Below are 461,373 nucleotides of genomic sequence, written 5' to 3' on the forward strand. Positions count from 1 at the left end.
ACTCGATGTGGTTGGGTCATGAGCGAGGTTCAGGAGGTAGACCATGAGTAAACAAGAGAAGCTTATATCAGCAAATAAACTAAACAATTGGATTATAGCTGAACTAGGAAAACGATATCCTGAAGAACAAAGCCAATATGTAGATGGTCGAGAAACCGTGCTTGAAATCCTTCGTTGGAAAATAGTAAAAGGTGAGCTTGATGCTGATCCAGTACCCACCATTAAGCCGGGAGATAAGCACCGATGCCCTTATTGTAACATCGCATCTACTCAGCAAGAGTGGGACGAAGGGGGCCAAAGGATGAATAGAGACTGGCATAAGGACATGGATCTGTGCGAAAGAGCCGGAAGGAATCAAGGTTTCGCTATGCCTCACTTAATCGCAGAGCAGCCACAAATGCCAATATACTGGTTGCAACAATCCGCCGAATGGAAAGCTAAAGCATATGAGCTTGAAGTTAGGAATCATGAAATGCTTCAGGTCCTTGAACGCATAAAAGCCGATATAGACGAGTTTAGAAGCTATATAGATATAGATGTATCTGGATCGGTAGAAGAACAAGCGAGGGCGTTTAACGAGGTCCTGAGGGCAGAGAAAGAACGAGCTGATAAAGCCGAAGCAGAAGCCGAGAAATGGCGTAGAGAAGCTTTACGGAAGTATCCGACACCAGATGCCTATAACGCAGCGTGTGCAGCCTTACACAAGCATAGAGAACGTGCAGACAGAGCGGAAGAACGAGAACAGAAGTTGAGGGAAGCGATAATCGCGGCGCAAGAAAGATTTAAACACGGTAACACTGCCATGGCTCTTATAGAAGGTAACATGCACTTGAGCGAGGCTATGGATTCCCTTTACCCAAAGGAGTGAGTCAATATGTCACCAGAGGAGAAAAGAGTCCTTGACGAAGATTTAAAAGCTTACTTCAAACAAAGACGTGAGCGGCTCCAGAAAGAAAACCCTAATCGAGAGGTCAGTGAACCCAAAATACTCTTTATAGATACAGATGAAACACTGTCTCTATTCCCTTATAACGAGAATTTATAGCAAGGAAGTGAGTCAATATGTCATATAACAACCGATTTTCGAGCGAGTCACTAGCCTATTGGGATGATGAGCTGGCTCGGGCGGTAGGTGATCTGGTGGACGCTGAACGATACGGCGACTCCGGAGCTATCGAATGGCACAACGAGCGGATCAGATGGGCCAAGATGAAGATAAACAACATATTGGATTATCAACGTCACATAAAAGGCGCGTAGGAGGTAGAGGGCATGGATCCCTTGGAGCTGAGAAAGAAAAAATTCATTGAGTATCACGATTATGTAGTACAAAGTACTTTTTTAAGGATGAAAGACTTAACACCGATTGAGCAAATAATGCTCTTGAGTATCACGGATCTTTTGGATGAGATCGGAAGACGGAATTACAGTATCAAGATTCAAGAGAAGATTGGTATATACACGGTCGACTTCTTACTCATATATTGTCCAATTTCAAATCCTTCGATTGAGAAGAAAATCATTATTGAATGTGATGGCCACGACTACCACGAAAGAACGAAAGAACAAGCAGCGCACGATAAGAAAAGAGATAGATACTTTGCCAAGAAGGGATACACCGTCCTGAGATATACGGGATCAGAGATAGTCAAAAGTGGCAGCGAAGTGTTTGAGGATGTATGTGAGATCATTTTCGAAGATGATGATCCAACGGACTATAACCTAGATCAAGGAAGGTGAGAACATGGCGGTTTATCGGCAAATACAAGTTAGCTTCTGGCAAGATCCATTCGTGATCGGGCTGACGCCAGAGGAAAAATACTTCTACGTTTACCTGATGTCCAACTCTAAAACTAGCCAATGTGGAATATATGAGCTTCCAAAACGAGTGATTGAGTTTGAAACAGGATATCACCGGGAGACAGTGGACAAGCTGCTGCATCGTTTCATCGAATATGGAAAGATACTGTATCACGACCCAACACAAGAGATTATGTTGCTCAACTGGCTCAAGCATAACTCTATCAAAAGTCCTAAAGTACGCATGTGCGTGGAGAAAGAGATCAACGGTATAAAAAATAACGACTATAAGTACCGTTTTGCTAGTCTCTGCAAAGACCTTGGATACCCTATAAATAGTCTATCTATAGACTTGGGGGAAGAAAAAGAAGAAGAAAAAGAAGAAGAAAAAGAAGAAGAAAAAGAAGAAGAAAAAGCGTCCGACTCACTCTCCTCTTCAAATTCTGATTTTAAAGATGAAATAACCAAAATGATAACAGACTACAACATTCAGCAATCCAGCATTTATTCCATTGATCAAATATATGCATTCCATCGAGTTGTCGAGAACGAAGTCATTACAGCTGCATTAAAGAAAGCCAGCGGCAAGCATGTCAATTACGCCATTAACACTCTGACGAACTGGGTCCAGGAAGGTAAGACCAAGATCATCGACATCAACCCACCTTTGAAAGTTGGAGCGGCACCACTACGGACTCCGGGAGGTAAGCCGCAAATTGAGGTAGTCAAGCCAACGGAAGAAGCGCCAGTTGTTTCACAAGAAGAACTGGAAGAAATGATTCGATTCGCGGAAGAAATGCAAAACAGCACCAACAATAAAAGAGGAGCGTGAGCTAAATGGCAATGAAAGCATATGGACGGAAGCATACACCAGTTAAATCCAAAGACACAATGAAGATGGAGCTGGCTCCAGAACGGAAAAGGGAGAATGAGACGCTACAAGAGTACGTTTTAACCAAGGAAGAGAGACAGGAGATCATCCGGAAGTATGGGCCGCCACTGCGGCCTCTGGGTACTAGCAAGAGCATCGTTCACATGACCAAGGGGAAGAAAGGGGGTGCGGCATGATTCGCAAGACTAACAAATATGGGGCCAAGCAAACGATCATCGACAATATCACCTTTGACAGCAAAATGGAGGCCCAACGGTACGCACACCTTTGCATGCTGCAGCGTGCTGGACTCATTTCAGAGCTTGAGAACCATCCGGAATTCGTGTTGATCGAGCCCTTTACCAAACTGGGAAAGAAAAAGCGAGGTCATAAATACAAAGCGGACTTCATGTATCTGGATGAGCATGGTCAAAGAATCGTGGAAGATGTAAAAGGCTTTGTTGCTCGAGACTTCCCACTACGGAGGACGCTGTTCGATTCCAAGTATCCTGATCTGTTGCTAAAGGTGGTCAAGAATACAAATGGGATATGGGAGGAAAAGTGAATATGAAACTTATGTGTTGGATCACGCATTCTAACGGCATGGTGCTTATAGACGACTCAGGGACTGCTAGAGGCATTTTGATAGAGTTACCCATACAAAGAGTGGGACAGTCTCCAAAACGCCTACAGAAGCCGTCTGAGTGGTTTAAAATGGATGCGCTAGAAGCAATGAAGAAAAAGGGAGCGTAAGGAGTGATGCTAAAACTTAGACAATACTTTTGCAGACATGACTTCACAATAATAGCGCAGCATAGATCGAGTTCACAGAATTTATGGAAATGCGATAAGTGCAAAGTTTATTGCATTCAACATTGGGGATTAGGGACGAATTATAAGTGCAAGGAACCAAATATAAATGGATGGAAGTATGATGATACTTTGTCAAGTAACAACCATGATAGAAAACAAGAAAAATATCGAGAAAATTAACGTAAACAAGTAGTTTCATTCACTAATTCATAGTATAATAGAGTTATAATCTTACAATTACGGAAAATGGGGTGTATGTGGTGACAAACCAGGAGTTATTGGACCAAAAACGTTATGAATTGAGTACTGAAAGACAACGCGGAGCAGTAGCGGACGTTCATAAGATCGAGGCGCTGGAGCAAGAGTTAGTGCAACTGGAGAACAACAAGGTCGAAGAGAATAACGAGGAAATTGCTAACTGGCTTGATGAGCTGACAGCAACGGACGGGGAAGATCAATACACCATGAGAGCATTGACATATAACGAATCGGCTTATCAAATTTTAAGAGCGACTATTCAAGAAAATATGATGCTTCGTGAAGAAAAGCTGATCAAAGAAATGAACCGAGTTAAGGAAGAGGCAGCAGTCCAGATTGCTCAGATCCAAGCTGCTAAAGACCAACTCCAAATGCAGTATGATTCTTTGTACGAAGAGGCAGCTGCTCTTAAGAATGAGCTTAATGCAGCGAGAGAAGAAGCGGCTGAGAATGCTCGTAAGAGAGATGCGGCAGCTAATGAGCTTGATACGGCTAACAAGGAGATTGCGAGACTAAATAGCCACATTGATGATTTACGGATCGAGAACGCTGTGGGTGCTTCCAACGCTCCTAAAGTGGTGAATACAAATACAACGGCTGATCTTGCAGAAGCCATGAAACAGTTTAAAGAATCACGCCCAGCCATTTATGATGTGGTACCGGCTGACAACAAAGGATCACTCTTCCGCGCTAAACTAGCCGAGACAGACGAGGAAATCACATTCGGTTGGTTAGAAAGAGGAAAGTATCGGGAGGTAACTGCCGAAGCGGCAAGTACATTTCGAGCCGCCGCCGAGGAGAAACGTCGTAATGAGGATCTGGCACGGCGTCAGGAAGAGTTGGAAGAGAGCCTAACACCTCCTTCTTTACAGTTTCAAGAAGAAACCGACGGCACAGAGTACGGATTGGATCAAACAGACGCTGACGGAACGCTGGAAGGACAAGCAGCTCCGACAGTTGAGGAAAGACTCACGGCGCTTGAGCAACGAGTGAGCGTGCTTGAAAAGGAAAGAATGGGGGAGGCGGCGTAAGCCGTCTTTTCTCTTAACGAAGGAGGTACAAGGCATGAATCAGGATAAAGTAGTGGAGCTGCTGAAGAATTATCGCAGCTACAAATTTGCTATTAATAACGGAATCGCTGGCTTTAACCCTTATGATGATGTTGGCATGCCCAGAGCAGGCGGATACGGCAGCCGAGCGCCACGGTTAGGTGGAGGTAGTACATTCCAGAGTGAAATTGATTACCAGTCATACAGCGCGATTGTGAGAACTATAGACGGTGTGGTTTCAGACGTGCTAGATGATGATCAAGCGGCAGTGATTCGGAGGAAGTATCTCGATCGTAACAAGCGTACATTGGGGCAGATTGCTGCCGAGAAGCATGTTGATCCTAGTACAGTGACACGGTGGCATAAACTCGCGTTGAAGCAATTGGCAATAGCGCTTACGTTTGTTGAAATAGTTGAAATCATAAATCTAGATGATGTGGTCCAAACGGCGTAAATGCAAGATTTTTGCAAGAAAATGCACTAAATGTTGTGCTAAGATACTATCATAGGGAACATATGATGGACGTCGGTAGCTGAATGCGCAGCCTCCGTTTACATTGTTCCTTCGAACTCTCCAGCATCGAAAGGATATCTAAGGATCGGTGTATATCGGTCGGCTGGCGGAGAATCAATAGGTAGCGTACTGGCAATGCCCTAGGGTGTTCGGCGGTACGCTTCTTTAATTTTAGCAATTTTTTGATGAAAAATAATTTTCAAATTCCCTATTGACGTACGTACGACATGATGATATATTGATATCAATAAGTCGTACATACGACACCGACAAGCCGGATAGGCCGGATGAGGTGAAAGGGGAAAATTAAAATGAGAACATGGACACGCGAAGGATACGAAGTAGTAGAAGCGGAACTGAATTTCGACTTGCATCAATTTGAAGTGATCCAAGATGGCGAAGTTGTTGCTACTATCGTTCCGCCAGATATGGAAAGTATGGAGCAGATTGTTTCGGATCTGGATGCCGGTGAGGGTGTAAACGGCTGGGAAGATGGAATGGGTAACACAATCTACATCGAAAAAAAGTAACTCCGCTGGACTGTGTGACCACTGTTAAAGGATATGCAATGAAAACAGGAATAGGAATACGCACTGTACAGCGCATGTGTGAAGATGGAAGGCTTAAAGCGAAGAATGAATACGGCGTTTGGTTAATTGAATACAATCCAGAGGAGTAGCAGAAATGCTGCTCTTTTTTTATTTGAGGTGACCCATGGCAAAACTGGTCATTATATTTAGTGCAGGTACTCAGCTTGAATTCGGCTTGACAGAGGATCAGGCGAATAAGTATGCTCAACTGTTAAAGAAACCACCTCAACAGTGGGTGATTGTATGGGGCGATTATGCAACAGAGATCAACACACATGCTGTAGATAGCGTTCTAGTCGTGAAGTAGCAGGAATAAAGTCTCTCTTTGGCGAATGTTGGAAGCTGGAGGGAGGTGCACATCATGAAGAAATGGCAGTATAAGGTTGAACATGTAATCGGTGATGACTTCGGGCATGAGTTTGAGGATATGCTAAACGATCTCGGTAATAGAGGTTGGGAGTTATCAAACGTCATTACACTTTACAAGTCTGACAGTAACACTGAGTTTCAATTGGAAAAGGTGGAGCTTGATGAAAATGTATTAATTTTCAAAAAGCCAGTTGAAGAGTAATCACAGAGTCGCCGAAAGGCGGCTTTTTCTTTTGCCGAAGGCCATCGAGACGACCGCAATACTTAGCGACAGCGGAGGCCGAATAAGGGGGTTGGGGCTATGAAGATAACTCATAGAGAAGTATTTGCACTCTCTAGCTTCATGCTAAGAGATCAAACCAAAGGATATGGAAAAGAAGAGATAGAGCAGATGTTATTAAACGTGAGGAGAGATAAAGATGAAGTACAGAAAGAAACCAGTAGTGATTGAAGCTTTTGTATATGGGACTTCTAGGCCTGATTGGTTTGATGATGCTGTAAGTGCAGACACCATTAGAACATATAAGAGCAGTCCGGATGAAGGACCGTTTGTTCGTGGTCAAGGATTGTACTGCATTATCAAGACTCTTGAGGGAAGTATGAGAGCTGATGAAGGCGACTATATCATCCAGGGAGTAGATGGAGAGATTTATCCATGTAAAGCATATATCTTTGAGCAAACGTATGAAAAGGTAGAGTAGAAAGGAGAGTGAATCCCATGGCATTGACGGCTAAACAAAAAAAGTTTGCTGAGGAATACATTGTAGACCTCAATGCCACTCAGGCAGCAATTAGATCTGGTTATAGCGAAAAAACAGCGAAATCCATAGGTCAAGAAAACCTGACCAAACCTGACCTTCAAGAATATATTCAACATTTGATGGATGAGCGCTCAAAACGAACAGAAATAACCGCGGATATGGTGCTCGAGCGCTGGTGGAATATTGCTACTGCTGATCCAAATGAATTGGTGCATCTTCGCAGATTAAATTGTCGTTTCTGTCATGGAATAAATAATGAGTTTCAATGGGTTGATGAAGAAGAATATGAAGAACGTGTAAAGTATGCTGAGAACGAGGCGATGGCAGAATCTTTGGAAAAGAATGTAACGGTCGCTCCTAAAATTCCATCAAAAGAAGGTGGATTTGGATTTAACAAGTTGGCTGATCCTAACCCTGAATGTCCTCATTGTTTAGGTGAGGGGAAAGCTGATCTGCACATGGAAGATACAAAGAAGCTTCGAGGCGGCGCTCGCTTGTTATATGCAGGTATCAAGCAAACACAAGCTGGCATTGAGATAAAAATGCATGATCAGGCTAAGGCGCTTGAGAATGTAGCTCGTCATTTAGGCATGTTTAAGGATAGGACAGAGGTTGATCTTAAGGTATCCAAGAAATTGGAGGAATTCTTCTCATGAAGACGTGCCAGGACATCATTAATCGTCGTAAAGAGCTCTGGAACCAATACCGTGACATTGAACGAGATACTCAATTCGTGATGGCTGCGGTAAACTATATCGTTGATCCCAATAACGCTGCGGTGAGAAAGGAGATCAACCGATACCCAGAGTACTTGATCGAGATTTCCTTTGTCATCGTAGACAAGGACAAGAATACGATCCCATTCTTTCTGAATGAGGTGCAGCAGAGCTTCTTGGCCGACATCAACAAAGCTAAAGATGGATATGCCGCAGGTTCACGCCTGCATCTTAAATTCTTGGTGCTGAAAGGACGGCAGCAAGGTTTTACATCGTTCATCACAGCTTATCAGTTGTCTAATGCGATCATTAGCAAAAACTTCTCTGGGTTTACACTGGCGGATAGTGGAGACAACACCAATACAATCTTCGAGGATAAGGCCAAGTACATCTACAACCAGCTCCCAGACGCATTAAAGCCGACGGAGAAGTACAATAACCGCCGAGAGTTCCACTTTGAGAAGCTCAACAGCCGCTGGCGAGTCAATACAGCCGGTAATAAAGAGGTTGGACGGTCTAAGACCATTAACTTCTTCCACGGCTCAGAGGCCGCATTTTGGGATTCTATCGACTCAATCATGACTGGTTTGGGGGAAGCACTTACCAAGGACAGTATACAGATCCTTGAGACCACAGCAAACGGACTGAATGAGTTCAAAGACCTGTGGGATGGAGCTGAGAAAGGTACAAACAACTGGGAGCCTAAGTTCTATCAATGGTGGCTCACACCAGAGTATGTGTTGAAATTCGAGGACAAAGAGCGTGAGGATAAATTCAAGGCTGATGTAGCTGCCGGAGATACAGAGTTCTTCCTGAAACTTAAGCGCTTGAGAGAGATTGAAGGGCTTGAGTGGAATCAACTCTATTGGTACTACGGTAAATACAAGGACTTAGGCGAGAAGCTTGACCAGGAGTATCCTTGTACAGCTGAGGAAGCGTTCTTGGCATCAGGTCGACCACGGTTTGATGTCAATGTGCTGATGGAATACCTTAAGTACTGTATACCAGGTGTGATGGGTCGGCTTGAGAGACATGGTGACAAGGTCACCTTCGCTAAGGATGAGAAAGGAAATCTTGAAGTATGGCAGACTCCTAAACGGAATAAACAGTATTTTATCGGCGTTGACGTTGCTAAAGGCAAAGCAGACGGCGACTATTCGTGTGCAACTGTATGGGATGCTGACAAGAACCTTGTGGCTATGTGGCATGGACATATTGACCCAGATGCTCTGGGTAATCCCATACTGCAGAACCTTGGTGATTGGTACAATGAGGCGCTAATCGCAATAGAGGAGAACAATCACGGTCTTACAACCATCAATGCAATAAAGGTGACTTACTCAAACCTGTACAAACGTACCACTCATGACAAGATAACCGATCAGGAGAAGCAAGAGATCGGCTGGTGGACCTCTAACAAGACTAAGCCACTCATGATCGACAACATGGCGAAGCTGATCCGTGAGAGGCAAATGGGATGTAAGTCCGAACGCATGATAAAAGAATGCATCAAATACGTAGTCGGTGAAGACGGAGACACCAATGCCGCAAGTGGCAATGATGATACCGTCACGTCATCGGCTATTATTTTGCTTGTCATGGACCCGTTCATCACGGAGCTCCCGGATATATTCGGAGGTAAGTCAAAGGCTGAGGATGGACAAAGCTTCGTTTACAGCTCAGATGGCACCGCTAAACATGTGAGTGAAATTGAGGATGAAGCGAATCGCCCAAGCAAGGAAGACGAAGATGCAGCTTGGTTCAGAAGGATGGGATGGTAATGAACATTGTGAGTGGCACTATTGACGCTAAACAGGTTGAATGTGCCAAACACTTGATGATGCTGATCGAACGATATGGAGGTGAAGCGAATGGCAGCAGTGTTGACTCTCCTGTGCTTAACCCTTGCAACAGCATTAGCTTGTGCAGCTTTTGTATACGGCAGGCAAATTGGGTACACCAAGCGAGATAACGAAGAGAAGGAAAAGAAAATCAACGCACTGGAAGAGACAATGGCTCAAATGGATCTGGAATATCGCCAATTAGAGGTGCAGCTTACACAAGAGAGACGTGATAATCAGCGTGTAAGCCAAGGCGGTTGGGACCCGAGTCAATTGAGTGGTAGAGGATAGAGTCCATCGGTAGATGGGCTTTTTATTTTGCTTGAAAGGAGTGACATCATGGCAAGGAATGAGGTCGAAATTGTAGACAACATTGACCAACGACACAATAAGAACCCGAGTGAGTTGGAGCAGACAGAAAAAGAAACGAAGGAAGCTATGCGAGTACAGCAACTTTTCAACGGGGCATGGACAGCTAAACAGAATCTGCAGCTCCACAGCAAATGGAGGAAGTTCGATGATTACTACCATGGTCGTCAGGTTGTTCAGCAGTCTCCGGATGATCCGGCGAGTAACACGCCTATCATTAAGCCAATAATTGACGGGCAAATTGCTGATTTGGTGGACAAACCGCAGGCGGTAGAGGCCAAGGGGGTAGAGTTATCTGATGAGCTGTACGCTATCCAGACACAGCACATGATGGATTACATCCTGGAGAACAACAAATTCAAGCAGAAGCTTGAGCTTGCAGAGCATGATCGGCTTGAGCTTGGTACGAGTGTATACAAAGTGTACTTCGATGAGGATGCATTGGGTGGGCGAGGGTTGCCTACATACGATGTGGTAAACCCGGCAAACTTCTTCCCAGATCCTAAGGTAACCTCATACCACTTACTACAAGATGCAGAGTTTATCATTCATGCGACGTGGAAGTCTCTCAGCTGGCTTAGAAATACTTTTGATCGAGGTAAGTACTTACAGCGTCAACTGAATGTCTTGTATGATCCTAAGATCTACGAGGGAGATCACGCTGATGAATCAGAATACAGCGTATCTCAGCGTGCTCTATTGTTGGAGTGTTATATGAAAGATGACGAGGGTAAGTTATACTGCCTGACTGTCTCGCAGAACATAATCTTGCAAGACTCTCGTAAAGAAAAAGGTAAGATTCAACGTCGTAATATGTATCCTTTTGTTGTGATACCATGCTATCCGCAGCGCGGCATGATCTGGGGACAAGGGGATGTTGAGTTACTTGTAAACACGCAAGACATCATAAACGATCTTGATGATCAAATCCGGATTAATGCCCGATTGATGGGTAATCCGCAGATTGCTTATGGCATGAATGCTGGCAGAGGGTTTGATCCTCGTAAATGGTCATCAGCAGCAGGTCTCAGAGTGCCTATGAGGGACGTGAATGCCTTCCGGGTTATCGAGGCAAGGCAAGTATCTCCAGACGTTGTAATCAGGCGCGAGAAGGCGTTCCAAGAGGCTGATATCGTCAGCGGTCGTCCGGATGTTACCCGGGGACAACAACCATCTGGTGTTACAGCATTCCGAGCTATAGCAGCCTTACAACAAGCTGGTCAAACGGGTGTAATCCATAAGAAAGAGATGCTCAAAGAGGGGTTTAAAGAGGTGCTGCAACTTCTGTACGATGAGATGCTTGAGAACTGGGACAACGAGATGTGGGTTCGTATTGAAGGGCGCATGCCGGATTACAAGTTCTATGATCCTAGGGAGCTTAAAAATATTCCTCAGTTGATTCCGAATGAAATGACTGGCGCTGTAGAAGTAGAGCCCGAACACAAAGTGTTGACGGATGACAAGGGCAAGGAGCTAACACGTACGGCCGAGTTTGATCTTAACCTCACAATCGGTGATGGATTGCCAAGCAATAAGGCGTTCATGTTCGATATGATCGCTGATTTAAGTAACAGAGTAATCGAAGGTAAGCCTCTGATCTTCTGGCGTGAGATGAGGGAATACCTCAGGGAAGAGATGGGTATGCCTCTGAAAGATGAGGAAGAGATGGCACAGGAACAGCAGCCGATGCAAGGTATGCAGACTGGAGGAATGCCTCCAATGCCGCAAGGGATGCCAATGGGACCTCCACAGGGTATGCCACAGTTGCCACCTCAGCTCCCACCGGAACTATTGGCGCAACTGGCACAGCAGGCACCGCCTCAACTTCCGCCTAATGTAATTCCAATGCAAGGAGGTTTGCCGATCAATGGCTAAAGGATTTACACCGCAAGAGCAAAAGGCATGGGCCAACTTCATGCATAAGAATGAGAAGATGAAGAATTTTGTTGCGCATCAGGCTGCATTCGAGAATCCATATCAAAGGATAGCAAGCCAGCCGATTTGCCCAAGGTGTGAGCGACCGGGATTTCATCATCATGGCGGAATGATATGCACCAGCTGCAGTTATACAGGTCCAACTGTAATGAAAACAAGACAGTATCTTAAAGAGGGATGGTGGAAGTGATGAAAGAGGTTAATCAAAAGAAACCTGAGATTTGTGGTCCTGGTAAGGTGGTCAACAAAGGAAAGACGTATGATGCTTCAGCCGGTGCCAAAGGCATGCGACAGACTTACAAAGAAACTGGGCAGACGGGTAAAGGCAGTAAGTAACCATGAAAGCGATCAAAGTCACACTAAGCTCTGACAATTCAGAAGGATACGGTCATTTGCTATTTTGTTGTGACAGGTTCCAATCGGTACATATAGATGCGCTGCAAGATGGTGATGTATGGCACTGTGCTGATTGTAACAAACCGTTAATGATACGCAGCGATGACAAATGGTATTTGATTGGTGAAGATATAACGATTTAACAGGCCGCGGGTGAGAATCCTTCGGCCTTTTCTCATTGCCTTTGGGCTGACCTACCGGGAATAGTCCGGGATCGGGCGATAGTACGTTGATGCCGTCGTACAAAAAGGAGGATATGAAATGCCAACACTTGAGGAATTTAGAAACAATTCGGGCGAATTTGCGGAAGAAACCGCAGAAGTACAGGATGCCGCTGTACAACAAACGGTCGATGTACCTGATGAGGAAGTAATCGAAGAACAGGACATTGACCTTGATGATAATGAGGAACAGTTCGAGGACAACTCAGAGCTTGATACAGACGTTTTCGAGGAAGATGTTCCAGAACTATCTCCAAAGGAGAAAACAGCATTTGAGAGGCGCTTAGAGCGTGAGAGACGCAAGCTAGAGGAAGAACTCGGTAAACAGTATGAGGAAAAGTACTCAAAGCACAACAGCGTTATTCAAAAGCTTGGTGGCGACCCTGAAAAGATTGAGGAGTACCTGGAGCAACAGCGTATGCAGCAAGAAGTCTCAGCTCAAGCTCAACAGATGGCTGATTTCAATGGGTGGGACCAAGAGCAAACACAATGGTACATCAACGATCAGATGCAGAAACGTCAAGCAGATATCCAGCAACAACAACTTCAAAGGGAGCTTCAAGAGCTTCGATTGGCAAATGAGATCAATGATCTTCGTGACAATCCAGACTTTCCGGGAATCATCAGCATGAAGAAAGACATTTCCGAGATGGTCTCCAAGTCAAACGGTACATTGACTGTATCACAGGCTTATTGGGCGCTGGGTGGCGAGAATCGTGCCAAACAGATGAAACGTGAGGCTGAACAACGCAATGCAATGCAGCGTCGATCCCGTGTGGTTGCCAAGGACAATCCGACAGCAGCGAGCACAGAGCAAGCCATCCCATCGAATGTTTTGGCTGAGGCTAAACGCATGGGAATGAGCGAGAAAGAAGTTCGTGAGCTAATGAGCTTTGAAGCGAAAAACATTAACGAATATCGACAAAAGAAAAGAAAATAGGAGGGTTTTGAATGGCTCAATTCGTTAAAAGCCTAATGAATGGCAATAACAATCCGGATGTTGACTATTTCTTTGTAGCAGCAAGCCAATCAATCAAACATGGGGATCTGGTACAGGTTGATCCTACTACCAAACTGCTTGAGGTGGCGGAAGCGGCATCCACTACGATCGTAGGTATCGCTAATGGCAACATTACAACAGCTGCAGGTGAGACAAACAAGAAGCTGCCGGTCGTACTGGTGCGTGACGTGATTATCCGTGTTAACTTCTCTAATGCCGGAACAAAGAAAACATTTACTCAAGCTGATAAATACGTTACTAAGTTTGATATCTCCAATCCGACGACAGTCAACCCAGATGACACAACTGGCGGCATGATGCAGGTTTATGACTACGACAACACCAAATTGACGGTTGACGTCGTTGTGTCTCGTGCAAATCAAATCTTTGGCTAATCTAAACTAATAACGGGAGTGAAAATAAATGGCTGGAAATCCAATGCAAACCCAACAGTTCCAAGACGTATTTCTTAAGAAAATTGATAAGGTGTTCTTTGAGGCATATGACGAAGAGCCAGAACAATGGTCTCTTTATCTCAATGATAAGACATCCAATCAATATGCTGAGGTTGTACAGCGTTACGCTGGTACTGGTAAGTGGACACCAAAAGGTGAGCTGGCAAACATCGAGAAACAAAACTTTAAGCCAGCAGACTTGATTATCACTGACCATGATCCTTGGGCAATCCAAGTTGAGATGTCTCGTGAACTTTATGATGACTTCAAATTCAATGAAGTCGAGAACATGACTCGTGATGCCGGTCATGGAGCTCGTGATACCGTTGAAACTGAATGTGCTAAGGTTCTGGACAACGCTTTTACAGAGAATGTATATGATGGCGTGCCATTGATCTCAGATGCGCATCCATACCGCGGACCACAAGGCGGTACGTGGTCCAATAAGGTTAATGGTCCTCTTGCAGATGCAACCGTGAAACAAGCCATTACTTTATTGCGGACTCAAAAGGACGAGGCGGGTAAACAGATTGCTCAGCGTCCATCTCGATTGTTGGTCAACCAAGTGTATCAATTCACTGCAGCTGAGATTCTTGAGTCTGCTTTGAAATCCGGTACCGCGAACAATGACAAAAACACACTTCCAAGCATGCAGATAGTTGATTTGCTCTACACTCAAAACGAGGATGCCTGGTTCTTGCAAGCTAACCGACACCAAATGCAGCATTACTGGAGAGTACCGGTTGAGTTCCGCCGTCGTCCATACATGACGGATAACATGGCTTGGGTATGGGATGGTTACTTCCGTCACTCCACAGCCGTAGAGGATGTTCGCGGTATCGTAGGTTCTACAGGACAATAACGGGCTGAGATTCAGCCCTTTTTCTAATTAAGAAAGGATGTGTACACATGCCAGGAGTTGATTTTCGTGGCACGGCAGGCGAAGAAGGGAAGGGAATCGTTCGAGCTGATGGATTCGCAACAGGATCCGGATCAGCTACGCTTCCGCAGATTATTGCTTCAACCACGATTACATTTGATCCGCCATCTTTAGCAACTGGTACATTCGCTGTATCTTCCGCTATTACAGTGAGCGGTGTTGCCCTTGGGGACTCTGTGGAGCTATATCCGCCGTATGATACGGATGGAGTCATGTACCAAGCTTCTCCATCTGCAGCGAATACGATCAAGATATCGCTCTTCAATGCAAATACTGCGACAAAGGATCTTGCATCAGGTGCATGGGGCGTTGTTGTGAAACGGAGGGTCTAGACCATGAAGGAAATCAAGTGGTCGATCGGGTCTCTTGGGGAGCAGACTCAAAAGGATAAGATCGAGTATGTACCTACCATGCGAAACAATCCAAAAGCAACGGATGCAGAGCGGGAAAGCACGCGGCTGTGGAATCTCATGGTTAATACGTTGCGTGACAATGGGTTGATGAAAGAGAAGGGAGAGGGGTAACCTCTCTCTTTTTCCATAGGAGGGCACTATGAATCATTACGAGGGGCTTACGCCTGATCAGCGCTATAAAAACGAATTACTGGACTTACAACGACAGCAAGTCAAACTGTTGAGCGAATTAAACGATAATCTCAACAAACTCCTGAAACCAGAAGACGAAAATGAACCGGAGCAGCTTGAACTAATTCCGAAAGAACCAAAACAAAGGAGGAATAAGAATGGCCCAGAGAGTTGATGCAAGTGGACAAGGTGGTTTTCCAGTAACTCCAAGCGACACACTAAACATCGCTTTGCCTACAGGTATGAGCTTTACAAAAGGGATATATGTGGCTGGTAGCGGCAACTTGAGAGTTATCATGTCAGACGGCACAGACGTTACATTCACATCCATTGCAGGCGGCATGATCCATCCGATATCTGCAATTAGAGTCATGGCAACTGGAACAACTGCCACCGGAATTGTGGCGGTTTACTGATGACTACTTTAGGAATCGGTATAGGAATAGGGACAGGCTTGCTAGTAGTATCCAAAAGCAAGTTGGTTGTATCGGATACATTCAATCGAGCAGATAACAATACTTCGTTGGGTACTGCTGATACTGGCCAAGCGTGGCAAGCGTTGTCCGGTGTGTTTGGCATCGTAGGAAATACTGCTCAGCTTATAACTGCTGCTGGAACCACAAATACAGCTGTTGTTGATTCAGGTATATCAAACTGTGTCATTAAAGCGACTCTTGCAACAAATTCAGTAATCACTAGGATAGCGTTTCGAGTGACCGATGCCACCAACATGATTTTTGTTCAATCGAACCAAGGATCGAGCAATTATCAAATTCTTCGAGTCGTAGATAACGCACAGACATCAATAGCGACAGTATCAAGAGCGCCTGCTGCAGGTGATGAAATTACAGTTAACTTAGATGGATCTTCCATTGTGGTCTTGATTAACGGAACGCAGGCTATGAGCGTCACAGAAGCATTTAACCTTACCGCCACTAAACATGGTATAGGGGTAAGGAACACTCCATCATCAAGCATCGATAACTTTAGAGTGGAGGCGCTATGATGAGTAACGAGATTACGGTCCAACGCATAGGCAGTGGGAAGGAAGAAGATCCGTACCGGCCTGATACTACTGCATCAAGTTGGCAAATGGTCGAAGAGCGCGAAAATGAATTTGTCATCGAAGTATTAGAGGAATAGGTGGTGAGACCATGGCAAGTCCAATGCACAAAGTAAGCTCTCTGACTAGCGCAAAGCTTGGGGATACATTAACAAACATCCAAAATTGGGGAAACGTATTTTACAACGTACAGAACTACGGTATCTATGCTGATGGAACTGACTACACCAATCAGTTGCAGGCGTTGGTAAATCTAGCAAACTCAGAGGGTAGAACCGCAATATTCTTTCCAGCCGGTGAATATTACATTCGGCACATCAACAATGACGAGAATATCTACTATTTCGGGGATAACGCAAAGTTTGTAGGTGGATATGAGAGAGAGATTGTACAGATCGGCAGCCCTCCTCGCAGTGATCTTGTGTTTAATGTCAAGGAGTTCGGCGCAAAGGGAGATGGTATTACTAATGACACTACAGCAATTCAAAAAGCTATAAATGCTGCATCTATTGTAGGTGGTGTTGTCTATTTCCCGGCAGGGGTTTATCGAGCTCGTAATCTTGATGCGAAAAGTAACGTAACTATGATCGCTTCGTTTGGGTCTGTAACATTAAAATTACCAGACGGAGTAGATGGTCAGCTTCTAGGAACAATGGGGCAGATGTCAGGGGTAGTCATTAAAAATTTTGGAATTGAAGGTATTATCTTTGATGGAAACAAAGTAAATTCTGCTAAGGTTACTGCTTCTTCAGCTGTAGCGATAAACAATTGCGAATATGTGACTATCAGAAATTGTGTTTTTAGAAACGCGACGGGTTATGGGTTAGCTTTTCAGGCATTCCCTGGTGGTCCGATCAATGGTAATCAGAAGAATCTATATGTTGAAAACTGTTATTTTCTAGATAACGGTGATGGTGTAGGTGGAGATACGCACGATGGACTGGATATAAAGTATTGTGAGGATTCGGTTTTCATCAAATGTTTCGCTTCAGGCAATGTAGATAAAGGGTTGAATATTCGAGGGGTCAGAGTAACTGTTGATAGTTGTGTATCTATATCTAATGGAGCTGATGGTTTTTTATTTCAAGGCAATCATACAGTCACCTCACTTTTGACTGAAATGACCGTTTCAAACTGTTACGCTGAAAATAATGGTGATTCTGGTTTTTATATAGCAGACGGCTCGGCCACAGCTACTCAATTCACTAAAGTAAATATGAGTAACATTGTAGCGAAAAACAATGGTGTATACGGCATCAATATCGACCCTGGATCGAATAAAGTCTATGCTAAGATATCCAACGCTGAAATATATGGCAACGTTAACCACGGGATTTTGGTACGTGTGCCAGCGGCTGGTGTCATCATTTCTAACTCCTCTATTTACGGGAATGGTGGAAGTGGTATATTCACAGGATCTGCCAAAACACAAATTTCAGACTGTCAAATTAATTCAAACTCACGATACGGGATTGAGGAAACCGGAACCAGGACCGTAGTTTCAGGGGCGACATATGTTCAGGGAAATACATTAGGTAATTTTCTCTTCGCCTCAAATAAAAGATATATGATTGGTCGAGGTGTTATCGACTATGACATAGGTTCTGCTGATGGCGATATCATTGCTTCTGCAACTACATTGAACTTACCTGAAGGTGGAGACGCGTTCTTTATAACAGGTTCAACAGCTATTTCAACAATTACAGCATCAAGACGAGGAAGACAAATCATGCTTAATTTTACTTCTTCCGTAACCATAAATCACGGCACAGGAAACATAAGGTTAAACGGTGGGAATAACATAAACGCTTTAAACAGACATGTATTAACGCTATTGTGCGACGGATCAATCTGGTATCAGGTTTCATATAGTGCTAACGCATAATGATTGCAGATTTTTTATTTACTCTTTAATAAGGGAGTGATATGAGTGGCTACAGTAACAGACTTGGTATCTGATATCAATCTCCGTTACCGAAATACATTCACAAATGCTCAAAAGCTGGTTTGGCTTAATGAAGAGCAACGCGAGTTATTTGACGTACTTGAAATAGATTCAGAACCATATGCATTTGTGACGGTAGAGGATAACAGTTATTATCCATTCCCTGAAGGATTCGACTTCACCAAAATTAAAGTAGTCAGTATGCAGATCAATTCTTCATCCCCTGATCCAACATTCCGGGAAGTTCCTATGCGGCGAAACGATGACAATGTGTATGCTCCAGCTGGTCCATGGTACACGATTGTATCTGATGTGATGTACCTTGATTATCCGGGAGGAGTTCCGGGAGATATGAATGTTTATATTTATTGCGATGCAGAGCCAACAGAGGTTACAGAGGCAACAATGAATCTTGAACCGGATCTCCCGGTGAAGTATCAAGAAATCCTTAAGCTTGGCGTACTCAAGCGGATCGCTGGGGCTCGGAAAGATGCGGATATGAAAACTAATTTTGATATGGAGTATCAAGAAAAGATAGCTGATGTTTTATGGTCGAGAAAGCTAAAAGAACCGGAGTTTGTACAGCCGACTTCTACTCAGACATTTCGAAATCATAGTAGAGGGTACATCATAAATGGATGGTGATTAGATGGCTCAATGGAGGCAAATTAAAAATAGAACCGTAAGACAAGGGAATAACTTTTCAAAAGGGCTGAATACAGAAAACAGTCCTTTTTTTGTTGATGAAAACACTGTTATTGATGGATATGGTTTTGACTTCGAGAACTTTCCAGCGATTCAAGTTCGATCAGGCAGAACGAACTACGGGAGTTCAGGAGGGGCAAAGACTAATCTGTTGACCAGTTTTGGAAACAAGTATCTAGTCCGTGCTGTCGGCACAAAACTCCAATATAACAGCAGCGGAACAACATGGACCGATATTTCCGGTTCATATGCCAATGTGGAGTGGAGCGCCGCAAACTTCGATGTGAATGGACAGGCATTGTTGATGGTAAACCCCACAAATGGAGGTTACTACTGGAACGGAACTTCTCTCTCATCCATTTCCCAAATGCCAAAGGGGAAATATATCACCACAGATAATCTACGCGCCTACGTGGCTGGGAAGGACGGAGAAGAGGACTACGTTTATTACTCAGCTTTCCAAGATGCTCTTGATTTTGAAAGCCCGGAAAACAGTGGAGTCGTTCAGTATTACACAGCATCAGGAGGCCCTATTACTGGGCTATATTCGTTCGGTGGTTCGATATGGGTTTTTAAAGAAGATTCATTTGCCATCATCTATCATACGGGTAACTCTGAAATTACCTATCGCTTAGTTCAAGTATCAGAAAATATAGGCTGCGTTGCTTCTAAGACGCTTAGTGAAGTCGGTCCCTATCTAATGTGGTTAGGTATGGATGACGTATATATCGGGGCTGGTGACGCCGCAAGAGGCGTAGGAAGTCCAATCAGAGGATACTTAAAGAAGATTAACAAAGCCGCTATAAAAAATAGTTTTGCTTTTAGCACTAGCCGGAGGTACTACCTTTGCATACCTACCGGAAGCAATACAATTCCAAATATGTGCTTGGTTTATGACTATGAATACAAACAATGGCTGCCTTACAGCGCAAACTTGCCGAATCTGACCTGGGGACTAACAATGAACGGTGTAAGTTACTGCGGTGATACATCTGGGCAAACTTACAAAATGAACGACGGTACGACAGACTCAGGTCAATCCATCCCGTGGATGGTTCAAAGCCGCCCATTCGATGAAGGGATTAAAGAAGCTGAGAAGGAGCTTTTTGAGCTGCATATGCTGGGCTATTTCCCATCAGGATCAACCCTCAAAGTTGAGGTTTCACCAAGGGATGATGGTACTGAATGGTATCAAATAGAATATGATCCGATCTCCGTGAGTGGAGCGACACAAAACAAGAATTTAATCGTTCCTTTGGATACGGTGCCTTTGTGTAATTATTATTCGTATCGGCTCTCTGGTACTGGACCAGTGACCATCCAAGAGGTTCAGCGATATAGCAGAATACTACCTGTAATGCATTGACATTGGTGTTAATTTGGTGTATATTTGGTGTATAAAACACTAGGCGGTGATATTATACCACGTAGAACATCAATTACAGTACCAGAGGAAATCGATAAGATGGTAGAGGAATACCGGAAGGAAAATGGAATCTCAACTTGGATAGCTGCATTGTATGAGTTGGCAAGAAAAGGTTTCGACAAAAACAAAAAATAAAAACCGTTCCTGTGTCCTGGCAGACGTGTAAGGAACGGTTTCACTCGGGCAGCGCCCTACATAGAATTATACAACATGATAAACATCAATGAAAGGTGTTGCCTCCAATAACAGGAGGTTGTCATGATGGACTACGAAAAATTGCTATCAGAAGTTCAAGTGAAACGGATTAATCAAGTTCTTTCAGGGACAAAGAAAAAACCTACTTATACCGATTTGTGCACATTGCTTACTAAAAAGATTCAAGAGTTTCAGGAGTGTGTTAACAATGAAAAATAAGTATGAAATCCGTGGTAATGTAACGGCCATATTTTTAACGAACGACATTAAGGAAACTCTTATAGACACTGTGGATTTGCCAAAACTCCTTGCAATAAATACGTCGTGGTATTTATATGAAAACTATGTTTATGGGAGTTTTTATTTAGGGAAAAAGAAGCAAAAGAAAGTAAGGCTTCATCGATTTTTAATGGATGCAAAACCAGGCGAGATCGTAGATCATATTAATCACAACACGCTTGATAATAGAAAGTGCAATTTGCGATCGGTCGATGAAACCACCAACATGCAAAATCAATCAAACCCTAAAAATGTCTACCTTGATAAAAGAAGCAACCTGTACTATGCGATGATAAGAGTTAATAAAAAACCTTACTACTCTCGTTATTTCAAAACATTCGATGAAGCTAAGGCCGAAGCAATTAAAATGAGGGCTAATCTTATGCCGGGTTCATACGAATATTTGAATAACGACAAAAAAGAGGAAGTGGATCTGCAGGATCCGGAAAAACCTAGAGGCAACAACACAAGCGGATACCGTTATATCAGTTACCAAAAAGCCATTAAAAAATGGCGAGTGAAGTACAAATCTGTATATTATGGTGACTTCGAAGACATTAATGACGCTTTAATTAAACTCGAAAACGTAAAGAAAGAAAAAAATAAGGAGGTATCCTAATGTCACCTGTTCCTGACTTCGGCGGTCTTCCGCCTTATGCTAACTTCGATGACGTAACTATTAAAGTGAATGATCTTGTTCAACGTCTACGCCAATTGCTACTCAACCTTGATACATTAAATATTCGATCGTTAAATGCAAAAGTCATCGAAGCAGGCACAATCACAGCGGATAAGATGAACGTAAATGAATTATCCGCCATCTCAGCCAATCTAGGGCACATTACAGCTGGTTTAATAGAGTCCGTGGAGATTTATGGATCCTACATTGCTACACGCTATAATAGCTATCCTAGGGCGGAATTAGACTCTACCGAGAATTTGTTCGGGGCGTATGCCTCGGCTAATAATTTTATTCAGATATTCACGCCAACTAGTGGGTTCTCTCCTACAATCAAGTTTGAAACACCATCAGGAGTTGCATATATTTCGTATGATATTGATGCTAATGCACTTGCAGTGACTAGTAATGATGCAAATATAAATATTTCAACTTTGAATACAATAGAGTTATTTGCAAATGCAGTATTGGTATACGGGTGGAGTTACTTGAAAAATACGTCCGGCCGAAATCTACAACAAGAGCTAGATTCAAAGGCGAATAAAAATGTTTCTACTGGTACATCAGGATCTGCCAACGGAGGCATACCAATTGGTACACAGTTAAGGACCGCAGACGGTGGAACAGTAACCTGGATGGGTGTACCAGCGCATTCCCATACACAAAATTAGATGCTATAATGATGGCAAAATCTAACAGGGGTGTGTGGATGATGAAAAAAGCAGTAGCTGGTTTCATAGCTGGAGCAGTAATGATGGTTTCTTTGCAAGCCTTCGGAGCAGGTGTAAGCTTAATTGGTAAGAAGATAGATGGTCAAGCAGACCTTAAGATAAACGGTGAAGTCGTAGGACAAACCATTATTGTACAAGGGAAAAGCTATGCACCTGTACGTGAAATCACTAATGGTGTTGGCGGAACAGTAACTTATAACAAGTCAGGTGGTGCAGTTGAAATGAGCGTTGCGGATATTGCTCAGGCCGAACAAGAACAATTAAAGATAGAAGAACAGATAACCAATCTTAAAAATAATATAGTCAATCAAAAAGGAACAATAGAGAATACAAAATCAGAGTTAACCAATCTATCAAAGCAAGCTGAGGAGTTAAAGGTCAAAGCTGATGCTGATAAATCAGAAGTTGGATTAGCAAGAACACAGTATGGAATAATATTGAAAGTTGTACAAGAGACGACAGAGAGATTATCGACGCAAGAAAAAGAACTATCCGATCTCGAATCTCAACTGGCTGCACTTGAAGGGTAAAGCGGCAGACGTCTACCGATTTGAAATACGCAGACATCTGCGCATATGTATCTTGCAGTCATAATTTGGTTAATGTATGATAAGAATAGAAATAAGAGCAGCCGGCCAGCTGCTCTCAGTACAACGTTTGTGGTGGGAAACCTCCTCATAAGAATGAACAAAGTAACCCGTCAGGCCGTCAACCTGTGGCGGGTTACTTCTTTTTTTGCTCGATATATGTCAACAATGCAAGCACGAAAGCTGCAAAGACGATTATATCTTGAAAAGAGAAGTTCATACACATCACCTCCTCTCAGAGGTCGTGTATACCCACCACAAATTGAGTTGTACAACCATATTATACCATGAGGGACGCAAATAAAGATTATTGAAATGATTAAATGATCATGATATGATCCACATAACAATATAGTAACTAGTACGGTTGCATGAGCTTTGATTTGGCGGGCTCCCATTCTCTTAATTGAGATTGGGAGGTCGCCTTTTGTTTTCTGGCCGAAAAAATTGCTAGATTGATAGGTTTGAAATAATAGATTTGTGACCATAATAGTAATTACAGATCAAAAAAGGACCTCTCATAATAGAGGGTCCTTAATTTTAAGGAAAGCTTCTTCGCTGCCATGAAAAATAGCCAGTTCTGTCTCGGCTGATTTAATATCCTTCTCATAAAGTGTTCGTTGATAAAACTGAAAAACTTGATCTACCAAAACATTGTTTGGTACTTCTTCAAGTTTGTTTAACAATGAAATCGGAATTACCACTGCAAACTTATTTGTTTTAGAAATGTATCCCGCGAAAATATATCCTTTGTAAACATCAGAATTAACAACTATCTCACAATCTAAAAGATAGGTATCAAGGATTGAAGATTTCTCAACATTATTTACTACCAGTCTAAATTTGTAAAAAGTGAAAAGCTCTCCAGGATCAATATCTAAAAATTCGCAAATTTGATCCATGGTATCAAATTGAACACCTTTACCATGATTATAACTTAACGCAGTAAGAGTGGTTCTAGAGATTCCAGTATGCTTTGCAACATCCTTTATTTTTAGACCTTTCCTCGCAAGGATTTCAGCAAGGTTACATTTTATCATTTGTATACACCTCAGTGCCTATTGTAGCGTACTTTGAACAAATGATAAAGAAATCTGAAAAATTTTGGTTGACTGTAAAAATATTCAATGTTATATTGAAATTGTTCAGATTATTGAACAAAAATACAATGAAGTGAACAAAATGATAAGGAGGTGATATAAATGGTCAGAGTTAATTTAGCTGTAGTAATGGCAAAAAAAAGAATGCATTCTTTGAAAGAGGTTGCGGCCGAAACGGGGATATCTCGCACAACCTTAACTGCCTTGTACTATGAGAAGGGCAAAGGTGTTCAGTTCGACACAATAGACAAGCTGTGTGGCTACTTTAACGTTGAAGTTGGAGAATTGCTTGAACGTACAGAGGCGAGTTGATAGGAGGGGCAACATGGTTGAACCATTCACAAAGTGGTATAAGGCAAACAAAGCAGCATTTGAACTGGAAAACGAAATATTAAGAGACAAGCTTGCTCAAGGAGTTAATGGTATTGAGTGGTTAGTATTGCAAGTAGTTGCTGACGAAGATAGGAAAAGCAGTTTAGAGATGTGGTTAAATCACATTCGAAAATACAAACTTGGTGATATTAACAAAATTATAGTTGATGCTTTGATAATGGATGGTGATTCCTTCTATATCAAATATCAGATTAATTGGTGGGTTAGTGTGGATGAAGCTTTGACTTACTTAAGTTTGTTAAAGGAAAGAAACTATGAGCATTATTTTGAAACTATTAAAATAATAAAAACCAATATGGGAAGGAAGATGTAAAATGAATAATAGCGAACTACTTATTGAGAGCAAAACATTGCGTGAGAGTGTTATCGAAAGGATTGAGGTATTGGATAAAGTGAAAAAACTTATTATGCTGCCTGATGATATAAATACGACAATTGAACTGGCAGCAGATTTTTATGAAGTTGATGCAGAAATTATCAAAAAAACCATACAAAGAAATAAAGAAGAGTTATTAACGGATGGACTCCAAGTTATTAAAGGAAAAGAACTTAGGGACTTGAAGTCCATGAGTGCGATACCTAAAAATACACCATCACTAACTTTAATTCCTCGTCGAGCTTTATTGCGTATCGGGATGTTGCTACAGGATAGTAGTGTTGCCATAGAGGTTCGCACACAGCTCCTTGATCAAGAGCAAGCGAAACCTGTTAATGACTTCTCTTCTTTAAGCCCACAATTGCAATTTATGATCCAAATGGAACAAAGAACAAACGATCTGGAAAACAAGCAGCTGGAGCTAAACCAAACAGTACGCCATCTTTCCCTTGTTGTTGACAATGAGATTTGGATTACTGATCATCAACGGGCTGAGATAAAACAATCTGTACTCAGTCGTGTTGGCAAACTTAAAAGACAAGGTTTAGATGCTCATTTCCAAGGAGCCTTTAGTGATCTAAATAAATTCTTTGGTGTTCCGAAGTACGATAAAATTAAAAGAGTTGATTTTGAACAAGCTATGGACTTTGTTAGTGGCTGGTACCCAAAGAAGAAAGCAATTAATAATTAGGGGGCAAAACCTTTGGAGTATATCGAATTTAGAGAAGCTGTTTACGAAGATATTATAAGCATGTATGAAGATCAATGCTTAGACATTATGAAACAAGCAATGAAAGGTGAACTTAACGGTTATCAATTTAACGCATACGCAGCAATGATATTCGGATGTTTCTTATGTGAAGTTTACACAGACGATCATAAGAAGTTTCTGGAGCTGGCTACGCCAATATATGAATTGTACTCTAAGAGCAAAGTCGAGAATGATGCAAATAACCTGAGGACCCTAATGAAGATTCATAATTTAGAAGTCATAAAATAAAAAGAGCCGCTAATCACAGCGACTCAATCGTCGTCACCTTGACCCGACCAAGAGATAGGTGACACCAAACAAAACTAAGGGGATACCCTTATCTAAGACAAATTGTAACACATTACATTTGTCTTGCAAACAATACAACATGAGACTACATAACAATTAAAATAAGGGTATCCCCTACACCAGGAGGATACGATGGAAGATGCGTTGGAACAGTATTTACAGGCAAAAGGCATTGATTCCGAGGACTTCATATCATTCTTAAAGAAACAAATTGAACAGCAATCATAGTTACTCAGGAGGTGCGTTATCGCATCTCCTTTTTATATACATCATTACATCAAAAGGAGTGAGGGTATGGCGACACCTACCGGATACGGAAGTAACATTAGGCAGAGCCTCGTAAGCAAGGGCCTAAGTAATAACGACATCGGATACAACAAATCATCTGGTTATGTCACAGTAAAGGGCCAAGATTTTCTCAAGCCATCGAAAAACTTAGACGGCGTATCCTACGACACAGTGAGTAACTTCAACAATGCCTGGAATAACTACCAGAAATCACAGTCTCCAGGTGTAACAACAACGACAGGCACTACAAGCACATCGAGTGGGTACACGCCAACTGCAAGCACATATTCACCGAAAGGGCTTGTATCATCACGTGACGCTCTGGGGTCTTATGGTATCAGTGGTGATCGGGTTGGATATAGCAATGGCAATGTAACGGTAGATGGAAGATACTTTGGTACACCTGGTGCGAACCTTGGTGGAACGACTTATTTTGATCAAACTGGATTTAACAATGCCTTGAGTAATTATCAAATAGGTAATATGCAAAACCAAATCATGAACAATACTCAGCTTCCGGACAATGCGTACACACAGCAAATCAATGAGCTTTTGGCTCAGTTAAACCAACAAGCCTCCAACCCACAACAGATTGATCCTTACAGCACTGCTCAGTATGCAGCCTATAAAGCACAATCGGATAGAGCAGCACAACAAGGTGTTCGCTCAGCACAGGAGGCAATGGGTGCTTCTGGATTTGGCCGTTCAACAATGCTTGGTGAGCGAGCTCAAGGGATCCAGAACTCTCAGAATGAGTACCTTGAGACTCAGGTTGTACCGCAAATTATCGCCGCGGAGCAAGCGCGTCAGCAGCAAGAATACGCCAATCTATTCAATCTCTTAAGTCCTCTGATGAGCCAACAAGGATATGCGGATGATCGTAGTCAAATGCAACTAGGCAACCAGTACAATGCTTTGAATATGTTGACACAGGAACAACAGCGTGGAATTGACAATTCTCGTGCTGATGCATCTTTGACAGGAAACTACCTATCACCTGAACAACAAAGTGCGATTAACACGCTTCTAGCCCTGAAACAATCTGCAGAAGCGCCGGGAATCACCGCTCAACAGCGTAATGCACTCAGTACACAAGCGGATGCAGTGCGTAATCAAATGCGTTCTCTCGGTCTTGATCCTACGCAGTACGGTTCAGACGTAAGCTATAATCAAGCATCTCAATATCAACCAGGCCGCACAATGGCCGGGCAGCAACTTGATATGCAACAGCAACAACAGGCGTTTGATCAAGAGCAGCAGCAGTGGTCCAACGATCGGTATATAGAAGAATTCGAGTATCAAAAAGCTCGAGACGCTATAGAAGATAAACGTCTTGCGAAAGAATTCGAAGAAAATGTTCGACAATACGATCTCAACTATGCATTACAGAAATTAGAATCTCAGAATCAGCAAGAATACCGCAATGCTACTCTAGCTTTAGACAAACAACAGTTTGAATGGCAGCAAGATACTGCAATAGCAGATGCGGAAGCCGCTACAGCTCGTGCAGCCGCAGAGGCAGCGAGTAACACTACAAGTATTCAAGACTTCGCCAAAACTTATGTTAACTCGATTGCGAAAAGAGATAGTAAAACTGGTGCGGTTCTCAATAAAAAAGAAGTATTCTCTGCATTTATTGCAAGTGGTTATGATGATGAAGAGATTGAAAAGATGCTTCCTCAATACGGAATTACCACAAAAGAGGCAGATCAATTCCAGAATGAGGTCGGCGCGGGAAAGTAACATCCTCGGCAAGTTCAGCGCCGCAAGCTTACCGAGGAATCATTTCTAGTGCGGCAAGCACTCACAATGTACCTGAAGGATTGGTTAGTGCAATTATCCAAGCTGAGAGCAGTTTTGACCCTAACGCTAAGAGCGGAGCAGGTGCTGCTGGTTTAATGCAGCTCATGCCAGGTACAGCAAAGGATTTAGGAGTCAAGAACGTATACGATCCAACTCAAAACGTTAACGGCGGTACAAAGTATATAAGTCAGATGTACAAACAATTCGGCAACTACGAGCTGGCATTAGCGGCTTATAACTGGGGTCCGGGAAACGTGAATAAAGCCATTAAGAAATACGGCAATAGCTGGTCTGCAATAAAATCACATGCACCAAAAGAAACGCAGAAATATGTCAACAAGGTGATGAGCAACTGGTAAAGGAGGGATTAATGTGGCTAGTAAATATGACGAATACCGAAAGGCATTAGGCCTGCAACCTTCTTCTGGAAAGGGAAGTAAGTATGATCAGTATAGAAAATCTCTTGGACTTGATCAACCCAGAAATGTTACAAGAACATCAACACCTAAAGAGAAAAAGCCAAGCAAGTATGATAATTACCGAATGGCAACAGGGATGATTCCAGATACTCGACCAGTTGAAGAGCGAAAAACACCAGCACAAAAAATTGCAGAGCTCCCTGATCATATCACCAGCTTTGGTATAGATCGTATTACCGGTTCAACTTTGTACCAAGCGACTCAAGGGAATAGACAAGCAATAAATGAATACAAGGATGCTACAGGCCGGGAGATTAAGCCGATCCAAGGGCCGCCAACTCCGTCACAGCACCAGTTAAACGAGAATATTATCAACACCAAAGCGAGAGAGAGTGCATTTGCTAATGCGGTTGCTCCTTACTCACGGTTTATGAATGATCTGACCTACGGCAATAAGGCTGGGCAGTTTGTTACGCGTGCAATCGGCACCGGGGGCGGCATGCTCCTTGGTACTCCATCACAGGCACCAGCTTCCACAGGTAACCAAACAGCTGATAAAGTGGCTGACGTTCTTGGTGTAGCCGGCGGTATCGTTGGCGCAGGCTTTAACCCGTCCGCAGGCGGCAACCTCATTACAGCTCCATTACGAGGCGTATCCGGTGCGCTCAACACAAGAGCAGGTCAAGCGCTCACAGGCGGCGTATCACGAGCAACAAGAGTCAGTCATCCTGTTGCAAGGGCTGGTATTGAAGGGGCTGCTACCGGTGTAATCGGTGGTGTAGCTGCCGGATTGGTACAAGGTCAAGACAGTAACAGAGACATCCTGACAAATGCCGGTTTAGGAGCTGGTCTAGGTGCAGTTGGTGATATCGCTGCTAGAGGTATAGGTAATGCTATAAACCGCCGTGCAGCCGCACGTACTACGCCAGATATAACGGCACGTCCCGGAACAACAGTGAGCCAAACAGTTGAACTGCCACAACCAAACAGAACGACCGCTCAGGCAGCGGCTGCAGCTCCGGAAGCTGAGGCAATGAGAGGCAACTGGTTTACAAACCTATTCGGCAACATGGGCGTAGGCATCTCCCCATTCAGCAGCAACCGGAGAGTGAATGCAGGTCCATTGACAACTGCCGACCAAATCGTGCGTAATAGTATCCGAAATGACGCGAAAGGATTGGCCGAGGAAGCTGCAGCAACTGCACGAGCTGGATACCAAAACTTTGTCGATCGTTTATCACCTCTTAAGCGGTTCGGAGACAACACCTATGAGGCAGCGATGGATACAGCTCGCTCCAACAACCTTGCTAATACCGTCATTCGAGATAAGTTTGTTACACCGGAAGGAACCGTAATTGGCGAGGGATTAAACAACATCTTTAAGAAGGTGCAACGTGGTCAAGATGATGCATTTGTTGACTACATCACATTGCGTCATGCACGTACCCGGGTTGCTCGTGGTGAGCGTGTTTATAATGAAGATCTCGGTATGACACCGGAAAAGATCCAAGAGCGCATTGATATGTACGATAAACGGTTTCCTGGATTCGCTCAGATCGCTGATGAATGGGATGGTTTCAACGACAATGTACTTCAGACATTTGGCGTAAACGAGGGATTAATCACTCAGCAAATGAAGGACCAACTCAGAGAACAAAACCCGAATTACTCACCAATGCGCCGGCAGTTCAGCAGGTCAGAGAAGCCAGGCAAGAAATTCATTGCTAAGTCAACAAGCTCATCGTTCAGTGGTCAGAAGGCACCGCTGCAGAAAGTCAGCCCGACCGGCTCTGTTCGTGACATTGTAGATCCGCGTAAGACCACAGTAGAGATGGTGGGGGCATGGACCAATGCCGCAATGAATAATCGTGTTATGCAAGAAATGGTGAGTGCAATATCTCGTGATCCGGACCGATTTAAAGGTATTGCTGAGATTGTCCAGAAGCCAGATGATAAGAAGGATTTACGTTCGGTATTGTTTGAGGATGGAATGGATGGTTTTGCAGAAGAAATTAATAGTGATTTTAGGAATTTGTTTAATCGTACTCGATTGGATCAGGAAAATATCGTCCGTGCCATGGTCAATGGGGAGCCGGTTTATTTACAAGTCTATGATCCCGAGGTGGTCAAGACTCTCATGGGGATGGGTCCGCAGGCTTCTAACCTGCTATTAGACTTTGCCGAAGTGCTGAGTAATGCTACCAAACGCGGCGCAACCGGGGCTCTGGCGCCTATATTCGCCGTCAAAGGTGCAACAATGGACTTAGTACAGTCAGCTATCCAAGCCAAGAACCCGGCTAAACAAGCGGCATACACGGTGTACGGTATCCTCAGCGGTATCGGAGACCGTTTAAACATTCCTGGACTGCGTAACCTAGCACAAGACTTCCGGCGCTCGGGCGGAGAGTATTCTGCAGCACTCAAAGGCGACCGAAAACTAAACCGCAGCATTACAGATATGACTCGGGATCCGCTGTTATCTCCTAAGGGGGTAGCCAAGGGAGTGAGAAATGTTGTAGCAGCTCCGTTCAGAGCTCTCGAAGAAGTCGGAAACATCGCAGAGAATGCGCCACGTATGGCTGCTTTCAAACAGGAACTAGACAGACTTGGCGGAGAAAGAACACCAGATAACGTCCGGAAAGCGATGGACGCTGCCCGGGAAGTGACAGTAAACTTCTCCCGAAGAGGTGCGAAGTCTCGAGATCTCGAAGCGTTAATCCCGTATAACAATGCTGCAGTACAAGGTACTTATCGGATTATGAAGTCATTCAAAGACAATCCAGTACGTACGGGACTTACGATCGGTGCGGTTGCGGTTCTGCCGAAGATGTACGAATACATGCAGTTCGCAGATGACGAGGATTATCAAAAACTACCAGCCCGCGAGCGGTACCGTAACCTGTTCATCAGCAAAAATGATGATGGAACATTCGTCAAAATCCCGATGGAACCAGCTTACAACTCCTTTGGTCAGATCACAATCAGCGCATTGCAGAGCCTGAAAGATGGCGATCCTCAAGCCTTCAAAGGCGCTGCAGATGCCTTGGCTAACGTATGGCTGCCGCCTGTTGCTACCGGTGCTCTCCAAGGTATAACACAAGGTACTGGCCTAGAGGGAAGCATTGAAGGTTCTCTTAATGCGACTATAGCAGCTCCATTCGTTGCGACTACATCAAACCGGAGCTTCACAGGCGCGCCGATCGAGTCACGTTCATTGGAGAACTATTCTCCTGAAAATCGTTATGATGAGAGAACATCCAGTGTAGCCATCCAACTTGGTCAATACTTGAAAATGTCACCTAAGAAAATAGACTATCTGCTCAGAGCATACGGTGGTGATCCAGCTAGACTGCTGCTGCCGCTCACAAGTGAACAAGGATCAGGGAATATTCGGAACACGCTACTTAAGAATTTCATCGCAGATCCGGAGTTTACCAACAATCTATCTACAGACTTCTATAATGCGAAGGATAACCTTAATCAAGCTTACTATGATACAAGGGACGGACGCGGTGAGGCTCCTGAATGGTACAGTGACGAGATTAGAAAGCTGGTTACTTCCCAGGCTGCAGGTTCACCTTCCAAACGCCTGTCTGAGCTGAACAAAGAGAAGCGTGAAATTGGCGCAAACAAATCCTTATCAGCTAAGCAAAAAGCAGACAGGCAGCGAGATGTACAACGTCAAATCAACGAGATATACATTGATGTCAATCAACAGCTAGAAGAAGCAGGCGTACCACTGAAATAGTTGGTTCACCGACCCTCAAATTGTGGTAATATATGGGTGATACACATACACCCACAGGGTCCCGAGCAACCGGGGCTCTCTTATTTTGTTGACAAGTTAGTTGGCAAGTGGTAAATTTTTACTACAAGACCGGAAGCACCGGCCAAAGTAGAGTCCATGGGAAAGCATCCCTGGGCTCTTTTTGTTTTGGAGGAACTATGATTGAGATGGATGAGGAAGAGTATCTGCAATCAACCGTGTCGGATGAAACGTTACAAATGGTTTTAAAACTCCTCGGTCCGGCTGCAAGAGACATGCTATTATATTCGGTGGTGGAAAATGTACGACCTACTTTTGGATATTCTCCATACGCTATTCAAGAACGGCCTCACGTTGTCATCGGCAGCGGCGGTCGTTTTTCTTTTGCTCAAACAGAGGAAGATGAAGAAGAAGATGCAGAAATACCTTCCTTTCCTCTTTCAGGATGAGAGTGACACTAGAGAATTTAAGCACAACCAAGAAATTATTATGCATAACCAAGAGATCATATTGAAGGAGATGGGGCTCGAACCATGGCATGCACCCACTTTAGAAATAAATTCAAAGGAATCAGCGACCAATTTAAAGAGGTTCTACTCATCGTCCTTGGCGATTATTACCTCTGCCCGGCATGCAAACAAAGACACAGAATGGAGGAACTCAACGATGGCAAAGAAGAAGCTCAAGTTTGATCCGGGACATGGCGGCGGCGATCCAGGCGCAATGTCTGCTTACGGGAAAGAAAAGGTATTCGTCCTGATACTAGCGCAGAAGGTGGCAGAGCTATTCAAGGGACATAAGCACATCGAAATATCATTTACACGGACTGGAGATACGTACCCATCGCTCACCGATCGCGTTGCACAGGCCGAACGAGAAAAGGTTGACGGATTTATCTCATTCCACGCCAATAGCGCAGCTGATTCGGCTGCCAATGGAACTGAAACATATTACAGCCGAGCAAACAGCAAAGCATTTGCTGAGATCATGCATAAACACATCAAGTCTGCCACTAAGCTCCGTGATCGTGGCGTTAAGACAGCCAACTTCCAAGTAATCAAGCAGACGACTATGCCGGCAATTCTATTGGAGATCGGTTTTATTTCAAGCCCTATCGACGGTCCAAAGCTGTTCAACGCATCATTTCAGGATGCTGTAGCGTTGTCGATTGCAGAGGGTATATGCGAGTACTACAATGTTCCATTCAAAGAGGGGGCAACGGAGGAAGTGAAAAAGAAGGTAACTGAGTTCAAAATTAACCTAGATAACAAGAAAGTCGAACAGGGTGTATTGATTGACGGCAGATCATATGTACCAGCAACAATGCTATCGCATCATTTAGGACATCGCATCTTCTGGGACAATCAAAATAAAATTTTAGATGTATATAAGGATGGTGAAAAATGATGATCATCAACGACATTATGGAACAGGCGCAACCCTATATTGTTACAATTGTATTAGCCATCGTAGCATTGATAACAAAAGTTGTAGTTGGATCAATTAATAAACTCACTAAGAAAGCATCTGATTACTTTGATGCTAATCTCAGTGTAAAGCAGCGTGAGATGCTGCATAAGATTGCTGCAGAAGCATATGCTTATGCTGAATCGGTATATAAGGATTATGGCGGAGAAGAGAAGCTGAATCAGGCATTTAACTATGTATCATCCAAATTAGGTGATGTTGGATTGAACATATCTTCTGATGAGATCAGAGGAGCAATAGAGAAAGCGTGGAATGAATCGAAAACAAAGAAAGCGAGTTAAAAGTAGCCCGGCTATATGTCGGGCCTTTTTTTCGTTTATAATAGAAGAAAATGTTTCGGAGGCATCACATGTCATTGGTACCCAAATCACCGTTCATCCTAGAGATGTGCGAAGTTATAGCTGAATCCATGCGCGAGAAGGGAACATGGCCCAACTGCACCGCTGAGGATATCCATGCATCGGCCGATCGGTATGAGCAGATCCCATCATGGTATTGGGATGCACTTGCTGATCTCAAGCGGAACGACTATTACCGCTCACTGGATGAAGTTGAAAATCCAACAGAGGAAATGTATGTTTCGATACGTTTAGAGAAATCTACCGAGAGTTATATATACCGCAAAGGCAAGTGGGTGTTCGTGGGAGATATGAAGGATTTATAAGTCGCTATTTAGCGGCTTTTTTTGTCATTGAGACAACCTTTAAGTTCATAACCATCATCTGAGGTGATGCTCAGGTGCATGTGAGGTTTACAGAGGGAGAATCTAATGACAAGGCTAGAAGGGACTGCTATGATTACCTCATGGAGAAGTATGGGAGGGTAATACATGATAGGAGTCTACGCAAGGGTATCGACGGAAGAACAGGCGAAGTCGGGTTTTTCGATAGACTTTCAGGTCCGCGAGGGGAAGAAGAAAGTCGGGACTGAGGAAGTTAAAGTGTATATTGATGATGGCTACTCAGGCGAGTTCTTGGAGCGACCGGAGTTAACCCAAATGCGGCAAGACGTAAGAGATGGAATCATTACTAAAATAGTATGTTTAGATCCTGACCGGTTGGCTCGGAAGCTCATGCTGCAGCTGATCATTACAGATGAATTTGAGAAGCGCGGCGTCGAGATTGTATTTGTTAATGGGGAGTATGCAAAAACTCCAGAAGGTCAACTATTTTATTCTATGCGCGGTGCGATCGCTGAATTTGAGAAAGCTAAAATCAACGAGCGCATGACCCGGGGCCGCAAAGAAAAAGCAAATCAAGGCAAGGTAATTAAAAACAATCACACTTATGGATATGATTATGATAAGGAAAAAGGTGAACTAATCATTAACGAGGAAGAGGCAAGAGTTGTCCAGCTGATCTTCAACCTTTTTACCCGTCCTAATGAGATTGCTAAAGGTATCAACGGCATAGCGAAGTACCTCACTGACAATCTGATCCCGACCAAACGAGGGGCTAAGGTATGGCATAAGCAAGTGGTGAGGCAAATTCTACTGAATGAAACATACACAGGCCGTTTCCCTCAGAATCGTTGGAACACCGAGGGTATGCTAGGTAACAAACATAAGCCTAAGGAAGAACGGGTATCCATGCGTGTTCGACCAAAAGAGGAATGGATCTATGTTGATTGTCCAGCGATTGTTTCTAAATTCCAATTTGAGCAGGCACAGAAGCTGCTAGGTGAAGCTCGTAGAAGATTTGCTAAATCAAGCCTTAATCAATATTTGCTATCAGGGCTTGTAAGATGTGCAAATTGCAATAACACAATGACTGGTCGAAAGTCAAAGAACTGGGGAACGTATGTGTTTGAATACACTGATGTTAAGAACACAAGCGGCGCTAAATTCAGAGGATGTGGCAATAGGATACGGCGTGATATCCTCGATGATATTGTCTGGGAACGTGTGCATAACTGGTTATCCCAGCCGGAAGAAATAGCAGCAGCCAGTATGGAGACAACACAGGAGAACATGAGCGAGTTAGAAATCACTCGTGTTGAGAGAGAGCTTGAAAAGACTAGGGCATCCAGAAAGAAATTAATAAAGCTGTTCTCGAGCGATATAGGACTAGGAGAAGAGGAGATCCGCGAAGAATTAAAGGAGCTGGCTGACAAAGAAGAATCACTTAAGAAACATCATGCCGAACTGTTGGCGCAGATGGAAGGGCTTGAGGACCTGGAGAGCAGTAGAAACCTGCTTAAAGAAACCCTAGAGTATTACCTTACCTTAAATCCGGAAGAACTCACATTTGAAGATAAGCAAAACCTAATAAGGCGAGTGGTAAAGGAGGTACGGGTCTCGCAAGAAGAGGTCCATATTGTGACCTTCTAGCGACACTATAGACATTAGGACCGAGATTTTGATGCACCTTCGTTCATTAAAAAAGACTCGCAAGGACGTATCACTCCACGATCCGATCGGAACGGATAAGGAAGGCAATGAAATTACCTTAATAGATATCCTTGGCACGGAAGCGGATGAGGTCATGGATAAGGTACAGCTCAAGATCGAGAAGAGCAAAATATATCAGAACCTCGACATTCTGGATGAACGGGAGAAGGAAGTTGTGGTCGGGCGTTTCGGACTAGAAGCAGGCGGGGAGGAACGCACGCAGCGAGAGATTGCGAAGGAGCTCGGCATCAGCCGGAGCTATGTATCCCGGATTGAGAAGCGGGCATTAATGAAGCTGTATCATGAGTTTTACAAGGCAAAAAAATGAAAAAAATTATCCATTAAGGCTACTCATAGGAGTAGTCTTTTTTATAAATCTAGACCCATCTGCTATCATTGCCTTCATGTGATAGTAAAGACACACTTGTTATAGTTAATAGTTATAGCAAATGATTACTATATGAATAATATCTTTCTATTCAGTTATGTTATACTTTTCGGTACATCAAATTTAGGGAGAGACAACTATGATACCATTTCATCATGATCATTAGGAAGTCTGTTACGTCCTGGGCAAGATTGATTTTTCATCACATCCGTTTATTGCACATTTTCAATTCCTTAATGAGCACGCAGGGGAAGCGGTAGCTAAGCAGACGATACCAAGTCCTAATATGCTCGTGTACCGTGTGGACCAGAATGAAGAGATTTATCAGGATCGTGAAGCCTTCCTGCAGGATACGATTGCTGCTTATCAAAAAGCGGTTCAAGCTTTCTATGATGCTGGTTGCCGTTACTTGCAATTAGATGATACTGCTTGGGCAGATCTCTTCTCAGAGGAAGGTCATCATAAGCTTCGTGCCAAGGGGCTCGATCCAGCTGAAGAGATGAAGGTCATGCAGCGAATGATCAATGAATCCATTGCAAATAAGCCAGAAGATTTAGTCATTACTATGCATATTTGCCGGGGCAATTATAAATCCAACTTCTTCGCAAGCGGTGGATACGATTATGCTTCGAAGACGATATTTGGCGGTTTGAATGTGGACGGGTTATTCCTGGAATTTGACGATGAGCGTTCAGGAGGGTTTGAACCTCTGCAATACGTTAATCGCCCAAATTTAAAAATAGTACTGGGGTTAATCACATCCAAATCAGGTGAGCTGGAGGATAAAGAGAAGATCAAAGCCCGCATCGCAGAAGCAGCAACCTATGTGCCGCTTGAACAGCTTCGTTTTGTCAAAGAAATTGCAGATGAGGTATGGAATTAACCCTATTTATATAACAGCTTGGAAAAATTAGAGGGAGCGAACTTCGCTCCCTTTATGCTTTTGCGGTAACAGCTAACGGTATTATGATATGGATTCAGTAGTGGTTAAATTACATAATGAATATTAATGTGAGGATAATATTGGGTGTACGAGTACGAACGTATGTGCTATAATGATTTCCATATTTCCCTTAAGTAAGTTGCTCCGTCTTGTATACACACCTGGGGCTATTTCACAACTACAGATTGGGCAGAGAAAGGAAGTACAGGAATCATGATGGGTAGAACCCATATTATCGTCGGGACGGGTGTCTCGCTCTCACTCTTGCATATGGGAGGAATTAGCTTGTCAATCCCGGCGGCAGCCGTCGCCTTGATCAGCTCGGTGCTGCCTGACATTGATGAACCGAATTCACTGCTGGTCACTCGGGTCATTCCGAATTGGCTTCTTCGGATCGTTCAGGCAGCTCTTATTGTTGCGGCAGCTGTCGTGGGCTTTTACGGGATGGAGAACTATCCATGGAATTTAATTCTTGCAGCGCTAATCGCCATTGTATCCTTTATGCCCTCAAGATCGCTGAGACAGTGGGTTATGTTTTTTATTGGACTGGGGCTTATCATCTATGGAGGGAGCTTTCTTCCTTGGAATTTGCTCGTCGGAAGTCTGCTCATATTGACAACGTTGGTGCCTCACCGTGGGTTAACCCATACCCTTTATGGCGTAGGCGTTTGGACATTTCTCCTCTATGGCTCAACTCAATCATACGGCGATGCGGTTTGGATGGCCGGTGGTCTGTCTTATTTGCTGCATTTGGCAGCAGATAGTTTAACGAATCGGGGAATCAAGCCGCTTCCACCCCTCAAGTGGAAGATCAAGTTTAAATTAATGAGTACAGGGTCCAAGCAGGGAGCCTGGGTAGAGATTTTTTTCATAGGCGTTACATTCATTATTGCGTGGATTGCATTCTCGCCCCTGTTTCTTTAATCTCTCTCAATGAATTAACACTATTTCTTCACATAAAAAGAGGTGTCTTGTGGGCCATTGCAGGCCGGTCACAGGACACCTCTTTTTATGTGATATGTCATTCACTTGCTCAATTAATTATTGGCTAAGCAGCCATACGATCAAGAGTTTTCAATAATGGTATTAAGCGTTGTACGGTCAAGACCTTTCACCAGCTTGATGAGCAGCTCCTTCGCAGCATCATAATCATCCGTATGAAGAATCGAGGATGAGGTATGAATATATCTTGCGCACACACCGATCACCGTGGAAGGCACCCCAATACCGCTCAAGTGCACCTGACCTGCATCCGTTCCCCCTGGTGAAATAAAATATTGATATTTAATCTTGTGTGTCTCGGCGGTATCCTGTACGTATTCTACAACACCGCGATGTGTTAGCATGCCGGGATCAAGGATACGGAGCAAGGCCCCCTGGCCGATGTGTCCAAAAGCATTCTTATCTCCGGTCATATCATTGGCAGCACTGCAATCAAGAGCAAAGAAAATATCCGGCTGGATCAAATTCGCGGAAGTGCGTGCACCACGCAGTCCGAGCTCCTCCTGGACGGTTGCGCCGGAATACAGGATGTTAGGCAGCTTCTCTTTATGCAGAGCTTCCAGCAGCTCGATTGCAAGTCCTACACCGTAACGGTTATCCCAGGCCTTTGCCATAATTTTCTTGGGGTTTTTGAGTGGGGTAAATTCACAAATCGGTACAATTTGCATACCTGGCTTGATGCCCCACGATTCTGCTTCCGCACGGTTGTCCGCGCCGATATCCAGATACATGGAGTCCATCTCTACGGGCTTAGCACGATCAGCTTGTGACAAGAGATGGGTTGGTGTTGATCCTACGACACCTGCGATCGGGCCCTCCGGAGTAATAATTTGCAGACGCTGCGACAGAACAGCTTGGCTCCACCAGCCCCCAATCGGGCGGAATTTGACCATACCCGCTTCTGTAATGCCAGAAGTCATGAATCCTACCTCGTCAAAATGTCCAGCCACCATGACCCGCGGGCCTTGCTCGTCGCCGCGAAGTACGCCAAACAAGCTCCCAAGCCGATCTTGTACGAATTCTTCCGTATATTGTGACATCAGGTTCTTGGCATATGCACGCAGCTCTCTCTCAAATCCTGGAGCCGAAGGGAATTCGGTAAGTGTCTTAAACAATTCTTTGGTTTTGTTTTCCATCTTCATCTCTCCTTCTGATTGTTAAGTACCTTCTTTATGTACCACTGTTCAATTACTCTATTATGGACTGACGATCTCTTGTTGTCCATCCATTAAGAATAAGGAATGATGAAGCTGACTCACATGACTAGCGCCCAGTGCATATACTGAAATGCATAGCTTTATGAAACCATAAAATCAGCCGGACTTATGAAGGGAGTATGCGATCGATATGGACCCTCATGTACGAAAAGGAATAATTATGCTCTGCGTATTGTTTATTTTAACTGTTTTTTTGCTTTTTTATAAATAACGCTGGATCGAATCAATTTTCAGCAAAATAAATGTGACTCCCCCAGGCTCTGCTGCACATAAGGCTACAAGAAAGGATGATTTACCATTCATAACATTTGCGGGCTTTAACCATAATTAAATTATCCTCGGTAAACAATGTGAAGACCCGAGCGAAATTTAAGACGGTTAGAGGGGGTGTCAACGATTCCAGATCAATCTCAATCTCAAGATACTAGCTCAAATACTCCATCGTTATCCCTTGATACGAAGGAATACAAGAAAATTGCCAAAAATCATGAACCGCCAAGAGCAGTATTGACAAACTGTATTAAAGCTTTTTTTGTAGGTGGTTTTATCTGCTTCATCGGTCAATGTATTCAGCAGGCTTTTGTTGCAGGACTCGATATGAGCACGAAGGAAGCAGCGAGTCCGACCGTTGCGGTTATGATTCTGATCTCCATTATTCTAACCTGCTTCGGTGTATACGATAAGATCTCGCAATTTGCGGGAGCGGGCACCGCGGTTCCTGTTACAGGATTTGCGAACTCCATGTGCTCCGCTGCACTTGAGCATCGGGCTGAAGGACTGGTGCTGGGGGTTGGTGCCAACATGTTCAAGCTGGCTGGCTCAGTCATCGTGTTTGGTGTCGTTGCTGCATTTATTATAGGTATAATCTACGCTTGCCTTGGATTCGGAGGATACCATCTATGAAAAGAGTCGGAGGACAAACCTGGGAATTTGAGAACAAGCCGCGGATAATCGGTACATCCAGCGTTGTGGGACCTGAAGAAGGAGAGGGACCGCTGGCCGAGGATTTTGATTACATTTATGACAACTTGCAAATCGGCGAGAAGACATGGGAAAAAGCGGAACGCCGGCTGTTTGAGCAGGCTGCACAGATTGCTATCGCAAACGCAAACATATCGAAAAGTGAGCTGCAGTATTTTGTAGGTGGTGATTTGATGAATCAAATCATTAGCAGTTCATTTTCTGCGCGGCAACTTGGTGTTCCATACTTAGGTTTATTCGGTGCATGCTCGACGTCCATGGAGAGTCTTGCGCTGGCTTCCTTGATTGTGGATTCAGGAGGCGGAGACTACGTTCTGGCTGGTACCTCAAGCCATAACTGCACGGTTGAGAAGCAGTTCCGCTTTCCAACGGAATATGGGGCTCAAAAGCCCCCAACTGCGCAAAATACAGTAACAGGCTCTGGCTGCGCCATTATCAGCAAGACGGGAAGCGGACCTGTCGTTCGCCGCGCCACGATTGGACGAGTTATGGATCTAGGTATTAAAGATCCTTATAACATGGGAGCAGCGATGGCGCCTGCAGCAGCGGACACGCTCATTTCTCATTTTCGGGATACAGGACTCGAGCCTGGATATTATGACCTGATCGTAACTGGCGACCTCGCTTCAGTTGGACTGCCTATTGCCAAGCAGCTGCTTCATAAGGAAGGGATACCGATGGAGCAGACGGAGTTCAACGACTGCGGACTTATGATTTATGATATCAACACACAGAAGTATGTATTTGCTGGGGGCAGCGGCTGCGGCTGTTCTGCTACAGTAACGTATGGTCATTTAATAAAAAGAATCAAAAAAGGGGAATTAAATAAAGTATTGGTTGTTGCCACAGGCGCTTTATTATCTCCTTTGTCTTATCAGCAGGGCGAAACGATACCTTGTATCGCTCATGCCGTAGCAATTGAGAGAGGGGAGGAATAAAACATGCAGTTTCTATGGGCTTTTATTATTGGTGGACTGATCTGCGTGATCGGACAATTAATGTTCGATGTACTCAAGCTGACTCCTGCACATACGATGAGTACGCTGGTCGTATCGGGTGCGGTTATGGATGCGGTAGGCTGGTATGATCCTTTAGTGAAGTTTGCCGGCGCCGGCGCTTCGATACCGATTACGAGCTTTGGCAACTCGCTTGTTCATGGAGCTCTGACCGAACTGGAGCGAGATGGTTGGCTCGGTGTAATCACGGGGGTGTTCAACCTCACCAGTGCAGGTATATCATCGGCTATTATCTTCTCCTTTCTGGCAGCGTTGTTTTTTAAGCCGAAGGGCTGAGTTAATAAAATATGGTTAGTCATTAAAAAAGGCGGAGCATAAGTAAGAATGCTTCTCCTTTTTTTGTTGCTTAAGAAGGTTGAGTAAGTTACACTATCAAAGCTCAGAGTAAGGGTTTATGAAAACAAGAAAAGCCTATAGCTTCAAATCTAGCAATCATAATATGAAAAAAGGTAGAGCAAACATTGTACTTTCCCTACTCACTTCATGTACAATAAAAGGAAAATATACTGCCTATTAGGAGGTACATACGTACATGCCCGTAAGTAAGGAATCGATACAGATCATATCCGAAGTAAAATCGAATCTCGAATCTACTATATTAGGCAAATCTTTTGAAATTCAATTATTGCTCACAGCATTGCTGGCTGGAGGGCATGTTCTTATAGAAGACGTTCCCGGAACGGGGAAGACGCAGCTAATCAAGGCGTTAGCCCGCTCCATGCAGGGAGAATACCGCAGGATTCAATGTAACCCTGACATTCTGCCGAGTGATATTACGGGTGTCTCCGTTTTCCATCCGAGGGATGAGCGTTTTTATTTCAGACCGGGTCCGGTTATGACCAATATACTGCTCGCCGATGAGATCAACCGGGCCACAACAAAGACGCAATCCGCACTGCTTGAAGTCATGGAGGAGCGAAGTGTCACGGTCGATGGAGATACGTATGAGCTTCCTAAACCGTTTATGATGTGCGCAACACAGAATCCGATTGACTTTGAAGGGACTTATATGCTCCCAGAGGCGCAGTTGGACCGATTTATGCTCAAGATCAGCCTTGGTTATCCGGATGCCGCAACAGAGAAGTATCTATTGAAACGGCATCAGCAAGGACAACCTGTGGACAAGCTTAGACCTGTTACCCACATGGAACAAATTGCAGAAGTACAGCAAGAAATTCGAAGTGTTTATATGGATGAGGCTGTGACCGATTATCTGCTTGGAATTGTACGCAGTACAAGAGAGCATGCTTCGGTTCTGCTTGGGGCTAGCCCTCGTGCTTCCATCGCATTTATGAATGCAGTCAAAGCGTTCGCATTCTTGAACGGCAGAGACTATGTCATTCCTGATGACGTTAAGGTTCTTGCTCCGTACGTCATTTCACACCGGGTTGTGCTGAAGCCTGAAGCAAGACTGGATCGTATGAGCCAGGAAGAAATTCTTGCCCAAATTATTGAACAGAAGCACGTTCCTGTATCGATGGAGCGCTGAATATTATGCTGAAGTCAATTCGCTATCGCACAGGTCGATATACGAAATCGAGAGCATGGATCGTGCTATTCATCTGGATCATATGTTTATTTTATGTGTTGTTTCAGGGAGGCAAGACTTCCATCATGTTGTTTGGCATGGTGACCTTGCTTAGCATCTACTTGCTAATTGGCCAATTTGGCGGTGCGAGGAGAGCTGTGGGAACACGGCAGTTAACCTCCAGTGGAGAACATACGGAGCTGCTTCATGCAGGAGATCAGGTGCACGTTCAGCTCGGCCTTCAAATTCCAGGGCTGCTGCCGTTGCCTTACGTCATCGTGAGAGAAGTGCTTAAGCGTCATAATGGAGAATCTTGGTCATTTGAAGAAAGTCTCGTTCCGAATATGCGGGGCAGCGGAAATCTGGTATTTCTTACCCCTCCGCTTGAGCGAGGCAAATACAAATTTATGGAAACAGAATGTATTAGCGAGGATATCTTCGGTCTTATTGAGCATAAAGGGACGTTTAACGCCTACGGCAGTTTCAGAGTACTTCCAAGAACGGTATTTATTCCTTATTGGCAGCTCTACGATCAAAATTCCCGGCTGTCTGGTCCGCAAGCTGCACTCACACGGTCCCGCAGAGAGACAACGCAAATTAATGGAGTTCGAGACTATGTCTACGGTGACCGGTTATCTCGTATTCATTGGAATGCAACGGCCAAGACGGGACAATGGAAATCCAAAGAATTTGAACATGAGTCGCTGCCGAAGATGATTTTGGTCTTGGATGCGACTGAAGAGGGCTACAAGAGCTCGGAGCAATTTGAACTTGCTGTCTCTACTGCAGCCTCGCTCCTTGAATATGGCAATCGCGAGCGCTTAAGCATGGGGCTATGCACCATCAGCGATGAGACCAAGCTGTTCCTGCCTACGGACAGTCAGAACGAGCGACAGAAGATGATTCAGCATCTTGTCGATCTGGATTATACAGGCACGAGTGATCTTCTGCCGAGCATTCAGGATACAATTCGAACTTTCCCGCAAGGAGCGTTCTTTGTTCTCATCTCGCCGCTGGATAACGCAAATGTACTGGAATCACTTCGATATGCGGGTACACGCGGGATGACCGCTTCCCATATCCGTATCGAGCAGCGTGCGAGCCAGACGCAAAAGAGTGAATGGCTGTCGCTTCTGCGTGCACGTGGAATCAAAGGGTATGCAGTGTCTGATTTGCAAGAGCTGCCTTCAGCGATGGGAGGTGGAGGTCTATGAGAACATGGGCCGGCAAAGTTGTAGGGTCCTGGTACAATGCATTCGCCCTGTTATGGATTGTCATTATCGGAATGCAATGGGTAACTTACACGGAGCCTATCTGGTTTCAGGAAACGACCAGCTTGGTCGCTTTGACACTGATCGGTATCAGTCTTGTAGACATTATTTTTCCAATCAAGTCAGGATACCGCTTTGTTATTAAAGCAATCGTTCTGCTATTTATTTTATATTATGTGCTGTCGTCGTACTCGATCTTTATTCCTGACGAAGAGTCGAGCTGGCTTGTTGAATTCGTGCTGACGATCAATCCGTATATCTGGTTCTCATTGAGCACTTGGGTGATGATGGAGTGCATTATTCGGTTAGCAGTGAATGCCAAGCGAATTCTCGTGTTTGTCGGGCTAAACATTATTGCAATGGGTATTCTGGATTCTTTTACTTTCGCTGTTTTGTGGGAAGAGGTTGCTTGGATAGTATTTGCTGCAATGGGCTGGCTCGTGTGCCTTCATCTGCGCAGGTTCCAGCTTAAATTTCCACAAGGGTGGAAAAGGCTTAGACGTAATCCGCTCAAAGTAATCGCTAACGTTGTCGTTATCTTTGCACTTATTATTGTAGCAGGTGTAAATATGCCTGAAGTTCCGCCAGTCCTAACGGACCCTTATACGGCTTGGGTTAACTACCGAGGGGATATCATTCCTGCAAGCAATACTGCTGGGGGAGAAGGAGGACTTGAGTCCGCCTCAGAATCCGGATACAGCAGGGAGGATAACAGTCTGGGCAGGGGCTTCAATTATGACTACTCTCCTGTAATGACGATCACAACGACAGAGCGAAGCTATTGGCGCGGGGAGACACGTGATGAATATTCCGGTACGGGATGGGAAGAGCCATCGACTTCTAGAAGGCAGTTTGATGAGGTAGATTCGGGTAATGATTTAGTGAATGGTGATGGGGGCTCGATCCAGACGAGGGAGGTAACCCAGACGGTAAGCATGCTGAATGATGATGTTTACCCCGTGCTATTTGGGGCTTATGCAATTAGTCAGGTTCAGGCGATTAATGGCGGGACCGAGTTTAATCAGCTGGATTGGAAGAGCGGACAAGCAGAACTTCACTGGGATTCTAATCCAAGAGAATTAAGCTACCCTTCGACATATACCATTGTATCCGAGGTTCCCCTCGTTCCTGTTGAGAGACTGATTGAAGAGACTCAGGAAGACCTATATAGCAGCCCGGTGAACGATAACTACCTGCAGATCCCGAACAATTTTCCTGACCGTGTAGTGAGTCTTGCCGAAGAAATAACGGCTGATGCCGAAACGCCGTATGAAAAAGTCGGTTTACTGCAAGAATATTTAACAACTAATTTCTCATACACAAACAATCCCAATTTATCGGTGAAACAAAGTACAGATTTTGTTGACAGCTTTCTGTTCGAAATACAGGAAGGCTACTGTGATTATTTCTCGACAGCTCTCGTGATGATGGCACGCTCTCTGGATATTCCGGCAAGATGGGTGAAAGGTTATGCTCCGGGTCAAGCAGCCTTTGGAGAGGATACTGTGTTGTCCCAGGCAACGGGTAATACACCAACCCTGTCTTATACAGTGACCAATGCGGATGCCCATTCCTGGGCAGAAGTGTACTTCGGAGAGGAATATGGGTGGATTCCGGTTGAAGCCACTCCAGGATTCAATATGCCGCTGCTGACGGAACAGGTGGAGCCGGATCTTGCAGAGACACCGGAGGTCGAAGAAGCAGAGCAAGAAGAAGAGCTCGCAGAGCCTGTGCAAAATACAGAAAGCTCTGACTTTACGGTAAGCCCGGCTATCATTTGGGCTGCGGGTGCTGTACTTGCCGCTTGGGTTGGTTACATGCTATGGCGTAATCGTTTTTCTCTTCACTTCTATTTATTAAGACTTCGATTAGGCAAGCCGCTGACACCCGATCAGAAGGTGGTTATTGAGACAGAACGATGGATACGTTCATTTAGGCGCAAGGGATTCAAACGTGCAGAGCACGAGACGCTGAGGGAATCGGTCAAAAGATGGGAGTCCGAAGCTCCGCATGTAGCGGGTGAGCTTAATTCCTTATTGAAGCAATTTGAGATGGCAAGGTACAGCCCAGGCCATGTTGAAGAGAAGGAATGGCAAGACGTCCAGCGGATTGCCGGACAAATGAAAAAAAGGCTGAGAACGGCACGGGCGTAAGCGCCCCGTGCCCGTTTGCCTTTTTACTAACCGTAAAGATTATGTTATAGTTTGTCGTATGAAAAAACGAGGTGAACATGTTGTTTGAAATGTTGATGCCCAAGCTGCGGGTTGACACGGTATTTGATATTGATTTGGCTGCGCTCTATGAGCAGGGCTATAGAGGGATTATAACGGATCTTGACAACACACTTGTCGGTGCAAAGGCTCCTGAAGCAACGCCTGAGCTGATCGCTTGGTTTGAGAAGGTTAGAGATGCCGGCTTCAAGCTGGTCATCGTATCGAATAACAAGCTGACCCGTGTATCCACTTTTGCAACACCCCATAAAATTGAATACGTTCACGAGGCCAGAAAGCCTTCCAATATACCTTTTCGTAAAGCAATGAAAATGATGAATTTGGCTGAGGATCAAACGGTCGTAGTTGGTGACCAAATGCTGACGGACGTGTTCGGTGGAAATCGTCTGGGACTGTATACCGTCCTCGTGCTTCCCATCGCAATAGCGGATGAAGGATGGATGACGAAATTGAATAGACGGGTCGAGCGGATTGCACTGTCTCGCCTGCGCAGGAAAGGTTTATGGCTTGAGGAGGAAAAGAAAAAATGAATCATACGCATGACGGCCAAGGGAGATGCAGTGGATGCGGAATTCTACTACAAACAGAACACCCTGAATTGCCGGGATATACACCGATGAAAGCGCTGGATCGTGATCCTGTGATCTGCCAGCGTTGTTTTCGTATAAAAAATTACAGTGAAGCTTCTTCTGTGACCGTTGATCAGGATGAATTCCTAAAGCTTCTTAGCAAGATAGGCGACAAGGATGCGCTTGTCATTCATATTGTGGATTTGTTCGATTTCGAAGGAAGCTTGATCTCGGCGTTACAGCGTTTTGTAGGGAATAATCCTGTGCTTCTCGCGGTGAACAAAACAGATCTGCTGCCAAAAGTGACGAATTGGAACAAAGTACGCAACTGGGTACAGCAGCAAGCGAAGGCTCAAGGGCTTCGTACTGTGGATGTCGTACTCTGCAGTGCGAAACAGAATCAAGGGTTTGATCGATTGCTGGAAGCGGTAAATACGCATCGTGGAGATCGGGATGTATATGTGGTGGGTGCAACAAATGTAGGGAAATCTACGCTGATCAATAGATTGATCCGTGATTACAGTGATCTGGAGCAGGAGCTTACGACATCAAGATACCCTGGCACGACACTCGATATGGTGCATATTCCACTCGACGATGGAGCTTCTATTATTGATACCCCGGGAATCGTTTATCCTTGGCGCTACAGTGAGCTTGTATCCCGTAAAGATCTGCAGGCGATTATGCCGGACAAACCGCTCAAACCGAGTGTTTATCAGTTAAACAGCGGTCAGTCCCTGTTTATTGGGGGACTCGCTAGATTTGATTTCATTGAAGGAGAACACCAATCCTTCACTCTATACACGAATAATACACTCAAGATTCATCGGACGAAGCTTGAGAAAGCGGACGAGCTGTTTGAGAATCATGCAGGTGAATTGTTATCGCCTCCAACGCGTGAAGGTCTTGAGGAATTACCTGAATGGACGAGGCATGATATCCGAATTGCAAAAGGCAGTAGTAGCGATGTATTTATCTCTGGTCTTGGCTGGATTAAAGTGAATGGACAGACTGGAGCACTTGTCGCTGTTCATGCCCCTCGCGGAGTTCGTGTAATGGTTCGGCCATCCTTGATCTAATCGAGGCGAAAGCCTACAACGGAGCACCTTAAGAGTTTCATGGGAGGAAGGGATTTATATGGACTTGACGACAGAGGTTACCCGCCCCGTCAACGGGTATTATCTTCTCGGTGTTATTGGGAACCCTATTGCTCATAGTAAGTCTCCTGCGATGCATAATGCCGCACTACTGGAAGCTGGAGTGCAGGGTGCTTATGTTCCATTGCACGTGGAGCCTGAGAATCTCCAAGCAGCCGTAATGGGAATGAAGGCGATGAATTTCCGCGGATTCAATGTGACGATTCCGCATAAAGTGGATATCCTATCCTATATGGACGAACTGGATGAGAGTGCCCGGTTCATCGGTGCTGTGAACACGGTGGTCATCGAGCATGACCGACTCATCGGTTATAATACGGATGGTGTCGGTTATGTGCGCTCCTTGAAGGAAGAAGCGGTTTCTACGATTGAAGGCATGCATGTGGTTGTCATTGGAGCAGGTGGAGCTGCACGCGGGATTGTCTATGCCCTCCTGTTGGAACAACCTCAGTCCTTAACCATTCTAAATCGCACGGCGGAGAAGGCGGAGGAGCTGGCCAAAGATTTTAAGGTGCTCGGCAATGTAAATGGGTATAGTATAGATAGCGCGGAACAGGTATTGGCCCAGGCTGATATCGTAATTAACACAACATCGGTAGGTATGCACCCTCATACGGATCAAACGCCGGTCAGCATTCATCACATACCTGAAGGTATTGTTGTCAGTGATCTGATATATAACCCATTGGAAACCAAATTGCTGACAGACAGCAAGCACAAAAATTGTATTATTCACGGTGGTCTCGGCATGTTTGTATATCAGGGTGCCATTGCGTTTGAGCACTGGCTGCACGTACAGGCACCAGTAGAAGCGATGCGCAGAGCAGTTCTTGCCAGCTTTACCTCGTGAATTGAGAATAACGAAATGAAAGTTTAAGGAGCAAATATAATCATGTTAACTGGAAAACAAAAAAGATATCTTCGTTCACAGGCTCATCATTTGGACCCTGTTTTTCAAATCGGCAAAGGCGGTACCAATGAACATCTGTTCCGTCATATTGAAGAAGCGATTGAAAAGCGCGAGCTGATGAAGATCTCCATTCTAAATAACAATCTGGATGACAAGCATGAAATCGCGGAAGAGCTGGCAGAACATACAGGCAGCGAAATTGTACAAATTATCGGCAACACGATTACACTTTACAAAGAATCGCGTGATAACAAGCAAATCGTACTTCCATAACTGATACGAAGGTAACGAGTACAGTATAAAAAGGAGTTCACTGCATGAAAGTTGGAATTATGGGCGGAACATTTGATCCCATTCATATGGGACATTTGATGGCAGCGGAGGCGGTTAAGGATGTGTATAAGCTGGATGAGATCTGGTTTATGCCATCTCATATTCCGCCGCATAAGCATGCAGCGGGTGCTACCGGAGAGCAGAGACTCGAGATGACGAATCTTGCGACAGAAGAGTATGGGGATTATAGAGTGCTCGATGTCGAAATCGTACGCGGCGGCGTATCCTATACGATAGATACAATGGAGATTATTCGAAGACAGCATCCTGACATCAATCTGTATTTTATTATTGGAGCGGATATGGTTAATTATTTGTCGCGATGGGAACGAATCGAAGATCTGACGAAGCTGGTCACGTTTATTGGAGTAGGCCGCCCGGGCTTTGAGCTGCATCTGGATGATTTGCCTGATTTCTTACAGGAGCATGTGCTCCATGCCGACATGCCGCAGGTCGAAATCTCTTCAACAGGCATTAGACGCAGACTGGCGAAGGGGAGATCGGTTCGGTTTATGGTTCCCAAAGCGGTGCTTGATTATATTACAAGGAGCGGGTTGTATGCTGCAGAGCCGAGATGAACTGATCAAGGCCGTATCCGAACAAATGCCGCCACAGCGCTGGAAACATACACAAGGAGTCATGGAAACAGCGGTAATATTGGCAGAACGTTTTGGTGCTGACCCCCTCAAAGCCGATCTGGCTGCCATTTTGCATGATGTCGCAAAGTACTGGCCGGTAAATGAAATGGAGAAGGTTATCCGGGAAAACGGGTTGAATCAGGACCTTCTGCTGCACGACAAACAGCTGTGGCACTCTGAGGTTGGAGCATTTGTGGCCGAACGGGACTATGGAGTGACGGACTCAGAGGTGCTGAATGCGATCAGATGGCATACTTCCGGAAGAGTGAACATGTCTCTCCTGGATAAGGTGGTCTGCCTAGCGGACTATATAGAGCCGGGGCGTGATTTTCCAGGTGTGCATAATATTCGAGAATTGGCGGAGCATAGCCTTGAGGAAGCACTTCTCGCTGGCTTTGACGGCACCATTTCACATCTGATTACATTAAAAAAAGTGATTTACCCTTTAACCTTATTTACGCGTAATGATCTTATTGCCCAATTAAAAGTATCACAAAATTTTGCAAATCCAATTGGAGGTTGATCCATGACAGTATCATCTAACGAATTGCTTCAAATGGCGATTGATTCAGCAGACGATAAAAAAGCGATGAATATTGTTGCTCTGGACCTTAGAGGTATCTCATTAGTCGCTGATTATTTTGTCATTTGTCACGGGAACTCAGATACACAGGTTCAGGCGATCGCGACAGAAGTTCGTAAACGCGCGCAAGAGAAGAATGTAAAAATAAACGGAATTGAAGGCATGGACTCTGCCCGCTGGGTTTTGATGGACCTTGGAGACGTCGTTGTTCATGTATTCCATCGCGATGAACGCGAGTATTATAATATTGAAAGACTTTGGTCCGATGCCAAAGTGGTGAATACGGTATGAGTTTAATTGCAGGAACAGTCGTTACACTCCCGGTCGCTCGGGAAGTGTCGCCGTACGGTTATTTTTTGACAACGGGCAGTGAGGATGTGCTGCTGCATTATACTGAGCTGACACGCGAGATTAAGGTAGACGAGCAGCTGGAAGTCTTTATTTTTTACGATACTGAGGATCGCCTGGCGGCTACGATGAAGAAACCTTTTCTAACCTTAGGTGAGATGGCCAAGCTGGTTGTGGCAGACGTTCATCCAAGATTGGGCTGTTTTCTTGAAATGGGGCTGGGCCGCCAGCTGCTGCTGCCAATTCGCGAATTGCCGGAAATGAAAGAACTTCATCCTCAGGTTGGCGATGAGGTTTTTGTTATTATGGAGCATGACAAGCAGGGCCGGCTTCGTGCCAAATTGGCTGGGGAGCGTGAGCTTGCACCACTGGCCTTCCATGCCCCGACAACCTGGATGAATGAGTGGGTAGAAGCTACGGTGTACAAGCCGCTGCAGATGGGAACCTTCGTCCTGGTTCATGGCGGTGTGCTTGGCTTTGGTGCAATCGGCATGATCCACTCATCCGAGCGAAGCCGTCTCTTGAGACTCGGTGAGACGGTGAGGGCTCGGGTTACGCTGGTGCGAGAGGATGGCCGAGTGAACCTCGGTATGGCTCCGCGCAAAGAGATCGGAAGAACGGAGGATTCTGACCGGATCCTAGCCTTCCTGAAGGAGCGTCCGAATGGAGGGATGCCTTATTCTGATCAGACGCCACCGGATATCATTAAGTCCAAATTCGGCATCAGCAAGTCAGCTTTTAAGCGTGCACTTGGCAAGCTAATGAAGGACGGTCTCGTGACGCAGAAAGAGAACTGGACGTATCTTGCCGGCCCTGAAGATAAGCCGTCGGAATAACGAGAAGCTGGAGCTCTCTTGATGAAGTTAATTTATTTGAATGAATTTTATCTGAGACATTAAAGCTGTTGGCTGTGCATGATTTGAGTGAAGCGAAAGCTCTCACACTAAATCATGTAAGCTTTTCATCTGTTGCTCCTGCCGTCACTTTGTAAGGCAGGAGCAATCCCTTTTTGCCCCGTACTTGGGTGCAAAGGTTTTTTTAATAAGCGAGCATGAGTAATCAGCCAGGCAATCGCTTATTAACCTCAACTTTTACACTAAGTTTTATTATGAAAGTGGTGTCAAACATGTCCTATCGGAAATTTGCCTATGTATACGACGAACTTATGGAAGATATGCCATATCCGGATTGGCTGCGGTTTGCTAGAACGGCTTGGGAGAAGCATGGCATACCAAAACGCATTGTCGAGCTCGGCTGCGGCACCGGTTCGATTACGATCCCGCTGGTAAAATCGGGCTTTGAAGTGACAGGCATCGATCTATCTGCAGATATGCTGTCTGTTGCTCGGCAGAAGCTGGACGAGTCGCCGCAAGGAAACCGCTTTTTCCGAGAAGGCACCATTCGCTGGGTTCAGCAAGATATGCGGGATTGGGAGCTGCCTGAGGAGGCAGATACGGTCATCTCTTTTTGTGACAGCATAAATTATTTGCTCAAAGAAGAAGATATTGTAAGGACATTCCAAAAAACCTATGCCGGCCTAAAGCCGGGCGGTGTGTTCCTGTTTGATGTGCACCATCCTAATACGTTCATTCGTTATGATGAGGAGCAGCCCTTTGTGCTTGATGAAAAATCGATTTCTTACATATGGACCTGTGACTTTCATCGTCCGACGTATGAGATTGAGCACCATCTCAGCATTTTTACACGAGTCGAAGAGGGTGGAAAGGATCTGTACCGTCGATTCGAGGAAATTCATAATCAAAGGGCGTATGATCCGGTGTGGATGCAGCTAGAGCTGCACAAGGCAGGTTTCTCTGATGTACAGATTTACGCTGATTTTGAGTGGAAGCCTGCGGGAGAAGACGCTTCACGGTTATTTTTCGTTGCAGTTAAGCCTCTATGATAAATTGGGGAGTGTTAGATCATCAACCGAGGGTTCCTACTACAGGAGTCCTCGTATTTTTTTAGGCTGGCTGGATGTGATACGGAAATGGAGGGAAACCCTTGTTTGAACTGCTGATTACCATGACGGAGCGCATTGGTATCATCGTAACGATTGCGTTTATCGTGACCCGTCTGCGATTTTTTCGGACGATGCTGAGCCGGGACAAGTTAACTTCCGTTCAACAGGTGCACGCGGTACTGGTCTTTGGTGTACTGGGTATCATCGGAACCTATACCGGGCTTACGGTCCATCCTGATTCATTGGCGCTTAACAAGTGGATGCTTGAGGTATCCCAGGAGGAAGCCATTGCTAATTCCAGAGTGGTTGGCATCGTGATGGCCGGACTTTTTGGCGGATGGAAGATCGGGCTCGGTGCCGGGTTAATCGCTGGCTTGCACCGTTTTACCTTGGGAGGCTTTACTAGCCTTGCGTGCGGGCTTGCGAGTATATTGGCCGGAATTTTGGCAGGTGTGTTTCGCAAGAAAGGCGGACAGATCCGGTTCTCAAAAGCACTCTTTCTCGGAGCGTTAGCGGAATCCCTGCAAATGCTGATTATTCTGCTGCTGGCAAGACCGTACGAGCAGGCACTCAGCTTAGTCGGGTATATCGGTCTTCCGATGATCGTTGCGAATGGAATTGGGTGTGCACTCTTTGTACTCATTATCCGTTCTGTCGTTAACGAGGAGCAGAAGGCAGCCGCTCAGCAGGCGCAGACTTCACTCCGCATTGCCCGCCAGACGCTTGGATACATGCGCCAGGGCATGAAGATGGAATCGGCTGAAGCGGTATGCCGAATTCTGTTCAAAGAGGTTAGGGCGAGTGCCATTGCGATGACGGATCAACGTGTTATTTTGGCTCATATCGGGATCGGGGACGATCATCATGTTGCGGGGCGACCGCTGCAGACGGAGGTAACCCGGCACGTAATTGAGCAGGGCGAAATGCTCATTGTAGACAATGAGGAGATACATTGTCAGAAGCAGGGCTGTCCGCTCGGGGCAGCTGTCATAGGACCTCTAAAACAGGGAGGCCAGACGGTGGGGACTTTGAAATTTTATTTCCGCAGCAAAAAGGAGATCACACATGTAACAACTGAGCTCATGTCTGGACTCACCATGCTGCTAAGCTACCAGCTTGAAGCTGCCCAGCTGGTCGAAGCGAAAGAGCTCGCACGGGAGGCGGAAATTAAGGCACTTCAGGCACAGATTCATCCTCACTTTCTGTTCAACACGATGAATACCATTTTGTCATTAACGAGAATTGACGTGGTGAAGGCTCGCAAGCTGCTTCGGAGCTTGTCTGACTATATTCGCAAGAATCTGACAGCAGCCACTGCGGAAAGAGCAACACTTCTAGAGGAACTGCAGCATCTTCGCTCCTATTTGAATATTGAAGAAATAAGGTTCGAGGACAAGCTCACAATTCATTATGATGTTAAAGAGTCTGCTCTGCAGGCAATGGTCCCCGCGCTTACTTTACAGCCGCTTGTGGAGAATTGCATTCGACATGGCTTCCGTAACCGGACAGAGCATTGTGTAATTCACATTGAGATCACAGGTGAGCCGATGACTGGCGTATCAGTGCTGATCAGGGATAATGGAGAAGGAATTGAAGAGGAACGGCTTCAGCAGCTAGGCATACAGAGGATAGAATCCTCATCGGGAACAGGGCTTGCAGTGTTCAACGTATCCCGTCGATTGACTCTGATGTATGGTAGTGGAGCTTCGTTACAGATTAAGAGCAGTGAGCATAGAGGAACGGAAGTGAAGTTCCACATTCCATCCGTGACTACAAGCGGAAGATCAGACCCATGAAAGGCAGGAATCACACCTAATGACTGAGAGAATCAGAACTTTAATTGTTGACGATGAACGGTATAGCCGGGAAGAGCTTGGGTATCTGCTGGGGCAATATCCCTCAGTCGAGCTGGTGGGAGAAGCAGAGTCGGGAGAGCAGGCGGTCATGAAGGCAATTCAGCTGCAGCCTGATGTGGTATTCCTGGATGTCGAAATGCCTATTATGAACGGATTGCAGGCCGCGGAAGCCATGATGAAGATGAAGAGTCCGCCAAAGATTGTGTTCGCAACGGCTTACCCTCAGTTTGGGGTTGATGCGTTTCAAGTGGAAGCGCTCGATTATCTGCTCAAGCCGATAGACGAAGAACGCATGGCAGAGACCGTCAAGCGATTGGAGAGAACAATTCTTGCTCCACGTCAGGAGCTGTCTTCCCCAGTGCAAATCAAGTCTTGTGGGAAGCTATCCATAGAGGAAGAAGGAGAAATTCACTTTATTGACCCGGATGACATCATTTATCTATCCCGTGAAGAGTCCTATACGAAGATCGTCACTGTCCATCAAGTCCATCATGTGAGAACGCCGCTGAAGAACCTGGAGGCAAAACTCAGGCTCTACCCGTTCTTTCGCATTCACAAGAGCTATATGGTTCATATGAAATATGTAAAAAGGCTGGTTCCATGGTTTAACGGGGCATATCAGCTTGAACTGAAAGGCAGTAATGAGCTGCTTGCCGTAAGCCGCAATTATGCAAAAGCGTTCCGCGAAGCAATGGAATTATAACAGAACTGTGCGCTTTATTCTTGCATCACATCACATATCTGATGCACTTCATGGCACATTTAATGCATCTTATCTCAAGATTACGACATGTTAATCGTAAATCGCCCCATGGCTTACTCATTTATTTATACTTAATGTAAGCGATTTCATAAGGAGGCGGTAATTTTGATTACTTTTATCATATCAATCTTGCTGTTAGTACTCGGTTATTTCACGTATGGAAAATATATTGAAAAGATGTTCGGGGTTAAAGATTCACGTTCGACCCCTGCCTATGTAAATCAGGATGGAGTAGACTATCTGCCAATGAGCACAAGCAAGAACTCCTTGATTCAGCTGCTCAACATCGCAGGTGTCGGCCCGATTTTCGGCCCGATTATGGGCGCGTTATACGGCCCAGTCGCTTTTTTATGGATTGTATTCGGCTGTATTTTTGCCGGGGCAGTACATGACTATTTGACAGGCATGATCTCGATTCGAAACCGCGGAGCTCATTTGCCAGAACTTGCAGGCAAGTTCCTCGGGAAAGTCATGAAGCATGTTGTAAACGCATTCGCTATTTTACTGCTGATCTTGGTGGGAACCGTGTTCGTCACCTCTCCAGCGAGCCTGATTCATAACCTGATGGATGGACAAATCAGCATGTGGTATATACTTGTCGCCATTTTTGCCTACTACATTCTGGCGACCTTGCTGCCGATTGATAAAATTATTGGCCGGTTCTATCCGATCTTCGGTGCTTTATTGCTGATATCTTCAGTGGGTGTAGGAGCTATGCTGATCTTTAAGCAAGCCCCAATCCCTGAGCTGACGCTGGCGAACCTCCACCCGGATAATCTGCCAATCTTTCCACTGTTGTTCCTGACGATTACATGCGGTGCCTTATCAGGCTTTCATGCGACACAGACACCGATTATCTCACGGACGACACAGCGTGAAGGACAGGGACGTAAAATTTTCTATGGCATGATGATTGCAGAAGGAATTATCGCAATGGTATGGGCTGCAGCAGCGATGAGCCTGTTTCAAGGTCCGGTTGGCTTAAATGAGCTGCTTGCAGAAGGTGGCACCGGGCTTGTTGTAAGCGAGGTAGCGAGGGTGACGCTGGGTGCTTTCGTTGGTACACTTGCCGTGCTAGGCGTTATTGTACTGCCGATTACTTCAGGCGATACAGCGTTCCGAAGCGCAAGAATGATCATTGCAGACTACATCAAGCTGCCACAGCTTAGCATGAAGAGACGGCTGATCATCGCTGTTCCGCTCTTTATTATCTCTATCGTGCTTACTCAGATCGACTTTAACATTCTGTGGAGATATTTCTCTTGGGCGAATCAAGCAACAGGTGTGATTGCCTTGTTTGTCGGAGCGATGTACCTGTATGTCGCACGGAAGAACTTCTGGGTGGCCCTCATTCCGGGAGCGTTAATGCTGTACACAACAATGGTTTATATTCTGAATGCAGAGATCGGCTTCCGTATGAGCATGGATGCTTCGTATATAGCAGGAGGCGTCATTAGTGTCGTATTGGTTGTTGTTTTCTTCAGAGCTGCACAGAAAGCACGTGCCAATGAGCTTCCTCTGGATGTCGATGTTTCGGACTATAGCCGGGCAGCCTGAGCTTGCATGAACAGGTAAGTTATATTTTCTAATAGTAGGCATCGCTGCAGTGCGGTCATCTTGAGATGAGGAGCTGCGGCGGTGCTATTTTTATATTTTTCGGCGAAGTTAGATGTGGACAAGGAGAGATAGGTCATTTGTTTTTTAACCACTTATCAATTAATTTCATTTACTCCATAGAACTGGACAACCAATTGGGATATAATGGGTAGTAAAATCAAGAGAGGGCAGGTGTAACGTCGATGAAATTTAGTGAATATCGTTATGAAAGACCTGATGTAGCTCAGTTTGAACAAGAGTTTGGCATTCTGCTTACGTCGTTTCGCGAAGCGAAGAATGCTGACGATCAAGCCGAAGCAATGAATGAGCTCAACAAGCTCAGAGGAGCCGTAACCACACAGCTGACACTTGTCTCCATTCGTCATTCAGTGGATACCAACGATGAGTTCTACAAGGCAGAGAAGGATTTCTCCGATGAGACAACCCCCCTGTTTCAGAAATACATAACTGAGTACTATGAAGCTCTAGTCCATTCCGAATTTCGTCCAGAGCTCGAAGCCCGATTTGGGAAGCAGCTGTTTCAGCTCGCCGAGCTCGAGATCAAGACGTTCAGCCCTGACATCATCAGTGATTTACAGCTTGAAAATAAGCTGACAACGGAATACTCCAAGCTGATTGCATCAGCCAAGATCGAATTTGAAGGCGAGGAGCGCACATTATCCCAGCTTGTCCCATTTGGGGAATCGACCGATCGCTCCATGCGCAAACGGGCGGAGGAAGCACGTACCGCCTTTATGAGCGAGCATGAGGAAACGCTGGACCGGATCTATGATGATCTGGTTAAGGTAAGAACAAGCATGGCTATCAAGCTGGGCTTTAACAATTTTGTGGAGATGGGCTATGCTCGCATGAGTCGAATTGGCTATAACGCTGAAATGGTGGAGAAATTCCGGGCTCAAGTGCTGGAGCATATCGTACCCGTAGCCTCCAAGCTCAAGGAGCGTCAGCGTAAACGGATCGGCGTAGATAAGCTCTATTACTATGACGAGAATGTAGTCTTCCCTACAGGGAATGCAACGCCTAAGGGTGATCCGGAATGGATTGTCCAGAACGGGAAGAAGATGTATGATGAGCTGTCACCGGAGATGGGTGAATTTTTCAACTTTATGCTGGACAATGAGCTGATGGATCTGGTCAGCAAAAAAGGAAAGCGCAGCGGCGGATATTGCACGTTCATCTCAGACTACAAAGCACCGTTTATCTTCTCGAACTTTAACGGAACATCCGGAGATATTGACGTTCTGACCCACGAGGCAGGCCACGCGTTCCAGGTGTATCAGAGCCGTGAGCTTGGAGTTCCTGAGTATATGTTCCCCACACATGAAGCAGCCGAAATTCATTCCATGAGTATGGAATTCTTTACTTGGCCATGGATGGATTTGTTCTTCGAGCATGAAGTGGACAAATACCGCTTCGAGCATCTCGCAAGCGGCCTTATCTTTATTCCTTACGGTGTTTCGGTCGATGAATTCCAGCATTTCGTCTATGCCAATCCAGATGCGACTCCAGTAGAACGGAAGCAGGCATGGCGTGAGATCGAACGGAAGTATCTGCCGCACCGTAACTACGAGAACAACAGTTATCTGGAGCAAGGGGGCTTCTGGCATAAACAAGGACACATCTTCAGCTCTCCGTTTTACTATATTGATTACACGCTAGCTCAAATCTGTGCGTTCCAGTTCTGGAAGCGCTCGAGAGAGGATTATGCTGCTGCATGGGCTGATTATTTGAATCTATGTCGTCAAGGAGGAAGCAAATCCTTTACAGAGCTGGTGGCCATTGCGGGCTTGATCTCTCCATTTGAAGAAGGCTGTGTCACCTCGGTGATCGGAACGATTGAGGAATGGCTTGACAATGTGGATGATACGGCACTGTAAAGCGTCAAAATTTGACTTTATGCTTGTCCTTCTTGTATAATGATTCCGATTATTATTGAAATTTCGATGAAGAGGAATAGTAGTAGAGCCTGTGTATTTCAGAGAGCCAGCGGTTGGTGCAAGCTGGTTGCCGGAGCACTATGAACTCGCCTTGGAGATATGAGGTTAAGCTAATTATTCAGTATTTGGTAAGCCTCATCGGTTCACCGCCGTTACAGGGTGCTTAAGGGAGTGGACGACGAAGCACGTATGTCCGCTAACTAGGGTGGTACCACGGGAATTACAACCTCTCGTCCCTAGCGATGACACGCTATGGGATGCGGAGGTTTTTTTGATTATAGAATTCATTAGTTGCAAGCTACATGGCTAGCTGAACCATTCTGTAATCGCGTGGAGAAGTTGGTTATGATGACGAGGAGGATGCACATTGAGTCAGAAAGAACAGCCGAAGCACGGCTATAATCCCCAGGCAATCGAGCCGAAATGGCAGCAGTACTGGGATCAGAACAAGACATTTAAGACAGAGGAAACTTCGGATAAACCGAAATTCTACGCTCTGGATATGTTCCCATATCCTTCAGGCGCAGGTCTGCACGTAGGACATCCAGAGGGCTATACGGCAACAGATATCGTGTCCCGATACAAGAGAATGCGCGGCTACAACGTGCTCCATCCAATGGGCTGGGATGCATTTGGACTTCCGGCAGAGCAGCATGCCATTGATACAGGGCAGCATCCACGGGATATAACCGTGAAGAATGTCAATAACTTCCGTCGTCAGATCAAATCCCTAGGCTTCTCTTATGACTGGGATCGTGAGATCAGCACGACGGATCCTGATTACTATAAATGGACGCAGTGGATCTTTATCCAGCTGTATAAGCGCGGTCTGGCGTACGTATCCGAAGTACCGGTGAACTGGTGTGAGGAGCTTGGAACGGTCCTTGCTAACGAAGAAGTAATCGACGGCAAGAGTGAGCGCGGCGGGTTCCCGGTTGTGCGTAAGCCGATGCGCCAATGGGTGCTGAAGATTACGGAATATGCAGATCGTTTGCTTGATGACCTGGACGAACTGGACTGGGCAGAGAGCATCAAGGATATGCAGCGGAACTGGATCGGAAGATCCAAAGGTGCGGAGGTGACTTTCCCTCTCGAAGGTCATGATGCAGGTGTAACCGTGTTTACTACCCGTCCAGATACCTTGTTCGGTGCAAGCTATGCTGTACTCGCTCCAGAGCATGAGCTGGTTGCAGAGATCACAACAGCTGAACAACGTGAAGCGGTTGAAGCATACATCGAGAAGGCTTCTCGGAAGAGCGATCTGGAGCGCACCGATCTTGCGAAGGAGAAGACGGGTGTATTTACAGGGGCGTATGTCATCAATCCTGTTAACGGGGCAAAACTGCCTGTATGGATTGCAGACTACGTTCTGGCTGGATATGGTACAGGTGCGATCATGGCCGTTCCGGGTCATGACAGCCGCGACTGGGAATTCGCCAAGGAGTTTGGCCTTGAAATTATCGAGGTGGTATCCGGGGGCGATGTGACACAAGAGGCATATACAGGCGACGGAGCTCACGTGAATTCCGGCTTCCTGGATGGTCTGCATAATGAAGAAGCAATTGCCGCAGCTATTTCATGGCTTGAAGAGAACGGCAAAGGTCAAGGAAAAGTGACTTACCGCCTGCGGGACTGGCTGTTCAGCCGTCAGCGTTATTGGGGAGAGCCGATTCCGATTCTGCATCTGGAAGACGGAACGATGAAGACTGTGCCTGAGGATCAGCTGCCATTGGTACTGCCTGATGTAGAGCAAATTAAGCCTTCCGGTACCGGTGAATCTCCACTTGCTAATGTGACGGATTGGATTAATACGGTTGACCCAGAGACAGGCATGAAGGCTCGCCGTGAGACGAATACGATGCCGCAATGGGCCGGAAGCTGCTGGTATTACCTGCGCTTCATTGATCCTCACAATGACAAAGAGCTTGTCTCGAAGGAGAAGCAGCGTGAGTGGCTGCCGGTAGACTTGTATATTGGGGGAGCGGAGCATGCGGTGCTTCATCTTCTGTACGCACGTTTCTGGCACAAAGTGCTGTATGATCTGGGCATAGTTGAGACGAAGGAACCGTTCCACAAGCTGGTGAACCAGGGCATGATCCTCGGAACCAACAACGAGAAGATGAGTAAATCCCGTGGTAATGTCATTAATCCAGATGATATCGTTGACAACTTTGGTGCCGACACATTGCGTATTTATGAGATGTTCATGGGACCGCTTGAAGCGACGAAGCCCTGGAACGAAAATGGCGTTGAAGGCGCACACCGCTTCCTGGCTCGCGTATGGCGCCTGTTTATCAACGAGGATGGTACTTTGAACGAGAAGATCGGCGATCAAGGCACCGAGGAATTCAAGCGTACATGGCATAAGACAATCAAGAAAGTAACGGACGATCTGGAGCATCTGCGCTTTAATACAGCCATCAGTCAGCTGATGATCTTCATTAATGATGCTTACAAGGCAGACCGTCTTCCGCGCGAAGCAATGGAGAACTTTGTTCAGCTCTTGTCACCACTCGCTCCGCACATTGCAGAAGAGCTGTGGTCCCGCCTTGGTCATGAAGAGAGCGTTACTTATGTTGCTTGGCCGGACTATGATGAATCCCTTACGGTAGACAAGGAAGTGGAGATCGTTATTCAGATTAATGGCAAGATTGTACAGCGTGCACACGTTGCAGCTGATCTTGATGCCAAAGGACTTGAAGCACATAGTCTTGAGCTGCCTGCCATCAAAGAATTACTTTCTGGCAAAACAATCCGTAAAGTGATTGCTGTACCAGGCAAGCTTGTTAATATTGTTGCCGGTTAATCTCACCCGCTCCGAATTCGGCATCCAGATGTTCCAGGTCCTCCTCGTATTTTGCGTGAGTCACCTGGATCAATTGGTCGAATACGCCAGCCAGGTTTGAGTCCAGTAAATTGAGTGCCTTGGCGGTAATACCACCCGGGACGGCAACACGTTTTTGGAGCTGTGACGGTGTCATGGCTCCTTCTGTTAACAGCTTTCCTGTTCCAAGGAGCATTTCACTGGCTAGGCAAGTGGCATCCTCATGATCAATTCCGGTATGCTGCACGGCTGCCTGGATCCATTGCTCCAGAAAATAAGCGATGAATGCGGGTCCGCAGCTGGTAAGGTCAGAACTGATCCGGGTAAAGGACTCTTCTACCTGGACCGGTCGGCTGATATAAGAGAACAGCTGCTCGACCTGTTTTTTATCTTCATCCTTCATTCGATTTCCATGAATACATAAAGATGCCCCGCTTCCTCTCAAATGAGTGATGCTAGGGATGATTTTCGTGATTTTACAAGGCAGCACAGACTCCAAATGCCGAATCTGAACAGGACTTGTAATTGAAATAAGAATATGCTCCGGTTTAATGAAGGGCTTGATATCCTGAGCGACTTCTTTGAATTCATGCGGCTTTACGCATAAGAAGATAAAGTTCGCTTTCATGACCGTTTCCTGATTGGTTTCAGCGGCTTTCAGACCTGGATAGATGGATGAAAGCTTAAGAACTTTGGCATGTGTCCGATTGCTTGCCACAATTTGTCTAGCGTCAAGTGCTCCAGAAGCAAGGAAGGCATTAATGAGTAAACTTCCCATGCTGCCGGTTCCGATAAATCCAACCTTCAACATCTTGAGGTTCCCCCTTTCTTGCTTTACGGTACTTACGCAGGCTTACGTTCTTCTTAGTGTATGCACCAGGTCTTGGACTACATGACGACAAATTTTACATCAATGTCACAATAGTTTAGGAGGTTTATGAGGTGAAGCGAGGAACGATTGTCATAGCCTTGACAGCACTGTCTGCAAGCGCGCTCATATTGTTTGGAGGATCTGGCGATTCAGGTACAGAAGAATGGACCGAAATCAGTGACAGAGTTGCTCTATCAGTAAATGAAGGGAATGCAGATGCTGGAGCTGGAGCTGGATCAGCTGAGGGCAAGGAGAAGGAAGCTAATGAGAGTAAGGAGACAGAAGCTGTTGAGAGCAAGGAGAAGGAGACTGCAGAAGAGCAGGCTATAAGCCAGAATACTTCTTCTGCCAATACTCATGTAACTTCAGAAGATTCTTCAAAGACTGCTCCTGAGGGAACGATTGAAGAGAACATGACTTCATCATTACCAACAAAGATTGAGGGAAACAGTGGCGGAAATGTTCAGGGAGAACCAGCTGTTATCCAAGCAGTTCAGGATACAGAGCCGGCCGCTGACGCTGTAGTGTCAGGAGAGGCGAGTTCTGCTGCTGAAGGCAAGGTAGCCGTTAATACGGCTACGCTGGCAGAGCTGATGGAGCTTCCTGGTATAGGTGAGACAAAAGCACAGGCCATCATGGACTATCGCGCTGAGCATGGACCTTTTCAGAAACCAAGCGATTTGACGAATGTTAAAGGGATTGGTATGAAGATGCTGGAGAAAATGTCTCCCTATCTATATATAAATTAATATAAAGCGTAATCAATGTCTAAGGAGTAGTGAGGAACGATGAGTGCAGACATAAGAAAAGACTGGGATACTTACTTCATGGATATCGCTTATATGGTATCTACTCGTTCAAGATGCCCCCGCAGACATGTAGGAGCCGTACTCGTACAGGGGAAGAAGCTGCTAGGTACAGCTTACAATGGAGCACCGATGGGTGTACCGGATTGTTCAGAGGCGGGATGTATGATCTCCGAGGCCTATGAGCTTACGATCGAGGATGGCAAGGAGGTCATGGTGAAGAAGCAGCGTTGTGTTCGCACCATTCATGCCGAGCAGAATCTACTTCTCTTCACAGACCGGGCCGATCGGGAGGGCTCCTCTGTTTATGTAACCGATGAGCCCTGCTGGACTTGCGCCAACATGCTGGCCAACAGTGGGATTACGGAAATTGTATTCCATAGACCCTATCCGAAGGATACGACCAAGGTCCGCCAGATGATGGAGCATAAAGGGATTACGTTCCGATCGCTCAGCGGGTATGAACCGCCAAGAGAAACATTGATGACCGTGTCGGAATAAGAACGAATAACGAATAACAAATAACAAGAGGAAGAACCTCGAAGGCAGCCATGGGAAAATGGCTTGTACTTTGGAGGTTCTTTTTTTGTGCTTAGGAGGGAGGAGCCATTGAAAGGAAGACCGCTTGCCTTATTTTGTGCCTGCTGGATTGTTGGAAGTGCTGCGGCTTATCTGTACGATGGGCTAAGACTTTATGCCATTGTGCTTGGTGTCATGATGCTGCTCAGTATTTTATTTTACTTATTGCAGATTAGAGGAGTCCTGCTTGCAGTACTAATGACGAGTATCGTTCTGTCCTGTACCTATTATGAATGGAACGATCTGAAGAACATAACAGAGCTTCCCGCCTATTTAGAAAAACCACAGGGCGAAATCACCGGGCTGACGGTGGAGCTTCATGGAACGATCGCGTCCAAGGTAGAGGTGGATGGTGACAGAGTACAGTTTGTACTGCATGCACATGATGCAAGAGAGATTGGAGCTCCAGTCCCCGAAGGTACGAATGGAAATACGAATGAAGGTACAGACAGAGCAACAAGTGAAGAAGCAAATGAAATAGCAGCTCAAACGGACTCTTTGCTCAATGAGAAAATTCAGGTCCAGATCAGACTGCTTGAGGAATCGGAGCAACACATTGCAGACTCGTGGCAGCGAGGAGATACGCTCTCTATAATCGGGACGCTGGAGGCTCCCGGGGAGGCTCGCAATTTTGGCAGCTTTGACTATAGAAAGTATCTACATACACACCAAATTCACTGGCTCTTGAAAGCCAAAGGGATAGACGGCATAGAGCATACTGTGCTGGATAGCATTTATGATAAAAATGTCATATTACGATGGAGCGATGCAGCACGGGAAGAACTCGGAGGCAAGATGGAGGCGATGTTCAAGGAGCCGAATGCCGGCTATATGAAAGGGCTTGTCATCGGAATCGGGGACGAAATCGACCCGGATACCTACGGTGAGTTCTCGCAGCTCGGACTTACGCATATTCTTGCAATCTCTGGCATGCATGTCGCTATTTATGTATCTGCTCTCCTATTTGTGTTGACCAAATGCAGGCTCAGTAAGGAGACAGCACTGACGATGACGTTATTTTTAGTGCCTGTCTACGTGCTTATATCCGGTTCTTCACCTTCTGTCGTTCGGGCTGGGATCATGTCAATGCTGGGATTGTATATGGCAAGAAAAGGCCTTATGAAGGATGGACTGAACATTCTTTGTCTGGCCGCTCTTATTATGCTGCTGGTGGAGCCTTACATGCTGGTCAATGTGAGCTTTCAGCTGTCGTTTCTGGTTACAGCAGGTCTGATGATCTTCGTACCGCTGCTTACACCCCATTTTGCCAAATGGCCAAAGATCTTGTCCGGCACTGCGGTTGTAACCATCGCTGCACAGCTGCTGTCATTCCCGATGACAGTCTATTATTTTAACCAATTCTCATTATTATCATTTGGAGCTAATTTTCTGCTCGTAGGCTTTATCAGCTTCCTTGTGCTGCCGTTAGGCACCCTTGCTTTGGCTCTCGTCTACTTGTGGGAGCCTGCGACGAAGCCTATTGTATGGATTACGGAGTGGCTGAATAGTCTGACCTTTGACTTTGTAGCCTGGCTGAATACCTTTGAGTCGTTTGTTCTTATCTGGTCAACCCCTCATTATATGGCGGTAGCTGCCTATTACTTAGCTCTGTATTTTATTTGCTTGTTACTAAAAGAATGGAGAGCCAGCAGACAGCCGTTAACGCCGCGTGATGATGATACCATTCCACTAACGGTAGATCACGTCATTCATTCTAAGGGACAGCATGCTGTCGGCTTCATGCCACGAAAACAAGGAACATTTTTCCTTCGCGGGGAAACCCGTCTCCAAGGCGCGATTGATGCGCTGCAAATTTCATCTGCCTGGCCAGAGCTGGAGAGTGTGTTCGGACCTCAAGGGGCGGGATATTATGCACGTGCACCTTTTCATTTTTTTCATAAGGTGTTGTTAGCAGCTTTGTGTGTAATATTGCCTGCAGGATTGTTCGTATCTTACCAAGGTCCATACCGGGCCTCCGAAGGGATTGTAGCTGTTCTGGACGTTGGGCAGGGGGACAGTATTCTTATCTCAACGCCGGCGGGCTTGCATATATTGGTGGATGGCGGGGGCACGATTCAGTTTGGAGAGCAAGAGAGCTGGAAGCAGCGCAGGGATCCTTATGAGGTGGGGGAGTCGCTGCTTGTGCCGCTGCTGAAGAAAAGAGGGATTCAGCAGCTCGATGCAGTCATCTTAAGCCATGGTGATCATGATCATGCTGGGGGATTGCAGGCCGTGCTAGAGGATATTCCGGTTTCGACATTTATGTTTAATGGACGGATGACTGACAAAGACGCCTTCCATGAGCTGCTGCAGACAGCACTTGATAAGGGGATACGGTTATATGAAGCATATGATGGTATGGTTTACGAGCCTGACAAGGATACGAGGCTTACCTTTATGGCTCCGGCGGCTCCTCCTGAAGAGATGCTGTCTGGTATAGATCACAAGACGCCTCTGCCGGTATCGGAGGAGCAGAATCATGATTCGGTTGTATTCAAGCTGGATATGGAGGGGCGTTCCTTCCTATTTACAGGAGATATTGATGCGGCTGCTGAGCTGGACATTTTGGATCGGCTGCGAAATCAGAGTGAATCTGTTAGTCATGAGGACAATGCTCTAAATGGGAATGCTAAGGAACTTTCTGCGGCTTCATCACGAGGAGATGAGGAGGCTAAGGATCTAACGAGCAAGAGTAGTAGTGTGGGTCCGGTGGACGTCCTGAAAGTCGCACATCACGGAAGCAAGACCTCCACTACAGAGGAATGGCTTGCTTATTGGCAGCCTCAGCTATCCATCATCTCTGCAGGAGTGAACAATACGTATGGGCATCCACACCCTACGGTGACGGACAGACTGGATCAATACGGCTCGCAAATTTACCGCACAGATACAATGGGCGAGGTTCAGTTCCGGGTGAGAGACGGAGTGATGGATATACGGAGTAAGCTGGGGGAATTTGAACTTAAGAACAATCCATCGTCTAAATGATTAGATTGAAGCATAAACAGAAAGCTGTAATGTAATATTAGCCAAACCGTCTGCTCTTTTCAAAAATGGTCTATTTGCTAACATAAAATAAAAAAAGCAAAGGAACTGTGAGGAAATGTCTTCCCCTACACTAGAATCAAGAGCATATCAGGAATTGCGCCGTCGAATCATATTTGCAGAGTATCTGCCAGGAACCCTGCTCTCCGAGAACGACCTTGCTGAGCAGCTGAGTATGAGCCGGCTTCTCAACTGAATTGCAGGCGCACAGGAAATACCTAAACTTACGATGAGATCATAATTCTTTTTCAGTTCCTGTACGCTCAAGTTCCTCCACCCTTTTTCTTGAAAAAGTCACTCCCTCTCTTCCATATTATAAGAGCAACGCATAACCTGAGGAGAATATCCTTGCCGCTCGACTGGATGATATCCACGAAGCTATCCGATGTGAACAGACTGCTGCAGTACCGATTTCAAGGCTTCATGGAGCTGAACCATCTGCAAGTCTTGGAAGATACCCATATTATGCTGGATGACGGAAGTCCAGTGTTCCATGATCGTGGAGGACTTGTGGAGTCCTATATGATCAAGGATACATTGTATAACATCATTTCCGTACATGACTTTCCCCTTGTTCCCGGTCAGCATTGGTCAGTGGTCTATCCGGAATATAAAGAGAAGCTGCAAAGGCGAATTCAGCGTTTCTATGACAAGCTATACCGCAGCTCTTTTACCTTATTTATCCTATGGTCCGCGAGCTATAAGGAGACTTATCAATTACGCGCCATTTTGTCCCAGATGACTCCGGGTGATTTTCACATATTGGTATTGAATCCGGAAGAGGGTCAATATGGCATTACTAATGCCGGATGGAATTTGGATCGGGTCTGTTCCCTGAATGTTCCTCCCGACATGAATGACCAGACGACCTGGGACGAACTGCTTGCTGGAATTACAATCAGTGAAGGCTGATAGGAGAGACAGGTTGCCGGACTTTCAATTTAGTCTTATGTGTACTTTAGACTTTGGTATAATTGAATAGTTCAATGTTAACGACGAATAGACAACGCATTAGTTTTCTGTTCGTTTTTTTGTGGGGAAAACGAGTTGTCTAAAAGGCTGAAAAAGGAGAGTTTCGTATCGCAGAAATCAAAGACTGTACAGAAGCAGGAACACGAGTAGAATTTGGCTTTATAAGCCGGATAAAGCCGGTCTCTAGTGAGACCAGCCTTTGAATTAGTATCTAGTTTGAACTCTGCTTTTTTTCATCCCGATCAGCCATCCGACAATACCAAGCACTAAAATACCAGCCAGCACGACAATTTGCTGTGATGGACTGAAGTTAAAATACGAGGTGAGTGTATTTTGAAATGCACGTCCTCCAATAATGATCAGATAAGTCACAAGCCAGCCGCAAGCGGCTCCCAGTAGTGTCCAGTTTAGAACACGATCGGACATCCTAGGTTTGATAAGAATGAACCCCGCTATGATCGCAATAATAGGCAGGTACTTAATTACTTGCGATGGAGCAAGTGTCATCAGCAGAGAGTAAAGCCATAAACCTGCTATACCTCCAAATACGATCCCTCTTACATTCATCTTGTTATACACGAACAGAAACAAAATAAAGATAACAAGAGTAACTGCCGGGAATAAGTAAATACCGGCAAGTGTTGCCGATAGACCCGGGAAGCTGCCGGGACCTGCATCAGGCTGCGAGTTATAGTAGAATACGTCCATCAATTGATATACACATAAATAGAGTGCTAGAGCAGTAACTATACTTCCAAGTAATGAGTAAATGATCTTCATGCTAAATATCCTCCAAGCTTCCGTTTTGTACCTCTAGGTTAGACGCGATTATCTTATATATGCTTCTTTCAATTAATCAATTTTGTCACTAATCAAAAAGCTTTGATTCAAACGATAGATATATTATATTTATCCCTTTCTGACATGCATAAACATATTTTTCCTGAAGGATAGAGACACGAAGGAAGCACTAAGGAGGGAGCACTTCTTCCATGTCTTTAATGCTTCCGAATGAGTAGTGTGAACTTAGACGCGAGGGAATAAAGGTTCCTGTTTTCCTTCGTGAAGTGTAAATATACCCATTATCATCCCAAACCTTGGAACTAATGACTTCTGCAAACAATATAAATGAATGAACTAGGTAAATTTGGATGACGATGTTCCAGAATTTTGATATTGTAGAGGAAGCTTTTATTTTAAAAACCTATATTTTCTATATAAGGATTTGCATAACTCGGTCCAACATAAATTCTGTATTAACAATTAGATGAGTATTAATCACGCATGTATGCAACAAATGGAGCATAACTTGCGTCTGTAAAGATACAAGGAGAGGGGGATCCTTTGTGGTAGAGCAGGAACTCATCAGAGCCGCTCAATCAGGCGATCGCGACGCTTTAATTACCCTATTGCAACAAATCGAACAGCACGTCTACAAAACGGCATACTACATTTTAAATAATGAGCAGGATGCACTAGACGCTGCCCAAGAAGCGCTCATTCGCATTTACACCAAGATCGATTCGTATGAAGAAAAAGCACAGTTCAAAACCTGGGTTCAGCGTATAGTTACCAATATTTGTATAGATAAATTTAGAAGAACCAAACCGACCGTTTCTATTGATGAGCATGAAATGATATTTGAAGATCGGCAGGATGTCGAGCATGAAGTCATGCTGACTTATGTAACGAAGGATGTCCAGTCCGCAATTAATCAGTTATCTGAGCATCACAGGGCCGTGATCGTATTAAGATATTTGCAGGATCTCTCTTATAATGAGATTGCCGATTGTCTCGACTTGCCGTTAAACACGGTGAAATCCTATTTGTTTAGAGCCAGGCAGCAATTGCAGAATCTATTACAGGAGTATCAGAAAGGTGGTGTAACGTAGATGAAATGCCAAGAGGTGGTGGAAAGCATGCACCGATATATCGATAATGATCTGAACGATAAGGAAAAAGAGCAGCTTTTTGTGCATATGAAGACTTGTCCAAGCTGTTCCGAGAAATTTCAAATATTAAAAGCATTGTCGCGGGATTTAGAAGCATTACCTGACGTAGCCCCGCCATTCAGCTTGGTAGATCGAATTATGCCGCAGCTGGATGCGTTAGATCGTGCTAAAAAAGAACAGGGAAGTACTCTTCAAGAGATGAAGAAGGAGCCTGAACTCACTGTATTACCTGGTCGTCCTTCGACCAAAGCTTCTAAGGGATGGATGAAATCCCGTGTTGGCCGTATGATCATGGGTACTGCAGCAGCAGCGGTTATTCTCGGTGTTGCCGTATATAATTATGAACCACAGCAATTGGATCAAGCCGAAGTGGACTCGCATCTGATGCGTGAAACGGAGCAGGAATCAGATCCTGCAAGCGGCAGTGGGGGCCACGCTTCTCAATCGGAAGAAGCGGATGCAAGTGAGAAGCCGAAGGAAGCCGCCGCTGAGGAGACTGAGGCAGCAGGCACTGACACGGGCGAGACTGGATCTAATAAGGCGGATACAGCTCCAACGGAAGAAGTGCCGTCACAATCGAATTCAGGGAACGACAACGCTCAGGTCACGGACCCCCCTGTTTCTTATACCAACCGTGCTGAACCCAACGCATCTGCTCAGAATAATCCGGAGAAGCCGTCTTCTTCTGCCGCTGACTCTGGTAAGGGCACTCGGAATGGTAATGGAGAAGATAAATCGGAATCACCGTCGAAGTCTTCTACGGATCAAACACCGGCCCCGAGCTCAAGCAGCTCATCATCTTCACAGCCTAACACAGGCAACCAAACGGGGAATGTGCAGGGTGCAGAGAATAATGCTGAAGGGCAAAACGATACCAGTGGGCAGAACTCTGCTGGTGAGCAGGGCTCAACGGACACTGGAACGTTCAGTATTCAGTCGAATTCTCCTTCAGAAACGAGCAGTGCACCAGGAGCAAGCGAGCTTCCAGGTACAGGAGATGAATCACAGATTCAGAGCCAGGGCTTCAGAAGCATGGACCTTCCAGGGATGGTCATGACGATTTCTCCGAATTGGCTCTCGCCTGACGGTAAGTACCTGGTCGAAGTTAAGGATGCGAAGCTTAACGTATATCAGCTGGATGGAGCAAATAAGGAAGAGAAAAAGCTATTACAAGCCATTGAGTTAAAGGGAACTTGGATTAAAGGAAACTGGTCTGAGGATAGTTTGAAGTATAGCTATGAACTAGAGAATGAAGGGAAAACGACGCAGCATAGCTATGCTGTACCTGTGAAGTCGGACGGCAGCACCACAGCTCCGACATCAACACAAAATAGCAGCACACCAAGCTCTAGCAAAAATACAGAGAATGCTGAATCGAATAAATAAGACTTGGCCCACACCATTTGAGCAGCATCTGAATAAGTATATGATGATTCATCGTTTATGATGAGTCGATTAAGTTATGGAAGGCGTCGTATGACCGCCGGCCGAATGGTTTCTAGAGCCAGTCTTCGGATCTCCGGTGTTTATATAGATGCTTGAACAATAGGGACCTGCCGCCTGTTAGGACAGACGGAAAGGTCCCTTTGTTGTCTTTCTTTTTTTCTGTTAGGATAGTAGGGATGGAGGTGTGTTCGTGAGTGATGTAAAGGCAGCAGTAAAAGCAATTCGTGGGGGTAGTCCGGCTAGTGTCTATCTGCTGTATGGAACAGAGAAATACCAGATGAAGCAGTTTGCAGATTTAATGAAGGAGCAGCTGATTGAAGAAGCTCATCGTGACTTTGCGATAGCAACATATGATACAGCCGATACGCCTATTGAACAAGTGATCGAGGAAGCGGAGACGGTTCCTTTTTTGGTGCCTCGGAAGCTAATCTTTATTCGGGATCATCAGCTGTTTACAGCAGGCAAAGATAATTCTAAGATTGAGCATCGAATGGAGTCGCTGACGTCCTATCTGGACAATCCAGCTGAATACAGTGTACTTATATTTATGGTCCAGGGCGAGAAGCTGGATGAACGCAAGAAGATCGTAAAAACGATGAAAAGCCAAGCGACGGTATTGTCCTTTGGAGCACTGCAAGGAGATGAATTGATCAGCTGGATTGTGAAAAAGGCCGAATCTCAGAAAGTAGTGCTCGAGAAGCCTGCAGCAGATGCGCTTGTATCGAGAGCAGGGACAAGCCTGCAGACCTTATCTGCTGAAGTAGATAAGCTGTGTCTCTATGCAGGTTCGGATGGAACGGTAACGGTCTCTGACGTTGAGGCAATGGTAGCAAGAAACACCGAACAGAATATATTTGCCATGATTGAGGAAATCGCTCGCTTAAGGCTGAGCAATGCACTTGAAATCTTCTACGAATTATTGAAGCAGAAGGAAGAACCAATCAAGATTATGGCGCTGATCGCCAGGCAGTTCCGCATTATACTGCAGGTGAAAGAGCTGGCTTCCCAGAGCTATTCCCAGCAGCTAATTGCCAGTCAGCTGGGCCTTCATCCCTATGCGGTCAAGATTGCCGGGGAGCAGTCGAAGAAATTTCAGGCGGATCGGCTGCGCGTCATTCTGAAGCATCTGGCAGAGCTTGATTACCAAATGAAAACGGGAGCCATTGATAAGGTGCTTGGCCTCGAATTGTTCCTGCTGAAGTTAGGTGCCTAATCTGGTAGATTCCACTCCATAATTTGGATATAATTGGGTCGATAGGTGCATATGTATTTTGCCTATACTCTTGTTACGGAATGAGGCTGAACAATGTCAATGGCTATATCACCGTATATTTATTTGGATGGACAGTGTGCTGAAGCAATTCCTTTTTATGAGAAGGTACTGCAGGCGAAGAATTTGGGTATACAGACGTATGGTGAGCTTCCTGATTCACCTGAGCCCATGCCGGAGCATTTGAAGAATCGGGTATTGCATGGAGCGCTGGAGATGGACGGCAACAAAATCTTGTTCTCTGATTCAATGTATGGACAGCCTTTTACCTTAGGTGATCAGGTCACCATTGCCATTACAACTTCGGAGCTCGATCGGCTGAAGGGGATCTACGAAGGACTGGCTGACGGAGGGAAAGTGCTGATGGAACTGCAGTCCACCTTCTTCAGTCCCCTGTACGGCATGGTTCGTGACAAGTACGGAATTACATGGCAGCTCAGCGGCGAAGCTTGAAGCCTGGTTTCTAACTGGGGAGAATAGTGCAACCTTGCGGTTTAAATAATAACCTGAAATAAAAAATGGAACTAAAAAATCCTGATCAGCTGGGCTGGTCAGGATTTTTGCTTAGTCATTATAAGAAACGCAATCTTATGCGTTAGCAGTAAGAGCGTTCAATTTTTTAGCCAAGCGGGATTTTTTACGGGCTGCAGCATTTTTATGAACAAGACCTTTGGATGCAGCTTTGTCCAATTTTTTGGAAGCAGCTTGAATCGCAGCTTTAGCTGTTTCAACTTCGTTCGTAGTCAGCGCTTGGTCAGCAGCTTTAACAACTGTACGCAGTGCGGACTTCTGGGAAGCGTTCAGCGCACGACGTTTATCGTTAGTTTTAACGCGTTTCACAGCGGATTTGATGTTTGGCATTACATTCACCTCCTGTTAAGGCAATACTTATGAAATACAAAACGTTTCACAACTTAAAATATTCTAGCATGAGCACCCTCAAAAAGCAACAATAACATATGTGATGTTCTTGTGAAAATAGAGGATCGGCTGGCAGTTTTGCATAAAAAAGGTCTTGTTCGGCGCACACTACGATAAACTTGTTACTTACTGAGGGAGGAACTACACAGCATGACACTAGATCTGCAAAAGTATGCCGTACGCACCGATCTTGCCATCGAAGCCCGCGAGCTTGCCGGGGTACAAGAGATGTCCGGCATTCAGGAGGACGTGGAGCAGTTAGGTGACGTAAAAGTGACTAGGCTTGATGTATTGAATGAACAAGGAGCGCAGCGCTTGGGACGGATTATGGGACATTATGTGACCCTTGAAGTACCCAAGCTTCGGAATGGCGACACGACTCTTCAAGAGCAGGTTACTGCTGTATTTACCAAAGAGATGGAAGATTTCATCGCCAAGATTGGCATTAACAAACAATCGAAGGTGTTTATCGTTGGATTAGGAAACTGGAATGTGACACCCGATTCCTTGGGACCTCTTGTTGTAGAAAATACGCTCGTAACACGGCAATACTTCGAGCTGATGCCAGATCAGGTATCGCCTGGATACCGCGAGGTCAGTGCCATAGCTCCGGGTGTTCTGGGCATTACCGGTATTGAATCCAGTGAGACGATCCAGGGAATTGTGGAGCTTACCAAGCCGGACCTGATCATTGCCATAGATTCGCTGGCATCCCGATCGCTTGAAAGAGTAAACACGACAATACAGGTTGCCGATATTGGCATCCATCCAGGCTCTGGCATCGGGAATAAGCGCAAAGGGATTACGAAGGAAATTATGGGCGTGCCTTGTATTGCCATCGGTGTACCGACCGTCTGCTACGCTTCAACCATTGTCAACACAACTTTTGAACTGATGCAGGCTCACTTTAACAAGCAAACGGAGGCAGGCAGCCAGATTCTCGGGGTGTTGAATGAGATCAGCGAGCAGGAAAGACTGGGTCTGGTAAAAGAAGTGCTTGATCCGCTTGGACATGATTTGATTGTGACGCCAAAGGAAATTGACGAATTTATCGAAGATATCGCAAATATTATCGCAAGCGGCCTGAATGCAGCATTGCATGATGCCGTGAAGCTGGAAAATGTAGCGTCCTATACGCATTAAACAGCGCTGAACACAGCTATACAGTGATATACCAGCAAAACTTCCACCTCACATAAGAAGGCCGAATCTATCGGTCTTCTTTTTTCTGCTATTTTCATGGTTCTACTTCTTCGTGAGAGTTCATAGTTTTGAATTATGAGAGATTACAAGAATCAAGCTGATTCTCTCGCGGAGGTGGAATAGACACATTATGAATAAGATCCAAACCTGGAATGCTTCAAGAATGAGAGCACGTGTTCTTCGTATTTTGGCGACAGGGCGTGCACTATTGCTGCTTATACTGGTGTCTGCATTGTTTTTTGTTTTGCTTGGTCTATCAGGGATGGCGGAGAGAAAGCTGAATACTTCACCGGTCTCCTCCATGCAGGGCTTTGCCGGGTCGATATCAAGCGGAATATTTATGGATGTGCTTGGTATGGAGATTCCACATTTGGCCCAAGGCAAGCAGCAGTCCACTTTAACTTCAGAACAGGTGACATCATTTGTGTTTGAACTGCTGACAGGTGTAGATCCGCTGAATCCCAAGAGTTTGATCGCAAGTCAGGTTCCCGGAATGGCAAGCAATAAGCCAGTACTATTGAGAAGTGGTTCAGGCAATGAGATGGCAGAAGCTCCACAGGATTATCAGCCTGACCCCGGTTTTGTCGCTTCTTCAGTTCAAGGAAAGGATGACGAGACGGATTCTGATCCATCAGAGAACAATAAGGAAGAGGAACCACCCGCAGAAGCAAATCCTCCTACGGAGGTGCCTGGCCAGGTCGTTGATGAGCCAGATCCGGAGGAAGCTCTTAAAAAAACAGTACTCATCTATCATTCTCATCCACATGAAGCCTATAATCCCCTGCTCGGCACGGACAGCACGAATCCTTCGTCCGGAAAAGCCAGTGCCAATGTTTTCAGGGTGGGTTCTTTTGTCAGCAAGCAGCTTGAGAAGCAGGGTGTAGGCACTGTTCACGCACAGGAAGACTATGTAACCACACAGGACGATTATAACTGGAATTATTCCTATAAATATTCAAGAGAGACCGTGAAGGCAGCGATGGCGGAAAATGACGAGCTGACGTATCTGATCGATATTCATCGCGACTCTCAGCGTAAGAGCAAGACGACAGCTGCGATTGATGGAGTAACTTATGCCAAAGTGTACTTCATTATAGGCCATGACAATCCAAACTGGGAAAAAAATGAGGCTTACGCCGCACAGCTGCATAAGAAAATGGAGAAGAAGTATCCCGGAGTATCGAGAGGCGTATGGGGTAAGGACGGCGGAGGAGGAAATAACGGCGAGTATAACCAGTCGTTGTCAGATAACAGCATCCTGGTTGAAATCGGCGGAATTGATAACACGGAAGAGGAACTAAAGCGCACATCGGAAGCCCTGGCGGATATTATTGCTGAAGTGTACATGGAAGATCAGAATGTGGAGAAGGCAAGCACCGACGATTCCTCATCAGCAAATAAAGGGTAGACAAATAGGCTCTCAAAGGAGCAAATTCGATATTTGGGGGAATAACAATGGCTGCATTTGGAAAAAGGCTGATTATATTTGCAATTCTGCTCATTCTGGGAATGCTGATGGGGATGCAAATCGCGGGAACTGGATTCTCATTCGAGGGCCAGCAGCAAGGTCAGGGTGCGGCTGTGCAGCAGCAATTACAGCAGGGACAGCGGCAGGAACAGACCGTGGAGGCTAATGATTATGAGCAGACTGTATCTGCTTCCTTACCTGAAGCACAGCCTCAGATTATCACCCCGCGGGATGTACTTGCCACTGAGCCTGCTAAAGCTTCTGCCGTCGATGTCCTTGCCGAAAAAACGGCAGGTCTGCTCCAGCAGGTATCGCAGAGCGGAATCCGCTGGGTGGTATCCCTTTTTAACGGTGTAACGGAATAGCTGATCCAAATATTGAAGGCTGTACCTCTAACTGCTATAATGAGATGATTGACATTAGGCTGTTTGTGGGGGTAAGGCATGACAGACATTCAGGCAAGACAAAAGAAAATTAGAAATTTCAGTATCATTGCACATATAGACCACGGTAAGTCTACATTGGCAGACCGTATTCTGGAATATACCGGTGCGCTGACATCACGCGAGATGCAGGAGCAGGTGCTCGACCAAATGGAGCTGGAACGTGAGCGCGGGATTACAATCAAGCTTCAGGCCGTACGTTTGACGTACAAGGCAGATAATGGTGAAGAGTACATTCTGAACCTGATCGATACGCCGGGACACGTCGATTTTACGTATGAGGTATCCCGTAGTCTGGCGGCCTGTGAAGGCGCGCTGTTGGTGGTGGATGCTGCGCAGGGCATTGAAGCTCAGACGCTTGCGAACGTCTACCTTGCACTCGATAACGATCTTGAGATTCTACCGGTTATTAACAAAATCGATCTTCCAAGCGCAGATCCTGTACGTGTGAAGCAGGAGATTGAGGATGTTATCGGTCTTGATGCCAGTGAAGCTGTACTTGCTTCCGCCAAAGCAGGCATCGGAATTAAAGAAATATTGGAGCAGGTTGTAACCGGTGTGCCTGCACCTACCGGCGATCCGAATAATCCGCTGAAGGCGCTTATTTTTGACTCGCATTATGACCCTTATAAGGGAGTTATTGTATACATTCGTGTCATCGACGGGAAGATCAAAGCCGGGTCGAAGATCAAGATGATGGCGACAAACAAATTATTTGAAGTCATCGAGGTTGGTGCGTTCATGCCGCGGATGACAATTGTGGACGAGCTGAACGTCGGCGATGTAGGCTTCGTGGTTGCTGGGATCAAGCATGTTGGCGACACCCGGGTCGGGGATACGATTACTGATGCGAAGAATCCGACGCTGGAACCGCTCCCTGGTTACCGTAAGATTAACCCAATGGTATATTGCGGACTCTATCCGATTGATACGTCAGATTACAATGACTTGCGTGAGGCGCTTGAGAAGCTGCAGCTGAACGATGCTTCGCTCAGCTTTGAGCCGGAGACGTCAAGTGCGCTTGGCTTTGGCTTCCGCTGCGGATTCCTTGGTCTCTTGCACATGGATGTCATTCAGGAGCGGATTGAACGTGAATTTAATATTCCGCTGATCACCACAGCGCCAAGCGTTATTTACCGCGTTAACCTAACGAACGGAGAAGTTATTGAAATTGACAACCCGTCGAACTATCCGGAGGTTGGACGTATTGATAACGTAGAGGAGCCATACGTCAAAGCTGACATTATCGTCCCGAATGATTATGTCGGAACGGTAATGGAGCTGTGCCAGAGCAAGCGCGGAGAGTATCTGAATATGGAATATATCGATTCCAACCGGGTAACGATTACCTATGATATCCCCCTTGCAGAGATCGTATATGACTTCTTTGATCAGCTCAAGTCCAGTACCAAGGGCTATGCATCTTACGACTATGAGATTTCCGGCTATCGCCAGTCAAATCTGGTGAAGATGGACATTCTGCTTAATGGTGAGCAGGTCGATGCACTCTCCTTCATCGTACACCGCGAGCGTGCGTATCAGCGCGGACGGATTATTTGTGAGAAGCTGCGCGAGCTTATTCCAAGACAAATGTTCGAGGTGCCGATCCAGGCTTCTGTCGGTACGAAGGTTGTTGCCCGCGAGACGATTAAGGCGATGCGCAAGAACGTACTCTCCAAATGTTACGGCGGTGACATCTCACGTAAGCGGAAGCTGCTAGAGAAGCAAAAAGAAGGTAAGAAGCGGATGAAGCAGGTAGGTAATGTAGAGGTGCCGCAGGAAGCATTTATGGCGGTACTGAAGATTGACGATAATTAATGTACAGAATAAGGGAAGCCGTATCGGCTTTCCTTTTTTCTTCATTAACGATACAATGGCTTCTTGTAAGCGATGAATGATCATGCATATTTTTTGCAAGACAACTTATATTAGAGGGGGTATACCCGCATGGCAGCAGAGATGCCGAAATTAATAACCAAAGCACCCGAAGCGGTGTATATTCATATTCCCTTTTGTACCAATAAATGTTTCTACTGCGATTTTAATTCCTATGTGCTGAAGGATCAGCCGGTAATGAAATATTTAGAAGCACTGGAACGGGAGATGGAGTACACCGTCAAGAAGACACCTCCAGGTAAAATTAAGACCATTTTTGTTGGTGGAGGAACACCAACCGTATTGAAGCCTGATGAGATGGAATACTTTCTGAGATCGGTTCGGACTTATTTCCCGGACTGGGCAGACGATATCGAATTCTCCATGGAGGCCAATCCCGGAACAACAGATCTGGAGAAGCTGTCCGTCATGAAAGAGGGAGGCGTCAACCGGGTCAGCTTCGGCGTACAGGCTTTTCAGAATGAGCTGCTGACAGGCATTGGCCGTATTCATAATACGGATGATGTGTACCGCAGTCTGGAAAATGCACGCAAGGCGGGTCTTACCAATCTATCTATTGATTTGATGTTTGGCCTACCGAATCAGACGGTCGATATGCTCTCGGAGAGTGTGACAAGAGCCCTTGAGCTCGATCTGCCTCACTACTCCATTTATGGATTGAAAGTAGAAGAGAATACCCTCTTCCATACGCTTTTTCAGAAGAATCAGCTGCCTCTCCCGGATGAAGATCATGAGCTCCAGATGTATAAGCATTTGATGCAGAGAATGAAGGATGCCGGATATGTTCAATATGAGATCAGCAATTTCGCGAAGCCTGGAATGCAGAGCCGTCATAACATGACGTATTGGAGAAATGAAGATTATTACGGACTCGGAGCCGGAGCACATGGATATGTGGGTCGTGAACGTCACATGAATGTCAAAGGTGTGAACCCTTATATAGAAAAAGCGGAACAAGGTCTTCCTAGACTCGAAACCGCTCAAATTACAAGAGAAGAAGCGATGGAAGACTTTATGATGGTGGGTCTGCGTATGCTTGATGGGGTATCGAGCAGCCGCTTTGAAGCACAGTTCGGTGAAACAATCGAAGACATATTCTCTGGACCGCTGCATAAAATGGTGCATGCAGGTCTCCTTGATGCCACAGGTGACGGATACCGTTTGAGCAGTCAGGGAGTCCTGTACGGGAACGAAGTTTTTGCTGAATTTATTGGTGTATTGACCGTCAAATAATCCCTTGAACTTTTATGCGCTCTGATGTATATTTATACACATGTTACTTTTTGTCAGGGCGTGAATAGGAGGAGAGGCGGTCATGGCTGCGGTTTGCAGAAAGGCATCTCATGAGGATGTCGAGACATTGTACGAGATGATCAAGGGTTATGCAGAGAGAGGGATTATGCTCCCTCGTTCACGAGACGTACTGTATAGGCAGATTGATCTCTTCGTCGTCGCAGAAGTTGACGGAAATGTAGTGGGATGCGGTTCTTTATGCATGCTGGGCAAGGATCTGGTCGAGATCCGGTCTCTAGGCATATCCGATGGCCATAAAGGGCAAGGGATCGGGTCGCTACTTCTGGACAAGCTCGTAGAAGAGGCAAGAGAACAGCAAATTCCGAAGGTAATGGCATTAACCTATGAGGTATCCTTTTTTGTGAAGAATGGATTCTCCATTGTGAATAAAGAGATTTTTCCGGAAAAAGTATGGACCGATTGCGTGAACTGCAGCAAGCAGCATGCATGTGATGAAATCGCAGTTCTTAAGATACTGAACTGACTTGACAATGCTCAGGTCAGTTTGGTATTTTTGTATTACTGGTTAGCACTCGTTAGTTGTGAGTGCTAATGATGATCACATCTTTAGGGAGGGAGACACGTATGTTAACCGAGCGTCAAAGACTGATACTGAATGCTATTGTTGATGATTATATCCGTTCGGCTGAACCCGTTGGATCCCGCAGCATTTCGAAAAGAGGTGATGTCGGCTATAGTCCGGCAACGATTCGTAACGAGATGGCCGACCTGGAGGACATGGGATATTTGGAACAGCCGCATACATCGGCTGGCAGAATCCCTTCACATAAGGGCTACAGGTATTACGTAGACCATCTGGTTCCTTTCAAGTTTACCGAGCCATCTGAGCTCAAGGAGCTCAGATGGCTGCTCGCTGAGAAATTAAACGCGATGGAGCAGGTCATACAGCATACCTCCACCATTTTGTCGCATATGACGAACTATACTTCCATCCTGCTTGGACCGGAAGTTTTTCATACGTCGCTCCGTCATTTTCAGCTGCTCCCGCTTGGAGAGAATATGGCAGTGGCGATTATTGTAACGAGCACTGGTCAGGTAGAGAATAAGACGGTAAGCTTACCGTCGAATGTCTCGTTGTCTGAGATGGAGAGAGTCGTCAATCTACTAAATACGAGACTTGTCGGAGTACCTCTATATAAGCTGAAGGCGAGACTATATTCAGAGGTCGCGAGAGAAATGGAGCGAAATGTCTCTGAGTACGAAGCTTTCATGAAAATATTGGATACTGCTTTTGATGGGGAGCCGGATCATCGATTGTATCTTAGCGGTACGACGAATATGCTGTCCCAGCCAGAATTCAAGGATGTCGACAAGGTCAAGGATATTTTTGATTTGCTTGAAGAAACATCGACCATAATGAAGATTATGACACCCTCCATTGGAGGAACGGGTGTCCAAGTGAAGATCGGAACAGAGAATGATCATGAGGCCTTTGCCAATTGCAGTCTTATTACTGCCTCCTACTCGGTTGAAGGGGAAGCATTAGGAACGATTGGGATCTTAGGACCGACAAGGATGGAATATGCCAAAGTGATCAATATTTTGAATATGCTGTCCAAGAATCTGACAACGATGCTGACACATCGTTACAAATAAATAGATTCCTACCCATGTAACATAATTCACTGCCCATCAAGGACAATGATCATGTTAAAGTTTAAGATGGGCGATTTAAGCTTAATAATGAAATCTAGATGCAACAAAGGGCTGAACCTTATGAATGTTGAATGATACGTAAGGAATGTTCTGATCAGGAAGAAAAGTATAAGTTCTGTTTAAGGAGGTGAACATCTTGAAAGATGAACAAGCAATGGAGAATACAGAAGAGAACACTCCGCAGGAGGAAATGGTGAACGAGGCTGCACAGGCTGAGTCCGCTGAAACGCAGGAAGCAGCCGTGAATGATACGGAATCTGCTGCCGCTGAACCTCATGCTTCTACTCAAGAATTAGACAGACTGAAGGCACTTGCTGAAGAGAATGAGAAGCGCTACTTGCGTGCCCAGGCTGATTTTGATAATTTCCGTCGCCGTACTCAGAAGGAGAAGGAAGATCTAGCGAAATATGCATCGGTAAAGCTGATTACAGAGCTAGTACCTGTTATTGATAACTTCGAGCGTGCAATTGCGACAGCTCCGGCGAACACAGAAACCGATTCCTTTGCCAAAGGCGTAGGGATGATCTTCCGTCAGCTGGAAAGCGTGCTTCAGGCAGAAGGTCTTACAGCGATGCAAACCGTTGGCGAGGCGTTTAACCCTGAATTCCATCAAGCGATCATGCAGGTCGAGAGCGAAGAGCATGAAGAAGGCGTCGTTGTGGAAGAAGTGCAGAAAGGGTACATGCTGAAAGACAAGGTACTCCGTCCTGCAATGGTTAAGGTAAGTATGTAACATAAGGATTTTGCATAAATCGAATTATGCAAAAATTCCGAACATAAGTAACACTACGTTTTTTACATGATATCACATGAATTTAGAACAGGCCTTGTGTTGCCTTGTATAGATTAAGAAGGAGGATATTTTCCATGAGTAAAGTTATCGGTATCGACCTTGGTACTACAAACTCTTGCGTTGCCGTAATGGAAGGCGGCGAAGCAGTGGTTATTCCGAATCCGGAAGGTGCGCGTACAACCCCTTCCGTAGTCGGCTTCAAAAAAGACGGTGAGCGCATCGTAGGTGAAACAGCAAAACGCCAAGCAATTACTAACCCTGACCGCACCATTATTTCTATTAAACGTCATATGGGTACGAACCACAAAGAAAACATTGATGGCAAGGATTATTCTGCTCAAGAAATTTCAGCAATGATTCTGCAAAAGCTGAAATCCGATGCAGAGGCTTATCTCGGACAAACCGTAACTCAAGCGGTTATTACAGTTCCGGCTTACTTCAATGACAGTCAGCGTCAAGCAACGAAGGATGCTGGTAAAATTGCAGGCCTTGAAGTGCTGCGTATCGTCAACGAGCCGACGGCAGCAGCTCTCGCTTACGGTCTTGAGAAATCCGAAGATCAAACAATCCTCGTGTATGACCTTGGGGGCGGTACTTTCGACGTATCCATCCTTGAGCTTGGCGACGGCTTCTTCGAAGTAAAAGCTACAAGCGGGGACAACAGCCTCGGTGGAGACGATTTTGACCAAGTCATTATCGATTACCTTGTAAATGAATTCAAGAAAGAGCAAGGCATTGACCTTAGCAAAGACAAAGCTGCTGTTCAGCGTCTGAAAGATGCAGCGGAAAAAGCGAAAAAAGAATTGTCCGGCGTACTGACGACGACGATCTCTCTTCCGTTTATCACTGTTGCTGACGGCGTGCCTCAGCACTTGGAAGTAAACTTAACTCGTGCTAAATTTGAAGAGATCTCTGCTCAGCTGGTAGAGCGCACACTGGGTCCTACTCGCCAAGCGCTTAGCGATGCAGGTATGACTGCTAACGATATCGACAAGATCGTTCTGGTCGGCGGTTCTACTCGTATTCCTGCCGTTCAGGAAGCGATTAAGAAATTGACTGGCAAAGAACCTCATAAGGGCGTTAACCCGGATGAAGTGGTAGCACTGGGTGCTGCAGTTCAAGCCGGTGTCCTTACTGGTGACGTTAAAGACGTCGTTCTTCTTGATGTAACGCCATTGTCCCTGGGTATTGAAACTGCAGGCGGCGTATTCACGAAGATGATCGATCGCAATACAACGATTCCTACAAGCAAGTCTCAAGTATTCTCTACTTACGCGGATAATCAGCCTAGCGTTGAAATCCATGTACTGCAAGGGGAGCGCGAGATGGCTGCGGGCAACAAAACACTTGGACGTTTCATGCTTGGTGATATTCCTCCAGCTCCACGCGGCGTACCGCAAATCGAAGTTACATTTGACATCGATGCGAACGGTATCGTTAACGTATCTGCAACGGATAAAGGAACAAACAAATCCCAAAAAATCACGATTACTTCTTCAAGCGGTTTGAGCGAAGACGAGATCGAGAAAATGATGAAGGATGCAGAGCTGCATGCGGAGGAAGACAAGAAACGCAAAGAGCTTGTTGAAGTAAGAAATGCAGCTGACCAGCTGATCTACACTGTGGATAAGACGGTTAAAGATCTTGGCGACAAAGTAGATGCAGGTGAAGTAGAGAAAGCGAATGCTGCAAAAGAAAAATTGCAAAAAACGCTGGAATCTGACAACGTGGAAGACATCAAGGCTGCTACGGAAGAGCTTACCGAAATCGTTCAACAGCTGTCTGTCAAACTGTATGAGCAGGCTGCACAAGATGCACAGGCACAAGGCGGAGACGCAGCAGGTGCAAGTGCAGGCGGACGCGATAACGTCGTAGATGCAGATTACGAAGTGGTTGACGAGGACAAAAAAGATAAATAATCCTTCATAAGGATGACAGGAAGTTATAAGCCTTACAAGTGACAAGCATGGGAAGGTCAGAGCCGGAGTTCTTCGCGCTTTGATCCTTCCTTTTGTCACGTATATGCGGTATTGTTATAAAGTTATGGGGGTGGAAGAGTGGCAGATAAGCGCGATTATTATGAGGTGCTTGGTGTTGGCAAAAGTGCCGGCGATGATGAAATCAAGAAGGCTTACCGTAAGCTTGCACGGCAGTATCATCCGGACGTTAACAAAGAGGCAGATGCTGAAGCCAAATTTAAAGAGGTTAAAGAGGCTTATGACGTTCTGAGTGATGAACAGAAGCGTGCCCGCTATGATCAATATGGTCATGTGGATCCGAACCAAGGAATGGGCGGCGGCTTTGGCGGTCAGGATTTTGGTGGCTTCGGCGACATTTTCGATATGTTCTTCGGCGGTGGCGGAGGTCGGCGCGATCCCAATGCTCCGCAGCGGGGGAATGACCTTCAATATACGATGACGATTGAATTCAAGGAAGCGGTATTTGGCAAAGAGACGGATATTACTATTCCTCGCACAGAGAGCTGTGATACTTGCCATGGTTCAGGAGCGAAACCAGGAACTCATCCGGAAACCTGTTCTGTCTGCCGTGGCAGCGGGCAAGAAGAAGTGGTGCAGAACACCCCGTTTGGCCGTATGGTTAACCGTCGTGCCTGCTCCAACTGCGGTGGTTCAGGCAAGACGATCAAGGATAAGTGCAGAACTTGTCAAGGAAGCGGTAAAGTCCGTAAACAGCGCAAGATCAATGTTCGGATTCCTGCAGGAGTGGACGATGGTGCACAGCTGCGTATGAGCGGTGAAGGCGAAGGGGGACTTCGCGGGGGACCTTCAGGGGACCTGTTCATTGTTATCCGTGTGAAATCTCACGATTTCTTTGACCGGGAAGGCAATGATATTTATTGTGAAGTGCCGCTTAATTTTGCACAAGCAGCACTCGGTGATGAGATTGAGATCCCAACGCTTCGTGAGAAAGTGAAGCTCAAAATCCCGGCGGGTACCCAGACAGGAACCTATTTCCGTCTAAAAGGCAAAGGTGTTCCTCATTTGAGAGGCTCTGGTCAGGGAGATCAGCATGTTAAAGTGGTCGTTGTTACACCGACCAAATTAAACGATGAGCAGAAGGATCTGCTTCGGGAATTTGCCGCTCTCGGCGGAGAACAGATGGATGAGCACGAGCAATCGTTCTTTGATCGGGTTAAACGTGCATTTAGAGGTGACTGATCTATGCAAGAAGGGCTGTCCATGGTTCATGGGCAGTCCTTTTTTTGCGTGGTCATCTGAATAGCTGTCATCCATTTGCGGCATTCTATGTTAAGGCTCGAAGAGCAGCCTGGAGCTGCATCGATTTCATTAAATGAGAAGTGACTAAAGGCGGTGTTTTCTTATGGATAAGAACATCCTTGCTTATTTCAATTCCCCGGAGCAGGCACAGAAGGTTGCAGCCAAGCTGGGCAGCTTGAAGCTCGAGAGTATTTCGATCGATCGTTTCAGCCGCTATCCAGGCGAAGGAAGCAATGAGCCAATATTAAACAGTGCAATGGACAGTTTATCCTCTGCGACGTTACATGGTTCCTTTACAAGTGCATCCTCTGGAATACTGGCAGCTGCCGACCCATCTGCCAGCGGTATGAGTGATGGAGGCGCAGGAGGGCCGACAGGCAAGGACATTCTGCTGACTGTCGTTGTGGATGAATCCGTGCATCATGAGGCGCTGCAGATCATTGAGGAATCCGGTGGTCTAATTTAATTCAGAAACCGAGGAGGAATATAGAATGTCTTCTAACCGTAGAAAAGATAGAGTGTTAAAAAAATCGGAGAAGATCAGTGAGCTCGCTTCAGCAAAGAATGAGGATGTTGAATTCAGCAGTGCAGAGGCTGATCAAGAGGATATTGAAGCGGTTCGCCGTAGTGAGGCGGCAGATGAGCGGCAGACGAGAAAGCTGGATGATTACAGATATGAGTAAATACAAGGAAGCATCGGAGTCCCGGGTAGAGGGCGCCGATGCTTTTTTGCACGGTTTTGGTTGGAGGGGCACTATATTATCAGTGGAATATGGAAATAACTGTGGAGAAATAAGGATGGGAGTTCTCTCGTTCTTTGTGCTCACTATTGTTTGTATAGTACAATAGAGGGTATGAATACAGGGGAGGAAACAGCAAATTATGATATGGAATGAAATAACAATACATACAACGGAAATAGCGCAAGAGATGATCTCGAACTTCTTGCATGAAGCGGGTGCGGGCGGAGTAGCTATCGAAGAATCAGGTACACAGGACAAGATCAGAACGACAAAGTATGGGGAGTGGTACGAATACCCTCTAAATGATATTCCTAAGGGCGAAGCCGTTATCCAGGGCTATTTTGCGGATACAACGGATATGGATGCCGTGATTGCTGAGATTGAGCCGCGAATCAAGGAGCTTGCAAGTTATGGAATTGATGCAGGCAAGGCTGAAATTACGGTGAAGCAAGTGGATGAAGAGAGCTGGGCTACGGCTTGGAAGCAGTACTTTAAGCCGCTTAGAGTATCTGAGACGCTGACGATCAAACCGACTTGGGAAGAGTATACACCAGAAAGCGCTGCGGAGAAATTGATCGAAATTGATCCCGGGATGGCATTTGGTACAGGAACGCATCCCACTACCTCTCTATGCCTTCGTACGCTGGAAAAATATGTTCAAGGCGGCGAAGAGGTCATTGATGTAGGAACAGGCTCGGGTATTCTGGCCATCGGCGCCATGAAGCTTGGGGCAAAGCACGTGCTTGCACTTGATCTTGATCCTGTAGCGGTGTCTAGCGCGCGGGAGAATAGTGCTCTAAATGGGCTTACTGATCATATTACGGTATACGAGAGTGATCTTCTGTCCATTTTGGACAAGCAGGACGGTTCCCTTGGTGTCACAATGCCAGTTCAAATCGTTGTCGCGAATATTTTGGCAGAGGTCATCCTTCTCTTTATTAATGATGTTTATGAAGCACTTCAGCCGGGCGGCCTGTATATTGCTTCAGGCATCTGGAAGAACAAAGAGGAAGTTGTCCTTACAGCACTGCGAGAAGCAGGTTTCGAAATTATGGATATTCAACGCGACGAAGACTGGCTAGCGATTGTTTCGAGGAAATAAGGGATGAGTATGGATCAATTTTTCTTTTATCCATTAGACCAGCTGCCCTTTTTTATTCTGACGATTCTTATTGCGTTTACAGTGCATGAGTTTGCTCATGCTTACTTCGCCAATAAATTCGGTGATCCCACCGCGAAAATGCTGGGAAGAATGACCTTGAATCCGGCGGTGCATTTCGACTTCTTCGGTCTGCTACTGCTGGTGATCGCCGGCTTTGGCTGGGCAAGGCCGATTCCGGTAAACCGGGATAATTTTGATCGCAGACGGATGATGAGCGTGGTTGTCTCTGCGGCAGGGCCTGTAAGCAACCTGGTGCTCGCACTGATCGGAACGATTACTTATGCAGCCATGATCCAGCTCGGAGTCATGGACTCTATTGAGAATCAGCGTGTTGTATTTGCGATCTCGACATTCTTTTCTATTTTTAATGTAACGAACTTTTTCTTATTCTTCTTCAATCTCGTTCCTCTGCCTCCACTTGATGGATACCGAATCGTAGAGGAGCTTGTGCCGACTCGTATTCGGATCAAGCTGCAGTCACTTGAGCAATGGTCAATCCTTATATTTCTAATTATCGTCATTACTCCGCTGAACCGGTGGACAATAACTCCTCTTTATGAATTGTCCATGAGCTGGTACATAGGTATAGCCCAGATGGTGATGACCTTGCTTGGCGGCTAGTCAGAGACGGTAAAAAGTTGTAAGATGTTATGTGGTTATTTTCTATTTAAAAGAAGTGTAGTTCTGAGAATGATAGTTGGTTAAGCAGGGGGCATATCGATCCATGCAGCGTTATTTTATTGAACAGGATCAATTCGACGGACAGACAGCCATTATTCATGGAGATGATGCTCGTCATATTACCAAGGTGATGCGGGGCAAGAATGGGGATAAGCTCATTGTGAGTGACGGAGTTTCCCGTGAGGCTATGGTCCAGATCACACACATAGAAGCTTCGCAGGTGCAGGCAGAGGTCGTGGAGTGGCTTCCTATGGATCACGAACCGCGAGTATCGGTAAGCATTGCACAAAGTTTGCCGAAGGGCGACAAAATGGAGCTTGTTATTCAAAAATGTACGGAAATCGGTGCGGTCGGTTTTATTCCTTTTTTATCCGAACGTACCATTGTCCAATATGACGCTAAAAAAGAGGGGAAACGACTGGAGCGGTGGCGCAAAATAGCGAAGGAAGCTGCTGAACAGAGTCATCGCAATCGCATTCCGGCCGTATATGAATCGAGGTCATGGAAAGAGCTGCTAGCTTCTTTTGATAGTTATGATCTCGTTTGCTATTGCTATGAGAAAGAAGACGGCTTGCAGCTGAGAGATGTAATTAAGCCATTAGCAGCCGGATTGTCTGCGGATGAGAGTGCCTCTGTACTTGTTGTTGTGGGTCCGGAAGGTGGATTTACAACAGGGGAGGTACAGGCGGCTGAGACCGCAGGGGCGAGATCCGTCGGTCTTGGCAAACGTATTCTTCGTGCCGAAACAGCAGGCATGGTCGCTTTGACTTGTATTTTATATGAAACTGATGAAATGGGAGGAATGTAATTATGCCATCCGTGGCGTTTTACACCTTGGGATGTAAAGTGAACTTCTACGATACAGAAGCCATTTGGCAGCAATTTAAAGAACAAGGATATGAGCAGGTGGACTTTGATTCACAGACCGCTGATGTGTACCTGATCAACACCTGTACCGTTACGAATACAGGAGACAAGAAGAGCCGTCAAATTATACGGCGTGCAGTTCGCAAGAATCCGGATGCGATCGTTGCAGTAACCGGCTGCTATGCACAGACTTCACCGGCAGAAATTATGGACATTCCTGGTGTCGATCTCGTTGTAGGTAATCAGGATCGGGACAAGATCATTCCTTTTGTCAATCAGATCAAAGAGACACGCGAGCCGGTAAATGCGGTACGCAATATAATGAAGAATCGCGTATTTGAAGAGATGGATGTACCTGACTTTGCCGATCGGACGCGTGCCTTTCTTAAAATTCAGGACGGGTGTAACAATTTTTGTACCTTCTGTATTATTCCATGGGCGCGCGGACTGTCTCGCAGCCGTGATTCGAAGAGCATTATTACTCAAGCGCATCAGCTGGTCGAGGCAGGTTACAAGGAGATTGTCCTGACCGGAATACATACCGGCGGCTACGGCGATGATCTTGATAACTATGACTTGTCGAGTCTTCTGTGGGATCTGGATAAAGTGGATGGATTAGAGAGAATTCGCATCAGCTCCATTGAAGCAAGCCAAATTGATGAACGGATGCTGGATGTGTTGAACCGTTCCTCGAAGATGTGCCGTCACTTCCATATTCCGCTTCAAGCAGGAGATGATACGGTTCTTAAGCGGATGCGCCGCAAGTATACGACCGAGCAGTTCTATAATAAAATGGGACTGATCCGTCAAGCAATGCCGGATGTGGCCATTACAACCGATGTGATTGTCGGCTTCCCTGGGGAAACGCATGAGATGTACCGAAATGGCTATGACCTTATGAAAGCCATTAATTTCTCAGAGATGCATGTCTTCCCTTATTCCAAGCGGACCGGGACTCCAGCAGCACGCATGGAGGATCAAGTCGATGATGAAGTGAAGAACGAGCGTGTAACAGAGCTCCTAGCGTTGTCAGATCAAATGAAGCTCAGCTATGCTGAGAAATTTGCTGGACAAGTTCTGGAGGTTATACCTGAAGGCAGAGGAGATCGAGCAGAGGGCCATCTTCATGGGTATAGCGATAATTATATCCAGCTTGAATTTGAAGGCGCCGATCATCTCGTTGGTGAGGTATGCCGTGTGAAGATGACGAAGGCCGGACTTCACGCGAGTGAAGGACAGCTTGTTCGGGTGATGGAGAATGGGCCACAAAAAGCTGCCCTCTAAGTTAATACGGACAGTATAGGATCACGGAGACGAACAAGGATTTCGTTTTCTTTTGGAGGGGTATTGGTTAAGGTTCCCTGAGGAAAGAATTCGGAATCCTTGTTGTTAGAGGGAGAGGTGCTAAGTTTCAGATGGCAAGAAAAGAGATTTCCGCCGGCGGCGTCGTATTCCGGCATATGGGTGATGAGCTTCAGGTTCAGCTTATTACGGACCGCTATGCTAGAATATCTCTTCCAAAAGGCAAGATGGAGCCGGGTGAAACGGTTGAACAAACGGCGCTTCGTGAAATTGAAGAGGAAACAGGTCTTAAGGGAAGAATTGTTGCACCTGTGGACATTATAAAATATACCTATTATCATGCTGTACACGGCAAAGTAAATAAAGAAGTGCATTACTATCTGGTTGAAGCTGTAGGCGGGAAGCACAGAGCACAGATCGAAGAAATTAAAGCGGTCGAATGGTATTCTCCCCTTGAGGCATGGAGTAGACAACAGCATCAAGGCTACGATAACAACGATAGGATACTGCGAAGAGCCCTAAGGCAGCTCGGGATTCAAGTTTAGATCTAAATTTGCAATTCAGTTTCTACGAAGAGAAGCGGTTTAACTTTAACTCTGATTAAGGCTCCAGCCGCTTCCAAATTTTAAGATAGCATAACGGGAGAGCCAGTAAGGAACAGACGATATTAAAAATGGTCTGCGCATGTGCGATTTGTGCGCCTGGTTCGGTTGTGAACAAGGCAGCCGCCTGATAGAGCAATGAGATAAGCGGGGCGAACAGCAGAGCTCCTGCAACATTAAGGATAATGTGGGACCATGCTACGAATTGACCTGCCTTGCTGCCTCCTATGGCGGCCATCCAAGCGGTAACACAGGTACCGACATTAGAGCCGAGTACAATGGCGATCCCGATTTCGGGAGGCAGGGCGCCGGTGGCAGCAAGGCTGATGGCCATGCCGATAACCGCAGCACTGCTGTGCACAATCGCAGTCAGGCATGCCCCAGCAGCCATGCCCCACCATACACTGTGGCTGGCTTGCTGAACAAACCAGGGAAATACCCCGCCTTGCTCTAAGGCGGGCCCGATACGCTGCATCATGAGGATGCCGAGCATAACCATGGAGAATCCGGCTCCCGCGAAACTGATATATCCTGCCGTATGAACTGCCTTCGAATGCCGGCTGTGCATGACATATTTTAATTCCCCGAGCATGACACAGACGATCCAGCAGCTGATGAAGAAGAGCAGCATGGGAACTGCGTATTTGCCAATCTTCAGACTGAGCAGCTCTGTCGTTACCGTAGTCCCCACATTGCTGCCCAGAATGATGCCGAGGGTGCGGGCATACCCTAGCAAATTCGCATTTACGAGGCCGATGGTCAGTACGGTGACCGCAGTGCTGCTCTGCAGCACAGCGGTCATTCCTGTGCTGAATAGCATGCCTTTTAACGGGGTTGCGGTGGCCCGATTCAGCGAGCTTAATAGCAGCGGGCCACTGAGTTTATAGAGTGAGGCCTCCATCAGCTTCATGCCTAGGAAGAAAATGATTAATCCATATATTAGAGGGAACACGATAGAATGTAACATGATATTGCAAGGACACCTTCTCTCTCTTCCATGACTTGTCTACTGTTCATCTTATGTTAGTGAAGGGACAACCATGACTTTCATGTGAGAGACCAGATTACTTGATTATAAAAGGAGTTGTAAGCATTTTGGCATCGGTTATTCTTACAAAGAGCCGTAAAAAAAGAGTGGAGCAGGGACATCCTTGGATCTACAAAAATGAGATTGAGTCGGTAGAAGGAAATGCGGAACCAGGGCAACTGGTGGAGGTAAAGAATCATCAAGGCCGTTATTTGGCAACCGGATACTATAATCCGGCTTCCCAAATTACCGTACGAGTCGTTTCCTATGAACCGGTCACGACAATGGACAAAGCCTTTTTTGTTCGCAAATTTGATCAAGCTCTGCAGCATCGTGTCCGCTTTGTTACTGGCGGAGATGCTTACCGTCTAATCTACGGAGAGGCAGATTTTGTTCCTGGGCTAGTTGTGGATCGATTCGGCGATGTGCTTGTCGTTCAGATACTGACTCTGGGTATGGATCTGTGCCGTGAGGCAATTGTCGAGGCTTTGGTCGAAGTTGTACAGCCCAAGGGCATCTATGAGCGAAGCGATGTCAGTGTAAGGGAACTCGAGGGGCTTGATCAAGTCAAAGGACTGCTATATGGAGAATGTCCAAGACATGTAACGGTTACGGAAAACGGACTTAAAATAAAGGTTGATATAGAGCAGGGACAAAAGACGGGCTATTTCTTCGATCAGCGGGAGAACCGGGCAGCGATAGAACCGCTGATGACAGGCTGGGGCGGCAGAAGTGGAATTACGATCCAAGAGGTGGAGCAAGACGGTGTGAAGACGCTCGCTCCGATCAACAAGAGTGGTAAAGTGGTAACCTTCCCTTATTGGGATGGTGCAAATGTACTGGAGTGCTTCTCCCATACAGGCAGCTTTACACTAAATGCCTGCAAGTTTGGAGCTAAGCGGGTGACCTGTCTTGACATTTCGGAGCACGCGATTGAAAGTGCCAGGGATAATGTGAAGCTGAACGGCTTTGAGGACCGTGTTGAATTTGTAATTGATGATGCTTTTCAATATCTGAGAAATCAGGTTAAAGGCTTGGAGGAACGTGCTGCAAGGGCAAAAGGAGACAAGAAGGTAGATACCTCGCTTGCCATGACGGCCGGAGGTGGACGTACCTTTGATGTTGTCATCCTGGATCCTCCTGCTTTTGCCAAGACAAGAGGGGCAGTTAAAGGAGCTGTTCGCGGCTACAAGGATATCAATCTGCACGGCATGAAGCTCGTTAATGAAGGCGGTTATCTTGTAACGGCAAGCTGTTCGTACCATATGCGTCCCGATTTGTTCCTTGAAACGATTCAGGATGCTGCAGCCGATGCAGGGAAAATACTAAGGCTCGTAGATTGGCGCGCTGCCGGTAAAGACCATCCTCAAATTTTGGGTGTGGAAGAGGGGCATTATTTGAAATTTGCCATCTTCGAGGTTCGATCAAAAACGCCATCCGGTATAAATTAAGCTAAGACCAGCTGCAGCATGAAGCATCCGTATTCTCTTTGAAGAAAGAGTGTGCGGATGCTTTTTTACTGTACTTATGTTAATGGAGCGATGATTAATTGGATGCTGGTAGAAGATTGCATGCTTGCTTGTATTGGAAGAATTTTAGCATGGTTTGACTTACTGGAATTACCAAACGCATGTTCCTGTAGAATGAGATATGTTATACTTGTGCTTAGACTCTATAAGGTTTTTGTTTCATTTATTTTGAAATTTATAAGTTGTATATCTTAGTTATATTGGTCATTTACAAGCCTCTGTTGATCTTTTTAGGAGGAAAAGTCTGACTTTAAATACATACATGTCAGTATGCTGATGATGTAGTTCGAGAATTAAAAGGGAGGAATTCAATAAATGCCGCTTCATATGATGATTGGACGAGCCGGTAGTGGAAAAAGCACGGCTATTATCAATCAAATTACAGCCCAGCTTCGTGAGAACCCTGCAGGTAACCCTATAATTCTTATCGTTCCGGAACAGGCATCCTTCCAGGCAGAAACCGAAATGATTCGTTCTCATGGCATGAATGGCTCCGTCCGGGTCCAAGTGCTTGATTTTCGCAGGCTCAGCTTGAGAGTGATGCAGGAAACAGGAGGATCTGCACTCATTCCAATTCGGGCAGAAGGCAAGAAAATGCTGCTCTACAAAATAATGCAGAAGCGCAAGGATGAGCTTAAGATTTTTTCGGCATCGGGTACACAAATGGGATTTGCCCATCAATTGAGTTCTCTGTATGCGGAAATGAAGCGATACGGAACCCAGGAACAATCTTTGAAGGAAGAGCTTGAGCGAGTGAGAGAGGTGCCCGGAGCAGGTACAATTCTGCACCACAAGATGCATGATATTTTGACCGTATACCAGGACTTCGAGGAAGAAGTATCGAGACTATATATGGATGAAGAAGATACACTGGACAAATTGGCAGACAGAATTCCTTCCTCGGAATATGTGAGGCAGGCTGACGTTTGGATTGACGGCTTCCGCAGCTTTACGCCACAGGAGCTCACCGTCATCAGACAATTGCTGTTGAACGCGAGCTCCGTGACCATATCGCTCACCCTGGACAAGCCTTATGATGCATTGCATATGCCGAATGAAATGAACTTGTTCTATTCTGCAGGTATGTCTTATGTCAAGTTAAAAGGGATCGCTGAAGATACAGCAGCGGGATTTAGTACAACTCATTTATCTCCGGCGCTCTTACCTCGTTATGCTTCTTCGGCGCTTGCGCATTTGGAAGCTGGCTTCGAGGCTCGTCGCGTCCTTATGAAGGATGCAGGTCATGAAGGGATTAATATTTTCGCAGCCGAGAACAGCAGAGCTGAGGTCGAAGGAGTGCTGCGAGAAATCAGACGTTTGGCAAGAGAAGAAGGGGTTCGTTACCGGGATATGGCAGTCCTTGTCCGAAATCTGGGCGATTATGGGCATATTGTTGCACCCTTGTTCAAGGATTACGAAGTGCCCTACTTCCTGGATGAGCGCAGGGATGAGCTGCATCATCCGCTTGCCGAGTTTATAAGGTCGGCCCTGGATGTCGTCAATAGACGATGGAAGTATGAGGATGTATTCCGCGCGGTGAAGACGGATCTGCTGCTGCCGCTGGATGGGACCGTAAGTCGATACGACATGGATATGCTGGAGAACTACGTGCTGGCGACCGGAATTTCCGGCTACAGATGGACAGATGGCAAGCCGTGGAAGGGAGTGCCGAGTTTGTCCCTCGAAGAAGATGAACCAACCGGTTCTGAACGTAATCGCAGCAGGTTCCTGCAATTAATGGAGAATTGTCGTGAAACGATAGTGTCTCCATTGTATACCTTTGAGAAGAGATTCAAAAAAGCAAAGAACGCGAAGGAACAATGTATCGCTCTATTCAAGCTGCTGGAGGATGCAGATATTGCCCGTAAGCTGGATGCGCTGAGCAGCAAGGCGCTTGAGGAAGGAAGTCCTGAGCAGGCGCGCGAGCATCGCGGGATATGGACCGCCGTTCTGGATTTGCTGGATCAAGTCGTTGAAATGATGGGCACCGAGCATTTGGATGCCGAGCTGTTTGCAGGGGTTGTAGAGACGGGTCTTGCCGAGCTGAAGCTGGGATTGATTCCTCCGGCACTGGATCAAGTGCTTATAGGAAGTCTGGATCGATCGAGAACAGGAAAGGTCAGTCATGTATTTATCCTGGGCGCAACAGACGGCGCCATGCCTCAAATCCAGCAGGAGGAAGGGGTTCTAACCGCTTCTGAAAGAGCTGTTCTTACGGACTATGGCATGCAGCTCGGGCCAGACGTGACACGTAAAATGCTGGATGAACGCTTCTTAATATATGCTGCCTTCACCCAGGCCAGCCACAGACTATGGATCAGCTATCCTCTTGCAGATGAAGACGGCAAGTCGCTCCATCCTTCAGAAATGATTCGCCATTTGAAGCGGATGTTTCCTGGGCTGGAGGAGCGCTTGCTCCTCTCTCGGCCAGGACAAGCCCCCGATTGGAAGGAGCAGGCAAGTTTCCTGCTTCGTCCTGAACTGACGATGTCCTATCTGATTGGCGAGCTTCGGGAATGGCGCAGAGGAAAGAACATTGAGGAGTCCTGGTGGGAAGTATATAACTGGTACCTCACACATCCGGAAATGCAGCTTCGACTTGAACGAATGCTCGAATCCGTGTTCTATAAGAACCGTACCCGTAATCTTACGAAAGAAACGAGCTTCAAGCTGTATGGAACACAGCTCAAGACCAGCGTTTCCCGTATGGAACGCTTTGCGTTATGTCCTTTCTCTCATTTTGTTTCGTTCGGGCTGAAGCTGAAAGAGAGACAAGTATATCGTCTTAAGGCGCCAGATATCGGGCAGCTGTTCCATGCGGCTCTAAGCAAAATGGCGATGAAGCTGAAGGAGCAAAACTTAAGCTGGGCTAATCTCAGCCGTGAAGAGTGCGTTTCCTATGCAGAGGAAACGGTCGATGTATTAGCGCCTCAGCTGCAAGGTGAAATTTTGCTGAGTACACAGCGTTATGGATATATTTATCGCAAGCTCAAAAACATCGTAAGCCGTGCCTCCATCATATTGGGTGAGCAGTCCAGAAGGGGCAGCTTTGAGCCGCTGGCGCTGGAGCTGGATTTTGGTCCAGACAAACCGCTGCCGCCGCTGTCATTTACACTGGATAACGGCGTTGTGATGCAAATTGTCGGCCGAATTGACCGGGTAGATGTAGCCGAAGGAGAAGATGGGGAAATATTACTTCGGGTTATTGACTATAAATCCAGCCAGACCGATCTGAAGCTGCATGAGGTGTTTTATGGTCTGTCGCTGCAGATGCTCACTTATCTGGATGTACTGCTGACTTACGCGGAGGAGTGGATCGGAGCAGAGGCTCATCCTGCGGGCGTGCTCTATTTCCATGTGCATAATCCTCTCCTTCAATCTGCCAATGGCATGGGAGCCGAACAAGCCGAACAGGAGCTGCTCAAACGTTTTAAGATGAAGGGACTACTGCTCGCTGATCGTGAAGTCATCGGGAAGATGGATACCTCCCTGGAAAAAGGATACTCCTCAATCCTTCCGGTAGCTGTGAAGACGGATGGTGGATTCTACAGCAGCTCGTCTGTCGCGACAGAGGAACAGTGGGACATGCTGCTGAGCTCCGTACGCGGAACGATTCAAGATATTGGAACACGGATAACAAATGGAGATGTATCAATATCTCCTTATCGCATGCAGCAGCAAAGTGCATGTACGTTTTGTCCATTAAAATCGGTATGCCAGTTTGATGAGAGCATGCCAGGCAGTGAATACAATTTACTCAAGAGACCGGGCAAGAACCAGGCTTGGGATTTATTTAACAGGGAAGGAGGAGAACCGGTATGAACATGATTCCAAAGCCGGAAGGAAGCTTCTGGAGCGACGATCAGTGGAAGGCGATTGCTTCTTCCGGAGAAGACATGCTCGTGGCTGCTGCCGCGGGCTCAGGTAAGACCGCTGTGCTTGTCGAGCGGATCATTCGTAAAATATCAGATCCTGAAGCAGGGTACAGCGTGGACCGGCTGCTGATTGCGACGTTTACCAAGGCAGCGGCGTCTGAGATGCGGGAGAGGATTCGTGATGCATTGGAAACGGAGCTTGAGCAGAGTCCAGGCAGCGAGCATCTTGCCAGACAGCTGACTCTGCTTGGTAGAGCACCGATTACCACACTCCATTCCTTCTGTATGGAGATCATTCGGAGATATTATCAGCTGATTCCCTTGGATCCAACATTTCGAATTTTGAACGAATACGAAGCAGAGCTTATGCGTCAGGAGCTGCTGATGGAACTATTTGAAGAAAAGTACGGAGAAGAAGGGGAAGGAAGCGATTTTCGCAGGCTTGTTGATTGGTTCAGCGGAGAACGAAGCGATGATGCCATGTATGGACTTGTCCAAAGACTGTATGATTTTGCCCGCAGTCATTCATGGCCCGAACACTGGCTGTCGGAGATGGCAGCCGCGTTTGAGGTTCGGTCATTGGAAGAGCTGAGCAAGACGGAGTGGGTCGCAAGCATTATGAGAGATGCGGAGCTGGCTCTGGGCGGAGCGTCAGATCAGCTCAAGCAGGCGCTTGATATTGCACAGGAGCCAGAGGGACCGGCAGCTTACGCCGAGACCTTTACCGAGGATTTGGAGATGGTAGAGCGGCTATTAAACCACGTTCGAAACGGATCATGGTCAGAATTATATGATGTGTTTAGCAGCTCCGCCTTCGGGAAGCTCAAATCGGTGCGTAAAGGTCAGGCTGATCCGGGTCTTCAGGAGAGGGCGAAGGATCTGAGAGAATCGGTGAAGAAGACCGTGACCGAGCTGAAATCGGTCATGTTCGGCAGAACACCAGAGCAATTTCTTAGCGAACTATCGAAGATAGCGCCACTTATGAAAAAGCTTGCCGAGATCGTCATCTTATTCGGCGAACGATTCACTCGAGAAAAACAAGCAAAAGGAGTCGTTGATTTCAGTGATCTGGAGCATTATGCGCTCCGGATCCTGCGTCATGTGGATTCAACTCCGGAGCAATCGTACCCTTCTGATGCAGCTATGGAATACAGACAGCAGTTTGACGAAGTGCTTCTGGATGAATATCAGGATACCAATACGGTTCAGGAGGATATTGTCAGCCTCATTTCCCGTGAGAATCCTGGGAATAGGTTCATGGTCGGTGATGTCAAGCAGAGCATATACCGCTTTCGTCTGGCAGAACCAGGCTTGTTCTTGGATAAATACAGAAGGTATGACCATGACGGAGGTAGGGAAGGTCTGCGAATTGATCTGGCACGCAATTTCAGAAGCCGCAAGGAAGTAGTCGATGCAGTCAATATGCTGTTCAGGCAGATTATGAATGCCGGTGTAGCTGAGATTGAATACGATGATGCAGCCGCACTGTCCTTTGGCGCCTCGTTTCCAGAGACATCCGAATCGGCAGAAGATTATACACCAGAGCTTGTACTCATTGATCGTGCTGGAACAGGCTCCTCGGAAGACGCTGAGGCAATAGAAGGCGAGCTGGCAGATGCATCTGAACAGGTTGAACAGCTGGAGATGGAAACGGCGGAGCTGGAGGCTTCCTATATTGCCGCTCGGATTCACCAGATGGTCGGCAGCTCGGGAGAAGCTACGCAAATCTATGACAAGCATACCAAGCTCATGAGACCCGCGAAGTACGGAGATATCGTTATCTTACTGCGATCAGCCAGAATATGGACACCTCTCATGATGGAAGTGCTGAAACGGGAAGGAATTCCCGTAACCGGTGATCAGAGCAAGGGCTTCTTTGAAGCTACGGAAGTAGAAATCATGCTGTCACTTCTGCAAATCGTAGATAATCCCCAGCAGGATATTCCGCTGGCTTCCGTTCTTCGATCTCCTATTGTAGGGCTGGATGAAGAGGAGCTTGCTCTGGTTCGTCTGTCCGGTAAAAATATGTCATTCTACGATGCAATGATGAAGACCATTGCAGATGCAGGCAATTCGGCCGGTACGTCGTCTACAGTCTATTCGGATCCTGACATCAGTGAGAGCAGTGAACGGCAAGCAGCACAGCTGGAAATGGAGTTCGCTCTCAGAGAGGCTAGTGCAGCGACAGAGACGATAGATGATACAGAAGATCGTATTGAAGATCTTACAGATGGATTTATTGCAGAACCATCACCAGAACGATTAGTAAACGAACTGTCAGCTGCTTTGCAGGATACAACTAAGGCTGGGGAAGAGATTCAAGATCATCCTCTGCATGGAGGTGAGCCTGCGGCTAGTGAAGCGCTAGTAAGTAAGCTTCGGGAGTTTAGCGGGTGGCTTGAGCAATGGCGGCATGATGCACGTAATGGAAGCTTGAGCGAGCTGATCTGGAGGATCTACCAAGACACAGGTTATCTAGACTGGGTCGTGGGTCTTCCAGGCGGAACGCAGCGCAGCCGCAATCTACAGGCGCTATATGATCGGGCCAAGCAATACGAGAACTCGACTTCCCATCGGGGCTTGTTCCGTTTTCTTACGTTCATTGCCAGGCTGAAGGACCATGGCGGTGATCTCGGTACGGTCAGTGGTACGGGGGATACAGATCAAGCCGTGCGCATTATGACGATCCATCGAAGCAAAGGTCTCGAGTTTCCGATCGTGTTTGTAGCAGGGATGTCCAAAATGTTCAATCAGCAAGATTTGAACTCTCCCTTCATGATGCATAAGGAGCTTGGCTTTGGTCCGAGATTCATTGATGAAGCCCATCGGGTCGGTTATCCGACACTTGCCAATCTGGCGATCCGCCGTCGTGCGCATGCTGAACTGCTGGCTGAGGAGATGCGAGTGCTGTACGTTGCGCTGACTCGTCCCAAGGAAAAGATGATTCTTATCGGTACAGTCAAGGATGCAGCTGCCCGGGCACTTGCCTGGTCCCAGATCAAGGATCTCTCAACCATGCTGCTGCCGGAAACCCTTCTTGCTTCAGGAAGAAGCTATATGGACTGGTTAGGCCCGGCCTTATTCCGTCATCCAGACGGGGAGCCGCTTCGGGAAATGGCTGGAATGGAGAATGTGGGCAGTATGCCTCACCGGATCTTCAGTGATGATCCGTCGCGTTGGATCGTTTCTATCACGCCTAGCTATGCGGTTCAAGGCTTAAGCAGTGGAGTTCTCCCTGATGAAGAAGGAATAGATGAGGAACGGATGCATCGCACAACCGCACTTATGGAGCGCAGACCTGTGTTGTCCAAGCTGGAAGAGAAGGTCGAAACAGCTCAGATGATTAATCATGTTCTCTCATGGACGTATCCATACATGGCAGCAGCGAAGACTCCAGCCAGCACGTCTGTTACCGAGATGAAGGCACTGCTGGCAGCACAGGATCGTCCTTCGCTGGAGTGGATGGACGAAATGGAGCTCTACGGTGCTCGCCCAGAGTCCAGAGAAACACTCCATCTGCGGCGGCCGAAATTTATGAGCGAGACCCTGCTCACACCTACCGAAAGAGGTACGGTGTATCACACCATTATGCAGCATATGCCGATGTTGACAGGGATGAGTCTTGATCTGATTAAGGAGACGATCGGAAGATTGATTGAGATGAATATTCTGTTGCCCCATCAAGCAGAGGCCGTTGAGCCTGAACAAATACTCAGGTTCTACGAGAGTGAGCCCGGACTACAGCTGACAAGAGCAGCATGGATCAGAAGGGAGATGCCGTTCAGCTACGGACTTCCCGCGGATGAGACGGATGAAGGTTTGTTCATGCCTATCTCACATGAGAAGGACTGGAGGCTGCAGAGCGAGCTCAGTCAGGAAACGGTATTGATTCGTGGTATCGTTGACTGTTTGTATGAGGTGGATGGCAAGCGTGTGCTGCTGGACTATAAGACAGACAAGGTGCTTGAGCATAGGGGCGGGGTTGCACAGCTGGCGGATGGCTACCGTTTTCAGCTTGATCTCTATGCAAGAGCGTTAAAAGATATTTTGGATTACGAAATTGATGAAAAATGGCTTTATTTCTTTGATGCGGATACGGCAGTGAAGCTCTAGAAATGCGGCGTAAAGGAGTGAGAGATACAATATGCGGATATTGCATACGGGGGATTGGCATTTCGGTAAGACGCTGGAAGGCAGAGGCAGGCTTAAAGAGCAGGAGGCGTTTGTAGACGAGCTGGTCACTCTTGCGGATGATCAGCAGGCGGACGTCATACTAATGGCGGGAGATGTGTATGATTCCGTCAATCCGCCGGCGGCTGCAGAGCAGCTGTTCTACGATGCCTGTGCCCGTCTTACGTCAGGAGGAAGACCTCTCGTGGTCATTGCGGGGAACCACGATCAGCCGGAGCGTGTCGCTTCGGTCTCTCCTTTGGTAAACAATAGAGGCATTACGCTGGTTGGCTTGCCAACATCCGAGATTATAACGGTTAATGCCGCGAGAACGGGGGAAGTCGCAAAAGTCGCGGCACTCCCTTATCCTTCTGAGTCAAGGTTAAACGAGCTGCTCACAGATGACGCTGAAGAGCAAGGCATGCGTAAGGCATATAGTGAACGTGTCGGCGAACTGATGCGGCATCTGGGCCGTTCATTTCGGCAGGACACTGTTAATTTGGCAATGAGTCACATCTATGTCCTGGGCGGCCTTGAATCCGACTCGGAAAGACCCATTCAGGTAGGCGGAGCTTACACGGTGGATCCTTCAGCACTTGCCATAGGCGCGCAGTATACTGCGCTCGGACACTTACACCGGCCGCAAGCGGTCAAGGGTGAAGGGATGATACGTTACAGCGGATCTCCGCTCGCCTACAGCTTCTCTGAATCCGGACAGACCAAATCCGTTGTCATGGTTGATGTTGCTCCCGGAGGCATGCCCTCAGCTAGAGAGGTTTATCTGAGTAGCGGCAAGCCGCTTGTACGATGGAAGGCCCAGGAAGGGCTCGCACAAGTGTATCAATGGCTGGAGGAGGGCAGAGACGCGAATGCCTATATCGATCTGGAGATTTCTCTGAGTGAGGCGATGTCTCTCGGAGAGATTCAAAAGCTTCGCAAGGCGCGAGAGGGAATTATCCATATCCGTCCGGTATACCCGGAAATGCTGACTGAGGAGCTGCGTGCAGCTCGTTCTGAGCTGCCTGTGCATGAGGTGTTCCGCCGATTTTACCAGCGCCAAACCGGGGGAGCAGTACCCGATGACAGTCTGGTTCGATTGTTTCTCGAACTGGTCAATGAGGAGGAGTTGTCAGCGGAAGGTGAAGAGGGGGCTGTGTCATGAGACCTGTCAAATTGAAGCTGTCTGGTTTGCAGAGCTACCGTGAAGCACAGGAAATTGACTTCAGGACATTAACGGAAACAGGGTTGTTTGGAATTTTTGGCCCGACGGGAAGTGGTAAATCTACCATTCTCGATGCGATCACTCTTGCTATGTACGGTAAAGTGGAACGAGCCGTGAACGGAACACAGGGGATTATGAATCAGGCGGAGGACACGCTATATGTTTCCTTCAGCTTTGAACTGCAATCAGAGAAGGGTGTACAGCATTTTCGTGTGGACAGAAGGTTCAAGCGAACGGGTGAAGTATCGATCAGCAATACGGTGAGCCGTTTTGTTGCCGTTACGGAAAAAGGCGAGGAAGTACTGGCAGACAAGCTTGCGGAGGTCAATCGAGCTGTAGAAGAGATGATTGGTCTGAAAATGGATGATTTCACAAGGGCTGTAGTTCTTCCTCAGGGCAAGTTTGCGGAATTTCTATCCCTTAAAGGGGCGGAGCGCAGGCAAATGCTGCAGCGGCTGTTTCATCTGGAGAAGTATGGAGATCAGCTTGCGATCAAGCTGAGCCGCAAGGTGAAAGAGAACGACAGTGCACTGAAAGCGCTGGAAGCGGAGCAGCAAGGACTGGGTCTTGCGAGCAAGGAGGCCTTGGAAGAGGTGCAGAGCAAGCTCAGTGAATCAGTATTAGTGGCCGAGAATGCCCGGAAGCAGCTTGAGGAGCTGACAGCAGCAGCTGAAGGCATGGCAAAAATAAGAGAGCAAATGCTGGAGCGCAGTAAATATCGGCAGCTTCTAGATGGAATGATCCAGCAGCAAGCTCACATTACAGAGCTTGAGAAGCAGCTTGAATTGTCATCCAAAGCGGCAGGTCTCATTCCAATCCTGGAGGAGCTTGAGAAGATACAGACTGAATCCGTTAAACGTCAAGCAGCTGCGGAAGCGGCTAAGGTACAGCTTGATCAGTGGGAGCAGGCCGCATTGGACTGTTCACAAGTAGAGCACCAAGCTGCGAGAGTCTTGACTGAGGAAGAGCCTAAGCTGCTTGTTCGGCTGGAGCAGCTTGAACAAGCACGGGAGCTGGAGCGGGAAACAGATGCGGCAAAGAAAGCTTTAGCCAAGCTTGAGCAGCAGAGAAATGCTGAAGAGGTTCTATATGAACAAACCCATCAGGCATTTGTGAAAGAACAAGACCTTCATGCACGCGGACAGCAGAGACGAAAGGAACTGCAGGACGGTCTTGCATCCTGTGAAGTGAAAGCACAGGAAAGAAAGGAAGTATCGGGGGCCGTATCCGGGAAGCATAAGCTCGATACGGCTGCCGAGAGGCTGAATGAATCGCGTAAGCAAGCCCAGCAGGTCGATCTCAAGCTGACCAGAGCAAAGGAAGAGCTGGAACAGACGGCTTCTGAGGAAGTGAGGCTCGCTGAAGAGCAAGCGCAGCTGGCTATCCGGCTGCGAGAGGCTCAAGAGGCGCTTGCTCTCAGCGGACATCAGCTTGATCGGGAGCTTGAGCAGCTAGGTAGGTTTGAAGAACGTTTGCGGAATGAACTGAAAGAGAATGAGCGAAGGGATCTGTCGGCACGTCTGGCAGCTGAGCTGACAGACGGTATGCCATGCTCTGTCTGCGGTTCGGTGCATCACCCGAACCCGCAGGAGCTTGTTCACGAGCCGGGCGATGCTCGTGAAGAGGACCTCGCGCAGCTGCGCGTCATCTCGGCAGAGCTCTACGAGCTCCGCCTCGGCCTGCGCGGGCAGCTGCATGAGCTGCGCGGACTTCTCGCGCAGCAAGACCCAGGGACCGCGGACGTGCACGCGGTCCATGCCCCGCAGGCGGAAGCCGCGCCTGCGGCAGAGATCGCCGCAGCTGAGCTTGCTGCTGCGGCGCCGGATGCGGTGGTGCGCGATTATGCTGCGCGCACCCGCACTTACCGCGAGGCGGCGGATCGCTTCGCCGCCTCCCTGACTGCGCTGCGCACGGAAGCCGCGCAGCAGGAGACGCGCGCTGCCTCGGCACGGCAGCGCAAATGGCTGGCGCAAGCGGCATATGACGCTTGCATCAGCCAGCAGGCGGAGGTAGCAGCACGCATCGAGCTGCACACCGCCGAGTACGAGGCCATTCGCGCAGATTGGGCGCGTGAATGGCCTGGCATCGCACCGGAGGAAGCGATGCAGAGGTACGAATCGCTTCAGGAGAGGGATGCTGCAGCGGAGGAGATCAAGCTCAGACTGGATAAGAGCGTATCCTTCCTTGAAGAGAAAGCATCCACCATGAACGAGCTTCAGCAGCAACTGGCCTCCATTGATAAACGAAGAGTACAGCTCAAGGCCGAATGGCAAGGCAAGAAGGAGCTGCTGCTGGAACGGGAAGCGCGTCTACGCCATTTGGTGCAGGAAGAACGCGTAGAGTCTCTTCTAGAGGCTGCTGCATCAAGGCTGTCTGACATCCGTGAGGCTGCGAGGTCCGCCAAATCTGCGCTCGTCGCAGCAGAGCTGAAGAAGCAGGAGGCGATGAAGCAGGCAGTCATGTCAAGGCAGGCAGCGGACTCCATTCAGGACCAGCTGGCAGTTATATCGAAGAAGTACGAAACAGAGCTTGGCGGTTCACCATTTACAGAAGGCAGGGAAGTAAGAGCAGCTTATATGCTTCCCGATGCGGTTCAAAAAACAGAAGATACCGTTCAGGAGTTTCGTGAACGGGAGAAAGAACTAACTTTACGGCTGAAAGATCTGGAGCATAAGCTGCAAGGTAGCATGCTGACAGAAGAAGAATGGCTGTCCATGAGTGAGCAGCTGCGCGGTGCCAAAGCACAGGATGAAGAAGCGATGCGGGTAAAAGCCAGAGCAGAGCGGGATCTTGAGGATATTACACGTCGTCATACGCGCTGGATGGAGCTTGAAGCAGGGCGCAGCGAGCTGAATCAGTATGGCGAGCAGCTGTCCAAGCTGCAATCGGTATTCCGGGGTAATACATTCGTGGAATATGTTGCCGAAGAACAGCTCATACAGGTCTGCAGAGATGCGTCAGCAAGGCTGCGCTATTTGACCAAACAGCGTTATGCGCTTGAAGTGGATTCAGGCGGTGGCTTTGTCATTGTTGATGATGCAAATGGCGGAGTGAAGCGTCCGGTATCCACTTTGTCTGGAGGCGAGACGTTCCTGACTTCTCTGTCCTTAGCGCTAGCACTGTCAGCACAGATCCAGCTCCGCGGACAATATCCGCTCCAATTCTTTTTCCTCGATGAAGGGTTTGGAACGCTTGACTCCGAGCTGCTCGATACGGTTATTACGTCTCTGGAGAAGCTTCACAATGATCAGCTTGCCGTCGGCGTCATCAGTCACGTACCTGAGCTTCGGGCAAGACTAGCGAGGAAGCTGATTGTTATTCCGGCGGAGGAGGCCGGCAGCGGATCCAAAGTGGCTATTGAACAGCTGTAATCTGATTCCATTAATAAATTTCAACTTTTTGATAAGTTATGGGATGGATTCATCTATGTAAAATGTTCATTTTTCTCCTTAAAATCAGTGACAATTCGCCCAGCTCTGAATATGTTGTGGGTATGAGTCCAATGTCTTAAGGAGGAGCGTTAATCACATGGAGAAACAAGATAAGAAGAAAATGTGTTCCGATCATCTATATCGTTATGTGTCGGTATGGATGGAGGATGGATCTGTACATGATGGCATCGTGGAAAGTGTAGACGATGAAAATGTATATTTGGCCGTACCGATGACCTGCGATACTTATCAGCAAGCACCTGTTCATGGAATGAATGCTTATTGTGGATGCATGCCTTCCCCGTGCGGCGATTATAGAGGTTTTTTTCCATACGGTGGATTTGGTTATGGCAGACGCCGCCGCTTTAATCGGCTGATTCTTCCTCTGTTCGCACTCTCAGCCATTTCCTTACTGCCTTTTTACTAAAAATCTCACTATTCGATCTAACTTGCATATAGTCATTGAAATACCCTCTTGCTTAAGCAGGGGGTATTTCTTAGTAGGAAGAGACGAATATTTTCAGGATCTAAAATTTGAGTATTTCCTTAAAGTAGTCTGTTGAGTCATATTATTAAAACTAGATATAGGTTCTACATTATGGAGTCTACAAGCTTGTTGCTAACTATTCTTGAAACGGGAGACATGAACTTGTATGATAAACTTGTCTGTTCGATAGAATGGACTAAAGATCTCATGGTTTCGATCTCTCAAGCTCAGCTTATATCGAATATTCACTTATAGTTTCTTTAGTTCAATCTGGTCGGATACATAAGGATTTTGGTTGTCCAATTCAATCCTATTTGGAGGTTACAATTATGGACTGTTTGTTTTGTAAAATTGTTGAAGGAACGATTCCGTCAAATAAAGTGCTGGAGAATGAGCAGGTTGTTGTGTTCCATGACATCCAGCCTGCAGCACCGACACATGTACTCGTGATTCCGAAGAAGCATATCGCTTCAATCAATGAGGTGGAAGGGGAAGACTTTGCTCTGATCGGGGAGATACATAAGGCAGCTCAAGAAGCGGCAAGACAGCTGGGTATCGCTGAATCGGGATATCGCCTTATCAACAATTGTGGCAAGGATGGTGAACAGACGGTTCATCACCTTCATTACCATGTTCTCGGCGGTGCACGTCTCGGAGCTCTTACGGGCATTTCCAAATCTCATAGCTGAGTTTGCTATCGGTAGAACCCCTTTCATTAATACTATAAGTTGCTGTAATCGAGAGTCCATGAAGCTCAAAAACGGTATGGTTTATGTCAAAAATAGTTTCAAATCCCTCGTTTTAATGAGGTAAGTAATTGATCCAATGAGCCCCAAAATACACTTTTTTAGCGGGTGTTCTTATAGAGGTTGACACACTAACGAATTTTCACCTATAATTAAGTTTGATGAACCGTGTTATATGCTCTTGGACGGTCTGGTCGGAGGGAGGGAAAACTGGTGTCTGAAACTAAAGTTCGCAAAAACGAGACTATTGATGCTGCACTTCGTCGCTTTAAACGTTCCATCGCTAAAGATGGTGTTTTGGCTGAGGTGAAGAAACGCAAGCATTATGAAAAGCCAAGCGTAAAGCGCAAGAAAAAGTCCGAGGCTGCTCGTAAGAGAAAGTTTTAGGAGGAATTAGAACAACATGAATCTTAGCGAACGATTGAACGAAGATATGAAGCAAGCGATGAAGAGTCAGGACAAGTTCACACTCTCCACCATTCGATTGGTTCGTTCGACGATTAAGAATCTTGAAATAGATTTGAAAAGAACTTTGGATGACAACGAAGTGCTTGATATCCTCAGTCGTGAAATCAAACAGCGCAAAGATGCCCTCCAAGAATTTGATAAAGCGGGTCGCACAGAACTTGCGGCGAATGCCAAAGCGGAAATTGATATAATCAGCAAGTATCTACCCGTACAGCTTACCGAAGAAGAAATTAAAGTCATTGTACAGCAGACCATCCAGGAAACCGGTGCTTCTTCGAAAGCCGAGATGGGTAAAGTTATGTCAGCCCTTTTGCCTAAAGTCAAAGGCAAAGCGGATGGCAAGCTGGTGAGCCAAGCAGTTCAACAATTTCTGAACTAACATAAACCGTAAACACTCCCTGATTTCAGGGGGTGTTTTTTCTTTTTTGAAACGTAAGGCTTGCATGAAGCGTAATATACGACATATGGTGACATTATAGACTTATACAGGAGGGAGGTTATAAATTTGGCATTCACCTTGAAAAAGTGGAATTTCTCTGTTGTGATGATCGCTATTGTCCTGCTCACAATGTTCTCCTCATTATTCGGCATGCCATCCGCACAGGCTGCGAAATCCGGAGCGGTGTATGTGATACCGGTCGATCGGCCTATTGAACGCGGGCTCCACAAGTTTATGGAACGAGGGTTCAAGGAAGCGGGAGAAATGGAAGCAGGGCTTATTGTATTGCAAATTAATACGCCGGGCGGATTGGTCCAGACGACGAAGGAAATCGGTGATATGATTCAGAGCAGCAGTATCCCGGTGGCGGCTTTTATACATGGTGATGCCGCATCGGCGGGCAGCTATATTGCATTAACGGCTGATCATATCGCGATGTCACCTGGCAGCACAATCGGTGCTGCAGCACTCGTTGATGCCAGCAACAACTATATTGAGGATCCGAAGGCGGTTGCTACATGGAAGGCGAATATGCAGGCGGCCGCGGAGAAGAACGACCGGAACGGTGAGATTGCGCAGGGCATGACAGACCTTAACATGGTTGTTGAAATGCCGGAGATTAACAAGACGAAGCAACAGGGACAGGTTATCTCTTTGACCGCGAATGAGGCACTTGAGGTAGGTTATGCGGATAAGATTGCCTCGACCCCTGCAGAAGTTGCTGCATGGCTTGAATATTCCTCAGATAACCTATATGTGATGGAGCCAACTACGTTTGAGAAGATATCCACATTCCTCACACATCCGGTGGTATCTACCATTCTGTTGTTTCTCGGTATCGCTGGTATTCTGATCGAATTGTTTGTTCCTGGCTTTGGCGTTCCGGGTATTATAGGCATTATCAGCTTTGCGCTGTACTTCGGAGGCAGCTATGTGGCAGGCATCGGTGGTTCCGAGACCTGGTTCCTCTTCATTATCGGTCTGGCGCTGCTGGTAGCCGAGCTGTTTGTTCCAAGCTTCGGTATCCTGGGGATATTAGGCTCGGTAAGCTTGATTGCAGGTGTAGTTCGAGCCGCGTACGACACGGGAACAGCGCTGTTCTCCCTCGGTATTGCGGGAGCGGCAGCGATAGCGGTTGTTATTATTGTCGCGATTATGTTCAAGGAGCGCGGGATATGGAACCGATTTATTCTCAGAGATAGCATGACAGCAGACCAAGGCTACTCTTCGATCCGGACTAGAGAAGATTTGATCGGAAAGAATGGAATCAGTCTGACTACACTCCGCCCTTCCGGTACCGCTGTCATTGATGGAGAGAATGTAGATGTGGTCACAGAAGGCAGCTTTATTTCGGCTAATGAGCAGATAACAGTTCATAAAGTAGAAGGAACACGGGTTGTCGTCAAGCGTTTAAATCCCTAATTAAGGGTTATGCTGCGTTTATACACAATGCGAAAGGCAATATCGTAAGTCAAAATAATAAGTTCTTGGAGGAATTTAATCAATGATGGAGTCAGGTATCGTACCTATTCTTCTGATCGCGGTCGTCGTGATCATCGTTCTTAGCGTATTCTTCAGCTTCTTCCCGGTTATGCTCTGGATTTCAGCTCTTGCATCCGGTGTACGAATCAGCATTATCACACTTGTAGCCATGAGACTTAGACGGGTAACACCAAGCCGTATTGTGAATCCATTGATCAAGGCGACCAAAGCAGGTCTTGGACTCAATATTAATCAGCTCGAGAGCCATTACTTGGCCGGCGGTAACGTCGACCGTGTCGTGAATTCCCTTATTGCTGCTCAGCGTGCGAATATTCCGCTTGAATTTGAACGTGCTGCAGCGATTGACCTTGCAGGGCGCGATGTTCTGCAAGCGGTGCAAATGAGCGTTAACCCGCGTGTCATTGAGACACCGGTAGTATCTGCCGTAGCAAAAGATGGTATCGAAGTGAAGGTTAAAGCGCGAGTTACCGTTCGTGCGAACATTGACAGACTCGTCGGTGGTGCTGGTGAAGAGACGATCATCGCCCGTGTAGGCGAAGGGATCGTAAGTACAAATGGTTCCTCAGATTCTCACAAAGACGTGCTTGAGCATCCAGACCGGATTTCTCGTACTGTACTTGAAAAAGGACTTGATGCCGGTACAGCATTCGAGATCCTGTCTATCGATATTGCCGATGTCAGCGTAGGCAATAACATCGGTGCGGATCTGCAAACAGAGCAAGCTGAGGCAGACAAGCGGATTGCTCAGGCAAAAGCGGAAGAGCGCCGCGCGATGGCCGTTGCTCAGGAACAAGAGATGAAGGCTCGCGTCGTAGAAATGAGAGCGCGCGTTGTTGAATCCGAGTCTGAAGTACCGCTTGCGATGGCTGAAGCTTTCCGTAATGGTCAAATCGGTGTCATGGATTATATGAATTACCGCAACATTGAAGCAGATACTCAAATGCGTGGCTCCATCGCAAGACCTGATGATCGCCAGGGAGACAACGACGAATCAAACCCTAATAAATAAGGTGGTGGATGTCAATGAACCTTATCGAATGGGTGATGAATAACTTCATTTTTGTGCTGGGTGCTATTTTCGCATTGGTGTCCTTTATAGGAAAGAGCAAGAAGCCGAATGACGAGCATCCTTCCCAAAGGGCTCCGCGTCCCGGTAATCATCCTCAGGACGCTCGTCAGCAGCAACGGCCTTATGACACGAGGTATGAGGATGACGAGGAAGAAAATGAAAATTACGAGGACGATTCGTCTTCCTATTCTGATCAGCCTCAGCCTGCATATGCTGCAGCTCAGAACGAGGCGCTGGAGCAAAAGCTGCGGGAGCTTGAAGTGGAGAAGATGCGTACGGAGCGTGCAAGGCTGAAACTTGAGCATAAGGCTCAGCGGCAGAAGGCCTCCAGGGTGAAACCTCTTGAAACAACAACAGATGCTAGTGCGAACCATGCCCCATTAAGCTCAGATGAGATTCGTAAAGGAATCATTTGGGCCGAGATATTAGGACCGCCACGTGCGAAGCAGTCCTTTACGAGGCAGCGGAAATAAGCTATTTGAAGCCGTTTTTTCTCTTATGAGAAAAGACGGTTTTTTTTGTGTTTCGATGCTTTCATAAAACAGAAATTTACTGCATATGGTTTAAAGTACAGGAAGGGGGAAGACCAGCCCAATGACCCGAATCAGCCGCAATTTGCGCAAATGGACCAGCGAAGCACTCGATTTGCCGCAGGATGTTCTTTTTGACACGCCCAGGCTAACCCTGATTGGAAGTAATCAACTATACATAGAAAATCATCGCGGTGTGGCTCACTTCTCCGAAGAACGGCTCGTACTGGATTTATCCATCGGGAGGCTCGAGATCAGCGGAAACAATCTGATGATTCGCACCATTCTCCCGGAAGAAGTAGCTGTGGAAGGGCGGATTACCAATATACAGTACCTGGGAACGGGGGATGAAAAGTGAAGACACCGAGTCTAGCCAATTTGAGAGGAAGTGTTCATATTGTTCTCCTGGGTGGAGACCTTGAAGCGATGATTAACCAGATTGCTGTCAGAGGTCTTCAGGTTTGGGAGATTCAATCGATAGGTGAGAGCAGCGCCAGCTTGAACATTTTACTTCGAGATTTCTTCAAGCTGCGCCCGCTCTTGCGGCGGACAGGCTGCCGTGTTCGTGTAAAGAAGCGCATCGGCTTTCCTTTTTTTCTAGCTCGTCTATTGAGAAGAAAAATGTTTGTTGCGGGCGCATTTCTGTTTTTTGCCATCTTATTCTCGATGACTTCGCTTGTATGGGATGTAGAGGTGAAGGGAAATGTCAAAATAACAGAGGAGGAGATTCTGGCTGCAGCAAAACAAGAGGGGTTATATCCGTTTCAATGGTCCTTTCGGCTGCCAACACAGGACAAGCTGGCTAGAGATTTGATCAAGCAGCTGCCGGCTGCGGCATGGATCGGAGTCAACCGGGAAGGAACAAAATTTACAATTCAAGTTGTCGAGGCAGACGAGCCTGAGAAGCAGCCCTTGTTAAATCCGAGACATCTTGTGAGCAAAGCGGATGCGGTAATTACGGAAATTTATGCTGAACAGGGAAGACCTGTAGTGCAGAAGAATACACGTGTTAAAAAGGGCTCAATCCTTATCTCAGGCATATTGGGTGACGAGGAGAACAGTGAATTGGTCGTAGCCAAAGGTAACGTAAAGGGACTGGTATGGCACGAATACAACATTGAAGTGCCGCTTGTTCAGAAGCAGGTTACCTATTCAGGCGAATCGAAAGAGCGGAGGTATATCGTCATCGGAGACTGGGCTATTCAGTATTGGGGATATGATAAAACACCGTTCAGTAAATACGAGACCATAACGGATGTTGAGCCGCTCACGTGGAGGTCATTTAAGCTGCCGATTGGCTGGATGACGGAGACAGACAGGGAGACGAACTATAGGGAGCTTACTCCGAGTGAGGCAGAAGCCAAACAGTATGGAATTACAGCAGCAAAAAACGATATTTTAGCGAAAAATGGGAAAGGAACAAAGATTATAAGTGAAAAAATTTTGCATGAGAAGAAAGAGAATGGTAAAGTTTATATGAAAGTGCTTTTCGAAGTAGAAGAAAGTATAGCGGAAGAGCTTCCGCTCGTTCATAACCCAAGTCCAAGTCAAGGAGAATGAGGCTATTTGTCAGATAATAATTACAGCATTCGAATCTCGCTTCAGAACGCGGGAGAAGGGCAGTCGTTATTTGGACCACAGGACGCTTTTCTTAAAATGATGGAATTGCAGATTCCGGCGACTGTTGACTCCCGGGAAGCAGAAATAACGATTAGAGGCAAGGAACAGGAAGTAGAGATCATGGGTCAGCTGTTTGAGGTGCTGCTCGTACTTATCCGTAACGGCCATATCCTATCCGAAAGAGATGTCCAGTATGCCATTGAATTGGCTAAGGATCTGCGGGCGGATCAGCTTCTTGATCTATTTAAAGGTGAGATTACGAATACATATCGCGGCAAGCCGATTCGAGTGAAGACGATTGGCCAGAAGCATTATGTGACGACGATCAAAAAACGTGCTATTGTGTTCGGCATCGGCCCGGCGGGTACAGGTAAGACGTATCTTGCTGTAGTTCTAGCTGTTGCAGCGCTGAAGGAAGGTTCTGTCAAAAGGATTGTGCTGACGCGTCCAGCGGTGGAAGCGGGAGAGAATCTCGGATTCTTGCCAGGTGATCTACAGGAGAAGGTGGACCCGTACCTGAGACCGCTGTACGATGCTCTGTACGACGTTATGGGTCCTGATCAGACAGCCAAAGCACTTGAACGCGGATTAATTGAAATCGCTCCACTTGCTTATATGCGCGGACGGACACTTGATGATTCATTCATCATTCTGGATGAGGCACAGAATACAACGCCAGAACAGATGAAGATGTTTTTGACACGGCTTGGATTTGGTTCCAAGATGGTCATTACCGGTGATGTGACGCAAATTGACCTTCCCCGCGGGAAAAAATCTGGACTCATTGATGCTAAGGCAATCCTCGAAGGTGTAGAAGAGATCGGGTTTGTCTATTTTACAGAACAGGATGTCGTGCGGCATACTCTTGTGCAAAAAATTATTACCGCGTATGACCGAGCCGCCGAAAATCAAGAATAGGAAGGGATTGTCGTGGGATGACCCTTAAGGAATTGTCGAAGGACAAATCTATTCAGAATAGAAAGCTTGGATGGAAGAATAGCAGAGGAGTCCGCTATCTTCTGTTTTTGTTTCTGATGATTCTGTTTTACGTCAGCCTGGCGCCAGGTCTTCTGCCTGAACGATATGATATTGTGCAGGGAACTCGCAGCGAAAAAGAAATCAAGGCTCCTATGCAGATACAGGATAATCAGGCAAGGGCGATTGCAGCAGAGGAAGCTGCTGAAGCGGTTCAGCCGGTGTATCAGATTGTATCGTTACGAAACGAGAACTTGGTGACCTCCATATTGGATCGGATTGACAGACTCAATCAGGATGATATTTCCCGAGAAGATAAGATTGAGATCTATAAGGATGAAATTCCCCAAAGACTAAGTGACTCGATTACGAATTATATCAATAACAACCGGGGAACAGGCACCTATTCGGATGCATTGCTTGATGAGATTCATAGAGTAACACAGGAGCAATCCTACCGAATTCCGGAGGAGACCTATATCAAGATCGCCCGGTTGTCCTCTGAACAGATACAGGAGATGAAGCCTGTTGCCCGTGAGCTCGTATCAAGATTAATGGTTGACCAGATCACGGATGCTTCAACCCCAAGAGCCAAGGTAGCTGAGATGGTCAATACCAGCTCCCTGACGGATAGAACTGCACGTGAGGTCGTACAGGAGCTTACTCGGTTTGTTATAACGGCAAACAAATTTTATGATGAGGAAGCAACGAAAGAAGCCAAGGCAAGAGCAAGAGAGAACACACCTCAGGTCTTCATTGAAGAGGGCGAAACACTTGTAGCCAAAGGTGAGATTATTACTGAAGAAGTGTACAAGCTGCTGGAAGACAACAAGCTGCTTCGCGACGAGGTTAACTACTGGCCTCAGCTTGGGCTGCTGCTCTTATCGTTCAGTTTGTCGATTGGAATTCTGATGTACATGAAACAAATCAGCAGTCCAGAGTTCAAATACAATAATTCTCAGCTCCTGATGCTGTTCTGCATCTTCGCGATCACGATCGGATGCATGCATCTCATCAGCTTCTTACAAAATGACAACCGAGCCTATGTCGGCTACTTGGCTCCCGTAGGGATTGGTGTCATGCTGATTACGCAGCTGCTGGATATTCCCCTCGCTTACGTGTGTGCTATTATCTTCGGCATACTAAGCAGCATTATCCTGAACACACAGCTGAACGAGAACTTTGACTTTAATTTTGGACTGTTTACGATTATCATCAGCTTTGCGGCTATTTTCGCAACGGATAAGGCTAGTCAGCGTTCGACCCTTCTTAAGAGCGGTATCATCGTTTCTCTGATCGGCTCACTCGTAGTCTTTATGCTGGCCATACTTGGCAATGGGGAATGGGATCGAACTGCAGCGATGTATAGTGTAGGCTTTGCTTTTGCTGGCGGCATTTTGATGGCTGTCCTTGCCATTGGGCTGATGCCATTCTTCGAATCATTATTCGGTATTTTGTCAGCTCTGAAGCTGGTGGAGCTGTCGAACCCTAACCATCCGCTGCTGCGTAAGCTGCTGACAGAAACACCAGGTACCTATCATCATAGTGTCATGGTTGGGAATTTATCGGAGGCTGCTGCAGAAGCAATTGGTGCTGACGGACTGCTATGCAGAGTCGGTTCGTATTATCATGATATTGGCAAAACGAAAAGACCGATTTATTTTATCGAGAATCAGAACAATATGGAGAACCCGCATGATACGCTGGATCCCAAGCTTAGCAAGTCCATCATCATTTCACATGCCAGAGACGGTGTGGAGATGCAGAAGGATTACAAGCTTCCTAAACGAATAAGGGATATTGCGGAGCAGCATCATGGTACAACGTTCCTCCATTATTTCTACCATAAGGCGCTGAAACAGGCTGAAGAAGCAGGCGTAGAACCGGATTTTACGGAAGAAGACTTCAGATATCCGGGACCGAAGGCTCAGTCCAAAGAAGCAGCGATTGTGGGCATCGCTGACAGTGTAGAGGCTGCAGTGCGATCACTGCGCAAGCCTACTGTGGAACAGGTTGAATCCATGATCGAGAAGATCGTTAAGAGCAGACTGGACGATCATCAGCTTAACGATTGTGATCTTACCATGAGGGAGCTCGACATTATTTCCAGGACACTGAAAGAGACGGTCATGGGGATTTTTCATTCGAGAATTGAGTATCCTGAAGAGATCAAGAAACCAAAAGATAGTTAATTCAAATCACATTTATTGAAACAAAGGAGCATGCCATATGAGTGTGCAGCTTGCATGGGATAATAATCAAGAACAATATAATATCAGTGATGAGCTTATCTCTCTTCTGACTCAACTGCTTGAAAAAGCGGCCGAAATGGAAGGTGTAGACGAAGGCGAGGTTGCACTTACATTCGTCAATGATGAAGAGATCCATGAACTGAACAAGGAGTATCGCGGAATAGACCGCCCTACCGATGTGCTTTCATTTGCAATGAATGAAACGCTGGATGAAGAGCTTGACATTGTATATGAATTAGAGGAAGGCGAATCGGTGGACGTTCCGGATGTACTCGGTGACATTATCATTTCTGTCCCTACGGCTATCGCACAGAGCGAGGAATACGGTCATTCTGTGGAAAGGGAGCTTGGATTTTTGTTCGTTCATGGCTTTCTCCACCTGCTGGGGTATGATCATCAGGATGAAACAAGCGAAGCTGAAATGATGGGTAAACAAGAAGCTATCTTGGCAAGCGTCGGGTTGACACGCTAATGAGACAACGGTCCATAGTGGATGTATTCCGAAATGCGATGGAAGGGCTGATTTACGGCTTTAGAACACAACGGAACCTGCGGGTTCATGCTGTTCTTGCTCTAGTGGCCGTTGCTGCCGGATGGCTTCTGGATATTTCACGTACGGATTGGATGTTCATTAGTTTGGCAATAGGTTTTGTAATTGTGACAGAGCTGCTTAACACAGCGATTGAGATCGTTGTTGACCTTGCATCCCCCGAGATTCACCCGCTGGCCAAAGCCGCCAAAGATACCGCTGCCGGAGCTGTACTGCTGGCGGCGGTTTTTGCCGTCATCATCGGCATTTTTGTCTACCTTAAACCGTTCATTAGATGGATTTTTTAACTCATCGTTATATACACGTTTACAATAATCGAAAAGAGGTACAAATATGGATGCAAATCAGCTCATGCAGGAAGCGATCGAAGCAAGAAAAAAAGCATATATTCCTTATTCCAAATTTGGCGTAGGCGCTGCGCTTTTAGGGGAAGATGGGTATATATATCATGGATGCAATATTGAAAATGCAGCTTATAGTCCGAGCAATTGCGCAGAGCGTACAGCACTGTTCAGTGCCATTGCGAGTGGTCATGCCCCCCGCAGATTCAAGGCACTGGCAGTCGTAGGCGACACGGAAGAACCTATTGCACCGTGCGGGGTGTGCCGGCAAGTTATACTTGAACTATGTGACAGCAGCATGCCTGTATACCTTGGCAACCTCAAGGGAGAAATTCGGGAGACAACGATCACCGATCTGCTGCCCGGCGCTTTTGGGCCGGAAGCTCTGGAGAAAGCATAAAAAGGATAAGGGTATTGACCCTTTTTGGAGGAAAATATGTCTAAAACAGCTTTTAAATCCGGATTTGTTGCCATTATTGGCAGACCCAATGTTGGAAAATCTACACTGATGAATCAAGTCATCGGACAAAAAATTGCAATTATGTCGGATAAGCCTCAAACCACTCGCAACAAAATTCATGGGGTTTATACGGCAGAAGATAATCAAATCGTATTCTTGGATACACCCGGAATTCATAAGCGCCAGTCCAAGCTTGGAGATTTCATGAATCAAACGGCGTTTAATACGTTCTCCGAAGTGGAGGCCGTATTATTTCTCGTCGATGCTTCTGAAGGAATGGGCGGCGGGGACCGCTTTATTGCCGAACAGCTCAAAAATGTCCGGACGCCTGTGTTCCTTGTGCTGAACAAGATTGATCAGGTGGAGCCTGAAGCGCTGCTGCCTCTTATTGATCAATATCGCAATCTGCTTGATTTTGCTGAAATTGTGCCGATCTCTGCCAAATTTGGAAATAATGTCAATACATTAATGGATCAGATCAAAAAGTATTTGCCAGAAGGTCCGAAATATTATCCTGATGATCAAATTACAGATCACCCGGAGCAATTTGTCATTGCAGAGCTCATTCGTGAAAAAATTCTGCATATGACCCGTGAGGAAGTGCCGCATTCCATCGCGGTCACCATTGAGGATATGCGTGTGCAAGAAAATGGAACGGTGCAGGTATCTGCCGTCATTTTCGTAGAACGCGATTCCCAAAAAGGGATTATTATCGGCAAACAGGGCTCGCTGCTTAAAGAGGTCGGAAAGCGTTCCAGACAAGATATTGAAAGACTGCTCGGTTCCAAAATTTTTCTGGAGCTGTGGGTAAAGGTTAAGAAGGATTGGCGTAATCAAGAGCGTGTACTTAAAGATTTAGGTTTCCATCGGGACGCATAATTTCGGTCAATAAACATGAACAGCCTAACCTCTCGTGAGCAAGCAATTCCAGTTAATGTATCGCATAGAAACAACAGCCCTGCACATCCTATTCGTAGATGCTTATCACGTCATTTCCGAAGAGAGAGGATGAATACTTGTGCGAGATTTTTCGTGGACGTATTTTGCAAAGACAGGAGATGTCGATGCCTATCTGTTATACAAGGAATCCTGTGCGTGCAGCATGGGTGAAGCAGGGGCAGATGCTGACGCAGAGGGAGAGGCTTATGATGAATTACAGACCGAATCCTAAAAGAGTACAGCATGACTTTCTATTGGGGGATGAGACATGCTATATAGGTTGGAAGGCATCGTCATCCGCAGTATGGACTACGGTGAGGGGAACAAAATTATTACGCTTTGCACCGAAAGTGGAGGCAAAATAGGAGTTTTGGTTCGTGGAGCCAAGAAACCGAAAAGCCGTCATGCCGGGTTGACACAGGTCTTTACTCACGGAGAATATGTTTTTTTTCGAAATCAGGGGCTCGGAACGTTAAACCAAGGTGAGATTATTGAATCTCACCATTTGCTGCGCGAAGATATCGTTAAAGCTGCCTATGCCTCTTATGCTTGTGAGCTGCTCGACCGCGTGCTGCAGGATGAGGAGACGGGAAGCTTTTGGTTTAAGCAATTAAAAGCATGCCTTACGGCACTTAATGAAGACAAAGATCCTGCTGTTATCATTTCTCTTTATGAAATGAAAATATTGCAATCCGCTGGTTATGCACCAGAATTGACTACCTGCATATCATGCGGCCGGGAAAGACCGGATGAGGAATATTTTATAAGTCCAGGACTCGGAGGAACACTGTGCAGGGCCTGCAAGCATTTCGATCCGCCTGCATTGTCCATTTCGCCAAGGGCGCTGAAGCTGCTTCGTTTATTTGCCTTGGTCGATCTGCAGCGGCTGGGAAACGTCTCTGTTCGTGATGAGACCAAACTGGAGATAAAGAAGATCATGCGAGCTTTCATGGATCAGCAGCTTGGTTTGAATTTAAAATCTCGTAATTTTCTCGATCAAATGGACAAATACGGCTTTTAATTGAAAATAGCACTATTTCGTTGGACTTCAAAGTGAAGAAGCTGCGATGCCGGGAGTTCAGCTTGACAATGACATGACATATAAGCTATTATTCATAGTAATATCTCTTTATGAGACATGTGTTGATCGAGAAAGTACTAAATAAAGGACCTTTGGTTAATGAGCGAGTCGGAGATGGTGAAAGTCCGGCAGGTCGGGTTTAGGAAATGGCACTCGTGAGCATGAAATGGATACGGAAAAGTGGATTGTACTCTTCAGAGTGCAGTCAAGTAGGGTGGAACCGCGGGAGTAGCTCTCGTCCCTACGTCTGAACATCAGGCGTAGGACGGGGGCTTTTTGCTGTCCTCGCGCACTTGAAATAGTTTACCTTGCAAAGGAGAGAAATGAAAATGAACTTCCAGCAAATGATATTGACGCTGCAAGATTTCTGGGCAAAGCATAACTGTATTATTGTTCAGCCTTATGACACGGAAAAAGGCGCCGGAACGATGAATCCGATGACTTTCTTGCGTTCAATTGGTCCTGAGCCATGGAAGGTAGCTTATGTAGAGCCTTCCAGACGGCCATCGGATGGACGGTATGGAGAGAACCCGAACCGGCTGTATCAGCATCATCAATTCCAGGTGATCATCAAGCCTTCGCCAGATAACATTCAGGAGATCTACCTGGAGAGCCTTCAGGCTCTTGGTATTGATGCTAAGAAGCATGACATCCGGTTTGTTGAAGACAACTGGGAGAACCCGTCGCTTGGCTGCGCAGGTCTAGGCTGGGAGGTATGGCTGGATGGCATGGAAATCACTCAATTCACTTATTTTCAGCAGGTAGGTGGTATTGAAACTCATCCGGTTTCCGTTGAAATTACTTACGGTATGGAGCGTCTTGCTTCTTATATACAGGACAAGGACAACGTATTCGAGCTAGAGTGGGTTAACGGCATTACTTACGGTGATGTATTTAAACACCCGGAATATGAACACTCCAAGTATACCTTTGAGGTTTCTGATGTGCGCATGCTGTTCACTCTGTTCAACATGTACGAGGAAGAAGCCAAAAAAGCGATGGATCAGCATTTGGTATTCCCTGCTTACGATTATGTTCTTAAATGTTCCCACACATTTAACCTCCTCGATGCACGAGGAGCCATCAGTGTTACAGAACGCACGGGGTATATTACCAGAGTGCGTAACTTGGCTCGACAAGTAGCGGCCACCTATCTGGAGGAACGCGAGAAGCTCGGATTCCCGCTGCTCAAACAAGGAGGTGCACTATAATGTCTAAAGATTTGTTATTTGAGATCGGTCTTGAGGAAGTGCCTGCACGTTTTGTTCGGGGAGCGATAGAGCAGCTCGAAGACAGGCTTGTTAAATGGCTGGACAGTGTAAGAGTCACTCACGGCGAAGTTCTGGCCTATGCCACTCCACGCCGATTGACTGTTATCATCAAGGATGTCATTGAGAAGCAGGAGGATATTGAAGAGGAAGTTAAAGGTCCTTCCCGAAAAATTGCACTCGATGACAACGGAAACTGGAGTAAAGCTGCACTTGGTTTTGCCAGAAGCCAAGGTGTAGAACCTGAGCAGTTTACCTTCAAAGAATTGAGCGGCGTAGAATACATCTATGCTACGAAGAGCAGTAAAGGAATCCAGACTTCAGAGGTGCTTGCAGACGGACTGCTTCAGGTGCTGCATGCGATGACTTTCCCTAAATTTATGCGCTGGGCTTCTTATGACTTGAAATTTGTTAGACCTATTCGCTGGATCGTGGCGATGTTCGGTTCCGATGTTATCGATATTGAGATTGCAGGTGTGAAGTCGGGGAATATATCGAGAGGGCACCGTTTCCTCGGTTCAGACACGACGATCTCAGAGCCATCTGCTTATGTAGAGGCCCTTCGTGAACAGCATGTCATTGTTGACATTGAAGAGCGCCGTGCACTTATCGTGAGCCAGATCGAAGCTTTAGCAGCTAAGAAGAATTGGACGATTGCTATTAAAGAGGATTTGCTGGAAGAAGTACTGTTTCTCGTTGAAACACCGACTGTACTCTACGGTTCATTCGAAGCATCGTTCCTGGACATCCCGCAGGATGTGCTGATTACTTCCATGAGAGAGCATCAGCGTTATTTCCCGGTACTGGACGAGAACAGCAAATTGCTTCCTTATTTTGTTACGGTTCGTAATGGGGGAGCGGAATCTCTTGACGTCATTGCAAAAGGGAATGAAAAAGTATTACGTGCTCGTCTGTCTGATGCGAAATTCTTTTACGAGGAAGATCAGAAGCTGCAGATCAAAGATGCGCTATCGAAGCTGGAAAGCATCGTATTCCAGGAAGAAATCGGTACGGTAGGAGATAAGGTTCGCCGCATTCGCAAAATCGCTGATACGCTTGCAGCCAAGCTTCAGGTTTCTGCGGATCAAGTGGATCTGGTAAGCCGGGCAGCGGACATTTGCAAATTTGATCTTGTCACACAGATGGTGTATGAATTCCCAGAGCTGCAAGGTGTCATGGGTGAAGATTATGCGCTGCGCGCAGGAGAACGCCCTGAAGTAGCAAAGGCTGTATTTGAGCATTACCAGCCAAGAAGCGCGTCGGATACAGTACCTGCTTCTATTGTTGGTTCAATTGTAAGCATTGCGGATAAAATAGATACGATTGTGGGATGCTTCTCTATCGGCATTATCCCTACCGGCTCTCAGGATCCGTATGCACTGCGTCGTCAGGCTGCAGGCATTGTACAAATCGCGCTTGATCATAAGCTGCCGATCACACTTGATGAGATCTTCGAGATCGGAATTGAAATCCATGAGAACATGCGGGCGATGAAGCGTTCCAAGGATGATATCCGTAAGGACCTGCAGGAGTTCTTCGCATTGCGTGTTAAGAAGCTCTTGTCTGAAACGATGCGTTATGATGTTGTGGATGCGGTGATCAGCGCAGGGTATGATGATATCGTATCTGTTGTGAACCGTGGTACGGCACTAATGAGCACGGTGGAGACAGCTGGTGAATTTAAATCTACCGTTGATTCGTTTAACCGTGTAGGCAACCTCGCAGCCAAGGCGTCGAATGCCTCTGTGACTGAGGAGGTCTTTGTCGAAGCAGGTGAACGTACATTGTATAAAGCATGGAGCTCCACAGCACAGGCTTATCGCGAGGCATTGACCGCGAGGGATGCGGAGAAGGCACTAAGCATAGCAGCCGAATGGAGAGAGCCGATAACTTCCTTCTTTGACTCGGTCATGGTCATGGCTGAAGATGAAGCAATTAGAGCAAATCGGTTGGGTCTTCTCGCATCCATTGACAAAGACTTGAAGGCTTTTGCAGATTTCTCCAAGCTCGTCTGGTAATTTAATGCCTGATATTTGCTTAAAAAGGTAATTTGGTTAGAAATATATATACGGAACGGGGAATAGGCTCCGTTCCGTATTTGTCCTTTATTTTCCATGTGAAGATTGGAGCAGGAATTACGATGCATGAAGGCGTATATAATAATATCCCGGACCGGTGATGAATATTGCATAGGAAAATTGTGGTGGACGCGGATGCATGTCCTGTAAAACGTGAAATTCAAACTGTCGCAGCAGCATTTCAGATTCATGTACTCATGGTGTCTTCCTACGACCATCGGCTAGAAGGCGCAGAAGGGACCACGATCGTGCATGTTGACCGAAGTGATCAAAGTGCTGACCTGTATATTGCTAATCATATCAAGGCACAAGATATTGTTGTAACCCAGGATTATGGACTTGCTGCATTAGCTCTGGCCAAATCCTGCAGCGTAATTACGTTCCGAGGCAGAATTATCGACAATCAGGATATTGACTTTTTGCTTGATACTCGGCATTCGCACGCTAAGGCTAGGAAGAGAGGCCAGTATGGCAAGGGTCCAAAGCCCATGACAGATGAGGACAGGAAGTTATTTCAACATAAACTGACAAAACTTTTGAAGGATTTGCAGGAGATTGTGTAAGTTTAGCGAATAATTATTTACGTGTTAAAGAGATGAAGGTGGTTAAGATGAGTGCGGGGCAGGGTAATATACCGGAAAGTGTTATCGAATCAGTGCTGAGTCAACATGATATCGTCGACACGGTAAGCAAGTTTGTACATCTGACCAAGCAGGGCAAGTATATGAAAGGGCTTTGTCCATTTCATTCAGAGAATACCCCTTCTTTTACGGTTACACCAGAACGCCAAATCTTCTATTGCTACGGCTGCGGCAAGGGAGGCAACGCCATCAAATTCAGGATGGAAATCGAAGGATTAACCTTTCCCGAGGCTGTCAAGACGATGGCAGAAGAGAGCCATGTTCCTCTTGGGGAATGGCAAGGGCGTGATGTCGCACATCATAATCCTGAAACGGAGCGTTTGCTGCAGGCTTATGAGCTTACTGCTAAATTATACCATTATTTGTTGAAGAATACGGAGTACGGTAAGGCAGCAATCGAATATTTACGTAATCGGGGAATGAATGATAAAGCGATTGACCATTTTCAGATTGGTTATGCTCCAGCCGGTTGGAATACACTTGTACAGTTTCTAACGAAACGATCGTTCCCGCTCGCTGAAATGGAGAAGGGCGGATTAATTTCGGCCCGAAACGAAGGCGAGGGGTACGTAGATCGGTTTCGAGACCGTGTTATATTTCCAATTAAGAATAGCAGTGGCAAGATCATCGCCTTTGCAGGCCGAATTATGGGTGATGGCCAGCCGAAGTATCTTAACTCGCCGGAGACGAGGCTGTTTAACAAGAGTCGTGTCCTCTACAATATGGATCATGCAAAGGCTTCTATCCGCAAAAAAGGACAAGCGATTCTGTTCGAAGGTTACGGTGATGTTATCTCCGCCTGGGAGCATGGAATACAAAATGGGGTTGCCGGGATGGGGACTGCCCTGACGGAAAATCAAGCCCGTATGCTTAAATCTCTCAGTGATGAGGTAATTATCTGTTATGACGGTGATCGCGCCGGTCAAGCTGCCGCACTCAAAAATTTACCGATCCTGGAGTCGGCAGGAATTCAAGCAAAGGTTGCGCTCCTGACAGATGGTTTAGACCCTGATGAATTTATTCGCAGGCATGGTGGAGACCGCTTCACTCATCAAATCATTGAAGGTGCTGTTCCACCGTTAAAATTTAGACTTATAAACTTGAAAAAAAACCATATACTGCTAGAAGAAGGTGGCCGGATTGCTTATTCGCGTGAGGCCATCAAGCTGATTGCTCCACTTTCTTCTCCTACAGAGAGAGAGGTGTACTTGCGGGAGTTAGCTTCCGAAGTGCATGTGGATTTTGAGACACTGAAGCAGGAATGCAATCTCGAAAGGCAGCAAATGCAAAAAAACGAGCGTTATGGGGATAATAACGACAAAAGGTGGAATAATGGTAGGCAACAAAATAGGCAGATTCCTACACCTAATTTACTCCCTGCCTATCATACGGCCGAACGAAGGCTTCTATCCTGGATGCTTCAAGATGATGAGGCGGCTAGATATGTTGGTGAACGTCTTGGTGAAGCCTTTAACATTAGCGATCATGCAGCTATCGCTGCTTATCTATATGCTTATTACGCTCAAGGCAAACCTCCGGATCTAAGGATGTTTATGCTGTCCCTTCAAGACGATCGTCTTGAGAAGACGGTAAGCTCCATTTCCATGATGGATACGCCTGAGCAGTGGGATCACGGAGCACTGGATGATTGTATTAAAGAGGTATTAAAGTATCCGGTATTACAGCAGATCGATTCTAAAAAAGAGGAAATGATTGCTGCCGAACGATCCGGAGACTTTTTGCGTGCAGCACAAATCGCAAGTGAGATTATAACCCTAGAGAGACAATGATTGTAATTATCATACCATGTTTCTAGGGAGGAGGGAGTCGAAGTATGGCGAATGATCAGCATGCTGAACTAGAAACAGAATTGACGCTGGATCAAGCAAAGGACCAACTGATTGAGCAGGGAAAAAAGAGGTCGTCTTTGAATTACAAAGAGATCATGGAGAAACTGTCTCCATTCGATCAAGACCCTGAACAAATGGATGAGTTCTATGAACAACTCAGTGATTTAGGAATTGATGTGGTAAATGAAAGTGATGAGGATAATCCACTTCGGCCTAATGACGATTCCGAGAATAATGACGGGGACGATTTTCATTTTGATGATGATCTCAGTCTGCCTCCCGGAATTAAGATTAATGACCCGGTCCGCATGTACCTGAAGGAAATCGGACGTGTGCCGCTTCTGTCGGCAGACGATGAAGTTGAACTGGCTAAACGAATTATGAATGGAGACGAGGAAGCAAAACGTCGGCTCGCTGAAGCCAATTTACGTCTCGTCGTCAGTATTGCCAAGCGTTATGTAGGCCGTGGAATGCTGTTCCTTGACCTCATTCAGGAAGGTAATATGGGTCTGATCAAAGCGGTTGAGAAGTTTGACCACAACAAAGGTTTTAAATTTAGTACCTACGCCACGTGGTGGATTCGTCAAGCGATCACTCGTGCTATTGCCGACCAGGCTCGTACGATTCGTATTCCTGTTCATATGGTTGAGACCATTAACAAACTGATCCGTGTCTCCAGGCAACTGCTGCAGGAACTTGGGCGTGAACCGACACCGGAGGAAATCGCGGCAGAAATGGATCTAAGTGTGGAAAAGGTACGGGAAATTACGAAAATTGCACAAGAGCCTGTGTCGCTTGAAACACCAATTGGTGAAGAAGATGATTCTCATCTCGGAGATTTTATCGAGGATCAGGAAGCACTTGCTCCGGCTGATGCTGCTGCATATGAATTACTGAAGGAGCAATTGGAGGATGTACTTGATACACTGACTGAACGTGAAGAGAACGTCCTTCGTCTCCGCTTCGGACTTGATGATGGTCGTACACGCACACTTGAAGAGGTTGGTAAAGTGTTTGGTGTAACGAGAGAACGGATTCGTCAGATCGAAGCGAAGGCACTTCGCAAATTGCGCCATCCAAGCCGCAGCAAACGGCTTAAAGATTTCCTTGAATAGTTAGATTAAGGGCCTTCTGCTGTGCTTGCGGCAGGAGGTCTTTTTGTTTAATCTGAGGATGGTTTTTTTCTTTTTTTTGGATATATTTCCTTCGATTTCTTATTACCCATTATTTTAGCTTTTTTTTATGATGATTGCAAACATCGAAACGACGCAGTGCCTGACTTGTGCACGAAGTCATCGTCGTGAGATTCTTTGCAATGTACACATTTAGTATGAAGTTGGGCGGTGAAATGCATGTTGAAATTATCGAAAAGATTGCAGCTATTACATGATCTAATGGATCCGGGACGGAATCTCGCTGATATCGGCTCAGACCATGCGCTCCTGCCAGTAGCTTGTATTCAGAGCGGCCAGGCGGCCACGGCAATTGCCGGAGAGCTGAATGAAGGTCCTTATGAGGCAGCGAAGAGACAAGTGGCAAGCAGTGGTTTACAGGCCAAGATCGAAGTCAGACGGGGAGACGGTCTGGATGTAATCGAGGCAGGCGAAGTGGATACGATCACGATCGCAGGGATGGGCGGCGCGCTTATCACAAATATACTAGAACGCGGCAAGCTTAAGCTTAAGGGGGTCACACGTCTTATTTTGCAGCCTAATGTTGGAGAGGATATTTTGCGAAAGTGGCTGTTCGATAATGACTATGTGATTGAAGCAGAACGAATTCTTGAGGAAGATGGCAAAATTTATGAAGTAATCGCTGCTGTACCCGGGTATTTCAGCCATATCTCGAATGATGAAGTATATGAACCGAAACTGATCGGGACAGCTGACCATGTAATCGAGCTGACTTCTGACGAACTGCTGAAGATGGGGCCTTTCTTGGTGGAACAGGGCGGAGCTGTATTCGTAAAAAAATGGGAGTGGGAAATAGATAAGATCCAAAAGGTGCTGGCTTCTTTATCTAAATCTGACCTTCCTGAAGCAAAGGGAAAGGCCGGGGAGCTCGAACAGGAGCTGAAACGAATTGAGGAGGTGCTCTCATGTATGCAAAAGGACAAACCGTAATCTCCTATATGGAGGAGCTTGCTCCCAAGCATCTAGCTGTCCCTGATGACCGTATCGGTCTTCAGCTGGGAACGCTGGGGAAAGAAATAAAGAAGGTGCTGGTTGCTCTTGATGTGACAGATGAGGTCGTTGAAGAAGCGATCCGTATGGAAGCAGACCTCATTATTGCACATCATGCGATCATCTTCAGGCCACTCAAATCGCTGAATACGGATTCCCCAATGGGCAAGCTGTATGAGAAACTGATCAAACATGATATCGCGGTATATATCAGCCATACGAATCTTGACGTGGCAGAAGGCGGCATAAACGATTGGATGGCAGAAGCCATTGGACTAACAGATGTTTCTCCACTAGAAGATCTGCATACAGATCATCTGTACAAGCTGGTTGTATTTGTACCGAAGTCCCATCACCAAAAGGTGCTTGATGCGGTGCTTGGCGCGGGCGCAGGTTCAATCGGGGACTATAGTCACTGCAGCTTCAATATTGACGGATATGGTACCTTTGTCCCGGGAGATGATACAACGCCGTTCATCGGTAAGCAAGGACAAATGGAGCGAGTGGAAGAGGTCAGAATTGAAACAATTGTACCACATAGCATTCGGAACAAAGTCGTACAGGCGATGCTGAAGGCTCATCCTTATGAAGAGGTTGCTTATGATCTGTATCATATGGATATGAAGGGAAGAACGCTTGGGCTGGGACGAGTCGGCAAGCTGTCTGAACCTATTCTGCTCCAGGACCTAGTGAATACAGTGAAGAAGCAGTTCGATGTGAATCATGTGCGGGTTGTAGGCGATATGAATCGTCAGATCAAGAAGGCAGCTGTGCTTGGCGGCTCCGGCAGCCGATATGTGAATCATGCGCTGTTTAGAGGTGCGGATGTCATTGTTACAGGCGATATTGACTATCATACCGCTCAGGATGCGCTGATGGCGGGGATTGCTATTATTGACCCAGGTCATAATATCGAAAAGATCATGAAGCCAAACACGGCAAAGTGGCTCATAGAGAAGCTGGAGAAAGGCCGTTATGCAACAGAGGTTCATGTATCTGCGATTAACACGGAGCCTTTCCAATTTGTATAGTCGATCCCAGTAATTTCACTTGAATGATGGAGCGAGTCCTAGTATAATATGAATGTTGTCGGAAAGTTTGACAGACAATCGCTGGTGGCCTTTGTTGCCACGAGAGGAAAGTCCGGGCTCCATAGGGCAGGATGCTGGATAACGTCCAGTCAGCGCGAGTTGAAGGATAGTGCCACAGAAATGGACCGCCGATGGCTGGCTATATGCTATGCACAGGCAAGGATGGAACCGAGGTGTAAGAGACCCCGAGGAACGCTGGTGACTTCGTTCCTGGTAAACCCCATCTGGAGCAAGACCTAAAGGGACACCGCCTTTCGTAAGGGAGGCAGCCTTAGCCCGAGGTGTGTCTAGGTTGGTCGCTTGAGCTGTTCAGCAATGAATGGCCTAGATAGATGATTGTCGCTTGTGGTGGGAGGGTAGTTCCCGTTATGACCACGAAGAGCACAGAACCCGGCTTACGTAAAACTTTCCAAACTGCAACACAGCATATGAAAATGATATAACGGTAATTTGCCTGCCTAGTGCAGAACAAATTACCGTTTTTTGTTGTTGGGCAGAACGCCTTGCTGCTATGCCAAATTTTATCGAATAGACGTTTTTCTTAATTATTTTAACTATGGACGAACATCCAAGCCATTAAGTGAACAGGGAATAGATTATACTATCACTTGAAAAGGAGTTGTTCAGTATGTCTCAACGTAGTGGTCATCACATGAAAAAATGTTTTCCTCCTCTTAAGCCAATCGTTTGTGCTCCTGTTAATGTAGTAAAAGAACACTATCATCCACAAATTCAGCCTGTAATTCATCCTGTACAAATCATCAACAAGCATCATCCTGTACCTGTACCAGTTCATGAGTGGGTAGTTGCTGAAACTGAAGAAGGTGTAGGCGGCATGAGCACTGGCATGAATGGTATGAACGGTGTGGCTGGAACAAGCATGATGAACGGTGTAGGCGGCATGTACGGTAAGGGCTACCATCTTGACCGTGGCAAAAGAGGCCGCAGATAATTAAACAACAAAAAGAGCAGCCGAGTTAATCTCGTCTGCTCTTTTTGTTTTATTTCATAAATTTGTTTATCGTATCCTCCAGCTTGTCGCGAACATGCTGAGGCCATAATTGAAGCGGTGCTTGCTCTCCAGAAGCTCCTGCAGCTTCCAGCGCCTTATATACATCGATTTGACCATAACCGAAGTATTTATCATATCCGGGGTCTCCAAGGTCGATTACACTGCTGCGCATCAAATCCATCACTTCTTCGTTTGACAGATCAGAATTATATGAGCGGATCAGTCCCGCCAGTGCGGCAACATGAGGACTTGCCATAGACGTTCCCGACAGTGCGGCGTATTGATTACCCGGATAAGTGCTGGCGATGCTTGCACCTGGCGCCATCACATCAACGTAATCACCATAATTAGAAAAGTCAGCCCGATTCATGGATGCATCTGTGGCAGATACAGCAAATACTTCGGGGTAGGCAGCTGGATAGCCCGGCCGTTCCGTATTGTCATTACCCGTCGCCGCAATCAGAACGACATCATGGTCATAGGCGTATTTGATGGCATCATGCAGGAATTCAGCATCTGCGTAATTACCAAGACTCATATTTATAACCTTTGCACCGTGATCGGTCGCCCAGATGATTCCCTCAGCTACGGCATAGCTCGAGCCGGAACCGGATTGATCCAGTACTTTAACAGGCATAATTTTGTTATACCAGGTCATGCCTGCGACGCCTTCATTGTTATTCACTTTGGCAGATACAATTCCCGCAACATGAGTACCATGGCCGACATCATCATAAGGTTCTGCTTCCCCATCAATAACGTTGTACCCCTCAACCAGCTGCCCCTCCAGGTCAGGGTGATCAAGATCTACGCCTGTGTCAATAACGGCTACAATAACATCCTCACTGCCTTTGGACAATGCCCAGCCCTTGTTTGTTTCTGTCGCAGGCAGATTCCATTGATAACGAGAGAAGAGCAGGTCGTTCGGAATATTGTTAGCCAGCTCATTTTCAGGTGCAGTTTCGTTGGTTAAATATAAATAGTGGGGTTCGGAGTACTCGGGATTCCATTTTTTCTGAAAATAAGTTTGAAGCTTAGGATAATCCATTTTCTTGGATCGAAAAACATACGCCTGGCCAACTTGATGCGTATGATCCAGATCAATATCTTTCTCGATCTGGGTAAGCTTCTCTGATGTTAATTTCTCTTTAAATCTAACGACGATCTCATCTTCGTAATAATGACTTGCGTTCTGATTATCGTGACCCGTTTTGACTGTAATATCCTGTAATGTATTGGGCAGAACAGATTCTACGCTGTACTTGCCTTCTTTGGGATAAGGTATCATTCTTAAATTCCGGCGCTGATGCTCCTCCACATCATTAAGGATGTGCTGACTCATTACCGCGATAACAGCATGCTTACCGTCAGAAGATGGTTCGCCAAGGACAAAATACTTATCCTTATCGAGCGTAAGCGAAGTAGATTCATAGGACTTATGCTTTTGAAGAGCTTGCTTAGCGGAGCCAATGCTTGATTGAAGCTGTTTGTTCTTCTGAAGCATTTCCGCATCCTTTTGAATACTGAAGGACTGCTGCTTATCTTGCTCCAGATCCATCCACAGCAAGGTGTGAATGTGACTGTGCGTTGTTTCCAGTTGATCCATATAAGCTGACAGCTCTTTGCTATCCGAAGCTTTCAATTCCTCCAGCATTTTTTGCAGATGCATTTGGGCATCCATACGGGATAAATGATCGGTTGCTCGAACATCCTGTGCTTTGATTCGTTGTTTGAGCAGCTGCTCCTGCTGTGGCTTATTAGGGGTCTGCTGCTGTTCAGCCGTATTCTCTTCCCCAGGTAGTAAGATGGTGGTCATCACCAGAACGGCAGCGGCGGCGCCAATAGCCCAGTATGTCCAATTGCTTCTAGCCATTATTTTTGTATTCCTCCTGCTGTCTATATAATATCTATAGCGTGAGAAGATAAGGCTATTTTTATACGAGAGGATTTTGCAATCCTGACGAGAATAAACAGGGGATGGAATTACCGGCTTTAGGGTTATTTAAGTACCGCTCGTCACATTTTTATGGTAGGATAGTAGCTGAGAAATAATGGTCAGTAGATGCAGTTTAATCTTGGCCGGTTATAAGAAGTCTATATGAGGGACTTATTCTTTAAGGGGGAACTACCTTTATGTCAGCAAATGTGCAGAAGTTGTGTGAATCGGCACGAGAGAAATTGAAACCCGCAATTGAAAAACTGGAAACATTTCTAAACGAAAACTCACTTGCTCAGCTTGCCGCTGACCAGGATCAGGAGACCATTCCATTTTACAAAGGATTTCTTTCCGACCTTCGGCACCTGCTCGTTTTTTCTGAGGTATCGTATGAGAAGCTCGGAACGGCACTTCGTCGTGCGAATTTTGACGTTGATTTTGCGGAGAAAGCATTATATAACCTTTATCATCAGGGTATTAACAGCTTCTTCTATCCAAAGAATGAATGCTACTCTGAGGATGGGCGTTACGCATATACAGGTCAAGATGCCATTCGTTTCCGGATTAAGCCGGTAAGACCTGCTCGCGATATCATCATGGAAATTACTAAGACTTATGAAGAACTGCGTGATGACCTGAACTATTACGAAAGTGATTATCTGACTCAGCGCAGAATGAAGAGCAGAGCTTAAGCGCTGCTGGGTCGATTTTTTTAATACAAGTCATGCTAAAAGGGCTGTCCCAAAAGTCTCGTAAGAGACTTTTGGGACAGCCCTTTTTTTAAATTTGTATAACAAAAAGAAACCTTCCCTTGGTAAAATGGAGGTAGGACTGACCCCCGTTATTGAGACAGGGATCAAAACACCTTTCAAGTATGCAGCCAGTCGTCGATAATGAATCGGCGACTGGTTATTTAGTTTCGTTTGAATCCGAATTGAGTTGTAGTATGTAATATGGTCTCGATTGTCTGTTCAACGATTGTCGTCGTTGTGCAGGTTAGCCCTTCGAGATAGAACGTTTCAGACTTTAGTGTGGAATGAAACGATTCGATGGGGGCATTATCAGCAGGCGTACCTTTGAGGGACGTGCTCATGACAATGCCTTTTCCTTTTACAGCTTCCTGATATCACTGTGACGTGTAGACGCTGCCTCGATCGCTATGAAGCATCGCTCCTGGTAAAATGGGCAGTTGGCTTAACGTGTCTAGAACAAATGACGTGTCTTGCTTGTCTGCTATACTGTACGCTACAATCTCTCCGTTAAATAAGTCTAAGATACTCGAAAGGTACAATGTCTTCCCTCCAAATGGCAAATAAGTAATGTCAGTAACGAGCTTTTGCATAGGTCTGTCCGCCTGAAATTGACGCTTTAACAGGTGCTCTGCAATATGAATAGGTTGTCCGGTTGGTTTCCGTTTCTTCACTTTGACACGACACTGAAGTTGTTCCTGTTGCATAATTCGTTGCACTCGTTTGTGATTTACCTTATGCTCTGCTCGAAATAATGCCGTAATCTTCCGATATCCACAGCGAAACTTATGCTGTACACAGAGTTCATGAATCTTTTCCACTACAGAATCCTTCTTCTCGTGACCATAATTAACTTTCCAACGGTAATAGGTAGCCCGTGAAATCCCTATCCATGTACAAGCTTGTGTTATATGTCGAACAGTTTTTCGTCTTTTTCCACAAAGAATTCACAATGTCGTTGTCTTTAAAGTTTTCCTTCATTTATAATCGCTCCTTGAAAAATAATTGGTGAATCTAAAATGCCGACTATATAAAGGTTTTTCGCAAAGCTGTTCGCATAGACCAATAAATCCGAAAGGTGGGGCCTATGTGTAAGGTTGTGATGTCGATATACACAGCATATAGTTTTTTAAAAGCCAAAATACTCTTTGCCCAAAATTGGTCCTACTTACAAAGGGTTTATGCGGAATAGGTATAGCGATTATCAAAATCCTGTCTAGTTTTGGGTAAACGCAGATCACTTGTCGGCTGCAGACGGACTCGCAATGAACAAAAGAAGCTACCAGATCGGTAGAAAGCTCACACGCCGCTATATGGAGGAGATGGGGATCATCGCCTTCTACCCCGGTCCCAATCTAAGCAAACGGGACTTGAAAGCACGCACGTATCCCTATTTGCTCCGAGGCGTTCCCATTACGCATGTGAACCAGGTCTGAGGCGTTGATATCACCTACTGTGGAACCCCCACAGGCTTTGTGTACCTGGTTGCCATCATCGACTGGTATTCTCGGTATATCGTCGGCTACGCCGTTAGCAATACCATGCAGTCCGACTTCATTGTAAGAGCCGTCAAAGAGGCGATAAGGGCGCATGGAAAACCTAAAGTCATCAATAGTGACCAGGGCAGTCAGTTTACTTCAAACGATTATATCAACTGCATCAAAAGCTATGAAAAGATTAAGATCAGCATGGACGGAAAAGGCCGTGCCAAGGACAATGCCAGGACGGAACGTCTTTTCCGCAGCTACAAATGGGAGAGGCTCTATAAGGAGGATTTATCTTAGCATTTTGGATTTCGTGTCTTGACAACGGGGGGACATTACAGAATCGCGAACGTCATCTGTGAAACAGAAACTACATTTGCACAGAATCAGTATTTCTGCTAAACTGATTCTGTACTCACTCGGTAACAGTAAGTGAGGAATCCACAGCTTGTGGAATACGACATAAGGAGTAATGATTAAGTATGCTGAAAATCGCAATCGTTACTGGAAGTACCCGTCCAGGTCGTGTCAATGTCGGTGTTGCAAAGTGGGTGTACAACCTGGCAAAGGAACGCAAGGATGCTGAATTCGAGATTGTCGACATTGCCGATTATAACCTCCCGATGCTAGACGAACCGATGCCGTCGTCTACCGGACAACAATACGTTCATGAGCATACAAAAGCGTGGTCGCAGAAAATCAAGAGCTTCGATGCCTACATTTTCGTGGTGCCCGAGTACAACCATGGTCTATCCGGTGCGCTTAAGAATGCTATCGACTTTTTGACTCCTGAATGGTACAACAAGGCAGCTGGTTTCGTCAGCTATGGGGGCGTTGGAGGTGTACGCGCGGTGGAGCATCTGCGAAACGTGTTGGCATTTCTACAGGTTGCTACTGTTTCGGCGCATGTGACGCTATCGATTTTTACCGACTTTGAAAACTTCACAACGTTCAAACCACATCCACGGCATGACGCTGAAGTAGGGCCGTTGCTGGATCAAGTGATCGCCTGGGGTGGTGCTCTCAAGCCTCTCCGAACAGAGGCGTAACCGGGTCCCAAGCACCTAAAATACGTACAGTTGAAGGTGGTCCTTGCTCGTTATTTTCGATCGACAAGTAGTCTCGTAGAACTGCCGTAAGTTAAGATGAACGTGAAGCAGCTCCTATTTGCTGAAAATCGTAGGTTAAAATGGAAAATAGGGAAACCAACCATTTCAGAGCTACTAAGCAAAAGGAGCTGTTAGTATACAGTCTGCCACAAAATTCATTGGTTTAGATGTCTCAAAAGAAAAAATTGCTATTGCCATTGCTGAAGCAGGTCGAGAAGAGCCTAGATGGTACGGTACGATTCCACATACCGCTAAGGCGCTTCGAAAATTAATTAAACAGCTGGGAAATAAAGAAACGCTGGCCTTTTATTATGAAGCCGGACCTACAGGCTATGAAGCCTACCGTTGGATTACGTCGATGGGAGCACAATGTTGTGTAATCGCATCTACGCTGATTCCCAAGCGTGCAGGGGATCGCATTAAAACGGATCGCCGTGATGCATTGCAGTTGGCGCAGCTATTTCGTGCCGGGGAACTAACATCTATTTACGTCCCAACTCGTGAGGATGAAGCACTACGAGATCTGATTCGAACGCGATCCGATGCAAGGGAGGACTTACATCGTGCAAGACAGCGATTAATCAAGTTTTTGTTGCGACAACAAATCCATCCTCCCGTCACGATGTTGCTCACACCAAGCTTTCATGGTCGACCCGCTATTTCGATATTGAGTGACGCTCCATCCATTGCTGACGAAGTTTCTCCTTATCCATGCGCTCCTCCTCCTACTTAAAGATGTTCAGTCCAGTGCTGTTCTGGCAGGGACGCTTTCAGATCAATGCATCTTTTCTGAGAAGAGTTTTGTTTCCGTTCGTTCAAACTGGAATGGTTGAGGCAAGGGAAGGGCGTGACGGTGGATATGTGCTCAAAACAGATCCCACACATATTACGCTCGCTGAGATTTTTCTGATCACAAACACTGAGACAATCTCAAATTTAAATCCAACGGATCACGGAGAAACCTGTAGCCTCTTCGATCAAGTTTTTGAAGAGATTACGCATGATGTTGAGCAACAATTGCTTAGATCTTTACAGAATTACACCCTCGCGGACTTAATGGTCCGCGCGACGATCGATTTGATTTACGATGGTCGAACTGATCATCGCCGGCCGTGCTTCGCGTGTCGGAAACTTCGGGTTGTTGGGATACGACGTCCGCGATTATGAAGAGCTGTACGAGGAAAAGCTTGAACTGCTGTTAAAGATTAACGAACAGGAAGTCGTCAATTGGAGCGGACAATACCGCGCTCCTCTTCGGAACGCGAAAGTTCTTCCGCGGCCGAAAAACGGCTGGATGCCGATCTGGCGGGCGTTGGCGGAACTCCCGCCAGCGCGATCAAGGCGGGTTACGCGAGTGTTCCGATCGTTACGGGCCTGTTAAGCGGCCTGGCAACCACCGTAAAGATGTCGATCGATACTTACCGTGAGGCTGCGCAGCGAAACGGACACGATCCGGCAAAGCTGCCGCTCACGATCTCCGGTTTGTTCAATGCCGCCGAAACGAGCCAGCAGGCGATAAAAGAAATGTATCCCCACTTGAATACGGGCACGGAGCTCGTTAACGGACGGAGCTCTCCAAGCAACTTGTTGCACAAGCCGCACATCCGCACGACGTCATGAATGTCGGCACTCCCGAGCAGATTATCGAGAAAATTCTTTATCAGCATGAACTGTTCGGCCATCAGCGGTATATTGCTCAAATCGATTTCGGAGGCGTGCCTTTCGATAGGCTCAAGAAAAACATCGAGCTGATCGTGACAAAAATCATGCCGGCCGTTAAGAAATATACCGCAAAGAAGCACAAGGAGGAAACAGAATAAAGATTGTTGGATTTCAATAGATTTGTAAGTAACTTTAATATATTTATGGAAACTGGCTAACAATAGGAAGACTAAGGGAAAGGTCGGGATAAGCAATGGAGAAATATCACATCAATCCAGATGCAGGGCTGGAATTCGGCATCTATACGTTAGGCGATCATCTTCCGGACCCGCACACCGGGAAGCGCATTTCGGCACAGCAAAGAATTCATGAAATCATTGAATATGCCCAGCTGGCCGAGCAGGCGGGCATCGATTTTTTCAGCGTTGGGGAAAGCCATCAGGACTATTTTACGACGCAGGCGCACTCTGTCGTGATCTCGGCGATTGCCCAGGCGACCAAGAAAATCAAGCTAGGCAGCTCCTCGACAATTGTCAGCACGTTGGACCCAGTACGTGTATATGAGGACTTCGCGACGATCGATTTGATTTCCGATGGTCGGACCGAAATCATCGCCGGCCGCGCTTCACGGATAGGGAACTTCGCCTTGTTGGGATATGACGTCCACGATTATGAAGAGCTGTTCGAGGAAAAGTTAGAGCTGCTTATGAAGATCAACGAACAGGAAGTCGTCAATTGGAGCGGACAATACCGCGCCCCTCTTCGAAATGCGAAAGTGCTTCCGCGGCCGAAAAACGGTTGGATGCCGATATGGCGCGCCGTCGGCGGACCTCCCGCCAGTGCGATCAAGGCCGGTTATGCGGGTGTCCCGATGTATTTGGCCACTTTAGGGGGCCCAGCAACCTCGTTTAAACTGTCGATTGATGCTTACCGCCAAGCTGCGCAGCGAAACGGACATGATCCGGCAAAGCTGCCCATTTCAACTGCCGGTCTTTTTCATGTCGCCGAAACGAGCCAGCAGGCGCTGAAGGAAGCGTATCCTCACACGAACATCGGCATGGAGCTCATTAACGGGCGCAGCTATCCGAAGCAACATTTTGCACAAGGCACGGATACGCACGATGTCATGAACGTCGGCAGTCCCGATCAGATCATCGAGAAAATTCTTTATCAACATGAGCTGTTCGGCCATCAGCGGTATATCGCTCAAATCGATTTCGGAGGCGTACCTTTCGACAGGGTTAAGAAAAACGTCGAGTTGATTGCAACGAAAATATTACCGGCTGTTAAAAAGTATACCGCCAAGAAGCACAATGAGAAGCACAAGGAGGAAACGGAATGAAGATCGTCGGATTTCAATAGATTTATAAGTAACTTTAATATATTTGTAGCTACGGGCTAACAATAGGAAGACTAAGGGAAAGGTCGGGATAAGATGGAGAAATATCGCATCAATCCAGATGCAGGGCTGGAATTCGGCATCTATACGTTAGGCGATCATCTTCCGGACCCGCACACCGGGAAGCGCATTTCGGCACAGCAAAGAATTCATGAAATCATTGAATATGCCCAGCTGGCCGAGCAGGCGGGCATCGATTTTTTCAGCGTTGGGGAAAGCCATCAGGACTATTTCACGACGCAGGCGCACTCTGTCGTGATCTCGGCGATTGCCCAGGCGACCAAGAAAATCAAGATAGGCAGCTCCTCGACCATCATCAGCACATTGGACCCGGTACGGGTGTATGAGGACTTCGCGACAATCGATTTGATTTCCGATGGTCGAACTGAGATCATCGCCGGCCGTGCTTCGCGTGTCGGAAACTTCGGGTTGTTGGGATACGACGTCCGCGATTATGAAGAGCTGTACGAGGAAAAGCTTGAACTGCTGTTAAAGATTAACGAACAGGAAGTCGTCAATTGGAGCGGACAATACCGCGCTCCTCTGCGAAACGCGAAAGTGCTTCCGCGGCCGAAAAACGGCTGGATGCCGATATGGCGCGCCGTCGGCGGACCTCCCGCCAGTGCGATCAAGGCCGGTTATGCGGGCGTCCCGATGTATTTGGCCACTTTAGGGGGTCCAGCAACCTCGTTTAAACTGTCGATCGATGCTTTCCGCGAAGCTGCGAAGCAAAATGGACACGATCCGGCCCTACTGCCGATTGCGACAGCAGGTATGTTCCATGCCGCCGACACGAGCCAACAGGCGCTTAAAGAAGCGTATACTCACGCGAATGTCTTCTTGGAGCTCATTAACGGGCGCAGCTATCCAAAACAGCATTTCGCACAAGGCTCGGATACGCACGATGTCATGAACGTCGGCAGTCCCGATCAGATCATCGAGAAAATGCTTTATCAGCATGAGCTGTTCGGCCATCAGCGGTATATCGCTCAAATCGATTTCGGAGGCGTACCTTTCGACAGGGTTAAGAAAAACATCGAGTTGATTGCAACGAAAATATTACCGGTTGTTAAAAAGTATACCGCTAAGAAGCACAAGGAGGAAACGGAATGAAGATCGTCGGTTTATCCGGATCCATCGTAGGATCGAAGACAAGAACGGCAATCGAATACGCCATGAAAGACATCGCTGAAAAATATCCCGATGCAGATGCGAAATTGATTGATTTGGCGGACTACAACGTTCAGTTCAGCGACGGGCGCAATTACATGGAATACGAGGGTGATACCCGAAACGTGGCGCAAACGATCATGGAGGCCGATGCGATCATTATCGGAACCCCCATTTTTCAAGCCTCCATACCGGGCACGTTGAAAAATATATTTGATTTGCTTGCTCCTCAGGCATTGCGTGATAAAATTGTCGGTATACTGGTAACTGCAGGATCTGCTAAACATTTCCTGGTTGCAGAACAACAACTCAAGCCCATTTTGACCTATATGAAAGCACAAATTGTCCAAACCTACGTGTTTATCGAGGAAAAGGATTTCTACCGCAAAGAAATTACCAATGATGATGTCCTGTTTCGAATCCGGCGCTTGGTGGAAGATACATTCGTTTTAACAGAGACCTATACCAAAATTCGCGAAGCCAAAGAAGCGGAATACGGTTTTTAACATGAATGGAGAAACAGCCCTATTCATACTGCTGCGCTCCTTTTGGAGCCAGGTCACTGGGAGGACTTCGATCCGTTTCTATTGATGGCGGAGGATAAATTTCAAAAAGAAGCTTTCGACGTGCACCCGCGGGTTCGAGACGATCTCGTACATTATCGACGGAACGATCCATCATTATGACAGCGCGACGGGTGACGGGGCTCACAATCGCTTGGACGACAAGATCTTCAAGGAAACTTACCCCGGTGGAGGTAGAGACAGCTACCATAGAGCAGGCCCAAGCGGGGCAAGACCTTGCATAAACTCGGCGAAGCGTCCACGCTGAGATATGTGGTAAGGAAACGGCATTATCAAAGCGAGAGTCAATTTACTCAAGAAGGCAGCTAGAGACCGAAAACCAAAATGGCGATGCAGGGATAACAGCTCTAGCACCGCCATTTCTTTATTTTTACTGATTTAGACATAATGAGAGCTGTCGCCTCAAGCGAACGAACCTACTTTTGGGACAGCCTCTTTTTTATTTGCAAACAAAAGGCATCAATGCATGATTATGCTGGAGTATAAGGTATAGGCGATGAGGGTATCATACCATTTGAGGTGATAATAATGACTGTACCCATCGTTAAATGTAGCGTATCGAACTGCAGCTATTGGGGAGAACAAAATGAATGCAAAGCGGATTTAATTATGATTGACATTGATGCGCATGCCAGAAACCATCTCAAGGAAGAGTATGCAGGAGAAACATTCGATTCCGAACATCATGATCATGCAAAAACTTCTTCAGCGACTTGTTGTCATACGTTCAAACCAAAGGCTTAAGTCTTCAGCATTCTGCGGCTTCATAACCTGACAGGCACTCTAATGCTTCGGAGGTGCGAAAAATGGACAAACCAAACCAAGAAAACAAAGCAAAGGGAAGTCGTGACCGTATCGATTTTCCTCGGAAAGAGCATCATGAGCATCAGGAGGAGTACGCAGCCGAGATCAGCCCTTCAGTAAGGGTAGATTCTACTGAGGCAACTTCAAGGGCTCGTGAGCGAGATGAAGACACAACGTCTAAGCGAATAGGCTATCTGGCTCTTGCCGTATCTATTGTGTCCTTGTTTTTATGGTCTTATGTGGTAGGTGTCATAGGTATCGTTCTCGGGTATTACGCCTTCAGCAAAGGAAGACGTACAGCTGGCGGCTGGGCAATGGGCATCGGGATTGCAGCTCTGGTGAGCTACGCTTTCCTAGTAATGTTCACTTACTATTAGAAAAAAGTAATGCAGGCAGCTCTTCATAATGCGGGGCTGCCTGTTTAGTGTATTCGACTATGAAAAACAAGACTTGGCATGCAGGAAGGCAATTGTTACAATAGATCAATGAATGAATCAATTTCATTATAAAATTGATTTGGATCGCTAGTATAATTGGAGGGCTTGTTTACATATGCAAATCGATCCTGTAGGAAAATCGCTATGGTACGATGTCTCCTCTTCTTCAGGGGTCAATTCCAAATCCGCAGATTCCTTAGCATCAACAACGGCTTCTACGCCTGAATTCTCAGAGATATGGGCTGAAGTTAAGCGTGATCCATCAACAGATAGCCAAGAAGATAGAAGCAGTAATAGCTCTTACTTGTCCACAGACGGACTGCTTTGGATCAATCTTAGAACCGGTAAAGTCTCCGGCGGTCCGAGCGATATAAATTCAGACAGGACGGTGAATTCGAGTTCCGTATCCTCTTCGGACTTAGGCATCTCTTCATCTTCACCAGTGAAGTCTTCACAGCTTGGAAGAACTGCCTATGATTCGATGATCCAGGAAGCGAGCGAGAAGTATGGCGTACCTGCATCCCTCATTAAGGCTGTCATTGATACAGAGTCCGCATTTAATTCGAATGCAGTATCTGGAGCCGGAGCCAAAGGGCTCATGCAGCTCATGGATGGAACCGCAGCAGGCTTAGGTGTGACGAATCCATTCGACCCTGCGCAGAATATCGATGCAGGCACCAGATATTTATCTTACCAGCTAGAACGGTTTGACGGACAAGTGAAGCTTGCTCTCGCGGCTTACAATGCGGGCCCAGGCCGTGTAGGCCAGCTGCAGGTATCGACCGATGAACAGCTGATGAGTGTACTCCATTTATTACCTAAGGAAACTCAAGATTATATTGCTAAAATAGAAAAAGCAGAAGCGGTATATAGAGCATAAACGACAAGAAAAGACGTATAGTTATCGGATCTGAACAAAAGATCAACTTGGACAGGCGGTATAATGAACCAGCTGACTTGTCCATTTTTGGTCTTTTTCACGTTTAAGAAAGGAGGTTAGTTGATACAATATGCTTTACTTTGATTATGCGGCTTCAGCACCGCCATATGAAGATGTAATCCGCACGGTGTCAGAGGTAATGAAGCTGCATTATGGAAATGCCTCCTCTATTCATGCTTACGGGGAAAACGCAGAACGACTGCTGAACAAATCTCGCTCGGTTTGTGCCGAGGCTCTGAATGTTAAACCGGATGAAATTATTTTCACATCAGGAGCTACCGAGAGCAATAACCTTGCTTTAAAAGGAGCTGCGTTACGTTACCGTTCCAGAGGCCGTCATATTATAACGACCAGGACAGAGCATGCCTCCGTGTATGAAAGTATCAAGTTTTTGTCCGAAATCGGTTATGATATTACCTATGTGCCGGTAGATGCGATGGGCAGAGTGAAGACAGAGGATGTGTTAAATGCGATCTGCGAAGAGACAATTCTTGTAAGTCTGATGCATGTAAATAATGAGACGGGTGCTGTTCATCCTGTGGTTGAAATAGGGCAGGCTCTAAAGCGCAAGCACCCAAAGATTGTGTTTCATGTGGACGGAGTTCAAGCTTATGGCAAAATCCCTGTTCAATTAGCAGGGTCAGGCATTGATCTATATAGTATTTCGGGACATAAAATCCGCGGTCCCAAAGGCGTGGGACTCTTATATATTCGTTCTGGTCTGGAGCTGACACCTTTAATGTCAGGTGGTTCTCAGGAACAGGGAAGACGTGCGGGAACGGAGAATATTCCGCTGATTGTAGGTATGTCCAAAGCCATGCGCCTTGCCCGCGAACGTCAACCTGAGCTAAAAGCACGCCTAGAAAGGCTGCAAATCCTGCTTCTTGAGGAAATAAGCCAACATCCGGAGTGGGTACTGAACAGCTCGGAAGAAGGTGCTCCGCATATTGTCCATTTCTCTTATCCTGGCATGAAAGCTGAAGTGATGCTGCACACATTAGAGCAGCTGGATATCATTGTTTCTACTCAATCGGCTTGCTCCTCCAAACAAGCCATTCCAAGCCGGGTGCTGCTGGGAATGGGCAAGTCAGAGGCGATTGCGGACAGCGGAATTCGAATTAGTCTCGGAGATCAACATACAGAGAAAGACATATTACAGCTGATTCAGGCGATGAGACAGATGAAGGAAAGGCTTGCTTCTTTTGAAGGGTGGAATAGTTAAACCGATGAAATACGATATGTTATTGCTCCGCTTTGGAGAGTTTACACTTAAAGGTAAGAACCGAAAGCGGTTTGAGCGAACCGTCATTAAGCATGTTAAGTCCAAATTGAAGGCCTATCCGGGAACTTCCATTATTGAGGAATACGGGAGAATGTACGTAGACCTGGGTGGCAATGATCACCTCGCTATAACGGATAGTTTACGCAAAGTATTTGGGATTGTCTCCATTAGTCCTGTTAAGGTAACTCCGTCTGTAGCAGATGAGATTGTGGCAGCCTCCCTTAGTTTTATGGAAGAGCTTGATCCGCAGCAAGGAACGACCTTCAAGGTAAATGCAAGAAGGGTCTGGAAAGCGTTCGAGCATTCTTCTCATGAAATGAATCATTTGGTCGGGGCCCCCATTCTAAGACAATTCAGCGCACTTAAAGTGGATGTGAGAAATCCGGATATTGAGCTTAAGATTGAAATTCGCGAGGCGAGATCTTATTTGTATTATGAATCCGTTCCTGCAGTCGGAGGTTTTCCACGCGGATCTAACGGCAAAGCCATGATGCTGTTGTCAGGAGGGATTGACTCCCCCGTTGCCGCATGGTCTTCCATGCGCCGCGGATTAGAGCTGGAAATGGTTCATTTCTTCAGCTTCCCGTTTACAAGCCAAAAGGCAAAGGACAAAGTTATTGATCTGGCAAAAATTCTTGCTGATCATGCAGGTGAAGTCAAGCTTCATCTGGTTCCTTTTACAGACGTTCAAACCTCGTTTACGAAGACGGGGCAGGATAATCTAATGATTACGCTAATGCGTCGTTCGATGCTACGAATCGCAACTCAGCTGGCGGAACGAGAAGGGGCACTGGCTATTGTAAGCGGAGATAGCCTTGGTCAGGTAGCCAGCCAGACTCTTGGAAGCATGAACGTTATTGGGAGGGCAACCGATCTTCCGTTGTTAAGGCCGCTTGTGATGATGGATAAGAGTGAAATTGTAAAGATTGCTGAGGACATCGGTACGTACTCTACATCCATTTTACCTTATGAAGATTGCTGTACCTTGTTTGTACCCAAGTCTCCGACAACGAACCCGAATTTGCGAATTGTCGAAAAGATTGAGGCATCCCTTCCGGAGCTTCCTCAATTAATTGCGAGTGCGGTAGAGCAGACGGAGACGCTGGTCCTACGCAGCAATGACGATACAGCTATGCCTGATTCGATACAGGAAGACTGGTTCTAAGGATTCCATAGATATATAGTGTTATTTTGATAAAACTAAAAAAAGCTTATCGCTGTTATTGTCAGCGATAGGCTTTTTTAGTGTGAATGTGACGGCTAGAAGCTTGTCCAATTATCAAATCTTTTTGCTCTTGTCTTAAGAGTAGGAGTGTTCCCTCTTCATATTCTGCTGTTTCCGATAGCCGGCGAACAAAACTCCGCCGATAACAAGAATAATAAATAGGATCCGAAGAACGGGATGCGAGATAAAGAAGGTTTCAAATCTTTGTTCTTCCGTAATCATATTCGAGGCCGTATAGGCCAGTACAGCAGCGCCAATATACATAACCCAAGGAAAACGATCAATGAGCTTGATAAACAAGGTACTACCCCATACGATGATAGGAACACTGATCAGCAGACCCAAAATAACGAGAATAAGATTTTGCTCCGCTGCGCCAGCAACAGCAATTACATTATCAATCCCCATAGCTGCATCAGCGATGATAATTGTGCGTACAGCCGACCATAAAGAGCTCCCGGCTTTGATATCGCTATGTTCGTCGGCACCTTGGTCAGCCAGCAGTTTGTAGGCAATTCCTACAAGCAGCAGCCCGGCAACCAGCAGCAGCCATGGAATTTGCAGCAGCCATAGTACGATGATTGTTGCAAAAATACGAATCAGAACTGCACCGCCAGTACCATACACAATCGCTTTCTTCTGTACATTTTGCGGCAGATTACGGGCAGCTAGTCCAATTACGATAGCGTTGTCCCCGGCAAGGATTAAATCGATAAAAACAATTTGCAGCAAGCTGATTAAAAACTGACCGATATCCAAGTCTTGTCACTCCTTTACTCTAACCATGATTCCGAATCGTTCGATTGCATAAATCGGAGTTCATTATATTCCTCTGATTTCTCAGCGTCAAGCATAGCTAGGACAACCAGGGCATACATCTAGGGTATGGAGGTGTTTACCCTGTTCATGGATGATATTTGGCTTATAGTTCAGATACTAATGATTAACCTTGTTTTAAGCGGCGATAACGCCGTCGTCATTGCTTTGGCAAGCCGTAATTTGCCTGAGCAGAGCCGCAATAGAGCCGTATGGTGGGGGGCTTTTGGTGCAGTTTTATTAAGATGTATTTTAACCTTTATTGCGGTGCTCATACTTGGCATTCCGTTTATACAAGCGGCTGGCGGTATTATGCTGCTGTACATTGCGCTTAAATTGCTGTTTGAAGAAGACGGGAATGTTAATATTAAACAATCTACAACTTTATGGAGTGCTGTATACACGATACTCGTCGCAGACTTTGTCATGAGTCTGGACAATGTTCTGGCCATTGCTGCCATCGCAGACGGTGATCTAGCACTTATCGTGATCGGGATCGCGATTAGCATTCCCATTGTCGTTTGGGGCAGTGGTATTGTTGTTAAGCTGCTGCACCGCTTTCCGATTCTGGTCTTTGCCGGATCAGCCATATTAGCTTATACTTCCGGCGAGATGGTTCTTCGTGATCCGAAGCTGGGGTTATGGCTTCAAGAGATTTCTGCAGGTTATGAGACATTGCTGCCCGCACTTTGTGTTATTTTGGTTATGCTTGGCGGTGCATTTTTCAAAGTATTAAGATATCGGGTAGATACATAAATGGATTAATCACAAACCGGCAATTCGAAGCCGGTTTTTTTAGTATTGTTGGAACAAGTTATGCAAGGCACGGAGTGGGGGACAGGATCTTCTTGTCAAATATGAAGCATGACAGTAGTTTTTTGCAAAAACATCGGATAAACTAGAATTATACATGCTAATACAGTTCCCAGTGAACGTAGATCATGGATTACCTTGGATAGAAGCAGATAATCATACAAACGGGGTGAAGTGTGAAGTGAAGGGAAGAAATGAAAGGTTGGTCGGCATCTTTATCGTCATTGCCGGTCTTGTCATCTTACTTGGTCAATTGGGTTTCTTTAGCTTTCTTGGGCGAAATTTCTGGCCTCTGATATTAATCATTCCAGGAATTATTCTCCATCTTTTGTATTTCTTTAGAAATACGAGTGCGGTTATTTTGGTGCCGGCAGGAATAATGACGGTGTATGGTATTTTCTTCCTGATATGCAGCATTTGGGGATGGCATCTGACTGCATCTCTCTGGCCTGTTTTTATAATAGGGGTTGCACTGGGCTTGTTTGAATATGCCTTATTCGAATATCCACGGCCTGCGGTGATCTACCGGACGTCCATTATTTTGCTTGGGGTGTCTATCGTTCTCCTGTTCATAACCATGCTCACAACCGGATTTATATATGTCATTGCTGCTTTGCTTATCTTTGTGGGTATTTGGCTTATCTTCGGAAGACCTAAACCTAATCGGCGGCGCTTTCGATAAGCTACTTGATTTTTAGCGTTTTTCGTCTATAATATAAGGGATATATGTGCGTCGGAGTTATCACCCGGCGCTTCTTTTGTGAGTAAGGTCGTTATATATAACAAGAATCAATTTCATGGCTTGTTAATATGAATTTGATTCAAGAATCAATTTCATGACTTGTTACTATGAATTTGATTCAAGAATCAATTTCATGGCTTGCTACAATGGATTTGATTCAAGAATCAATTTCATGACTTGCTATAATGAATTTGATTCAAGAATCAATTTCATGCTTGCTACAATGAATTTGATTCAAATAGAAATGATTTTGGAAAGGATATGGATATAAACCATGCATGTAAGAGAGAATATTCGCAATATTGCGATCATTGCCCACGTTGACCACGGCAAAACGACACTTGTAGACAAACTGCTTCAACAATCCGGAACCTTCCGCGAACATGAGGCCGTACAAGAACGCGCCATGGACTCCAATGATTTGGAACGTGAACGCGGGATTACGATCCTTGCCAAAAATACTGCGATCAATTATAAAGATTTCCTTATCAATATTGTTGATACACCAGGACACGCCGACTTTGGCGGAGAAGTAGAACGGATTATGAAGATGGTTGACGGCGTACTGCTCGTTGTCGATGCGTATGAAGGCTGCATGCCGCAAACCAAGTTTGTACTGCGCAAGGCTCTGGAGCATAACCTGACGCCAATCGTAGTTGTTAACAAAATTGACCGTCCGGCAGCTCGCCCGGCTGAGGTTATTGATGAAGTGCTTGACCTGTTCATCGAGCTTGGAGCCAATGATGAGCAGCTTGATTTCCCAGTTGTATATGCTTCTGCACTCAACGGTACTTCAAGCATGGATCCGGAGAAACAAGATGATAACATGATGAGTCTGTATGAGACGATCGTTGATCACATTCCTCATCCGATTGAAAGTGTTGATGAGCCATTGCAGTTCCTCGTCACACTGATGGATTACAATGAGTATCTGGGACGTATCGCAATTGGACGTGTTAACAGAGGCGTAATTCGTCAAGGACAGGCTGTAACCGTTATTCAACGTGACGGATCTAATAAATCTGCACGTATTGAGAAATTGTTTGGATTCCAAGGACTAAAGCGGGTAGAAGTAGCTGAAGCGGGTGCAGGCGATATCGTTGCCATAGCAGGGATCAAGGATATTAATATTGGTGAAACGATTGCCGATCCAGCGAATCCTGAAGCTCTGCCGGTTCTCAAGATTGATGAGCCGACACTTCAAATGACGTTCCTTGTTAATAACAGTCCTTTTGCCGGACGAGAAGGAAAATGGGTCACATCCCGCAGACTTCGTGACCGTCTGTTCAAAGAGCTTGAAACTGACGTGAGTCTTCGTGTTGAAGAAACAGACAGCCCGGATGCTTATGTCGTATCTGGCCGTGGTGAGCTTCACCTTGGTATTTTAATCGAGAACATGCGCCGTGAAGGCTATGAACTTGCGGTATCCAAGCCGGAAGTTATCATCAAGGAGATTGATGGCAAGAAGATGGAGCCAATTGAGCGCCTTATGATCGATATTCCTGAAGAAAGCATGGGTGCGGTAATGGAAAGCCTGGGTTCCCGTAAAGCCGAAATGGTCAACATGATCAATTCCGGTAACGGCCAGGTTCGTCTGGAGTTCCTGATCCCTGCACGCGGCTTGATTGGATATCGTACGAACTTCTTGACTCTGACTCGCGGCTATGGCGTAATGAACAATGCATTCGACAGCTATGGTCCACTCGTAGGCGGTCAAGTTGGCGGACGTCATCAGGGCGTGCTCGTATCCAGTGAGAATGGAACATCAACATTCTACGGTATGATTGGTGTTGAGGACCGCGGAATGCTGTTCCTTGATGTAGGAACGGAAGTTTATGAGGGAATGATCGTTGGTGAACACAATCGTGACAATGACATCGTCGTGAACATCTGTAAGGAGAAACAATTGACTAACGTACGTTCCGCAACCAAGGACGATACGGTTAAGATGAAGACTCCTATAATCTTCTCCTTGGAGCAAGCTCTTGAGTACTTGAATGATGATGAACTGTGTGAGATTACTCCGAAGTCCGTTCGTCTCCGTAAGAAACTCTTGAATAAGAGTGAGCGCGAGCGTGCTGAGAAGCATCGCAAGATGTCCCAAGCTAATCTTTAATAATTTGAATCAAATTGATTCATCCAAATAATGAATGTGGAAAAGAGAGCACGAACTTGAAAGGAGATGAACGCCACCATGCAGGCATGGTTTGCGTCACACCCGATCGTTAGTTATGTGGTTATATTTGTACTGATTACTTATGTCTACAATAAGGTATTTCGCCCACAGCAGAAAATGCCGTTACTAAAAGAGATATTACTGTACATTTTGATGGCCATCGGCTCCTTCATGCTGCTCGTTTTCCAAATTGATAAATTACCGATCATTCAATGCTTACTTGTCGCGGTGGCACTAATGCTGCTGGTCAGAATCCGCTATTTTGTGGAGGCTCGGCAAAAGAAAAAAGCGGAGTCTTCTGGAGAGACAAGTAAAATGTAGCTATAGTAAAGATAACTTCAAATGCACACATTAGAGAGACCGCCCTAATCAGCGGTCTTTCCGTTTTTTTGGAGCTGTTTAAATTTTTTATTTATGTGGAACATATACCCATATTTGAAATGCATCAGCGGTGGCGGTAATATGTAAAGAGCAACCAAAGAAATATATAAAGGTGTTGAACTTATAATATGAGTGGATCTAACGGACTGCCTCCACGCAACAGAGGTGGCAAGAGCAGCGATAACAACGCAGCGCAGACAACGACCAAGAAGAAAGTAAAGAAGAAAAGTCCGATCAAAACATTTATGAAATGGGTACTATCTCTAATTGTTATTGGTTTGATCGCGGGTATTGGGTATTTGTATATGGTATTTAATGATGTCATTGACACGGGGAATAATAATCCTGTGGCAGCTGAGGATTCAGCCAAAGTGAAGCCGCAGACGATGCTGATCTTGGGAACGGACTATCGAGAGGAGACGGGCACCCACCTGTCTGACGTCGTGATGGTAGCCTCGCTGCATCCGGAGACGAAATCCGCGACCATCGTATCTCTGCCACGTGACACTCTGGTTCAGCTCGAAGGTTATACCGAGAGGAAACTGAATGAATTCTATCCTCGATTTAGAGCTGCGGCGAAAGAATCAGGCATCTCTGCAGAGGAAGAAATGCGGGTTATGATTGGCAAATACCTGGATGTCGATATTGATTACGTCACCGTGCTGAACTTCAAGGCATTTGAAGAGATTGTGGATGCCCTGGGCGGAGTCGAAGTTAATGTGAATCAGAATATGTGCTATAAGGATACCGCGGATGATACCGACATTAATCTGACTGCCGGTCCTCAGCGTTTGAATGGCGAGGATGCGCTTGGGTATGTTCGTTATCGCAAATCAAACTGTGAACCTAAGACGCCAGCTTCGGACGATTTCTCCCGCAACCAGCGTCAAAGTGAAGTTCTTCACTCGTTAATGGATCAAATGAAGTCTCTTGGCGGTGTTACGAAGATTGGAAAAGTCGTCGGTGCTGTAGATGATAATATGACGACAACGGTAGAGAGTGATCAGGTTAAGAATTTCATTTCAACCTATTGGAATCTTCCGAAGGAAAGTGTAAACTTTGTGCCGGTGACAGGAACATGGAATAGCCCCTATGTATATATTAATCAAGGGGAGTTAGACCAAGCGAAGCAAGCACTAGCGAAAGAGCTTGCAGGCGAGCATTCTTCTGGAGCAGCTGAAGCTTCTGGAAATTAAATCATCTGCAAAATATCTGTTCAAACCTTGAAGAAGTAGTGATATAATGTGGATGTATCCCATAGATGGAATTCATTAGCGGAGGTCCTGTCTATGTCCAACTATGCTAATCGAATGGAATATCGCTCTCTTCATATGAATATGCTGACAAATGCACTGTTTTGTCATGAATACAAGCCCGGTGAACCCTGTTCACTGGGCTCTTTGTATTTAATGTGATGAACGATGCATATTCCACGGATATTTTCAGGAAATTGTACAATTATTTGCTCCCGGTCGAATACATTTAGATATGGGATACACGATTGTCCTTATCGCTGCCCATAGCTTGCCCTAGCTGTACTTAAACGACGCCGCCTTGGAGGGGATACCAATGAAAAAAATTTTTGTGTTGGATACGAATGTGCTGCTTCATGATCCGGGCGCCATTTATGCTTTTGACGAGCATGAAGTTGTAATTCCTGCCGTAGTGCTGGAGGAAATCGACTCCAAAAAGCGTAATGCAGATGAAATAGGGAGAAATGCGAGATATGTCTCGCGTTCATTAGATGGATTAAGGGAGCACGGACATTTGCACAGTGGAGTACCTTTACCGAATGGCGGAAACTTAAAGGTAGAACTAAATCACCGCAGTTTCATTAGAGTACAGGAGATGTTTGGTGAAGTTACAAATGATAATCGCATACTTGCAGTTGCGCTCAATTATCAGCTTGAGCAGGAGCATAAGGAGGTACCACGAGATATTGTTTTAGTCAGCAAGGATGTACTCGTACGAATCAAGGCAGATGTGCTTGGTCTTAACACTCAGGACTATTTGTCTGATCGTACCGCAGATCCAAGTGAATTGTATCCGGGGTATACTGCGATTAGAGTCCATCCTTCCGTAATCGATGAATTTTATACGTATCGTTTTCTGCCAATTATACCATTGCAGCTAAATTATAATCTGTATCCACACGAATTTATTATATTGAAGGACGAGATGGGCACGGGTAAATCTGCCCTGCTTAAGGTGAATCAGGAAGCTACCAAGCTGGAGCCTCTATATCTCAGTAATGATCCGGTCTGGGGAATCGTCGCACGCAATGCACAACAGAGAATGGCTTTAGAGTTATTGTTGAATGATGATATACCGCTGGTAACAATTACAGGTAAGGCCGGAACGGGGAAAACAATGCTCGCCCTTGCAGCAGGACTTCTGAAGGTCGAGGATGAGCATAAATACAAAAAGCTTCTCATCGCAAGACCGGTGGTTCCGATGGGCAAGGATATTGGTTACCTCCCAGGGGAGAAAGAGGAGAAGCTTCGTCCCTGGATGCAGCCGATATACGATAATCTGGAGTTTCTGTTCGATACGAAAAAGGCGGGTGACATCGATAAAATACTCATGGGACTCGGCAGTATACAAGTAGAAGCGCTCACTTATATTCGAGGCAGATCGATTCCTGGGCAGTTTATCATTATTGATGAGGCTCAGAATTTATCGAAGCATGAAGTAAAGACCATTGTTTCTCGTGTAGGTGAAGGAAGTAAGATTATTCTGATGGGTGATCCAGAGCAAATAGACCATCCATATCTTGACTCAGCAAGCAACGGTTTAACATATATTGTTGAACGGTTTCGTCAGGAAGGGATCAGCGGACACATTATGCTTGAAAAAGGCGAACGCTCCAAGCTCGCTCAGCTGGCAGCTGATCTCTTGTAGGCTATATATTTCCCGGAAAATGAAGAAATCGCTGAGAAGAGCCGGATATCATTCCGGTTCTTTTCTTTGACTAGACTAGTAACCAGAATGGAGAATGAAAGAGAAGTTAGTAGGACAAGCAGACTATCCATTTGGTACAATAATGGGGAAAGGTTGGATATTTCTAGGGGAGGTACCGAAGCTGTGAAGCGAAGAAACCAGTGGATACTGTTTGTCGTGTTATTGTTGTCCTTGACCATATTGTCTCCAAGCCTTGAAATATCTCGTGACCCTGTAACGGATGAGGACGATCAGAGCACGGATCCGTTATATCGTCCAGCTCCTCAAGTTCCACAGGAGCAGCAGCCATTGAAAATAACGGTGTCGATGAAGGAGCAGGAATTTGCAGTTTTTCAGCGCTTCGCTGTAGAGATCGGAAATAGGATCGGTACCGGCGTTGAAGTACATAATATGAAAGAAACTAGTGAAAGCGATGAGTATGAAGCCATACGCGAAGGTTTTATGTTAGGTGACAGTGCAGACATTACCTTGCTGAATAATCGTCATGTTCGGTTGTTTGCCATGCAAGGCTATTTGAGACCGTTCATAGGGAATGACCTGAATGGAATGGCTGCAGATCCATTTCCGCAGGTGATTACGGTAAATGAATGGAATCAATATCGCTGGGCTGTTCCTCTTGATATTGATCCATATATCTATGCTGAAGCCCGCAGAGACAATGCGTCGTCACCACCCTTGCAATCAATGAGCACTGATGAGGATTGGATGAACCGAATAACAGCATGGTCAAAGACGGACGACAAGCCATTCTTTTTGGATGTGGAAGATCCGCTGGCCTTTGCCTCCTGGCTTGAATTTCGAGGAATTATCCGTCAAACAGAAGATCTCTTCAACCCTGATGAGCAGAATGAACAAATGCAGTCAAGGCTTCAAGAACTGGAGATGCTCCTTCCTTATATTGAGACAGACTTCAAGAATTCTGCTTCCGGTCATTTGAACTGGATCTCTGGAATTGTTAAGCTGTCTGATATGCTGCCTGAGTATCGTGGAGAACTTACCGAGTACATTAACAATGATGTGGAAACACAGGCCCTTACGGTGACGGGCCGCAGCTTTGCCATTTCCTCTAGAACAGGGCAAATGGACCTGGCTTCCGAATGGATTAAGGCAATGACATCCCCTGAAACTGCACAAGACTGGTTTGAAGAAACAGGGAATCTGCCGATTTATAGATCCGTTTATGAAGAGCTGGGGATGCGGGACGTTACAAGAGCCATTCCTGTTCAGGCTCTAGAACAGAGCCTTGAGGCTGCTTATCATAATGACCTGCTTAATGGAGACTTGCTCAATAGTGCACAGCCCCTGATCACACAGTTTTTGCGTGGCGATATAACTGCTGAGGTATATTATTCACGTGTGCAGTCCTTGTTCTCACAACAGGGAGAGGACGAAATGCCGAGTGAGTCTGTGCAGAATCCACAGCCATGAGCGGGAGTATTATTTCAAGGCTAATTCGAGCGTCACTTCCAGCGTCTGGTCCTTTGTAGAGACATCGGTTGCTTTGATGAAAGACATGAGCTTTTGCGGGTAAAATCCCAGATCGAATTCTTGCTGAAGCATGCTCCGAGTTGTATCCGGAAGTTCAAAGCCGTTAAATACGAGCTTGTCTACATGAAATAGAAGACCGTTAGTCGGCTCATCAATGACGGTGTAATGACCTTGTACAGCGAGTTCAAGATTGTCTCTTTTTCCACTGGCGATGATATAATCATCGGTAAATTCAAAAGCAAAATCGTTGAATATTTCATTCTCCGCTCTCAGAAAATTGTTTAATTGCTCTTCATTGATTCGAATCGAATAGGTTCGGCCATTTGTTGAAATGATGCCTTTTTCCTGTTGGACGAAATCGGGCAGATGATTCATGGCGGAGGCAAGTGCGCCGAAGTACCGCTTCACCTCATGTATGCCTACATTGTTCCAGTAAGTGTTCAGTTCCTCAATCAGCTTCTCCATCAGTTCCCGGTTACCATTGCTCGCCAGCGTATCCTCAACTTCCTGCTCCAGCAAGAGTACTCTTTCCCGCTGACTCTGTAAATTATGTTTAAGCATGCGAAGCTCTGCGTCATTCTGATCCAGTCTAACTGCCATTTCTTCAAGCTCCTGCTGCCTCGAATGATAAGCATGAAGTACCTCATGATCTCTGCCTATGATAATTTCATAATAGCTTGCCACGATTTGAATGGAGCGCAGCGACTTTGCCTTCAAAAAAATATGCAGCAATTGATCCCGCTCCCCCATATAATAGGACCTCACAATAGAGGCAGCACGTTCCTGATGATCTTTCATTTCTTCCTTATGTACAGACATTTCGGCTTCAAGTGACCCTCGGCTTTCTTCGATTTGCTGCTGCTGTACTTCTATGCGCTCGATCTCGTGATCAATTTCAACGATAGACAGGCTGTTCTGCAGAACTTCTCTCGTATTCTCGTCCAAGGTGGGTTCAGCCTGGATAGGGGAGATATGGTGAAATAACAGTAGAATAGAACAGCAGATGGTCACATAATATATAGAACGGTTTCTCATATATTTCCTCCCTATAGCTTGTACTAGTAAAATGGGTCTAAAGCTTGATAGCATTGAGATAGCCACCAAGTTACAAACTTCCTGTATCATATACTTAAAACATACATATGAAAAAGAAAACAAATAAAGAACGGATCAGCTTAACTTGGCTGATCCGTTCTTTATTTGTTTAATGAGATGTGCTATAGAGGTTTGCCCATTTCGAATACAGTCCAGTAGCTGAAGCCTGAAAAGGTGATAATCATGTAAGCCCAGAACAATAAAATATAGGTTCTCTCCGTAAATTTCAAATAACCGAGAATGACGAAAAAAGCGGTTTGAAGGAAAAATAACAAAGCCATCTCCAACATATTACCTGCAAAGGCCATAAGACCAATCGTTAGAGTGAAAAATCCCAGCACACGAAACATGCGCGCCACGATGACTACCCCCTCTCTTAAGAACGCTCGTCTAACTACTAAGTAACATTATATCTGTTAAGGAAAATGATGTAAATAAAAAATGGATATGAAAGCGAAATCTTTTAGGGTATGTCCAGGGAGCAATTTGGAAATACATTTTAGTATGAAATAGATTCTATGAACTCTATGAAGGGCATAAGAATGATTAAAGCTGAATTTTATAACCGGCTTTTCATCTCATAGCTTGATTCGTGCTGTAAGGTGAGGCTGTGATTATGGATGTCGTTAGGAGGTTTATAGCATGACTGCAGTTAGACAGGATGCATGGAGCGCGGAGGATGATTTGATCCTGGCTGATGTTACGCTTCGCCATATCCGGGAAGGAAGCACTCAGCTTGCCGCTTTTGAGGAAGTAGGTGAAAAAATCGGTAGAACTTCGGCTGCATGCGGTTTCCGCTGGAACAGCTTCGTTCGCAAGAAGTACGATGAAGCTATAGGCATTGCCAAGGCTCAGCGCCAAAAACGAAGCTATTCGAAAAGAGATGCTGCTGTTCAGCCTCAAGTTGCAGCATTATCGGTAATGGAAACCGATGAGCTTATGTACAGAACAGAGGGGTTCTCTGAGGAAACCTTGTCTATTGACGCTGTAATCCGCTTCTTAAGGCAATGGAAGGGGATTGTTCAGGAAAATTCTAGACAGCTGAAGCTCATCGAGAAGGAATTGCGCGAAAAAGAAGAAGAATTGAACGAGCTTAGATTTGAGAATGATCGCTTATCCAAGCAAGTCAGCGAAGTACAAACCGATTATCGGGTAGTAAACGATGATTATAAAGCGCTCATTCAAATTATGGATCGTGCCAGAAGACTCGCTTTTTTATCTGAGGAAGAAGAAGATAAAACTCGGTTCAAAATGGATGCGAATGGTAACCTAGAACGTATTGAATAAACTTGGATATCCAGTAACAAGTCTAGAAGTGGGATTGTGGAACTCAAAGCCTGTTTGACCGCGTAATGCGTGGTCAAATGGGCTTTTGTCATATGCTTCTAACTAATATATAGTAAGAGAGAAAGGTATGCTTGGAGGTGGAACGAATTTGGTTATTGATGTCATTGGTGCGGGCTCTCTTGGTCTTATGTATGGCGGAGCCCTCGTATATGCAGGAGAAGAAGTAAGGTTCTGGACTAGAACGAGAGCACAGGCTGCACGTTTACTTGAAAATGGAATTACTATAAACCAGCCAGACGGACAAGTATGGAGCGTACAAGCTGGGAGATTTGAAGCGAGAGAGCTTGTATCCCTACCAGAGGAATGGAGGAAGAAGCCCGGACATATAATCATGCTTATGACGAAACAAGGAGGTCTTCAGGAATCAATGGAGATGCTGACTAAGGTCAGCAAGCTGGATACGGCTATATTTTGTTTTCAGAATGGAACGGGACATATTCCTGTCATTACCGAAGCATTTCCTTCAGCCCGGGTGTATGCTGCAATTACAACGGAGGGTGCCAAACGAATAGATGAGATCGAAGTGACAAGGGCTGGTTACGGAGAGACGCACATCGGCTGGTCATATCGCGCAGGAGCACCTATTGAGGCAGAGGTGGACACTTTAGTCCATAAATTGCTTAAAGCAGGATTTGATACAAAATCGTCGAATGAAATCGATAGATTGATTTATCGGAAATTGGTCATTAATGCGGTAATTAATCCACTGACTTCTCTCTGGAAAATACCAAACGGGGAATTACTGGCAAGTCAAGAGAGAATGGAGGCGATGAAGCAGCTCTACACTGAGGCTGTGGCTGTCTATGATGCTCATCGGATTGAATATGATGCAAATCTATGGGAACAAGTTGTTGCTGTTTGTCAATCGACCTCGAGCAACTGGTCTTCCATGTGTATGGATGTCCTCCATGGCAGGCCAACCGAGATTGCTGCTATTAACGGCAGTATTGTCGCTATGGCAAGAGAGGCGGAAATGCGTGCGGAAGGTCATCAGCTCGTATGGAAACTTATTGAGGGAATGCCACTAAGGAGGGAGTAAAGGGAATTGAACGCTATCGGATCATTTCTTATTGTACTTAGCATGCTTCCGTTTTTTCCGTTTTTGATCGTGTACTACGGAATGGTTTATTTTAAGAAACCGAAGAAGACGGCTCTTCATACGGCAATGGATGTAACGACAATCTTTTTGATCGCAGCTGTTGCCGCGTTGTTTAATAGCACTTTTGATTTACGTTTCGGCTTCTATCTGATTTTGCTGGTGCTGCTCATCTCGTTGGGTTTAATTGGAAGCGCACAAACTCGTCTAAAGGGGAAGATTAACTACAGAAGGATGATAAAAGCCGTTTGGCGCATGGCTTTTGTCGCAATGGGATTCAGCTATATAGTACTTTTAGCCTTTGGATTATTCAGCTACATACTAGATTTAATGTAAGGAAACATAACGCGAATTGTGTGCAAAATGTGTCGAATGTGTCGAATGGTGAAAAAAAGTCATTTTTCAGAAAAAGTTATGTAGATTTTTTTGACCGCTGGTTGTATAATCTATAAACATATATACCACATCATCTTTTTAGGGGGAAATGCTTGATGAAAAGGAAGAGTTTGTTAGTCCTTTTGACGCTAGTTCTTGCATTTGGTTCCGTACTTGCAGCGTGCGGTTCTGACAATAGCAATGAAGGCAGTCAATCTGGTGAAGGAAATGCACCAGCAGAACAGGTTTTGAACATTAATTTGAGTGCTGAACCGCCGACTTTTGACCCGGCTCAAGCTCAAGACAGCCAGACTAACACGGTATTGAAGCTTATGTATGAAGGCCTAGTTCGTATGGGCGAAGATGGTAACCCAGATCCAGGTGTTGCGGAATCTTGGGAAATTTCTGAAGATGGCAAAGAATACGTCTTCACACTTCGTGAAGATGCTAAATGGAGCAATGGCGATGCAGTAACAGCAAACGATTTTTGTGTTCGCGTGGAAGCGCGTCCTTGATCCCGCTTCTACACCGGCTCCACCTTATGCTTATCAGCTGTACTACATCGAGAATGCAGAACAGTTCAACACTGGCGAAATCACAGATTTCTCCCAAGTCGGCGTTGAAGCAGTAGACGAGAAGACTCTTAAAGTAAAACTGGCTAACCCAACTCCTTACTTCTTGGGTCTGACTTCCTTCTACACTTACTACCCAGTTCATTCCTCTGTTGAGGGTAATGACAAATGGGCGACTAACAAAGATTCGATGGTTGTTAACGGACCGTTCACGCTTACTGAATGGACAACAGGTCAAAAGATCCAAGTTACGAAGAATGAACAATATTGGGACAAAGACAGCATCAGCCTTGCTCGTGTAGATATGTCTTTGACAAACAGCGGTGCGACAGAACTTTCTTCTTATAGAAATGGTGAAATCGATTATGCTGGTGCACCTAACGGTGAAATCCCTACAGACCAAATCAAAGGTGTTCAAAGTGAATTGCCTGAAGAATTTAATGTGAAAGGTATCGCTAGTACGTACTACTATATGTTTAACGTAACAGCTGAGCCTTTCCAAAATGCTAAAATCCGTAAAGCCTTTGCAATGTCTATCAATCGTCAAGCGATCGTTGACAATGTAACTCTTGGCGGACAGCTGCCAGCATTTGGATTTGTACCTCCAGGTATCAAAGGTGCTTCTGATGAGTTCCGTACCGAAGTTGAAGATGCATACTTCCAAGAGAATGCAGAAGAAGCAAAACGTTTGCTTGAAGAAGGTATGAAGGAAGAAGGCTACACAACGCTTCCTAAAATTACTCTGATCTACAACTCCAGTGAAGCTCACCAAAAACTGGCTGTAGCTGTAGCGGATATGTGGAAAAACGCTCTTGGCGTAGAAGTTGCCACTCAGAACCAAGAGTGGGGTGTGTTCCTTGAAACTCGTAAGAACCTGAACTATCAAGTAGCACGTGCTGGCTGGTCCGCTGACTACAATGATCCGATGACATTCATGGATATGTGGACTACAGGCAACGGTAACAATGATTCCGGTTATGCAAACCCTGAGTACGATGCGCTTATCGAGCAAGCAGCTGTAGAGCAAGATGCAGCTAAACGTAATGATCTCTTTGCTCAAGCTGAGAAAATGCTCGTTGAAGAGGACATGGTCATTGCACCGTTGTACTACTATACAAATGTTTCTTTAACTAAGCCTTACCTTAAAGGCGTTAGCCTTGATTTCAGTGGAGCAATTGACTTCACTAGAGCTTCTGTTGAGGGTAAGTAAGGATATAACTGTATAGAAGCTTCGGGATATATATGCGGGCTAACCCTTATATATCCCGATTTTTTTGTATGTCGTCCATAATTGGAAAGTAATAGTAAAATTCGCAAATAACTAGAATAGATTTAATCCTCTAGTTTTTATAAAATTGTAATTGTACAACTGTTATGTTAATTTGCGGGGGGTGTCCAGGATCATGATAAGATACGTGATCAATAGGCTGATTTTCATGCTGATATCTCTATTTATTCTCATCTCCGCTACGTTCTTCCTAATGAAGGCGATTCCGGGTAACCCGTTTATGAGTGAGAAGGCGACATCACCTGAAATTCAAGCCAGACTTATGGAACAATACGGCCTCGATAAGCCGGTGTTCATGCAATATATTGATTATCTCGGTAATATCATCACAGGAGATTTCGGAATCTCCATGAAGCGACTGAACCAAGATGTGACCGATATTATCGGCCAAACCTTTGGTGTGTCACTTAAGCTTGGACTTGTTGCTATCGTTGTAGCTGTTATCGTAGGTATTTTGCTTGGAATGGTTGCAGCGATGAACCATCGGAAGATAATTGACAACGTGGCTATGGTGCTTGCGGTTATTGGAATCGCAGTCCCGAGTTTCGTGCTCGCATCACTCCTGCAATTCTATCTGGCGCAAGAGCTGGGAATATTCAAAGTAATGGGACTTAACGGTCCGCTCGATTATGTCCTGCCGGTTGCGGCGCTGTCTGCCCAGCCTATTGCCTATATCGCGCGTTTGACACGCTCCAACATGCTTGAGGTATTACACGCCGATTATATTAAAACGGCGAAAGCCAAAGGCTTGAACAGCTTCACCATTATGTTCAGACATATTATCCGTAATGCGATCATGCCGGTCGTTACTTATGTTGGACCAATGACGGCTAACGTGGTTACAGGTTCTGTTGTTATCGAGCGTGTATTCGGTATCGGCGGTATTGGTAAAGTATTCGTCGAAAGTATTACGACACGTGATTATACCATGATTATGGGAATCACCATATTCTATGGCATTATTCTCATGTTTGCTCGTTTTCTAACGGATATTGCATATGTTCTTATTGATCCGCGTATCAAACTTTCGAATGGAAAGGAGGGCTAGGTAGTGTCTGCAAATCAATCTAGCATCGATCCAAACAACACTCAGCTTACACCTGAAGATTTTAGAAGAATCGGGACGGATGAGAAGCAAGCAGAGGTCATTCAGCGTCAAAGTGTGTCAGCTATGCGCGATGCATGGGAGCGGCTTCTTAAAAATAAGCTCGCGATGACCAGCCTAGTCATCCTCGTTATCATTATTATTATGTCGATAGTTGCTCCATTGATGTCCAGCAATGACTATCAGACGAATGATCTGATGAACGCCAATCAGCCTCCTTCCAAAGAGCACTGGTTTGGAACGGACGATCTTGGCCGCGATATGTGGGTACGTACCTGGTCAGGTGCGCAGATCTCACTAATTATCGGTTTTGCAGCCGCCTTGATTGACCTTTGTATTGGGGTTATCTACGGCGGAATCATGGGCTTCTACGGTGGACGTGTCGGAGAAATCATGAACAAATTCTCTGAGATCCTGTATGCAATCCCTTATCTGCTTGTTACTATTTTGCTTCTAGTCGTCCTCGAGCCTAGCGTGGGAACGATTATTATAGCCCTATGTATAACTGGCTGGATTAATATGGCCTGGATTGTACGGGGCGAAATTATGCAGCTCAAGAACAGAGAATTCGTGCTTGCTTCCAAATCCATGGGTGCAAACTCGTCTCGTCTTATCTTCAAACACCTGCTGCCAAACGCAGTAGGGCCAATTATCGTAACACTGACTTTATCCGTACCGAGTGCGATCTTCAGTGAGGCTTTCCTGAGCTTCCTTGGTCTTGGTGTACAAGCTCCAAGAGCGTCCCTGGGTTCCATGATTGAGAACGCACTTACAGGATGGATGTACTACCCTTGGCGGATGTTGTTCCCGGCAGGTCTGATCAGCTTAATCATGCTAGCGTTCAACCTCTTCGGTGACGGACTCCGTGACGCACTAGATCCAAAACTGAAAAAATAGGAGGTGGACATAATGGATCCGTTGTTGCAGGTTAAAGATCTTAACGTTTCATTTAAAGTAAGAGACGGCGAGGTAAAGGCCGTACGCGGCATGAATTTTGAAATCGGCAAGGGTGAGACTGTTGCTATTGTCGGTGAATCCGGTAGTGGTAAGAGTGTAACAGCCCAAACCATTATGCGTTTGATTCCTTCTCCACCGTCCATCATTAATAAAGGTGAAATAATTTTCCAAGGACAGGATTTGCTGAAGAAGACCAATAAGCAAATGGAATCCATTCGTGGTAAAGATATCGGCATGATCTTCCAAGATCCGATGACATCGCTGAACCCGACCATCAAGATCGGTAAACAGATTACTGAGGTATTGATCAAGCATCAGAACATGTCCAAGGATGAGGCAGCTAAAGAAGCGGTTAAAATGCTCAAAATGGTCGGTATTAAGAATGCAGAAGAGCGCTTCAATCAATATCCACATGAATTCTCCGGCGGTATGCGTCAGCGTGCGATGATCGCAATTGCACTTGCTTGTAAGCCGGCGCTGCTGATTGCCGATGAGCCGACAACGGCTCTTGACGTAACGATTCAGGCTCAGATTATGGACGTTATGAAAGACATGCAGGAACAGCTTGGCACTTCCATTATCCTGATCACACATGATCTTGGCGTAGTAGCCGGTATTGCAGACCGCGTTATCGTTATGTATGCTGGAGAAGTGGTAGAAACAGGTACGAAATATGAAATATTCAAAAATCCGCAGCATCCGTATACCAAAGGTTTGATGCGTTCCATGCCTCGTCTTGATCAGAAGAAGGATGAGCCGCTCATTCCGATCGTGGGTACACCGCCGGATTTGATCAAGCCACCGCTTGGCTGCCCATTCGCAGCGCGTTGTGATCGTGCAATGAGCATCTGCGAGCGTATTGATCCTGGTGCTACTGTATTCAGTGACACTCACATGGCACGCTGCTGGGAGCTGCATCCTATGGCGAAGGAGGTACATTCTTCATGAGCAAGAACTTAATTGAGGTTGAAGGTCTTAAGAAATACTTTAATGTAGGGAAGAATCGTACGCTCAAAGCCGTAGATAATCTTAACTTTTATATTCGTGAAGGCGAGACTCTCGGAATGGTAGGAGAATCCGGCTGTGGTAAATCAACAGCTGGACGTACAATCCTTCGTTTGTATGAGCCTACAGCAGGCAGTGTGCGCTTTAACGGCACAGATATCTACAAGCTCTCACCGAACAAGATGAAAGCCATGCGCCGTGACATGCAGATGATTTTCCAAGATCCGTATGCATCGCTCAATCCGCGCTTTACCGTTTCTGATATTATTGGTGAAGCTCTGGATATTCACAATATGGCTGGAAGCAGCAAGGAGCGCAAGAAACGGATCGAGGAGCTATTGGATCTTGTAGGCCTTAATTCAGACCATGCGAACCGTTATCCGCATGAATTCTCCGGTGGACAGCGTCAGCGGATCGGGATTGCCCGTGCTCTTGCAGTAAATCCTAAATTCATCATTTGTGATGAGCCGATTTCCGCACTTGACGTATCCATTCAAGCACAGGTGGTTAACCTTCTGAAGGATCTTCAGGATCGTTTGGGTCTGACTTACTTGTTCATTGCCCATGACCTTTCCATGGTTAAGCACATCAGTGACCGGGTTGCTGTAATGTATATGGGTAAAATGGTAGAGCTTGCTGACAGTGAAGAGCTGTATGCAAACCCGATCCATCCTTATACCAAAATGCTTCTATCCGCGATTCCGATTCCGGATCCGGACATTGAAGCGAATAAAAAGCGTATTATTATGCCTGAGGACAATTCGGGCCCAATCAGTTCAGGTAATGAGGGAGAGGCAGCGAAGAGCGCCTTTAACCTGGATAATGCCAAGCTGATTGAAGTATCCAAAGGCCATTTTGTGGCTGAACCTTACGCTTGATCAAGATATGTTAGTTCGTGCCGCCGATGTTATAATCGGCGGTTTTTTTGATTCGGAGAATCAATTCCATTACCTAAACGTGTATGAAATTGATTCTGAATCAATTCCATTACCTAAACATGTATGAAATTGATTCAATGTATACAATTATTACTTTGACGGAATATAAAGCATTCGGTACAATCGAATAAGGCTTTAAATGAATAGGAGGATGACCTCATGAATCTAATTCCTGAGGCGCTGCGTAGTGGATCACCTCTAGCGGAACATTATTTGCGTTACGATGAAACCGTGCATCATTTGTACGAATATAATTTTCGCGATTTTTCCAGCTACATAGCGCGTGCCGAGTGGCTTGATCGAACCGGAGACACACGAGTAGACCGGCAGGCAATGGTTACTTGCTTGCGTTTATATAATGAAAGTCGAAATCCGCATCCTGCAGTTAAGGCATCTCTGGACCGGCTGGCACAGGAGAACGCTTTAGTTATTACCGGCGGTCAGCAGAGCGGATTGTTCACCGGCTCTTTGCTTGTTATATACAAGGCAGCAACGATTATTAAAGCGGCCAAGACCGCAGAAGAGAAGCTTGGACGTCCTGTTGTGCCCATATTCTGGATTGCCGGTGAGGACCATGATTGGGATGAGGTGGACCATACTTACTTAATGAGTTCAGATCTCTCGGTAACTAAAGTCAAAATGCCTGGAAAATATGAAGGGCGCTCTTCCGTGAGTGACGTTGCCGTGGAGAAGGAGCATTGGATTGCTGCTATTCAGGAGCTGGAAGAGCTATTACCTGATTCGGAGAACAAACCGGAAATTATTGCTTCTATTAGAGAAGCGGTTCAGGACGAGTATCTAAGCTTGAGTGATGTATTCGCCAAATTGCTAGGGCAATTGTTCGGCTCATATGGACTCGTACTTATGGACTCGGCAGATCCGGAGTTAAGAAAGCTCGAAGTGCCTGTATTTGAGCGTATTATAGAAGATAACGACATGCTTGAACAATGTTACCACGAGTCTTCCGGCCGAGTTGTAACAAGCGGCTTTACGATGCAGGCGGATGTCGCCTCCGGAGGAGCAAATCTGTTCTATATCCATGAGGGATCCAGATTGCTGTTGTTTAAGGAAGACGGTAGATTTGTCGATCGCAAAGGCTATGTTTCTTTTTCCAAAACAGAGCTGCTTGAAATTCTCCATCAGCATCCGGAACGCTTCAGTAACAATGTTCTGACCCGGCCTTTAATGCAGGATTCTATATTCCCGGTGCTGTCAACGGTGCTCGGGCATGCCGAGATTGCTTACTGGGCGCTGACCAAAGACGCATTTCATCGAATGGGTCTTCGCATGCCAATACTTATGCCACGTTTGTCATATACGATTTTGGATCATCATATACAGAAGCTGATGGATAAATATGATTTGACTTTTGCTGATATCCAGTTCTCCTTTGATGAGAAGAAAGAGACCTGGCTGCTCAGCTTGGATGAATTTGATGTGAACGGACAGTTTGAAGATCTTAAGACTTCTTTCCGCAAGCTATATGCGCCATTACTTGAACAGCTCGGTCAGCTGGAGTCGGGGCTGGGTCGTCTAGGAATAACCAACAGCGAGAAAATAGAAGAACAGATCGAATATATGCAAAAAAGAACGAAGCAGGCCATAGCACAGAGACATGAAGCTTCGCTTAAGCAATGGGATTATGTAGAAAGATCGCTTTTTCCTTCAAAACGCCCGCAGGAAAGAGTCTATAATGTTTACTATTACGTTAACCGGTATGGAACGGACTGGTTGAAAGAGTTAATGGAGGTTCCTGCTGATATGAGCGGCATCCATCATATTCTGTATATATAATTGGAGGAACAAGATGAGCACGGATGTGATTAAGAACAGTATCGTCGCAGATATGAACCTGGCCCCGGAAGGACATCTTAAGATTGATTGGGTGGAGGCTCATATGCCGGTATTGAACCGGGTACGCAAAGAGTTTGAAGCAGATTTGCCATTCAAAGGACTTAAAGTGACGATTTGCCTTCACTTAGAAGCCAAAACGGCTTATCTCGCAAAAGTGATTCAGGCGGGTGGAGCTGAAGTAACCATTACGGGAAGCAATCCGCTGTCTACTCAGGACGATGTATGTGCAGCACTGGTGGAGGACGGTATTACGGTGTTCGCCAAATATAATCCTGATCCGGTGGAATACAAGCAATTGATCATGAGATCATTAGAAACGAAGCCTGACTTCATTATCGATGATGGTGGAGATCTTGTAACCATTCTTCATTCCGAGCGTCCGGATCTGCTAGAGACGATTCGCGGTGGAGCAGAAGAAACGACAACCGGTATTATTAAGCTGAAGGCCCTCGAAAAACAGAAGGTGTTGAACCTGCCAATGGTGGCTGTTAATGACGCATATTGCAAACATCTATTCGACAATCGTTATGGAACAGGGCAATCGGCGTTCGATGGGATTATTCGGACGACAAATCTTGTCGTTGCCGGAAGTACGGTCGTTGTCGTCGGCTACGGCTGGTGCGGCAAAGGAGTGGCGATGCGCGCCAAGGGACTTGGTGCCAATGTAATCGTAACTGAAGTGGATGCGATCAAGGCTGTCGAAGCTCACATGGATGGATTCCGTGTCATGCCGATGGTCGAGGCTGCCAAGCTGGGTGATTTCTTCATTACGGTAACAGGAAACAAAGCTGTTATTACAGGTGAGCATTTTGATGTTATGAAGGATGGCGCAGTGCTGGCGAATGCAGGGCACTTCGATGTGGAAGTGAGTATTCCTGAGCTGAAGAAGCGTTCTACATCGGTACGCACGGTGCGGAAAAATATCGAGGAATATCGGTTTGCAGATGGACGTAAAATGTACCTGTTAGCAGAAGGGCGTCTCGTGAACCTGGCCGCGGCAGATGGGCATCCGGCTGAAATTATGGACACGACTTTTGCCCTACAAGCACTGGGGCTCCGGTATGTAAGGGAAAATTATGAAACTCTCAACCCTGCTGTGATTAACGTTCCTTATGAAATTGATGAGAAGGTAGCCAGGCACAAGCTGGAGAGCTTGAACATTGAGCTAGACACGTTAACCGAAGAGCAAATTCAATACTTGGACAGCTGGAACGTCTAGCATATAGGCTGGAATGTTTAATGGATGATTAAACTAAATTGTAACGCCAAAGAGTGATGCTTATAGAAGCCGTATCTGGCTTTTGGCATCGCTCTTTTTTTGCTTCAACTAACCCTATTTTTCGCCATGAGTCAAGGTAGCTCTCTAACATCTCTTCCAAAAAGTTTCATATGGAGAGAAGGGTTTTGATTTTTCAAAGCGAATCAATTATGCTTAAGTGGTGGAAAGTGGAGCAAAGTGGTGAGCAGGAGGTAAGGAGTGGTAGACAATGTTTATGGGGGAGTTCCAGCATAGCATTGACGATAAAGGCCGAATGATTATACCGGCCAAGTTCCGTGACGCTCTCGGTCCGAGCTTTGTTGTCACACGTGGATTGGACCAGTGCTTGTTCGTGTATCCGATGAATGAATGGTCCATTCTGGAGCAGAAGCTGAAAGCTCTGCCGCTTATGAAATCCGATGCGCGTGCCTTTACCCGGTTTTTTTTCTCAGGAGCGACTGAATGCGAGCTCGATAAACAGGGCAGGGTAAATTTACCGATGAATTTACGGGATTACGCCAAGATGGACAAGGAGTGCGTCGTACTCGGTGTATCCAATCGGGTAGAGATCTGGAGCAAAGGCATATGGGAACAATATTACAGCCAATCTGAAGAAACGTTTAACGACATTGCCGAAAAGCTGGTCGATTTCAATTTTGAGTTTTAGGATTTATGCACATCACAAAAATGTCTGGAGGACAAACAAGTGTTTCACCACATTACCGTACTCAAAGAAGAAGCAACCGAAGGCCTTAACATCAAGCAGGACGGGATTTACGTGGACTGCACATTAGGCGGGGCAGGACATAGCTCGCTTATTGCCTCACGACTAGGACCCGAGGGACGACTGATCGCATTCGATCAGGATGACTGGGCACTTGAAAATGCAAAAGAAAGGCTTGGAGAATTTGGGTCCAAGGTTACACTTGTCAAAACCAATTTCAGAGACCTTACTGCGGTATTAAGTGAACAGGATGTTCCAATGACCGAAGGGATTCCTCAAGTCGATGGCATTCTGTACGATCTTGGAGTATCTTCTCCACAGTTCGATGAAGGCGAGCGGGGATTCAGCTACAATCACGATGCGCCACTTGATATGCGTATGGATCAGTCTGGTGATCTGACAGCAAGAGACATTGTAAATGAGTGGACTGAAGAAGAAATTGCTCGAATTTTGTATGTTTATGGCGAAGAAAAGTTTTCTAGACGGATTGCTAGGGTAATAGTTGAAAAAAGGCAATCTGCAGCTATTGAAACTACGGGCGAATTGGTCGATATCATTAAAGAAGGTATTCCGGCAGCTGCCAGAAGAACGGGTGGACATCCTGCCAAACGGAGCTTCCAAGCTTTACGAATCGCCGTGAATGATGAGCTCGGTGCGTTTGAGGAGGCTTTGCATCAAGCAGTTCGCTGCTTGAAACCAGGCGGCAGAGTATCTGTTATTACGTTTCATTCCCTGGAAGACAGGATATGTAAACAGATTTTTAGCAGTTATTTGGAGAAATGTACATGCCCACCTGACTTCCCGTTATGTGTATGCGGCGGTAAAGGAACACTCAAGCTCGTTAATCGAAAGCCGATTGTGCCGAGCGAGTCGGAACTTGCGCAGAACCCCAGAGCGCGCTCTGCTAAGCTGCGTGTAGCGGAAAAATTGTAATAAGAAACGTAAGGAGAGTCGAATATGGCCTATACACGTGGCAACCTGGCAGTTAAGGAAAGAGTGCAGGAGCAGCAAGCACAGCCCCAGCGGTATAAAGAGACGACGAAAGTCGTTACTCGCAGGACAGGTCTGCCGACAAGAGAGAAGTTTCTGTATCTGATGTCTGTGATCGTATGTGTCATTATTGTCAGTGTTATGGTTGGCAGATATGTAAATATCTATGACCTCAACAAGCAGACACATGCTGTCGAACAAGCAACGGTATTAGCCAATAAAGAAATTGCTGTTCTGGACGTTCATAAGGAGAAGCTGGAGAACGAAATTGTAGCGAAAGCGCGCGAGCTTGGATACGTGGAGCCAACTTCGGATCGCGAAGTGATTCGAGTCCCGAGAACTACAGTTCGTCCTACTTCATCTGAACAAGGTTCTTCAGACGGCAAGTAAGGAATGTGAGGTTTTGGTCTATGGGGAAAATGAATAAAAGAATAAAACTTCGCACGTTACTCATTGGAGGGATCATCACCCTCTTTTTTCTTGTACTTATGGGCAAAGTGTTCTGGATTCAAGTGGTCAATGCAGGCTTTTGGCAGGACTACGCTGCTGAATTGATAGAGAATTCAAAGACCATCCCAGCGAAGAGGGGGACAATTACAGACCGCAATGGCAATGTTCTGGCCACGGATGCACCTGCCTATACGGTAGCTGTAAATCCTGAGCTTATTCATGAGAAGGAGATCGAGGACGTTGTCGTTCAGGGCCTGCATGAATTGCTGGGCAAGGATGAAGCTGGACTGAGGGAGGATGTCACTGCAACAAGGGAGAACGGAAGCCTCAGGCCTCATAGAGAAGTACGGAGCGAAGGATACAAGATTGATCAGGAGTTGAAGGATAAGGTTGAAGAATTTCGAAATGAGCTGGACAAGGAATACGGAGCGAAGAATGCCATCGTATTGATGGATGAGTCCAAGCGTTTTTATCCGAGAGACAATCTGGCTTCCCATGTGCTTGGTTACTTGAATAAAGAGGGAGACCCGGTTTATGGGCTGGAGCTGTACTATGATGAGGAGCTCAAAGGAACGGATGGCAAGCTTCTATATCAGAAGGACGGTGTAGGACTAGAGCTGGCCAACTCGGACAGCACCTATACGGCTCCGCAGAATGGAAAAAAATTAAAGCTGACTATTGATGATACGATTCAATATTACATCGAGGAAGCAATGAAGGAAGCTTACGATAAATATGATCCGATCAGTATGACGGTCATTGCAGCCGATCCGAAGACGATGGAAATTCTGGGCATGGCAAATCTGCCGAATTATAATCCGAACTCCTATTGGGAAACACCGGACAATTATTATAATCATGCGATTCAATCCATCTATGAGCCGGGATCTACGTTCAAGATTGTGACCCTGGCTGCAGCGGTTGAGGAGAAATTGTTTAATCCGAATGCGACCTTTGAATCAGGGAGTATTCAGGTGGGTGGCAGAACCATTAGTGATATTAGCCGCAACTGGGGGACGATCAGCTACTTGGAGGGTGTAAAACGTTCCAGTAATGTTGCCTTTGTCAACCTCGGTTACAAAATGCTTGGTGGAGAGAAACTTCGCAATTATATTGATAAATTTGGTTTCGGTGTGAAGACAGGCATCGATCTTCCAACTGAGTCCGCCTCGCCAATTAGGGAATTGGTATATGCTGCAGATATTGCTGCTGCCTCCTATGGTCATGGACTTGTACAGGTAACCCCTATTCAGCAGGTGGCAGCCATTTCAGCCATAGCTAATGGAGGTAAGTTGCTCGAGCCGCACCTGGTGAAAGAAATATCGGATCCAAACAGCGGTGAGGTAGAGTCTATTCAGCCAAAAGAAGTACGTCAGGTGGTATCATCGGAAACAGCAAGAACAGTGGGCAGTTATTTGGAACAGGTTGTTGCGGATCAGGATCATGGATCAGGCAGATATGCCTATATTGATGGTTACCGTGTAGCCGGCAAAACAGGGACGGCAATTAAATACATTAACGGGGAATATGATCATACGAAGTCCGTCGTTTCCTTTATTGGCTATGCACCAGTGGATGATCCTAAAATTGCAATGCTGGTCATGATTGATGAACCTAATGATCCAAACCTGGGAGGCGGTTCAGGTGCGGCCCCGATATTCAAAGAAATTATGTCTAAATCCCTCACTTATCTCGGCGTTCCGAAGGAAGCGGTAACCAGCGAGGATGAAGCAGAGAATACACAGCCATTGGTACGCAAAAAAGCACCTGATATGGTCGGCAAGTCCGGCAAGGATGCTCGTACACAGCTATTGGAAGAGGGCATCGCCTATGAGACACTCGGTAAGGGAAGCAAAGTGATCCAGCAGTATCCAAAAGCAGGAGCCGAGCTCACGACAGGTCAGCGAATCTACCTGCTCACCGAGGAAAGTGACACCATGGAAATCCCGGATTTGACCGGCGAATCTCTGCGTGATGCGCTTGAAGTGTTAACTTTGCTGAAAGTGGAAGTAAGAGTTGAGGGTGAGGGGTATGTCTCCAAGCAGAAAGTGGAAGTAACAGGAGAGAATCGTACAGTAGTGCTTACGCTTCAGACGGCGAAGGATGCCGTAACTGGTGAATCCACCGACGGCTTAGCAGATGAAGAAGGAAGCGCAGCCGATGAACAGGCAGACAGTCCTGACGCCTGACCGTTCCGGTTCAGAAGATGCTGAGACATATTGCACGGATGCAGGCAGCCCAGAAGAATGAGATGGTAACTTAATAGTAATAAAGCTTGTTCTATTCCCTGGTTGTCCCGAATATTCATGATTAAGCATGTCATTGTGAATACGAAAGACAAGTAGGGGGGAGATATATATGGCCAAAGTATCCAGCGTGACGCTTCGCCGCCGCTTGCTGTGGTGCATGCTGATACTGCTCATTCTTTTTGCGGCGCTTGCCGTCCGTCTAGCGTATGTTCAGCTTGCCAGAGGACCGGAATTGGCGGAGGAAGCCGAGAATCTGTGGCGGAGGCAAATTCCATATACTGCAAAGCGCGGTGAGATTCTTGACCGTAACGGAACAGCACTTGCTTATAATATTACGACACCGACCGTTATGGCTATTCCGGTTCAGGTGAAGGAAAAGGAAAAAACGGCTGAAGCCCTAGCGCCGCTTCTTGGGATGACGCAGGAGAAGGTGCTTGGCATCATTTCCAAGACCGAAAGAATAGTCGAGATAAAGCCCGGGGGCCGAAAAATTACGATGGAGAAAGCACAGGAAATTCGTGATTTGGAGCTTCCGGGCATTGTTGTAGCTGAGGACAATAAGCGGTTCTATCCTTACGGCGATTTGGCGGCGCATATTCTTGGCTTTACAGGAATTGATAATCAGGGGTTAACCGGAATAGAGAAGAAGTACGATGATAACCTCAAGGGCATTGGAGGAGGAATTGAGTATCTGTCGGATGCAGCAGGCAGGCTGATGCCAGGATCATCAGATGAATATGTTGCCCCAAAGGACGGGCTAAACCTTCAGCTGACCATCGATCAGCCGATCCAATCTATTATCGAGCGTGAGCTGGATCAGGCGATGGTCAAATTCGAGGCGAATTCTGCCCTTGCGATCGCGATGAATCCAAAGACCGGAGAGATTCTTGGAATGTCGAGTCGTCCAAGCTATGAGCCGGGTAATTATCAGGAATATCCTGCAGAAATATATAACCGCAATTTACCCGTATGGATGACCTATGAGCCGGGTTCTACCTTTAAGATTATTACGCTGGCCGCAGCCCTGGAAGAGAAGAAGGTTGATCTCGTTAATGATCATTTCTTTGACCCAGGCTATATTGAGGTCGCTGGAGCCCGGCTTCGCTGCTGGAAAAAGGGCGGACACGGCAGCCAAACCTTTTTACAGGTTGTGGAAAACTCATGCAATCCGGGTTTTGTCGCTTTAGGGAACAAACTTGGCAAAGAGACGCTTTTCGAGTATATTAAAAACTTCGGTTTTGGTGCAAAGACAGGAATAGACCTTAGTGGAGAAGCTTCTGGAATACTATTCAAGCTTTCCCAGGTTGGACCTGTAGAGCTTGCGACGACCGCCTTTGGTCAAGGTGTTTCTGTAACTCCGATTCAGCAGATTACCGCGGTCTCTGCAGCGATAAACGGCGGAAAGCTATACAAACCGTTTGTTGCCAAAGCATGGGTCGATCCCGTGACCGGCGAAGTTGTCAATGAAACTGAGCCAGAGATGGTAAGACAGGTCATATCGGAGGAGACCTCCAAGCAGGTTCGGGAAGCGCTCGAAAGTGTGGTTGCTAAGGGGACCGGACGCCCTGCTTTTATCGACGGTTATCGGGTAGGAGGCAAGACAGGTACAGCTCAGAAGGTAATTAACGGTCGTTACTCAACAACAGAACATATCGTTTCATTTATCGGTTTTGCTCCAGCGGATGATCCGCAAATTGTGGTCTATACCGCGGTAGACAATCCGAAGGGGATTCAATTCGGGGGCGTCGTTGCGGCTCCGATCGTCCAGAACATATTAGAGGATTCATTACACTATTTGCAGGTCCCGCAGCGGAAGGATCAGCTTGAGAAGAATTACAAGTATGGGGAAACACCGATTGTAACCGTACCAGACCTCACAGGAGCAACAGTACAAGATCTGTATGAAGATTTGAATATGAACTTTATGCTCGTAAAATCAGGAACTGGCAATACGGTCATCAGTCAGGCACCAAAACCAGGAGCCCGGGTGGAAAGAGGCTCCACCATACGGATTTATATGGGAAGTCATCCGGAAGACGCTCATGAGCATGACACCAATACATCCTCTGGCAGTGAAAAAGAAGGAAGTTAATGTTTTTACTTCGCTTCCTATGGACCATAATGCTAGGTAACGGATACAATAGGGAAGGATGACGTTTTAATTTAGGGAAAGAAGGAATACATGTGCTCTTAAAACAATTTGCTTCCTTGCTGCAGACAAGTAGAGTCGTAGGCAACGGGGATACGGAGATTACAGGAATACAAACAGATTCTAGAAAAGTGGGTACAGGAGATCTGTTTATTTGTCTGCCTGGTCACACGGTAGATGGGCATGATTACGCTCAGACAGCGGTGGATCAAGGAGCTGCTGCGCTTGTTGTTGAACGAGAGCTCGAAGCTCCGGTTCCTCAAATTATCGTGAATAGCAGCCGTTTAGCGATGGCGGTCTTTTCAAATTATTATTTCGAATCGCCAAGCCAGCGCTTGAACATGATCGGAGTAACCGGTACGAATGGCAAGACGACAACGTCTTATCTTATTGAGAAAATATTAAACGATGCAGGCCAAAGTACAGGACTCATCGGTACAATACAAATGCGTTACGCAAGCAAAGAGTTCCCTATGTCAGGAACGACACCGGAAGCGCTGGATTTGCAGCGCAGCCTGCACCATATGGTGCAGGAAGGGGTTAAGAACTGTGTTATGGAGGTCTCCTCACATGCGCTTGAACAGGGACGCGTCAAGGGTACGGATTTCCGCACAGCGGTCTTCACTAATCTTACGCAGGACCATTTGGATTACCATCTCACGATGGAATCCTATCGAAGTGCCAAGGGACTTTTGTTTGCAAGACTGGGTAACGCGTTTACAGAGGAAATCTCGAAGCGTAAATATGCAGTCTTGAACGCTGATGATGAGGCATCGAAGTATTTTGCCAGCCTGACAGCAGCGGAAGTAGTGACTTACGGTATTGATACAGAAGCCGATGTAAAAGCATCCCATATCAAGATCACAGCACAAGGTACATTTTTCTATGTAGATACATTCAAGGGCAGTACAGATATTGAGCTTCGCATGGTGGGCAAGTTTAATGTGTACAATGCACTGGCTGCAACAACGGCTGCACTTCTGGAAGGTATTTCTCTTGAAGCGATCAAACAAAGTCTTGAGTCCATTCCGGGCGTGGATGGACGGGTTGAAGCGGTTGCGTGCGGTCAGGACTTTGCAGTTATCGTTGACTATGCCCATACACCGGATGGACTTGAAAATGTGCTTCGAACCGTCAATGAGTTTGCTGAACAGAGAGTGCTCTGCGTCTTTGGATGCGGGGGAGATCGTGACCGTACAAAGCGTCCGATTATGGGGCAGATTGCTGCTAAATACAGTGACAAGGTATTTGTTACCTCCGATAATCCCCGTACAGAGAATCCGGATGCCATTCTTGAAGATATTAAACAAGGACTGATCGACGTCGGCACCCAGCCTGATAAATACGAGCTTATCGTGGATCGAAAGGCGGCTATTCATCGTGCTATTGAGCAGGCAAGCTCTGGCGATGTAGTATTGATTGCGGGTAAAGGTCATGAGACGTATCAAATTCTGGGTACGACAAAAACGGATTTCGATGATCGTCTGGTGGCGAAAGAAGCGATAAGGGGCATAGCAAAGTGATAAAAAGAACGTTATATCAAATTGCACAGATGTGCGGCGGCACACTCTTGAGAGATCAAGACAGTGAATTGAATATACATGGTGTATATACAGACTCACGGATGCCTGCTGAAGGACGGTTGTTTGTTCCTTTGGCTGGTGAACGTTTTGACGGGCATGAGTATGCTGCAGAGTGTCTGGCTGCTGGTGCGGTCGGTATCATGTGGCAGAAGGATCATGGTACACCTCCTGAAGGGCCGGTTATTGTTGTAGAGGATACCCTTCTTGCACTGCAGGAGTTATCTGCGGCATATTTGAGGGAAAGTGGAGCATCCGTAGTGGCAATTACGGGGAGCAACGGCAAGACAACCACCAAGGATATGGTGTACTCACTATTATCCACCACCTATAAGGTGCATAAGACACAAGGGAATTTCAATAATCATATTGGTCTGCCGCTAACGATACTTGACATGCCTCAAGATACGCAGATTACAGTCCTGGAAATGGGAATGAGCAGTCGACATGAAATCGAGAGACTGGCGGAAATTGCACGTCCTGATGTTGCGGTCATTACGAACATCGGAGAAGCTCATTTGCTGCAGCTCGGTTCCAGGGAGGAAATCGCACGTGCCAAGCTCGAAATCGTAAGCGGACTGAAGAACGACGGTTTGCTCATCTACAATGGTGATGATTCACTTGCTGACCGTGTTCTTGCCGAGCCGACTACGAAGAAGCCGAAGGAATTCAAACGATTTACGTTTGGAATGAATCAGACAAACAATGATTTCCCGACGGGAATTACGAATCATGCCGGGGGGATGATCTTTACTTCGGTTTCCTCAGGCGAGGAGGCAATGCAAATACCGCTTATAGGTCATCATAATGTGGTTAACTCACTAGCTGCGCTTGCCGTCGCAAGGCATTATGGCGTATCTCATGATGATATGCGCAAAGGTTTGGGGGAAGTGAAGCTGACGGGAATGCGCATCGAAGTTACCAAGGGTGTCAGTGGAATTACGGTGCTGAACGATGCATATAATGCAAGCCCGACGGCGATGAAGGCTGCTATTGACGCACTTAGCGGACTTGCAGGCTATGAACGCAAAGCGGCTGTCCTTGGAGATATGCTGGAGCTTGGACCAAGAGAAGAAGAGCTTCATGAGGAGATTGGACAGTATCTGACACCGGCCAAGCTTGATCTGGTATTCACATATGGTTCCTTGTCTTCGAACATCGCGAAAGGCGCGTTACTAAATATGCCGAACCATGCGGTGTTTGCTTTTGAGGATAAGGCTGCTTTAACTGCCCATTTGAAGGCAACAATGACACCGAAGGATGTTGTTCTTGTCAAGGCTTCCAGGGGCATGAAGCTGGAGGAAGTTGCTAACGCACTAATCAATGAACCATTACAGATCGAAGTTGACTAGAGAGGTGTTATCATGGATTTTCAATTAATGCTGCTAACGATCGGTGTATCATTCATCCTAGCGGTGATTGCTGCACCGATTCTGATACCACTCCTGCGCCGTATGAAATTCGGTCAGCAGGTTAGAGAAGATGGACCTCAGAGCCATCTTAAGAAATCGGGAACGCCGACTATGGGCGGCGTCGTCATCGTGCTTGCCTTTACGCTTGCCTTCTTAAAGTTTGCTCCTGCGAAGAATACGGATTTTTATGTGCTGATCGTGGCAACTTTAGGCTTTGGCTTGATCGGTTTCCTGGATGACTATATTAAAATTGTGTTTAAACGTTCACTTGGTCTAACCGCAAGGCAGAAGCTGTTTGGCCAGCTGCTATTTGCGGCAATTATGTGCTTCTTACTTATTCAGAATGGTCACAGTACGGAGATTGCAGTGCCCGGAACATCCTGGGCATTCGACCTTGGACCGTGGTTCTACTATCCATTTATTGTTCTTATGATGCTTGCTATAAGTAATGCCGTGAATTTCACGGATGGTCTGGACGGACTCTTATCCGGCGTAAGTGCCATTGCTTTTGGGGCGTTTGCGATTGTAGCGATGCAGGCTACTTCACTTCCAGCTGCCGTTTGCGCAGCAGCGATGATTGGAGCAGTACTTGGCTTCCTTGTCTACAATGCACATCCAGCCAAAGTATTTATGGGGGATACAGGTTCACTTGCGATCGGGGGAGCCATCGGAGCTATAGCAATTGTCACGAAGACAGAGCTCTTGTTCCTCGTGATCGGCGGTATATTCGTTATTGAGATGCTGTCTGTCGTTATTCAAGTTGTATCTTTCAAAACAAGAGGCAAGCGTGTGTTTAAAATGAGCCCGATTCATCACCATTTTGAGTTGTCGGGATGGTCTGAATGGCGTGTAGTAATTACTTTTTGGGCCGTAGGACTGCTGCTCGCTGGTCTCGGACTTTATATCAACAAGGGGTTGTAGTTCATGAATCATCCGGAGAGTTATAAAGGAATGGACGTCGTTGTTCTTGGCCTAGCCAAGAGCGGCGTACAGGTGGCTAAGGTGCTGCATCAGGCTGGAGCCCATGTTATCGTTAACGATCAGAAGGACAGAGCACAGTGTCCCGAAGCATCCGAACTGGAGGCTTTGGGAATTTCTGTTATATGCGGAGGACACCCTGATGACCTGATTCATCCTGGGGTGCAGCTTCTGGTCAAGAATCCGGGGATACCCTATAAGGTTGCTCCGATTCAAAAAGCGCTGGAGCTGGGCATCGAAGTCGTCACTGAAGTTGAAGTGGCTTATCATATTTGCAAAGCGCCTATCATTGGTATTACAGGCTCTAATGGTAAAACAACAACAACGACATGGGTAGGGCTTATGCTCGAGCATGCTGGTTTGTCTCCCATTGTTGCCGGCAATATTGGTACTCCGTTATCCGAGGCAGCGCAAGCAGCAAAGAAAGACGATATCATGGTGGTTGAGCTTAGCAGCTTCCAGCTCAAAGGAACGACGGATTTTCGTCCTGCGGTCAGCTGCCTGCTGAACGTTTCAGAGACACATCTTGATTATCATGGCGGGATGGAGGACTACATTGCTTCCAAAGCTAAACTGTTTAACAATCAAACAGCTGAGGACTATGCGGTTATCAACTGGGATGATCCCGTATGCAGACAGCTTGTGCCTTATATTAAAAGCAGAATCCTGCCATTCTCACTGACAGAAACACTGCAAGCCGGTGTATACGCAGACCCTCCTTACATACCGGACGTAGAAGATGACATTGAGAGAACAGTCATGTACCGTGATATGGATGGAGGTATCCATCCTATTATTCCTGTCAATGAGATTGGACTTCCGGGCCGGTTTAACGTCGATAATGCGCTGGCAGCTTGTGCTATTGCGTTAGCAGCGGGTGCGGCTCCTACAGCACTTTCGACTTCTCTCTCGACTTTCCACGGTGTGGAGCACCGTTTGGAATATGTACGGAACCATGCGGGTGCAGCATACTACAACAATTCCAAGGCGACGAATGCGAAGGCTACGCTGATGGCGCTTACCTCATTCAAAGAGCCTATCGTGCTGATTGCAGGGGGACTTGACCGTGGATCCGATTATATGGATCTGCTGGAAGTGTTCAAAGAGAGAGTAAAAGCTGTCGTTTTGCTGGGGCAGACCAAAGATAAACTTTCTGAGGTTGCGAAACTTGCCGGACTAAAGGATATTCGGATTGTCGATAATGGGGAGGATGCCGCCGCAGCGCTTGTCGAAGCGGTTAAATATGCTTCCGAGCTTGCACAATCGGGTGATGTCGTTCTGTTATCTCCTGCATGCGCAAGCTGGGATATGTTTAGCTCCTATGAAGAGCGTGGACGCATTTTTAAAGAGGCGGTGCATAATCTGTAAGTAGGGGGGTGGATAAGCCCCTACTACTTATGTAAGAGGTGGCCTCCTAATGAAACAGACCCGACCGGCGCCTGATTTGTGGCTCGTTATCTGCATTGTGTCGCTGCTCTCCATCGGAATCGTGATGGTATACAGTGCAGGTGCCGTCCTTGCCTTTCGTGAACACGGCGACTCTTTCTATTTTGTGAAGAGGCAGCTGCTGTTCGCGGGGCTTGGGCTATTCGCCATGTTCTTTACGGCAAATGTGGATTATCGGATATGGCGCAACTACGCAAAGTTTGTACTCATCCTCTGCTTTATTCTACTCATCATCGTACTGATACCAGGCATCGGCGTCGTTCGTGGCGGCGCAAGGAGCTGGCTCGGCATTAGTTCGTTCGGTATTCAGCCCTCCGAGTTTATGAAGCTTGGCATGATCCTGTTCCTAGCTAAATGGCTCAGCAAGGATCCTGCCGCTATTAAAAACTTCACTACCGGCTTACTTCCTCCGCTAGGTCTTATTGGCCTTGCTTTTGGCCTTATTATGCTTCAGCCGGACCTGGGAACGGGTGCTGTTATGCTTGGCGCATCAATGCTGATCATATTTACGGCAGGGGCAAGGATGAAGCATCTAATGTTCCTGGCGCTTGGCGGTGTATTGGGTTTTGCCGGCTTGATTCTCGCAGCTCCTTATCGTCTAAGACGTATTACCGGATTCCTGGACCCGTGGTCTGATCCGCTGGGTACAGGCTATCAAATTATTCAGTCGTTATATGCGATCGGTCCAGGGGGACTTGGAGGACTTGGTCTTGGCATGAGCAGGCAGAAATACAGCTATGTGCCTGAACCGCAGACCGATTTTATATTTTCCATATTGGCTGAAGAGCTCGGTTTTATTGGTGGCTTGATTGTATTACTGCTCTTCCTACTGCTGGTATGGAGAGGGATGCGGGTAGCGATGACGGTGCCGGATGCGTTCGGAAGCTTGCTGGCCGTGGGGATCGTTGGTATGGTTGCCGTACAGGTTGTGATTAACATTGGAGTTGTTATCGGCCTTATGCCGGTAACGGGAATCACACTTCCCTTAATCAGTTATGGGGGCTCATCTCTGACGCTGATGCTTACAGCACTGGGAATACTACTTAATTTATCACGTTATGCGAGGTGACTTATATGCGCGTTGTACTTACAGGCGGCGGGACAGGCGGACATATTTATCCGGCTGTCGCTGTCGCAAGGCAGCTGGAGTCTGAGGACAAGAACGCTGAGTTTTTATATATAGGGGGGAAAAGGGGACTGGAGAGCAAACTCGTTCCCGAGGAAAAGCTTCGGTTTGAATCCATTGATATTACTGGTTTTCGCCGTAAGCTGTCGATGGACAATGTAAGAACCATAATCCGCTTTTTGCAGGGGGTTCGCACATCCAAGAAACTGCTGCGAGAGTTCAAACCCGATGTGGTGATAGGCACAGGAGGATATGTGTGTGGTCCTGTTGTCTATGCAGCAGCGAAGCTCGGCATTCCGAGCATTATTCATGAGCAGAACGCGATTCCAGGTTTGACCAACAAATTTCTGAGCCGTTATGTGGATACCGTAGCTGTAAGCTTTGAGGGCTCAGAGAAGCACTTTCCCGGTGTGAAAAATGTAATCTACACAGGCAATCCGCGTGCGACTACCGTGCAACATGCGAGCCGCGAACGCGGATTTGCTTCGCTCGGGGTTCCAATGGGCAGTAAGGTAGTGCTTGTCGTAGGCGGAAGCCGGGGAGCGAAAGCGATCAATGAGGCTATGATCGACATGAGTGAACGTGTATCAGAGCTTAAGGACGTCCATATGGTATATGTTACGGGAGATTCCTATTACGAATCTACACTTCAGGCTGTGAAAAAACGTTTGGGTAACATTCCAAGCCATATGCACATTTTGCCATATGTGAATAATATGCCTGAGGTTCTTGCAGCAACCTCGCTGATTGTGAATCGGGCAGGGGCCTCCTTTCTTGCCGAGATTACATCCCTTGGCATACCGGCTATTCTGATTCCGTCTCCGAATGTAACAAACAACCATCAGGAGGCCAATGCAAGGGCGCTAGAGAAGGCTGGAGCGGCGCATGTGCTTCTGGAGAAGGATATGAACGGAGATACCCTGTTCCATTCCATTGAGGCCATCATCGGCGATGAGGGCCGCAAGCGCTCAATGTCCAGCATCTCTAAGCAACTCGGGAAGCCGGATTCAGCGGCTGTACTTGTCGCGGAGATGAGAAGGATTGTTAAGAAATAAACCTAACGTTTTCATGGATACGCAAGAAACAGTCCAGTGGGCGATTGTCACACACAGAGGCCTCTTTACATAAGATACCTTATCAAATGTGACAATCACTCTGGGCTAAGAAAAGTCCACAGTGTGTTACAACAAAATTTCTTATCCGCTTAAGGACGTTCATTCCCTATAACTGCCTAATCAAAACGCATATTAATCGGACGGTGTGCGCAAGAGAATTTATAGGCGTTAATAGTCAGGGGAGCGGTAAACTCGGAGGTGATACACTTGGACAAATTGGTGATTGAAGGCGGGAACCCCCTATCAGGATCCATACGTATCCACGGAGCGAAAAATGCTGCATTGCCCATCATGGCGGCAAGCCTGCTGGCGGAAGGGAACACCGAGCTTCACAATGTTCCTCACTTGCTCGACATTGAAGTAATGCTGCAAATCCTGGAAAGGCTCGGCTGCAATACGAGACATGAACAAGGCATCGTAACGCTCGATACTTCTTTGGTTAGCTCATCAAGAGTTCCGGAAGATTTGATGAACAAAATGCGCTCATCTATTTTCCTGATGGGTCCGCTGCTGGCGAGATTTGGCGAAGTGTCAATTTATCAGCCAGGCGGCTGCGCAATCGGAGAACGCAAGATTGATCTCCATTTGAGGGGTCTCGAAGCACTTGGAGCTGTTATTGAGGAGAAGGATTCACAGATTACTTGTCGTGCGAAGAAACTGATTGGTGCAGATATTCAGCTTGATTTTCCAAGCGTAGGTGCAACAGAGAATATCATGATGGCTGCAGTAACGGCTTCCGGCACAACGACGATCACAAATGCGGCTAGAGAGCCTGAAATTCAGGATCTTCAAAATTTCCTCAATGCGATGGGCGCTCATATTATTGGAGCAGGCACGAGTACAATTACCATTCATGGGGTTGATCGGTTGACTTCCTGCACGTATGAGATTATTCCCGATCGAATCGTGGCAGGTACTGTGCTGATTGCTGCGGCTGCAACACGGGGCAATGTTACATTAACGCGCAGCAATCCAGCACACCTCACTTCGCTTATACACGTGCTGAAGCGAGCCGGTGTTCAAACAAGTGTATGCAATGATATAATAACCGTGAGCTGCATGGGAAGACCCAAGGCAGTCGATCGTATCGTTACGTCACCTTATCCATCATTTCCAACAGATCTTCAATCACAGGTTATGGTTCTGCTTAGTTTGGCAGATGGATTCAGTATTATGAAGGAAACAGTCTTCGAGGCCAGATTCAAGCATGTGGATGAGCTTAACGTGATGGGAGCCGATATTTCAGTGGATTTGAACACCGCATTTATCCGCGGCGTGCCTCGTTTGTATGGGGCAACGGTAGAAGCTACAGATTTGCGAGCAGGTGCAGCACTGGTCATAGCGGGATTGGCAGCGCAGGGCAAAACGGTGGTGGAGCAGGTACACCATATCGATCGCGGATACGACCGGATTGAACAATTATTTCAGTCCCTGGGTGCTTTTGTAGAACGCCAGCCCGTAAGTTTCGTTGCGCCGTAGATTCGAATACCTTCATGGTGATTATATTCAAGTATATTCATGCTAAATCAGATTTAAGCACAATATTGCCCTGAAAGTCCCCTCTTTTTGGAGGGGACCTTAAGGCTTTTATGGAGCGAACGTCAATGCCAAAAGGTCAAATTCCAGCTCTCAAAAAAGAGAGCACGCCAAAAATGAAAACAAGCCGGAAAATCATCTTTATTTTGGTGTTGTTATTTATCGTTATTTTTGCTGTTATCTTTTTTAGATCTCCCGTGAGCAAAATTTCCCAGTTTCAGATAGAAGGGAATGTGTTTAGTACTAGAGAAGAAATTTTATTAAAGAGCGGTCTAGAGGTAGGTAGTCCTTTTTTCGGTGCCGATGCATCTGATATTGAAGGGGTGCTGGAGGACAGTCCTCTTATTTCTGAAGCAACGGTGGACAAGCAGTTCCCTGGCAATATATCCATACATGTTAAAGAATATGATACTGTGGCCTATGAATTAGCGTCAGACGGTCAAATTCAAGCCATACTATCCAGCGGTACCAGCGTCAATCTGGAGGGAAGAGGCATTGCAGTGGAAAAACCGATTCTTACCCAGTGGAAAGCAGACGATCCGCTGAAGACAGAGCTCTCTAATGTGCTCAAAGAAATTCCGAATGAGCTGACAACAGATATTTCGGAGATTCTCCCTTCGCCAACACCTTCGTTTCCCGACCGGATCAAGCTGTATACCAAATCGATGTTTGAGGTCATTACAACGATTTCTTTGCTTGGAGATAAGGTGAGTTATCTAAACCAAGTCATTGAAACAGAAGAACCCGGTCTTATCATAATGCTGGAGGCCGATTCCTATGAACCGTTTCAGCCGGACGAAGAGGAAACAGGAGAAGACGAGGCGGGAAGCACACCCTAAATTAATTGAATTGACAGCCTATGAAGATAGCACTTTCTGATTGATTAAAAAAATGTTACACTTTAAGCTATGTGCATCTTGCTAACGTATCCTTCTTTTTTCTTCATAATTTAATAGAATCATCGAGACGGTTTATACCGTTAACAGATATAGACATATAAGAGAGTGAATCATGCAGCTATTAGGCTTGAAAACAAGCGTAAAGTTCATAATTACACCTAAGATGGTGGCACCTAAAAAATTTGTAGAAAAAAGAGGGAAAGCCTTAAACGTGTTGAATATGTAGAGAGTGTTGTAACTTGAGAACGTATATTACTATCGGAGTCAGGAGGTGCCACAGACTTGAGCAACAATGACATCATTGTTAGTTTGGACATCGGTACATCCAAAGTTCGAGCTATTATTGGGGAAATTAATAATGGAACCTTTAATATTATTGGAGTTGGATCTGCCGACTCAGAGGGGATTCGTAAGGGATCAATTGTAGACATTGACCAAACTGTACAGTCCATCCGTAATGCAGTAGATCATGCGGAGCGTATGGTTGGTATTCAAATATCCGAAGTATATGTCGGTATCTCCGGAAATCATATCGGACTTATGACAAGTCACGGCGTTGTGGCAGTATCGAATGAAGACCGTGAGATCGGTGAAGAAGACATGGAACGGGTGTTGAAAGCGGCTGAAGTGATTGCTATTCCGCCGGAACGTGAGATCATCGATGTAGTGGCAAGACAGTACGTTGTGGACGGTCTTGAAGGCATTCAGGATCCGCGCGGCATGATCGGTGTAAGACTTGAGGTTGAAGCGACGATTATTACAGGTGCCAAGACCGCCATACATAACTTGCTTCGCTGCGTAGAGAAGTCGGGTCTGAAAGTGAAGGACCTTGTACTCATGTCTCTCGGAGCAGGGCTGCTGTCTCTGTCCAAAGATGAAAAGGGTATGGGATCTGTACTGATCGATATCGGTGCAGGCTCGACTACGATTGCGGTGTTTGAGGAAGGCTCGATTGTCGCCACTTCTACACTTCCGATCGGAGGAGAGTTTGTAACCAATGATATTGCTTACGGTCTCCGTACATTGACTGAACAAGCAGAGAAAGTAAAGCTGAAGTATGGATGTGCTTGGCTTGATGATGCAGCCAGAGATGTCGTATTCAAAGTAACTCGGATCGGCAGCAATGTGGATAAGGAGTTTACTCAGGAAGATCTGGCAGCCATTATTGAACCTCGTGTGCAAGAGATATTCCAGATGATTCATCAGGAAATGAAGAGACTCGGTTACACGGAGCTTCCTGGAGGTTATATATTAACGGGCGGTACGGTGGCTATGCCGGGTGTCTTGCAAGTTGCTAGACATGAGCTTGCGGCTTCAGTAAGAGTGGCTGTACCAGACTTTATCGGGGTGCGCGACCCGGGTTATACTAGCGGTGTGGGCATCTTGCATAACGTGATCCGCAGTGCTAAAATCAGACCCGCAGCACCAACGAGCGGCGGAGGAAGCAATAACAAGAAACCTACGAATCGTGTTAAGCCGAATCCGGCTCCGGAAGAAGAACATAAACCGGGGTTTTTCGAACGCATAAAAAATATGTTCAGTGAATTGATATAGACTGTTCGTCGATATATGAAATGGACAGATTCATTTTTGATAAGTGGACGAGCCATCCATGCACACATGAGGGGGAGATGGAAAAGTATGTTGGAATTTGATTTCGAGATGGAGAGCTTGGCTCAGATAAAAGTAATAGGTGTCGGTGGCGGCGGAAGCAACGCTGTGAACCGAATGATTGAGAATGGTGTGCAGGGAGTTGAATTCATTACGGTGAATACGGATGCTCAAGCATTGCATCTTGCCCGTTCTGAACACAAACTGCAAATCGGCGATAAGCTGACAAGAGGGCTTGGTGCTGGTGCTAATCCTGAAGTTGGTAAGAAGGCAGCCGAGGAATCTCGTGACCTTATCGCTAACACACTTAAAGGCGCGGATATGGTATTCGTGACGGCAGGTATGGGCGGAGGTACAGGAACGGGTGCAGCTCCTGTGATCGCAGAGATCGCCAAAGAATGTGGAGCACTAACGGTGGGTGTGGTTACTCGCCCGTTTACGTTTGAAGGACGCAAGCGTTCCAATCAAGCAGAGCATGGTATAGAAGCGCTGAAAGAAAAAGTGGATACGCTGATCGTTATTCCGAATGATCGCTTGCTTGAGATTGTGGATAAGAAGACTCCTATGTTGGAAGCCTTCCGTGAAGCAGACAACGTACTTCGCCAAGCGGTACAAGGTATTTCCGACCTTATCGCTGTTCCTGGATTGATAAACCTTGACTTTGCTGATGTGAAGACGATTATGACTGAACGCGGCTCAGCCTTGATGGGAATTGGAATGGCAACAGGTGAGAACAGAGCAGCTGAGGCTGCCCGCAAAGCCATCATGAGTCCGCTGCTTGAAACCTCCATTGAAGGGGCTCGCGGTGTAATCATGAACATAACAGGTGGGGCTAACCTGTCACTTTACGAAGTGAATGAAGCAGCCGAGATTGTAACCTCTGCATCGGACCCAGAAGTGAACATGATCTTTGGTGCCATTATCGATGAGAATTTGAAGGAAGAAATTAAGGTTACGGTTATTGCGACAGGATTCGAGAATAAGCCTGCTGCAGCTGCACCGCCTGCACGCAAGCCTTCTCAGCCGGAAGCGCAGGAGAATCGTTCTACTAACCTGAAGCCATTTGGTAATCAGCCTAGCTCTGATCAATTGGATATTCCGACGTTCCTGCGGAATCGCACTAGAAACAACGGCAATAGCAACGAATAATACGATTCATTAATGCAGCCTGCATAAGGCTGCATTTTTTTGTTTCCTGTCACTCCCACTTTGAATAAGTTGAAAAATCCGACAAAAAAAGTTGCAATCCTCCTCCCAAGTTTAGACAGACTTTGAAAGTCTCCCTCCTTATACTGGTTATATTCTTTGATTCGAAGATATAAGATAAGGGTGGTGAGAAAAACTGGTTGTATACATCGACTTGATTTTTCTGACCAACCTGCTGATTGACTGGGTTCTGTTATTCTTAACAGCTTGGATGCAGCGTCAGAGGCCAAAGTGGTGGCGAATGGTTATTGCTGCGGTCATTGGAGCGCTTTATGTTGTCATGATGTTCGTACCCGAGCTTACCTTTTTGTACACCTTTCTCATTAAGTTCGGCTTGTCATTATTGATGATTTGGACCTCCTTCGGATTCCATAGCCTGCAGAGCTTCATGAAGACGATAGGTTCCTTTTACGTAATCAATTTTGTGGCTGCAGGCGGTATACTCGGGTTGCATTATTTACTCCAAAGCTCAGGTGAGTTATTCAATGGAATATTGTTCACTACAACTGGCGGCGTGTCGTTTGAACTGCAAATAGGGTTCTGGTTTATGTTTATTGTCTTCTTTTGTGTTCTATTCATCTTTAGAGCGGTTCATAAGAGCAAGAAAAAAGCAGATCAAATGACAGTGTTTTTCGGTGAAGTAAACGTACGCATTGGGGAAGTCGAAGTGAGCTGCACGGGACTTGTGGATACAGGCAATCAGCTCACAGATCCGTTGACCCGAACGCCAGTCATGGTCATGGAAGCCACGTTATGGGATTCTTACCTGCCGGAGACTTGGAAAGGAAGGATATCACAGGTTCCCGCTGATCAGCTTGTTATGGAGCTGGGCGATGGATTCGAATGGCAGGATCGATTAAGGCTTATCCCCTTCCGGGGAATCAATAAAGGAACGTCGTTTATGCTTGCAATTAAACCCGACTCGGTCATGATCAAGATGAATGGGACGTGCTATACTCCGGCTCGCACACTGATCGGTCTTGATGGTGGAACGCTCTCATCTGAAGGGAAATACAGGGCGATCATTCATCCGGAATATGTGCAGGACCCCATTGTCAAACCATCATCCAGTCAAACAGAAAAGCCGCTGAACGTGGTATAGGAGGAAGCGTACATGCTTGTGAAATGGAAACTCGCCGCACAGCTTCAGTATTACCGGTTCCTGTTTTTGTTCGGGCTGAAGAGTGAGGAGATATACTATATTGGGGGGAGTGAAGCTCTCCCGCCGCCACTGACTCGGGAAGAAGAAGATTATTTGTTGCAAAAGCTGAAGACGGGAGATCCAGCCATTCGGGCGATGCTGATCGAGCGCAACATCAGACTTGTCGTCTACATTGCCCGCAAATTTGAGAACACGGGTATTAACATTGAAGATTTGATCTCGATCGGTGCGATCGGTTTAATTAAAGCCGTGAACACTTTTGATCCGGAGAAAAAAATCAAGCTGGCAACCTATGCGTCTCGTTGTATCGAGAACGAAATACTAATGTATCTTCGCCGCAATAGCAAGATACGAACCGAGGTTTCTTTTGATGAGCCGCTTAATATTGATTGGGATGGCAATGAGCTGCTCTTGTCTGATGTGCTCGGTACGGAGAATGATACGATCTATCGCAATATAGAGGAACAGGTCGACCGCAAGCTGCTGCACAAAGCATTAGACAAGCTGACGGAACGGGAACGGATGATAATGGAGCTTCGTTTCGGTCTTCAGGATGGGGAAGAGAAGACCCAGAAAGATGTCGCAGACATGCTGGGCATCTCCCAGTCTTACATCTCCAGACTTGAAAAACGAATCATTAAGCGACTGCGCAAGGAGTTCAACAAAATGGTGTAAAATCAAGTCTTGGGTATAACTGGTAAGCTCATGGAAATGGAATAAAAATACCTCTCCCGGAGATAATGTACATTAATGTTTCTCCTTGGGAGGTAAATCACGATGACCCGTAATAAAGTCGAGATTTGTGGCGTGGATACGTCGAAACTGCCGGTCCTAACCAACGTAGAAATGCGTGAGTTATTTACGAATCTTCAGCAAAATAATGAGCGCTCAGCTAGAGAGAAATTAGTGAATGGGAACCTGCGCCTCGTGCTCAGCGTCATTCAACGTTTCAATAACCGGGGAGAATTCGTTGACGATTTATTCCAGGTTGGCTGTATAGGCCTCATGAAAGCCATTGATAACTTTGATTTGTCTCAAAATGTAAAGTTCTCCACCTATGCAGTACCGATGATTATCGGTGAAATTCGAAGATACCTGCGGGATAACAACCCGATTCGAGTTTCCAGATCCCTCCGGGATATTGCATATAAGGCATTGCAGGTCAGAGATGCTCTGACCAATATGAACTCGCGTGAGCCGACCATTTTTGAAATTTCCGAAGTGCTCAATGTGCCTAAAGAGGATGTTGTATTCGCACTTGATGCGATTCAGGACCCAGTGTCCTTGTTTGAGCCGATATATCATGACGGTGGTGACCCGATCTATGTAATGGACCAGATCAGTGACGACAAGAACAAGGATGTGTCGTGGATCGAGGAGATCGCGCTTAGGGAAGCAATGCAGCGGCTTGGGCAGCGGGAAAAGATGATTCTATCCATGCGCTTTTTCGAAGGAAAGACTCAGATGGAAGTGGCTGATGAGATCGGTATTTCCCAGGCGCAGGTATCAAGACTTGAAAAATCAGCCATTCAGCAAATGCAAAAACACGTTAAAATCTAAACCGAAGAAATAAGATCTTGATTCAAACATGGTTAGTGGTGCATCATCATTCAAAATAACCTCTACTTTCGCGTAAGCAGCGCGGAACTAGAGGTTTTATTATTGTCCGGAGTGACCAAGCTCTCATAAAAAAAAGGACATTTTGGGCGTTCAGAACATATATTGATATTGATATAAGGATTCAATTCATAAGAGCGGGATGTGAGGATAAGATGAGCTCAGGAGATCTGACGGTGAGAGCAATGAAAATATCGGATTTTCAAACCAAGGATGTCATTAATATTGTGGATGGGAAAAGACTGGGTCAGATCAGTGATCTTGAGCTGGACCTTCGGCAAGGGCGCATTGAGGCCATTGTTGTACCGAGCTACAGCCGATTCATGGGGTTGTTTGGAGGAGGAGCAGATCTGATTATCCCTTGGCGCAATATCGTCAAGATCGGTTCGGATGTCGTGCTAGTGAAGATGGATGAAGTGAAGGAAGCGAAGCCCGAGGATGTATATAACGAACGTACTGAGCGGCGTGAAGGAGAACGAAAGGGTTTCTAGTCTCCACTAAAGAGACTAAGGGATGTTTTTTTGGTACACTGGTGTATAGATGTTTCTAACGAAGAACGAGGTGATACACAAGCATGGAACCTTTTGTGCTGAATGATAATGACAGTGGACCGAAGCTGTTTGCAATAGAGCCCTGGACTTCCTATTCGAGGAGTAAGGGACTTATGACGGGATATACAAGCCGGGCTGGAGGTGTCGGAAATGCGCCATACAGCAGTCTCAACTGTGCTTTTCATGTGGGTGACAACCCTGAAGATGTAATTAATAATCGCAGACGCATTGCCGAGAAGATTGGAATACTGCCAGAGGCTTGGACTTGCGGCGAGCAAGTACATAAGAGCGAGATTGCCATTGTAACTGAAGCAGATCGAGGCAAGGGCTTCTTCGATCGAGAGTCGGCGATCCAGGATACAGACGGATTACTGACGAACGTTCGCGGTGTGCTGCTGACTTCATTTTACGCGGATTGTGTTCCGCTGTATTTCTTTGATCCGGTCAAAGAAGTGGTTGGCCTGGCCCATGCCGGATGGAAGGGGACGGTTCAGAAGATTGCAGAACGTATGATTGAGCAGATGGAAGAGCATTATGGATGTAAGCGGAGTGATATACTGACGGCGATTGGCCCATCGATTGGAAGCTGCTGCTATGAGGTTGATGATTATGTGATGGACCGTGTGAAGGTTTTGTACGAACTTGAACAGGGTAAAGATGAATATGAAGATTCTGCATACAGGAAGGCACATCAGCCTGCACCAGAAGGAAAATGCATGCTCGACTTGAAAGAAGTCAATCGACACATTATGATGAAAGCAGGAATATTGCCGGATCATATCGAATGTACATCATGGTGTACAAGCTGCCACCCTGAACTTTTCTTCAGTTATCGTAAGGAAGGTGGCATTACAGGCAGAATGGCAAGCTGGATTGGATTGGAAGAGAGGTGACCCTCCTTGTCACTGGAGGAGAGAATACAGCATGTGGATGAACGCATCCAAGCTGCTTGCGAGGCAAGCGGCCGCAATAAAGATAGTGTCAATGTAATCGCGGTAACCAAGTATGTCTCTGTCGAAATGACAGAGAAAGTGCTTGGCAGCGGACTGATACATATTGGCGAGAACCGATGGCAAAATGCCGAGGAGAAATGGAAAGCCCTCGGACATCGGGGTGTATGGCATTTTATCGGTCATTTGCAGACGAACAAAGTTAAGGATGTAATCGGTAAATTTCCATACATCCATTCATTAGACAGACTGTCTCTCGCTCGTGAGATCGAGAAGAAGGCGGCACAGCTGGACCTTAAGGTACAGTGTATGCTGCAGGTTAATATCTCAGGTGAAGAATCGAAATATGGTCTTCAGCTAGAGCAAGTCGTTCCGCTGCTCAAAGAAATTCGTGAATTTAATCATATTCAAGTCGCCGGACTTATGACAATGGCCCCCTTTGAAGAAGAAGCGGAACGGACGCGTCCCGTATTTCGCGGACTTCGTGAACTTAGAGACGACTTGAATAGACAAGCCTTGACCCATGAACCGTTGACCGATTTGTCGATGGGGATGTCCAATGATTTTGAGATAGCGATTCAGGAAGGTGCAACCTGGGTGAGGCTGGGAAGTGTTCTCGTAGGTAAAGAGGAGGGCTAAAGGAGATGAGTGTAGTGAATAAATTTATGAATTTTTTCGGTCTTCAAGAAGAAGAAGAGGTTGTAGAACGTGAGCAAGTCAATTCACGCGTAGATGAGCCCGAACAAGAAGTTGAAACGCCGAGCTTTGATAAACGTAGAAACCAGAAGGGCAATAATGTGGTAAGCATTCATTCCCAAAAAAATGTAAAGGTCGTTCTGTACGAGCCGCGTAGTTACGATGAAGCACAGGAGATCGCCGATCATATTAAATCCCATCGGACCGTTGTTGTCAATTTGCAGCGTGTGCGAAAGGATCAGGCTCTTCGCATTATTGATTTTCTAAGCGGTACCGTCTATGCACTTGGCGGAGGCATTTCCAAAATCGGTGGAAACATTTTTCTCTGTACACCCGACACCGTTGAAATACAAGGAACCATCGCGGAAATACTTACAGATCACGACAGCGAAGCAGATTACAACAGAATGAGGTGACAGGTTTTTGGAAATTGTATTACAGTTGGTTAACAGCTTGGTTAACATTTACTACTGGATGATTATTATATACATCCTGATGTCTTGGCTTCCTAATGCTAGAGAGTCTAAGTTTGGAGAAATATTAGGCAAGATTGTAGAGCCTTATCTTGCTCCTTTCCGCAGATTCATACCGCCTATTTTCGGAATGCTCGACATTTCACCGATCATAGCCATCATTGCTTTGAGGTATGCTGCGACCGGACTAAGCGCAATATTGGAAGGGATTTTCACTTAGACAAGTTCAATATTATATACAGGGTGATTATGAAATGCGTACAGACATTTATGAACATTTTCACCCCGATGAACGGGATTTTGTAGATAAGGCCTGGGAGTGGGTAGAACATGCTGGACAGTATCATGAGATGAAACTGACGGACTTTCTGGACCCGCGCCAGGCCTATATTTTGGATACGCTTGCGAATCGTAGAGGGGATGTACAAGTGCGTATGGAGGGCGGATCTGCAAATGCGGAGCGTCAAAGAGCACTGATTGCCCCTGACTATGCTTATCTGGATGATCAGGATATGGGACTTGCAGTTCTGAGCATAACTTCGGCGGATCAAAAATTTCTGCAGCTCGATCATGGGGATTATATGGGAGCACTGCTAAGCCTTGGGCTCAAACGGGGAAAGCTCGGTGACATTCATGTTCTGGATGATGGATGCCACACGGTTGTTGCCAAGGAAATTGCAGACTATTTCTCGCTTCACCTTCACCAGGTGCATCGAATGAATGTATTTACTGACATACTGCCGGTAGATCAGCTGCGGACGAGTGATCTAGCTCTCCAGATGATGGATCTGACGGTGGCTTCTTTGCGTTTGGACGGAATTGCAAGTGATGTATACAGACTGAGCCGGAGCAAGATACTTACCCCGATTAAGGCAGGACGCTGCAAAGTGAACTGGAAGGTGGCAGAGGACCCATCCAAAATGCTGCAGGCAGGGGATGTGGTATCCGTTCAAGGCTTGGGGCGTTTTAAAGTGATGGAAACCGATGGAATGACCAAAAAAGGTCGGTTTCGTGTGAAAGTGGGTAAATTTGTATAGATATATATGCAGGAATTCATGTTTTCTTGTCGAAATCTTTAGGTCAGAGTTTATGAAATGATGTACTGGACCGATAAATAGAATGAAGTTTAATGCCTCTCTTATCAAGAGGTTAATACTATAGGAGGTGGACAGCATGCCACTAACGCCGCTGGACATACATAATAAGGAATTTGCCCGCCGTATTCGTGGTTATGATGAGGATGAGGTCAATGAGTTTTTGGATCAAGTAATCAAAGACTACGAGGCTGTTATCCGTGAGAACAAGGAGCTTAGCACACAGTTGCTGTCCGTGCAGGAGAAGCTGGATCATTTTGCAAATATTGAGGAAACTCTCAGCAAGACCATTATTGTTGCGCAGGAAGCTGCTGATGAAGTAAAGAACAATTCGAAGAAGGAAGCACAGCTGATTGTAAAGGAAGCAGAGAAGAATGCAGACCGGATCGTGAACGAAGCTCTATCCAAGTCGCGCAAAATTTCGCTTGAAGTTGAGGAGCTGAAGAAGCAGGCTTCCATTTACCGTGCTCGTTTCCGCACTCTTGTGGAAGCTCAGCTGGAGCTGTTGAATGTGGATGGCTGGGAAGCTCTTGAGAACCGGGAGCAGGAGGTTCGTGAGCGCGAACGCGAAATGAAGGAAATTTACTAACATAAACAACGGGTCATCTGTCAGGTTGACTTTTTGCTGTAAAGAGGCTATAAATATTGTTATATGTAATTCATAATAAAGGTTTGATGATGGGAACCAGTAAGCTCATGAGCATTCGTTTACAGAGAGTTGGCGGTGGGTGCGAGCCAATGAAACGGAACATGGCTGAATATCATCCCGGAGAAGTGAAGCCGAAAGCATGCTATAGCAGCTGCAATTAAGCCGAACCGTATGCCGAACGTTATATCGGCTCCTTATGGTAGTCACATAAGGATTAGAGCGCCGTTTATTTGTCACACGTAAGACAAATTGCGGAACTAGGGTGGTAACGCGAGAACAGTCTCGTCCCTTATTAGGGGCGAGGCTTTTTTATTTTTTTCTTGGAGCAAAATCAACAGGATAGGTAACTGATGAAAGGAAGAGATGGATGAAACGAGTTGACATCAAGGAGAAGGCTCGCGCTCGTGAGCAGCGAATCCTGGGAAAATGGCAAGCGGAGGATACATTCAAGAAATCAATTGAGAATCGTGAAGGCAGACCTAATTATGTCTTCTACGAGGGACCACCTACAGCGAATGGGGCGCCACATATTGGCCACGTGCTGGGCCGTGTAATTAAGGACTTTGTCGGCCGCTATCAGACGATGAACGGATACCGGGTTGTCCGCAAGGCGGGCTGGGATACGCATGGTCTTCCGGTTGAACTTGGTGTCGAGAAGCAGCTGGGCATCAGCGGCAAACAAGAAATTGAGAATTATGGTGTGGAAGCATTCATTAAGAAATGTAAAGCGAGTGTATTCGAATACGAGCATAAATGGCGTGAGCTAACGGAAGCAATCGGCTACTGGACGGATCTGGATCATCCTTATGTAACGCTGGATAACACATATATCGAAAGTGTCTGGAACATTCTGGCTACGATTCATGACAAAGGCCTGCTCTATCGGGGTCATCGGGTAAGCCCTTACTGCCCTTGCTGCCAAACGACACTCAGCTCTCACGAAGTAGCGCAAGGTTATGAGGATGTGAAGGACCTTAGTGCAACAGCGAAATTCAAGCTTCATGATCGTGATGAGTACATCCTGGCTTGGACAACTACCCCTTGGACACTCCCATCTCACGTTGCGCTGGCTGTTAACCCGGAGATGGAATACGCACGTGTTAAGCAGGAAGACGGAATCTATATTGTTGCCAAAAATCTCGTCGAGAAAGTGATGAAGGGTGACTACGAGGTATTGTCCAGCTTGCAGGGTTCCGAGCTTGTCGGCTTAACTTATACTCCGCCGTTTAACTACATTGCAGCCGAAAAAGCCAATATCGTGGTCGGGGCAAGCTTTGTTACGGATGCAAGCGGTACAGGGATTGTTCATATGGCTCCGGCACATGGTGAGGATGACTACAAGACTTGCCGTGAGAATGGAATCAGCTTTGTCAGTGTCGTGAATTCGGAAGGGAAGTATACGGAGGAAGTTACCGATTTTGCAGGACGGTTTGTTAAAGATTGCGATCTGGATATTGTGAAGCATCTGTCCGAGCAGGGACTGCTGTACAGCAAAGAAAAAATTGAGCACAGCTATCCATTCTGCTGGCGCTGCAAATCTCCACTCCTGTACTATGCCATGGACAGCTGGTTTATTGAAACGACGGCAGTGAAGGATCAACTGATCGCTAACAATAATACGGTGGATTGGTACCCAGGACACGTTCGTGAAGGACGTTTTGGTAAGTTCCTTGAAGATTTGGTGGATTGGAATATCAGTCGTAACCGTTACTGGGGTACTCCGCTTAACGTGTGGGTGTGTCCGGATTGTGGAGGGCAGTTCGCTCCTCACAGCCACGAAGAGCTGCGTAAGCATGCGGTTTCTGAGGTAAGCCCGGAGCTTGAGCTGCATAAGCCTTATGTTGATGAAGTGAAGGTACGTTGTACACACTGTGAGAGTGGTGTTATGGAACGCACTTCAGAAGTGATTGATGTGTGGTTTGACAGCGGATCAATGCCGTATGCACAGCACCACTATCCATTTGAGAACAGAGAGACATTTGAACAGCAATATCCTGCGGATATGATCTGTGAAGGAATTGATCAGACACGCGGCTGGTTCTACAGCTTGCTGGCTGTTTCTACCCTGTTTACAGGAAAAGCGCCTTATAAGGCGGTTATGGCAACAGGTCATATTTTGGATGAGAACGGGCAGAAGATGTCCAAATCCAAAGGAAATGTGATTGATCCTTGGGAAATCATTGAAGAGTATGGTACGGATGCATTCCGATGGGCTCTCCTTGCAGACAGTGCTCCATGGAACAGCAAGCGTTTCTCCAAGGGCATCGTCGGAGAAGCGAAATCCAAGGTGATTGACACGATTGTCAATACACATGCATTCCTTGCGCTATACGCTGACATTGATGGATATGATCCAGAGAATCATCCATTCCAAGGTTCGGAGAATAAACTGGATCGCTGGGTGCTGTCGCGTCTGAACTCACTTATTGCAAAAGTAAGCAAAGGACTTCAGGTGAATGACTTCCTGAATGCGGCCAAAGCGATAGAAGTATTTGTCGATGAATTGAGTAACTGGTATATCCGCCGTTCCCGCGATCGGTTCTGGGGCAGCGGCTTGACCGAGGATAAGCTTGCAGCTTATGGCACACTGACTGAGGTCCTCTTGACGCTGTCTAAGCTGATGGCTCCATTTACACCGATGCTGTCCGAAGACGTCTACGGTAATCTTGGAGGAAAAGGAAGCGTGCATCTGACCGATTATCCAGTAGCAAACGAAGCGCTGATTGATGAGAAGCTGGAGCAGGATATGGAAACGGCACGCAACATTGTTGAGCTTGCACGGAATGTCCGTAACGAGACCGGCATCAAGACCCGTCAGCCGTTATCAGCCCTAATTGTATCGCTGAGCCATGACTTTGATCTCCCTGGCTATGAAGAGATCATCAAGGATGAGATCAACGTCAAGAGTATTGAGGTTGAGACGAGCGATAGCGGATTTGTAGACTTTACACTTAAACTTAATCTGAAAGTTGCAGGTAAGAAATACGGCAAGAATGTAGGCTTCCTGCAAAATCATTTTAAAGCGATGAGTGCAGAAGATACCCGCTCTGTTGTTGAAGCAGGCCAGTTCAATATCGTATCGCCGGACGGAGCTGAGCTTGAAGTAACAAGCGAAGAGCTGTTGATTGAGAAAAAAGCAAAAGAAGGCTTTGCGGCAGCTTCCGGCTATGGATTGACCGTTGCGCTGAACACGGAAATTACGCCTGAGCTTGAACAGGAAGGGCTGGTTCGTGAGGTGGTCCGTGCAGTACAGGACACTCGCAAGAAGCTTGATCTTCCGATTGAGAAGCGCGTAAACCTGACTCTGGATGTCGATAGTGAGCTGAGAGCAGCTATTGAGGCTTTTGAATCGGTCCTTCGAGAGAACGTATTGGTTACAGATTTGGCATTTGGTGCATCGGAGGATATGGAACAGGTCGAAGCCGGTTCCAGAACGATTGGCGTTAAGATTCACTAGAAAAAATAAGGAAGCTTTGCCGGCTAAAATACAGGTAAAGCGGACATAATAGCAAAGAATTACATGTGAAAGCGAGCCGATAATGCCGAGGGGTACTCCCTCGTCTAACGGCTCGTTTCATATTTCTGAGAAAATTGAAGGAATGAGGCCTTTTACTTTATGAACAATATTCGGCGAAGATCACGCATTCGTCAGCATTACTCCGCAGAAGTGAAGCAAATGGATGAACAGATGGATGAGATGCATGGTGTTCTCCAGAAGCTTGCTCTCGATCTGGAGAAATCAAGGATTGCAGATTATACAAGACTGCTGCATAAGCCTTTTCGACTGATCTGGCTTAATTTGTTATCCGGTACAGCAAGAGGAGTCGGGATTGCGATCGGATTCACCTTTTTTGCTGCGACGATCGTCTATGTTCTTCAGCTGCTTGGTGCACTGAATTTGCCGATTGTCGGTGATTACATTGCCGATATTGTTCGCATTGTACAGAGACAATTAGAACTGGATACTTATTAGAGAACCCAATCGTTAGAATTGAATTTACAATTAGGTCTATATTCTATAAATCATCTTCGATAACATCTGGTTCCAGAATGCTCATGCCCTCATGATTCTCCAGATACCTTCTGTACTGCTTGTTGCGTACAACGGATACATTCTGGCCGTAAATATCGGTTGCGAGAAAGCTCTCATATGCTTCAACACAGCCATCAATCTCCTCGGCAGCCTCCATGTACATGGCATCGTAATCATCGTTATTGTTGCCTTCCTGAAGTGCGGGAGTGTTGGAATTTCCGTAGTTCTCAAGAATCTGCCAGGTATCTTCACCATCGAATCCATTCTGGGTATCCTTTTCATCAAGGCTTGTTCTTCCGAATGGTGGACTCAGAAATTCCTCCTCAATCGGACGATCCTCCGATACCGAGGTTTCAGGAGCATGCTCTCTGCAGTAAATGGTATACGGTACCGCATTTAAGCGTTCATAAGGAATGGGCTTACTGCATACTGCACAATTTCCGTAATCGCCTTCTTCCATATGATTCAGCGCGCTCTTGATTCGTTCAAGCATAAATTCATCGTGTTCATTTAGAGAAATATCTTTTTCGCGTTCATACATTTCGGTTGCAACATCACCTGGATGATTATCAAAAGTAGTCAACTCTCCGGCTTCGTATCGTGTTGAGCCGCTGAGCCCGTAATGGTCGGATTCCTTTTCGCGCTGCTCGATATCGTGTTGCTGCTCAAGAAGCTGTTTCTTCAAGCTGTTCCATTCCTGCTTCGTCAGATGCGTCATGGCGGTCTACTCCTTTACTTGAACTTTTCCTTCATCGGTTGTCTGTATAGAGTGTGCTGATTTGTTCAATTTTAGAGAAGGAGGATTTTGCATAAATATTCTCCATGAGCGTCCCTCCTCTGCTGAGCCAGCTTAAAATAGACGCTGTTCGTGACCTTGTGCTACAATATACAAGGCATTACCCATGGAATGGTAAAAGAGATGGATCGGAGTGACAAAAAAGGTGATATATTATGTCATTGCACTAATTGTTTTTCTAGTGGACCAGGGTACAAAATGGCTTGTTGCAACTCGGATGACCCTAGGGGAGGAAATATCAGTCATAGGAGATTTCTTCTTGATTACTTCCCATCGGAATCGTGGAGCAGCCTTCGGCATCCTGCAGGGTCAAACTTGGTTCTTTATCGTAGTAACGACGATTGTAGTGATAGCCTTGATCTGGTATATCAACAAAGTTAAATCACAACCGGATAAAATATTGCCGGTAGCTCTTGCTCTGGTGCTTGGCGGCGCGCTTGGCAACTTTATCGACCGATTGCTGACGGGTGAGGTGGTCGACTTCTTTAAATTTAATTTTGGAAGCTACACATTTCCGATCTTTAACATTGCCGACTCTGCAATAGTCGTCGGTGTAGGTTTAATCATATTAGATACTCTGCTTGAAACAAGACGTGAGAAGCAGCTGACACAGAGTCAGGACGAAGGGAAGGAATAAATTTATGACAGATCGGTCCGAACAGGAATCTAGCCAGGACATTCAAGAATGGACCGTCGAGGCGGATTTTGCTAAGGAACGAATTGATAAATATATAGCTGACAGCATGGATGACGTATCACGATCTCAAGTCCAAATCTGGATTGGTGATGGCCATGTGACAGTGAACGGTAACCAAGTAAAGTCAAACTATAAACTGGCTGCTGGAGACAAGATTGAGCTAGTTGTCCCCGAGGTCGCCGCGGTCGAGATATTGCCGGAGAACATCCCGCTTGAAGTTGTCTATGAGGATTCAAGTGTCATTGTTGTTAACAAGCCGAGAGGTCTAGTTGTACATCCCGCGCCAGGACACGCCTCCGGCACACTTGTGAACGCGCTGATGTATCATTGCCATGACCTCTCTGGCATTAACGGTGAACTGCGTCCCGGCATTGTGCACAGGATTGATAAGGATACGTCAGGGCTGCTAATGGCTGCCAAGAATGATAAAGCCCACGCATCGCTTGCGGCACAGCTCAAAGACCATAGTGTAAACAGGCGTTATATTGCACTAGTCCACGGACATGTTCAGCATGACCAAGGGACCATTGATGCACCGATTGGCCGTGATGCGCATGATCGGAAGATGTTTACCGTGACGGAGCGCAACAGCAAGCATGCAGTGACTCATTTTTCCGTGATGGAACGTCTTGGGGACCACACTTTGCTGGAACTCAAGCTGGAGACGGGCAGAACACATCAAATCCGGGTGCATATGAAATTTATTGGTCATCCGCTTGTCGGAGATCCGATGTATGGACGAAGTAAGGGTGTGAAGATGAATGGACAAGCACTGCATGCAGCAACGCTTGGTTTTGTTCATCCCGATTAAGGAGAAACATTGGAATTTAATGCTCCTCTGCCTCAAGATATGGAAGATGTATTGGCTTCGCTTAGAAGTCGATAAGCTTGTAATTATTGCAGTTCGTGTATTAAAGATATCAAAAGGGTCGCAGGTGATGTGCGGCTCTTTTTTTGTTGTTCATTCCGGGAAGAGAAACTTGAGCAATGCTGAATATTTCATGGTGTTTGAATGCAAACTGGTGGAAAACTTGTACCGAATGGGTAATAAGTGTGGACAGGATTACAATATGAAAACTGGCTACAAGGGAGGATGTGGGACACTCATGAGCATTGACAAATATCAAGAAACTTATATTCAGAATTGTTTTGCTGATCGTATCGGTGGTGCTAACTATGGTAAAGGGGCAAACAGCAATAAATTCGAAAAAATCAAACGTGCTACATCAGCAGCCAAGAAAGATTACCCGAACATTGAACTGATTGACCTTGGAGCTTATGCTCCTGACGAAATGGCTGACACAGGGATCGTTGCGACACTTGCTGCAGAGGCTGCGAAGCCAGAGAATCGGGGATATGCGGATAACGGAATACCGGAATTTAAAGAAGCGGCTGCAACATACCTTGCAGAAGTATTCGGTGTAGAGGATATTGATCCTGTAAATGAGGTGGTTCATTCCAGCGGCTCTAAGCCGGCTCTTGCCATGATCCCTTCTGTATTTATCAACCCAGGTGATGTGGCGATTCTAACCGTTCCGGGTTACCCGATAATGGGTACACATACGAAGTATCTAGGCGGAGAGGTTTACAATGTCCAATTGACTAAACAGAACAACTTCCTGCCTGACCTAGCTTCTGTTCCAGAGGAAATCGCCCTTCGTGCGAAGCTAATCTATTTGAACTATCCGAACAATCCAACAGGCGCAAGCGCAACGACGGAATTCTTTAGTGAAGTGATCGAGTGGGCTAAGAAATACAACGTGATTGTTATACATGATGCAACTTATGCAGCTCTGACGTATGATGGCCTCAAGCCGTTCAGCTTCTTGTCTATACCGGGTGCCAAAGATGTGGGCGTAGAGGTTCATTCTCTCTCCAAATCCTTCAATATGGCAGGCTGGAGTATTGGGTTTGTGGCGGGTAATCCGCTCGTTGTTAAGGCGTTCAGCGAAATTAAGGACAATAATGATTCCGGTCAATTTATTGCTATTCAAAAAGCAGCGGCTTATGGACTTGCTCATCCAGATATTACAGTGAAATTAGTAGAGAAATACTCCCGTCGTCATGACATGCTTGTACTAGCCTTGAATGAGCTGGGCTTCAGAGTGGAGAAACCAAAAGGCTCCATCTTCTTGTACGTTGAGGTTCCGTTAGGAGTTGCCGGGGGGCGGCGTTTCGAATCAGGTGAAGATTTCTCCCAGTTCCTCATTCGTGAGAAATTGATCTCTTCTGTACCGTGGGACGATGCTGGCCATTTTGTCCGTTTTTCTGTTACATTTGAAGCGAACAGTGATGAAGAAGAGAAGCGCGTGATCGGTGAAATAAAACGCCGGCTAAGTGATGTTCAGTTTGAATTCTGATCCAAATCATATCTTTCATAGTTTTGTCACGGATTGTCTAATAAAAGTCCTCCAAATTGAGGTAGACTAGATATATAAGTAATCCATGAAGGAGGCATAATTTTATGGAATTTGTCGCATTGATCGCAGTTATTATGGTCTTGGGCGGAATCGGTATTACAGCTATGTTCCTCAGACTTGCCAAGGATGACCATTAATTAATAAATACGGACGACAGGAGACCCTTTATGCAGGGTCTCTTTTTTTGCGTATTTTGCATATATTGTGGTGTTTGAATTTCTTCTGGATTCAAGCATCAAAAACAACAGTGGATAAATATACGAACTTATTGTATAATTATTAAAAATATTGAATGTTTAATGTATATTTCTCTGATAATTTTGTATAAATCTCATCGCTGTGTAATGTTTACTTCTAGGCTTGTTGCTTCTATTTGGTTAAGGTGTTGACAGAGGATAAGCTTTCTGTCATAATTCATGTCGATGAAAAATTGCTTGGGTCATGAGTAATCCAGAGAGGTTACACGCTCATGCAATAACATGAATAGCACCTTTAAATCAGTCCCGTGAGACTGGCAAGGTAACGTGATTGGACCCGGATCTTAGCTGCGGCTACTGTTTCGGTATGTCCTTTAGAGCTTACAGACCCGGCGTGCGTAGCCGCGGTTTTGAGACTCCTTGCCTAAGTTTTGCGGCAGGGAGTTTTTTTTATCTCGTCACGGGACTATAAGAAAGCAAGGAAGCCCAGGAGGAGGTTAAACACATGAGCGGTGAAGCACACGTCATCATGGATGAGATCGCAATTCGCAGAGCACTCACTCGGATTGCACATGAGATTTTGGAGAGAAATAAAGGGATTGAAGGCTGTATTCTTGTCGGCATCCGCACACGCGGTGTATATCTCGCAGAACGCATTGCAGCAAAGATTGAGGAAATTGAAGGGACAAAGGTTCCCTGCATTGACCTCGACGTCACTCCTTATCGGGATGACCGGAATGTGGAGGCAGATGTAAGACAAAGCATGAAGAAGCAGCTGGACATTGACATTCACAATAAAAAAGTAATTTTGTTCGACGATGTCCTCTACACAGGCAGAACGATTCGTGCTGCAATGGATGCCTTGATGGATATCGGCCGCCCTCAAATGATACAGCTTGCAGTACTTGCAGACCGCGGACATCGCGAGCTGCCGGTTAGACCTGATTTTATCGGTAAAAATGTTCCTTCCTCAAGATCGGAATCGATCGAGGTTGCTCTGATCGAAGTTGATGGTAAAGACGAAGTCACCATTAATCAGAACCGGGGGAATGAAGCATGATACTAACCGCAAAAAGTATTAAAGAGCGCAGTTTGCTGGGACTGAAGGAACTAGCTGCAAGTGAGATAGAGTCGATCTTGGACCGGGCATCACACTGGGATAAACAAGAAGAGAAGCTTGTCCCGGTTCTTGCTTCCAAATTTGTAGCGAATATGTTTTTTGAGAACAGCACACGAACGAGATTCTCTTTTGAAATGGCTGAGAAACGCCTGGGTGCTGAGGTGTTGAATTTCGCTGCAGCGGCTTCAAGTGTAGCCAAGGGAGAGTCGATCTACGATACGGTACGTACGCTTGAATCGATGGGGATTGACGCTGGCGTGATCCGTTTGAAGCCGGAAGGGGTACTCGCACAGCTTGCTGAGAAAGTGAAAGTGCCTCTGGTTAACGCAGGAGACGGGAACAACGAGCACCCGACACAGGCGCTTCTGGATCTGTACACAATGCGACAGAGCTTTGGCAGTCTCAAGGGACTGAATGTCTCCATCATCGGCGATATCAAGCACAGCCGGGTAGCTCGCTCCAATCTGTGGGCTTTACAAAAACTCGGCGCGAACGTCACGTTCTGTGCTCCAGACATGATGAAGGCTCCAGAGCTTGAAATACACGCACCCTATATAAGCATCGATGAAGCGCTCAAGGCAGATGTTGTAATGATGCTCAGAGTTCAGCTGGAAAGACATGATAAAGGCATTGATATGAAGGCAGATGAGTATCGTAAGCGGTTCGGACTTACCGTAGAACGTGCCGCGAAGCTGAATCCAAGCACAATTATTATGCACCCTGCTCCGGTAAACCGGAATGTTGAAATTGATGACGCGGTTGTAGAGAGTCCGGCTTCCCGGATCTTCCCGCAAATGTCGAACGGAGTTCCAATCCGGATGGCGGTTATGGAACGCGCATTGCTTCTATAATTAGGCTTGAGAATAGAAGACGAGACAGACAAAATTTCAAGCTTTGAACATTAAACAGGTACAAACAGACCGGAGCGGAGGATATAAATGAAAGCCTATTTTATAAAGAATGCAAGTGTGCTGAATCAAGAAGGGGAACTTGGACAGAAAAGCATCATGATAGCGGATGGCAAAATTTTCGACATTATGGATGAGAACGCGGGCGTGTTTGCTTCGGAAAATACAGATGTTGAAGTGATTGACGCTGAAGGCAAGCTGGTTATACCAGGCCTGATTGACATGCATGTACACCTTAGAGAGCCGGGTTTTGAGCATAAAGAGACGATCGAGACCGGCAGCCGTTCTGCTGTAAAAGGTGGATTTACAACCATCGCCTGCATGCCGAATACAAGACCGGTAACGGATGACCCGGAAACGGTGCAGCTGGTGCTGGAAAAAGCACAGGAAGCGAATCTGGCAAAAGTGCTGCCCTATGCAGCCATTACGATCAATGAGCTGGGCCGTGAGCTGACCGACTTTGAAGCACTTAAATCAGCAGGGGCGATCGGTTTTACAGACGACGGCGTTGGTGTGCAAAGCGCGCAAATGATGAAGGATGCGATGGCCTTGGCAGCTTCGCTGGATATGCCGGTGATAGCACATTGTGAGGACAATTCACTGGTAGAAGGTGCATGTGTAGCTGAAGGAGAGTTTGCAAGAAAGCATGGACTCAAAGGAATTCCAAACGAGTCTGAGGCCATTCATGTAGGACGCGACATTCTGCTCGCTGAAGCAACAGGCGTTCACTACCATGTCTGCCACGTAAGTACAGAGCAATCGGTAAGACTGATTCGTCAGGCCAAAGAGATCGGAATAAAAGTAACCGCTGAGGTGTGCCCGCACCATCTGATACTGGCAGATGAAGACATCCCGGGTCTGGATGCGAATTGGAAAATGAATCCTCCGCTTCGATCCCGCCGTGATGTTGAAGCCTGCATCAAGGGGCTTGAGGACGGAACACTCGATATGATCGTTACAGACCATGCGCCGCATAGCGAGGAAGAGAAAGCCAAAGGGATGGAGCTCGCACCGTTCGGAATCGTCGGATTTGAGACAGCCTTCCCGCTGCTCTACACCAAATTTGTGGAAACGGGCAAATGGACGCTTAAGTTTCTCGTCGACAAAATGACAGCTGAGCCTGCCCGAGTATTCAGACTGGATACTGGCCGCCTTGAGAAGGATGCCATTGCGGATGTCACAATCATTGATCTCGAAGGACTTCGCGCTGTGGATCCGGACGTTTTTGCGACCAAAGGACGCAATACTCCATTCACAGGCTGGGAACTGAAAGGCTGGCCGGTTATGACTTTTGTAGACGGCAAGAAGGTATATTCCGATCCAACATTAAGCTAATCAAGCATAATCAATATGGTTAACGCACTTTTATAATATCAATTCATTATACAAGCACATTTTAAATATGAAAGAGATACAACGAAGGAGTGAGTTGGATGCAGGCACAGGCAAGATTATTACTAGAAGACGGCACATTGTTCACAGGCAGAGCATTCGGAGCTGAAGGTGAGCAAACAGGCGAGGTCGTTTTTAATACAGGAATTACGGGCTACCAAGAGGTGCTCTCTGATCCTTCTTACTGCGGACAAATTGTAACAATGACTTACCCGCTGATCGGAAACTACGGAATTACCCGGGATGACTTTGAATCCATTCGTCCTTATGTGCATGGGTTTGTAACCCGCCGTTACGAACCCGTGCCAAGCAACTGGCGCGCAGAATACAGCATCGACATGCTGCTTAAAGAACACGGAATTATCGGAATCAGCGATATCGACACACGGATGCTGACACGCCGCATTCGTCACCAAGGAACCATGAAGGGGATTCTGACAACTGGCTCCAAGCCGGTTGAAGAGCTTCTCGAAATGATGAGTGACACAACGATTGATGAGCTTCGCAACCAGGTGCCTCTGACATCAACTAAGCATGTGTATAACAGCCCTGGCATCGGCGAAAAAATCGTACTTGTTGACTACGGCGCAAAAACAGGAATCCTGCGTGAACTGAACAAGCGCGGCTGTGATATTGTGGTCGTTCCTCATGACACTACAGCCGATGAGATTCGCAGATTGAATCCGGACGGAATTCAGCTCTCCAACGGCCCTGGGGATCCAAAAGATGTGCCTCATGCCGTCGAGATGGTATCTGAGCTTCTGGGTGAATATCCGATCTTCGGGATCTGCCTGGGACATCAGCTGTTTGCTCTGGCAGCAGGCGCAAATACAGAAAAACTGAAATTCGGACACCGCGGTGGCAACCATCCGGTGAAGGAGCTTGAAACAGGACGTTGCTATATTACTTCCCAGAACCATGGTTATACGGTTAACGAAGATTCCATTAAGGGAACAGATTTGGAAATTACACATATCAACAACAATGACAAAACGATTGAAGGGCTGAAGCATACCAAATACCCTGCCTTCTCAGTACAATATCATCCGGAAGCGGCACCAGGTCCACAGGATAATTCCTATCTATTCGACCGCTTCCTTGACATGATCCGCGAACATAAACAAAACAACCCGCAGAAGCCGCGCCAAGCCGTTCTTGCCGCAGCAGGGAAAGGAGCACGCTAACATGCCTATTAATAACGACCTCAAGAAAATTCTTGTCATCGGGTCCGGTCCGATCGTCATCGGTCAGGCAGCTGAGTTTGACTATGCTGGAACCCAAGCGTGCCAAGCGCTCAAAGAAGAAGGCGTGGAAGTTGTTCTTATCAACAGCAACCCAGCTACAATCATGACGGATACGAATATGGCGGACAAAGTATATATCGAGCCGATCACACTCGACTTTGTAACTCAAATCATTCGTCAGGAGCGTCCGGACGGACTGCTTCCGACGCTTGGCGGCCAAACCGGTCTTAACATGGCGGTTGAGCTGGCTCGTGCCGGCGTACTAGAAAGTGAAAATGTCAAACTGCTCGGAACTCAGCTGACTTCCATTGAAAAAGCAGAAGATCGTGATCTGTTCCGTGAGTTGATGCGTGAGCTGGAGCAGCCAGTACCAGAAAGCACGATTGTAACAACAGTGGGAGAAGCAGTAAGCTTCGCTAATGAGATTGGATACCCAATCATTGTTCGTCCTGCTTATACGCTCGGTGGAACTGGAGGCGGTATCTGTGCAGATGAAGAAGAGCTTCTTGAGACCGTAGCTTCGGGTCTTCGTTACAGCCCAATTACACAATGTCTCGTTGAGAAGAGTATCGCCGGAATGAAGGAAATCGAATATGAAGTGATGCGGGATGCTAACGATAACTGTATCGTTGTCTGCAACATGGAGAATTTTGACCCAGTAGGCGTGCATACAGGCGACAGTATCGTTGTTGCCCCAAGTCAAACGTTGTCTGACCGCGAATATCAAATGCTTCGCTCGGCATCACTAAAAATTATCCGCGCCTTGAACATCGAGGGTGGGTGTAACGTACAATTTGCACTGGACCCGCAAAGCTTCCAGTACTACGTTATTGAAGTTAACCCGCGCGTTAGCCGCTCTTCTGCTCTGGCTTCCAAAGCAACGGGATACCCGATTGCCAAGATGGCAGCCAAAATTGCACTCGGCTACACACTTGATGAGATCATCAACCCGGTAACAGGTCAAACCTATGCATTCTTTGAGCCAACACTGGATTATATCGTAAGCAAAATCCCGCGCTGGCCATTCGATAAATTTACATCCGCCAACCGCAAGCTGGGTACTCAGATGAAAGCAACCGGCGAGGTTATGGCGATTGGACGTACTTTTGAAGAGTCCATTCATAAGGCAGTCCGTTCTCTCGAGATTGGTGTACACCGCATCTACCTGAAAGAAGCGGCAACACTGGAAGATGAGGTACTTAGAACCCGCCTTGCTAAGCCGGATGATGAGCGTATGTTCTTAGTAGCTGAAGCGTTCCGTCGCGGCTACACGCTCCAAGAGATTCAGGATATTACGAAGATCGACTGGTGGTTCCTTGATAAGATTGAAGCAATCGTCAAATTCGAAGACCAAATCCGGTCGGAGAGTGAACTGACTGGGGAAACATTGTATCAAGCAAAACGTATGGGCTTTACAGACCGCGCCATTGCCGAGCTGCGTGCTGAGAGTCAACCAGGAACTGCGCATACGAAGGAAAGCGAAGTCCGTGAAATGCGTGAAGCGCAAAATTTACGTCCAGTATACAAAATGGTAGATACCTGCGCAGCGGAGTTCGAAGCAACAACACCTTATTACTACTCCAGCTATGAAACGGAGAATGAGGTTCTGCCTTCCGACAAGGAGAAGATCGTCGTACTGGGTTCGGGTCCAATCCGAATCGGCCAAGGCATCGAATTTGACTACTCAACAGTTCACGCCGTATGGGCGATTCAAAAAGCGGGATACGAAGCAGTTATTATCAATAACAACCCTGAAACAGTATCCACGGATTTCAATACGTCTGACCGACTCTACTTTGAGCCCTTGTTCTTCGAGGATGTAATGAACGTCATAGAGCAGGAGAATCCGATTGGCGTCATCGTACAGTTCGGCGGACAAACGGCGATTAATCTGGCTGCGCCGCTTGCGGCAGCAGGAGTGAAGATTCTTGGTACGGACTTGGCAAGCATTGACGAAGCCGAAGACCGCAAGAAGTTCGAGGCACTGCTATCCCGCTTGTCAATTGCACAGCCGCAAGGCAGCACGGTTACTTCAGTGGATGAGGCTGTTGGAACAGCGCAAGGTCTTGGCTATCCGGTCCTGGTACGTCCTTCCTACGTACTTGGCGGACGTGCGATGGAGATCGTCTACTCCGACAGCGAGCTGCTCAGCTATATGGAGCAGGCTGTCAAGATTAATCCTGAGCATCCGGTTCTGATTGACCGCTATATGCTGGGTAAAGAGGTAGAAGTCGATGCAATCTGTGATGGTGAGACTGTCCTGATCCCGGGAATTATGGAGCATGTGGAACGTGCAGGGGTTCACTCCGGTGACTCGATTGCGGTATATCCTCCACAGCACCTGGAAGCACATTTGAAAGAAAAAATTGTAGATATCACCATCAAAATTTCGAAGGAACTCAAAACGATCGGGCTCGTTAACATTCAGTTCGTTATTTATCAAGATGATGTGTATGTCATCGAGGTTAACCCTAGATCTTCAAGAACAGTTCCATTCCTAAGCAAAGTAACCGGTATTCCAATGGCGAATCTGGCTACCCAGGCGATTCTTGGCAACAAGCTTGCTGATCAAGGGTATGTGGATGGCCTATGGCCGGAGAGCGATCATGTATCGGTTAAAGTACCGGTCTTCTCCTTTGCGAAGCTGCGCCGTGTAGAACCCACTCTGGGACCTGAAATGAAATCCACAGGCGAAGTTATGGGCCGTGATGTGCTCTACGCTAAGGCTTTGTATAAAGGACTGATCGGAGCGGGCATGAAGATTCCTTCTTCCGGTGCCATCATCGCGACTGTTGCTGATAAAGATAAAGACGAGGCTGTATCCCTGCTCGGCGGCTTCTACAAGCTGGGCTACAAAATCATTGCAACAGGCGGTACCGCCGAAGCACTGGCTAAGGCGGGAATTCCGGTCCAAACGGTCAACAAGCTCAGCGAAGGTACGCCAAACATTCTGGATATGATTCGTACAGGTGAAGCCAACTTCGTATTTAATACGCTGACAAAAGGTAAAACACCGCAGCGTGACGGATTCCGTATCCGCCGTGAAGCAGTAGAGAACGGGGTTGTATGTATGACTTCTCTGGATACGGTACGCGCGCTTCTGCAAATGCTGGAGACGATTAACTTCTCCTCAGAATCCATGCCAACGTTCAGCCGCTGATCCTCATAAACAATATCTTGAAGGACATCGATAAAGCTCGGAATCAAAGGGCTTTATCCGATGTCCTTTATAACGAACAAAAGAAATGGAATGGGGGAGAATGGCAAATGCAATTGACTTCTGAATATAAAGAGATGGCCGGGCGCCTGATGGTAGCCTTGGACTATCCCGATGCAGACAGTGCCAGACAGCTGATAGACCGTCTTGAGGGAATACCTTGTTACATGAAAGTCGGAATGCAGCTGTTTTATACGGCAGGGCCGTCCTTTGTGAAAGAGCTTAAGGAGAAAGGATACTCAGTATTTCTGGATGTAAAAATGCATGATATTCCGAATACGGTGAAGGGTGGATCACATAGCGTAACCCGGCTGGGTGTCGATATGTTCAACGTTCACGCAGCTGGGGGCAAGGAGATGATGTCCTCTGCACTCGCAGGAGCCAAACAGGCAGCGGAAGAGGAAGGATTTACGGTTCCAACGATTATCGCAGTGACACAGCTGACAAGTACCAATCAAGCCACGATGAACAATGAAATTGGCATTCCAGGCGATGTAGAAGCGGCTGTTGTACGCTATGCTTCACTCGCGAAGGAAGCGGGACTTCACGGAGTGGTTGCTTCACCGCTGGAGGTAACCGCAATTAGAGAAGCATGCGGTCATGATTTCTATACGGTTACACCGGGGATTCGCCCTGCGGGAAGCGCAGTAGGCGACCAGTCCAGAATACTTACGCCCGGACAAGCAATCTCAGGGGGAAGCAGCTATATCGTTGTAGGCAGGCCTATAACAGCCAGTGAGAACCCGAGAGCGGCAGCAGAGCAAATTATTGAGGAGATGATGAATCATGACAACATTAACGAAAAATCCTGAACAGCTGGCATCAAAACTGTTACAAATTAAGGCAGTGGCACTGCGCCCGAATCAGCCCTTTACCTGGACCTCCGGCATTAAATCTCCGATCTATTGTGACAATCGACTCACGATGTCGTATCCCGAAATTCGTGATCTGATTGCCGAATCTTTTGCAGCCGTTATCCGCGAGCAGTATCCAGATACAGAAGTGATCGCTGGAACAGCAACAGCAGGCATTCCGCATGCGGCGTTCGTTGCACAGAAGCTGGCTCTCCCGATGATTTACATTCGGGACAAGGCCAAAGGGCACGGGAAAGAGAATCTGATTGAGGGCCTCGTTAACGAAGGTCAAAAGGTAATCGTCATTGAAGATTTAATCTCCACGGGAGGAAGCTCGTTAAAAGCCGCGAAGGCGGTACAAGAAGCTGGAGCAGAGGCGCTTGCCGTGCTTGCGATCTTCAGCTATCAGCTAGATCGTGCAGCTCAGGCCTTTGAAGAAGCGGGAATTCCACTGCAAAGCTTGTCCAATTATACAGCGCTGACTGAGGTTGCTCTGCGTGAAGGAGCAATTGCCGAGGCTGATCTGGAATTGCTTCGCTCCTGGCGTGAAGATCCGAGTTCATTTGGAGTGTAATATAAAAAGTCTCAATAGACAGGCGGCCCTGCTGAAGGGCCGTTTTTTGTTATGTTCTTAAGTTTAATTCATCATCTGGCAGCTCTATGAGAACAAATCAAAATTATCTTTAAAAGGTTGTAACTTATTCCTGTTTTATGTCGTTTATAATGCAGGTAGAAATATTTGTAATTATATTCTAGTTATTTCCTTGTAATGTTTGGGGGCGAGTTGTTATAAGAATACCATTTCGCAGCAGAAAAGAGCAGGATGAGCATAAGAGTTTTTCTATATTTGTGCAGGAGAAGGATGATGTACTGCCAGAGGGAGAGCCTGCTCTTGAGATGATCAGCATGGAACAGGAGAACGAGGCTATAGGCAGCCCGGATTCGGATCCATCCCGACCGGACTCTAGCGAACCCATTCTTAAGGTGTGTAATGTTCATCGCAGTTTTGAGACGGGAGGCAAGGCGATCCATGTCCTAAAAGGGATTGATCTGCAGGTTAATGCTGAGCAGCTTGTTATGCTAAGAGGGAGGTCAGGTTCGGGGAAGACAACCTTGCTAAATATGCTGGGAGGCCTCGATCAGCCGACTAGCGGTGAGATTTATTTTGATGGCAGGCCTCTGCACGATACAGGAGATGGAAGTCGGACAAAGCTTAGAAGGCAGGATATTGGATTTATTTTTCAAGCATATGCTCTGATGCCCTTGCTGTCTGCATGGGAGAATGTAGAGCTATCCCTGCGGATGGCGAATGTTCCAAAGAGTGAATGGAAGGAGAGGGTGGCATATTGCCTTGATATGGTGGGCCTCAGCAAGCGGGCGAAGCACAGACCTTTCGAGTTGTCGGGTGGAGAGCAGCAGAGAGTCGCAATAGCCAAGGCCATAGCTCATCGTCCGAAGCTTCTGCTCGCTGATGAACCAACGGCAGAGCTTGATTCCAAGATGGGAGCACAAGTGATGGCGGTTTTTCGAAATATGATTGCAACAGAGCAAGTGACGATCTGCATGACGACACATGATCCTACGATTTTGGAGGTTGCAGACCATGTTCATGAGATGGTGGACGGTAAATTCATTACATAACGAATCCTATGCCAGCTGGAAGAGACGTCTTCGAGCCATTGCACTAATAGGTGCGGCAGGTCTTATTCTCAGCGGCTGTTCCTTGCTGCCAGCAGAACCGGAAGAGGAGGTCTTGCCTCCGATTACACCGCCGACCATATCCAAGAAGCCGGAATATGAGGTTCGTACAGAAACGATCGAAACCAAGGTTTCGGGTTCCGGCAAGCTGATGAGTCAGAGAGAGGAGAAGGTTTATTTTACACTGGATGGCATGCATGTCAAGGAGCTGTACGTCAAACCGGGAGACAAGGTGAAGGCTGGACAGCAAATTGCTGTGCTGGATGTTGAGGAGCTGGAGAAGCAGATTCGCCAGAAGAAGCTGCAGATTCGTAAAGCGGAAGTTCAGATGAAGGAAACACTTCGCAAAAAAGACGAGATGGACCCTGTTGAATATGAAGAGGCTGTAATCACGTTTGAAGAGCAAAGACAAGAACTGGCGGATCTTGAGGAGCAGGTAGGCAAATCTACGCTGTCAGCTCCTTTCGCGGGCACCGTGCTAAGTGTTCAGGTGGAAAAAGGAGCTGCTGTGAAGGCGTACGATCCGATTGCAACCATTGCAGACACATCCAATCTGGTTGTCGCCGCTACTTTTGCCAAGAAGGATCTGGAAGTGATTGCACAAGGAATGAAGGCAGATGTGGATATCAACGCGGCTGGAACGCATACCGGTACCATTCAGGTCATGCCTGTGGAAATGGCAGAAGACACGGGTTCAGGAGGAGAAGGAGGAACAGGAACGCCTCCTGCTCAGGAATCACTCGACCAATTTGTCATTGTTGAGCTGGATGATTGGCCTGAAGGGTTAAATCGCGGTACACCCCTTACCGTATCGATTGTAACACAGCGCAAGGAGAATGCCGTCTTAATACCGATCTCCACACTTCGATCTATCGGATCAAGAACTTATGTACAAGTTGTAGAGGCGGATGGTAGCAAGAGGGAGGTTGACGTTGAGGTAGGTCAGCAGACATCTACGGATGTTGAAATCCTCAAAGGTCTGACACCCGGACAGAAGGTGGTCGGAAGGTAATGAAAGGAATGCCCTTGTTGCGCCTCTTGTTTCGAAAAATATGGAACACAAGATGGCTTACGCTAAGTACCTTACTAGGTCTTATTGTGGCTGTAGGTTTCACCGTCAGCATTCCCATGTATGCAGATGGAGCGTTGAAGCGTGTCGTCGCTCAGTCTTTGGAGGAAGAGAGCAGTGGTATGCCTGCAGGTTCTCTGCTCATGAGCTATCAGGCGGCAGGAGGGACGAAGACAGACCTTGTCTCGCTGAACGAAGTTGATCGATATATCAGGGAAGACGTTTCGAGCAGTATCGGATTTGATCACAATACTTATTTTAATGTCCGCACGATTCGCAGCACGGAAGTGAGTCCTGAAGACCCTACGAAAGTCGATGCCAGCAGAATCAGGACGATGACCGTTAGCTCAATGACCGATTTGACAGATCATGTAACAGTGACTCAAGGTGTCATGCCAGGGAATCAGGTGCGGGATAACGTGATTGAGGCAGCGATGCTTGAAGAAGGAATGTATCGAAATGATCTGCATGTCGGTGACATACTGGAATATCCCGTATACAGTGGACTGGATTTGACGCTGAGGGTCAAGATTACAGCTGTCTTTACTCCGGATGATCTGACCGCCCCTTATTGGTTTCAAGGATTTGAAGGAATGATGAATGGACTGTACATCGATCCAGAAGTAATGAGCGCTTATTTGCTGAGTGAAAAAGGAGTTCCGCTTCAGACCTCCAGATGGTATTACGCCTTTGATCTGAGTGAGATTCAAACGAGCCAGCTGCCAGGTCTAGGGAGAACGCTCGAACGATTGGATATTGAGCTGTATCAACGATTGAAGGATACCAAAGTCGACATTTCCTTCGGTGATTTGCTTGCTAACTTTAGAGCCCAGAGCCTGCAGCTGCAGACTATGCTGTTTACGCTTGCGGTTCCGATGATTGCAATGGTCTTCTATTTTATCGTTATGAACGCCAGACAATCGCTTCAGAAGCAGGAAAGTGATATTGCTGTTCTTCGAAGCCGGGGAGCCTCTGCCAGACAGATTATTCTATTGTACTTGCTGGAAGGTCTGATTCTTGGCACGTTGGCTATGATGGCAGGTCCATTTCTCGGTTGGTTCATGGCGAAGAGCATAGGATCTGCCAGTGGATTTCTGGAGTTCGTCGATCGAAAAGCCATACCTGTAGGGGTGACGCAGGATGCCCTGTGGCTGGGGCTGGTTGCGGTAATTGCCTCCATGATCGCTTCGGTTATCCCGGCAATTAATTATGCAAGATCGACGATTGTGGATGCCAAGCGCCGGCAGGCGAGAAGTGATCGCAAGCCGATATGGCAGCGATGGTATCTCGATATTTTACTGCTTGGCATTTCAGGCTATGGCTACTATTTGTTCTATGAACGCCAAATGCTTACCTTTCAAACGGGAATGACAACCGACCAATTGCAGGTGCAGCCTTTTTTATTTTTTGTACCCGCAATCGCGATATTTGCATTAGGTCTGTTCTTTCTCAGGTTATTTCCGTTGATTCTAAAACTGATCCAGTGGATCGGCCGCAAAATTTTTCCGGTTCCGCTCTATCTGACGCTGACTCAGCTCTCTCGGTCCTCATCTTCTTATTACCCGCTTATGATCCTGCTTGTTTTGACTCTGGGACTTGGCGTTTACAATGCATCGGCTGCAAGAACCATTGATCTGAATTCAACAGAACGTACGTTGTATGAATATGGTACGGATGTCGTTATGCAGACCGTATGGGAAGGTTCTCCTGAATTGACTCCAGTAAATGGAGGGAATTCAGGGGGAGGAGGCAATCCGAACGAGCCTGGAGGCAGCCCTGGTGTCGGAGGAAATAACAATGGAGTTAATACAGGCGGCAATTCCGGAGGAAGTTCAGGAGGCGGGGGCAATCCCGGTGGCGGAGGGAATCCGGGCATGGGTGGAGGCGCTGCGCCCGGAAGAATGATCTACTCTGAGCCGCCGTTTGAAGTATTCAGGCAACTGCCTGGCGTGGAGCATGCTGCCAGAGTCCTCCAAACCAAAGGCAATGTCATTGTATCGGGTAAATCAGCAGGTCAGGGAATGATTGTAGGTATCGATAATGTAGATTTTGCCGAGGTGGCCTGGTTCCGTAATGATCTGTTTCCAGCTCATCCTCATCGTTATCTTGATCTGCTTGGTCATTATGAAGGGGCCGTCATTATCCCTTCCAATCTTGCAGAGAAATACCAGCTGGAAAGTGGAGATATCATATCCATTGCTCTGCAGGAGCAGATGATTGAATTTGTGGTATTTGGTGTTCTGCCCTACTGGCCGGCACAATACCCGGATCAGACCCCGTTTTTTATTACAAATCTGGATTATATCTACGACCAGGTGCCGATGATTCCATACGAGGTGTGGCTCAAGATGGAGCCGGATGCTCTAGTTGCTCCCTTAATGACTGAATTAGCCGATGCAGGGATCGAATTGTCCTCAGTAAAGGATGTCCGCACCGAGCTCGTGGCAGAGAGCAAGCATCCTTCGAGAGGCGGAGTTTTTGGAATATTAAGCCTTGGATTTCTTGTTTCTATTATTATTTCGTTAATTGGTTATGTACTGTATTGGTTCTTTAACCTGTCTGGCCGGGTGGTTCAGTTTGGTGTGCTGAGGGCCATGGGACTATCCAGAGGTCAGCTCAGCGGAATGCTGCTGCTTGAACAGGTATTTACGGCAGGATTATCCATTGCATTAGGGATCGGTATAGGTCAGCTGGCAAGCAGATTGTTTCTTCCATTCCTGCAAACGACCGATAATGTAGAGACTCAGGTCCCTCCGTTTCGGATCGTGTTCGAAGCCAGTGATACCTATCAGCTGTACATCGTAACCGGAGTGATGCTCTTCATTGGAGCAGTGATGCTGTTATGGCAAATTCGCAGACTCAGAGTGCACCAGGCTGTGAAGATGGGAGAGGAGCGCTGATATGATTCACTGCGAAGGATTGGTCAAGATTTATAAAACCAGCGAGGTTGAAGTGGTTGCTCTTCAAGGTCTGAACCTGACTGTTGAGGATGGTGAGATGATGGCAATTATCGGCAACAGCGGTAGTGGCAAATCAACACTGCTCAACATCTTGGGGGGACTGGATCGCCCTTCTGCTGGAACTGCTGTCGTAGGTGATTGGGATCTGCTCAAAATGACGGAAGCGCAGCTTGTGGAATACAAGAGACATACCGTCGGCTTTATCTGGCAGAACAATGGCAGGAATTTGCTCCCCTATATGACAGCTCTCGAAAATGTTGAAACACCGATGATGCTTGGGGGGAAATATGATCGGAGCTATGCAAAACAGCTGCTTGAATGGGTAGGGCTTGAGCATCGAATGCACAGCAGACTTCACCAATTATCTGGGGGAGAGCAGCAACGGGTTGCCATTGCGATATCTCTTGCCAATCGGCCGCGCCTACTCCTGGCTGATGAACCTACAGGTTCTGTTGACAGCGAGACAAGCGACCGGATCATGGCTATTTTTCGCAAGCTGAATCGAGAACTGGCCGTCAGCGTTGTCATCGTCACCCATGATCTGGCACTAGCCAATAAGGTGGACCGAATAGTTGCCATTCGTGACGGACTTACAAGCACCGAATTTGTTAAACGCAACGCAAATTTGGACACAGAGGTTGTTCCGGGAATGGGCGAGGTGCATGAAGCTTTTGTCATTATTGATAGAGCAGGTCGTCTTCAGGTGCCGAGAGAGTATCTAGAAGCGCTGTCTATTGATAATCGGGCCACTCTTGAGTTTGATGGTGAGCGAATTGTCATTACGCAGCCGAAGTAACCATAGAAAGGGAGAATGGGAATGATAAAGAAATCTGTATTTAGTCGACGGGTCATCGCGATGCTGACATGTATGACTTTGCTGACTCCACTTCTTGCAGCATGTACTTCTAACGAACCATCTGATGATCAAGAGGAAAGAGTGCTTCGAATCGGTACCGTGTATGGAAGTAACGATGACACCTATTTTAGACAGCAGTATACAGATATTTTTGAGGTACTGAATGACAATATTACGATTGAAATCGTACCTGCAGTCGACCAGAATCAGTATCAGTATTTTGACTATACCAAGAATGAACAGCCTGAGCAGCCAGATACCTTGGAAGCAATCAAGAAGCTGATGACAGGCGAGAATCCGGTGGATGTTATTGTCGGAGATACCTCACTATTCAAGTCGCTTATTCAGGAAAATATGCTGACACAGCTTGATCCGCTTATTGCCGAGGATGAGTTTGATACTACAGATATTGTGCCGACCGTGCTGGACGGGATCAAGGATATGGGAGACAACAATCTGTACGCACTGACACCAACATTCTCATCCTCTGCTTTATTTTATAACAAAGCGATCTTTCAAGAAGCAGGTGTAGAACCACCGACTGATGGAGCGACATGGGAAGATATATTTGATAAAGCAAGACGAGTGACGAGTGGAGAAGGAGAGGATCGGGTATATGGCTTCTCCTTCAGTCAATATGCCGGAGATCCTTTCTACAATGTCCAAATGTATGCTTCCCCATTGCAGCTGCGTACATTTGATGACAAAGCCGAAACCATGACAGTCAACAATGACTCTTGGGAGAGAGTATGGGATACCGTGGCCACTCTGGCTCGGGACCAAATTGTCCCTGGTCAGGAGGTTTTTGAATATCAGACGGATCAAACTGAATTTAATCCTTTTCAAGGCAATATGTTTATGGAAGGAAAGCTCGCTATGGTTGTTTCGGACTACAGTTATGTCACAAGGCTAATTAGTGACAACAAATATGCAGAGACGGATGACCAGTTTGACCCGATCGATTGGGATGTAGTGACTCCTCCTGTGCATCAGGAAAAACCGGGTATTGGCGGGAATGTATATTTAAGCAGCCTAATGGCCATTAATAGCAACGCCCAAAATCCAGAGGATGCATGGGAATTCATCAAGTTCCTGAACGGTGAAGAATGGGCCAAAGTCAAGGCAAGAAGCAGCTATGAGATGGTATCACGTAAGAGTTATATCCAGCCTAAGGATGGACTGGACTATAACATCGCTGCTTTTTACACATTAAAGCCAGTACCGCCGACAAGTACAGATATGAACACACTGTTTCAGAAGATGCCGAATTTATGGCAGGTGGACTCCGTGGGACAGAAATATTTCAATGAAGTCGTAGAGAATAAGAAGACACCGAAGGAAGCACTGGAAGCCTGGGAGCAGGATGGAAATGAAATGCTGCAGAAGCTGAAGACAGATCCAAATGCGAGCTTCGAAGATAAATTAGGCGCAAATTAAATAAAATTATCAGAATAGCCGCTTGATTAAATTTCATCTTGCGGCTATTTTTGTGATTTTGGGTATCCTAATCTTAGAAAGGAAACAGCATCCATTATGGAGTCAAAGGAAGATGAACAAGAGTGAAATGGGTATATTATTCAAGATTATATGGAAGCAAATTTCAGGCGGGCTGCTTCGCGAAACGAATGGAGCAGGACGGATGGATCTATGGACATGATGAGCCGCAGCAGGTGGAGGTATACAAATCTCGCAAGGGGCGGTATGGCGTCCGTTTCATTCCGTAATGAGTAACATTCTTTTCTCTCCCAAAAAAGTGCCTTGACAATTCTATTACGCATCATGTATATTATTAGATGTCGCTGTTTTAAGTTTTTGCTGACGCGGGGTGGAGCAGCTCGGTAGCTCGTCGGGCTCATAACCCGAAGGTCGCAGGTTCAAATCCTGCCCCCGCAATTGTTACATACAGCGTACTTATATGTGTAATAGAATATTGATTCAGGGCCCTTAGCTCAGTTGGTTAGAGCGGTCGGCTCATAACCGATTGGTCGGGGGTTCGAGTCCCTCAGGGCCCATTCCTGAACAGCCTTTGCGTAATATGCAAAGGTTTTTTTATTTCATTTTTTCTCTTACAATATTGTAAGTAAAGCGTAAGCGTTCCACATAGCAGGGAAGAAGACAATTAAGTACATTACAAATAAGGGGCTCTGCATTTAGTTCCAGCCTTCGTAATACACTGTTTAAAAGGGCTATATATTGTTTATATTATTTAGACTTTTCAATATATTGTGGTTATTGAGTTTTATATAAACTAACAGGCTGTACTCTTACCAAGTACCTTTAATAGGCTCTCTTTTATAAGAGAATAAGGTATCGGCTGCAATTATAACGTTTCAACCATAACGTAGAACTGGATGGTTAGCAATCAATCATGATATACTTACAGGAATATTACGGAGGGAGGTGGACACATTGGGAAGGCGTTATTGTATTTTGAACCGCAGACGGAATTAATTGCTGGGGAAATATTCAAGCGGACGCGGGCTGGCCAAGATGAAATGAACAGGGTTCTTCTCATGAACACCGCCCCTCATCGGCCGACGTTTTTAAGTGAATATTCAATTTGATTCTAAATTTAAATACAGTATTCATTAGAGATGCTGTAAATATTCCTGGAGGTGAATCCCTCTAAAGAGGGAAATTATTGGACATTATCACGATTACCAATTTAATATTACTTGTCATATTAATTGCGCTTACTGCGTTTTTCGTTGCTGCTGAATTTGCTGTAGTCAAGATTCGGATGTCGCGTATCGATCAGCTGATCGCCGAAGGGAACAAGAAAGCGGTGGTTGCCAAAAAAGTGGCGACTGACCTCGATTACTATCTATCTGCCTGTCAGCTGGGTATTACGGTCACTGCACTTGGTCTCGGTGCCTTGGGTAAGCCGGCAGTTGAGAGCTTGCTATACCCGGTGTTTAACTACTTTGAATTGTCAGAGGCTGTTTCATCTGTGGCTTCTTATGCGATTGCATTTATCTTGGTTACCTTCCTGCATGTTGTTGTAGGAGAAATGGCACCTAAGACATTGGCGATCCAATTCGCTGAAAAGATGACTTTGCTGCTCGCAGCACCCCTACATTGGTTCGGTAAGATCATGTCTCCATTCATTTGGGCGCTGAACGGTTCTTCCCGTGTTATGCTGCGTGCTTTTGGGGTTAAGCCTGCAGGTCATGAACAGGCGTATTCCGAGGATGAGATCAAGATCATCATGAATCAAAGCTACGAAGGCGGCGAGATCAATCAGACGAAGCTTTCTTATATGGAGAATGTTTTTTCCTTTGATGAACGAGACGCCAAAGACATCATGGTTCCGCGCGTGGATCTTGTAACGCTTGATATCGACATGGTTTATGCGGATATTGTTCCTATTTTTGACGAGTATAATTATTCGCGATATCCGGTTGTTGAAGCTGGAGATAAGGATAAAATTATCGGTGTGGTTAACGTGAAGAAGATGCTCCCTCATATCGTGGACGGACGTGAGCATCGCCTTGAAGAATTTGTTCGTGAACTACCTTATGTCTCAGAAATTACACCGATTCAGGAAGCGATGATCAAAATGCAGCAGCAACGGGTGCATATGGCAGTCGTTATTGATGAATACGGCGGTACTTCCGGGATTCTTACAATGGAGGATATTCTAGAGGAAATCGTAGGCGAGATTCGCGATGAATTTGATAGTGATGAAAAGGCTGATATTCAGCAGCTCGGAGACAATGAGTACCTGATCAGTGGACGTGTCTTGCTGGATGAGCTGGAGAAGCAGTTCGGCTTCATCTTTGACGGGGCTGATGAGGTAGATACCATTGCCGGCTGGATGCAATCCAAACGAGGTGCATCCCTCGAAGAAGGCGATATCGTAGAACAAGATGAGCAGGTATGGAAGGTCAAGGAAATGGATAATTTCCAAATTAAGCAGGTCGTACTTCGTAAAATCCAACTTTAAATAGTTCTATTTTTGATCATAAAATAAAAAAATACTATATCACTCTGGAGGTGAATCCCTCTAAAAGAGGGAAATCATTGGACGGAATAATTGCATTAAATTTGTTTTTAATAGCTGTTTTCATTGGACTGACGGCATTCTTCGTCGGAGCTGAATTTGCGATTTTGAAGGTAAGGATGTCACGAATCGACCAACTGATTGCGGAAGGCAACAAGAAGGCTGTTCTGGCCAAAAAGGTCGCCCATGACCTGGATTATTATTTATCGGCGTGTCAGTTAGGGATCACGATTACGGCGCTCGTTCTGGGAGCATTGGGTGAACCAACGGTCGAGAAGATGCTTCATCCGGTATTTGATAGCTGGAATCTGCCGGCAGCCCTCTCGACGATATTGTCCTATGTCATTGCCTTGTCGATTGTTTCCTTCTTGCACGTTGTCATCGGTGAGCTTGCTCCCAAGACACTGGCCATTCAATTCTCAGAGAGAATGACTTTGCTTCTGGCAAGTCCGCTGTATTGGTTCGGTAAGATTATGTATCCTGTTATTACTGCGCTGAACAATTCTGCTCGCCTCTTGCTAAAGATTTTTGGCGTGAAGCCTGCAGGTCATGATATCGTGTATTCAGAAGAAGAACTGAGGCTAATCGTAAACAACAGCTATGAGAGCGGAGAAATTAACCAGACAGAGCTTGATTATCTGAAAAATATTTTTGATTTTGATGAGCGCATACTGAAGGAAATTATGATCCCGAAAGGTAAAATAGCTACCTTTAGTAGTGATATGTCACTGGAGAGCATACTTGATGTCATTCATCAGTATGAGTACACCCGTTACCCTGTAATTAATAAAGGGAATAAAGAGCAATATCTCGGTTTTATTAATACAAAGGAAATGCTGACAAGCATTGCTGCAGGCAGAGATTTTGATCTGAGCGGTTTTATTCATCCAATGCCAAGTCTTAAGGAGACCTCGCCAATTAAGGATGTTCTTACAAAAATGCAGCAGAATCGTGTTCATATTGCAGTTGTGACAGATGCCAGCGGCCAAGTTACTGGGCTCGTTACGATGGAAGACATACTCGAAGAAATCGTGGGAGATATCCATGATGAATACGATAATGTCTCAGTGAATAGCGTTCCTGCCCATTAAGAACGTTATGTTGCTTGGAAGTTAAATAGTTGACATTCAGCAGATAGACAGACCCTTGTATCTTATGATGCAAGGGTCTTTTTGCTGTACGGCTTGCAAGGTGTATCTTCCAAAGGGTGGAATTCATGAGAGTAGCCATATTTTACAGTTGATGAAAGAACAATTGTTCGTATATAATAAACACAAACAAACGTTCTTATTTGGGGTGAGAAAATGCCGCGTAAATATATAGGCAAGGTTGTAGAGATCGTGTATCTGGATCGAGCAGGTAAGGTTAGTCAGCGTAATATTGAAATTCATCGAATAATAAAGGGCAGAATATATTCCACATGTCTTCATACAGGGGCTCCTAGAACTTTTAACGAGGAGAATGTACTGGCTTGGCGACCTGTTAGAGCAGCAATAACAGCTTAGGGAGTGATGATGATGCTGCCTGATTTTGAACGCAAGCTGCTGCGAATACTATACAATTTTTGTGGACAACGGAGACGTATGCCTCAAATGACTGAATTGGAAGTCAAGACAGGGAGAACAGAAGGGGGGATTCGGAAGGCGCTGAGAGAGTTAGAAAGACAAGGGATGATTACGTGGCAGGACCAATCATCTACGGAACACATCGTGATTCTCAAGGGCTGGGAGCCTGAAGAGCAGAAGTCGGTGCGTTCGATGCCCTCTTTATCAGATGGGATGGATTATTGGACGAAATACTAACTGCTGCTTTATTTCATAAAGTGACGGATGATCCAGGAGATAAGCGTAAGGATAAGGCTGATAACGATACAAGTAACAATGGGGAAATAGAATTTGAAATTTCCTCGATCTACATAGATATCTCCTGGTAGTTTACCAAGTTGAATAAATCTTCCTAGAAACATCCAGATCAATCCGACAGCAATTAGTGCAACACCAAGGAATATTAGAAGCTTCGGCATATTGTTCATCTCTTTTGCTCACCTCATTGAATAATAAAATAGCCAGAGCCATGATGCCAAGCCCCAGCTAATCCATATCTATGATCTGCATTTCATTATAATTTTATGAACCGTACATTGTAAGATAACATTATATAGAGCTGTTAAGATAAAGCTAATTTTCTCGAGCGGTTAATGCTGATAATTCGGGTGATTTGCTCTACTTCCTCATAAGGGATCCAAACCGGACCACAGGTTGTTCTTAACACGAGCCGGGATGCATGGTCTGTAGGAACAGGAAACCCAGTCAATGTAGCTCCATCTTTGCTTCTTACCATAATCTGCTGATTGCGTTTCATCGCTATAATCGCTTCTTTATTCATAAGCCTATTCTCCCTATGCCAGTAATTAATGTAATAAAACAGGTCTAATTACATTGCAAACTGGTTGTTTAATCACACGTTTTTCACTTTCATTTCTACAAGTAGTCTATCAGAACTAGTTCTAAATTTCTACAATAATCCAAAAAATATCTTAAAGTTAAATAAACCAATTCGGATGAAGCCTAAACATTTGGAGACAATCTTAAGAAATAAGTGAAAAAGTTTAATGTGGCGGATAATATGGGTATAACTATCATAGGAGGAATGCACAATGAATATTCATGGATGGTATATCGTTATATTTTCCGTAATTATTGCTGCGGGTGTTGGAGGCATCGCTTGGTGGATGCGAATGGCGAGCAGAAAAAAAGGATATAAGGAAGAATAAACCAGAATGAAGGCTGGCTTATCCATGTTGAACATGAAGGCAAACTGTACCAAGCCTGCGCTTAGACCAGGAAGAATAAATTGTTTCTTGAGGTCTATGTATACGTTAAGGAGTCCATCTCGAAAAGGTGGGCTTTATTTTTAGTTTGTTTGCTAAGTTTTATCAAGATTTCATATCAGGATTTTGCACATTCTGTTAAGGATTTATGCAAAATTCTCATATAAAAGTATACGCAAAGCTTGTCAAAACGTGGCTGTTCATGTATAATAAGAGATACCGGATTTTTGAGAAGATCTACTGGGAAATCCAGAAGTGGTCGTGGATTGTTCTTTAACTTTACAGCGAGTTTGGTTAGACAGTCTATACACATACGCCGGGGTGGCGGAATTGGCAGACGCACAGGACTTAAAATCCTGCGATGGGTGACCATCGTACGGGTTCGACCCCCGTCCTCGGCATACATTACATGAAATAGGCTGGCTCCTAATAGGAGTCCAGCTTATTTTTTTAGATATCTATATGTAGAATTCATGTAGCAAAGCGAGTTTGGGATGAGGAGAGCAAATATATGTTTAATAATGACTGGGATGTACTGCTGCAGGACGAAATGAATAAGGATTACATACAGGAGCTTCGAAAGAAGCTGGCCTTTGAATATAAGACGCAAACGATCTATCCTCCGAAGGAAGATATATTCAATGCATTGAAGCTGACCTCTTATGCGAATACAAAGGTTGTAATCATTGGACAAGATCCATATCATGGAGCGGGTCAGGCGGAAGGTTTAAGTTTTTCCGTCAAAAAAGGGGTTAGAATACCTCCGTCTTTGCGAAATATATATAAAGAATTACATAGTGATCTTGGAGTACCCATTCCCTCACATGGTTCTTTAAAAGAGTGGGCGGAAGAAGGTGTCCTCTTACTGAATAACGTATTAACTGTAAGAGAGGGAGAGCCGACTTCACATCGCCATATTGGATGGGAGTGGTTTACCGATGCGGTGATTGAGAAATTGAATGTCCGGAAGCAGCCTGTAGTGTTTATGTTATGGGGCAGCCATGCGCAGAAGAAGGGAGCTTTCATAGACCGATCTCGTCATCTGGTCATTGAATCATCTCACCCGAGTCCGCTTGCAGCTCGGCATGGTTTTTTTGGAAGCCATCCGTTTTCTCGAGCGAACGCCTATTTGGAATCAGAAGGAATCAAGCAAGTGGACTGGTCAATTTCGGACAATTAATAAAACGAACACGGAGGTGAACGGGAGAAATGAAGCACTGGGTAGGCCAAAGGGTGCTGGTGGAACGAGCAGGTGGTCGTAAAGATCCCGTTCAAGGGATATTGCTAAAGTGGGATGCAGATGCCGAAATCATTGTCGTTGGAGCGAAAAGAGTCAAGATTCCGTTTAGCCAAATTGTACGAATCCATCCATTGCCAGAGGATGCCTTTGGAAAAGGCAAGAAAAGAGCAAGATCCTCTGTTCATACGGTCGGATACGTAATGCGGCAGCCGATTCAATTTGATAATGCAATCTACTTTAATTCTGTGGTAACGGTGTGGAAAGGGGTTAAGCTTATTACGTACCGGACAACGATCAGCTCACATGATAACAATAATGTAGTGCTTGAAGATGGGACAGTCCTTGATAAGGAGTTGTATACGTTCGTTGTAAGGTCAAGGCGAGGATAACGCTAATTTTAATTAAAATTTTATGTTTGTATCATCCTGTGTTAATAATCATACAGTAATCTGTAATCGTCCCTTCAAGAGATGATTCTATATATAAAAACTCACCGGCTGCAAACGGTGGGTTTTTTGCTGTATATAAAATATTGGATAAAACCCCTTTTTTCACCCAAGTATCTGCTTGTATAACTTTAAATTAAGGAGGGGATTATACAAGCGACAGGCCATAAACAATAAAATGAGGGGTGAAATAATGATGAAAAAACAATGGGCAGCCACATTAGCTGCTGCAAGCATTTCTATGGTAATTGCCGTTCCAGCGATGGCTGATACGAACGCAAACCAAATGAACGGTAATCCGGTTAAAAATTCGGTCAATCGTCTGGAAAAAAATCTAGGCATTGATGGGACAGACAATGGCACTACGAACATGAATCGTACTCGCACAATGAACAACATGAACAATAACATGTACGATGGCAGAGGCACTGGAACGGGTACCTACAATACCAATGCTTATAACAATGGTACTTACGGCACCAATAACATTCGAGCGAACGCTGCAACAAATCGCGGAAATGGCTGGGGATGGCTTGGATTATTAGGTCTGTTCGGTCTCGCTGGTCTTCGCAAAGAGAAGCATGAAGGAACACCTCATCACGTGAAATAAAAGGCAGTAAACCATGTATTTTGGAGAAAAGTGATAAGCAGTTTTAAAAGATCAGGATACTCGCCCTGTCATCTAATCTAGGTATTCATATACTATCTCATACCTTAGAGATAAGGAGGAGAGCAGCATGAGTGAAGTATCTAGATCCGGATTTTGTGGAGGATACAATGGTTGGTCTTCCATCGGAGCAATCCTTGTTCTTTTCATTCTTCTTGTCATCATCTCCAAAACCATCCTCTACTAATTACCGAAAATAAAGGATCCCAGGAACCTGCGGATCCTTTATTTTTTTGTTATAATCTCCTCGAGTAGGAAATGGGGAGGAAGAAGGATGGAAATTAACATTCAATCGGCTGCAGATGAATTGCTTGGGCTAGATATAGAACCCTATTGGTATGGGTTTCAAAAAGTAGCCTACGCGATATATAACTCGAGCGAAGTTTTCCTATTCCACCATCCCAAATTTCAAAACCAGACGTTTCATAAATTAGGGTGGGACAGAACATTCGCGGGCAATACCGTAATCATGTATGAACACTATCCTACAGCAATAGTAAACATTGAAGGGATTAAGGATATGGCGAGCATCAAGTCATTTCTTGTTCATGAGCTATTTCATGGATTTCAGTATCTTCGTGAAGAAAAGAGGTTTCCAGATGAACTCCTGGGGGTAACATACCCGCTTCTTAAAGAGAACGTGGAGCTAAGAAGTCGAGAAAGGCAGTGTCTTTTTGATGCGCTGGAGGCAAGGGATCTACAGGAAAGGGAGTCTCATTTGTACAAATTTATTCAACTTCGGGGTATGAGAAAAGAGTTGCTGGGTCCTTTTTTTACATACGAGACAAAGGTAGAGACCATAGAGGGGCCTGCATATTATGTGGAGCTGAAGGCACATGCCGAAGAGTCACCTCTTTCATGGGGATCATTACTGGATCAATATGGACGAGAATTAATTCATTCAGAAGCCGCTTCGCTTCACTTAAGAAGAAGTTGTTACTACTCGGGCTTGTGGATATGCTTGTTGCTTGATGAACTCTTAGAGGGATGGCAGCAGGATTTTTTACAATCGGAGGATTGTCTGTATGATTTTCTAAAATCCCATGTTACCCTGGTGGAGCAAGCTAGAATAAAGGATATTAATGTAAGTGAAGAGACAGAGACAACCGTAGAATATGTTAAAGCGAACAGGATCGCTGCCTTCAAATCGTTTGAAGAGAGTGCAGGTTTTCACGTAATTATTGAAGGGATTATTGCCGTGAAGAGCATTGATCCGCAAAATATAGATGCACTGCCTGGCAGGCTTCTTCATCATAACTATGTCAAAGTGTCCCTCGGCATCGACGAATTCTTGATACAGCAGCCTGTTGTTTCTTACTATGAGACAGATCTTTGGAAGGCATCAAAACTCCATGTGGTTGTGGAGAAAAGGCCAGTTCTATCTGGAGAAAGAGTAACGCTGGATGGGATTGGCGAGATGCGGGGAGTACATATATTTAAAGAAAACGGAAATATTTTTCAATTGTACGTGTAATGGGAAGAGAAAGTACGTGTCGATGGGTATTTGGAGTAGGAGACAGACGCAGAAAAAGAAGAAGACCCTTGATACACAAGGGTCTTCAGTGATGATCTGTAGTGGGCTCGAACCACTGACCCCTACCCTGTCAAGATAGTGCTCTCCCAGCTGAGCTAACAGATCATGGAATAATTATAAAAAAGGAATAATCTTATATTATCAGGCTTTGATATGTGATGTCAATCCCTGTCCTATGTTTAATTTATCCTGATTTGAGCAACCTTAAAAGGATGAAAATAACAACCGTAGGGTGGTGGGGGTTCTATGAATAATAAACTAGTCAATAATTTAAGCAAATTTATGATCTGCGGGATTGTATTTGCCAACATAACGGGATGCACGTTAGCTCCATCGCAAGAAACAATTAATCTGCAGCTGATTGAGCCTTCAGAATCGGATCTTCCGGTTATTGATGATGTATATCGGAGATCCGTAGGAGATGAGGTTTACTCCAAACCATCAAATGAAGAAACATTATTACCGTAGAAAAGGCACAAATGCTTGCTTTAATTATCCATATCTAAGACAGACTATACGATCACTGCTTATGTAGTGTATAATGGTTTGGATTTTTGCATTTTTGGATAGTAAGAGGAGGAGACTATGCCAGCCGAGATTATTAATGTTACAACACAAGAACAGCTTGAAGCTGGGCTGAACATTCGCAGAACGGTGTTCGTAGAGGAACAGAACGTTCCAGAAGAAGAGGAAATTGACCAATACGATGTGCTGAGTCGGGATGCACACCATATATTAATTCAGGATGGACAAGAGATGGTGGCGACCGGCCGCTTGATTTATTATAAAAAAGATACAGCAAAGCTGCAAAGAATAGCTGTCCTGAAGCCTTACCGGGTTAACGGATATGGTCGTGTACTGATTATGGCATTAGAAGAAAGAGCTAAAGACCTCGGCTTAGCCTATTCTTTGCTGGATGCACAGTGTCAGGCTGAAGGTTTTTATAAAAAGCTCGGATATGAAGTTATCTCAGACGAGCCTTTCTATGATGCAGGTATACTGCACGTACGGATGCAGAAAAAGCTATAAGAGATGTATCTTTCATAAGAAGACATCCAATTGGGCATAATCATAGGTGTCGGAGATCAGCTTACCCTGAATCCGAGCAGGTTACAAACTATGGCTGCAAAAAGGAGTGTATGTTCTTATGGAAAATAACACACGCGAGCAATTTGTTGCCGTTCAGAAAAACGGAGACGGAGATTTGACCGCATTTAAGACGTCAACAGGCAGAGTGCTTGATTACAATCAAGCGTTGAATGAGATTCAAACGGGCTCCATTGCAGGAGTCAATGTATTCAAAGCAAGAGATGGCTCCCTTCGCATTCGCGGAGATGCGGATGGAGATCCGACGAATAACCTGGATCAATTGCCTATCTTCCAATAAAATATCTTGAGCGTTCAAAGGGAAGCCCGAGTACAGGGCTTCCCTTTTTTTGGTTTATTAGAAATTCTAACGAAAACGATGTCTTCTGCAGGACATAGTCTAGTCTTTACCACCCCAGCGGAATTTTTTGGATCCCGAACGACTTTTGCGAAGCAACTGGAGAGAGGGAGTCAAAAAATTGGAGCGCTTCAAATGAACGCCCCATGCACCTTCACCGCAAATCCCCATACAATGGCATTACCAGGCACGAAGCTGCAGATGAGCATGCCTTGAACACCTACAAGAAAGAGGGGTATCACAAATGGCAAAAGGGAAGGTGAGCAAAGGCGGGTCAAGCAAGGAAAAGGTACGGACAAGTATGAAACTGGTGACGTCCGACGTGTGTGAAGTCTGTAAAACACCGTGTGAACGTGGAATGGCATACGCAGAGCGCATGCGGGAACCGGGAGCTGTAGGGAAGGGCGTCCCTTGCATCTTGACCAAACCGAAAGGTTAGACAAAAGTGCCATGCACCGGACCCTTTCTAGGAACGGTGCATGTTTAACCCGGCATAGAAGAAGCCTCTGTTACATATTTCGTAATTTTTTCAGAAAAATTTTCCAAACGCACCGCAACTTGTTCTCTGGGATGAAGTATAAATAGACATACTATATTCTCATAGCTGGAGGGGAACAAGAGCTTATGAAGTGGAAAAGAACGCTTGCCCTTGCGATTGTGTTCTCGCTCTTGGGCAGCGGCTCCATGTTGTTTGCTGACTCGGTTACCGAACGAATTCGTGTCATTATTAATGGGCAAGAAGTAAGCGGTGGTGGTTACTTTATAAATGGTACGACATATGCTCCTGTCCGTGAGATCAGCGGACTTGCTTCATGGGATTCAGGAAATGGCAAGGTTACCGTCACTAAGCCGAATGTGCACATCACTTTGTTTAAAGGCGAGACGGTATTTGGGAATGTTAATGTGGGTAAATTGAAATTTAACGTGTTAAGTCAGGTCGATAGTCTGGATGGGAAGATTTCCGAGGTCAAAGTAGCGATTACCGACCCTTCCGGAAACGTGAAAAATATACAATCCGAGAAGCTCGGCAGCGGCTCGAAGGATAATTTCTGGTTCAAAACGAATGATTTTACTTATGAATTTAAGAAAAGCGGGAATTATATAGTAGGGTTCTATATGAAACCGTCAGGCAGTAATTCGTTCTTCCTCGTTTCGGAAAAAGTGATTACGGCATTGAATTAGAGTTTCATTGATTTTGTCCCGTAATAGTGTTACGATACGTCCGTATGATTACAAGTGCGACCGTAGTATGATGTTACAAATGCCTATCGTATGATTACAATATAAATTTAAAAGTGAGGTATTCTCATGAGCGATCACAACCATGTTCACGGCGAACATTGCAACCATGACCACGATCATGAACACGAAATGGCTGTTCTTACACTGACTGACGAGAATGGTGCAGAAGTCGAAATGATCTTGGCACAAACTTTTGACGTAGACGGCAAAGAGTACGCGGTACTACTGGAGCGCGACAATCCTGAAGCTGACGGATTGATTCTCCGCCTTGAAGAAGAGAACGAAGAGGTTGCGTTGTATCAAATCGAAGACGAAGAAGAGTGGAACCGTGTTGAAGCGGCTTTCAACGAAATGATTGAGAACGAGTAATTGACACGTTCTGTCATAGACGAAAGACCAGACAAGTTGTCTGGTCTTTTTTTTTGCTTGTGCAGCACTTATTAAAAAATGGGCTCCGCTTCGACAATCACTTTAACATTCTGAATCGTCCGATCTTCTGGCCCTTTAACGGGCAGACCGACCTCAACATGCTCAATGATATAGTTAATGTTATCCTGAGAGATGACTTCTCCAGGCAATAGAATCGGTATACCTGGCGGATATACATAGATAAATTCAGCAATAATGCGGCCCTCCGATTCCTTGAACGGAATCACTTCGGTGTCACCGTAGAAAGCCTCTCGTGGCGTCAGCATCAGCTGTGGAATTTCCGGAATTTTGACGACAAGCTCATTGGCTTGGTTCACATTATAATAGGTATCCGACAGCTCACGAAGTGCAATAAGGAGTGTATTAACGGAATCATCATTATCACCTGGTGTGATCAGGCAAAGAATGTTGTACATATCGCTCATTTCCACTTCGATGTTGTAATGCTTGCGAAGCCAGTTCTCTGTATCATAGCCGGTGAGACCCAGATGGCGAACATGAATGGTGACCTTGGTCGGGTCATAGCTATAGGTTGCTTCGCCGCCTAGTATTTCTTCACCAAAGCAGTATAGCCCTTCGATATCATTGATCGCCCGGCGAGCATACTCTGCAAGGTCAATCGCTTTTTGAGCCAAGCTGTGTCCATGGAGTGCAAGATTGCGTCTTGCCGTATCCAGTGAAGACAACAATATATAAGATGTAGAGGTTGTAGTCAGCATACTGATAATCGTCTGTACACGCTCTGGATTAACGAATCCGTTCTTGGTATTCAGGTTCAGGACCGAACTTTGCGTCATGGAGCCGCCTAATTTGTGCACACTCGTAGAAGCTAGATCTGCACCAGCTTCCATAGCAGACATAGGAAGATCCTCATGGAAATGAATCAGTACACCATGCGCCTCATCCACAAGAACGGGCACTTGGTAACTGTGAGCCAGCTCTACAATCTCCTTCAAATTCGCACAAACGCCGAAATACGTTGGATTAATGACAAGCACACCCTTCGCATCAGGATGGCGTTCCAATGCCCGGCGGACCGAACCAACCGTAATTCCGTGATCAATGCCGAGATTTTCGTCACTGACCGGAGAAATAAAGATAGGCTTGGCTCCGGAGAAGATGATGGCAGACATGACTGATTTATGCACATTCCGCGGCACGATAATCTTCTCGCCAGGTCCGCAGACGGACAAGATCATGGTCATAATCGCACTGCTTGTCCCTTGTACACTAAAGTAGGTGTAATCTGACCCGAATGCATCGGCAGCCAGCATTTGTGCTTCTTTAATTACTCCAGTCGGTTGATGCAAATCGTCAAGCGGCGCGATGTTGATCAAATCTATGGAAAGGGCGTTATCCCCAATGAATTCGCGAAACTCTGAGTCCGTTCCAAGTCCTTTTTTGTGACCAGGGATGTGAAACTGTACCGGATTGTTAGCCGCGTGGTTCTTAATTGCTGTAAAGAGCGGCGTACGACGGTGATCCATGGATGCTGTCACAACCTTTCATTATTAAGAATAATTAAACCTAGATGAGTATAGCAAAATGAAAAGGGAATGAAAATGGATTTTTTATGATCCGGCATTTTATTTGTAAATAATGGAAGATAATCGCTTTAAAAAGACATTTTGTACAACGGAAGCAGAGCTGTAAAAGTCTCTTCAATCGTCTTGCCAAACTTATGGCCATCTTGGAGGATCGGATCATCCTTATCGATACGAAGGCCGCATAAAACCTCGGATTTCTTCACATTTTTCAGACGTTCCGCCATACGCTGGAAATCTTCCTTCGTCATATCTGCATGATTTGTTCCTTCCGGAATCATATGGTCGGTAGACCAATAGAAATATTCAGGTATATTTTGCGCCACTTCTTCCAACTGACGGGACAATGCATCAGCGAACACTTCCTTATTGCTGCTCTCATATATGATGGCGAAGATTACGAACGCGTGTGTACCGAACATGCCAACTTGAAAATGGGGGTAAGCCTTATAACCTCTTTTATTGTTGGCTACTGCAACCCAGGTATCGTTCGGCGGATTAACTTTCCGGCGTGCATGCTTTGCGACGTGAACAAACATGTCTTCACCGCACAGCTCGCTTAAGAATGGCGCAGAAGCCGTCCCAATGGCCTCAAGCTTCGGCCGAATCCGTTCAATCAGCAGCTCCATACGGGGTTCCAGTCCGGGTACTTCGAATACTTCAAAATCCGCTTCATTTAGTGAGGGATATGTGAGTTGTGACATTATAAGTAATCCTCCTTATAGGTAAGCATGAACCTAAACTCTATCCAATATAATAGTATACACAATATTACGCGACTCATTATAACACAGGAGTACCCGCTTCCCTCTCTTCAAGTTTGTACTTTTGCTGGATTGTTTATGAAGATTATCGGGTGAAAAAATGGTCAAACGACTAAGTACGCTTCCCTTGAAGTCAGTATAAAATAGGGTAAGCAGACTTATGGTGGAGCGAAGAATGGCAAGAATACCAAGGCTGCAATTTACATTTCCAATAAGTATGATCCGGATTACATGATCGTAAAAAAATGGAGGAGGAAGTGCCATGAACAAGAGCTATGAAGTGGAATACTGCAATTTAGAGCTCCGGTTTAGCCGCCTTCGTATCCAACAGCTCATTAAGGATCTCATTCAGGAAGGATATTCGCTATATTGGAGCGAGGATGAAGATTACTTTATTTTGTCCGTACGTACAGGCCGCAAATTGGTAAAGCTGAAATTTCAACAAATGAGAACCGGTGATTATAAGTTGATTGGTGACTATATAATCAAGGATGCAAAGCTTGCAGAATATATGGAGAAATTGATCGGAGACACGAGAGGGCATGCTGTCGTTCGCAGATTCAAGGATCATATTATCGTTATAGAAAATATTTTGTTCGGTGAGGTCATCAGGCTTGTCGAAGTGTCAGGCTTCAAGCAGAAGGTGATCTATCAGAAGGGTCCGGCGCCGACGCTCGAGGAAATGGAAGAAATGTACACTTCGATCGAGGGGGAATTAAGACTTACACTGCTTCGAATGGAGATCGATGATGAGCTAGAACGACTGTATGAGGCAATTGGTGCAAGCGATACAACAAGGGCAGACAAATGCCGCGCCAAACTTTTTCAAATGCAGGATCGAATGCTGATGCTTGAATGGTGAGACTGTCACAATCTTATAAGGTAAGAACAAAGAGTATGAGCATTTAATGAACACCTCGTGAACAGAGGTGTTTTACCCTTGCTTCGGAGGCATCGGAGTTTTACTTCCAAATCCAAACACGGTAGAATAGGGATATAATTGAAGCGCTCTTCATTATACTACATAGATAAGGACTGCAGACGCATTGCTTCCTGATGAAGGCGATAAACAGTTGAAGTCAAAAAATACGAAGCAAAGGATGGAGAACCAATGGCAAAACAACAAATTGGTGTAATTGGCCTCGCCGTAATGGGCAAGAACCTGGCCTTGAATATTGAAAGTAAAGGTTTCTCAGTTTCCGTATTCAACCGTTCCCCGGAGAAAACGCAAGATCTTGTAAAAGAAGCTGATGGCAAAAACTTGGTAGGAACGTTCTCTATAGAAGAATTTGTACAATCTTTGGAATCTCCTCGCAAAATATTGATTATGGTACAAGCCGGTCCTGCGACGGATGCGACGATTGAGCAGCTCGTTCCGCATCTGGATCAAGGCGATATTATTATTGATGGAGGAAATGCCTACTTCCCTGATACACAGCGCCGCAGCAAGGAGCTTGAAGAAAAAGGCTTCCGTTTCATCGGTGCAGGTGTTTCCGGTGGTGAAGAGGGCGCTCTGAAAGGTCCATCCATTATGCCTGGTGGACAAGAAAGTGCATATGAGCTCGTGAAGCCGATTCTGACTTCGATTGCAGCTCAAGTGAATGGCGAGCCTTGCACAACGTACATTGGTCCTGACGGTGCAGGCCATTATGTAAAAATGGTGCATAACGGTATCGAGTATGGCGATATGCAGCTAATTGGTGAAGCTTACCATCTGTTAAAGGATGTGCTTGGACTAAACGCTGAACAATTCCACGAAATATTCAGCGAGTGGAACAAAGGGGAGCTCGACAGCTACCTGATCGAAATTACAGCGGATATCTTCTCGAAATATGATGAAGAGACGGGCAAGCCGATGGTCGATGTTATCCTCGATGCTGCGGGTCAAAAAGGTACGGGCAAATGGACAAGCCAAAGCGCCCTGGATCTTGGAGTACCTCTGTCCATGATTACAGAATCCGTATTCTCCCGTTTCCTGTCTGCGATGAAGGAAGAGCGTATTGCAGCAAGCAAAGTGCTGAGCGGTCCTAAGACTGAAGCATTCACAGGTGACAAAACGGAATTTATTGAGAATGTTCGCAAAGCACTATTTGCAAGTAAAATCGTATCTTATGCGCAAGGCTTTGCACAAATGCGCGCTGCTTCTGACGAATACGGCTGGAACCTGAAATATGGCAATATCGCAATGATCTTCCGCGGTGGCTGTATTATTCGTTCACAGTTCTTGCAAAACATTAAAGATGCCTATGACAAGGATGCCGAGCTGAAAAATCTGCTCCTCGATCCATATTTCAAAAATGTGGTTGAATCTTATCAGGATGCATGGCGTAAAGTCATCTCCGTTGCCGTAGCAAATGGGATTCCGGTACCTGGTTTTGCAAGCGCGCTGTCTTACTATGACAGCTATCGGACGGAGAGACTTCCAGCAAACCTGCTGCAAGCACAGCGTGACTATTTCGGTGCGCATACTTTCAAGCGTGTGGATAAAGAAGGTACATTCCATTACAACTGGATGGGGAATTAAGATTATCGTCCGTCCGTCTTGAATCTGTATTGAGTCTGAGCAATTCTGTTATAGAGGCTATTGGCTGTGTTCTTCATAGAGGCCGAACAGTGCTTCCTTAAGGCACTTCCTTAACCTTTCCTGTGTGCAGTGATGGGAAGCATGCCCATCTAACAGCAGCAGGGAAGCTTCACTGAAATATTGGAAGCTCTGGATAAGACGTGGCTTTGGGAGATCTACGAGAAGTGGATCCTCCGAAGCCACTTTTTGTTGTACATAATAAAGCACGAATAGAACGTCATCTCTGCAGATGACATGACCTGTCTGGAAAATTCGAGAAATCCTGCTGGACGAAGGCTTTTTGACAGCTGTTTCGAGGCTTGTTGTAATTTGGATGTTGTTCACACTCCCCACAGGTATGCTATAGACAACTCATTTTTATCATGAGTACGCGAAAGGATGTTCTTTTATGACTTCTTGGCGGATGTTTTTATCTGTGTTATGTTTAAATGAAAAATAGCGACTGATAGTTCTATTAAAGGGGTGGCAGAGGTCTTTGAGCAGGAAAAATGGGAATATCGTCCTTATCGGGATGATGGGAACAGGGAAAACAACAGTGTCCGGTCTGCTGGCGGATAGGCTGGGATATAAGCTTGTTGATATTGATGCTGACATAGAAGCGCAGGAAGGCTGCCCGATTCCGGTGTTGTTTGAACAAAAAGGAGAAGCGTATTTTCGTGAGGTAGAGACAAGTGTATTACTTCGTGTACTTGACCGCTCTTCACAGATTATATCCACAGGCGGTGGCTCAGTGCTGAAGCCGCTTAATTGTGACGCAATGAAGAAGGCTGGGTGGGTGGTTGCACTTACAGCGAGCGCAGAGGCAATTATAAGACGGGTTTCTGCCAATCGTGATCGTCCGTTGTTAGCAGGAAATGTGGAAGCGCGTGTGCATCAGATCATGCAGGAGCGCCAGTCGAAGTATTCTTTTGCAGATATTACAGTTGATACATCAGAGATGGAGCCGGAAGAGGTTGTTCGTCATATTTTAGCGCATTACCGCGTTTAAGCTGTTGTGCTTTTAAGGTCTGTTGTTGTATGATAAGTAAAAAAGGACAGGCTTGAATGCCTGCCCATTAGCTTATTAGCCTTGTTGTTCGTTCCAGGCGATCATTCCGCCTACCAGATTGGTGCATCCGTCGAAGCCTTGCTGAGCCAAATACTCGCAGGCTCTTTCGCTCCGATAGCCGCTGCGGCAGATGAAGATAATTTCGCCCGTATTCTCGATCTCAGAGAGTCGGTCCGGAATTTGGCCGAGAGGAATATGCTTGGCTCCGGAGATCATACCGGCTGCAACCTCTTCCTCTTCACGGACATCAATCATTTGGAGAGCTTCACCGGAATGAAGACGGGATTGCAGCTCAGAAGGTGTAATTTCAGGTACTTGATTCATAAGGTAGAACCTCTCTTCTATGTAATTTAACGATAGGCTAGTTCACGAGTGTACAACAATTCAATGATAACGAAGACAGATGGAGCATGTCAATTTATTGATGGATACCACACCCGATATATTCTGTCATAAAAAGGAGCAATGACACGATGGATGTTCTAGTAAACAATACCCCTTCACTCGCCGGAGAGATTAATGCACTTTCCTCCAAAAATTATACGACCCGGTATTTACTGGTATGTGCGCTTGCAGAAGGAACCAGCACCATTTACTATCCGGCTCACAGTGAGGACAGTGATGCGATGCGCCGCTGTATACAGGAGCTGGGTGCTGAGCTGATTGAGGATGAGGAGAAAATAACGATCACCGGTTTTGGCGCCTCCCCAAGGCAGGCTGCTGAACTTAATGTAGGTAACGCGGGGGCTGTACTAAGGTTTCTTATGGGTATAGCAGCGCTTGGTGAAGAAATTCATTTTGTGAATACATACCCCGAATCACTAGGGAAACGTCCACATCAGGATCTCATTGATGCGCTTGAGCAGCTTGGCGTGGAAGTGGAGCACCAGGATGGAAGACTGCCGATTACGATTCGCGGAGGGAAACCTCAAGGCGGGGCCATACGGGTATCTGGTTCTGTCAGCTCTCAATATTTGAGTGCATTACTGTTCCTGACACCGCTCTTGCCTGAGGACAGTACGATTGAAGTTCTGGGGGATTTGAAGTCCAAAGTAGTCATTGGACAGACACTGGAGGTTCTCGAGCAGGCTGGCATTACAATTCATGCAGATGAGGATTATACGTTCTTCAAAGTGAAGGGCGGACAAAAATACAAGCCTGCTGAATACACGGTGCAAGGTGATTACCCGGGATCAGCCGCCATACTGGCTGCGGCAGCGGTTACGAAGTCTGAGGTTACGGTAACAAGACTGATGGAAGAGAGTAAACAGGGAGAGCGTGCCATTGTTGATGTGCTTCGTATGATGGAGGTTCCACTTACGCATGAGAACAATACGGTCACCATCAAGGGCAACGGCAAATTGAAGGCCGTCGAGTTTGATGGGGATGCTGCAACCGATGCTGTGCTTGCTATGGTTGCCGCTGCTGTATTTGCAGAAGGGACATCCCGCTTCTATAATGTTGAGAATTTAAGATATAAGGAATGTGACCGGATTACAGACTATTTGACTGAACTGGCAAAAGCCGGAGCCAAAGTAGAAGAGAAGCAGGCCGAGATTATTGTGCATGGAAGACCGGAAGGCGTTGAAGGCGGAGTGGAAATCAATGCCCATTATGATCATCGGGTTATTATGGCCTTAACGATTGTTGGGCTTCGCGCAAAGCAGCCGATTCGCATTAAGGATGCTCATCATGTAGCCAAATCCTATCCGGGTTATTTTGACCATTTGCAGACGCTTGGCGCTAATGTAGAATGGGTATAATACGATATATGTATTATTAGTTGTTATGAGAGGAGCGAATGCTCAAATGACTTTTGTTAATCCTTCACGTGAAGAGATCAAAGAAATCTTGGCTTCTGCAGGCAATATCGCTGTCGTTGGCTTGTCTGATAAACCGGACCGAACCTCTTATATGGTGTCGCAGGCGATGCAATCCAGAGGTTATCGAATCATCCCCGTAAATCCTGGAGCAGAAACTATCTTGGGAGAGAAATGCTACCCCGATTTGAAAAGTGTTCCAGAGCCTGTCGATATCGTGAATGTCTTCCGCCGCAGCGAATACTGTGCGGATGTGGCAAGAGAGGCGGCAGAGATCGGTGCCAAGGTATTGTGGCTGCAGTTAGGCATTGTTAATGAAGAAGCTGGGCAAATCGGAGAAGAGCATGGAATGAAGGTTATTATGGACCGCTGCATTAAAGTAGAGGATTCAATTCTTCAATCCAGAACAATATAGTCTAACCCTAAGTAAGGCTGTTTCCACGAAGAAGACTGTGGAGACAGCCTTCTTCATATGCTTAATTCAAACGGAGGAATTCATTTACAATACCTTGCGAGTTATGAATCGATTCAAGTATATTTCTCATTTTGACAAAAAGACGCCTAACGCTTACCATCAATGATAGAAAGGAGAGGATCGCCATGAATTGGCTCGGATCCTTGCAGCAGCTTGGAAGAGCTGTCATGCTTCCGACGATGGTACTGCCTGCAGCGGCGATTCTGCTAAGCTTAGGAAGTCTTCCTTGGGAATCATGGGGATTTGAAAGTGTAAGCGGAATAGCTACCGTCGCAGGACAGAGCCTGTTTTATTTTTTGCCCTATCTGTTTGCTGTCGGTGTTGCGCTCGGACTGTCCAATCAGGCGGGTCAAGCAGGACTTGCAGCGCTTGCAGGCATGATCATTTATGATCAAGTCGTAAGCAATTTTGGTAACGGGGCTGTCCAGCCCGCATCTCTGATCGGAATTATTCTCGGCGCGATCGCCGGGTTTACTCATAACCGTTTCAAAAGCATTAGGCTGCCGGAGATTCTGCAGTTTTTTGGCGGGTCCAGATTTGTTCTACTGATTGTTGGCTTGTTCTCGGCCTTGTTCTCCTGCATTATGCTCGGCTTAGCTCCTCTATTGCAGCAGCTATTGGATTTAATTGCATCCATGGAATACAGCCTTGGCGGTTTCGGGTTGTTCTTGTACGGTATTCTATACCGGGTGCTTGTCGCATTCGGACTGCATCATTTGCTCAATAATGTGTTCTGGTTTCAGCTCGGTTCATACGAGACGCCGGAAGGACAGATCATGACTGGAGATTTGCCGCGGTTTTTTGCTGGGGATCCTTCAGCAGGTTACTTTATGTCGGGATTGTTCCCGATCATGATGTTCGCCATTCCTGCGATTGCATTTGCCATTATTCAGGAAGCACGGGAAGATTTGAAACCCAAGATACATAAGACCTTTATGACATCTGCGCTCGTTTGTTTTCTAACAGGGGTGTCAGAGCAGATCGAGTTTGCCTTTTTATTTGCGGCTCCTTATCTGTTTTTTGTACACGCCGTTCTGTCAGGACTTGCCTTATGGATCAGCTATGTGCTTGAAATCCGGCATGGGTTCTCTTATTCAGCAGGTGTTATTGATTACATACTGAATTTCCATTTGTCTGAAAATGCACTCTTATTGATTCCGATCGGGATCATTTATGGACTGGTATATTACTTTTTATTCCGGTGGGCCATTCGCAGATTCCAGATCCCGACCCCGGGACGAGAGGAAGGCTCAGTGCTTGAGGACTGGGCAGGAAGTATACCTAATCAAGCACCGCTTATTGTCGAGGCGCTTGGAGGGAAGACGAATATTGTTCAGGTGGAGGCATGTATTACACGGCTGCGGCTCACGGTGCATAATGATCGGCTTATTGACAGCAGCGCGATGAAAGCACTCGGTTCGGCCGGTCTCATCAAGCTGGGCGCAGGCAATGTGCAGGTCGTCTTCGGTACCTACTCCGAATTAATTCGTGAAGAAATTGCCAAGCTGCTTGAGCGTGATTTGCCTCAAGTACTGTTCAGCAGTCCGGTGCAAGGGAAGATGCTGCCCATTGAAGAAGTGCCTGACAAAATATTTGCCGGCAAGCTGGTAGGGGACGGAGTCGCTTTTGAGCCGGAGAATGGAGAGCTGCTGTCACCGGTCTACGGGACGATAATGCATTTGTATCCGACCATGCATGCGATTGGTATTCAAACTCCAGAGGGGCTTGAAGTTCTGCTTCATATCGGTATTGATACCTCACAGCTCAAGGGGAATTTTGAAGCTGTCGTCAGTGAAGGAGATACCGTAGAGCCAGGTCAGCTGCTCATTCGCTTTAACTATGCTGCCTTGCTCAAGGAAGCACCGTCTCTCGTCACTCCAATGGTCATTACCAATCCGGATCGGGTGAAGTCATGGAGTTATGCACCGTTTAAGCACGTTAGAAAAGGCCAGGCATCTGTCATGTCAGTCGTACTATATGAAGATAGGAATGTTGGAGGGGTAGAAGCATGATACAAGGCATCTCAGGAGCGGCTGGTGTAGCCATCGGCAAAGCATTTGTTCTTCCAAGTTGGGAGTGGGATTTACCGGATCAGAAGATGGACGCTGTAGACATGGCTCGGGAGTTCGAACGGCTGTACGAGGGGATTAAGACATCCCGTGATGAGATTCAGCATATTAAGCAGGAATTTAATGAAGTGGTTGGTCCTGAAGAATCGAGTATTTTTGACGCTCATTTGGCCATATTAGAAGATCCTGTGTTCATGAACGAGATTCAGGGGATTATTGAGCGGCAATATAAAGCGGCAGAGGTGGCAGTAAAGGAAGCAATTGATCACTTTGTAACGATGTTTGACCTCTTGGATGATGAATATATGAAGGAACGGGCAATGGACATCAAGGATGTAGGAAACCGTCTCTTGAAGCATCTATTGGGTGCTCCAGAGATTACATTGCCTCTTGATACACAGCCTTATATTTTGGTAGCGAACGAGCTGTCTCCATCCCAATTGGCCCACTTGAATCCGAGTTATGTGCTGGGCATCGTGACGCTGATCGGCGGCAAGACCTCACATTCGGCAATTATGGCCAGAGCTCTCGGAATCCCTATGGTATCAGGGCTTGAGAATAGCGTTAATCTTCCGGTTCAAACAGGGGATGTTCTTGTCATTAATGGTGATGAGGGAATTGTGTACGTTAACCCGGATTCTTTTATTATCGAGAAATATACACAAATCCGCGACCAGCAGCTGCGTAAGAAGGAGCAGCTTCAAGTGCTGGCGGAAGTGGATGCTGTAACCAAGGACGGAACACAGCTGAATCTGGCAGCCAACATCAGCTCTGTCAAAGAGCTAGACATGTCGCTTCGATCCGGAGCTAAGGGGGTTGGACTATTCCGTACAGAGTTCTTATATATGGACCGTCATTCATTCCCGAGTGAAGAGGAGCAGTACGAAGTTTACCGGCGTGTAGTTGAGAAGACAGGCGGAAATGCTGTAGTCATACGAACATTGGACATTGGCGGAGATAAACAGCTCGATTACTTCCCTCTTCCGGAAGAAGACAACCCATTCCTTGGGTATCGGGCGATCCGAATCAGCCTGGAGCTTAAGGATCTGTTCAGGACGCAGCTAACGGCCATTTTGCGGGCCAGCGTACATGGCAAGGTTAAAATTATGTATCCTATGATTTCATCACTTGATGAAATTAGGGAAGCGAATCAGATCTTGAATGAAGCAAAGGCAAACCTGTCGAAGCGAGGAATTTCATATGATCCCAACATTGAGGTTGGAATTATGATTGAAGTGCCCGCTGCCGTAGTCATCGCTGATCTGCTTGCCAAAGAGGTGGATTTCTTCAGCATTGGTACAAATGACCTTGTTCAATATGTCCTGGCTGTTGATCGCATGAATGAACAAATTGCACACTTGTATCAGCCGTTTCATCCTTCCGTGTTAAGACTCCTTCGTATGACGGCAGAGGCTGCGCATGCAGCAGGGATCAGTGTCAGTGTTTGCGGAGAACTGGCGGGTGATGAAAGAGCGGTTCCGATCTGGCTGGCGCTGGGCATTCACAATCTGAGCATGTCTCCCCAATCTCTTCTGAGAGTGAAGCACCGTGTGCTTAATACTGAGGCAGCGGAGGCTGTAACGGTAGCGAAGTCTTGTCTAACCATGTCGACCGGCAAAGAAATTGAGGCAGAGCTTGAAAAGTATAAACGGAATTCGACACAAAGCACCTCCCTGTCTTAATATGAGAGACAAGCCCTTGTAACTACATGCAGATACAATACGATCAAGCAGTTACCTATACCAAAAAGAGGATGAATATAAGGCACACTGCCTGAATTCATCCTCTTTGTCGTTCATATGAGTATCAAGACTCATCTGCGAGCAGATCACAGAAGGCCTTTCCATATGGTGGCAAGTCAGGCGGTCTGCGAGCAGATACAATGTTTCCATCAATGACCACAGGCTCATCCTTCCAGATCGCACCCGCATTCTCCATATCATCACGGATTCCTGGTGTCGAAGTGACCGTAACCCCCTGCAATATTTTGGCAGAGATCAATACCCAGCCGGCATGGCAGATTTGACCGATGATCTTGTGATCCTGATGCATTTCCTGAATAAGCTCTATGACCTTAGGGTATCTCCGCAGCTTATCTGGTGCCCATCCGCCGGGAACAAGTATACCGTCGTAGTCCTGACTGTTCAGTTCGCTGAAGCTGTACTCCGCCTTGGCGGGGACACCGTACTTGCCTACATAGGTCTTGTCTTTTACTTCTCCGGCAAGATGAACCTCGGCTCCTTCTTCACGCACCCGATGAACAGGATACCATAATTCCAAATCTTCAAACTCTTCATCCACAAGGGCAATTACTTTTTTGCCTGCTAATCTCATGTGTCGTAACACTCCTTCCTTACCGTATACAGTGACATTGTAACTGAAACGAAGCGTGAAACCAAATCATGCTGTCAGGGGAGAGGAATAAATACATTATGGAAAATAGTACATCCCTCATATGGGAGGATTTATGCTACATTAGTCGAAGTAAAGAAGTTAAAAGATGAGATGAAGTCGAAAAAACGTGAATATTGAGATTGGATCAGATGGGTGGGGTTTGGGTTATGCGTAGATGGTGCAAATGTAAATTGACAATGAACTTAGAGCTCCGAAGCGTAATCTATGCTAAAAGTGTAGAGATCAGAGATGTCCCCGTATTTTCCTGCATGACATGTTCAACCTATGAGGTCCTTAAGCCTGTCAAACCGGATTTGGTTAAACTGATAGGAAGCTTAGTGCCTGGAAGGGAATATGACTCCATTTCCTTTGCAGATTCGAATGAAGTTGCCAAGCTGATTAAAGAAATTTTAGAGCATCATTCTGATATCGACATAGAAGCAATGGGCAAGGAGATTGAACTAGCCAAACAAGAGAGGATCAATCTGCTCTTAGATTTGTATCAATATGCGCTAAACGCCGGCGATGAACATTGGATGAGTGATGTCGAGCGAAGACTTGAACAGCTCTCTCAATTTCGTTGGGAAGAGCACTTTTCAGAGGCAGGCTGATTCTGTCAGTACCAAATCTTATGAAAATTGGCTTTTCGACTCGTTTTTTGTTAATATATTGGGAGTGTAAGTTTTTCTGAAAAGTATGAAAACGAAAGGCTGAAGTGACAAGGGGGATGTATAGGCAATGAAAACGATGACAAGACTGATAAATATAGAACAGCTTGAAGAAGCGGTTACACAATCTTCAGAGAATCCGCTTTTGCTATTTAAACATAGTACTCGTTGTCCCATCAGTGCACATGCATATGAAGAGGTACAAGCCTATCTGGAAGCGGCTCCTAATGAGCAAGTTAATTATTCAATCGTACTGGTCATCGAGGACCGGGCCGTATCTACAGCAGCAGCAGAACGTTTGGGAATTAGGCACGAGTCTCCGCAGACGATCCTTGTGAAAAATGGTCTTCCAGTTTGGCATACTTCGCACTCCGGAATCACTTCAAGAGACCTTAGTTCCGTTTTGAGCTCGACTTAAAGCCTGTTTATTGCATGTCGCAATAATATGTCGTATCATAATTTTTAACATGAAAATGGGAATGAAAATTTATTGCAAATGGAGAGAAGGAATGTGACGGTAACCATTTACGACGTAGCACGTGAAGCCGGAGTATCTATGGCAACGGTTTCGCGGGTTGTGAACAACAACCCCAACGTTAAGCCACAAACGCGTAAAAAAGTATATGAAGCCATAGAAAGACTCGGGTATCGTCCGAATGCAGTAGCAAGGGGGCTTGCTAGTAAGAAGACGACAACAGTCGGCGTAGTTATTCCAGATATCTCGAATTCTATTTTTGCCGAAATTGCTCGGGGAATCGAAGACATCGCAAATATGTACCATTATAACATTATCCTATGTAACGCCGATAAGAAGAAGGAGAAGGAAATTCGTGTTATTAACACCCTTCTTGAAAAACAAGTGGACGGGCTTCTGTTCATGGGCGGTACAGTAACAGATGAGCATATTCAAGCTTTTCAAACAGCGGCAGTGCCGATCGTTCTTTGTGCGACGAGTGATGAGAAGGGGACGTTCCCTTCCGTTGATATTGATCACGAAGCAGCGGCTTTTGATGCGGTAAGCACACTGGTTCGCCACGGTCATCGCGAAATTGCGATGATTAGCGGGACCCTTCAGGACCCGGCGAATGGTTATGCGAGATTCCAGGGCTACAAGCGTGCGCTTGAAACAGCCGGTATCGAGTACCAGGAAGATTTGGTGCGCATTGGCAACTATCGTTACGAGTCTGGTGTGGAAGCGATGAAGTACTTCCTTGGTTTGAAGAAAAAACCAACCGCAATATTCAGTGCAACAGATGAAATGGCGATTGGCGCGATCCACAGTATACAGGATGAAGGACTCAAAGTTCCAGACGACTTCTCGATCATCAGTGTCGATAACATCCGAATGGCTTCCATGGTTCGTCCACAGCTGACAACTGTAGCTCAGCCAATGTACGATCTTGGAGCGGTAGCGATGCGTCTGCTCACCAAGCTGATGAAAAAAGAAAACGTGGAGAACCCACGCGTTATTCTGCCACACGAAACGATTTTGCGTTTGTCAGTCAGCCATGTGTAAAATAGAAACAGCATAAGTTTATCGGTAGAAAGCTCCGTGTTGCGGAGCTTTTTTGCTGAATATATAATGTGCTGATCATATACCGATCCAAAGGAGATGGATGTTAAGTTATGGCGCAAACGATTGGACTCATTGGAGCGATGGATGAAGAGATTGAACTGTTGCTGTCCGATATGGAGAATATCGTACGTACAGATTATGCAGGCATAACGTATACCGAAGGTGATGTCTATGGCAAGCATGTAGTCGTATGCAAATCAGGTGTAGGAAAAGTGAATGCGGCTGTGACTACTCAAATTTTGATCGTGAAGTTTGGAGTGTCTCATATTATTTTTACAGGGGTAGCTGGTGCAGTCCACCCGGATTTGGAGATTGGAGATATCGTCATCTCGACGGCATGTATTCATCACGATATAGATGTTACACCTCTAGGTTACAAGCGGGGAGAAATTCCTTACCAGGAAACGTCGGCTTTTCCAGCAGATGCAGATTTGATCAAACGGGCGGCTGAAGCGTGTGAGAAGTTGTCAGCGAGATATATTCAAGGAATCGTGTTGTCTGGAGACCAGTTTATTGCAAGCAAAGAAATCGTGAGCAGTCTGCGCGATGAGTTCCAAGGGGCGTGTGCAGAGATGGAGGGGGCTGCGGTTGCACAGGTCTGCTTCATGAATAAAGTCCCTTATGTTATTCTACGTGCCATGTCGGATAAGGCAGATGGCTCCGCCCACGTGAATTTCGCCGAATTTACAGTTGAATCCTCACGGAAATCCCATCGTATCGTGGAACACATGCTGGCGTATATGTAACAAGAGATCAGATGATTAAATTATAAAAGACAGGAAGCAGCCCGGGTTTCTCCGGGACCAAGCTCCTGTCTTATTAGTACATATAGCGCTGTTTAAACCGTACATGATCGAATTGTTCTTTGGAGGCAAGGGGGACCTTGCTGCCGATTCTCACCATGAGACAATTGGCAGGATGTGCACAAATTTCAGGGTCATCGGTAGCGTACCAGACCATATCCACCGTTTTCATAAGGCGCTCCATCATTTTACGGTAGTCCCACACGGTTAGTCCGCTTCCTTTCAAATCCCAATGCCAGTAATATTCCGTCGTAAAGACGATATATTCCTCCATCTGTTCATGTTCAAAAGCATGTTGAATAAGTGCACGCCCGATCCCGTAAGAGCGGTAATCATCTGCAACCTCAATCGCTCCTAGCTCAATAAGATCCTTCATATTTCCTTCAGACCAACGTTCCATCTCATCAGGATAATGAAAAGTAACATAGCCGATAATCGTATCTTGCTCTCTGGCAATGACAATTCTTCCTTCCGGAAGCTCAGATATTTGAATGAGTGCCTCTTGCTGCTCATGAGGTCTTCTAAACGCATCAAGATCCGGGTGCATGACTAGATCTTGCAGCAGCGCAGCAGGAACAGGGCCTTCTATAACAATTTCCCTGCTGTTCTTAACAAGTAAGTGAGCGTGGTGATGTTTGGTATGGTTCATTGTTCATCAGTGCTCCTTTTGGAGTGTCATAGCGTGTTCTCTCTACTTATAACAAATATACAAAAAAATGAAAAGGAAATATTAACACAATCGCAAATTATGCTATAATATTCCAGACATATAGTTTTCACATTTTCAGCAACAGCCGCAGTAACTCGGATACGATGGTAAGGTGAATCAAATTCATTATAGGGAGTTATAAATTTGGTTCAGGTAATTACAAATTTGTAAGCGCTAACTAACCTGTACATTGTGAAAATGTAACTGAGGAGGCTCTGAAGGCAATGAGTCATGATCAAAATGAATTTATCGCAACTGTCGTAGATCGTAGTAATCTGGGAGATTACACACAGGCTCGTAAACAATTTAGCTGGGAAGAAGTGAAGAAGCACTTTACGTGGTATGAAACAGGCAAAGTAAATATGGCATATGAAGCCATTGATCGTCACGTGGACGAGGGCAATGGAACACGTACAGCGCTGTTGTACAGTGATGCAGTCAGAGAGGAAGGCTACAGCTTCCTGGATCTTAGCGAAGGCTCCAATCGGTTTGGTAATGTGCTTCGTAAGTACGGAATATCCAAGGGTGATCGGGTCTTTATTTTTATGCCTAGAAGCCCTGAGCTGTACTTGAGTCTGCTTGGAACCTTGAAGGTCGGAGCTATTGTGGGTCCATTATTTGAAGCCTTCATGGAAACGGCAGTGAAGGATCGTCTGCTTGATAGTGAAGCAGTAGCATTGATTACCGTTCCGCAGCTGCTGCCACGCATCAATCGTGACGAACTGCCCCAGCTGAAGCATATCTTTGTTGTAGGCGGCGGAGCACAGGAGGAAGAGGGCTTCATTGACTACGATGCAGAGATGGCAGCAGCTTCAGATGAGCTAGAGCTGGAGTGGCTCAGTCTTGAAGATGGTATGATTCTGCACTATACTTCCGGATCAACTGGCAAGCCCAAAGGGGTCTATCATGTTCACAACGCAATGATTCAGCATTATTATACAGGGAAAGTCGTATTGGATTTACGAGAAGATGATATTTATTGGTGTACCGCGGATCCTGGCTGGGTTACGGGTACTTCCTACGGTATATTTGCTCCTTGGCTCAATGGAGTAACGAATGTGATCAGAGGAGGCAGATTCAGTCCCCAGGACTGGTATCAAACGATTGCCAGCAATAAAGTAACGGTGTGGTACAGTGCTCCTACTGCCTTTCGAATGTTGATGAGTGCAGGAGACGAACTGATTAAGCAGTTTGATCTGTCTACACTGCGTCATGTACTATCCGTAGGAGAACCCCTGAATCCTGAGGTGGTGAGATGGGGAACTAAAGCCTACAATCAGCGAATTCATGATACCTGGTGGATGACAGAGACCGGGGCTCAGCTAATCTGTAACTATCCAGGTATGGTGATTAAGCCAGGTTCAATGGGCAAGCCGCTTCCGGGTATTGAGGCTGCAATCATTAATGACCAAGGGGAGGAGCTTCCTCCGTATTCCATGGGCAATCTGGCGATCAAGACGCCGTGGCCTTCCATGATGAGACAGGTATGGAACAATCAACCCAAATATGAAGAATACTTTCGTATTCCTGGCTGGTATATATCTGGGGATTCAGCTTATAAGGATGAGGACGGTTATTTTTGGTTTCAAGGCAGAATTGATGATGTCATCAACTCGTCAGGCGAACGAATCGGTCCTTTTGAGGTAGAGAGTAAGCTCGTAGAACATCCGGCAGTTGCAGAAGCGGGCGTGATCGGCAAACCGGATCTCGTTCGAGGAGAGATTATTAAGGCCTTTGTCTCCTTACGGGAAGGGTATGAACCTACGCAGGAATTGAAGGACGATATTTACCGTTTTGTAAAAGAAGGCTTGTCAGCTCATGCAGCCCCTCGTGAAATTGAGTTTAAGGATAAATTGCCGAAGACTCGATCAGGGAAGATCATGAGAAGGGTACTTAAAGCGTGGGAGCTTGATTTACCTGCTGGTGATTTGTCTACAATAGAAGATTAATTTTTATTAAGTGAATCAATTTCATAATCCCTTTAGCTGCTTATATCAAGGGTATATATAGTTTCAAATTTACCTATTTAATGATTTGTGAAATTGATTCAAGTGAACATATAAAAAAGCTAACGTAAGTATAGAACTTACGTTAGCTTTTTTTGCTTCTATATCCTATCTTAAGGACTTACTGGAGCTGAAGGAGTGGATTCTCCAGCCTCGTTAACCGCAGTCACTCTGAATGCGCCCTTGGCTTCCGCATTATTGTAAGTGAATGCCGTGAAACCAGCGGTTCCAACATGTTGGAAAGGTTCCTGGCCCGTTTCACTATAGTAAACATTAAATCCAGTTACACCTTCCTGTTCAGCCCATGAGATGACAATGCCTTGTTCTGTAATCTGTGCAGAAACACCGCTAGGCGCTGCAGGAGCACCTGACGCGTCGGTGTTGTTGTTAGTTCCAGCATCACCGTCCTGGCTCTCATTCGGATCAACGACCGTACCTGGAACCTCAATAGGAGTGTCAGGTGTTTCTTCCACTGGAGGTGGAACCTGGCCGTTTCCACCACTGACGATCGCGCTAGGTGCTGATTCTCTGCCAGCTACGTCAACCGCAACAATGTAGAACTGAACGCTGCTGCCGGTATAGCTGCTGAATGAAGTCGGATTGCCTGCAAGCACGACCTTACCCTGATTCTGGAACGGACCACCGTTCATGCTCCGATATAGTCTGTAACCGACGACATCGCCAGCTGCGCTTGGATTAAAGGTGATGACAGCATTTCCGTTGTTCACCGTCATTCTGACATTGCCAGGAGCATCTGGATTCGCTCCATCGTCCTTACGAGGATCAACTTCCTTAGGCATGTCTTCATCGGCATCGTCCGGCATATAGTAGGATAATGGCTCATGCTCGGCCATTACTTTAAATGCTTCCTGCAGCTGTTTAATCAGCTCAGATATTGGACGCTCACGCTTCACAACCGTCTGTTCCTTCAGCATATCTGAAGGTGTTTCGTCTCTAGGAATATAATTCACACCGTTGTAAGTAATGTACTTCGATTTAGCAACTGCATCGTCGCTATCGGTCGGTACATATTTCGTATTGAATATATCCGTTACAAATTTGTCGGTAAGCGAAGTCGGCAGCTTGCCACTGTATGCTGATACCGTCTTGGTTGTAATATTCTCAGGCTTCGTAAAGGTCTTCGTAGGGAACAGGTCTGGCTCAGCCTCGTTTACGTCGTTCAATATTTTAGCCCAGAGTCTGCGGGCCCGTTCTCTTTCAGCACCTTTAGATAGTGTGGATAAAGTCTCTTTATTGTTATAACCCACCCATACGCCGAGAGTCACATCCGGTGTATATCCTTGGAACCATACGTCTGCATAGTTCTGAGTCGTTCCTGTCTTCCCGGCAATTTCAATTTCACCATACTTATTGAAATTGTCTCTAACGAGCTTACCTGTACCGTCTGAAATAACAGTACTTAACATGTCTGTCATCAGATAAGCTGTTTCCTTAGAGAAGACTTCCTTCGGTGCTGCTTCATGGGAGTATACGATGTTTCCCTGATAATCAACAATTTTCTCAATCATGTAGGCATCGTTAAATACACCATTGTTCGCGATCGCACCATAAGCATTGGTCAGCTCTTCTACGGATACACCGTAAGTAAGACCTCCAAGTACACCAGTCGTTGCATTCGTATAGTCCACATCTGTCAAGGTAGTGATGCCAAGACTTTTCGCGAAATCCCAAGCCTTCTCAAGTCCCAGCTTTTCATTGAAAATTTTGAGGGCTGGAATATTAAGAGATTGATTTAACGCGTATCTTGCGGTTACTAGCCCGTTATAATTTCCGTTTGAGTTTTTCGGAATATGATAGCCTTTTTGACCGTCCTTCAAAATGATCGGCGAATCATCAAGAATGGAGGCAGGCTGTATGATTCCTTCTTCAAGCGCCGGGAGATAAGCAGCGATCGGCTTCATGGCCGAGCCTGGCTGTCTCACCATCTGTGTTGCAAAGTTCATATTCTCAACATTAAAATCACGACCTTCGATCATGCCGAGAATTTTTCCAGTTTTGTGATCAATCATCATGGCAGCAGTCTGCTCTAAGCCTTTGCTCTCGTTATACGCTGAGAAGTTGCTGTCATCCTCGGCGATGGCGCGCATCGTCTTGTAGACATTCTTATTAATTGTCGTATAGACGCGATATCCGCCGGTACGAAGCTTCTGCAGCGCTTCCTCTGTCAGCTCGCTGTCTGATTTATCCGGTACTTCTCCTTCAGGATAGAGGACATCAATCAGCGCTTTGGCAGCCTGTCTTTCCGTTTCAAGCATAAGGTAAGGATACGTATTGTATGCCTTGGCTACTCTTGGTGCGAGCGATGACTTCAGATCAAATGCCATAGCTTCATCATGTTCGCTCTGCGTTATCTTGCCCAAAGCAAGCATACGCCCGAGTACACGCTGCTGACGCTCAATCGCATTGTTGAAATTGTCCTCGTTAAACTCCCCTTTTCCGTTAAAAGCGGAGTAGGCGGAAGGAAGCTGAGGAAGGCCTGCCAAATAGGCAGCCTGTGCGATGTTCAAATCATTCAGATCGTTGACATTAAAAATGCCTTTGGCTGCAGCTTTGATTCCGTATACGTTATATCCGCTGGAGCCGTTCCCGAAAGGAACCTTATTTAAATAAGCCGTAATGATTTCATCCTTGGTCAAGAACCGTTCTAAACGCAGGGATAATAAAATTTCTTTCACTTTTCGATCTTCCGTCTTGTCTAGACTCAGGAAGACCCGTCTTGCCAGCTGCTGAGTCAGCGTGCTTCCGCCGGTTTGTACAGGCTCGTTAAGCACCCTCTCTTTGACAGCTCTTAGAGTACCTGTTATGTCTACGCCTTTATGTTCATAAAAAGAGTCATCCTCGATTGAAGTCACTGCATCAAGTACGATTTGAGGAATGTCCTCCAGTTCCACAATACGCCGGTCTTCTTCTGTCCTGAGTTGACCGATTGCTGAACCGTCTGCAAAATAAGCAAAACCCGTCAGTGCATTCTCACTCACCGCTTGTTCGATTGCAGCTCTGGATCGGACAGGCTCGTCTTTAACAATGGATGCTATGTAACCTGTGAGTGCACCGCCGACAAACAGGATACCTACGAAGCCAAGAACGACCATCCATTTCACAAAACTACCTAACCTGCTTAAGAATTTTCTTTTGCGGGAAGGCTGCTCATCAGGTTTTTTATCCTTATCATCAACCATCAAATGTCTTCCTCCTTTTAACAGGCATTATTATAGCATAAAATAACTCTTTTGAATCCCCGCAAATGGTGGCAAGGGTCGGAAATTGACATCACTTCTCGGAATATGTTATATATAAAATCAAAACTTGATACGAAAAAAAGCTGTGAAGGACTCCAGTAGGAGGCGGATAACACATAGTCAGAGAGCCGGTGGGTGGTGTGAACCGGAATGTGCCGCTTGTCGAATTACCGTCCGGAGCTGTCCAGATGAACAGGAATAGCAGGTTGAATTTACCATAAGCTATTGAAGGATTAGTCTGGTACCGGGTTGAAATCCCGTTATGTCAATGAAGTGAAAGTGCCTATCTTTGTAATTATCGAGCAGGTACTTTAATTAGGGTGGTAACGCGAGTGCTCCTTCTCGTCCCTTGGGATGAGAAGGAGCTTTTTTGTGTCCAAATCGATCGAGCAGGATCGAATATATTATAGGAGGTACGTTTAGGATGAAATGGGAAGAATTGAGCAAGACTCAGCAGGAGGAAGTGAACCGTCAGCTGGATGTGATATCAAGAGGAGTATCCGAAATAGTTCCTGAAGAGGATTTGAAGCAGAAGATCATGAAATCGGTTGTCAGCGGGGTACCGCTTCAGGTGAAGCTTGGAATGGATCCGTCCGCACCCGATTTGCATATTGGTCACACTGTAGTGATGCACAAGCTGCGTCAATTTCAGGATCTTGGTCATGAAGTGCAGCTGATCATCGGGGACTTCACAGGCCGAATTGGCGACCCGACAGGTAAATCCGAGACACGGAAGCAATTGAGCGAGGAAGATGTAATTCGCAATGCGGAGACATACAAGAAGCAGCTGTTCAAAATTTTGGATCCGAACAAAACAAAAGTATACAACAACTCCGATTGGCTTGCGCCGATGAACTTCTCTGAAGTCGTTAATCTGGCTGCGAAGGTAACGGTTGCCCGGATGATGGAGCGTGACGATTTCACTAAACGTTTCCAGAGCGGCCAGCCAATCAGTATTCACGAATTTTTCTACCCGTTAATGCAAGGAACGGATTCTGTCGTTCTTAAGAGCGATATTGAGCTCGGCGGTACGGATCAGAAGTTCAATCTCCTGATGGGGCGTACGCTGCAAAAAGAAAATGGAGACGAAGCGCAGGCGACCATCATGCTTCCGCTTCTGGAAGGATTGGATGGCGTCCAGAAAATGAGCAAGAGCCTTGGCAACTACATCGGTATTGACGAGGAGCCGAACGAAATCTACGGTAAATCAATGTCTGTTCCAGACGAGCTTATGCTGAAATACTACACGCTGGCTACAGATCTGAGTACCGAGGATCTGAATGCGCTGGAGCAAGGCATTGCAGACGGAAGTGTTCATCCGCGCGATGCAAAAATGAAGCTTGCCTACACGTTTGTCCGTATGTACCACGGAGAAGAAGCGGCTGAGGCAGCTCAGCAGCACTTTATTACTGTATTTCAGCAGCGTGCATTGCCGGATGATATTGCAGAGGTCGTGATTCCGGCTGAATCGCTGGAGAATGGGAATATACGTCTGATCAGCCTGCTGACTACACTCGGATTTGCCGCTTCTAACGGTGAAGCTAAACGGAGCATTCAACAAGGCGCAGTAAAAATTAATGAAGAAAAATGGGGCGACCCGAACAGTGATTACACTCCGCAAGACGGCGATATTGTTCAGGTTGGTAAACGTAAGTTTGCCAAAATCAAGCTGTAGAGTATTAAGCGATTGGTTATAAGCTGGATTATAAAAAAAGAGTGCCTGCGTCATATTAGCATGACGGGCACTCTTTTTTATGCTTACAGGAACAACTAAAAATCCCTCGAAAGCTTGCTTTCGAGGGATGATTGTTCTCCAGTTAAATATTAACGGTTGTAGAACTCGACGATTTGCTTCTCATCGATATCTTGAGAGAGCTCAGCGCGTTCTGGAAGACGGATGAACTTGCCTTCAAGAGCTGCTTCGTTGTACTCAAGGTAAGATGGAAGATGTGCACGGTTTTCCAAAGCTTCTTTGATAGAGGAAAGACCGCGGCTTCTTTCACGAAGACCGATTACATCGCCAATGCTTACTGCATAAGAAGCGATATCTACTTTTTTACCGTTAACAGTCACATGACCATGAGCTACCAGCTGACGCGCGCCTGCACGAGAGTTGGAGAAACCAAGACGGTAAACAAGGTTGTCAAGACGGCTTTCCAGGAGGAACATGAAGTTCTCACCGGCAATACCTTGCATTTTTTGTGCTTTTGCAAACAAAGTACGGAATTGCTTTTCACCCAAGCCGTACATATGACGCAATTTTTGCTTTTCTTGAAGCTGCATACCGTAGTTGCTGATTTTTCTGCGTTGGTTAGGACCATGTTGACCCGGAGGGAAGTTTCGTTTCAATTCTTTACCAGTTCCGCTCAGGGAAATGCCGAGACGGCGACTCAATTTAAATTTAGGACCAGTGTAACGTGCCATTGTTATAGTAACTCCTTTTATAATAAATTTCATATGATGGGGCTCTATTTGCGCCGCTAATTGTATCGCAAGCCTTGTAAGGCAATACATTCAGATCCAGAAAGTTCAGCCGCTGTCCGGTTCAGTTACAAATAGCTGTGAGGGTGACACAACGTTACGCCCAAATTTAAAGACCATATCGGTCTCATTCAACAATATATATTATATTAAATGTACTAGTGAAGTCAAGAAGATGTGTCAATGAAGCAAAGAAAAAGATTATCTGGAATTTGTCTAAATTTGTCGATAGGGCTTAGGACCTAAAAAAATAGGACGAATTTCTCTTAAACTCCGTGCAAATTGTAATAAAAGAGGGTAAAATAGATTTGTGTTTTAATTAAACAGTCATGTACATTAAAACAATGCTGGTCATCTCGTTGTAGTTTGTGAACTGAAAGGTGCAAAGGAGTGCCGCTTTTATGACAGAACACCTTTATAAATCTGCCTATGAGTTGGAAGATCTCTTGTTGGAGGGACCTGAACGGGGGAAGTATGACCATAACTCTAACGTTCGCCATATAGAACAACACTGGCTGGAATTTTTGGACGTGAACGTATTTGATACTAACCACATCGAACGGATTCTTAAGGATGCTTTTGAGGAATGGTTTAATCATATGATTACGATACCTTCCTTGCAAGGAGCCATTTTTTCTATATGGAGCGGAAGTGGTATATGTCTTGCTGCCCAGGGTGAAGGGGTATCTTTTGTAGAGAAGGCGGCTAAGCAGAAGGTTAATCAAATTTTATCGGAGCCAATGGGGGATTTGGAGCCTTCGGAAGCGGTAATCGAACATAGCTGCTCAGAAGAATCATTTGCTGAAGAATACAGTCTGTTTACCCTTTCTCTGCATTCCCGGAGCGAGCAGAAACAATTAGGGGTGTTATGTATTGCTGTCTCAAAGAAAAGGGTGACAGAGGGATTTGCAGACTTGCTCTTATCCTCCAAGTATCACTATCGATCTTGTTTTTACCGGCGGTTTGAACATCTTTTTCTAGCGGATATGCTTCATATTCACAAGCTGTCTGACAATGAGAACCGGCGCCGATCGATTCTTCTTCAAATTGTGCAGCGGATGCAGGAAAAGATGGATGTGAGAGCAGTACTAGAAGAAGTGTTCGACAGTGTTGCGTTTCTCTTTCCAGCGGTAAATTTGACGCTTTACATGTCCCAGGATGGAGGCATGGATGACCCGAGAGTCAAGCCTCTGTATCTGAATGGAGACAACAGTTCTGTATGTTTTCGTGCCTATACGGAAGAACGGATCATTACCCAGCCTTCCACTCGGCATCAATATGAGATCGGTATCCCATTCAGAGGCAAACAAGGCACTTATGGAGTATTTCATATTGAAGCCAATCAGGAATGGATTGAAGATGTAGATCTGCAGCTGATTACCATGATGGCGGACACGGCAGGGACTGCTTATGAGAACGCCAAGCTGCATGAACAATCCGGCACCCTTATTCAAGAGCTGCGAATGATTGATGAGCTGACCAAACGTCTGAACCAGAGTCTGCAGCTCACGGATATATATGAGTATGCAGTTCACCAGCTGATCCGCATATTTAAAGCCCAATCCTGCTGTATACTTAAGCTGGACCAAGAGGATCAGCGTTTTCATGTGATGTTCTCCAATGTTCCTGCACTTCGGAACGAGACGTTTTCATTATCGGGAATCAGCGGGCAAGTATACAAGAGCGGTGAGCCTTTTATATTATTTAATTATGAGAGCTACAACGGCCCAAGTTCCTTCTTCATGGAGACAACAGGCTCGATGTCGATGATGGCGGTTCCCTTGAGAATCAGTGGGCAGGTGGAAGGCACGGTGCTCGTAGCTCATCAGAAGAAGCAATATTTCTCTTATAACAACTTTCGATTTCTGGACATGCTTGCCGTTCATATTGGACTGGCTGTTACAAATGCAACGCTGCACGCTGAAGTTAAGCGGCTTGCTACTGTTGATGCACTGACAGGATTATACGTCAGACATTATGTCGACCGAATGATAGAGGAACGCCAGAGCACAGACTTTTGCGGCTCCCTTATCGTTATTGATATTGATCAATTCAAACAAGTGAACGACAGCTACGGTCATCAGGTCGGAGATGCCGTTCTCAAGCAGGTAGGAAATATTATTCGAGAGGCGGCTGGACCGAATGATCTCTGTGCGAGATGGGGAGGCGAAGAGATTGCGATCTATTTGCCTCAGGTAAGCAGTGAGCAGGCCAAAATGATGGCAGAAACGATCCGACAGCGGGTTCCGGAATTAACGAACCCTTCCATAACAGTATCCATTGGGATTGGGGAATGGTGCTGGCTTGATGATCAGGTTAGCCTGGAATCACTATTTTATCGTGCGGACATGGCGCTCTATGCAGCCAAAAATGGAGGCCGGAACCGAATCGTAGTGGAGCATAAAATGATGGATCGCTAATGAACATTCGCTGTAAGCAAAACGGCGGATGTTTTTTATCGTTCTTGCTGGATATTAGCGATGTTTCTAGGCAAACCTAACAACCGACGATACTAATAGCCTGAAGGGCAGTGACTTATCATGCGAGGATTAAGATTACGTACTATACTAATATCGATTCTGAGCTTATCCCTATTTCATATCAGTGGATGCGGCGTATTCAACAATCCGCTTGATCCTGAGGAAACATTTCATCGAGCTCTTGCAGGACTTGCCGGGAAGGAAGAAATGACCTTCGAAGGACATGCAGGACTCAGAACCTCTGATCAAGGTGAGTTTACTGAGCACTTTGAATACAAGGGTACTTTATCTAACCATAACAAACTGGTCGTATCAAGTCAGGAATACGACCCGTTTGAGCCGAGCAGCAACAATAAGGCCGAGACAGACTCTCATCCTGTCAATATGGAGCGTAAGGCCGGCATGTGGAGGATATCGGAGCGTATGGAGGACAGCTCATATGGCAGCTTGACCCGATTGAACCCGGTAGAACAGCTGGAGAAGATCGGTTATATGAAAGGGAAAACGTTCAGCAGTGAATCAGGAACCCCTCGGGGGACTCATATGATTCGGATTGAGCTTGAGAAAGTTGAAGCCAGTAAATGGGTAGCCGATCAACTGAAGAAAGAAATGCAGATTCTGCATGATGAGCTGCCGGAGCTCGTAAATCAGGTGGACAATAGCAAACGCCAGCAGTGCATGAAGGAGCTGGAGAGGATATGGAACGAGGAGAATGATGGACTAAACGAAAGAGTGAAGAACATAGAAGTCAAATCTGTTTATCATCTTACAGTGAATAAGAAGTCAAGCTTGCCGATCAGGCTCTCTGCTGAAAATGAGGTCAGCTATAAGGATAATAGGGAAAAGAAAGAGATGCTCATTACAGACATCTATTTCAGTAAGTATCACTAAATTAGTGAATGTGGATGAATTCCAAGTTGGCTAAAGGGAGATACCCCAAATCACAATGGGGTGCTACAATAGACATGAACCAACTTGAAGGAGGAGCAATATTAATGAAAGATCCAAGAATTCAAAAGCTGGCGCAAAATTTGGTGAACTATTCAGTAAATGTACAGCCAGGCGAAAACGTACTTGTAGAAATGATCGGTTCTGAGCGAGATCTTATTAACGCCATTATTGAAGAGGTTGGCAAGGCAGGTGGTAATGCTTTCGTTCAGCTTACAGATAAGACCGTACAACGGGCAATGCTTAAGAATGCTACAGAAGAAATGCTGAAGACATGGGCAGAGATTGATTTGAAGCGTATGGAGCTGATGGATTGCTACATAGGTATTCGAGCTGGCGAGAACGCGAATGATCTGTCCGATGTACCTGAGGATAAAATGAAAATGTATAATTCACTGTACTCCCATCCCGTACATAGTGAAGAGCGTGTTAAACGCACCAAATGGGTCGTTCTGCGTTACCCGAACGCAAGTATGGCTCAGCTGGCTAATACGAGTACAGAAGCTTTTGAAGACTTTTATTTTGATGTATGCAATCTCGATTATGCCAAAATGGACAAGGCTCAAGATCCGCTGGCAGAGCTTATGCGCAAAACGGACAAGGTTCGCATTACAGGACCGGGTACGGATCTTACTTTCTCGATTAAATCCATCGGTGCAGAGAAATGTGCAGGGGAGAAAAACATCCCTGACGGCGAGGTTTACAGCGCGCCTGTGCGTAATTCTGTAAATGGTACCATCAGCTACAACACTCCAACTCTGTATAACGGAATAACGTTTGAGAACATCAAATTCCGCTTTGAGAATGGGAAGATTGTTGAAGCAACGAGCAATGACACGAAGCGTTTGAATGAAATTCTGGATTCGGACGAAGGAGCACGTTATATTGGTGAATTTGCAATTGGCTTCAATCCGCATATACTGCATCCGATGAAAGATATTTTGTTCGATGAAAAAATCGCAGGAAGTCTTCATTTTACGCCAGGTCAGGCATATGATGTTACGGATAACGGAAACTCCTCATCCATTCATTGGGATCTCGTTCTGATTCAGCGTCCTGAGTATGGTGGCGGAGAAATCTACTTTGATGATATCCTCATTCGCAAGGACGGATTGTTTGTCATTCCAGAGCTTGAAGGGTTGAACCCGGAAAATCTCGTTTAATGGATGTAATGGAAAAATCAGTTGCTAAGAAAGCGGATTCAAGGTATCATAAAGCTGGTTATATTACATTAGAGATCTGATATTAGACGGAGGGATTCCTATGTCGAGTAACAATGCAGCGGTTGTAGAAATTGCTCAAACTGCGAGTAAGTTCACTTCTTCTATCGTACTTCACTCAGACAGCAAGTACATTGATGTAAAAAGCATTCTTGGATTGTTTACTACGCTTGTGGGCAATAAGACTTATGAACTGCATGTTCATGGACCGGATGCCGATGAAGCGAAACGTGAAATCTCTGAAGTCTTTGCTAAGCATGGTTTGACGGTGGACGTTGTCGCCGAATAACAGTTTATGCAGCGATTGAAAGCACCTTTACCTTGATGGTAAAGGTGCTTTTTTTAGCAGGTTCTTGTCTTGGGCGAGGTTTTCGTCTAATATTAATGATATATGGTCGTACAAGATTCTGGACATAGGGGGGAAGAGTGCATGACTTCATCAAATCTGCAAGAACATCTGAGTTCCAAAGCGATTAGTCTTCTTGAAGAAGATGCAGATAAAATAAAGAAGCTTATTCAAGTACAGATGGAGAACTTGGCAACACGTTACTGCCCTCTCTATGAGGAAGTATTAGATACCCAAGTGTTTGGTTTCTCCAAAGAAGTTGATTTTGCTGTTCGTGCAGGACTTCTTCCAGCAGAAACAGGTAAGCAGCTGGTGAATAACCTTGAACGGAATTTGGCAGTTCTCTATGAAGCGTTGAATAATAAAGGAAATGTGGAATAAGCTTCAAGGTATCTATAGAAGCATGCATAGAGAGATGCATGCTTTTTTCGTGCCGCAAATACTCATTTGAATCTCAGTTTTATTTGAATCCGTTTTACATAAATTGTCCACAATCCGCGAAAATAGGAGCCAGCCAGCATATGTAAGGGATGAGATATATAGATTTGCTTTTTAGGGGTGAAAGGCTTTAAAATATGGGTAATGAAGCCAAAGGAGGATTCGGCATGGCAGAACAGCTCGAAATCGAAACAGGCAACATACGTATATCCAATGATGTTGTAGCTAAAATTGCTGGTCTTGCGGCACTGGAAACTCCGGGAATTGCAGCAATGTCCGGAGGGTTATCCGAAGGCTGGGCCAAGCGCTTCAGCGGTAAGAATGTACAGAAGGGTGTAACCGTCGAGGTTGGTTCCACAGAGGCGGCAATTGATCTAAGAATTATCGTCCTTTATGAAACACCAATTCACGAGGTGTCCCGGATGCTTCAGCAGAATGTACGTGTAGCCGTAGAGAGCATGACAGGGCTGCGGGTAGTTGAAGTTAATGTGAAAGTCGAAGGCGTGTCATTCAAGGGAGATGAGCAGTAAGTCTGTTACAGGTAACGAAGCGGCAACTTTCTGGTCTTCTGCAATGGAATCGGATAATGACAAAAAAAGGACAGTTTGGTCAATAAATATGACCAACACTGTCCTTTTGTCGTTATGACAACATTTATTTCGATGTTGTTCTCTTCTGCGTTCTGCGATTAACGAGAGCAGGCGATGTTCGCTGCTCCTCCGTTATAGTGCGAACGGACTTGACTCTTTCCTGAGTCATATCGAGACTATTTTCTCGGGAAATACTTAGCATGATTCCAATGCTGGTCATGGAAATGAGCAGGGACGTTCCTCCATAGCTAATAAAAGGAAGGGTAACTCCAGTTACAGGAATAGTCTGTGTTACTCCTCCGATATTAATGAAGGCCTGGATTGCAATAAGTCCCATGATGCCGACGCCTACAAGAGTCCCGAAGGAGTCCTTACAGCGCAATGCAATAATAAAGCCGCGCCAGATAAAATAAATATAAACCCCAAGGAACAGTATCGTTCCGATCAGCCCTAATTCCTCTCCGATAACAGCAAATATAAAATCGTTAAAGGCATTTGGCAAATAGTGGAGCTTAATAATGCCTTGACCAATGCCTGTCCCCGTCAGCCCGCCTTGTCCAATTGCAGTCAAGGAGTGAAGCAGGTTATACGATGCGTTGGTAGGGTCAGAGAGCGGGTCCAGGAATGACGTAAAACGTGCGAGCTGGTAACCGCCGGAATTGCCGGATGTATTGCCTGTCATCAAGTCAATAAGATATCCTGTACCGATGACAATGCCTGCACCTACAATGAGCAGCCCGATTGAACCCATAATATGCTTCATGCTTGCGCCGCCCGCATAGATAATGAGGCCGCAGGTAGCAACTAGAATAAAGGTGGTACCAAAGTCGGGCTGCAGCATGATCAGTCCGGCGACAAAGCCGACAATGATCATGACCGGAATATAACCGGTTCGCAGATCGCGGAACCGTTCGCCCTTCTTGGTAATCAGTGCGGATAGATATAGAATGAGAGAAACCTTAGCAATTTCAGAAGGCTGAAGGTTGATCGGCCCCAAGGCGAACCAACTCTTCGCATTGTTGATTTCAACACCTACAACTAACACGGCTAACAGCAATATGACCGTTAGGAGAAACAAAGGGATATATAATTGCTTGTACTTTGCAAAAGGAATGTTCATGGCTACGAACATGCCGATAACTCCGAGTATTGCAAAGACCACTTGTCGCTTGGTGAAATAAAGAGCATCATTGTCGTATTTGTCTGAGACGAGGGCTATGCTTGCGCTCGAGCTGTAAACCATGATCAATCCAAAACCTACTAATAACAAGGTGAGGATGAGTAACTGAAAATCAGGCAAACCTCTTCGCACGGGCCTTGTTTCTTTGGTCTTCATAGGCCGTTCCTGATTATGCTTCAAGCAGTTCCTTGAGCTGCTTAATCTTCTCGTTAGCAAGGCTCATCACAGGGGCAGGAATTTCACTTTCGTACTCCAGGCCGTGAGGAAAAGTCGCTCTTCCGATATATACAGCTTCTACAGATAAAATGGTGTCTGGTTTCTCTAGCTTGCCCTCGATTACACGCGTGTTGATCCGTAAGAAATATTCATTTTTTGATTTGCTATCTTCAATTTTGTAGTCGTATGTAGCACGGTAGTATTCCCACTGCCAACGAACAAAACCAGCCTTCTCCGCGCTTTCGTCTAAGTACGCAAGGTCGCTTTTGAGACCGTCCAAGCCCGTGTTCTCAAATATCATAGAAGATGAACCCTCCTTATACAATGCTCCATAATGTTCACAAATATCATGATAGTATGTTTCCTCAGCATGTGCAAGCTTTCCATAACCTGCCATTTCATATCGTTTAAGCATAATTTCTGATACAATGATAGGAAAACATTAGAAAGGGTGGAGAGCGTTTATGAGAGAGCGTAATTTAGATGAATGGCTTGAACAAATGATCGTCTGGAGACGTTATCTTCACCAGAATCCGGAGCTTTCCTTTCATGAAGTGAATACGTCGAGATTTATTGCGGAACAGCTCGAATCCTTTGGTCTTAATGTTGTGAAAAATGTAGGTGGACACGGTGTAATCGGTATCCTGCAAACAAATGAGCCAGGACCTGTCATTATGCTTCGTGCAGATATGGATGCACTCCCCATTCAGGATGAGAAAGAGACCTCTTATAAGTCTCAAGTGGACGGAGCAATGCATGCCTGCGGACATGATGGACATATGGCAACATTGCTGGCTACTGCAGCATATATGAGCGAACACAGAGAGGATTTCACTGGCGAAGTACGGTTCTTGTTCCAACCTGCGGAGGAGCTGCTGCCGGGAGGAGCTGCAAAAGTAATAGCGGACGGGGCATTAAATGATGTGGACGTCATTTACGGTATTCATTTATGGACACCCATTCCTCTTGGTAAATATGCCAGTACTCCTGGGGCAATGATGGCGGCGGCGGACGACTTTTATATAGAATTAACCGGAAAAGGCGGACATGGAGGAATGCCGCATACTAGCATTGACAGCATTGTAGCTGGGGCATCACTCGTGCTTCAGATGCAAAGCGTTGTCAGCCGTTCGGTGGATCCGTTGCAGCCTGCTGTACTTACAATCGGTACAATTCAAGGCGGCTCTGCGCAAAATGTGATTGCAGAGACCTTCACGATCAGTGGTACGGTTCGTACTTTTGATGACGAGACACGCTGCGTAATGAAGGAGCGCGTCCATCAGCTTACGGAACAGGTTGCTTCTGCTTATGGAGCAAGCTGCAACATTAATTATTTGATGGGCTACCCGCCAGTCGTTAATGATGACAAGGAAGCAGCCCGTTTTTTTGATACAGCGACGAAGGCATTTGGTGCAGAGCGAGTAAGTGTAACTCCCAAACTTATGCCAGCTGAGGATTTTGCTTATTATTTGCAGGAGATTCCAGGCTGCTTCATGTTTGTGGGGGCGGGTAGCGATAATACCGGAGCAATCTATCCGCATCATCATCCCAAGTTTGACTTTGACGAGCAAGCCATGCTTCATGCCATGCAATTATTCATACAAATGACAAAAAGCTATTCTGAGGAGTATATTACAACAAGCGTGCATGCATAATGTTTAATAGAACGAATCCATTTTATAATACCCTTAAGTTGCTGTTTCGGATATGCGGGAATTAGGGCTGCCTATTCTGGTTAACCTAATGATGAGAAGGCTTGAATTTCATAATTAGGAGGGCTTATGATGACGAAGAAAATGGTGTCCGAAGTGATGTCTACCGGAGTAGCGACAGTATCGGCAGATAAACATATCTATGATGTCGCAGTTATGATGAAGGATCAGGATACAGGCTTTATTCCAATCGTAGAAACCGAGAATAGCAATAAGCTGGTGGGTGTCGTGACAGATCGCGATCTTGTGCTCCGGGGGTATGCGGGCAAGCATTCCGGGTCAACCGGGGTTGAAGAGGTCATGACGAAGAAGGTTCATACCGTTACGAAGGATACAACAGCAGATGAAGCAGCTGAGTTGATGGCCAAATACCAGATTCGAAGAGTTCCGGTTATGGAGCAGGATCAATTGATTGGTATCGTATCTTTGGGTGATTTGGCGGTTACTCATCTGCTTACTGATAATGCTGGTGAGGCATTGACACAGATTTCGGAGCATTTACATTGATACAGCATCCACTTGCATGAAATGTGCCAGAAAAGTTCATTTTCGCCCATGCGAATTTGGACTTTTCTTGCTTTGGAAGGAGAAGAGATATGAACGCAGACAAAGCTTGTATTGTGCAGCGGGATTTCACCATTTTACTTGAGACGGGCCATCCAAACTATGAAGCCGCTAGAGAATTAATCGCACCTTATGCGGAGCTGGTGAAGAGCCCTCCTGCCTTTCATACATATAAAATGACGCCGCTCACACTGTGGAGTGCTGCTGCTATGGGATACAGCGCTGACGATGTCTTGAACAGCCTTGTGATGGTGTCCAGATGGAATATTCCTGCCTCGCTTATTCAGGATATTAGAGACATTGTAGAGAAGTATGGAAAATTAAGGCTGCAATCTGATGATGAAACCGGAGAATGCATACTTGTTAGTGAAGAGGCCAAATGGATTGACCAGATCCAGTCACATAAGTCGTTATCCTCCTATTCATTTGAACGATTGTCCGATACGAAGCTTCAAATTTCGAAGAAGGACCGCGGGCTGATCAAACAGCAGCTTATTCGTATCGGTTATCCTGTTATGGACCAGGCTGGGTATAAGCATGGCAGTCCGCTTGCCTTCTCGTGGAAATCCATGGAACAGGGCAAGGACAACAAGGAATTTCATCTTCGCGAGTATCAGATGGAAGCTGCAAATGCTTTTGAAGGAACAGATGGCCTTGGAGGAAGTGGTGTGCTTGTTCTCCCTTGTGGCGCAGGCAAGACCATTATCGGAATCGCAGTCATGGAACGTTTGCAATGTGAGGTTCTCATTCTGACTTCCAATACAACCTCTGTAAGACAATGGATCAGGGAGATTAATGAGAAGACAACCATTCCGGAAGCCTCTGTAGGCGAATACTCGGGGCAGACGAAGGAAGTAAGGCCTGTTACCGTGGCAACCTATCAAATTATGACCCATCGAAAAAATCAAAATGATGAGTTTACACATATGAAATTGTTCGGGGAGCGCAGCTGGGGGCTCATCATATATGATGAGGTGCATTTGCTCCCTGCTCCTGTATTTCGGGCTACGGCAGACATCCAGGCTACGAGAAGACTTGGTCTCACCGCAACTTTGGTCCGGGAAGACGGCTGCGAGCAGGATGTATTTTCCCTCATTGGTCCGAAGCGTTATGACATGCCCTGGAAAGAGCTTGAGCTGCAGGGCTGGATCGCTGAGGTGGATTGCAGAGAGGTACGGGTGCCGATGGAGGACGAGCTGAAGCAAAAATATTTGTATGCCGAGCCGAGACAGAAATTTAGACTGGCCTCTGAGAATCCAGCCAAGCTCCCTGTAGTGAAGCGATTGCTTGAGAGTCATCCAGATCTGCCTGCCCTCATTATCGGTCAATATGTAGGTCAGTTGAAGCTTCTTGCCGCAGAACTACAGGTGCCGCTAATAACGGGTGCTACCTCTCAGCAGGAGAGGAACCGTTTGTTTGCCGATTTTCGAAGGAAAAAGATTTCTACGCTGATCGTCTCAAAAGTCGCTAATTTTGCCATTGATCTACCTGATGCCGCACTCGCAATTGAGGTATCAGGAAGCTACGGCTCACGTCAGGAAGAAGCACAGCGTCTTGGAAGAATACTGCGGCCCAAGGAAGGGGCTAATAAAGCTTATTTCTATACATTGGTAACCAAGGATTCAAGAGAGCAGGATTTTGCGTTAAAGAGGCAGATGTTCCTTATTGAGCAGGGGTATGAATATCATGTAGCCGGAGAGAAGGAGGCGACCTTATAAAATGCCTAATCCAGAACAAATTGCGTTTGAGGAAAATATGAAGCAATTGAAGCAGAAGGAGAGGCAGCTGTATTTGACAGCCTTCCAGCTGTTTGGCAGTTCAGCGCTGCAGCTGGATACTCTACGGGAGGAGCTGGCCAGTGAGCTTAGCGGACTGGAGCTGGATCTCGCAGTCCTTCGGTTAAGAGAGCTTCATTTGTTGAAGACGGTGAAAAAAACGTGGGGGGAGCAAATCTACTATATTCCTTCTGCGTATTTAATATGGTTGACAGAACTAACCCTACTGCCTATGCTGCCCCTGTCCAATGATCATGATTCGATAGTGGAGCATGTCCTTCTTGAAGCGAAATCGGATATTACAGGTGAAGTCATTCATATCCTGTCCTATATTGCGATTCACGGAATGCCTCTGACTGCAAAAGGGACGATACATAAGAAGACGCTGGGCAAGCTGGGGGAAATGACCATTCTTCAATCTTCCGATTTCGAAGAGCTTTCTCTATCTTATGCCCATCCCGATGTCTATCCGGTGCATATCGCAGTCATCATGGATCTGCTGTTTAGCTTGGGTCTGGTACGAAAGGAGGAAGGGCAGATCACTATTGATGAACATGTGTTGGACAGCTGGCTGTACCTGTCTAATGAGCAGATGAGGCAGAACATTTATCATATTGCGGTGGAGAGATATGGATCATCAAGCCCAAGAGCTCAGCATTTTCGCAGTTTGCTTACCTGCTGTGGAAGAAGGGGGGCTGGACTGTCATGGCTGAGTCTGGATATGCTCTGTACATGCATAGTGGATAACGGATTTGCAGGGCAGATGACATACACTCAGCTTGCTGATTTTGCCAAAGGCTGGGTACGTCTGCTTGCTGCCTTTGGCTATGGAGAATTTGGTTCCTCTGAGAACGGCACTCCTTATTTTCGATTCGAGGAGCCTGTTGATTATGAAGAAGGACAGGGCGAGGATCCAGAAGAGGATCGTTCAGGGATCTTCGTACAACCCGACTATGAAGTTATGGTGCCGCCAAACACTTCCAAACGTTTAAGGTGGATTCTGGAGGGCTGTGCAGAGCTCCGGTCCAGGGATCGAATGTCCATATACAAATTGACGAAGGAACGGCTTCATCTGGCGGCTGAGCATGGTCTCGGCCCGGATACGGTAATGGAGTGGCTTGAACAATACAGCGAGACCAGTGTACCAGAACATGTTCGATTAGCGCTCGGGCAATGGGGAGCCGAGCTCGGAAAGACGACTTTGGAAGCTGTTATTCTGCTGCGCTGTGCCAATCAGAAGGATGCGGATGCTATTGAAGCTCATCCCTCCTATTCGATGTGGGGTACAGATGTGGAACGTATTGGCCCGAATCATTTCATTATAAACAAGGACAAGCTGAGCGAAATACAAAAAAATCTGGCTTCCATGGGTCTCGCCCCTGCGAAGGGAATTAAAGGCCTTAGTCCTGATACACGCGCCTATCCACTGACGAATGAGAGGGCGGAGCTCCCTATGAGATTTCATACAGAAACAGGCAAACAAGGGTTCGTATATACCGGAAACAATTTGCACTACTATGAAATGGTGGAGGATACACCCGACATTTCAAGCCTGATGCCTGACTTCAAGTCCATCCCCAAATCCTGGTATGAGGAATGGAGGGAATATCATCCTTCAACGGCTAAGCAAATTGTTCAGCAGGCGATTTCATGGCGTATCAGACTAGGCTTAGAATATGCAGGAACACGAAGAGAATTTATTCCTGAGTCCATTGGCAGAGGAGAACCTTGGTCTGTAAACGGCTATTTTGCACCGGGTCGAGCGATAAACGTAGCTGAGAAGAGTACACTTGTACCGTCAGAATGGACAAAAATGTCCCTTATTTTACCAGAATAAGTTAATTAGCCAGCAATATGAAGACAAAACTCTTCTTATGTATAGGCTCTTATGTTATGATATATATAGTCCTTTTCCTAAGAGAAATGGAACTTTGATATAGATCGGGATGAATTTTCATGAGCGTATCTGAGCTAAATACGGTTGATATGGCCCAAGTGCTGTCATACGCCTATGAACTAGGCGATATGATTAACCAATCTACGTTAGTAACAGATTATTTATATTGGAAAGAGCGGGTTCGGCAGAATCCGGAAATACAAGAATGGGTCCGACGTCTTTCGGACAAGAAGGAACTATTTGCGGAAACGGAGCGCTTTGGGCATTTCCACCCCAATTATCATAGTGCCAAAGACGAAGTTAAGGCTGTGGAAGATCAGCTTGAAGCTTTTGAAGAGGTTAGACGTTTTAAGGAAGCTGAGGCACAGCTAGACGATATGCTGCATCAGATGTCTGAAACGATCGCTTTTTCCGTTTCAAATTCCATTAAAGTTCCTAGCAACGATCCTTCACCAAAGCGCGGCTGTAGCGGGGGCGGAAGCTGCGGCTGCGGCTGACTTGTTCTGATGAACGCCGATGCCGGTATAGGGAGGATTTTGCAATAGACAGATATTGAATCAATTTCATAAATCATTAAAAAGGTGAATTTGAAACTATTTATAGACAAATAAAATCATTTTGATCTATATATACCTTTGATTGAAGCAGCTAAAGGGATTATGAAATTGATTCATAAGACTTGCAAAATCTGAAGAAGAGGGGAATTTCGCATGTTTGCACAGCGAACAGGATATATCATATGGGTCAGTGATCTAAAAGCTGCTCGCAATCTTGAAAAATATGGAACAGTACATTACATCTCAAGAAGAATGCATTACGTAGTAATGTATGTGAACGCAGAACGTGCAGAGGATACAATGAAGAATGTCAAAAGACTCTCCTATGTTCGCAAGATTGAACGTTCATACCGAAATGAGATTAAAACGGAGTACAGTAAAGACATTCCGGACAAAACCAGCTTTTATGGCGGGATTTAACCTGGTGTTAAAGACATCAGGAGGGAATTTCATATACAATCCGGCGGAGCGGCCCAATAGGCCGCTCTTTATTTTTATAATTTTCTGATGAAACAACGCTTTTTGGGGTGTCAGATAGGGCTGTCGTCGGATGATTTTTTCGATTGACATACTAATAACTCAAATTTCTCATCAAATGAAGCAATTTTGCCTTGAGCTATCGGGACTTATGTTGTAATATATTGGATAAATATGTAGATAGAAAGACCTATCTTGTGGAGAGTGATATCCCATGCGAGACAAGTTGATGCAGCGCTGGAGCACTTACGAACCTTTTTATGTGGCTCTAGGTGATAAGAGAGTAGCTGATATTGTCATTACGAACCATGCTAAGCTAAGATTTGTAGACCGAGTAAGACAGGATAATAACGATATTGAGAACATCGCAGCATGGCTCTGGGAGTGCCTCAAGCAGAACAGGATTTCACCCTACTATCGGAATGAGCAAGACGTTTATCTCATTGATGGCGATCTGGTCGTGGTTGCTGAATTCTCTGAATTGCCTGGTGAGTATGATATTACAGGGAATCCGCTTCACAAAATGATCATTGTCACTTTCCTTGGACGGATGTCAGAAACGATTGAACTGCGCGACTTGAAGACCTACTATTCCTGGCTGCGGCATTCAAGACGGATGACGCTAGTGAAGAACAGTCGTAAGAGAAAGTAGCAGTGAGCCTAGACGATATAGCTTCGTTTGAATAATAGCTTCGTTTGAATAATAGCTTCGTTTTAAAAGTGTGCAGATCAGATCTGCACACTTTTTTTGTGGATCGGTTACAATAAGGGAAGAGTTTAAGGGGGAGTAAACCAAGATGAACTTTCACCAGCTACATATTTTTTATACCGTTGCGGATAAAGGGAGCTTCTCTGCAGCGGCACAGGCTTTACATATGACACAACCAGCAGTGACGATGCAAATTCAATCACTGGAGGATTATTTCGGAACGAAGCTGATTCATCGTTCAACGAAGAAGATTGAATTATCGGAGGCAGGAGAAGCATTGCTCCCTTATGCCTTGCGCAGCATGGAGCTGTTCCGTGAAACAGATGAAGCCATGTCTTCCTTTACGGACAAGCTGCAGGGAAGATTGTTAATCGGCGCCAGCCTGACGATTGGTGAATATGTCCTGCCCCGTCTGCTTGGACCCTTCGGCAAGAAGCATCCTGACATATCTATTGTCATGAATGTGATGAATACAACTCAGATTATTGATGGGATTATGAAGCATCAGCTGAATTTTGGAATGATTGAAGCGCCGCTCTCTCACCCGGATTTGATCGTTCAGCCTGCCATGCATGATGAGCTGAAGCTGATTGTTCCAGGCAATCATCCATTGACGTATAAGGAAGAGATTAGGCTGCATGATCTGCTTGAGTATCCATTTATTGTGCGTGAGAAGGGATCTGGGACAAGGCAAGTCATGGAGGATGCAATCCGTGAGCATGGAGTGGACCCGGCAAAGCTGAACACCGTGATGGAGCTTGGCAGCACTGGAGCTATTAAATCAGCTGTCGAAGCCGGTGTGGGAATTACGATTATTTCTCCTTCTTCTGTGAAGCATGAAGTCACACTCGGTCTCTTAAAGATATTGGAGCTGAAGGACATTGAGTTCAAACGAGAATTTTATGAGGTGTATTCTAAATCATCCATGCTGCCCATTTCGGCGGTGACCTTTTTGAATTACTTAAAAAAGCAGGCTCATTCATTAGACGAGAGCTACGATTAAACGTTTCTAATGAGCGGATTAATTGAAAGGAGTATTCTTAATATGTCTATGGAGAAGAGAACAGATCGCTGCGATTTGCATACCCATACGCTGGCATCAGACGGCATGCAGTCACCTACAGACAATGTCCGGCTTGCATCAGCCAGAGGTCTTGCTGCTGTGGCTATTACGGATCATGACACTGTCTCCGGTGTGGAGGAAGCCGTGAGAGCGGGAGTACAATACGGCATCCAGGTCATTCCAGGCGTTGAGATCAGTACCCGGGCCGGAGGTAAGGATATTCACGTTCTTGGCTATTTTGTTGACATACACAACTCCAAATTTCTTGAGCGGCTCGAATCACTAAGGCGCACCAGGGAAGAGCGGAATACGCGTATTCTAGAGAAGCTGCAGGAGCTTGGACTATCGGTGACGATGGATGATGTGATCGGCGTAATGAATAGACCTTTGGATAAGGATGAGACGATTGGGCGTCCACACATTGCGGATACACTCGTTCATAAAGGCTATGTAAAGAACATGCGCGAAGCGTTCGATCTCTATCTGGCTGAAGGGAAGCCGGGATTCGTCAGTGTTCCGCGTATATCCCCTGCTGAAGCTATGGAATGGATTAGAGAGGCCGGCGGTAAGCCTGTTCTTGCTCATCCCGGACTGTACGGGGACGATGAGCTGGTGAACCAAATGATTGAGCAGGGTAAGCCCGAGGGCATTGAGGTCTATCACTCTGATCATGGCCCTGCGGAAGAAACGCGATACAGAGCTATGGCTGAAAAATACAGCCTTGTCATGACAGGCGGGTCAGATTTTCATGGGGAGAGACAGGGTGTCGTGTTCCATGGAGATCTGGGCAGCGTGACCGTGGATGCAGAAGTTCTTGAACAGTTAAGCGGGAAGTAAACTGCAGCGTAACGTGAAGCTGAAGCACCTACAATACCTGAAGCATCTGAATCATCTCAAATATTAAAAAACACCTTCAAGAGTGCGCTCCTTGTGAAAAGGGTACATTTTCTTGAAGGTGTTTTGTTAATCTTCACTTATTCAAATTAGCTTATCTAAGTCAGGATCCGTTCTTGATAACACTCGGGAGCTGTTTGATTCGCTCCTCATCAGGCGTAACAAATAACGTCTTCTGGTTATCATAAATAACAAAACCGGGCTTTGCGCCGCTGGGTTTCTTCACATGCCTGACGAGGGTGTAGTCAACGGGAACACTGCTGGATTCTTTGGCTTGGCTGTAATATGCCGCCAGCTGAGCAGCTTCTTCAAGAGTCACCTCACCAAAAGTACTCGACCGGATGACAACATGCGAGCCGGGAATATCCTTCGTATGCAGCCAGGTATCTCCTGAGCTTGCAAGACGGTTCGTCAAGTATTCGTTTTGCAGATTGTTTTTGCCCACACAGATTTCAATGCCTTCCGATGAAGTGAACACATGCAGTGTTGGCAAATTGTTTTTCTTTTTTTTCTTAGCGCCTTTCTTGCTGCGATCCCGTAGATATCCCTGCGACACCAGTTCTTCGCGAATTTCCTCTATATCGTTCATGGAGGCAATGGACAGCTGCTGCAGTAAATTGTCCATATAATTAATCTCTTCACGTGTCTTTTTCAGCTGATCCTCGATGATCTGCAGACTATTCTTATATTTGTTGTACTTCTTGAAGTAGCGCTGTGCGTTGTCCGAAGGTGTAAGAAGCGGATCAAGCGGAATTCTCACTTCCTTCTGCTCCTCATCATAGAAGTTAGGAAGTACAGCTTCCTTGTCCCCCTTCTGAATAGCATACAGAGATGCGAATAGAAGCTCACCGAAGATTCGATATTGATCAGCATCATCTGCTTCGGCAAGATCCTTCTGTAAGTGGTCCAGCTTCTTTACATTTTTGTTGCGCTCGTTCTGCAAAAAGCGGAGCAGATCGCTCACCTTCTGTTTGACCGCGTCTCGCTCAGCCTTTTCACCATAATAGGCCTCCATGCATTTGCTGATGGATGAGTACGGGGTTGACTCTCCGCTCAGATGTGTAAGAGGAATGGCCGAAAAGACCATCTTCCCCTTCGTATTTTGACCGATGACGGGGCTGAACTGGTATGCAGAGACAAGGCACATCACCTCGCCAAAGGCTTGGATCAATCTCGGCAGCGCCTCAGACTTCGACTGTCCGCTAAGCCCCGCGCGAAACACAATTTCTTCGGATATGAGCGGACTTATACCGCTGAAGGTGTCGACAAACCACTTGGCAGCTGTCCCTTCATAGGCTGTGAAGGCCTCGAAGACGGATGAGTCGGCTGTTAATGGATGATGCTTGTTCTGCTGAGGCGGCTCGGTATAAGAAAATCCGGGCATGATCACTCGATAGCTGCTAATGGCGGGAGTGACATGATGTATCCCATCCATCATGGTGCCTGATGCAGGATCGAGCAATATAATATTGCTGTGCCGTCCCATCAGTTCAATAATAATCCGTTTTACAGATACATCCCCCAGCTCGTCTCGCTGCCTTACGTCGATGTGAATAATTCTTTCCATACCGACCTGACTGATCTTTTCAATAATTCCGCTCTCACAGTGCTTGCGCATCAGCATACAGAACATGGGGGCTTCCGTCGGATTAATGAATGTTTGTTCTGTAAAATGAACGCGAGGATAGGTTGGGCTTGCCGACAGCAGCAGCTTGGCATTCTCCCGACCTGCGCGAAGGCTGATCACAATGTCATGCGTATTCGGTTGATGTATTTTATTGATGCGTCCGCCAACACAGGCTTGCAGTTCGTCTACAATAGCGCGGACGACGATTCCGTCTAGTGCCATAATTTAGTGTTCTCCCATCTTAAGCTTTGGTTCGTAGCCGAGATAAGGCTAGATCCACTTCTTACTATCATGCCATAGTTTTGATAAAAACTTAAGAGCTCTTTAGATGTGATAATTCAGCCCTTGTCCGAATACAGTAATGTTAGAAGTTTGTCCGGTAAGATTGGCACTGCTTATGAAGTATATGAATCCTATTTTGATTCGGGCACGTCATGACACTGGACAGGCACAGGACTAAAGACCGGGAGGGGAAACTGTACGTGATGGAGCATAAGAATTGGCATCAGATGAGCATAGAGGATCTTGGGGCCAGCCTGGATGTTGACCCGCAGATAGGTCTGACAGAGGCAGATGCGGAAGAGAGGCAAAAAAAATCAGGAGCAAACGAGCTGTCCGAAGGGAAAGGGATCTCACCGATCACCCTTTTCCTGAATCAATTCAAGGATTTTATGGTGCTTGTTCTGGTTGGGGCCACGCTTGTATCCGGGCTGCTGGGCGAATATCTGGATGCAATCACCATTATCGCTATTATTCTGCTGAATGGAATCCTTGGCTTTGTACAGGAGTTTCGTGCCGAGCGATCGCTCAGCGCGCTGAAGAAATTGTCTGCGCCGACTTCTAAAGTGCTGCGAAACGGCAAGGTGCTGCAGATACCGGCCAAAAATTTGGTCCAGGGAGATATTATCATGCTGGAGAGCGGGGATCGCGTTCCGGCAGATATTCGTTTTGTTGCAGCCAGCAACTGTGATGTTGAAGAATCTGCGCTTACGGGAGAATCTGTGCCAGTAAGTAAGCATAGCAGAATCATTCAGCAAGAGGATATTCCGCTCGGTGATCAGAAGAATATCGGTTTCATGGGCACGATGGTGACCAGAGGAACAGCCAAGGGAATCGTGATTCGCACCGGTATGGATACCGAAATGGGTAAAATTGCTGATCTGATCCAGAATACCGAAGCGCAGGAGACGCCTTTGCAGCGCAGACTCGAGCAGCTAGGCAAAATATTAATCGTTGTTGCCCTGGTGCTTACTGTTCTGGTAGTTGTGGCAGGTATTCTGCATGGACAACCGGCAATAGGGATGTTCCTGGCAGGGGTGAGTCTTGCGGTCGCTGCAATCCCTGAAGGACTGCCGGCGATTGTAACGATTGCACTTGCACTGGGTGTACAGCGTATGATTAAACGAAAGGCGATTGTCCGCAAGCTTCCTTCGGTTGAAACGCTAGGCTCCGCTTCGGTTATTTGCTCGGATAAGACAGGAACGCTGACGCAGAACAAAATGACGGTGACGGATGTCTGGCAGGGCGGCCGTCATCTGAAGGTGTCCGGGGAAGGCTACAGCCCTTCCGGACAAATTACGTATCAAGACCAACTCGTAGATCTCAAGAGTGATCAATCTCTTCGCAGACTGTTCCAAATCAGTGCGCTCTGCAACAATGCGCAGATTGAAGAGGTTCAGGCGGGAGATATGCGAAACGGCAAGAAGATGCTGGAGGAGACGGAATGGAGGCTGAAGGGAGACCCGACGGAAGGGGCACTGGTTACGCTTGCCTCCAAAGCGGGTGTATCTCCGCAAAGCCTGTCTGGCTTATATGAGCGTGTGCAGGAGTTCCCATTCGACTCGGAACGGAAGCTGATGTCAGTGATGATGAGGCATCAAGGCGGAAGGCTTATCTTTACTAAAGGTGCACCGGATGTGTTAATACAGGAATGCACCTACATCATGTGGGAAGGCAAGGTGGTGCCTTTTACCGGGACGCTGAGACAGAGAGTGACGGCAGAGGGAGAGAGAATGGCAAGCTCAGCTTTGAGGGTGCTTGGCATGGCCTATCGTGACGTGAAGCCGGAGGAACACGTAGATAGTGAGCATAAAGCGGAAAGCCAGTTGATCTTTGTTGGTCTCGCAGGGATGATTGATCCTCCACGCAAGGAAGTGCGCGATGCCATCGTAACATGCAGAAGAGCCGGAATCAAGACGGTCATGATTACGGGAGACCATTCTATGACAGCAGAGGCGATTGCGCATCAGCTTGGGATATTGCCGCGGGATGGCAAGGTACTGACAGGTCAGCACCTTGCTTCACTAAGTGATGATGAGCTGGACAATGAAGTCGAGCAAACCTATGTTTATGCAAGAGTATCTCCGGAGCATAAGCTTAGAATCGTAAAAGCACTTCAGCGCAAAGGTCATGTGGTTGCTATGACAGGAGATGGAGTGAATGATGCCCCTGCGATCAAAGCCGCAGATATTGGGATTGCGATGGGGATAACAGGTACGGATGTAACCAAGGAAGCCTCTGCTCTCATATTAAGTGATGACAATTTCTCTACCATTGTCTCAGCTATTGAGGAAGGGCGAAATATATACGAGAACATTAGGAAGTTTATTCGTTATTTGCTGGCTTCCAATGTCGGAGAGATATTGACGATGTTCTTCGCCATGATGGCGGGTCTTCCGCTGCCACTATTGCCGATTCAGATTCTATGGGTCAATCTTGTGACCGACGGTCTGCCAGCTATGGCGCTAGGTGTTGACCAGCCGGAAAAAGATCTAATGGAGCATAAGCCGCGCTCTGCTAAAGAAAATATTTTTGCAAGAAGACTGGGCTGGAAGATTATTAGCCGTGGTGTGCTGATCGGATTATGTACGCTGGGGGCATTCTGGCTAACGTTGCAGGCCGCACCAGATAGTGAAGGGCAGCTTGTTAAGGCCCAGTCCGTAGCTTTTGCAACGCTTGTTATGGCACAGCTTATCCATGTATTTGACTGCCGAAGCTCAAGATCCATATTCCATCGCAATCCGCTGCAGAATAAATATTTGGTTCTTGCGGTTCTCTCATCTGTCATTCTCATGCTTGTCGTGATGTACACGCCTCAGTTGCAGCCGATCTTCAAAACGGTACCGCTTGACCTCAGAGAATGGGCTCTCGTCATCGTTGCCGCAGGGATTCCTACATTCCTGCTTGGAATCGGCAGTGTATGGGGTGGACGCCGTAATCGCCGGAGATTGACAACCGGAGGCTACACACCGAAAAGTACAAAGTTTTCAGCATAAAGTAGATTTCCTTCGCTTCTTGAGATATGCTATCCTGAAGAAAAAAGTCGACAGCTTATCCTATTTTAGCAGGATGCTTGAGATGAACAGCTTGGCTAGATAGAATGAGCCATTTTATAATAGGGGTTAGTTCGATCTGGAATGCCAAAAGGAGCGGAGTTACTTCATGGAATTTACGAAAATGCATGGGCTAGGAAATGACTTTGTTGTCATTTATGGAGAACAAGAGCTTCCCGCAAACGCGGCAGAGCTGGCGATAAAATGGTGCAATCGGTTCTTTGGGATCGGTGCAGATGGCCTTGTATATATTTTGCCTTCCGATGCTGCGGATTTCCAAATGCGCATCATTAATTCTGATGGTACGGAGGCTGAACAATGCGGCAATGCTATTCGCTGTGTTGCCAAATATGTATATGATAACGGGCATATAGACCGGGAAGAGATTACGATCCTTACGATCGGTGCAGGTGTACAGCCCGTTCAGCTGACTGTAAAGGACGACAAAGTGGAGACGGTGCGGGTTGATATGGGAGAACCTGTACTTGACGGCCTTAAGGTGCCGACGACGATTGATGCTAACCCAGTTGTGAATGAACCTATTGAGGTCGGAGGCAGCGGCTTCCGGTTCACTGCAGTATCTATGGGTAACCCGCACTGTGTTATTTATGTTGATGACGCAGTCAACTTTGATCTGGCCGCTTGGGGATCCAAGATGGAGGTACATCCATTGTTCCCTAACAAAACGAATGTTGAGTTCGCAACGGTGAAGGATCGCAGGCATGTAGATATGCGTGTATGGGAACGCGGTGCTGGACCTACGCTTGCTTGTGGAACCGGCGCTTGCGCTACCTTGGTATCCTCTGTTCTGAACGGAGTAACGGATCGTGAAGCATGGATCAGTCTCAAGGGCGGAGACCTGTATATTGAATGGAGTGAGGCAAATAATCACGTGTACATGACCGGACCTGCTGAGATTGTATATACAGGAACTACGAACTAATGTAATCGAATTATTTTGTAAATCTGAAGGCATCCCCATCAACTTATCGTTTTGGTTGATGGGCGTGCTTTTTTTATGGAATTATATTAAATAGTGGTATTAGACAAGGAGTGGATAGTGATGCTGTTAGAGATTATAGCAACGACGGTGGATGATGCTGTTACGGCCGAGAAGTACGGTGCAGATCGATTGGAGCTGATTACGGCCATTACTGAGGGCGGATTGACCCCAGGAATCGGTCTTGTTTCACAAGTGGTGAAGTCTGTGAGCATTCCTGTTCATGTCATGGTGCGTCCGCATAGCCGTTCCTTCGTATATAGTAAGTCCGATGTGGAAACGATGGTCTCCGAAATTGAAGCCATTAGACAGACGGGGGCGGCAGGTATTGTACTTGGTGCATTGACGCCAGATGGAAAGATTGACGAACAAACACTGGAACAGCTGTTGAGCTCGTCTGGTGATATGCAGGTGACGTTTCATCGCGCCTTTGATGAGCTGGAGGATCAGCTGGAAGGCCTCCGTACTCTTGCGAAGTATCCTGCAGTAACGAGAGTACTGACCTCGGGTGGTCCAAATCCTGCTCCTCAGTCGATTCCGCAAATTCGCAGACTTGTGGAACAGACAGCAGCCAGCCAGCTCCGTATTTTAGCCGGCAGTGGCTTGAAGAGGGAGACGATCATGGACTTTATTGAGCAAACGGGTGTAACTGAGATTCACTTCGGCTCGGGGGTACGCCATGATCAGTCTGGTCTACAGCCGATCGATTCAGCCGAGCTTAAGGCGCTCTCGGGCTGTATCCATGAGTATGGGCAGTAGCCCTCTTGGAGGTCGACTGCTGAGCCGAAAGTATGCGTGCTGGAGGATACATCCTATCGTGCATCCATTGAAATTACGCATGAGTGGGAAGTCCCTGCCTCTGCAGAGGATACGCTGGATTTAGAACAACGGGAGCTGATCTATTATCCGAATCGGACATCAGGACGCACAGAACAGATGATTCCTCTTGCGATCCGTACGATTCTGTCACTTGAACGAAGTGGAAAAGCAGTGAAGATCGAGACCACCTTCAATAATCAGGCAAAGGATCACAGGCTGCGGATTTTATTTCCTACGGATATGCGTCCTCTGTTCATCATGCCGACTCAATGTTTGAAATTGCTGAGCGGGATAACCATCCTGCTGCAGAATGGGAGAATCCGAGCAATACGCAGCATCAGCAATCTTTAGTAAGTCTGACCAGTTTCAGATTCCATGGACAGCGGTTCAAACCGATGTGCATACAGGTACAGCTGCACCCAGCCATGCAGTGATCAATTGGGACAGCCCGAACCTGGCCTTTTCTTCTATAGAAGGTAAATGAAGAGTCGAATGACTTGATGCTTCACTGGTATAACATGAGTGCCAATGAAACAGCACTGGAATTAAAGAGTAATAGTTATAGCTCCTGCTATAAGAGAAATATTCTTGAAGAGCGAGAAGAACAGGTTACTCCGGAGAATTTCGAGAGATCCGCTGTGATCAACATGCCAGTTGGGGCATGTGAAATTGTTACCTTGGGCCTTATAAAATAATATTAATTCATTAATTACCTATCGTAATAGTCGATTTTATTGTTGTATTTGGAATTTATGCAAAATCATTGCTTAAACAATCCTCCCATATGTGTTACATTAGTGTGAACAAATTGGAATTGGCGGGAGGAGAACGATGGCGGATTTACGTGAGGTGTTGAAAAATGAAGTCATTATAGGCGATGGCGCCATGGGGACAGAGCTTTATAAAATGGGCGTTCCGGTCGGAGTTTCATACGAAGAATTGAACTTGATATCGCCCGATATGGTTCGTGATGTTCATTCCAGATACATTGAGGCAGGAGCACGACTTATTGAAACAAATACGTTCTCAGCTAACTACGTTAACTTATCCAAGTATGGTCTTGAAGATCAAGTTGAAGCGATTAACAGAGCCGGTGTGAGAGTCGCACGAGAAGCGATGGGCGATAAAGGTTTTGTTGTAGGTGCTGTCGGAGCCATTCGTGCAGGAAAGAGAGCAGACATTTCGGCTGCTAAGCTGAATTTTAATTTTGAACAGCAAATTTCTGTTCTTGTTGATGAGGGAATCGATGGTGTACTCCTGGAAACGTTCTATGACGTGGAGGAGCTTGTAATTGCAATAAGACAGGTCAGGAAATTAACCGAGCTGCCGATTATTTGCCAGTTTGCTATTGACGATATCGGTCGCACGTTTGACGGATTCACGATGCCCGAAGCTTTTTCCATTCTATATAAAGAAGGCGCGGATGTGATCGGATTTAACTGCCGGACAGGCCCGAGCAGCATTATGAGGGTAATGGAATCGGTTCAGAATCTAGGGATTCCGATGTCGGTATTCCCGAATGCCGGTCTGGCGGAGTATGTTGACGGGGTGTATCGGTATGGTGCTTCTGCGGAGTACTTTGGTCAGAACGCAGTCCGGTTTGCTGACTTGAATGCACGGATTATCGGCGGATGCTGCGGTACGACACCGGAGCACATCAAGGCAATGGTTTCAGCACTTGATAATTATGTGCCAGCTCCACTAACCGTAGTGGATGAAGAGCTTCTGCCAATTCCGGTTTCTGTCACCGAGATACTTGCTGATGGAAGCTCAGCAGGTACGATTCGAACAGAGCCTACGATTGTAGATTTGGTTAAAGAACGCCACACCGTCATCGTAGAGCTTGATCCGCCGCGTGATCTTGATATTCAAAAATTTCTAAGAGGGGCCAAAACCCTGAAGAAGGCTGGTGTCGATGCATTGACGCTGGCTGACAACTCTCTGGCAGTAACCCGGATGAGCAATATGGCGCTCGGCTATCTGGCGAAGGAGCAGATTGGACTGAGACCGCTGATTCATATCGCCTGCCGGGACCGCAATTTGATTGGAACACAGTCTCATCTTATGGGCTTTGATGCCCTGGGCATTGATCATGTGCTTGCGGTTACCGGAGATCCCTCCAGATTCGGAGACCTGCCGGATTCAAGCTCGGTGTATGACTTGACATCATTTGAAATTATACGGATGATTAAGCAGCTGAACAGCGGAATAGCTTTTTCCGGTAAACCGCTTAAGCAGAAGGCAGACTTTGTTGTAGGTGCCGCATTCAATCCCAATGTGAAGTATCTGGAGAAGGCAGTACAGCGTTTGGAGAAGAAGATTGCTGCCGGTGCAGATTATATTATGACCCAGCCAATCTATGATCCTGAGCTGATTGTACAGCTCAAGGAAGCAACAAGCCATTTGGACATTCCGATATTTATTGGAATTATGCCGCTTGCCAGTGGACGGAATGCGGAATATTTGCACAACGAGGTACCAGGGATTCAATTATCGGATGAAGTCAGAGAGAGAATGGCAGGGCTTGAAGGCGAAGAGGGCCGCAAGGTGGGTACGACGATAGCGAAGGAACTGCTGGATGTGGCGATGGAGCATTTTAATGGAATCTATATAATGACTCCGTTCATGTTCTATGGAATGAGTGAAGAGCTGACTCATTATGTGTGGGAGAAGTCAGGCCGCGCGATTAAGGCATAGAAAAATAAGCAGAATTAGATATACAGCAACAGCCGATATTTACGTTGCCAGTTTATTTATAAGAACGACCAAATAGAGTATCACGAGTGAGAAAAAAGTCCGTGCCTGCTGAGCCGAATATAGCAGGTACGGGCTTTTGTGCTGTTGCTTTTTAATCATCATATAAACGGAAAGATCCAGTACATGCTTGATCATGAAGAGAAAAGGTTCCGCAGCTGTTCCGGTATCGGTCTGCTTTTTCGAGTGGAAGGGTCGATGGTTACGCTTGTAATGAGAGCGTCTGCGCAGATCTCCTGGGCTTCATTTAATATCGTTTGCCTGAGCACATAACTTGAATTCCGGGCGCTGTCTTGTTCTGTTGTCACGGTAAGGAGCTGACCTTGAAGGCATTCCTTGCGATAGTTAATATTGATATTAACGGTGACCGTCTGACAGCCAAGCTCAAGCAGCGTTTTGTAAGACAGCTCTCCAGCTTCATACCATTCATCTCGTGCCCACTCCAGGTATTCTAGATATTTTGCATTATTTACGTGGCCGTTGACATCAATCTCGGTAGGACGAACAATAAGTTTCAGTTCTGTTTTCATATGCAGATCTCCTGTTTAAGTTTTTGATGGGTCATTTAGAGGATGCCCGTGCATGAAGTGCAAATAAATAATGTATGTAGATTCTAATAGGAAGCCCTGAATTAGGCAATAATGGTATGAATTAATGGCTAATCCCCCTTGATTATCGTACTTGTTTAAGCCTGTATTATCCGATACAATAGTATAATGGATGTGATGCCGATGTCATTCAGTATGACCGGATACGGTCAATATTTGCTCAGCTATGGCGGGTATAAGGTACAATTTGAAGTCAAATCCGTAAACCATAGATATTGTGAAGTCGTCTTTAGGATGCCAAGGGAATGGAGTCGTTTCGAAGACGGGCTTCGCAGGATGGTACAGCGTAAACTTGCACGAGGCAGGATTGATGTATTCATTACGAGGGAATTTGATGACAGCAGCAGCAGAGGCACTGTGTTGAATAAGCAGATGGTTGCTTCCTATCTCGAGGCCTCAGGGGAGCTTGAGTCCAGCTTCGGGATGAAGGGGAATCTGACCATTTCAGAAATGCTGCAGCTGCCTGGTGTGTTTGTGAATTCTGAGGAGATGAGCAGTCTCTCGGTCTTTGAGGACCAGAACTGGGAGAGTGCGCTGCAGGAAGGTCTTGCACTTGCACTTGACGAGCTGCTTGATATGCGCTCTCGTGAAGGAAATCATCTCGCCGCTGATCTGAAGTCGCGAATAATGAGTCTGCAGGCTCATCATGCAGCGATGATCCAATTAGCACCTGCTGTAGTGACGGAGTATCGAAGCAAGCTGAAACAGCGATTAACCGAAATTTCTGATGCACCATTCGATGAACATAAATTTGGCATGGAGATCGCGATTTTTGCCGACCGATCCAACATAGATGAGGAGCTGACTCGTCTCTCTAGTCATATGGCTCAGTGCGAAGAGCTGCTCACCATGCGTGAGCCTATAGGGCGCAAGCTTGATTTCTTGATCCAGGAGATGAATCGTGAAGTCAACACCATCGGTACCAAAGCTCACCACCTGGGGCTGGTTAATCTGGTGGTCGAGATGAAGGCCGAGCTGGAGAAGATCAGAGAACAAGCTGCGAATTTAGAATAGGCAATGAACACTTAGTTGAATCAATTTCATAATACCTTTAGCTGCTTCAATTGAGGGTATATATAGATCAAAATGATTTTGTTTGTCTATATATAGTTTCAAATTCACCTTTTAATGATTTATGAAATTGATTCAGTTTTGCAAAGATTACACCAGTAATAGGGGGACGAACCTGAATATGGCAATTAAACTCATAAATATAGGATTCGGTAATATCGTTTCGGCGAATCGCATCATTTCTATTGTTAGTCCTGAATCCGCCCCAATCAAAAGAATTATACAGGAAGCACGGGATCGTCACATGTTGATCGACGCTACATATGGACGCAGAACACGTGCAGTAATTATTACGGACAGTGATCATGTGATCCTGTCTGCAGTGCAGCCGGAGACGGTTGCCCATCGTTTATCTTCTAAAGACGATGACAACGACGAATAAAATGGAGTGTAATATGTCTAAGGGATTACTAATTGTATTATCAGGACCGTCCGGTGTTGGAAAAGGAACCGTATGCACGGCTCTAAGAAAACGAGTTCCTGAACTCATCTATTCTGTGTCAGCTACAACTCGCCAACCAAGACTTGGTGAGGAGAACGGAGTCAATTATTTTTTCAAGAGTCAAGAGCAGTTTCTTGATATGATCGAGAAGGATCAGCTCTTGGAGCATGCGGAGTATGTGGGCAACTATTACGGAACCCCGCGTGATTTCGTAGAGGAGACCCTTAATTCCGGCAAAGATATCATTTTGGAGATTGAAGTCCAAGGAGCTCTAAAAGTAAAAGAAAAGTTCCCGGAAGGTATTTTCGTATTCCTGCTGCCTCCATCTCTTGATGAATTGAAGGATCGAATTCAAGGCCGAGGCACCGAGAATCAAGCGACAATTGAACACCGCATGTCCGTTGCCGAGCAGGAGATCAGTTTGCTGCAGCAATATGATTATGCAGTCGTCAATGATGAAATTGATTTGGCCTGCAAACGAATAGAATCGATCATCATCGCCGAACATTGTAAAATAAATAGTAAATCGAAATGAGGAATGCTCCATGCTATATCCATCTATTGATGAAATGATGAACAAGGTAGACAGTAAATACTCTCTGGTGGTTGCAGCTTCCAGACGTGCCAGACAGCTGCGCGAAGGTGAGAAGTCCGAGCTCAGAAACCCGAAATCCCATAAACAAGTCGGTATTGCACTTGAAGAAATTTATGGTGATTTTATACGTGTAGAGAAAGGCCATGACGAAGAAGAAGAAGTAGAACAAGACAGCCAGTCATAACCTATATTCGAAATACGAATAATGTACAGCCCTAATAAAAGTGACAACCGCAAGGTTGTTATTTTTTTCTTTAGACGCGTAATTCGCATAAGTCCCAAATCTTAATAAGAACAGGGGGAGCACATATGCTGAACGGTAAAAAAATCGTGCTCGGTGTTTCAGGAGGGATTGCAGCTTATAAGGCGGCTGCGCTGACGAGTAAGCTGGTGCAGAAGGGGGCAGAGGTGCACGTCATCATGACGGCATCCGCCAAGGAGTTCATTACAGAGCTGACCCTTCAGTCCTTATCACGAAATCCGGTATATACAGATACCTTTGATGAACGTGATGCATCGTTTGTCTCACATATTCACCTGGCAGACACTGCAGATCTGGTCCTTGTTGCACCGGCAACAGCGAATGTGATTGCCAAGATGGCTCATGGACTTGCAGATGATATGCTGACAACAACACTGCTCGCAACGACGGCTCCGGTGATGGTTGCTCCAGCCATGAATGTACACATGTATGAGCATCCAGCCGTGATCGAGAACATGAATACCTTATATTCACGTGGTGTGCATTTTATTGAGCCGGGGGTAGGTCAGCTAGCCTGCGGTTATATCGGAAAAGGGCGGCTCGAAGAGCCTGAGACGATCGTGGATGTAATTGAGCGTTTTTTTAAAGAGGATGAAGCGAGCAAGACCCTGTCTGGCAAAAAAATGGTAGTTACAGCAGGCGGTACCATTGAACGAATTGACCCTGTTAGATACATTACCAATGATTCTTCGGGCAAAATGGGGGTTGCTTTTGCCAAAACAGCCAAAGCCATGGGAGCCGAGGTCACGCTAATAGCGGCAAATATGCAAGTAAAGTATCCAGAAGGAATAACGGTTGTTCCTGTCCAGTCTGCAGATGACATGTATCGAGCAGTACTTGAGCATTGGGATCAGAGTGATATCGTAGTTAAGGCGGCTGCAGTTGCTGACTATCGTCCGCTGGAGGCGGCCAAGCAGAAGATCAAGAAGAGCGGCAAGACACTGACGCTTGAGCTCGTCAAGACGGTTGATATTCTCGAATCTCTGGGAAAAGCCAAAACGCATCAATACTTGATCGGTTTTGCTGCAGAAACGAATGACCTGGAGCAACATGCGGCTTCCAAGCTGGAGCGTAAAAATGCGGACCTGATCGTTGCTAATGACGTTACCCAAGAGGGTGTTGGGTTCGGGACAGACACAAATGCGGTTAAAATTTTTGACAGGCAGGGCTTGGTTAAAGAAATTCCTGTGACTGCCAAAGAAGAAGTAGCACGACAAGTACTGCTGATCGCAGCCTCCCGAATGGATGGGAGGAAGTGAGCTTGTGAATATTGCAAAAGTGATAGTAGACGTGCCAGCCAAAGACGTGGACCGCACTTTTGATTACTTGATTCCCGAATCGCTTCAGGGCTGGGTAGAGGTAGGCAGTCGTGTCGGTGTTCCTTTTGGACATCGAACGGTTCAGGGCTTTGTTGTAGGGCTGGAAGAGGCAGTAACCACAGACTTCAAGCTGAAGCCGATTGCCGAGCTCCTGGATCTGGTTCCGCCGCTGTCGCCTGATCTGGTTGAGCTTGGCAGATGGATGAGCCAGCATTACGCCTGTAGTGCCATTATGGCCTTGCAGGCGATGATTCCGACTGCGCTGAAGGGTAAATCCAAGCGTTATATCTCTGTTTCAGAAGGGTTCGAGCCATTACAGGAGCAGACCGTGCAGGTATCACAGGCTGCAAATGACAGTCCTGTATTATTTGCGCTCCCGGAACGGCAGGAGGAACCATCCATCCAGGATGAAATCATTCGATATGTACGGAGCAAGGAACAGGTGACACTGGATCATCTCAGTCATCGGTATCCGGATTATTCAAAGGAAATCAAGCGATTGATTCGCAGCGGCCTCCTGCATGAGGAACAGATGATCAAGGACAAGCTGCAGAAGAAGATGCTCAAGGCGGTTAATCTTGCTGTAAGCGATAGAGAGGCTGAGGAGGCGCTTGCTGACTTTCCGGCCAAAGGCAAGCGGCAAAAAGAGGTCTTATCTTTTTTGCTTGAAGCGAAGGAACTGCTCCCAATGCCGCTTAAAGATGTGCTGTCTGCGCTCCAAGTGTCTGCCGCCACAGTGAAAGGGCTTGAAGACAAGGGATTGATCTTGATCTCTGAATTGGAAGTGTTCCGCGACCCATACCGTGGACGTGATTTCAAGCCAACTGAGCCGCTTCCGCTCACCGCGGAACAGCAGGCAGTCTATGACCGGATTGCAAGACAGCTGGATAAACGTGAGCAGGGCGTATTTCTGCTGCATGGCGTGACAGGCAGCGGTAAGACGGAAGTATATCTTCAGGCCATTCAGCGATGCATTAAGCAGAACCGTCAGGCCATTGTGCTCGTTCCTGAGATTTCACTTACACCGCAGATGGTTGAAAGATTTAAGGGACGTTTTGGTGACCAGGTTGCCGTTATGCACAGCAGGCTATCAGGCGGAGAGAGATATGATGAGTGGCGAAAAATCCGTGAAGGCAAGGTTAAAGTGGCCATCGGTGCACGATCTGCTGTGTTTGCTCCGTTTGATCAGCTGGGATTGATCATCATTGATGAAGAGCATGAGACCTCCTATAAGCAGGAGGAGACGCCGAAATATCATGCAAGAGATGTGGCAGTAGAACGCTCCAAGCAGCACGGAGCAGCAGTTATCTTGGGCTCCGCAACGCCATCACTTGAAAGCTACTATGCTGCCAGGTCACAAGCTAGTGATGAGTTTGCCCCGGTTCTAATGGAGATGAACTACCGAGCCTTGGGCAATGAGCTCCCGAAGGTACGGATCATTGACATGAGGGAGGAGCTGAAAGACGGTAATCGGTCGATGTTCAGCAGAGCCCTGCATCAAGGAATTGCGGAGCGGATTGAACGCGGAGAGCAGACCGTACTTCTCTTGAACCGCCGCGGGTATTCAACCTTTGTGATGTGCCGTAGCTGCGGCTATGTTGCAAGTTGTCCGGAGTGTGATATCTCTCTTACGTTTCATCAGCGAAGCAATAACCTAAGATGTCATTACTGCGGCTATGCGGAGGCCGCTCCTGAGATTTGTCCCGATTGCGGCAGCGAGCATATCCGTTATTTTGGCACGGGGACTCAGCGAGTAGAGGAAGAGCTGGCGAAGCTGTTCCCTGGCGTGCGGGTGATTCGGATGGATGTGGACACAACGACCGAAAAAGGCTCCCACGAGAAGCTGCTCAAAGCTTTTCGTGAGAAAAAGGCAGATATTTTGCTTGGAACACAGATGGTGGCCAAAGGGCTTGATTTCCCGGACGTGACGCTGGTTGGTGTTATAACCGCCGATTCAGCGCTGAATTTGCCTGACTTCAGGGCGGCTGAGAAAACATTTCAGCTGCTGACTCAGGTTGCCGGTCGTGCGGGCCGCCATCAGCTGCCGGGAGAGGTGTTCGTGCAATCCTATACACCAGATCATTATTCGATTGTGCATGCAGGGAGCCATGATTATCTCTCGTTTATCAAGGATGAACTAGGCCACAGGCGTGCTCTGCAGTATCCGCCGTATTGCCGGCTGATCCTGGTGACATTCTCACATGAACAGCTTCCTGTCCTTGTGAGGGCAGCCGAGAATTACACGAGACTTCTCAAGGAGCAGGCACAGAAGATGGGGCTGCTCGGCAGTCTGGATCGATTTAGTTCAGATGCCTTTGATGTTCTGGGTCCGGTCGCCTCACCGATGCCGCGATTAAAAAATAGATACAGGTTTCAATGTATGATAAAATGGCGTGGGGAAATTGATGCCATCGGCCTTGTGAAAAATATGGCGAGCAAGATGGAGCAGGATTTTCAGGGTAAGGATTTGCTTATAAGCCTTGATGTCGATCCACAGATGCTGATGTAGTTCAGGATCGGGATTCATAACATATAAATTAACATGAAGCAGGATGATGAAATCCTGAAATATTTACGTTCATAGGAAGGTGTTTAGCAGCATGTCAATTCGATTGATTGTAAAAGAACCGGATGAAGTATTGCACAAAGTAGCCAAGGAAGTAAAGAAGATCACACCTAATGTACAGAAACTGCTCGATGATATGGCGGAGACGATGTATGATGCGGATGGTGTGGGTCTCGCTGCACCGCAGGTCGGCATTTTAAAACGACTGATTGTAGTGGATGTAGGGGATGATCACGGTCTGATCAAAATGATCAACCCTGAGATTGTAAGCTCGGAAGGAGAGCAATTTGGACCCGAAGGCTGTCTGAGCATTCCAGGCTATAACGGGGATGTTCGCAGAGCCGAAACGGTTACGGTAAAAGGTCTTGACCGCGATGGCAAAGAATTTACGGTTACGGGCAGTGGTTTGTTCGCGAGAGCGTTCCAGCATGAAATCGATCATTTGAACGGCGTTTTGTTTACGGACCTCGCAGAAAAAGTGTATGAAATTGGAGCTGAACCGAACCGCGGTAAATAAGGAGATATGAAAATGAACATCGTTTTTATGGGAACACCGGCCTTTGCTGTGCCTTCGCTCGAAAGACTGCTTGAGGAAGGATACAACATCAGCCTTGTGGTCACTCAGCCGGATAAACCTCAAGGACGAAAAAAGGTTCTGACACCGCCTCCTGTCAAAGAAGCTGCGCTGAAGCACGGTATTCCCGTGTTTCAGCCGGCAAGGCTTCGTGATAAAGAATCTGTAGCTGAGCTTGCCAAATGGAAGCCGGATCTCATTATTACTGCTGCTTTTGGACAAATCTTGCCGAAATCAGTGCTGGATATGCCTCACTCTGGCTGTGTTAACGTGCACGGATCGTTACTGCCGAAATATCGGGGAGGTGCACCGATTCAGCGTTCGATCATTAATGGAGAGAAGGTTACGGGTGTAACGCTCATGTACATGGCTGAAGGTCTTGATACCGGTGATATGATCTCCAAGGTAGAGGTCGCTATTGAGGACGAGGATACTTCGGGTACTATGTTTGAGAAGCTCAGTCTTGCTGGAGCGGAGCTGCTGATGAGCGAGATGCCTCATTTGATTAAGGGAAAAGTGCAGGCCACTCCCCAGAATGAGGATGAGGCGACTTATGCAAAGAACTTATCCCGAGAGGATGAGAAGATCGACTGGTCTCGTCAATCACGTCAAATTTACGACCAGGTCAGGGGACTCACTCCATACTCTGGCGGGTTTACATTGTGGGACGAGCAGGTATTTAAGGTCTGGGGCACAATTAATCCTTCTAAACTCCCTGAGCCATACCTTCAGGCGTCTGATGCTAGTATGAATGCAGAGCCGGGGACAGTGCTTGGGGTGTCCAAGCTGGGCATTGAAGTGAAGACAGGTGACGGCTCTTTGTGGCTGTCAGAGGTGCAGCCTGCGGGTAAAAAGGCGATGGCTGCCGGTGATTTTGCCCGCGGCGGATCACTTAAGACAGGGACGGTGCTGAAGTGAAGTCAGGAGACAACAAAAATCCTCGCCATAGCAATACATCCAGTATGCATAAAGGTAAGGGCGGTGCTCAGTCTGCTGCTTCTGGTAAGCGCAAGGTATCCAGCAGAGAGGCGGCTCTTCAAATCTTGGCTGCTGTGGAGCAGGAAGGGGCTTACAGCAATCTGCTTCTGAATCAAGTGCTGAAACAGGCGAATCTCAATCCCGCTGATGCGGGACTAGCCACGGAGCTGGTATATGGCACCATTGCACGGCAAAAGACACTGGATTATTATCTTGAATCCTATGTAGCCAAAGGTCTTGCCAAGCTTCAGCCCTGGGTTCGAAGTTTGCTTAGGCTGAGTCTGTATCAAATTATATATTTGGATCGGGTGCCGGATCATGCGGCGGTAAGTGAAGCGGTAAATATTGCCAAGCGCAAGGGCCATCAGGGCATATCCGGAATGGTGAACGGGGTGCTGCGCAATATTCTGAGAAATCGGGACAAGCTGACGATTCCTCAGAACCTTCCTGCCGCAGAGCGCATCGCACTGACGCACTCCCATCCTGAATGGCTTGTTAAGCGCTGGATTGAGCAGTACGGGGAGCAGGAAGCTGAAGCGATGTGTATGGCGAATAACGAGGCGCCTCCGGTCAGTGTTCGGGTGAATACGACCATGATCTCAAGAGAGAAGCTGATGAATGAGATGCAGGAGGAAGGACTGGTAGTGGAGCCTTCCCTTCTCAGTGATGATGGGATTATCGTCAAGAGCGGGGGGAATATGGCTCTTACCGACTGGTATAAGGAAGGGATGCTCTCTGTCCAGGACGAAAGCTCCATGCTTGTGGCAGGAGCGGTCGACCCGAAGCCTGGCATGACCGTTCTGGACTGCTGTGCTGCACCCGGAGGCAAGACCTCGCATATGGGTGAGAAGATGGAGGATCGAGGACATATTATTGCCAATGACATTCATCCTCACAAAGTAGAGCTTATTCATAGACAGGCGGAACGGCTGGGGCTCGCCAGCATTGAGACCGTATGTCATGATGCGCTTGATTTGGCTGCCAGCTACAAGGAAGCTTCGTTTGACCGCATATTGCTCGATGCGCCTTGCTCTGGGTTCGGGGTGATTCGCAGAAAGCCGGATCTTCGGTGGACTAAATCCCCAGAGGATGTTGAAGCCATCAGCGCGCTGCAATATGAGCTGCTGAGCCGCGTATCCAGGCTGTTGAAGCCTGGAGGCACGCTTGTATATAGTACTTGTACTACAGAGCATGCGGAGAATGGCGGTGTCGTGGAACGCTTCCTGAAGGAGAATGATCAATTTGCTCCTGCGGGTCATCTGGTGATGAGAGAAGAGCTGCAGCGCTCTGCAACAATGGACGAGTACGGAGTTCAAATTTTGCCTCACCAGTTTCATAGCGACGGATTCTACATTGCAAGACTGACACGGCTTGAATCATCGTAAAAAGTGGATTAATAAACAAGACTGCCGCCAGTAACCGTCAGGTATTGGCGGCTTTTTGCAGTTGGTGGCCTAAAGACCTGCATAGATGAATACTGAATTATGTGCTAAAATGGGTAGAATGAGTAATAATATGTCTATAGATCAATTGGAAAGAACAGGTGTGAATGAAATGACAAAGCCTTTTATATATGATTACACGCTCGAAGAGCTGGAGCAGTGGGCAATGGAGAATGGGGAGCCAAAGTTTCGTGCTGCTCAAATCTACGACTGGGTTTATGTAAAAAGAGTGAATGACTTTTCAGAAATGACGAACCTCTCGAAAGGTTTGCGCGAGAAGCTTGATGCTCAGTTCCAATTCGTGACGCTTTCTGAAATTACGAAGTTTGAGTCCAAGGACGGTACAGTGAAGTTTCTGTTCGGACTGCATGACGACCATGCGATTGAGACGGTCATCATGAAGCATAACTATGGCAACAGTGTATGTGTGACGACACAGGTCGGCTGCAGAGTCGGCTGTACTTTTTGCGCCTCAACGCTTGGCGGCTTGAAGCGGAACCTGACTGCCGGTGAGATCATTGCTCAAGTCGTGCGCTCACAGCAAATTCTGGATGAACGCAATGAACGTGTGAGCAGTATTGTAATTATGGGTACGGGTGAACCGTTTGAGAACTATGATGAGACAATGAAGTTCCTCAGAACAATGATTCATGAGAAAGGCCTGAATATTGGTCAGCGCCATATCACGGTCTCGACAAGCGGCATTGTTCCCAATATTTATAAATTTGCGGATGAGGATACCCAGATTAACCTGGCCATCTCCATCCATGCACCGAATGACAAGCTGCGCTCGAAGCTGATGCCTGTTAACCGCCGGTTCCCATTTGATGATGTAATGGAGTCTCTTCGCTATTATCAAGGCAAGACGGGACGACGCATTACATTCGAATATGCTTTGATCGGCGGCGTTAACGATCAGCCGGAGCATGCTGAAGAGCTTGCTGGAGTTCTGAAGGACATGCTGTGCCATGTCAATCTGATCCCGGTAAACTATGTGCCGGAGCGTAAATATATCAGAACCGCTCGCAAGGATATATTCCAGTTTCAGCGTATCCTCGCTGATCATGGAGTGAACGTTACGATCCGCAGAGAGCAGGGGCATGATATCGCAGCCGCTTGTGGTCAGCTGCGTGCGAAGCATATGGAGAAGCACAAGGAAGCTTGAGGTGAGAATATGACTGTGATGAATACAGTGCATGTGAGCCACATAGGGCGAGTTCGTTCGGTAAATGAAGATTCCGCCTGGATCAGGCATCTGGATCAGGGATATATATTAGGTATTGTGGCAGATGGTATGGGTGGACATCTTGCCGGAGATACAGCAAGCAGACTGGCCGTAGAAACGGTGTCCGAAGACCTCGCGGTGCTTGAGCCTGGTTTGTCAGGTGCATCGCTGAGCGCTGCACTAAGCGATGCCATTCTGCACGCGAATGAAGTCATCTATCGCACAGCGGCTGGGGATGAGAAGCTTCACAACATGGGGACGACTGTCGTTGCTCTCCTCATGAGTGATGCTTCCGGCATCATTGGCCACATTGGCGACAGCCGTGCTTACAAGATAACAGCCAATAAGGTACTACAGTTGACAGAGGATCATACACTAGTTAATGAGCTGTACAAGAATGGGCAGATCAGTGAAGAAGAGACTCATGTACATCCACTAAAAAATGTCGTTACCAGAGCGCTTGGGACGGATGAAGATGTGTCCGTGGATCTATACCCTGTCATTCTGGAAGCCGGGGATGTGCTTATGCTGTGCAGTGATGGCCTAAGCAATCTGGTCAGCAGTGAGCAGATGGCAACAGTGATTGGCCAAGCTGATCTGCCTTTGTCTGAACGGGCAGACAGGCTGCTGCAGCTTGCACTTCTGGCCGGCGGCGACGACAATATTACAGTTGCTCTGTTTGAAATGCCAGCGGGCCCTTTAAGCGTAGCGGAAGAGGGGGTTGAATCATGATCGGACATCAGCTGAGCGGACGTTATGAAGTGATTGAGCGCGTCGGCGGAGGCGGAATGGCCCTGGTATACAAAGCGCACGATATTTTGCTCGGACGTAATGTAGCGATCAAGGTTCTTCGTCAGCAATTCGTTCATGATGAGGAGTTTATTCGTCGGTTTAGACGAGAAGCCCAATCGGCTGCATCCTTGTCTCATCCGAATGTAGTTAGTATTTATGATGTAGGTCAGGAAGAAGACATCCATTACATTGTGATGGAGTACATTGAAGGTCAGAACCTGAATGAAATTATAAAAGAGCGTGCTCCGCTTCAAGTCGATGAAGCTGTCAGAATTGCTGCACAGATTGCGGATGCACTGGATCATGCCCATCATAATCAAATTATTCATCGCGATATTAAGCCGCATAATATTCTGATTGGCAAAAATGGAAGGGTCAAAGTTACAGATTTCGGAATAGCACGTGCTGTGACCTCGACGACGATTACTCAGACAGGTTCGGTTGTCGGCTCGGTGCATTATTTTTCTCCTGAGCATGCCAAGGGTGTTGTAACGGGTGAGAAATCCGACTTGTACTCACTGGGTATTGTCATCTATCAAATGCTGACCGGACAGCTACCGTTTCTTGGGGAGAGTCCAATCAGTGTAGCACTGAAGCATCTGCAGGAGGAATTCGAGGAGCCGAGTGTCGTTAACCCGCTTATTCCGCAGAGCGTAGAGAATATTATTCTTAAATCGATGCGCAAAAATCCGAATGAGCGTTATCAATCTGCGCTTGAAATGCTCAGCGATTTGGAGACCTGCTTGCTGCCGGATCGACTGAATGAGGAGAAGCTCATATTCGATGATGAGTTTGATACAGATCAAACTCGTATCATTCCTGCGATCAAACCGGAACCACGCGGGACAGCCTATACGAATGCGCCTGAAATGGCTCCGGACGAAGCGGTGACAGATGGCAAGTCCAAGAAGAAAAAATCGAAGAAGCGGGCAGCTTTTTGGGTCACGCTGACGCTGATTATTCTAGTTGCACTGGCTGGTGTCGTATGGTACGTCGAGAGTGCGCTTGTCGTGCCGGAAGTAACCGTACCTCGGGTTATAGATAAGACCGAAGCAGAAGCCAGAACCTTGCTCGCGGACCAGGGAATAGAGGTAAACCAGGTCTTTCAGGAATATAAAGAAGGTGTCGATCCGGGAATCGTTTACGAGCAGAGCAGGCCTGAAGGCGCCGTGGTGAAGAAGGGGTCGCTAATTGACCTCACGGTAAGTGTAGAGAAGCCGACGGAAGACATGATTGAGCTTACGGGTCGAAACTATGAAGATGCAGTTCAAGCATTGCTTGCACTTGGCATGAGTGAAGATCGAATCAAAACATCTGAGGAATTCAGTGATGAGTCTGTCAATGAAGTCATTGGACAGTCCATTGCGGCAGGACAGCCCTTCGATCCAGAAATAGATGTAATTACACTGAGAGTAAGTAAAGGCCAGGAAATGGTCGAAATGCCTGATTTGATTAACAAGACCCGTGCAGAAGCCGAAGAGCTGATTCGAGCGAACAAACTGACTGTCGCACCGGTCAAAGAAGAGTCAAGCTTTGAGGTGGAGAAAGGCAGAGTTACTCAGCAGTGGCCATATGAAGCTGGGGCCCCGGTTGTTCCGGGTACGGAGATTACGATCTATGTAAGCACGGGGTTTTCACCAGAGACGATCGAGTATAATTATAATATTTCGGTAGCTCCTCATGAAGAAGGCAAAGACAGCAAGATCCGTATTACCTTCACGGATGCCAGAGGAGAGAATCAAGAGCATGGTACGAAGACGATTAACAAGACAAAGACGCTGACAGTACCGCTCATTCTGGCTCCGAACAAGGATGGAGTTGTATCTGTGTACCGTGATGACCAGCTCATGGATACGTTTGAAGTCAGATATTTTGATGCGAAGAACGGAACGGTTACAACACCTGAGATTGGCCCGGCGGTCACTCCTGATAACAATGCAGGAGATGGCGAGGAAGGCTCAGGTCCAGATGAGGAACCTAATCCAGATGATTCGGGTAACGAGAACAATAACGGTAGTAATAGCAATGGCAATAATGATAATGATGAAGGCAATGGAAACAACGATAACAATGGCAATAACGGCAAGGGCCGGGGAAATAACGAGAATGAAGATGAAGATGAAGATGAAGACGGTGAAGAGTGACTTGGCTACTGGAAATTTAGCTGCATCCCTCATTCTAGGCGCCTTAAGGGCGCCTGTTCTTCATTAGATTAGAGATCAATTTTTTTCAAACCTATAAGGGCGGTGAACTATGCTGGAGGGAGTTATTATCAAAGCGTTAAGCGGATATTATTACGTTAAACCTGCTCTCGATCGCGGAACACCGGATACAGATGTATCTGCTGTTCAATGCAGGGCTAGAGGCATTTTTAAGAAAAGAGGGATTACTCCTCTTGTAGGTGACTATGTAAAATATACGCTTACCGAAAACGGGGAAGGAACGGTTGAAGAAATTCTACCAAGAGACACCGAACTGATCCGCCCTCCCGTGGCCAATGCGCACCTCGCCGTATTGGTATTCTCGCTCAAGGAACCGGAAATGAATGTTCAGCTGTTGGACAAGTTCCTCGTTCATATTGAACAGGCGGGTCTTCAAGCGGTAATCTGCCTTACGAAAATGGACCTTGCTGACGAGTCTGATGATCGTTACGCCCAGCTTGTCCGTCTGTATGAGTCTATAGGCTATGAAGTTATAATTACCAGCTCACGTCATGGCACTGGAATGGATCGCTTGAAGCAGCGCTTGGCTGGAGAGATCAGTGTCTTCTCGGGTCAATCAGGTGTAGGCAAGTCCTCGCTTCTCAACGCTCTGCTTCCAGGGCTGGAGCTTGAAACGGGTATTATAAGCATGAAGCTGGGCAGAGGCAAGCACACAACCCGTCATGTAGAGCTCATCCCGCTGAATAACGGCGGGTTTGTTTCAGATACTCCTGGCTTCAGTCAGCTTGATTTCCTGGAGATTGGCGTAGAGGAGCTGAGCGATTGCTTCAGAGAATTCCGTGAGTATGCCGGAGGGTGTAAATTTCGGGGCTGTACTCATACACATGAACCAGGCTGCGAAGTGATTAGAGCCAAAGAAGAAGGCCGCATTGCCGAGAGCAGATACACACACTATGTGCAGTTCTTGGAGGAAATGAAAGATAAGAAACGGAGGTACTAAACATGTCAGTATTAATTGCACCATCTATCCTGTCCTCAGATTTCGCCCGGCTGGGCGCAGAAGTTGCCGAAGCGGAGGCTTCCGGCGCAGATTGGATTCATGTTGATGTTATGGATGGCCATTTTGTTCCAAACATTACGCTGGGAGCTCCCATTGTACAGTCCATCAAGCCGCATACCAGCTTGTTGCTGGATGTCCATTTGATGATTGAGAATCCCGAGAATTACATAGCTGACTTCGTCAAGGCAGGAGCAGGCATGATTACAGTTCATGCCGAGGCCTGTGTCCATCTGCACAGAGTCATTCATATGATCAAAGAGCAGGGTATCCTGGCTGGAGTAGCCATTAATCCAGGAACTCCAGCAAGCGCGATTAGCGAAGTGCTGGGGGATGTTGATATGGTCCTTGTAATGACAGTCAATCCGGGCTTCGGAGGACAAGCCTTCATTCCGAGAACGATCCAGAAGATCAGACAAATTCGGAATGAGCTTAATGAATTGGGACGTTCAAACGTTCATATTGAAGTAGATGGAGGCATTACGAAGGAGACAGCTCCTCTGGTCGTCGAGGCAGGGGCTGACGTTCTGGTTGCCGGCAGCGCGGTATTTGGCCGTACAGACCGTGCAGAGGCCATCAATGAGATCCGGCAAAGTATTGGAGGATAACTAACCAATGACACTAAAAGAAGCACTATGGACTTCGCTTGCCAGTCTGGTCACAGGAATTCTGCTGGGGTCATTCACACTGCTGCCTTCTCCAATCAATGCAGTTGTTTCCTTACTTGGTGTTATTTTGGTCATATGGTTCTTTAAGAAGTTCGATAAGAAGTCAGTAAGAATTTCATTTATTGTGTTCACCGTACTATATTTCATTTTGTTTATCTTTGTTTTATCTGCTTATATTTTTATGACCAATCCTTCAGAAGGATTAAGCTAGTCTCTATGGAATAGGCTGAACACATACTGCATAAACATGGTTACATGAGCGCGATTCTCATGTAGCCTTTTTTTCGTTTGCATCGTTGCAGTTAGGGATAGCGGTAAGAAGGAGAGGCTTCTGGCACGATAAAAGGTGGAGCGCATGAGGATGATGGGAGGGTGAACTATGAAATTTTACACATTTAAGCTTCCGAAGTTTTTGGGGGGTTTTGTAAAAGCGATCCTTAACACGTTCCAGAAATAACAGATTCAAAAAGGGGTTTCTAATAACGTAAAAAAGGCTGCAGTTGAAGGATCGCAGGCGAATACGGGTACGAAAAAAGCACCTGTGTCATATAATGGCAAGGTGCTTTTTGCTTTGTATTCAAAATCAATTATACGCGAGTAACTTTACCGGCTTTCAGAGCACGAGTGCTAACATAAACGCGTTTTGGTTTACCGTCCACCAGAATGCGGACTTTTTGAACGTTTACGCCCCAGGAACGGCGGTTACGGTTGTTAGCGTGAGACACGTGGTTACCGCTACCAGGTTTCTTACCTGTCACATAACATTTGCGAGACATAGATTACACCTCCTATTCTGAAAGTAACCGTTATCCGCAAGTCAATGGTTGTAATCAATCCAATATACCTGCATAAAACAATACTTAAATATAATATCATATAGGAAAAAGCTTAGTCAATAAAAACAAAAACTTTATTTATTTCTATACTTGATTATAGTACAATGATGTATAGTCCATAATACTGCGGAAGAAAGCCGCTGCCCGTCGGATGACGGGAACAACGGATGTTAAGTGCATACTAAGTCTTTGGTATTGGTTGTGCACTTATGCATCATGCTAGGAAGGGGAATTCTCACTTGAGTAAACGTTCTTTAAATGGAACAGATTTTAACGCAATGGTGTTGGCCGGAGCGGATCAATTGCAGAAGCATGCTGAACACGTCAATTCCCTTAATGTATTCCCTGTCCCAGACGGTGATACAGGAACGAATATGAATTTGACGATGAGTGCCGGTGTGGCCGAATTAAAAAGAAACAGCGCAAGCTCCATCGGCAGCTGTGCAGGTATTTTATCGAAAGGCCTGCTTATGGGCGCACGCGGAAACTCCGGTGTTATTCTATCGCAGTTGTTCCGGGGCTTTAGCCGTTACGCTGCCCCATATGAGGAGCTGAATACTCTTCAGTTTGCTGCTGCTTTGCAAAGTGGTGTGGATACAGCTTATAAGGCAGTAGTTAAACCCGTAGAAGGCACGATTCTTACTGTCGCGAAGGAAGCTGCGAAGCATGCCGGTTATTATGCGAGACGGACCAACGACATTACGGAACTCATGAGCGAAGTGCTTAAGAAAGCAAACGAAACTCTTGCCTTGACCCCTGAGATGCTGCCTGTGCTGAAGCAGGTTGGTGTTGTAGATTCGGGTGGAAAAGGTCTTGTATATATTTATGAAGGTTTCATGGACTACCTGCTGAACACGGAGGGCAAAACTACGGCTTCCACGCTAGTGAAGGAAGTGCCTGCAGCGCCTGTAATTCCGGCTCCGGCACCAAAGACTCCGATTTCTCCTGAAATGCCGATATCGGCACAGGCAAGACTTGAGACAGAAGATATTGAATTCTTATATGACATGGAATTCTTTATCAATCGTCAGCTCGGAGATGCAGGTGAGACGAATTTTGATGAGGAAGATTTTAGGAAAGCGCTGTCAGTAAATGGAGATTCGATCATTATTATTTCTGATGATGAAGTGATTAAGGTCCATGTCCATTCCAAAGCTCCGGGAGACGTGCTTAATCTGGCGCTTCGCTATGGTGAGATCACACAGATCCATATTCTGAACATGCGTGAGCAGCACCGTGATTTGCTTACGGCTGGAATGGACATTGCGCCGGCACCCGAATTGTTTGCTGATATTCCTCCAGAACGCGAGGAAGCGCCTGAGCCGTCCATTCCTCCTGCCGATGAGCTTGCTCCGTTTGGTTTCATTTCGGTTGCATCCGGGCAGGGAATATCTGATGTGTTCAAGAGTCTAGGGATTGATATTGTATTGTCCGGTGGACAAACGATGAATCCGAGTACAGAGGATTTTGTAAAGGCCATTCATTCTATTGATGCGAAGCACATCTTTATCCTTCCCAACAACTCGAACATAGTGCTGGCGGCCAAGCAGGCTCGAGATCTACTGGAAGGCGAGCGTGAGGTAACGGTTGTTCCTAGCAAGACGATTCCGCAAGGGATTTCGGCTGCATTCGCGTTCCAGGAAGATGAAAGTGCAGAAGTAAACGAGTCAAATATGCTTGAAGCCATTGCACATGTCCGTTCGGGACAAGTGACTTATGCGGTGAGAGATACTACGTTTGATGATCTTGAGATCAAAGCGGGCCATTTCATAGGGATTCATGACTCCAAGATCGTGGCTACCGAGGAAAGACTTCTGGATACATGCGAGCAATTGCTCCATAAGATGATTGTAAGCGGTGATGAAGTCATTACGATCCTTGCAGGTGAAGAAGCGATAGAGACGGAAACGGAACGCCTCGCGTCATGGCTTGCTGCTGAATATCCTAATGCGGAAGTGGAAGTGCATCAGGGAGGACAGCCTGTCTATTCTTATCTGTTCGCTGTTGAAGCCTGAAATTAGATAAGGAGGCTTGCGCTTCATGAGCAAAGTATTTATTGTCACGGATAGTACTGCTGATATTCCAGATCAGGTGGTGGATCAGTACGGAATTAAGATCGTGCCCCTGCGTGTCGTGTTTAGTGAACAGGAGTCCTATCTCGACGGAATTGAACTGAGTGCATCCAGGTTCTATGAGAAGCTTGGGGGAGTTAAGGAGCTGCCGACAACTTCCCAGCCTTCCCCAATCGAATTTATGAATGTATACAAGGAACTCAACGAGACCCATCCGGGCTGTCAGATTGTTTCTATACATTTATCTTCCGGGATGAGCGGTACGTACCAATCTGCTATGCTTGGCAAATCCATGCTTGAAGACGAGAGTGAAGCAGATATTACCGTAATTGACTCGAAGTCGGCCAGCTATGGATACGGGCTGCTTGTGGTGCATGCTGCCCGGCTTGCCTCTGAAGGGAAGAGCGCGGCTGAGATTTCAGAAGCTGTTCTTAAGCTTCATAAGGAACGCAAGCTCTATTTTCTAGTCGATACACTGGAATATTTGCAAAAAGGCGGACGTATTGGCAAAGCCTCTGCGATTCTTGGTACATTGCTGAACATTAAGCCTGTGCTCTCTATTGATGAAGAGGGCGTGATTTATGCCGTTGAGAAGGTAAGAGGTCAGAAGAAGGCAATGGAACGCATCGTCCAAATGTTCGAGAGTGATTTTGCCGGGAAACGAATCAATATAGCTGTCGGTCATACCGCAAATCCGGCATCGGCAGAAACCTTCGTGGAGCTGATGAAGACCCGGTTTGAGCTGAACGAAGTGGTGTATCCGAACATCGGCGCCGTCATTGGAAGTCATGTCGGATTCGGAACCATCGCGATCTTTGTGTGGCCGGCATAAGATATGAGGGATGCTTTATGTTGTTAGAAGAAACATCGGTGAAGCAGGTCAGCGGCGTGAGTGCTCTTAAGGAAGGAGAGCTTCACGCCTTTGGCATTTATACGATTAAGGATTTACTTGAGTATTTTCCATTTCGTTATGAGGATTACCGTCTGAAATCACTGACAGAGGTGAAGGATGGGGACCGGGTTACGGTTCAGGCCAAAATCATGGGTGTGCCCGTGCTTCAACGATACGGTAAGAAATCAAGACTGACCTGCAGAATGATGGCAGAGGATTTTATGTTTACGGCGACTTGGTTTAACCGGCATTTCTTGAAGGATCAGCTGACGCCGAACCGGGAGATTACGCTTACCGGCAAATGGGACCAAAAGCGTATGCAAATGACGGTATCGGATTCGGAATTTCCCGATAAGGGGGCCGTGCGCTCGGGCTCCGTTCAGCCTGTCTATTCTGTGGGGGGAAAGATAACGCAGAACTGGATGCGCAAGACGATAAACCAGGCGCTGCTTCAGTTTGGAGAGATGGTGCCCGAACTGCTTCCAGAGGAGCTGCTGAGGAAGTACAAGCTAATGCCCCGGAAAAAGGCAATTGCCCTGATTCACCAGCCAGGTGATCCTCAGCTGGGACAAGAAGCTCGTCGCCGTATGGTGTTTGAAGAGCTTTTTTTGTTTCAGTTAAAAATGCAGGCTTTTCGGGCCATCAATCGTGGGAAAACCGACGGAATCGTACATACCGCTTCGAATGCAACGATCCGCGAGTTTGTACGCAGCCTGCCCTTTGAGCTGACAGATGCCCAGAAGAGGGTAGAGCTTGAAATTTTGCAGGATATGCGTTCTCCCCACTGTATGAACCGGCTGCTTCAAGGCGATGTGGGTTCAGGCAAAACGGTGATTGCTGCTATTGCTCTGTATGCCGCTGTACGATCCGGATTTCAAGGAGCCTTGATGGTGCCGACCGAAATTTTGGCTGAGCAGCATATGCGATCCCTGGAGAAGCTGTTCACTCCGTTCGGAATTGAAGTTGCTCTGCTGACAGGAAGCACGCCTGGGAAGAAGCGAAAAGAAATTCTGTCCGCCCTGCAAATGGGGCTGATTGATGTCGTCGTTGGCACACATGCTCTAATTCAGGAGGATGTGTACTTCAGAAATATTGGACTTGTCGTTACAGATGAGCAGCACCGATTTGGCGTCAATCAGCGAAGTGTTCTCAGGCGCAAAGGCTATAACCCGGATGTGCTGACCATGACGGCAACGCCGATTCCGCGAACGCTGGCTATTACGGCGTTTGGGGATATTGATGTCTCTACGATCTCCGAGCGGCCGAAGGGCCGGATTCCGATCTCGACGTATTGGGTCAAGCATGACATGATGGATCGGGTCATCGGCTTTATTACCCGGGAGCTGGAGCTGGGACGCCAGGCATATCTGATCTGCCCGCTTATAGAGGAATCGGACAAGCTGGATGTTCAGAATGCAATAGATTTGCATGTCGCCATGCAGCAGGCGCTTCCACAATATAAGGTGGGTCTTCTGCACGGCCGGATGACTCCATCCGAAAAAGATGAGGCGATGAAGCTGTTTTATGAAAATGAAACCCAGCTGTTGGTATCTACAACGGTCGTGGAAGTTGGAGTCGACGTTCCCAATGCCACGCTTATGATCATTATGGATGCAGAGCGCTTTGGCTTATCTCAGCTGCACCAGCTTCGCGGTCGTGTCGGTCGGGGTTCCCATGCCTCTTATTGTATTCTGATTGCTGATCCGAAATCGGAGGTGGGCCAAGAACGAATGAAGGTCATGACCGAGACGGAGGACGGTTTTGAGGTGTCGAGACGTGACCTGGATCTTCGTGGTCCAGGTGACTTTTTTGGTACGAAGCAAAGCGGGCTGCCCGATTTCAAGCTCGCGGACATGGTCAGTGATTTCGAAGTGCTTGAAATGGCCAGAGATGATGCAGCCTCGCTTGTTGGCAATGAAGCGTTCTGGACTTCGCCTGCCTATGCACCGCTGCGCGATTATTTGCAGCGAGAGCAGATATTCCAGGGCGAAGTGATGGATTAGCATAAAAAAATAAGGTCAAGTGTACGAGCTCCCCCGGCATATAGTAGTGGAGGACTACGATTTAGGCGGGGGAGGTGCGATGTTCTGTTGAGCTATCAAAAATATGGTATTAGTTCACAGTTGGTGGAACGGGTGAAGACCAAAATGAAGAACCCGGTGATGAAGGAAAAAATTAAAGTGTTGATTGATGGCGTGACCAAGGCCGATTTGCAAAATAGTGCGAAGGTCAGACGGTTGGTCAAATCATCTGCAGCCATACTGAATGAAAAAATGACTTCGGCAGATGAAGATAAGTTCGTTAAATTCGTGATTGATCAAAAAATTGATCCGAATAATACCCTGCATTTAATCAAGCTGTGGGGGATGTTTCGTTAAAAACAAGGGACCTCGCAATTTCTGCGAGGTCCCTTGTTTTCCTTCAAACTGGTCCTATAGCTGGGTCTAAGCCAAAGGATGTGTTAATTCAATACTGTCATTAGCGACCCGATTAACGGCACGTGATACGGGATAAGCCTCCATCTCTTCTTCCGGATAAGGGCGGAGAAGCGGAAGGAGCTCCCCTGGCTGCTGAACGGTGCGATTCAGCCACAGCTGCTCTAGGCCAGGAGGGAGAATGACCGGCATCCGATCATGTATACGGCTCATAAGCGCATTTGGGCTTGTAGTCAGAATGGTACAGGTGCTGATTCGCTGTCCTTCAGGATCAACCCATGTATCATACAGCCCGGCAAAGCTGAACAAGCCCGTCCGGGGAATGATGCGATAAGGCGTTTTGGTCCCGTTCTCCTCTTTCAGCCACTCATAAAAGCCATCTGCGGGAATAAGGCACCGCTTGCGAAGAAACGACTCCCGAAAAGCAGGCTTATCCAGCACAGTTTCACTGCGAGCATTGATCATTCGGCTTCCTATGCTGAGGTCCTTGGCCCAATGTGGAACCAGTCCCCACCTTAGCGTACCGGCACGTCTTTGTGATCCATCATGAATCACAGCCATAATTCGCTGTGTCGGCGCAATATTATAATGAGGTCTATAGTCAATATAATCCGGAATCTCCTCCAGCATATAGCGGAGCATCAATTCCTCAAGTGATATTCCAAGCGTAAATCGTCCGCACATCGGTGAAGCCCTCCTATATTTCCAAGCAGCAATCGCTGTCTATCCTTCGTCCAAATCTCCTGTAAAAGGGTCTTAGGCATTCTGACTAAGTATTCTGACTATGGAATACGATTAGAGTATAACGTATTTAACGGCCAGAGCGCACCTCGATAATATGTCGCATTCGAACTTCATGAAGCATGCCTTCCTCATCCTGAAGGCGGATGGAGCGTGAAGCTTGATCGAATTTGACCACGATGCCGCTGATCAGTATATCATCCAGCTCGTCAAAGAGGACAACGGTTATCTCTGTATACAGCATAAGAGACTCAGCAAGCAAACGCGACATTTCTTCAGCTGCTTGAGGATCGAGCTGAGGGCGAGCCTTGGGCGCGAGCCTTTGCTGATGCGAAACATAGGCTTCCCGGTGCTCAGGAAGCATCATGCGTGAGGATTCAAACAATCCATTGCGTTCTAACTTTTTACTCATCGGTAATGACCTCCAATTTTACGAGAACGATCATGTGCCTGCCCGGCCTTTTGCAGAGAGGAAGCACGCATGATAGCGGTGTCTCCAAATCTTCGTTTAATCTCGTCGGTTGCCTTCTCCAGCTCCCGCTTCTGTTCACGTTCATCGAACCAGGTCAGCTGATATTCTGTATCAGGTACAAGGTCTGTCAGTGATACGCCGATCCGCCGTACAGGCTCACCATCCCAGTGACGCAGGAAGAGCGTTTTGGCCGCTTCATAGACCTCATCGGTAATGTGAGTAGGCTCTTCAATCTTCATCTGGCGCGAGAAGCCGGTCGGTTTATCAAAGTCGATGCCCCGGCAGCCTACAGAAACGACACTTCCCATGAGACTTTTCTCCCGGGAGCGTCTGGCTACCAGCTCGCATAGCTCGAGCAGTACCACCTGAATTTCTGACCAGGTCGTATAGTCCCTTGGCAGCGTCATTTGATGGCCGATACCTTTTTGCTGCTGGTGGAAGGTGCTGGGCATGACAGGCGATTGATCCATGCCGTTCGCGATGCGCCACAGCACCTCGCCGTTAACTCCCCAGCGGTCACGGAGTCTCGGGAGAGGAGTGCGGGCCAAGTCGCCGATCGTATGGATCCCCATCTTGTAAAAATGGCGTGACATCCGGGAGCCGACCATAAACATTTCCCGAATGGGCATCGGCCACAGCTTATCCGCAATACGTTCTTTGGGAAGAACATAGATGCCGTTTTTATTTTTTTTGGCAAAAAGATCACAAGCCATCTTGCTCACAACCTTTGTATCGCTGATGCCCAGTCTTACATATACGCCGGTTTCCTGCATGACCTGCTTCTGAATACGGAGAGCAATCTCCTCAGGACTGCCGAACAAGCCGAGGCTGCCGGTAACATCAAGAAACTGTTCATCAATACTATAGGGCTCAACGAGATCAGTATAAGACTGGAGAATATCCGTAATATGGAGAGAGACGCGAATATATTCTGACATCCGGGGCCGAACCACCACCACATCCGGACATTTGGCAAGCGCGTCCGACAGGCGTTCTGCCGTTGTAATTCCGTAGGACTTCGCAATAGGGCAGGCTGCCAGTATAATTCCGGAACGCCGGGCAGGGTCGCCTGCTACGACAAGCGGCCGGTTTGCATACTCGGGATGGGCCGATTTCTCCACGCTCGCATAAAAGGATTGGCAATCTGCCAGCATAATAACGCGTTTAATTCGTTCCATAACGCAGGCTCCCCTCCATTTTGCATATAACTTGAACCAAGGAACGTGACTAGTAGTACAGAGTTCAGATTATACGGAACACATGTTCTTATTTTATTAGGATAACGGAGAAATATACATACAGCAACCGGAATTTTTTTGAAAACATATGAAAGTTCAAAAGTTTGTCAAACAGAACAGCGAATTAGGAAAATAGACTTGTATTTTTACATATCATGTTAGTTATTTGAGACCTTTGAGTTATGAAAAGGCATACAAAAATAGGAATGTAAATTAATATTAAATATGGACCATGCCTATGCAGGACTCACGTCCTTTTTTGATAAAAACGAAAAAAATCAAAAATGTTGATATATCAGGCTTTTTCGCCGTTTTTTTATCGGACTATTGTATCAATTTTGTAATAACTATGGTTAAAAATGTAAAAAAGTAAGTAACTTTGGGTAATGCTATGCGTTAAACTATAGGAGGACAGCGTAAACCGATTCCTAAAATCATCGTTCTGCATAAGTGATATGGAACGGGTCGGCGTAGTAAACACAGGCGCTCAGACGATTTTTCGCTGCGAATCGTAGAAGGGTGCAGGGTTCGTAAATATCCTGGGACATGGGATGGGCTATAGGCAGAGGGGGAGCTTGGGGAGGAAGAGGCAAGGTCTTAGGCAGACATCAAGCAAAATGGGCATTAGTATCCATCTCCATCTTTCCTTCCATTAGCCTAGTTACAAAAGTGAAAGCATGACGATATAGTTATTTATGAACCGTGCAGGTGTCACGGGCTGGATTTAAGAGAAACGCATTCGAGCGTTATCTTAAAAAAGTAAGCAAAAATTTTTAAGGCAGTTGAACGATCAGCATGAGATACATGTTTTGATACGGGGAACTCACAATTTAGAGAGATGGAGCGAAACAAATTTAGAGAGATGGAGCGAAACAAAAGCCATGAGCAAACGAAAGAGAAAACGTCTTGCCCTATGGATTTTGGCAGGCGTCCTGCTGATCGGCGGGGGAGGAGGGCTTGGATATATTCTGCTTAAACCGACTCAGCTTACCTATGCTGCTGAAGATGGGACGAGAATGAAATTCAGGACGGAAGGCGATCGATTCCTGCAGTACACCCAAGAGGGAGTGTGGGAGGAGCTGTTCGTCAAAGGAGTTAATCTGGGCTCTACCAAGCCGGGGCATTATCCGGGTGAATTTCCTCTAGAGAAAGAGGACTACCTGAAATGGTTTAAACAGATTGAGGAAATGGGTGCAAATGTCATTCGTGTATACACTGTCCATCAGCCTGTATTTTATTCCGCACTTGTTGAATACAACAAAGGGGAAGAGCATCCCCTATATTTTATCCAGGGCATTTGGTCGCCTGAGGAACAGCTTATCGAGCAGCGGGATGCATATGCGGAAGGCATTCAGGAGAAGTTCAAGTCAGAGATTGAAAAAGCCGTTTCGGCAGTATACGGTAATGCCGATATCCCCCCTGTAAAAGGAGAGTCGAGCGGAAAGTACACAGCGAATGCGGGACAATATTTGATGGCATGGCATCTAGGAACGGAATGGGACCCACATATGGTGGATAACACCAACAAGCAGTATAAGGATCATCCTCGTTATGTCGGCAAGCATTTTGCCGGTACGGAAGATGCAACTCCGTTTGAGAACTGGCTTGCGGAGCTGCTCGATCACGTAGCGAGCGAAGAGCAGCAATATGGCTGGGAGCATCCGATGACCTTTACGAACTGGGTCACCACCGATGTACTCTCACATCCAGGTGAGCCGCTGTTTGAAGAGGATCTGGTCAGTGTGGATGCCAGACACATCGAGCCGCTGGATTGGCAGGGCGGATATTTTGCGGCATACCATGTGTACCCGTACTACCCTGACTTCTTCCGCACCGATGAAACACTTCAGACAATTAAGGATGATAATGGGGAGTACAACACCTACAAAGCCTATTTGCAAAAGCTTAAATCCGAGTTTACCGATATGCCTGTAATGATTACAGAATACGGTGTTCCGGCTTCCTTGGGAATATCCCACTATGGATCAGGCGGGAAGGATCAAGGTGGACACAACGAGCAGGAGCAGGGCGAAATCAATGCATCACTCACCAAGGATATATATGATCAGGGGTATTCTGGAGCCATTCTCTTCATGTGGCAGGATGAGTGGTTCAAGAAAACGTGGAACACGATGCCGATTGAAATTCCTGCAGACCGAAGATCGTTCTGGCTGAACGTGCTGACGAACGAGAAGATGTTTGGCGTTCTCGCGATGGAAGCCGGGAAGCAGAATCAGCTGCTTATCGATGGCAGTCTCGACGATTGGAGCTCGGTTGTCGAAAGAGAGGTCCAGCAGTGGCAGGGAGATGTTGAGGGCATCGAAAGCATGAAGATGACTCACGATGAAGCTTACGTATATATCGGAATTACGCTCAATGAAGCTTTTGATCCGGATAAAACAAAGCTCAGTATTGGGACCGACACACTAGTCGGTGGAAATCAGCCTGCTGAGGAGCTGCCTGGCAAAACGATTGAAGGCGGAGATTTGGAAACGGTCATTACGGTGGGCAAGGATGAGGAATCAGCTGTTAACATCGCAAAAAGCTATGATTTCAATCAGCGGCTGTATGGACCTGAAGGATATTGGATGCTTGAGGAACAGCCCACAAACACGCCTTCCTTTGTCCCATGGAGACTGGCCATCAGTCTGAAGATGTCACCACCGGATACCAAATTTGCTCATCCTTACATGGATGAAGTGATAGGTACGCTGAATAGAGGGAACTCGGACCCAGCGTCCGAAGACTTCGATTCCCTTACCTTATGGCAGTATGAAGGCCGAGAAATTGAACTGCGTATCCCGTGGATGCTGCTTGGGTTTGGCGATCCGAGCTCGCATCAGGTGGTTGATTACAGTTCGGTAGGCGAGGAGCGTGTCTTCAAGACGGTTACTACAGAAGGAATAAGATTCATCCCTTGGCTTACAGAGAGAAAGACAGAGGCAGTATCCTGGCCAGGTGGTGCAGAAGAGAGTCTTGATCTGACAACGATTACTCCATATACATGGAAGTCGTGGGAAGCTGTCCAGTACAGTGAGCGCCTCAAAGAGAGCTACTACTCGATGCAGAAGGCCTTCGTGGATATTTCGGAGCAGGAACGATAAAGGAGGACACATACTCATGTTTTCAAATATAGCCCTAGCGTACACGTTCTTGTACCTGTGCGCAGGACTGATCGTAGCAGGCATCATCATTTTGTTCGCGTTAAAAAATTCTCACAATTCAAAGCTTAGAAAAAAAGAATTGTACACAAAGAAGCACCAAGATTACTTCGTATATGTTCAAGCCAATCTGACAGGCAGTGAACCCATCAGGTTTCCGACGACCAAGCTTACCAAGCTTGAGAGGGAAGTCATTATGGACAAGTGTATTGCATGGATTGATCAGCTGAAGGGAGAGCATGCAGACAAGCTGCGTGATCTGACCCGGGAGGCGGGCTTCGTAGATGAGCAATTGAAGCTGCTGAACAGCTCTTGGACAGGCAAGGCTATACAGGCTGCTTACCGGCTGGGCGGCATGCGAAGCACCGAGGCGGCAGAGTCGATTCTAGAGTTATTAAAAGAAGAGAAGAAGGTGAACTACGCGATTATCTACGCCCGAGCGGCAGCAAGATGTGCGGAGCGTCCTGCGCAGTTGAAGGAATTGCTGGGCTCTCTGCTCGATAAAGGCAAGCCTGTACACCGCATAGCGGCAGATATTTTGATGGAAACAAGTCTTGAACCAAGCAAGCTGCTATATGAATTATTGGAATCTGAAGATCCGGATTTCATCAAAGTCGGCATTGTCGCAATGTATGGTCATGCGATTCCAGAAGTGATGCCGGCAGTAACACAGCTATTTGGCTCCAAGGATCAGCATATTCGTTCTGAAGCGGTCAAGCTGTATCTCGGTACGAATCCAGTGCTTAAGGAACGGACTATTGTAGAGTGGATGGGAGATCCTGTGGCAGAAGTCAGAGCCGAAATGGCGAAGACGTTAGGGGCAGGCCATCAGGCCGGCAGCATCCCTCTCCTGAGAAATGCACTTGGAGATGAGGACTGGCTCGTGAGACACAACAGTGCGAACAGCCTTATGCAGCTTGGTGAGGAAGGCTATGAGGCTCTATGCGAGACCGCCTTGAAGGGAACCGGAGCCGCCAAGGAGACTGCACTTGAATATGCGGAACGTGCAATAGAAGAGACGAACGAGCATGAGGAGATCGAGAAGATGATGACCTTCAACAAGAAAAGGCTGATCTACAATCGTTACTTCGGCACGGCGCCGCAAGCAAATGCAAACCGGATGTCCGGCGTGATTGGAGGAGATTTCACTGCTTAGAGATATTTTGCTGGGTTACGGCACAATCATTATATACTACGTCGTATTCGTTACTGTCCTGTATTTTGGTATTCTCTGCTTCTCATACAAGGATATATGGTCCATCCGGCGCAGGTCTGAATTTTCAAGCTATAAGAGCCTTGCAGGATCAGACGTGGTGCCTCCGGTATCGCTGCTGGTGCCGGCTTACAATGAAGAGCTGACCATTATCGAAAATGTAAAATGTCTGATGACCTTAAATTATCCTACTTATGAAGTTATCGTCATCAACGATGGATCAAGCGACAGAACCGTTCAGGTGCTTGTCAAAGAATTTGGCCTTAAGGAAATTAAAAATCCAAGCTTCCGCGGCACCATTAATGTCGAGCCTGTCCGCGGGGTATATCACAATCCGGAATATCCATTCCTGTATCTGATTGATAAAGAAAACGGAGGAAAAGCGGATTCGCTTAATGCAGGGATTAACTTCTCACATTATCCGCTGATCTCTTCCATTGATGCAGATTCCCTGCTGGAGAAGGACGCACTGATTCGCATGGCCCGCATGTATTTGGAGAATCCGGAAGAAACGGTAGCCATCGGCGGCGATGTACGAATCGCAAACGGCTGCAAGATTGAGAACGGTGCAGTCAAGGAAGTGTCACTGCCTAGGAAGATGTGGCCGATGTTTCAATCGATTGAGTATTTGAAAGCTTTTCTGGGGGGCCGGATTGGCTGGAGCCAGTTAAATGGACTCATCATCGTATCAGGAGCCTTCGGTTTATTCAGTAAAGAGGCGGTTATCGCTGTCGGCGGGTACCGCGGGGGATATCCTGGGGAAGACATGAACATTATTATCAAGCTTCATCGTTACATGCTGGAGAACAAGATCAAATACCGGGTTGCTTTTTGCCCAGAAGCGGTATGCTGGACTCAAGCGCCTGACACGTACAAGATCATCTCCAACCAGCGCAAGCGCTGGGGCCGCGGTAACTTAAAAAATATGATTGAGAACAGCAATATGATGTTTAGACCAAAATATAAAACCATGGGTCTGCTGACGATGCCTTACAACATCTTTTTTGAAGCGCTCAACCCTTATTTCCGGATTACAGGGCTGCTCGCTCTAGCCGGTTATGTAGCCTTGGATATGACGGCTTGGCCTGTACTTGTTATCTTCGGGCTGCTGAACTTCTTAAGCGGATATCTTCTCAGTGTAGCTGCGCTGATCCTTGAAGAGATTGCTTTCCGCCGTTATCCGAAGCCGGCTGATCTTGTAAAAATGTTAACCTTCTCCGCCTTGAAATTCGTAGGCTATCACCAGCTTGGCGTGCTGTGGAGGGTGCAGGGGCATATCCAATACATGCAGAACAACAACTCCTGGGGCGCGATGACAAGACAAAGCTGGGAAGAGCCGAAAGTGGAAGAGGCGGCTTGAATATCACAGTAATAACAGATGAAAGGATGGAATAACTTTGGCAAATACGGTCACGCTTGAGCGTCAAATGACGGTGAATGTGTACGACATTCTAGAGGAGCAGCTGAAAGGGATGGTGAGCAAGCCCAGCGGTGTCGTTTTTGTACATTGCAAGGAGATGGAGCAGCAGCCGGAGGCTGAAGTGAATGAAGCTCTCGAACGTACATGCGAGACAGAATTTCAGCTATGGAAGGACAGCAAGACGAGCACCATCGCCGTGTTTCTTCCCGGGTTGACGCTGAACGCTACACATTATCAGGCACTGCTCATCAAGCAGGAGCTCCTGGGACGTCTCGGCGAGGCGGATCCGCGGCTGACGATTGCCAGCTTCCCGGAGATGGGCAGCCCAAGCAAGCACATGCTCAAAAATATGGCAGAGTCAGCGAAGCTTAGTCAAAGCACTGACATTCAGCTATATACCAAGAACGAAACTATGACAGCACCGGGCAAGATTCTGATCGCTGATTATGACGAGACGACACGCGAGTTTTTGAGAATACGTCTATCCTTGCAGGGCTATGAAACCTTTGAAGCGATTGACGGTCTCTCCGCTATAGAACTTGCAAAACAGATTAACCCGGATTTGATCTTGACGGAGCTTAATCTGTATGGGGTAAGCGGACTGTCGTTTATCCATCAGATTCAGAGCCTTGAGCTGAAGACACAGCCTAAGGTCATCGTGCTGACAGACCAGCGGGTTGAAGACACGATCAGCAAGTGCTTCGAAAAAGGAGTAGACGACTATGTTACCAAACCGTACTCTCCGGTTGAGCTGGATGCGCGCATTCGCCGCTGTTTCCAATAATGCAGTTTCTTAATTAGGCAACACGGATTCAAACATATATATCATAAATTTCCATCTGGAGGGTGAAGTACTGTGACAGAGCAATTCCATACTTTAATGAATGCGATTGAGAACAAGAAAGCGGTGCTTGGAGTAGTAGGATTAGGTTATGTTGGGCTGCCGCTGGCCGTAGAAATGGTAAAACAAGGTTTTACCGTCATCGGTATTGATTTGGACCCATCCAAAGTGGAACGAATTTATCAAGGAGATTCCTACATCCATGATATTACTTCCGAAGATCTGAAGACCGTGATGCAAAGCGGACGTTTTCAACCAACAACGGACTACAGCATGCTTCGTGTCATTGATGCACTGAGCATTTGTGTTCCGACTCCGCTTAGCGAGAATCAGGATCCGGATACATCTTATATCGAGACTGTTGTAGATAATATCAAGCAGCATATGAAGAAGGGCATGCTGATTACACTAGAGAGTACAACTTATCCAGGTACAACCGAGGAACTGATCGAGCAGGAGCTTGAGGCGATCGGTCATACAGTAGGTGAGGATTACTTCCTGTGCTTCTCGCCGGAGCGCGTTGACCCTTCCAATGGAAGGTTTACGACATTCAATACACCTAAGGTTATCGGCGGCACGACGGAGGAATGTCTGAAGCTGGGTGTTGCCCTGTACAGCAAATATGTACAGACAGTCGTTCCTGTGTCCAATCCGAAGGTGGCTGAAATGTCCAAGCTGCTGGAAAATACGTTCCGCAGTGTAAACATTGCCTTTGTAAACGAGATGGCTATGATGTGTGACCGTATGGGCATCGATATTTGGGAAGTCATTGATGCGGCTGCAACGAAGCCATTCGGATTTATGCCATTCTATCCGGGTCCTGGAATCGGTGGGCACTGCATCCCGCTTGATCCGATGTACCTGTCCTGGAAAGCGAAGGGCTTCCGATTCTATAGTCAATTCATTGAGCTTGCACAAAACACAAATGATAATATGCCTTACTATGTAACGAACAAGACAGCGACGATCTTGAACGAGTATGCCAAATCGGTTCGCAAATCAAACATCTTGCTGCTCGGTATGGCCTATAAGCCGAATATTGCCGATCTGCGTGAGTCCCCTGGACTTGAAGTGTACGAGCTGTTCAAGGAAGCAGGAGCAAATGTCGAGTACTATGATCCGTTTGCAGACACATTCCTTGACAAACATGGTTCCACCGTACACAGTGTGAAATATGATCCAGAGAAGTTCAAGTCATACGACTGCATCGTGCTGATTACGAACCACAAGGATCTGGAATACGACGTTATTGCATCCCTTGGTGTGCCAGTGCTGGATACTCGGAATGCGTTCAAGGATTATCCGCTGCCTCACATTTATAAAATTGGCCATTCCGTACAACATCCGGTGACACAGCAGGAAGAAGCGGTACTCGCATAAAACCTGCCGTGATTAGAGGAGGAAAAGCATGGAATGCATATCCTGCATGGGTAAAATGGAGCTTCATGATGGTCATCGTTGTATTTTTACTCATTCTGTATTTTATGCTGAAGTCACCGGTCATGAATGAGAAAAAAGCAACCTGGCTTTGGGATGCCTCACTTATTGAGCAGCATACGGAGGAGATCGTGCAATTCCTGGATGAACAAGAGGTGGACACGGTCTTTCTCCAGACTCAAAAAGAAGTAAGTGATGAGGCTTATCGGTCATTCAACCGTTCAGCGCATGCTGCAGGAATTACGATTCATGCGCTGAACGGCCATGCAGATTGGGCTTATACGGAAAAGCGTAGTGAAGGAACAGCATGGATTGAATGGGTGAAGTCCTACAATGGAGATGCAGCACCTGAAGAGAAGTTCGACGGCATTCAATTCGATGTGGAGCCCTACCAGCTAAGAAGATGGGGGCGGGAGGAAGCAGCCGTCATTGCCGAATGGAGCGAGAACATGGAGGAATGGAGCCAGGCAGGTACGGAAGCCGGGTTGTACATGAGTGCAGCTGTACCGTTCTGGCTTGACTCCAAGGAAGCTCCCGATGGCAGCGGAACGTTCAGCCGCTGGGTTATTGACCGGTTTGACGCCATCGCCATTATGTCTTATAGGGACAGCGGAGAGCAGATGTATGAGCTGTCCAAGGAGGAGCTTGCCGAGGCGGACGAGCTCGATAAGAAGGTGTGGATCGGTGCAGAGCTGGGCCATACCGACGAAGGCGAGCATTTAACCTTTTTCCGAAAGCCGGTAACGAACATGGAATCGGAGATTGAAATCGCAGGCAAGCTGGGCACGACCCACCGTTCCTTCGCAGGGCTGGCGATTCATCACTACGAGGCCTGGTACCGAAAGATAACAGGGGATTTAACCTTTGCGCAAAAAAAAGAGTAGCAGGCTTGCATGAGCAAGCACAGGAGAACAGTAGCTAAGAGGCTGACTGTTCTCCTTTTTATATTAAAAAAAGGTTGACAGTTTGGCAGAATCCATTATAAATAGTTTGATGGGTTAGGTAAGATACTAATCTCCAAATACATAAACAGGGAGCAGAACCTTATAATGAGTAATTTAGAAGTATTGCGAAATCCGAAGCAGCGCAAGCTGCTGTTCAGTGCAGGGCTCAGCTGGATGTTCGATGCGATGGAAGTCGGCATGATGTCCTTTATCGTTGCGGCTCTGGCGCAGGAGTGGCTGCTTACTCCTGGTGAAGTTGGACTCGTATCGAGCTCGACCTCCATCGGCATGGCTGTGGGTGCGTTGCTGGCAGGAACGATGGCGGATAAGTATGGACGCAAGGCAGTCCTCATGTGGACACTGCTTATTTTCTCTGTAGCAAGTGGAATCTCGGCACTGGCTACAGGTTACGTATTTCTGTGCATTATCCGGTTTATTGCCGGAGTCGGTCTTGGCGGAGAGCTTCCCGTAGCCTCTACGCTCGTATCGGAGTCTGTTCCGGCCAAAGAGCGGGGACGAGCGGTTGTGCTGCTGGAGAGCTTCTGGGCAGCGGGCTGGATTCTGTCTGCGCTGATCTCCTTTTTCGTTATTCCCGAATACGGGTGGCAAGTAGCCTTTCTGATTGGAGCGCTGCCTGCACTATATGCGCTCTACTTGCGAAGAGCCATCGAGGATTCGCCACGGCTTCAGAACAAGCAGGAGCTGCGCCAAGTTTCGTTTCGCGAAAAATTCACATCCGTGTGGTCCACTGAGCATCGCAAGACAACACTGATGCTGTGGATTCTATGGTTTACGGTTGTGTTTTCTTACTATGGCATGTTCCTGTGGCTGCCGAGCATTATGCAGATCAAGGGCTTTGAGCTGGTCAAGAGCTTTCAGTATGTGCTGATTATGACATTAGCCCAGCTACCGGGATATTTTACAGCGGCTTACTTCATCGAGAAGTTCGGGCGCAAATTTGTTCTCGTTGTATATTTGGTAATGACCGCAGTAAGTGCGCTGTGGTTCGGTAATGCGGAATCGGAATTCAGCCTGATTCTGGCAGGGATGTCATTATCGTTCTTTAACCTTGGAGCCTGGGGAGGAATGTACGCCTACACACCGGAGCTGTACCCGCTTAAGGCACGTTCAACAGGTGTCGGTCTTTCGGCCTCGATCGGCCGCGTCGGAGGAATCCTTGCACCGCTGCTCGTAGGACTATTGGTGCAAAACGGGGTTGCCGTGGAGTCCATCTTCGTATTGTTTTTTGTTACCGTGCTAATAGGTGCAGCGGCCGTTCTCTTCCTTGGAAGAGAGACAAAAGGGCTTGAGCTCGAAGATTAGGACCATTGTCAGATATGACAAATTTGTAACCTGTGATATAGTGTAATTCGTAGGTGAACGTTTTTGTTCCGCCTTTTCACGTAATGAAGTCAGTCGTCCTTGATGATACAGACTAACATGAATGAAACTGGAGGATATCTGATTTTAATGAAGAAGAAAATAACAACACTATTAATAACATGTGCCTGTGCGCTTTCCGTGCTGGGCTCAGCGACATCAGCGAACGCAGCAACACTTCGGCTTGGCAGTCAAAGCGCAGAGGTGGTTGAAGTACAAGAAAGACTGCATAGCAAAGGTTACTTTACGGCTGGAATCAGCGGTTACTATGGTAACCGTACGAAAGCTGCCGTCAAATCATTCCAGAGAGCTTACGGACTAAGTGCGGATGGTATTATTGGATCTAATACGAAGTCCAAGCTTGAAGCTGTTGCCCCAATTAACAACAAAGTGCTTCGGCATTTGGCAGGAATCATACAGGATGAGGCCGGAGGTGAATCCTTGACAGGTAAGATTGCGGTGGGTGCCGTTATTCTGAACCGGGTTCAAAGCAATGCTTTTCCGGACTCCATAACGAATGTCATATTCCAGAAGAATCAATTTACACCTGCAATGGACGGCAAGCTCAGCAGTCCGACGGCTGCATCCTATGAGGCTGCCCGCAGGGCGCTGACAGGTTACGACCCTTCCAAGGGTGCTCTATATTTCTATAATCCGACAACAGCATCCTCGTCGTGGATGAAATCCAGACCTGTGACGCAAAGACTTGGAAATCATGTGTTTACGAAATAGCGGATAGACACAATTCGCTTTCTCTATAATGTGAAACAGCTTACTGTAAAGATTGATATTGTACTGTAATGAAAAGGAATCATCCGCTGAAGGATATACGCATTCAGGTATCTTTCAGCGGATTGATGAAATATATCGGCAATAAATATAATGTGACATTATAATTATCATAGGTGATTTGCATCCAAATGAATCTATATATACATTAATCTATATTTACAGATATATTTGATTGAATGCATCATTATGACGGTGTTACATCGCTGACCATTCAATCACAACTGGAGGAATGACATCAATGAGAAAACTGACGAAAAGACTTATGATATGTGCCGCACTCTTGGGTGCTTATGGAACGGCGACTGCAGCACCTGCAGGTGCAAGTGCTGCAATCATGCAACAGGGGATTCAGAGCGCTGATGTGCTTAATTTGCAAGAAAGACTAAGCAGCATTGGTTTCATGAATACAGGAACAACCGGATATTATGGCCAGGCAACTGAGAAGGCTGTCCGCTCATTCCAGAAGCAATTTGGACTCAAGGTAGATGGGATTGCCGGTCCAGAGACTATCCGTGTGCTGGAGAAAAAAGCACCAATTAACCAAACCGCGTTAAATCAACTGGCAAAGGCTATCCATGGTGAGGCGCGGGGAGAATCTTTTGAAGGTCAAGTAGCCGTCGGAGCTGTGATCTTGAACCGAGTGCAATCGGATGAATTCCCGGACTCGATCACAGAGGTGATTCTGCAGCCAAGACAATTTACTGCAGTAGATGACGGTCAATACAATTTGGCTCCCGATGAGACCGCGCTAAAGGCGGCAAAGAGTGCTCTGAATGGCTGGGATCCGTCTGGAGGAGCTATGTACTATTATAATCCGGAGATTGCGACCTCCGAATGGAGCATGGAGCGACCTGCGATCAAGAAGATTGGTAATCATCTGTTTACGAACTAATTCAATCATATATGTAAAGAAAGAAGCTGCCACAAATATCTGTGGCAGCTTCTTTCTTTACATGGAGAGTAATCCTGAGTACACCCATCATAGATAAAACCCCTCTGCCGGCAAGCAGCAAAGGGGTTATTAGATATATGTTTATTTATAGAACTCTCTTCGCGCCGGCGTACTTAGGACCCCAATAGGTGTTGTCCAGGCTATCGATTTTTACGCCAGAGGAGCTGGTAGCTGAAATAAAATTATTGTTTCCTACATAGATGCCGACATGGGATATAGAGCTTCCTGTGGTCTTGAAAAAGACCAGATCGCCTTGCTGCAAGTTCCCTTTGGATACGGATGAGCCTTGGTTATATTGGGTAGCTGCGGTACGCGGCAGGGACACTCCGTATTTATCGAATACATATTTAACCAGACCAGAGCAGTCAAACCCGCTTGTTGTCGAACCGCCGTAAACATAAGGAACGCCGATATGCTTCATCGCTTCATTTACAATGCTTGTGCCTTTGACATGGTCGTTTGGAACAAGTGCGGGACTGTATGTTTTACCGGTTGTGCTAATCATGGCCAGCATAAGATCCTTTTTCCAAGTTACGTCATAGCCCATTGCTTCTGATACAAAACGAATGGGTACATATGTACGGTCATTTCGGATAAACACTTGTGTGCCGAGGCTTACTTTGCTGCTGTTGACGACCGCTGTCGTCTGATTGGTTTGAATGCGAATGGTTGTACCGCCCTTGGACAGCTTGACCACCGTTTCTTTACCGCTCTTAAATACTTTAATCGTATAGTTCATTTCGTCAGCAAGCATGCGGACTGGTACTTGAGTGCTGTAATTCTGATCTAAGAATGGCTCCGCATCTGGGAAATCGATCAGATTGCTATTCACTTGAATATTTACTGTATTTGTACTTGATGAGGAGGCATCTGCTTGTCCATTCCCCATAATTAACCCAGCTGCGAGCAGAGATGAGAACAACATATATTTACCAAACTTCTTCATTCTTAAAATTTCCTCCAATTGCCTCCGAGGTTAGCTGTCGGGTTCGAGTAGAAGGTACTCTAGCATCTTTCCATTGCTGCATTCACCCCAAATGTTGTAAATCGTCCCCCGTACTATTCTGATAGATTCGGCACACTTTTTTAATATGAATTAACTGTAATTAATATATATCAAAACAAGGTTAATAAGTATCAAAAATGTAATTATTGTTTTACTTTTTGTACACCAATTACTGGAATAAAACGTAGAAAAAACCGGATTTTTTTGCGAAATTTCCGCTAAGTCGGATAATAAATTGTCATTGGTTTGAAACAGGTGTGTATTAAAGTAACAATATTGTAACTAAATAAATCCTTATGAACACCGTATGTATATCCATATATTGTAAAAATATCAAAACAATAATATATTAATTAAGCGAACACTAAAAAACCCTTATTTTAAAATCACATAAGGGTTTGGTTTGATAAATGATCAAGGCTGCTTCAGTTGCGTCCATCCTATTAACTTGATTGGTTCCAAATGGGCAAAAGTCCAATGCTAATCTTTTTTTCTGCGCCCTGTTAGAAGCAGCAACAGGAACGAAATAAGTACGATCGCAATCGTCCAGGCCCAGGCCATGACCGTATTCCCACTGTCAACAGCAATGTATATGGCAGTAGGGACCGTTTGTGTTCTACCTGGAATATTGCCTGCAATCATCAGCGTTGCGCCGAACTCACCAAGTGCCCGTGCAAATCCGAGAATATACGCAGTAATAACAGAAGGCCAGATGAGCGGAAGGGTAATATACCGGAATACCTGCCATTCATTAGCACCGATCGAGCGTCCGGAAGCTTCGAGCTCGGAATCAATGGACGTAAAGCCGACCTTCATCGTCTGATAAACCAGTGGAAAGGAGACAACAACAGAGGCGATAACGCAGGCTGTCCACGAGAATACGACAGGTGCGGCAAAGATGGTCTCAATTAAAGCTCCAATCCAGCTGTTTCTCCCCAGCAGGACGAGCAGTAGAAAGCCTACAACCGTGGGCGGAAGGACCATCGGCAGCATAAATGCCGTTTCAAGCAGCAGCTTTCCTCTGAACCTGCTCTTGGACATCCATCTCGCAGTAAGCCCGCCAAGTACAATCGTGATTATACTGGACAAGAATGCAACCAGTAAGGATAAGCGGACAGGTGCCCAGAAGTTATGCCAGTCAAATGAAGCTGACATCATTCAGGCACCGAAAATCCGTAACTAGTAAACACGGCATGTGCTTCGGGAGACTGCAAAAAGTCATAGAAAGTTTCTGCCGCTTCGGGATACTTACTGTCCGATACCACACCAGCAGGGTATGTAATTGATGTATAGCTGGCCGGATCGACGGTGTGTACAATCTTCACCTTGCTGGAAGTAAGTGCATCTGTTTTATACACGAAGCCGGCATCGGCGTTCCCCGTCTCGACATACTGCAATACTTGTCGCACATCCTTGGCCTGGACTATTTTGGATTGCAGCTGTTCATATAAGCCAAGCGAAGTCAGAGCCTCCTGTGCATAGCTTCCGGCAGGTACGCTTTCAGGTATGCCAAGGGCAACGATCTTGATATCTTCAGCAGTGAGATCCTGCTCAGAGGTGATGGGTTGGTCGCTGTTGTTAGATGTAATGAGGACGAGCTCATTGGTTAGCAGTGTAGTCGTATTTTCTGTATCAATGAGACCTTTATCTATTAGGGCTTGCGTATTTTTCTCAGCTGCTGACAGAAACAGATCAGCCGGAGCCCCTTGCTCGATTTGCTGCTGAAGGGAGCCGGAACCTCCAAAGTTGAAGCTGAGCTGTATGGCGGGATGAGCTTCTTCAAAGATGGGCTGTAATTCTTCCAGCACATCGGTTAGGCTTGCAGCCGCTGAGATCGTTAGCTCAGTGCGTTCTGATGGCGGGAGTGAGGATGCACTGCTGGCCGAATCGGCATCGTCCGGTGACGAAGCGTTCGATGATGCACAGGCAGATATGAATATCAGGGCGAGAAGGAAGAAAGAAATCATACTAAGCTTCGCTTGTTTTAACATAATCTCCATCCAATCGTTATATTTGATTATAATTAGATATAATTAAATATATTATATTGGTTCTTGAAGCAATTACAATCCAATGGAATGAAAAGAGTATGGTACAATCAATTGCATCAATCATTCGTTATTGCATACCTGACAAGAGGGGTGGCAAATGTGACCGATATTTCCTATACAACCGAGGAAATCGCCCAGCTACTAAAAATATCAAAGTTAACGGTGTATGATTTAATCAAGAAGGGGCAGCTTACAGCCTATCGGGTCGGCAAGCAGATGCGGATCGACCACTCAGATCTTGAGGTGTACAAGCAGCGCTCCAAAGGTGTTGGCCTGCATTCGAGTGAGGAGATAAGGTCCTTAAGTCAGGTGATCGATGCTCCTGCGGTTCCTGTGGCTGTTCAGGGGACGACTCAAGGGGCTAGGCAAGTGGTGATCACAGGACAAGATATGAGCCTCGATATTTTGGTTCGGCATATAGAGAAGCGCTCGCCCGGTATCAGGCCGCTTAGATCTTACGTAGGGAGCCTGGACAGTTTAATTTCCATGTATCAGGGACATTCCGATATTGTCAGTACCCATTTGCTGGACGGGGATACGGGAGAATACAACATTCCCTATATACGCAAATTGCTGATAGGCTGCTCTTATAAAGTTGTGAACTTAATGAGCAGACGAGCAGGGCTATATGTGCAGCCTGGCAATCCTCATGAACTGCATGGGTGGAAGGATCTGGCTAAGCCGGGAATCCGTATGGTGAACCGGGAGCGGGGGGCGGGAGCACGGGTGCTTCTCGAGGAACAGCTCCGCATGCATGGAATCGCTGCTAGAGAACTGATGGGGTACCATGATGAGGAATCCAATCATTTGGCTGTAGCTGGAAGGGTCGCATTCAAGCAGGCAGATGTTGGAGTAGGCATCGAGAAGGCGGCAACCATTGTGCAAGGAGTGGAGTTTATTCCGCTAACGATAGAAAGATACGATCTTGTACTTATGAACAAGCCGGAGAATGAGGGGCTTATACACGCCGTTCTTGATATATTGCGTTCCGAGTCCTTTATCCGTGAGCTGGGTTCGATATCGGGATATGATTTAACCCGAACAGGGGAAGTGCTGTTTGAAGCTTGAAATCAGTAAATACATGCAAGAAGGAGCCGAATGAATGCTTTGGCTCCTTCTTGCATGTTTCCATTAGACGATCAACGTGCTCCAATATTGGTGCCGCTTGGTGTCCCGGCTCCGACCAAATCACTGCCTGCAGCCAGTTTCAAGAAATTGCCCAGTACCGGATTTCCGTTTGTGTCACGGGTAACAGTTGGGACGAGGGACTGAAAATCTTCACTGCTGGCAAGAAGTCCCTTCGCATTGACGCTTTTTTTGTTTTTCCACCATACATTGCTTGATCCTACATCCGTTCCGCTTGTTTTATCACTTGCTCCTCCGGCAAAGGATAAATTGTTCGTAAAGATATGCGTACCCTCATCAAATGCAAAATTGCTTCGTCCATTGCTCCAGGATGTATTGTTCTTGAAGTTGATGGAGCCGGGATTGCTGTTAAACGTAAAGCCGTGCTTTTTGTTCTGAAAAGCAATACTGTTCACCACGGTATGGTTCACCGCAATATCTTCACCACCCAGCTTGAATCCGTTGCCATCACTGCTCGTAGTGGACGTTCCGTCCGAGGTCTGACCATTCTTATAGGCAATGCTGTTGCGAATTGTTACCGTTCCAATTGCGCCTGTATCGTCCTTCGTATAGAGATCCCAGCCATCATCGACATTATAAGCGGCAATACATCCATCGAATACGTTGCCCGGGCCGACCGTGAGCTTGGCAGCAAAACCGTCTGCATCTTCGCCGTTATCCGGGTCGTAATTGTCATGGGAATATGAATTAATGACTTCATTATAAGCGGGCCATTCGCTGTATCCGGCAGTGGAGGCATAGCGGCCAAGCTGAATTCCCGTATCCCGGTTATGATGCGCTTCTATATTCTCAATACGGTTATAGTTTCCGGCTATATAAAGTCCGTTATCCCCCGCCCCTTTAATCTCCAGACCTTTCACAAGCCAGTAACTGCCAAACAGCTGCAGACCACGATTCGTTGACGCAAAGGACTGGGCTGAAAAATCAAGGATTGGTTTTTCATTTCCGTAGGCGGCCAGCGTTTTTCTTGCAGTGGCAGAATTTCCGCTGTTATTTCGATCAATCGTAATGGTAGAGGAATAGCTGTAAGTACCGCCGCGCAGATAGATGGTGTAGCCTGCTTCAATCTGGGTCAGTGCATGTTCAAGGGTCGTCGGGCTTTGAAGTGTCCCAGGATTGCTGGCGGACCCATTCGGAGCTACATATAAATTCCCGGCGGCTGTAACAGCCTGTGTATTCTGTGGTCCAGCTTCGGCAGTCATTACAGCAGGGATGCTCTCGGCGGATAAGCTCGTTAGGGGAAGCAAGGGAAGTGCAAGGGACAAGCTGATACTGGATACAAGCGTTCGGAAGACGATAGACTTCCGTTTTGTTGAGTGGTCATGCAGGTTCAATTTCGTCACTACGATTCCTCCTATGATTTAAATTGGCACCCGTGTGTTGGCAGCGGTTGCAATGTGAATCATACGTGATATGGAGGGGTGCTGGAATAATCATCTCCACTGTTCATAAGGGATAGAGACTATAGCAGTAAATAGCGACTCCATCGTTACAGATCTCACATCATCATAATCATTGCATCAGATGTTACTTCTTTATGTTATTAGCACAAATCAAATTCAACAGGCCAAATAATGGAGCCGCGCGGTATATTCCCTTCTTCAACAGCAGAGAAATGATTGTGCAGCTTGGAGCGATCGGGACCCTCCATTACTTTAACCATATATTCAGCGTAAGTGCTGATGTTAACATCAAAGGTTGTACCAAACCGCTCGAGCAAAAAAGAGGCTGCCGGTAACGGCAGGGATAAATGAGAAGCGGTAAGCGGATTAAGTTTTTGTTTTAAATAATTTGCAATGAGGAGCAGGGAATGACTGTCCTGTGCCACAATGAAGCTGATTATTTCGGGGTCAGTTTTAGAGTACCTGATATAGCCGCCAAGCTTCTCATCAATTAACAAGGCAGAGCTGATCGTACCTGCACCGGGGCTGATCCAATCCAGAATAGATTGTCCCGGAATAAGTGCCAGCGAAGAGGAGGCATGCATATGATCCCACATCCGTGCGAAAGACGGAATATCTCCCTGTTCAATACGGCGTTCCCTTACTACTGCAGTATGATCTGTAAAGATGCTCTCCAAAGGAATACGGATCTGCTCGTCCATCCACGCCTTTCCTTGATAACCGAAGCGGACGTAGTAATGTGGATGACCCAGCACAACGGATAAGACGAAGCCTTTATGTGATGCGCGAAGATGGCCGGCATGAATCAAGGCGGAGCCGATGCCCTGTTTCTGATAATTAGGATGAACCGCCAGCGGAGACAGAATAAGGGCATGATAGGTGCTGCCTTGGATGCGAATAGACTGGGGAGTGAATAAAATATGGCCTACAATTTGCCCATCCAGCTCGCAAACGAGAGACAGCTCCGGATCAAAAGTGCTCCGTGCTCTCAGCATATTGACAAGAACGGCTTCACCCATTCCGTAGCTGTATGAGAAAGTGAGGGCATGCAGTTCTGTAATGGCATAATAGTCTGACGGATACTCTTGGCGGATTGTCCAATTCATTGTTTATAGCGCCCCATTTCTATATCAAAGAGTGCCTGGTTACTTTTGAGCATAGCTTAAGCTAGCAAGTTCATTTTAATGCATCTATAACAAATATAAAGAATTGCTATCAGCTTGTGTTTATGAGATAATTAATGTTTGCCTGAATCAGTTTCGCCTTATAAGAAAAATGTTAATGTGGGGGAGTAACCATGGAGCGATATCCTTTCTCCTATAATCCGACCGAGCCTTTCGTGAAGCAAGTGGGCGATTGGGTGGCGGATGTATTTTATGATATGTTGCCCGAGCACGGTTTTGAAGTGCGGGATGAACAAATTTATATGGCGTATCAGCTGGAAAGAGCTTATGCCGACAAGAAGACGATTTTTGCAGAAGCAGGTGTGGGTACAGGGAAGACGCTTGTATATTTGCTGTATGCGGTGAACTATGCCCGTTATACCCGTAAGCCGGCTGTCATTGCTTGTGCGGACGAGTCGTTAATTGAACAGCTCGTCAAGCCGGAAGGTGACATTGCCAAGCTTGCACGTTACCTGGGATTGAATATTGACGCGAGATTGGGGAAATCCCCGGATCAATATATTTGTCTTAAAAAGATGGACGGCGCCCGTCTTAAGGATGAGGATGCAGGCGTCATTGAAGAAGTATATGACACTCTGCCGGACTTCGTCCATTCGCCTGGAACGCTGCAGTCCTTCTCACCTTATGGGGACAGGAAGGAATATCCCCATCTGAACGATGAACAATGGGACAAAATCAGCTGGGACTCTTTCCAGGATTGTTTTGTATGCGACAAAAGGCACCGCTGCGGGATGACCCTTTCGAGGGATCATTACCGTAAGTCGACGGATCTCATCATTTGCTCTCACGATTATTATATGGAGCATGTCTGGACCTATGAAGGGAGAAAGAGGGAAGGTCAGCTTCCACTGCTTCCTGAGCATAGCTCTGTCGTGTTTGATGAAGGTCATTTGCTGGAATCTGCTGCACAGCATGCCCTCAGCTACAAGCTGAAGCACACTGCCTTCGAAGAAATGATTACAAGACTCCTGGATGGGGAAATCCGCGAAACGCTTGCAGAGCGGGTGGAGGACGCCATTGATCAGAGTAAAGTGGTATTCAGCTTGGTTCAAGAGCTCAGCACCAGCATTCCGGGATCAGATCGAAAAAGAGTGGGCGTAAATGAGGCTCTGCTGATACAGTTAAATCGCTGGAATGATACGCTGGAGGCGATTGACGAGGAGCTGGTGTTCGAGAGCGGCCTGCACACACTCAATGAATATAAGCTTCGAATTGTTGAGGAGCATCTCGAGATGATTCAAACCGCATTGCAGCTGTTCAGGCAGCCTGGCAGCTATATTTGCTGGGCAGAGGAGAGCGAGGATGGGGATGTAACGTTAGCCGTTATGCCGCAAAAGGTCAAGGAAGTGTTGGAGCAGCGAGTATTTGGGCTAAACATGCCGATCATTTTCTCTTCTGCAACGCTATCTGTAGGACAGTCTTTTGATTATGTAGCTAATAGTCTTGGCATTACCGATTATTTAGCGTTCTCTGTGAATTCACCCTATAATTATGCCGATCAGATGAGACTGATCGTTCCAGAAGAGCTCTGCGATGCGGGAGAGCCTCGAAGCGAAGTTCTCTTTGCCAAAAAGCTGGCGAGTGCCGCCAAGCTGCTCGCACACTCCAAAGGACGTGCTCTCCTACTGTTCACCACGATGGAAGAGCTGCGCAGATTCAAACAAGCTGCAGCCCAGCACCCTTATTTCACTTCATATAAGATGCTGTTCGAAGGGGACGGGGAGATCAGCAGTCTGATTGCAGATTTCCAGAACAATGAGGAAACCGTACTCTGTGCAACGAGCTTGTGGGAAGGACTTGATGTACCGGGACCTTCCTTATCCAATGTCATAATCTGGTCACTGCCTTATCCGCCGGAAGATCCAGTATTTATGGCCAAGCGGGAAGCAGCAGAATCCAGCTATGAGGAAGTGGACATGCCTTATATGCTTCTTCGTTTGCGGCAGGGACTCGGGCGATTGATTCGTTCGTCGTCAGATCAAGGAATTGCCGCTGTGCTTGATCCTGAAATTGTCGCTGATTCGAAGGTCAGAGAACGGGTGGAAGCCGTGCTCCCTCAAGGAGCGGTACTCAGAGTAGAGAAGCTCTAATGTAACTGAGCTGCAATCCATCGACTCTTTCTGGATTGAAACGGTCCTGAACAAAATAAAGGTCAGTAATCTGTTCCTCGCCAGTCTTGCAGACTTCGGGTTAGGAGCAGTTTACTGATCTTTTTTGTATAGGATATGAGCTTCTTACTTATCAAAAAAGCCTGTGCTGAGATAGCGTTCACCTGTATCCGGTGCGATGCAGAGCACTTTGTGTCCAGCTCCCAGCTGTTTGGCGATCTGCAGTCCTGCCCATACCGATGCGCCGGACGACGGACCGAGCAGGAGTCCTTCCTTTGCCGCCAGCTGCCGCATGGTATCAAGAGCATCTTCGTCCGTTACTTGAATAATCTCATTCCACACATCGGTGTTCACAATGGAGGGAATAAACCCGGGACTTGTTCCGACCAGTTTATGGGGACCGGGTTCGCCACCGGACAGCACGGGTGATCCGGCAGGCTCAACCGCAAATATCTGAATGCCGGGGACCTGACGGCGGAGTTCTTCGCCGGTTCCTGTAATGGTTCCACCGGTTCCCGAAGTGGCTACAAAAGCATCCAGTCTCCCGTCCATCTGGGTCATGATTTCGAGTGCAGTTGTCGTTCGGTGTGCATCCGGATTGGCATGATTCTCAAACTGCTGGGGGATGAAGCTTCCCGGTATTGTTTCTTTTAGCTCCAGTGCTTTCTGAATCGCACCGGGCATACGCCCCGCAGCAGGAGTGAGCACAACCTCTGCGCCGTAGGCTTTGAGTATGTTAATTCGTTCCTTGCTCATGTTATCAGGCATGACAAGAATCGCTTTGTAGCCCTTGGCGGCAGCATTCATAGCCAGACCAATACCTGTGTTTCCGCTGGTAGGCTCTATAATGGTGGCGCCAGGCTGAAGAAGGCCTCTGAGCTCCGCCTGCCTGATCAAATTAGCTGCGGCGCGGTCTTTTACACTGCCGCTAGGATTGAAGTATTCAAGCTTGACGAATACATCAGCATCTAAAGCTTCCGGTAGACGATTCAGCCTGACGATCGGAGTATTACCGATCAATTCGGTTACATTGTTTACAACGAGACGCTTGTCAGCATGAGGAGCGGCAGGATTATTTTGAGCATGCATGTGAAAGTCCCCTTTATTTTAATAACCTATAATTTTACTAGGAATATATCTTCCTAACATCATACGAATTGAACGGCTGCCCAGTCAAGACAGTTCCGTCAGCTCAATGCCCAGTCGTTCGCTCATTTCCTTCATTACTTCGGTTTTGCAGAAGGTCCACAGTAAATATAAGCGACGGTGATATCCCCGGCACAGGTAGCGCATTTCAAAACCTTCCTTCTGCTTGTTCTCCTCGTAGATGCGGATGCCGCTTCTACGCATGAGAATTCGGATGTCCGTTAAATTTCGGGTTACATCCATCTGGATCCGGGTTAAATGATGGACATATAGCTGTGGCATATGCAGAGACACATGCTGTATGGTGTGGATGTCCTGCTCAAGCACATCCAGCATGAGAATGAGCATCATATATTTTTTGACCAGCAAATGGTCTGCTTCACTGGGGATCGGGGCAGTGAATGGTGTAGACATCCCGTTCACTTCCTTAAATGATATGTCATTGAATCCATTTCATCGTACCTTAAGTTGCTTTAATTAAGAGGATATAGTTATCGTATTTATCATTTTGATGAGTTATGAAATTGATTCAGTTTCTGTCATATTTATAGAACATACGTTCCTGTATTATTATATTCAATATAAGATCTGTTTATGCTTTCTGACAAGTGGAAATTGTATACAGATGGGGAGAGGAGCTTGAAATAAGCGATGATTCATCATCTAGAGATCTATGTCTCTGATTTGAAGAGAAGCACTGAATTCTGGGGATGGCTTCTAACGGAGCTGGGGTATGAGCAGTATCAGAAATGGGAGAGGGGAATCAGCTGGAAATGCGGAACGGCTTATCTCGTATTTGTACAGGCAGAAGATCGATTCCTTGATGTGCCGTATCACAGGTGCAGGGTAGGGCTTAATCATCTTGCTTTTTACGCCGAATCTAGAGCACATGTAGATTCGCTCACCAGTCAGATGAGGGATAGAGGAGTCCTAATCTTATACGAGAATCTTCACCCCTATGCGGGAGGAGAGCAGCATTACGCTGTATATTTTGAAGATCCTGACCGAATTAAGGTAGAGCTTACAGCACCATCAGAGAGTACAAACATTTAAGGCTCTCTTAATAAGAGAAAGGCAGCATCGATCATTGAAGATCGATGCTGCCTAAAATTATGTCATATATTGCGGTTTATCGTAGAGTGCGTCCTTCTCTAATATGACCTTGTACGGGCGTTCCTTGCCTTTCAAGGAAGGGCCAAGCGTGACAATGGGCACCTCGGGCTTCTTGAAACTGTTGCCGCTGTCACCTTCCGGTACAGATCCGGTTGTTTCGCGCGCGGCACTCAGACGTACCTTTGGGGCTCCTCTTTTTTTGTTGAGCCTCTGTCTGATTGGTTTCATCCCAACTCTCCTCCTAACAGGTCGTGAATAGCACTAAATAGTTGGCGATTATCACGGTCAATTTGCTGGAATAGATCATCACCTGCCTCGAGGTGTCCAACAAGATGTACGGTAAATACATAACCACTTGCTACAGGATAGCACAGCATATACTCTTTCTCAAGATAATCATCATACAGATTTACCTTGATTTTGTTCTCCTTGTACGCATCAACGACCATGATTCGACTGGGATCATCCGGCGGTTTGCCGTCATTGATATTCATGGAGTAACGCCTTCCAATCTCACCGACATTTCCAGCTACCTGCTCAATATATCCAGATAGAGAAACCCGGTGCACCGTGGTACCGCGTACGAGAAAATGCGGCCGCGATACAAAAGCCGTTCGCAGTGTATCGCTCATACGGTGGAGCATTTGATCATCAATTTTGCGGGAACGCAGTAGTTCGCGAAAGAAACGAAGCAGCTTCAGCAGCTGAATGCGTTTATTCTCTTCCTCCTGTTTTACTTTATTCACTTTCTCTGTTAAATACATATCTGACCAAGGGCCTAATCTTTCCATCATATCAGCAATTTTGTGACACGCTACCGATACAGCGGGGGCCCAGTTGCCATCTGAACGAATTTCATAAGTCAGGGACCCTAGACCAAGAAGATCACTGGGCATTCGCATGCCTTCAATATCCATACTGCTATCCAGCTCGTTAACATGTTCAGGTAATATAAAGAATATGCGTCCTCTTCCCAATCGGCTCATAAAAAGACCCATTTCAAACAGGGTATTGTCCCGTACCGTTGCGTACATTTTTCCCCGAATCCTGGTGATGTCATCCGGGTGAAAAATAAAAATGGCGAAATCGCTGCTTCGAACCTGCTTATCCAGATCCTCCATCGTATAGCTGCTCGGATTAAATACGCCGGCATACCAAGGAGTGATTTCAGCAGCATACCTTAAATTTTCATGTACAGCTGCGGCAATAGGCTTCGCTTCAAGGGAACATCCGATGAACGCTCTAGGCTTAATCGTCTTCATAGTCCGCTCCGCCTCGCTTACGGGATATGTTTTTTTAAGATCTTTTTCTATATTATACCATTTACCCGAATTTGACGAACCGAAAAGCACCACATCCTGAAGAAAGAGCCGTAAGAACTAGAGGTATGCGACTAAAGACGATGGGTTGAATATTAATAGTCTATTCGCCGCTACATGAAATGGACATGGAGCATGTAATAAAGTGAGTATAAAATACCAAGCAGGCACCGTTTCTGGTATGTTATAATTAGTTTAATCATATATTAAAGAACTGACTATATGCACGAATATATGATTACTAACAGAAAGGATCTGGATACCATGAGTCCCCGAAGGATGAAGCCCCAAAGGACAATTTGGAAACGAAATGATTCCTCGTATACGTAGCTTCCCTTACGCGATTAGTAAAAAGTCACTTGTAAAATGACCAACTATGCGTAGGGAGAGGTAAGCAAAATGAATATTCGAAGGATGAACTCCTCTCAGCTTTCCTTACGCGTTAGTTTCGGTCTGTTTCTGACCAAACTACAAACAATGCGAGGGAATCTGTATGAGGACAAAGCAAAAACTTCTGTTTTGGAATAAGGCGGCTGTAATATCACAAGAACAACCTGTTTCATTCGAAAACAGAAAAAAGACGGCTGTAACCGAGGCCGTAAGATCGATGTTTAATCGGAATGAGCTGAAAAGTATCGGAATGATGCTTTTTGGGACGATGCTGATGGCGTTTGCTTTTTATCACATCAACTATGTAAACCATTTGTCGGAAGGCGGATTTGTAGGATTAGCCCTGCTTGGCAGCTATGTTGCCGGTTGGTCTCCTGCGCTCACCAGCTTGCTGCTGGATATTCCCGTCATTCTGATTGCATGGTATTTTATGGGCCGAAAGTATATGCTCAAAGCCATGCTCGGAGCCTTATCTTTCTCATTATTTTATGAATGGTGCGAACGGTATTCACCCCTGGTCATTGATCTGCAGGGAAGTCTGCTGGCAGCGGCCCTCATTTCCGGGATTTTAACCGGAGTGGGAGCAGGGATTGTTATTGCGAGCGGAAGCGCGACAGGCGGAGATGATATTTTGGCGGTGATCCTCAGCAAATGGAGCCGGATGAAGATCGGATCAGTGTTCTTTATTTTTGACGGAATTGTATTGCTGTTGTCGCTTCTCTTTATGCCACTCAAAGAAACGTTGTATACGGTGCTAGCTGTATGGATTGCAAGTAAGTTCATAACTCTGATTACTCAAGCAGCAGCGAAGAAGAAGCTGCCCGAATATGAGAGGGAAATCTTGCAGCCGAAGCCGGCAAAGACCGATGTTGGGCTATTACCGATACCGAAGCCTGCAACTGCGTACGTAACGTATTTACCTATTAGCGCTAAGGATACCAAGCATCACGTATCCACCACCCGGGTCAAGAAGTCAAGTGCTGCCGGAGGATAGAAGATTATTTGGTATTGATGATACAGTTGAACAGTATACGAAAGAACAGAAGGATCTGCATGTTTGCAGGTCCTTTTTGCGTTGTCTTCACCAACCAATTCCACAAATCTCAAAATTTATCCATAAATGTCATTGAGGATCAGTCTATATTCTTTCAGAATAACCGATTTGCTTCCAGGGATTATCGCCTACAAAGTAACTTATAACGAACAAGAGTCCGAGGCTTTTCATCTTTACTCTGAGGTAGCACTGCAAGACCAAAAAACGCGATAGCTCTTTCCGTCCGAATTAGGTAAAATAATATTACGATATTAATTAAAACTCAGTTTCATCTAATGAAACGTAAATTGCGTTCATAAGGAGGAGAAGGACGATGTCGTTTAGGTTTGTTGGTCTTGATCATGTTCAGCTTGCTGCACCGGAAGGCCGTGAATCAGAAGCACGTCATTTCTTTAAAGAGATATTAGGGTGGACCGAAATTCCAAAGCCGGAGCCATTACAGAAACGAGGTGGTGTTTGGTTTAAATGTGGTATTCATGAAGTACATATTGGGGTTCAGAAGGATTTTACCCCCGCTACCAAAGCCCATCCTGCATTTCATGTTCACAATATAGAAGCTTTAAAGGTGCATCTAGCGAGGCAAAATGTAACCATTATTCATGACGAGGCACGTACAGAAGAAGGTATCACACGTTTCTATGTCCATGATCCATTTGGCAACAGAATTGAATTTCTTGAATTTAGCAGATGAAAAAAACGTTCAATCAGGGTGGCTGGATGGAGAAATAGATGATTAAGCTAGTTCCAAGCTGGAACCGCTTTCGTTATCAGGATTTTCGCTGTTAGCGGGTTTACGATTTATATGGAAATCAGGTCTTTAGACTCGACTACGGTAAAGATTAGTTATAACTTTTCTTTCTCTACCCTGATGGAAATCACGGATTATATAATGTAGTTGTCGGGGCCGACGAAATACAAGGAAAGGAGATGATCCAATTGATCAATGAGCGCGAGGTGACTTTCGCTTAAGTGCGGAAGTTGTGCATTTAGCATGAGAGGAGGCTAATGTCTCCTCTCATTAATTAATTATAGATCGCATGGAAGCTTACGAAGTGTCCTTCTTCTTAGGAAACGTGTGTATCGGAATTCTTTGATTCCATTTGATCGGAGTTATAAAATTTGTAAATTTTAAAAACTACTTCTTGCCTATATAACAATGCTTTCATTATAATAAGTTTAGTTTTACATATTGAAGATTTTGCCACATGCTAACTTGCTGAATATCAGGCGAAATCTAATCTTAAGAAGAGAGGAGAAAGTACAATGCAGCCGTCATTCAAACTTCAACGACAGGAACAACTGAATATGCTCAAAGCAAGGTACCTCTATACCGATACGCGATCATGACAAGGAATTTTGAATGAAGCGTGAGATGGATGATGTGTGTAATGTTTAGCTTATGAATAATCAAGAGGACTGCCTATGGACATTTGTAAACGTTCAGGGTTTTTTTATTTTTTTGAGGGCATAGTTTCCGTGAGAAGGTTACAACAACCAAAAAATGAACGAAAGGAGATGCGAACATGATTTTAAATGTGTTTGTAAGTGATGACGTGAGTGGCCAGAGAACCGTATTCGAGGAGGATATTTATCGTGATGTACAAAAATGGAAGAGATGCGCTTCCCCCTAGCTTGCTGAAAGAGATTCAAAAGTATATTCAAGGAGATCTCATCTACATCCCAAAAGCTACCGAAGAGCGTGCACGCTGGGGAGAAAAGAGCGGAGCCCGCAAGCAGCTAGCTCAGCGCAACGCAGAGATTTCACTGTATTATTCCAAAGGATGGTCTGTTTCGGAGCTGGAGCAGAAGTATCATCTATCCAGTGAGAGTATTCGCAAAATCGTTGTGAAGTCCAGGTAACTAGGATGCTTAGGATGGGAGAGTGTCTTCATTGTCGATAGTCCAAGGGCTTCCGAGTTCGATCGGAAGTCAAATTGAAGATCCATTGTTATTCAGCGAACGGACAGATTTATTACACAATGGACATTTTGGAGAACAGTGGATCGTGATCACCAGGGAAGAGGTCACGGTCTGGACTCCACAAGGAGTCAATATAAGCAGGCTGGAAGTACAGCAAATGACAGAAGCCCGAGCCGTCAGCGGAATAGGCGGCGGCTCCTTAATTGCCGATACTTCCAAAGGTCCTGTTGTTATAGCGAGATATACGGCCGCCCTTACGGCGGTCTATAGTTTCGCAGCTAAGCTGGTATGTGCAGTGATTCAGCAGGAAGAGCTGCCAACTGCTTCGGAAAAAGAAATTCCGCGATATTGCCCGAATTGCGAGCATCCACTGGCGGAAGGAACGCAGACATGTCCTGTCTGCAAAGATAATGGGAAAGTTCTTCTTCGCATGCTCCAGTACGCAAAGCCGTATAAAGGACAAATGATTGTGGCTGGAATCTTACTTGTATTAACTACTCTTGTCGAACTAATCCCGCCTTATTTAACGAAGATTATGATAGATGATGTCTTGAAACCGGATTCAATAGCAGACTCATTACTGTGGCTAGTCGTCGGCTTAGGAGCTGCGATGCTGGTCACATCGGTCATGCAAACGTTTCGCGGATTGCTGGGAGTATGGGTCGGTTCCAAGTTAATGGGGGACATTCGAAAGGATATCTATCACGCATTAATGAAGCTGTCCCTGTCCTTCTTTGATCGCAGACAAACCTCGCAATTTATTGGCCGGGTCAACAGTGACTCGGAGGCGATGCGGCAATTCATGACAGACGGTATTATCTGGGTAACCGGGGAATCTCTTCGAGTGGTTGCCATCTTTGCTATTATGTTTGGACTCGACTGGAAGCTGACTCTCTTTGCGCTATTGCCTATGCCTGTAATGGTGTTCGTGTCCTTATCTCTATGGCCGAAGATCGGGCGGCGTTGGTATCAGCAGTGGAGATCTATTTTTCGTCTGAACGTCATTGTTGGTGACTCGCTTCAGGGGATAAGAGTAGTAAAAGCTTTTGGACAAAGAGAAGGCAGAGATATCCCGATATAGTGAAGTAAATGAACAGCTTGTGAAGCACAACATTCGTATTGAGGGATTGTGGCAGGGAATGTTCCCTTTATTCTCCTTGATCGCTGGTATTGGGACACTTCTCATCTGGTATTATGGCGGAGCATCGGTTATACAAGGCGAGCTTCAGCTAGGTGTACTCATGGCTCTAATATCCTATCTTGGTATGCTGTTTGGTCCCCTGCAATGGATTAGCCAGATGATTAACTGGTCCAGTAATGCACTGGCTGCTGCAGACCGAGTGTTCGAAATTCTTGATACGACACCGGATGTGCCTGATGCTCAGAACCCGCGTGATATTGGCAGTATGAAGGGACATGTCCAGTTCAATGAGGTAACCTATGGCTATGAGAAGCATCATCCCGTATTAAAGAGGGTGAGTCTGGAGGTTCAGCCGGGAGAAATGATTGGGCTGGTTGGACATTCAGGAGCAGGTAAATCGACATTCATTAATCTGATTTGCCGTTTCTATGATCCAGATGAAGGAAGCCTCCTCATCGACGGAGTTCCGCTAACAGAGATTAGTCAAATTGATCTTCGGAATAAGATCGGGGTGGTGCTCCAAGAGACGTTCTTATTCGATGGAACAATAGCAGATAATATCGCTTATTCCAAGCCTGATGCTACACCGGATGAAATAATGCGAGCAGCCAAGATTGCTAACGCACATGATTTTATTGTTCGTCTGCCGGATGGATATGATACACGTGTTGGTGAACGAGGGCATAGGCTGTCTGGAGGAGAAAAACAGCGTGTTGCTATTGCCCGGGCAATTATACATGACCCACGAATTTTGATATTGGATGAAGCAACGGCTTCCGTCGATACAGAGACCGAACGTCAGATTCAAGAAGCCATTTCGAGACTTATACAGGGACGAACGACATTTGCCATTGCACATCGTCTGTCAACTCTGCGAAATGCCGATCGTTTGGTAGTATTGGACAAAGGGAAAATCGTTGAAGTGGGTACACATGAAGAATTGCTCGCGATCGAAGAGGGAGCTTATCGTAAGCTAGTTGATGCACAGCAAGAATTGTCGAAGATCAAGGGGGTCGAAGGCTAATGGAACGGGATCCTTACGATATTCATTTTCTTCAGCCGCCTGCTGTCATGTTTAGTCGGGGGCCGGGAGGCGTATTGCAGGGAGTTGTAGAAGGCGCACTGTATGATGAAATTCTAGTCTATCGAACTTTTCCTTTTAAGTACACTTCTCAGTATATTTCCATTCGTAATGCGAAGGGAGATGAGCTCGGAATTATTAGGGATATAAGTCAGCTGGATGCTGAAAGTGTAGAGGAATTGGGGAGAGAATTGCAATTTCGTTATTTCCTGCCGAGAGTAACCCGAGTTGACAGTGTTAAAGAAAAATCAGAGCTCTGGGTATGGGAGCTGCAGACGACGCTTGGCCCTACACGAATGGCAATGCGTAATTTGCACGAGCATGTGCAATATCCTGAAGAAGGACGATTGATATTAACGGATATAAATGGTAAGCGCTGCGAAATTCTTGATTGGAGAGAGCTTGATCAGCATAGTAGAAAACAGCTGACAGATGTAATTTAAATATCGTTATCATTTTGACAAAGACCGATACAGAGGTGTGATGTATCGGTTTCTTTGTCTTGTCTGTTTATCCTCCAAGTGGAACGTTAAAACAGCAGATCTTTAAGATCTTTAAAGCCCCAGTGGAATTTTTGGAGCCCGAACGACTTTTGCGAAGCAACCGGAGAGAGGGGGCCAAAAATGGAACGACTGAGAGGGAGCCAAAAATGAAACGGACAAATGGAACGTCCTTATACATGATTTATAAAGAGAGAACACATACTTCACAAAGGAACCTTTTTGTGACGGTTAAATTTTATCGACAAGTGAGGAGAAAGAATGCTTAAGACGAAAATTATTTGTACGATGGGGCCTGCTTGCGACTCCATTGATCGGTTAAAGCAAATGATTCAGCAAGGGATGACCGTGGCACGTCTGAACATGGCACACGGCGAACCACATGAGCATGTCCAGCGAATGAAGCAAGTACGTCAGGCAGCAGAGGAGTTGGGCACATTTGTACCGATTATGATAGATATTAAAGGACCCGAGATACGAATCGGCAAACTTAAGGAAGCTTTTGTCCAGCTAGTGACCGGGGAAGAACTCATATTAACAACAGAAGAAGTATTGGGTGATGCCAAACGTATAGGTGTGAATTATGCGGAGATGAATCTGGTTGTTAAATCGGGAAACATCGTACTTATTGATGACGGACTGATTGGACTGGAAGTGATGGAGGTAACTGGGCCGGATATACACTGCAGAATCCTGAATGGTGGTGTGCTAAAGCCTAGAAAAGGAGTTAATCTCCCAGGAATTAAAACGACACTGCCAGGGGTAACAGAACGAGATAAGAAGCATATTGCTTTTGGGCTCGAGAACAAGGTGGAAATGATTGCAGCGTCCTTCGTGCGCAAAGGAGCAGATATTGAGGAAATCAGGTCTATCCTCAAACAAAACAAGGCAGAGCATGTTCAAATCTATGCCAAAATTGAGAACCAAGAGGGCGTAGATCGGATCAACGAGATTATTGAAGCATCGGATGGAATTATGGTAGCTCGGGGTGATTTGGGTGTCGAGGTGCCGATTGAGGATGTTCCAATGGTTCAAATTGAGCTTATCCAAAAATGCAATTTGGCAGGGAAGCCTGTCATTGTGGCTACACATATGCTGGATTCCATGCAAGTGAATCCTCGTCCCACCCGTGCCGAGGTCAGCGATGTATCCAATGCAGTTCTGCAGGGAGCCGATGTTGTGATGCTGTCGGGAGAATCTGCGGCCGGGAAGTATCCGGTGGAATCAGTTCGCACCATGGCTGCCGTTGCCAAGAAGGCTGAATCACTTATTGATTACAGAAGTGGCTTCCTTAAGAAGAGAGAGCAGCATGCGACCAAAATAACCGAGGTTATCAGCCAAAGCGCGGTAAGTGCGTCACTTGAGCTCGGAGCAAAGGTGATTATTACATCCACAGGCAGCGGGTTTACCGCAAGAATGATATCGAAGTATCGTCCGGAAGCGCCTATCCTGGCAATCACATCCAATCCTGAGGTGCTGCCTAAATTATGCTTGTACTCGGGAGTGTTCCCATACTTGGGTGAAAAGGTAACAACAACAGATGAGATGTTTGAATCGGTGACTCGAAACGCGGCAATGAAGGGGTTTGTGGAGCCGGGGGATACTGTGGTGTTGTCAGCAGGGGTACCGATTGGAAGATCGGGAACGACGAATTTAATCAAAATTGTTGAGGTATGCTGAATTATTTTCCCAAAAACAAAGGGTAAATAATTCAGCAATTAAGCAAAAAAGAATCACTAAACGACCATCGATTAGGAGGCGAACGAACATGCCTGATTGGCTGGAGGTTTCGATCAGAACATTGGCAGCAGTAACCGTCCTTTTTCTGATCACGAAAATATTAGGAAAACGTCAAATCTCCCAGTTATCGTTATTTGAATATATCACAGGTATCACCTTGGGAAACTTGGTGGGTTACATTTCTCTTGATCTTGATAATACCTGGTATCTAGGATTTGTAGCCCTGTTTGTATGGGTTGTCGTATCTGCTGTTGCAGAGTATTTTACCATGAAGAGTAAAAAATTCAGGGACATCGTAGACGGGAAAGCAACTGTGTTGGTTGAAAGGGGCGCCTTGCTCAGAGATAACCTGAAAAAAGAACGCCTGACGGTGGATGAATTTTTAGAGCAGCTGCGTAAAAAAGATGTATTCAGGGTAGCAGATGTAGAGTTTGCGATAATGGAGCAGAGTGGTGAGATTAATGTAATGCTCAAAAAAGAGCATCAGCCTCTTACTGCGGATCTATTAGGATATCAGCTGTCTTCCGAGCAAGAGCCAAGAACAATTATCATCGACGGACATATATTACCCGATTCGTTAAACGCTTCGGGCCATAATGAAGATTGGGTTCATAAAGAGCTGCGCAGACTGGGGCTTCCGCTGAAGCAGGTATTTGTAGGACAGGTGGACAGCCGAGGAGAGCTTACAGTACAGACAGGAAAACAATCTTTGCCTAAACCGACGACCTCTAAACCAAACGATCAAATCGCAGAGCTGGTCAAGCGGCTGCAGGATGATTTGACCATGCGAAGACAGTTATCGGCTTCAGAGAAAGACAAGCTGCAATACCAGCAGGCATTAGATCAGCTGAAAAATGCAATGAATGCATATAAATCCCCACAAAAGCCGTAACATTCTTGAATGTGCGGCTTTTCTTTTTCCCTTTAAATACTTTACTTATTCTGGATAAAAAGGATAACATAGAGGGGATAAAGGGCGAAGTCTTGCTAGAATTCCATAAAGGAGAAACAATGTGCAAATTTCAGAAGGGTTCCTGCTTAGAAGTTTAGAAGAGCACTATGAGATTGGAGAAGCCAGCGGGCTTGTTCCTATATCCTCGGGGCATACATCTCATGCCTGCCGGTTAGAAACGATGCAAGGACATCAATTCGTTTTAAGACGACTAAGAAGCAAGCTTCAAGCGGCTTGCGAATATGAAATTTCTAGTACAGCTGCAGCGCATTACGTTACTCCATATATTCTTCCAGGTCGTAATGAAAACGGATTTATAGAGGTTCAAGGCAACGTATACAATCTTCAGCACTATTTGAAGCCGGACAAGGTTCCTGTTCAGCACATGTTCCTGCAAATGGGCAAAGCACTAGGCATCCTACATACCGTATTGAGAAATACGACAGTTCATGATCAAGAAGATCGTTTTTCTCTGGAATACAGCTGGAACGAAGCAACTCAAAACATGTCCGATAATTTAAACGCGTCTCTTGAAAAATATGTAACGGCTTGTCTAGAGATGAACCAACGAATGGAAGGATGTATCCATGCTGATTTGGGCATCTGGAACGTCATTTTTCATGCAGCTTCGGTGTATATCATTGATTTTGGAGAAGCAAGAACAGGTGATTATCACTTCGATGCAGCTGCGTTATTAACTTCGTCGATTGGTAAGGCATGGACAGATCAACAAGCTGCTGCTTCTATTTTTGACTTTAAAAAAGGTTATGAACAGAGCGGTCTACAGCTAGATCAGTCCGTACTTTTAGAAAATATGATCCTGTGGTTGATAAGGGGAGCGGCAACTGTGCTTGCTGAGTATGGAGAAACAGAACAAACGACGTATTACGTTGATCATATCATTGCAGACCTAACAAAATACAACAGACTATTGGGATAAATGCATGAAAAGAAGGGGGAGACAGTCATGCATCAGGGCGCAGTGGGGTTGGATATTGGGGGAACGAATATCAAGGCCGGGCTTGTACGAGATGATGGAGTCATTCTATACGATATGATTGTCCCAACGAATGCAGATAAGGGCAAGGATCAACTGCTTGCCTCCATTGCCGAAGCTGCTGCAAGCTGTACTAGCAAGGCTAAGAGTCTAAATATAAAAGTAGCAGGCATTGGAATGGGAACGGCAGGGTTCATTACCATAGACGGGGCAATTGGCAGTGCGACAGCGAATTTGCCAGACTGGAAAGGAACTCCGCTAAGAGAAGAAATGGAGAGAAGACTTCACCTGCCTACAAGGCTGGAGAATGATGTAAACGTCTTGGCGATTGGGGAAATGTGGCAGGGTGCAGGAAGAGGTCTGTCCGAATTTCTATGTGTTAGTCTTGGAACGGGAGTAGGCGGCAGCATGATAACGAATGGCCGTACCTACCGGGGAAGAAGCGGGTATGCAGGTGCCTTTGGACATCAGGTAATCCAAATGGGTGGAAAGCCATGTACATGCGGTTCGAAAGGCTGCTGGGAGCAGTATGCATCAGTTACAGCACTAAAAAGACAGGTATTGGAAGCAGGACAGCCTGCTTGGGCTGATGATCCCAGACAACTGTTTATAGAAGCCAAGGCAGGAAACGAAGCTGCAAAGAACCTTATCCGTGACTATGCCGAATACATCGCTATCGGTTTGACGAATCTCATTCATCTCTATAATCCAGCGGCTATTATCATCGGGGGTGCGATTTCAGAACAAGGGGATGCCTTGCTCTGTCCGGTACGCGAACAAATAGAGAGGTACACCATGGATGGATTTGCAGATCATCCGCCGCTCCCTATCTTACCAGCCATATTAGGAAATAAGGCAGGAATCATAGGAGCAGCCAAGCTGATTCTTACATAGCTTAGCTGCTCAAGTAACAAGCTCAATTATATATTTTTGAGGTCATAATCTTACCTTGTTTATCATGGATGATGACTCTCATTTCCTTGCCTGATGCGATTTTTTTTGCCGCATCCTCTGCTTCATTTTTTAATCGATAGGTATCCTCTGGCTTGTTTGTGCCTTCTTTTTTGATTGCCCAGCCATCTTCAAAGGGAACAACATGAAGATTCCGGTGATCACCAGAAGAATGAACAGGCCTGTCATTGCTGCTGTCAGAGCTGCTGTTTGCTTCAGGATGATTCTCATCCCATTCTTTGGCTTGAGCAGTAGCGATGGCAATGGACCGGCCTTCCTCATATCCGTCTTCCAGCAAAGCATTTGCAATTTCAACAGCTTTCTCGCGGATTCTGGGGTCAAGATTTTTCATGGATGGAGGGTAGTCGTGTTTGCTCCATGGCATAATGTTTCTCTCCCTTCATTAAGATGTCTCATCTATTTATTACCCGATAACAAAATATCAAAAACATAAGGAGTGAATAGATCATGCTGCTGCAACTTGCTCTGCCGTTTCTGTTTACGATGATTATTCATGCTGCAGACAGCCTGTCCTATGCACTGAGGCTGGGCGGGTTAAGAACGAAGCGGATTACGATCGCTTTGTCTTTATCTGGTGTGCTGCTCCTCGTCTCAAGAACTTCTAATATGGCACAGGGGCCGCTTCTTGGTTCAATGGTTGATAAAGCCAATGGTACAGACAGCAGCATGCTTCAAACTCAGCTTCATTTGATATTAGGAGCGGCAGCAGTGGGAACACTCATCGCAATTCTTATGTTTCCGACCATGGTAAGATGGTCCTCAAGGCTGGTGGTTCACCTGGAGAAGTCAGGCTCGATTCCTGGCATGCTTGCTTCTCTGTGCTCTAAGAACACGATGAAAAATGCACTCCACTATATTTCTTGGCCTAGATTTTCCATGCTCCAGACATGTTTCGGTGGAAATTTACCGAGAAGGCTGATGGTCCTTAACATGTCGGTTACGGCTATTTATACGGTTGGAGTTCTTGCCACTTTATATGCAGCCTATTTAAATCCTGAGCAAGCGATGGCTGCTTCGCAATCGTCAGGCTTAATTAACGGTATGGCAACGATTCTGCTGACTCTGTTGATTGACCCTCGGATTGCACTTCTAAGTGATCGCTCACTACGTGGAGATATTCGTCTGGAGCAGATGAACCGAGTGTATGGCTGCATGCTGATGTCACGTCTTGCAGGTACGCTGCTAGCCCAGCTGCTTCTAGTACCCTTTGCCCTGTGGATTAGTCTTGTGGTTGGCTGGATCTAGAACAGCAGAATATACAGGTGCTAGTCAAACAGGGCCGTTAAAAAAGCGGAACATCCAAAAACGCAGGGCTATATAGATAGCTCCTGCGTTTTCTAATTCTAACAAGCCTGATGGCTTATTTATTTGTATTCTCGAATAGATGGACATACTCAGCGTAGCCCTCTTTCTCCAGATCCTCTTTTGGAACGAACCTCAGCGCTGCAGAATTGATGCAGTATCGCAGTCCATTCTCTCCAGGCCCATCATCAAACACATGCCCCAGATGAGAATCAGCTTCCCGACTTCTGACTTCTGTACGGATCATGAAATGAGACAAATCCGTCTTCTCTTTAATACTGTAGTCCCGAAGGGGCCTCGTAAAGCTTGGCCAGCCGCAGCCTGCATCGTATTTGTCACGTGAGCTGAAGAGAGGTTCACCGGATACGATATCTACATAGATTCCCTCTCCTTCATGATCCCAGAATTCATTCTGAAAAGGAGGCTCGGTGCCATTATTTTGAGTGACATTATATTGCATCGGGCTCAGCTGCTCTTTCAGCTGTTCTTTGCTCATAGGACGGGACCAATGGTTCTCGATGAAATCCTCGCGCCCTGAGCCTTTGCGGTAACGCTTATAATGCCCTGGATTTTTCTTATGATAATCTTGGTGATGCTCTTCAGCTTCATAGAACGTCTGGGCAGGAAGAATAGGGGTAAAGATCGGTTTATCAAATCTTCCGCTTGCTTCAAGCGCCTGTTTGGATACTTCTGCCTTTACCTTCTGCTCTTCTGTATGATAAAAAATGGCAGTTTGATACGAAGTGCCGCGGTCATGAAATTGGCCTCCCGCATCGGTTGGATCAATCTGCTGCCAGAACAACGCTAACAGCTTCTCATAAGGGAATAATTTAGGATCATATGTGATCTGAACAGCCTCCACATGACCTGTCGTTTCGGAGCATACCTCTTCGTAGGTCGGATTTTCCGTATGACCTCCGGTATAGCCGGACCGTACTTTCAAAATGCCGGGAAGATCCTCAAAGGGAGAGACCATGCACCAGAAGCATCCTCCCGCAAATGTAGCCTTTTCTGTAAATAGTGGTTCCATTCTATATTCACTCCATTCTACAAGAATAATTAGATCAACTTGTCCTTGAAGTATTATATCTTAAAAAAACGATATTAACCAAATAGAGAGGTTAACATGGGCCTTGTATTTGCTTTAACCTTATTTTATAAACGGCAAACGCGATAACGAGCATCATAATATAAATCAGAGCTATGCCTGCGGTTTGAAGCGGATGCTCTAACAAGTTCCCTCCTGCATAGGCATACAGAGCAATACTGGGCAGCTTGCCAACGGAGGTTGCCAGCAGATAGCTCCAGAAGGGCAGTGAGGCTGTTCCCGCGTAGATATTGACCCCCATCTGTGGAACGATTGGAAGCATTCTAGCGAGAAGTATCGTACTGAAGGTATGCTGCTCGAACAGTGTGGTGAGCCTGGAAATGACAGGAATACGCTCCAGGTATAATCGGCCCTTGTCCTGAAATAACCATCTGAACATCAGGTACACGACAATGGAGGCAATCGTTGTCCCAAGCCAGGTAACAACTCCGCCCATAACAGCACCGAAGGAGTACCCCAGCAGCCCGATCACAAGCTTATAAGGAAGAACGGGAAACAGAGCGAATAAGGTTGCAATCAGCGTCAAGTTCATGTAATTAGCATGGTCCTGTGCCCATGACATGACTTCATTGCGATATAATAGAAGAAATACAAGCGCTGGCAAATAGAGCAGCGTAAGGAGAAGCCATTTTTTCATCATATCATCCTCTGAAAATTCATTGTTCATTTATTATACCGGATGGTGCAAGACTTACATAACGAAGCCATGCACAAATGTAACTTCACTTTGCTAGTTGTACCGGCCATTGTTACACTAGAGCAGGTGATTATGAGGGAGACAGGAGGAAGTCAAGATCCAGATGAAAATAACACATCGAAAAAGAATTGCGATCGCAGGTTTGGGTGACATCGCAAATAAAGTATACCTGCCGCTGCTTACGGCTCATCCTGAAGTGGAGGTTGTCGGAGTGATGAACCGATCGTTGTCTAAGGTAGAGGAGATCACTTCTCTATATCGGCTTGATCGGGGAACAACCCATCTTGACGAGCTGTTCAGCTGGGAGCCGGATGCCGTTTTTGTACATACCTCAACAGAATCTCACCATGAGATTGTGATGAACTGTATAGAGCGGGGGATTGCCGTATATGTGGATAAGCCTTTATCCTATAATCTTAAAGAATCCATAGAAATGGCGGCTTTTGCCGAATCGATGGGTGTTCTGCTTGCGGTCGGCTTCAATCGAAGGTTTGCTCCACTATACCGAGAGGCACGAGATTGGATCAGCCAATCTGGCGAGGTTGAGAGCATCGTCTGCAATAAGCATCGCATGAAGCTTGACAGCCGCTCAAGCCGTATTACCGTTTATGATGATCTAATTCATATGATTGATACCCTATTGTGGCTTGGCGGTGAGGATTGTGAGCTCGTATCACATCAATTGAGGATGAACGATCAGGGTGCGCTGCTCCAGGCTTCGGGCAGTATTGTGACAGGAAATAGAGGAGTCGGCTCGTTTGGCATGGTGCGTTTTGCAGGGGCTGACACCGAGACGATAGAGCTTCATGGAGCAGGAAGAACGGCACTTATCTATCAAATGGAATCGCTGCAACTCCATGCAGCAGGTGCACCAGCCATCATTAGAACACCGGGAAGCTGGGAATCGGTCCTCACCCGCAGAGGATTCACTGGCTGCGTACAGCATTTTCTGGACTTTCTCGGCAAAGATCCGGAAGGCTGCGAGCTTCATGCCGGCCGTGTGCTTGCAAGCCATGAGCTGTGTGAAGAGCTTCTGATGCAGAACCATTCATGATAAATCATACAAGACAGGAGATATGAGCCTTGAACAAAAAGGAAATGGAAGAACAAATCATTGAAAGCTACAGACAGGATGAGGATATGATGATTCTCGTCTTTGCTCAGTGGTGTGCAAACAATGAACAGAACCCCGAGGAGCTGTATCGCAGAGCGTATCCTGCCCAACAGAACAACGAACGTCTTCAGCATGTGTTGAACCTCGTCGTTCCTAAGGAGGAAGCAGGCGATATTGCTGACGATACACTCCTTGGTGTCCTGTCATTATATGGTAATGACGATCTTGCTATGGTTGTAGCTGAGGTTATCGAGCAGCGCAAGCGTTAGAGAAGTTGTTCTCGATGAATTGAGCGAAATTCCCTCGGCGACATTCCGAATCGGGCCTTAAACACGCGATGGAAGTAAGTATAGCTGTTAAAGCCTGAGGATTCAGCGACATGCTCGAGTGACATAGGACTAAAAATAATGCGCTCCCGCGCCATATTTAACCGGATATCCAGTGTGTATTGCATGATACTTGTATCAAATGCCTCCTTGAACAAATGAACGGCTCTGGAGACACTGATGCCTATGCTGGAAGCCACATCTTCAAGTTTAAACAGGGTAGAAGCATTCTCTACAATGTAATTTTTAATTTGATAAGCCAAATAGCTGGTTTGTGTCGTTGTCGGATGCTCTGAGAGTAAACGATCAATTTCAAGGCATAATATGCGCATATAATAGCTTGGGATCTCCGGAAATGGATTTGCGATCCGGCGCTGTTCGAGAACGATTTGACGAAATAGGCTAAGTAGGCTTTCGGTCAGATCAACCTTGATCCGCGTCGGACGCTTCTTTTTATGCCACCATTCATCCGCCCAATCTCCTGTGAAAAAAATATGATAATCTCCACTTTCGACAAGTGAATTGCCGGCACCGTTCTCCTCATTGTCAATCTTGAGTTCGTACGGTTCTGTCGGATGAAATAACAGCAGATCACCTGATTCTATAAAGGTCATTTGGTCATCGACCCGGGCTCTGCACCTCCCGTCGGTTTGAAGACGGAACAAATAATTTTTAACTCCTTCAGGCTGTGAGAAATAGTAAGGTTTCCGATGAAATGAAAAGCCGGCTGTAAGAACTTGGCAGGATTGTTCGACTGACATAAGTACTGACTCCTTGAAATAAAAATATTGACCAGATTGTTCATGTTTTGATCATATACTTCATTTTAATTTATAAACGAATCGAATACTATAGTACCAGTTAAGAATTACCTTGAAGGTCAATCACCAGAGGAGTGACAAGATCAGTGGAAAAAATGAAGGCAGGCATTATCGGGTGCGGGAATATCAGCAGCATATACCTTACGAACCTGAAAAAGAGTCCTGTAATTGAAGTTGTGGCGGTAGCGGACTTGATTATGGAACGCGCCGAAGCAAGAGCAGCCGAGTTCGGGATAGCAAACGCTTACACTGTTGACGAGCTTTTGCAAAATGATGAAATTGAGCTTGTATTAAATCTGACGGTACCCGGCAGTCATGCCGTAACCAATATAGCTGCACTTGAGGCTGGTAAGCACGTATACGGCGAGAAACCATTCACCATCTCTCTTGAAGATGGGCGCAGAGTGCTTGAGCTGGCAGAAGAAAAAGGGCTTTATGTTGGAACCGCCCCTGATACTTTCTTGGGATCGGGTATTCAGACTGCAATCAAAGCCATACAAGACGGAGTCATTGGAAGACCGGTATCTGCAACCGCTTTTTTCATGGGGGGCGGGCCTGAGTCCTGGCATCCTGATCCGGAATTTTTCTATGCCTACGGCGGGGGACCGATGCTGGATATGGGACCGTATTATTTGACAGCACTTGTTAAGCTGTTAGGACCAATCCGTAGGGTAAGCGCTTCAACCGGCATTCAAATTCCAGACCGTGTTGTTGGGTCAGGACCGAAGCAAGGGCAGAAACTTCAGGTACAAACTCCTACCCATCTGGCAGGAACCATGGATTTCGCAAGTGGAGTTATCGGTACCATGATCGCAAGCTTTGATGTTCGCGCAGGTTCAGGACTGCCGCTGATTGAGATCCATGGAACAGAAGGAACGCTACAAGTGCCAGATCCGAATTTCTTTAACGGCGATGTTAAAGTGAAGCGAATTGGATCGGACGTCTGGGAAGTGATCCAGCCTGTAACGGTAAGTGAGCAGAATGAGCGTGGTCTCGGTCTGAACCAGATGGTAGAAGCGATTCGTAACGGAAGCGAGGCTGAAGCGAGTGGTAAGCTTGGATACCATGTGCTTGAAGCGATGCATGCGTTTGAGTGCTCTTCAATTGAAGGCAGACATGTACTGCTGGAGAGTACGATCGAAGTTCATAAGGAACCCGAGCTTTTATCAAATAACTAACTTACACCGGCTCAATGATCTAGAGGACTTGCTAAACAAAAATTAAATTAACAAGCTGCAGGCGGAGGTAAAGTTCATGACCCAAACATTAAAAGTAGCTATTATCGGTTGTGGAGGTATCGCAAACGGTAAACATATGCCATCCCTTTTTAAACAAAAGAATGCTGAAATGGTTGCATTCTGTGACATTGTCGAATCCCGCGCAGAAGAAGCAGCAAGCAAATTTGGTGCCGAGGGAGCGATGGTATACACAGATTATCAAGAGCTCCTCAAGGATGAGAGCATTGATGTTGTCCATGTGTGTACGCCAAACGATTCCCACTCGGTCATTACCGTGTCGGCACTAGAAGCAGGCAAGCATGTCATGTGTGAGAAGCCAATGGCCAAAACATCGGAGCAGGCCCTTGAAATGATCGAAGCGGCGAAACGGACGGGCAAGAAGCTGTCGATCGCTTATCAGAACCGTTTCCGCAATGACAGTCTCTATTTGAAGGAGCTTATAGAAACCGGAGAACTCGGGGATATCTATTATGGCAAAGCGATTGCGCTTCGCCGCCGAGGTGTTCCGACTTGGGGCGTATTCCTGGACGAAGAGAAGCAAGGCGGCGGACCTTTGATCGATATCGGCACACATGCGCTTGATTTAACCTTATGGCTGATGGATAACTACAAACCTAAGAGTGTAATGGGTTCTGTATTTCATAAGCTGAGCGGACGGGAAAATGCAGCGAATGCATTTGGTCCTTGGGATCCTAAGGAGTTCAACGTTGAAGATTCAGCCTTCGGCTTTGTGACGATGGAGAACGGGGCTACTATTCAGGTGGAAGCGAGCTGGGCTCTTAATGTGGTGGAGACAGGCGAGGCACAGACCCTACTTGCAGGGACAGAAGGCGGAGCCGATATGAAGAATGGTCTTCGTTTGAATGGTGAGAAATTAAGCAGGCTTTATGAGCAGAATATTGACCTTAACGCCGGTGGAGTTGCCTTCTTTGCAGGTGAGAGCGAGAGTGACGCAGATCGGGAAGCCAGAATGTGGATAGAGGCGATACAGGAAGATAAGGAACCTCTTGTCAAACCAGAACAGGCTTACGTCGTAACTCAAATACTTGAAGCTATCTATGAATCAGCACGTACTGGAAAAGCGGTATATTTCGAGTAATAAGCAAACTTCCTTATTCATTTAGAAGCAGCAGTTTAATTATAGTTGAAGTTGAAGTACACATTACAATACAGGAGGGGTTTTAGTTTATGAAATTAGGCGTATTTGCAGTACTATTCGGTGGTCGTAAGTTTGAAGATGCATTAGATTACATCGCGTCCAAAGGTCTGGGTGCTATTGAGATCGGTACAGGAGGACATCCAGGTAATGCTCACTGTAAACCGGCTGAGCTCCTGGAGAATGAAACAGCATTGAAAGAATTCAAGAAGGCGGTTGAATCCCGTGGCCTGATCATTAGTGCGCTCAGCTGCCATGGTAACCCGCTTCATCCGCAAAAGGAAATTGCTAAGAAGTTCCATGATGATTTTGTTGACACGGTGAAACTGGCTGAGAAGCTTGAAGTTCCAGTTGTTAATACGTTCTCAGGCCTGCCTGGTGATCATGAGGATGCTAAATATCCGAACTGGCCTGTCGCCCCATGGCCCAATGATTTCCAGGAAGTATTGAAATGGCAATGGGAGAATAAACTGATACCATATTGGACGGAATGGGGTAAATTCGCTTCTGACCACAATGTAAAAATCGGACTCGAATTGCACGGCGGATTCTCGGTTCATACTCCAGCTACATTGCTTAAGTTGCGTGAGGCAGCTGGTGAAGTCATCGGGGCAAACCTTGATCCCTCTCACATGTGGTGGCAAGGTATTGATCCTGTGGAATCCATTAAAATTCTGGGCCGTGAAGGAGCCATTCACCATTTCCATGCCAAGGATACAACGATTGATCCTGTCAATGTAAATATGCACGGTCTTACCGATATGCAGGATTATACAAATATGCAAACCCGCGCATGGCAATTCCGCACTGTTGGATTTGGTCATGATATCAAAACCTGGGCAGATATTATCAGCGCCCTTCGACTTGTCGGATATGATTATGTTGTCAGTATCGAACATGAAGACGGACTGATGTCCGTTGAGGAAGGTTTTTCAAAAGCCGTCCACAATCTCAAGCAAGTTCTTATTGAGGAACCGCTTGGCGATATGTGGTGGGTCTAACATCAATAGGGGGAAATAAGAATGATAAACGTCACCATCTGGAATGAATTTGTTCACGAAAAAATCCATGATGAGGTTAGAGAAGTATACCCGGAAGGCATTCACAAAGCACTTGCTGATGGTCTTTCTGGAGAAGGATACGCGATTCGTACGGCGACCCTTGATGAGCCGGAGCACGGTCTTACGGATGAGGTCTTGAATACGACAGATATATTAATCTGGTGGGGGCATATGGCTCATGACAGAGTAAGCGACGAAATCGTTAGCAAGGTTGTGAAGAGAGTATTAAACGGTATGGGGTTTGTTGTTCTTCATTCAGCACATTTCTCCAAGCCGTTCAAAGAGCTGATGGGGACTTCCTGTGACCTGAAGTGGCGGGAAGCAGGCGAACAAGAAATTATATGGACTGTAAATCCGAGTCATCCGATTGCAGAGGGGATCGACAGCCATATTATATTGGAACATGAGGAAATGTATGGTGAGTTCTTTGATATTCCAACGCCTGATGAGCTAGTATTCTTGAGTAATTTCCAGGGTGGGGAAGTGTTTAGAAGCGGATGTACGTTCAAGCGAGGCGAAGGCAAGATTTTCTACTTCAGACCAGGACATGAAACGTATCCAACCTACTACCGTCCGGAAATTCTAAGAGTCATCAGCAATTCCATCCGATGGGCTTATCCTCTACATCATACCAAACCTGTATTTGGAAACAGCGAGCCCGTCAGAGCATTAGGTAACGTACTTGTATAAGAAAATTTAGTATATCGTGCCATGGACTTACAGCGAAGTGAGTCCATGGTTTTTTTATAAAAATTATATAGGTATAAAGAACTGGTTATTCAAAAATCAGCGTGGTATAATAAAAATGCTTATGAATCCCGATCTTGCAGGGAAAATTCAAAGTACGCACAGAGGTAGATGGACTGTCTTAGGATGGTCTTTTTTAATTGAAACGGTTGACTGATTTTACATGTCATTAGCTTCATTTTTGGTTAATGATTATAGTATACTTCATGGGATATTGTATAGTTTCTTTCCATATACCACGAAATGTGCTATTATGATATGTACTAACTAATTGTAAGTTTGGGTTAATGGAATTATTTAAAGAGGTGAATATAATGGAAGGTCAACATCTGAAGATGTGTCCAAGATTTGAGTCGGCCTTTTCATTCCTGGGCAAACGATGGAATGGTCTCATTATTCAAACATTAATGAATGGTCCTAAACGATTTAAAGATATTTCGAATCTCATACCTCAAATGAGTGATAAAATGCTGTCAGAGCGAATGAAGGATCTGGAGAGCGAAGGCATTTTGATCAGACATGTATATCCAGAGACACCTGTGAGAATTGAATACGAGCTTACCGACAAAGGAAAGGCACTCCAACCTGTAATGCAAGGAATTCAGCAGTGGGCGGAACAATGGGTTGAATAGCCGAAGCTAAGTTCGTTCGTGGCGTCATGAATCTTGTGTGGAGAGGATGAAACTCATGGCAGATATTATTGTTGTTGGTGCAGGTCCTGCAGGAGGCAGTGCAGCTATTTTTGCGGCTAAGGCAGGCAAAGAAACGATCGTTCTTGATAGCGGTGCAAGTATGACGAAACGCGCCTGGATAGAGAACCACTATGGGACCGAGGGCATTTCAGGGCCGGATCTGTTAACATCAGGCAGAAAACAGGCGGAGAAGTTTGGCGCTGTTTTCTACGATGAGAAGGTAACTCTGGTTACTTCTGAGAGTGGTCAGGTCAGGCTTACAACAGAATCGGGCAAGGAATACACGGCACGGCATGCGATTCTAACGACCGGTGCCAATCCTGAACTGGCGGCAAATAGCGGGATTCGTATGATTGAAGGACGTGAGCCAAGAATAAAATCAGTTATTGAAGTGGATCGTCTCGGCAGAACCAGTATGCCATGTGTGTGGGCTGCGGGTGTCATTGCTGGAGTCAGTGTCCATACGATCGTGACGTCCGGTGACGGAGCAAGGGTGGCCATTGAGGTGCTCAGTGAGCTTAACGGTGAACGGTATGTTGACCACGATATGCTTAAGTAATGACCAAACTTTTTATTTTTCTGAAGAAAGATAAAGGATCGTCCTTGCACAAGTCGGTGCTTTTCGTAGTATAATTGCAGAAAGGTCGAAAAGGCATAGAAGGAGGGCGATCTACTTGAACAAAATCGTCGTGTCTCGTAAAGTGAATTACTTTAAACAAGATGTTGCCGAGCTTGAGCAAGCATCCCTCCGCGTTCAGTCTATCTATGAGAAGGCAGCTAGAATGGTGAAGCAGTATTTTTCTCCAGCAGCAGCAGAGAAGCTTGAGGCAACAGTGCAGTCCCAGCGCTCATATTTTCAAAAGTGGATCCACACGAGCAAAGGATGGAAATTCATCGGAAGTGAATATCAGTATGAACAAGCAGAAGACCATCCTTCATTAGCTGATCTGAAAACGGATACAAGCATTGGCGAGTCTACAGCATTGTCTGCGAGACTTGGCGGCTCCTTTGCCAGCTTAATTCTTCAGGCATTCATATGGTCACAGTATGAAGAGATTCAATTGTTCCATCCGTTTCTTGGAGATGAATCATTCTATACGGGTGAAGAGATGGATGTCATTGCAGCCTACTTTGTGCCGACTTATTTGACGGAGAGACCATTGTACGAGAGTGGAATCCATTATCGAAGAAGAGATAACGGAGTTACCGTTTATCAAGAGGATGTGCCTGCCCCATCTGTCGTTTTTGATTCAGAGTGGGGAACGATGGAAGGTAAGCTTATGACGGGAGTTTATGTATCAGGTCTGCAATTTAAGGGGCTTGGTCCATATTTGAAAAATATGAGCGGTAAACGAATATATATGCAAGCAGCAGTTCAGTAATGTCAGACAGGTCAAATAAGAAGAGCCCAATTTTGGGCTTTTTTCTATTTGAGTTGAAGTTAAACATAAGAAAATAGTATGCTATATAAATAGATTGTAGAATAATGCAAAAAAAAGTAAGGCGGTGATTGCATGAAAGTGCGGTACTCATTTACAATTTCAGCAATAATTCTACTCTTGTTCATATTTACGGGCTGCAGTTCGATAGACAAGGGGACAAGCATGGCGGAGGACCAAACTCCGGGATCTGTTGAACTCCGTGTAGAAGGCGGCAACTACATACCCGCACTAACTCAACCTGTACAAATTAGAATTAATGAAGGACTAACAGTACATGAAGCAATCGATCGAGTCGCTGAATTTGCTGAAGGTTCGAATGCAATTGCTTCAGTTGGCTCATATGTATTAGATGAGTCTCTTGAGTGGAGATTAAAATTAAATGATGAAGATATTGGTTCTGATGCATGGGGACATTCTTTAGAAAGCAAAGATTCACTAATTCTATACATTCAACCTATTGTCCAGATTGAAAATATGGAGCCATCGGCTGTGACATTAACGATTTATGGTGGAGTAAGTCAGCCAGATTTGCGGGGTTCGATTGCAAGTCTTTATTTTCCTAATTTGACGGTACGAGATATTCTCGAGAAGAATGAGCGGGTCCAGCTGACAGATAACAAGAGATTCATTCACTCCATTGATGGTTATGTCCCGCTAATTACGGAAAAATGGAAAATTGAAGTGAATAATAAAGAACTAATGGAATATGGACTAGATATGGTTCTTAGTCCGAGGGATGAAGTTAGATTAGAGCTTGCTGAACGACAGTAGTCGTCGGCAGGCTTTTTTTGTCGATAAAAAGACCTAAAACATCCATAGTGAGAATATTCACATAACAAAACATCCTACCATGGTATCATTTTGAAATATTCGTCAAAATTTGATTCCCATTTCAGAATCTTTAATTTAAAATAATTAGGTGAATCAATTTCATTTCAGAAATGAAGACATTACCGTATCTTGGAAAGAAGGGTTAACCTATGGGTGTGATCAAAGGGAGAATTAAGGAACAACAGGTGCCTGTTAGTGTGTCTGAATTCATTAAGGCCAGGGCTTATCCAATTGGAAACGAGCGGGATTTCTATTCATTGATCGGACGTAAGGTTACTCTAAATGACCGAGAAATTGGCGTGTTCAGAACAAGTGACGGTGGTCTGTTTGCTCTCGATAATGTCCGCATAAATCCAGAGGGAATAAGGCTGACGGAGGGGATTGTGTCTAGACATACGGTTTATGATCCTTCTGACGATTGGAAGATTGACCTGGAAACGGGAGATGTCATAAGAGAAGCTTTTAATATTACCAAGGTGCAAACATATAGGGTGCATAACATGAAGGGCAAATTATATATTGTTGTTGGATGAATCAATGGATGGTCTATATCATTTCATATATAAAAGGAAGCCGAATCTTTCTCTTAATCAGAAAGTCGGCTTTTTTGTATATGCGCTAAATTCTGCAAATTTCTACAGGGCACGCCGGTTGTCTGATCATGGCAAGAAGATGTGGATCCGACATGTATATGTCCCTGGCATTCATAATGATGAGAACGATCTGTTGAGTCTGGGCCGGTTTATAGGGACACTGGAGGGGGGTAGATAAATTCGAGATTCTTCCTTATCATCAAATGGGAATCTATAAATGGAAGCTGCTAGGCAAACAAGAATATCCGCTTGAGGGTGTCCCCACTCCTGAACAAGATGAAATAGACCGTGCTTACCATCTCATTGAGACTGGACGCAAGGAGCAAGCAAAATACAAATTTGATATGTTGTCGTGATAACGAACTCCCTTCTTACATGCGAAGGGAGTTTTTATGTATTTTTTCGAGGATTTTATCCCTCGATCTTTAAATTGTGGTCCTATCGGAAGAACAGCATTGTTTCTATAATGTAAATTGTAAAGCAAGTAAGTTACATACAATACAAGCTCATAGAAAGCGGGGGCAAACGGATGTTGAAGAAAAAGTTTGGTTCTATGATGTCGTTAATGCTGGTTGTATCACTAACACTGGCAGGTTGTGGAGGTGGCTCTAATACAGAAACACCTGCTGCGGAGCCCGGAACTTCTGGTGAAACGCCGCCGGCAGCTTCGGCTGAGCCGTTTGAAATGACGCTTCGGCATACCCAGGTCGGTGCGGACAAGGAACGCAGGCTTGCGATCCTGCAGGACGTGGTTAAGAAAGTGGAGGAGGAAGTCGAAGGCGCATCATTTACGCTAGATGGGGTTGATTCAGACGTAAACCGCAAAGAAAAGCTGCGGGGGGAAATGGCCGCAGGCAATCCGCCGGATATCTTCGACCTCTTCGGCAGTCCGGATGCTAAGGTATATGCCAAAGAAGGCATGCTTCTTAATCTGACGCCAATTCTAGAAGAGCTGGGCATTCAAGACAAATTCTCTTCGCTTGAGCCATTCACTTATGAAGGCAATGTGTATGGTCTTCCTGTCGGGGGATCGGGTGAAGGATTTTTCTACAACAAGGAATATTACGAGTCGAAGGGTTGGCAGCCGCCAGCTACCTTTGCCGAGTTTGAGCAGCAGCTGGCTGATATTAAGGCAGATGGTAAAGTGCCGCTGGCAGGAGCTTCCAAGGCTGGCTGGGTACCGCTTATGCTGACGAACCATCTTTGGTCCCGCTACGCAGGCTCTGATGTTACAAACAAGTTTGTTACCGGGGAAGCGGCATGGACAGATCCAGGAGTTGTCAAAGCCTTTGCTAAACACCAGGAATGGGTTGACAAGGAATACTTCAAGAAAGGCGAGCTTGGATTTGAGTATGCGGAGTATACGACTCAATTTACGAGCGGTGAAGCCATTCTGATGTACGATGGAACATGGAAATCATCGGTATTCAAAGAAGGGCAGTCCGGAGAGGGCTTGATTGGAAAGGTCGGATTCTTCAACTTGCCACCGGTAGATGGAGGAGTCGGAGATCAAACTTCTCTGATGCGTGATGTGAATAATGGATACGGATTTGCGGCTTCAATTGCAGACGATCCACAGAAGCTGGCAGCAGTCAAATCATTCATTAAGAATATGTTTAATGAAGAAATGCAAATTAGAGGCTTGGTTGAAGACGGCGTGCTGCCAGCGATGAAATTCGATGAAGCTGTTCTGACCGAAAGTATTACGGATGATTTGATGAAGGAGATTGTAGCTGTACTTAATGCTTCCGCTACTTCTTTCCCTGCATTTGACTCGCTTGTTCAGGCCGATGTAACGACAGAAATCAGTAATATCCAGATTCAGAAGCTGATCGGCGGCCAAACGACCCCTGAGCAAATGGCAGAAGATCTGCAGAAAGTGCAAGAGGAAGCAAACGCAGCAGTGGAATAGCAATCGTTACGATGAAATAACAGGACTGCTTACCCCGGACAGCGTCCGGGGTTTTTTTACACACTAAATGGGTATGAGGCTGTACATTATTGGCTCTTCCATGGGAGGCTGTTGGCACATGAACAAATCACTCAAGAACCCTTGGGTATACTCGATGTTTATATTACCTGCCTTGATATTGTTTATTATGTTTTTTATTTATCCGATCTTGAATTCGATATACTACAGCTTTACCAGCTGGAATGGCGTATCTGAAAATCCGAAATTTATCGGTTTTGAAAATTATACTAAAGCATTTGGAGATGAGAGGTTCTGGGAGTCGGCATTGAATAATGGATGGTTTATTCTTTTTTCGTGCGGTATTCAGGTTCCACTGATTGTATTCTTCTCTCTTCTTATTGCGAATGTGAAGCGGCTCAAGGGTCTGTACAAAACGGCGGTATTCCTTCCCTCAATTATGTCTACAGCAGTTATTGGGATATTGTGGGGCTTCATCTATGAACCGAATATCGGGTTGTTAAACCAGATTCTCAGTCTGTTCGGTATCGAACCGATCTACTGGTTGTCAGACGAGAAATATGCCATGTTCTCCATCCTGCTGACGAATGCCTGGCAGTGGACTGGCTTCTACATCATTATGGTACTCGCAGCGATTCTCGCCATCCCGCGTGATCTGGACGAAGCTGCTGAGATCGATGGAGCGAACCGGCTGCAAAGGGCATTGTCCATTACACTGCCGCTGATTAAGCCTATCATTTCTGTAGTCATCATGCTGTCCATTGCGGGTGCCATGAAGGCGGCAGATATCGTTATTGTTATGACAAAAGGCGGACCAGCCGGATCAACAGACGTGCTTGCAACCTATATGATTAAATATGCGATTACAAATTTTAAATACGGCTACGGAAATACCATTGCTGTCCTCATATTTGTATTTACACTCATTCTGACGGCTCTTTATCAAGTGCTGATTGCCCGCCGCAGTGAAAGGATTGAATACTAATGATGCGAAGCTTGAGTAAATCAATCCCCCATGTATTTCTGCTCAGTTACTTGCTCGTTATTTTGTTTCCATTTCTCTTTGTTATCTTTTCATCCGTCAAGAAGGATAACAACGCGATTGCGCTTAATCCGTTTGGCATCCCGCAAGAGTTTGCATTTGAAAATTATGTGGAAGCCTGGGTTAATGCGAAGATCGGAACCTACTTTTTTAACAGCTTGTATATTTCAATTCTGGCCTCGGTGGTATCAATCTTGCTCGGAGCGATGTTTGCCTTTGCGATAACAAGAATGAAGCATGGAAAATGGAACGCTGCCTTCTTCAGCCTGATCCTGATCGGCATGCTCATTCCGAACAATTCCCTCATGCTGCCCATCTATCTGCTTGTTCGCAAGCTTGGCATCCTGGATACGCATCTTGCGCTCATCATTCCTTATATTGCAAATGCGCTTCCGTTTACAATTATTATTCTGGCTGCTTTTATGCGGTCGCTCCCAAGTGAAATTGAGGAAGCTGCCGTTATGGACGGGTTGAGGGCACAGGGTATTTTTGCTAGAATAGTGTTACCTCTAACCATTCCAGCGATCGTTACGGTATTCATTGTTAACTTTCTTGGCAACTGGAATGAATTTCTTCTAGCCAATTACTTTTTATCCACGGACACACTTCGTACCCTGCCTGTAGGAATGGTGCAGTTCAGAGATCAGTACCAGATGAACTACGCTCAGATGTCAGCGGGTATTGTTTACAGTGTCGTGCCGGTTATCATTATTTATTCCATTTTGCAAGAGCAGATCATTGAAGGTGTAACCGCAGGTAGCGTCAAAGGGTGACGAGACTTACGCTTATGCTCTTCGACCGGGGAGAAATGCGTTCTTGAACTTGCGTAGCAAACTTGTTGTGGCGTTTCTGGCATTGATCATCATCCCGATGTGTGTCATGGGCTTTGGAACCTTTCTCGTGACATCGAGTACAATTGAGAAAAAATACAGCGAGCAGGCTGAGTATGCGCTGAAGTCGATCAGCTACAGCATCGAAAGCGTGTTTCAGGAAATGAACAATGTAACGGACAATGGAATTGCTACGTCTGTGTTTCAGATGGCTCTCGAATCTGAGAAGCCTGTGAACCTCGGTGAAAGCGATCAGCTCTATCTGAATGCGAGTCAGCGGAATTTTCGCAGCCTGCTCTATAATTACCCTGCGATCAGCTATGCCTTTCTCTATAATTTGGAGCATTCCACCAGCGAGCGGATCGTCTCCATTTTTACAAAAGAAGACTTCAAGGCACTTCCCTTCGGGGAGTTCACCAATCATCCACTATACAATCAAGTGAAAGAATTAAACGGTGTTCCCCTGTGGATTGCTCCACTGGAGCATCCAGAATTCACAGGATATGAGCCTGTATTTACACAAATTAGGCTTGTAAAGGAGCTTAGCTTTTTTCAAAACATCGGTGTTCTGGTTGTACAGATAAAGAATTGGGAAATTGACCGGATCTTCCGTAATCTCAGCATGAGCGGCAATCAGGATACGGAATTCATGATGGTAAACCAAGATGGGCTTGTCGTATATGATCCATCCGGTTTTTATATTGGGCGGTATATGTCGGAGCTGATGAGCGAGACTTTTGCAAGCAGAAAAGGATACCACAGCACCAGGCTGAATTTCGACGGAAAAGAGAGCATACTTTCACAGTACCAAATGAAGGGATACCCATGGCAGCTTGTTTCTGTAACCGAATGGAACACCTTGGCAAAAGAAACGAATCAGCTTGTCAGCTGGTATGTGATTATTATTATTTGCTGTCTATTTGCCGCTCTTATGTTCAACGTCTTTTTTATGAATCGGATTACAGGCACGATCGCGGTACTTGTAAGGTTTATGCGCAGAGTGGAAGACGGAGATTTCAGTGCAAGGATCGAGGGCAAAGGCTACGACGAGCTCCAACTGCTAGCACAAGGCATCAATGATCTCATGGACAAAATCAGCAGCTTGTTCCGCAGAGTCAAGGCAGAGCAGATGCAGAAGACAAGAGCTGAGCTTCGTGTGCTGCAAGCACAGATTAAGCCGCATTTCTTATTTAATACACTGGAGTCCATTAATGGACTTGCTCTTCGTGGCGAAAGAAGGAAGGTCAGTGAGATGGTAAACAGGCTGGCCAGTATTTTACGTATCAGCATTCAGGAAGTGGAAGAAATTCCGATCAAGGAGGAAGTGAGGCATCTAGAGAACTATTTGGCGATTCAGAAATACAGGTTTGCTGATCTATTTGAATATGAGATTGATATTCCGGAGAAGCTCGAAACGTTTCCCATCCTTAAGCTCACCCTGCAGCCCCTTGTCGAGAATAGCATTCAGCATGGATTTGAAGGAATTGATTACAAAGGAGTCATCCGGGTAACTGCATGGGAAGATATGGGTAAAGTTGTGCTTGAAGTGCGGGATAATGGGATCGGGATGGATAACAACGTCCTTGAACGCTTTGAATACATGGCGAAGACGACGGAAATGGAGGATGAACCTATATCTCCGGCGATGTCTGAACGTCGCGGTCTTGGTGTTCGGAGTGTAGCCGACCGAATTCGCATTCAATATGGAGATCATTACGGTATATTTATCTGCTCTGCGAGTGGGGCAGGAACGATGATCCGGTGTGTACTACCCAAAAACGATTGGGGGGATTCGTCTTGGAACTGAGTGTGCTGCTGATTGATGATGAACAGCCTATACTTGATAATTTGAAGGAGTTTATCGACTGGGAATCGCTCGGAATCAAGGTGGCTGGAGTTGCCCGTACAGGAAGTGAAGCCTTGGAGCTTAGCGCCCATGTTCAGCCTGATCTCATTTTATGTGATATTCGAATGCCTGTCATGGACGGTTTAACGTTCATTGAACAATACCGTGTACGAGGCGGGGAAGCAGAGATTCTGCTGCTTACCGGCTACCAGGAGTTTGAATATGCCAGACTAGCGCTGCAGCAAGGCGTTCGTGAATACATATGCAAGCCGATCGATTATTTGGAGCTGGAGTCAAAGATTGGTGCGCTTGCAAGCAGTATCAGTAAGAAGAAGTACAAGGAGCAGCAGGGTACGGTGCGACAGCTCCACATGAGCAAGTGGATTCGTCGAAAATGGCTGCAGGAAGTATTGCTTGGAGAGTCTCCTAGTCCCAATCCTTGTATGGATGTGAAGTCCACCGCAGATGGATCTCGATATTCTCTAATACGACTTGATGCACAGGATTATTTCCTGAATTCTTTGCTATGGCCTGAGGAGGAGCGTAAGGAATGGCATGAGTCTGTTGGCGCTGTAATCGAAAGTCATTTGGCCTCCTCTGGGACAGCAGGAGAAGTGATCCAGACACGGGATGGGGAATGGTGTATTGTCATTGAACATGATTCCTTACTGCCTGAGACAGGATCTATGATTCCTGTTCTACTTGAAGATCTGGAGCGTAAGTTTGCAGATGCATCCGGCATGGCCGCGGAATTGTATGCTTCTGGCAAGATCGTCTATGATTACATGCTTGCCGAAGAATACAGAGATGCTCAGCGAGCGATGATGATGTCTGAGCAATCCGGCACACGGCATGAAATCAGGGATGAGCAGGAGTCGGGCGAGGAGCTGGAATGGATGTCCCGTGTGTGGTCGGATCGATTGACACTGGCTGTTCGCCAGAAAAACAAAAATGAGGTTATAGCGGTACTGAAGCAGATTTACAGTTTGATGTGCACCGATAATGGTGGGAATAACGGCAAGGCCATTAAGTATTTTCACTACATTGTCGTTCTCATGCTCCGTGATTTGCACGAAATGAAGCTGCTCCAGACAGATGCAGAAGAACGAATATGGAATGTGATGTTACAGACGCTTACGCTCCGCGAGTATTATGAGCTGTCTCTCACCTTGGCAGAAGCATGCGCCAGCGAGCTGCCGAGGCGCACGGCAGGAGAACTGGTTGCATCCGCAAGAGATTATATCGCGGCAAGACTTGATAAAGATTTGGGGATTGAAGAGATGGCAGATCAGCTTGGAATCTGTTCAAGCTACTTCTGCCAGTTGTTCAAAAGCCATTTTGGCGTCACATTTGTTGAATATGTAACGAGAGAAAGAATGGAGTCTGCGAAAGCGATGCTCACCGGAACAGACCGGAGCATCGCTTCCATCGGAGCGGCGGTCGGGTATCGGGAACGGAGATATTTTTCAAAAGTGTTCCATAAATATTATGGGATGAAGCCTTCTGAATATCGTGAGATGGCAGCCAAGACAAACTGAAATCTTTGAAAACATAAGTAAATGACGACATAAGAGCAGCTTCTCCGATTTGGGGGATGTTGCTTTTTGTCATTTTTTAGAATGTGGAGAGCAACTTTTTAGTTACAACTGCGTCTAATAATGAGACATGTAGCGTGATACAACTAAGCGATTAGAAGGAGTCGAGGAATGAATTTCAAGAAATTATCTATTCTCACCGTCTTTGCCGCTTCACAGGTACTGATGGCATTTCCGGTGAGTGCACAATCAGACAATGCCGGACTTCAGCAGGGACAAGCCCTTGATCAACAAACAGAAAGTGTGCAAGGAAGCCTGTCTCATGACGTAAAGAATAACGAGAACTCTTCTGATACCCATGTTGAAGTGAATCAGGACACAGAACCCGCAGAAGAATCCGTAAGCGGAGCTCAAGACATATCAGGTGACACCGAAACGGGCAATGTGGCCAATTCTGGGAATACAGCAGAATCAGGCAATAATGCTGAACCTGGTAATGAGGACAGCGGTGAGCAGTTAGATGAGTCTCAAGCTGCAGAATCTACAGAGAAGAAGGAGCAGACTTCACCTTCCGAAGAGGATCGCACGGAGTCAGAAGCTGTAGAGCAGCAGTCGGTATCTCAGCAGGTAAGCTCGGCTAAGACTAATACAGCAGCGAATACAGCTGTCAACGCAAGCCAGCTTATCTTATTTTATAATAGCAGCAAGATGATTCAGGACGGTGTAACTTATTACGCTCCACAGCCGATGGTTGTGAAGAGCGGTGTTTCATATGTGCCGATTCGCGCATTGGTTGATCGTGTTGGATACAAGGTTTCGTACAACTATGCGACCAAAGAAACGCTGATTATTCAGGGCAACAACGAACTTCGCTTCAAAACGAACAGCAGCAGCTATACTGTTAACGGCGTTTCGAAGAGCATGAAGGGTGCTTCCTACCAGACGAACAATACGTTTATGGTGCCACTGACATCGATCACCCAAGCACTTGGCATTACTTACAGTGTGGATAACATCAATAAACGGATTATTCTAAATCTGTCGAATAAGCCGGTTGCTAAATTCAGCATTCAGCCGAGCACAGTGTACGCAGGAGATACGGTAACTTATGTAACGGCTCCTTATTCTCCAAAGGGCCTTGCCATTATCAATGAGCGCTGGGAAGGCAGACAGGATGTATTTGAAGCGGAAGGGAACTATACGGTTAGTTATTATGTTCAGGATTCGAGCGGTACATGGAGTGATCCATATACAATTACTATTAATGTAGAGCGACCAAATCAGCCGCCGATCCCGATGTTTACAACGGACAAAGAAGAATACAAGATGGGCGAACTGATTACGTACAAGGACGAGAGCACCGACGACGAGTATATTGTCGATACGCAGTGGGACAATAACGCATCAGCATTTTTCACACCTGGACCCAAGACGATTCGTTTAACGGTTACGGATAATAAAGGTGCAAGCCGCACCTACGAAAAAACGATCATTATCACAAATGAAACGCTGTATACATTGAATGAGTTTAACCGTCTTTTTACACCGATTGGAGAGGAATTCTCCTTTGACGGTTCGATCGTGCCTACTTGGGACAAAGTAAATTATACTTACACGGATCAACCAGGTACACTGATACGAAGCAATAGTCCTGAAACGGTCAATCGTGAAGGGATTCTATATCAGGACAGTGCAGTCGGCAGTACTCGATTTTTGCTCCACCATCTAAATAACACCGGTAAAAAAGTGAAGATGTACGTGGTTGCAACCAATAACAACTCGGCAACAGCTACACTCCGCACTGAGAATCTAGGTCTTGCAGGTCCGACCAACATTGCTCAGGCTGCAGGCAAAAAAGCGGTACAACGATATTTTGAAACGATGCAGGATGGCACAAAATGGTCGACTACTCAGCTGAAGCCGGGTGAAAGTAAGCTGATCCTTACAGATCTAAGCTTGTCCAGCTTGGGTCAGAGTCAAATTATTTCACTATTTTCTGATGTTTACAGCAATTATCCGATAGACTATAAGGTCATTATGATTGATGAGAAATTGGATCCTTTGACTACAGTGAAGAAGCTGCCTGTTCTTGATCGGGATGGTGTCCACAACCGCGGAACTTATGAGAATCCGACTCGCATTATCAAATACAGCGAGACGATTGGCGAAGAGTCACAGCGTCTTGTTATCGGTGATAACAAGGATGATCCGAACGTGTCGGGTGTAGATCCCATGGTAGGAGTAACGGCTTCAAACTCCGGTAACTTTGGTGTCCTGTACAAGATCACTTTGGATAAAGTAGCTCCGAATACATTGATCTCCTTTAATCCACGCGGAGGGACCTATTCCGGTTATGCGATGGTAAATGGAATGCCCATTCCTCTCGCAAAGAGCGGAGGAGTAAGTGCTCCGAACGAGCAGGTTGTATTATATCGGACAGGCAATTATGAGCAAAAGGTCGAAATTTGGTTTACTGCTGCGCCAGCTAGCAGTCTTCCAATCAACCTGTTGTTTACGGCATTGCCGCAGGTTGAGGAATAAGATTTCGTTCATACAAGGAAAGAGCTCTATATCAGAGTTCTTTTTTTGTTAAGGGATTTGTTCTTAGATGAACCACGAAAGACGTGTTCGTTGACGTGACTCTTGATTTCAGGCATTATAAGGGTATGACACAAATAGGTATGACAGGAGGGTAAGAGTCATGCTGTCCACGGATCAAATTATTGAAGCTATGTCCGGTCAAGGACTTCGAATTACAGATCAGCGCAAGACGCTGGCAAGACTTTTTGCCGAATCAGAAGGTTATTTGTCACCAAAAGATGTTTACGAATATATGGGCAAATCATACAGCGGATTAAGCTTTGATACGGTCTATCGCAATTTGAGAGTGATGCAGGAACTCGGCGTATTGGAGCAGGTCATCTTTGAAGACGGGGTTAAATTTAAAGCTTCGTGCAGCAGTGGTCATCATCATCATCATTTGATATGTCTGAATTGTCAGAAGACACTGCCGATCGAGTTCTGTCCAATGAAGCTTACAGACACACCAGACCAGTTTCAGGTTGTTGAACATAAGTTTGAAGTGTTTGGATATTGCAGAGACTGTCAGACAGAAGGTAAAGCCGATAAAAATATGAAAAAGTCTGCTTCTAAAGGTCATTAATAATGAAGCCTGCTAGATTGATCGCGAAGGCACCGGTCAAATTCTATCGAAAATTCATCTCACCGCTGAAGCCGCCCAGCTGTCGTTTTTATCCGACCTGTTCTGCTTATGCACTCGAAGCGATTGAGGTGCACGGTGCTGTGAAGGGGTCTTTGCTCGCGGCGAGACGGATAGCAAAGTGTCATCCTCTGCACCCAGGGGGAGTGGATCTGGTACCTCCCAAGAAGGGCAGCGAAGGTAATACTTCCTCTTAGGCTATTGCGCCTTGACATTAATAATGCTGTTTTGTATGATTTTTGTGAATAAGCTCAATATTATAGATGTAACTTATACGCATATTTTTCCTATGAAGGGATAAGTACGATCATATATGCTTTAGTACAGAGAGCCGGGGGAGCTGCAAACCGGTCTGAAGCAAGATTCGGAAAATGGTCCTGGAGGAACTGCTTTCGAGCCATATCAATCCTATTAAGATTGACAGGTAAGGGAGCGGCGCATGCCAGCGTTAGCGGGCACAGTTAAGCAATGGATCTTGACTGGTGTGAGCCTGATTTCTTACCTGAATGGGAAGGGATCAGGGAATTTGGGTGGTACCACGTGAGTTTAACAGACTCTCGTCCCATATGGGATGAGGGTCTTTTTGTATTGTTTTGCATGGTGCTGTAATCCCTTAGTTACATATTAAACATTAGGAGGTATACAAAAGTGACAGACAAGAAAACGTTCTACATTACAACACCGATCTACTATCCCAGCGATAAGCTGCATATCGGTCATGCTTACACTACCGTAGCGGGGGATGCGATCTCAAGATACAAACGCCTAAGAGGCTACGAGGTTCGTTACTTGACAGGTACAGACGAGCATGGACAAAAAATCGAGCAAAAAGCCAAGGCAGCAGGTAAAACGCCGCAGGAGTTTGTTGATCATATTGTCGCAGGAATTCAGGATTTGTGGAAAAAGCTCGAAATCTCAAACGATGATTTTATTCGTACGACGGAGCCGCGACATACATCCATCGTTCAGGACGTGTTTGAGCGTCTGGTTCAGCAGGGAGACATCTATAAAGGTGAATACGAAGGCTGGTACAGTATCCCTGATGAAACCTATTACACGGAGACACAGCTGGTGGATACCGAAAAAGATGCGAATGGCAAGATTATTGGGGGAAAAAGCCCTGACAGTGGTCATCCGGTAGAGCTCGTCAAAGAGGAAAGCTACTTCTTCAAAATGAGCAAATATGCAGATCGGCTGCTTCAATACTATGAAGAGAACCCGGATTTCATTCAGCCAAAATCTCGCAAGAATGAGATGATTAACAATTTCATCAAGCCAGGTCTTGAGGATCTGGCCGTATCCCGCACAAGCTATGAATGGGGAGTCAAAGTATCCAGTGATCCTAAGCATGTGGTGTATGTATGGATTGATGCGCTTCTGAACTACATTACAGCTCTGGGATATGGGAGTGATGATGCTTCCTTGTACGATAAGTTCTGGCCGGCAGATGTTCATTTGATGAGTAAAGAAATCGTACGCTTCCATACGATATATTGGCCGATTATGCTGATGGCGCTGGATCTTCCCCTGCCGAAAAAAGTATTCGCCCACGGATGGCTGCTCATGAAAGACGGCAAAATGTCCAAGTCCAAAGGGAATGTCGTTGATCCAGTGACGCTGATTGATCGCTACGGACTGGATTCCCTACGTTACTATTTGCTGCGTGAGGTACCGTTCGGATCTGATGGAACATTTACTCCCGAGAGCTTCGTAGAGCGGGTCAACTCGGATCTCGCAAATGATCTTGGCAATCTGCTTAATCGGACAGTGGCGATGGTGCACAAATATTTTGAAGGCAAGACGCCTGCATACCAATCCAGAGTGACTGAATTTGACGGCACCATTGAAGAGCTTGCGCTGAGTACTGTAGAAAAAGTGGAAGAGGCAATGGAGAATCTGGAATTCTCTGTGGCACTGACGTTAATTGGTCAATTCATCAGCCGCTGCAACAAGTACATTGATGAAACTCAGCCATGGGTGCTTGCTAAGGATGAGGCGAAACGTGAGGAGCTCGCTTCCGTTATGGCCCATCTGGTGGAGAGCTTGCGTGTAGCATCCATATTGCTGCAGCCGTTCTTAACTCAGGCTCCGCGCAAAATCTGGGAGCAGCTCAACATTCAGGAAGGAGAACTTACCAGCTGGGACAGCACCAAGCAAGCAGGACTTGTTCCAGAAGGGAATGAGCTTCGCAAGGGCGAGCCGATCTTCCCGAGACTGGATGTAGAGAAGGAGGTTGCTTATATTGCGGGTGCCATGTCCGGAGGGACCAAAGCTGAGCCGGCCAAAGAAGCAGATGCCAGCGTGGAAGCACCGGAAGATCTGCCGGAGATCGGAATTGAGGACTTTGCCAAAGTAGAGCTGCGTGTTGCTCAGGTTACCGCGTGCGAGCCGGTGAAAAAGGCGGATAAGCTCCTTAAGCTGCAGCTTGATCTTGGTTACGAGCAGCGTCAGGTCGTATCCGGTATTGCGAAGTTCTATTCACCAGAAGAAATGGTGGGCAAGAAAGTCATCTGTGTTACGAACTTGAAGCCGGTGAAGCTGCGCGGCGAATTGTCGCAAGGGATGATTCTTGCTGCCTCCCATGGAGATCAATTGACGCTGGCTACGGTGCCTGAAAATATGCCGAATGGAGCAATTGTGAAGTAAGAGGCCTATATTTTCGTAAGTTATGAAATCGATTCATCCTGCACATAATCATAAAAAGAGGATTTAAAGCTTATAAATGTGAAGAGCGTTCCTTTTGTGGACGCTCTTTTTTTGTTCTAAATAGTTATTGACAAACTTAGGAGGTATGCCTATACTACTATCTGTTAGTAATCATAATGATTACGATTAATTCGATGCGGAGGTTATTATGAAATATAGTTTGTCTGGGAAAAAAGTACGGAATTTAGCCGGGGGAATATTGCTTAGCGCTGTGATGATATTTACAGCGGCATGCGGCGATGAAGCGAACAACGGATCACAAGGGCAAGTTGAAGAGGGCAAGTTTAATGTCGTTACGAGCTTTTATCCTATATATGAATTCGCTAAGACTATAGGCGGGGAAGATGCCAACGTTATTAATTTGCAGCCAGCGGGGGTTGAACCTCATAGCTGGACTCCACGTAGTCAGGATATTGTAACTACTTCCAATGCAGGATTGTTTCTCTACAATGGTGCCGGACTTGAAGCATGGGTACCGAACTTCTTGAAGGGATTGGACAGCGATTCTAATGTTAAATCCGTAGAAGTAACCGAAGGGATCGAGCTTATTGATTCGGAAGGTCATACACATGATCATGGTGCAGAGGAAGCAACAGATGAACATGCTCATGAAAGTGAAGAGGAAGCTGCAGATGAACATGCTCATGAAGGTGAAGAGGAAGCTGCAGATGAACATGCTCATGAAGGTGAAGAGCACGCTCAAGAAGATGAACATGCACATGAAGAGGAGCACACTCATGAAGAAGAAGCTCCAGCATCGGACGACGGACATAACCATGGTTCCACCGATCCGCATACTTGGGTAAGCCCTAAATCAGCAATGATTATGGCAGAAAATATCAAGGACAGCATGGTTGAAGCAGATCCTGAGCACAAAGCAGGCTATGAAGAACGCTATGAGGCACTGAGACAGCAGTTAGAGGATTTGGATGCCAAATTTACAGAGGAACTTTCAAAAGTACCTAACAAAGAGATCGTAGTATCTCACCAAGCGTTTGGCTATCTTGCCCGTGATTACGGCTTGACCCAGCACCCGATTATGGGATTATCTCCTGATGCAGAACCAACAGGACAAGATATTATGAATTTAGCTAATCTGGTTGAAGAAGAAGGGATCAAATATATCTTCTTTGAAGAGATGGTATCTGATAAGCTGGCCAAGACGCTTGCTTCTGAAGCGGGTGTTGATACGATGGTGCTTAATCCGGTAGAAGGCATAACAGAGGAGCAGCTGCAGAACGGTGAAAATTACGTCACTTTGATGGAGAAAAACTTACAAAATTTAGTCACAGCTTTAAAATAGACTAAGAAAATGATAGGATTATATTAATATGAATTAAAAGGATGGAACATTTGATGCAACCAGCTACAGCACTATGCCATGATCCTGTCCTTGAGCTTAACAATTTATGCTTCTCATACGGTGAACAGCAGGTGATCAAGGATCTGAATATGACCGTGAAAGAACGGGATTTCGTAGGCGTGATTGGATCAAACGGAGCAGGGAAAACGACGCTGATGCGGATGCTCGTTGGACTGTTGCCCCAAGGGTCTGGTGATATTCGAATGTTTGGCACACCAATCGCAAAATTCAAGGATTGGGAACGCATTGGATACGTACCGCAAAAGAACGCCTTTAACCCATTGTTTCCGGCTACGGTTAGAGAAGTCGTACAGTCGGGGCTGTACAACAACAAAAATATATTCCGAAGAATGAGTCAAAAGCATAAGCAGCAATGCGATGATGCGCTTGAAGTCATGCGGATTCAGGATTTGGCTGATAAGAGGATCGGTCAATTGTCTGGTGGTCAACAGCAGCGTACTTTTTTGGCCCGGGCGCTGATTAACCGTCCAGATTTGCTTATCCTTGATGAGCCTACAGTAGGCATTGACGCTGAGACACAGGCCAGCTTCTTCGAGCTCGTTACCCACATGCATCAGCATCATCATATGACTTTCTTAATGGTATCTCATGATATTGATATGATTGAAGGATACCTTGGAAAAGAACCCGAGCAGCAGAACGGCAAGATCAAGTTCTATGCTCGTCATTCACATGATCTGGAGAACTGTGCTCAGACAGATTTACAGCATTCATTGTTATAAGGGTTAAGGAGTCGTGGAAATTGGAAATTCTAATGAGTGAATTTTTTCAGCGGGCGCTGGCTGGCGGGATACTTATTGGTATCACAGCCCCGCTGATTGGTTTGTTTCTTGTGCTTCGCAGATTATCGATGATCGGGGACACCTTGTCGCATGTAACGATTGCGGGGGTGGCCCTTGGTTTTTTACTGGGTGTATACCCGATTGCAGTAGGCCTTATCTTTGCGGTCTTGGCTTCATTTGCTATAGAGAAGCTGCGTAAAGCCTACAAGAGTTACGCTGAATTATCAATTGCTATAATTATGTCCGGGGGAGTAGCGCTGGCTTCCTTATTCTTTACTCTTGGTAAAGGCTATAATGGGGATGTAATGAGTTATTTATTTGGAAGTATTTATACGCTGGATACAACCGATCTGACGGTTGTCGGAATCGTAACCGTTATTGTTATTGCGGTAGTATCTATTTTTCATAAGGAGTTCTTCCTGCTTAGCTTTGAGGAGGATGCGGCAGCTGTTACCGGTCTTCCTACCAAGATTTTGAACATGCTGCTAACCGTGATGACGGCACTGGTGATCAGTACAGCAATTAAGATCGTTGGTGCGCTGCTTGTATCGGCACTATTGACCATTCCGGTTGCTGTCAGTCTCTTGATTGCGAGAAGCTTCAGATCTTCTATTATACTATCTGTCATAATTTCAGAAATTGCCGTCATTGCAGGACTTGTCATTGCAGGTGTCTGGAACCTTGCCCCTGGAGCAACGATTGTTCTCATGCTTATCGCTATGCTTATTGTCATTATGCTCGGTAAAAAAGGAATTCGGGCTTAAGATATTATCTTGTCCGAATTCTTACATTCGTTCTTAGGGGGGCGTTGTAGTCATGCCTGATGTGAACGTATTATTAGCCTTTTTAGCAGGGGTCGCTTCCTTCTTATCGCCCTGTAGTCTGCCGCTGTATCCATCATATCTGTCCTACATAACGGGTTTATCGGTGCAACAGCTGAAGCATGAGCAGAACAAGCGTGAGGTCCGTATGCGTACATTAAGCCATACACTGGCATTTATCCTGGGCTTTTCCGTCGTATTCTACACACTCGGACTGGGCGCCGGCATCTTTGGCGAATTTTTTCACGAGTATAAGGACTTGATTCGGATGCTGTCCGCGATTCTTATTATGGTGATGGGGTTATTTCTAATTGGGCTGTTTCAGCCGCAGCTATTAATGAAGGAAAGAAAGCTTGATGTCAAATGGAAGCCAGCCGGTTATTTCGGTTCCTTTATTTTCGGCATTGGCTTTTCCGCAGGGTGGTCCCCTTGCATTGGTCCTATTCTTACTGCCATTATTGCTATGGCAGCGACTGAGCCGGGCACCTGGGTTACCCTTATTACAGGATATACAATAGGGTTTGCGCTCCCTTTTTTCTTGCTGGCGTTTTTTGTTGGAACAACAAGGTTTATCAGCAAATATTCAGGTGTACTGATGAAAGTCGGCGGCAGTGTCATGGTGCTGATGGGCATATTGCTCTTTACAGACCGAATGACCCAAATTACGATTTGGCTGCAACGGATTACGCCAGAGTGGATGATTTTCTAAATGGTACTTTAGGTATGTATAGAAGCCCATCAGTCGATGACTGATGGTTTTTTTGCATTTGCGGATTGATCATGCATTCAACGGCTTTTTACCACGAACTTAGGTGAAATAATCGATCTTTGCTTGAGGGAAAGCTTCGAAGATGCGTTCGGTAATAAATTCACGGAGAGCCTGCTGCTGATCTTTGGGGTATACATATTTATATTGTCCCCACTTCCCCCATTTGGTCTCGCGTTTGGCTATATCCATTTCCAGCTTGGATTTGGGATAGCGCTGCTCAATTACATTTTTGGCTGTCTTGGTAAAGCGATGCTGAATCATCTCAAATGTTAAATCCTTTGTCGCATCCTGTGGAAGGTTTTCTTTAAGCCGTTCCAGCAGCTCGCTATAGCCCTTTTCCCAGCCGTCATACCAAATAATAGGGGCGATAATAAATCCGAGCGGATAACCGGCATGAGCTATTTTTCCTGCTGCTTCAATACGTTCTTCGAATCGGGAAGTGGCAGGCTCAAAATTCTTAATCACATACTCGGCATTCACGCTGAATCGAATACGCGTATGGCCGTTATGCTTAATGTTAAGTAGTGGATCTACATGATGATATTTGGTAACGAACCGAAGTCGTCCAAACTCTTCATCAGCCATAAAGCGAATGAGATCGCCAAGGCTCCCTGTAATATGTTCAAGCCCGACAGGGTCGGAAGTACAAGCAGCTTCAAACCGGGTAATTTCCGGCTTGCGTACTTCAATATAATCCTTCGCCGCATGCAGTATATCCTCTGTGTTCACATATACACGAATATAGGGCTTGCTCCCAAGCGTGGTTTGCAGGTAGCAGTAGTGACAGTGTCCCATGCATCCTGTAGATATCGGAATCGCATATTCGGCAGAGGGCTTAGATTGATCGAATTTAAGCGTTTTGCGGAGGCCAACCACGAGGGTTCTTTTGGCAATACGATATTTCTCCTGATCCGTCTCCCCTGGCAGATTCGTAATTCGGTTATGCGAAGTGGTCATTCGATATTCAATATTATGAGTTTTGACCCATTCCATAATGCGTTTGCCTTTATCATATTCAAGTGCCTGTGGTTCAAAATAAACTAAATCAGGAACAAAGGGAGCTGTAGGCTTAAGCTTGCGTTTAGGCTTTTCCGGAACGAGTAACGTCATGGGTTGTTGGCTCCTCTCCCTATATTCAATTCTTTGTTATTGTGCCATCGGTGTGTTCATATTAAGCGTGGTAAGTTAAGTCATGTAAGGAGCGCTTGTCAGGCTTTAAGACTTGCAAATCGCAAGTGATAACATGTATCATTACAAGAGCAAAGTTGTGCGATCGAATCAGACGCTAGTTCATAAATGAAAAGAGGTAAGGCAAATGCCAACGCCCAGTATGGAAGATTATTTGGAGCGAATTTATAAGTTAATTGACGAGAAGGGCTATGCGCGTGTATCCGATATAGCTGAGGGGCTGGAAGTCCATCCTTCCTCTGTAACCAAGATGATCCAGAAGCTGGATAAAGACGAATATTTAATCTATGAAAAATACCGCGGACTCGTGCTGACGCCAAAAGGCAAAAAGATGGGCAAGCGCCTAATGGACCGTCATGAGCTGCTTGAGGAATTTTTAACGATGATTGGCGTCAAGAAAGAGAATATCTATACAGATGTTGAAGGGATAGAGCATCATTTGAGCTGGGATTCCATTACATGCATCGAAACACTTGTCGAGTATTTTCGCAGAGACAACGCCCGCTTAGAGGATTTACAGAATGTGCACAAAGAATTGACAAACGAATCATAGAGGAACACCGTCCTGATTAAATTCCGGGACCGGTGTTTTTCTTTTTATCCGCAACTAACCGAATATAACCCGCGTCTATATTCATAGGAAATGGTTTATTTTTCTAAATACCAATGCTATGGAGGACAAGGGTTGTATGAGGAAATTGAAACAATGCATCGCATTATTGCTAGTCTGTTTGCTGGCATTTCAAGGGGGAACTGTAACATTCGCAGCCAGTACGTCAGCAATTACAATCTATTTGGATGGAGAGAAGCTGGAGACGGACGTTGCCCCTTATATTGTGCCTAAAGTCAATGTCACGATGGTGCCGCTTCGTGTAATTAGTGAAGGCATTGGCGCTTCGGTAGGGTGGAATCAGGCGTCCAAAACAGTTCGGATTCAGGGGTTTGGCAATGACTTGTCGCTGACACAGGGGAAGAGCACGGCGATTGTAAATGGAAGAACGGTGCAGTTGACCGCGAATGTGACCAACACTCAAAACCGTGTGATGGTGCCGATTCGTTTTGTCAGCGAGCATCTGGGCCTTATTGTGAAATGGAATCAATCGGCCAAGACCATTCACCTCACTTCTACAAATTTGTGGCCGACTGATCCGGAAATTCCGATTGTACCTGGAGAACCGGAGGATCATGATATGAGAGGCGCGTGGATATCCACCATTAACGGTGACTGGCCGAAATCAGGCTCAGCGAACAATGTCGAGAAGCAAAAGAGAGACTTTATCCAGGAGCTCGATAAGCTGGAATCTATGGGCATCAATGCCGTATTTGTTCAATTGAGAGGCGCTGCCGATGCAATATATCCTTCCACACTTGTTCCCTGGAACAAGGTATTGACAGGCACACAAGGTGTAGATCCAGGATATGATCCTGTCAGCTTTATGATTGAGGAGGTACATAAACGGGGGATGGAATTCCATGCTTGGTTTAATCCTTTCCGAGCTAATACGACAGCCGACAGCAGCAAGAACGCAGCCAATCATATAGTGAACCAGCATCCGGAATGGATCGTTACAGCTAAGAATCAGATGTACATTAATCCGGGTATTCCTGAAGCAAGACAGCATATTATTGATGCCATTATGGAAGTTGTGAATCGCTATGACATTGATGGGGTTCATTTGGACGATTATTTCTATCCATCAAATGTTACCTTTAATGATGCTGCTGCCTTCAAAGCGTACAATATCAACAACTATAAAGATATTAATGACTGGCGTGTAGATAACATTAATAGGTTCGTTCAATCACTTGGGGAACAAATCGAAGCCTCCAAACCTGGAGTCGAGTACGGGATTAGTCCCTTCGGCGTGTGGAGAAATATCGCAGACGACCCGACAGGCTCGAATACGAAAGCTGGCGTGACAGCTTATGATGACATGCATGCCGATGTTCGTACCTGGATACAGGAGGAATGGATTGATTATGTTGCTCCGCAAATCTATTGGAGCTTGTCGCTTCCAGCTGCGAGATACGATATTCTGGTTGACTGGTGGGTTGATGAGGTGACAGGGACGGACGTAGATCTGTATATTGGTCACTCACCATATAAGCTGGGAACTTCAGAAGCAGGCTGGCATACAGCGAATGAAATTATTAATCAGCTCAAATACAATGAGCAATATCCAGAAGTAGATGGCGATATTTACTTTAGTGCACAATATCTGACCAAGAATCCGCTCGGATTGGTTGAGGCCCTGCAAAACTATTACGGCAAATGAACTGATATTTTGGATTCCTAAAAATTTGAGCCCCAACCTAAAAAGTCCTTTGACCTGCTTAAGGTCAAAGGACTTTATGCTAATGATATTTTGGTAGCTCATCGTCATTTTTGCTTTTCTTTTGTCCTTCAATGACATGAAATGGGTAGCTCTTGCGCTTATTCGCTGACGGTCCGGATCTATGTCCTGACTTGTTCCGTTCAAGCTTTGCCATCGTTGCCTTGGAAGGCTTAACCTTGGGATGTCTGCCAGTCAATGCCCGTGGTGGTCTCTTATAAAACCAGAAGATGAGTCCGCCCAGAATCAGGGGAAAGATCAAGGCAGCCCATTCACCCCGCCGAATATGCTCATATAAACCGAAGACCGCCAATATGATGATGGTCCAAAAAACCAAAGCATGCTTAATCATGTCAGATCCTCATCCTTTCACAGGATCAAGATTACCGCTAGTTACACTGAACGTTGCGGGTGATTTTTCAAATTCCGCATCAAGCTCGCGCATACGGTTAAAGGAAGCAATCGATACTTCAACCTGCTCATTCGTTGGTTCCTTCGTTGTCAGGAGCTGAAGCCACAGACCCGGATAACCAAGGAAGCGAAGAACCGGTATATCTCTTACTGCGTTTGTAAACTTTAATACTTCAAATGAAACACCGAGTACGATCGGCAAGAGCATGAGCCGCTGTCCTACACGTTCCCATACATTATCGTAAGGGAATGGAATCGAGAATACAGAATAGACAAGCACACCGACAATGACACTGAGTACCAAGAAACTGCTTCCGCATCTGTAGTGGAGACGGCTGAATTTCTGCACACTTTCCGGTGTGAGCTCAGCGCCAGCTTCATATGCACTTATTACTTTATGCTCCGCACCATGATATTGAAACAATCGCTTAATGGTTGGTGTCATGGATAAGAAGTAGAGGTAAGCAAAGACAAGCAGGATCTTAATAATTCCTTCAATAAAAGTATGACCGAACCGGCTGATCGACAGGCTGCCAAATAGAAAATCTTCTATAAATACCGGAACCGCCGTCAATACCACTTTGCCAAATACAAAGGATAAGATACCCACGGCAGCAACGCCGATAATCATCGACAAACTCCAGCCAGAATCTTCATCCTCTTGAGACTTCGCACGATCTTCTGGTGTCAGCTCGTCGTCTGCGTATGCATCTGCCGAATAATTTAAATGCCTGGTTCCCTTGGCGCTGGAATCAATCAGACTCACAATTCCGCGCAGAAAAGGGACTTTCCGCAATTTGGTGACCCAGGACTTGTCTTGCTTAGGCACTTCAAGAAAAGTGATTTCTTGGTTTTTGCGACGTACTGCAGTGACATTCACATGCTTCCCGCCGAACATGACCCCTTCAATTACGGCTTGACCGCCATAAGCCATTGGTTTTGATTCTTGAGGCAAAGAGCTCACCTTCCTATTCTTAACTTCGATTGTTTACATTGTATCGAATTCCGCCTGCAATTTCTAGTTCTGACTAGTCTTCAGTAATTTGAACATACTACAAATTATAGCAAGGTTCTTCACGAGAGCGTATTTCTTGACAGTTGCTGAAGCTCGAGTCATACATAGCTGTTGGTTATCAGATGCAATAGTGTGGTTGTGTTTATGTACGAGCTGCAGCACAAAAAGTTGCGGGTCTCTTAGATCGAAGATATATAATTACATAAGCTGCGGGAGGATTTTATGAATCACATAGAACAGCGAAGACAAATTACGAATCCATTTGCTTTTGCCTTGGAGATCGGCTTTTTTGCAGGCTTGATATGGGGAGGCATTCAGTGGATATTTTACTATTTTAATTTTACTGTCGTACCGATCGGTTTTTTGGCGGAGCCTTTCTTTAAGCATGCTTATATATATAAAGTTCAGGGACATATTATCGGGTGGTTATTTTTCATCGTCTTTTCACTGCTTGCCTCCATTATTTATACGTACCTGTTCCGAAAGCGGAAGGGGCCTATTCCGGGACTGATCTATGGACTTGCCTGGTGGATCATTCTCTTTGTATGGATTGGCCCTTGGACAGGGATGATGAAGCCTTTAAACCAGCTGACCTGGGATTCCATTTTTAGCGAAGTCTGCTTGTTTCTGCTGTGGGGATTGTTCATAGGTTACAGCGTCGCGATGGAGTTTACGGATGAACGTAAAAGAGAGCCAGAAATGGTCTAATGATAAACGAGTAGGTAATATGCTATTCACCGAACGCTCATCACTGCTGACGTGGAGCAAAAAAGCTTCTCAATCCAATATCCGGTATGGTAAAATAGCAGATGGTTATTTGCAGGAAAGGTGGTGCGCGGGGGTATGAAGCGGATTCTGGTCATGAACGGCCCGAACCTGAATATGCTTGGTGTGCGTGAGCCTGGTATTTATGGTAAGCAGAGTCTTCAATCCATTGAAGAGATGCTTCGTGCTCAGGCAGAGAAGCTTTCCGTATCCATTACTTTTTATCAATCGAATCATGAAGGGGAACTTATCGACCGAATTCATGCTTCCTTGGGGGAAGTTGACGGAATATTGCTGAATGCAGGTGCCTTTACTCACTACAGCTACGCTATTCGCGACGCTTTGGGCGCAGTTAAAATTCCTGCCATTGAACTTCATCTGTCTAATATTCATGCGCGTGAGTCTTTCCGACATACATCGGTCATTGCACCGGTAACGATCGGACAAATTTCCGGTTTCGGGGCTTACAGCTATGAACATGCTCTAAACGCGATGTACCGCTATTTGGAGACCCAAGACTGTTAGATCGATCGAAGGAACGTGGCGAAGAAAGAAGGTATAATCATGGGGAACAACCGAGTGTTGAAATTGCGTAAGGCGATGCAAGAGTCTCAGCTGGAAGCGTTCTTGGTCACCAGTCCTATTAATAGACGATACATGACCGGGTTTACGGGTTCAGCAGGATATGTATTAATTACGCTTGAGCAAGCCTATTTGCTTACGGATTTCCGTTACATGACACAAGCTCCTCAGCAGGCGGCAGGCTACACGGTAGTGGAACATGCAGCGAAGCCGATGATTACAGTTAAAGAGCTGCTGGATAAAGAAGGGATTAAGTCTCTCGGTTTTGAACAGGATTTGGTCACTTTCTCTACGTATGGGTTGTATTCAGAGCAGCTGAAGCCAGTTTCTCTTGTGCCTGTCAGCGGCCTGGTTGAGAAGCTGCGGATATACAAGGATGAGAACGAGATTGCCATCATGCAGCGTGCTGCGGATTTGGCTGACTTGACTTTTTCACATATCCTGAATGTGATCAAGCCGGGAATGACAGAGCGTGAAGTGGATCTGGAAATGGAATTCTTCATGCGCAAAAATGGTGCAGCATCATCTTCGTTCGATACGATTGTAGCTTCTGGCGAACGTTCGGCAATGCCACATGGGGTTGCCAGCGGCAAAGTGATTGAAACGTCAGACTTTGTTACTTTTGATTTTGGAGCACTTCTTGACGGATATTGTTCAGACTTAACGCGGACCATTGCAATCGGCAATCCTGCAGACAAGCTGCTAGAGATCTACGATATTGTATTGGAAGCCCAATTACATACTTTGGAACATATAAAGCCGGGTATGACAGGAAGAGAAGCGGATGCTCTCGCAAGAGATATTATTACGAAATATGGCTATGGAGACCAGTTCGGTCACAGTACCGGACATGGACTAGGCATGGAGGTTCATGAATCTCCTAGGCTGTCCAAGCTGAGCGATGATATTCTTGAGCCTGGTATGGTCGTTACCGTGGAGCCGGGTATTTATCTGCCTGGTATCGGCGGTGTACGCATTGAGGATGATGTCGTGATTACAGAATCAGGGATTCGCCTGCTCACGCATTCCAAAAAGGAACTTTTGAAGCTGTAACTATTATTAGGAGGGGTTTTTTAGTGATTTCAGTAAACGATTTTAAAACAGGCTTGACAGTAGAGGTTGACGGAGATATCTTTACGGTCCTTGATTTCCAGCACGTTAAACCAGGTAAAGGTGCGGCATTTGTTCGCTCTAAGCTTAAAAACCTGCGTAACGGCAACACAGTAGAGAGAACTTTCCGCGCTGGTGAAACGATTGGACGCGCTCAAATCGATAACCGCGGTGTATCTTACCTCTATGCAAGCGGTGATGAGCATACCTTCATGGATAACGAAACATATGACCAATTTACACTGACTAGCGATCAGCTCGAATGGGAACTCAACTTCCTCAAAGAGAACATGAACGTAAACATCATCAGCTATCAAGGTGAGATCCTGGGTATTAACCTGCCTAACTCTGTTGAGCTGAAAGTTGTTGAAACAGAGCCTGGAATCAAAGGTAATACAGCAACTGGTGCTACCAAAAATGCAAAAGTGGAAACAGGTCTGAACGTACAGGTTCCTCTCTTCATTAACGAAGGCGATGTTCTGATCATCGATACTCGCGAAGGTAAATATAACTCCCGCGCGTAAATGATGGACACTTGTAAGTTAATCAATTAGTATAATGCGGCACTATCCTCTGCTTAAGATTCATTCGGCAGGGGATATTGTTTTATTATGATGAATTCAATATTTTTACAGCAGCATCTTTACTGATTTACCGTAAAAAAGGGTTACAACATAGCGCTATTCGTATTATACTGTTTAGAAGCAAGGTAAGCTTTAGGCTTGCTTATGGTTTACAATCTTACGTTACATACTGTAGGGAGTGAGTTCGGTTTGTCTTTGTTCGTAATGAAATTCGGAGGCAGTTCTGTTGGAGATACAGAACGGATGCAGAGGGTAGCCAAACGTGTTGCCGAGAAACAGGATGAGGGGCATAAATGTGTAGTTGTCGTTTCAGCAATGGGAGATACAACAGACGATTTAATTGATCAAGCGAAATTGTTAAATAACAAGCTTCCGGCACGGGAACTGGATATGCTGATGACGACAGGTGAGCAAATTTCAATTGCGATGCTGTCCATGGCTATACAGCAGCTCGGCCGAGAAGCGGTTTCATATACAGGCTGGCAGGCAGGATTTGTGACGGAGCCGGTACATGGCAAAGCGAGAATTACGGATATTAATCCGGAGAAGGTTCTGCGTTCACTTGATGAAGGCAAGATCGTTATTGTGGCAGGTTTCCAGGGTATTACGGCAGATGGTGAAATTACGACACTAGGCCGAGGCGGCTCGGATACGACGGCTGTAGCTCTAGCTGCTGCAATTAAGGCGGATGCCTGTGAGATTTATACCGATGTAGATGGTGTATATTCGACAGATCCTCGGATCGTCAAAGTAGCTCGCAAGCTCAAAGAAATTTCATACGATGAAATGCTTGAACTGGCTCACCTCGGTACAGCGGTTCTGCATCCGCGGGCAGTAGAGTATGCGAAGCATTCTAAGGTGCCTTTGGTTGTACGTTCAAGCTTTAACTATAATGAAGGAACGGTTGTGAAGGAGGAAGCTGCATTGGAACAGGGAGTAGTGGTAAGCGGAATTGCTTATGATAAAAACGTAGCACGAATCAGTATTCTAGGAGTAGAGGATATTCCGGGTGTGCTAGCCGGCATGTTCGGTGCATTGGCTCAAGCCCAAATTGACGTTGATATTATCGTACAGAGCGGTATCAGTAACGGCAAAGCCGACTTCTCCTGCACTGTAGCCCTGGATGATCGCGAGCGTGCAATTGAGGTCATCAATGGAATGAAGCTGGTGCTTCCTTACCGTGAAGTTACTTTTGAAGAGAACTTGGTTAAAGTATCCATCGTTGGAGCAGGTATGGTCAGCCATCCAGGAGTTGCAGCTCAAATGTTTGATGTTATTTCTAAACAGGGCGTCAACATCAAAATGGTGAGTACATCTGAGATTAAAGTATCCTGTGTCATTGAAGGCAATAAGCTGAACGAAGTCATTCAAGCGCTGCATACGGCTTATAATCTGGACACGGATGTCAAGGCATTTGTGGGTGGTCCGCAGGATCGCAGATAACGAAGTGTGCGAAGCACAACGTTTTACTTGTTACATGTTAATTAATAGCTGTCAAGAACTTATCGGACAGCCTGGAAGATCTGCACATTAATTGTGCAGATCTTTTTTTGTTGTCCAAGGTCTGATCACTTGGTCGCTCTCAAGTACAGGCACGATGGAGCAGATATTGGTCTCCAAACAGTAATCCACATCCAAGGCATGGCCTTGCTTGATAAGACGTTTTGCTTCGTTGCCTTCATACAGTACCTTCTTCAGCTGATCTTTGTTGTGAAGGTATGCTTGATGGACCGTTATACCGAGATCGTTAGAACGCACCTGCTGCTGGGTCATATGTTTCAGATCATCAATAAGCATCCCGGCGCATAATCCATCCTCAAGGGCAAATCGATCCTGGCTTCCTGCACATAATAGTACTACATCGCGATCTAGATGAACCAAAGCTTCAGCACACGCCTTTGCATTGAGAAAGGATGCAGAGAAGACGTTTAGAGCTTTAGCGGCTTTTATTAACGCTCTTGTTCCATTTGTCGTCGTCAGAATCACATTTTTTCCTTGTATCAATTCTTTCGTATATTCCAAAGGTGAGTTGCCCGCATCAAAACCCGTTATTTTTTTGCAGAATCGTTCCCCTCCAAGAAACATATCTTCATATTGAAGCTGCTTGGCCTGTGGCACCGTTTCAACCGGAATCACACAGGCTGCCCCGTGGGCGAGCGCCGTAACGATGGTGCTGGAAGTTCGAAATACATCAATAACGACGGCGCTTCGGTGTACCAGATCTTCAGATCTTATCTCACTGACACTTGCAACGACATCAATGCGCAAAAAAATCACCTCCCTTACGCGCTTCTTCCACCTCAGTCAATGAAATGGGAGTCTGTTAACTTACCATATGCACAATGAACAGGGCAGGTGCCTATGGAGTCTCAGCTCTTGCTCGTTATTTATATCAGTGGCTCTAAGAATGTCTCCTGGATTAATAGAGGTGATATAGACAGTGCTATTTTTCCTCTTAACTAATGTATAAAAAATTGATAGATTCCCGTCATAAAAAACAGATACAGGCATACATATGGGTTAAGACCAACAAAAACGAACCGGAGTAGCTCTCAGAAAAGTGTACGAGTTAAGGGGGTGCTTATATGAAATGGTTGGACCTGTTCCCGACTCCATTAAAAACAATATTGGAATATATTCCTCAGCAGCTGCTAGAAACGCTTGAAGAAATAAGAATTCGGGAAGGCAGACCGATGGAGATCAATACAAATGGCGAACATTATTTCGTTACGAAACAAGGTAAGCCGTCTAAAAATCCGAGTGAAGCGTACAAGCCTTCAAGAGATGACACCTATCGTTTTCTAGATCTGATCAGCAACCATTCCCTTTATACATTGGAAGAAGAATTGAGAAAAGGCTTTATTACGGTTCCAGGAGGACACCGGATTGGACTAGCTGGCAGAACCGTTTTAAAGGGAGGGAAGGTTGAGCATCTGAGAGATATTAGCGGGTACAACATTCGAATTGCGAAGGAAATCAGAGGAGCAGCTGACAGGCTGATGCCGCACATTCTGGACCGACAATCCTTACGAATCAAGCATACTCTTATCCTATCTCCTCCGCAGCAGGGAAAGACAACGCTCCTTCGCGATATGTCAAGGCAGATCAGTGCGGGAAGCAATGAACGAAAGAGCTTTAAGGTAGGCATTGTGGACGAGCGCTCAGAAATAGCAGGCAGCTATAAAGGGGTCCCGACTTTTGATGTTGGTCCAAGAACTGATGTGATGGATGCCTGTCCGAAGGCTGAGGGGATGATGATGCTGATTCGCTCCATGTCACCGGAAGTGCTCATCGTGGATGAGATCGGACGGGAGGAAGACGCAGGGGCGATCAAGGAAGCACTGGGTGCAGGGATATCCGTCATCGCTTCAGCCCATGGAAGAGATATTTCCGAGCTTAAACGCAGACCTGCGTTGCAGGAGCTGATGAGCGAAGATTATTTCCAATTAATCGTCATTCTAGATCGAACAGGAAAAAGGTTTCAGTACAAAATTTCCGATACGAAGCAGAAGAGTATGCATCATCAAGGCATGCATCAGCAAGGGATTACCACAGGAGGCACTTATGCTTAAGCTGGTAGGTTCCGTCCTCATTTTGTTGTCAGGGACACTTGCAGGATTTTATCAGGCGAATCAATTTGCATCACGACCGAAGCAGATCAGGGAGCTGACATTGATGCTGCAGCGACTCTTAACAGAGATCAATTACAGCTACAGACCGCTTGCAGAAGCCTTGAACAAAATTGGCAATCAGGCAAGTGAACCGCTGGGACGTTTGTTTATCTCTGCTGCCGAATATATGAATTCTTCACAAGGTCTGTCAGCCCAAGAAAGCTTCCAGCAAGCGATGAATCGCTACTGGAGCCGAACGGCGATGAAGCAGCCGGAAAAAGAAGCGATTCGTCAGCTCAGCTACAGCCTTGGAACGAGCGACCGGGAAGAGCAGAACAAACATATCACCCTTGCAATCCAGCAGCTGAATCATGAGGAATCATCGGCCCGAAACGATCAAATAAAGTATGAAAAGATGAGCCGCAGTCTTGGACTTCTGGTCGGGGCGCTGATCGTCATCCTGATCCTATAGCGAGGTGCCATACTCAAATGAATTTAGAAGTAAACGCAATATTTCAGATCGCAGGCATCGGTATTATCATAGCGATGATCCATACGGTGCTCAAGCAAATGGGCAAAGAAGATATGGCACACTGGGTTACCGTGATCGGATTTGTCGTTGTGCTCTTCATGGTTGTTCGCATGCTCGACAATTTGCTTCAGGAGATCAAGTCTATATTCTTGTTCTATTAAAGCAGGCTTAAGGTGAACAAAAGGTGATCAAAACATGGAAATTATACAAATCGTAGGACTTGGACTAGTCGCGACCATCCTGATCTTGATTGTTAAAGAGCAAAAGCCAATGTTTGCTTTTCTGATTGCAACCACAGCCGGGATTCTTATCTTTCTGTTCGTTATTGGCAAGATTGGCAGCGTCATCGGAGTGCTGGAACGAATGGCTGAATCCTCGGGAATGGATGAAGTGCATCTGAAGACCATTCTCAAAATTATAGGCATTGCTTATATTGCAGAGTTTGGAGCACAGATTGTAAGAGATGCAGGCCAGGAAAGCATTGCTTCAAAAATCGAGCTTGCCGGCAAGGTGTTGATTCTGGTACTCGCTGTGCCGATTATCAGCATTATTATCGAAACGGTAATGAAGCTGCTGCCGGTTTGAAATAGAGGCGGAGGATAAAGGATGTGATAAACAAGACCCATCACCGTCAGGATAAACGAATCATTATCGTATTTGTCATCTGTTTTTTCTTTGCCTTGGGTACGAATGTATTCGCAAGCTCACCTGTTACGGACTGGGCTGGAGAACAACTGGAACAGCTGCCCACTGAGCAGGTCGAGAAATATTGGCAGTCCCTAATTAATGACTATGGCGGTTTTTTTCCTGAGGGACAGCTGCCCTCCTTCATGGACATGCTTCTTCCCGGCGGAGAAGGACTAAGCCTTAAAAATATATTTACCGCTATCGGAAGATTTCTGCTCCATGAAATTTTGTTTAACGGAAAGCTGCTGGTCACCATTATTATGCTGAACATTATGAGCATGATTCTAGAAACTCTCCAGACGGCTTTTGAGAAGAGCACGATCAGCAAGGTGGCTTATGCAATCTGTTATATGGTCATTGTTGTGATCTCGATCAACAGCTTTAACGTTGCTATAGGGTATGCAAAAGGTGCGATCGATCAGATGATAGACTTCATGCTTGCCATGATTCCTCTGTTGTTTGCGCTTCTGGCTTCCATGGGAAATATCATTACCGTATCTGTTACTCATCCACTGATTGTGTTCATGATACACACCATCAGTATGGTGATCTATAAAATTGTGTTTCCTCTGCTGTTTTTCTCAGCGGTTTTACATCTGGTCAGCTCATTAACTGACAAATTCAAGCTTACGCAGCTGGCGAATCTGCTCCGCATGATCGGAGTAGGATTACTCGGTGTGGTCCTGACGATCTTTCTAGGTGTCATCTCAGTGCAGGGGGCTACCAGCTCAGTAGCCGATGGCGTGACGATTAGAGCTGCCAAATATGTGTCCGGCAATTTTGTTCCTGTCGTGGGGAAGGTGCTGGCCGATGCAACGGATACTGTAATTTCTGCCTCGCTTCTCGTTAAGAACTCGATTGGACTGGCGGGAGTCATTATCATCTTGTTCATATGTGCTTTTCCAGCGTTGAAGATTCTGACACTGGCACTTATTTATAACGTAGCGGCAGCGATCATGCAGCCTCTTGGCGATACTCCGATCGTTGGATGCCTCCAGGCCATAGGTAAAAGCTTAATCTACGTATTCGCTGCTCTGGCGGCGGTGAGTCTCATGTTCTTTCTGGCCATTACGATTATGCTGACAGCAGGAAATATGACGGTGATGTTGAGGTGAGATGATGGAATGGCTCAGCGGATGGCTCAGGGAAATAATATTGGTGGTACTTCTTGCCACATTTGTGGATATGCTTCTACCGAACAAATCCATGGAACGATATGTCAAATTAGTGCTGAGTCTGCTTATTCTGCTTACACTGATTTCACCGATCATCAATTTATTTAACCGGGAATCAAATGAGAGATTAAGTGCCGCCTTAACGGATTGGGGCGGAGGCTCTACAGAGGAGCAGGACATGACACTTGCCGAGATTATGGACAAAGGTAGAGAGTTGACACAGCAGCATGAAATGAGTGCCATGAACTGGGCAGCCGCCGAAGTTGCGGATCAGATGAAGGCACAGATTGAGCAGGAATCGCAGATGCCCGTAAAGTCTGTTACTGTGCAGCTCGGAGCTCTTGAGAAATCCGGAAGGAAGTCAGAGGAGACAGGGATTACAAGCGTGGAAGTCGTCATTGCTGAGACCTATTCGGAGCAGGAGGCAGAGCAAGGACAGCAGGGCAATACAGGGGAGCAAAATCCTCTAGAAGAGACGAATGAGCTTGGACCCATCTATATTCAGCCTGTCGAGACGAGTGATATTCAAGTGAATGCATCGGAGACAATGAGTACGCCTGACCAAGAAACAACTACGGATGACGAGGTTATTTCGGCCATGACAACGACAGAAATCAACCTCATTGAAGAGCTGCTTGAACAGGAATGGGAAGTGAATCCTGAGCGGGTTCGGGTCCTTATTCCTTCTACAGATAATTGATTTTTGAACTTAGGATAATATAAGCGAGGTGAGAGAATGGGAAAGCTAAGAGATCAAGTAAATAAATGGCTTGGATCAGGCGAGGATGGAACGGCAAAGCGCGGACAGACTTTTCGCTGGTTAATCATTGTGGGTCTGATTGGCGTTGCCATCGTGATCCTCAGTTCATTTGTTAATGTCAAAGAGATTGAACCAGAGAACGTTGGACGAGAACCGCCGCAGGAGACCAGTGTACAGTCAGCTTTTGAGTCTGCCGTTAATGAAGCCACCCCTTTTGATACGATCGAAAGATCGTTTGAGGATAAAATGAAAGGAATCCTTGAGCAAATCGTTGGTGTGGGAACCGTGGATATTATGGTGACCATTGATTCTACCGAAGAGATTATCGTTCAACGTAACATGCAGGACTCTCAGCAAAATACGGAGGAGACCGACGCAAATGGCGGTGAGAGGAATATCACACAATATACCCGCAACGGTGAAATTGTTACTTACAACGAATCCGGTGATGAGGTGCCGATCATTACGAAGAAGATCAAGCCTCAGGTGCGAGGAGTGCTCGTTGTTGCCAAGGGTGCAGAGAACAAAGTTGTTAAGGATCTTATCGTGGAAGCAGTGGAGAAAGGTCTGAACGTTCCGTCGTACAGAATTTCAGTAGTGCCTAGAAAACAGCAATAAAGTATACATCTAATGCTTGACCTTAATCTTGATCCAATGTGGGAGGAATTCAAAAATGAAAAACAAAAGACAAACGATATGGCTCGTATCGATGCTTAGTCTGATGGTTGTTCTATCCGCTTATTACTTATTCACTGATGATTCAGGATCATCCAATCAGACAGCAGAGTCCGGACAGATGGGGAATGCCGAAGAAGCTTCTGCTCAAAATCCGCTGGAAGGATTTGTATTGAACGAAGTTGTAACGGAAGAACAAGCAACAGGTGAGCAGACGGACGAAATGGGAGCACCGGTAGATCCTGCGGAAGAATCAGCTGCAAGTGGTGAACAAACGGATGCGTCCGTACCGAGCACTGAAGGCACAGATGCTGACACGACAACGGAGGAAGCGAAGACTGACGAGGATGTGCTAAACCAGCTGGAATCTCAAGATGAAGCGAATTCAGCAATCACTGTTTTCGAAAATTATCAATGGGAACGTTCTTCAGAGAATAGCAAGCTTGAGAATGAACTGACGGCTGCGGCATCCGACGCGACAAAGACACCGGAAGAAAATGCAAAAGCTTTGGAGCAACTGCGTATATTAGAGGAAAAAAATGAGAAAATACTAGGTATTGAGGAACAGCTCTCCCAGCAGTATGCAAACGCGATTGTTCAAGAGGAAGAAGATGAGTACAAGGTAGTTGTCATCAGTGAGAAGCTTGCGGCGATCGACGCTGTAAATATTGTTGATCTGGTCATCAGCGAGCTTGATGTAACACAGGACAAAGTCAGCGTTCAATATGTCAAAGAATAAATAAGCTGCAAGCAAGTTGGGAAGCGCCCAGAATCCCTTAATTCTTGGGCTCTTTCCATTTTTAGCGTTTGTGATATAATACATAAAGTTATGACTGTCCGAGTGAATAAGGCAGTATGCCGAAGGAGTGAAAATAACAAATGTTTAAATTGAATGAAATCAAAGAATTAATTAAAGTCATTGACGAGTCTTCCGTACAGGAACTTGAAATTGAGAATGAAGGGTCCAGACTGACCATTCGCAAACCAGGCAAGACTGAAATTGTCCAAGCTGCGGCTTCTGTCAATGCTTATCCTGTAACGAACCAGATTCAGCCTGTGCCACAAGCTATCGAAACACCGGCTTCTTCGTCTGTACAGGAACAAGCGACTGCAAACAGCAATTTACATAAAATTGTGTCACCGATGGTCGGTACGTTCTACTCTGCACCTTCGCCTGAAGCTGGCGTTTTTGTCAATGTTGGCAGCAAGGTAACAGAGAAGACTACCGTTTGTATTGTGGAAGCGATGAAGCTGATGAATGAAATTGAAGCTGACGTGAAAGGCGAGATTGTTGAAATTCTTGTACAGAATGGACAGCTCGTTGAGTATGGTCAGCCTTTGTTCTTGGTCAAACCGGAGTAAGCTCCTGTTGGTGAAATGACTATAAAAAGCAGCTTGAACAGGTCAATGCTCCAAAGGAGGATGTGGTATTAATGAAATTTCAAAAAATATTGGTAGCAAACCGCGGAGAAATCGCCGTTCGGATTATTAGAGCTTGCAGGGAAATGGGTATTGCAACGGTGGCTGTATATTCAGAACCGGATCGTGACGCACTCCATGTTAGACTTGCTGATGAGGCTTATTGTATCGGTCCGACCTTATCAAAGGACAGCTACCTTAACATAACCAATATTATGAGCGTAGCCACATTAACTGAATGTGATGCAATTCACCCTGGCTACGGTTTTTTGGCTGAGAATGCAGATTTTGCAGAGATTTGTGAATCCTGCAATATTTCCTTTATCGGCCCTTCCGCTAATGCCATCACGAAGATGGGGGATAAAGCGGTAGCCAAACAAACGATGAAGGATGCAGGTGTTCCTGTCATTCCGGGCTCCGATGGTCTAGTGGAGAGTGTCGAAGAAGCGGTTATGATTGCTAGAGATATCGGTTATCCTGTAATTATTAAGGCTACTGCTGGCGGCGGAGGTAAAGGGATCCGAATTGCTGAAGACGAGGAAGATCTGGTGAAGCAGATCGTGGCAGCTCAGCAGGAAGCTCAGAAGGCTTTTGGCAATGCTGGTGTTTATCTGGAGAAATTTTTGACTGGAATGAAGCATGTTGAGATCCAGATCATTGCTGACAAGCACGGGCATGCGGTTCACTTAGGTGAGAGAGATTGCTCAATCCAGCGCCGAAGACAGAAGCTCATTGAAGAAGCTCCTTGTCCAGTACTGGACACAGAGACACGCACGAAGATGGGCGACGCCGCAGTTCGTGCAGCACTCGCTGTCGATTACTCTGGAGCGGGTACACTGGAATTCCTGCTAAGTCCGAACGGGGAATTCTACTTTATGGAGATGAATACACGTATTCAGGTTGAGCATCCGGTAACCGAGATGGTCACAGGAATTGACCTGATTAAGGAAATGATCTCGGTCATTGAAGGAAGTCCGCTGTCCTTTGCACAGGAGGATGTCATCATTGACGGATGGTCGATCGAATGCAGAATCAATGCAGAGGATCCAAGCAGGAACTTCATGCCTGCCCCTGGTAAGATTGATTTCTACCTTGCTCCGGGAGGTCCTGGTGTTCGGGTAGACAGCGCAGCTTATCAAGGCTACACCATTCCGCCTTTCTATGATTCCATGATTGCCAAGCTGATCGTGTGGGCGCCGACTCGTGAGGAAGCGATCGCTAAGATGAAGCGCGCCTTGTCCGAATTTGCTGTAGAGGGGATCCCTACAACGATTCCTTTTCATCTAAAACTGCTGGATCATCCAGCCTTCTCCAAAGGTGATTTCGATATCAAATTTTTGGAGGAAAATGAGATTTAATTGGCAAGAATCAATTTCATAATACCTTCAGTTGCTTCAATCAAGACTATTTAGTTACAAATTAGATGTTTAATGAGTTATGAAATGGATTCATATTGAGCTTGTTTGTCATAATGTCCCTCGAATGCTATAGTATGAATAATAAGTGCGCATGTCTTTCTTGTGGACGAGAGGAAACTTACTATGAAAGGTGTGTTAAATGAGATGAGCACAGTGCCGACTGAATTTGAGAGAACTGACATTGGCGAGATCCAGATTGCGCCGGAAGTCATTGAAGTCATTGCTGGACTTGCAACCCTAGAGGTTGGCGGCGTGGCAGGCATGAGCGGCGGTTTTGCAGGTGGATTTGCGGAATTGCTTGGACGTAAGAACCTCTCCAAGGGCGTCAAGGTTGAAGTAGGCCAGCGCGAGGCTGCTGTTGATGTTTCCGTAATTATTGAATACGGGCATCGTATTCCTGAAGTAGCTTCTGCAATTCAGCAAAATGTAAAACGCTCAATCGAGAATATGACTGGACTTACGGTCGTGGAAGTGAACGTTCAAATTCACGATGTTCAATTCAAGACTCAGGAGAAGCTTGACGATCAACCTGAGATCAGCCCTCAGCGCGTGAAATAAAATAATTTAACTATAAACCCCCGGCGTCATGCGCCTGGGGTTTAGTCCATCTTTTTAATACTCAGTTGTTGATGTTGGAGGTTGAATACGTTCGTGGCTAAAATACTGGACAGGCTTCTGTTATTTATATACAGCTTGGTTGTTGGTGTGGTATCAGTAATTATCATTCTCTTGTTTAGCGGACTTGTACCTAATTTGGATATATATATTCAGAATGAACAGATGCTGATGGTAGTAATCCTGACGGTGGCGATTATCTTGTTTCTGCTTAGTATCCGTTTCTTCTATATTTCTGTACGGAGGGATCATAACGTTTATCCTTCGGTTGATCAGAAGACGGAATATGGGGATATACAAATATCCATGGAGACGATTGAAAATCTATGTCTGAAAGCTTCATCCAAATTCCGTGGCGTGCGTGAGGTGAAGTCGCGTATCCAGGTCGCCCAGTCCGGTCTTGAAATTACAATTCGTGCTGTAGTTGACGGTGAAAGTTCCATTCCGGAGCTGACAAGCGAGCTTCAAAAGGCAGTACATGATCATGTACAAGACATTACTGGGATTCCGGTAGCAGTTGTATCGGTATACATCGCCAATCTTGTGCAATCACCGAACTATAAGAGTCGAGTGGAATAGAGGTGGTTGATGGATGCCGTGGAAGGAAATCTGGGACACTTATAAAGGCCGGATTGTAGGCATTTCCGGTGGTATTTTTTTAGGTATCATTTATTTGATTGTTGGTTTTTGGGATATGTTGTTCTTTGCACTCGTAGTGTTTATCGGATATACGCTTGGCAGAAGAAGCGATCAGAAGTTTAGTAGCGTCATTCCATGGCGAAGCTGGCTTGATTATTTGCTGAATGTTTGGCGTCCGTTCAAATGAACCCTGTGATATGTTTTTCTTACTCCAAAAAAGAGCTGCAGTCTTCATGCCCGTTTTTGGGAAGAATAGCATAAGCACAGGTTTTTTTGTGTGAAGAATGAATTGCAAATTAGGGATAGATTAGATATGAAAGCAGGAGGCAGGAAATGAAAAGACGTTTGGCAAGGGAAATTGTGGTTCAAAGTCTGTATCAGATGGAAATGAATGAGGTTGAGGCTAAGGCTGCAGTAGATATGCTGTTTGAAGAAGCAGCAGAAGAAAACGAGAGTGGAGTTGTCATTAAGAATGAACCGGTGATGCATGCCTATGTACTTGAGCATGTGCGCGGAATTTGGGAGAACAAAGAAGCACTCGACGGTCTGCTGGCTGATTATTTGAAGGGCTGGCAGGTCAGCCGCTTGTCCCGCGTGGATCGCCAAATTCTGAGACTCGCTGCTTACGAGATGTTGTATCGTGAAGACGTCCCTGCGAAGGTAGCTGTTAACGAGGGGATTGAGCTGTCTAAACATTTTGGGACAGAAGAATCAGGGAAATTTGTGAATGGCGTATTAGGAAAAATGATTCAGGATGTTGAAGCTCTGAAGGCTCGTGTTAAATAATTTCTTAGTTACGACGATTTCTTTATTAAATAATAACCGTTGTTTATAAAGTTTGGATCCAAGGGAGAGAAGAGACATGACGGCAACAATTATTAGCGGAAAGCAAATTTCAGAAGATATTCGCAGTTCGATTACAGAAGAAGTTCAGCAGCTGAAGGCAAGAGATATTGTGCCTGGTCTGGCCGTTGTATTGGTAGGCGAAGATCCTGCATCACAAGTGTATGTTCGCAATAAGGAAAAGGCATGCCATGATTTGGGCTTCTATTCAGAGGTTCATCGTCTTCCAAGTGATACAAGTGAAGAGGATCTTCTTGCTCTTGTTGACAAACTGAACCGTCAGATGAGCATTAACGGTATTCTGGTTCAATTGCCGCTGCCTGGTCATATTGATGAGAAGAAAGTGATTAATGCCATTGCGGTTGAAAAAGATGTGGATGGGTTCCATCCTGTAAATGTGGGTAATTTGGTAATTGGGGACGATAGTCTCCTTCCATGTACACCTGCAGGCGTTATAGAAATGATCAAACGTACAGGGATTGAGATTGCAGGCAAGCACGCTGTCGTCATCGGACGCAGTAACATTGTCGGCAAACCGGTATCACTGCTCCTTCAGCGTGAAAATGCTACGGTGTCGATGTGCCACTCTCGTACTTCAAATATGAAAGAAATTGCGCGTCAGGCAGATATTCTTGTCGTGGCTATAGGACGGGCTAATTTCATCGATGCAAGCTACATCAAGGAAGGTGCCGTTGTCATTGATGTAGGAATGAATCGGCTTGAGAACGGAAAGCTTGCAGGTGATGTGGATTTTGCGAGTGCTAGTGAGGTGTCAGGACCCATTACCCCTGTTCCAGGCGGAGTAGGCCCTATGACAATTACGATGCTGATGCAGAATACTCTGCTGTCTGCTAAGCGTGCTCACGGTCTCGTCTAAAAAGGGAGTGATTCCTCTGGCTGAAGAGCGAATTTATTCAATTAAAGATTTGAATCGTTATATACGTATGAAGCTGGAATCCGATTCTGTACTGACTGATGTGTGGATCCGTGGTGAAATCTCCAACTTCACGCATCATTCCAGCGGGCATATGTATTTTACACTTAAGGATGAAGGAAGTCGGATTAAGTCTATTATGTTTGCGACACATAATCGCAGGCTCCCTTTCATTCCGAAGGAAGGTGCCCGTGTTATTGCACGGGGCAATGTATCCGTATATGAACGGGATGGACAATATCAATTCTATGCAACACATATGCAGCCTGACGGTGTCGGCAGCCTGTACATGGCATATGAGCAATTAAAACAAAAGCTGGAAGAGGAAGGCTTATTTGCCGCTCTACGCAAACGACCTCTGCCCCGCTATCCCAAATCCATAGGCGTGATTACCTCACCGACTGGAGCGGCAGTGAGAGATATTATTACGACCATTACTCGCCGTTATCCACTGGCTGAGGTTTATTTATACCCTGTGCTTGTCCAAGGGAAGACGGCCGCGCCTTCAATAGTACGTGCGCTTGATCTGGTCAATGAGATGGCAGAAGTTGACGTTATTATTGTTGGGCGTGGCGGCGGCTCTTTAGAAGAGCTATGGGCCTTTAACGAAGAAATGGTAGCAAGAGCGATTGCAAGATCACAAATTCCAGTTATTTCTGCAGTCGGTCATGAAACGGATTTTACGATCGCTGACTTTACTGCAGATGTGAGGGCAGCAACGCCGACAGCTGCGGCAGAGCTTGCTGTGCCTCATCAGATGGAGCTGAAGGAACAACTTGCTGGTTACCAGCGTAGGCTGAATCAGAGCTTGATAACAAGAGCGAAGCACAATCGTGATAAGCTCGAACGTTTATCCAAGTCACCCGTTCTTATCAATCCACGCAGAAGTTTGGTGCAGCATACCGAGAGATTGGATCAGCTTCATATGAGGTTATCAAGGTCAATGGATTCGAGGAAAAGGTTTGCAAGAGAGAAGCAGGAACGGATGCGTATGTCGCTCGTTCGTTTTAACCCTTCTGCACAGGTGTCTTCTGCGAAGAGGGAGATTACTTCGTATAGAAAGCAGCTCGAGACCTCGATGGCCTCTCTTGTTAAGGCAAGTCGACAGCAGTTAGGCGCGAATATGAGGCATCTCGATGCATTGAGTCCGCTAAAAGTAATGTCAAGAGGCTATAGTCTTGTGTATGATGAACAGGATAAAAAGTTAGTGAAATCAACCAAAGAGGTCGCTCCTGGTGACTTGGTCAAAATTAAACTGGTCGATGGACAGCTTGCATGCCAGGTCTGGGAGATAAAGGAGGCAAACGAAGATGGCAAATGAGAAGGAGCTGAATTTTGAAGCTGCGATGGCAGAGCTAGAAGAAGTCGTGAACCAGCTCGAACGGGGAGACGTTCCTCTCGAACAGGCAATCGAGCTGTTTCAAAGAGGAATGAAGCTGTCTCAGATCTGTAATCAAAAGCTCGAACAAGTGGAACGTAAGATTGAAATGATCGTAGAAGAAGATGGAGAGTTTCGGAAGCAGCCTTTTGGAGGTAATGAAGATGAGGGCGGTGTCTCTTTGTGACTAGACCATCCATAGAATTGTATATTCAGGATGTGGTTGACTTAATGGCGCGAGAGTTGAGAACCGTATTTCCCGAAGCCTGGGATATTCCTGAACATTTAAAAGAGTCAATGCAGTATTCGCTTATGGCCGGAGGCAAAAGGCTTCGTCCAGCGCTTGTTATCGCAGCATGTGAAGCATTTGGTGTGGAGCGGGAAGCCGCTCTGCCGGTTGCTGCTTCTGTAGAGATGATACATACATACTCGTTGATTCATGATGATTTGCCCGCCATGGATAATGACGATTATCGCAGGGGGCGTTTAACCAACCATAAGGTCTACGGGGAAGCGATGGCTATTCTAGCGGGTGATGCGTTGCTCACTCACGCCTTTTACAGCGTAATCCAAACAGCTCGCAGGTTCAATATTCCATCAGATCGCGTGCTTACCATTGTTGAGGAGCTCTCTCTGCATGCAGGTGCACGAGGCATGGTTGGAGGACAGGTGGCAGATATGGAGGGCGAGCAGGGGATGACATCCTTATCACAGCTCGAATATATTCACCTTCATAAGACGGGTGACCTAATCATCTTCTCTCTTATGGCTGGAGGTAGAATTGGCGGTGCAGATGATGTACAGCTGGAGGCTCTCCGTTCGTTCGGCAGAAATCTCGGTCTTGCCTTTCAGATTCAGGATGATATTCTTGATCTCATTGGAGATGAGCAGAAGCTGGGGAAGAAGACACAGAGTGATGTCAATCAGCAAAAAGTAACTTACCCGTTCTTTATAGGTATGGACCAATCCCTGGCTGAAGTGGAGCGTTTAACGGCTTCCGCAAAAGAAGCACTGATAACAGGCCGTATTCCTGATCCATCTCGGCTGCTGGAATTGGCGGATTATTTGATGAACAGAGATCATTAGAGTTGGCGAGATTTATGATTTAAAGTGGATTGTGGTATAATATACCCTATGAGAATAACTAATTTACAAAAATTTATGAAGGAAAGCGGGGGGTTCACGTGCTCCTTCCACAAATTAAGGGACCAAACGATCTGAAATCATTGTCTGTGGATGAACTTGTTTCGTTATCGGGGGAGATTCGTCAGTTCCTGATAGAAACAATTTCTCGTACAGGAGGGCACCTTGCATCCAATTTGGGAGTGGTAGAGCTCACGATCGCCCTGCACTACGCTTATAACAGCCCTAAAGATAAAATGATATTTGATGTAGGCCACCAGGCTTACGTTCATAAAATATTAACCGGACGAATGGACAAATTTGATACGCTCAAGAAGTATAAGGGGCTGTCTGGTTTCGTTAAGCGTAATGAAAGCGAACATGATGTTTGGGAAGCCGGACATAGCAGTACCTCTTTGTCAGCTGCCATGGGAATGGCTTATGCAAGAGACCTCAAAGGCGAAGACAACAAGGTCATCGCAATTATTGGGGACGGAGCCTTGACTGGCGGAATGGCATTTGAAGCGTTGAATCATATTGGACATGAACAGAAGAAGCTAATGGTCATTCTAAACGATAATGAGATGTCCATTGCTCCTAACGTCGGAGCCATGCATAACTATTTGAGCAAGATCCGCTCTGACAGACATTATCTGAAAGCCAAGGATGAAGTTGAGCTTGTATTGCGCAAGATTCCTGCTATCGGCGGTACACTTGCGAAGTCTGCAGGCCGACTCAAAGACAGCTTGAAATATATGATGGTTCCGGGTGTATTGTTTGAGGAATTGGGCTTTACTTATCTTGGACCTGTTGATGGTCATGATATGCCTAAGCTGATCGAAACCTTCAGACAGGCGGACAACGTTAATGGCCCGGTATTCGTTCACGTTCTAACAACCAAAGGCAAGGGATATAAACCGGCTGAAGCCGATTCCTTCAAATGGCACGGTATTTCACCGTATAAGATTGAATCTGGACAAGTGCTCAAATCTGTAGGCAATCCGATGTATACCGATGTATTTGGAGAAACACTCATTGAGCTCGCCAGAGAAGATGAGCGGATTGTCGCTGTTACTCCTGCCATGCCGGGAGGTTCAGGTCTCATTCCATTTAGCAAGGAATTTCCTGAGCGGATGGTTGATGTTGGGATCGCCGAGCAGCATGCGGCTACGATGTGCGCAGCGCTAGCAATGGAAGGATTAAAGCCGGTATTTGCAGTCTACTCCACCTTCATGCAGCGTGCCTATGACCAGATCGTTCATGATATTTGCAGGCATAATGCGAACGTTATATTTGCTATTGATCGCGCAGGCTTTGTTGGGTCGGATGGCGAAACTCACCAAGGTGTTTACGATGTAGCATTCTTACGTCATATTCCAAATATCGTTGTGATGATGCCGAAGGATGAGAATGAGCTGAGGCATATGATGAAGACAGCACTGGATTACAATGAGGGTCCAATTGCTTATCGTTATCCGAGACTGAATGGTTTAGGTGTGCCGCTTGATCAAGAGCTTAAGTCTATTCCGATAGGTTCGTGGGAGACATTGCGGCAAGGAGAGAATTACGCCATCATTTCAGCAGGGCCTATGATTCCAATTGCGGAAGAAGCGGCAGAGCTGCTGAAACGTGAAGGAATGCAGGTTAGTGTCATTAACGCCAGATTCTTTAAACCGCTGGATCATGAAATGCTTATATCCTTACATGCGAACGACACGAAAATGATTGTGCTTGAAGAAGCATCCGCAGCGGGAAGCCTCGGAAGCAGCATTCTTGAATTCTATTCAGAAGCAGCGCTATACGATACCAAGATTCATATTATGGGGATTCCGGATGAATTCATTGAGCATGGAAGTGTTAAGGAGCAGCGTGAGGAAGTTGGACTTACTGTGCAGGCGGTTAGTGAAGAGCTGCGTAAGTTGAAGCTTACGTTCGCTTATGATCTTCCAAAGACCAGCACACCTTCATGATGAATACGTCAAAATTTAGAAGATGAATAAATTACAAGTCCGGAGAATTATAGAGTCCAACAAATGGGATGGGATATACTCATATTGGACTCTATAGCTTTTTGGTTTAGGACAGGAGAAATTATGTCAGTCCCAAAAGAAAGAATGGATGTCCTGCTCGTAGAGCAGGGATATTACGAAAGCCGTGAGAAGGCAAAGGCAGCCATTATGGCCGGTCTGGTCTATGCTAATGAAGAACGAATTGAAAAACCGGGAATGAAGGTTTCGCGCGAGGCTGCCATTCGAGTGAAAGGCGCGGTACATCCTTATGTGGGACGCGGAGGACTTAAGCTGGAAAAAGCAATTCGGCAGTTCGATATTTCAATGGAAGGTCGAACCATGCTTGATATTGGTTCCTCAACGGGCGGCTTTACAGATTGTGCTCTTCAGCATGGTGCTGCGCATGTTTATGCGATAGATGTAGGTTACAATCAATTGGATTGGTCGCTTCGCAACCATCCACAGGTCACTGTCATGGAAAGAACAAATTTTAGATATGTGACACCTGAGAATTTGACGGGTCCTACGCCGGATACCGCAAGCATTGATGTATCCTTTATTTCATTAAAAATAATTCTTCCTCCCCTAATTCAGCTGCTTAAACAGCCGGCTGATATTGTAGCCCTGATCAAGCCGCAGTTTGAAGCGGGAAGAGAAAAAGTACCGAAGACAGGGGTTGTCAAAGAGCCAAAGGTACATGCGGAGGTTCTGCGTTCCATTCTGGGATACGGACATGAGCTTGGTCTTACACTGTCTGATCTGACATTCTCGCCAATTACAGGTGGAGAAGGAAATATTGAGTTTTTGGCCCATTGGCGTCTGAACGGAGATCGTGTGGAATCCGCTGAGCCTGATTTTGATCATCTGATTGAGTCCGTGGTTAACGAAGCGAACCATACCTTTCATTGAAACTCATCTTACAAAGATGGGTTTCTTTTGCTGGATATAAATAAAACCATCTGATTCCCATATTTCTCAAGAGGATATTTTTTTTGGCTAACGAATATCTCCTTGTGAGAGGTGAGATGCATGGAAGGCCAATATGATAAAATTGTTATCGCGTTTCTTGGGATCATTATAGTATTCTGGGTGTTGTATGGGATTCGCAGATGGCTTCAGGAGCCGGTTCCTGAACAGCTTCCAGAACTTGTACTCAATGAAGAAATTCAAGAGCATCCTGCACTCGAAATTTTGGAAAGAGAAGGTTATGAGGTGATCGGAGGGAGGCTCAAAGTCCCGCTGACCTTTCAGGTCGACAAGCAAACGCTGTACAGCCGCCTGTTTATTGATTATGTAGCTGAGAAGGAGGATGAGGTATTCATTGTGAAGACCTCGAGAAGCCGGATGCCGCAAGAATGGACAGGCTCTGGACTTAGAGATCGCCTTCTACCTTATTTGCTGCTGTACCCGAACTGTAACGGTTTATTGTATGTTGATACGGACGATAATAACTTGAAGCTAATAACGCTTATTGATGAAGATGATTATATTTGGGAGCATGAAGACGAATATTAATTTATAGATCATTGGATGGAGGCAGGTATGAAGGGACAACGACATATTAAAATCAGGGAAATCATTAGTCAGAATGACATTGAGACGCAGGACGACCTGGTCGAAGCTTTACGACAAGCGGGTTATCAGGTAACTCAGGCAACGGTATCACGCGATATCAAGGAATTACTGCTTATTAAAATTCCAACCGATGATGGAAGGTATAAGTATTCACTGCCTACGGATCAACGATATAATCCGGGGCAGAAATTGAAACGGGCCTTGGTCGATAATTTTCTCAGCGTGGATTATACGACGAATCTCGTGGTTATGAAGTTTTTGCCAGGCACAGCCAATTCAGTTGCCGCACTCCTAGACAGCATTGAGTGGCCAGAGGTTATGGGCACAATTAGCGGTGATGACACGATCCTGGTGATATGCAGAACAGAAGAGAACAGCAAGACCGTCATTAATCAAATCATGAGTTACATTTCTTAATCATAATTTCAAAAAAACAGACGAACGTATGTTTCTTTTTGGTGAGAAATAGTGTAAAGTATACATCGAAGATGAAAATAGCAACAAGTGTTCCCTTCTAGCTGTAGAAGGGTGACACAGTTATCATTGGAGGTGTTGGAACATGCTTTCCACATTATCAATCCGAAATTTAGCCGTTATCGAAGCAGTTGATGTACATTTTCATTCAGGATTTCACGTGTTGACCGGGGAGACGGGCGCAGGTAAATCAATCATAATAGATGCTTTGGGACTGATAGCGGGAGGACGAGGCTCAGCAGATTTAATCCGCTATGGCTGTGACAAGGCAGAGATGGAGGCCTTATTTGAGCTTTCTGTTCAACATCCCGTATGGAACACGCTTTCGGAGCTGGGAATACAGGCGGAGGCGGATGAACATCTGGTTATTCGCCGTGAACTTACAGTTTCGGGTAAGAGTGTATCCCGGATCAATGGTCAGCTCGTGAATCTGACAATGCTTCGCGAAATTGGAGAACAATTGATCAATATCCATGGACAGCATGAGCACCAGAGTTTACTTAGAGCAGAGAAGCACTTAGGTCTGCTCGATACATATGGAGAAACGATAATTCGACCTATCAAAATAAAATATAGTGAGCAATACCGTGCTTTTGTCAAAGTGGAGAAGAAGCTTAGGCAGCTTCAGGAATCCAGTCAAAAAGCATACCAAATGCTTGATATGTACCGATTCCAGTTGGAAGAAATTGCAGCTGCAGGTCTTGTTCCTGGTGAAGATGAATCCCTTGCCGAAGAAAGGGTCAAACTATCCCATAGTGAAAAGATGATGGATTCGGTATCAGGTGCTTATGAGCTGCTTCACGGTTCACATGGACTCGAAGCAGTGAGCTATGCCATTTCGAAGCTGGAAGATATTAATGATTACGATCACAAAGGAATACACCCAATTCTGGAACAGCTTCAATCTGCATTTTATCAACTGGAGGATGCGGCTTTTCAGCTTCGCAGCTACCGGGATGGAATTGAATTTAATCCGGTTCGGCTATCCGAGGTCGAAGAGCGCCTTAATATGATTACCGGATTGAAGCGCAAATATGGCGAAAGTGTAGAATCCATACTTCAGTATTATGTTCAAATTGAACGAGAAACCGATCATCTGGAAAATAAGGATGAACGCTTGGAGAAACTGCTCGCAGAGCGTAATCAATTATTAGAGGGATTGTTGGAAACAGCAGAAGAAATGAGCGAGGCACGCAAGATTTGTGCTGAAGAGCTATCCAATCAGGTAGAACAAGAACTCAAGGATCTGCAGATGGAGCGAACTTCAATGCGTGCCCAGATCTCCATTATGGAAGATCCCAAAGGTGTGGAATGGAAAGGAAAGCGTATTCGAATTACTAAGCATGGGATTGACAATGTAGAGTTTCTTATTTCACCCAACCCGGGTGAGCCCCTTCGTCCATTGGGCAAAATTGCATCCGGCGGTGAAATGTCCAGAATTATGCTTGCATTAAAGAGTATATTTGCACGCCATGATCAAATACCTGTGCTCATATTTGACGAAGTGGATACAGGTGTCAGCGGCAGGGCAGCTCAATCTATTGCTGAGAAACTGTTCATCCTGTCTTCAACTTGCCAAGTATTCTCAATAACCCATTTGCCTCAGGTTGCATGTATGGCAGATCATCAGTATCTAATTGAGAAGAATGTTCACGATGAACGGACAATGACTCAGGTGGAGTCCTTATCAGAGCAGGGAAGAGTGACAGAGCTAGCCCGTATGCTGGGTGGTGTTGAAATTACAGAAAAGACATTGCATCATGCTCAAGAAATGCTGAAACTTGCTGAAGCCAAAAAAGGGGCATAACTGCTGTTCGGAACAATGATTGACAGTAATAAAAGGACCTGGCCAAGGTTATGTTATAGTTACGCAATTGGCGACCACCTTTCGTCAGGCGAACGAAGCAAAGGGAGTGTGACAGCCACTTGAAGCCTAGCCTTGGAAAGAAACTAATCGGTCTTATTGTTGTCTTCTCTATCTGTCTCATTGGACAGACCCTATTGCCCGTATTTAGTTACGCATCATTGCCGGATGAGCTTCATCTGTTCGCCGGACGTGAAACAGATCTTGAAGTAGCTGCTCCAGTCGATCCAAGCGTGTCTGAACATCCTGAAGTTCTGCAAGTTAATCTTAGCAAGAGTCTTAAGGATGAATCCAAGTCCCACTCTGTTCATCTGTATCCGCAGCGTGAAGGAGCCACTAAACTTACCTGGAAGCTATTCGGTAAAATTCCGTTCAAAACAACGGATGTCACGGTCGTTCCTGATCTCAAGGTTGTGCCAGGTGGCCAAACTATTGGTGTCAAAGTCAAGTCAGCAGGAATATTAGTGGTAGGTCATCACTTGGTTCGTTCCGCTAATGAGACACCGATATCTCCTGGTGAAACAGCAGGTATCAAGCTCGGTGATTTGATCACTCATATGAATGGGAAGTCGTTAACTGGGGTAAGTGGAGTAGCAGATGCAGTGCTCGAAGCTGGAAAGTCCAAGAAGCCTATTGAGATTACGCTGACTCGTCAGGGAAAAGTCATAAATACCAAGATTTCCCCCGCATTTGACGAGGAAGATAAAACATGGCGACTCGGACTCTACATTAGAGATTCAGCAGCAGGTGTGGGGACCTTAACCTTCTATGCTCCCGATCAAGGTGTATACGGAGCATTAGGTCATGTTATTACAGACATGAACACACAAACACCGATTGTCGTAGGAAGTGGAGAAATCGTACAATCCAATGTTACCTCTATATCCAAGAGTGAGTCTGGGGATCCTGGAGAGAAGAGAGCTCATTTCTTCAAAGAGAGCAAAATCCTTGGTAACATTGAGCGCAATACTCATTTCGGTATTTTTGGCAAAATGTCAGATAATCCGGAGCACAGCCTGTATGGTAAACCGATTCCTGTCGCCTTCGCTCATGAAGTAAAGGAAGGACCGGCAGAAATTCTTACCGTAGTCGACGGGCAGAAGGTTGAACGCTTTACTGTTGATATTGTTCATGTATCTGATCAGTCTCAGCCGGCAACCAAAGGGATGGTTATTCGAATTACAGATAAACGTCTCATTAACAAAACGGGTGGAATTGTACAAGGTATGAGTGGAAGCCCGATCGTGCAAAATGGGAAATTAATTGGCGCGGTCACTCATGTATTCGTTAACGACCCGACGTCAGGATATGGATGTTTTATTGAGTGGATGCTGCAGGATGCTGGAGTCGTCATTCCTCAGAAAAAACAAACAACAAATCTTAAGGCCAGTTAGAGCCTTAAGATTTTTTTGTCGAAATAATAAGAACTTAATCATAAATTGAAATAAAATACAATATTATAAATCAACGGATATAAAAAATAAAGAAAAATAATTTTCGACAGAAGGAATTTCCTCCCCTATGTCGAAAATCTAAGGGGTAAGGGAATGACGAATCAATAATTGTCTAAGGGAGGAAATACACTTGCAAAAAATCGAAGTATTATTGGCTGATGATAACAGGGAGTTCACGAATCTGCTAGCTGAATATATATCGGAGCAAGAGGATATGGAGGTAACAGGAATCGCTTATAACGGCGAGGAAGTTCTTCAGCTGATTAGTGACGGAAGAGCCGTTCCTGACGTCTTGATACTAGATATTATTATGCCGCATTTGGATGGCCTTGGTGTGCTGGAGCGTTTGCGCGAATTGGATTTGTCACCGCAGCCTAGAGTCATTATGTTAACTGCATTTGGTCAGGAGAACATTACGCAAAGAGCTGTTCAATTAGGAGCTTCATATTACATTCTGAAACCATTTGATATGGAAGTGTTGGCAAATCGTGTTCGTCAGCTCATTGGTACTCAAACTATTACAAGCAGCGGTAGCTCACAAGTAATCTCCTCCTCCAACAAGTCAAATGTCGTTCCAATTGGAAAAACAAAAAATCTGGATGCAAGCATTACATCCATTATTCATGAAATTGGTGTACCGGCTCACATCAAGGGCTATCAGTATTTGCGTGAAGCCATTACAATGGTTTACAACAATATTGAGATCCTGGGTGCGATCACCAAAACGTTGTATCCAGCCATCGCTGAGAAATTCAAGACCACTCCATCACGTGTTGAGCGCGCTATACGTCATGCGATTGAAGTGGCTTGGACTAGAGGGAATATTGATTCTATAAGTCATTTATTTGGATACACCATCAACATCAGTAAATCCAAGCCGACCAATAGCGAATTCATTGCGATGGTGGCTGATAAGCTGAGAATCGAACATAAAGTGTCTTGAAAGGATAGAGATAAATAAGCACTGGCTGTTTATTTATCATTTTTCCCTAGTTCTGAAACCGAGAGACGTAAATGAATAAATATTCATGCGCTTGCCGAAATTGTAGGTAGGCGCTTTTTCTAGGGAAAAGACAGAAGGGAGCGAGGGTACGCTGATGATGTATATGATGATTGGTGTTGCGGCTGTTGTTATGATCATTACTGCCTTGAGATGGAAGAGCAGAAAGCGATCCAAGAAAAAGAACAATGTCATTTACTTGAAAAATGTTCGAAAACAGCGTACATTACAAAAGTGCTCCAAATGTAACAAAAAAAGTAAGCTTCAATTTTACTCAGATTCAAGTGGAAATGTTACCGGTATGTGTAAAGAGTGTGAAGGGAATATGAACACTCAAAAAATGCTTCCGCTATGACAATTAACCACATAAGGAGCGTTATGGTATTATTGGTGGTTATTACATTACATTTTGTTTTGCTTTCGATTTACAATTGTAGTACATTAGCAGAGAATAAGGAGGATTCTAATGTACTCAAGTAGACAAGACGATACGTTATACATCATGACATACACACTAAGCAGCGGTATCAAGGGAACCGTTCCTTTGTCTAGCAAACAAATCCAGGATTGGCTCCATTGCTATAAGAGTGATACGAAATTTATCGCAGAGATTGGCAAAGAGTTCTTTGGATTGAATCCGACACTCGTATCGGATTTTAAAGTGCATAATCAATTTTCAGATTATCAGAACGTGATCATGCCGGTACAGCAAGACAACATGGATCGTTTATCTACCGCATATCGTGCGAACGAAATTCTGATGAAGATTGATTGCAAATGTGGAACCGCTTATGTAACGGAATCTCCTTATAAGCGAACGAAGTGGTACTGCACTAAATGTAAGGAAATTGTATTCCTCGATATGAAGAAGGGCATGGTGGAAACCTCGCGGGGAGATGCATATTACATGACCAATAAATATTTTGTGACCAGAGACTAGTCATGCGAGGCCAATATGGTGCTTACGCTTGTCTGACAGCTGAGATATAAAAAGGAGTGACCGACATTCATACGGACACTCCTTTTTATTAGGGCTCTGATCGCTGCCGAGGCTTGAAGAAGAGCGGATAAATATTGTTTTCTAAAGGGTATCTAGCACTTTACCTTATGGGGAGGTACGAAGCATTTTCTGCATCGCGGCTCATACGCTTCTGAATCACCAATCATAATGACGGGTCCGAGAGTCACGGGCTCTCCATTAACAATTCTTTGTGTGAATACGGCTTCAGAACTTCCACATACAGCACAAAAGGCTGTTAATTTTTCAATGTCATCGGAGATGGCCAGCAATCCGCCGATATAGCCGAACTCCTTCCCACGATAATCCATATTTAATCCGTCGACAATGACGTGCTTTCCACAGTAGGCCAGTTCCTCCACGATATCCATAATCTCACGGCTGAAAAACTGTACTTCATCAAAAGCAACCACATCAGCATCTTCGGTTTCAGTCATGATTTGTTTTACAATTTCAGGAGTCAGCTGTTTAGGAATGGGAATGGCAGGCAGCTTATAACCAATTCGGCTTACGATTTCATCGACTTCAAAACGATCATCTTCTGCGGGTTTATAAGCGACTACTTTGCGTCGGCCATACTTGATTAATTTTTGACAGCGTCGAATAAGCTCACCTGATTTCTCACTGAACATGGGACCTGTAATGACAGTAATGCGACCTTTGGGCACGGTAATAATCTTCCTCTCTCTGTTACTATTCCGCTTGAAACTCTACTTACTTGAATCAATTTCATCTTTTTATTGAGCTATGAAATTGATTTACTTATGATAAAAAGTGACATTTAAGATAGAACAAATGCTTAAAGATATCATTGTTCTTTAATTTAATCTATCCCGATAGAATGAATTAAAGTTTTTATTGGCTCTTTAATTCAATCTATCAAGATAGAATGAATTAAGGCATTGTTAGTTCTTTCATTCAATCTATCAAGATTAACATATCCAAATGTGTTGAATCCACTATTTTATAGTCAATTAGAAAGTAATACTTGGAAGTGAAGCATGCCGCATGGTATTGTTTTAAAGTTGAGGTGAAATAACAATGAATAACGACAATAATGTAGAGAAGTTACGAGAAAAGTATCAACAGCTGCTCCATCATGGCGAACTCTCAGAGCAGGCATCAACATTGTTTGAAGTGATACTCGGCGAGCTGGAGCACGCTGCAGGTCAGAATGAACGGCTTCGAAAAGTGATTCTCAAGCAATCCTCGAACAGTAGTAGAATGAATTCGAAATTGCGGGATGCTCTGATGGAATAGGGCTGTTCAATTAAAAATCTCTTCCTTGTGGAAGAGATGGAGTGTGACCTATTTTTCATCAAGAGATTCATCAGGCACGGCTTCTTTGGGTTTGCTGGATAGATGATCAGGAACGATGATGCCAAGGGTGATTCGCGCGATCATTCCAAATGTGATACCGATGCCTGCAAACATATAAATAATGGTGAAGATTTTGGCAAAGTTCGTTTGTGGAGAAAGCTCTGGATGACCCACCGTTGTTAATGTAACAGCGGAGAAATACAAGGCGTCAATCCAGTCCCACTCTTCCACGCTGGAATAAAAAATGGTGCCCGAGAGCAAAGTCGCGAGCATGACAACGAAAAGTGCAAGGAACTTCTTGTCCTTGCTACCGTGATAAATACCTTGCAGCAATCTTTTGAAGGGTCAGTATGAAGGATATCATGTAAACACGGTCTCCTATCCGTATAAGATGTTAATAGAACATTATACCGGAGTACGAGGAGAAGGTTAACCCATGAATTCATTATGAGGTAGCATCGGTGTTTTGTTTCCTTTTGAAGCGCGGGCCTACATAATTACGTTTACGGTCACGGAACAAGATCCAGCCGCCAAGAAACGTCATACAGCAGCCAAATAGTACAAGCCCGAGCGAAAAAGAAAGCCATTCAAAGGCAGGTCTCGCTACCTGCTCATTGCCATGCTCGGCATAATAGTGAAACAAGGAGTCTTTCATCATAAGGAAGCCTTTCATGGCTCCAAGACCTGGAATGACAAGAATGATAATGGCGATAAATCGGGAAAGCATTAGACGCATAAGGAAATACCCCATTTCATACGTACGTATTTTCTATATGATACCTTGTCTTCTAGTTACTGTCTATTGGAAACGGGTTTTTTGTTATTCAATAAGAGGAAGAGTACAATAATGTTTAGTAACGATATGATTGGAGGATTTTATAATCATGGCAATTCATTGCGATGTCGCTATATTAGGCGGGGGAACGGGCGGTTATGTAGCCGCGATTCGCGCTGCACAGCTTGGCAAAGAGGTTGTTCTTATCGAGAAGGACAAATTAGGCGGAACATGCCTTCATAAGGGCTGCATACCGAGTAAATCTTTGCTGCGGAGTGCTGAAGTTTATGCAGAGATTAAAGAAAGTGCCAGCTACGGTATAGAGACCTCAGACGCAACGCTTGTTTTTTCGAAGGTCCAGGAACGCAAGGATGCGGTGGTGGAACAGCTTCACCAAGGAGTTCAGTATCTGATGCGCAAAAATAAAATCACAGTGCTGCAAGGAAAAGGCAGAGTTGTTGGCCCATCCATCTTCTCTCCTAAGAGCGGAGCTGTAGCAGTGGAGCTGGATAATGGAGAGATGGAGAATGTGGTTCCCAACCATCTTATCATTGCGACAGGCTCCCGTCCGAGAATATTACCAGGATTAGAGCCGGATGGTCGGTACATCCTCAGCAGTGACGAGGCGCTGAATCTGGAAGAGCTTCCAGAATCGATAATGATCGTAGGCGGAGGCGTTATAGGGATTGAATGGGCTTCTATGCTGAATGATTTTGATGTGAAGGTAACCGTGGTGGAGGCTGCGGATCAAATATTGCCGCAGGAGGATGGAGACATCGCTGCTGAGATGCAGCGTCTTTTGACCAAGCGTGGAGTGAAGGTTATTACCGGCGCAGCCGTCGATCCCGTTACATATGGTATTCAGGATGGGCAAGCTACTATCGAGATAAAGACCAAGAAGGGTACGGAAACGCTTGCTGCTTCTCAAATACTCGTATCGGTTGGACGTACTGCAAATGTAGAAGGAATTGGTATAGAGAATACTGATATCAAGACAAAGAATGGATATATTCAAGTGAATGGCCATTTGCAGACAGGAGAACCGCATATTTATGCAATCGGTGATTGCATAGGAGGACTTCAGCTTGCTCATGCTGCGAGCCATGAAGGCATTCGTGCTGTCAATCACATCGCAGGTGTTTCCATGCATGTTTCACCTGACCACCTCATTCCGCGTGCCATCTACTCAAGACCAGAGGCGGCGAGTGTGGGCTACACGGAACAGCAGGCAAGGGAACTGGGTTTCTCGGTCAAGACAGGGAAATTTCCTTTTCAAGCGATTGGAAAATCGCTTGTTTACGGCAACCGAGACGGTTTTGCCAAGGTTATAGCAGACGAAGTCACAAATGATATTTTAGGGGTCCATCTCATCGGTACGCATGTGACGGATATGATTAGTGAAGCTGCGCTGGCCATACTGCTAGATGCTACTCCATGGGAAGTCGGGCAGCTTATTCACCCGCATCCATCCTTGTCCGAAATTATTGGCGAAGCCATGCTGAACGTGGATGGTAATGCAATTGGGATGTAACATCTCGTACCTGTATTAAAATGAAATATCAACATACTTCAAAACGTCTTTTCTTTTTGGAAAGAAAACGAGTATAATGAATTTAAGCCAAGTCTTAGTACCAGGTTTTAAGACAAGACGGTACTTCATCTTGAACTGCTCTCAAAAGGAGGTTTGAAGTTTGAATTCAGACACGACATCTAAACAACACAAACATACGAAGCTTGGACTTTCAGACGGTCAAGTCATTGATATGTACAAATATATGCTGCTTGCACGGAAGTTCGATGAACGCTGCTTGCTGCTTCAAAGAGCTGGGAAGATCAATTTCCACGTATCCGGAATCGGTCAGGAGGCTGCGCAGGTTGGAGCTGCCTTTGCTCTGGATCGTGAGAAGGATTACTTCCTTCCCTATTATCGTGATTATGGTTTTGTTCTCGCCGTCGGAATGACGCCTCGCGATCTGATGCTGTCGGCTTTTGCCAAGGCTGAGGATCCGAACAGCGGGGGACGGCAGATGCCGGGCCATTTTGGAAGCAAGAAGCTGCGGATTGTAACAGGCTCGAGTCCAGTGACTACACAAGTCCCGCATGCAGTGGGCGTTGCACTGGCTGCAAAAATGCAGAACAAAGACTTCGTTTCTTTCGTTACCTTCGGTGAAGGCTCCAGTAACCAGGGAGATTTTCATGAAGGAAGCAATTTCGCTGGCGTACACAAGCTGCCGGTCATTATTATGGTGGAGAACAATCAGTATGCCATCTCTGTGCCTGTTCATAAGCAGTTGAGCGGTAAAGTAAGCGATCGTGCTCTAGGTTATGGATTCCCTGGGTTCAGAGTTGATGGCAACGATGCCCTTGAAGTTTACGCAGCCGTCAAGGAAGCCAGAGAGCGTGCGGTTGCAGGCGAAGGTCCGACCTTAATTGAAGCCATGATGTACAGACTTTCTCCCCATTCCACCTCAGATAATGATCTGGCATACCGGACCAAAGAGGAAGTTGAGGAAAATTGGAAGAAAGACGGACTCGTCAAAATGAAGCAATACCTCATTGATTGTGGTATATGGAATGAAGAGCGTGATGCTGATCTGGCGGCACAGCTTGCGCTCGAATTAAAAGAAGCGACTGAATCTGCAGACGCGGCCCCTTATCCAAAACCGGAAGATACACTGCTTCATGTGTATGCTGACGATCATTTGGGAGGAGGACAATAAGATGGCGGTTATGGAGTATATTGATGCAATTAGACTGGCTATGAAAGAGGAAATGGAGCGGGATGAATCCGTATTTGTGCTCGGAGAAGATGTAGGCGTTAAAGGCGGCGTGTTCACCACGACCAAAGGTCTACAAGATCAGTTCGGCGAAATGCGGGTAATGGATACCCCGTTATCCGAATCAGCGATTGCAGGTGTTGCGATAGGTGCGGCCATGTACGGAATGAAGCCGATCGCAGAGATGCAGTATTCAGATTTCATGCTTCCGGCAACGAATCAAATCATCAGTGAAGCTGCCAAGATCAGATATCGCTCGAATAATGATTGGAGCTGTCCGGTTGTTATTCGTGCCCCGATTGGTGGAGGCATATTTGGAGGACTGTATCATTCTCAATGTCCAGAATCCATTTTCTTTGGAACCCCTGGACTCAAGATTGTAGCTCCTTTTACGGCATATGATGCCAAAGGCTTGCTGAAAGCGGCAGTGCGCGATCCCGACCCTGTCCTTTACTTTGAGAATAAAAAAATGTATCGCTTAACAAAAGAAGAGGTGCCTGAGGACGATTACATCGTACCGATCGGTGTCGCCAATCTGCTGCGTGAAGGGGAAGATATTACCGTGATCGGATACTCCCAGCCTCTGCATTTTGTTATGCAGGCAGCAGAGGAGCTGGAGAAGGAGCAAGGGATTACAGCCCATGTTCTGGATCTACGTACATTACAGCCACTCGATAAGGAAGCGATTATTGCAGCCGCCAAGCATACAGGAAAAGTGCTCATTATTCATGAGGATAACAAAACCGGCGGGGTAGGCGCTGAAGTTTCTGCTATAATTAATGAGGAGTGCTTATTTGATCTGGATGCACCAATATCGCGTCTATGTGGTCCGGATGTCCCGGCCATGCCGATCAGCCCTCCGATGGAAAAATTTTATATGCTCAGTAAAGACAAAGTGAAGGACGCAATGCTTAAACTGGCGATGTATTAAAATAAATGGCCTACTCTCGGTTTCGATGAGCAGGCCATTTAAGGTAAAGTGACTTGATTGGAGTGAAACAATATGGCAGGACAAAAAAAATGGATTGAGATCGTGATGCCTCAGCTGGCTGAATCATTAGTGTCAGCTACCATCGCAAAATGGCTGAAAAAGCCAGGCGATCCTGTTGAGCAATATGAACCGATCTGCGAAGTGATTACAGATAAGGTTAATGCTGAAATTCCTTCAACGGTCGAAGGAATAATGGGCGAGATTGCAGCAGAGGAAGGAAGAACGGTGGCTGTAGGCGAGCTGATCTGTCGTATGGAGGTCCACGCGGCTGCTGGTACAGGGATTGTTGCAGATTCTTCGACAAAAGAAAGCGGCCATACTGCTCCGTCTGATTCCGAACATCAAGAATCAAACGGCTCTATGCGTGGACGCTATTCACCTGCAGTGCAGAGCCTCGCTGCAGAGCATGGTCTGAATTTGGAGGATGTGCCTGGTACAGGGATGAATGGCAGAATTACTCGCAAGGATGTATTGCGTTATATTCAAGAAGGTTCGCATCTGAATCAGAAGGCGGCTATATCTAATCATGCGAACCGTCAATCCATCCAAGCAGAGACTAACGTGAGACAAGAGGATACGCGTCCTGCTTCCGATACCACCGGATATTCAGCAGAATCGGAGATGCCTGTTCGTCATTCTGGAATTCACTTGTCTGAGACACCAAGAATTCCAAAAATCGAGATGGAGGGCTTCCCTCAAGGCAGAGCTGAGCAGTACATTGATGTTACACCTGTACGCAATGCCATCGCTCGGAATATGCGCCAGAGTGTCTCTGAAATTCCGCATGCTTGGACGATGATTGAGGTAGATGTCACTAACCTGGTGACCCTTCGCAACAAGCTGAAGGACGATTTCAAGCGCAGCGAAGGCATTAATCTGACTTACTTGGCCTTTTTGCTCAAAGCAGTCGTTAATGCAATTAAGGATTATCCGATTATGAACTCCGTGTGGGCAGTGGATAAGATTATCGTCAAGAGAGACATCAATATAGCTCTGGCGGTAGGAACAGAAGATTCCGTGATGACACCGGTCATTCAACGGGCAGATACGAAGAATATTGCAGGACTAGCACACGAGATTGACGATTTGGCGAGAAGAACGAGAGAAGGAACATTGAAGCTGGATGATATGCAGGGAGGAACCTTTACGGTAAACAACACAGGATCCTTCGGATCGATCCTATCCTACCCGATTATCAACTATCCGCAGGCGGCTATTCTAACATTTGAGTCCATTGTGAAACGGCCTGTGGTCATTAATGACATGATTGCGGTACGTTCAATGGCCAATCTCTGTTTATCGCTGGATCATCGGATTCTGGACGGGGTCATATCCGGTCGTTTCCTGCAGCGGGTTAAAGAAAATTTAGAGAGCTACTCCCTCGAAACCAAGCTTTACTAAAATGGAGAGCTACTCGCTCGAAACGAAGCTTTATTAATTTGTTTCAATATAACTTTTACAGCAATTCTAGAAACGTAATTTTTTCGAAAGGGTGTAAATGCGCATGAGCAGACCGCTTGTTGTGAACTACACAGAGTTGATGGATTACGAAGAGGCTTGGAATTTGCAGAAAAAGCTGGTTAATGCGTTGGATGAAGAGGAGCAGCAGGAACATCTGCTGCTCCTGCAGCATCCACCGACATATACAATGGGAACACAGCGTCATCCGGAGCATTTACTGTATAGCTCAGAAGAGCTTGCGAACAGGGGCATTGCTTTATTTCAAATCGATCGCGGCGGCGATATTACATATCATGGACCCGGACAACTGGTTGGTTATCCAATTCTTCGACTCGGTAGAGAAGAGGATGTTGACTTGCATGGTTATCTGCGGCTCCTTGAAGAAGTCATCATACAGTATTTAGACCGATATGGTATTGCTGCAGGCCGTAAGGAGCAGTATACAGGAGTGTGGGTGGACAACCATAAAATATGCGCAATCGGGGTTAAATTTAATCGTAGTAGGCGGACCAGAGGCTTTATTACGAGTCATGGCTTTGCATTTAATATTAAATCAGGGATTCAGAATGAGGGATTCTCGGGTATTATTCCTTGCGGAATTGAGGAGTATGGTGTCACTTCGCTCGAGGATTGCACAGGCCAAACCTTCTCAGTAAAGAAAGTAGCGGATGAGCTGGTAACCATCTTTGCAAGCTTGTTCTCATTTAAGCCGACTTGGGTGCAGGTTATGGCTTCAAAATGAATGAGTAGCGCATGATAAGATGGGTCCGAGTTTTATTACCGCATAAAAAAGCTCTCTTCCCCTAAGTGCGAGAAGAAAGCTTTCTAATGAGCAACACGGTATTGATTATCCATATAATAGAGGCTCAATGACAATCAATAGAGTAGATGCAACCATAGCGATGAGCATGAGATAGACAATGATTTTGAACCATTTTTTCTGCTGCATTCATTAAAGCTCCTTTATAATTCGAATGAGGTATAATAAATTCTATTGTAACGTATCTGCACTCGATGTGGAAGTAATTGAAGAAGGGAAGTTAACCATGATTAAACAAGAACGGATTGTTGAAGAATTTATAGAGCTTGTTCGAGTAGACAGCGTTACTACAAACGAACAAAACATTGCCAAAGTGTTGACAGACAAATTTAATAAGCTGGGACTCGAAGTTACAGAGGATCAATCCAAAGGGCGTACAGGACATGGAGCCGGCAATCTGATTGTGACATGGAAGGCACAAGGCGTGCAGTCAGCACCGAACATATTTTTTACCTGCCATATGGACACTGTAGCGCCTGGTGTAGGCATTCAACCAGTCGTATCCGAAGATGGTTATATTCGCAGCGACGGAACGACCATTCTCGGTGCAGATGATAAGGCAGGAATTGCTGCCTTGTTTGAAGCTATTCGCGTCATTCAAGAAAATGAACTTCCTCATGGACAGATTCAATTCGTCATTACGGTCGGAGAAGAATCGGGTCTTATCGGTGCAAGAGGAATGGAGCGTGATGCAATTGATGCGGAGCTGGGCTTTGCTCTGGACTCAACCGGAGAAGTAGGCGGTATTTGTGTCTCTGCACCGGCTAGGGCTCAGATCAAAATGAAGATCACTGGCAAATCCGCGCATGCGGGTGTTAATCCGGAAGACGGAATAAGTGCCATTCAAGTCGCTGCAAAGTCCGTTGCAGCCATGAAGCTGGGGCGTATCGATCATGAGACAACAGCCAATATTGGCAGCTTCTCGGGCGGCGGCCCGCTGAACGTGGTGTGTGATTATGCGGAAATTGCTGCCGAAGCGAGAAGCATTGTACAGGAGAAAGTGGAGCATCAGGTGGATCACATGAGGGAATCACTGCTTAATACCTGCCGCGAGTATGGTGCAACAGGTGTATTTGAGAGCGAAATTGCTTATCCTGCGTTCAAGCTGACTGAACAAAGTGAGGTGGTACAGCTTGCGGCAGCAGCGATTTCAAGCGTTGGTTTGACACCGGAGACTTTCCCATCCGGTGGCGGCAGTGATGCCAATATATTTAACGGATTTGGAATTCCAACCGTCAATCTTGCTTTGGGATATGAAGATATCCATACGACAAACGAACGAATTAAGGTAAGAAGCCTTGTTGATGCAGCGAAGGTCGTTGTATCCATCGTGCAGGAAGCTGCTAAGCGATAATTGATATCTTGTTCATCTGCAGGTCTGGAAAGGGGCGTTTCCTTCCAGGCCTTTTTGAAAACACAAAAGAAAATCATAAGAAATCATGATTTCTTTATTTTTTGTATAAGCGGAGATACGGCTTGTCCGCCCTTCATCAGCTCCTTGAGATGAGTGTCAGGTCCGTGATCCGAAATCCAGTGTTTCAGCGTCATTTTTATTTCATCCGCTTGTCCAATCATAAACACGCCATTATTTGTCTTATAGCTCTTCATAAGGTGGGCCACTCCTTCGAATTGGGATTCATATTACACCGTATGCCCACGGCCCTTGAACTATACACATGAATTAATTCCAGGGAGGTCTTTATTTTGAATTCAAATCCATATATCAAACATCCGAAATCGAATCCCGCACTTGTAGAAGAAACCGTATCAAGCAAAGAAATTTTTGACGGCAAGATCATCTCACTCCAAGTAGACACCGTAAAGCTGCCCAATGGACAAACCGGTACACGTGAAATTATTAAGCATCCCGGGGCTGTCGCAGTCCTTGCGCTCAAGGGTGACAAGATGCTTGTAGTGGATCAGTACAGACAGGCGCTTGGAAGAACCCAGGTTGAGATTCCAGCAGGCAAGCTTGACCCTGGAGAAGATCCGATGGAAGCTGCAGGAAGAGAGCTGAGAGAAGAGACAGGCTATCATGCTCCGGAGCTGAAGCCTCTACCGGCGTTCTATACATCACCAGGCTTTGCAGATGAGATCATCTATTTGTTTATGGCAGAGCAGCTTGAAGCAGGCAGTATGCAGCCGGATGAGGATGAATTTCTGGAAGTGCTCGAGGTGACTCTCGATGAAGCGTATGAGCTGATCCGGGAAGGCCGCATCAGTGATGCCAAGACCATTGTTGCTGTATATGCATGGCACTTGTATCAATTAACAGGGAAGATATAAATCATGAATCAGAAAGTTACATTGACTGATCCTGCGCTGACTACATACTATGCTGATCTTCATATTCATATCGGGAGGACCCGTTATGGCGATGCTGTAAAGATTAGTGGAAGCCGTGATCTGACCTTTGTGGGCATTGCCAAGGAGGCAGCTGACCGGAAGGGCATCCATCTAATTGGCATTATTGATGCCCATTCTCCAGTCGTTCAGCGGGATATTAGAGAAGCGCTGGATTCGGGTGAAATGACAGAGATCGATGGCGGAGGAATTGGTTATAAGGATACAGTGATTCTGCTGGGAACAGAGCTTGAGGTGAGGGAGCCGGGACGGAAAGAGTTTCATCTCCTAGCTTATTTCAGAACTTTGCAGGAGATGGAATCCTTCACAGACTATCTTTCTCGTTATATGAAAAATGTGAATCTCAGCTCGCAGCGTGTGTATGTGCCGGCGATTGAATTACAGAAGGAAATTATATCTCGTGGTGGGATATTTATCCCTGCACATATTTTTACTCCTCATAAAGGAATCTACGGGAGTACGGCGCATCGAATGGAAGAGGTGCTTGATTTAAGCCTGATCTCTGCAGTTGAGCTGGGACTCAGTGCGGATACCGAAATGGCCGGCTACATTAGTGAATTGGACCGTTATCCCTTCTTGACGAATTCGGATGCCCACTCCCTTGCCAAGATTGGAAGAGAATATAATGAGCTGGCTCTGGCTGAGGCTTCATTTGATGAATTTAAGCTGGCGCTTCAGTCACAAGGGGGACGCAGAATTAAAGCAAACTACGGTCTGAATCCGCGCCTTGGTAAATATCACAGGACCTACTGCGGCCTCTGCAGCAGTATATTAGATGAAGAGCAAATCTCGGGAGAACGATGCCCGTATTGCGGAAGCACCAAATTGATTCACGGGGTATTGGACCGTGTTCTATCGATCTCGGACCGCGAAGTCCCTCATGCATCCGATCATAGACCTCGATATCATTATCAGGTTCCCCTGGAGTTCATTCCTGGCCTTGGCAAGGTGAAGCTCCGATTGCTGCTCGAGGCCTTTGGTTCTGAGATGGCTATATTGCACCGTGTATCCGAGCTGGAATTGGCAAGCGTAGTGGGTAACGAGTTAGCCAGACTTATCGTCATGGCAAGGAATGGTGAGCTCGGTTTATCGGCTGGTGGCGGAGGAACCTATGGAAGAGTCTCTCTATAGATTTCATTTTTAGAGTCATAGAGTAACGGACAAGTTCATAATGTAAGGTATGTAATGAGAAAGGGGACGACCTTAACGATGTTATTTCTCAAGCATACCTTCCGGGATCAAACTCCGCTCTATGTATTTGTCGCTGTTCTGTTTTTAGTCGGGGTCATCTTTGGTGCATTAATGGTGGGTGCACTTACCCTTGATCAGCAGCAAGACCTGGCAGGGTATCTGGACAACTTTTTTGTTACGATGAATCAAGGAAATAGTTCGGGCAGCACATATATGGATATTGCGATGCTTCATTTAAAATGGGTTGGTCTGATCTGGGTGCTTGGTCTGTCCGTTATCGGACTACCGGGTATACTTATTTTGGATTTTCTAAAGGGAGTACTTATCGGGTTTACCGTCGGCTATATGGTGGGACAGTATTCCTGGAAAGGGCTTCTCCTCGCCATGGTATCTGTAGCACCGCATAATCTGCTCGTCATACCCGTTATTCTTATATGCAGTGTGGCAGCAATCACCTTCTCGCTTCATATGATCAAGAGTCGTTTCTTTATGAACAGAAACGGCAGTGTCAAGAGACCGCTGACAAGCTATATCGGGTTAACGGTTGCCATGGCCGGATTAATGCTTGCCATCTCATCATTTGAGACTTGGATTACGCCACTGCTTATGCAGTGGGTTGCACCTTTGTTTGTATAATGTGACAAGTTGAACAGCCCTCTCTCTCATCGCTTGATATAGTTGACTTTATTAAAGATGAGACCCTATAATAATACAAGTGAGTTTTCGATCATGATGCAGTGATTTCCTAGGGGGAGGGAGAAGATGGAAGCACGAATCGAGAAAATAAAGCAGCAATTACAATCCCAAGGCTATAAATTAACGCCCCAGCGGGAAGCCACGGTAAGAGTCTTGCTAGAGAATGAAGAAGATCACTTGAGCGCAGAAGACGTGTTTATGCTCGTCAAGGAAAAAGCTCCCGAAATCGGTCTTGCTACCGTATATCGAACCCTTGAGCTGCTAAATGAGCTGCATGTCGTTGAGAAGATTAACTTTGGTGACGGAGTAGCACGCTATGATTTGCGCGGTGATACGAACAAGCATCATCATCACCATTTGATATGCGTTCAATGCGGCAGCATGGATGAGATACGCGAAGATTGGCTCGGACCGCTTGAAGAACGCCTGGAACGTGAGTTTAATTTTACAGTTCTCGACCATAGGCTTGATTTTCAGGGGATTTGCTTCCGCTGTAAAGACAAGAACGACCAGAAGCCTAATCAATAACATAAAGACTAGCAGATCAGACAAGCTCTCACCGGCTTTTGTTCGGGGGAGCTTTTTAGCGTTCTTATTCATAAATATGTGGTAAGCTTCTATTCTGAGATATACATTTAGTTTGCCGTTAGGTAAGATGGAGATAGAGTGATACAAAGCCTGTTTTTCCTTGAAATTTCATGTCCGTCATAAAGCAAGCGGATCGGTCATAGCTTAGACATAGCATAAGTGTATGCTGGGAAGACTATCCGTGTAAACAAAGGACAAGACGTGAATGAAAGGCGGGATAATTCATGATTTTTTCACTCCGCAGAATGTTTCGACTATTTCGGTTTCTTATCGTATTTGCTGCACTTGTATACATGTTCTATAATGTGTTCAATCTATTTTCGGAATGGATTACACCTGTTGACCACTACAAAATTCCAGAGGGAAATGCGCTTAAAGTATTTCATCACGAGGAAGGCGCAGGTCTTATTATGGAGAAGACGAGTATGATTGAACGGCTGCGTTTCTTTTATTGGTATGGTGAATAAAGGCGATTATCTAATGTCATAATGAAAATTTGTAGTAAGGGAGCGTAATGTGCCGATGAGGAATTATGTGCAGCCTTACATGAATTATTTACAGGAAGACAAGGGATCTTCCTTAAGTACACTGGAATCCTACAGACGTGATATAGAGCAATTTATTGGGTATATGGATAATGAACAAATAACACAGGCTCAGGACGTTACCCGCAATCAGATTGTCCTGTACATGGGATATTTAAAGAAACAGAAGAAGGCAGCTTCAACGATTGCTCGTAATGTGGTATCGATCCGTTCTTTTTTTCATTATTTGATGTATCAGGGTGTTGTACAAAAAGACCCCACGTATCATTTGGACTCACCTAAATTAGAGAAGTCTCCTCCCAAGATACTTTCCATTGCGGAAGTGGACAGCCTTCTATCCCTGCCTGACTCTTCAACACCCTCTGGGGCCAGAGACAAAGCCATGCTCGAGCTGTTGTATGCCACGGGGATTAAGGTCTCTGAATTGGTACAGCTTAATGTGAAGGATTTAAATCCGCAGCTGAAGTATTTGAGAACCGGCAGCAACAGTGCTAAGGAGCGGGTAATCCCTATAACAGGTATCGCTGCCCAAGCGACCGCGGAATATGTGAACAACGCCAGAAGTGCGCTGTTGAAGGCGAATGGAGAAGAAGAGGCGTTGTTCGTTAATACGAATGGGGCAAGGCTGACAAGGCAGGGAATCTGGAAGATGATTAAGAAGTATGCAGACGGTGCTGGACTTGGCGAAGGAAGGATTACGCCACATACGTTAAGGCATTCTTTTGCTGCTCATCTACTGGAGAATGGGGCTGATCTAAGATCGGTACAGGAAATGATGGGACATGCAGATATCTCGACGACCCAGATGTATAGCCATGTGGTGAAACGAAATATGAAGGACGTATATGATCATTATCATCCCAGAGCGTAATTGATGTCTTGAATTTGAGATTGAATTGATAATAGAGGAAGGGGTATTACGTACATCATGACAAACAATAAACCTAGATTCAAACGCATATGCTTTATCGTACTTGACAGTGTTGGTATTGGGGCCTTGCCGGATGCACCCGAATTTGGCGACGAAGGTGCTCATACATTAGGACACATTCTTGAACGTGTTCCCCATGTGAAGCTGCCGAACATGCAGAAATTGGGGCTTGGTAATATAGCTGAAATTCCTCCGCTTGAGCCAGTGGACGAGCCTCGGGCTTATTATGGCAAGATGAAAGAGGTGTCGGCAGGCAAAGACACGATGACAGGCCATTGGGAGCTTATGGGACTTAAGATTGACACGCCTTTCAATACATATCCTGATGGATTTCCTCAAGATCTGATCACCGAGTTTGAGAAGCAGACAGGCCGCAAGGTCATTTGCAACAAGCCCGCTTCGGGAACAGAAGTGCTTGATGAATACGGTGAAGAGCAGATGAAGACGGGGGCTTGGATAGTGTATACTTCGGCGGACAGTGTATTCCAGATCGCGGCTCACGAAGATATCATTCCTCTCGAGGAACTGTACAAGGCTTGCAAGATTGCCCGCAAGCTGACTCTCGCTCCTGAGCATTCAGTAGGGCGCGTCATTGCACGTCCGTACATCGGAACTCCGGGTGCATTCAAACGGACTTCCAACAGGCATGATTATGCAGTCAAGCCGCCAGAGCCTACGGTCATGAATGCGCTGCACAGCGCAGGGTATGATGTTATTGCGGTTGGCAAGATTAACGACATATTCGATGGTGAAGGTGTGACGGAAGCTTATCCGACAAAAAGCAATGAGCATGGCATTGAAGTCACGATTGAGCAGCTAGGAAGAGACTTCAATGGTCTCTTGTTCACGAATTTGGTCGATTTTGATTCATTATACGGACATCGCAGAGATCCGGAAGGATATGCGGGCGCACTGGAAGTATTCGATCAGGAGCTTCCTAAGATTATGGAACGTATCAGCGAAGAGGATCTATTGATTATCTCGGCTGACCATGGGAATGATCCTATTCATCGGGGAACGGATCATACGCGTGAGTATGTACCGGTTCTTATTTACAGCCCGGCTCTCAAGCAGCAAGGTGACACGATTGGAGTACGGGAGACTTATTCGGATCTGGGTGCTACGATCTCCGATAATTTCGGTGCTTCCGCACCGCTTCACGGGGCAAGCTTCTTGAATGAATTGAAGTAGGGCTGCTTGTAGAATACGCAATATGGATGGATTGAAATTCAAGCAAAAGGGGCTATTTAGCAAAATGGTGAGAATACTAACACAAAGCATGGTACAAGAGGCAGCAGCATTTATTAAAGAAAAAACAAGTGTAAAGCCCGAAATCGGGCTGATCCTTGGTTCTGGACTTGGAATATTAGCCGAGCTGATTGAGGATGCGGCAGCTATTCCGTACGAAGAAATCCCTCATTTTCCGATATCGACGGTCGAGGGTCACGTGGGAGAGCTGCTGATTGGTAACATACAAGGCCGCCCAGTCGTCATGATGAAGGGCAGATTCCATATGTATGAAGGCTACGGCCCGGAAGTGACTGCATTTCCGGTTCGGGTTATGAAGGAGATCGGGGTTCAAAAAATGCTGGTGACTAATGCGGCAGGCGGAGTTAATACCAATTATAATGCTGGGGATCTTATGATTATTTCCGATCATCTGAATCTGACCGGCCGCAACCCGCTGGTTGGACCTAATGAGTCTGCATTTGGAGTGCGCTTCCCTGACATGTCAGAAGCTTACAGTGAAAGACTGCGCAAACTGGCTAAAACGACAGCTGAAGCGCAGGGCTTCAACATTCAGGAGGGGGTGTATGCAGGACTTCTCGGCCCCAACTATGAAACTCCAGCCGAAATCGTGATGCTTCGTAGACTTGGTGCTGATGCGGTTGGCATGTCAACCGTAGCGGAAGTTATCGTAGCCCGTCATACAGGTATTGAAGTGCTCGGAATCTCCTGTATTACGAACATGGCAGCCGGAATTCTGGATCAGCCTCTCTCGCATGATGAGGTTATGGAAACGGCAGAACAAGTAAAAGGGAAATTCCTCGGATTAGTTATGGCGCTGATCCCATACATGTAAATTTGACGAAGAGGGGAAAATGACAATGAATCAAGAGAATACGACGATGTATGCTGGAAATATTGAAGAAGCTGCTGGATACATAACAAGCAAGCTGGGTAAATACTCCCCAAAAATTGGCTTGGTGCTGGGCTCAGGACTTGGAGATTTAGGCGATCAAATCGAAGATGCTGTATATATTCCTTATGATGAAGTACCGCATTTTCCTAAATCTACAGTTGAGGGACATGCAGGCCGCTTTGTCATCGGTCAGCTCGAAGGCAAGGATGTCATTATTATGCAGGGTCGTTTTCATTACTATGAGGGATATGACATGCGCACGGTTGTTATGCCCGTTTATGTAATGAAGAGCCTTGGCATTCAGACACTCGTATTAACAAATGCAGCCGGCGGCATGAACCGTGCCTTTAAGGCAGGGGATCTCATGCTCATATCCGATCATATCAATATGACAGGCGCTAACCCGCTCATCGGACCAAATGATCCGAAATTGGGTGTTCGTTTTCCAGATATGTCAGCCGCATATGATCCTGAATATCGCATATTGGCGAAGGAGCTGGCTAAAGATATACATGGTGAGGATGGATCCGTACTTGAGCTCCAGGAAGGTGTCTATTGTGGCATCAGTGGACCTACGTATTCAACCCCTAAAGAATCCACGATGTTTGCCCTGCTTGGCGGGGATGCGATCGGGATGTCTACAGTGGGCGAAGTGATCGCCGCAAGTCATGCCGGGCTGCGTGTTCTCGGTATCTCGTGTATTACCGACATGGCAATTGGCGAGGAACTTGAGCCGCTGACTCATGAGCAAGTCGTAGCTGTAGCAAACCGGACGAAGCCGAAATTCATTGGACTGGTGCGTGCCTTTGTGAGCCGAGTGTAAGTCTTTGTATTGGGCGATGGCTGTCTTTTTTCAGGGCATGACAGCCAAGGAAACCGGTGATTTAACTATGGCTAATCCGGTGATCAGGTAGATTTATCTCCTATTGCAGGTATAAACTTCAAAGAATGGGCTACGAATATCTACGACTCTTATAAGGCACACTTTAAACCATGGCTAATGCATACAATAAATGATTTAGGATTAGAACAGAAACCTAAAAGGTTATCTTTGATTACAGGGGTTAGCCAGTATTCAATGAAGAGCTATCTTGTTTATAATGTAGCTCCTCAAAAAGAATACTTCTTGAAAATTATAAATGGGTTAAATCAAACACCGGATGTTTTTTTAAAGTATGTGAAGATAACTACAGACCTAGATCTCACTTTTGACATTATAAAAATGGTCGAAAACTGGCAGAACAAAACCTGTACAAGGCTAAAAGCACTGAGGTGAAAGCGTAATGAGAATGATTGATTTAATTCATAAAAAACGGAATAACGAGTCACTGTCAAAAGATGAAATTGAGTTTATTATTTCAAATTATGTGTCTGACAATATTCCTGATTACCAAATGTCTGCACTTTCGATGGCTATCTTCTTCAACGGTATGAACGATGATGAGGTGGCTAACTTAACACATGCTATGGCTTTTTCGGGTGAAACAGTGGATTTGTCTCCGATCAAGGGAATTAAAGTTGATAAACACTCTTCTGGAGGAGTGGGAGATAAGACTAGTCTAATCGTACTTCCTTTGGTGGCTTCTGTGGGCGTTCCTGTGGCTAAAATGTCTGGGAGAGGCTTAGGACATACCGGAGGAACTCTAGACAAATTAGAGGCAATAGAGGGCTTTAAAATTGAACTCACTAATAAAGAGTTTATAGATAACGTAAATAATGTTGGAATGGCTCTTGTTGGTCAAACAGCAAATTTAGTCCCAGCCGACAAAAAACTGTATGGGCTGAGAGACGCAACTTCTACGGTTGATTCTATTCCTTTGATTGCAAGTTCAATAATGAGCAAGAAAATAGCTTCAGGTGCAGATGCAATTGTTCTAGATGTAAAAGTTGGTTCAGGTGCTTTTATGAAGACAATTGAGGAAGCTAGGAAGCTTGGTAGCATAATGGTATCCATTGGTAAGAGTTTAAATCGTAACACTGTTGCTGTATTAAGCAATATGGATGAGCCTCTTGGTCATGAAGTTGGGAATGCGAACGAGATTATGGAAGTAGTTCAAGTCTTAAAAGGTCAAGGCGAGAAGAAACTTACCGAATTAAGCCTAACATTGGCTTCACATATGGCTGTTTTAGGTGGAAAGTTCGATTCTTATGATGAGGCATATGCTGAAATGTCAAAACTGATTGAGAATGGACAAGCCATTAACAAGTTCAAAGAATTTATTTCTGCACAAGGCGGCAATCCTGAATTTGTTGATAATCTTGACAAACTACCTCAAGCTAAGAACCATTTTGAAATTGTAAGTCCTAAAGATGGTTATGTCGGTTTCATTGATGCTGAAAAAATTGGACTCGCTGCTATGATGGCAGGAGCTGGTCGTAAAACTAAGGCTGATCCGATAGACCATTCAGTTGGAATTACACTGAAAGCAAAAACTGGTGACAAAGTTGCAAAAGGTGATATCTTAGCAATTCTCCATTGCAACAGTGAGGACAGCGAGAGTAAGACTCTAATTCTGGATGCTTACGAAATTTCAAATGAGCAAATAGAAAGTAAAGACATTGTTTTTGATGTAATCTCATAAAAAACGAAAAAAATACCCCTCAATAGGATCATCGCATCCTAAAGAGGGGTATAGTTGTATTTCTACTTATTTTTCAATTTTAACCTTCAAAAAAATTACCAATTCATTTGAATTATTCAGAAGGCTGATTTTCGTCTGTATTTGCTTTTTTAGCGGCATTAGTTTTAACAGTCTTATTGATAATACCTGCAGCCAAGAGAAAACCTAGAACACTATTTGCAGCAATCATCAACTCATCATATTGCTCTGCGGTCAATTCCAAGCCAAATACTTTTCCGACCGCTTGAATCATAATCAGAATCGAATTTACTTAGATAAGGTAAAGAGCGTACTGGAGGAGACGTTCAACAACTAAAATCCTCGGACGAAGTTGTAACAATGGAGTATGTGCATTTAAGAGAATTTAAGTGAAAGTGAGATTCTATTAAAAAGGGAGAGCTAATATGGAAATTAAATTAGAAGACACTCTCTACTCGTCCGATAACAGAAGAAGAATTGCTTCGATATTATGAACCATACACCGAAGAGAAAAATTAACACGGATTATTTGGTTGATATGGCAATAAAATGCTAGCTGTTGTCAGATGAAAGGCGTATTGGATAAGAATTATAGGAAATGGGTTGAGTGAAACAAAAAAACCAATCACAATGAAGAATGATTGGTTTCAGATTATGTAATTAAATTATGTCAAAATGCTGCTTAACGACCTTCGTAATCAGCACCATGATCTGATATGTACATCTGAGTTGGGATAATACTAGGATAAGTTATAAAAACTAACAGACCCAGTGTGATCATTAGTGAAAGTGTGGTCTTTTTCATTTAATAGGTCTCCCCTCATAATTATATCATTAAGTATATCATAACATGTCTTAAGTTGGGAGGTTTTCCCGAATTTTCTAAGAATTTCAAATAAAGAAATAGCTTTTTTGAAATATTTGTCGTTACCCAATCTATCTGCAGCAACAAGGACATGTAGAGTGATATCGATTGCAGATTCATGTTCTTCCCTTTTGTGTCTGTAAAGTGCTAACTGATAATGATATGAGAGGTAATATGCGGACTTAATTTTTTCAGTATATTGAGTATAGTCATCTATATGTTTAGATAACTGAGAAATCTCTGAATCTACATTATAGTTAAAATGATTTGCTGATCGGAGAATGTTTATCATACCTGGAAGCACCTGATCGGGATTATTATCTAAGAATTCTACATATTCAGCTATCTTCTCTTGCTTTCCGTCCAACACATCAATTTGAAGGCTATTGGCAGAAGCAAAAAACTTAAAGTCTTGAATGATGAGTTTTCCAGTTTCACTTGAGTCATCTAGCCAATCTAGATTTGCATATAAAGAAATATACTCTTTGGACTTGGTGTATACACCTAACTTTTGATAAGAAAGACCAGTCATTAGGTAACTGTATCCGAAGTAGTAGATTATATGTTTACCAAATACGTGAGAAGTTGAACCTTTTTCAAGAAGCTCTTTGTGGATTTCTTTTGCTAGTTCCAAGAGCTCATTAGATATTGAAATGACATCATTCCAATTTTCAACAGAATAGCTTACCTTAATATGTTGTACTAATGTGTCTAAGTCCAGAGGTTCATTAATAGGATAAATTTCATTCATTACTCCCTCTCCTTACCAATAATTTCATATAATTTACTTTATTTTACATTACAAAATTCAGTAGGTCAATAGAATGTAAACTAATTTGTTTTAATGTTAAGGAGGTGTTAGATTGAATATATTTTGTCTGATAATTAGATATAAACGCAAAAAGAAGCTGAAGGGCAATATTACTGTCCCTCCAGCTTCTTTTTGATATCGTGAGTCATTCATGACTTAAAAAGCTCTGTCTTCACATTTAACCTTCAATTGCATCTTTCGTGCAAAAAGAGCGAGTGCCAGCGCGATTCCGGCGCTTAGCGTGTGTCCTGCGTCAGCAAGGAGGGTCAGGCTTTGTGTTATGAGCCCTCAAACCACCTAGTGCGAACCTCTTCATTGTACTTACCCCTTATGTCCAGTTCATTATCTTGTAATTGAAGGCACTGCTATTTTTCATTATACAGACTAGGAATAATTTGGAGGATTCTTGACGACAATGATTAGCAGTATAACGATTCAAGCTACAATGTAGCATTCACATGAGGAGGATAATATTGCCATGAAACAAGGAGTAAGGCTGCTGACCGCTATGATGCTATCGGCCGCACTGATCGTTCCAAGCAGCGCATATGCGGAAGAGCCTGTAGGACCGAAAACGGAGAATACGACTCCGGCAGTGGATCTTGCGCAAAATGCAAAATCAGCGGTCATGCTGGATGCGGATACTGGAACTATTATTTATGAGAAGAATGGCCATGAGAAATTGCCTCCTGCCAGTATCACGAAGATTATGACCATGCTGTTAACGATGGAAGCAATTGATTCCGGTAAGCTGAAGTGGACTGACAAGGTTCGAACGAGTGAATATGCCTCTTCCATGGGTGGATCTCAAATTTTCCTGGAATCGGGCGAAGAGATGACCGTGGATGAGATGTTAAAGGGCATTGCCATGGCATCTGGAAATGATGCTTCTGTAGCTATGGCTGAGAAAATTGCCGGCTCTGAAGAAGCGTTTGTGCAGATGATGAATGATCGGGCAAAAGAGCTGGGCATGAATGATACTCATTTTGCCAATTGCAATGGTCTTCCGGTAGAGAATCATTATTCTTCAGCACATGATATTGCTATTATGAGCAGAGAGCTGCTTAAACATAAAGACATTACCAAATATACCGGAGCCTATCAGGACTATCTGCGGAAAGACACTGCCAAGCCGTTCTGGCTCGTGAACACCAACAAGCTTGTACGTTTCTATACCGGTGCCGACGGCCTGAAGACGGGCTATACCTCTGAAGCCAAATTTTGCTTATCCGCCACAGCGATGAAGGATGGTATGCGTGTGGTAGCCGTTGTGCTGGGTGAGCCTAACACGAAGACGAGAAACAGCGAAGTGTCGAATATGTTCGATTACGCCTTTTCACAATATACGATGAAGCCTATATATAAACAAGGGGACGTTATCGGTAAAGTGAACATTGAGAAAGGAAACATCAAAGAGCTGGAATTGGTGGCCGAAGTACCTTACAGTGTGCTTATGAGAAAAGGCAGCGCCGGAGAGACCACGCAGCAGCTGACCGTTCCTACCGAAATCAAGGCCCCGATCAAAAAGGGCCAGGTGCTGGGCAAGCTCGTTGTATCCCAGGATAGCAAGGTGCTGAAGGAATTTGATATTACAGCCGCGGTAGACGTTGAAAAAGCAGGCTTCTGGAAGCTCTTTAAACGGACAACCTCTGATCTTTTCCGCTAAAATAAGCAAGTTTGTTGATTCATGAGACTTTTCTTCTAGTTTTGTCGGAGTGCAGGAAAGCAGTAAATCGGCGTAGAAATGGTTGGTCATGACAGGGAGGAGAGTGAGCAAGCATGAATTTACAGGTCAGTATGGAATATGCACACGGGGTGCTTATTGTACGATTATCGGGGGAGCTCGATCACCACACAGCAGATCTGGTTCGCCTTCAGATGGATGAAGCGATTGCAAGGCAGAACAGCAAGCATCTGATTCTTAGTTTGAAAGACCTTGACTTTATGGACAGTTCAGGACTTGGTGTCATTCTTGGACGCTATAAGTTGATACATCATAAAGGTGGAAAAATGGTCATATCTGGAGCTAATCCTGCTGTATATCGTTTGCTTGAAATGTCAGGCTTGTTCAAAATCATGCCGGTGTTCGAAAACGAGGGAAGCGCCCTCTCGGATCTGGAGGTGGTCTCATGAGTAGCGAGCAGCTATCGAATTTTATGAATTTGCAGTTTGCTGCCAAGTCGGAGAATGAATCGTTCGCGAGAGTGGCGGTGGCATCCTTTATTTCTCAGCTGGACCCGACGATGGACGAGCTGAGTGATTTGAAAACGGTCGTATCTGAGGCCGTGACGAACAGCATCATCCATGGTTATAACAATGACTCTGCGGGAATTGTAACCATTAAGGCTGAAATTGTTGGAGACATGATCACACTTGTCATTGAAGACCAGGGTCAGGGAATTGAGGATTTGGAGCTGGCGAAGCAGCCTCTGTACACCTCTAAGCCTGAGCTGGAGCGCTCTGGTATGGGATTCACAATAATGGAAAATTTTATGGATGAATGTGAAGTGGTGAGCGAGCCTGGGCGAGGTACTTCGATCATGATGAAGAAACGGATAGAATCCAAGAAAGCACTGTATAATTAGGGGTTGGACCTATGGAAGCAGAAGCGAAACAAACTTCACATACGTATCTGGAAGATGCGGAAGTCAAGCGTCTTATCGCTCTTTCCCAAAGCGGAGACCAGGTGGCGCGTGACACGCTTGTCAATTGTAACATACGTCTTGTATGGTCTGTCGTTCAGCGGTTCATGAACCGGGGATACGAGCCGGAGGATCTGTTTCAGATCGGCTGCATCGGGCTCCTCAAATCCGTAGATAAATTTGATCTCAGCTACGATGTCAAATTTTCGACTTATGCGGTTCCCATGATTATCGGCGAGATTCAGCGTTTCCTTCGTGATGATGGAACGCTGAAGGTCAGCCGTTCCCTGAAAGAGACCGCCAACAAGGTTCGCAAGAAGAAAGATGAGCTCTCTAAATATTTAGACAGGCTGCCCACCATCAAGGAGGTTGCAGACGAGCTGGGAATTACCCCTGAGGAGGTTGTATTCGCTCAGGAAGCAAATAAGCCTCCAACTTCCATTCACGAGACGGTATTTGAGAATGACGGGGACCCGATTACGCTTATGGATCAAATTGCAGATGAATCACAAGAGCGTTGGTTTGACAAGATGGCACTTAATGAAGCCATTGGAAATCTGTCTGAGCGGGAGCGGCTGATCGTCTATCTGAGGTATTACAAGGATCAGACGCAATCTGAAGTAGCGGCAAGGCTGGGCATTTCGCAAGTTCAAGTGTCCAGATTGGAGAAGAAAATACTGCAGATTATCCGTGAACAAATTGCTCAGTAAATACAAAATGCATATAACAATGAATAAACATGATATAAGAGTCTTTTTCTCGTCAGAGAAAAGGCTCTTTTTTTGATTTATCTTGATATCCATCTCAGAGGGAATAGAAAAGAGGAGGAGTCTCCATACTATGAATAATTTCACAGTATAAAGGGGTGAGGTTAGGATGACCGTACCATCCACTCCTATCATTTATGTAAGGCTGCATAGCCGGATCAAAATAAAGCTTGGTATAACACTTACGATCAGACATGTGGCACATGTGCTCTCAGATCCGCCTGGATTAGAAGACAAGGTGCTGGAAGCGGAGCTGCTGCAGACTGAGAAAAAGGACGGGAGCCTGCTGCTAGTTGATGTTCTTCAGATTATTGGGCGAATAAAGGAGATTGTGCCAGGAGCAACGATTGAAACACTAGGCAGCAGCCATACGCTTGTTGAGCTGATCCCTCATGATCGGCCGCCGTCCAAATCGCTGTTTGTGCTTGTTTGGCTGCTGCTTTTTTTTGGCTCAGCGCTGACCATTATGAATTTTCACGCTGATGTAAACATGAAAGAAGTGCATATTCGAATTGTTGAAATGCTGACGGGATATCGGGATGAGAATCCTTACTTGTTCCAGACAGCATACTCCATTGGTATCGGTTTTGGCATGGCTGTTTTTTTTAATCATTTGTTCAAGAAGAAATGGAATGATGAGCCTACTCCGCTGGAGGTCGAGATGTACCTGTATCAGCAAAATGTTGATCAATATGCAGTTAATGAAGAGTACGAGCGAATCAAAAAAGAGCATGCTCCTTCAGGTCAAAAATAATGATGACGGTTCTGGACGGCTGCATACTGATTGTACTGGGTATTGCATCAGGAATCGCTGTAGGGAGTGGAGTCATTGCTCTCTTCATCGTGCTGGACATGATCCCGCGCTTAGCACAGCTTACACGCTCGTATGACAAGGCTTATGCCTATGAAGGTGCAATGATTGCCGGTTCATTCATTGGTACAGTCGCTGACTTATGGAATCTGAAAGTATATGGTCTCCCAATTATCTCGATATTCGTAGGTCTGCTATGCGGTATATTTATCGGTTTGCTGGCGGCAGCCTTAACTGAGGTATTGAACGTCCTGCCCATACTTGCCAAGAGACTGGGAATGAAATCTTATTTATTTGGATTACTAATGGCTATGGTATTCGGTAAGGTAGCCGGTTCATTATTTGATTGGTTTGTGTACACCAGATAACAGCTGAATGCATACAACAGAAGTAGGAGGCATCAAGAACAAAATGTCAGATGAATCGCAACAAATGACTGAAGAAGAGAAGCAGCTCCAAGAAAAAAAGGAAAGAGAAATGTCAGATTCCATTGAGGAATCGATTCAATATTGGCAGAATGAGGACGTCATTGATCCGGATTTTGACGTACTGCGGAACACGCTCAAGTATGTGATGGGCTTTGGAGAAAGCTTTGATGTCAATTTCCGTGAGATGACCTTTGGTGGGCGTCATACCGGGCTTTTGTTCATAACTGGACTTTCCAAAGATACGATTCTGACTGAAATTTTAAAAAGGCTGTCCTATGTGCCCGAGGATGAGATGTCTTCTGATGCTCTGGAAAAGTACTTTGAGTTCTACATTCCCCATATCCAAGTATCCAAGGTAACGAAACTTAGCGAAGCCTTCATCCAGGCAATGAGCGGCATGAGCGTCTTCTTTGTGGAAGGCGAAACAACAGCGCTGATCATTGACACCCGTAGTTATCCTTCGCGCGGTCCTGAAGAACCTTCATTAGAGAGAGTCGTCAGGGGAGCCAGAGACGGGTTTACAGAAACGATGCTGACCAATGTGTCTCTTGTCCGCAGACGGCTGCATGACCCCGGATTTAAACTGGAGCTGTTTCGAGTCGGGGAAAGAACCAAAACAGATGTGTGCCTTGCTTATATTGACGATATCGTGGACAAGGTTCAGGTTGAGACGATCCGCAAAAAAATTGAGAGCATTGATATTGATGGTATTCCGCTTGCCGATAAGCAGCTTGAGGAAATCATCATTAATCGAGGTTGGCATCCGTATCCACTTGTTCGTTATTCAGAGCGTCCAGATTCGGTTGCTTCCCATTTGCTTGAGGGCAGAGTAGTACTGTTCGTGGATACTTCCCCTAGTGTTATGATTATGCCTACGACCTTCTTTGATCTGTGTCAGCATGCCGAAGAGAATAGACAGACACCGTTCATGGGTTCTTATTTGCGGATAGTAAGACTCATAGGGATATTAGCCTCGTTGTTCTTGCTTCCTTTATGGATGCTGTTTGTGATTGATCCTGGATTGAAACCGGAGGGACTGGACATTATTGGTCCTCAGGAAAATGTAAAGCTTCCGATCATACTGCAATTTCTCATCGTAGAATTGGGGATAGATTTAATGCGAATGGCCGCCGTCCATACACCAACACCGCTTGCCTCGGCAATGGGTCTTATTGCGGCTATATTAGTCGGGGATGTAGCGGTAAAGGCAGGCTTGTTCGTTAATGAGGTTCTGCTGTATATGGCGGTAGCAGCGATTGGGATGTTCGCAACCCCAAGCTATGAGCTTGGGCTGGCAAATCGTATGGTCAGACTGATTCTACTCGTACTCGTGGCTATCTTTAAAGTGCCTGGGCTGGTGGTTGGGACCACTGCGATCATTATTGGACTAGCACTGCATCGATCTTACAATTCGTCCTATCTGTGGCCATTTATACCCTTTAATGCAAAGGGGCTGGTTGCCACATTCGTTCGTTCCCCAGTGCTAACAAATAAGAAGAGACCTTCGTTTAACAAGCCTAGGGATAATACAAAGATGCCCTAAAGCCAACAGCTATAAGGCTTGTGTCCATGAATATAATACAAATGATCTGCCGAATAATCCATTTCTATCAAAAACAAGAGTCTGCTATACTGATGTAAAGTTCGATGGAATCTTTTTTCATTCCAGGAAAAGTGGAGGACTAGCGAATTATGTATTTACACGGTACTAGCAAAATTAATGATTTAGGACATCTCGAAATTGGTGGATGCGATACAGTTCAACTCAAAGAAGAATATGGGACTCCACTATATATCGTTGATGAAATACTTGTCCGCAAGCGGGCTAGAGAATATATGGACGCATTCAGAGCCTCAGGTCTGAAATTTCAGGTAGCTTATGCGAGCAAGGCGTTCAGCGTAACGGCCATGTGCGCACTTGCCGAGCAGGAAGGTCTATCTCTGGATGTTGTCTCGGATGGAGAGCTTTACACAGCGCTGCTGGCTGGATTTCCGACGGAGCGCATTCACTTCCACGGGAACAACAAAACGCCGAATGAAATTGAAATGGCGCTAGATGCGCGCATCGGCTGCTTCGTCGTGGACAATCTTGTAGAACTGCAATTGCTTCAAGCGATGGCTAGTGAGAAGAATCAACAGGTTAATATCTTACTACGCGTAACTCCGGGTGTTGAAGCTCATACGCATGAGTATATTTCCACTGGACAAACCGACTCGAAATTCGGGTTTGATATCGGAAACGGAGCTGCCTTTGAAGCCATAGAACAGGCATTGAAGCAGCCGAACCTTAAGCTCCTTGGACTCCACTCCCACATTGGTTCCCAGATCTTCGAAGTGGAAGGCTTCCAAATGGCCATAGAGCGGGTCGCTTCTTTTACCAAAGAAGTGAAGAGTAAACTGAACGTTGTGTTCCAGGTTGTCAATCTTGGCGGCGGTTTTGGTATCCGTTACTTCGAAGGAGATACACCACTTCAGGTATCCCAGTATGTCAAGGCAATTACGGATGGAGTTAAGCTTCATTTTGCAGATATTGGCGAAGAGCTTCCGGAAATATGGGTTGAGCCGGGCCGCAGCATGGTAGGCGAAGCCGGTACAACGTTGTATACGGTTGGAGCAATTAAGAACATCCCTGGTGTACGCAAGTATGTATCGGTGGATGGAGGCATGACAGATAACCCGCGTCCAGCTCTCTACGATTCCAAATACGAAGCGATACTGGCTAACCGCGCGAATGAAGCAACAGAAGAGACCGTCTCTATTGCAGGGAAGGCATGTGAGAGCGGAGATATGCTGATTTGGGATTTAGAGCTTCCTCAGGTGGAAACAGGTGATCTGCTGGCAGTATCCTGCACAGGTGCTTATAACTATTCCATGTCTAGCAATTACAACCGGATACGTCGTCCAGCCGTTGTCTTCGTTCAGAACGGTGAAAGTGATCTCGTTGTTCGCCGCGAAAGTCATGAAGATATCGTGCGTAACGATATCATTCCGGCGAGAATCAGCAAACAAACAATTAACAGCTGAATCCATTTTATAACTCATTGAATCAGCTAACATTTTTATTCACTCTCTGCAAGCTGCTGTGTCTAGATCAACGGCTTGGGGGAGTGTTTTTTACATCGGGCTGACATGGTTCCTGCTCAGAAGCCTACGAATAATTGCAAATTGAAGTCAAAGTAGATACAATCAGATAGTGATGCATGAATTAAGGACAAGGCTTATGTACATACCATTGGTCTGCCTTAGAAAATAGTTAAAAGGAAGTGACGCATATGAAAAAAGGAATTATTGAACTTGAAAATGGCGGAACCGTAGAAATCGAATTCCTGCCAGAAGAAGCACCAAATACAGTAGCAAACTTTGAGAAATTGGCTAACAGCGGTTTTTACAACGGTCTTAGCTTTCACCGTGTAATTCCAGGCTTCGTAGCACAAGGCGGATGCCCAGTAGGCAATGGTACAGGCGGCCCTGGTTACTCCATCGATTGTGAAACGGCAACAAACACAACGAAGCATGAAAAAGGCGTACTCTCTATGGCACATGCCGGCAAAAATACAGGCGGAAGCCAGTTCTTCATCGTATATGAGCCGCAGCCGCATTTGGATGGAGTTCATACCGTGTTTGGTAAAGTTGTCAAAGGTATGGAATACATTGATGGCGTGAAGCAAGGCGACAAAATGAAGAGTGTATCCGTATTTGACGCTTAAGTTTAGGCTGCTAGAATTGTTGCAATAGCAAATTACGGCATCCCGCATATTTTATATGTGGGATGTTCTATTACATAGCCGATGGATCTCGAGCCTTGGGTCGTGCAGCTGAATTCGGTTCAGGAGGAAGAATAAATTCTAATAAAAAAGCGCCTGCACGACAGCGGGTGTTAAGCTCAGCTGTTGATTTTTCATAATGGGAATGCTACTATTTTTCTATTACTTCGTTTCATATGCTGTAATCCTTCGGGGCAGGGCGAAATTCCCTACCGGCGGTGATGACTTGAACTCAAGTCTTAGTCCGTGACCCGTTAGCTGGAAGCTATCGGTGGATCTGGTGCAACTCCAGAACCGACAGTATAGTCTGGATGAGAGAAGGAGAATAGGTACATAACAGATGACTCTATTTGTTGGCGTACCCAGCGGAACTTCTGCCTGTGTGTCAGTGATGATGATGCACATGGTTATTTGCCTTACCTTTAACGGTTCAAACCTGAGGTAACGGTAGTGTTCTGCTGCACTTTCTATTAAACTCTCAAGCCCCTTGTCCGGCATTTCGACCGGTTAAGGGCTTTTTTAATGAAATGTTTCTTATTCAATGTCTTTGCTGAAAAGAGGTAAGCATGATGGAAATGATGAATGATGAATTTTACATGTCGCTTGCTCTGGATATGGCAGAAAGAGCGCAGGGGCAAACGGGTATCAATCCAGTTGTCGGCTGTGTCGTCGTGAAGGGTGGACGAATGGTTGGTCTTGGAGCTCATCTGAAAAGGGGTACAGGGCATGCCGAGGTTCATGCCTTGAACATGGCTGGCAGTGAGGCGGAAGGAAGCACCGTTTATGTCACGCTTGAGCCCTGCAGTCACTATGGCAAGACACCTCCATGCAGCGAAAGGCTAATCAGTGAGAAGGTCAAAAGAGTGGTTGTCGCATGCGAAGACCCTAATCCACAGGTAGCAGGCAAGGGATTTGATATGCTTCGCAGACACGGAATCGAAGTCAAAGTCGGTGTACTGAGAGACCGGGCTAGACGGCTCAACGAGAAATTCATCAAATATATTACGACGGGTCTACCCTTTGTAACGCTCAAGACGGCTTCAACATTAGACGGAAAGATCGCAACCAAGAGTGGAGACAGCAAATGGATTTCTAACGAGCAAGCGAGAGAACATATTCATATGCTCAGACATCGTCACCAAGGAATTATGGTCGGGGTGGAGACCGTCATTGCTGACAATCCCGAGTTAACAACCCGGTTATCTATAGATGGGATTAGTCCGATTCGGATCGTTGTGGATTCGAGACTGAGAATCCCTATAGATACCAAGCTGGTTCGTGATGGAAATGCCATGACTTTGATCCTGACGACTGATGAAGCAGCGGCTGAACGTGAGGCGGTGCTGGCAAGTTATGGTGTAGAAGTAATCCGGTGTGGTCCGGGACCGAGGGTCGATCTATTAAGAGCTATGAGCTTGTTAGGTGAAATGGAGATTGGCTCTATATTGCTTGAAGGCGGCGGCACTTTGAACGGCGCAATGCTGGAGGCCAGACTGATCGACCGGCTGCTGATGTTTATTGCACCTAAGATCGTTGGGGGATACGAGACACCAGGCAGCTTCCGATTTGAAGGCGTGGACCGAATGAATGATGCAATTCAATTAAATAAACTTGAAGTCGAGACCATTGGAGATAATATTTGTGTGACAGGTTTACCTGTGTGGCCGTAAGGCTGATTAAGGAGTGAATGCCATGTTTACTGGGCTGATTGAAGAAGTGGGAAGAATTCGCAGCGTTGGCCGTAAAGGGGAAGCAATGGTCCTTGGAATCAGCGCAAAGCGAATCATGGATGATCTTAAGATTGGAGACAGTGTTGCTGTCAACGGAGTATGCTTGACTGCAACATCCATAGAATCCGGCGGCTTCCTGGCTGATGTGATGCCCGAAACTTTTCGTCATACGACCCTTCGTCATTTGGGGAGCGGCAGTCCTGTTAATCTCGAGCGGGCAATGTCAGCGAGTGGCCGTTTTGGAGGACATATTGTACAGGGCCATGTGGATGGAACAGGCAAGATTACTGCGATATCCCGAGACCAGAATGCGGTCGTATTCGAAATTTCACCGGTTAACAGTGATGTATTCCGGTTTATTATTCCGAAAGGCTCCATCACGATTGAAGGAATTAGTTTGACTGTTGTCGATACGACGGCTTCCTCATTTACCGTATCCATCATACCGCATACATTAGGTGAGACGGTGCTTGCTCATCGCAATACAGGGGATATTGTCAATCTCGAGTGCGATATTCTTGGCAAGTACGTGAATCATTTGCTGCAGTATGGACAAGGTGCCTCACCAGCGGACGGAACAGGTGAACAGTCGAAATTAAGCTTTGAATTTCTAAGCTCACACGGATTTAATTGATATAAATGAGCAGTAACAAGGAGGGTGATGACATGGACGAGGAATCCATTTTTCATACAGTAGAAGCAGCACTTCAGGATCTGCAGCAAGGCAAAGTGGTCATCGTCGTTGATGATGAAGACCGTGAGAATGAAGGTGATTTCGTGGCTCTGGCGGATAAAGCTACTCCGGAAGTCATCAATTTTATGATTACAGAGGGCAGAGGACTCGTATGTGTGCCGATTACGCAAGAACGGGCAGAAGAGCTTGACCTTAAACCCATGGTTCACCAAAATACGGATTTTCATGGTACAGCCTTCACCGTGTCCGTCGATCATAAATTAACCACGACTGGAATTTCAGCACATGAACGTTCAATTACGGTCAAAGCACTGATCGACTCGGAAGCTTCCGGAGCGGATTTCAGAAAGCCCGGCCATATGTTTCCACTGATCGCCAAGAAAGGCGGAGTGCTTCGGCGCGCAGGACATACGGAGGCTGCTGTAGATCTTGCCAGAATGAGTGGATCTTATCCTGCAGGTGTGATCTGTGAGATTATAAAGGAAGACGGATCGATGGCCAGACTGCCCGATCTGAAGGAAATTGCAAAGCAGCATGATCTGAAACTTATCAGCATCAAGGACATGATTGCGTATCGCAACGCCAAGGAGAATCTGGTTACTCGTGAGGTTTCGGTGAGAATGCCGACTGATTTTGGCGAGTTTCAAGCGATAGCTTATACGAATGAAGTGGATCACAAAGAGCATGTGGCTCTTGTCAAAGGCACGCTTAATACGGAAGAGCCGGTTCTCGTGCGTGTTCATTCCGAATGTTTGACCGGAGATGTATTCCATTCTCACCGCTGTGACTGCGGTCCGCAGTTCGAAGCTGCCCTGCGTCAGATACATGAGAATGGCAGCGGCGTGCTGCTATATATGCGTCAGGAAGGCCGGGGTATCGGGCTGATTAATAAACTCAAGGCCTATAAGCTGCAGGAGCAGGGACTTGATACGGTGGATGCGAATCTGAAGCTGGGATTCCCTGCTGATCTTCGCGATTACGGAATCGGCGCACAAATTCTCAAAGACTTGGGAATTCGCAAGATTAACCTGCTGACCAACAATCCGCGAAAAATTAAAGGGCTAGAGGGATATGGTCTGGAAGTCGTGTCAAGAATACCGATTCAAATTACAGAAAATAAAGATAATTCATCCTATTTGCATACCAAGCAGTCCAAGCTGGGGCATATGCTGAAATTTGATGATATTGAGCAGAACGAGCAGGAAATCAAATCTTAAGTTAAGAAGGGCAGATGAATAATAATGGCTAACTATTTTGAAGGTAATTTAGTTTCTGAAGGATTAAGATATGGTGTTGTGGTTGGACGTTTCAATGAATTTTTAACGAGCAAGCTGCTGTCCGCTTCCCTGGATGCTTTTAAACGTCATGGTGTACAAGATGATGAGGTTGATGTTGCATGGGTGCCTGGTGCTTTTGAAATTCCCCTGATTGCTCAAAAAATGGCCGAGAGCGGCAAATACGATGCGGTCATTACCCTCGCAACTGTAATCCGTGGCTCTACCACCCATTATGATTATGTTTGTAATGAGATGGCTAAGGGCGTTGCTGCAATTAACTTGAAGACAGGCGTGCCGACCATATTTGGTCTTGTTTCTACTGAGAATATTGAACAAGCCATCGAACGCTCTGGAACGAAAGCAGGAAATAAAGGCTGGGACGCTGCTGTTGCAGCAATTGAGATGGCAAACTTGACGAAACAGCTGAAATAGTGCTTAGTTAATATAAGCCCTGTACTCAGGCTTCTCTTAGCCGGGGCAGGGCTTTACGTATTTTGTAACATTTGCGGGAGGATGCGTCCATTGACGGTTGTGACTTATAAGCTTGAATCGTTTGAAGGCCCACTGGACCTTCTATTACATTTGATTGACAAACATGAGATCGACATCCAGGATATACCGATCAGCCGAATAACGGACCAATATATGGATTATATTCATACCATGCAAGAGCTGGAGCTTGATATTACAAGTGAGTTTTTGGTGATGGCAGCTACACTGCTGGCGATCAAGAGTAAAATTTTGCTGCCCAAGCCTCCTGTATTTCATGAATTTGAAGACGATCATTTCATGGAGGAAGAAGATGAAGACCCTCGTGCCGAATTGGTTCAGAAGCTCATTGAATACCGAAAATTCAAGAGCATCGCGCGTCATCTGCATGAACGCGAATCGGTTAGAAGTCTTATTTTCTCCAAAGAGCCTGAGGATTTAACGCCTTATGTTCATCATGAACCGTCGAATCCGGTTGAAGGGCTGCATACATCAGATTTGATTGTGGCTTTTCAAAAAGCACTCGGCCGGGCTTCGAGAAATACGACGGTGGCTAGGATTCACCGTGATGAAATATCGGTTAAGGATCGGATTCGGGATGTAGCCGGTACGCTAGGACGTAAAGGATATGGCGGCAAAATGCTGTTTTCCAAGCTGTTCAATGAGGATATGTATCGCCAAGAGATCGTCGTCACTTTTTTGGCTATTTTGGAGTTAATGAAAATGAAACAAATTGTATGTTACCAGGAACGATTGTTTGAAGATATCGTGATGGAGTGGAGAGGGGAAAACGAAAGCGATGGACTTTCCGGCATTGAAGTCGATTATTGAGGGCTTGTTATTTTTATCGGGTGAAGAAGGATTAGGTGTCAAGCAGCTCTCCGAAATTGTCGATCAGCGTCCAGAAGTCGTAACTGATGCGCTAGAGGAACTGAAAAGGGAATATACCAAGCAGGGAAGAGGACTGCAGATATTAAAGATTGCGGGAAACTATCAGATGGGAACCTTGCCTGAGCACGCCGTCTATTTTGAGAAGCTTGCTTACTCCCCTTCCAGATCCTCACTCTCTCAAGCCGCTCTTGAAACGTTATCCATTATTGCTTACCGGCAGCCGATAACGAGAGTGGAGATTGAAGAGATCCGCGGAGTTAAGGCAGAACGGGCACTCCATACTTTGACGAGTAAGGATTTGATTGAAGAGGTTGGACGAGCAGAGGCCATCGGCCGTCCTATTTTATATGGGACAACGAAGGCCTTTCTTGATTATTTCGGTCTCGGCACGATCAAAGATTTGCCAGAACCGTCCGTATTTGAAGATTCTGACCCGCTCGAAGAAGAGACACAGCTCTTGTTCAGCAAGCTGGGGCAGAATATGTTTGAGGAAGAGTCTTCGAGTGAAGTTCCAATTGACAATGAACGTAATAGAGCTGAGTAGTTGTACAATCGATGCCTTTTAGAGGGCATCGTTTTTTTTATGCCAAAGGATTCGCATGTTTTCCATATTTGAGAACATACTAAAAGGGAGTTTTAATTTTACATATACCAGGGGGAAGTCTCGTGTGGATCTGGATTAGCGCAGGTATACTGCTCGTTATAATTCTACTTATTGTGTTCGTACTTGTATCAAGAATACATATCCATCTCGTTGTGAAGTCTACAAATCATAAGCAGGAGGTACATGTTCAGCTTAAAATGATGTACGGGATCCTCAGAATAACCAAGGAAGTCCCAGAACAGAAAATTCAGGAGTTCAAAGCAAAGCTGCTCAAGAAGCTCGAGGGTGCATTATCAGGCCAGCTGGCCGGCAGCAACAAGGAACAAGAAGAGGAATCGCCTGATGAGAAGCATGGGAAGAAAGGGATATTGTATCAGTCCGGAGCTTTGCTCAAGAGTGCCTATGCTTTGAAGATATGGGATACGGCTCCGTTTGCCTCGATTCGGATTCTGGAACTGAAATGGAATACCCGTATAGGGACAGAGGATGTTGTATTCACTTCTGTATTAACAGGTATCTTGTGGGGGATCAAGAATACCGTGTTTGGCTGGTTGTCCCACAAGGTGAGGCTTCTAGAAATACCACAGGTTAATGTCGCGGCGAATTGGACAGAGCAATGGGATCTGAAGACGGATTTTGAAATAAAAGCCTGTATCCGCTTTGTTAAAGCGATGCGACTCAGCAATATGCTCACCAAGCGTTTAGCAGACGCTCATGGAGGTATTCTATCCTGGCGCAGAGATTTGGAGGAAGAGGCTTAATAAAGTAATTTATTTTCCAGTTTGTTTTTTGCACATACTGCTCCTGTATCTTGGGAAACCTATAGATGTCAAACCATTGTTATAAGGAGGCAATTCATCATGTCGGATCATCCAATTCAAGGATTAATGAAAACAGCTATGGAAAACATCAAGGCAATGGTCGATGTCAACACCATAGTAGGTGATGCAGTTGAGACACCGGATGGTACGGTAATACTGCCGATCAGCCGTGTTGGATTTGGCTTTGCAGCAGGAGGAAGCGATTTTCATCTCGATGCTGAAGCTGAGTCAAAGAGCAGCAACGGCAAGCCTAACCCATTCGGGGGCGGTAGCGGCGGAGGTGTATCTATCCGACCTATCGCATTTCTTGTTGTAGGCAATCAGGGTGTTCACATTGTACCTCTGGATAATCAAACCCATCTGTTTGAGAAGATCATTGATTCTGCACCGCAGGTCATTGATCAAATTCAAAGCATTTTCCAGAAGAACAATGCGGGTTCAGGGATGGCAACGTCTACGGCTCCAACTTACGAAGTGTAATCAGATTAGTCCCTTCCGCAGCTCATGCATTTGGAGGGGACTTTTTGTTGGACATACATCTGCCTGTCCATACATAGAATAGTACAAGATGACTCGAAGGAGCCGGAGGGAAGCAAATGAATCTCTTAAAAAAAATGACTGTATTGCCCTTGGTTTTATCGTTATTTACTGCTCCATTTACAGCCCATGCTGACCATAAACCTGGTCATGAAGCGCCTATGCTCGATACACATGCACAGACGGCTGCTCTCATTGATGTCACCTCAGGCCGGATTCTTTACAGCAAAGACGGAGAAAAGGAAATGCGCATAGCCAGCTTGACCAAAATCATGACAGCCATTGTGGCGATCGAGCAGGGCGATTTGAAGAGCACCGTTACGGTCAGTAAAAATGCAGCCGGTAAGGAAGGCTCGTCTCTTTATTTGAAACTGGGTGAGAAGATGACGCTTGAGAATATGCTCTATGGATTAATGCTGCGTTCAGGCAACGATGCGGCAACGGCCATCGCAGAGCATATCGGTGGTTCGGAGGAAGGCTTTGTATATCTGATGAATATGAAGGCTGACGAGATCGGACTTGTACATAGCCAGTTTAGGAATCCGCATGGACTAGATGATGAAGGCCATTATTCGACCGCTGAGGATATGGCCAAGCTGACCGCTTATGCACTGCGTAACGCTGACTTTAAACGGATTGTAGCTACACAGGAACACAAGGCCCCCAATCCTGAGGAATCCTGGGACTACGATTGGCACAACAAAAATAAGATGCTTCGTTTGTATGAAGGTGCAGATGGAGTGAAGACCGGCTACACCAAAAAAGCCTTTCGCTGTCTAGTAAGCTCAGCAACACGAAATGGTCAGCAGTTAGTTGCCGTTACGCTAAATGACGGGAATGATTGGAATGATCATGCGAATATGCTGGATTACGGCTTTGAGCATTATCCGCTGAACGAGCTGGCAGCGAAGGGGCAATCCATTCAGCAATATGAGTACATTATAGGAAATGCGTTTAAATATCCGCTTCTCAATACTGAAACGAGTGATGTCCGAACCAAGCTGGTACTTTACAATCAGCAGAAGGAATCAGGCCCTCGGGACGAAGCGGCGGATAACAATTTTGGACTGAGGGGCAGAATTGAATTTCTATTAGATGGAGCTAAGATCGGTGAAGTTCCAGTCTATGAAAAAGGCAGCTTCATTCCAAAGGACAAAGCAGCAGAAACTATTGCTCTTCCTTTTGATCAGTTAAAAGGGAATTCCCTGTTCAGCTCTCTAAAGAGAGTGCTTGACCAGCTCTTTAATTAGAATGAGCAAGTGATCGAAGTGGGAGGGATCGCGAATGATAAACCTGATTTGGCTTGCCATGATCGTTATCGGTTTTGTATTTTCCGCAGCAAAGGGTAATATTGAGCTCGTTACCCAGGCGGCTTTTGATGGGGCAGCAACGGGAGTTACGGTATGCTTTGGACTGATCAGCGTTCTGGTGTTCTGGATGGGAATGATGAAGATCGCGGAAGATTCCGGTCTGCTGAATAAAGTGGCGAAGCTTCTAGGCCCGATTGTATCCTATCTGTTCCCGGATGTTCCGAAACAGCATCCTGCAATGGGATATATTTTATCCAATATGAGCGCCAACCTGTTTGGACTCGGAAACGCGGCAACACCCATGGGGATTAAAGCGATGCAGCAGCTTCAGGAGCTGAATCCGGACAAAACGACGGCCAGTCCAGCCATGTGCACATTGCTGGCACTGAATACAGCGAGTATAACCATTATACCTACCACCCTAATTGCGATTCGGCTGAATTACCATTCGGCTAATCCAGCTGAAATCGTAGGCACCACACTGATGGCGACAGCCATTGCTACATTTGCGGCTATCGCAGCTGATCGATATTTCCGAAGCAGAACTCCAACGCCTAAAGCACCAGCGCCCCCAAAAAATCACCTTAATAAGCCGATCATTGAATCATCCTCGAAAGGGTGAGCATTCATGTTGTCCTTTATCAATCTCATTTCAACATGGGCAATACCTGTCATTATTGCCTTCATTCCAGTATATGCCTATTTTAGAAAAGTGCCAGTATACGAATCATTTGTCGATGGGGCAAAGGAAGGCTTTGGCACGGCGATATCGATCATTCCGAGCCTGGTCGCTATGATGGTAGCCATCAGTGTATTTCGAGCATCAGGTGCATTGGACTTTTTTATAGGACTTGTAGCACCTCTCTTTCAATGGATGGGCGTTCCACCGGAGGTGCTTCCGCTTGGTATTCTTAGACCGTTAACGGGGACGGGGTCCCTTGCTTTTACTACAGACCTCATTCAAACTCATGGTCCAGACTCCATGATTGGCCGAATCGCTTCCACCGTCCAAGGCAGTACCGACACGACACTTTATGTATTAACTGTTTATTTTGGGGCCGTTGGAATTCGGAATGGCAGATATGCCTTAAAGGTAGGATTATTCTCCGATATCGTTGGATTTGTGGCTGCAATTATGATTTGTCTTCTCGTATTTGGATAAGAATTGCCCAATAAATGGCCTTCTGAATACATTTCACACACCGGGTGAGAGGTTCAGGGGCTATTTTCCTGCTCTTGACCTTGTTATTTCTCTGTCTGATGGGTATCATTAATCCCTGAGGTGACTTATTTAAAATGGAGAGATTACAGAAAATTATCGCACAGGCGGGTATTGCTTCAAGACGCAAGAGCGAAGAGCTCATACTGTCCGGCAAAGTAGAAGTGAATGGTGAAGTCGTGACAGAGCTCGGTACGAAAGCGAATCCCGATGAAGATATCATTACAGTGAATGGTAAACCGATTCGAAGCGAGAAGAAGATATACCTGGTCATGAATAAACCCAAGGGTGTCATCACAAGCGCTTCTGATCCTGAAGGGAGAAAGATTGTTTCGGATTATCTCAAGGGAATCAAGGAACGCGTATATCCTGTAGGCCGACTTGATTACGATACAGAAGGGCTTCTATTGCTTACGAATGATGGTGAGTTTGCTCATTTACTGACACATCCAAAGCACCATGTGCCGAAGACCTATCTTGCAACGGTTAAGGGAGTCCCGCACGGAACATCACTTGACAAGCTCCGCGATGGAATTATGCTCGAAGACGGGATGACTTCTCCAGCAGAAGTGGAGTATAAGGATGTAGATACGGAGAAAAATGAGGCTGTTATTCAAATAACAATTCATGAGGGAAGAAATCGTCAGGTCAGACGGATGTTTGATGCTATCAATCATCCCGTGACCAGACTCAAGCGGATTTCCTTCGGAGGGCTGCTGCTACAGAATTTGAAGCGGGGCTTATACCGTCATTTGACAGCAGAGGAGATCAACAACCTTCTTCAGGCTGCCAAATCCGATCCTTCGAAGAAGAAATCACGCAGATAACAATGAAATAGCCGGCAATAAAGACATTGACAGAAAAGAACTAAAGTGCAGCTAACCTTGATGCTTTAGTTCTTTTTTGTATTCGTTCCAGGATAACAAATCCAAGACACATAATTTTCAAAAAACAGACGCAGATTTGTGACAATATTCGTTATAATTAGGCTAGAAGTTTAATTGGACAAGATTGTCATAAAAGGAGAGTATTTACGATGGGACGATCAAAGAGAACCGTTCAGGTTATTATTTTGATATTCATTGTCATTTTAGGCGCATATGCAATATTCTCTTCTACGGCCAAATCGGATGGCAAACCCGTTGTAGGGGACTCTGTTCCTGAATTCGAATTGTTAGGCATCGATGAGGCTGTTCATACACTGGATCAATTTAAAGGTCAGCCGATGGTCATTAATTTTTGGGGGACTTGGTGTGAGCCTTGTGTTGATGAAATGCCAGCGCTGCAGAAGCAGTGGGAGAAGTGGAAAGAGCAGGGCGTTGCTTTTATCGGTATCAATGTAGGTGAAGACAAGATGACGGTTAACAATTTTGTGCGTCAGGTTGGTGTTGATTTTCCAATTATGTACGACGAAAAAAAGATCGCGACAAGTCGGTTTGCTGTAGGTCCGATGCCTTCCACTTTCTTTGTTGCCAAGGATGGGAAGATCTCCGAAATATTTGAAGGTCAGCTGAATTTAGACACGCTCGAGTATCATATCCAGCAACTGGTGAATTCAAACTGAGCAAACAGGGGGATTTGAGACATCATGATCCAAAATACAAAATGTGAATGCGGCCATCAAAACCCAGTAGGGACAGTACTCTGTGAAGCATGCGGCAAACCTCAACTGCAGGAGGATCTTGAGTCGAGCGAACCGCTGGAAATGAGGTATGACGGGATAGCCAGACGTTCACAGAAGAGTAATCCGAACATCGTCGATCTCGTCTGGAATTTTTTCTCCTCGGTCAAAGTGGCCATCTATCTCATTGTAATAACTTTACTCGGAGCGATGCTGGGTACCATTTATCCGCAGGAAAATGCCTTTATCAATATGGATCCATCTGTTTATTACAAAGAGACATACGGAACACTTGGGCATATTTATTATTTACTAGGCTTGTCTCATACATACGAATCCTGGTGGTTCATCCTGCTGCTTGTTATGATCGGTGCTTCACTAGTCATATGCAGCTTGGACAGGGTACTGCCGCTATACAAGGCACTGAGCAAACAACGTATCCCCAAGCATATTCAATTCTTAACCAGACAGCGTGTTACATACCAAACTGAGTTTCCTGATGAGGAAGCAGAAGAGTGGATTAAGAAAGCGGTTGCGCCGCTCAAAAAGAAAGGTTATCGGGTAAAAACTGACGGTACCGCATTGCTTGCTGAGAAATATCGATTTAGCCGTTGGGGACCTTATGTCATTCATATTGGTCTGATCATATTCCTGCTGGCCGTTCTTGCCAGAGGGCTGCCTGGGCTGCACATGGACAAGCATATTTCATTTCCGCAAGGAGAGATCAAGAATATTCCTGATACCACATTGTATCTGGAGAACATTGATTTTAGAGTGGAGTATTATTCGGAAGAGGAAACTCCGGAGGAATTTAGAAATCTCGGCAGGATTGTACCTAAGCTGTTTGAAACGGAAGCCAAATTGTACGAGTGTACTGCGGATTGTACAGATCCGTCCAAGACGCCTCAGCTTCAAGAGGTGAAGCATCACTTTATTCGAGTTAACGACCCGCTGGATTATGAGGGATTGAAGGCCTATCAGTATGATTTTGACCTTACGCCGATCCTTCGCTCCGTATCTCCTGAGGTCATCGATCTTGCGTCAGGAACCTCCTATGGCAAGATTCAATTGGATATGCAGAATCCGGAACAATATTTTGAGGCAGGGCCCTATTCACTAACACTGAAAGAGAAGTACATGGATTTTGGTCTGAATGATGAAGGAAAACCTGTGTCTAAGACACCAAATCCGAATGCACCAGCCTTTTTATTCGCCATTACCGGACCTGACCTGCCGGAAGAAGGAATTCAATATTTATATTTTCCACTCGAAATTGATAAGGAGCGTTTCCAGCAAGATGTTATCAATGAACGTCTTAACGGAGGCCGTATGCCTCTGGAGCTGAACGTGGATGGGATGGAGAATGTGGATATTATCGAATCGACCTCATATTTGAATATACGAATTGACAAGGCGATGCCGTTTGTATGGGTTGGAGCTTCCATTGTTATGCTTGGTCTAGTTCTCGGATTCTACTGGCAGCATCGGAGAGTATGGATTCGAATGGATAACGGAACTCTCGTGCTGGGTGCACATACGAACAAGAACTGGTTTGGTTTAAGGCGAGAAGTAGCGGATGTGCTACAGCAGCTAGATATTATCGTTGACGAAAAACTCTTGGATAACGGAGGAAACAAAGCGTGAACAACTTACTCGATCTTAGCAGCAATGCGTTTATGATCTCATTTTTCTTATACTGTGCTGCCTTTATTGTATATGCGATAGCAATTATGGGCCGTAAATTCAGCAATCGAGATCCAATCGTCCATGTCAAGAAATGGGGTAAAATCGGACTGATTACAACCTCTATCGCGCTTGTTGGTCAATTGATCTACTTCTTTACTCGCTGGATTGGTGCGGGGCATATTCCTGTGAGTAATATGTATGAGTTTATGTCTTTCTTGTCAATGATGGTCATCATCGCTTTTATTGTCTTGTATGCGATATACAAAACACCAATTCTGGGACTGTTTGCTCTTCCGATTACCATTATCCTGATGGCTTATGCAGCAGTATTTCCACAGGAGGTCCAGCCGCTTGTTCCGTCTCTGCAGTCGATTTGGCTCAATATACACGTTACTCTTGCGGCGCTTGGAGAATCCTTTTTTGCCGTTGGTTTTGCAGCAGGTCTTATGTATCTTTTGCGGACCGTCAAATTTGACAGTTCTGCGAAATCTGATAAGAGACAGCAAGGATGGGTTGAATTCACGCTGATTGTTATTATTATTGTAATAGGCTTTATCGGTACCGTGTTTGCATTTCGGGCAAGTGGATACGAAGCGGTCTTCACGCAGCAGGAAGCGGCTAACGTTGACACTGGGGGGACCGATAATAGTACAATAGAAAAAGTGATTTATCATATGCCGCCGATTGTGGCACCATACAATAGTGAAACCGAAAGCTACACTTCATTCCTCGGTATGAAGGAACCTATATTTGAAGCTCCTTCCTGGATGGATGGTGTTAATGCAGGCCGCAAGCTTAATACAGTGATATGGTCCGTTATTTCTGGTCTTGTTTTATATGGATTATTGCGTCTTATTGTTCGCAAGCCTCTAGGCCGAACGATCAGTCCTCACTTGAAAGATATTGATCCGGATGATTTGGATGAAATCAGTTACCGTGCTATAGCGATTGGCTTCCCGATCTTTACGCTCGGGGCACTCATATTTGCTATGATTTGGGCTGAAATCGCATGGGGACGTTTCTGGGGATGGGACCCTAAAGAAGTTTGGGCTTTAATTACATGGCTGTATTATAGTGCTTATCTGCATCTGCGTCTGTCGAAAGGCTGGCAGGGAAGAAATTCAGCGTGGCTTGCAGTCATCGGATTTTTAATTGTGATGTTTACATTAGTTGGCGTGAATTTAATTATCTCAGGTCTCCACTCCTATGCAGGAACAGAATAATGCAATCACCGTCATATTCTATTTATTGTACATTCAACTAGCGCATACTACGGAGACTGGATTTTGGGAAAGTGGGGCGAATCTTGCTAATGGCAGAACATGAGAACCGAATATTGGTCGTCGATGACGAAGAAAGAATTAGAAGATTGTTGAAAATGTATTTGGAGAAGGAAGGCTATGAGATCGACGAAGCTGAGGATGGAGAAACCGCGCTGCATAAAGCGACAACTGAAGATTATGGTTTGATTCTGCTTGATGTTATGCTGCCTGGTATTGACGGGATTGAAGTATGTACCCGGCTGCGGCAAGCCAAATCAACCCCGGTTCTCATGCTGACAGCAAAGGGTGAAGAGATTAACCGAGTTCAAGGATTTGAAGTAGGTGCAGACGATTACGTGGTCAAGCCATTCAGTCCCCGGGAAGTCATATACAGAGTTAAGGCGATTCTTCGCCGTTCATCTGAAACAGCTTATCTATCTAAGGAGAATAACTCCAGCAATAACATCGTGTTTCCACATTTGCTGATCGAGCATGATGCCCACCGGGTCACGGCGAACGGAGAAGAGATCAGCTTAACACCCAAAGAATATGAGCTGCTTCATTATTTGGCCATTTCTCCGGACAAGGTGTTCTCACGTGAAGACCTCTTGAAGGATGTTTGGAATTATGAATTTTTCGGCGACCTGCGTACCGTAGATACCCATGTTAAACGTCTGCGCGAAAAATTAAATCGTGTATCTCCGGAAGCGGCTTCCATGATTACAACCGTTTGGGGCGTTGGCTATAAATTGGAGGTTCCTAAATAAGTGTACTTTTGGAAATCACTCGTTGGAAAACTGTGGTATACGATTATTTTGCTCGTCGCCTGTGTTCTAATGACTTTAGGGGTGTTTCTACTTCCTTATATTGACATTAATTTTTCAGCGGATGAATCCGGTGAAATCAAAAGAATGTTTGTGCTTGTATGTATTATTGGGTTCAGCTTGACGACGTTCTTTGCGCTGTTTTTGTTCACCAAAATTACCCAGCCTATGCAGCAGCTTATCCAAGCTACGAATGAAATCCGAAAAGGGAACTATGGAACAAGACTGTCGCTTGTAACGAGCGACGAAATAGGTGAACTTGCCAGTACATTTAATCATATGGCTGATGAGTTGGAGGATACGATCCGGAATCTGAATCATGAGAAGGAACGTGTAGCAAGTGTCCTACGGAGCATGACGGATGCCGTCGTATCCTTCGATGGAGAAGGAAGACTGATATCGACCAATCCTCCTGGAGCAAAAGTGATGTCGATATGGCAAGGCATCGACTGGAATGAATCTGATGAGAAATATACTTCACAGGGCCAATCTTTTTCAAACATTCAGGATGTACCTCCACCGCTCAGGCCATTGTTCTATGCCGTAGTTACAGAGGCTCAGGACCAGAGTGCAGAGCTTCATGTCAAGCAAAGCGTATGGTCGATCCAAATGGCGCCATTACATGTCGAACAGGGAAGCAGAGGTGCGGTTGCGGTGCTTCGAGATGTGACAGAAGAAGCGCATTTGGAAAAAATGCGGAGTGATTTTATCGCAAACATTTCACATGAGATTCGAACACCCCTTTCCATGATTCAGGGCTATAGTGAAGCTCTGCTGGATGGCATGGCGGCCTCTCCCAAAGAAAGTGAGGAGCTGTTACAGGTTATTCATGATGAATCGCTGCGGATGGGCAGATTGGTTAAAGACTTGCTGGATTTGGCCCGAATGGAAGCAGGACATACGGATATTAATTTGCGGAGAGTTGATCTGAATCAAATGCTGGATAGAGTGTATCGGAAGTTCAGTGTAGCAGCCAAGGAGCAAGGATTGATCTTAGAGTATGCACATCAAGATGAGAGCCTCGTACTAGAAGCGGCGGATGAAGATAAGTTGGAGCAAGTATTTACGAACCTGCTTGATAATGCATTCAGACATACACCTTCAGACAAAAGGATTCAAATTATTGCAAAACAGATCAACGCAAGCTTCATTGAAATTCGAATCAAGGATGAAGGCAAAGGCATTCCGCGTGATGACCTTCCTTTTATCTTTGAACGCTTCTACAAAGCAGATAAGGCAAGAGTGCGGGATGTGGGCAGAGGTACAGGTCTAGGACTGGCTATTGTTAAGCATATTGTTGACGCGCATCAAGGAACGATCGAGGTCGACAGTATCCCAGGGCAAGGTACAGAATTTCGTCTAATTTTTCCCGTTCAGGCTGCTCTACATCACAAAGCTTAGATCTTTAGGTCAATTAGATTCGAAATATAGTACATGCATTTTATGAAGCACCCTTAAGGGGTGCTTTTTTTGTTGAACAATAGAGATAAATCTTGTTCACCGTGGAACATTTTTGAATTTTCTCGAATATATTCAGAACAGCATGTGAAGGTAAATATTGGATTTAATACGACATCGTCATGATGTAGGGAGGTTGAGAATGATGTCAAAAAAACGAAAACGAGTCAGTATTCGATCGTTTCTAGGGAGAGGCTCTGATGGTAACTCCTCAAATGACCGATTTGTAGGAATCCCGATTCCGCTTGAAGAATTGGAACGTTACAGTCAGCTCTTGACCGCCTTACAAAAAACAGCTCCAGCTGCCATATCACAGTCGATTATATTGAACATCACTGCGCTTCAGCGAAATTTGAGGGATCTGCTGCAATTTGTCAACAATTCCTCATTACCTGGAGTCATAAAAGCACAATTACAGTCCATTCTGGAGCTTTCCATTGCCAGTTCAGAGGTAACACCCTTCGTTAAACTGAATACCATAATTAATATTCAAGATTTGTTGGATGACTTGTTAGAAATTACTTTGCTGCTGCTCATCTTACCTGAAGAGAAGGACCGTTTGGTCGGAATCATAAGAGCCACAGGTGTGGCGCTGACCACAGCTTCGGAAGGATTAGGCGGCGGTGGTGGTCAAGGCCCTGCCGGCCCTTCAGGGCCTCCAGGACCTGCGGGTCCTCAAGGCGCTCCTGGATCTGCAGGTTCGCAAGGTATTCCGGGACCGGTCGGTCCTGCAGGGCCTCCAGGCTTAACTCGGACGGTTGAATTTAATCCAGTAGATTCTGGTGCTTATGAGTCGGATCAAATTGTTACTTTTGAAGGAAGTTCATATATTGTAAACACAGCGAATCCAGCGGGTATACCAGGAATTTCACCTGACTTTACGCTCTTCGTAAGTGTTGGTCAAACCGGAGCTACCGGACCCACAGGATCGGCTGGGATAACTGGAGCAACAGGAGTAGGTTTGAGTGGAGTAATAACGTATGATCCACTCGCGGCACCGGGATACCCAGCATGTCAGGTGGTTACGTATCTCGGAAGTACGTATATAACCAATGTGACCGCACCGATGGGTATACCGGGTATGTCACCGGACTACACGCTGCTTGCGGGAGCTGGGGCAACAGGCAGTACAGGTGCAACGGGAGCAGGCGTTACGGGTGCGACAGGTACAACAGGAGTCACAGGCCTAACAGGAGGTACAGGAGCAACAGGGACAGCGGGAATAACTGGAGAAACAGGAGCGACAGGAGTCACAGGCCTAACAGGAGCTACAGGTACAACCGGAGCAACGGGTCTCACGGGAGCTACCGGAATTACAGGAGCAACAGGAGCAACAGGGACAATCGTTGGTACAGATGGATTCTCAGCGTTTCTTCCTGCGCTGTCGACTGCAACTAGTATTCAGCTGGCAGGTTGGACGGTCACTCCCCCTTATTATGATAGTGCGACATTTGATGAAGCTACAGGAAACTTTACAGTTCCAACCACAGGTCGTTATACGATTAATGCGACCATCAATTATTCTACAGCTGCAGCGCTCTCCATATCCTTAGAAGAAGGAGTTAATCCCGCATTTGTTGTACTAAGAACCTCACCAACAACTACACAGCTCATTAGTGGATTGTTCCCTGTTCTCAACGTTAACGTGGCTTTAGTTCTTACGTTAAGAGCTATCCTCGGAAATGGAACTGTCACACTAACAGGAGATGTAGAGCTTACGGCAGGGGACGTTATAGGGCTCTTCTACGCAGCCAATGGTTTAACTGCTGCTTTGGATCTTGGTGGAGCAGGTACTCCAGGAATTGTCTGGTCCATTCATCGTATTTCGTAACATCCTATAAGTATAGGTTATATCTAAAAAAGAGCTGGCCGATTGGCCAGCTCTTTTACTACATAATCTATGAATATGACAGCTTAGTCCTATTTTTTGAGAACAATTTCTTTTGCAGAGTTCAGCTCAGGCAACTGAGTTAGTTTCTCAAGGACTTCTTTAGGAACTTCTTTGTCGACAGTCAGGATCATGATGGCTGCTCCACCCACAATTTTCCGTCCTACCTGCATGGATGCGATGTTAACATCGTTTTCACCAAGCAGAGTACCAACCCGGCCGATAATACCCGGTTTATCATTATGTGAGATGAAGACCTGATGCTCTTCCGGTGCAAAGTCGACAGGGAAATGATCAAGTCTTACGATCCGCTCGCCGTATCCCGCCAGTAAGGTTCCGGCAATACGACGCTCCTGTTCCTTCTGATTTTTGAGCGTTACAGTAATCAGGTTTGTAAATCCTTTTGTACGAGGTGCTTGAGATACTACTACATTAATCTCCCGAGTCTTGGCAAGGTGCAGGGAGTTAACGATATTCGCTTCGCTTCCAAGATGACGCTCAAGAATCCCCTTTAGGATGTACCGTGTCAACTGCTGAGTGTCCACCTCAGACAATTCTCCTGCATAATCAACATGGATCTCCTGTACAGCTTCATTTGCGATTTGAGCAGCAAAACTACCCAGAGTTTCACCCAGTTTGAAATAAGGCTGGATTACGTTCATGACACTTGCTGCAACAGGAGGCATATTTACCGCGTTTTTGAACGGTTCGTTACGCAAGATATGAAGCACCTGCTCCGATACGTCAATTGCTACATTTTCCTGCGCCTCTACAGTGGATGCACCAAGGTGCGGAGTTACAATAATTTTGGGATGAGTCAAGAACGGATGATCCGCTTGAGGAGGCTCGCTTTCGAATACGTCAAAAGCAGCACCTGCCACAATGCCTTCGTCAACCGCCTCAACGAGTGCCATTTCATTAATAATCCCACCGCGAGCACAGTTAATGATACGCATGCCTCTTTTCATTACCTCGAATTGAGGACGGGCAATCATATGCTTGGTTTCAGGTGTCAGTGGTGTATGCACCGTCATAAAGTCGGCCTGACGCACAATTTCATCCACGGTAGCGAGGGTGATTCCCATCTTCTCAGCACGCTCTTGAGTAAGGAATGGGTCATAGCCCAGGATGTTCATACCAAATGCTTTTGCTCTCTTCGCGACTTCACTTCCGATTCGGCCCATGCCGAGTACGCCAAGCGTCTTGTTTCTTAGTTCAACGCCAAGGAAGGTTTTACGGTCCCAGGTCCCGTTAATGGTCTTGGCATAAGCTTGAGGGATATGTCTGGCCAGAGCCATCATCATTGCAAAGGTATGTTCACAAGTGGTAATCGTATTGCCGTCAGGTGCATTAATAACGATAATTCCTCTTTCCGTAGCAGCTTCCAAATCAATGTTATCGACCCCTACACCTGCACGCCCAACAACCTTCAGGCGACTTCCTGCCTGCATAATTTTACGTGTTACTCTCGTCTGACTGCGGACAAGAAGTGCATCATAATCACCGATAATTTGTACGAGCTCTTCTTCGCTAAGTCCCGTTTTCTTGTCAACCGTTACATCTTCAGCATCCACCAGCTGCTGAATTCCCAAATCACTGATCGGATCAGATACCAATACTTTTAACATGAATCTCTTCCTCCTTGATCATTGTAACTAATATAGATTAAGAAGCGGCGCTCTCATATGGATCTAGAGCTGGGCCATTTCATAAACTCGGTAAAATAGTAATGCGTCGCAGTAATAGAGTATCATGCTGCACGGATTTGAACATTTGGATAGATTCCGGATACACAAAAAAACTCCCAATCCTCATACTATCTCCGTAGTAAGGGACGAGAGTTGTCGTGGTACCACCCTAATTCGCAATTGCTCTCACAAGCAAAAGCCTCAATGGTCATTTATGTATGACCGGATTCGTAACGGGAATCATTCGATTGCATCTACGTTAGCGTTCAATGCAATAACTCAGGAGTGCTAAAGGTTTTCCGATTAATTACCGATTTCCACCTGCCATCGGCTCTCTGTTATATTACCCGGGCCTTCTCTCCGTCTTCGTATTTCGCATTCATATTGAATTTTTTCATAATGTATCATGGTTACATCACCATGTCAATAGTTGACGGGCGAATCAAATGAAGTTGCTTAAACGACGATTTGCCTCTTGTTTAGGCAGCTCATTGGATGTGTTTCTTGAATCTCTCATCTATTTTGGCTATCATTTAATTAAGCTGATATATTCAATTTCTAGAATAGGAGTAAGAAGAGGCGATATATGAAGAAACAACAGCGTAGGAAATTTAGGTTACAAAGGATAGAGCCTCACCAACTGACAGATCGCCTTTTGCTCATCAACTTGTATTTGACTCAGGGACTTACCTTAATCATTGGACTTGTATGGATCTTTTTTCAGCAGCGAAATCCGCTCGATATCCTTGCATTACCGGATGGGTGGAGATTCGTAATATACGGCCTAGGGCTTGCTGCGGTCATGCTTGTCATTGACTTTCTCTTGTCATCCTTCATGCCAGAGGACAGTATGGATGATGGTGGAATTAATAATATGCTATTTCAAAACAGGCCGATTTGGCATATTGTATGCATTGCAGCTATTGTCTCCGTCTGCGAGGAACTGTTGTTCAGAGGAGCAATTCAGCATGCTTTTGGTCCCTATTGGACAAGTATTATTTTTGCATTGATTCATTTCAGATACCTTAATCATTGGCTCCCAACAGGTTGGGTATTCTTGTCAAGTTATGGTTTGGGATACATCTATGAGCAATCCGGAACACTATGGGCTCCAATATTGTGCCATTTCTTAATCGATTTGATATCCGGACTCGCCATTCGTTTTCGGAGGGGAAAATGACTAATCAACTAAGCAGAGCGGAAACTTACGGCCATCGTAAAAAGAGAGAGACAAAGCAGCGGAGCAAGAAGGACAATCAGTCTGATAAAACGCTCCGCAGCAAGGACAAGGAGCAGAGCACAAAGCATAACTTATCAAAGAAGACAGCTTCTGCGCCAGTTACACTATCAAGAGTGCAGAAAAAACAGCAGTCGAATACAAAAAAATCAGCGCATCAGACACAAGAAGCAGGAATTCTCCCTACAAGATCTGATGTATTTCCTTCGCAACGAGTACGTCTAAGCAAATGGTTTGTTAATTCACTGATTATTATCTTTATATTGCTTACCGGAGCCCTTGTGTATTGGGGAATTATTGGTGCTCCTCCGCTTCGAACGTTGTTCTGACTTATGGTGTATTACAATTTGGAGAACTTCCTGTTTTTATTACGCATGAGTTTGTCGCCTTAAGCGAACAATAGAAGTGCATCAATCATACAAGGAGGTTTTTATCAATATGAGAACATCTTCTTTTCTGCTCGGTATTACACTGGGTGCTGTCGCAAGCTCGCTGCTCGCAAGAAATGTACACATGCCTACGTCTAAGGATGCTCGCAGAATGCTGAACAACACGAAGGAAAAGATGATGGACATGTCCTTTCCTGGTATGGGAAGCATGCTGAGCAAAGCAGGGATTGACTCACATGTCATTGATGCAAAAAACAGCCACAGCACAGTCGTCAAGAAGCAGGTTTCACCGAAGGAAAGAGAAGAGAACATGAACTTGATCAAATCCTTTATTAGATCCAACCCGGATGTCAAGAATGAAGTGGAGCAAGTGCTTAAAGAATCACATACTGTGATTCCAGGCATGTAAAAAGAAGCAAGGGATTTGACATGGAATCATTACAGATCCTTTTTATTAGGGCTGCTAATGATTCTTTTTTTGTCATTTTTATTGCGTGCAATTGTGGGTATAAAATGATAACATACTTACATAATCCATTTTCAGCACACAACAATAAATAGCAACATATTTTATTTTTAACACATGCATGATACAAGGGGAGGATCCTGTATGAAAATAGAACGCTTAAGCCACGATAAGATACGGATTTTCCTTACTTTTGATGATTTAAGCGAGCGAGGCATCCAAAAGGAAGATATGTGGCAAGAGGAGCCTAAAGTTCACGAACTGTTTACAGAAATGATGGATCAAGCATATACAGAACTTGGATTTGATGCTACAGGCCCACTAGCTGTTGAAGTTTTTGCTTTGCCTGCTCAAGGAATGGTCGTTATTGTGACCAGGGGGAAATATGATCGCGAACGTTATGGCGCAGGGCATGAGGATGACATCGCGGATGAAATTTACGAAATGGAAGTGACATTGGAACAGAGTGATTCAGTCATGTACACTTTCAAGGATTTTGAAGTTCTGATTGAAGCAGCCCATATGCTTCGCAATAAAGTGACTGGAGCCGGTCAATTGTATCATTATCAGGACAAATGGTTCCTGCACCTTGAACCGGATGAAGTTGACACAGAGCAGCACGGTGCGTTAATTGCTCTGCTTGCTGAATTTGGAGAAGGAAGCTCAGTTACGACGGCAGTCCTTCAGGAATATGGAAAGCTAGTTATGGCGGAGAATGCGATCGCCACAATTTGTGAGCATTTTAATCGTCATGACGCATAATAAATAAATGTTAAGGAAAACAATTTGGAGGGATGAACGGTGCTTCTGTTTTCGGTCTTAACCGCAGCAATTGCTCCGGGACTCGCCTTGCTGACATATTTCTATCTCAAAGACCGTTACGATGCAGAGCCGCTTCATATCGTTATTCGGATGTTCTTTTTCGGTCTGCTGACCGTATTCCCAATTATGATTATCCAGCGGGGTCTTGAACTATGGCTTGGTCATAATCCGTACCTTCATGCTGGGCTCATTTCAGCAGGTGTGGAAGAAGGTTTTAAATGGCTCGTTATGTTTCATTTTATTTATCACCACACGGAGTTTGACGAACCTTACGATGGTATTCTTTATGCGGTAGCCATTTCTCTCGGATTTGCTACAGTTGAGAATGTATTGTATTCATGGGCTGGTAATGCTTCATTTGGACTAATGCTGTTTCGCGCTCTATTACCTGTCTCGGGACATGCGATGTTTGGTGTTATCATGGGATATTACACAGGTAGAGCCAAGTTCTCTGATTCACAGAAACTTAGAAATAAGTTCCTTGCTATGTCTCTCATCCTGCCTGTTTTCTGGCATGCAATATATGATATCGTGCTTAATAAGGGCGGAGGCTGGTACTGGTTTATCGTTCCCATTATGGTTATTCTTTGGTATGGAGGGATGGGCAAGGTATACCGGGCAAACAATCGCTCTCCGTTTCGATTCGTTAAGCGAGAAGAAGAGGTTAATCTGTAATTTATATGGACACACTTGTTGTATTCGAGCGGTTTTATAGCTGCTTACAATGAGTGTGTTTTTTTGTTGTCTAAACTATCTAATCATGATGAGAAGGAAGGCTTACTAATGAGAGTAAAGGTGAGAATCCGCTGCAAGCAGTGTGGTGAAAGATTTGTACTTCGGGGAAAGAAGGAACGGGGGAAGATCGAAACAGGCTTCAAGCAATGCATTTGCGATAATCAAGATCGGTTTGAAATTGAAGAAGACATTATTTGAATTTTAAGCACAATGATGCATAAGCTTCCTTTCTTCTTGTCACAATAAGGACATCTTACTTGAAGAAAGGAGTAACGAATAAGATGTACAGACGATTAAGCTCGGTTCTGTTTCCTATTGTGACAGTGCTGCTCATAGGTACTATCATCTGGGGATATCAGATAAACCAGCAAAGGAACAGCGTCATGATTCAATCTGAAAATCAATATCAAAGAGCGTTTCACGACTTATCCTATAATATGGATCGTATTCACTCCGAACTGGGAAATACGCTTGCGGTAAGCTCTGCATCGGAAGGAATGCACCGTAAGGGATTGATGAATGTTTGGCGATTGAGCAGTGAGGCACAGAACGAAATAGCACAGCTACCGCTCAGCATGGTTCCATTTAATGAAACAGAGGAGCTGTTATCTCGAATCTCCAAATTTGCTTACCAAGCATCGATTCGTGATTTAACCAAAAACCCGCTGACGGATCAAGAGAAAAAGAACTTGCAAACCTTGTACAAAAATACAGAAGAGATTAACAAGGATCTGGATAATGTACAAATGAGCGTTCTGAATGATCACCTGAAGTGGTCGGATGCTGAAATGGCAATGACGAGTGAAAAGGAAGTCAAGAACGGAATTGTTGATGGATTCCGCTCGGTCAATAAAAAAGTCGGTGAATATCCGCCGCTTGAATGGGGACCTTCGGTATCGAGCTTGTATGAGCAGCGCAAGGTTCGCAAACTGAGCGGAGTACCGGTAACAACCGCCGATGTCAAACGCAAAGCGCAAAAATTCGCAGACCTAAATCAAGAAGAGATTCAGGTGACGGAGAACGGGAGGGGTACAGATTACAGATCTTATACCGCTTCTGCCGTTCACCCGAGAGGAAATATGGTTAGTATGGATTTCACAGCTGACGGCGGCTTGCTCATTTCTTACAATGATGAACGAGAAGTGGGTCCAAAGAAGGTAGACCGTGAGACGGCAATGAATAAGGCAGATCAATTCCTGGAGAATAAGGGCTACCGAGAGATGCAGGCCGTTGCTTACAATGAATACGATAATCTTGGGAACTTCACGTATGTTCGTCAGCATGAGGATGTACTGGTATATCCAGAGAAAATTACAGTGCGTGTTGCTCTTGACAACGGTGAAGTCATTGGTCTGCAGGCCACAGAGTTTCTAAATGAGCATCAGGAAGATCGGGAATTCCCTGCGCCGAAGATGAAAATGAAGGATGCAAAAGCGAAGCTGAATCCTGACTTCAAAGTTAGCATGGTTCGTAAGGCGCTCATTAAAAATGAGTTTAGTGATGAAGTGATGTGCTATCAGTTTGTGGGTAAGATCAATGGTTCGCAGTATCGGATCTACCTAAACAGTGATACAGGTCTAGAAGAAGCAGTAGAAGTTGTGCCTGGACAAACCGGCCGCTTATAGCTTTACAATAAAAATAAGCTCCTCTCTTGCAAATGAGAGGAGCTTATTTGCATATACGTATGATCTTCATCACATGGTATAATATCCCTTAGTGATATGAATAAGACCTAAGGTGGAGATCGGCATTGAATCCGAAAGTGAATGAAGTTTTATATGTTCAAATCCCTTCAACAGATAACAAAGAGAAGAAGCTGGAATACAAGTCTAGAATCGCAGAGGTTGAAGAAGACCATATTTGTATGGAAATTCCCATGCTTGAGGGTAAATATTTGCACAGACTTAGAATAGGAGATGAACTGGCTGCCTGTTTTGTAACAGAGGGCGGAGTTAAGCATTTTTTTAATACATATGTAACTGGATTTAAAGAGGATGTTATTCGACTAATCAAGATACGCAGACCTTCAAAAGATGAGATTTCTCAAATTCAACGGCGCAATTATTTACGCGTTCAGGCGAAGCTGGAGATCGCTGTCAAATTTAAATATGACTTCACAAGATTCATAGCCTATACAGATGATGTGAGCGGAGGCGGACTTTCGTTTTTTGAACACAGCAGCTACAGCGTAGAACAAGGACAGAGTCTGTCGTGCTGGTTATTGCTTCCGTACAAAAATGGAGAGATCGAGCATGTTCCCTTTGAAGCTGCAGTAGTAAGAATCCAAGATCTGGAGAGCGGGCGCCGTTTAGTAATGATAGAGTTTACTAAAATTACGAATATGGAGCGACAAAAAGTAATCAAATACTGCTTTGAACGTCAATTGGATTTTCGAGGAAGATAAAAGAGAATTTGGAATAAGCTTGTCTCTCTTAGGGGATAATTTACCAAACCTTAAGTCGGAGGGATAGCAGATGAGCCGCGATCAGGAAGTCAGTCAAGAATATGAGAAGTTGTTTGCCGAATTCAGCAATAAAATGGAGTGTGTTATCAAAAGGGTAATCATCAGCCTTATAACCCTTCTGGTTATTATCCAAATATTGCTTCATATTCCCGGAATTGCTCCTTTATTTTCCCCTGTATTGAACATGGAAGGAATTCCACTTCATCCCGCTTTACGTTCTGAAATAAAGGGTAATGAAGATTGAACGCTTTTGCATCAGCGTAGGTTGTGTGGTATAATTTTCACGTCGCAGGCAATGCCTGCTTTTTTCTTGAGGCTTAAGTTTGAGGAGGAATGGCCCGTTGACAAGCCAGAAAGCAGCAGAGAACGGGAGATTGAATGTGGCTATTGACGGTCCGGCAGGTGCGGGGAAGAGCACTGTAGCCAGACGTGTGGCGAGTGAACTCTCATACATATACGTAGATACCGGAGCAATGTATCGAGCGGTTACCTACTATATGCTTCGCCATGAAATTGAACCGGAAGATGTAAATTCGGTCCTCAAGCACTTACGGGAGCTCAGCATAGAGCTTGTCCCGGATTTGAATGGGCAGAAAGTACTCCTTAACGGTGAAGATGTGTCGGGACCTATACGATCAAGGGAAGTAACCGGGATTGTGTCTCTATATTCTCAGATTGAAGATTTGAGAACGCATCTTGTTGAACTGCAAAGAGTTATGGCACTCCGCAAAGGAGTGGTTATGGATGGCAGAGACATAGGTACTACCGTGTTGCCAGATGCAGAAGTGAAGATTTTTATGACTGCCAGCGTTAAGGAACGTGCACTTCGAAGGTTCAATGAATTGGAGAAGACCG

At 45.8% G+C, this 461,373-nt stretch carries 447 protein-coding genes, 4 tRNA genes, 1 other RNA gene, 12 pseudogenes, 2 riboswitches and 3 other annotated features (1 of these 469 cut by a window edge); of the genes and pseudogenes, 407 read left to right on the plus strand and 57 right to left on the minus strand.

Features of this window, described 5'->3' with window-relative positions; genetic code table 11:
- Positions 1-43 precede the first annotated feature (43 nt).
- From ACFQ3J_RS00270 to ACFQ3J_RS00445, 36 genes are all read left to right on the plus strand, one after another.
- Positions 44-868: a hypothetical protein gene (locus tag ACFQ3J_RS00270; RefSeq protein WP_251584951.1), complete on the plus strand. Its 825-nt coding sequence runs from the start codon at positions 44-46 to the stop codon at positions 866-868.
- A gap of 6 nt (positions 869-874) precedes the next feature.
- On the plus strand, positions 875-1,045 hold the full coding sequence (locus ACFQ3J_RS00275; RefSeq protein WP_379292255.1) for a hypothetical protein: 171 nt from the start codon (positions 875-877) through the stop codon (positions 1,043-1,045).
- 17 nt (positions 1,046-1,062) lie between these two features.
- On the plus strand, positions 1,063-1,260 hold the full coding sequence (locus ACFQ3J_RS00280) for a hypothetical protein (RefSeq protein ID WP_379292256.1): 198 nt from the start codon (positions 1,063-1,065) through the stop codon (positions 1,258-1,260).
- Positions 1,261-1,272: 12 nt separating this feature from the next.
- Positions 1,273-1,740, plus strand: coding sequence for an endonuclease domain-containing protein (locus ACFQ3J_RS00285; protein WP_379292257.1), 468 nt, complete (start codon positions 1,273-1,275; stop codon positions 1,738-1,740).
- A gap of 4 nt (positions 1,741-1,744) precedes the next feature.
- The gene (locus ACFQ3J_RS00290; RefSeq protein ID WP_379292258.1) at positions 1,745-2,632 is read left to right on the plus strand and encodes a replication protein; all 888 of its coding nucleotides are present in this window, start codon (positions 1,745-1,747) and stop codon (positions 2,630-2,632) included.
- Between the two features lie 5 nt (positions 2,633-2,637).
- Positions 2,638-2,868 (plus strand): hypothetical protein, encoded by a 231-nt coding sequence (locus ACFQ3J_RS00295; RefSeq protein ID WP_090725281.1) that lies wholly within the window; start codon positions 2,638-2,640, stop codon positions 2,866-2,868.
- The gene (locus ACFQ3J_RS00300; RefSeq protein ID WP_090725282.1) at positions 2,865-3,236 is read left to right on the plus strand and encodes a DUF1064 domain-containing protein; all 372 of its coding nucleotides are present in this window, start codon (positions 2,865-2,867) and stop codon (positions 3,234-3,236) included. Before ACFQ3J_RS00295 ends, ACFQ3J_RS00300 begins: the two co-directional genes overlap by 4 nt.
- A 508-nt stretch (positions 3,237-3,744) precedes the next feature.
- On the plus strand, positions 3,745-4,773 hold the full coding sequence (locus ACFQ3J_RS00305) for a hypothetical protein (protein WP_251584945.1): 1,029 nt from the start codon (positions 3,745-3,747) through the stop codon (positions 4,771-4,773).
- Between the two features lie 34 nt (positions 4,774-4,807).
- The gene (locus ACFQ3J_RS00310; protein ID WP_251584944.1) at positions 4,808-5,245 is read left to right on the plus strand and encodes a hypothetical protein; all 438 of its coding nucleotides are present in this window, start codon (positions 4,808-4,810) and stop codon (positions 5,243-5,245) included.
- A 371-nt stretch (positions 5,246-5,616) separates the two neighbouring features.
- Entirely contained in the window at positions 5,617-5,835 is a 219-nt protein-coding gene (locus ACFQ3J_RS00315; RefSeq protein WP_251584942.1) for a hypothetical protein, read from the plus strand.
- Positions 5,836-6,019: 184 nt separating this feature from the next.
- Entirely contained in the window at positions 6,020-6,202 is a 183-nt protein-coding gene (locus ACFQ3J_RS00320; protein WP_251584941.1) for a hypothetical protein, read from the plus strand.
- A 54-nt stretch (positions 6,203-6,256) separates the two neighbouring features.
- Positions 6,257-6,466, plus strand: a complete 210-nt coding sequence (locus tag ACFQ3J_RS00325) for a DUF4177 domain-containing protein (protein ID WP_251584939.1) — start codon at positions 6,257-6,259, stop codon at positions 6,464-6,466.
- Between the two features lie 99 nt (positions 6,467-6,565).
- Positions 6,566-6,715 carry a hypothetical protein gene (locus ACFQ3J_RS00330; RefSeq protein WP_251584937.1) on the plus strand — a complete coding sequence of 50 codons (150 nt, stop codon included), beginning with the start codon at positions 6,566-6,568 and terminating at the stop codon, positions 6,713-6,715.
- On the plus strand, positions 6,684-6,965 hold the full coding sequence (locus ACFQ3J_RS00335; protein ID WP_251584935.1) for a hypothetical protein: 282 nt from the start codon (positions 6,684-6,686) through the stop codon (positions 6,963-6,965). Before ACFQ3J_RS00330 ends, ACFQ3J_RS00335 begins: the two co-directional genes overlap by 32 nt.
- 17 nt (positions 6,966-6,982) lie before the next feature.
- The gene (locus tag ACFQ3J_RS00340; protein ID WP_251584933.1) at positions 6,983-7,681 is read left to right on the plus strand and encodes a terminase small subunit; all 699 of its coding nucleotides are present in this window, start codon (positions 6,983-6,985) and stop codon (positions 7,679-7,681) included.
- Entirely contained in the window at positions 7,678-9,522 is a 1,845-nt protein-coding gene (locus ACFQ3J_RS00345; RefSeq protein ID WP_251584931.1) for a hypothetical protein, read from the plus strand. Before ACFQ3J_RS00340 ends, ACFQ3J_RS00345 begins: the two co-directional genes overlap by 4 nt.
- 90 nt (positions 9,523-9,612) lie before the next feature.
- Positions 9,613-9,873, plus strand: coding sequence for a hypothetical protein (locus ACFQ3J_RS00350; RefSeq protein ID WP_251584929.1), 261 nt, complete (start codon positions 9,613-9,615; stop codon positions 9,871-9,873).
- A gap of 48 nt (positions 9,874-9,921) precedes the next feature.
- Positions 9,922-11,826, plus strand: a complete 1,905-nt coding sequence (locus ACFQ3J_RS00355) for a portal protein (RefSeq protein ID WP_251584927.1) — start codon at positions 9,922-9,924, stop codon at positions 11,824-11,826.
- Positions 11,819-12,076: a hypothetical protein gene (locus ACFQ3J_RS00360; protein ID WP_251584925.1), complete on the plus strand. Its 258-nt coding sequence runs from the start codon at positions 11,819-11,821 to the stop codon at positions 12,074-12,076. Before ACFQ3J_RS00355 ends, ACFQ3J_RS00360 begins: the two co-directional genes overlap by 8 nt.
- The gene (locus tag ACFQ3J_RS00365; RefSeq protein WP_251584923.1) at positions 12,073-12,222 is read left to right on the plus strand and encodes a hypothetical protein; all 150 of its coding nucleotides are present in this window, start codon (positions 12,073-12,075) and stop codon (positions 12,220-12,222) included. Before ACFQ3J_RS00360 ends, ACFQ3J_RS00365 begins: the two co-directional genes overlap by 4 nt.
- Before the next feature lie 321 nt (positions 12,223-12,543).
- Complete coding sequence (locus tag ACFQ3J_RS00370) at positions 12,544-13,443, plus strand: hypothetical protein (RefSeq protein ID WP_251584921.1); 900 nt, start codon at positions 12,544-12,546, stop codon at positions 13,441-13,443.
- A gap of 11 nt (positions 13,444-13,454) precedes the next feature.
- Positions 13,455-13,898 (plus strand): hypothetical protein, encoded by a 444-nt coding sequence (locus tag ACFQ3J_RS00375; RefSeq protein ID WP_251584919.1) that lies wholly within the window; start codon positions 13,455-13,457, stop codon positions 13,896-13,898.
- Between the two features lie 28 nt (positions 13,899-13,926).
- Complete coding sequence (locus tag ACFQ3J_RS00380) at positions 13,927-14,820, plus strand: Mu-like prophage major head subunit gpT family protein (RefSeq protein ID WP_251584917.1); 894 nt, start codon at positions 13,927-13,929, stop codon at positions 14,818-14,820.
- 47 nt (positions 14,821-14,867) lie between these two features.
- A complete protein-coding gene (locus tag ACFQ3J_RS00385; RefSeq protein WP_251584915.1) occupies positions 14,868-15,230 on the plus strand; it encodes a hypothetical protein in 363 nt (120 codons plus the stop codon).
- A gap of 3 nt (positions 15,231-15,233) precedes the next feature.
- The gene (locus tag ACFQ3J_RS00390) at positions 15,234-15,422 is read left to right on the plus strand and encodes a hypothetical protein (RefSeq protein ID WP_251584913.1); all 189 of its coding nucleotides are present in this window, start codon (positions 15,234-15,236) and stop codon (positions 15,420-15,422) included.
- 28 nt (positions 15,423-15,450) lie between these two features.
- Complete coding sequence (locus tag ACFQ3J_RS00395; protein ID WP_251584911.1) at positions 15,451-15,657, plus strand: hypothetical protein; 207 nt, start codon at positions 15,451-15,453, stop codon at positions 15,655-15,657.
- Positions 15,641-15,898 (plus strand): spike base protein, RCAP_Rcc01079 family, encoded by a 258-nt coding sequence (locus ACFQ3J_RS00400; protein ID WP_251584910.1) that lies wholly within the window; start codon positions 15,641-15,643, stop codon positions 15,896-15,898. The genes ACFQ3J_RS00395 and ACFQ3J_RS00400 overlap by 17 nt, the downstream gene beginning before the upstream one ends.
- Positions 15,898-16,488 (plus strand): hypothetical protein, encoded by a 591-nt coding sequence (locus ACFQ3J_RS00405; RefSeq protein ID WP_251584908.1) that lies wholly within the window; start codon positions 15,898-15,900, stop codon positions 16,486-16,488. The genes ACFQ3J_RS00400 and ACFQ3J_RS00405 overlap by 1 nt, the downstream gene beginning before the upstream one ends.
- Positions 16,485-16,625, plus strand: a complete 141-nt coding sequence (locus ACFQ3J_RS00410; protein ID WP_251584906.1) for a hypothetical protein — start codon at positions 16,485-16,487, stop codon at positions 16,623-16,625. The genes ACFQ3J_RS00405 and ACFQ3J_RS00410 overlap by 4 nt, the downstream gene beginning before the upstream one ends.
- 11 nt (positions 16,626-16,636) lie before the next feature.
- Positions 16,637-18,430 carry a right-handed parallel beta-helix repeat-containing protein gene (locus tag ACFQ3J_RS00415; protein ID WP_251584904.1) on the plus strand — a complete coding sequence of 598 codons (1,794 nt, stop codon included), beginning with the start codon at positions 16,637-16,639 and terminating at the stop codon, positions 18,428-18,430.
- A 45-nt stretch (positions 18,431-18,475) separates the two neighbouring features.
- Positions 18,476-19,135 (plus strand): phage adaptor protein, encoded by a 660-nt coding sequence (locus ACFQ3J_RS00420; RefSeq protein WP_251584902.1) that lies wholly within the window; start codon positions 18,476-18,478, stop codon positions 19,133-19,135.
- Positions 19,136-19,139: 4 nt separating this feature from the next.
- Positions 19,140-20,561 (plus strand): hypothetical protein, encoded by a 1,422-nt coding sequence (locus ACFQ3J_RS00425; protein WP_379292259.1) that lies wholly within the window; start codon positions 19,140-19,142, stop codon positions 20,559-20,561.
- A 318-nt stretch (positions 20,562-20,879) separates the two neighbouring features.
- Positions 20,880-21,035: a hypothetical protein gene (locus ACFQ3J_RS00430; protein WP_251584898.1), complete on the plus strand. Its 156-nt coding sequence runs from the start codon at positions 20,880-20,882 to the stop codon at positions 21,033-21,035.
- Positions 21,025-21,714 (plus strand): hypothetical protein, encoded by a 690-nt coding sequence (locus ACFQ3J_RS00435; protein ID WP_251584896.1) that lies wholly within the window; start codon positions 21,025-21,027, stop codon positions 21,712-21,714. Before ACFQ3J_RS00430 ends, ACFQ3J_RS00435 begins: the two co-directional genes overlap by 11 nt.
- Entirely contained in the window at positions 21,714-22,445 is a 732-nt protein-coding gene (locus ACFQ3J_RS00440) for a hypothetical protein (protein WP_251584894.1), read from the plus strand. Before ACFQ3J_RS00435 ends, ACFQ3J_RS00440 begins: the two co-directional genes overlap by 1 nt.
- Before the next feature lie 38 nt (positions 22,446-22,483).
- Positions 22,484-23,035, plus strand: coding sequence for a hypothetical protein (locus ACFQ3J_RS00445; protein WP_251584892.1), 552 nt, complete (start codon positions 22,484-22,486; stop codon positions 23,033-23,035).
- 575 nt (positions 23,036-23,610) lie between these two features.
- Here the strand turns inward: ACFQ3J_RS00445 and ACFQ3J_RS00450 are convergent.
- A complete protein-coding gene (locus ACFQ3J_RS00450) occupies positions 23,611-24,132 on the minus strand; it encodes a helix-turn-helix domain-containing protein (protein WP_379292260.1) in 522 nt (173 codons plus the stop codon).
- A 162-nt stretch (positions 24,133-24,294) separates the two neighbouring features.
- Here ACFQ3J_RS00450 and ACFQ3J_RS00455 point away from each other — a divergent pair, with 162 nt between their 5' ends.
- The 15 genes and pseudogenes from ACFQ3J_RS00455 to ACFQ3J_RS00525 all read left to right on the plus strand — a co-directional run bounded on the left by ACFQ3J_RS00455 (position 24,295) and on the right by ACFQ3J_RS00525 (position 38,429).
- Positions 24,295-24,504, plus strand: a complete 210-nt coding sequence (locus tag ACFQ3J_RS00455) for a helix-turn-helix domain-containing protein (RefSeq protein WP_379292261.1) — start codon at positions 24,295-24,297, stop codon at positions 24,502-24,504.
- A 13-nt stretch (positions 24,505-24,517) separates the two neighbouring features.
- Positions 24,518-24,898 carry a hypothetical protein gene (locus ACFQ3J_RS00460; RefSeq protein WP_379292262.1) on the plus strand — a complete coding sequence of 127 codons (381 nt, stop codon included), beginning with the start codon at positions 24,518-24,520 and terminating at the stop codon, positions 24,896-24,898.
- 1 nt (position 24,899) lies between these two features.
- Positions 24,900-25,652, plus strand: coding sequence for an ORF6C domain-containing protein (locus ACFQ3J_RS00465; RefSeq protein ID WP_379292263.1), 753 nt, complete (start codon positions 24,900-24,902; stop codon positions 25,650-25,652).
- 12 nt (positions 25,653-25,664) lie between these two features.
- Positions 25,665-25,961: a hypothetical protein gene (locus ACFQ3J_RS00470; RefSeq protein WP_379292264.1), complete on the plus strand. Its 297-nt coding sequence runs from the start codon at positions 25,665-25,667 to the stop codon at positions 25,959-25,961.
- Positions 25,962-26,315: 354 nt separating this feature from the next.
- The gene (locus tag ACFQ3J_RS00475) at positions 26,316-28,052 is read left to right on the plus strand and encodes a hypothetical protein (protein WP_379292265.1); all 1,737 of its coding nucleotides are present in this window, start codon (positions 26,316-26,318) and stop codon (positions 28,050-28,052) included.
- A 41-nt stretch (positions 28,053-28,093) separates the two neighbouring features.
- Positions 28,094-28,471, plus strand: a complete 378-nt coding sequence (locus tag ACFQ3J_RS00480) for a lytic transglycosylase domain-containing protein (RefSeq protein WP_379293213.1) — start codon at positions 28,094-28,096, stop codon at positions 28,469-28,471.
- 13 nt (positions 28,472-28,484) lie between these two features.
- Entirely contained in the window at positions 28,485-32,279 is a 3,795-nt protein-coding gene (locus tag ACFQ3J_RS00485; protein WP_379292266.1) for an LPD38 domain-containing protein, read from the plus strand.
- A gap of 197 nt (positions 32,280-32,476) precedes the next feature.
- Positions 32,477-32,746, plus strand: coding sequence for a hypothetical protein (locus ACFQ3J_RS00490; protein ID WP_379292267.1), 270 nt, complete (start codon positions 32,477-32,479; stop codon positions 32,744-32,746).
- A 217-nt stretch (positions 32,747-32,963) separates the two neighbouring features.
- Complete coding sequence (locus tag ACFQ3J_RS00495) at positions 32,964-33,704, plus strand: N-acetylmuramoyl-L-alanine amidase (RefSeq protein WP_379292268.1); 741 nt, start codon at positions 32,964-32,966, stop codon at positions 33,702-33,704.
- Entirely contained in the window at positions 33,701-34,066 is a 366-nt protein-coding gene (locus ACFQ3J_RS00500; protein ID WP_379292269.1) for a phage holin, read from the plus strand. Before ACFQ3J_RS00495 ends, ACFQ3J_RS00500 begins: the two co-directional genes overlap by 4 nt.
- A 68-nt stretch (positions 34,067-34,134) precedes the next feature.
- Complete coding sequence (locus tag ACFQ3J_RS00505) at positions 34,135-34,449, plus strand: hypothetical protein (protein WP_379292270.1); 315 nt, start codon at positions 34,135-34,137, stop codon at positions 34,447-34,449.
- A 165-nt stretch (positions 34,450-34,614) separates the two neighbouring features.
- Positions 34,615-36,114, plus strand: a complete 1,500-nt coding sequence (locus ACFQ3J_RS00510; protein ID WP_379292271.1) for a recombinase family protein — start codon at positions 34,615-34,617, stop codon at positions 36,112-36,114.
- Positions 36,115-36,127: 13 nt separating this feature from the next.
- Positions 36,128-36,502: pseudogene (locus ACFQ3J_RS00515) on the plus strand (sigma-70 family RNA polymerase sigma factor); the annotation flags it as partial.
- A 238-nt stretch (positions 36,503-36,740) separates the two neighbouring features.
- Positions 36,741-37,445: pseudogene (locus tag ACFQ3J_RS00520) on the plus strand (5-methyltetrahydropteroyltriglutamate--homocysteine S-methyltransferase); the annotation flags it as partial.
- A gap of 273 nt (positions 37,446-37,718) precedes the next feature.
- Positions 37,719-38,429, plus strand: coding sequence for a metal-dependent hydrolase (locus ACFQ3J_RS00525; protein WP_091158705.1), 711 nt, complete (start codon positions 37,719-37,721; stop codon positions 38,427-38,429).
- Positions 38,430-38,569: 140 nt separating this feature from the next.
- On the opposite strand, the gene ACFQ3J_RS00530 is transcribed toward ACFQ3J_RS00525, so the two are convergent.
- Positions 38,570-39,643, minus strand: coding sequence for a M42 family metallopeptidase (locus tag ACFQ3J_RS00530; RefSeq protein WP_251580766.1), 1,074 nt, complete (start codon positions 39,641-39,643; stop codon positions 38,570-38,572).
- 477 nt (positions 39,644-40,120) lie between these two features.
- Between ACFQ3J_RS00530 and spoVAC the strand changes: the two genes are divergently transcribed.
- The 20 genes from spoVAC (at position 40,121) to leuS (ending at position 62,231) form a co-directional block, all read left to right on the plus strand.
- On the plus strand, positions 40,121-40,627 hold the full coding sequence (gene spoVAC / locus ACFQ3J_RS00535; protein ID WP_091159264.1) for a stage V sporulation protein AC: 507 nt from the start codon (positions 40,121-40,123) through the stop codon (positions 40,625-40,627).
- Positions 40,624-41,643 (plus strand): stage V sporulation protein AD, encoded by a 1,020-nt coding sequence (gene spoVAD, locus ACFQ3J_RS00540; protein WP_091158702.1) that lies wholly within the window; start codon positions 40,624-40,626, stop codon positions 41,641-41,643. Before spoVAC ends, spoVAD begins: the two co-directional genes overlap by 4 nt.
- 3 nt (positions 41,644-41,646) lie before the next feature.
- The gene (gene spoVAE, locus ACFQ3J_RS00545; RefSeq protein WP_091158700.1) at positions 41,647-41,997 is read left to right on the plus strand and encodes a stage V sporulation protein AE; all 351 of its coding nucleotides are present in this window, start codon (positions 41,647-41,649) and stop codon (positions 41,995-41,997) included.
- Positions 41,998-42,253: 256 nt separating this feature from the next.
- Positions 42,254-43,210, plus strand: coding sequence for an AAA family ATPase (locus ACFQ3J_RS00550; protein WP_091158698.1), 957 nt, complete (start codon positions 42,254-42,256; stop codon positions 43,208-43,210).
- Between the two features lie 5 nt (positions 43,211-43,215).
- Positions 43,216-44,463 carry a DUF58 domain-containing protein gene (locus ACFQ3J_RS00555; protein ID WP_251580768.1) on the plus strand — a complete coding sequence of 416 codons (1,248 nt, stop codon included), beginning with the start codon at positions 43,216-43,218 and terminating at the stop codon, positions 44,461-44,463.
- A complete protein-coding gene (locus ACFQ3J_RS00560) occupies positions 44,460-46,673 on the plus strand; it encodes a DUF4129 domain-containing transglutaminase family protein (protein WP_251580769.1) in 2,214 nt (737 codons plus the stop codon). Before ACFQ3J_RS00555 ends, ACFQ3J_RS00560 begins: the two co-directional genes overlap by 4 nt.
- Before the next feature lie 80 nt (positions 46,674-46,753).
- Positions 46,754-47,281 carry a YqeG family HAD IIIA-type phosphatase gene (locus tag ACFQ3J_RS00565; RefSeq protein ID WP_091159260.1) on the plus strand — a complete coding sequence of 176 codons (528 nt, stop codon included), beginning with the start codon at positions 46,754-46,756 and terminating at the stop codon, positions 47,279-47,281.
- Positions 47,278-48,399, plus strand: coding sequence for a ribosome biogenesis GTPase YqeH (gene yqeH, locus ACFQ3J_RS00570; protein ID WP_251580770.1), 1,122 nt, complete (start codon positions 47,278-47,280; stop codon positions 48,397-48,399). The genes ACFQ3J_RS00565 and yqeH overlap by 4 nt, the downstream gene beginning before the upstream one ends.
- A 58-nt stretch (positions 48,400-48,457) precedes the next feature.
- A complete protein-coding gene (gene aroE / locus ACFQ3J_RS00575; RefSeq protein ID WP_251580771.1) occupies positions 48,458-49,327 on the plus strand; it encodes a shikimate dehydrogenase in 870 nt (289 codons plus the stop codon).
- A 42-nt stretch (positions 49,328-49,369) separates the two neighbouring features.
- The gene (gene yhbY, locus ACFQ3J_RS00580; RefSeq protein ID WP_091158691.1) at positions 49,370-49,660 is read left to right on the plus strand and encodes a ribosome assembly RNA-binding protein YhbY; all 291 of its coding nucleotides are present in this window, start codon (positions 49,370-49,372) and stop codon (positions 49,658-49,660) included.
- A 44-nt stretch (positions 49,661-49,704) separates the two neighbouring features.
- Positions 49,705-50,298, plus strand: coding sequence for a nicotinate-nucleotide adenylyltransferase (gene nadD, locus ACFQ3J_RS00585; RefSeq protein WP_091158690.1), 594 nt, complete (start codon positions 49,705-49,707; stop codon positions 50,296-50,298).
- Positions 50,279-50,881 carry a bis(5'-nucleosyl)-tetraphosphatase (symmetrical) YqeK gene (gene yqeK / locus ACFQ3J_RS00590; protein ID WP_251580772.1) on the plus strand — a complete coding sequence of 201 codons (603 nt, stop codon included), beginning with the start codon at positions 50,279-50,281 and terminating at the stop codon, positions 50,879-50,881. The genes nadD and yqeK overlap by 20 nt, the downstream gene beginning before the upstream one ends.
- Positions 50,882-50,884: 3 nt before the next feature.
- Positions 50,885-51,232, plus strand: a complete 348-nt coding sequence (gene rsfS, locus ACFQ3J_RS00595; RefSeq protein WP_091158687.1) for a ribosome silencing factor — start codon at positions 50,885-50,887, stop codon at positions 51,230-51,232.
- A complete protein-coding gene (locus tag ACFQ3J_RS00600) occupies positions 51,229-52,125 on the plus strand; it encodes a CvfB family protein (protein ID WP_091158685.1) in 897 nt (298 codons plus the stop codon). The genes rsfS and ACFQ3J_RS00600 overlap by 4 nt, the downstream gene beginning before the upstream one ends.
- Positions 52,126-52,415: 290 nt before the next feature.
- Entirely contained in the window at positions 52,416-53,192 is a 777-nt protein-coding gene (locus ACFQ3J_RS00605; RefSeq protein WP_251580773.1) for a class I SAM-dependent DNA methyltransferase, read from the plus strand.
- Between the two features lie 101 nt (positions 53,193-53,293).
- Positions 53,294-55,048 carry a LytS/YhcK type 5TM receptor domain-containing protein gene (locus ACFQ3J_RS00610; RefSeq protein ID WP_251580774.1) on the plus strand — a complete coding sequence of 585 codons (1,755 nt, stop codon included), beginning with the start codon at positions 53,294-53,296 and terminating at the stop codon, positions 55,046-55,048.
- Between the two features lie 19 nt (positions 55,049-55,067).
- Positions 55,068-55,811 carry a LytR/AlgR family response regulator transcription factor gene (locus tag ACFQ3J_RS00615; protein ID WP_091158680.1) on the plus strand — a complete coding sequence of 248 codons (744 nt, stop codon included), beginning with the start codon at positions 55,068-55,070 and terminating at the stop codon, positions 55,809-55,811.
- 165 nt (positions 55,812-55,976) lie between these two features.
- Positions 55,977-57,428 carry a carbon starvation CstA family protein gene (locus ACFQ3J_RS00620; protein ID WP_091158679.1) on the plus strand — a complete coding sequence of 484 codons (1,452 nt, stop codon included), beginning with the start codon at positions 55,977-55,979 and terminating at the stop codon, positions 57,426-57,428.
- A gap of 242 nt (positions 57,429-57,670) precedes the next feature.
- The gene (locus tag ACFQ3J_RS00625) at positions 57,671-59,365 is read left to right on the plus strand and encodes a M3 family oligoendopeptidase (RefSeq protein ID WP_251580775.1); all 1,695 of its coding nucleotides are present in this window, start codon (positions 57,671-57,673) and stop codon (positions 59,363-59,365) included.
- A 57-nt stretch (positions 59,366-59,422) separates the two neighbouring features.
- Positions 59,423-59,666, plus strand: a binding site (T-box leader).
- Positions 59,667-59,792: 126 nt separating this feature from the next.
- A complete protein-coding gene (leuS, locus tag ACFQ3J_RS00630; protein WP_091158676.1) occupies positions 59,793-62,231 on the plus strand; it encodes a leucine--tRNA ligase in 2,439 nt (812 codons plus the stop codon).
- Here the strand turns inward: leuS and comER are convergent.
- Positions 62,212-63,075: pseudogene (gene comER / locus ACFQ3J_RS00635) on the minus strand (late competence protein ComER); the annotation flags it as partial. The gene leuS and the pseudogene comER overlap by 20 nt on opposite strands.
- 116 nt (positions 63,076-63,191) lie before the next feature.
- Between comER and ACFQ3J_RS00640 the strand changes: the two are divergent.
- From ACFQ3J_RS00640 to ACFQ3J_RS00660, 5 genes are all read left to right on the plus strand, one after another.
- Positions 63,192-63,869 carry a ComEA family DNA-binding protein gene (locus tag ACFQ3J_RS00640; protein ID WP_251580777.1) on the plus strand — a complete coding sequence of 226 codons (678 nt, stop codon included), beginning with the start codon at positions 63,192-63,194 and terminating at the stop codon, positions 63,867-63,869.
- Between the two features lie 39 nt (positions 63,870-63,908).
- Positions 63,909-64,427: a deoxycytidylate deaminase gene (locus tag ACFQ3J_RS00645; protein ID WP_091158673.1), complete on the plus strand. Its 519-nt coding sequence runs from the start codon at positions 63,909-63,911 to the stop codon at positions 64,425-64,427.
- A 108-nt stretch (positions 64,428-64,535) separates the two neighbouring features.
- Positions 64,536-67,493, plus strand: coding sequence for a ComEC/Rec2 family competence protein (locus ACFQ3J_RS00650; protein WP_251580780.1), 2,958 nt, complete (start codon positions 64,536-64,538; stop codon positions 67,491-67,493).
- Positions 67,494-67,608: 115 nt separating this feature from the next.
- Positions 67,609-67,746 carry a GntR family transcriptional regulator gene (locus tag ACFQ3J_RS00655; RefSeq protein WP_251580782.1) on the plus strand — a complete coding sequence of 46 codons (138 nt, stop codon included), beginning with the start codon at positions 67,609-67,611 and terminating at the stop codon, positions 67,744-67,746.
- Positions 67,747-67,835: 89 nt separating this feature from the next.
- Entirely contained in the window at positions 67,836-68,462 is a 627-nt protein-coding gene (locus ACFQ3J_RS00660) for a DUF1796 family putative cysteine peptidase (RefSeq protein ID WP_285849922.1), read from the plus strand.
- Positions 68,463-68,726: 264 nt separating this feature from the next.
- Here ACFQ3J_RS00660 and ACFQ3J_RS00665 read toward each other — a convergent pair whose 3' ends face one another.
- Positions 68,727-69,302, minus strand: a complete 576-nt coding sequence (locus ACFQ3J_RS00665; RefSeq protein WP_251580786.1) for a hypothetical protein — start codon at positions 69,300-69,302, stop codon at positions 68,727-68,729.
- Positions 69,303-69,868: 566 nt separating this feature from the next.
- Between ACFQ3J_RS00665 and ACFQ3J_RS00670 the strand changes: the two genes are divergently transcribed.
- The 4 genes from ACFQ3J_RS00670 (at position 69,869) to ACFQ3J_RS00685 (ending at position 73,643) form a co-directional block, all read left to right on the plus strand.
- On the plus strand, positions 69,869-70,414 hold the full coding sequence (locus ACFQ3J_RS00670; protein ID WP_091158668.1) for an RNA polymerase sigma factor: 546 nt from the start codon (positions 69,869-69,871) through the stop codon (positions 70,412-70,414).
- Positions 70,415-71,860: a zf-HC2 domain-containing protein gene (locus ACFQ3J_RS00675; RefSeq protein ID WP_251580788.1), complete on the plus strand. Its 1,446-nt coding sequence runs from the start codon at positions 70,415-70,417 to the stop codon at positions 71,858-71,860.
- Positions 71,861-72,110: 250 nt separating this feature from the next.
- The gene (gene holA / locus ACFQ3J_RS00680) at positions 72,111-73,133 is read left to right on the plus strand and encodes a DNA polymerase III subunit delta (RefSeq protein ID WP_251580790.1); all 1,023 of its coding nucleotides are present in this window, start codon (positions 72,111-72,113) and stop codon (positions 73,131-73,133) included.
- Positions 73,134-73,226: 93 nt separating this feature from the next.
- Entirely contained in the window at positions 73,227-73,643 is a 417-nt protein-coding gene (locus tag ACFQ3J_RS00685; protein WP_251580792.1) for a VOC family protein, read from the plus strand.
- Positions 73,644-73,778: 135 nt separating this feature from the next.
- On the opposite strand, the gene rpsT is transcribed toward ACFQ3J_RS00685, so the two are convergent.
- On the minus strand, positions 73,779-74,051 hold the full coding sequence (gene rpsT, locus ACFQ3J_RS00690) for a 30S ribosomal protein S20 (protein WP_091158664.1): 273 nt from the start codon (positions 74,049-74,051) through the stop codon (positions 73,779-73,781).
- A gap of 210 nt (positions 74,052-74,261) precedes the next feature.
- On the opposite strand from rpsT, the gene gpr reads away from it, so the two are divergent.
- The 17 genes from gpr to ACFQ3J_RS00775 all read left to right on the plus strand — a co-directional run bounded on the left by gpr (position 74,262) and on the right by ACFQ3J_RS00775 (position 91,423).
- Positions 74,262-75,254: a GPR endopeptidase gene (gpr, locus tag ACFQ3J_RS00695; RefSeq protein ID WP_251580794.1), complete on the plus strand. Its 993-nt coding sequence runs from the start codon at positions 74,262-74,264 to the stop codon at positions 75,252-75,254.
- Between the two features lie 190 nt (positions 75,255-75,444).
- The gene (locus ACFQ3J_RS00700; protein ID WP_251580796.1) at positions 75,445-76,722 is read left to right on the plus strand and encodes a stage II sporulation protein P; all 1,278 of its coding nucleotides are present in this window, start codon (positions 75,445-75,447) and stop codon (positions 76,720-76,722) included.
- Positions 76,723-76,769: 47 nt separating this feature from the next.
- Complete coding sequence (locus ACFQ3J_RS00705) at positions 76,770-77,147, plus strand: hypothetical protein (RefSeq protein WP_251580798.1); 378 nt, start codon at positions 76,770-76,772, stop codon at positions 77,145-77,147.
- A 78-nt stretch (positions 77,148-77,225) separates the two neighbouring features.
- The gene (gene lepA, locus ACFQ3J_RS00710; RefSeq protein WP_251580800.1) at positions 77,226-79,043 is read left to right on the plus strand and encodes a translation elongation factor 4; all 1,818 of its coding nucleotides are present in this window, start codon (positions 77,226-77,228) and stop codon (positions 79,041-79,043) included.
- A gap of 129 nt (positions 79,044-79,172) precedes the next feature.
- Complete coding sequence (hemW, locus tag ACFQ3J_RS00715) at positions 79,173-80,354, plus strand: radical SAM family heme chaperone HemW (protein ID WP_251580802.1); 1,182 nt, start codon at positions 79,173-79,175, stop codon at positions 80,352-80,354.
- 82 nt (positions 80,355-80,436) lie between these two features.
- On the plus strand, positions 80,437-80,898 hold the full coding sequence (locus ACFQ3J_RS00720; protein WP_091158653.1) for an N-acetyltransferase: 462 nt from the start codon (positions 80,437-80,439) through the stop codon (positions 80,896-80,898).
- A gap of 101 nt (positions 80,899-80,999) precedes the next feature.
- Positions 81,000-82,031, plus strand: coding sequence for a heat-inducible transcriptional repressor HrcA (gene hrcA, locus ACFQ3J_RS00725; protein ID WP_091158652.1), 1,032 nt, complete (start codon positions 81,000-81,002; stop codon positions 82,029-82,031).
- 196 nt (positions 82,032-82,227) lie between these two features.
- Complete coding sequence (gene grpE, locus ACFQ3J_RS00730) at positions 82,228-82,824, plus strand: nucleotide exchange factor GrpE (RefSeq protein WP_379292272.1); 597 nt, start codon at positions 82,228-82,230, stop codon at positions 82,822-82,824.
- 134 nt (positions 82,825-82,958) lie between these two features.
- A complete protein-coding gene (dnaK, locus tag ACFQ3J_RS00735) occupies positions 82,959-84,803 on the plus strand; it encodes a molecular chaperone DnaK (protein WP_091158650.1) in 1,845 nt (614 codons plus the stop codon).
- A gap of 138 nt (positions 84,804-84,941) precedes the next feature.
- A complete protein-coding gene (gene dnaJ, locus ACFQ3J_RS00740; RefSeq protein ID WP_251580804.1) occupies positions 84,942-86,063 on the plus strand; it encodes a molecular chaperone DnaJ in 1,122 nt (373 codons plus the stop codon).
- Positions 86,064-86,226: 163 nt separating this feature from the next.
- Complete coding sequence (locus ACFQ3J_RS00745) at positions 86,227-86,589, plus strand: hypothetical protein (protein ID WP_251580806.1); 363 nt, start codon at positions 86,227-86,229, stop codon at positions 86,587-86,589.
- A 25-nt stretch (positions 86,590-86,614) separates the two neighbouring features.
- Positions 86,615-86,806: a YfhD family protein gene (locus ACFQ3J_RS00750; RefSeq protein WP_251580808.1), complete on the plus strand. Its 192-nt coding sequence runs from the start codon at positions 86,615-86,617 to the stop codon at positions 86,804-86,806.
- Between the two features lie 199 nt (positions 86,807-87,005).
- On the plus strand, positions 87,006-87,968 hold the full coding sequence (gene prmA / locus ACFQ3J_RS00755; protein WP_251580810.1) for a 50S ribosomal protein L11 methyltransferase: 963 nt from the start codon (positions 87,006-87,008) through the stop codon (positions 87,966-87,968).
- 3 nt (positions 87,969-87,971) lie between these two features.
- Positions 87,972-88,649, plus strand: a complete 678-nt coding sequence (locus ACFQ3J_RS00760; RefSeq protein ID WP_091158642.1) for a site-2 protease family protein — start codon at positions 87,972-87,974, stop codon at positions 88,647-88,649.
- 103 nt (positions 88,650-88,752) lie between these two features.
- On the plus strand, positions 88,753-89,517 hold the full coding sequence (locus ACFQ3J_RS00765) for an RsmE family RNA methyltransferase (protein WP_251580812.1): 765 nt from the start codon (positions 88,753-88,755) through the stop codon (positions 89,515-89,517).
- 2 nt (positions 89,518-89,519) lie between these two features.
- Positions 89,520-90,860: a tRNA (N(6)-L-threonylcarbamoyladenosine(37)-C(2))-methylthiotransferase MtaB gene (gene mtaB / locus ACFQ3J_RS00770; RefSeq protein WP_091158639.1), complete on the plus strand. Its 1,341-nt coding sequence runs from the start codon at positions 89,520-89,522 to the stop codon at positions 90,858-90,860.
- A 131-nt stretch (positions 90,861-90,991) separates the two neighbouring features.
- On the plus strand, positions 90,992-91,423 hold the full coding sequence (locus ACFQ3J_RS00775; protein ID WP_091158638.1) for an NUDIX hydrolase: 432 nt from the start codon (positions 90,992-90,994) through the stop codon (positions 91,421-91,423).
- Positions 91,424-91,478: 55 nt separating this feature from the next.
- Here the strand turns inward: ACFQ3J_RS00775 and ACFQ3J_RS00780 are convergent, their stop codons facing one another.
- The gene (locus ACFQ3J_RS00780) at positions 91,479-92,447 is read right to left on the minus strand and encodes a Na/Pi cotransporter family protein (protein ID WP_251580814.1); all 969 of its coding nucleotides are present in this window, start codon (positions 92,445-92,447) and stop codon (positions 91,479-91,481) included.
- Positions 92,448-92,575: 128 nt separating this feature from the next.
- Here ACFQ3J_RS00780 and ACFQ3J_RS00785 point away from each other — a divergent pair, with 128 nt between their 5' ends.
- From ACFQ3J_RS00785 to ACFQ3J_RS00935, 31 genes are all read left to right on the plus strand, one after another.
- Positions 92,576-93,958, plus strand: a complete 1,383-nt coding sequence (locus tag ACFQ3J_RS00785; protein ID WP_251580816.1) for a class I SAM-dependent rRNA methyltransferase — start codon at positions 92,576-92,578, stop codon at positions 93,956-93,958.
- 393 nt (positions 93,959-94,351) lie between these two features.
- Complete coding sequence (addB, locus tag ACFQ3J_RS00790; protein ID WP_251580818.1) at positions 94,352-97,858, plus strand: helicase-exonuclease AddAB subunit AddB; 3,507 nt, start codon at positions 94,352-94,354, stop codon at positions 97,856-97,858.
- Positions 97,855-102,024 (plus strand): helicase-exonuclease AddAB subunit AddA, encoded by a 4,170-nt coding sequence (gene addA, locus ACFQ3J_RS00795; RefSeq protein ID WP_251580819.1) that lies wholly within the window; start codon positions 97,855-97,857, stop codon positions 102,022-102,024. The genes addB and addA overlap by 4 nt, the downstream gene beginning before the upstream one ends.
- Positions 102,025-102,055: 31 nt before the next feature.
- Positions 102,056-103,243 (plus strand): exonuclease SbcCD subunit D, encoded by a 1,188-nt coding sequence (locus ACFQ3J_RS00800; RefSeq protein WP_251580820.1) that lies wholly within the window; start codon positions 102,056-102,058, stop codon positions 103,241-103,243.
- Entirely contained in the window at positions 103,240-106,674 is a 3,435-nt protein-coding gene (locus ACFQ3J_RS00805) for an AAA family ATPase (RefSeq protein WP_251580821.1), read from the plus strand. Before ACFQ3J_RS00800 ends, ACFQ3J_RS00805 begins: the two co-directional genes overlap by 4 nt.
- A gap of 157 nt (positions 106,675-106,831) precedes the next feature.
- On the plus strand, positions 106,832-107,161 hold the full coding sequence (locus ACFQ3J_RS00810; protein ID WP_091158626.1) for a hypothetical protein: 330 nt from the start codon (positions 106,832-106,834) through the stop codon (positions 107,159-107,161).
- A 389-nt stretch (positions 107,162-107,550) separates the two neighbouring features.
- Positions 107,551-107,910 (plus strand): histidine triad nucleotide-binding protein, encoded by a 360-nt coding sequence (locus tag ACFQ3J_RS00815; protein ID WP_091158624.1) that lies wholly within the window; start codon positions 107,551-107,553, stop codon positions 107,908-107,910.
- Between the two features lie 270 nt (positions 107,911-108,180).
- Entirely contained in the window at positions 108,181-108,354 is a 174-nt protein-coding gene (gene rpsU / locus ACFQ3J_RS00820; RefSeq protein WP_005547957.1) for a 30S ribosomal protein S21, read from the plus strand.
- Positions 108,355-108,370: 16 nt separating this feature from the next.
- Entirely contained in the window at positions 108,371-108,814 is a 444-nt protein-coding gene (locus tag ACFQ3J_RS00825) for a GatB/YqeY domain-containing protein (RefSeq protein WP_091158623.1), read from the plus strand.
- Between the two features lie 165 nt (positions 108,815-108,979).
- Positions 108,980-110,296, plus strand: coding sequence for an NfeD family protein (locus ACFQ3J_RS00830; protein ID WP_091159252.1), 1,317 nt, complete (start codon positions 108,980-108,982; stop codon positions 110,294-110,296).
- Positions 110,297-110,378: 82 nt separating this feature from the next.
- Positions 110,379-111,386: a flotillin-like protein FloA gene (gene floA / locus ACFQ3J_RS00835; RefSeq protein WP_091158621.1), complete on the plus strand. Its 1,008-nt coding sequence runs from the start codon at positions 110,379-110,381 to the stop codon at positions 111,384-111,386.
- Between the two features lie 14 nt (positions 111,387-111,400).
- Positions 111,401-111,919: a hypothetical protein gene (locus tag ACFQ3J_RS00840; protein ID WP_091158620.1), complete on the plus strand. Its 519-nt coding sequence runs from the start codon at positions 111,401-111,403 to the stop codon at positions 111,917-111,919.
- Positions 111,920-112,040: 121 nt separating this feature from the next.
- A complete protein-coding gene (yqfC, locus tag ACFQ3J_RS00845) occupies positions 112,041-112,334 on the plus strand; it encodes a sporulation protein YqfC (RefSeq protein ID WP_091158618.1) in 294 nt (97 codons plus the stop codon).
- A complete protein-coding gene (gene yqfD / locus ACFQ3J_RS00850) occupies positions 112,331-113,536 on the plus strand; it encodes a sporulation protein YqfD (RefSeq protein WP_091158617.1) in 1,206 nt (401 codons plus the stop codon). The genes yqfC and yqfD overlap by 4 nt, the downstream gene beginning before the upstream one ends.
- A 6-nt stretch (positions 113,537-113,542) precedes the next feature.
- Complete coding sequence (locus ACFQ3J_RS00855) at positions 113,543-114,514, plus strand: PhoH family protein (protein ID WP_251580822.1); 972 nt, start codon at positions 113,543-113,545, stop codon at positions 114,512-114,514.
- Between the two features lie 17 nt (positions 114,515-114,531).
- Positions 114,532-116,763 (plus strand): HD family phosphohydrolase, encoded by a 2,232-nt coding sequence (locus tag ACFQ3J_RS00860; RefSeq protein WP_091158613.1) that lies wholly within the window; start codon positions 114,532-114,534, stop codon positions 116,761-116,763.
- Positions 116,764-116,800: 37 nt separating this feature from the next.
- On the plus strand, positions 116,801-117,295 hold the full coding sequence (ybeY, locus tag ACFQ3J_RS00865) for an rRNA maturation RNase YbeY (RefSeq protein ID WP_251580823.1): 495 nt from the start codon (positions 116,801-116,803) through the stop codon (positions 117,293-117,295).
- Positions 117,295-117,660 (plus strand): diacylglycerol kinase family protein, encoded by a 366-nt coding sequence (locus tag ACFQ3J_RS00870; RefSeq protein ID WP_091158610.1) that lies wholly within the window; start codon positions 117,295-117,297, stop codon positions 117,658-117,660. Before ybeY ends, ACFQ3J_RS00870 begins: the two co-directional genes overlap by 1 nt.
- Before the next feature lie 46 nt (positions 117,661-117,706).
- Positions 117,707-118,114, plus strand: a complete 408-nt coding sequence (locus tag ACFQ3J_RS00875; RefSeq protein ID WP_091158608.1) for a cytidine deaminase — start codon at positions 117,707-117,709, stop codon at positions 118,112-118,114.
- Between the two features lie 36 nt (positions 118,115-118,150).
- Positions 118,151-119,053 (plus strand): GTPase Era, encoded by a 903-nt coding sequence (era, locus tag ACFQ3J_RS00880; protein WP_047910827.1) that lies wholly within the window; start codon positions 118,151-118,153, stop codon positions 119,051-119,053.
- A gap of 139 nt (positions 119,054-119,192) precedes the next feature.
- The gene (locus tag ACFQ3J_RS00885; protein ID WP_091158606.1) at positions 119,193-119,345 is read left to right on the plus strand and encodes a YqzL family protein; all 153 of its coding nucleotides are present in this window, start codon (positions 119,193-119,195) and stop codon (positions 119,343-119,345) included.
- A 36-nt stretch (positions 119,346-119,381) separates the two neighbouring features.
- On the plus strand, positions 119,382-120,134 hold the full coding sequence (recO, locus tag ACFQ3J_RS00890) for a DNA repair protein RecO (protein WP_091158605.1): 753 nt from the start codon (positions 119,382-119,384) through the stop codon (positions 120,132-120,134).
- A 389-nt stretch (positions 120,135-120,523) separates the two neighbouring features.
- Positions 120,524-121,405, plus strand: a complete 882-nt coding sequence (gene glyQ / locus ACFQ3J_RS00895) for a glycine--tRNA ligase subunit alpha (RefSeq protein ID WP_091158603.1) — start codon at positions 120,524-120,526, stop codon at positions 121,403-121,405.
- On the plus strand, positions 121,405-123,480 hold the full coding sequence (gene glyS, locus ACFQ3J_RS00900) for a glycine--tRNA ligase subunit beta (RefSeq protein ID WP_251580824.1): 2,076 nt from the start codon (positions 121,405-121,407) through the stop codon (positions 123,478-123,480). The genes glyQ and glyS overlap by 1 nt, the downstream gene beginning before the upstream one ends.
- Before the next feature lie 164 nt (positions 123,481-123,644).
- A complete protein-coding gene (locus ACFQ3J_RS00905; protein ID WP_091158599.1) occupies positions 123,645-124,103 on the plus strand; it encodes a YaiI/YqxD family protein in 459 nt (152 codons plus the stop codon).
- Between the two features lie 47 nt (positions 124,104-124,150).
- On the plus strand, positions 124,151-125,971 hold the full coding sequence (gene dnaG, locus ACFQ3J_RS00910; protein WP_091158598.1) for a DNA primase: 1,821 nt from the start codon (positions 124,151-124,153) through the stop codon (positions 125,969-125,971).
- A gap of 44 nt (positions 125,972-126,015) precedes the next feature.
- Positions 126,016-127,146, plus strand: coding sequence for an RNA polymerase sigma factor RpoD (gene rpoD / locus ACFQ3J_RS00915; protein ID WP_091158596.1), 1,131 nt, complete (start codon positions 126,016-126,018; stop codon positions 127,144-127,146).
- Positions 127,147-127,383: 237 nt separating this feature from the next.
- The gene (locus tag ACFQ3J_RS00920) at positions 127,384-128,154 is read left to right on the plus strand and encodes a tRNA (adenine(22)-N(1))-methyltransferase (RefSeq protein WP_311285447.1); all 771 of its coding nucleotides are present in this window, start codon (positions 127,384-127,386) and stop codon (positions 128,152-128,154) included.
- Positions 128,130-129,245: a Nif3-like dinuclear metal center hexameric protein gene (locus tag ACFQ3J_RS00925; RefSeq protein WP_251580826.1), complete on the plus strand. Its 1,116-nt coding sequence runs from the start codon at positions 128,130-128,132 to the stop codon at positions 129,243-129,245. Before ACFQ3J_RS00920 ends, ACFQ3J_RS00925 begins: the two co-directional genes overlap by 25 nt.
- A gap of 62 nt (positions 129,246-129,307) precedes the next feature.
- Positions 129,308-129,718: RNase P RNA component class A (gene rnpB / locus ACFQ3J_RS00930), an RNA gene on the plus strand.
- 215 nt (positions 129,719-129,933) lie between these two features.
- Complete coding sequence (locus ACFQ3J_RS00935) at positions 129,934-130,257, plus strand: hypothetical protein (protein WP_251580828.1); 324 nt, start codon at positions 129,934-129,936, stop codon at positions 130,255-130,257.
- Between the two features lie 49 nt (positions 130,258-130,306).
- On the opposite strand, the gene ACFQ3J_RS00940 is transcribed toward ACFQ3J_RS00935, so the two are convergent.
- Positions 130,307-132,190, minus strand: coding sequence for a S8 family peptidase (locus ACFQ3J_RS00940; protein ID WP_091158591.1), 1,884 nt, complete (start codon positions 132,188-132,190; stop codon positions 130,307-130,309).
- 260 nt (positions 132,191-132,450) lie between these two features.
- On the opposite strand from ACFQ3J_RS00940, the gene ACFQ3J_RS00945 reads away from it, so the two are divergent.
- Entirely contained in the window at positions 132,451-132,945 is a 495-nt protein-coding gene (locus ACFQ3J_RS00945) for a YpuI family protein (protein ID WP_047910837.1), read from the plus strand.
- A gap of 186 nt (positions 132,946-133,131) precedes the next feature.
- On the opposite strand, the pseudogene ACFQ3J_RS00950 reads toward ACFQ3J_RS00945, so the two are convergent.
- Positions 133,132-133,913: pseudogene (locus tag ACFQ3J_RS00950) on the minus strand (IS3 family transposase); the annotation flags it as partial.
- Between the two features lie 375 nt (positions 133,914-134,288).
- Between ACFQ3J_RS00950 and ACFQ3J_RS00955 the strand changes: the two are divergent.
- From ACFQ3J_RS00955 to thiI, 13 genes and pseudogenes are all read left to right on the plus strand, one after another.
- Positions 134,289-134,777 (plus strand): annotated as a pseudogene (locus ACFQ3J_RS00955) (transposase); the annotation flags it as partial.
- Positions 134,778-134,968: 191 nt separating this feature from the next.
- A complete protein-coding gene (locus ACFQ3J_RS00960) occupies positions 134,969-135,535 on the plus strand; it encodes an NADPH-dependent FMN reductase (protein WP_251580830.1) in 567 nt (188 codons plus the stop codon).
- Between the two features lie 217 nt (positions 135,536-135,752).
- The gene (locus ACFQ3J_RS00965; protein ID WP_379293216.1) at positions 135,753-136,328 is read left to right on the plus strand and encodes an IS110 family transposase; all 576 of its coding nucleotides are present in this window, start codon (positions 135,753-135,755) and stop codon (positions 136,326-136,328) included.
- Between the two features lie 2 nt (positions 136,329-136,330).
- Positions 136,331-136,642 (plus strand): annotated as a pseudogene (locus tag ACFQ3J_RS00970) (Rrf2 family transcriptional regulator); the annotation flags it as partial.
- Positions 136,643-136,660: 18 nt separating this feature from the next.
- A pseudogene (locus ACFQ3J_RS00975) lies at positions 136,661-137,415 on the plus strand (LLM class flavin-dependent oxidoreductase); the annotation flags it as partial.
- A 95-nt stretch (positions 137,416-137,510) separates the two neighbouring features.
- On the plus strand, positions 137,511-138,599 hold the full coding sequence (locus tag ACFQ3J_RS00980; protein ID WP_251580832.1) for an LLM class flavin-dependent oxidoreductase: 1,089 nt from the start codon (positions 137,511-137,513) through the stop codon (positions 138,597-138,599).
- Positions 138,600-138,692: 93 nt separating this feature from the next.
- Positions 138,693-139,769: an LLM class flavin-dependent oxidoreductase gene (locus ACFQ3J_RS00985; protein ID WP_091158581.1), complete on the plus strand. Its 1,077-nt coding sequence runs from the start codon at positions 138,693-138,695 to the stop codon at positions 139,767-139,769.
- Positions 139,766-140,332 (plus strand): NADPH-dependent FMN reductase, encoded by a 567-nt coding sequence (locus ACFQ3J_RS00990; RefSeq protein ID WP_091158579.1) that lies wholly within the window; start codon positions 139,766-139,768, stop codon positions 140,330-140,332. The genes ACFQ3J_RS00985 and ACFQ3J_RS00990 overlap by 4 nt, the downstream gene beginning before the upstream one ends.
- 606 nt (positions 140,333-140,938) lie before the next feature.
- Positions 140,939-141,154 (plus strand): DUF1540 domain-containing protein, encoded by a 216-nt coding sequence (locus tag ACFQ3J_RS00995; RefSeq protein WP_091158577.1) that lies wholly within the window; start codon positions 140,939-140,941, stop codon positions 141,152-141,154.
- Between the two features lie 62 nt (positions 141,155-141,216).
- On the plus strand, positions 141,217-141,591 hold the full coding sequence (locus ACFQ3J_RS01000) for a hypothetical protein (protein ID WP_091158575.1): 375 nt from the start codon (positions 141,217-141,219) through the stop codon (positions 141,589-141,591).
- Between the two features lie 175 nt (positions 141,592-141,766).
- A complete protein-coding gene (locus ACFQ3J_RS01005; protein WP_091158573.1) occupies positions 141,767-142,531 on the plus strand; it encodes a lytic transglycosylase domain-containing protein in 765 nt (254 codons plus the stop codon).
- A gap of 130 nt (positions 142,532-142,661) precedes the next feature.
- Positions 142,662-143,813: a cysteine desulfurase family protein gene (locus tag ACFQ3J_RS01010; protein ID WP_251580834.1), complete on the plus strand. Its 1,152-nt coding sequence runs from the start codon at positions 142,662-142,664 to the stop codon at positions 143,811-143,813.
- A 4-nt stretch (positions 143,814-143,817) separates the two neighbouring features.
- Positions 143,818-145,038, plus strand: coding sequence for a tRNA uracil 4-sulfurtransferase ThiI (thiI, locus tag ACFQ3J_RS01015; protein WP_091158570.1), 1,221 nt, complete (start codon positions 143,818-143,820; stop codon positions 145,036-145,038).
- Between the two features lie 135 nt (positions 145,039-145,173).
- Here thiI and ACFQ3J_RS01020 read toward each other — a convergent pair whose 3' ends face one another.
- On the minus strand, positions 145,174-145,857 hold the full coding sequence (locus ACFQ3J_RS01020) for a TerC family protein (RefSeq protein ID WP_251580836.1): 684 nt from the start codon (positions 145,855-145,857) through the stop codon (positions 145,174-145,176).
- Between the two features lie 147 nt (positions 145,858-146,004).
- On the opposite strand from ACFQ3J_RS01020, the gene ACFQ3J_RS01025 reads away from it, so the two are divergent.
- The 7 genes from ACFQ3J_RS01025 to ACFQ3J_RS01055 all read left to right on the plus strand — a co-directional run bounded on the left by ACFQ3J_RS01025 (position 146,005) and on the right by ACFQ3J_RS01055 (position 154,415).
- Positions 146,005-146,670: a TerC family protein gene (locus ACFQ3J_RS01025; protein WP_251580838.1), complete on the plus strand. Its 666-nt coding sequence runs from the start codon at positions 146,005-146,007 to the stop codon at positions 146,668-146,670.
- Positions 146,671-146,908: 238 nt separating this feature from the next.
- Positions 146,909-147,409: a LiaF transmembrane domain-containing protein gene (locus tag ACFQ3J_RS01030; RefSeq protein WP_251580840.1), complete on the plus strand. Its 501-nt coding sequence runs from the start codon at positions 146,909-146,911 to the stop codon at positions 147,407-147,409.
- A gap of 334 nt (positions 147,410-147,743) precedes the next feature.
- Positions 147,744-149,585, plus strand: coding sequence for a translational GTPase TypA (gene typA / locus ACFQ3J_RS01035; RefSeq protein ID WP_091158564.1), 1,842 nt, complete (start codon positions 147,744-147,746; stop codon positions 149,583-149,585).
- A 78-nt stretch (positions 149,586-149,663) separates the two neighbouring features.
- A complete protein-coding gene (locus ACFQ3J_RS01040) occupies positions 149,664-149,966 on the plus strand; it encodes a YlaH-like family protein (RefSeq protein ID WP_047910846.1) in 303 nt (100 codons plus the stop codon).
- Between the two features lie 188 nt (positions 149,967-150,154).
- Positions 150,155-151,222: an LCP family protein gene (locus ACFQ3J_RS01045; RefSeq protein ID WP_091158562.1), complete on the plus strand. Its 1,068-nt coding sequence runs from the start codon at positions 150,155-150,157 to the stop codon at positions 151,220-151,222.
- A 373-nt stretch (positions 151,223-151,595) separates the two neighbouring features.
- Complete coding sequence (locus ACFQ3J_RS01050; RefSeq protein WP_251580841.1) at positions 151,596-152,927, plus strand: PhoH family protein; 1,332 nt, start codon at positions 151,596-151,598, stop codon at positions 152,925-152,927.
- Positions 152,928-153,110: 183 nt separating this feature from the next.
- Positions 153,111-154,415: a hypothetical protein gene (locus tag ACFQ3J_RS01055; RefSeq protein ID WP_251580842.1), complete on the plus strand. Its 1,305-nt coding sequence runs from the start codon at positions 153,111-153,113 to the stop codon at positions 154,413-154,415.
- Positions 154,416-154,424: 9 nt separating this feature from the next.
- Here ACFQ3J_RS01055 and ACFQ3J_RS01060 read toward each other — a convergent pair whose 3' ends face one another.
- Positions 154,425-155,510 carry a hypothetical protein gene (locus ACFQ3J_RS01060; protein WP_091158557.1) on the minus strand — a complete coding sequence of 362 codons (1,086 nt, stop codon included), beginning with the start codon at positions 155,508-155,510 and terminating at the stop codon, positions 154,425-154,427.
- Between the two features lie 182 nt (positions 155,511-155,692).
- Positions 155,693-155,929, minus strand: a complete 237-nt coding sequence (locus ACFQ3J_RS01065) for a DUF2626 domain-containing protein (RefSeq protein ID WP_091158556.1) — start codon at positions 155,927-155,929, stop codon at positions 155,693-155,695.
- Between the two features lie 283 nt (positions 155,930-156,212).
- On the opposite strand from ACFQ3J_RS01065, the gene ACFQ3J_RS01070 reads away from it, so the two are divergent.
- The 37 genes and pseudogenes from ACFQ3J_RS01070 (at position 156,213) to ACFQ3J_RS01250 (ending at position 198,001) form a co-directional block, all read left to right on the plus strand.
- Entirely contained in the window at positions 156,213-156,857 is a 645-nt protein-coding gene (locus ACFQ3J_RS01070) for an RsfA family transcriptional regulator (protein ID WP_091158554.1), read from the plus strand.
- A gap of 127 nt (positions 156,858-156,984) precedes the next feature.
- On the plus strand, positions 156,985-157,956 hold the full coding sequence (locus tag ACFQ3J_RS01075; protein WP_091158552.1) for a ketopantoate reductase family protein: 972 nt from the start codon (positions 156,985-156,987) through the stop codon (positions 157,954-157,956).
- Positions 157,957-157,962: 6 nt separating this feature from the next.
- Positions 157,963-158,349: a DUF3397 domain-containing protein gene (locus ACFQ3J_RS01080; RefSeq protein ID WP_311285463.1), complete on the plus strand. Its 387-nt coding sequence runs from the start codon at positions 157,963-157,965 to the stop codon at positions 158,347-158,349.
- Between the two features lie 155 nt (positions 158,350-158,504).
- Positions 158,505-160,170, plus strand: a pseudogene (locus ACFQ3J_RS01085) (peptide ABC transporter substrate-binding protein).
- Between the two features lie 193 nt (positions 160,171-160,363).
- Positions 160,364-161,296 carry an ABC transporter permease gene (locus ACFQ3J_RS01090; RefSeq protein ID WP_091158549.1) on the plus strand — a complete coding sequence of 311 codons (933 nt, stop codon included), beginning with the start codon at positions 160,364-160,366 and terminating at the stop codon, positions 161,294-161,296.
- A 3-nt stretch (positions 161,297-161,299) separates the two neighbouring features.
- Positions 161,300-162,250, plus strand: coding sequence for an ABC transporter permease (locus ACFQ3J_RS01095; RefSeq protein ID WP_280142860.1), 951 nt, complete (start codon positions 161,300-161,302; stop codon positions 162,248-162,250).
- A gap of 12 nt (positions 162,251-162,262) precedes the next feature.
- On the plus strand, positions 162,263-163,258 hold the full coding sequence (locus ACFQ3J_RS01100; RefSeq protein ID WP_091158547.1) for an ABC transporter ATP-binding protein: 996 nt from the start codon (positions 162,263-162,265) through the stop codon (positions 163,256-163,258).
- Entirely contained in the window at positions 163,255-164,193 is a 939-nt protein-coding gene (locus ACFQ3J_RS01105) for an ABC transporter ATP-binding protein (RefSeq protein WP_091158545.1), read from the plus strand. Before ACFQ3J_RS01100 ends, ACFQ3J_RS01105 begins: the two co-directional genes overlap by 4 nt.
- A gap of 219 nt (positions 164,194-164,412) precedes the next feature.
- A complete protein-coding gene (gene bshC / locus ACFQ3J_RS01110) occupies positions 164,413-166,047 on the plus strand; it encodes a bacillithiol biosynthesis cysteine-adding enzyme BshC (RefSeq protein WP_251580844.1) in 1,635 nt (544 codons plus the stop codon).
- Between the two features lie 13 nt (positions 166,048-166,060).
- Positions 166,061-167,326 (plus strand): adenosylhomocysteinase, encoded by a 1,266-nt coding sequence (locus ACFQ3J_RS01115; RefSeq protein ID WP_251580845.1) that lies wholly within the window; start codon positions 166,061-166,063, stop codon positions 167,324-167,326.
- Positions 167,327-167,594: 268 nt separating this feature from the next.
- Positions 167,595-168,032, plus strand: coding sequence for a division/cell wall cluster transcriptional repressor MraZ (gene mraZ / locus ACFQ3J_RS01120; RefSeq protein WP_047910860.1), 438 nt, complete (start codon positions 167,595-167,597; stop codon positions 168,030-168,032).
- Positions 168,033-168,071: 39 nt separating this feature from the next.
- Complete coding sequence (gene rsmH, locus ACFQ3J_RS01125) at positions 168,072-169,022, plus strand: 16S rRNA (cytosine(1402)-N(4))-methyltransferase RsmH (RefSeq protein WP_091158541.1); 951 nt, start codon at positions 168,072-168,074, stop codon at positions 169,020-169,022.
- Between the two features lie 24 nt (positions 169,023-169,046).
- The gene (locus tag ACFQ3J_RS01130; RefSeq protein ID WP_091158539.1) at positions 169,047-169,469 is read left to right on the plus strand and encodes a hypothetical protein; all 423 of its coding nucleotides are present in this window, start codon (positions 169,047-169,049) and stop codon (positions 169,467-169,469) included.
- A 20-nt stretch (positions 169,470-169,489) separates the two neighbouring features.
- Positions 169,490-171,718: a penicillin-binding transpeptidase domain-containing protein gene (locus tag ACFQ3J_RS01135; protein WP_311285473.1), complete on the plus strand. Its 2,229-nt coding sequence runs from the start codon at positions 169,490-169,492 to the stop codon at positions 171,716-171,718.
- A gap of 169 nt (positions 171,719-171,887) precedes the next feature.
- Positions 171,888-173,870: a stage V sporulation protein D gene (locus ACFQ3J_RS01140; protein ID WP_251580846.1), complete on the plus strand. Its 1,983-nt coding sequence runs from the start codon at positions 171,888-171,890 to the stop codon at positions 173,868-173,870.
- Positions 173,871-173,962: 92 nt separating this feature from the next.
- Positions 173,963-175,450: a UDP-N-acetylmuramoyl-L-alanyl-D-glutamate--2,6-diaminopimelate ligase gene (locus ACFQ3J_RS01145; RefSeq protein ID WP_251580847.1), complete on the plus strand. Its 1,488-nt coding sequence runs from the start codon at positions 173,963-173,965 to the stop codon at positions 175,448-175,450.
- On the plus strand, positions 175,450-176,859 hold the full coding sequence (locus tag ACFQ3J_RS01150; RefSeq protein WP_311285977.1) for a UDP-N-acetylmuramoyl-tripeptide--D-alanyl-D-alanine ligase: 1,410 nt from the start codon (positions 175,450-175,452) through the stop codon (positions 176,857-176,859). Before ACFQ3J_RS01145 ends, ACFQ3J_RS01150 begins: the two co-directional genes overlap by 1 nt.
- Positions 176,860-176,871: 12 nt before the next feature.
- Positions 176,872-177,840, plus strand: coding sequence for a phospho-N-acetylmuramoyl-pentapeptide-transferase (mraY, locus tag ACFQ3J_RS01155; protein ID WP_091158534.1), 969 nt, complete (start codon positions 176,872-176,874; stop codon positions 177,838-177,840).
- 3 nt (positions 177,841-177,843) lie between these two features.
- Complete coding sequence (gene murD, locus ACFQ3J_RS01160; protein ID WP_251580851.1) at positions 177,844-179,265, plus strand: UDP-N-acetylmuramoyl-L-alanine--D-glutamate ligase; 1,422 nt, start codon at positions 177,844-177,846, stop codon at positions 179,263-179,265.
- Positions 179,266-179,314: 49 nt separating this feature from the next.
- Positions 179,315-180,412 carry a stage V sporulation protein E gene (gene spoVE, locus ACFQ3J_RS01165; protein WP_251580853.1) on the plus strand — a complete coding sequence of 366 codons (1,098 nt, stop codon included), beginning with the start codon at positions 179,315-179,317 and terminating at the stop codon, positions 180,410-180,412.
- A 5-nt stretch (positions 180,413-180,417) separates the two neighbouring features.
- Positions 180,418-181,524: an undecaprenyldiphospho-muramoylpentapeptide beta-N-acetylglucosaminyltransferase gene (gene murG / locus ACFQ3J_RS01170; protein WP_251580855.1), complete on the plus strand. Its 1,107-nt coding sequence runs from the start codon at positions 180,418-180,420 to the stop codon at positions 181,522-181,524.
- Positions 181,525-181,791: 267 nt separating this feature from the next.
- Positions 181,792-183,063 carry a UDP-N-acetylglucosamine 1-carboxyvinyltransferase gene (gene murA, locus ACFQ3J_RS01175; RefSeq protein WP_091158528.1) on the plus strand — a complete coding sequence of 424 codons (1,272 nt, stop codon included), beginning with the start codon at positions 181,792-181,794 and terminating at the stop codon, positions 183,061-183,063.
- A 125-nt stretch (positions 183,064-183,188) separates the two neighbouring features.
- Positions 183,189-183,959, plus strand: coding sequence for a cell division protein FtsQ/DivIB (locus ACFQ3J_RS01180; protein ID WP_251580857.1), 771 nt, complete (start codon positions 183,189-183,191; stop codon positions 183,957-183,959).
- 342 nt (positions 183,960-184,301) lie between these two features.
- Positions 184,302-185,573, plus strand: a complete 1,272-nt coding sequence (ftsA, locus tag ACFQ3J_RS01185; protein WP_091158525.1) for a cell division protein FtsA — start codon at positions 184,302-184,304, stop codon at positions 185,571-185,573.
- An 87-nt stretch (positions 185,574-185,660) separates the two neighbouring features.
- A complete protein-coding gene (gene ftsZ / locus ACFQ3J_RS01190; protein WP_091158523.1) occupies positions 185,661-186,779 on the plus strand; it encodes a cell division protein FtsZ in 1,119 nt (372 codons plus the stop codon).
- 193 nt (positions 186,780-186,972) lie between these two features.
- Positions 186,973-187,938: a sigma-E processing peptidase SpoIIGA gene (gene spoIIGA / locus ACFQ3J_RS01195; protein ID WP_091158522.1), complete on the plus strand. Its 966-nt coding sequence runs from the start codon at positions 186,973-186,975 to the stop codon at positions 187,936-187,938.
- Positions 187,939-187,950: 12 nt separating this feature from the next.
- Positions 187,951-188,673, plus strand: a complete 723-nt coding sequence (gene sigE / locus ACFQ3J_RS01200; RefSeq protein ID WP_091158520.1) for an RNA polymerase sporulation sigma factor SigE — start codon at positions 187,951-187,953, stop codon at positions 188,671-188,673.
- 102 nt (positions 188,674-188,775) lie between these two features.
- Positions 188,776-189,558 carry an RNA polymerase sporulation sigma factor SigG gene (gene sigG, locus ACFQ3J_RS01205; protein ID WP_091158519.1) on the plus strand — a complete coding sequence of 261 codons (783 nt, stop codon included), beginning with the start codon at positions 188,776-188,778 and terminating at the stop codon, positions 189,556-189,558.
- A gap of 242 nt (positions 189,559-189,800) precedes the next feature.
- On the plus strand, positions 189,801-190,106 hold the full coding sequence (locus tag ACFQ3J_RS01210) for a YlmC/YmxH family sporulation protein (protein WP_379293219.1): 306 nt from the start codon (positions 189,801-189,803) through the stop codon (positions 190,104-190,106).
- Between the two features lie 83 nt (positions 190,107-190,189).
- Positions 190,190-191,059 (plus strand): peptidoglycan editing factor PgeF, encoded by an 870-nt coding sequence (gene pgeF / locus ACFQ3J_RS01215; protein ID WP_251580859.1) that lies wholly within the window; start codon positions 190,190-190,192, stop codon positions 191,057-191,059.
- 6 nt (positions 191,060-191,065) lie between these two features.
- Entirely contained in the window at positions 191,066-191,755 is a 690-nt protein-coding gene (locus ACFQ3J_RS01220) for a YggS family pyridoxal phosphate-dependent enzyme (RefSeq protein ID WP_251580861.1), read from the plus strand.
- A 5-nt stretch (positions 191,756-191,760) separates the two neighbouring features.
- Positions 191,761-192,228 (plus strand): cell division protein SepF, encoded by a 468-nt coding sequence (locus ACFQ3J_RS01225; RefSeq protein WP_091158513.1) that lies wholly within the window; start codon positions 191,761-191,763, stop codon positions 192,226-192,228.
- A 7-nt stretch (positions 192,229-192,235) separates the two neighbouring features.
- Positions 192,236-192,505, plus strand: a complete 270-nt coding sequence (locus tag ACFQ3J_RS01230; protein WP_091158511.1) for a YggT family protein — start codon at positions 192,236-192,238, stop codon at positions 192,503-192,505.
- 34 nt (positions 192,506-192,539) lie between these two features.
- Entirely contained in the window at positions 192,540-193,322 is a 783-nt protein-coding gene (locus tag ACFQ3J_RS01235; protein WP_251580863.1) for a YlmH family RNA-binding protein, read from the plus strand.
- A 136-nt stretch (positions 193,323-193,458) separates the two neighbouring features.
- Positions 193,459-193,968, plus strand: a complete 510-nt coding sequence (locus ACFQ3J_RS01240; protein ID WP_091158508.1) for a DivIVA domain-containing protein — start codon at positions 193,459-193,461, stop codon at positions 193,966-193,968.
- Between the two features lie 77 nt (positions 193,969-194,045).
- Positions 194,046-194,321, plus strand: a binding site (T-box leader).
- A 74-nt stretch (positions 194,322-194,395) separates the two neighbouring features.
- Positions 194,396-197,485 (plus strand): isoleucine--tRNA ligase, encoded by a 3,090-nt coding sequence (gene ileS, locus ACFQ3J_RS01245; protein ID WP_251580865.1) that lies wholly within the window; start codon positions 194,396-194,398, stop codon positions 197,483-197,485.
- Positions 197,486-197,716: 231 nt separating this feature from the next.
- Entirely contained in the window at positions 197,717-198,001 is a 285-nt protein-coding gene (locus tag ACFQ3J_RS01250) for a DUF5665 domain-containing protein (protein ID WP_379293221.1), read from the plus strand.
- A 43-nt stretch (positions 198,002-198,044) separates the two neighbouring features.
- Here the strand turns inward: ACFQ3J_RS01250 and ACFQ3J_RS01255 are convergent, their stop codons facing one another.
- Positions 198,045-198,779 carry a TraR/DksA C4-type zinc finger protein gene (locus ACFQ3J_RS01255; RefSeq protein WP_091158503.1) on the minus strand — a complete coding sequence of 245 codons (735 nt, stop codon included), beginning with the start codon at positions 198,777-198,779 and terminating at the stop codon, positions 198,045-198,047.
- 223 nt (positions 198,780-199,002) lie between these two features.
- Here ACFQ3J_RS01255 and lspA point away from each other — a divergent pair, with 223 nt between their 5' ends.
- The 22 genes and pseudogenes from lspA (at position 199,003) to ACFQ3J_RS01365 (ending at position 223,294) form a co-directional block, all read left to right on the plus strand.
- Complete coding sequence (gene lspA / locus ACFQ3J_RS01260) at positions 199,003-199,494, plus strand: signal peptidase II (protein ID WP_251581643.1); 492 nt, start codon at positions 199,003-199,005, stop codon at positions 199,492-199,494.
- Positions 199,495-199,498: 4 nt separating this feature from the next.
- Positions 199,499-200,440 (plus strand): annotated as a pseudogene (locus ACFQ3J_RS01265) (RluA family pseudouridine synthase).
- A 220-nt stretch (positions 200,441-200,660) separates the two neighbouring features.
- The gene (locus ACFQ3J_RS01270) at positions 200,661-201,914 is read left to right on the plus strand and encodes an LL-diaminopimelate aminotransferase (protein WP_251580869.1); all 1,254 of its coding nucleotides are present in this window, start codon (positions 200,661-200,663) and stop codon (positions 201,912-201,914) included.
- Between the two features lie 762 nt (positions 201,915-202,676).
- On the plus strand, positions 202,677-203,231 hold the full coding sequence (pyrR, locus tag ACFQ3J_RS01275) for a bifunctional pyr operon transcriptional regulator/uracil phosphoribosyltransferase PyrR (RefSeq protein ID WP_091158500.1): 555 nt from the start codon (positions 202,677-202,679) through the stop codon (positions 203,229-203,231).
- Complete coding sequence (locus ACFQ3J_RS01280) at positions 203,228-204,142, plus strand: aspartate carbamoyltransferase catalytic subunit (RefSeq protein WP_251580871.1); 915 nt, start codon at positions 203,228-203,230, stop codon at positions 204,140-204,142. Before pyrR ends, ACFQ3J_RS01280 begins: the two co-directional genes overlap by 4 nt.
- 87 nt (positions 204,143-204,229) lie before the next feature.
- Positions 204,230-205,534 carry a dihydroorotase gene (locus tag ACFQ3J_RS01285; protein ID WP_091158497.1) on the plus strand — a complete coding sequence of 435 codons (1,305 nt, stop codon included), beginning with the start codon at positions 204,230-204,232 and terminating at the stop codon, positions 205,532-205,534.
- Between the two features lie 98 nt (positions 205,535-205,632).
- Positions 205,633-206,775 (plus strand): glutamine-hydrolyzing carbamoyl-phosphate synthase small subunit, encoded by a 1,143-nt coding sequence (gene carA / locus ACFQ3J_RS01290; RefSeq protein WP_251580873.1) that lies wholly within the window; start codon positions 205,633-205,635, stop codon positions 206,773-206,775.
- Between the two features lies 1 nt (position 206,776).
- Positions 206,777-209,995 carry a carbamoyl-phosphate synthase large subunit gene (gene carB / locus ACFQ3J_RS01295; RefSeq protein WP_251580875.1) on the plus strand — a complete coding sequence of 1,073 codons (3,219 nt, stop codon included), beginning with the start codon at positions 206,777-206,779 and terminating at the stop codon, positions 209,993-209,995.
- Positions 209,996-210,102: 107 nt separating this feature from the next.
- Positions 210,103-210,864, plus strand: coding sequence for an orotidine-5'-phosphate decarboxylase (gene pyrF / locus ACFQ3J_RS01300; protein WP_379292273.1), 762 nt, complete (start codon positions 210,103-210,105; stop codon positions 210,862-210,864).
- Positions 210,839-211,480, plus strand: a complete 642-nt coding sequence (gene pyrE, locus ACFQ3J_RS01305; RefSeq protein ID WP_251580877.1) for an orotate phosphoribosyltransferase — start codon at positions 210,839-210,841, stop codon at positions 211,478-211,480. Before pyrF ends, pyrE begins: the two co-directional genes overlap by 26 nt.
- A gap of 332 nt (positions 211,481-211,812) precedes the next feature.
- Positions 211,813-212,547: an ABC transporter ATP-binding protein gene (locus tag ACFQ3J_RS01310; RefSeq protein WP_251581648.1), complete on the plus strand. Its 735-nt coding sequence runs from the start codon at positions 211,813-211,815 to the stop codon at positions 212,545-212,547.
- The gene (locus tag ACFQ3J_RS01315; protein ID WP_091158490.1) at positions 212,510-213,616 is read left to right on the plus strand and encodes an efflux RND transporter periplasmic adaptor subunit; all 1,107 of its coding nucleotides are present in this window, start codon (positions 212,510-212,512) and stop codon (positions 213,614-213,616) included. The genes ACFQ3J_RS01310 and ACFQ3J_RS01315 overlap by 38 nt, the downstream gene beginning before the upstream one ends.
- Positions 213,616-216,573, plus strand: coding sequence for an ABC transporter permease (locus ACFQ3J_RS01320; RefSeq protein ID WP_251580879.1), 2,958 nt, complete (start codon positions 213,616-213,618; stop codon positions 216,571-216,573). The genes ACFQ3J_RS01315 and ACFQ3J_RS01320 overlap by 1 nt, the downstream gene beginning before the upstream one ends.
- Before the next feature lies 1 nt (position 216,574).
- Positions 216,575-217,429 (plus strand): ABC transporter ATP-binding protein, encoded by an 855-nt coding sequence (locus ACFQ3J_RS01325; protein ID WP_251580881.1) that lies wholly within the window; start codon positions 216,575-216,577, stop codon positions 217,427-217,429.
- Between the two features lie 21 nt (positions 217,430-217,450).
- On the plus strand, positions 217,451-218,926 hold the full coding sequence (locus tag ACFQ3J_RS01330; RefSeq protein ID WP_311285488.1) for an ABC transporter substrate-binding protein: 1,476 nt from the start codon (positions 217,451-217,453) through the stop codon (positions 218,924-218,926).
- Positions 218,927-219,048: 122 nt separating this feature from the next.
- Complete coding sequence (locus ACFQ3J_RS01335) at positions 219,049-219,213, plus strand: hypothetical protein (RefSeq protein WP_170862441.1); 165 nt, start codon at positions 219,049-219,051, stop codon at positions 219,211-219,213.
- A gap of 95 nt (positions 219,214-219,308) precedes the next feature.
- Positions 219,309-219,382: transfer RNA gene (locus ACFQ3J_RS01340), tRNA-Met, on the plus strand.
- A gap of 45 nt (positions 219,383-219,427) precedes the next feature.
- Positions 219,428-219,501 (plus strand) — tRNA-Ile (locus tag ACFQ3J_RS01345).
- A gap of 629 nt (positions 219,502-220,130) precedes the next feature.
- The gene (locus ACFQ3J_RS01350; protein ID WP_091158482.1) at positions 220,131-221,435 is read left to right on the plus strand and encodes a hemolysin family protein; all 1,305 of its coding nucleotides are present in this window, start codon (positions 220,131-220,133) and stop codon (positions 221,433-221,435) included.
- A 77-nt stretch (positions 221,436-221,512) separates the two neighbouring features.
- Positions 221,513-222,583 (plus strand): hemolysin family protein, encoded by a 1,071-nt coding sequence (locus ACFQ3J_RS01355; protein ID WP_251580885.1) that lies wholly within the window; start codon positions 221,513-221,515, stop codon positions 222,581-222,583.
- Between the two features lie 213 nt (positions 222,584-222,796).
- Complete coding sequence (locus tag ACFQ3J_RS01360) at positions 222,797-222,997, plus strand: hypothetical protein (RefSeq protein WP_091158479.1); 201 nt, start codon at positions 222,797-222,799, stop codon at positions 222,995-222,997.
- A gap of 6 nt (positions 222,998-223,003) precedes the next feature.
- A complete protein-coding gene (locus tag ACFQ3J_RS01365) occupies positions 223,004-223,294 on the plus strand; it encodes an Lrp/AsnC family transcriptional regulator (protein ID WP_251580887.1) in 291 nt (96 codons plus the stop codon).
- Positions 223,295-223,302: 8 nt separating this feature from the next.
- On the opposite strand, the gene ACFQ3J_RS01370 is transcribed toward ACFQ3J_RS01365, so the two are convergent.
- Positions 223,303-223,524: a DUF2905 domain-containing protein gene (locus tag ACFQ3J_RS01370; RefSeq protein ID WP_091158475.1), complete on the minus strand. Its 222-nt coding sequence runs from the start codon at positions 223,522-223,524 to the stop codon at positions 223,303-223,305.
- 134 nt (positions 223,525-223,658) lie between these two features.
- Positions 223,659-223,877 (minus strand): hypothetical protein, encoded by a 219-nt coding sequence (locus ACFQ3J_RS01375; protein WP_091158473.1) that lies wholly within the window; start codon positions 223,875-223,877, stop codon positions 223,659-223,661.
- A 760-nt stretch (positions 223,878-224,637) separates the two neighbouring features.
- Here ACFQ3J_RS01375 and ACFQ3J_RS01380 point away from each other — a divergent pair.
- From ACFQ3J_RS01380 to ACFQ3J_RS01400, 5 genes are all read left to right on the plus strand, one after another.
- Positions 224,638-224,723 (plus strand) — tRNA-Leu (locus ACFQ3J_RS01380).
- Between the two features lie 110 nt (positions 224,724-224,833).
- Positions 224,834-225,502 (plus strand): uracil-DNA glycosylase, encoded by a 669-nt coding sequence (locus tag ACFQ3J_RS01385; RefSeq protein WP_091158472.1) that lies wholly within the window; start codon positions 224,834-224,836, stop codon positions 225,500-225,502.
- Between the two features lie 29 nt (positions 225,503-225,531).
- Positions 225,532-225,951, plus strand: coding sequence for a hypothetical protein (locus ACFQ3J_RS01390; protein WP_091158470.1), 420 nt, complete (start codon positions 225,532-225,534; stop codon positions 225,949-225,951).
- 250 nt (positions 225,952-226,201) lie between these two features.
- Positions 226,202-226,618: a WGxxGxxG family protein gene (locus ACFQ3J_RS01395; RefSeq protein WP_091158468.1), complete on the plus strand. Its 417-nt coding sequence runs from the start codon at positions 226,202-226,204 to the stop codon at positions 226,616-226,618.
- A gap of 331 nt (positions 226,619-226,949) precedes the next feature.
- Positions 226,950-228,149 (plus strand): hypothetical protein, encoded by a 1,200-nt coding sequence (locus tag ACFQ3J_RS01400; RefSeq protein WP_251580889.1) that lies wholly within the window; start codon positions 226,950-226,952, stop codon positions 228,147-228,149.
- A gap of 92 nt (positions 228,150-228,241) precedes the next feature.
- Here the strand turns inward: ACFQ3J_RS01400 and ACFQ3J_RS01405 are convergent.
- Positions 228,242-228,314 (minus strand) — tRNA-Val (locus ACFQ3J_RS01405).
- A 141-nt stretch (positions 228,315-228,455) separates the two neighbouring features.
- On the opposite strand from ACFQ3J_RS01405, the gene ACFQ3J_RS01410 reads away from it, so the two are divergent.
- The 6 genes from ACFQ3J_RS01410 (at position 228,456) to ACFQ3J_RS01435 (ending at position 231,264) form a co-directional block, all read left to right on the plus strand.
- The gene (locus ACFQ3J_RS01410) at positions 228,456-228,677 is read left to right on the plus strand and encodes a hypothetical protein (RefSeq protein WP_091158449.1); all 222 of its coding nucleotides are present in this window, start codon (positions 228,456-228,458) and stop codon (positions 228,675-228,677) included.
- A gap of 117 nt (positions 228,678-228,794) precedes the next feature.
- Positions 228,795-229,238: a GNAT family N-acetyltransferase gene (locus tag ACFQ3J_RS01415; protein WP_251580891.1), complete on the plus strand. Its 444-nt coding sequence runs from the start codon at positions 228,795-228,797 to the stop codon at positions 229,236-229,238.
- Between the two features lie 118 nt (positions 229,239-229,356).
- The gene (locus ACFQ3J_RS01420) at positions 229,357-229,596 is read left to right on the plus strand and encodes a DUF3892 domain-containing protein (RefSeq protein ID WP_091158446.1); all 240 of its coding nucleotides are present in this window, start codon (positions 229,357-229,359) and stop codon (positions 229,594-229,596) included.
- Between the two features lie 301 nt (positions 229,597-229,897).
- Entirely contained in the window at positions 229,898-230,092 is a 195-nt protein-coding gene (locus ACFQ3J_RS01425; protein ID WP_091158445.1) for a hypothetical protein, read from the plus strand.
- Positions 230,093-230,277: 185 nt separating this feature from the next.
- Positions 230,278-230,835, plus strand: a complete 558-nt coding sequence (locus ACFQ3J_RS01430) for a copper amine oxidase (protein WP_091158443.1) — start codon at positions 230,278-230,280, stop codon at positions 230,833-230,835.
- 126 nt (positions 230,836-230,961) lie between these two features.
- Entirely contained in the window at positions 230,962-231,264 is a 303-nt protein-coding gene (locus tag ACFQ3J_RS01435; protein ID WP_251580892.1) for a DUF1292 domain-containing protein, read from the plus strand.
- A 71-nt stretch (positions 231,265-231,335) separates the two neighbouring features.
- Here the strand turns inward: ACFQ3J_RS01435 and ACFQ3J_RS01440 are convergent, their stop codons facing one another.
- Both ACFQ3J_RS01440 and ACFQ3J_RS01445 read right to left on the minus strand, forming a co-directional pair.
- Positions 231,336-232,811: an aminotransferase class I/II-fold pyridoxal phosphate-dependent enzyme gene (locus ACFQ3J_RS01440; protein WP_251580894.1), complete on the minus strand. Its 1,476-nt coding sequence runs from the start codon at positions 232,809-232,811 to the stop codon at positions 231,336-231,338.
- A gap of 128 nt (positions 232,812-232,939) precedes the next feature.
- The gene (locus ACFQ3J_RS01445; protein WP_091158440.1) at positions 232,940-233,572 is read right to left on the minus strand and encodes a YktB family protein; all 633 of its coding nucleotides are present in this window, start codon (positions 233,570-233,572) and stop codon (positions 232,940-232,942) included.
- A gap of 322 nt (positions 233,573-233,894) precedes the next feature.
- Here ACFQ3J_RS01445 and ACFQ3J_RS01450 point away from each other — a divergent pair, with 322 nt between their 5' ends.
- Positions 233,895-234,494, plus strand: coding sequence for a hypothetical protein (locus ACFQ3J_RS01450; RefSeq protein ID WP_091158438.1), 600 nt, complete (start codon positions 233,895-233,897; stop codon positions 234,492-234,494).
- Positions 234,495-234,743: 249 nt separating this feature from the next.
- Entirely contained in the window at positions 234,744-236,156 is a 1,413-nt protein-coding gene (gndA, locus tag ACFQ3J_RS01455; RefSeq protein ID WP_091158437.1) for an NADP-dependent phosphogluconate dehydrogenase, read from the plus strand.
- 57 nt (positions 236,157-236,213) lie between these two features.
- Here gndA and ACFQ3J_RS01460 read toward each other — a convergent pair whose 3' ends face one another.
- Complete coding sequence (locus tag ACFQ3J_RS01460) at positions 236,214-236,540, minus strand: hypothetical protein (protein ID WP_244533224.1); 327 nt, start codon at positions 236,538-236,540, stop codon at positions 236,214-236,216.
- A gap of 151 nt (positions 236,541-236,691) precedes the next feature.
- Here ACFQ3J_RS01460 and ACFQ3J_RS01465 point away from each other — a divergent pair, with 151 nt between their 5' ends.
- Entirely contained in the window at positions 236,692-237,204 is a 513-nt protein-coding gene (locus ACFQ3J_RS01465; protein WP_244533223.1) for a shikimate kinase, read from the plus strand.
- Between the two features lie 75 nt (positions 237,205-237,279).
- On the opposite strand, the gene ACFQ3J_RS01470 is transcribed toward ACFQ3J_RS01465, so the two are convergent.
- Positions 237,280-237,588, minus strand: a complete 309-nt coding sequence (locus ACFQ3J_RS01470) for a rhodanese-like domain-containing protein (protein WP_251580896.1) — start codon at positions 237,586-237,588, stop codon at positions 237,280-237,282.
- Positions 237,589-237,737: 149 nt separating this feature from the next.
- Here ACFQ3J_RS01470 and aroA point away from each other — a divergent pair, with 149 nt between their 5' ends.
- From aroA to ptsP, 4 genes are all read left to right on the plus strand, one after another.
- The gene (gene aroA, locus ACFQ3J_RS01475) at positions 237,738-239,027 is read left to right on the plus strand and encodes a 3-phosphoshikimate 1-carboxyvinyltransferase (RefSeq protein ID WP_091158434.1); all 1,290 of its coding nucleotides are present in this window, start codon (positions 237,738-237,740) and stop codon (positions 239,025-239,027) included.
- 46 nt (positions 239,028-239,073) lie between these two features.
- Positions 239,074-239,499, plus strand: a complete 426-nt coding sequence (locus ACFQ3J_RS01480) for a CoA-binding protein (RefSeq protein WP_251580898.1) — start codon at positions 239,074-239,076, stop codon at positions 239,497-239,499.
- 185 nt (positions 239,500-239,684) lie between these two features.
- On the plus strand, positions 239,685-241,571 hold the full coding sequence (locus tag ACFQ3J_RS01485) for a glucose PTS transporter subunit IIA (protein WP_091158430.1): 1,887 nt from the start codon (positions 239,685-239,687) through the stop codon (positions 241,569-241,571).
- Positions 241,568-243,310, plus strand: coding sequence for a phosphoenolpyruvate--protein phosphotransferase (gene ptsP, locus ACFQ3J_RS01490; RefSeq protein WP_251580900.1), 1,743 nt, complete (start codon positions 241,568-241,570; stop codon positions 243,308-243,310). The genes ACFQ3J_RS01485 and ptsP overlap by 4 nt, the downstream gene beginning before the upstream one ends.
- Before the next feature lie 124 nt (positions 243,311-243,434).
- On the opposite strand, the gene ACFQ3J_RS01495 is transcribed toward ptsP, so the two are convergent.
- Positions 243,435-243,962: a type 1 glutamine amidotransferase domain-containing protein gene (locus tag ACFQ3J_RS01495; RefSeq protein ID WP_091158426.1), complete on the minus strand. Its 528-nt coding sequence runs from the start codon at positions 243,960-243,962 to the stop codon at positions 243,435-243,437.
- Between the two features lie 251 nt (positions 243,963-244,213).
- Here ACFQ3J_RS01495 and ACFQ3J_RS01500 point away from each other — a divergent pair, with 251 nt between their 5' ends.
- The 4 genes from ACFQ3J_RS01500 to ACFQ3J_RS01515 all read left to right on the plus strand — a co-directional run bounded on the left by ACFQ3J_RS01500 (position 244,214) and on the right by ACFQ3J_RS01515 (position 247,012).
- Positions 244,214-244,633: a hypothetical protein gene (locus ACFQ3J_RS01500; protein ID WP_139236984.1), complete on the plus strand. Its 420-nt coding sequence runs from the start codon at positions 244,214-244,216 to the stop codon at positions 244,631-244,633.
- A gap of 127 nt (positions 244,634-244,760) precedes the next feature.
- The gene (ytxJ, locus tag ACFQ3J_RS01505) at positions 244,761-245,108 is read left to right on the plus strand and encodes a bacillithiol system redox-active protein YtxJ (protein ID WP_091158422.1); all 348 of its coding nucleotides are present in this window, start codon (positions 244,761-244,763) and stop codon (positions 245,106-245,108) included.
- Positions 245,109-245,201: 93 nt separating this feature from the next.
- On the plus strand, positions 245,202-246,206 hold the full coding sequence (ccpA, locus tag ACFQ3J_RS01510; protein ID WP_047910927.1) for a catabolite control protein A: 1,005 nt from the start codon (positions 245,202-245,204) through the stop codon (positions 246,204-246,206).
- A gap of 110 nt (positions 246,207-246,316) precedes the next feature.
- Positions 246,317-247,012 carry a 5'-methylthioadenosine/adenosylhomocysteine nucleosidase gene (locus ACFQ3J_RS01515; protein WP_091158421.1) on the plus strand — a complete coding sequence of 232 codons (696 nt, stop codon included), beginning with the start codon at positions 246,317-246,319 and terminating at the stop codon, positions 247,010-247,012.
- Between the two features lie 73 nt (positions 247,013-247,085).
- On the opposite strand, the gene ACFQ3J_RS01520 is transcribed toward ACFQ3J_RS01515, so the two are convergent.
- On the minus strand, positions 247,086-247,718 hold the full coding sequence (locus ACFQ3J_RS01520) for a GNAT family N-acetyltransferase (protein WP_251580902.1): 633 nt from the start codon (positions 247,716-247,718) through the stop codon (positions 247,086-247,088).
- 284 nt (positions 247,719-248,002) lie between these two features.
- On the opposite strand from ACFQ3J_RS01520, the gene acsA reads away from it, so the two are divergent.
- Positions 248,003-249,727 (plus strand): acetate--CoA ligase, encoded by a 1,725-nt coding sequence (gene acsA, locus ACFQ3J_RS01525; RefSeq protein WP_091158417.1) that lies wholly within the window; start codon positions 248,003-248,005, stop codon positions 249,725-249,727.
- Positions 249,728-249,897: 170 nt separating this feature from the next.
- Here the strand turns inward: acsA and ACFQ3J_RS01530 are convergent, their stop codons facing one another.
- On the minus strand, positions 249,898-252,984 hold the full coding sequence (locus ACFQ3J_RS01530; protein ID WP_251580904.1) for a transglycosylase domain-containing protein: 3,087 nt from the start codon (positions 252,982-252,984) through the stop codon (positions 249,898-249,900).
- Between the two features lie 136 nt (positions 252,985-253,120).
- Positions 253,121-253,397 (plus strand) — a binding site (T-box leader).
- Positions 253,398-253,468: 71 nt separating this feature from the next.
- Between ACFQ3J_RS01530 and tyrS the strand changes: the two genes are divergently transcribed.
- Entirely contained in the window at positions 253,469-254,719 is a 1,251-nt protein-coding gene (gene tyrS, locus ACFQ3J_RS01535; protein WP_251580906.1) for a tyrosine--tRNA ligase, read from the plus strand.
- A gap of 149 nt (positions 254,720-254,868) precedes the next feature.
- Here tyrS and rpsD read toward each other — a convergent pair whose 3' ends face one another.
- A complete protein-coding gene (gene rpsD / locus ACFQ3J_RS01540; RefSeq protein ID WP_091158413.1) occupies positions 254,869-255,468 on the minus strand; it encodes a 30S ribosomal protein S4 in 600 nt (199 codons plus the stop codon).
- 458 nt (positions 255,469-255,926) lie between these two features.
- On the opposite strand from rpsD, the gene ACFQ3J_RS01545 reads away from it, so the two are divergent.
- The 6 genes from ACFQ3J_RS01545 to ACFQ3J_RS01570 all read left to right on the plus strand — a co-directional run bounded on the left by ACFQ3J_RS01545 (position 255,927) and on the right by ACFQ3J_RS01570 (position 261,487).
- Complete coding sequence (locus ACFQ3J_RS01545; RefSeq protein ID WP_251580908.1) at positions 255,927-257,945, plus strand: sensor domain-containing diguanylate cyclase; 2,019 nt, start codon at positions 255,927-255,929, stop codon at positions 257,943-257,945.
- Between the two features lie 120 nt (positions 257,946-258,065).
- Positions 258,066-258,896, plus strand: a complete 831-nt coding sequence (locus ACFQ3J_RS01550; RefSeq protein ID WP_091158409.1) for a hypothetical protein — start codon at positions 258,066-258,068, stop codon at positions 258,894-258,896.
- A 104-nt stretch (positions 258,897-259,000) separates the two neighbouring features.
- A complete protein-coding gene (locus tag ACFQ3J_RS01555; RefSeq protein WP_091158408.1) occupies positions 259,001-260,116 on the plus strand; it encodes an aminopeptidase in 1,116 nt (371 codons plus the stop codon).
- 100 nt (positions 260,117-260,216) lie between these two features.
- Positions 260,217-260,462, plus strand: coding sequence for an HPr family phosphocarrier protein (locus ACFQ3J_RS01560; RefSeq protein ID WP_091158406.1), 246 nt, complete (start codon positions 260,217-260,219; stop codon positions 260,460-260,462).
- A gap of 141 nt (positions 260,463-260,603) precedes the next feature.
- A complete protein-coding gene (locus ACFQ3J_RS01565) occupies positions 260,604-260,900 on the plus strand; it encodes a YlaN family protein (RefSeq protein WP_091158405.1) in 297 nt (98 codons plus the stop codon).
- Positions 260,901-261,124: 224 nt separating this feature from the next.
- Positions 261,125-261,487 carry an Asp23/Gls24 family envelope stress response protein gene (locus ACFQ3J_RS01570; RefSeq protein WP_091158403.1) on the plus strand — a complete coding sequence of 121 codons (363 nt, stop codon included), beginning with the start codon at positions 261,125-261,127 and terminating at the stop codon, positions 261,485-261,487.
- A 124-nt stretch (positions 261,488-261,611) separates the two neighbouring features.
- Here ACFQ3J_RS01570 and ftsW read toward each other — a convergent pair whose 3' ends face one another.
- The gene (ftsW, locus tag ACFQ3J_RS01575; protein WP_251580911.1) at positions 261,612-262,883 is read right to left on the minus strand and encodes a putative lipid II flippase FtsW; all 1,272 of its coding nucleotides are present in this window, start codon (positions 262,881-262,883) and stop codon (positions 261,612-261,614) included.
- 13 nt (positions 262,884-262,896) lie between these two features.
- Positions 262,897-263,244 (minus strand): YugN family protein, encoded by a 348-nt coding sequence (locus ACFQ3J_RS01580; protein WP_251580912.1) that lies wholly within the window; start codon positions 263,242-263,244, stop codon positions 262,897-262,899.
- A gap of 163 nt (positions 263,245-263,407) precedes the next feature.
- On the opposite strand from ACFQ3J_RS01580, the gene ACFQ3J_RS01585 reads away from it, so the two are divergent.
- The 9 genes from ACFQ3J_RS01585 to ACFQ3J_RS01625 all read left to right on the plus strand — a co-directional run bounded on the left by ACFQ3J_RS01585 (position 263,408) and on the right by ACFQ3J_RS01625 (position 272,534).
- Positions 263,408-264,598, plus strand: coding sequence for a M20 metallopeptidase family protein (locus ACFQ3J_RS01585; protein WP_251580913.1), 1,191 nt, complete (start codon positions 263,408-263,410; stop codon positions 264,596-264,598).
- Positions 264,599-264,727: 129 nt separating this feature from the next.
- The gene (locus ACFQ3J_RS01590; protein ID WP_091158396.1) at positions 264,728-265,162 is read left to right on the plus strand and encodes a CBS domain-containing protein; all 435 of its coding nucleotides are present in this window, start codon (positions 264,728-264,730) and stop codon (positions 265,160-265,162) included.
- An 89-nt stretch (positions 265,163-265,251) separates the two neighbouring features.
- Entirely contained in the window at positions 265,252-266,937 is a 1,686-nt protein-coding gene (locus ACFQ3J_RS01595; protein ID WP_251580914.1) for a DNA repair helicase XPB, read from the plus strand.
- A gap of 1 nt (position 266,938) precedes the next feature.
- Entirely contained in the window at positions 266,939-268,831 is a 1,893-nt protein-coding gene (locus tag ACFQ3J_RS01600; protein ID WP_251580915.1) for a helicase-associated domain-containing protein, read from the plus strand.
- Positions 268,832-268,950: 119 nt separating this feature from the next.
- A complete protein-coding gene (locus ACFQ3J_RS01605) occupies positions 268,951-269,388 on the plus strand; it encodes a YlbF family regulator (RefSeq protein WP_091158391.1) in 438 nt (145 codons plus the stop codon).
- A 213-nt stretch (positions 269,389-269,601) separates the two neighbouring features.
- Positions 269,602-269,868: a YlbG family protein gene (locus tag ACFQ3J_RS01610; protein ID WP_047910945.1), complete on the plus strand. Its 267-nt coding sequence runs from the start codon at positions 269,602-269,604 to the stop codon at positions 269,866-269,868.
- Positions 269,869-270,139: 271 nt separating this feature from the next.
- Positions 270,140-270,577 (plus strand): hypothetical protein, encoded by a 438-nt coding sequence (locus ACFQ3J_RS01615; protein ID WP_091158389.1) that lies wholly within the window; start codon positions 270,140-270,142, stop codon positions 270,575-270,577.
- 145 nt (positions 270,578-270,722) lie between these two features.
- Positions 270,723-271,637: a selenium metabolism-associated LysR family transcriptional regulator gene (locus tag ACFQ3J_RS01620; RefSeq protein ID WP_091158387.1), complete on the plus strand. Its 915-nt coding sequence runs from the start codon at positions 270,723-270,725 to the stop codon at positions 271,635-271,637.
- A 42-nt stretch (positions 271,638-271,679) separates the two neighbouring features.
- Entirely contained in the window at positions 271,680-272,534 is an 855-nt protein-coding gene (locus tag ACFQ3J_RS01625) for a PHP domain-containing protein (RefSeq protein ID WP_379292274.1), read from the plus strand.
- Positions 272,535-272,694: 160 nt separating this feature from the next.
- Here ACFQ3J_RS01625 and ACFQ3J_RS01630 read toward each other — a convergent pair whose 3' ends face one another.
- Positions 272,695-274,440, minus strand: coding sequence for an Rqc2 family fibronectin-binding protein (locus ACFQ3J_RS01630; RefSeq protein ID WP_251580916.1), 1,746 nt, complete (start codon positions 274,438-274,440; stop codon positions 272,695-272,697).
- Between the two features lie 263 nt (positions 274,441-274,703).
- Between ACFQ3J_RS01630 and ACFQ3J_RS01635 the strand changes: the two genes are divergently transcribed.
- The 6 genes and pseudogenes from ACFQ3J_RS01635 (at position 274,704) to ACFQ3J_RS01660 (ending at position 282,066) form a co-directional block, all read left to right on the plus strand.
- The gene (locus ACFQ3J_RS01635; protein ID WP_251581650.1) at positions 274,704-277,493 is read left to right on the plus strand and encodes a calcium-translocating P-type ATPase, SERCA-type; all 2,790 of its coding nucleotides are present in this window, start codon (positions 274,704-274,706) and stop codon (positions 277,491-277,493) included.
- 166 nt (positions 277,494-277,659) lie between these two features.
- Positions 277,660-278,493, plus strand: a complete 834-nt coding sequence (gene dapF, locus ACFQ3J_RS01640) for a diaminopimelate epimerase (protein ID WP_251580917.1) — start codon at positions 277,660-277,662, stop codon at positions 278,491-278,493.
- 120 nt (positions 278,494-278,613) lie between these two features.
- Positions 278,614-279,309 carry a copper homeostasis protein CutC gene (locus ACFQ3J_RS01645; RefSeq protein ID WP_091158381.1) on the plus strand — a complete coding sequence of 232 codons (696 nt, stop codon included), beginning with the start codon at positions 278,614-278,616 and terminating at the stop codon, positions 279,307-279,309.
- 36 nt (positions 279,310-279,345) lie between these two features.
- Positions 279,346-279,720, plus strand: coding sequence for a hypothetical protein (locus ACFQ3J_RS01650; RefSeq protein WP_251580918.1), 375 nt, complete (start codon positions 279,346-279,348; stop codon positions 279,718-279,720).
- Positions 279,721-279,854: 134 nt separating this feature from the next.
- Positions 279,855-280,064, plus strand: a pseudogene (locus ACFQ3J_RS01655) (glycosyl hydrolase-related protein); the annotation flags it as partial.
- 136 nt (positions 280,065-280,200) lie between these two features.
- Positions 280,201-282,066, plus strand: a complete 1,866-nt coding sequence (locus ACFQ3J_RS01660; protein ID WP_251580920.1) for a bifunctional homocysteine S-methyltransferase/methylenetetrahydrofolate reductase — start codon at positions 280,201-280,203, stop codon at positions 282,064-282,066.
- A 191-nt stretch (positions 282,067-282,257) separates the two neighbouring features.
- Here the strand turns inward: ACFQ3J_RS01660 and ACFQ3J_RS01665 are convergent, their stop codons facing one another.
- Positions 282,258-282,653, minus strand: coding sequence for an acyl-CoA thioesterase (locus tag ACFQ3J_RS01665; RefSeq protein WP_091158374.1), 396 nt, complete (start codon positions 282,651-282,653; stop codon positions 282,258-282,260).
- Between the two features lie 201 nt (positions 282,654-282,854).
- Here ACFQ3J_RS01665 and ACFQ3J_RS01670 point away from each other — a divergent pair, with 201 nt between their 5' ends.
- The 16 genes from ACFQ3J_RS01670 to spoVM all read left to right on the plus strand — a co-directional run bounded on the left by ACFQ3J_RS01670 (position 282,855) and on the right by spoVM (position 298,341).
- Positions 282,855-283,745, plus strand: coding sequence for a YicC/YloC family endoribonuclease (locus ACFQ3J_RS01670; RefSeq protein ID WP_251580922.1), 891 nt, complete (start codon positions 282,855-282,857; stop codon positions 283,743-283,745).
- A 178-nt stretch (positions 283,746-283,923) separates the two neighbouring features.
- Positions 283,924-284,184: an extracellular matrix/biofilm regulator RemA gene (remA, locus tag ACFQ3J_RS01675; RefSeq protein ID WP_006209218.1), complete on the plus strand. Its 261-nt coding sequence runs from the start codon at positions 283,924-283,926 to the stop codon at positions 284,182-284,184.
- Between the two features lie 13 nt (positions 284,185-284,197).
- Positions 284,198-284,779: a guanylate kinase gene (gmk, locus tag ACFQ3J_RS01680; protein ID WP_091158370.1), complete on the plus strand. Its 582-nt coding sequence runs from the start codon at positions 284,198-284,200 to the stop codon at positions 284,777-284,779.
- 10 nt (positions 284,780-284,789) lie between these two features.
- Entirely contained in the window at positions 284,790-285,023 is a 234-nt protein-coding gene (rpoZ, locus tag ACFQ3J_RS01685; protein ID WP_251580924.1) for a DNA-directed RNA polymerase subunit omega, read from the plus strand.
- 125 nt (positions 285,024-285,148) lie between these two features.
- Entirely contained in the window at positions 285,149-286,360 is a 1,212-nt protein-coding gene (gene coaBC / locus ACFQ3J_RS01690) for a bifunctional phosphopantothenoylcysteine decarboxylase/phosphopantothenate--cysteine ligase CoaBC (protein WP_091158367.1), read from the plus strand.
- Positions 286,361-286,364: 4 nt separating this feature from the next.
- Complete coding sequence (gene priA / locus ACFQ3J_RS01695; RefSeq protein WP_091158365.1) at positions 286,365-288,929, plus strand: primosomal protein N'; 2,565 nt, start codon at positions 286,365-286,367, stop codon at positions 288,927-288,929.
- A gap of 91 nt (positions 288,930-289,020) precedes the next feature.
- Entirely contained in the window at positions 289,021-289,503 is a 483-nt protein-coding gene (gene def / locus ACFQ3J_RS01700) for a peptide deformylase (RefSeq protein ID WP_091158364.1), read from the plus strand.
- 12 nt (positions 289,504-289,515) lie between these two features.
- A complete protein-coding gene (gene fmt, locus ACFQ3J_RS01705; RefSeq protein WP_251580926.1) occupies positions 289,516-290,478 on the plus strand; it encodes a methionyl-tRNA formyltransferase in 963 nt (320 codons plus the stop codon).
- A 44-nt stretch (positions 290,479-290,522) separates the two neighbouring features.
- A complete protein-coding gene (rsmB, locus tag ACFQ3J_RS01710) occupies positions 290,523-291,923 on the plus strand; it encodes a 16S rRNA (cytosine(967)-C(5))-methyltransferase RsmB (protein WP_091158361.1) in 1,401 nt (466 codons plus the stop codon).
- Positions 291,924-292,053: 130 nt separating this feature from the next.
- Entirely contained in the window at positions 292,054-293,145 is a 1,092-nt protein-coding gene (rlmN, locus tag ACFQ3J_RS01715; protein ID WP_170862437.1) for a 23S rRNA (adenine(2503)-C(2))-methyltransferase RlmN, read from the plus strand.
- 15 nt (positions 293,146-293,160) lie between these two features.
- Positions 293,161-293,937, plus strand: a complete 777-nt coding sequence (locus ACFQ3J_RS01720; protein ID WP_091159227.1) for a Stp1/IreP family PP2C-type Ser/Thr phosphatase — start codon at positions 293,161-293,163, stop codon at positions 293,935-293,937.
- A complete protein-coding gene (gene pknB / locus ACFQ3J_RS01725; protein WP_251580928.1) occupies positions 293,934-296,141 on the plus strand; it encodes a Stk1 family PASTA domain-containing Ser/Thr kinase in 2,208 nt (735 codons plus the stop codon). The genes ACFQ3J_RS01720 and pknB overlap by 4 nt, the downstream gene beginning before the upstream one ends.
- 109 nt (positions 296,142-296,250) lie before the next feature.
- Positions 296,251-297,159, plus strand: a complete 909-nt coding sequence (gene rsgA / locus ACFQ3J_RS01730; RefSeq protein WP_251580930.1) for a ribosome small subunit-dependent GTPase A — start codon at positions 296,251-296,253, stop codon at positions 297,157-297,159.
- A 2-nt stretch (positions 297,160-297,161) separates the two neighbouring features.
- Positions 297,162-297,824 carry a ribulose-phosphate 3-epimerase gene (rpe, locus tag ACFQ3J_RS01735; protein ID WP_091158356.1) on the plus strand — a complete coding sequence of 221 codons (663 nt, stop codon included), beginning with the start codon at positions 297,162-297,164 and terminating at the stop codon, positions 297,822-297,824.
- Positions 297,825-297,831: 7 nt separating this feature from the next.
- Positions 297,832-298,095 (plus strand): hypothetical protein, encoded by a 264-nt coding sequence (locus ACFQ3J_RS01740; protein WP_091158355.1) that lies wholly within the window; start codon positions 297,832-297,834, stop codon positions 298,093-298,095.
- A gap of 168 nt (positions 298,096-298,263) precedes the next feature.
- A complete protein-coding gene (gene spoVM / locus ACFQ3J_RS01745; protein ID WP_091159225.1) occupies positions 298,264-298,341 on the plus strand; it encodes a stage V sporulation protein SpoVM in 78 nt (25 codons plus the stop codon).
- A 130-nt stretch (positions 298,342-298,471) separates the two neighbouring features.
- Here the strand turns inward: spoVM and rpmB are convergent, their stop codons facing one another.
- Positions 298,472-298,660 carry a 50S ribosomal protein L28 gene (gene rpmB / locus ACFQ3J_RS01750; protein WP_047910965.1) on the minus strand — a complete coding sequence of 63 codons (189 nt, stop codon included), beginning with the start codon at positions 298,658-298,660 and terminating at the stop codon, positions 298,472-298,474.
- A 299-nt stretch (positions 298,661-298,959) separates the two neighbouring features.
- On the opposite strand from rpmB, the gene ACFQ3J_RS01755 reads away from it, so the two are divergent.
- The 4 genes from ACFQ3J_RS01755 to ACFQ3J_RS01770 all read left to right on the plus strand — a co-directional run bounded on the left by ACFQ3J_RS01755 (position 298,960) and on the right by ACFQ3J_RS01770 (position 304,062).
- Positions 298,960-300,735, plus strand: coding sequence for a DAK2 domain-containing protein (locus ACFQ3J_RS01755; protein ID WP_251580932.1), 1,776 nt, complete (start codon positions 298,960-298,962; stop codon positions 300,733-300,735).
- Between the two features lie 25 nt (positions 300,736-300,760).
- The gene (locus tag ACFQ3J_RS01760; protein WP_091158351.1) at positions 300,761-301,624 is read left to right on the plus strand and encodes a DegV family protein; all 864 of its coding nucleotides are present in this window, start codon (positions 300,761-300,763) and stop codon (positions 301,622-301,624) included.
- A 17-nt stretch (positions 301,625-301,641) separates the two neighbouring features.
- A complete protein-coding gene (gene recG / locus ACFQ3J_RS01765) occupies positions 301,642-303,687 on the plus strand; it encodes an ATP-dependent DNA helicase RecG (protein WP_091158349.1) in 2,046 nt (681 codons plus the stop codon).
- 87 nt (positions 303,688-303,774) lie between these two features.
- A complete protein-coding gene (locus tag ACFQ3J_RS01770; protein WP_091158347.1) occupies positions 303,775-304,062 on the plus strand; it encodes a stage VI sporulation protein F in 288 nt (95 codons plus the stop codon).
- Between the two features lie 66 nt (positions 304,063-304,128).
- On the opposite strand, the gene ACFQ3J_RS01775 is transcribed toward ACFQ3J_RS01770, so the two are convergent.
- The 3 genes from ACFQ3J_RS01775 to ACFQ3J_RS01785 form a co-directional block, all read right to left on the minus strand.
- A complete protein-coding gene (locus ACFQ3J_RS01775; protein WP_251580934.1) occupies positions 304,129-304,803 on the minus strand; it encodes an SOS response-associated peptidase in 675 nt (224 codons plus the stop codon).
- Positions 304,804-304,930: 127 nt separating this feature from the next.
- On the minus strand, positions 304,931-305,272 hold the full coding sequence (locus tag ACFQ3J_RS01780; protein ID WP_091158345.1) for a YolD-like family protein: 342 nt from the start codon (positions 305,270-305,272) through the stop codon (positions 304,931-304,933).
- The gene (locus tag ACFQ3J_RS01785; protein WP_091158342.1) at positions 305,269-306,510 is read right to left on the minus strand and encodes a DNA polymerase IV; all 1,242 of its coding nucleotides are present in this window, start codon (positions 306,508-306,510) and stop codon (positions 305,269-305,271) included. Before ACFQ3J_RS01785 ends, ACFQ3J_RS01780 begins: the two co-directional genes overlap by 4 nt.
- A gap of 941 nt (positions 306,511-307,451) precedes the next feature.
- Between ACFQ3J_RS01785 and ACFQ3J_RS01790 the strand changes: the two genes are divergently transcribed.
- The 9 genes from ACFQ3J_RS01790 to ACFQ3J_RS01830 all read left to right on the plus strand — a co-directional run bounded on the left by ACFQ3J_RS01790 (position 307,452) and on the right by ACFQ3J_RS01830 (position 318,650).
- Positions 307,452-309,674 carry a hypothetical protein gene (locus ACFQ3J_RS01790; RefSeq protein ID WP_251580935.1) on the plus strand — a complete coding sequence of 741 codons (2,223 nt, stop codon included), beginning with the start codon at positions 307,452-307,454 and terminating at the stop codon, positions 309,672-309,674.
- Positions 309,675-309,690: 16 nt separating this feature from the next.
- Positions 309,691-310,887 carry a HEAT repeat domain-containing protein gene (locus ACFQ3J_RS01795; RefSeq protein WP_251580937.1) on the plus strand — a complete coding sequence of 399 codons (1,197 nt, stop codon included), beginning with the start codon at positions 309,691-309,693 and terminating at the stop codon, positions 310,885-310,887.
- 31 nt (positions 310,888-310,918) lie between these two features.
- On the plus strand, positions 310,919-312,304 hold the full coding sequence (locus ACFQ3J_RS01800) for a glycosyltransferase family 2 protein (protein WP_091159223.1): 1,386 nt from the start codon (positions 310,919-310,921) through the stop codon (positions 312,302-312,304).
- Between the two features lie 37 nt (positions 312,305-312,341).
- Positions 312,342-313,148, plus strand: coding sequence for a response regulator (locus ACFQ3J_RS01805; RefSeq protein WP_251580939.1), 807 nt, complete (start codon positions 312,342-312,344; stop codon positions 313,146-313,148).
- 72 nt (positions 313,149-313,220) lie between these two features.
- A complete protein-coding gene (locus ACFQ3J_RS01810) occupies positions 313,221-314,585 on the plus strand; it encodes a nucleotide sugar dehydrogenase (RefSeq protein WP_251580941.1) in 1,365 nt (454 codons plus the stop codon).
- 8 nt (positions 314,586-314,593) lie between these two features.
- Complete coding sequence (locus ACFQ3J_RS01815; protein WP_244533222.1) at positions 314,594-315,526, plus strand: hypothetical protein; 933 nt, start codon at positions 314,594-314,596, stop codon at positions 315,524-315,526.
- A gap of 165 nt (positions 315,527-315,691) precedes the next feature.
- Positions 315,692-316,909 carry an MFS transporter gene (locus ACFQ3J_RS01820; RefSeq protein WP_091158296.1) on the plus strand — a complete coding sequence of 406 codons (1,218 nt, stop codon included), beginning with the start codon at positions 315,692-315,694 and terminating at the stop codon, positions 316,907-316,909.
- Between the two features lie 147 nt (positions 316,910-317,056).
- A complete protein-coding gene (locus ACFQ3J_RS01825) occupies positions 317,057-317,698 on the plus strand; it encodes a cell wall hydrolase (protein WP_251580943.1) in 642 nt (213 codons plus the stop codon).
- A 298-nt stretch (positions 317,699-317,996) separates the two neighbouring features.
- Positions 317,997-318,650 carry a cell wall hydrolase gene (locus ACFQ3J_RS01830; RefSeq protein WP_091158293.1) on the plus strand — a complete coding sequence of 218 codons (654 nt, stop codon included), beginning with the start codon at positions 317,997-317,999 and terminating at the stop codon, positions 318,648-318,650.
- A gap of 145 nt (positions 318,651-318,795) precedes the next feature.
- Here ACFQ3J_RS01830 and ACFQ3J_RS01835 read toward each other — a convergent pair whose 3' ends face one another.
- From ACFQ3J_RS01835 to modA, 3 genes are all read right to left on the minus strand, one after another.
- Positions 318,796-319,656 carry a C40 family peptidase gene (locus ACFQ3J_RS01835; protein ID WP_091158292.1) on the minus strand — a complete coding sequence of 287 codons (861 nt, stop codon included), beginning with the start codon at positions 319,654-319,656 and terminating at the stop codon, positions 318,796-318,798.
- 4 nt (positions 319,657-319,660) lie between these two features.
- Positions 319,661-319,799, minus strand: a riboswitch (cyclic di-AMP (ydaO/yuaA leader).
- A 397-nt stretch (positions 319,800-320,196) separates the two neighbouring features.
- Complete coding sequence (gene modB, locus ACFQ3J_RS01840) at positions 320,197-320,874, minus strand: molybdate ABC transporter permease subunit (RefSeq protein WP_251580945.1); 678 nt, start codon at positions 320,872-320,874, stop codon at positions 320,197-320,199.
- Positions 320,871-321,707 (minus strand): molybdate ABC transporter substrate-binding protein, encoded by an 837-nt coding sequence (modA, locus tag ACFQ3J_RS01845; protein WP_251580947.1) that lies wholly within the window; start codon positions 321,705-321,707, stop codon positions 320,871-320,873. Before modA ends, modB begins: the two co-directional genes overlap by 4 nt.
- Before the next feature lie 159 nt (positions 321,708-321,866).
- Between modA and ACFQ3J_RS01850 the strand changes: the two genes are divergently transcribed.
- Positions 321,867-322,835, plus strand: coding sequence for a substrate-binding domain-containing protein (locus ACFQ3J_RS01850; RefSeq protein ID WP_251580949.1), 969 nt, complete (start codon positions 321,867-321,869; stop codon positions 322,833-322,835).
- A 71-nt stretch (positions 322,836-322,906) separates the two neighbouring features.
- Here ACFQ3J_RS01850 and ACFQ3J_RS01855 read toward each other — a convergent pair whose 3' ends face one another.
- Positions 322,907-324,127 carry a right-handed parallel beta-helix repeat-containing protein gene (locus ACFQ3J_RS01855; protein ID WP_379293226.1) on the minus strand — a complete coding sequence of 407 codons (1,221 nt, stop codon included), beginning with the start codon at positions 324,125-324,127 and terminating at the stop codon, positions 322,907-322,909.
- Between the two features lie 329 nt (positions 324,128-324,456).
- The gene (locus tag ACFQ3J_RS01860; protein ID WP_251580951.1) at positions 324,457-325,422 is read right to left on the minus strand and encodes a GNAT family N-acetyltransferase; all 966 of its coding nucleotides are present in this window, start codon (positions 325,420-325,422) and stop codon (positions 324,457-324,459) included.
- A gap of 191 nt (positions 325,423-325,613) precedes the next feature.
- Here ACFQ3J_RS01860 and ACFQ3J_RS01865 point away from each other — a divergent pair, with 191 nt between their 5' ends.
- The gene (locus ACFQ3J_RS01865) at positions 325,614-327,590 is read left to right on the plus strand and encodes an ATP-dependent DNA helicase (protein WP_251580953.1); all 1,977 of its coding nucleotides are present in this window, start codon (positions 325,614-325,616) and stop codon (positions 327,588-327,590) included.
- 144 nt (positions 327,591-327,734) lie between these two features.
- On the opposite strand, the gene cysK is transcribed toward ACFQ3J_RS01865, so the two are convergent.
- Entirely contained in the window at positions 327,735-328,697 is a 963-nt protein-coding gene (gene cysK / locus ACFQ3J_RS01870; RefSeq protein WP_251580955.1) for a cysteine synthase A, read from the minus strand.
- 84 nt (positions 328,698-328,781) lie between these two features.
- Positions 328,782-329,168, minus strand: a complete 387-nt coding sequence (locus ACFQ3J_RS01875; RefSeq protein ID WP_091158280.1) for a hypothetical protein — start codon at positions 329,166-329,168, stop codon at positions 328,782-328,784.
- Positions 329,169-329,405: 237 nt separating this feature from the next.
- On the opposite strand from ACFQ3J_RS01875, the gene ACFQ3J_RS01880 reads away from it, so the two are divergent.
- Positions 329,406-329,807, plus strand: coding sequence for a VOC family protein (locus tag ACFQ3J_RS01880; protein ID WP_251580957.1), 402 nt, complete (start codon positions 329,406-329,408; stop codon positions 329,805-329,807).
- A 57-nt stretch (positions 329,808-329,864) separates the two neighbouring features.
- Here ACFQ3J_RS01880 and ACFQ3J_RS01885 read toward each other — a convergent pair whose 3' ends face one another.
- Both ACFQ3J_RS01885 and ACFQ3J_RS01890 read right to left on the minus strand, forming a co-directional pair.
- Positions 329,865-330,095 carry a hypothetical protein gene (locus tag ACFQ3J_RS01885; protein ID WP_091158277.1) on the minus strand — a complete coding sequence of 77 codons (231 nt, stop codon included), beginning with the start codon at positions 330,093-330,095 and terminating at the stop codon, positions 329,865-329,867.
- On the minus strand, positions 330,092-331,129 hold the full coding sequence (locus tag ACFQ3J_RS01890; RefSeq protein ID WP_091158275.1) for a nucleotide-binding protein: 1,038 nt from the start codon (positions 331,127-331,129) through the stop codon (positions 330,092-330,094). The genes ACFQ3J_RS01885 and ACFQ3J_RS01890 overlap by 4 nt, the downstream gene beginning before the upstream one ends.
- A 550-nt stretch (positions 331,130-331,679) precedes the next feature.
- Here ACFQ3J_RS01890 and ACFQ3J_RS01895 point away from each other — a divergent pair.
- The 10 genes from ACFQ3J_RS01895 to ACFQ3J_RS01940 all read left to right on the plus strand — a co-directional run bounded on the left by ACFQ3J_RS01895 (position 331,680) and on the right by ACFQ3J_RS01940 (position 341,855).
- A complete protein-coding gene (locus ACFQ3J_RS01895) occupies positions 331,680-332,570 on the plus strand; it encodes a YitT family protein (protein ID WP_311285555.1) in 891 nt (296 codons plus the stop codon).
- Between the two features lie 373 nt (positions 332,571-332,943).
- Entirely contained in the window at positions 332,944-333,321 is a 378-nt protein-coding gene (locus ACFQ3J_RS01900) for a VOC family protein (RefSeq protein ID WP_091158273.1), read from the plus strand.
- Positions 333,322-334,226: 905 nt separating this feature from the next.
- Complete coding sequence (locus ACFQ3J_RS01905) at positions 334,227-334,490, plus strand: CD3324 family protein (protein WP_285849985.1); 264 nt, start codon at positions 334,227-334,229, stop codon at positions 334,488-334,490.
- Positions 334,491-334,521: 31 nt separating this feature from the next.
- Entirely contained in the window at positions 334,522-335,631 is a 1,110-nt protein-coding gene (locus tag ACFQ3J_RS01910) for an ABC transporter transmembrane domain-containing protein (protein ID WP_251580959.1), read from the plus strand.
- Entirely contained in the window at positions 335,597-336,715 is a 1,119-nt protein-coding gene (locus ACFQ3J_RS01915) for an ABC transporter ATP-binding protein (protein ID WP_251580961.1), read from the plus strand. The genes ACFQ3J_RS01910 and ACFQ3J_RS01915 overlap by 35 nt, the downstream gene beginning before the upstream one ends.
- On the plus strand, positions 336,715-337,215 hold the full coding sequence (locus ACFQ3J_RS01920; RefSeq protein ID WP_091158272.1) for a DUF1854 domain-containing protein: 501 nt from the start codon (positions 336,715-336,717) through the stop codon (positions 337,213-337,215). Before ACFQ3J_RS01915 ends, ACFQ3J_RS01920 begins: the two co-directional genes overlap by 1 nt.
- Positions 337,216-337,533: 318 nt before the next feature.
- Positions 337,534-338,952 carry a pyruvate kinase gene (gene pyk, locus ACFQ3J_RS01925; protein ID WP_091158270.1) on the plus strand — a complete coding sequence of 473 codons (1,419 nt, stop codon included), beginning with the start codon at positions 337,534-337,536 and terminating at the stop codon, positions 338,950-338,952.
- Between the two features lie 88 nt (positions 338,953-339,040).
- On the plus strand, positions 339,041-339,904 hold the full coding sequence (locus tag ACFQ3J_RS01930; RefSeq protein ID WP_091158268.1) for a DUF421 domain-containing protein: 864 nt from the start codon (positions 339,041-339,043) through the stop codon (positions 339,902-339,904).
- A 121-nt stretch (positions 339,905-340,025) separates the two neighbouring features.
- The gene (locus ACFQ3J_RS01935) at positions 340,026-340,904 is read left to right on the plus strand and encodes a phosphotransferase enzyme family protein (RefSeq protein WP_091158267.1); all 879 of its coding nucleotides are present in this window, start codon (positions 340,026-340,028) and stop codon (positions 340,902-340,904) included.
- A 27-nt stretch (positions 340,905-340,931) separates the two neighbouring features.
- Positions 340,932-341,855 carry an ROK family protein gene (locus ACFQ3J_RS01940; RefSeq protein WP_091158265.1) on the plus strand — a complete coding sequence of 308 codons (924 nt, stop codon included), beginning with the start codon at positions 340,932-340,934 and terminating at the stop codon, positions 341,853-341,855.
- 22 nt (positions 341,856-341,877) lie between these two features.
- Here ACFQ3J_RS01940 and ACFQ3J_RS01945 read toward each other — a convergent pair whose 3' ends face one another.
- On the minus strand, positions 341,878-342,297 hold the full coding sequence (locus tag ACFQ3J_RS01945; RefSeq protein WP_091158264.1) for a DUF2188 domain-containing protein: 420 nt from the start codon (positions 342,295-342,297) through the stop codon (positions 341,878-341,880).
- An 83-nt stretch (positions 342,298-342,380) separates the two neighbouring features.
- Here ACFQ3J_RS01945 and ACFQ3J_RS01950 point away from each other — a divergent pair, with 83 nt between their 5' ends.
- A complete protein-coding gene (locus ACFQ3J_RS01950) occupies positions 342,381-343,178 on the plus strand; it encodes a lipid II flippase family protein (RefSeq protein WP_091158262.1) in 798 nt (265 codons plus the stop codon).
- Positions 343,179-343,293: 115 nt separating this feature from the next.
- On the opposite strand, the gene msrB is transcribed toward ACFQ3J_RS01950, so the two are convergent.
- Both msrB and ACFQ3J_RS01960 read right to left on the minus strand, forming a co-directional pair.
- On the minus strand, positions 343,294-344,265 hold the full coding sequence (gene msrB, locus ACFQ3J_RS01955; RefSeq protein WP_091158261.1) for a peptide-methionine (R)-S-oxide reductase MsrB: 972 nt from the start codon (positions 344,263-344,265) through the stop codon (positions 343,294-343,296).
- Between the two features lie 91 nt (positions 344,266-344,356).
- Complete coding sequence (locus tag ACFQ3J_RS01960; RefSeq protein WP_251580962.1) at positions 344,357-344,983, minus strand: TVP38/TMEM64 family protein; 627 nt, start codon at positions 344,981-344,983, stop codon at positions 344,357-344,359.
- Positions 344,984-345,143: 160 nt separating this feature from the next.
- Here ACFQ3J_RS01960 and ACFQ3J_RS01965 point away from each other — a divergent pair, with 160 nt between their 5' ends.
- Together ACFQ3J_RS01965 and ACFQ3J_RS01970 are read left to right on the plus strand one after the other, a co-directional pair.
- Positions 345,144-346,094, plus strand: a complete 951-nt coding sequence (locus ACFQ3J_RS01965; protein WP_251580963.1) for a Gfo/Idh/MocA family protein — start codon at positions 345,144-345,146, stop codon at positions 346,092-346,094.
- A 29-nt stretch (positions 346,095-346,123) separates the two neighbouring features.
- On the plus strand, positions 346,124-346,423 hold the full coding sequence (locus ACFQ3J_RS01970; RefSeq protein ID WP_251580964.1) for a hypothetical protein: 300 nt from the start codon (positions 346,124-346,126) through the stop codon (positions 346,421-346,423).
- On the opposite strand, the gene ACFQ3J_RS01975 is transcribed toward ACFQ3J_RS01970, so the two are convergent.
- Positions 346,420-347,241, minus strand: coding sequence for an AraC family transcriptional regulator (locus ACFQ3J_RS01975; RefSeq protein WP_091158256.1), 822 nt, complete (start codon positions 347,239-347,241; stop codon positions 346,420-346,422). The genes ACFQ3J_RS01970 and ACFQ3J_RS01975 overlap by 4 nt on opposite strands.
- Before the next feature lie 146 nt (positions 347,242-347,387).
- Here ACFQ3J_RS01975 and ACFQ3J_RS01980 point away from each other — a divergent pair, with 146 nt between their 5' ends.
- From ACFQ3J_RS01980 to ACFQ3J_RS02090, 23 genes and pseudogenes are all read left to right on the plus strand, one after another.
- Positions 347,388-348,479, plus strand: a complete 1,092-nt coding sequence (locus ACFQ3J_RS01980; protein ID WP_091158255.1) for a Gfo/Idh/MocA family protein — start codon at positions 347,388-347,390, stop codon at positions 348,477-348,479.
- A gap of 76 nt (positions 348,480-348,555) precedes the next feature.
- Positions 348,556-349,638 (plus strand): Gfo/Idh/MocA family protein, encoded by a 1,083-nt coding sequence (locus ACFQ3J_RS01985; RefSeq protein WP_251580965.1) that lies wholly within the window; start codon positions 348,556-348,558, stop codon positions 349,636-349,638.
- An 89-nt stretch (positions 349,639-349,727) separates the two neighbouring features.
- On the plus strand, positions 349,728-350,696 hold the full coding sequence (locus ACFQ3J_RS01990) for a sugar phosphate isomerase/epimerase family protein (protein WP_091158252.1): 969 nt from the start codon (positions 349,728-349,730) through the stop codon (positions 350,694-350,696).
- A 21-nt stretch (positions 350,697-350,717) separates the two neighbouring features.
- Positions 350,718-351,446, plus strand: a complete 729-nt coding sequence (locus ACFQ3J_RS01995) for a ThuA domain-containing protein (protein WP_251580966.1) — start codon at positions 350,718-350,720, stop codon at positions 351,444-351,446.
- A 371-nt stretch (positions 351,447-351,817) separates the two neighbouring features.
- Complete coding sequence (locus ACFQ3J_RS02000) at positions 351,818-352,135, plus strand: winged helix-turn-helix transcriptional regulator (protein ID WP_091158249.1); 318 nt, start codon at positions 351,818-351,820, stop codon at positions 352,133-352,135.
- Between the two features lie 55 nt (positions 352,136-352,190).
- Positions 352,191-352,754, plus strand: coding sequence for an FAD-dependent oxidoreductase (locus ACFQ3J_RS02005; RefSeq protein ID WP_251580967.1), 564 nt, complete (start codon positions 352,191-352,193; stop codon positions 352,752-352,754).
- A 115-nt stretch (positions 352,755-352,869) separates the two neighbouring features.
- Entirely contained in the window at positions 352,870-353,577 is a 708-nt protein-coding gene (locus tag ACFQ3J_RS02010) for a hypothetical protein (RefSeq protein WP_091158245.1), read from the plus strand.
- Positions 353,578-353,799: 222 nt separating this feature from the next.
- Positions 353,800-354,408 carry a hypothetical protein gene (locus ACFQ3J_RS02015; protein ID WP_379292275.1) on the plus strand — a complete coding sequence of 203 codons (609 nt, stop codon included), beginning with the start codon at positions 353,800-353,802 and terminating at the stop codon, positions 354,406-354,408.
- A 209-nt stretch (positions 354,409-354,617) separates the two neighbouring features.
- Positions 354,618-355,001 carry a nitrite reductase (NAD(P)H) small subunit gene (locus ACFQ3J_RS02020; RefSeq protein WP_251580970.1) on the plus strand — a complete coding sequence of 128 codons (384 nt, stop codon included), beginning with the start codon at positions 354,618-354,620 and terminating at the stop codon, positions 354,999-355,001.
- Between the two features lie 109 nt (positions 355,002-355,110).
- Positions 355,111-355,417 (plus strand): annotated as a pseudogene (locus tag ACFQ3J_RS02025) (pyruvate formate-lyase-activating protein); the annotation flags it as partial.
- Positions 355,418-355,590: 173 nt separating this feature from the next.
- Complete coding sequence (locus ACFQ3J_RS02030; RefSeq protein ID WP_091158240.1) at positions 355,591-356,973, plus strand: extracellular solute-binding protein; 1,383 nt, start codon at positions 355,591-355,593, stop codon at positions 356,971-356,973.
- A 118-nt stretch (positions 356,974-357,091) separates the two neighbouring features.
- Positions 357,092-357,976: a carbohydrate ABC transporter permease gene (locus ACFQ3J_RS02035; protein WP_091158238.1), complete on the plus strand. Its 885-nt coding sequence runs from the start codon at positions 357,092-357,094 to the stop codon at positions 357,974-357,976.
- Between the two features lie 2 nt (positions 357,977-357,978).
- Positions 357,979-358,806 (plus strand): carbohydrate ABC transporter permease, encoded by an 828-nt coding sequence (locus ACFQ3J_RS02040; RefSeq protein ID WP_091159215.1) that lies wholly within the window; start codon positions 357,979-357,981, stop codon positions 358,804-358,806.
- A 43-nt stretch (positions 358,807-358,849) separates the two neighbouring features.
- Positions 358,850-360,670, plus strand: coding sequence for a cache domain-containing sensor histidine kinase (locus tag ACFQ3J_RS02045; RefSeq protein WP_251580971.1), 1,821 nt, complete (start codon positions 358,850-358,852; stop codon positions 360,668-360,670).
- The gene (locus ACFQ3J_RS02050) at positions 360,661-362,247 is read left to right on the plus strand and encodes a response regulator transcription factor (RefSeq protein WP_251580973.1); all 1,587 of its coding nucleotides are present in this window, start codon (positions 360,661-360,663) and stop codon (positions 362,245-362,247) included. Before ACFQ3J_RS02045 ends, ACFQ3J_RS02050 begins: the two co-directional genes overlap by 10 nt.
- Positions 362,248-362,415: 168 nt before the next feature.
- Entirely contained in the window at positions 362,416-364,785 is a 2,370-nt protein-coding gene (locus ACFQ3J_RS02055; RefSeq protein ID WP_251580975.1) for a copper amine oxidase N-terminal domain-containing protein, read from the plus strand.
- 160 nt (positions 364,786-364,945) lie between these two features.
- A complete protein-coding gene (locus ACFQ3J_RS02060; RefSeq protein WP_091158232.1) occupies positions 364,946-365,407 on the plus strand; it encodes a Fur family transcriptional regulator in 462 nt (153 codons plus the stop codon).
- Between the two features lie 2 nt (positions 365,408-365,409).
- Positions 365,410-365,661, plus strand: a complete 252-nt coding sequence (yidD, locus tag ACFQ3J_RS02065) for a membrane protein insertion efficiency factor YidD (protein WP_091158231.1) — start codon at positions 365,410-365,412, stop codon at positions 365,659-365,661.
- Positions 365,662-366,112: 451 nt separating this feature from the next.
- The gene (gene metG, locus ACFQ3J_RS02070) at positions 366,113-368,110 is read left to right on the plus strand and encodes a methionine--tRNA ligase (RefSeq protein WP_251580977.1); all 1,998 of its coding nucleotides are present in this window, start codon (positions 366,113-366,115) and stop codon (positions 368,108-368,110) included.
- 208 nt (positions 368,111-368,318) lie between these two features.
- Positions 368,319-369,473: a metal ABC transporter solute-binding protein, Zn/Mn family gene (locus ACFQ3J_RS02075; protein WP_251580979.1), complete on the plus strand. Its 1,155-nt coding sequence runs from the start codon at positions 368,319-368,321 to the stop codon at positions 369,471-369,473.
- A 53-nt stretch (positions 369,474-369,526) separates the two neighbouring features.
- Entirely contained in the window at positions 369,527-370,276 is a 750-nt protein-coding gene (locus tag ACFQ3J_RS02080) for a metal ABC transporter ATP-binding protein (protein WP_091158226.1), read from the plus strand.
- A gap of 20 nt (positions 370,277-370,296) precedes the next feature.
- Entirely contained in the window at positions 370,297-371,100 is an 804-nt protein-coding gene (locus tag ACFQ3J_RS02085; protein ID WP_251580981.1) for a metal ABC transporter permease, read from the plus strand.
- Positions 371,101-371,152: 52 nt separating this feature from the next.
- Positions 371,153-371,866 (plus strand): cytochrome c biogenesis CcdA family protein, encoded by a 714-nt coding sequence (locus ACFQ3J_RS02090; RefSeq protein ID WP_251580983.1) that lies wholly within the window; start codon positions 371,153-371,155, stop codon positions 371,864-371,866.
- Positions 371,867-371,965: 99 nt separating this feature from the next.
- Here ACFQ3J_RS02090 and splB read toward each other — a convergent pair whose 3' ends face one another.
- Positions 371,966-373,036, minus strand: a complete 1,071-nt coding sequence (gene splB, locus ACFQ3J_RS02095) for a spore photoproduct lyase (RefSeq protein WP_251580985.1) — start codon at positions 373,034-373,036, stop codon at positions 371,966-371,968.
- A 205-nt stretch (positions 373,037-373,241) separates the two neighbouring features.
- On the opposite strand from splB, the gene mntR reads away from it, so the two are divergent.
- Together mntR and ACFQ3J_RS02105 are read left to right on the plus strand one after the other, a co-directional pair.
- Positions 373,242-373,667, plus strand: coding sequence for a transcriptional regulator MntR (gene mntR, locus ACFQ3J_RS02100; protein ID WP_091158220.1), 426 nt, complete (start codon positions 373,242-373,244; stop codon positions 373,665-373,667).
- Between the two features lie 136 nt (positions 373,668-373,803).
- Complete coding sequence (locus tag ACFQ3J_RS02105; RefSeq protein WP_251580987.1) at positions 373,804-375,390, plus strand: family 10 glycosylhydrolase; 1,587 nt, start codon at positions 373,804-373,806, stop codon at positions 375,388-375,390.
- 79 nt (positions 375,391-375,469) lie between these two features.
- Here ACFQ3J_RS02105 and ACFQ3J_RS02110 read toward each other — a convergent pair whose 3' ends face one another.
- Together ACFQ3J_RS02110 and ACFQ3J_RS02115 are read right to left on the minus strand one after the other, a co-directional pair.
- On the minus strand, positions 375,470-375,799 hold the full coding sequence (locus tag ACFQ3J_RS02110) for a TcpD family membrane protein (RefSeq protein ID WP_251580989.1): 330 nt from the start codon (positions 375,797-375,799) through the stop codon (positions 375,470-375,472).
- 9 nt (positions 375,800-375,808) lie between these two features.
- Positions 375,809-376,813: a DUF1385 domain-containing protein gene (locus tag ACFQ3J_RS02115; protein WP_091158216.1), complete on the minus strand. Its 1,005-nt coding sequence runs from the start codon at positions 376,811-376,813 to the stop codon at positions 375,809-375,811.
- A gap of 282 nt (positions 376,814-377,095) precedes the next feature.
- Between ACFQ3J_RS02115 and ACFQ3J_RS02120 the strand changes: the two genes are divergently transcribed.
- The 5 genes from ACFQ3J_RS02120 to ACFQ3J_RS02140 all read left to right on the plus strand — a co-directional run bounded on the left by ACFQ3J_RS02120 (position 377,096) and on the right by ACFQ3J_RS02140 (position 381,357).
- Complete coding sequence (locus tag ACFQ3J_RS02120; protein ID WP_251580991.1) at positions 377,096-377,581, plus strand: YqhR family membrane protein; 486 nt, start codon at positions 377,096-377,098, stop codon at positions 377,579-377,581.
- Positions 377,582-377,716: 135 nt separating this feature from the next.
- Positions 377,717-378,163, plus strand: coding sequence for a type II 3-dehydroquinate dehydratase (aroQ, locus tag ACFQ3J_RS02125; protein WP_251580993.1), 447 nt, complete (start codon positions 377,717-377,719; stop codon positions 378,161-378,163).
- Between the two features lie 39 nt (positions 378,164-378,202).
- Positions 378,203-379,273: a M24 family metallopeptidase gene (locus ACFQ3J_RS02130; RefSeq protein WP_251580995.1), complete on the plus strand. Its 1,071-nt coding sequence runs from the start codon at positions 378,203-378,205 to the stop codon at positions 379,271-379,273.
- Positions 379,274-379,296: 23 nt separating this feature from the next.
- A complete protein-coding gene (gene efp, locus ACFQ3J_RS02135; protein WP_047911040.1) occupies positions 379,297-379,854 on the plus strand; it encodes an elongation factor P in 558 nt (185 codons plus the stop codon).
- Between the two features lie 249 nt (positions 379,855-380,103).
- Positions 380,104-381,357, plus strand: a complete 1,254-nt coding sequence (locus ACFQ3J_RS02140; RefSeq protein WP_091158210.1) for an aspartate kinase — start codon at positions 380,104-380,106, stop codon at positions 381,355-381,357.
- Positions 381,358-381,444: 87 nt separating this feature from the next.
- On the opposite strand, the gene ACFQ3J_RS02145 is transcribed toward ACFQ3J_RS02140, so the two are convergent.
- A complete protein-coding gene (locus ACFQ3J_RS02145; RefSeq protein WP_251580997.1) occupies positions 381,445-382,182 on the minus strand; it encodes a 2-phosphosulfolactate phosphatase in 738 nt (245 codons plus the stop codon).
- A gap of 317 nt (positions 382,183-382,499) precedes the next feature.
- Here ACFQ3J_RS02145 and spoIIIAA point away from each other — a divergent pair, with 317 nt between their 5' ends.
- From spoIIIAA to ACFQ3J_RS02275, 26 genes are all read left to right on the plus strand, one after another.
- Positions 382,500-383,486: a stage III sporulation protein AA gene (gene spoIIIAA, locus ACFQ3J_RS02150; RefSeq protein WP_251580999.1), complete on the plus strand. Its 987-nt coding sequence runs from the start codon at positions 382,500-382,502 to the stop codon at positions 383,484-383,486.
- Positions 383,479-383,997: a stage III sporulation protein SpoIIIAB gene (gene spoIIIAB / locus ACFQ3J_RS02155; RefSeq protein WP_091158205.1), complete on the plus strand. Its 519-nt coding sequence runs from the start codon at positions 383,479-383,481 to the stop codon at positions 383,995-383,997. The genes spoIIIAA and spoIIIAB overlap by 8 nt, the downstream gene beginning before the upstream one ends.
- A gap of 17 nt (positions 383,998-384,014) precedes the next feature.
- The gene (spoIIIAC, locus tag ACFQ3J_RS02160; protein WP_091158202.1) at positions 384,015-384,218 is read left to right on the plus strand and encodes a stage III sporulation protein AC; all 204 of its coding nucleotides are present in this window, start codon (positions 384,015-384,017) and stop codon (positions 384,216-384,218) included.
- 34 nt (positions 384,219-384,252) lie between these two features.
- Positions 384,253-384,642 (plus strand): stage III sporulation protein AD, encoded by a 390-nt coding sequence (gene spoIIIAD / locus ACFQ3J_RS02165; RefSeq protein ID WP_091158201.1) that lies wholly within the window; start codon positions 384,253-384,255, stop codon positions 384,640-384,642.
- A 26-nt stretch (positions 384,643-384,668) separates the two neighbouring features.
- Complete coding sequence (gene spoIIIAE / locus ACFQ3J_RS02170) at positions 384,669-385,859, plus strand: stage III sporulation protein AE (RefSeq protein WP_091159211.1); 1,191 nt, start codon at positions 384,669-384,671, stop codon at positions 385,857-385,859.
- A 1-nt stretch (position 385,860) separates the two neighbouring features.
- Positions 385,861-386,619 carry a stage III sporulation protein AF gene (gene spoIIIAF / locus ACFQ3J_RS02175; protein ID WP_251581001.1) on the plus strand — a complete coding sequence of 253 codons (759 nt, stop codon included), beginning with the start codon at positions 385,861-385,863 and terminating at the stop codon, positions 386,617-386,619.
- Between the two features lie 36 nt (positions 386,620-386,655).
- Positions 386,656-387,297 (plus strand): stage III sporulation protein AG, encoded by a 642-nt coding sequence (spoIIIAG, locus tag ACFQ3J_RS02180; RefSeq protein ID WP_091158197.1) that lies wholly within the window; start codon positions 386,656-386,658, stop codon positions 387,295-387,297.
- Positions 387,298-387,352: 55 nt separating this feature from the next.
- Positions 387,353-388,093, plus strand: coding sequence for a SpoIIIAH-like family protein (locus ACFQ3J_RS02185; RefSeq protein ID WP_091158195.1), 741 nt, complete (start codon positions 387,353-387,355; stop codon positions 388,091-388,093).
- A 140-nt stretch (positions 388,094-388,233) separates the two neighbouring features.
- On the plus strand, positions 388,234-388,716 hold the full coding sequence (gene accB / locus ACFQ3J_RS02190) for an acetyl-CoA carboxylase biotin carboxyl carrier protein (protein WP_091158193.1): 483 nt from the start codon (positions 388,234-388,236) through the stop codon (positions 388,714-388,716).
- Between the two features lie 71 nt (positions 388,717-388,787).
- Positions 388,788-390,131 carry an acetyl-CoA carboxylase biotin carboxylase subunit gene (gene accC, locus ACFQ3J_RS02195; RefSeq protein WP_091158192.1) on the plus strand — a complete coding sequence of 448 codons (1,344 nt, stop codon included), beginning with the start codon at positions 388,788-388,790 and terminating at the stop codon, positions 390,129-390,131.
- A gap of 204 nt (positions 390,132-390,335) precedes the next feature.
- Positions 390,336-390,749: an Asp23/Gls24 family envelope stress response protein gene (locus ACFQ3J_RS02200; protein WP_091159210.1), complete on the plus strand. Its 414-nt coding sequence runs from the start codon at positions 390,336-390,338 to the stop codon at positions 390,747-390,749.
- A 93-nt stretch (positions 390,750-390,842) separates the two neighbouring features.
- Positions 390,843-391,385 carry an alkaline shock response membrane anchor protein AmaP gene (gene amaP, locus ACFQ3J_RS02205; RefSeq protein WP_091158190.1) on the plus strand — a complete coding sequence of 181 codons (543 nt, stop codon included), beginning with the start codon at positions 390,843-390,845 and terminating at the stop codon, positions 391,383-391,385.
- A gap of 13 nt (positions 391,386-391,398) precedes the next feature.
- A complete protein-coding gene (locus tag ACFQ3J_RS02210) occupies positions 391,399-391,632 on the plus strand; it encodes a DUF2273 domain-containing protein (protein WP_091158189.1) in 234 nt (77 codons plus the stop codon).
- A 146-nt stretch (positions 391,633-391,778) separates the two neighbouring features.
- Positions 391,779-392,231, plus strand: a complete 453-nt coding sequence (nusB, locus tag ACFQ3J_RS02215; RefSeq protein ID WP_091158187.1) for a transcription antitermination factor NusB — start codon at positions 391,779-391,781, stop codon at positions 392,229-392,231.
- Positions 392,232-392,307: 76 nt separating this feature from the next.
- On the plus strand, positions 392,308-393,165 hold the full coding sequence (gene folD / locus ACFQ3J_RS02220; protein WP_091158186.1) for a bifunctional methylenetetrahydrofolate dehydrogenase/methenyltetrahydrofolate cyclohydrolase FolD: 858 nt from the start codon (positions 392,308-392,310) through the stop codon (positions 393,163-393,165).
- 16 nt (positions 393,166-393,181) lie between these two features.
- Positions 393,182-394,543, plus strand: coding sequence for an exodeoxyribonuclease VII large subunit (gene xseA / locus ACFQ3J_RS02225; RefSeq protein ID WP_285849989.1), 1,362 nt, complete (start codon positions 393,182-393,184; stop codon positions 394,541-394,543).
- Positions 394,533-394,787: an exodeoxyribonuclease VII small subunit gene (xseB, locus tag ACFQ3J_RS02230; protein ID WP_091158184.1), complete on the plus strand. Its 255-nt coding sequence runs from the start codon at positions 394,533-394,535 to the stop codon at positions 394,785-394,787. Before xseA ends, xseB begins: the two co-directional genes overlap by 11 nt.
- Before the next feature lie 44 nt (positions 394,788-394,831).
- Entirely contained in the window at positions 394,832-395,686 is an 855-nt protein-coding gene (locus ACFQ3J_RS02235) for a polyprenyl synthetase family protein (protein WP_251581003.1), read from the plus strand.
- Between the two features lie 98 nt (positions 395,687-395,784).
- Positions 395,785-397,692, plus strand: coding sequence for a 1-deoxy-D-xylulose-5-phosphate synthase (dxs, locus tag ACFQ3J_RS02240; protein ID WP_251581005.1), 1,908 nt, complete (start codon positions 395,785-395,787; stop codon positions 397,690-397,692).
- Between the two features lie 123 nt (positions 397,693-397,815).
- On the plus strand, positions 397,816-398,640 hold the full coding sequence (locus ACFQ3J_RS02245) for a TlyA family RNA methyltransferase (RefSeq protein WP_091158179.1): 825 nt from the start codon (positions 397,816-397,818) through the stop codon (positions 398,638-398,640).
- Between the two features lie 120 nt (positions 398,641-398,760).
- Positions 398,761-399,246 (plus strand): hypothetical protein, encoded by a 486-nt coding sequence (locus ACFQ3J_RS02250; RefSeq protein ID WP_091158178.1) that lies wholly within the window; start codon positions 398,761-398,763, stop codon positions 399,244-399,246.
- Positions 399,247-399,273: 27 nt separating this feature from the next.
- Positions 399,274-399,723 carry a transcriptional regulator AhrC/ArgR gene (ahrC, locus tag ACFQ3J_RS02255; RefSeq protein ID WP_091158176.1) on the plus strand — a complete coding sequence of 150 codons (450 nt, stop codon included), beginning with the start codon at positions 399,274-399,276 and terminating at the stop codon, positions 399,721-399,723.
- Between the two features lie 142 nt (positions 399,724-399,865).
- A complete protein-coding gene (recN, locus tag ACFQ3J_RS02260) occupies positions 399,866-401,587 on the plus strand; it encodes a DNA repair protein RecN (RefSeq protein ID WP_251581007.1) in 1,722 nt (573 codons plus the stop codon).
- A 119-nt stretch (positions 401,588-401,706) separates the two neighbouring features.
- A complete protein-coding gene (spoIVB, locus tag ACFQ3J_RS02265) occupies positions 401,707-403,038 on the plus strand; it encodes a SpoIVB peptidase (protein WP_251581009.1) in 1,332 nt (443 codons plus the stop codon).
- Positions 403,039-403,228: 190 nt separating this feature from the next.
- Positions 403,229-404,041: a sporulation transcription factor Spo0A gene (spo0A, locus tag ACFQ3J_RS02270; protein WP_251581011.1), complete on the plus strand. Its 813-nt coding sequence runs from the start codon at positions 403,229-403,231 to the stop codon at positions 404,039-404,041.
- 523 nt (positions 404,042-404,564) lie between these two features.
- Positions 404,565-405,038 carry a hypothetical protein gene (locus ACFQ3J_RS02275; protein ID WP_091158167.1) on the plus strand — a complete coding sequence of 158 codons (474 nt, stop codon included), beginning with the start codon at positions 404,565-404,567 and terminating at the stop codon, positions 405,036-405,038.
- A 152-nt stretch (positions 405,039-405,190) separates the two neighbouring features.
- Here the strand turns inward: ACFQ3J_RS02275 and ACFQ3J_RS02280 are convergent, their stop codons facing one another.
- Entirely contained in the window at positions 405,191-405,784 is a 594-nt protein-coding gene (locus ACFQ3J_RS02280) for a thymidine kinase (RefSeq protein WP_091158166.1), read from the minus strand.
- 373 nt (positions 405,785-406,157) lie between these two features.
- On the opposite strand from ACFQ3J_RS02280, the gene ACFQ3J_RS02285 reads away from it, so the two are divergent.
- Positions 406,158-406,376, plus strand: coding sequence for a hypothetical protein (locus ACFQ3J_RS02285; protein ID WP_251581013.1), 219 nt, complete (start codon positions 406,158-406,160; stop codon positions 406,374-406,376).
- A 48-nt stretch (positions 406,377-406,424) separates the two neighbouring features.
- On the opposite strand, the pseudogene ACFQ3J_RS02290 reads toward ACFQ3J_RS02285, so the two are convergent.
- Positions 406,425-406,800: pseudogene (locus ACFQ3J_RS02290) on the minus strand (potassium channel family protein).
- A gap of 81 nt (positions 406,801-406,881) precedes the next feature.
- Positions 406,882-407,172 carry a DUF2627 domain-containing protein gene (locus ACFQ3J_RS02295; protein WP_091158163.1) on the minus strand — a complete coding sequence of 97 codons (291 nt, stop codon included), beginning with the start codon at positions 407,170-407,172 and terminating at the stop codon, positions 406,882-406,884.
- A gap of 148 nt (positions 407,173-407,320) precedes the next feature.
- Here ACFQ3J_RS02295 and lpdA point away from each other — a divergent pair, with 148 nt between their 5' ends.
- The 5 genes from lpdA to lipB all read left to right on the plus strand — a co-directional run bounded on the left by lpdA (position 407,321) and on the right by lipB (position 413,182).
- The gene (gene lpdA, locus ACFQ3J_RS02300; RefSeq protein WP_251581014.1) at positions 407,321-408,742 is read left to right on the plus strand and encodes a dihydrolipoyl dehydrogenase; all 1,422 of its coding nucleotides are present in this window, start codon (positions 407,321-407,323) and stop codon (positions 408,740-408,742) included.
- A gap of 160 nt (positions 408,743-408,902) precedes the next feature.
- Positions 408,903-409,931: a thiamine pyrophosphate-dependent dehydrogenase E1 component subunit alpha gene (locus ACFQ3J_RS02305; RefSeq protein WP_280142858.1), complete on the plus strand. Its 1,029-nt coding sequence runs from the start codon at positions 408,903-408,905 to the stop codon at positions 409,929-409,931.
- 1 nt (position 409,932) lies between these two features.
- Positions 409,933-410,919, plus strand: a complete 987-nt coding sequence (locus tag ACFQ3J_RS02310) for an alpha-ketoacid dehydrogenase subunit beta (RefSeq protein WP_251581016.1) — start codon at positions 409,933-409,935, stop codon at positions 410,917-410,919.
- Positions 410,920-410,991: 72 nt separating this feature from the next.
- Positions 410,992-412,380, plus strand: coding sequence for a dihydrolipoamide acetyltransferase family protein (locus tag ACFQ3J_RS02315; protein ID WP_251581018.1), 1,389 nt, complete (start codon positions 410,992-410,994; stop codon positions 412,378-412,380).
- 103 nt (positions 412,381-412,483) lie between these two features.
- Complete coding sequence (lipB, locus tag ACFQ3J_RS02320; protein ID WP_251581020.1) at positions 412,484-413,182, plus strand: lipoyl(octanoyl) transferase LipB; 699 nt, start codon at positions 412,484-412,486, stop codon at positions 413,180-413,182.
- Between the two features lie 105 nt (positions 413,183-413,287).
- Here lipB and prli42 read toward each other — a convergent pair whose 3' ends face one another.
- Positions 413,288-413,389 carry a stressosome-associated protein Prli42 gene (gene prli42 / locus ACFQ3J_RS02325; RefSeq protein ID WP_091158154.1) on the minus strand — a complete coding sequence of 34 codons (102 nt, stop codon included), beginning with the start codon at positions 413,387-413,389 and terminating at the stop codon, positions 413,288-413,290.
- Positions 413,390-413,486: 97 nt separating this feature from the next.
- On the opposite strand from prli42, the gene ACFQ3J_RS02330 reads away from it, so the two are divergent.
- Positions 413,487-414,614, plus strand: a complete 1,128-nt coding sequence (locus ACFQ3J_RS02330) for a M20/M25/M40 family metallo-hydrolase (protein WP_251581022.1) — start codon at positions 413,487-413,489, stop codon at positions 414,612-414,614.
- 83 nt (positions 414,615-414,697) lie between these two features.
- Here ACFQ3J_RS02330 and ACFQ3J_RS02335 read toward each other — a convergent pair whose 3' ends face one another.
- Complete coding sequence (locus tag ACFQ3J_RS02335) at positions 414,698-414,868, minus strand: Z-ring formation inhibitor MciZ (protein ID WP_091158151.1); 171 nt, start codon at positions 414,866-414,868, stop codon at positions 414,698-414,700.
- Between the two features lie 96 nt (positions 414,869-414,964).
- Between ACFQ3J_RS02335 and ACFQ3J_RS02340 the strand changes: the two genes are divergently transcribed.
- The 10 genes from ACFQ3J_RS02340 to ACFQ3J_RS02385 all read left to right on the plus strand — a co-directional run bounded on the left by ACFQ3J_RS02340 (position 414,965) and on the right by ACFQ3J_RS02385 (position 424,300).
- Positions 414,965-415,546 carry an NUDIX domain-containing protein gene (locus ACFQ3J_RS02340; RefSeq protein WP_251581024.1) on the plus strand — a complete coding sequence of 194 codons (582 nt, stop codon included), beginning with the start codon at positions 414,965-414,967 and terminating at the stop codon, positions 415,544-415,546.
- A 3-nt stretch (positions 415,547-415,549) separates the two neighbouring features.
- Complete coding sequence (locus tag ACFQ3J_RS02345; RefSeq protein WP_251581026.1) at positions 415,550-416,755, plus strand: endonuclease Q family protein; 1,206 nt, start codon at positions 415,550-415,552, stop codon at positions 416,753-416,755.
- A 78-nt stretch (positions 416,756-416,833) separates the two neighbouring features.
- Entirely contained in the window at positions 416,834-417,451 is a 618-nt protein-coding gene (spoIIM, locus tag ACFQ3J_RS02350; RefSeq protein WP_379292276.1) for a stage II sporulation protein M, read from the plus strand.
- A gap of 126 nt (positions 417,452-417,577) precedes the next feature.
- Positions 417,578-418,039 carry a ferric iron uptake transcriptional regulator gene (fur, locus tag ACFQ3J_RS02355; RefSeq protein ID WP_047911079.1) on the plus strand — a complete coding sequence of 154 codons (462 nt, stop codon included), beginning with the start codon at positions 417,578-417,580 and terminating at the stop codon, positions 418,037-418,039.
- 284 nt (positions 418,040-418,323) lie between these two features.
- Positions 418,324-418,566: a DUF4227 family protein gene (locus ACFQ3J_RS02360; protein ID WP_091158144.1), complete on the plus strand. Its 243-nt coding sequence runs from the start codon at positions 418,324-418,326 to the stop codon at positions 418,564-418,566.
- 55 nt (positions 418,567-418,621) lie between these two features.
- Positions 418,622-419,515 (plus strand): site-specific tyrosine recombinase XerD, encoded by an 894-nt coding sequence (gene xerD, locus ACFQ3J_RS02365; protein WP_251581030.1) that lies wholly within the window; start codon positions 418,622-418,624, stop codon positions 419,513-419,515.
- Between the two features lie 57 nt (positions 419,516-419,572).
- Complete coding sequence (gene deoB / locus ACFQ3J_RS02370; protein ID WP_091158141.1) at positions 419,573-420,766, plus strand: phosphopentomutase; 1,194 nt, start codon at positions 419,573-419,575, stop codon at positions 420,764-420,766.
- Positions 420,767-420,830: 64 nt separating this feature from the next.
- Positions 420,831-421,658, plus strand: a complete 828-nt coding sequence (locus tag ACFQ3J_RS02375) for a purine-nucleoside phosphorylase (RefSeq protein ID WP_091158139.1) — start codon at positions 420,831-420,833, stop codon at positions 421,656-421,658.
- A gap of 25 nt (positions 421,659-421,683) precedes the next feature.
- Positions 421,684-422,541 (plus strand): purine-nucleoside phosphorylase, encoded by an 858-nt coding sequence (locus ACFQ3J_RS02380; RefSeq protein ID WP_244533218.1) that lies wholly within the window; start codon positions 421,684-421,686, stop codon positions 422,539-422,541.
- 460 nt (positions 422,542-423,001) lie between these two features.
- The gene (locus ACFQ3J_RS02385; protein ID WP_251581032.1) at positions 423,002-424,300 is read left to right on the plus strand and encodes a pyrimidine-nucleoside phosphorylase; all 1,299 of its coding nucleotides are present in this window, start codon (positions 423,002-423,004) and stop codon (positions 424,298-424,300) included.
- Between the two features lie 112 nt (positions 424,301-424,412).
- Here the strand turns inward: ACFQ3J_RS02385 and ACFQ3J_RS02390 are convergent, their stop codons facing one another.
- A complete protein-coding gene (locus ACFQ3J_RS02390; RefSeq protein ID WP_091158134.1) occupies positions 424,413-424,592 on the minus strand; it encodes a hypothetical protein in 180 nt (59 codons plus the stop codon).
- Between the two features lie 466 nt (positions 424,593-425,058).
- Positions 425,059-425,934, minus strand: coding sequence for a hypothetical protein (locus ACFQ3J_RS02395; RefSeq protein WP_091158132.1), 876 nt, complete (start codon positions 425,932-425,934; stop codon positions 425,059-425,061).
- Between the two features lie 538 nt (positions 425,935-426,472).
- On the opposite strand from ACFQ3J_RS02395, the gene ACFQ3J_RS02400 reads away from it, so the two are divergent.
- From ACFQ3J_RS02400 to ACFQ3J_RS02530, 27 genes are all read left to right on the plus strand, one after another.
- Complete coding sequence (locus ACFQ3J_RS02400; protein ID WP_091158130.1) at positions 426,473-427,660, plus strand: D-alanyl-D-alanine carboxypeptidase family protein; 1,188 nt, start codon at positions 426,473-426,475, stop codon at positions 427,658-427,660.
- A 113-nt stretch (positions 427,661-427,773) separates the two neighbouring features.
- A complete protein-coding gene (gene spoIIAA / locus ACFQ3J_RS02405; protein WP_047911086.1) occupies positions 427,774-428,127 on the plus strand; it encodes an anti-sigma F factor antagonist in 354 nt (117 codons plus the stop codon).
- Positions 428,124-428,579 carry an anti-sigma F factor gene (gene spoIIAB, locus ACFQ3J_RS02410; RefSeq protein WP_091158128.1) on the plus strand — a complete coding sequence of 152 codons (456 nt, stop codon included), beginning with the start codon at positions 428,124-428,126 and terminating at the stop codon, positions 428,577-428,579. Before spoIIAA ends, spoIIAB begins: the two co-directional genes overlap by 4 nt.
- 11 nt (positions 428,580-428,590) lie before the next feature.
- Positions 428,591-429,346: an RNA polymerase sporulation sigma factor SigF gene (gene sigF / locus ACFQ3J_RS02415; RefSeq protein ID WP_091158126.1), complete on the plus strand. Its 756-nt coding sequence runs from the start codon at positions 428,591-428,593 to the stop codon at positions 429,344-429,346.
- Positions 429,347-429,512: 166 nt separating this feature from the next.
- Positions 429,513-430,157: a stage V sporulation protein AA gene (locus ACFQ3J_RS02420; RefSeq protein ID WP_091158124.1), complete on the plus strand. Its 645-nt coding sequence runs from the start codon at positions 429,513-429,515 to the stop codon at positions 430,155-430,157.
- Between the two features lie 2 nt (positions 430,158-430,159).
- Positions 430,160-430,582, plus strand: coding sequence for a stage V sporulation protein AB (locus ACFQ3J_RS02425; RefSeq protein ID WP_091159203.1), 423 nt, complete (start codon positions 430,160-430,162; stop codon positions 430,580-430,582).
- A gap of 43 nt (positions 430,583-430,625) precedes the next feature.
- Entirely contained in the window at positions 430,626-432,185 is a 1,560-nt protein-coding gene (locus tag ACFQ3J_RS02430) for a spore germination protein (RefSeq protein ID WP_244533217.1), read from the plus strand.
- A gap of 149 nt (positions 432,186-432,334) precedes the next feature.
- Positions 432,335-433,666: a diaminopimelate decarboxylase gene (gene lysA / locus ACFQ3J_RS02435; protein ID WP_251581034.1), complete on the plus strand. Its 1,332-nt coding sequence runs from the start codon at positions 432,335-432,337 to the stop codon at positions 433,664-433,666.
- 248 nt (positions 433,667-433,914) lie between these two features.
- Positions 433,915-434,349: a peptidylprolyl isomerase gene (locus tag ACFQ3J_RS02440; protein WP_091158120.1), complete on the plus strand. Its 435-nt coding sequence runs from the start codon at positions 433,915-433,917 to the stop codon at positions 434,347-434,349.
- A 238-nt stretch (positions 434,350-434,587) separates the two neighbouring features.
- Positions 434,588-434,733, plus strand: a riboswitch (FMN riboswitch).
- A gap of 242 nt (positions 434,734-434,975) precedes the next feature.
- On the plus strand, positions 434,976-436,076 hold the full coding sequence (ribD, locus tag ACFQ3J_RS02445) for a bifunctional diaminohydroxyphosphoribosylaminopyrimidine deaminase/5-amino-6-(5-phosphoribosylamino)uracil reductase RibD (protein WP_091158118.1): 1,101 nt from the start codon (positions 434,976-434,978) through the stop codon (positions 436,074-436,076).
- 22 nt (positions 436,077-436,098) lie between these two features.
- On the plus strand, positions 436,099-436,770 hold the full coding sequence (ribE, locus tag ACFQ3J_RS02450) for a riboflavin synthase (RefSeq protein ID WP_091158117.1): 672 nt from the start codon (positions 436,099-436,101) through the stop codon (positions 436,768-436,770).
- Between the two features lie 32 nt (positions 436,771-436,802).
- Positions 436,803-438,047 carry a bifunctional 3,4-dihydroxy-2-butanone-4-phosphate synthase/GTP cyclohydrolase II gene (locus ACFQ3J_RS02455; RefSeq protein ID WP_091158115.1) on the plus strand — a complete coding sequence of 415 codons (1,245 nt, stop codon included), beginning with the start codon at positions 436,803-436,805 and terminating at the stop codon, positions 438,045-438,047.
- 24 nt (positions 438,048-438,071) lie between these two features.
- The gene (gene ribH, locus ACFQ3J_RS02460) at positions 438,072-438,539 is read left to right on the plus strand and encodes a 6,7-dimethyl-8-ribityllumazine synthase (protein WP_047911095.1); all 468 of its coding nucleotides are present in this window, start codon (positions 438,072-438,074) and stop codon (positions 438,537-438,539) included.
- An 81-nt stretch (positions 438,540-438,620) separates the two neighbouring features.
- Positions 438,621-439,427: a segregation and condensation protein A gene (locus ACFQ3J_RS02465; RefSeq protein WP_091158113.1), complete on the plus strand. Its 807-nt coding sequence runs from the start codon at positions 438,621-438,623 to the stop codon at positions 439,425-439,427.
- A complete protein-coding gene (gene scpB, locus ACFQ3J_RS02470; protein WP_091158111.1) occupies positions 439,396-440,031 on the plus strand; it encodes an SMC-Scp complex subunit ScpB in 636 nt (211 codons plus the stop codon). The genes ACFQ3J_RS02465 and scpB overlap by 32 nt, the downstream gene beginning before the upstream one ends.
- 122 nt (positions 440,032-440,153) lie before the next feature.
- Positions 440,154-440,852 carry a DUF2953 domain-containing protein gene (locus ACFQ3J_RS02475; protein ID WP_251581036.1) on the plus strand — a complete coding sequence of 233 codons (699 nt, stop codon included), beginning with the start codon at positions 440,154-440,156 and terminating at the stop codon, positions 440,850-440,852.
- A 99-nt stretch (positions 440,853-440,951) separates the two neighbouring features.
- Entirely contained in the window at positions 440,952-441,392 is a 441-nt protein-coding gene (ytfJ, locus tag ACFQ3J_RS02480) for a GerW family sporulation protein (protein WP_091158105.1), read from the plus strand.
- 116 nt (positions 441,393-441,508) lie between these two features.
- Positions 441,509-442,699, plus strand: a complete 1,191-nt coding sequence (locus ACFQ3J_RS02485; RefSeq protein WP_379292277.1) for a D-alanyl-D-alanine carboxypeptidase family protein — start codon at positions 441,509-441,511, stop codon at positions 442,697-442,699.
- Positions 442,700-442,733: 34 nt separating this feature from the next.
- Positions 442,734-443,381 carry a nucleoside recognition domain-containing protein gene (locus ACFQ3J_RS02490; protein ID WP_091158101.1) on the plus strand — a complete coding sequence of 216 codons (648 nt, stop codon included), beginning with the start codon at positions 442,734-442,736 and terminating at the stop codon, positions 443,379-443,381.
- Positions 443,382-443,387: 6 nt separating this feature from the next.
- Positions 443,388-443,921, plus strand: coding sequence for a spore maturation protein (locus ACFQ3J_RS02495; RefSeq protein WP_091158099.1), 534 nt, complete (start codon positions 443,388-443,390; stop codon positions 443,919-443,921).
- Positions 443,922-444,055: 134 nt separating this feature from the next.
- Positions 444,056-444,805 (plus strand): pseudouridine synthase, encoded by a 750-nt coding sequence (locus ACFQ3J_RS02500; protein WP_091158098.1) that lies wholly within the window; start codon positions 444,056-444,058, stop codon positions 444,803-444,805.
- 209 nt (positions 444,806-445,014) lie between these two features.
- Entirely contained in the window at positions 445,015-445,542 is a 528-nt protein-coding gene (locus tag ACFQ3J_RS02505; protein WP_251581038.1) for a redoxin domain-containing protein, read from the plus strand.
- A gap of 24 nt (positions 445,543-445,566) precedes the next feature.
- Positions 445,567-447,243: a cytochrome c biogenesis protein ResB gene (resB, locus tag ACFQ3J_RS02510; protein WP_251581040.1), complete on the plus strand. Its 1,677-nt coding sequence runs from the start codon at positions 445,567-445,569 to the stop codon at positions 447,241-447,243.
- A gap of 32 nt (positions 447,244-447,275) precedes the next feature.
- On the plus strand, positions 447,276-448,508 hold the full coding sequence (ccsA, locus tag ACFQ3J_RS02515) for a cytochrome c biogenesis protein CcsA (protein ID WP_251581659.1): 1,233 nt from the start codon (positions 447,276-447,278) through the stop codon (positions 448,506-448,508).
- 89 nt (positions 448,509-448,597) lie between these two features.
- Positions 448,598-449,314, plus strand: a complete 717-nt coding sequence (locus ACFQ3J_RS02520) for a response regulator transcription factor (protein ID WP_091158093.1) — start codon at positions 448,598-448,600, stop codon at positions 449,312-449,314.
- Entirely contained in the window at positions 449,315-450,772 is a 1,458-nt protein-coding gene (locus tag ACFQ3J_RS02525; RefSeq protein WP_251581041.1) for an ATP-binding protein, read from the plus strand. It abuts the gene before it with no gap.
- A 199-nt stretch (positions 450,773-450,971) separates the two neighbouring features.
- A complete protein-coding gene (locus ACFQ3J_RS02530; protein ID WP_251581042.1) occupies positions 450,972-452,660 on the plus strand; it encodes a collagen-like repeat preface domain-containing protein in 1,689 nt (562 codons plus the stop codon).
- Positions 452,661-452,749: 89 nt separating this feature from the next.
- Here ACFQ3J_RS02530 and serA read toward each other — a convergent pair whose 3' ends face one another.
- Positions 452,750-454,345 carry a phosphoglycerate dehydrogenase gene (serA, locus tag ACFQ3J_RS02535; protein ID WP_091158088.1) on the minus strand — a complete coding sequence of 532 codons (1,596 nt, stop codon included), beginning with the start codon at positions 454,343-454,345 and terminating at the stop codon, positions 452,750-452,752.
- 646 nt (positions 454,346-454,991) lie between these two features.
- Here serA and ACFQ3J_RS02540 point away from each other — a divergent pair.
- The 8 genes from ACFQ3J_RS02540 (at position 454,992) to ACFQ3J_RS02575 (ending at position 460,458) form a co-directional block, all read left to right on the plus strand.
- Entirely contained in the window at positions 454,992-455,585 is a 594-nt protein-coding gene (locus ACFQ3J_RS02540; RefSeq protein ID WP_251581043.1) for a CPBP family intramembrane glutamic endopeptidase, read from the plus strand.
- Positions 455,582-455,971 (plus strand): hypothetical protein, encoded by a 390-nt coding sequence (locus ACFQ3J_RS02545; protein WP_091158085.1) that lies wholly within the window; start codon positions 455,582-455,584, stop codon positions 455,969-455,971. The genes ACFQ3J_RS02540 and ACFQ3J_RS02545 overlap by 4 nt, the downstream gene beginning before the upstream one ends.
- Positions 455,972-456,080: 109 nt before the next feature.
- Positions 456,081-456,440, plus strand: a complete 360-nt coding sequence (locus ACFQ3J_RS02550) for a hypothetical protein (RefSeq protein WP_091158084.1) — start codon at positions 456,081-456,083, stop codon at positions 456,438-456,440.
- 201 nt (positions 456,441-456,641) lie between these two features.
- A complete protein-coding gene (locus ACFQ3J_RS02555; protein ID WP_091158082.1) occupies positions 456,642-457,259 on the plus strand; it encodes a genetic competence negative regulator in 618 nt (205 codons plus the stop codon).
- Positions 457,260-457,298: 39 nt separating this feature from the next.
- A complete protein-coding gene (gene prsW, locus ACFQ3J_RS02560) occupies positions 457,299-457,994 on the plus strand; it encodes a glutamic-type intramembrane protease PrsW (RefSeq protein ID WP_091158080.1) in 696 nt (231 codons plus the stop codon).
- 108 nt (positions 457,995-458,102) lie between these two features.
- Entirely contained in the window at positions 458,103-458,252 is a 150-nt protein-coding gene (locus ACFQ3J_RS02565; protein ID WP_170862432.1) for a hypothetical protein, read from the plus strand.
- An 83-nt stretch (positions 458,253-458,335) separates the two neighbouring features.
- A complete protein-coding gene (gene ypeB, locus ACFQ3J_RS02570; protein WP_091158079.1) occupies positions 458,336-459,679 on the plus strand; it encodes a germination protein YpeB in 1,344 nt (447 codons plus the stop codon).
- Between the two features lie 125 nt (positions 459,680-459,804).
- Entirely contained in the window at positions 459,805-460,458 is a 654-nt protein-coding gene (locus tag ACFQ3J_RS02575; protein WP_091158077.1) for a flagellar brake protein, read from the plus strand.
- A gap of 40 nt (positions 460,459-460,498) precedes the next feature.
- Here the strand turns inward: ACFQ3J_RS02575 and ACFQ3J_RS02580 are convergent, their stop codons facing one another.
- Positions 460,499-460,663, minus strand: a complete 165-nt coding sequence (locus ACFQ3J_RS02580; protein WP_170862431.1) for a hypothetical protein — start codon at positions 460,661-460,663, stop codon at positions 460,499-460,501.
- Between the two features lie 196 nt (positions 460,664-460,859).
- On the opposite strand from ACFQ3J_RS02580, the gene cmk reads away from it, so the two are divergent.
- Positions 460,860-461,373 carry the 5' portion of a (d)CMP kinase gene (gene cmk / locus ACFQ3J_RS02585; protein WP_091158074.1) on the plus strand. It continues 191 nt past the right edge of the window, so only the first 514 of its 705 coding nucleotides appear in the window; its start codon is at positions 460,860-460,862; its stop codon lies beyond the right edge, outside the window.

Origin of the sequence: Paenibacillus provencensis (assembly GCF_042678545.1) — a bacterium.
Taxonomy (GTDB): domain Bacteria; phylum Bacillota; class Bacilli; order Paenibacillales; family Paenibacillaceae; genus Paenibacillus; species Paenibacillus provencensis.

Coding starts and splice junctions, on each gene's coding strand:
- ACFQ3J_RS00985 (WP_091158581.1), top strand. CDS start 138,693: ATGGAGAAATATCGCATCAATCCAGATGCAGGGCTGGAATTCGGCATC.
- ACFQ3J_RS01100 (WP_091158547.1), top strand. CDS start 162,263: ATGGATCCGTTGTTGCAGGTTAAAGATCTTAACGTTTCATTTAAAGTA.
- ACFQ3J_RS00500 (WP_379292269.1), top strand. CDS start 33,701: ATGATGATCATCAACGACATTATGGAACAGGCGCAACCCTATATTGTT.
- yqfC (WP_091158618.1), top strand. CDS start 112,041: ATGACCCGAATCAGCCGCAATTTGCGCAAATGGACCAGCGAAGCACTC.
- pknB (WP_251580928.1), top strand. CDS start 293,934: ATGATCGGACATCAGCTGAGCGGACGTTATGAAGTGATTGAGCGCGTC.
- spoIIIAD (WP_091158201.1), top strand. CDS start 384,253: ATGGAAATTATACAAATCGTAGGACTTGGACTAGTCGCGACCATCCTG.
- ACFQ3J_RS01180 (WP_251580857.1), top strand. CDS start 183,189: ATGCCAAAAGGTCAAATTCCAGCTCTCAAAAAAGAGAGCACGCCAAAA.
- ACFQ3J_RS01645 (WP_091158381.1), top strand. CDS start 278,614: ATGCTGTTAGAGATTATAGCAACGACGGTGGATGATGCTGTTACGGCC.
- ACFQ3J_RS00360 (WP_251584925.1), top strand. CDS start 11,819: ATGGCTAAAGGATTTACACCGCAAGAGCAAAAGGCATGGGCCAACTTC.
- ACFQ3J_RS00980 (WP_251580832.1), top strand. CDS start 137,511: ATGGAGAAATATCACATCAATCCAGATGCAGGGCTGGAATTCGGCATC.
- gpr (WP_251580794.1), top strand. CDS start 74,262: ATGACACTAGATCTGCAAAAGTATGCCGTACGCACCGATCTTGCCATC.
- nadD (WP_091158690.1), top strand. CDS start 49,705: ATGAAAGTTGGAATTATGGGCGGAACATTTGATCCCATTCATATGGGA.
- ACFQ3J_RS00925 (WP_251580826.1), top strand. CDS start 128,130: ATGTATGCAAAAGGACAAACCGTAATCTCCTATATGGAGGAGCTTGCT.
- dapF (WP_251580917.1), top strand. CDS start 277,660: ATGGAATTTACGAAAATGCATGGGCTAGGAAATGACTTTGTTGTCATT.
- mraY (WP_091158534.1), top strand. CDS start 176,872: ATGGATTTTCAATTAATGCTGCTAACGATCGGTGTATCATTCATCCTA.
- ACFQ3J_RS01310 (WP_251581648.1), top strand. CDS start 211,813: ATGGAACAGGAGAACGAGGCTATAGGCAGCCCGGATTCGGATCCATCC.
- ACFQ3J_RS02110 (WP_251580989.1), bottom strand. CDS start 375,799: ATGATTAAGCATGCTTTGGTTTTTTGGACCATCATCATATTGGCGGTC.
- spoIIIAG (WP_091158197.1), top strand. CDS start 386,656: ATGGGAAAGCTAAGAGATCAAGTAAATAAATGGCTTGGATCAGGCGAG.
- ACFQ3J_RS01480 (WP_251580898.1), top strand. CDS start 239,074: ATGACTTTTGTTAATCCTTCACGTGAAGAGATCAAAGAAATCTTGGCT.
- aroQ (WP_251580993.1), top strand. CDS start 377,717: ATGAAGCGGATTCTGGTCATGAACGGCCCGAACCTGAATATGCTTGGT.
- ACFQ3J_RS01825 (WP_251580943.1), top strand. CDS start 317,057: ATGAAGAAGAAAATAACAACACTATTAATAACATGTGCCTGTGCGCTT.
- deoB (WP_091158141.1), top strand. CDS start 419,573: ATGACAAACAATAAACCTAGATTCAAACGCATATGCTTTATCGTACTT.
- ACFQ3J_RS01790 (WP_251580935.1), top strand. CDS start 307,452: ATGAGCAAACGAAAGAGAAAACGTCTTGCCCTATGGATTTTGGCAGGC.
- splB (WP_251580985.1), bottom strand. CDS start 373,036: ATGACGTTACTCGTTCCGGAAAAGCCTAAACGCAAGCTTAAGCCTACA.
- ACFQ3J_RS02030 (WP_091158240.1), top strand. CDS start 355,591: ATGTTGAAGAAAAAGTTTGGTTCTATGATGTCGTTAATGCTGGTTGTA.
- typA (WP_091158564.1), top strand. CDS start 147,744: ATGCATGTAAGAGAGAATATTCGCAATATTGCGATCATTGCCCACGTT.
- ACFQ3J_RS00465 (WP_379292263.1), top strand. CDS start 24,900: ATGAATAATAGCGAACTACTTATTGAGAGCAAAACATTGCGTGAGAGT.
- ACFQ3J_RS00945 (WP_047910837.1), top strand. CDS start 132,451: ATGTCAGCAAATGTGCAGAAGTTGTGTGAATCGGCACGAGAGAAATTG.
- ACFQ3J_RS00270 (WP_251584951.1), top strand. CDS start 44: ATGAGTAAACAAGAGAAGCTTATATCAGCAAATAAACTAAACAATTGG.
- ACFQ3J_RS00355 (WP_251584927.1), top strand. CDS start 9,922: ATGGCAAGGAATGAGGTCGAAATTGTAGACAACATTGACCAACGACAC.
- ACFQ3J_RS00665 (WP_251580786.1), bottom strand. CDS start 69,302: ATGAAGATCATTTACTCATTACTTGGAAGTATAGTTACTGCTCTAGCA.
- ACFQ3J_RS00505 (WP_379292270.1), top strand. CDS start 34,135: ATGTCATTGGTACCCAAATCACCGTTCATCCTAGAGATGTGCGAAGTT.
- ACFQ3J_RS00810 (WP_091158626.1), top strand. CDS start 106,832: ATGGAGAAACAAGATAAGAAGAAAATGTGTTCCGATCATCTATATCGT.
- rsmB (WP_091158361.1), top strand. CDS start 290,523: ATGCATAAAGGTAAGGGCGGTGCTCAGTCTGCTGCTTCTGGTAAGCGC.
- ACFQ3J_RS00440 (WP_251584894.1), top strand. CDS start 21,714: ATGTCACCTGTTCCTGACTTCGGCGGTCTTCCGCCTTATGCTAACTTC.
- ACFQ3J_RS01395 (WP_091158468.1), top strand. CDS start 226,202: ATGATGAAAAAACAATGGGCAGCCACATTAGCTGCTGCAAGCATTTCT.
- ACFQ3J_RS00560 (WP_251580769.1), top strand. CDS start 44,460: ATGAGAACATGGGCCGGCAAAGTTGTAGGGTCCTGGTACAATGCATTC.
- ACFQ3J_RS01630 (WP_251580916.1), bottom strand. CDS start 274,440: ATGGCACTAGACGGAATCGTCGTCCGCGCTATTGTAGACGAACTGCAA.
- ACFQ3J_RS00675 (WP_251580788.1), top strand. CDS start 70,415: ATGAAATGCCAAGAGGTGGTGGAAAGCATGCACCGATATATCGATAAT.
- ACFQ3J_RS02295 (WP_091158163.1), bottom strand. CDS start 407,172: ATGCGTCTAATGCTTTCCCGATTTATCGCCATTATCATTCTTGTCATT.
- carB (WP_251580875.1), top strand. CDS start 206,777: ATGCCTATTAATAACGACCTCAAGAAAATTCTTGTCATCGGGTCCGGT.
- ACFQ3J_RS02000 (WP_091158249.1), top strand. CDS start 351,818: ATGGAAGGTCAACATCTGAAGATGTGTCCAAGATTTGAGTCGGCCTTT.
- ACFQ3J_RS01045 (WP_091158562.1), top strand. CDS start 150,155: ATGAGTGGATCTAACGGACTGCCTCCACGCAACAGAGGTGGCAAGAGC.
- aroA (WP_091158434.1), top strand. CDS start 237,738: ATGGATGTTCTAGTAAACAATACCCCTTCACTCGCCGGAGAGATTAAT.
- ACFQ3J_RS02530 (WP_251581042.1), top strand. CDS start 450,972: ATGATGTCAAAAAAACGAAAACGAGTCAGTATTCGATCGTTTCTAGGG.
- ACFQ3J_RS01865 (WP_251580953.1), top strand. CDS start 325,614: ATGGAGCGATATCCTTTCTCCTATAATCCGACCGAGCCTTTCGTGAAG.
- ACFQ3J_RS01415 (WP_251580891.1), top strand. CDS start 228,795: ATGCCAGCCGAGATTATTAATGTTACAACACAAGAACAGCTTGAAGCT.
- ACFQ3J_RS02245 (WP_091158179.1), top strand. CDS start 397,816: ATGTCAGTCCCAAAAGAAAGAATGGATGTCCTGCTCGTAGAGCAGGGA.
- ACFQ3J_RS00840 (WP_091158620.1), top strand. CDS start 111,401: ATGAACCTTATCGAATGGGTGATGAATAACTTCATTTTTGTGCTGGGT.
- ACFQ3J_RS01360 (WP_091158479.1), top strand. CDS start 222,797: ATGCCGCGTAAATATATAGGCAAGGTTGTAGAGATCGTGTATCTGGAT.
- ahrC (WP_091158176.1), top strand. CDS start 399,274: ATGAAGGGACAACGACATATTAAAATCAGGGAAATCATTAGTCAGAAT.
- ACFQ3J_RS01385 (WP_091158472.1), top strand. CDS start 224,834: ATGTTTAATAATGACTGGGATGTACTGCTGCAGGACGAAATGAATAAG.
- hemW (WP_251580802.1), top strand. CDS start 79,173: ATGGCAGCAGAGATGCCGAAATTAATAACCAAAGCACCCGAAGCGGTG.
- ACFQ3J_RS02550 (WP_091158084.1), top strand. CDS start 456,081: ATGAGAACATCTTCTTTTCTGCTCGGTATTACACTGGGTGCTGTCGCA.
- ACFQ3J_RS00415 (WP_251584904.1), top strand. CDS start 16,637: ATGGCAAGTCCAATGCACAAAGTAAGCTCTCTGACTAGCGCAAAGCTT.
- yqeH (WP_251580770.1), top strand. CDS start 47,278: ATGAATCATACGCATGACGGCCAAGGGAGATGCAGTGGATGCGGAATT.
- ACFQ3J_RS00860 (WP_091158613.1), top strand. CDS start 114,532: ATGACCCTTAAGGAATTGTCGAAGGACAAATCTATTCAGAATAGAAAG.
- ACFQ3J_RS02185 (WP_091158195.1), top strand. CDS start 387,353: ATGAAAAACAAAAGACAAACGATATGGCTCGTATCGATGCTTAGTCTG.
- lysA (WP_251581034.1), top strand. CDS start 432,335: ATGTATTTACACGGTACTAGCAAAATTAATGATTTAGGACATCTCGAA.
- ACFQ3J_RS01670 (WP_251580922.1), top strand. CDS start 282,855: ATGTCATTCAGTATGACCGGATACGGTCAATATTTGCTCAGCTATGGC.
- spoVE (WP_251580853.1), top strand. CDS start 179,315: ATGAAACAGACCCGACCGGCGCCTGATTTGTGGCTCGTTATCTGCATT.
- ACFQ3J_RS00450 (WP_379292260.1), bottom strand. CDS start 24,132: ATGATAAAATGTAACCTTGCTGAAATCCTTGCGAGGAAAGGTCTAAAA.
- sigE (WP_091158520.1), top strand. CDS start 187,951: ATGCTTGTGAAATGGAAACTCGCCGCACAGCTTCAGTATTACCGGTTC.
- resB (WP_251581040.1), top strand. CDS start 445,567: ATGATCCAAAATACAAAATGTGAATGCGGCCATCAAAACCCAGTAGGG.
- ACFQ3J_RS00325 (WP_251584939.1), top strand. CDS start 6,257: ATGAAGAAATGGCAGTATAAGGTTGAACATGTAATCGGTGATGACTTC.
- ACFQ3J_RS02120 (WP_251580991.1), top strand. CDS start 377,096: ATGAATCACATAGAACAGCGAAGACAAATTACGAATCCATTTGCTTTT.
- rsfS (WP_091158687.1), top strand. CDS start 50,885: ATGACAGTATCATCTAACGAATTGCTTCAAATGGCGATTGATTCAGCA.
- ACFQ3J_RS01940 (WP_091158265.1), top strand. CDS start 340,932: ATGCATCAGGGCGCAGTGGGGTTGGATATTGGGGGAACGAATATCAAG.
- ACFQ3J_RS01620 (WP_091158387.1), top strand. CDS start 270,723: ATGAACTTTCACCAGCTACATATTTTTTATACCGTTGCGGATAAAGGG.
- ACFQ3J_RS02235 (WP_251581003.1), top strand. CDS start 394,832: ATGGCGCGAGAGTTGAGAACCGTATTTCCCGAAGCCTGGGATATTCCT.
- ACFQ3J_RS01040 (WP_047910846.1), top strand. CDS start 149,664: ATGCAGGCATGGTTTGCGTCACACCCGATCGTTAGTTATGTGGTTATA.
- ACFQ3J_RS01595 (WP_251580914.1), top strand. CDS start 265,252: ATGAACGCAGACAAAGCTTGTATTGTGCAGCGGGATTTCACCATTTTA.
- rpe (WP_091158356.1), top strand. CDS start 297,162: ATGTCAGTATTAATTGCACCATCTATCCTGTCCTCAGATTTCGCCCGG.
- ACFQ3J_RS00280 (WP_379292256.1), top strand. CDS start 1,063: ATGTCATATAACAACCGATTTTCGAGCGAGTCACTAGCCTATTGGGAT.
- gndA (WP_091158437.1), top strand. CDS start 234,744: ATGGCAAAACAACAAATTGGTGTAATTGGCCTCGCCGTAATGGGCAAG.
- ACFQ3J_RS01985 (WP_251580965.1), top strand. CDS start 348,556: ATGACCCAAACATTAAAAGTAGCTATTATCGGTTGTGGAGGTATCGCA.
- ACFQ3J_RS02040 (WP_091159215.1), top strand. CDS start 357,979: ATGCGAAGCTTGAGTAAATCAATCCCCCATGTATTTCTGCTCAGTTAC.
- ACFQ3J_RS00800 (WP_251580820.1), top strand. CDS start 102,056: ATGCGGATATTGCATACGGGGGATTGGCATTTCGGTAAGACGCTGGAA.
- ACFQ3J_RS01785 (WP_091158342.1), bottom strand. CDS start 306,510: ATGGAACGAATTAAACGCGTTATTATGCTGGCAGATTGCCAATCCTTT.
- era (WP_047910827.1), top strand. CDS start 118,151: ATGTCTAAAACAGCTTTTAAATCCGGATTTGTTGCCATTATTGGCAGA.
- pyrE (WP_251580877.1), top strand. CDS start 210,839: ATGACAACATTAACGAAAAATCCTGAACAGCTGGCATCAAAACTGTTA.
- ACFQ3J_RS00655 (WP_251580782.1), top strand. CDS start 67,609: ATGTCTTCCCCTACACTAGAATCAAGAGCATATCAGGAATTGCGCCGT.
- ACFQ3J_RS01410 (WP_091158449.1), top strand. CDS start 228,456: ATGAATAATAAACTAGTCAATAATTTAAGCAAATTTATGATCTGCGGG.
- fur (WP_047911079.1), top strand. CDS start 417,578: ATGGAAGCACGAATCGAGAAAATAAAGCAGCAATTACAATCCCAAGGC.
- yqeK (WP_251580772.1), top strand. CDS start 50,279: ATGCTGCAGAGCCGAGATGAACTGATCAAGGCCGTATCCGAACAAATG.
- ACFQ3J_RS00435 (WP_251584896.1), top strand. CDS start 21,025: ATGAAAAATAAGTATGAAATCCGTGGTAATGTAACGGCCATATTTTTA.
- lepA (WP_251580800.1), top strand. CDS start 77,226: ATGACAGACATTCAGGCAAGACAAAAGAAAATTAGAAATTTCAGTATC.
- ACFQ3J_RS00815 (WP_091158624.1), top strand. CDS start 107,551: ATGGACTGTTTGTTTTGTAAAATTGTTGAAGGAACGATTCCGTCAAAT.
- ACFQ3J_RS01585 (WP_251580913.1), top strand. CDS start 263,408: ATGAGAGAGCGTAATTTAGATGAATGGCTTGAACAAATGATCGTCTGG.
- ACFQ3J_RS01005 (WP_091158573.1), top strand. CDS start 141,767: ATGCAAATCGATCCTGTAGGAAAATCGCTATGGTACGATGTCTCCTCT.
- coaBC (WP_091158367.1), top strand. CDS start 285,149: ATGCTGAACGGTAAAAAAATCGTGCTCGGTGTTTCAGGAGGGATTGCA.
- ACFQ3J_RS01420 (WP_091158446.1), top strand. CDS start 229,357: ATGGAAAATAACACACGCGAGCAATTTGTTGCCGTTCAGAAAAACGGA.
- ACFQ3J_RS01325 (WP_251580881.1), top strand. CDS start 216,575: ATGATTCACTGCGAAGGATTGGTCAAGATTTATAAAACCAGCGAGGTT.
- floA (WP_091158621.1), top strand. CDS start 110,379: ATGATGGAGTCAGGTATCGTACCTATTCTTCTGATCGCGGTCGTCGTG.
- ACFQ3J_RS00455 (WP_379292261.1), top strand. CDS start 24,295: ATGGTCAGAGTTAATTTAGCTGTAGTAATGGCAAAAAAAAGAATGCAT.
- ACFQ3J_RS01435 (WP_251580892.1), top strand. CDS start 230,962: ATGAGCGATCACAACCATGTTCACGGCGAACATTGCAACCATGACCAC.
- spoIIAB (WP_091158128.1), top strand. CDS start 428,124: ATGAGTAGCGAGCAGCTATCGAATTTTATGAATTTGCAGTTTGCTGCC.
- ACFQ3J_RS02395 (WP_091158132.1), bottom strand. CDS start 425,934: ATGAATGAAATTTATCCTATTAATGAACCTCTGGACTTAGACACATTA.
- pgeF (WP_251580859.1), top strand. CDS start 190,190: ATGGAACCTTTTGTGCTGAATGATAATGACAGTGGACCGAAGCTGTTT.
- thiI (WP_091158570.1), top strand. CDS start 143,818: ATGAAATACGATATGTTATTGCTCCGCTTTGGAGAGTTTACACTTAAA.
- ACFQ3J_RS02545 (WP_091158085.1), top strand. CDS start 455,582: ATGACTAATCAACTAAGCAGAGCGGAAACTTACGGCCATCGTAAAAAG.
- lpdA (WP_251581014.1), top strand. CDS start 407,321: ATGGCAATTCATTGCGATGTCGCTATATTAGGCGGGGGAACGGGCGGT.
- ytfJ (WP_091158105.1), top strand. CDS start 440,952: ATGTCGGATCATCCAATTCAAGGATTAATGAAAACAGCTATGGAAAAC.
- ACFQ3J_RS02005 (WP_251580967.1), top strand. CDS start 352,191: ATGGCAGATATTATTGTTGTTGGTGCAGGTCCTGCAGGAGGCAGTGCA.
- ACFQ3J_RS02430 (WP_244533217.1), top strand. CDS start 430,626: ATGTCAGATGAATCGCAACAAATGACTGAAGAAGAGAAGCAGCTCCAA.
- ACFQ3J_RS00380 (WP_251584917.1), top strand. CDS start 13,927: ATGGCTGGAAATCCAATGCAAACCCAACAGTTCCAAGACGTATTTCTT.
- ACFQ3J_RS01960 (WP_251580962.1), bottom strand. CDS start 344,983: ATGATGAAAAAATGGCTTCTCCTTACGCTGCTCTATTTGCCAGCGCTT.
- ACFQ3J_RS01495 (WP_091158426.1), bottom strand. CDS start 243,962: ATGAGATTAGCAGGCAAAAAAGTAATTGCCCTTGTGGATGAAGAGTTT.
- ACFQ3J_RS01515 (WP_091158421.1), top strand. CDS start 246,317: ATGGCGCAAACGATTGGACTCATTGGAGCGATGGATGAAGAGATTGAA.
- accC (WP_091158192.1), top strand. CDS start 388,788: ATGAAATTTCAAAAAATATTGGTAGCAAACCGCGGAGAAATCGCCGTT.
- ACFQ3J_RS01625 (WP_379292274.1), top strand. CDS start 271,680: ATGTCTATGGAGAAGAGAACAGATCGCTGCGATTTGCATACCCATACG.
- rpsT (WP_091158664.1), bottom strand. CDS start 74,051: ATGCCAAACATCAAATCCGCTGTGAAACGCGTTAAAACTAACGATAAA.
- recG (WP_091158349.1), top strand. CDS start 301,642: ATGTTGTTAGAAGAAACATCGGTGAAGCAGGTCAGCGGCGTGAGTGCT.
- ACFQ3J_RS00390 (WP_251584913.1), top strand. CDS start 15,234: ATGAAGGAAATCAAGTGGTCGATCGGGTCTCTTGGGGAGCAGACTCAA.
- ACFQ3J_RS01860 (WP_251580951.1), bottom strand. CDS start 325,422: ATGAATTGGACAATCCGCCAAGAGTATCCGTCAGACTATTATGCCATT.
- ACFQ3J_RS02130 (WP_251580995.1), top strand. CDS start 378,203: ATGGGGAACAACCGAGTGTTGAAATTGCGTAAGGCGATGCAAGAGTCT.
- ACFQ3J_RS01445 (WP_091158440.1), bottom strand. CDS start 233,572: ATGTCACAACTCACATATCCCTCACTAAATGAAGCGGATTTTGAAGTA.
- ACFQ3J_RS01545 (WP_251580908.1), top strand. CDS start 255,927: ATGACAGAACACCTTTATAAATCTGCCTATGAGTTGGAAGATCTCTTG.
- ACFQ3J_RS01255 (WP_091158503.1), bottom strand. CDS start 198,779: ATGACGCATCTGACGAAGCAGGAATGGAACAGCTTGAAGAAACAGCTT.
- ACFQ3J_RS02400 (WP_091158130.1), top strand. CDS start 426,473: ATGAAACAAGGAGTAAGGCTGCTGACCGCTATGATGCTATCGGCCGCA.
- msrB (WP_091158261.1), bottom strand. CDS start 344,265: ATGGAACCACTATTTACAGAAAAGGCTACATTTGCGGGAGGATGCTTC.
- ACFQ3J_RS01060 (WP_091158557.1), bottom strand. CDS start 155,510: ATGAGAAACCGTTCTATATATTATGTGACCATCTGCTGTTCTATTCTA.
- accB (WP_091158193.1), top strand. CDS start 388,234: ATGTTTAAATTGAATGAAATCAAAGAATTAATTAAAGTCATTGACGAG.
- ACFQ3J_RS01895 (WP_311285555.1), top strand. CDS start 331,680: ATGAGGACAAAGCAAAAACTTCTGTTTTGGAATAAGGCGGCTGTAATA.
- ACFQ3J_RS01990 (WP_091158252.1), top strand. CDS start 349,728: ATGAAATTAGGCGTATTTGCAGTACTATTCGGTGGTCGTAAGTTTGAA.
- gmk (WP_091158370.1), top strand. CDS start 284,198: ATGTCTAAGGGATTACTAATTGTATTATCAGGACCGTCCGGTGTTGGA.
- ribD (WP_091158118.1), top strand. CDS start 434,976: ATGGAAATGATGAATGATGAATTTTACATGTCGCTTGCTCTGGATATG.
- dnaK (WP_091158650.1), top strand. CDS start 82,959: ATGAGTAAAGTTATCGGTATCGACCTTGGTACTACAAACTCTTGCGTT.
- ACFQ3J_RS01440 (WP_251580894.1), bottom strand. CDS start 232,811: ATGGATCACCGTCGTACGCCGCTCTTTACAGCAATTAAGAACCACGCG.
- ACFQ3J_RS00685 (WP_251580792.1), top strand. CDS start 73,227: ATGTCAATGGCTATATCACCGTATATTTATTTGGATGGACAGTGTGCT.
- remA (WP_006209218.1), top strand. CDS start 283,924: ATGGCAATTAAACTCATAAATATAGGATTCGGTAATATCGTTTCGGCG.
- pyrR (WP_091158500.1), top strand. CDS start 202,677: ATGAGCGGTGAAGCACACGTCATCATGGATGAGATCGCAATTCGCAGA.
- ACFQ3J_RS01550 (WP_091158409.1), top strand. CDS start 258,066: ATGCGAGGATTAAGATTACGTACTATACTAATATCGATTCTGAGCTTA.
- ACFQ3J_RS00525 (WP_091158705.1), top strand. CDS start 37,719: ATGATGGGTAGAACCCATATTATCGTCGGGACGGGTGTCTCGCTCTCA.
- ACFQ3J_RS02250 (WP_091158178.1), top strand. CDS start 398,761: ATGGAAGGCCAATATGATAAAATTGTTATCGCGTTTCTTGGGATCATT.
- ACFQ3J_RS00805 (WP_251580821.1), top strand. CDS start 103,240: ATGAGACCTGTCAAATTGAAGCTGTCTGGTTTGCAGAGCTACCGTGAA.
- ACFQ3J_RS00765 (WP_251580812.1), top strand. CDS start 88,753: ATGCAGCGTTATTTTATTGAACAGGATCAATTCGACGGACAGACAGCC.
- addB (WP_251580818.1), top strand. CDS start 94,352: ATGCCGCTTCATATGATGATTGGACGAGCCGGTAGTGGAAAAAGCACG.
- spoIIAA (WP_047911086.1), top strand. CDS start 427,774: ATGAATTTACAGGTCAGTATGGAATATGCACACGGGGTGCTTATTGTA.
- mtaB (WP_091158639.1), top strand. CDS start 89,520: ATGCCATCCGTGGCGTTTTACACCTTGGGATGTAAAGTGAACTTCTAC.
- ACFQ3J_RS02035 (WP_091158238.1), top strand. CDS start 357,092: ATGAACAAATCACTCAAGAACCCTTGGGTATACTCGATGTTTATATTA.
- ACFQ3J_RS00335 (WP_251584935.1), top strand. CDS start 6,684: ATGAAGTACAGAAAGAAACCAGTAGTGATTGAAGCTTTTGTATATGGG.
- rpmB (WP_047910965.1), bottom strand. CDS start 298,660: ATGTCTCGCAAATGTTATGTGACAGGTAAGAAACCTGGTAGCGGTAAC.
- ACFQ3J_RS00830 (WP_091159252.1), top strand. CDS start 108,980: ATGATCGCTATTGTCCTGCTCACAATGTTCTCCTCATTATTCGGCATG.
- spoIIIAC (WP_091158202.1), top strand. CDS start 384,015: ATGAATTTAGAAGTAAACGCAATATTTCAGATCGCAGGCATCGGTATT.
- rpoD (WP_091158596.1), top strand. CDS start 126,016: ATGGCGAATGATCAGCATGCTGAACTAGAAACAGAATTGACGCTGGAT.
- ileS (WP_251580865.1), top strand. CDS start 194,396: ATGAAACGAGTTGACATCAAGGAGAAGGCTCGCGCTCGTGAGCAGCGA.
- ACFQ3J_RS00750 (WP_251580808.1), top strand. CDS start 86,615: ATGTCTTCTAACCGTAGAAAAGATAGAGTGTTAAAAAAATCGGAGAAG.
- lipB (WP_251581020.1), top strand. CDS start 412,484: ATGAGCAGACCGCTTGTTGTGAACTACACAGAGTTGATGGATTACGAA.
- ACFQ3J_RS01945 (WP_091158264.1), bottom strand. CDS start 342,297: ATGCCATGGAGCAAACACGACTACCCTCCATCCATGAAAAATCTTGAC.
- ACFQ3J_RS01270 (WP_251580869.1), top strand. CDS start 200,661: ATGAGCATTGACAAATATCAAGAAACTTATATTCAGAATTGTTTTGCT.
- ACFQ3J_RS00705 (WP_251580798.1), top strand. CDS start 76,770: ATGGCTGCATTTGGAAAAAGGCTGATTATATTTGCAATTCTGCTCATT.
- ACFQ3J_RS01520 (WP_251580902.1), bottom strand. CDS start 247,718: ATGAACCATACCAAACATCACCACGCTCACTTACTTGTTAAGAACAGC.
- ACFQ3J_RS02055 (WP_251580975.1), top strand. CDS start 362,416: ATGAATTTCAAGAAATTATCTATTCTCACCGTCTTTGCCGCTTCACAG.
- spoVM (WP_091159225.1), top strand. CDS start 298,264: ATGAAATTTTACACATTTAAGCTTCCGAAGTTTTTGGGGGGTTTTGTA.
- carA (WP_251580873.1), top strand. CDS start 205,633: ATGCAGGCACAGGCAAGATTATTACTAGAAGACGGCACATTGTTCACA.
- ACFQ3J_RS02425 (WP_091159203.1), top strand. CDS start 430,160: ATGACGGTTCTGGACGGCTGCATACTGATTGTACTGGGTATTGCATCA.
- ACFQ3J_RS02200 (WP_091159210.1), top strand. CDS start 390,336: ATGAGCACAGTGCCGACTGAATTTGAGAGAACTGACATTGGCGAGATC.
- ACFQ3J_RS00760 (WP_091158642.1), top strand. CDS start 87,972: ATGAGTATGGATCAATTTTTCTTTTATCCATTAGACCAGCTGCCCTTT.
- ACFQ3J_RS01975 (WP_091158256.1), bottom strand. CDS start 347,241: ATGTCAGTCGAACAATCCTGCCAAGTTCTTACAGCCGGCTTTTCATTT.
- hrcA (WP_091158652.1), top strand. CDS start 81,000: ATGTTAACCGAGCGTCAAAGACTGATACTGAATGCTATTGTTGATGAT.
- ACFQ3J_RS02315 (WP_251581018.1), top strand. CDS start 410,992: ATGGCAGGACAAAAAAAATGGATTGAGATCGTGATGCCTCAGCTGGCT.
- ACFQ3J_RS01900 (WP_091158273.1), top strand. CDS start 332,944: ATGTCGTTTAGGTTTGTTGGTCTTGATCATGTTCAGCTTGCTGCACCG.
- ACFQ3J_RS01665 (WP_091158374.1), bottom strand. CDS start 282,653: ATGAAAACAGAACTGAAACTTATTGTTCGTCCTACCGAGATTGATGTC.
- ACFQ3J_RS01605 (WP_091158391.1), top strand. CDS start 268,951: ATGAGCGTATCTGAGCTAAATACGGTTGATATGGCCCAAGTGCTGTCA.
- ypeB (WP_091158079.1), top strand. CDS start 458,336: ATGTACAGACGATTAAGCTCGGTTCTGTTTCCTATTGTGACAGTGCTG.
- ACFQ3J_RS00870 (WP_091158610.1), top strand. CDS start 117,295: ATGAGACAACGGTCCATAGTGGATGTATTCCGAAATGCGATGGAAGGG.
- ACFQ3J_RS01890 (WP_091158275.1), bottom strand. CDS start 331,129: ATGAAGACGATTAAGCCTAGAGCGTTCATCGGATGTTCCCTTGAAGCG.
- ACFQ3J_RS00960 (WP_251580830.1), top strand. CDS start 134,969: ATGCTGAAAATCGCAATCGTTACTGGAAGTACCCGTCCAGGTCGTGTC.
- ACFQ3J_RS00935 (WP_251580828.1), top strand. CDS start 129,934: ATGTCTCAACGTAGTGGTCATCACATGAAAAAATGTTTTCCTCCTCTT.
- sigG (WP_091158519.1), top strand. CDS start 188,776: ATGACCCGTAATAAAGTCGAGATTTGTGGCGTGGATACGTCGAAACTG.
- ACFQ3J_RS02440 (WP_091158120.1), top strand. CDS start 433,915: ATGAAAAAAGGAATTATTGAACTTGAAAATGGCGGAACCGTAGAAATC.
- sigF (WP_091158126.1), top strand. CDS start 428,591: ATGGAAGCAGAAGCGAAACAAACTTCACATACGTATCTGGAAGATGCG.
- rlmN (WP_170862437.1), top strand. CDS start 292,054: ATGTCTATAGATCAATTGGAAAGAACAGGTGTGAATGAAATGACAAAG.
- ACFQ3J_RS00290 (WP_379292258.1), top strand. CDS start 1,745: ATGGCGGTTTATCGGCAAATACAAGTTAGCTTCTGGCAAGATCCATTC.
- ACFQ3J_RS02565 (WP_170862432.1), top strand. CDS start 458,103: ATGAGAGTAAAGGTGAGAATCCGCTGCAAGCAGTGTGGTGAAAGATTT.
- ACFQ3J_RS00745 (WP_251580806.1), top strand. CDS start 86,227: ATGGATAAGAACATCCTTGCTTATTTCAATTCCCCGGAGCAGGCACAG.
- spoIIM (WP_379292276.1), top strand. CDS start 416,834: ATGTTATTTCTCAAGCATACCTTCCGGGATCAAACTCCGCTCTATGTA.
- ACFQ3J_RS01370 (WP_091158475.1), bottom strand. CDS start 223,524: ATGAACAATATGCCGAAGCTTCTAATATTCCTTGGTGTTGCACTAATT.
- ACFQ3J_RS00330 (WP_251584937.1), top strand. CDS start 6,566: ATGAAGATAACTCATAGAGAAGTATTTGCACTCTCTAGCTTCATGCTA.
- ACFQ3J_RS02020 (WP_251580970.1), top strand. CDS start 354,618: ATGGGTGTGATCAAAGGGAGAATTAAGGAACAACAGGTGCCTGTTAGT.
- ACFQ3J_RS01210 (WP_379293219.1), top strand. CDS start 189,801: ATGAAAATATCGGATTTTCAAACCAAGGATGTCATTAATATTGTGGAT.
- murG (WP_251580855.1), top strand. CDS start 180,418: ATGCGCGTTGTACTTACAGGCGGCGGGACAGGCGGACATATTTATCCG.
- ACFQ3J_RS01000 (WP_091158575.1), top strand. CDS start 141,217: ATGGACAAACCAAACCAAGAAAACAAAGCAAAGGGAAGTCGTGACCGT.
- ACFQ3J_RS00625 (WP_251580775.1), top strand. CDS start 57,671: ATGAAATTTAGTGAATATCGTTATGAAAGACCTGATGTAGCTCAGTTT.
- ACFQ3J_RS00530 (WP_251580766.1), bottom strand. CDS start 39,643: ATGGAAAACAAAACCAAAGAATTGTTTAAGACACTTACCGAATTCCCT.
- ACFQ3J_RS02080 (WP_091158226.1), top strand. CDS start 369,527: ATGCAACCAGCTACAGCACTATGCCATGATCCTGTCCTTGAGCTTAAC.
- ACFQ3J_RS02520 (WP_091158093.1), top strand. CDS start 448,598: ATGGCAGAACATGAGAACCGAATATTGGTCGTCGATGACGAAGAAAGA.
- glyQ (WP_091158603.1), top strand. CDS start 120,524: ATGAACTTCCAGCAAATGATATTGACGCTGCAAGATTTCTGGGCAAAG.
- ACFQ3J_RS02540 (WP_251581043.1), top strand. CDS start 454,992: ATGAAGAAACAACAGCGTAGGAAATTTAGGTTACAAAGGATAGAGCCT.
- ACFQ3J_RS01115 (WP_251580845.1), top strand. CDS start 166,061: ATGAGCACGGATGTGATTAAGAACAGTATCGTCGCAGATATGAACCTG.
- xerD (WP_251581030.1), top strand. CDS start 418,622: ATGAGGAATTATGTGCAGCCTTACATGAATTATTTACAGGAAGACAAG.
- modA (WP_251580947.1), bottom strand. CDS start 321,707: ATGTTAAAACAAGCGAAGCTTAGTATGATTTCTTTCTTCCTTCTCGCC.
- ACFQ3J_RS01430 (WP_091158443.1), top strand. CDS start 230,278: ATGAAGTGGAAAAGAACGCTTGCCCTTGCGATTGTGTTCTCGCTCTTG.
- ACFQ3J_RS01470 (WP_251580896.1), bottom strand. CDS start 237,588: ATGAATCAAGTACCTGAAATTACACCTTCTGAGCTGCAATCCCGTCTT.
- ACFQ3J_RS00940 (WP_091158591.1), bottom strand. CDS start 132,190: ATGGCTAGAAGCAATTGGACATACTGGGCTATTGGCGCCGCCGCTGCC.
- ACFQ3J_RS01950 (WP_091158262.1), top strand. CDS start 342,381: ATGCTGCTGCAACTTGCTCTGCCGTTTCTGTTTACGATGATTATTCAT.
- ACFQ3J_RS02310 (WP_251581016.1), top strand. CDS start 409,933: ATGGCGGTTATGGAGTATATTGATGCAATTAGACTGGCTATGAAAGAG.
- nusB (WP_091158187.1), top strand. CDS start 391,779: ATGAAAAGACGTTTGGCAAGGGAAATTGTGGTTCAAAGTCTGTATCAG.
- ACFQ3J_RS01400 (WP_251580889.1), top strand. CDS start 226,950: ATGGAAATTAACATTCAATCGGCTGCAGATGAATTGCTTGGGCTAGAT.
- ACFQ3J_RS01830 (WP_091158293.1), top strand. CDS start 317,997: ATGAGAAAACTGACGAAAAGACTTATGATATGTGCCGCACTCTTGGGT.
- ACFQ3J_RS00510 (WP_379292271.1), top strand. CDS start 34,615: ATGATAGGAGTCTACGCAAGGGTATCGACGGAAGAACAGGCGAAGTCG.
- ACFQ3J_RS01450 (WP_091158438.1), top strand. CDS start 233,895: ATGAACAAGAGCTATGAAGTGGAATACTGCAATTTAGAGCTCCGGTTT.
- addA (WP_251580819.1), top strand. CDS start 97,855: ATGAACATGATTCCAAAGCCGGAAGGAAGCTTCTGGAGCGACGATCAG.
- pyk (WP_091158270.1), top strand. CDS start 337,534: ATGCTTAAGACGAAAATTATTTGTACGATGGGGCCTGCTTGCGACTCC.
- ACFQ3J_RS01885 (WP_091158277.1), bottom strand. CDS start 330,095: ATGAAACCAATCAGACAGAGGCTCAACAAAAAAAGAGGAGCCCCAAAG.
- ACFQ3J_RS02500 (WP_091158098.1), top strand. CDS start 444,056: ATGGAGAGATTACAGAAAATTATCGCACAGGCGGGTATTGCTTCAAGA.
- ACFQ3J_RS00410 (WP_251584906.1), top strand. CDS start 16,485: ATGATGAGTAACGAGATTACGGTCCAACGCATAGGCAGTGGGAAGGAA.
- ACFQ3J_RS01010 (WP_251580834.1), top strand. CDS start 142,662: ATGCTTTACTTTGATTATGCGGCTTCAGCACCGCCATATGAAGATGTA.
- scpB (WP_091158111.1), top strand. CDS start 439,396: ATGGACTTTCCGGCATTGAAGTCGATTATTGAGGGCTTGTTATTTTTA.
- ACFQ3J_RS00990 (WP_091158579.1), top strand. CDS start 139,766: ATGAAGATCGTCGGTTTATCCGGATCCATCGTAGGATCGAAGACAAGA.
- ACFQ3J_RS01485 (WP_091158430.1), top strand. CDS start 239,685: ATGAATTGGCTCGGATCCTTGCAGCAGCTTGGAAGAGCTGTCATGCTT.
- yidD (WP_091158231.1), top strand. CDS start 365,410: ATGAAGCCTGCTAGATTGATCGCGAAGGCACCGGTCAAATTCTATCGA.
- ACFQ3J_RS00555 (WP_251580768.1), top strand. CDS start 43,216: ATGCTGAAGTCAATTCGCTATCGCACAGGTCGATATACGAAATCGAGA.
- ACFQ3J_RS00875 (WP_091158608.1), top strand. CDS start 117,707: ATGGATGCAAATCAGCTCATGCAGGAAGCGATCGAAGCAAGAAAAAAA.
- ACFQ3J_RS02380 (WP_244533218.1), top strand. CDS start 421,684: ATGAATCAAGAGAATACGACGATGTATGCTGGAAATATTGAAGAAGCT.
- rsgA (WP_251580930.1), top strand. CDS start 296,251: ATGCTGGAGGGAGTTATTATCAAAGCGTTAAGCGGATATTATTACGTT.
- murD (WP_251580851.1), top strand. CDS start 177,844: ATGAATCATCCGGAGAGTTATAAAGGAATGGACGTCGTTGTTCTTGGC.
- ACFQ3J_RS01390 (WP_091158470.1), top strand. CDS start 225,532: ATGAAGCACTGGGTAGGCCAAAGGGTGCTGGTGGAACGAGCAGGTGGT.
- ACFQ3J_RS01600 (WP_251580915.1), top strand. CDS start 266,939: ATGCCTAATCCAGAACAAATTGCGTTTGAGGAAAATATGAAGCAATTG.
- ACFQ3J_RS02090 (WP_251580983.1), top strand. CDS start 371,153: ATGCCTGATGTGAACGTATTATTAGCCTTTTTAGCAGGGGTCGCTTCC.
- ACFQ3J_RS01320 (WP_251580879.1), top strand. CDS start 213,616: ATGAAAGGAATGCCCTTGTTGCGCCTCTTGTTTCGAAAAATATGGAAC.
- ACFQ3J_RS00395 (WP_251584911.1), top strand. CDS start 15,451: ATGAATCATTACGAGGGGCTTACGCCTGATCAGCGCTATAAAAACGAA.
- acsA (WP_091158417.1), top strand. CDS start 248,003: ATGAGTCATGATCAAAATGAATTTATCGCAACTGTCGTAGATCGTAGT.
- ACFQ3J_RS00920 (WP_311285447.1), top strand. CDS start 127,384: ATGTTGAAATTATCGAAAAGATTGCAGCTATTACATGATCTAATGGAT.
- ACFQ3J_RS02580 (WP_170862431.1), bottom strand. CDS start 460,663: ATGAAGCAATATTTGGATAATAACCAGAAGGGTTATAAGGCTGATGAT.
- ACFQ3J_RS00780 (WP_251580814.1), bottom strand. CDS start 92,447: ATGTTACATTCTATCGTGTTCCCTCTAATATATGGATTAATCATTTTC.
- ACFQ3J_RS00295 (WP_090725281.1), top strand. CDS start 2,638: ATGGCAATGAAAGCATATGGACGGAAGCATACACCAGTTAAATCCAAA.
- spoIIIAF (WP_251581001.1), top strand. CDS start 385,861: ATGATGGAATGGCTCAGCGGATGGCTCAGGGAAATAATATTGGTGGTA.
- ACFQ3J_RS02505 (WP_251581038.1), top strand. CDS start 445,015: ATGGGACGATCAAAGAGAACCGTTCAGGTTATTATTTTGATATTCATT.
- ACFQ3J_RS02345 (WP_251581026.1), top strand. CDS start 415,550: ATGAATCAGAAAGTTACATTGACTGATCCTGCGCTGACTACATACTAT.
- ACFQ3J_RS01075 (WP_091158552.1), top strand. CDS start 156,985: ATGCTTGGAGGTGGAACGAATTTGGTTATTGATGTCATTGGTGCGGGC.
- ACFQ3J_RS02555 (WP_091158082.1), top strand. CDS start 456,642: ATGAAAATAGAACGCTTAAGCCACGATAAGATACGGATTTTCCTTACT.
- ACFQ3J_RS01070 (WP_091158554.1), top strand. CDS start 156,213: ATGACTGCAGTTAGACAGGATGCATGGAGCGCGGAGGATGATTTGATC.
- ACFQ3J_RS01775 (WP_251580934.1), bottom strand. CDS start 304,803: ATGTGCGGACGATTTACGCTTGGAATATCACTTGAGGAATTGATGCTC.
- ACFQ3J_RS02420 (WP_091158124.1), top strand. CDS start 429,513: ATGACCGTACCATCCACTCCTATCATTTATGTAAGGCTGCATAGCCGG.
- ACFQ3J_RS00995 (WP_091158577.1), top strand. CDS start 140,939: ATGACTGTACCCATCGTTAAATGTAGCGTATCGAACTGCAGCTATTGG.
- ACFQ3J_RS02490 (WP_091158101.1), top strand. CDS start 442,734: ATGATAAACCTGATTTGGCTTGCCATGATCGTTATCGGTTTTGTATTT.
- ACFQ3J_RS00825 (WP_091158623.1), top strand. CDS start 108,371: ATGAATCTTAGCGAACGATTGAACGAAGATATGAAGCAAGCGATGAAG.
- ACFQ3J_RS01250 (WP_379293221.1), top strand. CDS start 197,717: ATGGATGAGATGCATGGTGTTCTCCAGAAGCTTGCTCTCGATCTGGAG.
- ACFQ3J_RS01240 (WP_091158508.1), top strand. CDS start 193,459: ATGCCACTAACGCCGCTGGACATACATAATAAGGAATTTGCCCGCCGT.
- tyrS (WP_251580906.1), top strand. CDS start 253,469: ATGAAATGGGAAGAATTGAGCAAGACTCAGCAGGAGGAAGTGAACCGT.
- ACFQ3J_RS01530 (WP_251580904.1), bottom strand. CDS start 252,984: ATGGTTGATGATAAGGATAAAAAACCTGATGAGCAGCCTTCCCGCAAA.
- ACFQ3J_RS00320 (WP_251584941.1), top strand. CDS start 6,020: ATGGCAAAACTGGTCATTATATTTAGTGCAGGTACTCAGCTTGAATTC.
- ACFQ3J_RS00310 (WP_251584944.1), top strand. CDS start 4,808: ATGAATCAGGATAAAGTAGTGGAGCTGCTGAAGAATTATCGCAGCTAC.
- prli42 (WP_091158154.1), bottom strand. CDS start 413,389: ATGCAGCAGAAAAAATGGTTCAAAATCATTGTCTATCTCATGCTCATC.
- ACFQ3J_RS01330 (WP_311285488.1), top strand. CDS start 217,451: ATGATAAAGAAATCTGTATTTAGTCGACGGGTCATCGCGATGCTGACA.
- modB (WP_251580945.1), bottom strand. CDS start 320,874: ATGATGTCAGCTTCATTTGACTGGCATAACTTCTGGGCACCTGTCCGC.
- prmA (WP_251580810.1), top strand. CDS start 87,006: ATGATATGGAATGAAATAACAATACATACAACGGAAATAGCGCAAGAG.
- ACFQ3J_RS02495 (WP_091158099.1), top strand. CDS start 443,388: ATGTTGTCCTTTATCAATCTCATTTCAACATGGGCAATACCTGTCATT.
- fmt (WP_251580926.1), top strand. CDS start 289,516: ATGAACATCGTTTTTATGGGAACACCGGCCTTTGCTGTGCCTTCGCTC.
- serA (WP_091158088.1), bottom strand. CDS start 454,345: ATGTTAAAAGTATTGGTATCTGATCCGATCAGTGATTTGGGAATTCAG.
- spoVAD (WP_091158702.1), top strand. CDS start 40,624: ATGAAAAGAGTCGGAGGACAAACCTGGGAATTTGAGAACAAGCCGCGG.
- ACFQ3J_RS01795 (WP_251580937.1), top strand. CDS start 309,691: ATGTTTTCAAATATAGCCCTAGCGTACACGTTCTTGTACCTGTGCGCA.
- ACFQ3J_RS01660 (WP_251580920.1), top strand. CDS start 280,201: ATGGCGGATTTACGTGAGGTGTTGAAAAATGAAGTCATTATAGGCGAT.
- ACFQ3J_RS00275 (WP_379292255.1), top strand. CDS start 875: ATGTCACCAGAGGAGAAAAGAGTCCTTGACGAAGATTTAAAAGCTTAC.
- ACFQ3J_RS02485 (WP_379292277.1), top strand. CDS start 441,509: ATGAATCTCTTAAAAAAAATGACTGTATTGCCCTTGGTTTTATCGTTA.
- xseB (WP_091158184.1), top strand. CDS start 394,533: ATGGCAAATGAGAAGGAGCTGAATTTTGAAGCTGCGATGGCAGAGCTA.
- bshC (WP_251580844.1), top strand. CDS start 164,413: ATGAATCTAATTCCTGAGGCGCTGCGTAGTGGATCACCTCTAGCGGAA.
- ACFQ3J_RS01875 (WP_091158280.1), bottom strand. CDS start 329,168: ATGTCTACACCATTCACTGCCCCGATCCCCAGTGAAGCAGACCATTTG.
- ACFQ3J_RS00400 (WP_251584910.1), top strand. CDS start 15,641: ATGGCCCAGAGAGTTGATGCAAGTGGACAAGGTGGTTTTCCAGTAACT.
- ACFQ3J_RS02465 (WP_091158113.1), top strand. CDS start 438,621: ATGCGTCCATTGACGGTTGTGACTTATAAGCTTGAATCGTTTGAAGGC.
- ACFQ3J_RS00340 (WP_251584933.1), top strand. CDS start 6,983: ATGGCATTGACGGCTAAACAAAAAAAGTTTGCTGAGGAATACATTGTA.
- ACFQ3J_RS00350 (WP_251584929.1), top strand. CDS start 9,613: ATGGCAGCAGTGTTGACTCTCCTGTGCTTAACCCTTGCAACAGCATTA.
- ACFQ3J_RS00430 (WP_251584898.1), top strand. CDS start 20,880: ATGATGGACTACGAAAAATTGCTATCAGAAGTTCAAGTGAAACGGATT.
- ACFQ3J_RS02210 (WP_091158189.1), top strand. CDS start 391,399: ATGCCGTGGAAGGAAATCTGGGACACTTATAAAGGCCGGATTGTAGGC.
- ytxJ (WP_091158422.1), top strand. CDS start 244,761: ATGAAAACGATGACAAGACTGATAAATATAGAACAGCTTGAAGAAGCG.
- ACFQ3J_RS01090 (WP_091158549.1), top strand. CDS start 160,364: ATGATAAGATACGTGATCAATAGGCTGATTTTCATGCTGATATCTCTA.
- ACFQ3J_RS01225 (WP_091158513.1), top strand. CDS start 191,761: ATGAGTGTAGTGAATAAATTTATGAATTTTTTCGGTCTTCAAGAAGAA.
- ACFQ3J_RS00700 (WP_251580796.1), top strand. CDS start 75,445: ATGAATAAGATCCAAACCTGGAATGCTTCAAGAATGAGAGCACGTGTT.
- ftsW (WP_251580911.1), bottom strand. CDS start 262,883: ATGAAGACCAAAGAAACAAGGCCCGTGCGAAGAGGTTTGCCTGATTTT.
- spoIIIAA (WP_251580999.1), top strand. CDS start 382,500: ATGAAATGGTTGGACCTGTTCCCGACTCCATTAAAAACAATATTGGAA.
- ribE (WP_091158117.1), top strand. CDS start 436,099: ATGTTTACTGGGCTGATTGAAGAAGTGGGAAGAATTCGCAGCGTTGGC.
- recO (WP_091158605.1), top strand. CDS start 119,382: ATGCTATATAGGTTGGAAGGCATCGTCATCCGCAGTATGGACTACGGT.
- ACFQ3J_RS02335 (WP_091158151.1), bottom strand. CDS start 414,868: ATGAAGAGCTATAAGACAAATAATGGCGTGTTTATGATTGGACAAGCG.
- ACFQ3J_RS01025 (WP_251580838.1), top strand. CDS start 146,005: ATGGATGATATTTGGCTTATAGTTCAGATACTAATGATTAACCTTGTT.
- ACFQ3J_RS00425 (WP_379292259.1), top strand. CDS start 19,140: ATGGCTCAATGGAGGCAAATTAAAAATAGAACCGTAAGACAAGGGAAT.
- ACFQ3J_RS00460 (WP_379292262.1), top strand. CDS start 24,518: ATGGTTGAACCATTCACAAAGTGGTATAAGGCAAACAAAGCAGCATTT.
- ribH (WP_047911095.1), top strand. CDS start 438,072: ATGGCTAACTATTTTGAAGGTAATTTAGTTTCTGAAGGATTAAGATAT.
- ACFQ3J_RS00370 (WP_251584921.1), top strand. CDS start 12,544: ATGCCAACACTTGAGGAATTTAGAAACAATTCGGGCGAATTTGCGGAA.
- def (WP_091158364.1), top strand. CDS start 289,021: ATGTCAATTCGATTGATTGTAAAAGAACCGGATGAAGTATTGCACAAA.
- ACFQ3J_RS02375 (WP_091158139.1), top strand. CDS start 420,831: ATGGTGAGAATACTAACACAAAGCATGGTACAAGAGGCAGCAGCATTT.
- ACFQ3J_RS01780 (WP_091158345.1), bottom strand. CDS start 305,272: ATGAGTAAAAAGTTAGAACGCAATGGATTGTTTGAATCCTCACGCATG.
- ACFQ3J_RS00720 (WP_091158653.1), top strand. CDS start 80,437: ATGGCTGCGGTTTGCAGAAAGGCATCTCATGAGGATGTCGAGACATTG.
- ACFQ3J_RS02015 (WP_379292275.1), top strand. CDS start 353,800: ATGGCGGAGGACCAAACTCCGGGATCTGTTGAACTCCGTGTAGAAGGC.
- ACFQ3J_RS01555 (WP_091158408.1), top strand. CDS start 259,001: ATGAAAGATCCAAGAATTCAAAAGCTGGCGCAAAATTTGGTGAACTAT.
- mntR (WP_091158220.1), top strand. CDS start 373,242: ATGCCAACGCCCAGTATGGAAGATTATTTGGAGCGAATTTATAAGTTA.
- ACFQ3J_RS00600 (WP_091158685.1), top strand. CDS start 51,229: ATGAGTTTAATTGCAGGAACAGTCGTTACACTCCCGGTCGCTCGGGAA.
- ACFQ3J_RS02285 (WP_251581013.1), top strand. CDS start 406,158: ATGAATAACGACAATAATGTAGAGAAGTTACGAGAAAAGTATCAACAG.
- ACFQ3J_RS00605 (WP_251580773.1), top strand. CDS start 52,416: ATGTCCTATCGGAAATTTGCCTATGTATACGACGAACTTATGGAAGAT.
- ybeY (WP_251580823.1), top strand. CDS start 116,801: ATGAGTGTGCAGCTTGCATGGGATAATAATCAAGAACAATATAATATC.
- ACFQ3J_RS01590 (WP_091158396.1), top strand. CDS start 264,728: ATGACGAAGAAAATGGTGTCCGAAGTGATGTCTACCGGAGTAGCGACA.
- ACFQ3J_RS01565 (WP_091158405.1), top strand. CDS start 260,604: ATGACTTCATCAAATCTGCAAGAACATCTGAGTTCCAAAGCGATTAGT.
- recN (WP_251581007.1), top strand. CDS start 399,866: ATGCTTTCCACATTATCAATCCGAAATTTAGCCGTTATCGAAGCAGTT.
- ACFQ3J_RS01920 (WP_091158272.1), top strand. CDS start 336,715: ATGGAACGGGATCCTTACGATATTCATTTTCTTCAGCCGCCTGCTGTC.
- ACFQ3J_RS01760 (WP_091158351.1), top strand. CDS start 300,761: ATGAGCAAAGTATTTATTGTCACGGATAGTACTGCTGATATTCCAGAT.
- ACFQ3J_RS01135 (WP_311285473.1), top strand. CDS start 169,490: ATGGGGAAAATGAATAAAAGAATAAAACTTCGCACGTTACTCATTGGA.
- ACFQ3J_RS02330 (WP_251581022.1), top strand. CDS start 413,487: ATGATTAAACAAGAACGGATTGTTGAAGAATTTATAGAGCTTGTTCGA.
- ACFQ3J_RS00405 (WP_251584908.1), top strand. CDS start 15,898: ATGACTACTTTAGGAATCGGTATAGGAATAGGGACAGGCTTGCTAGTA.
- ACFQ3J_RS00285 (WP_379292257.1), top strand. CDS start 1,273: ATGGATCCCTTGGAGCTGAGAAAGAAAAAATTCATTGAGTATCACGAT.
- dnaG (WP_091158598.1), top strand. CDS start 124,151: ATGAGTGCGGGGCAGGGTAATATACCGGAAAGTGTTATCGAATCAGTG.
- ACFQ3J_RS02455 (WP_091158115.1), top strand. CDS start 436,803: ATGGACGAGGAATCCATTTTTCATACAGTAGAAGCAGCACTTCAGGAT.
- yhbY (WP_091158691.1), top strand. CDS start 49,370: ATGTTAACTGGAAAACAAAAAAGATATCTTCGTTCACAGGCTCATCAT.
- ACFQ3J_RS01235 (WP_251580863.1), top strand. CDS start 192,540: ATGCGTACAGACATTTATGAACATTTTCACCCCGATGAACGGGATTTT.
- ACFQ3J_RS01130 (WP_091158539.1), top strand. CDS start 169,047: ATGGCCTATACACGTGGCAACCTGGCAGTTAAGGAAAGAGTGCAGGAG.
- mraZ (WP_047910860.1), top strand. CDS start 167,595: ATGTTTATGGGGGAGTTCCAGCATAGCATTGACGATAAAGGCCGAATG.
- ACFQ3J_RS01285 (WP_091158497.1), top strand. CDS start 204,230: ATGAAAGCCTATTTTATAAAGAATGCAAGTGTGCTGAATCAAGAAGGG.
- ACFQ3J_RS02060 (WP_091158232.1), top strand. CDS start 364,946: ATGCTGTCCACGGATCAAATTATTGAAGCTATGTCCGGTCAAGGACTT.
- glyS (WP_251580824.1), top strand. CDS start 121,405: ATGTCTAAAGATTTGTTATTTGAGATCGGTCTTGAGGAAGTGCCTGCA.
- ACFQ3J_RS01050 (WP_251580841.1), top strand. CDS start 151,596: ATGAAAAAAATTTTTGTGTTGGATACGAATGTGCTGCTTCATGATCCG.
- rpoZ (WP_251580924.1), top strand. CDS start 284,790: ATGCTATATCCATCTATTGATGAAATGATGAACAAGGTAGACAGTAAA.
- ACFQ3J_RS00445 (WP_251584892.1), top strand. CDS start 22,484: ATGATGAAAAAAGCAGTAGCTGGTTTCATAGCTGGAGCAGTAATGATG.
- ACFQ3J_RS00475 (WP_379292265.1), top strand. CDS start 26,316: ATGGCGACACCTACCGGATACGGAAGTAACATTAGGCAGAGCCTCGTA.
- ACFQ3J_RS02075 (WP_251580979.1), top strand. CDS start 368,319: ATGAAATATAGTTTGTCTGGGAAAAAAGTACGGAATTTAGCCGGGGGA.
- ptsP (WP_251580900.1), top strand. CDS start 241,568: ATGATACAAGGCATCTCAGGAGCGGCTGGTGTAGCCATCGGCAAAGCA.
- spoIIIAB (WP_091158205.1), top strand. CDS start 383,479: ATGCTTAAGCTGGTAGGTTCCGTCCTCATTTTGTTGTCAGGGACACTT.
- ACFQ3J_RS02360 (WP_091158144.1), top strand. CDS start 418,324: ATGATTTTTTCACTCCGCAGAATGTTTCGACTATTTCGGTTTCTTATC.
- ACFQ3J_RS00615 (WP_091158680.1), top strand. CDS start 55,068: ATGACTGAGAGAATCAGAACTTTAATTGTTGACGATGAACGGTATAGC.
- ACFQ3J_RS00495 (WP_379292268.1), top strand. CDS start 32,964: ATGGCAAAGAAGAAGCTCAAGTTTGATCCGGGACATGGCGGCGGCGAT.
- ACFQ3J_RS01560 (WP_091158406.1), top strand. CDS start 260,217: ATGTCGAGTAACAATGCAGCGGTTGTAGAAATTGCTCAAACTGCGAGT.
- ACFQ3J_RS01820 (WP_091158296.1), top strand. CDS start 315,692: ATGAGTAATTTAGAAGTATTGCGAAATCCGAAGCAGCGCAAGCTGCTG.
- ACFQ3J_RS01105 (WP_091158545.1), top strand. CDS start 163,255: ATGAGCAAGAACTTAATTGAGGTTGAAGGTCTTAAGAAATACTTTAAT.
- ACFQ3J_RS00490 (WP_379292267.1), top strand. CDS start 32,477: ATGATTGAGATGGATGAGGAAGAGTATCTGCAATCAACCGTGTCGGAT.
- rpsD (WP_091158413.1), bottom strand. CDS start 255,468: ATGGCACGTTACACTGGTCCTAAATTTAAATTGAGTCGCCGTCTCGGC.
- ACFQ3J_RS00300 (WP_090725282.1), top strand. CDS start 2,865: ATGATTCGCAAGACTAACAAATATGGGGCCAAGCAAACGATCATCGAC.
- ACFQ3J_RS02385 (WP_251581032.1), top strand. CDS start 423,002: ATGAGAATGATTGATTTAATTCATAAAAAACGGAATAACGAGTCACTG.
- ACFQ3J_RS01375 (WP_091158473.1), bottom strand. CDS start 223,877: ATGAATAAAGAAGCGATTATAGCGATGAAACGCAATCAGCAGATTATG.
- ACFQ3J_RS00345 (WP_251584931.1), top strand. CDS start 7,678: ATGAAGACGTGCCAGGACATCATTAATCGTCGTAAAGAGCTCTGGAAC.
- ACFQ3J_RS01965 (WP_251580963.1), top strand. CDS start 345,144: ATGAAAATAACACATCGAAAAAGAATTGCGATCGCAGGTTTGGGTGAC.
- ACFQ3J_RS00385 (WP_251584915.1), top strand. CDS start 14,868: ATGCCAGGAGTTGATTTTCGTGGCACGGCAGGCGAAGAAGGGAAGGGA.
- ACFQ3J_RS00775 (WP_091158638.1), top strand. CDS start 90,992: ATGGCAAGAAAAGAGATTTCCGCCGGCGGCGTCGTATTCCGGCATATG.
- ACFQ3J_RS01615 (WP_091158389.1), top strand. CDS start 270,140: ATGCGAGACAAGTTGATGCAGCGCTGGAGCACTTACGAACCTTTTTAT.
- ACFQ3J_RS01740 (WP_091158355.1), top strand. CDS start 297,832: ATGACACTAAAAGAAGCACTATGGACTTCGCTTGCCAGTCTGGTCACA.
- ACFQ3J_RS00375 (WP_251584919.1), top strand. CDS start 13,455: ATGGCTCAATTCGTTAAAAGCCTAATGAATGGCAATAACAATCCGGAT.
- ACFQ3J_RS01140 (WP_251580846.1), top strand. CDS start 171,888: ATGGCCAAAGTATCCAGCGTGACGCTTCGCCGCCGCTTGCTGTGGTGC.
- cysK (WP_251580955.1), bottom strand. CDS start 328,697: ATGCATGCTCAAAATAATCCTGCCGCTCCTCATGCTGACAAGCGTCTC.
- aroE (WP_251580771.1), top strand. CDS start 48,458: ATGGACTTGACGACAGAGGTTACCCGCCCCGTCAACGGGTATTATCTT.
- ACFQ3J_RS00315 (WP_251584942.1), top strand. CDS start 5,617: ATGAGAACATGGACACGCGAAGGATACGAAGTAGTAGAAGCGGAACTG.
- ftsZ (WP_091158523.1), top strand. CDS start 185,661: ATGTTGGAATTTGATTTCGAGATGGAGAGCTTGGCTCAGATAAAAGTA.
- ACFQ3J_RS02105 (WP_251580987.1), top strand. CDS start 373,804: ATGAGGAAATTGAAACAATGCATCGCATTATTGCTAGTCTGTTTGCTG.
- ACFQ3J_RS01580 (WP_251580912.1), bottom strand. CDS start 263,244: ATGATATTTGAGAACACGGGCTTGGACGGTCTCAAAAGCGACCTTGCG.
- ACFQ3J_RS01995 (WP_251580966.1), top strand. CDS start 350,718: ATGATAAACGTCACCATCTGGAATGAATTTGTTCACGAAAAAATCCAT.
- ACFQ3J_RS00550 (WP_091158698.1), top strand. CDS start 42,254: ATGCCCGTAAGTAAGGAATCGATACAGATCATATCCGAAGTAAAATCG.
- ACFQ3J_RS02275 (WP_091158167.1), top strand. CDS start 404,565: ATGTACTCAAGTAGACAAGACGATACGTTATACATCATGACATACACA.
- spoVAE (WP_091158700.1), top strand. CDS start 41,647: ATGCAGTTTCTATGGGCTTTTATTATTGGTGGACTGATCTGCGTGATC.
- ccsA (WP_251581659.1), top strand. CDS start 447,276: ATGATCTCATTTTTCTTATACTGTGCTGCCTTTATTGTATATGCGATA.
- ACFQ3J_RS01835 (WP_091158292.1), bottom strand. CDS start 319,656: ATGAAGAAGTTTGGTAAATATATGTTGTTCTCATCTCTGCTCGCAGCT.
- ACFQ3J_RS01880 (WP_251580957.1), top strand. CDS start 329,406: ATGATTCATCATCTAGAGATCTATGTCTCTGATTTGAAGAGAAGCACT.
- ACFQ3J_RS01610 (WP_047910945.1), top strand. CDS start 269,602: ATGTTTGCACAGCGAACAGGATATATCATATGGGTCAGTGATCTAAAA.
- ACFQ3J_RS00645 (WP_091158673.1), top strand. CDS start 63,909: ATGAGTGCAGACATAAGAAAAGACTGGGATACTTACTTCATGGATATC.
- folD (WP_091158186.1), top strand. CDS start 392,308: ATGACGGCAACAATTATTAGCGGAAAGCAAATTTCAGAAGATATTCGC.
- ACFQ3J_RS01365 (WP_251580887.1), top strand. CDS start 223,004: ATGATGATGCTGCCTGATTTTGAACGCAAGCTGCTGCGAATACTATAC.
- ACFQ3J_RS01905 (WP_285849985.1), top strand. CDS start 334,227: ATGTACAAAAATGGAAGAGATGCGCTTCCCCCTAGCTTGCTGAAAGAG.
- ACFQ3J_RS01425 (WP_091158445.1), top strand. CDS start 229,898: ATGGCAAAAGGGAAGGTGAGCAAAGGCGGGTCAAGCAAGGAAAAGGTA.
- pyrF (WP_379292273.1), top strand. CDS start 210,103: ATGCAATTGACTTCTGAATATAAAGAGATGGCCGGGCGCCTGATGGTA.
- ACFQ3J_RS01930 (WP_091158268.1), top strand. CDS start 339,041: ATGCCTGATTGGCTGGAGGTTTCGATCAGAACATTGGCAGCAGTAACC.
- ACFQ3J_RS01315 (WP_091158490.1), top strand. CDS start 212,510: ATGTTCATGAGATGGTGGACGGTAAATTCATTACATAACGAATCCTAT.
- ACFQ3J_RS01635 (WP_251581650.1), top strand. CDS start 274,704: ATGGAGCATAAGAATTGGCATCAGATGAGCATAGAGGATCTTGGGGCC.
- ACFQ3J_RS01570 (WP_091158403.1), top strand. CDS start 261,125: ATGGCAGAACAGCTCGAAATCGAAACAGGCAACATACGTATATCCAAT.
- ACFQ3J_RS01280 (WP_251580871.1), top strand. CDS start 203,228: ATGATACTAACCGCAAAAAGTATTAAAGAGCGCAGTTTGCTGGGACTG.
- ACFQ3J_RS02390 (WP_091158134.1), bottom strand. CDS start 424,592: ATGATTCAAGCGGTCGGAAAAGTATTTGGCTTGGAATTGACCGCAGAG.